The 453,325-nt window shown below is 65.6% G+C and carries 410 protein-coding genes, 6 tRNA genes and 2 pseudogenes (1 of these 418 cut by a window edge); 230 read left to right on the top strand and 188 right to left on the bottom strand.

The features are described 5' to 3' along the window. The 8 genes from gspN to gspG form a co-directional block, all read right to left on the bottom strand. On the bottom strand, positions 1-433 hold the 5' portion of the coding sequence (gene gspN / locus AC07PF_RS02090; RefSeq protein WP_494610721.1) for a type II secretion system protein N. It extends 407 nt beyond the left edge of the window; the window shows 433 of its 840 coding nt (coding positions 1-433); it begins with the start codon at positions 431-433; the stop codon falls past the left edge of the window. Continuing rightward, positions 430-1,107 carry a type II secretion system protein M gene (locus AC07PF_RS02085; RefSeq protein ID WP_494610720.1) on the bottom strand — a complete coding sequence of 226 codons (678 nt, stop codon included), beginning with the start codon at positions 1,105-1,107 and terminating at the stop codon, positions 430-432. The genes gspN and AC07PF_RS02085 overlap by 4 nt, the downstream gene beginning before the upstream one ends. Continuing rightward, on the bottom strand, positions 1,104-2,360 hold the full coding sequence (gene gspL / locus AC07PF_RS02080) for a type II secretion system protein GspL (RefSeq protein WP_494610719.1): 1,257 nt from the start codon (positions 2,358-2,360) through the stop codon (positions 1,104-1,106). Before gspL ends, AC07PF_RS02085 begins: the two co-directional genes overlap by 4 nt. Positions 2,361-2,410: 50 nt before the next feature. Next, a complete protein-coding gene (gspK, locus tag AC07PF_RS02075) occupies positions 2,411-3,409 on the bottom strand; it encodes a type II secretion system minor pseudopilin GspK (protein ID WP_494610718.1) in 999 nt (332 codons plus the stop codon). Next, complete coding sequence (locus AC07PF_RS02070; RefSeq protein WP_494610717.1) at positions 3,409-4,140, bottom strand: prepilin-type N-terminal cleavage/methylation domain-containing protein; 732 nt, start codon at positions 4,138-4,140, stop codon at positions 3,409-3,411. Before AC07PF_RS02070 ends, gspK begins: the two co-directional genes overlap by 1 nt. Before the next feature lie 2 nt (positions 4,141-4,142). Beyond that, positions 4,143-4,514, bottom strand: coding sequence for a type II secretion system minor pseudopilin GspI (gene gspI, locus AC07PF_RS02065; protein WP_145694596.1), 372 nt, complete (start codon positions 4,512-4,514; stop codon positions 4,143-4,145). Continuing rightward, a complete protein-coding gene (locus AC07PF_RS02060) occupies positions 4,511-4,909 on the bottom strand; it encodes a type II secretion system protein GspH (RefSeq protein WP_494610716.1) in 399 nt (132 codons plus the stop codon). The genes gspI and AC07PF_RS02060 overlap by 4 nt, the downstream gene beginning before the upstream one ends. Positions 4,910-5,245: 336 nt before the next feature. Next, positions 5,246-5,713, bottom strand: coding sequence for a type II secretion system major pseudopilin GspG (gspG, locus tag AC07PF_RS02055; protein ID WP_007856594.1), 468 nt, complete (start codon positions 5,711-5,713; stop codon positions 5,246-5,248). Between the two features lie 46 nt (positions 5,714-5,759). Between gspG and AC07PF_RS02050 the strand changes: the two genes are divergently transcribed. After that, positions 5,760-6,215 (top strand): type II secretion system protein N, encoded by a 456-nt coding sequence (locus AC07PF_RS02050; RefSeq protein WP_007856595.1) that lies wholly within the window; start codon positions 5,760-5,762, stop codon positions 6,213-6,215. A 103-nt stretch (positions 6,216-6,318) separates the two neighbouring features. On the opposite strand, the gene AC07PF_RS02045 is transcribed toward AC07PF_RS02050, so the two are convergent. From AC07PF_RS02045 to ilvA, 3 genes are read right to left on the bottom strand one after another with little or no spacing between them, the layout of a single operon-like run. Next, positions 6,319-6,903 carry a histidine phosphatase family protein gene (locus AC07PF_RS02045; RefSeq protein WP_494610714.1) on the bottom strand — a complete coding sequence of 195 codons (585 nt, stop codon included), beginning with the start codon at positions 6,901-6,903 and terminating at the stop codon, positions 6,319-6,321. Next, positions 6,896-7,702 carry an adenosylcobinamide-GDP ribazoletransferase gene (locus AC07PF_RS02040; protein ID WP_494610713.1) on the bottom strand — a complete coding sequence of 269 codons (807 nt, stop codon included), beginning with the start codon at positions 7,700-7,702 and terminating at the stop codon, positions 6,896-6,898. The genes AC07PF_RS02045 and AC07PF_RS02040 overlap by 8 nt, the downstream gene beginning before the upstream one ends. A gap of 28 nt (positions 7,703-7,730) precedes the next feature. Beyond that, positions 7,731-9,290, bottom strand: coding sequence for a threonine ammonia-lyase, biosynthetic (gene ilvA, locus AC07PF_RS02035; RefSeq protein ID WP_494610712.1), 1,560 nt, complete (start codon positions 9,288-9,290; stop codon positions 7,731-7,733). Positions 9,291-9,648: 358 nt separating this feature from the next. On the opposite strand from ilvA, the gene AC07PF_RS02030 reads away from it, so the two are divergent. After that, the gene (locus AC07PF_RS02030; protein ID WP_494610711.1) at positions 9,649-10,098 is read left to right on the top strand and encodes an OsmC family protein; all 450 of its coding nucleotides are present in this window, start codon (positions 9,649-9,651) and stop codon (positions 10,096-10,098) included. A gap of 73 nt (positions 10,099-10,171) precedes the next feature. Here AC07PF_RS02030 and coq7 read toward each other — a convergent pair whose 3' ends face one another. Further along, on the bottom strand, positions 10,172-10,789 hold the full coding sequence (gene coq7, locus AC07PF_RS02025; RefSeq protein ID WP_494610709.1) for a 2-polyprenyl-3-methyl-6-methoxy-1,4-benzoquinone monooxygenase: 618 nt from the start codon (positions 10,787-10,789) through the stop codon (positions 10,172-10,174). Positions 10,790-11,118: 329 nt separating this feature from the next. On the opposite strand from coq7, the gene AC07PF_RS02020 reads away from it, so the two are divergent. The 8 genes from AC07PF_RS02020 to AC07PF_RS01985 all read left to right on the top strand — a co-directional run bounded on the left by AC07PF_RS02020 (position 11,119) and on the right by AC07PF_RS01985 (position 21,297). Next, positions 11,119-12,168, top strand: a complete 1,050-nt coding sequence (locus tag AC07PF_RS02020; RefSeq protein ID WP_007856601.1) for a porin — start codon at positions 11,119-11,121, stop codon at positions 12,166-12,168. Between the two features lie 515 nt (positions 12,169-12,683). Further along, positions 12,684-14,264 (top strand): ABC transporter substrate-binding protein, encoded by a 1,581-nt coding sequence (locus AC07PF_RS02015; protein WP_494610707.1) that lies wholly within the window; start codon positions 12,684-12,686, stop codon positions 14,262-14,264. A 133-nt stretch (positions 14,265-14,397) separates the two neighbouring features. Then, on the top strand, positions 14,398-15,378 hold the full coding sequence (locus AC07PF_RS02010) for an ABC transporter permease (RefSeq protein ID WP_007856603.1): 981 nt from the start codon (positions 14,398-14,400) through the stop codon (positions 15,376-15,378). Position 15,379: 1 nt separating this feature from the next. Beyond that, a complete protein-coding gene (locus tag AC07PF_RS02005; protein WP_494610706.1) occupies positions 15,380-16,597 on the top strand; it encodes a M20 aminoacylase family protein in 1,218 nt (405 codons plus the stop codon). A gap of 70 nt (positions 16,598-16,667) precedes the next feature. After that, positions 16,668-18,245 (top strand): ABC transporter substrate-binding protein, encoded by a 1,578-nt coding sequence (locus tag AC07PF_RS02000; protein ID WP_007856605.1) that lies wholly within the window; start codon positions 16,668-16,670, stop codon positions 18,243-18,245. A gap of 108 nt (positions 18,246-18,353) precedes the next feature. Further along, positions 18,354-19,265, top strand: a complete 912-nt coding sequence (locus AC07PF_RS01995) for an ABC transporter permease (RefSeq protein WP_007856606.1) — start codon at positions 18,354-18,356, stop codon at positions 19,263-19,265. Between the two features lie 26 nt (positions 19,266-19,291). After that, entirely contained in the window at positions 19,292-20,272 is a 981-nt protein-coding gene (locus tag AC07PF_RS01990; protein ID WP_007856607.1) for an ABC transporter ATP-binding protein, read from the top strand. Further along, positions 20,269-21,297, top strand: coding sequence for an ABC transporter ATP-binding protein (locus AC07PF_RS01985; RefSeq protein WP_494610705.1), 1,029 nt, complete (start codon positions 20,269-20,271; stop codon positions 21,295-21,297). Before AC07PF_RS01990 ends, AC07PF_RS01985 begins: the two co-directional genes overlap by 4 nt. An 87-nt stretch (positions 21,298-21,384) precedes the next feature. Here AC07PF_RS01985 and AC07PF_RS01980 read toward each other — a convergent pair whose 3' ends face one another. Further along, positions 21,385-21,993 carry a TetR/AcrR family transcriptional regulator gene (locus AC07PF_RS01980; protein WP_007856609.1) on the bottom strand — a complete coding sequence of 203 codons (609 nt, stop codon included), beginning with the start codon at positions 21,991-21,993 and terminating at the stop codon, positions 21,385-21,387. 112 nt (positions 21,994-22,105) lie between these two features. Here AC07PF_RS01980 and fabF point away from each other — a divergent pair, with 112 nt between their 5' ends. Further along, positions 22,106-23,431 (top strand): beta-ketoacyl-ACP synthase II, encoded by a 1,326-nt coding sequence (fabF, locus tag AC07PF_RS01975; protein WP_494610704.1) that lies wholly within the window; start codon positions 22,106-22,108, stop codon positions 23,429-23,431. Between the two features lie 21 nt (positions 23,432-23,452). On the opposite strand, the gene AC07PF_RS01970 is transcribed toward fabF, so the two are convergent. Then, positions 23,453-24,298: a MurR/RpiR family transcriptional regulator gene (locus tag AC07PF_RS01970; protein ID WP_108016385.1), complete on the bottom strand. Its 846-nt coding sequence runs from the start codon at positions 24,296-24,298 to the stop codon at positions 23,453-23,455. 232 nt (positions 24,299-24,530) lie between these two features. Here AC07PF_RS01970 and AC07PF_RS01965 point away from each other — a divergent pair, with 232 nt between their 5' ends. From AC07PF_RS01965 to tal, 4 genes are read left to right on the top strand one after another with little or no spacing between them, the layout of a single operon-like run. After that, the gene (locus AC07PF_RS01965; protein WP_007857791.1) at positions 24,531-25,544 is read left to right on the top strand and encodes an ABC transporter substrate-binding protein; all 1,014 of its coding nucleotides are present in this window, start codon (positions 24,531-24,533) and stop codon (positions 25,542-25,544) included. Continuing rightward, the gene (locus tag AC07PF_RS01960) at positions 25,544-27,778 is read left to right on the top strand and encodes an ABC transporter permease (protein ID WP_494610703.1); all 2,235 of its coding nucleotides are present in this window, start codon (positions 25,544-25,546) and stop codon (positions 27,776-27,778) included. The genes AC07PF_RS01965 and AC07PF_RS01960 overlap by 1 nt, the downstream gene beginning before the upstream one ends. A gap of 31 nt (positions 27,779-27,809) precedes the next feature. Next, positions 27,810-28,874, top strand: coding sequence for an ABC transporter ATP-binding protein (locus tag AC07PF_RS01955; RefSeq protein ID WP_494610701.1), 1,065 nt, complete (start codon positions 27,810-27,812; stop codon positions 28,872-28,874). A 25-nt stretch (positions 28,875-28,899) separates the two neighbouring features. Then, entirely contained in the window at positions 28,900-29,847 is a 948-nt protein-coding gene (tal, locus tag AC07PF_RS01950; protein ID WP_007857794.1) for a transaldolase, read from the top strand. Between the two features lie 47 nt (positions 29,848-29,894). On the opposite strand, the gene AC07PF_RS01945 is transcribed toward tal, so the two are convergent. Together AC07PF_RS01945 and AC07PF_RS01940 are read right to left on the bottom strand one after the other, a co-directional pair. Beyond that, positions 29,895-31,304 (bottom strand): sensor histidine kinase, encoded by a 1,410-nt coding sequence (locus AC07PF_RS01945; protein ID WP_007857795.1) that lies wholly within the window; start codon positions 31,302-31,304, stop codon positions 29,895-29,897. Positions 31,305-31,313: 9 nt separating this feature from the next. Continuing rightward, positions 31,314-32,039 carry a response regulator transcription factor gene (locus AC07PF_RS01940; RefSeq protein ID WP_007857796.1) on the bottom strand — a complete coding sequence of 242 codons (726 nt, stop codon included), beginning with the start codon at positions 32,037-32,039 and terminating at the stop codon, positions 31,314-31,316. Between the two features lie 238 nt (positions 32,040-32,277). On the opposite strand from AC07PF_RS01940, the gene AC07PF_RS01935 reads away from it, so the two are divergent. From AC07PF_RS01935 to AC07PF_RS01895, 9 genes are all read left to right on the top strand, one after another. Continuing rightward, positions 32,278-33,528: an ABC transporter substrate-binding protein gene (locus tag AC07PF_RS01935; RefSeq protein WP_007857797.1), complete on the top strand. Its 1,251-nt coding sequence runs from the start codon at positions 32,278-32,280 to the stop codon at positions 33,526-33,528. Positions 33,529-33,613: 85 nt separating this feature from the next. Then, a complete protein-coding gene (locus tag AC07PF_RS01930) occupies positions 33,614-34,738 on the top strand; it encodes a carbohydrate porin (protein ID WP_238541887.1) in 1,125 nt (374 codons plus the stop codon). Positions 34,739-34,906: 168 nt separating this feature from the next. Then, positions 34,907-35,791: a carbohydrate ABC transporter permease gene (locus AC07PF_RS01925; RefSeq protein WP_007857799.1), complete on the top strand. Its 885-nt coding sequence runs from the start codon at positions 34,907-34,909 to the stop codon at positions 35,789-35,791. Continuing rightward, positions 35,781-36,650 carry a carbohydrate ABC transporter permease gene (locus AC07PF_RS01920; protein ID WP_494610700.1) on the top strand — a complete coding sequence of 290 codons (870 nt, stop codon included), beginning with the start codon at positions 35,781-35,783 and terminating at the stop codon, positions 36,648-36,650. Before AC07PF_RS01925 ends, AC07PF_RS01920 begins: the two co-directional genes overlap by 11 nt. Before the next feature lie 15 nt (positions 36,651-36,665). Continuing rightward, positions 36,666-37,727, top strand: coding sequence for an ABC transporter ATP-binding protein (locus AC07PF_RS01915; RefSeq protein WP_494610699.1), 1,062 nt, complete (start codon positions 36,666-36,668; stop codon positions 37,725-37,727). A 193-nt stretch (positions 37,728-37,920) separates the two neighbouring features. Next, positions 37,921-38,892 carry a glucokinase gene (gene glk / locus AC07PF_RS01910; protein WP_494610997.1) on the top strand — a complete coding sequence of 324 codons (972 nt, stop codon included), beginning with the start codon at positions 37,921-37,923 and terminating at the stop codon, positions 38,890-38,892. A gap of 2 nt (positions 38,893-38,894) precedes the next feature. After that, complete coding sequence (gene gloA2, locus AC07PF_RS01905; RefSeq protein WP_494610996.1) at positions 38,895-39,311, top strand: SMU1112c/YaeR family gloxylase I-like metalloprotein; 417 nt, start codon at positions 38,895-38,897, stop codon at positions 39,309-39,311. Between the two features lie 240 nt (positions 39,312-39,551). Next, positions 39,552-39,845 (top strand): DUF4148 domain-containing protein, encoded by a 294-nt coding sequence (locus AC07PF_RS01900; protein ID WP_108016751.1) that lies wholly within the window; start codon positions 39,552-39,554, stop codon positions 39,843-39,845. A 60-nt stretch (positions 39,846-39,905) separates the two neighbouring features. Continuing rightward, a complete protein-coding gene (locus AC07PF_RS01895) occupies positions 39,906-40,199 on the top strand; it encodes a DUF4148 domain-containing protein (RefSeq protein WP_145693723.1) in 294 nt (97 codons plus the stop codon). Between the two features lie 180 nt (positions 40,200-40,379). Here AC07PF_RS01895 and zwf read toward each other — a convergent pair whose 3' ends face one another. Continuing rightward, positions 40,380-41,834 carry a glucose-6-phosphate dehydrogenase gene (gene zwf / locus AC07PF_RS01890; RefSeq protein ID WP_007854008.1) on the bottom strand — a complete coding sequence of 485 codons (1,455 nt, stop codon included), beginning with the start codon at positions 41,832-41,834 and terminating at the stop codon, positions 40,380-40,382. A gap of 190 nt (positions 41,835-42,024) precedes the next feature. Here zwf and pgi point away from each other — a divergent pair, with 190 nt between their 5' ends. Then, complete coding sequence (gene pgi, locus AC07PF_RS01885; RefSeq protein WP_494610698.1) at positions 42,025-43,587, top strand: glucose-6-phosphate isomerase; 1,563 nt, start codon at positions 42,025-42,027, stop codon at positions 43,585-43,587. A gap of 93 nt (positions 43,588-43,680) precedes the next feature. After that, a complete protein-coding gene (locus tag AC07PF_RS01880) occupies positions 43,681-44,895 on the top strand; it encodes an AGE family epimerase/isomerase (protein WP_494610697.1) in 1,215 nt (404 codons plus the stop codon). A 9-nt stretch (positions 44,896-44,904) separates the two neighbouring features. Here AC07PF_RS01880 and AC07PF_RS01875 read toward each other — a convergent pair whose 3' ends face one another. After that, positions 44,905-45,822 carry an SMP-30/gluconolactonase/LRE family protein gene (locus AC07PF_RS01875; protein WP_494610696.1) on the bottom strand — a complete coding sequence of 306 codons (918 nt, stop codon included), beginning with the start codon at positions 45,820-45,822 and terminating at the stop codon, positions 44,905-44,907. Positions 45,823-45,924: 102 nt separating this feature from the next. Here AC07PF_RS01875 and edd point away from each other — a divergent pair, with 102 nt between their 5' ends. The 3 genes from edd to AC07PF_RS01860 all read left to right on the top strand — a co-directional run bounded on the left by edd (position 45,925) and on the right by AC07PF_RS01860 (position 50,657). After that, positions 45,925-47,694, top strand: a complete 1,770-nt coding sequence (edd, locus tag AC07PF_RS01870) for a phosphogluconate dehydratase (RefSeq protein ID WP_494610694.1) — start codon at positions 45,925-45,927, stop codon at positions 47,692-47,694. Beyond that, the gene (eda, locus tag AC07PF_RS01865; RefSeq protein ID WP_007854018.1) at positions 47,685-48,341 is read left to right on the top strand and encodes a bifunctional 4-hydroxy-2-oxoglutarate aldolase/2-dehydro-3-deoxy-phosphogluconate aldolase; all 657 of its coding nucleotides are present in this window, start codon (positions 47,685-47,687) and stop codon (positions 48,339-48,341) included. Before edd ends, eda begins: the two co-directional genes overlap by 10 nt. Before the next feature lie 198 nt (positions 48,342-48,539). Further along, entirely contained in the window at positions 48,540-50,657 is a 2,118-nt protein-coding gene (locus tag AC07PF_RS01860) for a TonB-dependent siderophore receptor (RefSeq protein WP_494610693.1), read from the top strand. Between the two features lie 101 nt (positions 50,658-50,758). On the opposite strand, the gene groL is transcribed toward AC07PF_RS01860, so the two are convergent. The 6 genes from groL to AC07PF_RS01830 all read right to left on the bottom strand — a co-directional run bounded on the left by groL (position 50,759) and on the right by AC07PF_RS01830 (position 57,110). Beyond that, on the bottom strand, positions 50,759-52,411 hold the full coding sequence (groL, locus tag AC07PF_RS01855) for a chaperonin GroEL (RefSeq protein ID WP_007854022.1): 1,653 nt from the start codon (positions 52,409-52,411) through the stop codon (positions 50,759-50,761). 109 nt (positions 52,412-52,520) lie between these two features. Continuing rightward, a complete protein-coding gene (locus AC07PF_RS01850; RefSeq protein WP_007854024.1) occupies positions 52,521-52,811 on the bottom strand; it encodes a co-chaperone GroES in 291 nt (96 codons plus the stop codon). A gap of 2,027 nt (positions 52,812-54,838) precedes the next feature. Next, positions 54,839-55,777, bottom strand: coding sequence for an ImmA/IrrE family metallo-endopeptidase (locus AC07PF_RS01845; RefSeq protein WP_494610692.1), 939 nt, complete (start codon positions 55,775-55,777; stop codon positions 54,839-54,841). 9 nt (positions 55,778-55,786) lie between these two features. Continuing rightward, entirely contained in the window at positions 55,787-56,275 is a 489-nt protein-coding gene (locus AC07PF_RS01840; RefSeq protein WP_494610691.1) for a helix-turn-helix domain-containing protein, read from the bottom strand. After that, on the bottom strand, positions 56,272-56,901 hold the full coding sequence (locus tag AC07PF_RS01835) for a hypothetical protein (protein ID WP_494610689.1): 630 nt from the start codon (positions 56,899-56,901) through the stop codon (positions 56,272-56,274). The genes AC07PF_RS01840 and AC07PF_RS01835 overlap by 4 nt, the downstream gene beginning before the upstream one ends. Further along, complete coding sequence (locus AC07PF_RS01830) at positions 56,898-57,110, bottom strand: transcriptional regulator (RefSeq protein WP_494610687.1); 213 nt, start codon at positions 57,108-57,110, stop codon at positions 56,898-56,900. The genes AC07PF_RS01835 and AC07PF_RS01830 overlap by 4 nt, the downstream gene beginning before the upstream one ends. Before the next feature lie 165 nt (positions 57,111-57,275). Between AC07PF_RS01830 and AC07PF_RS01825 the strand changes: the two genes are divergently transcribed. From AC07PF_RS01825 to AC07PF_RS01805, 5 genes are all read left to right on the top strand, one after another. Beyond that, positions 57,276-57,806, top strand: a complete 531-nt coding sequence (locus tag AC07PF_RS01825) for a multiubiquitin domain-containing protein (protein ID WP_494610685.1) — start codon at positions 57,276-57,278, stop codon at positions 57,804-57,806. A gap of 2 nt (positions 57,807-57,808) precedes the next feature. Then, positions 57,809-58,186 carry an E2/UBC family protein gene (locus AC07PF_RS01820; RefSeq protein WP_494610683.1) on the top strand — a complete coding sequence of 126 codons (378 nt, stop codon included), beginning with the start codon at positions 57,809-57,811 and terminating at the stop codon, positions 58,184-58,186. Next, positions 58,183-59,592: a ThiF family adenylyltransferase gene (locus tag AC07PF_RS01815; protein ID WP_494610682.1), complete on the top strand. Its 1,410-nt coding sequence runs from the start codon at positions 58,183-58,185 to the stop codon at positions 59,590-59,592. Before AC07PF_RS01820 ends, AC07PF_RS01815 begins: the two co-directional genes overlap by 4 nt. 2 nt (positions 59,593-59,594) lie before the next feature. Beyond that, positions 59,595-59,960 (top strand): ubiquitination-like system serine protease family protein, encoded by a 366-nt coding sequence (locus AC07PF_RS01810; RefSeq protein WP_494610680.1) that lies wholly within the window; start codon positions 59,595-59,597, stop codon positions 59,958-59,960. Positions 59,961-60,297: 337 nt separating this feature from the next. Further along, positions 60,298-62,460, top strand: coding sequence for a KAP family P-loop NTPase fold protein (locus AC07PF_RS01805; protein WP_494610678.1), 2,163 nt, complete (start codon positions 60,298-60,300; stop codon positions 62,458-62,460). Positions 62,461-63,226: 766 nt separating this feature from the next. On the opposite strand, the gene AC07PF_RS01800 is transcribed toward AC07PF_RS01805, so the two are convergent. Beyond that, positions 63,227-66,283 carry a phospholipase D-like domain-containing protein gene (locus AC07PF_RS01800; RefSeq protein ID WP_494610677.1) on the bottom strand — a complete coding sequence of 1,019 codons (3,057 nt, stop codon included), beginning with the start codon at positions 66,281-66,283 and terminating at the stop codon, positions 63,227-63,229. A gap of 361 nt (positions 66,284-66,644) precedes the next feature. Here AC07PF_RS01800 and AC07PF_RS01795 point away from each other — a divergent pair, with 361 nt between their 5' ends. The 4 genes from AC07PF_RS01795 (at position 66,645) to AC07PF_RS01780 (ending at position 72,113) form a co-directional block, all read left to right on the top strand. Next, positions 66,645-66,917, top strand: a complete 273-nt coding sequence (locus AC07PF_RS01795; protein ID WP_494610676.1) for a hypothetical protein — start codon at positions 66,645-66,647, stop codon at positions 66,915-66,917. Positions 66,918-66,963: 46 nt separating this feature from the next. Beyond that, the gene (locus AC07PF_RS01790) at positions 66,964-68,244 is read left to right on the top strand and encodes a metallophosphoesterase family protein (protein WP_494610675.1); all 1,281 of its coding nucleotides are present in this window, start codon (positions 66,964-66,966) and stop codon (positions 68,242-68,244) included. A 23-nt stretch (positions 68,245-68,267) separates the two neighbouring features. Next, positions 68,268-71,750 (top strand): ATP-binding protein, encoded by a 3,483-nt coding sequence (locus AC07PF_RS01785; protein WP_494610674.1) that lies wholly within the window; start codon positions 68,268-68,270, stop codon positions 71,748-71,750. 69 nt (positions 71,751-71,819) lie between these two features. Next, complete coding sequence (locus AC07PF_RS01780; protein ID WP_494610673.1) at positions 71,820-72,113, top strand: hypothetical protein; 294 nt, start codon at positions 71,820-71,822, stop codon at positions 72,111-72,113. A gap of 25 nt (positions 72,114-72,138) precedes the next feature. Here the strand turns inward: AC07PF_RS01780 and AC07PF_RS01775 are convergent, their stop codons facing one another. From AC07PF_RS01775 to imuA, 5 genes are all read right to left on the bottom strand, one after another. Beyond that, a complete protein-coding gene (locus AC07PF_RS01775) occupies positions 72,139-72,588 on the bottom strand; it encodes a helix-turn-helix domain-containing protein (RefSeq protein WP_494610672.1) in 450 nt (149 codons plus the stop codon). Positions 72,589-72,704: 116 nt separating this feature from the next. Next, complete coding sequence (locus AC07PF_RS01770) at positions 72,705-73,016, bottom strand: HU family DNA-binding protein (protein WP_494610671.1); 312 nt, start codon at positions 73,014-73,016, stop codon at positions 72,705-72,707. Between the two features lie 117 nt (positions 73,017-73,133). Continuing rightward, complete coding sequence (locus AC07PF_RS01765; protein ID WP_494610670.1) at positions 73,134-76,232, bottom strand: error-prone DNA polymerase; 3,099 nt, start codon at positions 76,230-76,232, stop codon at positions 73,134-73,136. Between the two features lie 28 nt (positions 76,233-76,260). After that, positions 76,261-77,586, bottom strand: coding sequence for a Y-family DNA polymerase (locus AC07PF_RS01760; RefSeq protein WP_494610669.1), 1,326 nt, complete (start codon positions 77,584-77,586; stop codon positions 76,261-76,263). Further along, positions 77,522-78,319: a translesion DNA synthesis-associated protein ImuA gene (imuA, locus tag AC07PF_RS01755; RefSeq protein WP_494610668.1), complete on the bottom strand. Its 798-nt coding sequence runs from the start codon at positions 78,317-78,319 to the stop codon at positions 77,522-77,524. Before imuA ends, AC07PF_RS01760 begins: the two co-directional genes overlap by 65 nt. Before the next feature lie 472 nt (positions 78,320-78,791). Here imuA and xseA point away from each other — a divergent pair, with 472 nt between their 5' ends. From xseA to AC07PF_RS01720, 7 genes are all read left to right on the top strand, one after another. After that, on the top strand, positions 78,792-80,525 hold the full coding sequence (gene xseA / locus AC07PF_RS01750; RefSeq protein ID WP_494610666.1) for an exodeoxyribonuclease VII large subunit: 1,734 nt from the start codon (positions 78,792-78,794) through the stop codon (positions 80,523-80,525). Next, entirely contained in the window at positions 80,522-80,791 is a 270-nt protein-coding gene (gene xseB, locus AC07PF_RS01745) for an exodeoxyribonuclease VII small subunit (RefSeq protein WP_494610665.1), read from the top strand. The genes xseA and xseB overlap by 4 nt, the downstream gene beginning before the upstream one ends. Positions 80,792-80,828: 37 nt before the next feature. Beyond that, positions 80,829-81,737, top strand: coding sequence for an alpha/beta fold hydrolase (locus AC07PF_RS01740; protein ID WP_494610664.1), 909 nt, complete (start codon positions 80,829-80,831; stop codon positions 81,735-81,737). Between the two features lie 511 nt (positions 81,738-82,248). Continuing rightward, the gene (locus AC07PF_RS01735) at positions 82,249-84,669 is read left to right on the top strand and encodes a catalase (protein ID WP_494610662.1); all 2,421 of its coding nucleotides are present in this window, start codon (positions 82,249-82,251) and stop codon (positions 84,667-84,669) included. Between the two features lie 48 nt (positions 84,670-84,717). Beyond that, the gene (locus AC07PF_RS01730; protein ID WP_494610661.1) at positions 84,718-85,218 is read left to right on the top strand and encodes a DUF4142 domain-containing protein; all 501 of its coding nucleotides are present in this window, start codon (positions 84,718-84,720) and stop codon (positions 85,216-85,218) included. Between the two features lie 33 nt (positions 85,219-85,251). Further along, complete coding sequence (locus tag AC07PF_RS01725; protein WP_494610660.1) at positions 85,252-85,575, top strand: hypothetical protein; 324 nt, start codon at positions 85,252-85,254, stop codon at positions 85,573-85,575. Positions 85,576-86,093: 518 nt separating this feature from the next. Next, positions 86,094-86,306, top strand: a complete 213-nt coding sequence (locus AC07PF_RS01720) for a DUF3606 domain-containing protein (protein ID WP_494610659.1) — start codon at positions 86,094-86,096, stop codon at positions 86,304-86,306. Between the two features lie 65 nt (positions 86,307-86,371). On the opposite strand, the gene AC07PF_RS01715 is transcribed toward AC07PF_RS01720, so the two are convergent. Next, positions 86,372-87,046 (bottom strand): response regulator, encoded by a 675-nt coding sequence (locus tag AC07PF_RS01715; protein ID WP_494610658.1) that lies wholly within the window; start codon positions 87,044-87,046, stop codon positions 86,372-86,374. 264 nt (positions 87,047-87,310) lie between these two features. On the opposite strand from AC07PF_RS01715, the gene AC07PF_RS01710 reads away from it, so the two are divergent. Continuing rightward, a complete protein-coding gene (locus tag AC07PF_RS01710; RefSeq protein WP_494610657.1) occupies positions 87,311-88,171 on the top strand; it encodes an NmrA family NAD(P)-binding protein in 861 nt (286 codons plus the stop codon). A gap of 220 nt (positions 88,172-88,391) precedes the next feature. Here the strand turns inward: AC07PF_RS01710 and AC07PF_RS01705 are convergent, their stop codons facing one another. The 6 genes from AC07PF_RS01705 to AC07PF_RS01680 form a co-directional block, all read right to left on the bottom strand. Further along, a complete protein-coding gene (locus tag AC07PF_RS01705; RefSeq protein ID WP_007857707.1) occupies positions 88,392-88,742 on the bottom strand; it encodes a hypothetical protein in 351 nt (116 codons plus the stop codon). Positions 88,743-89,184: 442 nt separating this feature from the next. Then, positions 89,185-91,527, bottom strand: coding sequence for a xanthine dehydrogenase family protein molybdopterin-binding subunit (locus AC07PF_RS01700; protein WP_494610656.1), 2,343 nt, complete (start codon positions 91,525-91,527; stop codon positions 89,185-89,187). After that, the gene (locus AC07PF_RS01695; protein WP_494610655.1) at positions 91,524-92,561 is read right to left on the bottom strand and encodes an FAD binding domain-containing protein; all 1,038 of its coding nucleotides are present in this window, start codon (positions 92,559-92,561) and stop codon (positions 91,524-91,526) included. The genes AC07PF_RS01700 and AC07PF_RS01695 overlap by 4 nt, the downstream gene beginning before the upstream one ends. Then, positions 92,558-93,034, bottom strand: coding sequence for a (2Fe-2S)-binding protein (locus tag AC07PF_RS01690; protein ID WP_007857704.1), 477 nt, complete (start codon positions 93,032-93,034; stop codon positions 92,558-92,560). Before AC07PF_RS01690 ends, AC07PF_RS01695 begins: the two co-directional genes overlap by 4 nt. Positions 93,035-93,588: 554 nt before the next feature. Continuing rightward, positions 93,589-93,834: a hypothetical protein gene (locus tag AC07PF_RS01685; protein ID WP_494610654.1), complete on the bottom strand. Its 246-nt coding sequence runs from the start codon at positions 93,832-93,834 to the stop codon at positions 93,589-93,591. Positions 93,835-93,892: 58 nt separating this feature from the next. Continuing rightward, a complete protein-coding gene (locus AC07PF_RS01680) occupies positions 93,893-94,390 on the bottom strand; it encodes a hypothetical protein (protein ID WP_081497371.1) in 498 nt (165 codons plus the stop codon). Between the two features lie 1,382 nt (positions 94,391-95,772). On the opposite strand from AC07PF_RS01680, the gene AC07PF_RS01675 reads away from it, so the two are divergent. The 10 genes and pseudogenes from AC07PF_RS01675 to tnpC all read left to right on the top strand — a co-directional run. After that, a complete protein-coding gene (locus AC07PF_RS01675) occupies positions 95,773-99,219 on the top strand; it encodes an EAL domain-containing protein (RefSeq protein WP_494610653.1) in 3,447 nt (1,148 codons plus the stop codon). Positions 99,220-99,418: 199 nt separating this feature from the next. After that, positions 99,419-100,081 carry a response regulator gene (locus AC07PF_RS01670; protein ID WP_494610652.1) on the top strand — a complete coding sequence of 221 codons (663 nt, stop codon included), beginning with the start codon at positions 99,419-99,421 and terminating at the stop codon, positions 100,079-100,081. Between the two features lie 83 nt (positions 100,082-100,164). Continuing rightward, positions 100,165-100,368 (top strand): hypothetical protein, encoded by a 204-nt coding sequence (locus AC07PF_RS01665; RefSeq protein ID WP_494610651.1) that lies wholly within the window; start codon positions 100,165-100,167, stop codon positions 100,366-100,368. 883 nt (positions 100,369-101,251) lie between these two features. After that, on the top strand, positions 101,252-101,500 hold the full coding sequence (locus AC07PF_RS01660; RefSeq protein WP_494610650.1) for a hypothetical protein: 249 nt from the start codon (positions 101,252-101,254) through the stop codon (positions 101,498-101,500). Positions 101,501-101,513: 13 nt separating this feature from the next. Further along, on the top strand, positions 101,514-102,104 hold the full coding sequence (locus tag AC07PF_RS01655) for a cysteine hydrolase family protein (protein WP_494610649.1): 591 nt from the start codon (positions 101,514-101,516) through the stop codon (positions 102,102-102,104). 241 nt (positions 102,105-102,345) lie between these two features. Beyond that, complete coding sequence (locus AC07PF_RS01650) at positions 102,346-102,636, top strand: hypothetical protein (protein ID WP_494610648.1); 291 nt, start codon at positions 102,346-102,348, stop codon at positions 102,634-102,636. A 90-nt stretch (positions 102,637-102,726) separates the two neighbouring features. Then, positions 102,727-103,071 (top strand): hypothetical protein, encoded by a 345-nt coding sequence (locus tag AC07PF_RS01645; RefSeq protein ID WP_494610647.1) that lies wholly within the window; start codon positions 102,727-102,729, stop codon positions 103,069-103,071. An 83-nt stretch (positions 103,072-103,154) separates the two neighbouring features. Further along, entirely contained in the window at positions 103,155-103,625 is a 471-nt protein-coding gene (locus tag AC07PF_RS01640) for a T6SS immunity protein Tdi1 domain-containing protein (RefSeq protein WP_494610646.1), read from the top strand. Between the two features lie 22 nt (positions 103,626-103,647). Then, positions 103,648-103,953: a hypothetical protein gene (locus AC07PF_RS01635; RefSeq protein ID WP_494610645.1), complete on the top strand. Its 306-nt coding sequence runs from the start codon at positions 103,648-103,650 to the stop codon at positions 103,951-103,953. Between the two features lie 261 nt (positions 103,954-104,214). Further along, positions 104,215-105,456 (top strand): annotated as a pseudogene (gene tnpC, locus AC07PF_RS01630) (IS66 family transposase); the annotation flags it as partial. 360 nt (positions 105,457-105,816) lie between these two features. Here the strand turns inward: tnpC and AC07PF_RS01625 are convergent. The 7 genes from AC07PF_RS01625 to AC07PF_RS01595 all read right to left on the bottom strand — a co-directional run bounded on the left by AC07PF_RS01625 (position 105,817) and on the right by AC07PF_RS01595 (position 115,388). Beyond that, positions 105,817-106,158, bottom strand: a complete 342-nt coding sequence (locus AC07PF_RS01625) for a hypothetical protein (RefSeq protein ID WP_494610644.1) — start codon at positions 106,156-106,158, stop codon at positions 105,817-105,819. Between the two features lie 287 nt (positions 106,159-106,445). Continuing rightward, positions 106,446-108,143 (bottom strand): sensor domain-containing diguanylate cyclase, encoded by a 1,698-nt coding sequence (locus AC07PF_RS01620; protein WP_494610643.1) that lies wholly within the window; start codon positions 108,141-108,143, stop codon positions 106,446-106,448. A 938-nt stretch (positions 108,144-109,081) separates the two neighbouring features. Then, positions 109,082-111,658: an ATP-binding protein gene (locus AC07PF_RS01615; RefSeq protein ID WP_494610642.1), complete on the bottom strand. Its 2,577-nt coding sequence runs from the start codon at positions 111,656-111,658 to the stop codon at positions 109,082-109,084. 101 nt (positions 111,659-111,759) lie between these two features. Beyond that, positions 111,760-112,245 (bottom strand): hypothetical protein, encoded by a 486-nt coding sequence (locus tag AC07PF_RS01610; RefSeq protein ID WP_494610641.1) that lies wholly within the window; start codon positions 112,243-112,245, stop codon positions 111,760-111,762. Continuing rightward, positions 112,242-113,714: a catalase gene (locus AC07PF_RS01605; RefSeq protein WP_494610640.1), complete on the bottom strand. Its 1,473-nt coding sequence runs from the start codon at positions 113,712-113,714 to the stop codon at positions 112,242-112,244. Before AC07PF_RS01605 ends, AC07PF_RS01610 begins: the two co-directional genes overlap by 4 nt. Positions 113,715-113,741: 27 nt before the next feature. Beyond that, positions 113,742-114,539 (bottom strand): alpha/beta fold hydrolase, encoded by a 798-nt coding sequence (locus AC07PF_RS01600; RefSeq protein ID WP_494610639.1) that lies wholly within the window; start codon positions 114,537-114,539, stop codon positions 113,742-113,744. A 21-nt stretch (positions 114,540-114,560) separates the two neighbouring features. After that, positions 114,561-115,388, bottom strand: coding sequence for an alpha/beta fold hydrolase (locus AC07PF_RS01595; protein WP_494610638.1), 828 nt, complete (start codon positions 115,386-115,388; stop codon positions 114,561-114,563). A 784-nt stretch (positions 115,389-116,172) separates the two neighbouring features. On the opposite strand from AC07PF_RS01595, the gene AC07PF_RS01590 reads away from it, so the two are divergent. Beyond that, positions 116,173-117,843, top strand: a complete 1,671-nt coding sequence (locus AC07PF_RS01590) for a cytochrome c biogenesis protein DipZ (RefSeq protein WP_494610637.1) — start codon at positions 116,173-116,175, stop codon at positions 117,841-117,843. Positions 117,844-118,287: 444 nt separating this feature from the next. Here the strand turns inward: AC07PF_RS01590 and AC07PF_RS01585 are convergent, their stop codons facing one another. After that, the gene (locus AC07PF_RS01585) at positions 118,288-118,605 is read right to left on the bottom strand and encodes a hypothetical protein (protein ID WP_494610636.1); all 318 of its coding nucleotides are present in this window, start codon (positions 118,603-118,605) and stop codon (positions 118,288-118,290) included. A 312-nt stretch (positions 118,606-118,917) separates the two neighbouring features. Between AC07PF_RS01585 and AC07PF_RS01580 the strand changes: the two genes are divergently transcribed. Beyond that, the gene (locus tag AC07PF_RS01580) at positions 118,918-119,205 is read left to right on the top strand and encodes a hypothetical protein (protein ID WP_494610635.1); all 288 of its coding nucleotides are present in this window, start codon (positions 118,918-118,920) and stop codon (positions 119,203-119,205) included. Positions 119,206-119,905: 700 nt separating this feature from the next. On the opposite strand, the pseudogene AC07PF_RS01575 reads toward AC07PF_RS01580, so the two are convergent. After that, positions 119,906-120,109: pseudogene (locus AC07PF_RS01575) on the bottom strand (FoF1 ATP synthase subunit c); the annotation flags it as partial. Between the two features lie 1,528 nt (positions 120,110-121,637). Further along, positions 121,638-121,871: a hypothetical protein gene (locus tag AC07PF_RS01570; RefSeq protein WP_494610633.1), complete on the bottom strand. Its 234-nt coding sequence runs from the start codon at positions 121,869-121,871 to the stop codon at positions 121,638-121,640. A gap of 366 nt (positions 121,872-122,237) precedes the next feature. Between AC07PF_RS01570 and AC07PF_RS01565 the strand changes: the two genes are divergently transcribed. After that, positions 122,238-122,816: a hypothetical protein gene (locus AC07PF_RS01565; RefSeq protein ID WP_494610632.1), complete on the top strand. Its 579-nt coding sequence runs from the start codon at positions 122,238-122,240 to the stop codon at positions 122,814-122,816. Between the two features lie 1,755 nt (positions 122,817-124,571). On the opposite strand, the gene AC07PF_RS01560 is transcribed toward AC07PF_RS01565, so the two are convergent. The 3 genes from AC07PF_RS01560 to AC07PF_RS01550 form a co-directional block, all read right to left on the bottom strand. Further along, on the bottom strand, positions 124,572-129,125 hold the full coding sequence (locus AC07PF_RS01560; protein WP_494610631.1) for a DUF4347 domain-containing protein: 4,554 nt from the start codon (positions 129,123-129,125) through the stop codon (positions 124,572-124,574). Between the two features lie 840 nt (positions 129,126-129,965). Continuing rightward, on the bottom strand, positions 129,966-130,541 hold the full coding sequence (locus tag AC07PF_RS01555; protein WP_409960940.1) for an OmpH/Skp family outer membrane protein: 576 nt from the start codon (positions 130,539-130,541) through the stop codon (positions 129,966-129,968). A 351-nt stretch (positions 130,542-130,892) separates the two neighbouring features. Next, complete coding sequence (locus tag AC07PF_RS01550) at positions 130,893-131,225, bottom strand: hypothetical protein (protein ID WP_494610630.1); 333 nt, start codon at positions 131,223-131,225, stop codon at positions 130,893-130,895. A 187-nt stretch (positions 131,226-131,412) separates the two neighbouring features. Between AC07PF_RS01550 and AC07PF_RS01545 the strand changes: the two genes are divergently transcribed. Further along, on the top strand, positions 131,413-131,814 hold the full coding sequence (locus AC07PF_RS01545; protein ID WP_007850350.1) for a hypothetical protein: 402 nt from the start codon (positions 131,413-131,415) through the stop codon (positions 131,812-131,814). Between the two features lie 202 nt (positions 131,815-132,016). Next, positions 132,017-132,448 carry a hypothetical protein gene (locus tag AC07PF_RS01540; RefSeq protein ID WP_494610629.1) on the top strand — a complete coding sequence of 144 codons (432 nt, stop codon included), beginning with the start codon at positions 132,017-132,019 and terminating at the stop codon, positions 132,446-132,448. Positions 132,449-132,520: 72 nt separating this feature from the next. Here the strand turns inward: AC07PF_RS01540 and AC07PF_RS01535 are convergent, their stop codons facing one another. From AC07PF_RS01535 to AC07PF_RS01525, 3 genes are all read right to left on the bottom strand, one after another. Further along, the gene (locus AC07PF_RS01535) at positions 132,521-133,690 is read right to left on the bottom strand and encodes an ATP-binding protein (RefSeq protein WP_494610628.1); all 1,170 of its coding nucleotides are present in this window, start codon (positions 133,688-133,690) and stop codon (positions 132,521-132,523) included. A gap of 624 nt (positions 133,691-134,314) precedes the next feature. Beyond that, positions 134,315-135,094, bottom strand: coding sequence for a hypothetical protein (locus AC07PF_RS01530; protein ID WP_494610627.1), 780 nt, complete (start codon positions 135,092-135,094; stop codon positions 134,315-134,317). A gap of 346 nt (positions 135,095-135,440) precedes the next feature. Beyond that, positions 135,441-135,764: a hypothetical protein gene (locus AC07PF_RS01525; protein WP_494610626.1), complete on the bottom strand. Its 324-nt coding sequence runs from the start codon at positions 135,762-135,764 to the stop codon at positions 135,441-135,443. A 139-nt stretch (positions 135,765-135,903) separates the two neighbouring features. On the opposite strand from AC07PF_RS01525, the gene ku reads away from it, so the two are divergent. From ku to AC07PF_RS01505, 4 genes are read left to right on the top strand one after another with little or no spacing between them, the layout of a single operon-like run. Further along, complete coding sequence (gene ku / locus AC07PF_RS01520; protein WP_494610625.1) at positions 135,904-136,800, top strand: non-homologous end joining protein Ku; 897 nt, start codon at positions 135,904-135,906, stop codon at positions 136,798-136,800. Between the two features lie 33 nt (positions 136,801-136,833). Further along, the gene (locus AC07PF_RS01515; protein WP_494610624.1) at positions 136,834-137,016 is read left to right on the top strand and encodes a DUF3606 domain-containing protein; all 183 of its coding nucleotides are present in this window, start codon (positions 136,834-136,836) and stop codon (positions 137,014-137,016) included. A gap of 7 nt (positions 137,017-137,023) precedes the next feature. Further along, on the top strand, positions 137,024-140,455 hold the full coding sequence (gene ligD / locus AC07PF_RS01510; protein WP_494610623.1) for a DNA ligase D: 3,432 nt from the start codon (positions 137,024-137,026) through the stop codon (positions 140,453-140,455). Then, positions 140,452-140,883 (top strand): GFA family protein, encoded by a 432-nt coding sequence (locus AC07PF_RS01505; RefSeq protein WP_494610622.1) that lies wholly within the window; start codon positions 140,452-140,454, stop codon positions 140,881-140,883. The genes ligD and AC07PF_RS01505 overlap by 4 nt, the downstream gene beginning before the upstream one ends. 288 nt (positions 140,884-141,171) lie before the next feature. Here AC07PF_RS01505 and AC07PF_RS01500 read toward each other — a convergent pair whose 3' ends face one another. Next, positions 141,172-141,801: an HAD family hydrolase gene (locus AC07PF_RS01500; protein ID WP_494610621.1), complete on the bottom strand. Its 630-nt coding sequence runs from the start codon at positions 141,799-141,801 to the stop codon at positions 141,172-141,174. Positions 141,802-142,185: 384 nt separating this feature from the next. Beyond that, positions 142,186-142,527, bottom strand: coding sequence for a hypothetical protein (locus AC07PF_RS01495; protein WP_494610620.1), 342 nt, complete (start codon positions 142,525-142,527; stop codon positions 142,186-142,188). A 213-nt stretch (positions 142,528-142,740) separates the two neighbouring features. Between AC07PF_RS01495 and AC07PF_RS01490 the strand changes: the two genes are divergently transcribed. The 7 genes from AC07PF_RS01490 (at position 142,741) to AC07PF_RS01460 (ending at position 149,968) form a co-directional block, all read left to right on the top strand. Further along, a complete protein-coding gene (locus AC07PF_RS01490) occupies positions 142,741-142,932 on the top strand; it encodes a hypothetical protein (RefSeq protein ID WP_494610619.1) in 192 nt (63 codons plus the stop codon). A gap of 999 nt (positions 142,933-143,931) precedes the next feature. Continuing rightward, complete coding sequence (locus AC07PF_RS01485; RefSeq protein WP_494610618.1) at positions 143,932-144,210, top strand: DNA-binding protein; 279 nt, start codon at positions 143,932-143,934, stop codon at positions 144,208-144,210. A 230-nt stretch (positions 144,211-144,440) separates the two neighbouring features. After that, complete coding sequence (locus AC07PF_RS01480; protein WP_494610617.1) at positions 144,441-145,106, top strand: Tn7 transposase TnsA N-terminal domain-containing protein; 666 nt, start codon at positions 144,441-144,443, stop codon at positions 145,104-145,106. After that, a complete protein-coding gene (locus AC07PF_RS01475) occupies positions 145,066-147,045 on the top strand; it encodes a TnsB C-terminal domain-containing protein (protein ID WP_494610616.1) in 1,980 nt (659 codons plus the stop codon). Before AC07PF_RS01480 ends, AC07PF_RS01475 begins: the two co-directional genes overlap by 41 nt. Positions 147,046-147,048: 3 nt before the next feature. After that, a complete protein-coding gene (locus tag AC07PF_RS01470; RefSeq protein WP_494610615.1) occupies positions 147,049-147,957 on the top strand; it encodes a TniB family NTP-binding protein in 909 nt (302 codons plus the stop codon). Beyond that, positions 147,957-148,952 carry a TniQ family protein gene (locus AC07PF_RS01465; RefSeq protein WP_494610614.1) on the top strand — a complete coding sequence of 332 codons (996 nt, stop codon included), beginning with the start codon at positions 147,957-147,959 and terminating at the stop codon, positions 148,950-148,952. The genes AC07PF_RS01470 and AC07PF_RS01465 overlap by 1 nt, the downstream gene beginning before the upstream one ends. Further along, on the top strand, positions 148,949-149,968 hold the full coding sequence (locus AC07PF_RS01460; RefSeq protein WP_494610613.1) for a TniQ family protein: 1,020 nt from the start codon (positions 148,949-148,951) through the stop codon (positions 149,966-149,968). Before AC07PF_RS01465 ends, AC07PF_RS01460 begins: the two co-directional genes overlap by 4 nt. 402 nt (positions 149,969-150,370) lie before the next feature. On the opposite strand, the gene AC07PF_RS01455 is transcribed toward AC07PF_RS01460, so the two are convergent. Genes AC07PF_RS01455 through AC07PF_RS01445 form a run of 3 tightly spaced genes read right to left on the bottom strand, consistent with a single transcriptional unit; the run spans position 150,371 to position 152,186 of the window. After that, a complete protein-coding gene (locus AC07PF_RS01455) occupies positions 150,371-150,952 on the bottom strand; it encodes a VOC family protein (protein ID WP_494610612.1) in 582 nt (193 codons plus the stop codon). Positions 150,953-150,982: 30 nt separating this feature from the next. Beyond that, positions 150,983-151,822, bottom strand: a complete 840-nt coding sequence (locus tag AC07PF_RS01450) for a fumarylacetoacetate hydrolase family protein (RefSeq protein ID WP_494610611.1) — start codon at positions 151,820-151,822, stop codon at positions 150,983-150,985. Between the two features lie 10 nt (positions 151,823-151,832). Further along, complete coding sequence (locus tag AC07PF_RS01445) at positions 151,833-152,186, bottom strand: putative antibiotic biosynthesis monooxygenase (protein ID WP_494610610.1); 354 nt, start codon at positions 152,184-152,186, stop codon at positions 151,833-151,835. Between the two features lie 232 nt (positions 152,187-152,418). Here AC07PF_RS01445 and AC07PF_RS01440 point away from each other — a divergent pair, with 232 nt between their 5' ends. Further along, complete coding sequence (locus tag AC07PF_RS01440) at positions 152,419-154,044, top strand: FAD-dependent monooxygenase (RefSeq protein WP_494610609.1); 1,626 nt, start codon at positions 152,419-152,421, stop codon at positions 154,042-154,044. 81 nt (positions 154,045-154,125) lie between these two features. Here AC07PF_RS01440 and AC07PF_RS01435 read toward each other — a convergent pair whose 3' ends face one another. Then, the gene (locus AC07PF_RS01435) at positions 154,126-155,175 is read right to left on the bottom strand and encodes a porin (protein ID WP_494610608.1); all 1,050 of its coding nucleotides are present in this window, start codon (positions 155,173-155,175) and stop codon (positions 154,126-154,128) included. Positions 155,176-155,421: 246 nt separating this feature from the next. Between AC07PF_RS01435 and AC07PF_RS01430 the strand changes: the two genes are divergently transcribed. The 4 genes from AC07PF_RS01430 to AC07PF_RS01415 all read left to right on the top strand — a co-directional run bounded on the left by AC07PF_RS01430 (position 155,422) and on the right by AC07PF_RS01415 (position 159,531). After that, on the top strand, positions 155,422-156,459 hold the full coding sequence (locus tag AC07PF_RS01430) for an amidohydrolase family protein (RefSeq protein WP_007854035.1): 1,038 nt from the start codon (positions 155,422-155,424) through the stop codon (positions 156,457-156,459). Positions 156,460-156,581: 122 nt separating this feature from the next. Beyond that, entirely contained in the window at positions 156,582-157,487 is a 906-nt protein-coding gene (locus AC07PF_RS01425) for a LysR substrate-binding domain-containing protein (RefSeq protein ID WP_035203285.1), read from the top strand. A gap of 152 nt (positions 157,488-157,639) precedes the next feature. Continuing rightward, positions 157,640-158,539 carry an alpha/beta hydrolase gene (locus AC07PF_RS01420; protein ID WP_494610607.1) on the top strand — a complete coding sequence of 300 codons (900 nt, stop codon included), beginning with the start codon at positions 157,640-157,642 and terminating at the stop codon, positions 158,537-158,539. Further along, positions 158,536-159,531, top strand: a complete 996-nt coding sequence (locus AC07PF_RS01415) for a tripartite tricarboxylate transporter substrate binding protein (RefSeq protein ID WP_007854041.1) — start codon at positions 158,536-158,538, stop codon at positions 159,529-159,531. Before AC07PF_RS01420 ends, AC07PF_RS01415 begins: the two co-directional genes overlap by 4 nt. Before the next feature lie 145 nt (positions 159,532-159,676). On the opposite strand, the gene AC07PF_RS01410 is transcribed toward AC07PF_RS01415, so the two are convergent. Then, complete coding sequence (locus AC07PF_RS01410) at positions 159,677-161,137, bottom strand: aldehyde dehydrogenase family protein (protein WP_494610606.1); 1,461 nt, start codon at positions 161,135-161,137, stop codon at positions 159,677-159,679. A gap of 42 nt (positions 161,138-161,179) precedes the next feature. After that, on the bottom strand, positions 161,180-162,283 hold the full coding sequence (locus AC07PF_RS01405) for an iron-containing alcohol dehydrogenase (protein ID WP_494610605.1): 1,104 nt from the start codon (positions 162,281-162,283) through the stop codon (positions 161,180-161,182). A gap of 251 nt (positions 162,284-162,534) precedes the next feature. Here AC07PF_RS01405 and AC07PF_RS01400 point away from each other — a divergent pair, with 251 nt between their 5' ends. Next, the gene (locus AC07PF_RS01400) at positions 162,535-164,067 is read left to right on the top strand and encodes an amidohydrolase family protein (protein ID WP_494610604.1); all 1,533 of its coding nucleotides are present in this window, start codon (positions 162,535-162,537) and stop codon (positions 164,065-164,067) included. Positions 164,068-164,088: 21 nt separating this feature from the next. Here AC07PF_RS01400 and AC07PF_RS01395 read toward each other — a convergent pair whose 3' ends face one another. From AC07PF_RS01395 to AC07PF_RS01360, 8 genes are all read right to left on the bottom strand, one after another. Then, on the bottom strand, positions 164,089-165,558 hold the full coding sequence (locus tag AC07PF_RS01395) for a methyl-accepting chemotaxis protein (RefSeq protein WP_007854047.1): 1,470 nt from the start codon (positions 165,556-165,558) through the stop codon (positions 164,089-164,091). A gap of 126 nt (positions 165,559-165,684) precedes the next feature. Next, positions 165,685-166,476: an alpha/beta fold hydrolase gene (locus tag AC07PF_RS01390; protein ID WP_494610602.1), complete on the bottom strand. Its 792-nt coding sequence runs from the start codon at positions 166,474-166,476 to the stop codon at positions 165,685-165,687. A gap of 30 nt (positions 166,477-166,506) precedes the next feature. Continuing rightward, positions 166,507-167,220 carry an ABC transporter ATP-binding protein gene (locus AC07PF_RS01385; protein ID WP_494610601.1) on the bottom strand — a complete coding sequence of 238 codons (714 nt, stop codon included), beginning with the start codon at positions 167,218-167,220 and terminating at the stop codon, positions 166,507-166,509. Further along, positions 167,217-167,987: an ABC transporter ATP-binding protein gene (locus AC07PF_RS01380; RefSeq protein ID WP_494610600.1), complete on the bottom strand. Its 771-nt coding sequence runs from the start codon at positions 167,985-167,987 to the stop codon at positions 167,217-167,219. The genes AC07PF_RS01385 and AC07PF_RS01380 overlap by 4 nt, the downstream gene beginning before the upstream one ends. Continuing rightward, the gene (locus tag AC07PF_RS01375; RefSeq protein WP_494610599.1) at positions 167,984-169,009 is read right to left on the bottom strand and encodes a branched-chain amino acid ABC transporter permease; all 1,026 of its coding nucleotides are present in this window, start codon (positions 169,007-169,009) and stop codon (positions 167,984-167,986) included. Before AC07PF_RS01375 ends, AC07PF_RS01380 begins: the two co-directional genes overlap by 4 nt. A 16-nt stretch (positions 169,010-169,025) precedes the next feature. Beyond that, a complete protein-coding gene (locus tag AC07PF_RS01370) occupies positions 169,026-169,946 on the bottom strand; it encodes a branched-chain amino acid ABC transporter permease (protein ID WP_494608659.1) in 921 nt (306 codons plus the stop codon). Between the two features lie 37 nt (positions 169,947-169,983). After that, a complete protein-coding gene (locus tag AC07PF_RS01365) occupies positions 169,984-171,165 on the bottom strand; it encodes an ABC transporter substrate-binding protein (RefSeq protein WP_494610598.1) in 1,182 nt (393 codons plus the stop codon). Positions 171,166-171,445: 280 nt separating this feature from the next. Beyond that, positions 171,446-172,555, bottom strand: coding sequence for an ABC transporter substrate-binding protein (locus tag AC07PF_RS01360; RefSeq protein WP_494610597.1), 1,110 nt, complete (start codon positions 172,553-172,555; stop codon positions 171,446-171,448). A 431-nt stretch (positions 172,556-172,986) separates the two neighbouring features. Here AC07PF_RS01360 and AC07PF_RS01355 point away from each other — a divergent pair, with 431 nt between their 5' ends. Further along, positions 172,987-174,561 carry an RCC1 domain-containing protein gene (locus tag AC07PF_RS01355; RefSeq protein ID WP_494610596.1) on the top strand — a complete coding sequence of 525 codons (1,575 nt, stop codon included), beginning with the start codon at positions 172,987-172,989 and terminating at the stop codon, positions 174,559-174,561. Between the two features lie 38 nt (positions 174,562-174,599). Here the strand turns inward: AC07PF_RS01355 and AC07PF_RS01350 are convergent, their stop codons facing one another. The 13 genes from AC07PF_RS01350 to AC07PF_RS01290 all read right to left on the bottom strand — a co-directional run bounded on the left by AC07PF_RS01350 (position 174,600) and on the right by AC07PF_RS01290 (position 187,696). After that, positions 174,600-176,036 (bottom strand): GGDEF domain-containing protein, encoded by a 1,437-nt coding sequence (locus AC07PF_RS01350; protein WP_494610595.1) that lies wholly within the window; start codon positions 176,034-176,036, stop codon positions 174,600-174,602. Positions 176,037-176,188: 152 nt separating this feature from the next. Further along, positions 176,189-177,154 (bottom strand): tripartite tricarboxylate transporter substrate binding protein, encoded by a 966-nt coding sequence (locus AC07PF_RS01345; protein ID WP_145694571.1) that lies wholly within the window; start codon positions 177,152-177,154, stop codon positions 176,189-176,191. Positions 177,155-177,211: 57 nt separating this feature from the next. After that, positions 177,212-178,105: a fatty acid desaturase gene (locus tag AC07PF_RS01340; protein WP_494610594.1), complete on the bottom strand. Its 894-nt coding sequence runs from the start codon at positions 178,103-178,105 to the stop codon at positions 177,212-177,214. A 1-nt stretch (position 178,106) separates the two neighbouring features. Continuing rightward, positions 178,107-178,919, bottom strand: a complete 813-nt coding sequence (locus AC07PF_RS01335) for a phosphate/phosphite/phosphonate ABC transporter substrate-binding protein (protein ID WP_494610593.1) — start codon at positions 178,917-178,919, stop codon at positions 178,107-178,109. An 11-nt stretch (positions 178,920-178,930) separates the two neighbouring features. Continuing rightward, on the bottom strand, positions 178,931-179,941 hold the full coding sequence (locus AC07PF_RS01330) for an ornithine cyclodeaminase family protein (RefSeq protein WP_494610592.1): 1,011 nt from the start codon (positions 179,939-179,941) through the stop codon (positions 178,931-178,933). 119 nt (positions 179,942-180,060) lie between these two features. Continuing rightward, the gene (locus tag AC07PF_RS01325; RefSeq protein WP_494610591.1) at positions 180,061-182,166 is read right to left on the bottom strand and encodes a TonB-dependent receptor; all 2,106 of its coding nucleotides are present in this window, start codon (positions 182,164-182,166) and stop codon (positions 180,061-180,063) included. 12 nt (positions 182,167-182,178) lie between these two features. Further along, positions 182,179-182,655, bottom strand: coding sequence for a copper chaperone PCu(A)C (locus tag AC07PF_RS01320; protein WP_007856694.1), 477 nt, complete (start codon positions 182,653-182,655; stop codon positions 182,179-182,181). Between the two features lie 30 nt (positions 182,656-182,685). After that, positions 182,686-183,339, bottom strand: a complete 654-nt coding sequence (locus AC07PF_RS01315) for an SCO family protein (protein ID WP_145694567.1) — start codon at positions 183,337-183,339, stop codon at positions 182,686-182,688. 119 nt (positions 183,340-183,458) lie between these two features. Beyond that, positions 183,459-183,821, bottom strand: a complete 363-nt coding sequence (locus AC07PF_RS01310; protein ID WP_007856692.1) for a hypothetical protein — start codon at positions 183,819-183,821, stop codon at positions 183,459-183,461. A gap of 75 nt (positions 183,822-183,896) precedes the next feature. Next, positions 183,897-185,234: an MFS transporter gene (locus AC07PF_RS01305; RefSeq protein ID WP_494610590.1), complete on the bottom strand. Its 1,338-nt coding sequence runs from the start codon at positions 185,232-185,234 to the stop codon at positions 183,897-183,899. A gap of 51 nt (positions 185,235-185,285) precedes the next feature. Further along, positions 185,286-186,374, bottom strand: a complete 1,089-nt coding sequence (locus tag AC07PF_RS01300) for an MBL fold metallo-hydrolase (RefSeq protein WP_494610589.1) — start codon at positions 186,372-186,374, stop codon at positions 185,286-185,288. A 9-nt stretch (positions 186,375-186,383) separates the two neighbouring features. Beyond that, positions 186,384-187,169 carry an SDR family NAD(P)-dependent oxidoreductase gene (locus AC07PF_RS01295; protein ID WP_007856689.1) on the bottom strand — a complete coding sequence of 262 codons (786 nt, stop codon included), beginning with the start codon at positions 187,167-187,169 and terminating at the stop codon, positions 186,384-186,386. Beyond that, positions 187,166-187,696: an ester cyclase gene (locus tag AC07PF_RS01290; RefSeq protein ID WP_494610588.1), complete on the bottom strand. Its 531-nt coding sequence runs from the start codon at positions 187,694-187,696 to the stop codon at positions 187,166-187,168. Before AC07PF_RS01290 ends, AC07PF_RS01295 begins: the two co-directional genes overlap by 4 nt. Positions 187,697-187,902: 206 nt before the next feature. On the opposite strand from AC07PF_RS01290, the gene AC07PF_RS01285 reads away from it, so the two are divergent. Then, complete coding sequence (locus AC07PF_RS01285) at positions 187,903-188,613, top strand: Crp/Fnr family transcriptional regulator (protein WP_145694563.1); 711 nt, start codon at positions 187,903-187,905, stop codon at positions 188,611-188,613. On the opposite strand, the gene AC07PF_RS01280 is transcribed toward AC07PF_RS01285, so the two are convergent. Beyond that, positions 188,614-189,348, bottom strand: coding sequence for a TetR/AcrR family transcriptional regulator (locus AC07PF_RS01280; protein ID WP_007856686.1), 735 nt, complete (start codon positions 189,346-189,348; stop codon positions 188,614-188,616). It abuts the gene before it with no gap. Positions 189,349-189,666: 318 nt separating this feature from the next. Here AC07PF_RS01280 and AC07PF_RS01275 point away from each other — a divergent pair, with 318 nt between their 5' ends. From AC07PF_RS01275 to AC07PF_RS01245, 7 genes are all read left to right on the top strand, one after another. Further along, positions 189,667-191,019: an NAD(P)-dependent oxidoreductase gene (locus AC07PF_RS01275; protein ID WP_494608746.1), complete on the top strand. Its 1,353-nt coding sequence runs from the start codon at positions 189,667-189,669 to the stop codon at positions 191,017-191,019. Between the two features lie 42 nt (positions 191,020-191,061). Continuing rightward, positions 191,062-192,375 (top strand): NAD-dependent dihydropyrimidine dehydrogenase subunit PreA, encoded by a 1,314-nt coding sequence (preA, locus tag AC07PF_RS01270; protein ID WP_494610587.1) that lies wholly within the window; start codon positions 191,062-191,064, stop codon positions 192,373-192,375. A gap of 213 nt (positions 192,376-192,588) precedes the next feature. Continuing rightward, positions 192,589-194,046, top strand: a complete 1,458-nt coding sequence (locus AC07PF_RS01265) for an NCS1 family nucleobase:cation symporter-1 (RefSeq protein ID WP_494610586.1) — start codon at positions 192,589-192,591, stop codon at positions 194,044-194,046. An 82-nt stretch (positions 194,047-194,128) separates the two neighbouring features. Continuing rightward, positions 194,129-195,580 (top strand): dihydropyrimidinase, encoded by a 1,452-nt coding sequence (gene hydA / locus AC07PF_RS01260; RefSeq protein ID WP_007856682.1) that lies wholly within the window; start codon positions 194,129-194,131, stop codon positions 195,578-195,580. 22 nt (positions 195,581-195,602) lie between these two features. After that, positions 195,603-196,859 carry a Zn-dependent hydrolase gene (locus AC07PF_RS01255; protein ID WP_145694559.1) on the top strand — a complete coding sequence of 419 codons (1,257 nt, stop codon included), beginning with the start codon at positions 195,603-195,605 and terminating at the stop codon, positions 196,857-196,859. 260 nt (positions 196,860-197,119) lie between these two features. Then, positions 197,120-198,643 (top strand): methyl-accepting chemotaxis protein, encoded by a 1,524-nt coding sequence (locus AC07PF_RS01250; RefSeq protein WP_108016684.1) that lies wholly within the window; start codon positions 197,120-197,122, stop codon positions 198,641-198,643. Between the two features lie 202 nt (positions 198,644-198,845). Next, positions 198,846-200,909 (top strand): putative bifunctional diguanylate cyclase/phosphodiesterase, encoded by a 2,064-nt coding sequence (locus AC07PF_RS01245; RefSeq protein WP_494610585.1) that lies wholly within the window; start codon positions 198,846-198,848, stop codon positions 200,907-200,909. 57 nt (positions 200,910-200,966) lie between these two features. Here AC07PF_RS01245 and AC07PF_RS01240 read toward each other — a convergent pair whose 3' ends face one another. Genes AC07PF_RS01240 through AC07PF_RS01225 form a run of 4 tightly spaced genes read right to left on the bottom strand, consistent with a single transcriptional unit; the run spans position 200,967 to position 205,805 of the window. After that, complete coding sequence (locus AC07PF_RS01240) at positions 200,967-202,016, bottom strand: bifunctional nicotinamide-nucleotide adenylyltransferase/Nudix hydroxylase (protein WP_494610584.1); 1,050 nt, start codon at positions 202,014-202,016, stop codon at positions 200,967-200,969. Positions 202,017-202,030: 14 nt separating this feature from the next. Continuing rightward, the gene (locus AC07PF_RS01235; protein ID WP_494608742.1) at positions 202,031-203,731 is read right to left on the bottom strand and encodes an NAD+ synthase; all 1,701 of its coding nucleotides are present in this window, start codon (positions 203,729-203,731) and stop codon (positions 202,031-202,033) included. A gap of 19 nt (positions 203,732-203,750) precedes the next feature. Then, positions 203,751-204,941, bottom strand: coding sequence for a nicotinate phosphoribosyltransferase (pncB, locus tag AC07PF_RS01230; protein ID WP_494610583.1), 1,191 nt, complete (start codon positions 204,939-204,941; stop codon positions 203,751-203,753). Between the two features lie 9 nt (positions 204,942-204,950). Next, complete coding sequence (locus tag AC07PF_RS01225; protein WP_494610582.1) at positions 204,951-205,805, bottom strand: cysteine hydrolase family protein; 855 nt, start codon at positions 205,803-205,805, stop codon at positions 204,951-204,953. A 303-nt stretch (positions 205,806-206,108) separates the two neighbouring features. Here AC07PF_RS01225 and AC07PF_RS01220 point away from each other — a divergent pair, with 303 nt between their 5' ends. Further along, complete coding sequence (locus AC07PF_RS01220; protein ID WP_007855821.1) at positions 206,109-207,350, top strand: diguanylate cyclase; 1,242 nt, start codon at positions 206,109-206,111, stop codon at positions 207,348-207,350. 28 nt (positions 207,351-207,378) lie between these two features. Here the strand turns inward: AC07PF_RS01220 and AC07PF_RS01215 are convergent, their stop codons facing one another. From AC07PF_RS01215 to metK, 3 genes are all read right to left on the bottom strand, one after another. Then, a complete protein-coding gene (locus AC07PF_RS01215; RefSeq protein WP_494608739.1) occupies positions 207,379-207,834 on the bottom strand; it encodes a hemerythrin domain-containing protein in 456 nt (151 codons plus the stop codon). Between the two features lie 66 nt (positions 207,835-207,900). After that, complete coding sequence (locus AC07PF_RS01210; protein WP_007855816.1) at positions 207,901-208,086, bottom strand: DUF1328 domain-containing protein; 186 nt, start codon at positions 208,084-208,086, stop codon at positions 207,901-207,903. A gap of 326 nt (positions 208,087-208,412) precedes the next feature. Beyond that, the gene (metK, locus tag AC07PF_RS01205) at positions 208,413-209,594 is read right to left on the bottom strand and encodes a methionine adenosyltransferase (RefSeq protein ID WP_007855814.1); all 1,182 of its coding nucleotides are present in this window, start codon (positions 209,592-209,594) and stop codon (positions 208,413-208,415) included. 132 nt (positions 209,595-209,726) lie between these two features. Between metK and AC07PF_RS01200 the strand changes: the two genes are divergently transcribed. After that, the gene (locus tag AC07PF_RS01200; RefSeq protein ID WP_007855811.1) at positions 209,727-210,590 is read left to right on the top strand and encodes a lysophospholipid acyltransferase family protein; all 864 of its coding nucleotides are present in this window, start codon (positions 209,727-209,729) and stop codon (positions 210,588-210,590) included. Next, entirely contained in the window at positions 210,587-211,453 is an 867-nt protein-coding gene (locus tag AC07PF_RS01195; RefSeq protein ID WP_007855810.1) for a lysophospholipid acyltransferase family protein, read from the top strand. Before AC07PF_RS01200 ends, AC07PF_RS01195 begins: the two co-directional genes overlap by 4 nt. Here the strand turns inward: AC07PF_RS01195 and AC07PF_RS01190 are convergent. Continuing rightward, positions 211,447-212,367: an alpha/beta fold hydrolase gene (locus AC07PF_RS01190; RefSeq protein ID WP_494610995.1), complete on the bottom strand. Its 921-nt coding sequence runs from the start codon at positions 212,365-212,367 to the stop codon at positions 211,447-211,449. The genes AC07PF_RS01195 and AC07PF_RS01190 overlap by 7 nt on opposite strands. A gap of 56 nt (positions 212,368-212,423) precedes the next feature. Then, complete coding sequence (yihA, locus tag AC07PF_RS01185; RefSeq protein WP_494610581.1) at positions 212,424-213,173, bottom strand: ribosome biogenesis GTP-binding protein YihA/YsxC; 750 nt, start codon at positions 213,171-213,173, stop codon at positions 212,424-212,426. A 76-nt stretch (positions 213,174-213,249) separates the two neighbouring features. Between yihA and AC07PF_RS01180 the strand changes: the two genes are divergently transcribed. The 5 genes from AC07PF_RS01180 (at position 213,250) to msrQ (ending at position 219,357) form a co-directional block, all read left to right on the top strand. Next, positions 213,250-213,894 carry a c-type cytochrome gene (locus AC07PF_RS01180; protein WP_035203946.1) on the top strand — a complete coding sequence of 215 codons (645 nt, stop codon included), beginning with the start codon at positions 213,250-213,252 and terminating at the stop codon, positions 213,892-213,894. Between the two features lie 155 nt (positions 213,895-214,049). Further along, positions 214,050-216,203, top strand: coding sequence for a cytochrome c biogenesis protein ResB (locus tag AC07PF_RS01175; protein ID WP_494610580.1), 2,154 nt, complete (start codon positions 214,050-214,052; stop codon positions 216,201-216,203). Next, positions 216,200-217,540 carry a c-type cytochrome biogenesis protein CcsB gene (gene ccsB, locus AC07PF_RS01170; RefSeq protein WP_494610579.1) on the top strand — a complete coding sequence of 447 codons (1,341 nt, stop codon included), beginning with the start codon at positions 216,200-216,202 and terminating at the stop codon, positions 217,538-217,540. Before AC07PF_RS01175 ends, ccsB begins: the two co-directional genes overlap by 4 nt. Before the next feature lie 142 nt (positions 217,541-217,682). Next, the gene (msrP, locus tag AC07PF_RS01165; RefSeq protein WP_494610578.1) at positions 217,683-218,687 is read left to right on the top strand and encodes a protein-methionine-sulfoxide reductase catalytic subunit MsrP; all 1,005 of its coding nucleotides are present in this window, start codon (positions 217,683-217,685) and stop codon (positions 218,685-218,687) included. A gap of 34 nt (positions 218,688-218,721) precedes the next feature. Further along, on the top strand, positions 218,722-219,357 hold the full coding sequence (gene msrQ / locus AC07PF_RS01160; RefSeq protein ID WP_494610577.1) for a protein-methionine-sulfoxide reductase heme-binding subunit MsrQ: 636 nt from the start codon (positions 218,722-218,724) through the stop codon (positions 219,355-219,357). Positions 219,358-219,366: 9 nt separating this feature from the next. Here the strand turns inward: msrQ and AC07PF_RS01155 are convergent, their stop codons facing one another. Both AC07PF_RS01155 and lptM read right to left on the bottom strand, forming a co-directional pair. Continuing rightward, positions 219,367-220,191: an oxygen-binding di-iron domain-containing protein gene (locus tag AC07PF_RS01155; protein WP_494610576.1), complete on the bottom strand. Its 825-nt coding sequence runs from the start codon at positions 220,189-220,191 to the stop codon at positions 219,367-219,369. A 118-nt stretch (positions 220,192-220,309) separates the two neighbouring features. After that, entirely contained in the window at positions 220,310-220,519 is a 210-nt protein-coding gene (lptM, locus tag AC07PF_RS01150) for an LPS translocon maturation chaperone LptM (RefSeq protein WP_081497335.1), read from the bottom strand. Between the two features lie 12 nt (positions 220,520-220,531). Between lptM and cyaY the strand changes: the two genes are divergently transcribed. After that, positions 220,532-220,861, top strand: a complete 330-nt coding sequence (gene cyaY, locus AC07PF_RS01145; protein ID WP_494610575.1) for an iron donor protein CyaY — start codon at positions 220,532-220,534, stop codon at positions 220,859-220,861. A gap of 80 nt (positions 220,862-220,941) precedes the next feature. Here cyaY and AC07PF_RS01140 read toward each other — a convergent pair whose 3' ends face one another. Continuing rightward, positions 220,942-223,353 carry a penicillin-binding protein 1A gene (locus tag AC07PF_RS01140; RefSeq protein WP_494610574.1) on the bottom strand — a complete coding sequence of 804 codons (2,412 nt, stop codon included), beginning with the start codon at positions 223,351-223,353 and terminating at the stop codon, positions 220,942-220,944. A gap of 265 nt (positions 223,354-223,618) precedes the next feature. On the opposite strand from AC07PF_RS01140, the gene AC07PF_RS01135 reads away from it, so the two are divergent. The 25 genes from AC07PF_RS01135 to hisD all read left to right on the top strand — a co-directional run bounded on the left by AC07PF_RS01135 (position 223,619) and on the right by hisD (position 251,738). Then, complete coding sequence (locus AC07PF_RS01135; RefSeq protein ID WP_007855788.1) at positions 223,619-224,698, top strand: pilus assembly protein PilM; 1,080 nt, start codon at positions 223,619-223,621, stop codon at positions 224,696-224,698. Next, on the top strand, positions 224,695-225,303 hold the full coding sequence (locus tag AC07PF_RS01130) for a PilN domain-containing protein (protein ID WP_494610573.1): 609 nt from the start codon (positions 224,695-224,697) through the stop codon (positions 225,301-225,303). The genes AC07PF_RS01135 and AC07PF_RS01130 overlap by 4 nt, the downstream gene beginning before the upstream one ends. Before the next feature lie 5 nt (positions 225,304-225,308). Beyond that, a complete protein-coding gene (locus AC07PF_RS01125) occupies positions 225,309-226,007 on the top strand; it encodes a type IV pilus inner membrane component PilO (protein WP_494610572.1) in 699 nt (232 codons plus the stop codon). After that, the gene (locus tag AC07PF_RS01120; RefSeq protein WP_494610571.1) at positions 226,004-226,549 is read left to right on the top strand and encodes a pilus assembly protein PilP; all 546 of its coding nucleotides are present in this window, start codon (positions 226,004-226,006) and stop codon (positions 226,547-226,549) included. Before AC07PF_RS01125 ends, AC07PF_RS01120 begins: the two co-directional genes overlap by 4 nt. Continuing rightward, a complete protein-coding gene (locus AC07PF_RS01115) occupies positions 226,546-228,687 on the top strand; it encodes a type IV pilus secretin PilQ (protein WP_494610570.1) in 2,142 nt (713 codons plus the stop codon). Before AC07PF_RS01120 ends, AC07PF_RS01115 begins: the two co-directional genes overlap by 4 nt. 22 nt (positions 228,688-228,709) lie before the next feature. Further along, positions 228,710-230,233, top strand: coding sequence for an Ig domain-containing protein (locus AC07PF_RS01110; RefSeq protein WP_494610569.1), 1,524 nt, complete (start codon positions 228,710-228,712; stop codon positions 230,231-230,233). Between the two features lie 168 nt (positions 230,234-230,401). Next, complete coding sequence (gene aroB / locus AC07PF_RS01105) at positions 230,402-231,556, top strand: 3-dehydroquinate synthase (RefSeq protein ID WP_494610568.1); 1,155 nt, start codon at positions 230,402-230,404, stop codon at positions 231,554-231,556. Between the two features lie 151 nt (positions 231,557-231,707). Beyond that, positions 231,708-232,880: a deoxyguanosinetriphosphate triphosphohydrolase gene (locus AC07PF_RS01100; RefSeq protein ID WP_494610567.1), complete on the top strand. Its 1,173-nt coding sequence runs from the start codon at positions 231,708-231,710 to the stop codon at positions 232,878-232,880. A 108-nt stretch (positions 232,881-232,988) separates the two neighbouring features. Continuing rightward, positions 232,989-233,654: a DUF1415 domain-containing protein gene (locus AC07PF_RS01095; RefSeq protein WP_494610566.1), complete on the top strand. Its 666-nt coding sequence runs from the start codon at positions 232,989-232,991 to the stop codon at positions 233,652-233,654. After that, positions 233,651-234,598: a class I SAM-dependent methyltransferase gene (locus tag AC07PF_RS01090; protein ID WP_494610565.1), complete on the top strand. Its 948-nt coding sequence runs from the start codon at positions 233,651-233,653 to the stop codon at positions 234,596-234,598. Before AC07PF_RS01095 ends, AC07PF_RS01090 begins: the two co-directional genes overlap by 4 nt. A gap of 101 nt (positions 234,599-234,699) precedes the next feature. Beyond that, on the top strand, positions 234,700-235,407 hold the full coding sequence (locus AC07PF_RS01085) for an REP-associated tyrosine transposase (RefSeq protein WP_494610564.1): 708 nt from the start codon (positions 234,700-234,702) through the stop codon (positions 235,405-235,407). A gap of 183 nt (positions 235,408-235,590) precedes the next feature. After that, entirely contained in the window at positions 235,591-240,327 is a 4,737-nt protein-coding gene (locus AC07PF_RS01080; protein ID WP_494610563.1) for a glutamate synthase-related protein, read from the top strand. 53 nt (positions 240,328-240,380) lie between these two features. Beyond that, positions 240,381-241,859, top strand: a complete 1,479-nt coding sequence (locus AC07PF_RS01075; RefSeq protein ID WP_145694533.1) for a glutamate synthase subunit beta — start codon at positions 240,381-240,383, stop codon at positions 241,857-241,859. A gap of 311 nt (positions 241,860-242,170) precedes the next feature. After that, positions 242,171-242,989 (top strand): ABC transporter ATP-binding protein, encoded by an 819-nt coding sequence (locus AC07PF_RS01070; protein ID WP_145694531.1) that lies wholly within the window; start codon positions 242,171-242,173, stop codon positions 242,987-242,989. Further along, entirely contained in the window at positions 242,986-243,768 is a 783-nt protein-coding gene (gene mlaE, locus AC07PF_RS01065; protein ID WP_007855767.1) for a lipid asymmetry maintenance ABC transporter permease subunit MlaE, read from the top strand. Before AC07PF_RS01070 ends, mlaE begins: the two co-directional genes overlap by 4 nt. Positions 243,769-243,807: 39 nt before the next feature. Next, positions 243,808-244,296, top strand: coding sequence for an outer membrane lipid asymmetry maintenance protein MlaD (mlaD, locus tag AC07PF_RS01060; protein WP_007855766.1), 489 nt, complete (start codon positions 243,808-243,810; stop codon positions 244,294-244,296). Beyond that, positions 244,293-245,123 carry an MlaA family lipoprotein gene (locus AC07PF_RS01055; protein WP_494610562.1) on the top strand — a complete coding sequence of 277 codons (831 nt, stop codon included), beginning with the start codon at positions 244,293-244,295 and terminating at the stop codon, positions 245,121-245,123. Before mlaD ends, AC07PF_RS01055 begins: the two co-directional genes overlap by 4 nt. 149 nt (positions 245,124-245,272) lie before the next feature. Beyond that, a complete protein-coding gene (locus AC07PF_RS01050) occupies positions 245,273-245,917 on the top strand; it encodes an MlaC/ttg2D family ABC transporter substrate-binding protein (protein ID WP_035203968.1) in 645 nt (214 codons plus the stop codon). Between the two features lie 22 nt (positions 245,918-245,939). Continuing rightward, entirely contained in the window at positions 245,940-246,209 is a 270-nt protein-coding gene (locus AC07PF_RS01045) for an STAS domain-containing protein (RefSeq protein WP_035203965.1), read from the top strand. Positions 246,210-246,277: 68 nt separating this feature from the next. Further along, on the top strand, positions 246,278-247,234 hold the full coding sequence (locus tag AC07PF_RS01040; protein ID WP_494610561.1) for an ABC transporter ATP-binding protein: 957 nt from the start codon (positions 246,278-246,280) through the stop codon (positions 247,232-247,234). Further along, positions 247,231-247,986 (top strand): ABC transporter permease, encoded by a 756-nt coding sequence (locus tag AC07PF_RS01035; protein WP_007855757.1) that lies wholly within the window; start codon positions 247,231-247,233, stop codon positions 247,984-247,986. The genes AC07PF_RS01040 and AC07PF_RS01035 overlap by 4 nt, the downstream gene beginning before the upstream one ends. A gap of 79 nt (positions 247,987-248,065) precedes the next feature. Next, positions 248,066-248,308: a BolA family protein gene (locus AC07PF_RS01030; protein WP_007855755.1), complete on the top strand. Its 243-nt coding sequence runs from the start codon at positions 248,066-248,068 to the stop codon at positions 248,306-248,308. A 50-nt stretch (positions 248,309-248,358) separates the two neighbouring features. Beyond that, positions 248,359-249,651: a UDP-N-acetylglucosamine 1-carboxyvinyltransferase gene (gene murA / locus AC07PF_RS01025; protein ID WP_494610560.1), complete on the top strand. Its 1,293-nt coding sequence runs from the start codon at positions 248,359-248,361 to the stop codon at positions 249,649-249,651. An 18-nt stretch (positions 249,652-249,669) separates the two neighbouring features. Further along, positions 249,670-250,314: an ATP phosphoribosyltransferase gene (gene hisG / locus AC07PF_RS01020; protein ID WP_108016683.1), complete on the top strand. Its 645-nt coding sequence runs from the start codon at positions 249,670-249,672 to the stop codon at positions 250,312-250,314. Positions 250,315-250,355: 41 nt separating this feature from the next. After that, the gene (gene hisD, locus AC07PF_RS01015) at positions 250,356-251,738 is read left to right on the top strand and encodes a histidinol dehydrogenase (RefSeq protein WP_494610559.1); all 1,383 of its coding nucleotides are present in this window, start codon (positions 250,356-250,358) and stop codon (positions 251,736-251,738) included. 9 nt (positions 251,739-251,747) lie between these two features. Here the strand turns inward: hisD and AC07PF_RS01010 are convergent, their stop codons facing one another. Next, positions 251,748-252,143, bottom strand: coding sequence for a DUF2917 domain-containing protein (locus AC07PF_RS01010; protein ID WP_494610558.1), 396 nt, complete (start codon positions 252,141-252,143; stop codon positions 251,748-251,750). 153 nt (positions 252,144-252,296) lie between these two features. On the opposite strand from AC07PF_RS01010, the gene AC07PF_RS01005 reads away from it, so the two are divergent. The 9 genes from AC07PF_RS01005 to AC07PF_RS00965 all read left to right on the top strand — a co-directional run bounded on the left by AC07PF_RS01005 (position 252,297) and on the right by AC07PF_RS00965 (position 259,173). Next, positions 252,297-253,748: an aminotransferase-like domain-containing protein gene (locus AC07PF_RS01005; protein WP_007855748.1), complete on the top strand. Its 1,452-nt coding sequence runs from the start codon at positions 252,297-252,299 to the stop codon at positions 253,746-253,748. Between the two features lie 50 nt (positions 253,749-253,798). Beyond that, positions 253,799-254,023, top strand: a complete 225-nt coding sequence (locus tag AC07PF_RS01000) for a hypothetical protein (protein WP_007855747.1) — start codon at positions 253,799-253,801, stop codon at positions 254,021-254,023. Further along, on the top strand, positions 254,020-254,478 hold the full coding sequence (locus AC07PF_RS00995; RefSeq protein WP_007855746.1) for a PIN domain-containing protein: 459 nt from the start codon (positions 254,020-254,022) through the stop codon (positions 254,476-254,478). Before AC07PF_RS01000 ends, AC07PF_RS00995 begins: the two co-directional genes overlap by 4 nt. Beyond that, on the top strand, positions 254,475-255,587 hold the full coding sequence (hisC, locus tag AC07PF_RS00990) for a histidinol-phosphate transaminase (protein WP_494610557.1): 1,113 nt from the start codon (positions 254,475-254,477) through the stop codon (positions 255,585-255,587). Before AC07PF_RS00995 ends, hisC begins: the two co-directional genes overlap by 4 nt. Further along, entirely contained in the window at positions 255,584-256,219 is a 636-nt protein-coding gene (gene hisB / locus AC07PF_RS00985) for an imidazoleglycerol-phosphate dehydratase HisB (protein ID WP_007855743.1), read from the top strand. Before hisC ends, hisB begins: the two co-directional genes overlap by 4 nt. 55 nt (positions 256,220-256,274) lie before the next feature. Continuing rightward, complete coding sequence (hisH, locus tag AC07PF_RS00980; RefSeq protein ID WP_145694522.1) at positions 256,275-256,946, top strand: imidazole glycerol phosphate synthase subunit HisH; 672 nt, start codon at positions 256,275-256,277, stop codon at positions 256,944-256,946. Between the two features lie 78 nt (positions 256,947-257,024). Continuing rightward, a complete protein-coding gene (gene hisA, locus AC07PF_RS00975) occupies positions 257,025-257,765 on the top strand; it encodes a 1-(5-phosphoribosyl)-5-[(5-phosphoribosylamino)methylideneamino]imidazole-4-carboxamide isomerase (protein ID WP_007855741.1) in 741 nt (246 codons plus the stop codon). Positions 257,766-257,803: 38 nt separating this feature from the next. After that, on the top strand, positions 257,804-258,604 hold the full coding sequence (hisF, locus tag AC07PF_RS00970) for an imidazole glycerol phosphate synthase subunit HisF (protein WP_494610556.1): 801 nt from the start codon (positions 257,804-257,806) through the stop codon (positions 258,602-258,604). Between the two features lie 20 nt (positions 258,605-258,624). Beyond that, entirely contained in the window at positions 258,625-259,173 is a 549-nt protein-coding gene (locus AC07PF_RS00965; RefSeq protein ID WP_007855737.1) for a hypothetical protein, read from the top strand. 12 nt (positions 259,174-259,185) lie between these two features. On the opposite strand, the gene AC07PF_RS00960 is transcribed toward AC07PF_RS00965, so the two are convergent. Together AC07PF_RS00960 and AC07PF_RS00955 are read right to left on the bottom strand one after the other, a co-directional pair. Next, positions 259,186-261,165 carry a sensor histidine kinase gene (locus tag AC07PF_RS00960; protein ID WP_494610555.1) on the bottom strand — a complete coding sequence of 660 codons (1,980 nt, stop codon included), beginning with the start codon at positions 261,163-261,165 and terminating at the stop codon, positions 259,186-259,188. Positions 261,166-261,181: 16 nt separating this feature from the next. After that, complete coding sequence (locus AC07PF_RS00955; protein ID WP_007855734.1) at positions 261,182-261,871, bottom strand: response regulator; 690 nt, start codon at positions 261,869-261,871, stop codon at positions 261,182-261,184. 163 nt (positions 261,872-262,034) lie between these two features. On the opposite strand from AC07PF_RS00955, the gene AC07PF_RS00950 reads away from it, so the two are divergent. From AC07PF_RS00950 to tatC, 9 genes are all read left to right on the top strand, one after another. Beyond that, positions 262,035-263,705, top strand: a complete 1,671-nt coding sequence (locus AC07PF_RS00950; protein ID WP_007855733.1) for an RCC1 domain-containing protein — start codon at positions 262,035-262,037, stop codon at positions 263,703-263,705. A gap of 118 nt (positions 263,706-263,823) precedes the next feature. Further along, complete coding sequence (hisI, locus tag AC07PF_RS00945; protein ID WP_186457775.1) at positions 263,824-264,222, top strand: phosphoribosyl-AMP cyclohydrolase; 399 nt, start codon at positions 263,824-263,826, stop codon at positions 264,220-264,222. A gap of 4 nt (positions 264,223-264,226) precedes the next feature. Continuing rightward, positions 264,227-264,604 (top strand): phosphoribosyl-ATP diphosphatase, encoded by a 378-nt coding sequence (locus AC07PF_RS00940; protein WP_007855731.1) that lies wholly within the window; start codon positions 264,227-264,229, stop codon positions 264,602-264,604. Further along, on the top strand, positions 264,601-264,987 hold the full coding sequence (locus AC07PF_RS00935; RefSeq protein ID WP_007855730.1) for a DUF4870 family protein: 387 nt from the start codon (positions 264,601-264,603) through the stop codon (positions 264,985-264,987). The genes AC07PF_RS00940 and AC07PF_RS00935 overlap by 4 nt, the downstream gene beginning before the upstream one ends. Continuing rightward, entirely contained in the window at positions 264,980-266,020 is a 1,041-nt protein-coding gene (locus AC07PF_RS00930) for a patatin-like phospholipase family protein (RefSeq protein WP_494610554.1), read from the top strand. The genes AC07PF_RS00935 and AC07PF_RS00930 overlap by 8 nt, the downstream gene beginning before the upstream one ends. 42 nt (positions 266,021-266,062) lie before the next feature. Continuing rightward, positions 266,063-266,419, top strand: coding sequence for a histidine triad nucleotide-binding protein (locus AC07PF_RS00925; protein ID WP_007855728.1), 357 nt, complete (start codon positions 266,063-266,065; stop codon positions 266,417-266,419). A gap of 106 nt (positions 266,420-266,525) precedes the next feature. Further along, positions 266,526-266,768, top strand: coding sequence for a Sec-independent protein translocase subunit TatA (tatA, locus tag AC07PF_RS00920; RefSeq protein WP_007855727.1), 243 nt, complete (start codon positions 266,526-266,528; stop codon positions 266,766-266,768). A gap of 22 nt (positions 266,769-266,790) precedes the next feature. Continuing rightward, positions 266,791-267,252, top strand: coding sequence for a Sec-independent protein translocase protein TatB (tatB, locus tag AC07PF_RS00915; protein ID WP_007855725.1), 462 nt, complete (start codon positions 266,791-266,793; stop codon positions 267,250-267,252). A gap of 62 nt (positions 267,253-267,314) precedes the next feature. Continuing rightward, entirely contained in the window at positions 267,315-268,118 is an 804-nt protein-coding gene (gene tatC / locus AC07PF_RS00910; protein ID WP_494610553.1) for a twin-arginine translocase subunit TatC, read from the top strand. 150 nt (positions 268,119-268,268) lie between these two features. Here tatC and AC07PF_RS00905 read toward each other — a convergent pair whose 3' ends face one another. Further along, entirely contained in the window at positions 268,269-269,435 is a 1,167-nt protein-coding gene (locus AC07PF_RS00905; protein WP_007855723.1) for a S1C family serine protease, read from the bottom strand. Positions 269,436-269,556: 121 nt separating this feature from the next. On the opposite strand from AC07PF_RS00905, the gene AC07PF_RS00900 reads away from it, so the two are divergent. Together AC07PF_RS00900 and pdxA are read left to right on the top strand one after the other, a co-directional pair. Continuing rightward, entirely contained in the window at positions 269,557-270,315 is a 759-nt protein-coding gene (locus AC07PF_RS00900) for a Nif3-like dinuclear metal center hexameric protein (RefSeq protein ID WP_081497336.1), read from the top strand. Then, positions 270,312-271,343 carry a 4-hydroxythreonine-4-phosphate dehydrogenase PdxA gene (gene pdxA, locus AC07PF_RS00895; protein ID WP_007855717.1) on the top strand — a complete coding sequence of 344 codons (1,032 nt, stop codon included), beginning with the start codon at positions 270,312-270,314 and terminating at the stop codon, positions 271,341-271,343. The genes AC07PF_RS00900 and pdxA overlap by 4 nt, the downstream gene beginning before the upstream one ends. A 162-nt stretch (positions 271,344-271,505) precedes the next feature. Here pdxA and mscL read toward each other — a convergent pair whose 3' ends face one another. After that, the gene (gene mscL, locus AC07PF_RS00890) at positions 271,506-271,934 is read right to left on the bottom strand and encodes a large conductance mechanosensitive channel protein MscL (RefSeq protein ID WP_007854489.1); all 429 of its coding nucleotides are present in this window, start codon (positions 271,932-271,934) and stop codon (positions 271,506-271,508) included. 145 nt (positions 271,935-272,079) lie between these two features. On the opposite strand from mscL, the gene petA reads away from it, so the two are divergent. The 6 genes from petA to AC07PF_RS00860 all read left to right on the top strand — a co-directional run bounded on the left by petA (position 272,080) and on the right by AC07PF_RS00860 (position 276,330). Continuing rightward, positions 272,080-272,676, top strand: coding sequence for a ubiquinol-cytochrome c reductase iron-sulfur subunit (gene petA, locus AC07PF_RS00885; protein ID WP_007854498.1), 597 nt, complete (start codon positions 272,080-272,082; stop codon positions 272,674-272,676). A gap of 13 nt (positions 272,677-272,689) precedes the next feature. Continuing rightward, positions 272,690-274,105, top strand: a complete 1,416-nt coding sequence (locus AC07PF_RS00880; RefSeq protein ID WP_494610552.1) for a cytochrome b — start codon at positions 272,690-272,692, stop codon at positions 274,103-274,105. A gap of 16 nt (positions 274,106-274,121) precedes the next feature. After that, entirely contained in the window at positions 274,122-274,877 is a 756-nt protein-coding gene (locus AC07PF_RS00875) for a cytochrome c1 (protein ID WP_007854505.1), read from the top strand. A 104-nt stretch (positions 274,878-274,981) separates the two neighbouring features. Continuing rightward, a complete protein-coding gene (locus AC07PF_RS00870) occupies positions 274,982-275,593 on the top strand; it encodes a glutathione S-transferase N-terminal domain-containing protein (protein WP_007854512.1) in 612 nt (203 codons plus the stop codon). Positions 275,594-275,637: 44 nt separating this feature from the next. Beyond that, positions 275,638-276,195, top strand: a complete 558-nt coding sequence (locus AC07PF_RS00865) for a ClpXP protease specificity-enhancing factor (RefSeq protein ID WP_007854515.1) — start codon at positions 275,638-275,640, stop codon at positions 276,193-276,195. Between the two features lie 59 nt (positions 276,196-276,254). After that, positions 276,255-276,330 (top strand) — tRNA-Thr (locus AC07PF_RS00860). A gap of 156 nt (positions 276,331-276,486) precedes the next feature. Here AC07PF_RS00860 and AC07PF_RS00855 read toward each other — a convergent pair. Beyond that, complete coding sequence (locus AC07PF_RS00855) at positions 276,487-276,786, bottom strand: hypothetical protein (RefSeq protein ID WP_007854517.1); 300 nt, start codon at positions 276,784-276,786, stop codon at positions 276,487-276,489. 32 nt (positions 276,787-276,818) lie between these two features. Here AC07PF_RS00855 and AC07PF_RS00850 point away from each other — a divergent pair, with 32 nt between their 5' ends. From AC07PF_RS00850 to AC07PF_RS00830, 5 genes are all read left to right on the top strand, one after another. Next, complete coding sequence (locus AC07PF_RS00850; RefSeq protein ID WP_035203453.1) at positions 276,819-277,799, top strand: M23 family metallopeptidase; 981 nt, start codon at positions 276,819-276,821, stop codon at positions 277,797-277,799. A gap of 139 nt (positions 277,800-277,938) precedes the next feature. Next, complete coding sequence (gene secA / locus AC07PF_RS00845) at positions 277,939-280,704, top strand: preprotein translocase subunit SecA (RefSeq protein WP_007854521.1); 2,766 nt, start codon at positions 277,939-277,941, stop codon at positions 280,702-280,704. 101 nt (positions 280,705-280,805) lie between these two features. Then, positions 280,806-282,035 (top strand): bifunctional glutamate N-acetyltransferase/amino-acid acetyltransferase ArgJ, encoded by a 1,230-nt coding sequence (gene argJ / locus AC07PF_RS00840; protein WP_007854523.1) that lies wholly within the window; start codon positions 280,806-280,808, stop codon positions 282,033-282,035. A gap of 20 nt (positions 282,036-282,055) precedes the next feature. Then, complete coding sequence (locus AC07PF_RS00835) at positions 282,056-282,928, top strand: ATP-binding protein (RefSeq protein ID WP_494610551.1); 873 nt, start codon at positions 282,056-282,058, stop codon at positions 282,926-282,928. Beyond that, entirely contained in the window at positions 282,921-283,379 is a 459-nt protein-coding gene (locus AC07PF_RS00830) for an NUDIX domain-containing protein (RefSeq protein ID WP_007854528.1), read from the top strand. Before AC07PF_RS00835 ends, AC07PF_RS00830 begins: the two co-directional genes overlap by 8 nt. 35 nt (positions 283,380-283,414) lie before the next feature. Here the strand turns inward: AC07PF_RS00830 and AC07PF_RS00825 are convergent, their stop codons facing one another. The 8 genes from AC07PF_RS00825 to AC07PF_RS00790 form a co-directional block, all read right to left on the bottom strand. Beyond that, positions 283,415-283,639 carry a DNA gyrase inhibitor YacG gene (locus AC07PF_RS00825; RefSeq protein WP_007854531.1) on the bottom strand — a complete coding sequence of 75 codons (225 nt, stop codon included), beginning with the start codon at positions 283,637-283,639 and terminating at the stop codon, positions 283,415-283,417. 14 nt (positions 283,640-283,653) lie between these two features. Further along, positions 283,654-284,409 (bottom strand): cell division protein ZapD, encoded by a 756-nt coding sequence (gene zapD, locus AC07PF_RS00820; protein ID WP_007854534.1) that lies wholly within the window; start codon positions 284,407-284,409, stop codon positions 283,654-283,656. 88 nt (positions 284,410-284,497) lie between these two features. Next, positions 284,498-285,097 carry a dephospho-CoA kinase gene (gene coaE / locus AC07PF_RS00815; protein ID WP_494610550.1) on the bottom strand — a complete coding sequence of 200 codons (600 nt, stop codon included), beginning with the start codon at positions 285,095-285,097 and terminating at the stop codon, positions 284,498-284,500. A gap of 3 nt (positions 285,098-285,100) precedes the next feature. Next, positions 285,101-286,015: a prepilin peptidase gene (locus tag AC07PF_RS00810; protein WP_494610549.1), complete on the bottom strand. Its 915-nt coding sequence runs from the start codon at positions 286,013-286,015 to the stop codon at positions 285,101-285,103. After that, entirely contained in the window at positions 286,015-287,235 is a 1,221-nt protein-coding gene (locus tag AC07PF_RS00805; protein ID WP_494610548.1) for a type II secretion system F family protein, read from the bottom strand. The genes AC07PF_RS00810 and AC07PF_RS00805 overlap by 1 nt, the downstream gene beginning before the upstream one ends. A gap of 28 nt (positions 287,236-287,263) precedes the next feature. Further along, complete coding sequence (gene pilB, locus AC07PF_RS00800; protein WP_494610547.1) at positions 287,264-289,003, bottom strand: type IV-A pilus assembly ATPase PilB; 1,740 nt, start codon at positions 289,001-289,003, stop codon at positions 287,264-287,266. Between the two features lie 140 nt (positions 289,004-289,143). Further along, positions 289,144-289,220: transfer RNA gene (locus tag AC07PF_RS00795), tRNA-Pro, on the bottom strand. Between the two features lie 48 nt (positions 289,221-289,268). Beyond that, a complete protein-coding gene (locus AC07PF_RS00790) occupies positions 289,269-290,198 on the bottom strand; it encodes a polyprenyl synthetase family protein (protein ID WP_035203467.1) in 930 nt (309 codons plus the stop codon). Between the two features lie 226 nt (positions 290,199-290,424). Between AC07PF_RS00790 and rplU the strand changes: the two genes are divergently transcribed. From rplU to proB, 4 genes are all read left to right on the top strand, one after another. Beyond that, positions 290,425-290,736 (top strand): 50S ribosomal protein L21, encoded by a 312-nt coding sequence (gene rplU, locus AC07PF_RS00785; RefSeq protein ID WP_024814187.1) that lies wholly within the window; start codon positions 290,425-290,427, stop codon positions 290,734-290,736. A 15-nt stretch (positions 290,737-290,751) separates the two neighbouring features. Continuing rightward, complete coding sequence (gene rpmA / locus AC07PF_RS00780; protein WP_007854552.1) at positions 290,752-291,009, top strand: 50S ribosomal protein L27; 258 nt, start codon at positions 290,752-290,754, stop codon at positions 291,007-291,009. A gap of 180 nt (positions 291,010-291,189) precedes the next feature. Then, positions 291,190-292,260, top strand: a complete 1,071-nt coding sequence (gene cgtA, locus AC07PF_RS00775; protein ID WP_145694508.1) for an Obg family GTPase CgtA — start codon at positions 291,190-291,192, stop codon at positions 292,258-292,260. 105 nt (positions 292,261-292,365) lie between these two features. Next, entirely contained in the window at positions 292,366-293,508 is a 1,143-nt protein-coding gene (proB, locus tag AC07PF_RS00770; protein ID WP_145694507.1) for a glutamate 5-kinase, read from the top strand. Between the two features lie 74 nt (positions 293,509-293,582). On the opposite strand, the gene AC07PF_RS00765 is transcribed toward proB, so the two are convergent. Continuing rightward, complete coding sequence (locus AC07PF_RS00765) at positions 293,583-294,290, bottom strand: RNA pyrophosphohydrolase (RefSeq protein WP_145694931.1); 708 nt, start codon at positions 294,288-294,290, stop codon at positions 293,583-293,585. Between the two features lie 92 nt (positions 294,291-294,382). On the opposite strand from AC07PF_RS00765, the gene AC07PF_RS00760 reads away from it, so the two are divergent. Together AC07PF_RS00760 and AC07PF_RS00755 are read left to right on the top strand one after the other, a co-directional pair. Beyond that, the gene (locus tag AC07PF_RS00760) at positions 294,383-296,125 is read left to right on the top strand and encodes a proline--tRNA ligase (RefSeq protein WP_145694506.1); all 1,743 of its coding nucleotides are present in this window, start codon (positions 294,383-294,385) and stop codon (positions 296,123-296,125) included. After that, on the top strand, positions 296,122-296,790 hold the full coding sequence (locus AC07PF_RS00755; protein ID WP_007854567.1) for a lytic transglycosylase domain-containing protein: 669 nt from the start codon (positions 296,122-296,124) through the stop codon (positions 296,788-296,790). Before AC07PF_RS00760 ends, AC07PF_RS00755 begins: the two co-directional genes overlap by 4 nt. Before the next feature lie 31 nt (positions 296,791-296,821). On the opposite strand, the gene paeA is transcribed toward AC07PF_RS00755, so the two are convergent. The 6 genes from paeA to hemA all read right to left on the bottom strand — a co-directional run bounded on the left by paeA (position 296,822) and on the right by hemA (position 303,166). Then, on the bottom strand, positions 296,822-298,153 hold the full coding sequence (gene paeA / locus AC07PF_RS00750; RefSeq protein ID WP_494610546.1) for a polyamine export protein PaeA: 1,332 nt from the start codon (positions 298,151-298,153) through the stop codon (positions 296,822-296,824). 91 nt (positions 298,154-298,244) lie between these two features. Beyond that, positions 298,245-299,252, bottom strand: a complete 1,008-nt coding sequence (locus tag AC07PF_RS00745) for an AAA family ATPase (protein ID WP_007854571.1) — start codon at positions 299,250-299,252, stop codon at positions 298,245-298,247. 183 nt (positions 299,253-299,435) lie between these two features. Further along, complete coding sequence (gene grxD, locus AC07PF_RS00740; RefSeq protein ID WP_007854573.1) at positions 299,436-299,759, bottom strand: Grx4 family monothiol glutaredoxin; 324 nt, start codon at positions 299,757-299,759, stop codon at positions 299,436-299,438. Positions 299,760-299,811: 52 nt separating this feature from the next. Further along, on the bottom strand, positions 299,812-300,666 hold the full coding sequence (prmC, locus tag AC07PF_RS00735) for a peptide chain release factor N(5)-glutamine methyltransferase (RefSeq protein ID WP_494608699.1): 855 nt from the start codon (positions 300,664-300,666) through the stop codon (positions 299,812-299,814). Between the two features lie 23 nt (positions 300,667-300,689). Then, entirely contained in the window at positions 300,690-301,778 is a 1,089-nt protein-coding gene (gene prfA / locus AC07PF_RS00730; protein WP_007854577.1) for a peptide chain release factor 1, read from the bottom strand. An 86-nt stretch (positions 301,779-301,864) separates the two neighbouring features. Further along, positions 301,865-303,166 (bottom strand): glutamyl-tRNA reductase, encoded by a 1,302-nt coding sequence (gene hemA, locus AC07PF_RS00725; protein ID WP_007854579.1) that lies wholly within the window; start codon positions 303,164-303,166, stop codon positions 301,865-301,867. Positions 303,167-303,239: 73 nt separating this feature from the next. Between hemA and AC07PF_RS00720 the strand changes: the two genes are divergently transcribed. After that, positions 303,240-303,518, top strand: coding sequence for a hypothetical protein (locus AC07PF_RS00720; RefSeq protein ID WP_007854580.1), 279 nt, complete (start codon positions 303,240-303,242; stop codon positions 303,516-303,518). A 21-nt stretch (positions 303,519-303,539) separates the two neighbouring features. Here AC07PF_RS00720 and AC07PF_RS00715 read toward each other — a convergent pair whose 3' ends face one another. From AC07PF_RS00715 to ugpB, 6 genes are all read right to left on the bottom strand, one after another. Beyond that, the gene (locus AC07PF_RS00715) at positions 303,540-306,062 is read right to left on the bottom strand and encodes a DUF3772 domain-containing protein (RefSeq protein ID WP_494610545.1); all 2,523 of its coding nucleotides are present in this window, start codon (positions 306,060-306,062) and stop codon (positions 303,540-303,542) included. Between the two features lie 79 nt (positions 306,063-306,141). Next, entirely contained in the window at positions 306,142-306,909 is a 768-nt protein-coding gene (gene ugpQ / locus AC07PF_RS00710) for a glycerophosphodiester phosphodiesterase (protein WP_494610544.1), read from the bottom strand. A 5-nt stretch (positions 306,910-306,914) separates the two neighbouring features. Further along, positions 306,915-307,925: a sn-glycerol-3-phosphate ABC transporter ATP-binding protein UgpC gene (gene ugpC / locus AC07PF_RS00705; protein WP_007854588.1), complete on the bottom strand. Its 1,011-nt coding sequence runs from the start codon at positions 307,923-307,925 to the stop codon at positions 306,915-306,917. A gap of 75 nt (positions 307,926-308,000) precedes the next feature. Continuing rightward, positions 308,001-308,852, bottom strand: a complete 852-nt coding sequence (ugpE, locus tag AC07PF_RS00700; protein WP_057204931.1) for a sn-glycerol-3-phosphate ABC transporter permease UgpE — start codon at positions 308,850-308,852, stop codon at positions 308,001-308,003. A gap of 150 nt (positions 308,853-309,002) precedes the next feature. Then, entirely contained in the window at positions 309,003-309,884 is an 882-nt protein-coding gene (ugpA, locus tag AC07PF_RS00695) for a sn-glycerol-3-phosphate ABC transporter permease UgpA (RefSeq protein ID WP_007854594.1), read from the bottom strand. A gap of 123 nt (positions 309,885-310,007) precedes the next feature. Next, positions 310,008-311,318 carry a sn-glycerol-3-phosphate ABC transporter substrate-binding protein UgpB gene (ugpB, locus tag AC07PF_RS00690; RefSeq protein ID WP_007854596.1) on the bottom strand — a complete coding sequence of 437 codons (1,311 nt, stop codon included), beginning with the start codon at positions 311,316-311,318 and terminating at the stop codon, positions 310,008-310,010. Between the two features lie 294 nt (positions 311,319-311,612). On the opposite strand from ugpB, the gene serA reads away from it, so the two are divergent. The 15 genes from serA (at position 311,613) to nudB (ending at position 330,860) form a co-directional block, all read left to right on the top strand. After that, the gene (gene serA / locus AC07PF_RS00685) at positions 311,613-312,842 is read left to right on the top strand and encodes a phosphoglycerate dehydrogenase (RefSeq protein ID WP_007854597.1); all 1,230 of its coding nucleotides are present in this window, start codon (positions 311,613-311,615) and stop codon (positions 312,840-312,842) included. Positions 312,843-312,963: 121 nt separating this feature from the next. After that, positions 312,964-316,878 carry a DUF3683 domain-containing protein gene (locus tag AC07PF_RS00680; protein ID WP_007854598.1) on the top strand — a complete coding sequence of 1,305 codons (3,915 nt, stop codon included), beginning with the start codon at positions 312,964-312,966 and terminating at the stop codon, positions 316,876-316,878. Continuing rightward, complete coding sequence (locus AC07PF_RS00675) at positions 316,875-317,315, top strand: HIT family protein (RefSeq protein WP_494610543.1); 441 nt, start codon at positions 316,875-316,877, stop codon at positions 317,313-317,315. Before AC07PF_RS00680 ends, AC07PF_RS00675 begins: the two co-directional genes overlap by 4 nt. Positions 317,316-317,387: 72 nt before the next feature. Further along, complete coding sequence (locus AC07PF_RS00670; protein WP_494610542.1) at positions 317,388-317,819, top strand: gamma-butyrobetaine hydroxylase family protein; 432 nt, start codon at positions 317,388-317,390, stop codon at positions 317,817-317,819. Between the two features lie 215 nt (positions 317,820-318,034). Continuing rightward, positions 318,035-318,766: a bifunctional demethylmenaquinone methyltransferase/2-methoxy-6-polyprenyl-1,4-benzoquinol methylase UbiE gene (ubiE, locus tag AC07PF_RS00665; RefSeq protein WP_007854601.1), complete on the top strand. Its 732-nt coding sequence runs from the start codon at positions 318,035-318,037 to the stop codon at positions 318,764-318,766. 36 nt (positions 318,767-318,802) lie between these two features. Beyond that, a complete protein-coding gene (locus AC07PF_RS00660; RefSeq protein ID WP_145694490.1) occupies positions 318,803-319,849 on the top strand; it encodes a Tim44 domain-containing protein in 1,047 nt (348 codons plus the stop codon). Between the two features lie 75 nt (positions 319,850-319,924). After that, positions 319,925-320,569, top strand: a complete 645-nt coding sequence (locus AC07PF_RS00655) for a ubiquinone biosynthesis accessory factor UbiJ (protein ID WP_494610541.1) — start codon at positions 319,925-319,927, stop codon at positions 320,567-320,569. Continuing rightward, positions 320,566-322,149: a ubiquinone biosynthesis regulatory protein kinase UbiB gene (gene ubiB, locus AC07PF_RS00650; protein WP_145694488.1), complete on the top strand. Its 1,584-nt coding sequence runs from the start codon at positions 320,566-320,568 to the stop codon at positions 322,147-322,149. The genes AC07PF_RS00655 and ubiB overlap by 4 nt, the downstream gene beginning before the upstream one ends. A gap of 42 nt (positions 322,150-322,191) precedes the next feature. Continuing rightward, positions 322,192-323,640 (top strand): high affinity choline transporter 1, encoded by a 1,449-nt coding sequence (locus AC07PF_RS00645; RefSeq protein WP_007857773.1) that lies wholly within the window; start codon positions 322,192-322,194, stop codon positions 323,638-323,640. A gap of 96 nt (positions 323,641-323,736) precedes the next feature. Next, the gene (locus tag AC07PF_RS00640) at positions 323,737-324,084 is read left to right on the top strand and encodes an FmdB family zinc ribbon protein (protein WP_007857774.1); all 348 of its coding nucleotides are present in this window, start codon (positions 323,737-323,739) and stop codon (positions 324,082-324,084) included. Between the two features lie 10 nt (positions 324,085-324,094). Beyond that, a complete protein-coding gene (locus tag AC07PF_RS00635) occupies positions 324,095-324,715 on the top strand; it encodes a DUF502 domain-containing protein (protein WP_007857775.1) in 621 nt (206 codons plus the stop codon). 45 nt (positions 324,716-324,760) lie between these two features. After that, positions 324,761-326,581, top strand: a complete 1,821-nt coding sequence (gene aspS / locus AC07PF_RS00630) for an aspartate--tRNA ligase (RefSeq protein ID WP_007857776.1) — start codon at positions 324,761-324,763, stop codon at positions 326,579-326,581. A gap of 142 nt (positions 326,582-326,723) precedes the next feature. Further along, positions 326,724-327,533, top strand: a complete 810-nt coding sequence (locus AC07PF_RS00625; RefSeq protein WP_494610540.1) for a curli production assembly/transport component CsgG — start codon at positions 326,724-326,726, stop codon at positions 327,531-327,533. Positions 327,534-327,690: 157 nt separating this feature from the next. Then, positions 327,691-330,366, top strand: a complete 2,676-nt coding sequence (locus AC07PF_RS00620) for a chemotaxis protein CheW (RefSeq protein ID WP_494610539.1) — start codon at positions 327,691-327,693, stop codon at positions 330,364-330,366. After that, positions 330,363-330,860 (top strand): dihydroneopterin triphosphate diphosphatase, encoded by a 498-nt coding sequence (gene nudB, locus AC07PF_RS00615; RefSeq protein ID WP_494610538.1) that lies wholly within the window; start codon positions 330,363-330,365, stop codon positions 330,858-330,860. Before AC07PF_RS00620 ends, nudB begins: the two co-directional genes overlap by 4 nt. Here the strand turns inward: nudB and AC07PF_RS00610 are convergent. After that, the gene (locus AC07PF_RS00610; protein ID WP_145694482.1) at positions 330,835-331,740 is read right to left on the bottom strand and encodes a LysR family transcriptional regulator; all 906 of its coding nucleotides are present in this window, start codon (positions 331,738-331,740) and stop codon (positions 330,835-330,837) included. The genes nudB and AC07PF_RS00610 overlap by 26 nt on opposite strands. Before the next feature lie 143 nt (positions 331,741-331,883). Here AC07PF_RS00610 and AC07PF_RS00605 point away from each other — a divergent pair, with 143 nt between their 5' ends. The 7 genes from AC07PF_RS00605 to AC07PF_RS00575 are packed head-to-tail and all read left to right on the top strand — an operon-like array spanning position 331,884 to position 339,441. Next, positions 331,884-333,359 carry an FAD-binding oxidoreductase gene (locus AC07PF_RS00605; protein ID WP_494610537.1) on the top strand — a complete coding sequence of 492 codons (1,476 nt, stop codon included), beginning with the start codon at positions 331,884-331,886 and terminating at the stop codon, positions 333,357-333,359. A 27-nt stretch (positions 333,360-333,386) separates the two neighbouring features. After that, entirely contained in the window at positions 333,387-334,862 is a 1,476-nt protein-coding gene (locus tag AC07PF_RS00600) for an aldehyde dehydrogenase family protein (RefSeq protein WP_494610536.1), read from the top strand. Positions 334,863-334,887: 25 nt separating this feature from the next. Next, on the top strand, positions 334,888-335,787 hold the full coding sequence (locus AC07PF_RS00595) for a DODA-type extradiol aromatic ring-opening family dioxygenase (RefSeq protein WP_494610535.1): 900 nt from the start codon (positions 334,888-334,890) through the stop codon (positions 335,785-335,787). Further along, positions 335,784-336,728 (top strand): fumarylacetoacetate hydrolase family protein, encoded by a 945-nt coding sequence (locus AC07PF_RS00590; RefSeq protein ID WP_494610534.1) that lies wholly within the window; start codon positions 335,784-335,786, stop codon positions 336,726-336,728. Before AC07PF_RS00595 ends, AC07PF_RS00590 begins: the two co-directional genes overlap by 4 nt. A gap of 26 nt (positions 336,729-336,754) precedes the next feature. After that, entirely contained in the window at positions 336,755-337,753 is a 999-nt protein-coding gene (locus AC07PF_RS00585; RefSeq protein WP_494610533.1) for a Bug family tripartite tricarboxylate transporter substrate binding protein, read from the top strand. 10 nt (positions 337,754-337,763) lie between these two features. Continuing rightward, positions 337,764-338,579, top strand: a complete 816-nt coding sequence (gene hpaH, locus AC07PF_RS00580; protein ID WP_494610532.1) for a 2-oxo-hept-4-ene-1,7-dioate hydratase — start codon at positions 337,764-337,766, stop codon at positions 338,577-338,579. A 10-nt stretch (positions 338,580-338,589) separates the two neighbouring features. Continuing rightward, on the top strand, positions 338,590-339,441 hold the full coding sequence (locus AC07PF_RS00575; RefSeq protein ID WP_494610531.1) for an aldolase/citrate lyase family protein: 852 nt from the start codon (positions 338,590-338,592) through the stop codon (positions 339,439-339,441). A gap of 9 nt (positions 339,442-339,450) precedes the next feature. Here AC07PF_RS00575 and AC07PF_RS00570 read toward each other — a convergent pair whose 3' ends face one another. Then, complete coding sequence (locus AC07PF_RS00570; protein WP_145699523.1) at positions 339,451-341,262, bottom strand: response regulator; 1,812 nt, start codon at positions 341,260-341,262, stop codon at positions 339,451-339,453. 134 nt (positions 341,263-341,396) lie between these two features. Between AC07PF_RS00570 and AC07PF_RS00565 the strand changes: the two genes are divergently transcribed. The 7 genes from AC07PF_RS00565 to AC07PF_RS00535 all read left to right on the top strand — a co-directional run bounded on the left by AC07PF_RS00565 (position 341,397) and on the right by AC07PF_RS00535 (position 346,682). Then, positions 341,397-342,134 carry an endonuclease/exonuclease/phosphatase family protein gene (locus AC07PF_RS00565; RefSeq protein WP_494608680.1) on the top strand — a complete coding sequence of 246 codons (738 nt, stop codon included), beginning with the start codon at positions 341,397-341,399 and terminating at the stop codon, positions 342,132-342,134. Beyond that, on the top strand, positions 342,131-343,336 hold the full coding sequence (gene clsB, locus AC07PF_RS00560) for a cardiolipin synthase ClsB (RefSeq protein WP_494610530.1): 1,206 nt from the start codon (positions 342,131-342,133) through the stop codon (positions 343,334-343,336). The genes AC07PF_RS00565 and clsB overlap by 4 nt, the downstream gene beginning before the upstream one ends. Positions 343,337-343,453: 117 nt before the next feature. Then, on the top strand, positions 343,454-344,182 hold the full coding sequence (folE, locus tag AC07PF_RS00555) for a GTP cyclohydrolase I (RefSeq protein WP_035204001.1): 729 nt from the start codon (positions 343,454-343,456) through the stop codon (positions 344,180-344,182). A 2-nt stretch (positions 344,183-344,184) separates the two neighbouring features. Next, positions 344,185-344,607, top strand: a complete 423-nt coding sequence (locus AC07PF_RS00550) for a BLUF domain-containing protein (protein WP_007855842.1) — start codon at positions 344,185-344,187, stop codon at positions 344,605-344,607. 105 nt (positions 344,608-344,712) lie between these two features. After that, the gene (locus AC07PF_RS00545; protein ID WP_145699526.1) at positions 344,713-345,594 is read left to right on the top strand and encodes a DMT family transporter; all 882 of its coding nucleotides are present in this window, start codon (positions 344,713-344,715) and stop codon (positions 345,592-345,594) included. A 3-nt stretch (positions 345,595-345,597) separates the two neighbouring features. Further along, a complete protein-coding gene (locus tag AC07PF_RS00540; RefSeq protein ID WP_494608677.1) occupies positions 345,598-346,443 on the top strand; it encodes a DUF429 domain-containing protein in 846 nt (281 codons plus the stop codon). Beyond that, entirely contained in the window at positions 346,440-346,682 is a 243-nt protein-coding gene (locus AC07PF_RS00535; protein ID WP_145699528.1) for a hypothetical protein, read from the top strand. The genes AC07PF_RS00540 and AC07PF_RS00535 overlap by 4 nt, the downstream gene beginning before the upstream one ends. Here AC07PF_RS00535 and AC07PF_RS00530 read toward each other — a convergent pair whose 3' ends face one another. The 7 genes from AC07PF_RS00530 to AC07PF_RS00500 are packed head-to-tail and all read right to left on the bottom strand — an operon-like array spanning position 346,683 to position 354,317. Then, positions 346,683-347,294 (bottom strand): alkylhydroperoxidase domain protein, encoded by a 612-nt coding sequence (locus AC07PF_RS00530; protein ID WP_007855850.1) that lies wholly within the window; start codon positions 347,292-347,294, stop codon positions 346,683-346,685. Continuing rightward, on the bottom strand, positions 347,291-347,962 hold the full coding sequence (locus AC07PF_RS00525) for a CMD domain protein (RefSeq protein ID WP_494610529.1): 672 nt from the start codon (positions 347,960-347,962) through the stop codon (positions 347,291-347,293). The genes AC07PF_RS00530 and AC07PF_RS00525 overlap by 4 nt, the downstream gene beginning before the upstream one ends. Beyond that, the gene (locus tag AC07PF_RS00520) at positions 347,959-349,071 is read right to left on the bottom strand and encodes a putative FMN-dependent luciferase-like monooxygenase (protein ID WP_494610528.1); all 1,113 of its coding nucleotides are present in this window, start codon (positions 349,069-349,071) and stop codon (positions 347,959-347,961) included. The genes AC07PF_RS00525 and AC07PF_RS00520 overlap by 4 nt, the downstream gene beginning before the upstream one ends. Next, a complete protein-coding gene (locus AC07PF_RS00515) occupies positions 348,995-350,716 on the bottom strand; it encodes a dipeptide ABC transporter ATP-binding protein (protein ID WP_494610527.1) in 1,722 nt (573 codons plus the stop codon). The genes AC07PF_RS00520 and AC07PF_RS00515 overlap by 77 nt, the downstream gene beginning before the upstream one ends. Continuing rightward, positions 350,713-351,666 carry an ABC transporter permease gene (locus AC07PF_RS00510; RefSeq protein WP_494610526.1) on the bottom strand — a complete coding sequence of 318 codons (954 nt, stop codon included), beginning with the start codon at positions 351,664-351,666 and terminating at the stop codon, positions 350,713-350,715. The genes AC07PF_RS00515 and AC07PF_RS00510 overlap by 4 nt, the downstream gene beginning before the upstream one ends. Positions 351,667-351,669: 3 nt before the next feature. Continuing rightward, the gene (locus AC07PF_RS00505; RefSeq protein ID WP_007855856.1) at positions 351,670-352,611 is read right to left on the bottom strand and encodes an ABC transporter permease; all 942 of its coding nucleotides are present in this window, start codon (positions 352,609-352,611) and stop codon (positions 351,670-351,672) included. A gap of 29 nt (positions 352,612-352,640) precedes the next feature. Beyond that, positions 352,641-354,317: a TIGR04028 family ABC transporter substrate-binding protein gene (locus tag AC07PF_RS00500; RefSeq protein ID WP_494610525.1), complete on the bottom strand. Its 1,677-nt coding sequence runs from the start codon at positions 354,315-354,317 to the stop codon at positions 352,641-352,643. 298 nt (positions 354,318-354,615) lie between these two features. Here AC07PF_RS00500 and AC07PF_RS00495 point away from each other — a divergent pair, with 298 nt between their 5' ends. The 3 genes from AC07PF_RS00495 to AC07PF_RS00485 all read left to right on the top strand — a co-directional run bounded on the left by AC07PF_RS00495 (position 354,616) and on the right by AC07PF_RS00485 (position 356,812). Beyond that, positions 354,616-355,194 (top strand): OsmC family protein, encoded by a 579-nt coding sequence (locus AC07PF_RS00495; protein WP_494610524.1) that lies wholly within the window; start codon positions 354,616-354,618, stop codon positions 355,192-355,194. A 23-nt stretch (positions 355,195-355,217) separates the two neighbouring features. Then, positions 355,218-356,015 carry a VOC family protein gene (locus AC07PF_RS00490; protein ID WP_494610994.1) on the top strand — a complete coding sequence of 266 codons (798 nt, stop codon included), beginning with the start codon at positions 355,218-355,220 and terminating at the stop codon, positions 356,013-356,015. A 113-nt stretch (positions 356,016-356,128) separates the two neighbouring features. Continuing rightward, positions 356,129-356,812, top strand: a complete 684-nt coding sequence (locus tag AC07PF_RS00485) for a histidine phosphatase family protein (protein WP_494610523.1) — start codon at positions 356,129-356,131, stop codon at positions 356,810-356,812. 46 nt (positions 356,813-356,858) lie between these two features. On the opposite strand, the gene AC07PF_RS00480 is transcribed toward AC07PF_RS00485, so the two are convergent. The 12 genes from AC07PF_RS00480 to AC07PF_RS00425 form a co-directional block, all read right to left on the bottom strand. Next, entirely contained in the window at positions 356,859-357,560 is a 702-nt protein-coding gene (locus tag AC07PF_RS00480) for a hypothetical protein (RefSeq protein ID WP_494610522.1), read from the bottom strand. A 25-nt stretch (positions 357,561-357,585) separates the two neighbouring features. Next, positions 357,586-357,987, bottom strand: coding sequence for a response regulator (locus AC07PF_RS00475; RefSeq protein ID WP_007855867.1), 402 nt, complete (start codon positions 357,985-357,987; stop codon positions 357,586-357,588). Positions 357,988-357,992: 5 nt separating this feature from the next. After that, positions 357,993-360,221, bottom strand: a complete 2,229-nt coding sequence (locus AC07PF_RS00470; protein ID WP_494610521.1) for an ATP-binding protein — start codon at positions 360,219-360,221, stop codon at positions 357,993-357,995. Beyond that, positions 360,218-360,829 (bottom strand): biliverdin-producing heme oxygenase, encoded by a 612-nt coding sequence (locus AC07PF_RS00465; protein ID WP_494610520.1) that lies wholly within the window; start codon positions 360,827-360,829, stop codon positions 360,218-360,220. Before AC07PF_RS00465 ends, AC07PF_RS00470 begins: the two co-directional genes overlap by 4 nt. Positions 360,830-361,025: 196 nt before the next feature. Then, on the bottom strand, positions 361,026-362,372 hold the full coding sequence (locus AC07PF_RS00460; protein ID WP_494610519.1) for a tetratricopeptide repeat protein: 1,347 nt from the start codon (positions 362,370-362,372) through the stop codon (positions 361,026-361,028). 44 nt (positions 362,373-362,416) lie between these two features. Further along, positions 362,417-363,025: a hypothetical protein gene (locus tag AC07PF_RS00455; RefSeq protein WP_494610518.1), complete on the bottom strand. Its 609-nt coding sequence runs from the start codon at positions 363,023-363,025 to the stop codon at positions 362,417-362,419. 5 nt (positions 363,026-363,030) lie between these two features. Further along, positions 363,031-364,434, bottom strand: coding sequence for an amidase (locus tag AC07PF_RS00450; protein ID WP_494610517.1), 1,404 nt, complete (start codon positions 364,432-364,434; stop codon positions 363,031-363,033). Between the two features lie 108 nt (positions 364,435-364,542). Continuing rightward, positions 364,543-366,033 carry an ABC transporter substrate-binding protein gene (locus AC07PF_RS00445; protein WP_494610516.1) on the bottom strand — a complete coding sequence of 497 codons (1,491 nt, stop codon included), beginning with the start codon at positions 366,031-366,033 and terminating at the stop codon, positions 364,543-364,545. Positions 366,034-366,129: 96 nt separating this feature from the next. Beyond that, positions 366,130-367,002: an ATP-binding cassette domain-containing protein gene (locus AC07PF_RS00440; protein ID WP_494610515.1), complete on the bottom strand. Its 873-nt coding sequence runs from the start codon at positions 367,000-367,002 to the stop codon at positions 366,130-366,132. Next, positions 366,999-368,039 (bottom strand): ABC transporter ATP-binding protein, encoded by a 1,041-nt coding sequence (locus AC07PF_RS00435; protein WP_494610514.1) that lies wholly within the window; start codon positions 368,037-368,039, stop codon positions 366,999-367,001. Before AC07PF_RS00435 ends, AC07PF_RS00440 begins: the two co-directional genes overlap by 4 nt. A 57-nt stretch (positions 368,040-368,096) precedes the next feature. After that, a complete protein-coding gene (locus tag AC07PF_RS00430) occupies positions 368,097-368,981 on the bottom strand; it encodes an ABC transporter permease (protein WP_007855879.1) in 885 nt (294 codons plus the stop codon). Positions 368,982-369,011: 30 nt separating this feature from the next. Then, on the bottom strand, positions 369,012-369,974 hold the full coding sequence (locus AC07PF_RS00425; protein ID WP_007855880.1) for an ABC transporter permease: 963 nt from the start codon (positions 369,972-369,974) through the stop codon (positions 369,012-369,014). Between the two features lie 231 nt (positions 369,975-370,205). Between AC07PF_RS00425 and AC07PF_RS00420 the strand changes: the two genes are divergently transcribed. Then, a complete protein-coding gene (locus tag AC07PF_RS00420) occupies positions 370,206-370,466 on the top strand; it encodes a YfhL family 4Fe-4S dicluster ferredoxin (protein WP_007855881.1) in 261 nt (86 codons plus the stop codon). 66 nt (positions 370,467-370,532) lie between these two features. Here the strand turns inward: AC07PF_RS00420 and pth are convergent, their stop codons facing one another. From pth to AC07PF_RS00385, 7 genes are all read right to left on the bottom strand, one after another. Next, positions 370,533-371,192 (bottom strand): aminoacyl-tRNA hydrolase, encoded by a 660-nt coding sequence (gene pth / locus AC07PF_RS00415; RefSeq protein ID WP_007855882.1) that lies wholly within the window; start codon positions 371,190-371,192, stop codon positions 370,533-370,535. 687 nt (positions 371,193-371,879) lie between these two features. Beyond that, positions 371,880-372,512: a 50S ribosomal protein L25/general stress protein Ctc gene (locus AC07PF_RS00410; RefSeq protein ID WP_007855539.1), complete on the bottom strand. Its 633-nt coding sequence runs from the start codon at positions 372,510-372,512 to the stop codon at positions 371,880-371,882. A gap of 175 nt (positions 372,513-372,687) precedes the next feature. Then, complete coding sequence (locus AC07PF_RS00405) at positions 372,688-373,662, bottom strand: ribose-phosphate pyrophosphokinase (protein WP_007855540.1); 975 nt, start codon at positions 373,660-373,662, stop codon at positions 372,688-372,690. A gap of 60 nt (positions 373,663-373,722) precedes the next feature. Beyond that, positions 373,723-373,799 (bottom strand) — tRNA-Gln (locus AC07PF_RS00400). 30 nt (positions 373,800-373,829) lie between these two features. Next, positions 373,830-374,687, bottom strand: coding sequence for a 4-(cytidine 5'-diphospho)-2-C-methyl-D-erythritol kinase (ispE, locus tag AC07PF_RS00395; protein ID WP_494609859.1), 858 nt, complete (start codon positions 374,685-374,687; stop codon positions 373,830-373,832). A 24-nt stretch (positions 374,688-374,711) separates the two neighbouring features. Next, complete coding sequence (locus AC07PF_RS00390) at positions 374,712-375,245, bottom strand: lipoprotein insertase outer membrane protein LolB (protein ID WP_494609860.1); 534 nt, start codon at positions 375,243-375,245, stop codon at positions 374,712-374,714. Then, positions 375,245-377,044 carry a tetratricopeptide repeat protein gene (locus AC07PF_RS00385; RefSeq protein ID WP_494610513.1) on the bottom strand — a complete coding sequence of 600 codons (1,800 nt, stop codon included), beginning with the start codon at positions 377,042-377,044 and terminating at the stop codon, positions 375,245-375,247. The genes AC07PF_RS00390 and AC07PF_RS00385 overlap by 1 nt, the downstream gene beginning before the upstream one ends. A 29-nt stretch (positions 377,045-377,073) precedes the next feature. Between AC07PF_RS00385 and mutM the strand changes: the two genes are divergently transcribed. The 3 genes from mutM (at position 377,074) to mutY (ending at position 381,081) form a co-directional block, all read left to right on the top strand. Continuing rightward, positions 377,074-377,889 carry a bifunctional DNA-formamidopyrimidine glycosylase/DNA-(apurinic or apyrimidinic site) lyase gene (gene mutM, locus AC07PF_RS00380; protein WP_494610512.1) on the top strand — a complete coding sequence of 272 codons (816 nt, stop codon included), beginning with the start codon at positions 377,074-377,076 and terminating at the stop codon, positions 377,887-377,889. Positions 377,890-378,037: 148 nt separating this feature from the next. Then, positions 378,038-380,011: a dynamin family protein gene (locus AC07PF_RS00375; protein WP_494609863.1), complete on the top strand. Its 1,974-nt coding sequence runs from the start codon at positions 378,038-378,040 to the stop codon at positions 380,009-380,011. After that, positions 380,011-381,081 (top strand): A/G-specific adenine glycosylase, encoded by a 1,071-nt coding sequence (mutY, locus tag AC07PF_RS00370; protein WP_494610511.1) that lies wholly within the window; start codon positions 380,011-380,013, stop codon positions 381,079-381,081. The genes AC07PF_RS00375 and mutY overlap by 1 nt, the downstream gene beginning before the upstream one ends. Positions 381,082-381,091: 10 nt before the next feature. Here the strand turns inward: mutY and rapZ are convergent, their stop codons facing one another. From rapZ to AC07PF_RS00350, 4 genes are read right to left on the bottom strand one after another with little or no spacing between them, the layout of a single operon-like run. Continuing rightward, a complete protein-coding gene (gene rapZ, locus AC07PF_RS00365; protein WP_007855550.1) occupies positions 381,092-381,970 on the bottom strand; it encodes an RNase adapter RapZ in 879 nt (292 codons plus the stop codon). Further along, positions 381,960-383,669 carry a DNA repair protein RecN gene (gene recN, locus AC07PF_RS00360; protein ID WP_494610510.1) on the bottom strand — a complete coding sequence of 570 codons (1,710 nt, stop codon included), beginning with the start codon at positions 383,667-383,669 and terminating at the stop codon, positions 381,960-381,962. Before recN ends, rapZ begins: the two co-directional genes overlap by 11 nt. Before the next feature lie 2 nt (positions 383,670-383,671). Beyond that, entirely contained in the window at positions 383,672-384,577 is a 906-nt protein-coding gene (locus tag AC07PF_RS00355; protein WP_145694970.1) for an NAD kinase, read from the bottom strand. A gap of 43 nt (positions 384,578-384,620) precedes the next feature. Next, a complete protein-coding gene (locus tag AC07PF_RS00350) occupies positions 384,621-385,223 on the bottom strand; it encodes a hypothetical protein (protein ID WP_145694971.1) in 603 nt (200 codons plus the stop codon). A 197-nt stretch (positions 385,224-385,420) separates the two neighbouring features. On the opposite strand from AC07PF_RS00350, the gene hrcA reads away from it, so the two are divergent. The 6 genes from hrcA to greB all read left to right on the top strand — a co-directional run bounded on the left by hrcA (position 385,421) and on the right by greB (position 390,107). Beyond that, positions 385,421-386,419 carry a heat-inducible transcriptional repressor HrcA gene (gene hrcA / locus AC07PF_RS00345; protein ID WP_007855554.1) on the top strand — a complete coding sequence of 333 codons (999 nt, stop codon included), beginning with the start codon at positions 385,421-385,423 and terminating at the stop codon, positions 386,417-386,419. Between the two features lie 51 nt (positions 386,420-386,470). Next, positions 386,471-386,547, top strand: a tRNA-Ile gene (locus tag AC07PF_RS00340). A 451-nt stretch (positions 386,548-386,998) separates the two neighbouring features. Continuing rightward, entirely contained in the window at positions 386,999-388,060 is a 1,062-nt protein-coding gene (locus AC07PF_RS00335; RefSeq protein ID WP_494610509.1) for a hypothetical protein, read from the top strand. Positions 388,061-388,328: 268 nt separating this feature from the next. After that, positions 388,329-388,405, top strand: a tRNA-Arg gene (locus AC07PF_RS00330). 198 nt (positions 388,406-388,603) lie between these two features. Beyond that, the gene (locus AC07PF_RS00325) at positions 388,604-388,963 is read left to right on the top strand and encodes a hypothetical protein (RefSeq protein WP_494610508.1); all 360 of its coding nucleotides are present in this window, start codon (positions 388,604-388,606) and stop codon (positions 388,961-388,963) included. A gap of 547 nt (positions 388,964-389,510) precedes the next feature. Then, positions 389,511-390,107 (top strand): transcription elongation factor GreB, encoded by a 597-nt coding sequence (greB, locus tag AC07PF_RS00320; RefSeq protein ID WP_007855561.1) that lies wholly within the window; start codon positions 389,511-389,513, stop codon positions 390,105-390,107. An 8-nt stretch (positions 390,108-390,115) separates the two neighbouring features. Here the strand turns inward: greB and AC07PF_RS00315 are convergent, their stop codons facing one another. The 4 genes from AC07PF_RS00315 to AC07PF_RS00300 all read right to left on the bottom strand — a co-directional run bounded on the left by AC07PF_RS00315 (position 390,116) and on the right by AC07PF_RS00300 (position 394,288). Further along, positions 390,116-392,392 (bottom strand): RelA/SpoT family protein, encoded by a 2,277-nt coding sequence (locus AC07PF_RS00315; RefSeq protein ID WP_007855563.1) that lies wholly within the window; start codon positions 392,390-392,392, stop codon positions 390,116-390,118. Positions 392,393-392,489: 97 nt separating this feature from the next. Continuing rightward, positions 392,490-392,693 carry a DNA-directed RNA polymerase subunit omega gene (rpoZ, locus tag AC07PF_RS00310; protein ID WP_005794722.1) on the bottom strand — a complete coding sequence of 68 codons (204 nt, stop codon included), beginning with the start codon at positions 392,691-392,693 and terminating at the stop codon, positions 392,490-392,492. Between the two features lie 19 nt (positions 392,694-392,712). Continuing rightward, on the bottom strand, positions 392,713-393,333 hold the full coding sequence (gmk, locus tag AC07PF_RS00305) for a guanylate kinase (protein ID WP_007855564.1): 621 nt from the start codon (positions 393,331-393,333) through the stop codon (positions 392,713-392,715). Positions 393,334-393,370: 37 nt separating this feature from the next. Beyond that, positions 393,371-394,288, bottom strand: a complete 918-nt coding sequence (locus AC07PF_RS00300) for a YicC/YloC family endoribonuclease (RefSeq protein ID WP_193353627.1) — start codon at positions 394,286-394,288, stop codon at positions 393,371-393,373. 75 nt (positions 394,289-394,363) lie between these two features. Between AC07PF_RS00300 and AC07PF_RS00295 the strand changes: the two genes are divergently transcribed. From AC07PF_RS00295 to hemW, 5 genes are all read left to right on the top strand, one after another. Beyond that, positions 394,364-395,380: a serine/threonine protein kinase gene (locus tag AC07PF_RS00295; protein WP_007855567.1), complete on the top strand. Its 1,017-nt coding sequence runs from the start codon at positions 394,364-394,366 to the stop codon at positions 395,378-395,380. 73 nt (positions 395,381-395,453) lie between these two features. Beyond that, positions 395,454-396,356 carry a PP2C family protein-serine/threonine phosphatase gene (locus AC07PF_RS00290; protein ID WP_007855569.1) on the top strand — a complete coding sequence of 301 codons (903 nt, stop codon included), beginning with the start codon at positions 395,454-395,456 and terminating at the stop codon, positions 396,354-396,356. A gap of 136 nt (positions 396,357-396,492) precedes the next feature. Continuing rightward, positions 396,493-397,221, top strand: coding sequence for a ribonuclease PH (gene rph / locus AC07PF_RS00285; protein WP_145694976.1), 729 nt, complete (start codon positions 396,493-396,495; stop codon positions 397,219-397,221). A 56-nt stretch (positions 397,222-397,277) separates the two neighbouring features. Continuing rightward, on the top strand, positions 397,278-397,877 hold the full coding sequence (gene rdgB / locus AC07PF_RS00280; protein WP_494610507.1) for an RdgB/HAM1 family non-canonical purine NTP pyrophosphatase: 600 nt from the start codon (positions 397,278-397,280) through the stop codon (positions 397,875-397,877). Positions 397,878-397,895: 18 nt separating this feature from the next. Further along, positions 397,896-399,176, top strand: a complete 1,281-nt coding sequence (hemW, locus tag AC07PF_RS00275) for a radical SAM family heme chaperone HemW (protein WP_494610506.1) — start codon at positions 397,896-397,898, stop codon at positions 399,174-399,176. On the opposite strand, the gene AC07PF_RS00270 is transcribed toward hemW, so the two are convergent. Both AC07PF_RS00270 and AC07PF_RS00265 read right to left on the bottom strand, forming a co-directional pair. After that, positions 399,173-400,348, bottom strand: a complete 1,176-nt coding sequence (locus AC07PF_RS00270) for an MFS transporter (RefSeq protein ID WP_494610505.1) — start codon at positions 400,346-400,348, stop codon at positions 399,173-399,175. The genes hemW and AC07PF_RS00270 overlap by 4 nt on opposite strands. A 149-nt stretch (positions 400,349-400,497) precedes the next feature. Then, positions 400,498-400,839 carry an I78 family peptidase inhibitor gene (locus AC07PF_RS00265; protein WP_494610504.1) on the bottom strand — a complete coding sequence of 114 codons (342 nt, stop codon included), beginning with the start codon at positions 400,837-400,839 and terminating at the stop codon, positions 400,498-400,500. A 263-nt stretch (positions 400,840-401,102) separates the two neighbouring features. On the opposite strand from AC07PF_RS00265, the gene AC07PF_RS00260 reads away from it, so the two are divergent. Both AC07PF_RS00260 and AC07PF_RS00255 read left to right on the top strand, forming a co-directional pair. Then, a complete protein-coding gene (locus AC07PF_RS00260) occupies positions 401,103-401,282 on the top strand; it encodes a hypothetical protein (protein WP_146187963.1) in 180 nt (59 codons plus the stop codon). Between the two features lie 23 nt (positions 401,283-401,305). Further along, complete coding sequence (locus AC07PF_RS00255) at positions 401,306-401,647, top strand: hypothetical protein (protein WP_494609878.1); 342 nt, start codon at positions 401,306-401,308, stop codon at positions 401,645-401,647. Between the two features lie 109 nt (positions 401,648-401,756). On the opposite strand, the gene AC07PF_RS00250 is transcribed toward AC07PF_RS00255, so the two are convergent. Next, positions 401,757-402,191 carry a hypothetical protein gene (locus AC07PF_RS00250; RefSeq protein WP_494610503.1) on the bottom strand — a complete coding sequence of 145 codons (435 nt, stop codon included), beginning with the start codon at positions 402,189-402,191 and terminating at the stop codon, positions 401,757-401,759. Positions 402,192-402,383: 192 nt separating this feature from the next. Between AC07PF_RS00250 and AC07PF_RS00245 the strand changes: the two genes are divergently transcribed. Further along, positions 402,384-403,538, top strand: a complete 1,155-nt coding sequence (locus tag AC07PF_RS00245; protein WP_494610502.1) for an ABC transporter substrate-binding protein — start codon at positions 402,384-402,386, stop codon at positions 403,536-403,538. 69 nt (positions 403,539-403,607) lie between these two features. On the opposite strand, the gene AC07PF_RS00240 is transcribed toward AC07PF_RS00245, so the two are convergent. Further along, entirely contained in the window at positions 403,608-404,642 is a 1,035-nt protein-coding gene (locus AC07PF_RS00240; RefSeq protein ID WP_494610993.1) for a Bug family tripartite tricarboxylate transporter substrate binding protein, read from the bottom strand. Continuing rightward, a complete protein-coding gene (locus tag AC07PF_RS00235; protein ID WP_494610992.1) occupies positions 404,623-405,561 on the bottom strand; it encodes a LysR family transcriptional regulator in 939 nt (312 codons plus the stop codon). The genes AC07PF_RS00240 and AC07PF_RS00235 overlap by 20 nt, the downstream gene beginning before the upstream one ends. A gap of 178 nt (positions 405,562-405,739) precedes the next feature. On the opposite strand from AC07PF_RS00235, the gene AC07PF_RS00230 reads away from it, so the two are divergent. Next, positions 405,740-407,125: an alpha/beta hydrolase gene (locus AC07PF_RS00230; protein WP_494610501.1), complete on the top strand. Its 1,386-nt coding sequence runs from the start codon at positions 405,740-405,742 to the stop codon at positions 407,123-407,125. 27 nt (positions 407,126-407,152) lie between these two features. Here the strand turns inward: AC07PF_RS00230 and AC07PF_RS00225 are convergent, their stop codons facing one another. Further along, on the bottom strand, positions 407,153-407,767 hold the full coding sequence (locus AC07PF_RS00225) for a DUF8467 domain-containing protein (protein WP_494610500.1): 615 nt from the start codon (positions 407,765-407,767) through the stop codon (positions 407,153-407,155). Positions 407,768-407,807: 40 nt separating this feature from the next. Continuing rightward, positions 407,808-408,362 carry a hypothetical protein gene (locus tag AC07PF_RS00220; RefSeq protein ID WP_494610499.1) on the bottom strand — a complete coding sequence of 185 codons (555 nt, stop codon included), beginning with the start codon at positions 408,360-408,362 and terminating at the stop codon, positions 407,808-407,810. Between the two features lie 1,129 nt (positions 408,363-409,491). Here AC07PF_RS00220 and AC07PF_RS00215 point away from each other — a divergent pair. Then, positions 409,492-409,803: a hypothetical protein gene (locus AC07PF_RS00215; RefSeq protein ID WP_494610498.1), complete on the top strand. Its 312-nt coding sequence runs from the start codon at positions 409,492-409,494 to the stop codon at positions 409,801-409,803. A gap of 24 nt (positions 409,804-409,827) precedes the next feature. Here the strand turns inward: AC07PF_RS00215 and AC07PF_RS00210 are convergent, their stop codons facing one another. Further along, positions 409,828-410,628 carry an aminoglycoside adenylyltransferase family protein gene (locus AC07PF_RS00210; RefSeq protein ID WP_494610497.1) on the bottom strand — a complete coding sequence of 267 codons (801 nt, stop codon included), beginning with the start codon at positions 410,626-410,628 and terminating at the stop codon, positions 409,828-409,830. Positions 410,629-410,854: 226 nt separating this feature from the next. On the opposite strand from AC07PF_RS00210, the gene hmpA reads away from it, so the two are divergent. Further along, the gene (gene hmpA, locus AC07PF_RS00205; RefSeq protein ID WP_494610496.1) at positions 410,855-412,042 is read left to right on the top strand and encodes an NO-inducible flavohemoprotein; all 1,188 of its coding nucleotides are present in this window, start codon (positions 410,855-410,857) and stop codon (positions 412,040-412,042) included. Positions 412,043-412,060: 18 nt separating this feature from the next. On the opposite strand, the gene norR is transcribed toward hmpA, so the two are convergent. Further along, complete coding sequence (gene norR / locus AC07PF_RS00200; protein ID WP_494610495.1) at positions 412,061-413,629, bottom strand: nitric oxide reductase transcriptional regulator NorR; 1,569 nt, start codon at positions 413,627-413,629, stop codon at positions 412,061-412,063. 254 nt (positions 413,630-413,883) lie between these two features. On the opposite strand from norR, the gene AC07PF_RS00195 reads away from it, so the two are divergent. Both AC07PF_RS00195 and AC07PF_RS00190 read left to right on the top strand, forming a co-directional pair. After that, entirely contained in the window at positions 413,884-414,486 is a 603-nt protein-coding gene (locus AC07PF_RS00195; protein ID WP_494610991.1) for a Csu type fimbrial protein, read from the top strand. 117 nt (positions 414,487-414,603) lie between these two features. After that, positions 414,604-414,738, top strand: a complete 135-nt coding sequence (locus AC07PF_RS00190) for a hypothetical protein (RefSeq protein ID WP_007855607.1) — start codon at positions 414,604-414,606, stop codon at positions 414,736-414,738. Positions 414,739-414,758: 20 nt separating this feature from the next. Here the strand turns inward: AC07PF_RS00190 and AC07PF_RS00185 are convergent, their stop codons facing one another. Both AC07PF_RS00185 and AC07PF_RS00180 read right to left on the bottom strand, forming a co-directional pair. After that, positions 414,759-415,478 (bottom strand): glutamine amidotransferase, encoded by a 720-nt coding sequence (locus tag AC07PF_RS00185; protein ID WP_494610494.1) that lies wholly within the window; start codon positions 415,476-415,478, stop codon positions 414,759-414,761. 173 nt (positions 415,479-415,651) lie between these two features. Next, positions 415,652-417,772, bottom strand: a complete 2,121-nt coding sequence (locus AC07PF_RS00180) for an aminotransferase class V-fold PLP-dependent enzyme (protein ID WP_494610493.1) — start codon at positions 417,770-417,772, stop codon at positions 415,652-415,654. Positions 417,773-417,860: 88 nt separating this feature from the next. Here AC07PF_RS00180 and AC07PF_RS00175 point away from each other — a divergent pair, with 88 nt between their 5' ends. Both AC07PF_RS00175 and AC07PF_RS00170 read left to right on the top strand, forming a co-directional pair. Beyond that, entirely contained in the window at positions 417,861-418,337 is a 477-nt protein-coding gene (locus tag AC07PF_RS00175) for an Lrp/AsnC family transcriptional regulator (protein WP_145694996.1), read from the top strand. 181 nt (positions 418,338-418,518) lie between these two features. After that, positions 418,519-419,106: a hypothetical protein gene (locus tag AC07PF_RS00170; RefSeq protein WP_494610492.1), complete on the top strand. Its 588-nt coding sequence runs from the start codon at positions 418,519-418,521 to the stop codon at positions 419,104-419,106. A gap of 225 nt (positions 419,107-419,331) precedes the next feature. Here the strand turns inward: AC07PF_RS00170 and AC07PF_RS00165 are convergent, their stop codons facing one another. From AC07PF_RS00165 to AC07PF_RS00120, 10 genes are all read right to left on the bottom strand, one after another. Then, complete coding sequence (locus tag AC07PF_RS00165) at positions 419,332-419,778, bottom strand: DUF4145 domain-containing protein (RefSeq protein WP_494610491.1); 447 nt, start codon at positions 419,776-419,778, stop codon at positions 419,332-419,334. 434 nt (positions 419,779-420,212) lie between these two features. Then, positions 420,213-420,300, bottom strand: a tRNA-Ser gene (locus AC07PF_RS00160). Positions 420,301-420,319: 19 nt separating this feature from the next. Next, positions 420,320-421,018 carry an urease accessory protein UreG gene (gene ureG / locus AC07PF_RS00155; RefSeq protein ID WP_494609892.1) on the bottom strand — a complete coding sequence of 233 codons (699 nt, stop codon included), beginning with the start codon at positions 421,016-421,018 and terminating at the stop codon, positions 420,320-420,322. Continuing rightward, on the bottom strand, positions 421,015-421,731 hold the full coding sequence (locus AC07PF_RS00150) for an urease accessory protein UreF (RefSeq protein ID WP_494610990.1): 717 nt from the start codon (positions 421,729-421,731) through the stop codon (positions 421,015-421,017). Before AC07PF_RS00150 ends, ureG begins: the two co-directional genes overlap by 4 nt. 39 nt (positions 421,732-421,770) lie before the next feature. Beyond that, the gene (ureE, locus tag AC07PF_RS00145) at positions 421,771-422,364 is read right to left on the bottom strand and encodes an urease accessory protein UreE (RefSeq protein WP_494610490.1); all 594 of its coding nucleotides are present in this window, start codon (positions 422,362-422,364) and stop codon (positions 421,771-421,773) included. A 34-nt stretch (positions 422,365-422,398) separates the two neighbouring features. Then, positions 422,399-423,040 carry a LysE family translocator gene (locus tag AC07PF_RS00140; RefSeq protein WP_494610489.1) on the bottom strand — a complete coding sequence of 214 codons (642 nt, stop codon included), beginning with the start codon at positions 423,038-423,040 and terminating at the stop codon, positions 422,399-422,401. Between the two features lie 32 nt (positions 423,041-423,072). Beyond that, positions 423,073-424,791 (bottom strand): urease subunit alpha, encoded by a 1,719-nt coding sequence (ureC, locus tag AC07PF_RS00135; protein ID WP_494610488.1) that lies wholly within the window; start codon positions 424,789-424,791, stop codon positions 423,073-423,075. A 74-nt stretch (positions 424,792-424,865) separates the two neighbouring features. Next, positions 424,866-425,171 (bottom strand): urease subunit beta, encoded by a 306-nt coding sequence (locus AC07PF_RS00130; protein WP_007855625.1) that lies wholly within the window; start codon positions 425,169-425,171, stop codon positions 424,866-424,868. Between the two features lie 28 nt (positions 425,172-425,199). After that, positions 425,200-425,796, bottom strand: coding sequence for a HupE/UreJ family protein (locus tag AC07PF_RS00125; protein WP_494609899.1), 597 nt, complete (start codon positions 425,794-425,796; stop codon positions 425,200-425,202). 25 nt (positions 425,797-425,821) lie between these two features. Further along, positions 425,822-426,124 carry an urease subunit gamma gene (locus AC07PF_RS00120; RefSeq protein WP_055399013.1) on the bottom strand — a complete coding sequence of 101 codons (303 nt, stop codon included), beginning with the start codon at positions 426,122-426,124 and terminating at the stop codon, positions 425,822-425,824. A 203-nt stretch (positions 426,125-426,327) separates the two neighbouring features. On the opposite strand from AC07PF_RS00120, the gene AC07PF_RS00115 reads away from it, so the two are divergent. Together AC07PF_RS00115 and AC07PF_RS00110 are read left to right on the top strand one after the other, a co-directional pair. Further along, on the top strand, positions 426,328-429,945 hold the full coding sequence (locus AC07PF_RS00115; protein ID WP_494610487.1) for a hybrid sensor histidine kinase/response regulator: 3,618 nt from the start codon (positions 426,328-426,330) through the stop codon (positions 429,943-429,945). Continuing rightward, positions 429,942-430,976 carry a response regulator gene (locus AC07PF_RS00110; protein ID WP_494610486.1) on the top strand — a complete coding sequence of 345 codons (1,035 nt, stop codon included), beginning with the start codon at positions 429,942-429,944 and terminating at the stop codon, positions 430,974-430,976. Before AC07PF_RS00115 ends, AC07PF_RS00110 begins: the two co-directional genes overlap by 4 nt. Positions 430,977-430,989: 13 nt before the next feature. Here the strand turns inward: AC07PF_RS00110 and AC07PF_RS00105 are convergent, their stop codons facing one another. Both AC07PF_RS00105 and AC07PF_RS00100 read right to left on the bottom strand, forming a co-directional pair. Beyond that, positions 430,990-431,316, bottom strand: a complete 327-nt coding sequence (locus AC07PF_RS00105; RefSeq protein WP_145695126.1) for a plasmid stabilization protein — start codon at positions 431,314-431,316, stop codon at positions 430,990-430,992. A gap of 96 nt (positions 431,317-431,412) precedes the next feature. Further along, entirely contained in the window at positions 431,413-432,021 is a 609-nt protein-coding gene (locus AC07PF_RS00100; protein ID WP_007855634.1) for a Crp/Fnr family transcriptional regulator, read from the bottom strand. A 48-nt stretch (positions 432,022-432,069) separates the two neighbouring features. On the opposite strand from AC07PF_RS00100, the gene AC07PF_RS00095 reads away from it, so the two are divergent. The 4 genes from AC07PF_RS00095 to AC07PF_RS00080 all read left to right on the top strand — a co-directional run bounded on the left by AC07PF_RS00095 (position 432,070) and on the right by AC07PF_RS00080 (position 437,540). Next, positions 432,070-432,834 carry an SDR family oxidoreductase gene (locus AC07PF_RS00095; RefSeq protein WP_494610485.1) on the top strand — a complete coding sequence of 255 codons (765 nt, stop codon included), beginning with the start codon at positions 432,070-432,072 and terminating at the stop codon, positions 432,832-432,834. 35 nt (positions 432,835-432,869) lie between these two features. Then, entirely contained in the window at positions 432,870-433,220 is a 351-nt protein-coding gene (locus tag AC07PF_RS00090) for a darcynin family protein (RefSeq protein WP_494610484.1), read from the top strand. 179 nt (positions 433,221-433,399) lie between these two features. Further along, complete coding sequence (locus AC07PF_RS00085; RefSeq protein WP_145695130.1) at positions 433,400-434,302, top strand: hypothetical protein; 903 nt, start codon at positions 433,400-433,402, stop codon at positions 434,300-434,302. A gap of 319 nt (positions 434,303-434,621) precedes the next feature. Continuing rightward, the gene (locus AC07PF_RS00080) at positions 434,622-437,540 is read left to right on the top strand and encodes an EAL domain-containing protein (RefSeq protein WP_494610483.1); all 2,919 of its coding nucleotides are present in this window, start codon (positions 434,622-434,624) and stop codon (positions 437,538-437,540) included. A gap of 22 nt (positions 437,541-437,562) precedes the next feature. Here the strand turns inward: AC07PF_RS00080 and AC07PF_RS00075 are convergent, their stop codons facing one another. After that, positions 437,563-438,195 (bottom strand): FMN-binding negative transcriptional regulator, encoded by a 633-nt coding sequence (locus tag AC07PF_RS00075; protein ID WP_494610482.1) that lies wholly within the window; start codon positions 438,193-438,195, stop codon positions 437,563-437,565. Positions 438,196-438,252: 57 nt separating this feature from the next. Continuing rightward, entirely contained in the window at positions 438,253-439,155 is a 903-nt protein-coding gene (locus tag AC07PF_RS00070) for a LysR family transcriptional regulator (RefSeq protein WP_494610481.1), read from the bottom strand. Between the two features lie 77 nt (positions 439,156-439,232). Here AC07PF_RS00070 and AC07PF_RS00065 point away from each other — a divergent pair, with 77 nt between their 5' ends. Then, entirely contained in the window at positions 439,233-439,946 is a 714-nt protein-coding gene (locus AC07PF_RS00065) for a glutathione S-transferase family protein (protein ID WP_494610480.1), read from the top strand. Here AC07PF_RS00065 and AC07PF_RS00060 read toward each other — a convergent pair. Both AC07PF_RS00060 and AC07PF_RS00055 read right to left on the bottom strand, forming a co-directional pair. Then, a complete protein-coding gene (locus tag AC07PF_RS00060) occupies positions 439,906-440,700 on the bottom strand; it encodes a helix-turn-helix domain-containing protein (RefSeq protein ID WP_494610479.1) in 795 nt (264 codons plus the stop codon). The genes AC07PF_RS00065 and AC07PF_RS00060 overlap by 41 nt on opposite strands. A gap of 14 nt (positions 440,701-440,714) precedes the next feature. Beyond that, complete coding sequence (locus AC07PF_RS00055) at positions 440,715-441,416, bottom strand: DUF3334 family protein (protein WP_494610478.1); 702 nt, start codon at positions 441,414-441,416, stop codon at positions 440,715-440,717. Between the two features lie 165 nt (positions 441,417-441,581). Here AC07PF_RS00055 and AC07PF_RS00050 point away from each other — a divergent pair, with 165 nt between their 5' ends. Together AC07PF_RS00050 and AC07PF_RS00045 are read left to right on the top strand one after the other, a co-directional pair. Next, entirely contained in the window at positions 441,582-442,772 is a 1,191-nt protein-coding gene (locus AC07PF_RS00050; RefSeq protein ID WP_007855646.1) for an S-methyl thiohydantoin desulfurase domain-containing protein, read from the top strand. A 14-nt stretch (positions 442,773-442,786) separates the two neighbouring features. Then, entirely contained in the window at positions 442,787-443,845 is a 1,059-nt protein-coding gene (locus AC07PF_RS00045; protein ID WP_494610477.1) for a sensor domain-containing diguanylate cyclase, read from the top strand. Between the two features lie 10 nt (positions 443,846-443,855). On the opposite strand, the gene AC07PF_RS00040 is transcribed toward AC07PF_RS00045, so the two are convergent. From AC07PF_RS00040 to AC07PF_RS00030, 3 genes are all read right to left on the bottom strand, one after another. Continuing rightward, entirely contained in the window at positions 443,856-444,317 is a 462-nt protein-coding gene (locus AC07PF_RS00040; RefSeq protein WP_494610476.1) for a (2Fe-2S)-binding protein, read from the bottom strand. A 20-nt stretch (positions 444,318-444,337) separates the two neighbouring features. Further along, a complete protein-coding gene (locus tag AC07PF_RS00035; protein WP_494610475.1) occupies positions 444,338-446,611 on the bottom strand; it encodes a xanthine dehydrogenase family protein molybdopterin-binding subunit in 2,274 nt (757 codons plus the stop codon). A gap of 122 nt (positions 446,612-446,733) precedes the next feature. Then, positions 446,734-447,342, bottom strand: a complete 609-nt coding sequence (locus AC07PF_RS00030) for a glutathione S-transferase (protein WP_494610474.1) — start codon at positions 447,340-447,342, stop codon at positions 446,734-446,736. 153 nt (positions 447,343-447,495) lie between these two features. On the opposite strand from AC07PF_RS00030, the gene AC07PF_RS00025 reads away from it, so the two are divergent. The 5 genes from AC07PF_RS00025 to urtD all read left to right on the top strand — a co-directional run bounded on the left by AC07PF_RS00025 (position 447,496) and on the right by urtD (position 453,215). Then, positions 447,496-447,954: an Lrp/AsnC family transcriptional regulator gene (locus AC07PF_RS00025; RefSeq protein WP_494609914.1), complete on the top strand. Its 459-nt coding sequence runs from the start codon at positions 447,496-447,498 to the stop codon at positions 447,952-447,954. Between the two features lie 241 nt (positions 447,955-448,195). Next, complete coding sequence (gene urtA / locus AC07PF_RS00020; protein ID WP_007855656.1) at positions 448,196-449,467, top strand: urea ABC transporter substrate-binding protein; 1,272 nt, start codon at positions 448,196-448,198, stop codon at positions 449,465-449,467. Between the two features lie 120 nt (positions 449,468-449,587). Continuing rightward, complete coding sequence (urtB, locus tag AC07PF_RS00015) at positions 449,588-451,168, top strand: urea ABC transporter permease subunit UrtB (RefSeq protein ID WP_494610473.1); 1,581 nt, start codon at positions 449,588-449,590, stop codon at positions 451,166-451,168. A gap of 17 nt (positions 451,169-451,185) precedes the next feature. Continuing rightward, positions 451,186-452,343 carry an urea ABC transporter permease subunit UrtC gene (urtC, locus tag AC07PF_RS00010; protein WP_494610472.1) on the top strand — a complete coding sequence of 386 codons (1,158 nt, stop codon included), beginning with the start codon at positions 451,186-451,188 and terminating at the stop codon, positions 452,341-452,343. Then, entirely contained in the window at positions 452,340-453,215 is an 876-nt protein-coding gene (gene urtD / locus AC07PF_RS00005) for an urea ABC transporter ATP-binding protein UrtD (protein ID WP_494610471.1), read from the top strand. The genes urtC and urtD overlap by 4 nt, the downstream gene beginning before the upstream one ends. Positions 453,216-453,325 lie beyond the last annotated feature (110 nt).

Raw genomic sequence — 453,325 nt, 5'->3', positions numbered from 1 at the left:
GGCTCTGGCCGTCGCCCACCGTCACGCGCAGCTGAGAGAGGCCCAGGGCCAGCCGGGCCTGCAGCGGCTGCACGGTGCAGCAGGGCGCCTGCACCTGGGCGTGCACGCCGCTGAGAGTGGGGCGCAGCGTCCATTGCAGGCGCCCGGGCAGGGCCGTGCGGTCCTGGCTGGCGGTGCCACCGGTCAGCACCAGCTGGGCCGAGCCGTTCCAGACGGTGCCACGCGCTTCCGACAGCAGCAACTGCCCGCCCGTGGCCCGGGCCAGGCCCTGGGCCAGCCATTGCGCGGGGGCAAAGACCACCAGCGCCGGCAGCAGGCCGGCCAATGCGCCGCCCACGGCCCAGCCCCAGGGCGAGCGCGGTACAGCGCCGGTGGCGCGTGGGGAGGGGCGTGGGCTGCGGGTGGGCGACACGGGGCGTTTCGTGGGGTTCACCGTGCAGGCAGGGCCAGCACCAGCGTGCCATCCCAGCGCGGGGTGGTGGGCGCAGTGCCTGCAGGGGCGTCCTGCGCGGGGCTGGCCACCAGGGCCTGCATGGCACCGGGGATGGGGGGCACCAGCGGGCCAGCGGGGGCGGCGCCCGGGGTGGGGGGCAGCATGGCCGGTGGCGTGGCTGTGGCCTGCGGGCCGGGGCGGGCGCTGTTGTTGCCCGTCGCCGATGGGGTGGCAGCGGGCGCGGCGCGGGTCAGGCGTGCCTCGATGGGCACGGCCCGGGCGTTGCTGCGCGCCAGCGCCAGCCACTGCGCGAGGGCATCGGCAGGGGCTGCCTTGAGCGTCACGGTGGCCCGGTCGCCCGCCACGTTGAGCTGGGCGGCCGTGCCCATGCGCTGCGTCAGGCCGCTGCGCAGGGCGCCGGTGGCGTCGCCCGTGCTGCTCTGCGGAACGGCCTGCAACTGCTGGGCTTCGGCCTGCAGGCTGCGCATGCGTTGCAGCTGCGTGTCCAGTTCGGCATGGCGCTTGGGGGCCGTGCGCAAGGTCTGCAGGGCGGGGGAAATGCCCACCCACCACACCAGGGCCAGGCCCACCAGTGCGGCCGCGCCCAGCACGAAATTCTGTTCGCGCGGGGCCATGGCCTGCCATTGGGCTTTCAAGGGAGCGAGCTGACTCATGGGGTAGTCTCCGCACGCAGCACCAGGCTGCCATCGTCCAGGCGGCCGGTGTAGCCGGCGGCCCGCAGTCGGGTGGTGAGCACGGGTTCCTCTTGGGGGGTGAGTGGCAGGCCGCGCAGGCGCAGTTCGCCGGTGGTGAATTCCAGGCCGGAGGGAATGCGGCCATTGGGCAGCGCGCTGCCGGCAGCGGCCATCATGGGTTCCAGGTCGCGCGGCGAGAAGCTGCCCGACGCCTGGCGCAGCAACGCCATCTCGCGCTCCATCTGCTCCAGGGGGGCGATCACGGCCTGCACCTGCGGAAAGGTCTGGGTGAAGGTGCTGCGCAGGCTGGTCTGCTTGGCGGCCAGGGCCTGCCGCTCCTGCCAGGCCCAGACGTTCAGGCCCGCCAGATGCGCCAGCACGAGCACCCCCAGCGCCCAGCGGGCTGCGCGCCACTGGGGGGCGTACAGCAGGGCGCTCAGGGCGCCGCCGGCCTTGCGCAGGGCACGCGAGCGGCTGTTGCTGGAGAGTTCGAACTGCGCCAGGTCCCAGTCGCTGCGGGCGGCGTCCAGGGCGCGGGCGCTGGCCGTGTGCAGGCTCACCGGGTGGCCCAGGGCATGCTCGGCCAATTCCGCCACGGCCGGATCGGCGCGCAGCGGCGTGGGCGGTGCATCGCCGCCGGCGGCGCTGCCCAGGCCGGCCAGCGCCAGCGTGGCAGGCGTCAGCGGCAGCATCGAAATGCCCTGGTCGGCGCCCAGGCCGCACAGGATCAGCTGGGGGTCGTCTGCCGTGCCGATAGCCGACACCTCGGGGGCGCCACTGGCCGTGGGGCCGGGGGCGAACTCGGGCACCACGCGGGACACGCGCCGGCCGGCGGCTTCCAGGGCTTGCAGGTGGGCGCGCAGCCAGGTCCGGTCGCACACGGCCACCCACACCGGCACGCCGGCCTGGGCGCCCGGTTGCAGCGCAAAGTGCAGTTGGGCCGGGTCGTCGAGCAGGCGGTCTTCGAGCAGGCCATCGAGCACCGAGCGCAGGCGCGGTGTCTGCTGGCTGGCACCGAGGGGCAGGCCGGGCGGCAGCTGGACCTTCTGCCAGGACAGCGCCTGGATCGGCACCACGGCCACCACCTCGCCGGGGCGCGCGGTCTCGGGCAGCAGGGCCGCCTCGGCAAGCGCATGGCGCTGGGCGGTATGCCCGTCCGCCGTCAGCGTATAGCCGTACTGGGTCGATAGCCCCGGAGGGGTGGGCGGCAGGGAGAGTATCAGCGTGCTCATGGGCGGGTAGTGCGGATCATTTTAGGCGGTGGCTCCTGTGCTGAGTGCATTCAGCGCAAGGTCTGTTGCGCCGGGGCGGCAGTATCACGGTCGAAGGCGCCGCGTTCCCGCCACAGCGTCGTCACTTCCAGGCCCAGCTTGCGCACCAGGGAGCGCTCGTCCACGGTGGTGTTGTCCATGCGCAACCGGCCGCGTACCTCGAAGTAGGCCGAGGCGATGGCCAGGTCATTGGTGTCGAACGAGGCCCTGCCCAGCACCTCGACCACCTCGGCCATGGATCGGAAATGTTTGGATTCGCGGGCCTGCACCAGCTTCTGTGCGCCGGCCATGTCCAACCCGTCGATGGCGGCCCAGACCACATCGATGCCCGCCGTGTTGAGGTTGACGGGGGTGCGCACCGGCAGGATGGTGACATGGGGCAGCAGCGCCGCGACAGTTGGCGGCGACAGCCCCAGCCAGCCCAGCTGCGATACCGTCTGGGGCAGGAGGGGGGCGCTGCCATCGGCGCCGGTGCGGGCCTGGGCCTTGCGCAGGTTCTCCACCAGCAGTGTCAGCTCCTGTGAGGGCAGCCCCAGCCGCTCGAACAGCCGGGTGAACTGTTTCAGGGCACCGGCCTGCACCTGCCCGCCCTCGGCCAGGCTGGTGATGTTCAGGCGCGATTGCAGGTCCGTGATCTGCCCGGAGAGAAAGGCGTCGGCGGTGTCGGTGCTGGCGTCCTCCACCTGGGCCACGCCGCGCTCGGCCGCGAGGAAGCTGGACAGGCGCGCCTCCTGCAGCGGCACGGCCCAGGGTTCGGCCAGGTGGTCGGCGCCGCCCGCACGGCCATCCTCGCGCAGGATCAGGCGCGACCAGTCCAGTGCCCCCACCAGGATCCAGGCGGCCTGCACGCGGTCGCGTTCGGCGGTCTCGACCTCGATGGCGCGCCACTGCTGCCACAGGGAGGCGGCGGCGAAGGTGGCCACGAGCGTGACGGTCAGCATGGCCGCCAGCAGCGCTGCCCCGCGCTGGGCCCGCGTGGGCTGCCGTCGGGAAGGGGTTGTGCGGCGCATCAGGTGCGGCCTCCGCCCAGGGTCGGGTTGGCCCAGTCGCGCACGATGGCGCCCGTCAGCGCCTGGCCTGGTGACAGGGTGACCTGCAGCCGCACCCCGTCGGGGAGGGCCGCGGCCGGGGTGCTGCCCGTGGTCTGGCCGGCACTCGACAGCGGGTTGGACCAGGCGCCGCCGCGGAAGTAGAACAGCTGCCAGCTGCTGATGGGCACCAGGCTGATTTCGTAGCGCCGGGCCTGTTCGTCGGGCGTGCGCGCCCACTGCTCGGCCTGTTGCCAGGCCTGCTGCCACTCATTGCGGTTGCGCACGGGCGGTGACTGCCAGCGCACCCACTGGCCCCCGCCTTCCACACCCGGCATGTCGCGCCGGGTCCAGGCCACCACCAGAGCGCCCGTGTCGGGCACGGCCGAGGTGCGGCGCGTGATGCGCAGCACCTGCCCGTCCCAGTCCATCGGGGTGGTACTGGCCAGTGGCAGGATGGCATCGAGGTCGGCCCCCCATTGGGCCAGGGCCGACTGGATCACCAGCATTTCGTCGGCGCGCTGGCGCGTCAGCTCTTGCGCGCGCACCATGCCATCGATGCCGCGCCAGCTCATGATGGCCAGGATGGACATCAGCGCGATCGCGACGAGCAATTCGATCAGCGTGAAACCGCCCTGAACTGCCGGCAGGGGGCCGCGCCCGTGGCCTTGCGGCACGGCGGGTTGCACGGTGGGGTGAAGCCTGGAGACCATTTTCAGTAGCGCCCCACGATGGTCGAGATGCGCAAGATGGAGTTTTCGCCATCGAGCACCTGCGCATCCACACGCCGAAAGCTCGGGTTGGGCGTGGGCCGCACGGTCAGGCGCACGTCCAGGCGCCGGCCCGCCTGCTCGCAGGGCTGGGTGCTGTCGCCGACGCTGGGCATCTGGCGCGAGAGGCGCACGCGCACCAGCTCGTTCTCGGCGCACAGCTGCGCCAGCACGATGTCGGACTGGCGCAGCGCATTGCGCGTAAGGGCATTCGTCGACTGCAGCCCGGCCATCAGCGCGATGGCCACGATGCTCAGGGCCACCAGCACCTCCACCAGCGTGAAACCGCGCTGGCTCCCGGGCATCGGGGCGCTCATTGCACCGACTCCACACGGAAGGGCCGCAGCCCGTCCGTCACCACGCGCAGGGCCTGGTCGGGATGGTCCTGGTGCGTGAGCAGCACCTGCTGCGCTCCGATCACCGGCTCCGGCCCGAGCAGCAGGACGGCATTGCCACGCACCAGCGTGCCGGTCGCCAGCCACTGGTGCGGCAGGGCGTTGGGCGCAAGCCCTTCGAAATTGAAACCCAGCGGCCCGCCGCGCCAGCGCACCGGCACCCCGCTGGCCCGCGACTGCGCCCGCCCCGCATCGAGCAGCGCCGCCAGCCGCGCCGCCTCGCGCTCGAGTTGCGTCTGCCCGTTGTCGCGCATCGCCAGCGCAATACCCGCCGTCGCCAGCGCCATGATGCTGATGACCACCAGCAATTCGAGCATGGTGAATCCGCGTGCGCGACGGGTTATGGATGTTGGGGGCACAGGTTGCATGGTGCGCACTGCGCTCTCTCGGAAATCACGGCTTCGCCACCGGTCCGCTCGGGTGCGGCCCTTGGTCACGAAGGGAAATGGCTGAAAAGGTCACTGCGTGGGCTGAGGGCGTGCGGCCGCAGCGCCGGGCCGCCCCAAGCAAGGCCCGGCCCCCTCGGGGGGCAGGGAGCGACACGCAGTGCGGGAGCGTGGGGGCCAAGGTTTCGCCGCCGGGCCGCCCCAAGGCGAAACGCGGCCCCCCCGGGGGGCAGGGAGCGACACGCCAGTGCGCGACCGTGGGGGTCATTACTGCCAGCTGCCGATATCGGCATCCTTGCCTTCGCCGCCCGACTGGCCATCGGCACCGAAGGACATCACGTCGATCTCGCCCTTGATGCCTGGGTTCAGGTACTGGTAAGGGCGGCCCCAGGGGTCGTTGTTGAGCTTTTCAAGGTACAGCTTCCAGTTGCCGGGGACGGGGCCGGACGTGGGCTTGGCGACCAGTGCCTGCAGGCCCTGCTCGGGCGTGGGGTAGCGCTGGTTGTCCAGACGGTACAGCTTGAGCGCCTGCATGATGTTGGTGATGTCCGTCTTGGCCGCGGTGGCGCGGGCATCGTCGGCGCGGTCGAGCACGTTGGGCACGATCAGCGCGGCCAGCACGCCGATGATGACCACCACCACCATCAGCTCGATCAGGGTGAAGCCCCGGGCCAGGCTGCGGCGTGCACGGGGCAGGGCAGGGGAGGAGGACAGGATGAAAGAGGGGGTGTTCACTGCAGGCGGTCTCGCTAGGGTCGTATCGGTGAATCATAATGCCCGCATGGTGACCAATTCATACAGCAAGTGGGGCGTGCGCCTGGGGACTCTGGCGCTGTGGGCCGCCGCAGGGGCCAGCGTGGTCTATTGGGGCCTGCGCCTGTCGAACCGGCCGGTCGCGCAAACCGTCCCGACGGTGGCGTCCGTGGCGGCGGTGCCCGACGCCCAGGCAGTCGCGCGCGCGCTCGGGGCCTTGCCCGCCGGCGCCGTCGTCGCCGTGGCCGCGCCGATGGCCTCTCTGGCCAGCCGGTTTGCCCTGATCGGCGTGCTGTCCGGGCGCCACAGTGGCGGCGGTGCCGCGCTGATCGCGGTCGACGGCAAGCCCGCCAAGCCCTTCCGTGTGGGGACCGTGGTGGATTCCGGCATGGTCCTGCAGGCGCTGAGCCCGCGCCAGGCCCAGCTGGGGGCCGATGTGGGCGGCCCGGCCATGCTCACGCTGGACATGCCGCGCAAGAACTGATCCTTCAGGGACGGCAGGCCCTTGGTGCCGAATCCGGCGCTTGCACGGTTTGCTTCTCCTTACTGCGGGGTCTGTTGGTATTTTGCCACCCGGGGGCAGCGCCTCACCCCAGGTCCACCGTATCCCAGCCCCCCCACGCGGGGGCATGCACCGGCCATTGGTCCGCCCGTGGCAGGGCCTTGTCTGCGTGGTGCAGCAACCAATCCACGCAGCGGGCCACACCCGCATGGGTGAGCCACACCGCGTGGTGCAGGCCGGCGGCCCGCACCGCGGCCCGCGTGTCCTGCAGGGCCTGGGCCACGCGCTCCAGCATCTCTGCCAGCGGTTCGCCGCCACCCGGGCGGTGGTGGGCGAAATCCGTGCTCCAGGCATCGATGTCGGCCTTGGCGAGGCTGTTCCAGGCGCGGCCTTCCCAGGTGCCGAAATCCATCTCGCGCAGCCGGGCGTCGGGCAGGGGCTGCCAGTCGGGGCGTGCTGCCTGGACGGCCTGGGCCAATTGCACGCACCTTTGCAGGGGCGAATGCCAGACCAGTGCGGGGCCCGGCAGGGCCTGGCCCAGGCGCTGGGCGCAAGCCCGGGTGGGGTCGCTTTCGGCGGACATGTCCAGCATGCCGTAGCAGGTGCCCCTGGCCACCATCGGCGGCGCATGCCGCACCAGCCAGAGTTGCGCGGCGGGGTGTTCAGCCATGCCCCAGGGCCAGCGCGGCGCCCAGGTAGAAGCCGATCTCGCCGATCTGCTGAGTGGCGCCCAGGCAGTCGCCGGTGAACCCCTGCAAGCGACGCGCGAACCACCGGGCCATCCAGGCCGCCGCCAGCGCGCTCAGCGTGCAGGCGGCAAGGGCGGTGGCGGAGGTGCCCCAAAGCCAGGCCAGCCCCAGCGGGGCCACGCACCAGCCGGCAGCCACCACCAAGGCCGTGCCGGTGATCTGGTCGGCCAGCGGCTTGCTCTTGGAGCGCGCGGTGTCGCCCACGTGTGGCAGGCGGCGCACGATGAACAGCGGCCACAGGCGCGACAGCACATGCCCGCCCACCAGGGCCGCCAGCGCCGTGGCCAGGCTGTGCGCGCCGAGCGCCGCCAGCAGGCTCACCTTGGCCAGCAGGGCCAGTACGAGCGCCATGGCGCCGAAGGCGCCGACGCGCGAATCCTTCATGATGTCCAGCGCCCGTTCGCGGTCGTGGCTGCCGCCCAGGCCGTCGGCCACGTCGGCCAGGCCATCCTCATGGAAGCCTCCGGTGAGCAGCACCGTGGCCACGGTGCAGAACACGGCCGCCACGACCGGCCCCAGCGGATTGGGGGCCAGGGCCAGGTACAGGGCCGCATACACCCCTGCCGCCACGGCCGCGGCGAGCCAGCCCACGCCCGGCAGGTGCGCGGCGCTGGCACGCAGCATGGCGGGGCTGAAGCCCACCCAGCCAGCCAGCCGCCCGGTGACCGGGATGCGGGTGAAGAACTGCACGGCCAGCAGGTAGTGGCGCAGGGCTTGCATGGGGGTGGCGCTGTGCGGGCCCGGCGGCCTATTTGGCGCGCAGGAACAGGCGGTAGGCCGGGTTTAGCGTCTCTTCCACATAGGGATAGCCCAGCGTGGCTAGGAAGGCGTCGAACGTGGCCGAGTCTTCGGGCGGTACCTGCATGCCCACCAGGATGCGGCCATAGTCCGCGCCCTGGTTGCGGTAGTGGAACAGGCTGATGTTCCAGGTCGGTTGCATCAGGCTCAGGAACTTGAGCAGCGCGCCGGGCCGCTCAGGGAATACGAAGCGCAGCAGGCGCTCGTCCTGCGCCAGTGCCGAGTGCCCGCCCACCAGGTGGCGCAGATGCTCCTTGGCCAGCTCGTCGTGCGTGAGGTCCAGCGCGCCGAAGCCGTGCTCCGTGAAGATCTGCGCGAGCCTTTGCGATTCGCCCTTGCCCTGCGCCGTGAGGCCCACGAACACATGGGCCTCGGCCGAGTCGCTGATGCGGTAGTTGAACTCGGTCACGTTGCGCGGGCCCCCGGGCAGCGCACCCACCACCTCGCAAAAGCGCCGAAAGCTGCCGCGCTCTTCGGGGATGGTCACGGCCAGCAGCGCCTCGCGCTCCTCGCCCACCTCGGCACGCTCGGCGACGAAGCGCAGGCGGTCGAAGTTCATGTTGGCGCCGCACAGGATGGCGGCATAGGTCTCGCCCTCGGTCTGGTGCGTTTCCACGTACTGCTTGATGGCGGCCACGGCCAGCGCGCCCGAGGGCTCGACGATGCTGCGCGTGTCCACGAACACGTCCTTGATCGCGGCGCAGACGGCATCGGTGTCCACGGTGATGAATTCGTCCACCAGGCCGCTGGCGATGCGGAAGGTCTCCTCGCCCACCAGCTTGACGGCCGTGCCGTCGGAGAACAGGCCTACATCGGCCAGCGTGACGCGTTCATGCGCGCGCACCGACTGGATCATGGCGTCCGAATCGTTCATCTGCACGCCGATGACCTTGATCTCCGGGCGCACGGCCTTGATGTAGTTGGCCACGCCGCTGACCAGGCCGCCGCCGCCGATGGCCACGAACACGGCATCGAGCCGGTTGCTGCCCAAGCGCTGCAGCTGGCGCAGGATCTCCATGGCGATCGTGCCCTGGCCGGCGATCACGTCCGGGTCGTCGAAGGGGTGCACGAAGGTCAGGCCTTCCTTGGCCTGCAGTTCGGCGGCGTGCTGGTAGGCGTCGGAATAGCTCTCGCCATGCAGCACCACCTCGCCGCCCAGCGTGCGCACGGCATCCACCTTGACCTGGGGCGTGGTGGTGGGCATCACGATCACGGCACGTGCACCGAGCTTGCTGGCGCTCATGGCCACGCCCTGGGCATGGTTGCCGGCCGAGGCGCAGATCACGCCGCGCTGCAGCTGGCCGGGGGTGAGGTGCGCCATCTTGTTGTAGGCGCCCCGCAGCTTGAAGCTGAACACGGCCTGCTGGTCCTCGCGCTTGAGCAGCACCCGGTTGTTCAGGCGGCGGCTCAGGTCGCGGGCGGGTTCCAGGTCCGACTCGATCGCCACGTCGTACACGCGGGCGGTGAGGATCTTCTTGAGGTAATCGGCGGGGGTCAGGTCGTGGGTCATGGCAAGGGGCTGGCTGTGGCGCGCGCCGCCTGTGCAGGCGGGGCACACATCATAGGTGTTCGTCCTTGCCGCCTGGGTGCAGGCGGTGCCGAGTGCCCCATCCGGGCAAAAAAAAGCCCCAGGCCGCAAAGCCCGGGGCTGAATCCATCCTTTGAGGAGATGGAGGAGACAATCGGCGCGTTGGAGGTGGTGGAGAGGTTTCCAGCACCTGTCCCTTTTCGATAAAAGGGCAACGCATGGCGCAATGTTAGCGCAACGGATGCTGCGATGCAGCAAAATTCACCGACTTTTTTGGAGTGGCCTGTCCATTTCGTGAAAAAAGCCACGTTTTTTTGATGAATCACCGAGGAGAGAACACATGGAATGCACAGTCAGCTGGACCGGCGGCGCCGGAACCCGCTCGGGAATGGGGTTTGTGGCGGAAACCGGCAGCGGCCATGTCCTGACCATGGACGGCGCGCCCGACGGCGCCAATCCGGCCAATGGAGGGCAGAACCTGGCACCCCGGCCCATGGAGACCGTGCTGGCCGGCACGGGCGGCTGCACGGCCTACGACGTGGTGCTGATCCTCAAGCGCGGGCGCCACGACGTGCGCGGCTGCAGCGTCAAGCTCACCTCCGAGCGCGCCCAGGTCGATCCCAAGGTGTTCACCAAGATCCACATGCAGTTCACCGTGACCGGCAAGGGCATCCCACCCGCCGCCGTGGAGCGCGCGATCGCCATGAGCCACGAAAAATACTGCTCGGCCAGCATCATGCTCGGCAAGACGGCCGAGATCACCACCGGCTTCGAGATCGTGGAGGCCTGAAACTCCTGGCGCGCCCAAGGCCAGCGCCCCCGTGCAAGGGTCGCCCCGCCGCGCTGAAGGCGTCCCAGGGGGGCTAAACGTAATGCGACGTAGTCGTCATGACCTTGGCGGCGGCCCGCATCAGTGCCTGGACCGGCGGCGGCAGGCGCGTGGCGCCTTCGGCCAATGCCTGCGCCGCATGGCGCTCCTCGTCATCCTTCATGCGCGCCACCACGGCGCGAGAGGCCAGGTCATCGACCGGCAGGCGGTCCAGATGGCCCGCCAGGTGGGCCGCCACCTGGTTCTCGGTTTCTGCCACAAAGCCCAGGCTCACCCTGTCGCTGACCTTTGCCGCCACCAGGCCGAGTGCGAAGGCGCCGGCAAACCACAGTGGGTTGAGTACGCTGGGCCGGGCGCCCAGGGCGTCCAGCCGTTCCCGGGTCCAGGCCAGGTGGTCGGTTTCCTCGCGCGCTGCCTCCAGCAGGTGGCCACGCAGGTGGTCGTCACGGGTGACAGCCGCCTGGGCGGTGTAAAGCGCCTGCGCACAGACTTCGCCCACGTGGTTGACGCGCATCAGGGAGCCCGCCAATTTGCGTTCTGCCGGGGTCATTTCGCCCTCCGCATGACCGGTGGCGGGTGAGGCTTCCGAGGCGCGCGGTGTGGCAAAAAGGGTGCGCAGTGCGTTGTCGGCGGCAGTCAAGAAGGCGTCCATGGCGAGCTGGGATGAGGATGGATGTGGAAACAGGTGTTGCAAGTAGACACAAATGCATGCAGGCTCAAAAGTGCCCGAAAAGCACTTTGCTGGTGCACCGCTGGTGGATTTTGCCGGGGTGCACTGAAATGTTGCAACACTGCAACGAAATCTCCCTTTCGGGTCGATTGTGGGTGAATTCCTTTGCGAAAGAGGTCGGGGTCTGGTGCAATAAGAACAACTTCCCCACCAGGAGGTTGGCCCGGGGAACCGGCGGGACTGAGCAGGTGCAAAGGCACCCCTAGACCCCCCGTACCGGCGCCCTATGTTTAACCTTGGAGTAACTCGCAATGAAAAAATCCCTGATTGCCCTGGCTGTGCTGGCTGCTTCCGGCGCTGCAATGGCTCAATCGTCCGTGACGCTGTTCGGCGTGGTTGACGCAACCTACGCCTACGGCAACGGCAGCGTTGCTAACCGCTCGCAACTGACGAACTCCGGCTACAACAGCAGCCGTCTGGGTTTCCGCGGCGTTGAAGACCTGGGCGGTGGCCTGTCTGCTTCGTTCTGGCTGGAAGCCGGCCTGACCAACGACGACGGCCGTGGCGGTTCGACCAACACCAACAACCAAACCACCGGCGCCAACGCCAACGGCGGTCTGGTGTTCAACCGTCGTTCGACCGTGAGCCTGAACGGTGGCTTCGGTGAACTGCGTCTGGGCCGTGACTACACGCCCCAATTCTGGAACCTGACCGTGTTCGATCCGTTCGGCACGAACGGCGTTGGCACGACCCAAACGCTGAACTCCAGCCTGGGTGGCCCAACCACCATCCGCGCTTCGAACGCCATCGGCTACTTCCTGCCAGGCAACCTGGGCGGTTTCTACGGCCAAGTGCAGTACTACCTGGGCGAAAACGCAAGCAACGTTGCCAACAAGAAGGACGGCAATGGTCTGGCTCTGCGCGCTGGCTGGGCCAACGGTCCTCTGAACGTGGCTGGTGCCGTGTCGCAAACCAAGTTCCTGAACGCCGACATCAAGGCTTTCAACCTGGGTCTGCAATATGACTTCGGCGTCGCCAAGCTGCTGACGCACGTGAACCGTGACGACATCAAGAACGGCGCTGAAGGCACCGGCTGGCTGGTCGGCGCTCTGGTTCCAGTGGGCGCTGGCGAAATCCGCGTGGCTTACTCCACGTACGAAATCGACGTCGCTGGTCCTGACCCACGTGCCAACAAGTTCGCTCTGGGCTACGTGCACAACCTGTCGAAGCGCACCGCCGTGTACGCTACCGCAGCTGCTGTGAAGAACAAGAACGGTTCGGCTCAAGCCCTGAACGGTTCCACGACTGCTGCTGGCCGCAACTCCAGCGGTTACGACTTCGGTATCCGTCACAGCTTCTGATATTGATGGCTGGCTATATGCCAGTCTCAATGGATGAATACAAAAAAGCCGCCTTCGGGCGGCTTTTTTTATTTCCAACGCTGATTTGTTTCTTGGGGCCAGGCGCTCCATTGGCGGCGGGTGTTGCAAAGGGTCGGTATTTTCTGGTGGGTTGACTGGTATTCCTGGAGAGTGCCTGCCGGAGTGGCCGTGCAGCCCTTGGGTATGGGCCTGGTGCAGAGCTGCGGAGATGCCCGCAAGAGGGGCATTGCCACCGGCCTGCCGGTGTGCTGTGCCACGCCTCCGGCCAAACGAGTCACTGGCGCAAAGCGCCGAATCCAGGCCCTGTCAGGCCTGCCGGCCCATCACCCGTCGGCAGCACAGGCCAGCGCTGCGCTGGCACCTTACTTGCATGTCAACAGGCCTCACCAGGGCAGGAATAGTCCCTCGCAACGGGCCGGGATTCAGGGATTTCCCGTTGGCCGATGGCCGCTATTTACTGCATAGTAAAACTTTTACATTGTTGAAGAGGTTTCATGAAACTCAATCTCAGCCTGCTGTCGATTGCCGCAGCTGCCGCCATGCTGATGGCCACGGGTGTTAATGCCAAACCATTCAAATGGGCGAGCCAGGGCGAAATCGCCACGTGGGATATTCATTCCCAAAACAACGCGTTGCAAAACGGCATCCATGCCAATGTGTATGAGAGCCTGGTTTATTACAACAGCAAGACCTTCGACGTCGAGCCCGTCCTGGCCACGGCCTGGAAGGAAGTGACCCCCACCCAGGTGCGTTTCACGCTGCGCCAGGGCGTCAAGTTCCATGATGGCTCGGCCTTCACCGCCGACGACGCCGTGTACTCGCTGCAGCGGGCCATGGCCAAGACCTCCAACTTCACACCCTACGTCCAGGGCATCACCAAGATCAACAAGGTCGACGCGCAGACCATCGACGTCATCCTGTCGGCCCCCAATCCCGTGCTGCTGCGCCAGATGACCGAGCTGCGCATGATGAGCAAGGCCTGGGCCGAGAAGAACCGCTCCGTGGAACCCAAGGACATCAAGGGCACGGACGAGAACTTCGCCCACCGCAACGCCATGGGCACCGGCCCCTACACGCTCGATTCCTGGCAGGCCGACGTGAAGATGGTCTTCAAGCGCAACCCCAACTGGTGGGGCAAGATGGACGGCAACGTGACGGAAATCGTCTACACCCCCATCAAGTCGGCCGCCACCCGCATCGCCGCGCTACTGTCGGGTGAAGTGGACATGGTGCTCGACCCCGCACCCCAGGATCTGGGTCGCCTGCGCCAGGACAGCAACCTGAAGGTCATCGACGGCCTCGAAAACCGCACCATCTTCCTGGGCATGGACCAGTTCCGTGAGGAACTGCCGGGCTCCAACGTCAAGGGCAAGAACCCGCTCAAGGATGTCAAGGTACGCAAGGCGCTGTACCAGGCCATCGACACGGCCTCGCTGGAGCGCGTGACCCTGCGCGGCCTGGGCAAGCCCACCGGCACGCTCGTGGCGCCCCAGGTGGCCGGCTACACCGAAGCCGTGGGCAAGCGCTTCCCCTACAGCGTGGACGCTGCCAAGAAACTGCTGGCCGAAGCCGGCTACCCCGATGGCTTCGAAGTCGACTTTGCATGCCCCAACAACCGCTACATCAATGACGAGGCCATCTGCCAGGCCGTGACCGCCATGTGGTCGCGCATCGGCGTGAAGGCCAAGCTGCGCACGCTGCCGCTGGTGACCTACTTCCCGATGATCCAGCGCTACGAAGCCAGCATCTACATGCTGGGCTGGGGCGTTCCGACTTTCGACGCGCTGTACAGCCTGCAATCGCTGGTGCGCAGCGTGGGCCAAGGCGGTGACGGCAACTACAACGTGGGCCGCTACAGCAACCAGCGCATGGACTACCTGGTGGACCGCATCAAGGCCGAAACCGACGCCCCCGTGCGCTCGCGCATGCTGACCGAGGCGCTGCAACTGTCCAACGACACGGTCTCGCACATTCCTCTGTATGACCAGGTGATCCCATGGGCCATGAAGAAGAACATCGAGGTCGTCCACCGCGCCGATAACCGCGTGGACATGCGCCTGGTCAAGGTGAACTGATCTATCCTCGCAGATGGAGGGCAAGGGCCTGTCGGGCCTTTGCTCTCCTTGGTTTTTTCCGACACGATTCCCACGAGCGCCCCGCCACCAAAAGTGGCCAAGGCGTCCCATCGAATACACACTCGACTCTCCGATGCTTGCCTTTATTTTGCGCCGCCTGATCCAGGCCGTGATCGTCATGGTCACGGTGGCCTTCATCTCCTTCATGCTGTTCCAGTACGTCGGAGACCCTGTGGTGTTCTTGCTGGGCCAGGACGCAACACCCGAGCAGATCCGCGAACTGCGCGTGGCGCTGGGTCTGGACAAACCCTTCTTCATACAGTTCGGCCACTTCCTCGTGAATGCTGCCCAGGGCGAATTCGGCCTGAGCCTGCGCCAGGGCGCCAAGGTTTCACGCCTGATCGCAGAACGCTTTCCCGCCACGCTGGAGCTGGCCATGGTGGCCGCCGTGCTGGCCCTGGCGCTCGGCGTTCCCATGGGTGTGTATGCGGCCCTCAAGCGCGGTACCTTCACCAGCCAGCTGTTCATGACGCTGTCGCTGCTGGGCGTCTCGCTGCCCACCTTCCTGATCGGCATCCTGCTGATCCTGGTGTTTGCCGTGCACCTGGGCTGGTTCCCGAGCTTCGGGCGCGGCGAGGTGGTGCAACTGGGCTGGTGGAGCACCGGCCTGCTCAAGGCCAAGGGCTGGCACCACATCGTCCTGCCGGCGGTGACGCTGGCCATCTTCCAGCTCACGCTGATCATGCGGCTGGTGCGCGCCGAGATGCTGGAGGTGCTGCGCACCGACTACATCAAGTTCGCACGTGCGCGGGGCCTGTCCAACCGGGCCATCCACTTCGGCCACGCCCTCAAGAACACGCTGGTGCCCGTGATGACCATCACCGGCCTGCAGCTCGGCGGTCTGATCGCCTTCGCGATCATTACCGAGACGGTGTTCCAGTGGCCTGGCATGGGCCTCTTGTTCATCCAGGCCGTGACCTTTGCCGACATCCCTGTGATGGCCGCCTACCTGTGCCTGATCGCCCTGATCTTCGTGGTCATCAACCTGGTGGTCGACCTGCTGTACTTCGCCGTCGATCCGCGCCTGCGCGTGGGCAAGGCCGGAGGCCATTGAGATGCAGGCGAGCCGACTCAAGGCGGGCGGCCGGGCCTTCGCGCACATCGCGCAGTTCCATCCAGAACTTACGGCCCTGCGCCGCGACCTGCATGCGCACCCCGAGCTGGGCTTCGAAGAGGTCTACACCGGTGCCCGGGTCAAGGAGGCCCTGAAGGTCTGCGGCGTGGACGAGATCCATGACGGCATCGGCCGCACCGGGCTGGTGGCGGTGATCCGTGGGCGCAGCACGGCCAGCGGCTCCATGGTGGGCCTGCGCGCCGACATGGATGCGCTGCCGCTCACCGAGCACAACGACTTTTCCTGGAAATCCTGCAAGCAGGGTCTGATGCACGGCTGCGGCCACGATGGCCACACGGCCATGCTGGTGGGCGCGGCCCGCTACCTGGCCGAAACGCGCAATTTCGACGGCACGGCGGTGCTGGTGTTCCAGCCCGGCGAGGAAGGCTTTGCCGGCGCCCGCGTGATGATGGAGGACGGCCTGTTCGAGCGCTTCCCCGTGCAGTCGATCTTTGCCATGCACAACTGGCCGGCGATGGCACCCGGCACGGTGGGCCTGAACTCCGGCGCCATGATGGCGGCGGCGGACCGCATCACCATCGAGATCACGGGCCGCGGCGGCCATGGCGCCCACGCCTACCAGACGGTGGACGTGATGCTCGTGGCGGCGCACATCATCACGGCCGCGCAGACCATCGTCTCGCGCAACGTGCGCCCGCTCGACGGCGCGGTGGTCAGCCTGTGCGCCATGCAGGCCGGTGACCTCGGCGCCTTCAGCGTGCTGCCGGGTTCGGCCACGCTGGTGGGCACGGTGCGTACCTTCAACCCGGTGGTGCAGGAGATGGTCGAAAAGCGCCTCAAGGAGCTGTGCAGCGCGATTGCGCTGGGCTTTGGTGCCACGGCCACCGTGCACTATGAGCGCATCTACCCGGCCACCATCAACTCCGAGGACGAAGCGCTCTTTGCCGGCAACGTGGCCGAATCGCTGGTCGGTGCCGACCATGTGGTGCGCGACCTGGAGCCCAGCATGGGCGCCGAGGACTTCTCCTTCATGCTGCAGGACAAGCCCGGCGCCTATCTGCGCATAGGGCAGGGCACGGGTGCCAGCGGCAGCGCACTGCACAACAGCCGATACGACTTCAACGACGAGATTCTGCCGCTGGGCTCTGCCTTGCATGCCAGCCTGATCGAACAGGCCATGCCCCTGCCCACGCTCTGACAGAGCCACCGGTACCTGCGCTTTTTTTCCCCTTGTACCGCAACCCCCTTTCACCCACCAGGAGAACTGCATGACATTTCAAAAAAAACTGGCCATGACGGCCTTGTTCGCCGCGCTGGCTGCGTCCAGTGTGGTGGCCAATGCGCAGACCATTCGCGTGGCCAACCAGGGCGACTCGCTGTCCATGGACCCGCACTCGCTCAATGAATCCCTGCAGCTGAGCGTCACCGGCAACGTCTACGAGCCGCTGGTCGGCCGCAACAAGGACCTGAGCCTGGCCCCGGCCCTGGCCACGAGCTGGAAGCAGACTTCCCCCACGGTGTGGCGTTTCGAGCTGCGCAAGGGCGTGCAATTCCACGACGGCACGCCCTTCACGGCCGACGACGTGGTCTTCAGCTTCGGCCGCACGCAGGTCGAGGGCTCGGACATGAAGAGCTACACCAACGACTTCAAGGAAGTGCGCAAGATCAACGACCACACGGTCGAGATCGAGACCAAGACACCGTTCCCCATCCTGCCCGATGTGGTTTCGCTGGTGTACATGATGAGCAAGAAGTGGTGCGAGACCAACCAGGCCATGGGACCTGTGGACCGCCGCAAGGGCATCGAGAACGCTGCATCGTTCAAGGCCAATGGCACGGGCCCCTTCCGCCTGCGCGAACGCCAGCCCAATGTGCGCACGGTGTTCACGCGCAACGGTACCTACTGGGGCAAGATCGACAGCAATGCCTCCGAGGTTGTCTTCACGCCCATCGGCAACGACGCCACCCGCGTGGCGGCCCTGCTGTCGGGCGAAGTGGACGTGATGGAACCCGTGCCGGTGCAGGACATCGAGCGCGTCAACACCAGCGCCAACACGCGTGCCATCACCGGCCCCGAGTTGCGCACCATTTTCCTGGGCATGGACCAGAAGCGCGACGAACTGCTGTACTCCAACGTCAAGGGCAAGAACCCCTTCAAGGACAAGCGCGTGCGCCAGGCCTTCTACCAGGCCATCGACATCGACGGCATCAAGCGCACCGTGATGCGCGGCGCCTCCAACCCGTCGGCCCTGCTGGTGGGCCCCGGCATCAACGGCTTCCAGCCCGATGCCAAGCGCCTGCCCTACGATGTCGAAGCCGCCAAGAAGCTGATGACCGAAGCCGGCTACCCCAACGGCTTCGAAGTGTCGATGAACTGCCCCAACGACCGCTACGTGAACGACGGCCGCATCTGCCAGACCGTGGCCGCCAACCTCTCGCGCATCAACGTCAAGATCAACCTGCAGGCCGAGACCAAGGGCACCTACTTCCCCAAGATCCTGCGCCGCGACACCAGCTTCTACATGCTGGGCTGGACGCCTGCCACCTACGACTCGCACAACGCCCTCAATGCACTGGTGGCCTGCGTGGACGACAAGGGCGCCGGCCAGTTCAACCTGGGTTCGTACTGCAACCCCAAGGTGGACGAGCTGACCAAGAAGATCCAGGCCGAGACCGACAAGGCCAAGCGCGACGCCATGATCAAGGAGGCCTTCGACATCCATGCCGCCGACGTGGGCACGCTGCCCCTGCACCAGCAGGCCCTGGCCTGGGGTGTGAGCAAGAAGGTCACGCTGGTCCAGCTGGCCGACAACTTCATGCCCTTCAAGTGGATGAGCATCAAGTAAGCGCTTTCCTTTCCGAGTACCTCGATAGATAGAGACGGACATTCAGCAGACCAGCCACGCCGGTTGCTACCCGCGCCGCGCGTGCTGTCTGCCCACTGGTTTCCCACAATGAAAACAACCCTTGCCCGCTGGTTTGACAGCGACGTTGGCTACAGCTTCCGCACATCGCCCATGGCGATCGTCGCGGCGGTGATCGCCCTGATATGTCTGTTCTGCTCCCTGTTTGCAGGATGGGTCGCCCCCCACAACCCCTTCGACCTGGCGACGCTGGAGCTCGGCGACGCGCGCCTGCCTCCCGCCTGGATCGCGGAGGGTTCCATGAAATACCCCCTGGGCACCGATGACCAGGGCCGCGACATCCTTTCGGCGCTGATCTACGGCGCCCGCATCTCCCTCGTGGTGGGCTTCGCCTCGGTGCTGCTGTCCGTGGTGGTCGGTGTGGCCTTCGGCCTGCTGGCAGGCTTTCGCGGTGGCTGGATCGACGCGGTGCTCATGCGCCTGTGCGACGTGATGCTGTCCTTCCCCGCGATCCTGGTGGCCCTGCTGATCGCAGGCGTCGGCCGGGCGCTGTTCCCCAATGCCCACGAGTCACTGGCCTTCGGGGTGCTCATCATCTCGATCTCGCTGACCGGCTGGGTGCAGTACGCCCGCACCGTGCGCGGCTCCACGCTGGTCGAGCGCAACAAGGAATACGTGCAGGCCGCCCGTGTCACGGGGGTCTCCTCGCTGCGCATCATGCGCAAGCACGTGCTGCCCAACGTGATGGGCCCGGTGATGGTGCTGGCCACCATCCAGGTCGCCACCGCCATCATCACCGAGGCCACGCTGTCCTTCCTGGGCGTGGGTGCTCCGCCCACCTCGCCATCGCTGGGCACGCTGATCCGCATCGGCAACGACTACCTGTTCTCCGGCGAGTGGTGGATCACAGTGTTCCCCGGCGCCATGCTGGTGCTGATCGCTTTGTCCGTGAACCTGCTCGGCGACTGGCTGCGCGACGCCCTGAACCCGCGTCTGCGTTGAACAAGAACAAGAAAAGCGATATTCCCATGAGTCTTCTAGAAGTCAAAAACCTCGTTGTCGAATTCCCGAGCCGCCGCGGTACCCTGCGCGCCCTGGACGACATCTCCTTTTCCATCGCGCCCGGCGAGATCCTGGGCGTGGTGGGAGAGTCCGGCGCGGGCAAGTCGCTCACCGGCGCGGCCATCATCGGCCTGCTCGAACCCCCGGGCCGCGTGGCCTCGGGCCAGATCCTGCTGGAGGGCCAGCGCATCGACAACCTCACCAGCGACCAGATGCGGCACATCCGCGGGCGGCGCATCGGCGCCATCTTCCAGGACCCGCTGACCTCGCTGAACCCGCTGTACACGGTGGGCCGCCAGCTCACCGAAACCATTCTTGCGCACCTTCCCGTGAACGCCGCAGAAGCGCGCCAGCGCGCCATCTCGCTGCTGCAGGACACCGGCATCCCCGCCGCCGCCGAGCGCATCGACCACTACCCGCACCAGTTCTCGGGCGGCATGCGCCAGCGCGTGGTGATCGCCCTGGCCCTGGCGGCCGAGCCCAAGCTCATCGTGGCCGACGAGCCGACCACCGCGCTGGACGTGTCCATCCAGGCGCAGATCATCACGCTGCTGAAGAACATCTGCAAATCGCGCGGCGCCGCCGTCATGCTGATCACGCACGACATGGGCGTGATCGCCGAGACCTGCGACCGCGTGGCCGTGCTGTATGCCGGCCGCGTGGCCGAGATCGGCCCCGTGCACGATGTCATCAACAAGCCCTCCCACCCCTACACGAGCGGCCTGATGGCCTCCATCCCCGATATGGCGGTGGACCGTGAACGCCTGAACCAGATCGACGGAGCCATGCCCCGCCTCAACGCCATCCCCAAGGGCTGCGCCTACAACCCGCGCTGCCCCAAGACCTTTGACCGCTGCATGGTCGAGCGGCCCGACCTGATGCCTGCCGGGTCCACCCGCGCGGCCTGCTGGCTGCACGCCCCTGCCACGGCGGAGGTGTCCGCATGAGCGCCGTGCCTTCCACCACCGCAAGCGCCGCCAAGCCACTCGTGCAGGCGCACGACCTGGCCAAGACCTTCGACGTCTCTGCCCCCTGGCTCAACCGCATGATCGAGCGCAAGCCACGCACCCTGCTGCATGCGGTGGACGGCGTGAGCTTCGAGATCGAAAAGGGCAAGACCCTGGCCCTGGTGGGCGAGTCGGGCTGCGGCAAGAGCACCGTGGCGCGCCTGCTGGTGGGCCTGTACGAGCCCACGCGCGGCGGCCTCACCTTCGACAACCAGGACGCCCACGCCGCCTTCAAGGGCAACGACGCGCGTGCCATGCGCCGGCGCATCCAGATGATCTTCCAGGACCCGTACGCGAGCCTGAACCCGCGCTGGCTGGTGGAAGACATCATCGGCGAGCCGCTGCGCGAGCATGGGCTGATCACCGACAAGGCCGAGCTCAAGCAGCGCGTGGGCGAGCTGCTGCAGTCGGTGGGCCTGTCGCCGCTGGACATGGTCAAGTACCCGCACCAGTTCTCGGGCGGGCAGCGCCAGCGCATCTCGATCGCGCGCGCCCTGGCCACCGAGCCCGAGTTCCTGGTCTGCGACGAGCCCACCTCGGCGCTTGACGTGTCGGTGCAGGCGCAGGTGCTCAACATCATGAAGGACCTGCAGCGCGAGCGGCACCTGACCTACCTGTTCATCTCGCACAACCTGGCCGTGGTGCGCCACGTGAGCGACCAGGTCGGCGTGATGTACCTGGGGCGCCTGGTGGAGCTGGCGGACAAGCACACGCTGTTCGACAACCCACGCCACCCGTACACGCGCATGCTGCTCGATGCCATCCCCAAGATGCACGACACCGGCAAGGCGCGCACCCCGGTGCAGGGCGAAGTGCCCAACCCGCTCAATCCGCCACCTGGCTGCGCCTTCAACCCGCGCTGCCCGTATGTGAACGACCGCTGCCGCACCGAGCGCCCGCAACTGCTGAGCATCGGCGGTATCCGCATCGCCTGCCATGCGGTGGAAGAGGGGCGCATCCAGTAGGTCCTGGCCCGCGGTGCCGGTACGACCCAGGGCTCCTTCGGGAGCCCTTTTTCATGCCGGATCCGTTCCGGGCGCGCCCGCCGCGTTTCAGGGGCGCTCGGAGCCTGCAACCAGGTGCTCGCGCAGGGTCGCGAGGATCTCGTCGGACAGGGCTGGCCGCCCCGCCGCCGTGGCGCGCGCCAGCACCAGCCCGCCGACCATGGTGGCCAGCATCTGCATGGCACGCGTGCGGCCTTCGGCACTGGGCTGCTCGCCTGGTTCCAGGCCTTCGATCACGCGGGCAAAGCGCTCGATGTTGCGTTCGATGCCTTGCGCAAACACCTCGGAAAGATCGCTTCCGGCACGCGCTGCATCCACCGCCAGGGCCGCCGCGGGGCAGCCTTCGCCCGGGTGGTCGCGGTGCTGGGTCGAGAGATAGCTGGTGACGCGCGCCGCAAGGCCTTCGCTGCCAGTACCCATGCGGCCCTCCATGCCGTCGAGGGGGGCAATCGACCAGTCGAAGGCACGCGCGCAGGCCTCGCGCACCAACGCATCCTTGTTCTCGAAGTGCCGGTACAGGCCGCCGTGGGTCAGCCCCGCATCGCGCGTGATATCGGCCACCCCCACGCCCGCCAGGCCGTGCTCGCGGTACAGGCGCGCAGCAGCATCCAGGATGCCCTGGCGGTTCTCCGCGGACTGCGCCTTCGAGACTTTCATGGGGGAAACCTCTTTTTGATGATGGTCGTACGCAAAAATGCGCCAAGACACTTATGATGACGCCCGCAATCATAAATGCGTGGCCCGCGCCGCGCACTGAAAGGGTAGAGCGATGGTGAATGAACTCAAGGGAACACAGGAACCGGGCCAGGGCCTGCGCCTGCCGCGCGTGGTGATCACGGGCATGGGCCTGGTCTCACCCCTGGGCGTCGGGGTGGAGCTGGCCTGGCGCCGCCTGCTGGCAGGCGCCTCGGGCCTGCGGCGCCTCCCCGATGCCGTTGTGGAGGGGCTGGCGGCCAAGGTCGGTGGCGCGGTGCCGACGAAGGAGCAGGACCCCGAAGGCGGTTGGGACCCCGACACCGTCGCCTCGTCCAAGGACCAGCGCAAGATGGACCGCTTCATCCCTTTCGCCCTGGGCGCCGCACAGCAGGCGCTGGCGCAGGCCGGCTGGGCGCCGACGGGCGAGAAGGAGCAGCAGCGCACCGCCACCGTGATCGCCTCGGGAATCGGCGGCTTCGGCGCCATTGCCGAGGCCGTGCGCACTACCGACACGCGTGGGCCGCAGCGCCTGTCACCGTTCACCGTGCCGTCCTTCCTGGTCAATCTGGCGGCCGGCCATGTGTCCATACGCCACGGGCTCAAGGGCCCGCTGGGAGCGCCCGTGACGGCCTGCGCAGCCAGTGTGCAGGCCATTGGCGACGCCGCGCGCATGATCCGCTGCGGTGAGGCCGACATTGCCGTGTGCGGCGGCACCGAGGCCACCATCGACCGCGTGAGCCTGGGCGGCTTTGCGGCGGCCAAGGCGCTGTCCACCGGCTTTGCCGAGCACCCCGAGCAGGCCTCGCGCCCCTTCGATGCGGCGCGCGACGGCTTCGTGATGGGCGAGGGCGCAGGCATGCTGGTGATCGAATCGCTGGACCATGCGCTGGCGCGCGGCGCCACGCCGCTGGCCGAGGTCGTGGGCTATGGCACCTCGGCCGATGCCCACCACATCACCTCAAGCCCCGAGGACGGCGATGGAGCGCGCCGCGCCATGGAGATCGCGCTGGCCCAGGCGGGCCTGGCGGCCAGCGAGGTGCAGCACCTCAACGCCCACGCCACCTCCACCTACGTGGGTGACCGGGGCGAGCTGGCTGCGATCCGCCGCGTGTTCGGCAACGGCAAGTCGGTGGCCGTTGCCTCCACCAAGGCGGCCACGGGCCACCTGCTCGGTGCGGCGGGTGCCGTGGCGGCCATCTTCACCACGCTGGCCTTGCGCGACCAGGTCGTGCCCGCCACGCGCAACCTCGACCATCCCGACGAGCTGGCCGAGGGCCTGGACATGGTGGCGGGCGCCAGCCGCCCCATGGCGTTGGAGCACGCCATGCTCAATGGCTTTGGTTTTGGCGGCGTGAACGCAACCCTGGTGCTCAAGCGCTGGGCGCCGGCGGCTGCGTGAAAAGGGGGTAAGAGGAGATCCCTACGCGTAGCGTTTGGCGCGCAGGTTCTCCTTCATCTGCTGCAGGATGGGCTGCAGCGGGCTGCCGATGCGCAGGGCCACGCAGGTGGCCAGCACGTCGATGATGAGCAGGTGCATGAGCCGCGACACCATGGGGCTGTAGCGGTCGTAGCCCTCGGGGTGGTCCGCGGCCAGGTGGATCTGGCAGGTGCTGGCCAGCGGCGAGCCGCTGGCCGTGATGGCAATGGTGGTTGCGCCGTTCTTGCGCGCGATATCGGCCGCATCCATCAGGTCGCGCGTGCGCCCCGAGTTGGAGACGATCACCAGGCAGTCGCCCGGGCCGAGCAGGGTGGCGCTCATCACCTGCATGTGGCCATCGCTGGTAGCGATGGAGGTCACGCCCAGGCGGAAGAACTTGTGCTGCGCGTCCTGTGCCACGATGCCCGAGTTGCCCACGCCATAGAACTCGATGCGCCGCCCGGTCTTCCAGGTGGCGGCAATGGCTTCGGCCGCACGCTCCAGCGCCACGGTGCTCGCGGCATTGCGGTACTGCAAAAAGGCGGCCACCGCGTTGTCCACCACCTTCACCAGCACGTCGCCGGTCTTGTCGTCCGCATCCACGCTGCGGTGGATGAAGGGCACGCCTTCGCTCACGCTGCCTGCGAGCTTGAGCTTGAAGTCGGCCAGCCCGTCATAGCCCATGCTGCGGCAAAACCGCACCACGGTGGGCTTGCTCACATGGGCGCGTTCGGCCAGCTCGCGCACGGGCAGGCGCGCAAAGCTGCGCGGGTCAGCCAGCACGAGCTTGCCCACGCGCTGCTCTGCAGGGGCGAGGGACGACAGGGAGGCGGTGATGCGGTCAAGCACGCTGGCAGGTCCTCGGGGGCACCATGTTCATGGCTGGTTGGAATGGTTGCGATCAATGGTAACTGGGTTTCATCGATTGGGGGGAGCGCATGAAACCCTGATGCCACCCGGGCGGCGGTACACGGGTGTGAGCGCCTGCCTTCGTGTAATCCCGCTGGTCGCCTCGAAGGGGCCACCGTAGGATGTTTGTCATTAAACTGTCACTAAACAAACAACTACAGAAAGAGACTCCATGCAGAAATTCCTTGCGGGCACTGCGTTGGCGCTGGCGGCTTCCGGCGCCCTGGCACAGGGCCAGGTCAACATCATCTGCTCCGTGCAGGCCGAGTGGTGCAACCTGATGTCCACCGTCTATGCCAAGACCACCGGCACCAAGGTCAACATGACGGCCAAGGGCTCGGGCGAGGCATTGGCCCAGCTCAATGCCGAGAAGGCCAACCCCAAGACCGACATCTGGTTCGGCGGCACGGGCGACCCGCATCTGCAGGCGGCCGAGCAGGGCCTGACGCTCGAGTACAAGTCCCAACAGCTCACGCAGCTGTACCCCTGGGCGCAAAAACAGGCGTCCGACTCCAAGTACCGCACCGTGGGTGTCTACCTGGGCCCGCTGGGCTTTGGCTACAACAAGGAACTGCTGGCCAAGCGCAAGCTCAATCCGCCCCAGTCCTGGGCCGACCTGCTCAAGCCCGAGTTCAAGGGCGAGGTGCAGATGGCCAACCCCGCTTCGAGCGGAACGGCCTACACCATGATCGCCACACTGGTACAGATCATGGGCGAGGAGAAGGCCTTCGACTACCTCAAGGCGCTGCATCCCAACATCAGCGCCTATACCCGCTCCGGCACGGCACCGGTCAAGGCGGCCGCGCGCGGCGAGACCACGGTGTCGGTGAGCTTCGTGCACGACGTGACCACCGAGGCCGTCAACGGCTTTCCCGTGGGCTCGACCACGCCGTCCGAAGGCACGGGCGCCGAGGTGGGTTCGATGAGCATCGTCAAGAACGGCCCCAACACCGAGGCGGCCAAGAAGTTCTATGAGTGGGCGCTCACGCCTGGCGGCCAGCAGTTCGGCCTGGCGGCCAAGCAGTTCCAGTTGCCCAGCAACACCCAGGTGCCCCGGGATCCCCGCATGACGGACCCGGCCAAGATGAAGCTCATCAACTACGACTACGCCAAGTACGGCGCGAGCGCCGAGCGCCGCCGCCTGATCGCGCGCTGGGAAAAAGACGTCCAGAACGCCGGGCGCTGATGTCGGCGCACGCATTGCAGGCGCCACTGGCCGGCAGGCCGGCGGTCAACCAGTCGCTGTGGGTGTGGCTGGCACTGGGCCTGGCGGGCTACGTGGCGCTGCCCTGGTATGCCCAGCAGGATGCCAATGGCCTGACCGTGCTGGGCCAGGTCTTCAGCCAGGCGCAGACGGGCAGCGGGCTCATGCAGGCCGCTGCCTTCGGGCGGCCCTGGTTGTGGCTGGCGCTGCTGGGCCTGGCGATCGCCGGCGTGGGCGCGCTGCTGCCCGCCGGGCGCAGGCAGGGCGGCTGGCTGGTGCTGGGCGGTGGCCTGGGCCTGGCGTCCCTGCTGGTCAGCGGCTTTGCCATCGGTGCACGCGGCTGGGCCTTCGACTGGCTCAATACCAGCTTCGGCGAGCTGGCCATGCGCCAGCCCGGCGTGGGCTGGGGCGGCTTCGTGGTGCTCACGGCCCTGCTGGTGCTGGCGTCGTTCGGCGTGGCGCGGCGCGGTTACTTCAAGGGCGACCTGTTCGTGGCGGCGGCCGTGCTTGGCATGGGCAGCCTGCTGGCGCTGTTCATCGTGTTCCCGGTGCTCAAGGCGCTCAGCGGCGCCTTCTTCCTGGAAGACGGGCCGTTCTCATTGGCCGTGATGTGGGAGCGCGTGGCGCACGAGCGCAACTTCGGCCTGGCCTGCCTGGCCGGCGGCCAGCGCTGCGGCGTGGCCTGGAACACGCTGTTCCTGGGCCTCATGACGGCGGCCAGCACCACCTTGCTCGGCACCTTCATGGCGCTGATGGCCGAGCGCGCCTCGCGCCGCTACGCGCGGCCGCTGAACATCGTGGCGCTCCTGCCCATCATCACGCCGCCCTTCGTCGTGGGCCTGGGGCTGATCCTGCTGTTCGGCCGCGCAGGCGTGTTCAACCAGCTCCTCGAATACGCCTTCGGCATCACGCCCTCGCGCTGGTTCTACGGCTGGCTCGGCGTGTGGGTGGCGCAGACCTTCGCCTTCACGCCCATTGCCTTCATGATCATGCGCGGCGTGGTGCAGGGCGTGGCACCCAGCCTCGAAGAGGCGGCCCAGACCCTGCGCGCCAGCCCGCACCAGACCTTCATGACGGTGACCCTGCCGCTGCTCAAGCCCGGTCTGGCCAATGCCTTCCTGGTGGGCTTCATCGAGAGCATGGCCGACTTCGGCAACCCCATCGTGGTCGGCGGCCAGTTCTCGGTGCTGTCCACCGAGATCTTCTTCGCCATCGTCGGCGCGCAGTACGACCAGGGGCGTGCGGCCTCGCTGGCGTGGATCCTCACGCTGTTCGCGCTGGCGGTGTTCGCCATCCAGCGCGCGCTGCTCGGGCGGCAGAACTTCACCACCGTCTCGGGCAAGGGCGATGCAGGCATCGCCATGCCGCTGCCCACGGGCGTGCGCCGCGTGGTGCATTCGGTGGCGCTGCCGTGGATGGCCTTCACGCTCATCGTCTACCTGTTCGCGCTGGCTGGCGGCTTTGTGCAGACCTGGGGGCGCGACTACACCATCACGCTCAACCACTTTCGCACCGCGTTCAACATGGAGTGGGGCGAGTTCGGTGTGGTGTGGGCCGGCACGGCCTGGAACTCGTTCTTCACCACCATCAAGCTGGCTGCCCTGTCGGCGCCGCTCACGGCGGCGCTGGGCATCGGCATTGCCTGGCTGCTGGCGCGCACCGAGTTCAAGGGGCAGGGGGCTTTCGAGTTCTCGGCCCTGCTGGCCTTCGCCATCCCGGGCACGGTGCTGGGGGTGAGCTACATCCTGGCCTTCAACGTGCCGCCGTTCGAGCTCACGGGCACGGCGCTGATCATCGTGCTGTGCTTCATGTTCCGCAACCTGCCGGTGGGCGTGCGCGCCGGCACGGCGGCGTTCAAGCAGCTCGACCGCTCGCTCGACGAGGCCTCGCTGATGCTGCGCGCCGGCAGCGTGCAGACGCTGCGCCACGTGGTGCTGCCATTGCTCAAGCCGGCCCTGGTGGCTGCGCTGGTCTACAGCTTCGTGCGTGCCATCACGACCGTGAGCGCGGTGATCTTCCTGGTCACGGCCGAGAACGAGCTGGCCACCACCTACATCATCGGCCGCGTGGGCAATGGCGACTACGGCGTGGCTCTGGCCTATTGCACGGTGCTGATCGTGCTGATGTCGCTGGCCATCGCGCTGATCCAGTGGCTGGTGGGCGAGCGCAAGCTGGGCCGGCGCTCAGGCGCAGCCGCCATGCCCGCCCCCCACTGAACCCATGCTGAATGCTGAGAGAAATGACACCATGAACAACAGCGGCGCGGGCATCGTGTTTCGCAACATCACCAAGCGCTACGGGGCCGACGCCTCGGCGGCGCTGGCGGTCAAGGGCATCAGCTTCGAGGTGCCGCGCGGCACGCTGACCACCATCCTGGGCCCCTCGGGCTGCGGCAAGACCACCACCCTGCGCATGATCGCCGGTCTCGAATCGCCCACCTCGGGAGAGATCTTCATCGGCGGCCGGGACGTCACCACGCTGGGCCCGGCCCAGCGCAACGTGAGCATGATGTTCCAGAGCTATGCGCTGTTCCCGCACATGAACGTGGTGGAGAACGTCTCTTACGGCCTGCGCATGTCCGGCCTGGCCAAGGAGGTGGCGCGCAGCAAGGCCGTCGATGCGCTGCGCGGCGTGGGGCTGGTGGGCTATGACGAGCGCCTGCCCAGCGAACTCTCGGGTGGCCAGCAGCAGCGCGTGGCGCTGGCGCGCGCCCTGGTGCTGGAGCCCGAGGTGCTGCTGTTCGATGAACCGCTGTCCAACCTCGATGCGCGGCTGCGCCGCGAGATGCGCGAGGAGATCCGCGCTCTGCAGCAGCGCCTGTCGCTCACGGTGGCCTACGTCACGCACGACCAGGCCGAGGCCATGGCCGTGAGCGACCAGATCATCGTCATGGACCAGGGCCTGATCGCGCAGAGCGGCACCCCCCAGGCGCTGTACGAAGCGCCGCGCACCGAGTTCGTCGCGGGCTTCATGGGCGAGGCCATGCTGTTCCCCGGCACCGCGCTGGCCGATGGCTCGGTGCAGCTCGGCCCGCTGGTGATACGCCCGCGCACCGCGGCCGCGCCGGGCCCGTTGAAGGTGGCGGTGCGCCCCGAGGCCTGGAGCATCCAGCGTGCCGGCGAAGGCCTGCTGCCCGCCACGCTGCGCAAGCGTGCCTATCTGGGCGCCGTGTACGAATACACTTTCGAGACGGCGCTGGGCAGCATCTTTGTCGTCTCCTCCGACCTGGGCGATGTGCTGGCCGTCGGCGACGCGGTGCAGCTCGCCCTGGGCGTGCACGGCGTATCGGTGGTTGGTAGTACAGGCCCCTGACGCGGCGATCGGGAATAATGGGGGCATGAACCAACTCGACGCCCTCAAACAGTTCACCACCGTGGTTGCCGACACCGGCGACTTCAAGCAGCTGGCCCAGTTCCAGCCCCAGGACGCGACGACCAACCCGTCGCTGATCCTCAAGGCCGTGCAAAAGCCCGAGTACGCACCGCTGCTCACGGACACCGTGAACCAGTTCCGTGGCCGGCCGATGGACGAGATCATCGACCGCCTGATCGTGCGCTTCGGCCGCGAGATCCTGGACACGATCCCGGGCCGTGTCTCCACCGAGGTGGATGCGCGCCTGAGCTTCGATACAGAGGCCACGATCACGCGCGGCGAGCGCATCATCGAGCTGTACCAGGCCGAGGGCATCCACATCGACCGCGTGCTGATCAAGGTCGCCGCCACCTGGGAAGGCATCCAGGCGGCCGAAAAGCTCGAGCAGCGCGGCATCCACACCAACCTCACCCTGCTGTTCTCGTTCTGCCAGGCCGTGGCCTGCGGCCAGGCCAAGGTGCAGCTGATCTCGCCCTTCGTGGGCCGCATCTACGACTGGTACAAGAAGCAGGCCGGCGCCCAGTGGGATGAGGCCGCGCGCTCGGGTGCGAACGACCCTGGCGTGCAGTCCGTGGCACAGATCTACAACCACTACAAGCACTTCGGCATCGCCACCGAGGTCATGGGCGCGAGCTTTCGCAACACCGGCCAGATCACAGCGCTGGCCGGCTGCGACCTGCTCACCATCGCCCCCGACCTGCTGGCCCAACTGGCCGCCAGCGACGCCCCGCTGGCCCCGGCGCTCGATGCGGCGGCCGCCAAGACCCTGGACCTGCCGGTCGTGAACTACGACGAGGCGGGCTTCCGCTATGCGCTCAACGAAGACGCCATGGCCACCGAGAAGCTGGCCGAGGGCATCCGCGGTTTTGCGGTGGATGCCGTGAAGCTGGAGAAGCTGATCCTCGCGGCCTGAGTTCCGCAGGGCGCCACGCGCCCTGCGGACGGACGAACTCAACCCCGTCAGGCCCGCAGCGGTGCCGCGCTGAGCGGCACCTTCAGGCCCACGCGCAGGCCATGCGGGACCACGGGCTCGGCGAAGGTCTGGCCTGCGTGCTGGAGTGCGATTTCCTCGACGATGGACAGGCCCAGGCCGCAGCCGCCGGGCTTGTCCGAGCCGCGCCAGAAGCGCGCGAACAGGTCACGCAGGTGGGCCGGCTCCACGCCCGGGCCATCGTCTTCCACCGCCAGGGTGGCCAGGCCGGCACCCGCAATGTCCACCCGCACCGTCACCGTGGCGCCATGGCCTGCGTAGTGCAGGGCGTTGTCGATGAGGTTGTTGAGCGCCTCGCGCAGCAGCAGCGGGTGGCCTTGCACGGCCAGTTGTTCCTCGCCCTCGTAGCCCAGGTCCACGCCGCTGGCCACGGCACGTGCGGCCCAGTCGCGGGCCACCTCGCGCGCCAGGGCCGGCAAGTCCAGGGTCTGCATGGCCACGCTGCTTTCCGAGCGCGCCAGCTGCAGCAGCTGGTGCACCAGGTGGGCACTGCGCCGCGCAGCCGACAGCACCTTGTGCAGTCGCTCCTGCACGGCCGGTTCGCGGCTCTCGTGCAAGGCTAGTTCGGTCTGGCCGATCAGGCCCGCGAGCGGCGTGCGCAGCTGGTGGGCGGCATCGTTGAGGAAACGCTTTTCCTTTTGCTGGCCGCGCGCCACGGCCTCCAGCAAGGCGTTGATGGTGCTGGCCAGCGAATGCACCTCCTGCGGCGCCGAGGTCAGTTCGATGGGCGGCAAGGGGTCGGCCGTGTTGCGCTTGCGGGCACCGGCCTTTTCGATCTGCGCCTCCAGGCGCTTCAGGGGCTGCAGGCCGCGCAGCACGCCGGCATACACCACGGCGCTCAGCGCCAGCCCCATCAGGCCCATGGGCAGCAGCATTTGCTCGAGCAGCTCCTGCGCGATGCGCTCGCGCACCGTGAGGCTTTGCGCCACCTGCACGCGCAGGCGCTGGCGCGTCTGCGGTGTGCCGTAATCCACGTCGAGCAGGGCCACGCGCACCGGGCGGTCGTCCACCCGCGCCTGGTACAGGAACGGGTCGCCCACCGCCACGTCCACCGGCGGCGGCGGTGGCAACTGTGCATTACCCAGCAGGAAACGGCCCGGCGGCGAAGACACCATGTAGGTGATGCGATCCGCCGGGTCCTGCTCCAGGATGTCCTGCGCGGCCTTCGGAAAGTCGACCAGCAGCCCATCGCCGATAGGCTTGATCTGGCGCGCCAGCGCGCGCACCGACTGGGTCAGCGTCTGGTCGATGCCCTTCTCGCCGTTCTGCAGCGCAATGCGCCAGGCCAGGAAGCCGCCCGACAGCCACAGCACGAGCTGGGGCAGCAGCAGCCACAGCAACAGCTTGCGTTGCAGGGAAACACCGGGAATGGGGCGCATGGACGCGGTCTACTCGGCAGGCCTGGCCAGCATGTAGCCCAGCCCGCGGATGTTGCGGATCACCAGGTTCGAGGCGTCGAGCTTCCTGCGCAGGCGGTGCACGTAGACCTCCAGCGCATTCGAGTTGAGCGGTGCGGCCGCCGCCTGCCCAGGCTCGGGCGGGCCGGCGCGCCAGGCGGCAAGCACGTCGTCGCGTGTGACCACTTCGCCGCAGCGGTTCACCAGCAATTCCAGCAGTTCCCATTCGCGCTGCGTGAGCTCCAGCGGCTCACCGCCGAGCACGGCGCTGCGCTGGCCATGGTCGATCTGCAGGCTGCCGATGGCGGTGCTGGGGCCGCCAGAGGCGCTGCTGGCCTGCGTGAATGCGGGCTGTCGCGCGCGCCGCAGCATGGCCTGCAGGCGGGCCTGCAGCTCCTGCATGTTGAAGGGCTTGGTGATGTAGTCGTCTGCCCCGGCATTCAGCCCGTGGATGCGGTCATCGATGCCGTCGCGCGCGGTGAGAATCAACACCGGCAGGCCGGCAATGTGGGTGCGCGCCCAGGTCAGCAGCTCCATGCCGTCGGCACCGGGCAGGCCCAGGTCGAGGATGATGCCGTCCACCGCCTGGCTTTGCAGCACGGCGGTGGCCTCGGCCACGCTGCAGGCCGTGCACACGTTGAAATCCAGTTGCTGGAGCTGGCCCGTCAAGGCGTCCAGCAGCAAGGCATCGTCTTCGACTATCAATAGGGTGGCCATGGATAGAGGATAGCAAAGGGTCCTTCGCGCAGGCGCGGGGGAGTGTTCACAGCAGGGAAAGCACCGAGGCGCAGGCGGCGTCGTAATTCGATAACAGTGGAATTCCATTGGCGTGTAACGCACACCCCGGGAAAGCCCTGATATGTTCATTAATTATTGTAATTAAAGTACCGACTGCGCTGACCGGCATGGGTCAGCCGGCGCACAAACGGACTCACACAAACGAGGAGACATGGGTATGTGGAAGTTGACAAAAGTCGCCGCCGTCGCGGCGGTTCTGGCGGCATCGGCGACCGCCGGTGCAGGGGAAGTGGAGGTTCTGCACTACTGGACTTCGGGCGGAGAAGCCAAGTCGGTGGCCGAGCTCAAGAAGATCATGCAGGGCAAGGGTCATACCTGGCGTGACTTCGCCGTGGCCGGCGGTGGTGGCGACAGCGCCATGACCGTGCTCAAGAGCCGCGTGATCTCGGGCAACCCGCCATCGGCCGCCCAGACCAAGGGCCCGGCCATCCAGGAGTGGGCCTCCGAAGGCGTGCTGGCCAACATGGATGCACTGGCCAAGGCCGAGAAGTGGGACGAGCTGCTGCCCAAGGTGGTCGCCGACATCATGAAGTACAAGGGCGCCTACGTGGCCGCCCCCGTCAACGTGCACCGCGTCAACTGGATGTGGGGCAGCTCCGAGGCCCTGAAGAAGGCTGGCGTGACCGCCATGCCCAAGACCTGGGACGAGTTCTTCGCCGCAGCCGACAAGCTCAAGGCCGCAGGCCTGGTGCCCGTAGCCCACGGCGGCCAGAACTGGCAGGACTTCACCACCTTCGAATCGGTGGTGCTCGGCGTCGGCGGCCCCAAGTTCTACCAGGATGCCCTGGTCAAGCTCGACGACAAGGCCCTCAACAGCGACACCATGAAGAAGTCGCTCGAGACCTTCCGCCGCATCAAGTCCTATACCGACTCCGGCGCACCGGGCCGTGACTGGAACCTGGCCACGGCCATGCTGATCCAGGGCAAGGCGGGCTTCCAGCTCATGGGTGACTGGGCCAAGGGCGAGTTCCTGGCCGCCAACAAGGCGCCGGGCAAGGACTTCCTGTGCGCCGCAGCGCCGGGCACGACCACGTCCTACACCTTCAACGTGGACTCGTTCATCCTGTTCAAGCTCAAGGACGCAGCTGCCCAAAAGGCGCAGAGCGACCTGGCCAGCTCCATCATGAGCCCCGAGTTCCAGGAAGTGTTCAACCTGAACAAGGGCTCCATCCCGGTGCGCGCCGGCCAGAAGATGGACAAGTTCGACGACTGTGCCAAGGCCTCCGCCAAGGACTTCGTCGACACCGCCAAGAGCGCCAGCCTGCTGCCCAGCGTGGCCCACGGCATGGCCATCGCACCCGCCACGGAAGGTGCCATCAAGGACGCCGTCAGCCAGTTCTGGAATGACGACAAGGTGAGCGTCGCCGACGCCATGAAGAAGATCGCGACCGCCGCGAAGACCAAGTAAACCAACACTGAGGGATCCCATCATGATGAAAAGAAACCGCCTCACGGCGGTGGCTTTGGCCGCCGCATGCGCGATGAGTAGCGCCATGGCAATGGATGTTGCCGGCTTCGAGTTCAACGGTTACTCGCGGGGTGGCCCGGTGTTCAACCACTCCGACGGCGTCAAGGGCAACCTGTCGCTCGGCGGCGAGCTGCAGAAGTACCGCCTGGGCAACGAAGGCGACAACGGCATCGAAGTCAACTTCGCCCGCAGTTTCGAGGCCGGTGGCGTCAAGTGGAAGGTGAACTACATGCCCGCCAAGTGGGGCAGTGGTGACATCAGCACCGAGCAGGCCTATGTGGAAATGAGCGGCCTGTCGTTCTCGCCCGAAGCCAAGTTCTGGGTCGGCCAGCGCCGCCTGCGTATCCAGGACGTGCACATCGTCGACTACTTCCTGCTGAACTACGGCGACAACGTCGGTGCCGGCGTGACCGACGTGCCGATCGGCGGCATGAAGCTCGGCGTGGGCGTGTTCTCGGGCGACAAGTTCGACGGCAACCTGCCCAACGACGTCAAGGCACACCGCCTGAACGTCGACCTGTCCGAGATCAACACCAACCCCAACGGCAAGCTGCGCGTGCTGCTGACCGCGGTGGGCGGCAAGAACCAGGTCAACGGCGGCTCGGGTTCGGGCATCTCGCTGATGCACACCCAGAAGGACTTCCTGCTGTCCGGCGTGAGCAACACCCTGTACCTGCAGGGCTCGCGCGGCCATGCCCGCATCGACGGTGAGTTCGAAGCCATCGACGGCACCCGTCCTGGCCGCCGCTCCACGCGCATCGCCGACTCCATCAACTGGCAAAGCGGTCCCTTCGGCGGGCAGGCCCTGATTGGCTACCAGACCAACAAGACCGACCTGACGAATGTGGAGACCAAGGACTTCTCGCTGGGTGGACGCGGTTCGTACGCCCTCTCGAAGAACTTCAAGGCCCTGGCCGAAGTGTCGACCACCACACGCAAGGGCACGGGTCCTGACCAGCGCCTGAGCAAGGTGACGCTGGCCGGCGCCCTGGCCATGAACGAAGACTTCTGGTCGCGCCCCGAGCTGCGCCTGTACGTGACCAAGGCCAACTGGAACCAGGCGGCGGCGGTTGCGAATGCCGCGACCTTCGGTGCCAACGGCAAGACCTCGCGCACGCTGGTGGGTGTGCAGTACGAGATCTGGTGGTAAGAGGGAGTGAGTGTGAGAGCGAGTTAAGTCAGAGGTGACTTTGTTCTTGGGGGGCACTCCCTGTGTGCCCCCCTTTTTTCCTTGTTGTTTTTCCTGTTGACGTGATGATGGACGGCGTGGCCGTCGCCCATGTCCCAGCCTGCGTATGCACCCGATGCTTCTTTTGCAATGACGACCAAGAACTCCTTTGAATCCTGGCTGCCCAAGCTGGTCGTCGCGCCAGCCTTCGTGCTGGGTTTTGCCTTCATTTACGGCCTGATGGTGTGGAACGGCGTGCTGAGCCTTTCCGCATCGCGCATGCTGCCCAACTACGAATGGGTGGGCCTGGCGCAGTACGAACGCCTGTGGGAGATGGACCGCTGGTGGGTGGCCCTCAAGAACCTGGGCATCTTCGGCGTGGGCTACGTGGGCGGCTCACTGGCCATCGGTGTGGCGCTGGCCGTGCTGCTGGACCAGAAGATCCGCGCCGAAGGCGCGCTGCGCACGATCTACCTGTACCCCATGGCGCTGTCGTTCGTGGTCACCGGCACGGCCTGGAAGTGGCTGCTCAACCCGGGCCTGGGCATCGAGAAGATGGTGCGCGACTGGGGCTTTCCCAATTTCGAGTTCGGCTGGCTGGTGGACACCGAGATGGCCATCTACTGCGTGGTGATCGCCGGCATCTGGCAGAGCGCGGGCTTTGCGATGGCGCTGTTCCTCGCCGGCCTGCGCGGCATCGACGACAGCATCATCAAGGCCGCCCAGGTCGACGGTGCCTCGCTGCCACGCATCTACTGGCGCATCGTGCTGCCGGCGTTGCGCCCCGTGTTCTTTTCCACGCTGATGGTGCTGTCGCACCTGGCGATCAAGAGCTTCGACCTGGTGATGGCGCTCACGGCCGGCGGGCCCGGCTATGCCACCGACGTGCCCGCAACGTTCATGTACACCATGTCGTTCTCGCGCGGCCAGATCGGCCTGGGCGCGGCCAGCGCCACCATGATGCTGGCCACCGTGGCCGCCCTGGTCATTCCCTACCTGTACAGCGAATTGCGCAGCAAACCCCATGACCGCTAAGCCTTCCTTGTTTCCTTCCGTGGGCCGCCTGCTGGTCTATGCGGTGCTGGCCCTGGCCACCGCCTTCTTTCTGCTGCCGCTGTACGCGATGCTGGTCACCTCGTTCAAGGATGCCGAGGAGATCCGCAGCAGCGCGCTGCTGGCCCTGCCCGCCTCGCTGAACCTGTCTTCCTGGAGCACCGCCTGGTCCAGCGCCTGCACGGGCGTGGACTGCAACGGCCTGCGCCCCTTCTTCTGGAACTCGGTGGCCATGGCCGTGCCGGCCGTGCTGATCTCCACCGTGTGGGGTGCGCTCAACGGCTACGTGCTCAGCCTGTGGAAGTTCCGCGGCAGCGACGCGCTGTTCGGCATGCTGCTGTTCGGCGTGTTCATGCCCTTCCAGGTGGTGCTGCTGCCCATGAGCCAGGTGCTCGGCTGGCTCGGGCTGTCGAGCTCGATCACGGGCCTGGTGCTGGTGCACTGCCTGGCGGGCCTGGCCGGCACCACGCTGTTCTTTCGCAACTACTACGCGGCGATACCGAAGGAGCTGGTGAACGCCGCGCGCATGGACGGCGCGAGCTTCTTCCAGATCTTCTGGCGCATCGTGCTGCCGCTGTCCACGCCCATCATCATGGTCACGCTGATCTGGCAGTTCACCAACATCTGGAACGATTTCCTGTTCGGCGTGGTGTTCTCGGGCACCGACTCCAAGCCGGTGACGGTGGGCCTGAACAACCTGGCCAACACCAGTTCCAGCGTCAAGGCCTACAACGTGGACATGGCAGCCGCCATCATCGCGGGCCTGCCGACCATGGTGATCTATGTGCTGGCGGGCAAATTTTTCGTGCGCGGGCTGACGGCCGGTGCGGTCAAGGGTTAAAGAGGTTAAGCAATCATGGCGTCTTCATTGGATATCGCGGGCATCAACAAGCGTTTCGGCAAGGGCGACAAGAGTGTCGAGGTGCTGCGCAAGATCGACATCCAGGTCGCTCCGGGCGAGTTCCTGATCCTGGTGGGCCCCTCGGGCTGCGGCAAGTCCACGCTGCTCAACATCATCGCGGGGCTCGACGAGCCGACCGAGGGCGAGATCCGCATCGCCGGCAAGAACGTGGTGGGCATGCCTCCGCGCGACCGCGACATCGCCATGGTGTTCCAGAGCTATGCGCTGTACCCCACGCTCAGCGTGGCAGACAACATCGGCTTTGCGCTGGAAATGCGCAAGATGCCCAAGCCCGAGCGGCAAAAGCGCATCGACGAAGTGGCTGCCATGCTGCAGATCAGCCACCTGCTGGACCGTCGGCCCAGCCAGCTGTCGGGCGGCCAGCGCCAGCGCGTGGCCATGGGCCGGGCCCTGGCGCGCCAGCCGCAGCTGTTCCTGTTCGACGAGCCCCTGTCCAACCTGGACGCCAAGCTGCGCGTGGAGATGCGTGCCGAGATCAAGCGCCTGCACCAGGCCAGCGGCATCACCAGCGTGTATGTAACGCACGACCAGGTCGAGGCCATGACCCTGGGCTCGCGCATCGCCGTGATGAAGGGCGGCGTGGTGCAGCAACTGGGCACACCCGACGAGATCTACAACCACCCGGCCAACACCTATGTGGCGACCTTCATCGGCTCGCCCACCATGAATCTGCTGCGCGGCACGCAGGCGGCGGGGCAGTTCGCGGTGCAGGGTGTGTCGCTGGACCTGGCCGCGCCGCAGGCCGCGCCCGAGGTGATGCTGGGTGTGCGCCCCGAGCACCTGGTGCTGCAGGACACCTCGCCCTGGCGCGGCGAGGTCTGCGTGGTCGAGCCCACTGGCCCGGACACCTATGTGATGGTCGATACCGCCGCCGGCAGCATGACGCTGCGCACCGATGCCCAGACCCGCGTGAAGCCCGGCGACCGTGTGGGCCTGGCCGTGGCGCCAGCGCATGCCCACTGGTTCGATACCGGTACGGAACAGCGCATCGCGTGACGGCCAGGCCAAAGGACAGGGCCTGCGCTCGCAGTGCCCTCCCTTCGGCCTTGGTACATGGGGACTTTGACCCGCCCGCTTGCGGTGTTCTGGGGTAAAAACAGGTCTTGCACCGGTCCTGCCGTCCATCCGCCACTCTTTTTTGGGGTGACGCGTCTGCTGTGTTCCAGTGGATGCATTGCCTCCCATGCCCATGCCCGCAACACGCCTTCTCGCCGACATCGGCGGCACCAACATCCGCCTGGCCTGGCAGAACCCCGGGGACGACACCCTGCACGACACGCGCGTGCTGCAGTGCGCCCAGTACCCCACGGTGGACGATGCCATCCGCACCTACCTGGCCGAGGTGGGCATTGCTGCGCCGCAGGAGGCAGCCTTCGGCATCGCCAACCCGGTCACGGGCGATGCCATCCGCATGACCAACCACAGCTGGAGCTTTTCGCAGAAGGCGGTGCGCGAGGCCTTCGGCTTTGCGCGGCTGGTGGTCATCAACGACTTCACCGCCCTGGCCCTGGCGCTGCCCCTGCTCACGCCCGACCTGCTGCGCCAGGTGGGCGGCGGCCAGGCCGTGCCGGGTGAGGCCATCGGCCTCGTGGGGGCCGGTACCGGCCTCGGTGTCTCGGGCCTGGTGTTCCCGCCGCACTCGCCGGCCGGCGTGCCGCTGTCGGGCGAGGGCGGCCACGTCACGCTGGCCGCGCAGACCCAGCACGAATTCGATGTGCTGCAGGTTCTGCAGCAGCGCTATGGCCATGTGTCGGCTGAGCGCGCCGTCTCGGGCTCGGGCCTGGTGGACCTGTACCACGCGGTGCGCACCGTGGCCCGGGCCGGCGGCACCGAGGTGAACTCGGCCGCCCAGGTGACCGAGGCGGCCCTGAAGGCCAAGGACCCGCTGGCCCTGCAGGCGCTGGACCTGTTCTGCGGCTTCCTGGGCAATGTGGCGGGCAACCTCGCGCTCACGCTGGGCGCGCGCGGCGGGGTGTACATCGGCGGCGGCATGGTGCCGCGCCTGGGCGAGTGGTTCGACCAGTCGTCCTTTCGCCAGCGCTTCGAGGGCAAGGGGCGCTTTGCACCCTACCTGGCTTCCATTCCCTGCTGGATCATCGATCCGAGCGCCACCCCGGCGCTCTATGGCGCCTCGCGCGCGCTCGACATCGCGGGCGGTTGAGCATGGTGGCTGGCGCGCCACCGCTGGCGCTTGCGGGTGTGCACCACGTGGCCCTCATCGGGTCGGACTACGCGCGCTCCAAACGCTTCTACACCGAGGTGCTGGGCCTGGCCGTGGTGAACGAGACCTGGCGCGCCGAGCGCCAGTCGTACAAGCTCGACCTCGCGCTGCCCGATGGCACGCAGATCGAGCTCTTTTCCTTTCCCGAGGCGCCGCCGCGGCCCTCCTACCCCGAGGCCTGCGGCCTGCGGCATCTGGCGCTGCGCGTGGCCGATCTGCCTGCAAGCCTGCAAGCCCTCGCGGCCCACGGTGTTGCGGCCGAACCGGTGCGCATGGATCCCTTCACGGGCTGTCCTTTCACCTTCATCGCCGACCCGGACGGGCTGCCCATCGAACTCGTGGGGCCAGCGCCGGCATAGCCGCTTTCCTACGTCCAGCGCCATGCCGCCCAGGGTGTCCTGCGCGGCATTTTTCTTGTGCGCATTGTTCTCAAAACTGGAACAGACAGTTTGCGACTGGGTAGTTTTTCTCTGAACACGTGAGGCGTACAGTTCAACCCATCGATGAGCCGAACCCGCAAGGCGACTCACCGAACCCGGTTCGAAGTTGTTTTTGTTCCGGTTTTTTTGAGACGCTTTTTCACTTTAAGGATTTTCATCATGAACACGACCGCACGCTTCCTCTCCATCGCCGCTGTTGCCGCTTTCGCTTCCTTCGGTGCTTACGCCGACGAAGCCGACGCTTCGCAATTCGCCACCAAGTTCGAAACCAACCGCACCCGCGCCGAAGTGGCCGCTGAAGCCGCCACCGTGGCCCAGACCCGCAGCATCGAACCCGCTGGTTCGCGTGTGGTGACCTACAAGTCCACCGCCGACCGCGCTGCTGTGCGTGCCCAGGCTGCTGATGCTGTGCGCACCGGCCAGATCTCTTTTGGCGAAATCGGCGCTCTGTAAGCCGCCCCGGACTGGACTGACCCTCTACCCAAACAAACCTAACAAAGAATCGAGATCACCATGAACAAGACCGCACGTTTCCTGTCCATCGCCGCTGTGGCTGCTTTCTCCGCTTTCGGTGCCCACGCTGACGAAGCCGACAGCTCGCAGTTCGCGCTGAAGTTCGACACGAACCGCACCCGCGCCGAAGTGGCTGCAGAAGCCGCTACCGTGGCCCAGACCCGCAGCATCGAGCCCGCTGGTTCGCGCGTTGTGACCTACAAGTCCACGGCCGACCGTGCTGCCGTGCGTGCCGCAGCCGCTGAAGCTGTGCGCCTGGGCCAGATCCCTTCGGGCGAAATCAGCGCCCTGTAATAGATAGCCTGCCAAAGGCTCGCCAGTTGCGGGCCTTCCCATGGTGGTGGAATTTCACGGTCGTGGGTGCCGCCACCATGTGGAAGTGTTTCCCCACCCTTGCCCCGAAACGGGCAATTGAAAAGGGCTCCCATTGGGAGCCCTTCTTTTGTTGGTGCCTGCAGTGGCGCGTGCTGGACATTACACCTCTTCACTCCAGCAGTAGCCATCGCGCGCGATCATGGCGCTGGCGGCGCTGGGGCCCCAGCTACCAGCGGTGTAGGGCCGTGGGCCCAGCGCGTCATTGCGCCAGTGCTGCAGGATGGGTTCCACCCAGCGCCAGGCCTCCTCTTGCTCGTCGCTGCGCACGAAGAGGTTCAGGCGGCCCGCAATCACGTCGAGCAGCAGGCGCTCGTAGGCGCCCACGCGCTCGGTGCCGAAGCGCTGGTCGAAGTCAAGGTTCAGGTACACCTGCGAAAGGGCCGGCTCGGTCTGGTGCTGGGCGGCGCCCTGGGCCATCAGGTGCAGTTCCAGCCCGTCCTTGGGCTGCAGGTTGATCACCAAGCGGTTGGCGGCGCCGGCCGAGGTGCGGAAGATCGGGTGCGGCACGGGCCGGAAGTTGACGACGATGTGCGCGTCGCGCCCCGCCAGCCGCTTGCCGGTGCGGATGTAGAAGGGCACGCCGGCCCAGCGCCAGTTGGAGATCTCGGTGCGCAACGCGACGAAGGTCTCGGTGGTGCTGGCTGCGGCCACGCCTTTTTCCTGCAGGTAGCCGGGTACGCTGGCGCCATGCGTCTTGCCTGCCACATACTGGCCGCGGATCACGTGCTGGCCGATGGTCTCAGGGCTCCAGGGCTTGAGCGACTGCAGCACCTTGAGCTTTTCGTCGCGGATGGCGTTGGCGCTGGCGTTGATGGGCGGCTCCATGCCGATCGCGCACAGCAGTTGCAGGGCGTGGTTCTGCACCATGTCGCGCAGGGCGCCGGTCTGGTCGTAGAAGGCGCCGCGCGTTTCCACGCCCAGCTCCTCGGCAATGGTGATCTGGATGTTGGCGATGGTCTCGCGCCGCCACAGCGGCTCGAACAGGGCGTTGCCAAAGCGCATGGCGAACAGGTTCTGCACCGAGGGCTTGCCCAGGTAGTGGTCGATGCGAAAGACCTGTTCCTCCTTGAGCACGCGGCGCAGCGTGTCGTTGATGGCCTGGTTGGAGCGCAGGTCGTGGCCCAGGGGCTTTTCGAGCACCACGCGGGTGGTGGGGCCGTTCAGGCCCACGGCGGCGATCTGCTCGCAGACATTGGTGAACAGGCTCGGGGCCGTGGCCACGTACATCACCACCGACTCGGCATTGCGCTCGTGCAACATCTCGGCCAGGCGGGCATAGTCCTGGGTTTGCGACAGGTCCATGCGCAGGTAGTGCAGCAGGGCGCCGAAGCGTGCGAACTCGTCGGGGGTAGGGCGCTTGGCCAGATCCACGCCATCGAAGCGTGACTGGATCAGGCTGCGGTATTGTTCATGGCTGAGCTCGTCACGGGCCACCGCGATGATGCGGCCCCCTTCGGGCAGCGTTCCGTGGCGGAACGCCTGGAACAGCGCCGGCATGAGCTTGCGCCAGGCCAGGTCGCCGGTGCCGCCAAACAGGACAAGGTCAAAACTCATGGGGTCTCCGTGTCAGTGCATTTGTGTGATCGCGTGTGGCTCGAAATTGTAATCACGTTACATCGTTTTGTGTAGGACTGCAGAGCAACTGGCGTTCCAAGCTGTGTCTGCAACAAAAAAGTACCAGACAGTTTTGGTAATCAAGTTACTATCTCGCCGTTTTCATTCTTTCGTCCCAGGTAGCCTTTCCATGTCCCTCCGTTGCGACCAGACCCCGCCGTGGCCCGCCTTGCAGGCCTTGTTCGACACCGAGGGACGCCACCTGGATCTGCGGCAGGCGTTCGCGCAGGATGGCGAGCGCTTCGGCCACTTCAGCCAGCAGGCGCCGCACATCTTTGCCGACCTGTCCAAGAACCTGTGGGACCGGCCGACCGAGGCTTTGTTGCTCGCTCTGGCCGAGGCTTGCGGGCTCGCCACCCAGCGTGACGCCATGTTCGCTGGCGAAGCCATCAACCACACCGAGGGCCGCGCGGTGTTGCACGCGCTGCTGCGCCGCCCCCAGGGCCTGGCACTTCCCGGTGACGGCGCCGACATCGCACAGAAGCTGGCCGAGGTGCACGACACGCTCGAAGCCATGCTGCAGTACGCCGAGCAGGTGCGCAACGACCGAGCGATCACCGACGTGGTGAACATCGGCATCGGCGGCTCGGACCTGGGACCGCACATGGCAGTGCTCGCGCTCGATGCGTTCCGCGCGGCCGGCAAGCGCCTGCACTTCGTCTCCAATGTGGACGGCCACGAGCTGCACGGCGTGCTGCAGGGCGTGAAGCCCGAGAGCACCTTGTTCCTGATCGCCTCCAAGACCTTCACCACGGCCGAGACCATGGCCAATGCGCGCTCGGCGCTGGCCTGGTTCGGTGCAGAAGGCGGCACCGACGTGGCGCGCCACTTCGCGGCGCTGACCACCAACGTGGAAGCCGCTGGCGCCCTGGGCATCACCACCACCTTCGGCTTCTGGGACTGGGTGGGCGGGCGCTACTCGCTGTGGTCGGCCATCGGCCTGCCGATTGCCATCGCCATCGGCGCAGCGGGCTTCCGCGAGCTGCTGGCCGGCGCGCATGCCATGGACGAGCATTTCCGCACCGCGCCGCTGGCCGCCAACCTGCCGGTGCGCCTGGGGCTGCTCGATGTCTGGTACCGCAACTTCCACGGTTTCACCAGCCGCTGCATCGCGCCCTACCATGCCTCGTTGGGCCGCCTGCCGGCCTACCTGCAGCAGCTCGAGATGGAGAGCAACGGCAAGCGCGTGGGGGCCGACGGGCAGGAACTGCCGTACGCCACCTCGCCCGTGCTCTGGGGCGAGCCCGGCACCAACGGCCAGCATGCCTTCTTCCAGATGCTGCACCAGGGCACCGACGTGCTGCCGCTGGAGATCGTGGCCGTGCGCCAGGCTGCGCACCCGCTGCCGGGCCACCAGGACAAGCTGCTCGCCAACGCCCTGGCCCAGGCCCAGGCGCTGATGGTGGGCAAGGCCAGCCCCGAAGACGGCCACCGCCACTTCCCGGGCAACCGGCCCAGCACGTTCCTGCTGCTCGACTCGCTGACCCCGGCCTCGCTGGGGGCGCTGATCGCGCTGCAAGAGCACCGCGTGTTTGTGAGCGGCAGCCTGTGGGGCATCAACAGCTTCGACCAGTGGGGCGTGGAGCTGGGCAAGGTGCTGGCGCGCGACCTGGAGTCGCGCCTGGCCTCGGGCGATGCGGCGGGGCTCGATGGCTCCACGGCAGGCCTGCTGGCGCGCCTGCGCGGCGGCTGAGCTGCCGCGCAGCGTTTTTCTTCCATTGCATTCACAACGAGGCGCCTTCAGGCGTCCAGGCCGCCCACCGCGGCCCAACGAGGAGACAAGCCCATGACTGCACCGCAGCCGCCCGATTTCCGTTCGCCCGCATTCCTGCATGCGCACATCCGCCAGACCATGGCGTTCTACGAGCCCGTGGCCACCGATGCGGGCGGCGGCATGTACCACTTCTTCCTGGACGACGGCACCGTCTACGACGAGCGCACGCGCCACTTGGTGAGCGCCACGCGCTTCGTGGTCACGCATGCCATCCTGTTCCAGACCACGGGCGAGGCACGCTACCGCAAGGACATGGAGCATGCGCTGCAGTTCCTGCGCGCGGCCTTCCTCGACCCGGCCACCGGCGGCTACGCCTGGCTCATCGACTGGCATGGCGGGCATGCCACCTTGCTCGACGCCACGCGCCACTGCTACGGCATGGCCTTCGTGATGCTGGCCTATGCGCGTGCGCACGAAGCCGGCGTGCCCGAGGCGCGGCAGTGGCTGGCCGAGGCCTTCGAGACGGCCGAGCAGCATTTCTGGCAGCCGTCCCAGGGCCTGTATGCCGATGAGGCCACGCGCGACTGGGCGCTGTCGGACTACCGCGGGCAGAACGCCAACATGCATGCCTGCGAGGCCATGATCTCGGCCTTTCGCGCCACGGGCGAGCGGCGCTACATCGAGCGTGCCGAGCAACTCGCGCAGGGCATCTGCCAGCGCCAGGCGGCGCTGTCGGGTGGCTGGGTGTGGGAGCATTTTCGCGCCGACTGGTCGGTGGACTGGGACTACAACCGCCACGACCGGACCAACATCTTCCGCCCCTGGGGCTACCAGATCGGCCACCAGACCGAATGGGCCAAGCTGCTGCTGCAGCTCGATGCGCTGGCGCCTGCGGACTGGCACCCGCCGTGCGCGCGCTTCCTGTTCGACGCCGCGCTGGACAAGGGCTGGGACGCCGCGCACGGCGGTATCGTCTATGGCATGGCGCCCGACGGCAGCATCTGCGACGACGGCAAGTACCACTGGGTGCAGGCCGAGAGCATGGCCGCCGCCGCCGTGCTGGCCGTGCACACCGGCGAGCAGCGCTACTGGGATTGGTACGACCGGATATGGGCCTACTGCTGGCAGCACTTCGTGGACCACGCGCATGGCGCCTGGTTCCGCATCCTCGACGGCCGCAACCGCAACCACACGCGCGAGAAGAGCAACGCCGGAAAGGTCGATTACCACAACATGGGCGCCTGCTACGACGTATTGCTGGCGCTGGGTGCGCAGCGCGCACCCTGAGCAGCGGTTCTACATTGCCGCGCTGGCCTGGAAGAAGTTCACGGGCAGGCCCGGCACCTCGACGGGCAGGCTGAACAGCGAGCCAGCCGGGATGGCTGCATCCAGTTCCTCCTGCGGCCGCCCGGCGCGCGCCGAGGTGATGTACAGCGTGCGCAGGTCCTCACCGCCAAAGCAGACCATGGTGGGGCATTGCACGGGCACGGCAATGCGCTGCAGCACCTGGCCTTCGGGCGAGAGCTGCAGCAAAGAGGCGCCTTCGTACATGGCTACCCAGTAGTTGCCCTGCACGTCCACGGCCGCGCCGTCGGGCCGGCCGCCATAGGGCTCGCCGGCCACCTTGGGCGGGAAGGTGGCCCAGGGCGTGCGGCCCTCGATGCTGCCGGTGGTGGCATCGAAGCCGAAGCGGTCGATGCGGTGCTCGGGCGTGTTCGACCAGTAGAGCCAGCGGTCGTCCGGGCTGAAGGCCAGGCCGTTGGCAGTGAAGTTGTCGCCGGCCATCTTCTGCACCCGAAAGCCGCCCGGCGCTGCCTCCAGCCGCCACAAGGCCGCGTCAGGCGCCGTGCGTGGGCTGATCACTGAGCCGGCCCAGAACCGGCCCGCCGAATCGCAGCGGCCATCGTTCAGGCGCAGCACGCGGGTGTCGTGCGCGGCGGCAGGGAGCAGGGCCAGGCAGGCGAGGGCGCCGCTCACGGTATCGAGCAGGTAAAAGCCGTCCCGTAACCCGATTACTATTTTTTGACCACCCGCCGGTGCGCAGCAGCCGGGCTCGGAGGGCATCTCCCAGGTGCGTAGGCGTGCGCTGGCGGGTTCCCAGGCATTCACCCGTTTGCCTTGGATGTCACACCAGTAAAGGGATGTTTCATGGAGATGCCAGAACGGCGATTCGCCCAATTCCGAGGGCGGCAGGGGCAGGGTCTGCAGGGACATTGGCTTGATCCGGGATGGTTATCGAGTTACATTCTAGAGGCTCCGACCGGAGCCGTTGTCTCTTTTCCCCACTACCCAAATCCACCCCCGATGGAGCATTCCATGCATTCAGTCGTAGCGCGCGTGACGGCCCGCATCATCGAACGCAGCAAGGACACCCGCGCCGCCTACCTGGCCACGGTCGACGCCATGGTCCAGCGCAAGCCCCCGCAGGACCGCATGGGCTGCGCCAACCTGGCCCATGCCTATGCCGCGCTGCCGGGCTCCGAGAAGTTCAAGGTGACGGTCGAGAAGGCGCCCAACATCGGCATCGTTACCGCCTACAACGACATGTTGTCGGCCCACCAGCCCTACCAGAGCTACCCTGCGCTGCTGCGCGACGAGGCTGCGCGCCACGGCGCCATGGCCCAGGTGGCCGGCGGCGTGCCCGCCATGTGCGATGGCGTGACCCAGGGCACGCCCGGCATGGAGCTGTCGCTGTTCTCCCGGGACAATATTGCCATGGCCACCGCGGTAGCGCTGTCCCATGACGTGTTCGATGGCGTGCTGCTGCTGGGCGTGTGCGACAAGATCGTGCCCGGCCTGCTGATCGGCGCGCTGCACTATGGCCACCTGCCCTGCGTGTTCGTGCCCGCCGGCCCCATGGGCTCGGGCCTGCCCAACAAGGACAAGGCCAAGGTGCGCGAGCTCTACGCGCAGGGCCTGGTCGGCCGCGACGAACTGCTCAAGGCCGAATCGGCCGCGTACCACAGCCCTGGCACCTGCACCTTCTACGGCACGGCCAACAGCAACCAGATGCTGCTGGAAGCCATGGGCCTGCACGTGCCCGATGCCGCATTCGCCCCGCCGGGCAGTGGCGAGCGCGAGGAGTTCACGCGCCAGGCCATGCGCACCGTGCTCGACATCGGCAAGCGCGGCAAGCGCTTCACGCCCATCGGCCATATGGTGGACGAGCGCTGCATCGTCAACGCCATGGCCGCGCTGTTGGCCACGGGCGGCTCCACCAACCACCTGATCCACTGGGTGGCGATCGCGCGCAGCGCCGGCATCCTGATCGACTGGACCGATTTCGACGATTTGTCGTCCGTGGTGCCGCTGCTGGCCCGTGTCTACCCCAATGGAGACGCCGATGTGAACCAGTTCCAGGCCGCGGGCGGCCCGCCCTGGATCCTGCGCGAACTGCTGGCCAACGGCCTCATGCACCCCGACGTGCTGAGCGTGAACGAGGGCGGCATCGCCGCCGGTGGCCAGCCCGCGCCCGCCACCTCGGGCGACGAGGCCGTGCTGCGCCCCGTGGCCCAACCGTTCTCGCCGACAGGTGGCCTGCGCCTGCTGCAGGGGCGCCTGGGCCGTGCCGTGATCAAGGTTTCGGCCGTACCGGAGGACCGCCACATCATCGAGGCGCCGGCGCGCGTGTTCGACTCGCAGGAGGAACTGCTCGCGGCCTTCAGCGCGGGCGAGGTGCAGCAGAACATGGTCGCCGTGGTGCGCTTCCAGGGCCCGCGTGCCAATGGCATGCCCGAGCTGCACAAGCTCACGCCGCCCCTGGCCGTGCTGCAGAACCAGGGCTTCAAGGTGGCGTTGGTGACCGACGGCCGCATGAGCGGCGCCTCGGGCAAGGTGCCGGCTGCCATCCACGTGACGCCCGAGGCGCTGGGCGGTGGGCCGCTGGCCAAGGTGCGCAACGGCGACATGGTGCGTGTGGACGCCGTGGCCGGTACGCTCGACGTGCTGGTGGACGAGGCCGAATGGTCCGCACGCACCCCCGACGAATGCAAGGCGCCCGCAGCCACTGGCTTCGGGCGCGAACTGTTTGCCAACTTTCGCCGCCATGCAGGCGGCGCTGAACAAGGAGCCTGTACATGGCTGTGAATGCCTCCACCCCTGCCCTGAACCCGCTGGATATCGCCAGCTACGGCCCGGTGATTCCGGTCATCGTGATCGATCGTGTCGAAGACGCGATTCCCCTGGCCGAGGCCTTGCTCGCCGGCGGCGTGAAGGTGCTCGAAGTCACGCTGCGTACGCCTGCAGGCCTGCCCGCCATCGAGGCCATCGCGCGCCAACTGCCCGAGGCCGTGGTCGGCGTGGGCACCGTGCTCAATGCCGAGGATGCGCGCCGCGCGAGCGAGGCCGGTGCCCGCTTCGCCGTGAGCCCGGGCTACACCTCGGCGGTGGGCTCGGCCTGCAAGGGGCTGAACCTGCCCCTGCTGCCCGGCGTGGCCACCTCCAGCGAGATCATGCAGGCGCTGGCCGATGGTTTCCAGTTCCTCAAGCTGTTCCCGGCCGAGGCCGTGGGCGGCATCCCGTTGCTCAAGTCCTGGGCCAGCCCGTTTGGCCAGGTGAGCTTCTGCCCCACGGGCGGCATCACCAATGCCACGGCGCCCAACTACCTGGCGCTGCCCAATGTGCGCTGCGTGGGCGGTTCGTGGCTCACGCCCGGCGATGCAGTGCGCTCGGGTGATTGGGCGCGCATCACGCAGCTGGCGCAGGCCACGCAGTCGCTGCGGCCGGCCAGCTGAGCGCAGCTTCTCCCGGTGGGCCGCTGACCCATTCCTCTCACACGCGGCTGAAAAAAGGCCCGCAGGCGAATCGCCTGCGGGCCTTTTGCATGGGATGGAGCCCGCCGGACGCTTGTTGTCCCAGAGCGACACCCGGTGGCTGTGGTCCAATTTTGGTTTTTAAAATGGGAATCATTCTTAACTCCATTTGAGACCATCATGAAGATCCACCACCGGCAGACGGCAGACGGCAGACGGCAGACGGCAGTCTGCATGGGCATCGCGCTCGCGTTTGGCCTGCTTCCATCGTGGGCTGTTGCGCAGCAAGGAACGGCACCCACCCTGGGCGAGGTGCGGGTGGATGCAAACGCGGAGAAGGAGTCGGCCACGGCCCCGGTGGTGGGCTACCGCGCACGCCATGCTGCCACGGCCACCAAGACGGACACGCCCTTGTCCGAGACACCGCAGTCCGTCACCGTGGTCACGCGCGACCAACTGGTGGACCAGGGCGCCTCCAACCTGCAGGATGCGCTGCTCTACGCAGCCGGCGTGCGCAGCGATGCCTACGGCCTGGACAGCCGCTCCGACGGCATGCGTGTGCGCGGCAGCTACCCGGACGTCTACCTCGACGGCCTGCGCCAGAATTACAACTGGTACACCAGCGTCACCCGCTCCGACGCCTACACGCTGGAGCGCATCGAGGTGCTGCGCGGTCCTTCGGGCATGCTGTTCGGTGCGGGCACGGTGGCCGGCGTGATCAACATGGGCAGCAAGCGCCCCTTGCAGGAGGCGCAGCGCGAGGTCGGTGTGCAGCTGGGCAGCTGGAACCGCCGCCAGGTGCAGGCCGACCTGACCGGCCCGCTGACCAAGGACGGCGAGTGGTCCTACCGCCTGGTGGCACTGGCGCGCACGGCCGACACCCAGGTGGACCATGTGCCCGACGACCGCCGCCTGATTGCCCCTTCGCTGGCCTGGCGTCCCAATGCCGCCACCTCGCTGGTGCTGCAGGCGCACTGGCAGCAGGACCGCACGGGCAGCACCTCGCAGTTCTTCCCCTGGTCGGGCACGCTGCTGCCCAACCCGAACGGCCAGCTGCCGCTGTCGCGCTTCATCGGCGAGCCCGGTGACCACTACGACAGCGACCGCGAATCGGTCGGCTGGCTGTTCGAGCACCGCTTCAACGACGCCTGGACCGTGCGCCAGAACCTGCGTCTGGCGCGCAACGAGAACCGCGGCGTGTACCACTGGGGCGATTTCTACACGGCGCTGGGTGGCTTCGGGTCCGACCCGGTCAACCAGCGCGTGCTGGGCCGCTTCTACGATGACTCCCTCACCCGCACGCGCATGGCCGCGGTGGACACCCACCTGCAGGGCAACCTGGCCACGGGCGCGCTGCGCCACCAGCTGCTGCTGGGCGTGGACTGGAACCGCCAGACCGAAGACAAGGCGACCGCCAGCGCGTTCAGCACCATCGACGCCTATGCGCCGGTGTACGGCAACCTGGTGACGGCACCGCTTGAGGCCAGCCCGCGCAATGTGCAGCGCCAGGGTGGTATCTACCTGCAGGACCAGATGAAGTGGGGCCACTGGATCGTCGTGGCCGGCCTGCGCCATGACCGCGCGGTGAACAGCCTGGCCGGATCGGCCGACGACCGCACCAGCGACACCACCAAGCGCCTGGGCGTGATGTACCAGCTGCCAGGTGGCTGGACGCCTTACATCAGCTACGCCGAGTCGTTCAGCCCCGTGAGCGGCACCAACAAGCAGGGCCAGCGCTTCAAGCCGCTGGAGGGCGAGCAGATCGAGCTGGGGGTGAAGTATGTGCCCGAGGGCAGCGGCACCCAGTTCACGGCAGCGGTCTACGACCTCAAGGAAAAGAACCAGAAGATCGCCGACCCGGTGAATGCTGGCAATACGCTGCAGGCCGGGCAGACCCGCAACAAGGGCCTGGAACTGGAGGTCAAGAGCCGCGTCGCCACGGCCTTCGATGTGATCGCCCACTACAACTACACCGACGTGGATGCGCAACTCGAAGGCCTGCCGCGCCACCAGGCCGCGGCCTGGGGCGTGTACCGCTTTGCGATCGGCGATGTACGGGGCTTCTCGGTCGGGGCGGGATACCGCTGGCTATCGTCCTTCCGCGATGGCGCCGGTCCCACCATCCCCTCGGCCGGGGTCGTGGATGCGCTGCTCGCGTACGACACGCCGCAGTGGCGCTATGCGCTCAACATCAGCAACCTGGCCGACAGGCAGTATGTGAGCACCTGCCTTGCGCGCGGCGACTGCTGGTGGGCCACGCGCCGCAACGTGGTGCTGAGCGCGACCTACAGATTCTGACGCGCCAACGAGAAAGCCCCGCAGGCCTTGCAGCCTGCGGGGCTTTTTCATGGTGGGCACAGGGGCCGCATGGCGGCCTGCTCCTGTGCCCGGCCAGGCAATTACATGCCCATGCCGCCCATGCCACCCATGCCGCCCATGTCGGGCATGCCGCCGCCGGCACCGGCCTCGTCCTTGGGTGCTTCGGCAACCATGGCTTCGGTCGTCAGCAGCAGCGATGCCACGGAGGCAGCGTTCTGCAGGGCCGTGCGGGTGACCTTCGTGGGGTCCAGAATGCCCAGCTCGAGCATGTCGCCGTACGTGTCGTTCGAAGCGTTGAAGCCGTAGTTGCCCTTGCCGGCCAACACAGCGTTCACCACCACCGAGGCTTCGCCGCCGGCGTTGTTCACGATTTCGCGCAGGGGCGCTTCGATGGCCTTCAGGACCAGCTTGATACCGGCTTCCTGGTCGGCGTTGTCGCCCTTGACCGAGTCACCCACGGCTTGCTTGGCACGCAGCAGGGCCACGCCACCACCGGCCACAACGCCTTCTTCCACAGCTGCGCGGGTTGCGTGCAGTGCGTCTTCCACGCGGGCCTTCTTTTCCTTCATTTCGACTTCGGTGGCAGCGCCGACCTTGATCACGGCCACACCGCCGGCCAGCTTGGCCACGCGTTCCTGCAGCTTTTCGCGGTCGTAGTCGGACGTGGCTTCCTCGATCTGCACGCGCACTTGCTTGACGCGGGCTTCGATGTCACCAGCAGCGCCGGCGCCGTCGATGATGATGGTGTTTTCCTTGCCCACTTCGATGCGCTTGGCCTGGCCCAGGTCGGCCAGGGTCACCTTCTCGAGGGTCAGGCCCACTTCTTCAGCAATGACCTTGCCGCCCGTCAGGATGGCGATGTCTTCCAGCATGGCCTTGCGGCGGTCGCCGAAGCCAGGAGCCTTGACGGCCACGACCTTCAGGATGCCGCGGATGGTGTTGACCACCAGCGTCGCCAGGGCTTCGCCTTCGACTTCTTCGGCAATGATCAGCAGCGGACGGCCAGCCTTGGCGACTTGCTCCAGCGTGGGCAGCAGGTCGCGGATGTTGCTGATCTTCTTGTCGAACAGCAGCACGAAGGGGTTGTCCAGAATCGCGGATTGCTTTTCGGGGTTGTTGATGAAGTAGGGCGACAGGTAGCCGCGGTCGAACTGCATGCCTTCCACGACGTCCAGTTCGGAGTCGAGGGACTTGCCGTCTTCCACGGTGATCACGCCTTCCTTGCCAACCTTGTCCATGGCGTCAGCGATCAGCTTGCCGATGGTTTCGTCGGAGTTGGCAGAGATCGAGCCGACCTGTGCGATTTCCTTGGAGGTGGTGGTGGGCTTGGAAGCCTTCTTCAGCTCGATCACCAGGGCCGTCACGGCCTTGTCGATACCGCGCTTCAGATCCATCGGGTTGATACCGGCGGCCACGTACTTGAAGCCTTCGCGCACGATGGCCTGGGCCAGCACGGTGGCGGTGGTGGTGCCGTCACCAGCGTTGTCGCTGGTCTTGGAGGCCACTTCCTTCACGAGCTGGGCGCCCATGTTCTGCAGCTTGTCCTTGAGTTCGATTTCCTTGGCCACGGACACACCGTCCTTGGTCACGGTGGGGGCGCCGAACGAGCGCTCCAGCACCACGTTGCGGCCCTTGGGGCCCAGGGTCACCTTGACCGCATTGGCCAGGATGTTCACGCCTTCAACCATGCGTGCGCGGGCTTCGCCGCCGAAAACTACGTCTTTTGCTGCCATTTGGAGCTCCTGAAAATTAACTGAATCAATTACGACTGTCTTGGGGAAAAGGAAAAAGCGCGGTGAGCAGGTGCCAGGCAACCATGCATGGCACGCGCTCGGCAGCTTTTTACTTTTCGACCACTGCGAACAGGTCGTCTTCCTTCATGACCAGCAGCTCGTCGCCCTTGATCTTGACGGTCTGGCCCGAGTACTTGCCGAACAGAACGCGGTCGCCGACCTTCACGTTCAGGGCGATCAGCTCGCCCTTGTCGTTCTTCTTGCCGGGGCCGACGGCCAGCACTTCACCTTGATCGGGCTTTTCAGCGGCGTTGTCGGGGATCACGATGCCGGAGGCGGTCGTGGTTTCGCTTTCGATACGCTTGACGATCACGCGATCGTGCAGGGGGCGAAGGTTCATTGCATTGCTCCTGGTTCAAAAATTACCGACGGTACGCAGCGCCTGGAAAAGCCAGTCACTGCCAAACTTCATCCAGCAAGGGGTGTTAGCACTCCGTTGCAGTGAGTGCTAATGATACGGGCATTTGTTGCCGTTTCAAGACATGGGGGTGATTGGAAGATGTCAAACACGCATCCTGCGGAACGCCACTGTAGTTTCGTCAACGCGCCACTTAACCTTCGTTTTTTAGATGGGGCTGGCAGTAGCCGTCGGGCGGCTGGGTGCGATGCTCTGTGAAGCCAAGCTTGCTTCGGATGCTGCGGATTTCATAGCACCTTCTTCCTGACTGTGGAAATACATGCACCGTCTGGGCGCTGCGCGCGAGTCACATCCCACACAACTTCAAAGCCCTCGGGTTGAGAGCTATTTGTAACTATTTGTGTTTTTGGCTTTGAGCTTGTGTTGGGGCGTGAAGTGGTCGTGAAAGACCGACTAGCAAGGCAACACGGAGCGATCCTGTTCGTAACATCTATGCCCCCGGCTGAAGCAGTGGGTTGATTCAACTCTTGACGAGACCGATGTGGAGCAGTTGTGCAACTTGGCCAAGAGCGTGATGGTGACTGAATCAGCGTACTGAAGGGCCCCTTTTGACTACAACAAATAGAGTCCGTCGGATGAAAACAAGGTCCGTCGGGCATTTCCTGCATTGTGGAAATTGCCAGGCCTGGCCGTCCTGTCGCATGAGGGCGGCAGGCCAACGGAGTTGCACTATTGCACTGAGGGCAGCAAGCAAGTGTGCTCGTCGGGCCAAGCACCCGTCGCGATAGCGGCCCAGATGGCGTCACTGACATCTCCCGAGACTTGAACCAGGTCTCGCGCTGCGTTTAGCACCATGAGCGACCTCAGCAGCTGGTCTTCCTCAGGTGGATTGCATAGGTGGTAGCTCCGTCCTGACTCCGTTTTTACTATTGCCCTGGGCAGGTCTATGGCTTGCAGCAAGGAGGTGACACGCAGTGACCCCGAATCAAGCTGGGCGGCAATGTGCAGGGTTCCATTGCCCCGCCGCAGGATGCGCCAGTGGTGCAGTTGGACCTCGGGCTGCGAAAGGACATCCGGCGCCGGACGCTCGTTGACAAGGTGAAACTCCATGATGAACCTCGTTGTTCGTCTAGAGACAAGCAGGATAGCAAAGCCACCGCCTGCACCCAAGTTGTCCCTTGAAAGCCTTGATTGGGCGACGTTGGTCGCACTTCAACAGGTAGGACCTGCAGCCCGCGCTCTGTCTTGCCTAGGAATTAAGCACTCCGTCAAGACCCGCGCCGGTGCAGGCTCTGCAGGACATACCACGGAGATATCCACAGCTTCATCCACGGCTTGAGTGGACATTCTTCTGTGGGAAGGCTGTTTGGCCGTCTATTCCCCGAAAGTCTCAGCATCGGAGCCTGAACGCAGCGCCTCGAGGCGTACTGGCCACTGCTTTTGCTGAAGATGGTGCAGGGGCTGGACCAAAGCAATGCACGAACACCTGTGCCTTGATTTCGTACTGCCCTTGAAGCCCCGACTCATCGGAGGTATGTTGCTCCCATTGCAAGGAGCGAACATGTCAATAGACCGTTCCATCTATAGCGGAATCCCCGCCGACTTCCCGATAGCCGCGATCCCTTCTGCTCTCTCTGGCGGGCATCCAACGATGAGCTTGATCGAAGAGGGTGGAAAGTTCTACGCCCCCGGTACCGCACCCTCCGAGGTCGCTACCGCCTTCGAGGTCTGCGAGGACTTGGTCGTGCAGATGGTCCCCTACTGCGAGCGCAAACTGGCTTCGTTTCAGGGGGACCAGGAGGCTACGCTGAGAGCGGCTTTTCGGAGCCTGCTCAGCAAGAAGTGGTGCACTGACTCGCAATCCGAATGGATTGTTCGTAGGGTCGCAGATCAACTCAATTGGCCGATGACCCAGTCAACATTTGTCCTGTGACATCGGAGTCGGGCGGTTGGCAATCAACTTGCTGGTCGAGGCCACTCGGCAACGGCACTAGACAAATCGGCAGCGCCTAGAAAGTGCTTGCGGTGAAGACTGCCGGATCCTTCCTCAAATAGACTCCGAGGGTCAGCGCGTCATGTCGATTGAAGAAGGTCTCAAATGCGAAGCGATGATCTTCCCCATTGTCGTCCGTGAGAACCAATTCAGATTGACCCAAGGGGCCTCCGCCTTGATTTCCGCAGTAGCTACGTAGCGCTTTGAATAGTTCGGTCTCACTGACTTTTCCGAACTGCTGTTGAAATGCAACTGATTGGATGAAGTGCTTGCACGGCTTTTGTGGATCGAAGTCCACAGGTTCGCGTGATGGATGCGGGTGGCAAGTCATCAGGCCAATCATGGGAAGAGAGTCGTCCGCAGCTTCCACATAGCGCCAAAGAGTAGAGGCCAGTGTATTCCCATAGCGCGTTTTCAGTGCTTTGATCGAATCGATGTTCAGAGGAGACGAACGCGCATCCCCTACGAACCGATCGCAAAAGAAAAGTAAGCGACCCGCAGCAAAATTTGCCTCTGCTTCGACTTTCTCCTCGCAACTCCGAGAGAGCGTGTGTGCGTTGTCTCCATGCATGAGATCTTGATGCCAAGGAATGAGGCTGTGGCCTATCTCGTGAGCTTCGTTCCAGCGATGCTTCAATATAGGCTCGGTCTTATCCAGCAGAATTCTCTTGCGGTCGGGTAGATACAGAGCTTTGAGTGAAAACTTCTTGATGGCGTCAATGATCAAAGTTGGCCGCTTAAAGACCTGAATCGCAGCAACTCGAACACGACTGATAGCTTCTTGAGCCAGTCCAGGATCGTTCGCGGTGTAGTAGCCAAGATCGAGCTTGAGCAATTCGCGCACATCTCCTAGTCGCAGCGGCGGCTCTGGGTTTCCAAGGCCGCGCAACACCCGTTGTACACGTTCATCAATGTCAGCGCGCGTTGCTTGCCGCAACAGGAGATTTTTTGTCATGCCAGTCGTCTAGTTGCGCTCACTCAATACAGCAACAAATGCATCCAAGGCGGCACGTTCAACTTCATTGAGTTCCTCAACAGACTCCGAGCGTGCTGCAAATCGGACAGCTTCATTTGAGAGCCAATTATCTTTTGCTTGAGTCAGTCCAGCCACTTCCATAAGCTTTGACACGGAAATGCGGAACTGCTGCGCAAGCTGATACACCGTTCGCGGCTCTGGGACATGACGAGCATCCTCTTCAATTTCTATGATCTCAGTAACATCAACTCGCGCGGCCTCCGCTAACTTCTCAACAGTAAGCCTGTTCTTTCGGCGCATGAGTTGTACAAAACGACCGAACGCAATGTTTGAACTATGAGTGGGATTCGCTTCAACTTCAACTGGTCTGGTCAAATCTTCTGTTGAGGCCTGGAACCCCGCGCCAAAGGCAGCGCCGGATTCCTCCTCAAGTTGAGCCATACGAAGGCACCACTCCTTGGTGAATTCGATTTTCATGGCGAACGTCCTTTCGCAATGAAGGCTTTGGCCGCTTCTGGCGTCATCTCGAAGTACCGCAAGTGCTGTGTTCTAGGATCGGGATCCCGTCCCAGGTCTTGCATGCCACAGTTGGTGTACCAAGTGTTCGATTGCGGTAGTGAGTGCAAACCTATGCGGCCATGAAAGCCTGCATCAATGCTTGTTGCGATGGCTGCTCGCAGCAGGGCTGACCCAACTGCGGCATAGCGAGGTTGGTCGCCAGGAAAATCTCGACGATTCCATGGCGCAACTTCGAGGTACTCGATGTAAACAGTCGAGGCATTCTTCTTAATGCGTGACGCACCGAAGGTGTTGGTGATCATCAAGCCTTGGGTCATTTCATCGCAGACCACACAGAAGCCTGGTGTCATAAGACCTAAGTCATGGCTCTGGGCCTTCTTCTGCCAATCCCAGTGACGGCTTTGTGGCCACAGCGCCCGGTCTATACCTGCGTCCTCCAGGCGCGCAATGAGTTGCGCGGTTGCTGGCTTCCAGTGCCCTTCCCAATCCGTTAGTTGCTGCGGCCCTATTGCATGGCGCAGCTCTGCCGGCACCGCGTTTTTCGCGGCATCGACCAAAAACAGAGGGGAAGATTCGATGCTCACAGCATCATCACCTCGGCCTTTTCCTTCGTCTGCTCGTTCTCGAAAAACAGCTTCGTTCCGCCGTCGACGCGGCTCTCCACTGCCTGGTACAGCCGAAGTGCCTGCCTCAGGACCGCAGTCTTGCTCAAATCCTTCTTGTCGCATAGCTCCTCCAAGACGCTCATTTCGGCGTCGGTGAGATTGAGGGTCATCGTTTTCTTCGTTGCCATGGTCTGCTCCTTGAGTCTGTCGGTGGGAAGGGATTCAGTGTTTTTGAGCTACTTTACGCGCAAAAAATAGCTGCGTCAAGGCTATTGACTAGCTAAAAAGTAGCTATAAAATACGCATCCAGCGGCGGGATGGTCCCGCTGCAAGTTTCTAGATAAGGACATGCCATGAGCAACATTCCTGATGTCGAAGATCTCCAGCAAGCCATCCAAGCGGGTCGCCCCGTGCGTGACCATGGTCCCTACCAAGTCCTCGTGGGCGATGAACTGTTGAACTACCGCTCGGTGGTCATCGCGGACCCGGTGCCTACTGGCCGGCAGGTGCTCCAAGCAGCAGACGCTCGCCCTGCTGTGGAGCACAGCGTTTTCCAAATCCTGAGCAATGGACAGGTGGAAAACCTGCGGCTCGACGAGACGACCGATTTGCGCTCGCGTGGGGTCGAGAAGTTCCTCGTATTTCACGGCGACCGCTCGTTCCGTCTGGAGATCGACGGCGAAGTTTTCGAGTGGGGCAGCTCACGCATCCAAGGGCGTGTGCTGAAGGTGTTGGCGAAGGTTGACATGGCAACCTACGGTGTTTGGCAGGAAATCCGCGGGCAGGATGATCGCCCCATCACTGACGATGACTTCGCCGACCTGACCCCCCAGGGCGTTGAACGCTTCTTCACAGGTATCGTCAAAACTACGGAGGGCGCGTAACCATGGCCATCCTGCCGTTGAAAGATCGCCGGTATCTCACTGAGCGTGGGATCCAGTTTGAGGAAGTTGACGGTCCACCAAAGGCGCTGGTGTTGCATGGGTACGAGCTGCCGCCCAAACGCTTCGATGCTGCCAATGCCGATGTGTTGATCCTGTTGCCCGCGGCCTACCCGGACTGCGCCCCCGACATGTTCTACGCGGTCCCCTGGCTGAAGTTGGTGGGCTCCAACAGCTACCCGAAGGCCGCTGACCATCCCATGGACTACGGGGGGAAGTCCTGGCAGCGCTGGTCGCGTCACAACGACGCGTGGCGTCCTGGCGTGGATGGGATTTGGACAATGCTGAAGCGCGTGGATACGGCGCTGGAGGTTGCAGCATGACTTGGATCGACGTCACGTTGCAGGAGCAACATCTCGACGACCTGCTGCAACTGGTACTCCCTCCGACAGGGTCTGAGGGCGCTGCCTATGTGTTGTTCGGGCGGTCTCTTGTGGGCCAAGATCCTTGGGACCGGCGCGCACGACAGCGCTTCATGTCCCATGAGGTTATCTCCATACCTGACGGCGACATTGAGTCTGCAGGTCCAAGCCACATTACGTGGTCTACGGCCTCGTTCGTTCGCCTGCTGAAGAGAGCCAAGGATCACGGTCTGGTGGCGGGAATTGTGCACTCACACCCCGGTGGTCCGGACTGGTTCTCCGACCAAGATCGCCTCAACGAAGGCGAGCTCGCTCAACTAGCCCGAAATCGAAACGGGCAAGGCGCCGCGTTGATCAGCGTGCTCCTTACAGGCGACGGCCAAGTGCGCGCCCAAGTCTGGCTGGGTGAAAGCCTGTCAGAGCCCGCTACTGCCGTGCGTGTCGTTGGCCGACGTCTAGCGGTTCATCAGAGAGGGCGGCGTGGTGGGCAAGACGTTGCATTCGACAGGCAGGCGCTGGCCTTTGGCGATGAAGTGAACGCACAACTGCGAAATATGCGCGTGGGTGTGGTTGGCTGTGGCGGTACTGGAAGCGCGACCGCGGTGCTCCTTGCGCGCTTGGGCGTCGGTCAGCTGGTGCTGTTTGATGAAGATGTTGTGGAGGCCTCAAATTTGAACCGTTTGCATGGTGCTCGCCGATCAGATGCCGATGCCATGCGTCTGAAAGTAGATGTGCTGGCCCGTGAAATCACTGAGATGGGGCTGGGCGTTCGAGTGGCCCGGATGCCTCACTGGATTGGAGCTGAGGTATGCCGTGACGCTTTGAAATCGTGCGATGTGATTTTTGGATGCACGGACGACAACGATGGGCGGCTGTTGCTGAATCGGCTCGCCTATTTCTACCTCATCCCTGTGATCGACATGGGCCTTGCGATTGAGCCAGCACCTGTTGGTGGGGGAGTACGTGAGTTGAGTGGGCGCTGCACTGTGCTGACACCGAGCAGTCCCTGCCTTCTTTGCAGAGGGATCATTGATCCCACTCTTGCAAGGGAGGAGGCGCTCAAGCGGGAGAATCCACAAGAATACGAACGCCAGAAGCGGGAGGCGTATGTTCGGGGTGGGGGCAACCCTGCTCCTGCGGTGGTCACATTCACCACGGCAACAGCAAGCATGGCAATTGACGAGTTGCTGCAAGCGCTGTCCAACTTCCGCGGTGGAGATGGATGGGCCTGGCAGCGCATACGACGGTTTGATCTGATGCGGGACAGAACACCAGGAGCGCCAGTCAACCACGATTGCCCAGTGTGTGCCGATCGTACCTATTGGGGGATTGGTGACACAGATCCATTTCTTGACAGGGTCGGCTGATCGTGTGGAAAAGAATCATTCGAGCGCTGGCGGTAAGACTGGGTGCCATTGAGAAGCCAGATTTCGTGCTGCGGTTCGTTAACGAGCACCCAGCTCCTGAGCAACTACGCCATGGAGAGATCGTGGTGGTGAGAGGTAAGGAGCACCACAAATGGGCTTGCCTTCGTTGTCCAGGTGGATGCGGCAATCGGCTTCAACTTTCGCTCAATCCGAGCAGGCGGCCACGTTGGACGGTAGAGGGTGATTGGTTGGAGCGCGCTACGTTGGATCCATCCGTCAGGCAAATCGGCGCGTGCGGTGCACACTTCTGGCTTCAAAAAGGCATTGTTCGTTGGTGCGCTGACAGCACTTGCGGCCGTGCCAGATGAGCCCGGGATGTAGCTATCGTCATCACCCATGGCCTTGTTGTGCTGCGTATTTCGGATCTTCTGGACTTCGGGTTCAGCGCCCTGGGCACAGTTCGACACCGCAGGCGGGAGGCCGTAATGGCCGGCAAATCTGCCGAGGAACAGTTGAAGCGGCTAGACTGCCGGTAACGACCTAAAGCGGTCTTATCGTTAAGTCTTGAGCAGAACTTCTGCCCCCTTGCGCGGTACTCAACGGCGCCGGTGCCCCAGAATGCGTATGTCAATAAGCGCGCGTGGCAACGGCGTTTACAGCTTGGCTATCTGCATTATCACAAGAAGCAAGAATTCGGAGGGGAGAATGAGTTACGACGCCAAATTAAGTTCCGACACTCCCGTCTCAGTGCCCGCAGAAGACGCCTATGGTTTTGCACCGTTTGCGAAAAACCTGGCGAAGGCGATTCGCGTTACCCCGAGTCCACATGGACTCGTGATGGCTATCAACGGCCCCTGGGGGTCTGGCAAATCAAGCATGCTTAACCTAGTGAAGTACAAACTTAAAACCGTACTTGAGCATGAGGGGCCAATTGTCATCGAATTCAATCCCTGGTGGTTCAACGGGCGCGACCAACTGGCCACCCAGATGCTTACGCAGTTGGGGGAAAAGCTGCGTGGTGGAGATTCGAAATTTTTAGTTGGGGCCGGCAATTTAATGTCGGAGTATTCCAGCGCACTGTCTGCGATGGTCGCGCTGTCGACGGGGATCCCTTGGATTGACAAGCCAGTCAACTTTTTGCTCAAAAGGCTCAAGTACAAGCCCAAGGAAGTTCACAAAATCAAGGCTGATATAGCGCAGCGACTGAAAGACTCCGACCGGAGGATTCTGTTGATCGTTGATGACCTGGACCGGCTCACACCCGACGAAATTCGAGAGGTCTTTAGGGTCGTGAAGGCACTAGCTGATTTTCCGAACGTCATCTACCTCCTGTCTTTCGACAAGGCCGTTGTGGCGGACTCTTTGGGGAAGTCCCTCGCAGTCGATGGATCAGCCTATCTGGAGAAGATCATCCAGGCATCATTTGCTCTCCCGGCCGTCGACAGCACGCGTTTACAAAGAAAGTTGTTCACTGAACTGGATGCCTTAGCTGGATCACTCCCGACAGTGCAGCCCGAAAGCACCTACTGGGGAAATGTCTATTTCGACGGCTTGAACACTTTCTTCAATAAGCCGCGCGACATCGTACGGCTGATGAACGTGTTGGCAGTGACTTACCCACCAGTGGCCGGAGAAGTCAACCCAGTTGACTACATCGCCTTGGAATGCCTTCGAATTTTTGCACCACACATCTATCGAACGATCCGCGACAACAAGGACATGTTTGCCGGCTTCATTTCGGAAGGCAGGGACGAACGCGATGCGACCCGTGAGTTCCATCAGAAATGGCTAGGCCTCCTGGATGAGCGCGATCGAGAAGCGATGACGGCTCTTGTCCAGAGGATTTTTCCCAAGGTCGAGTCTGCAATAGGCAGGATGAACTATGGAAGCAGATCGATGGCGGGTTGGCGTCAAAACTTTCGAGTCTGCCACCCTGCATTGTTCCCCTTGTTCTTCCAATTCAGCATGCCTGACGACTATCTCAAGCAGTCCGAGTTGCTGAGGCTTCTTGAGCTCACATCGGACATGCCTGTCCTCATAGAGACGCTCATGGCAGCGACCCGTACCGTGCGACCCGATGGGAGATCAAAAGCAAGGGACTATGTAGATCGCCTGACACAACTGCCACCGGACGAGATCACAGTTCGTCAAGCAACTGCACTTGTCGAGGTACTGCTCACGTTCCCAGAAGATCTTCTGACCGAAGCCGATGCGCGTGGCGAAATGACGGGCCTTCCAAACACTTGGCGGCTCAACTTCCTGCTGATGTCCTTACTTGACCGCATTCCGCAAGGGGAAAGGTGGAGTCTTCTACAGCGCTGTATCGCAAATGGGAATGCGTTGGCAACGATCATCATGATGGCACACCGGTTGGAGGAGGCCGTTGCCGAGCCTGCAAAGCGACAGGCATGGATGGGCGGAATAACTGACGCAGATATCGGCAATCTGAGAGACCTTATCGTTGCGCGCGTTGAAGCTGCGAGTTTGAAAGACCTGCTCGCCAAAAACGATTTCCGTATGATTTTGTACTATTGGTCAAACCCTATCGACCGAGCAACGATGCGTGCGAAGTTTGCTGATGTGCTGGACGATAGCTCGCTGCTCATCGAAATGCTCAACCGATTCCTTTCAGAAGGCTCCTCTCATTCTTGGGGTGACAGGGTGAGCAGAACTGTGCTGCAACTCGATCCACGCGCGCTGGAGAAATTTTTTGACCTAGACGAACTCCTCCTTCGCGTCGAAGCACTTCGCCCCAACCTTCCGCCTGGTTCTCGGGCGGCGGCGGCTGCAGAGAAGTTCGTCAAAGGCATGGAGCGAGTACGTGCAGGCTTGCCAACGGGAAATGACGCCTTCGATGTCGACGACTGAAATCGTCGAGCCTCCAAGCCGTGCAGTTGACCGCGCCGCGGAGCAGTCGTAGCCTGTTGGTATGCCCAAGACAGAGCCCACGATACTTGGCTTGATCGCCGCTGAGGTGACCGAGCTTGTCAGGCGCGCAACGCGCCAGGCAGTGCTGTCCGATCTACGCGCGGGCATTCCTGTGGTTGGTATGTTCGACGCTGAAGTTCGAACCCTGCTGCCAACCGATCCCGCTGCGCTGAGGTTTTTGCAGGCACACGCTGATGGTAGCGAAGAGAAGTAGGCCCGGCGCCCGCCAAGCGCATTCGGCCTTAGATCGCATCCACCTATGCCCACCATGTCGCGCGGCCGCTGACCATGCAAGTTTGTGAGTTCGCGCATGTTAGCTGTCCAGCTAACATAGCAAAAACAGCTAATAACAACTAGGTTGCGTTAGAGGTTTCGGCGAAACATGTAGCGGGCCATGACCACAGAGACCTTACTTCGGTCCACTCCAGCCAGCGACACGATTGTCTCGGCTTGGGCTTCTTGGGTTTGGCTTGGTCCCGTGTGGCAGCGGGGCCGGGCCCTTTTTTCCGCGTTCGCCGATCGTGACTCATTCGTCACTGTAGTTGCCAACATTGCCTCAGACGTGAAGATGTACATGAGCCATGGCTGCCGCATAAATTGAAGTAAGCCAGTAGCCTGCAGCTGCGAGCATTTACAGAATCGTTTTATTCCGCTGCATAAATATACCTTGATGCTCGCGAAAGAAAGCTTCTCAGATTTCGAATGCTCACACCTCGCGTAGACGGAGAGGACTTCGGTATAGGAGGCGTTGGAGCTTTGGAAAGCGTTGAGCCTGTTCCTGGAAGCTGCCATAAATGACTAACTCCATCGTCTTGGGCTCCTCGATGAACCGTAGAGACAAAATCGGCTGAGACTCTGAAGCTAGGTTCTTTCGGAAATCACAAACTTTAAGATAGGTATTCAATGCCGCGTCGTGAACCCGCTCATCCTCCTCTGAATTTACGATGATGGAATTGCCATGGCTGATGTAAATTTTTGCCAGTTCGCAATAAAGGTTATCGAGCTGCAGGTCCTTGGAATCATCCCAAACGAGGGGAGCGAGGTCTTTCCGCTTTTGCTTCGGTATTTGACTTGAGGATGAAATTATTTTCTCGGCCGGTACATTTGAATGGGTGACGTGGCCAATCGGGGTTACCGTAACAGGAGCAATAGCGTTACCTGAATACTCGACCCATTTATGCATTGCGCCACGGCCATCTGTAAGGGTACTCAAGAACCTTTGACAGCGCGGATAGGCAGGTAGAACGTTGTGCTCCACTCCAAGCCAATAGCCGCCCGCGTCTTTTTTAACCTTCAATAGCTGCTTTGTCGAGGTACGGTCTACCCCAATAAGGTAGCCTACCACAAAGCCATGTAAGCTCGCACCACCCAATGCCGAGACCAGTGCCTCGGGTTGTGGATATCGAAAATTCTCTCGGATTTTGTTGACAATAAAGGACAGCAATGCAAGGTAAGAGCTATCTCTGCTGTTTGGGTTTTTAGCCAGCTCCCGTAATGTCGCCTTTTCAAACCTCTTTTTCGCTTCTTCCTGAACCACCTCCAAGCTTAGTAAGCTTTGGTGCCGCTTTTCGGATGCCCACGCCACCGCACTTAAATAACCGCGTGTTAGCGGAAATCTTGCAAGATTCTGATGCATAAGGCTTATGGATATTAGCCCTCGCTTTGAATGAATCACGTCAAACAGACTGAATTGTGTAGCCCATGATCCCAAAATGAGGCGTCGAACAAGGTCTTGGCCCGCGCCGCCTCTACTCAAAGACCAAACAAGCGCATCTCTATGCACGGGCTCCATGGGGGATTCAATATGCTCAAATATTCTCTTGCAAATTGAGTGATATGCGCGGTCTGCCTGCTCTGATGTGATGTTCTTAAATCGCTGACTCGCTCTGCCCGCTGCAGCCGATTCCCTGAAGCTTAACAACTTTATTGCTTGAGGTGGCAGGGTGAATTGCTGTAGCGACTCGGATTCTTCAATAAATCGAAGTGTCGATGGAAGATCAACGAGGTGAACATTATCCAAAAGATCCGGAACTATCTTGATCTCATATTTGTTCCCGGTTTGCAGAACAATAAACGGGCTTCGGAAGAAGGAATAAGTACCTGCCACAAGCCTCGACACCTCTTCGAACCCTAATTGTGACAAATTTGCGAGCCTCGTGATTAACGCCTCAACACTTAGGAGAATCGTTTGTCCATTTTGCTCATGCATCCTGGCGAGATGAAAGAACACGGTGTCGAATTTTTCAAGCCGCCGCGCCGCCCGATTTTCGGGATTCTCCGAATTTTCAATCTCATCAACTGATATTGCGATAGTGGCCCGGATATCGGTTGGGATATCCTTAGCTTGCTGCACCTCAATGGGTCGACCTTCGACGCCCCGCTCTTTCACTAAATGAGCTTGATACTTGGTGAGACGTGCATCCCATTTTTTATACGATCGCTCTAACAATTTAAGGCGTTGGCTCCAGTGGGCTGTCTTGATTAGGATGAGACCTGAGGAATCTTTTACGAAGCCTGAAGCCACCATCCCCTCAAGTACTATTCTGAAATAGCTTTTCGGCAGACTCCACCCTTTGGGGTACTCCAAATTTGAAATGGGCGCTTCAAACGACAGCGCATCGATAAGCCAGCAGACCAGATCATCCATTGGCCGTAAAGCTTCAAGTAACTGGTCCTTTCTGCTTTGCGCAAACCGACCACCTCGGTATACGAGGCGGTTTACACTCTCACCGGTAAATAGGGTTCTGGGATGGGAGGCGCATGATTCCAGAAGTGCAAGGTATGTATCGCGCATAGTCAGCTTTGGTGACTTCTGACGCATCGCTACATGTACTTCTGCAAAACTGAATGTCGCAATGGCATTCCTGCTAACATAGCCTGAGATTTCGGCTTCCAAGTCGAATGGCGCCGCCTTCTGCAGTGCACGGGATGTTGCCGAATTCGGTATCAGCACCAGTTCTCGCGCAAACGAAGCGACAGGCGCTGGTGCTGGTGCAGGCGCAGGCGCAGGTGCTGGTGTGGAGTCGAGTACCCCTTGCACCTCGCCGCTCGTTAAACGTGTTGCTATCGTGAGCGGCTCGTGGCCAAGAATCTTGACCAGCTTGGCGCGCACGCGCCGCGCTTGCGAATCAATCTGTGTCGCTCGCAGATCAGCGAATTGCACTGCAGCCTGTGAGATGCCATTCAGCTCATCGATCAGTTCCAGCACGCTCTGCAATGGTGGCGGCGAGGTCTGGGCCCAGATAGCATCGAACCATTGCTGGATTTCTCGAACTTGAACTGGGTCAGTGATGAGCACGCCAAACTCTGTACGCCGTAGCACACCAGCATCGGTCAGGTTTGCCGAGCCTGTGTAGGCTCCGACGCCGCTCACCACGGTCTTCGCGTGAATGGCTGGGTAGTGATGGATTTGGCCGCTATGCTCTTTGAGAAAGCCGTATACCGCGTCTCGTTCTTGAACCGAAGTTGCGGATAGCCACTCCAAGACATCTGATACAAGCCGCCAGGTGCGTGACAGCCCGATCAAGCGATGCAGGTAGCTCATCCCTATATAAGGGCTGACGATGCTCACATCGTGCCCACGAACCACCTGAACAATCGCTTGGTCAAATGGTGACTCTTGATTAGGTTTGTCTGGTGCGTGGTAAAGCAGCCTATGCACTTTGCCCTCTTGGTAGTTCTTCTTTAACAGCGCATTTTGCGCGCTCTGCGGGAACCTTAAAAGGAGAGTTTGAATCCGTGGACCCCGCCCAATGGCGTGCATGAAATTTACTCTGGGTCCTCCCCATCAATGTCGAAATGCTTCTTTTAGAGCACAGCGCTATGACCAGCGTTGTCGGCATGCCGACCCTCGCCTGTAGGTAACATGTTCCGAAGCTCGATACAGAGTGCACGTCGCGTTGTCTCGCCCAGTCCCACTGCGACGGAAAACTGAGCCAAGCGTTCCAATAACAGCCGCTGGGCCACGCGCTGTAGCGTGACCCGGCGAAAAGTTTGACCTATGCCCGTACTGCGGACATAGCTTCCAGATTCAGCTTGTAACATCCGAGGGGATCATTTTTGTTTTGACTCGGTCCCGTCACGACTCAGTGCTGTAATTCCATCCAGTCATGCACAATCACTGCATGGAACTTGACCAGATCGCCATCGCCTTGTTCGGCGCCCTCGCAGCCTGGCTGTCCCAGGCCCGCAGCGAGAAGCTGCGGCGCTGGGCCTGTATCTTCGGCATGCTCGGCCAACCCGCCTGGTTCTACGCTGCGTGGAAAGCAGACCAGTGGGGCATCTTCCTCGTGAGCGTGATCTACCTGGGCGCCTGGATGCGTGGGGTCTGGGTCCACTGGATCGCTCCGCCTCCCGTATCCGGCGTCGGCACCATCCAGATCTTCCCCCGCAAGTGACGTTGCCGCGAGGTCCGGCCGTGGGCAATCAACAGGAGACTCGCTCGTGAAATTCATCCACACCGCAGACCTGCACCTGGACAGCCCCTTGCGCGGCCTGTCGTCCTATCCCGATGCCCCCGCCGAGCGCCTGCGCACCGCCACGCGCGATGCCTTCGAGCGCCTGGTCACCGTGGCCATCGACGAGAAAGTGGACTTCATGGTGATCGCCGGCGACGTCTACGATGGCGACTGGAAGGACTTCAACACCGGGCTCTTCTTCGTGCGCCAGATGGGCCGCCTGCGCCAGGCCGGCATCCCCGTGTACCTGCTCTACGGCAACCACGACGCCGACAGCGAGATGACCAAGGGCCTGGAGCTCCCGGACAACGTCCACGCCTTCGCCTCGCGCAAGGCAGAGACCTTCCGCATCGAGCCACTCAAGGTCGCCCTGCACGGCCGCAGCTTCAAGGTGGCCGCCACCACGGAGAACCTGCTCCCCGGCTACCCCATGCCCATTGCAGGCTGGCTCAACATCGGCGTGTTGCACACCGCGCTCGAAGGCAACAACGAACACGCCAAGTACGCCCCATGTTCCGTGGCCGAGCTCCAGGCCAAGGGCTACCAGTACTGGGCCCTGGGCCATGTGCATGAGCACTGGATCGAGCGCGGTGACACCACCATTGCTTACCCGGGCAACCTGCAAGGCCGCCACATCCGCGAGACTGGCCCGCGCGGAGCGCTGTTGGTCAGCGCCGAAGGAGGGGAGATCACCGAGGTCGAGCGGATCGAAGTCGACGTGCTGCGCTGGCATGCCTTAGCCATCGATGTCAGTGCCTGCGAAGACCTGCGCAGCGCCGTCCGGCTGGCGGGCCAGGCGTTGGACGACCTGCTCACCAGTTCGCCTGCCGGCCTGCCCTTGGCGGTCCGCGTGAGCTTCACGGGCCAATCCGGGGCCCACGCGGCGCTGGCCAGCGACGAGGGGCAACTGCGCCAAGAGATGATCGCTCAGGCCGTGGCGCTGGATCCGGACCGCGTCTGGATCGAGAAGGTGCGCGTCGCCACTACGGCGCCCGCGACACAGGCCGCCGGCCTGGAGGGCGAAGCCCAGGACGCGCTCAACGCACTGCAGGACCTTGCTGCCTCTGCCCATGCCGACCCGGAGTTCCTGCAGTCGCTCCAAGCCGACTGGCAGGCCATGCTGGAAAAGCTCCCGCATGACGTGCTGCAGGCTTCACTTGAACTGGCACAGCTTCGCCAGGCGGATCAATCGCTCATTGCCGATCGAGTCCGCCAGGCCACCCCAGTACTCATGGCCCGCGTTGCCGGCGCCGGCGCCGCTGCCTGACCCACCCACCCAGCTCGACACCCATGCGCATCCGTGAACTCAAGCTGATCCGGTACGGCAAATTCACCGACCGCCACCTGTCGTTGCCCAAGCAGGCGAAGGACATCCACCTCATCGTGGGACCCAATGAGGCCGGCAAGTCCACCGTCCGCTCGGCCATCGGAGACTGGCTGTTTGGCATTCCGGTTAGGACATCCTTGGGTTTTCTGCACCCGATGTCCGAGCTGCGGATCGGCGGCGTGCTGGAGCGCATGGCCTCGGGCACAGCGGATGACCAGCAGCTTGCCTTTGACCGAACCAAGGCCACCAAGAACACTGTGCGCTCGCCCGAAGACGCGGTATTGCAGGACGCTGTGCTGCAGCCCTGGCTGGGCGGTATGCAGTTGCAGGCCTTTACACGCATGTATGCGCTGGACCACTCCACCCTCGTCGAAGGCGGCGCCGGCATCCTGTCGGCGTCGGATGATGTAGGGCGGCTGCTGTTTCAGTCGGCCGCAGGCATTGAAGGCCTCGCCGATGTCCTGCAGAAGCTGGAAGCAGAAGCAGACAGCCTCTGGGGAGCCCGAAAGGCAGGCCACCGGGTCTACCACCAGGCACACGAAGCCTACGAGGCGGCCGGCACCCAGTTCAAGCAGGTGGTGCTCAAGACCAAGGATTGGAAAGCCCAGCACGACGCCTTGCTCGCTACCGAACAGGCGCTCGCAGACGCACGCCAACGCGACCGGGACACTCGCCAGCAACTGAACCAACTGGAACGCATTCGCCGCGTGCGACCCATGCTGCAGGCGCTGGATGCAGCCCAGACTCAAAGGGAAGCTCTCGGCCTCAACGACGACGTTCCGCTGCTACCCGAGAATGCAACCGCCACCATTCGAGATGCGGCCCAGGCCATGGCGCTGGCGCAAGCAGAGAGCCAGCGTCTCGAGCAGGAAAGCTCCGCGCTGCGCATTCAGCTGGAGAGCATCCAGGTCGACCAGACCCTGCTGACTCTGGCCGCGGATATCACCGACCTCAATGAACGCAGGCTGCAGTACCGCAGCCACAGGACGGACATCGTCAAGCGCACCGAAGAGATCCAGACCCACTGGACTCGGGTGAAAGAGCTCGCTGGCGGTTTGGGTTGGGCGACCGATACCGAAGACGCTGTGCGCAAGCGCCTGCCGGCGGGGACCACGCGCAGCCGCCTGGTGAGCCTGCTCAAAGAGCGGGGCACACTGAACCAGCAACTGCGCAGCGCCCAATCCGCGCTGACCGATCGCGAGCAGCAGATGGAGCAGGCGCAGCAAGCGCTGGAGCGCCTGGTGGCGCGCGAGGTACATCCAGGGCTGGCAGGCACTGTCGAGAAGGCGCTGAGGCTTGGCGACCATGCCGGAGCAGTCTCCCAACTGGCTCAGAAGGCGGATGCACAGAGGGCATCCCTTGCAACTGCCCTGGCTGGCCTTGGCAAGTGGCGAGCCGAACCGGGCGATCTCGCAGGCATGCTCGTACCCGACGACACCGTGGTGCAAGGCCTGCTGGATGAGAGCCGAACAGGAGTCGCAGAGGCCCAGGCGCTGCAAGACGCGGTATCGACAAAGGCAGAGGAATTGCAACGGTTGGAGTTGGAGCTACAGCAGTTCGTCCAGGACTTCCAACCGGTGACCCGAGAGCAGGTCGACGAGGCCCGCCGGTCACGAGACCAGGAATGGCGGGCGATCAAGGCCGCGCCAAGCGAGCTGACCGCCAAGGCCAATGCCTATGAGCAATGGGTAAGCAAAGCCGATGTGCTCGCAGACACCCGGCTTGATCGCGTCCAACATGAAGCGACCCACCGGTCCAGGGCCGAACGCATCGAGCAAGTGCGTCTGGAGCTGCAGGGACAGCAGACACGACTGCAGGCCGCAAATGACCGGATCGAGGCCCGAACGCGCCAATGGCAAAGGCTGGCGGAGGCGAGTGGACTGCCACAGCTGCCGCTGGAGATGGCGCCGGCGTGGCTGCGCCAGCGCAGGACAGTTCTGGAGATTGGTGCCGAGTTGGGCCAGCTCGACCAGCAACACAAGGATCTGGTGACCGCCGGTGTCGAACTCGCAACTTCCTTCTGGTCGATGCTGGGCGGTGCCGCGGAAGAGACCGAGATGCCCACTCTTCACGACGGCCTGCAGCGAGCGCGCAAGCTGCTGGTCGCCGTCGACCAGGCGCAAGGCCAACGCAGCGCGCTGGAGCAGCAGGTGGCCGACGCCCAGAACAGCGTGCCCAGACTGCAGAACTTGGTGCAGCAAGCGCAGTCAGCGTGGAGCGAGTGGGAGACCGCCTGGCAGGCGGCCGTAACGGCGGCAGGCTATGAGAGCGCTGCGACAGCTGGCCAGATCGAGGCAGAGTTCGAAGCAATCAGCGAGGTTGAGCGCCTACTGTCCCTGATCCGTACTATCCGCAGCGAACGCATTGAACCCATGCAGATGGACCTCGCCGACCTGAAAGCGTCCGCAGAGGCCCTTGCTCAGCGTGCCGCCCCGGACTTGGTCGAGCAGGATGCCGACGCAATCGCCCAGGAACTCTTCGCGCGCCTCACGACCACTAAGCAGTCCGAGAAGACGCAACGCGAACTACGGGCCAGACAAGCCCAGGTCGAGGACGAGCTCGCCGAGGTCCAGCAGCGCCAAGCAACTCAGAACGCGCGCTTGGCGCCATTGATGGCCACGGCAGGTGTGGACGATATCAACGCGCTCGCCGCGGCAGCCGAGCAGTCCGAACAGCGCCGAGCCTTTGAAGCCAAAGTAGATGCAGCCCAGTCCGACCTGGTGCACGGCGGGGATGGACTGGGCCTGGACCAACTCCGCCAAGAGGCGCAAGGCGTCGCCCCCGACGAGCTGATGGCCGAGATCGAGCGACTGGGCGCGCAGTCCGCGCAACTGGTGGAAGAGATCGCCCAGTTGAGCAGCCAGCACGGAACCCAGCGCAAGGCCTTCGAGGCTTTGGACGGTACAGACGCCGCTGCGAGGGCCGATGCACGTCGCCAAGAAGCGGTCGCGTCCATGGCGGATGCAGCCGAGCGCTACCTCAAGCTGCACACAGCAGCCCGCCTGCTGAAATGGTCGATGGAGAAATTCCGCGAGACGAGGCAAGGCCCGATGCTGGCCAAGGCCTCGGCGACCTTCAACACCCTGACCCTGGGCTCGTTCGAGCGCCTTCTCGTTGACTCCGCTGACGAAAAGCCTCGGCTCTTCGGGATCCGCCCCAACGGCGCCCAGGTTGAGGTATCGGGGATGAGCGAAGGATCCCGGGACCAGTTGTATCTGGCACTGCGCCTCGCGGCTCTGGAGCTGCAGATCGAGCAAGGCCTCAAGATGCCGCTGATTGCGGATGATCTGTTCATCAACTTCGATGATCGGCGCACTGCAGCAGGGCTTCAGGTTCTGGGTGAGCTGTCGAGGAAGATGCAGGTGATCTTTCTAACCCACCATGATCACCTGGTGCCCCTGGCCAGGGAGGTGCTCGGTAGCGATCTCAATGTAGTGACGCTCTGACTGAACAAGCTGAGTTGCAAAGTCAGCCTGCTATGCTTTCTTCATCAGCATTTGAAGCGGAGAGAAAGAATGGATGCCAATGAACGCCTGGTGGCTTTGACCCGCATGCAGGAGACGTCGGATGCGTTTTATCGCAGCGCGGTGTCGATCGGCAACCATCCATTTATCGAGTTTGCAGGGCTTATGAATGAGTACATCACAGCCTGCCGCGCCGCGAACGCCAAGGGCATTGATTTCACGCAGTGCAATGTCCACAACGGGCAGGTCCTGCCGCTTCATCCCGTGATGTCGGATTACATCAATGAGAAGCTGGAGTGCATCTTCTCTGGAGCGAAGGTGCTGGAGGCCAGCGAGACGGCCTGAGGCTGCTGGAGCCGCACAAGAATTGCTACTGGGCCTCGGCCAGCAAAGCCAGCGCTTTGCGCTTGCCCAGGTTGAGAACCTCGTGGATCCGCAGCAGTTGCGCTGCGCGAGGATATGCCTTGCCGGTCTCCCAACGGTAAACCGAAAGGTGGCCTGCCTGAAGCAACTTGGCCATTTCCTTGGCCGTGAGGCCCAGTTCGGCGCGCTTGGCTGCCAACGCCTCTGGTTTGAAAACCCATTTGCGGCCGCTTTTGCGCGCGGGTGTCTCTTCTTCCACCGCCGCCTTCGCAGGAGCCTTGACCTGTCGCTGTGCGGCTTTGAGCTGCGACGTCAGCGTCTTCACGTCACGCTTCAGCGCGGCTATCTCGGAGCGATGGGATGTCAGTGCCTTTCGCATACCCTGGATCTCTGGCTTGAGTTCCTTGCGGGCCATGCGCACAACTTCTGCGCGGAATGCATTCGAGAAAGTATTCATGGACGCATTGTGTATGAATCTGCTGCGACACTTGAAAGTAGCACTTGTAATGAAAAACCGCCACAGGCCTCAAGCCTTGGCGGTCTCTTGAATTGTTTGGCTTTGGGCCAGAGAGATTACTTGCCGGCCTTGTCTGCCTTGCGCTTCGCAGCCTTGGGATCGACTGCAGCCTTGAACTTTGCACCAGCCACGAATTTCGGCACGGTCGATGCCGGAATCTTCAATGCAGCTCCGGTGGACGGGTTCTTGCCGGTGCGTGCCGCACGCTTTGCCGACTTGAAACTACCGAAGCCGACCAGCTGGACGGTATCGCCCTTCTTGACGGCGGTTTGGATGGTGTCGATCAGGGTTTCGAGGATGGCACCAGCGGCGACCTTGGACAGGTCGTGTTTGGCGGCCAGGACTTCAACGAGATCAGCGCGGTTCATAGGCTTTTAAGAATGAGTTGGAAGGCAGTTTATAGCGCATTTGCCACGCTCGAAGGGTGGTTGCTGACATGGGTAGCGTCAGCCCGCGCGTGTCGAAAGTGATGGCGAAATTTCAGGCTATTTGAAATCGCGGCTCTCCAACCGCCCCAGCCTCCCCAGCCATGGCGTCAGATCGACCAGCCGATCCGCGATCAGATTGGTCACCTGCCCCCGCCGCTGCCAAACCCCTTTGACCGCCAGCAGCCGGGACTCCAGCAGCACCTGCCGCTGCTCATCTCTTACCGATGACCACACGATCACCTGCACGGTCCCAAACTCGTCTTCCAAAGATACGAAGATCGTGCCCTTGGCCGTGGACGGCTGCTGCCGTAGCGTCACGATGCCAGCCGTGCGGATCACCCTGCCGTCGGGGATATGGCGCAGATCGCGCGAAGACAGCAGTTTCTTGGTGGCCATCCGTGGCCTCAGCAGGGCCAGTGGATGCCGGCGCAAAGTGAGCCCGGTGGACGCATAGTCCCACACGATCTCCTCGCCCTCAGGTGCCTCCTGCAGCTCCAGATACTCCTCGTTGATCGGCGCGTCCTGCAGCAGCTCCGGCGTTGAGTGCAGGCCTGCAGCGTCCCACACTTGCTGGCGGCGGTGGCCCGACAGGCTGAGCAGCGCATCTGCCGCAGCCAAGAGTTTCATCTCGTGCTGTTCCAATCCTGCCCGCATCGCCAAGTCTTCTGCACTGTCGAATGGCCCGTTTTCACGGGCGTCGACGATGCGCGCGGCCGAAGTGGCGTGCAGGCCTGCAACCATGTGCAATCCAAGCCGTACGGCAGGGATTGCGGGCAGGTTCTCCAGCGTCGATTCGACGGCGCTGTGCATCACATCGATCCTCCGCACTTCGACGCGGTGCCGCTTGGCATCCTGAACAAGCTGGCTTGGCGTGTAAAACCCCATCGGCTGCGAGTTGAGCAGTGCCGTCAGGAAGGCTGCGGGTTCATGCCGCTTGAGCCAGCAGCTGGCATAGACCAGCAACGCGAATGACGCCGCATGGCTTTCCGGAAACCCGTACCCGCTGAAGCCCTTGATCTGCTGGTAGATCGACTGGGCAAAGGGCTCGTCATATCCCCGCGCCCTCATGCCCTCGATGAGCTTCGTCTGGTACTTCTCCAGGCCCCCGCGCTTCTTCCAAGCCGCCATGGCCCGGCGAAGGTCGTCGGCCTCGCCTGCAGTGAAACCCGCAGCGACCATCGCCACCTGCATGACCTGTTCCTGGAACAGCGTCACGCCCAGGGTGCGGCTGAGCACCTGCTTTAAATCCTCGCTCGGATAGATCACAGGTTCCAGGCCCTGTCGGCGGTTGAGGTATGGATGCACCATACCGCCCTGGATGGGTCCGGGCCGCACGATGGACACGGAGATCACGAGGTCGTAGAAGCATCGTGGTTTGAGCCGAGGCAGCATGGACATCTGCGCACGACTCTCCACCTGGAAAACGCCCACCGTGTCCGCACGAGAAATCATCTTGTACGTTTCGCGGTCCTCCACCGGAATGTCCTGCATCCCGAAGTCGTACCCCTTGCGCCGGCCCACCAGGCTCAGGGCCTTGCGGATGGCCGTGAGCATGCCCAGGGCCAGTACATCAACCTTGAGCAAACCGACTGCATCCAGGTCGTCCTTGTCCCATTCGATGACCGTGCGGTCTTCCATGCTCGCGTTCTGGATCGGAACCATGCGGCTGAGCAGACCCCGCGTGAGCACAAAACCACCGGGGTGCTGTGACAGATGCCGAGGAAACCCGATCAGTTGGCTCGTCAGCAAAATGAGCTGCTTCACCGCCAGGTCGTTCTCTGACAACCCCAGCTCCTCGAAGCGCTCCATCCGCACACCTTCGCCGTCCCACCACTGGTGACCTTTAGCCAGGGCATCCACGGTTTCCAGGCTGAAGCCAAGTGCCTTGCCGACATCGCGTATCGCTGACTTGGGTCCGTACGTCACCGCAATCGCGGCCAGTGCAGCTCGGTCCCTTCCGTATTTGGTGTACAGGTACTGGATCACCTCTTCGCGCCGCTGGTGCTCGAAATCGATATCGATGTCCGGCGGCTCATTGCGCTCCCTGCTTATGAAGCGCTCGAACAGAGTCGACATGCGATCAGGGTCCACCTCGGTCACGCCCAGGCAGTAGCAGACCACGCTGTTCGCCGCAGACCCACGGCCCTGGCAAAGGATGTGCTGCGAGCGCGCGAAGCTGACGATGTCGAACACGGTGAGGAAGTAGTGCTCGTAGTGCAGGTCGCAGATCAGCTCCAGCTCGTGCTCGATCTGCGCTTGCACCTTGGCGGTGATGCCGTGCGGCCACCTGCGTCCAGCGCCTTCGTAGGTAGCCTGGCGCAGGTAGCTGGCAGGGGTGTGGCCCTCGGGTACCACTTCGTCAGGGTACTGGTAACGCAGTTCGTCGAGAGTGAAGGTGCATCGCTCGGCCACGCGAATCGTCTCAGCCAGCAGTTCATCGGGGTAGGTCTGTGTCAGACGCAGGCGACTGCGCAGATGGCGCTCGGCGCTGCGCTGCAGCTCGTAGCCGCACTCGGTCAGAGGCCGTCCTATCCTGGTGGCGGTCATCACGTCCTGCAGTGGTTTGCGGCTGCGCCGGTGCATATGCACGTCGCCCATGGCCACCAGTGGTATGGCAGTCAGCGCAGACAGCTCCCGCATGCGGTGCAGCCACAGTTCGTCATCGATGCGGCGGTTCAGGTCCACGCCAATCCATGTTCGCCCGATGAAGTGCGTCAAGGTCCAGCGCCCCAGCTCCTCCAGCTGCTCGTCCGTCCCTGTCCGGTCTGGCGTCACCATCACCAGGCAGTCGGCCAGAGCATCGCCTTCGATGGATGAGCGTTCAAGAAGGTAGGTGCCTTTCTCGGCGGTGCGCCGCAGCCGCGTGATGAACTGGCACAGGTTGCCGTAACCATCGAGGTTCTGCGCGAGGACCACCATCGTGAAGGGCAGGGCTGCCTGCACTTTGAACTGCGAACCCACCAGCAACTGCAGCCCCTCCTTCTTGGCGGCGACATGCGCGCGCACCACACCGGCCAGGGTGCATTCGTCGGTGATGGCAATGGCGCTGTAGCCCAGTTCCTTGGCGCGCTCGACCAGCTCGTCAGGCCAACTGGCCCCGACAAGGAACGTGAAATTGGAAACGCAGCGCAGCTCTGCGTAGAAGGGTAGCGCCATGACAGTTGCCTGAAGGTCGATGCATCGTTCAGGCGTACAGGCCGTGAAGGAACCAGCCTGTCTCGTCCTCGGCCAGGCGGCGTTGGAAGATCCACAGCACGCCGGCGTGCCGGCTCAAGGCGATCCAGTAGTCGCGCTGCACGTTGAGCTGGCCGGCAGGTGCGCTTGTAGCCGCTGAAGGCTCCCGGTGCCACCAGCCGCCCTCCACGCGGTCCGGGCCCAGCAGCAACTGCAGTTGCCCCTGGTAGATCGGGCGGTGCTCCCGCTCGGCCAGGCGCAGCGGTTCAGGCAGCACCCACGCGGGCAGCGGCAGCTCGTGGCAGGGGAGCGAAGCGCGTGGACGTGCCATCTCCGCACCTTGCCAGCACTGCATCCATTCTGGGCGGTGGTCGGCATTCAGGACAGGACGCACCACGCGATCCTTGCCCAGTCGGGCCTGCACGCGCTCCAGCACCAGGGACGTGGCTTCGCCCTGGCGGATCGTCTCAGGCAGGAGTGACTTGCTCTCCTGCTTGATGGGGATGGTCTCGGAAGCAAGCAGCTCGATGTCGCCAGCGGGTGCCAGCAGCTCGACCTTGGACAGGTGCTCGCTGAGCAGGCGGCCCAGGTGGTCCACGTTCTGCGTGGGCTCTGCCGTGCGCACGGTGATCTCGCCGCCTGTGCCTGCGGTCTTGGCGCGCATCGCGTCATGGGCCCAGCGAAGCGTGAACGAGGTGACGCCCATGTGCCTGGCCGCGAGCCAGCCGGACATCTGCAGCAACAAGCGGCGGGCGCCGAACATCAGCGCCATCGCATTCTCGACGCGGAACATGAACTCCAGGCGGGCACTGAAGGTCTCGGGAAGTTGCTGCCACTCGCAGACCTCCGGACGTAGTCCGTAGGCCTGGTCCAGGCTGTGAAGCAGCTCCTTGTCGAAGCGCCGACCCAGGCCACCCCGAGGCAGCTTGCGTACATCACCCAGCGTGCGTGATCCGAGGCGGTGCAGCGTGCCCTGATGGCCCGCCACCGCAGTGATCGTCTCCAGCGGCAGCTTGTCGAGAATGGATGGCAGCGGGCCGGCAAAGCCATCCACCACGCGCGAACGCACCAGCGCCAGCGCCGCTGTGCCCGTCGGTGCCCAGGCGAAGGCTTCGACGCCCAACTTCAAGGCTTCCGATTCGATGCGCCCTCGCAGGAGCAGCAGGCCGCCAAACAGGCGTGCGCAGGCTCCGACCTCCATCAGGACCACCTCTTCGCGCACCGCCACCCTCGGAGAGAACTGCAGCGCCCAAACAGCCAGGGAAGGCAGGTCAATGGCGGTGCAGGACTCGGTGCTGGTCTTGTGCGGTAGCAGTGCGGCCCAGATGCCGATCATCGGTGGCCTCCTCTCTGCGCAGGGGGATGGCGAAATCGGTGTCCAGGCGGTGCAGTCGCGGCGGCAGCACCTGGCTCAGGAGGCCGGGGATGGCCTGCAGTTCCAGCACACCGGGGCATGGCGTGCCACGGCGCTTGAGGATGCGCACATCAATGTTCCAGCCTGTGCCGAGCGACACCAGGGTGCGCAGTGGCGCCGGCGAGGCCTCTCGCTGCGCGCTCAAGGGCCGAAAGAGAAAGACAGGCGACTGGCAGGACTGGGCGTGCACCTGCAGACGCCTGATCTGGTCTGCGCGGACTTGGGGGAGCCAGGACAGCACCGCGCCGCGGGGATTGGACTTCACCAATTGCTCCGTCACCCACAAGCGCTCGGCTGGTGTTTTGGCCTGGATCCACACGATCTGGTCGGCGGGCACTCCCAGCTGAGACAGGCCACCGGCATGGGGCTGCTGTGGCGGGGCTACGAGCAGTATCTGGCCGCCGTTCTGGATAAGGCTGGGCAGGCATCGGCTCAGCAAGCGCCATTCGCACAACGGTGCTTGCGCCGTGAGTACCTCAGTCAGGGCGCGTGTAGGCCAGCCACCACCTGGCAAGGACGCGTCCAGCAGGTCAAAGCCCGTGGAGATTGTCGGGTGGCCGTCGTGCACCAGGTCGTCGCCCAGCCACACCGACTCCCGTACCGAGATGGGCAGGCTCTGGGTGTCGAAGGGCTGGAAAGCGTGGGCGGCGGACATGGCAAAATACTGTAATTAAATACAGTATATGAATAGACTTACTGACATGGAAAGAGGGTTCCGACGGCGGTTGAAGGCCATTGCGGGCGGTTCGCACCCAAATCGATAGCGGGGAAATCAGCGTCTGCGCTGGAGGATCAAAAGAATCACCAACGTGGAAAAAATTTGCGATGACCAAGCGGAGCGTGCGGACGAAACCCTGGTGCAAGGTCAGGATGCTGCAATGCCCGAAGTGCCTGAAAGGCAGATTTCTGTATAAGAGCTCAACGATGGAAACCGATCAGACTGCCCCCATCAATCGCTGTGGCTACTGTGGATCTACCAACTACCGCAGGGTGGTCGAGCGCGATGCCCAAGGCTCGATGCGCTACGGCGAGCGTTTGTTGTGCTCGGGATGCACGCGAGAGTTCACCGACCTGGATGCCTGGCGGCAAGGCGCATCGGATGCGTCCCCGCCACTGTCTGCAGCGGCATGACCGACACCTACCTTGTCTCATCATTCGCGGACAAAGACCGCGTCAAGGCGCTGGGCGCACGTTGGGATCCGACTCGCCGACAGTGGTATGTGCCCGAGGGCCGAGACCTTACGCCTTTCGCGCAGTGGTTGCCTGCTGCAGATGTGCCAGCACCCGTTGTCTCGCGTGATTTGTTGGCCCCTTCCCCGACCGCGTCCAGCGGCTTGGCGGTCCCTGAAAAGAAGGGGGTATCGCTATCTCAGTTGCTGCAAGGCGTATCGGGGGCGGTAGCGCAGGCTTTCAAAGCCGGGGTCTGGACGCTTGTTGAGGTGGTGGATACGCGGATTCGCAACGGCCATGTGTACCTTGAAGTCTCCGAGCGCGACGTTTCGGGCGTCATCACCGCCAAGGCCAATGCTGTCATCTGGGCCAGTACGGCCAGCCAGATTCTCCCCAAGTTCGAGTCGGCGACCGGCGCCCAGATCGGGCCAGGTATCAAACTGCTGGTGCGTGCACGGCCCGTGTTCAAGCCGCAGTTCGGTTTCAGCATCGAGGTCGATGCCATCGACTCTGACTACACGCTGGGTGACTTGGAGGCCCGCAAGCGTGAAATCCGCGAGCGCTTGCAGCACGAGGGCTTGTTCGAACTGAATCGACAGTTGCCAAGTCCGTGGGATTACTACCTGGTCCTGGTCGTGGCACCGGAGGGGGGAGCCGGCTTGGGCGACTTCCAAGCTGAGGCGAAGCGGCTGGAGGCCAGTGGAATCTGCCGGTTCGTATATGTCCACAGTCGATTTCAGGGCGATGGTGCTGCTGCAGAGATCCGCATGGAGTTGCTTGGCGCGCTGGAGCGCATGGATCAAGAGGGCTTGCACCCCGACGCCGTGGCCATCATCCGCGGTGGTGGGGCCATCAACGACATGGCTTGGCTCAATGACTATGCGCTAGTGCGCGCCGTCTGCGAACTGGATGTCCCGGTGCTCACTGGCATAGGGCACGAGCGAGACAACACAGTGCTCGACGAGGTCGCCAATATCCGTTTTGACACCCCTTCCAAGGTCATCGCGGGCATTGAGCGACTCATTCTGCAGCGAGCCCACGAAGCCAAGGGCTTGTTCGACGACATCGTCCGCGAAGCTACGCACGCTATGGGCAGCGCGCGGCGAATATTCGTCGAGAACTTCACTGCGATAGAGGCGGGAGCCAGGCAGGAGATTGCTCACAGCCGGCAGCGCACCACCGAGATGTTGGCGCAACTGCAGCTCAATGCAGTGCAGGCCGTGCGAAACGGTGCAGAGCAGACCGAGCGAAGCATGGTCGATGTGCGCCGCATGGCAACGCACCACCTGGGTTGGGCTCGCAACCAGGTGCCCGCGCTGATGGCTGAAATACGCAGCGAAGCGCGGCAAACCCTGCAGACAGCACGGGCCACGATCAAAGCAGACAAAACCTTTGTGCTCGACCGGGCTGCGGCTGATGTGCGCCATATGAAAGATGCTGCCTCCAACGCGTTTGCGGAGGTAGGACCGCAAGCGAACAAGACAGTGGCGGAAGCCAGGGCTGCAGCACAGGCGCTCATGCGAGAGATCGCGGGGCAAGGACCCGAAAAAACTTTGAGCCGTGGCTTTGCGCTGGTGCGTGATGCTGCTGGCAAGGCAGTCACCAGTGCGGCCAGCGCTGGTGCCAAGGTCACCATCCAATTCAGAGACGGCACGCGCAGCGCGACGCTGCGCAAGGACGACAAGCCATGAGCGAAACCTTCAAGAAATCATATGGGGTGTTGCAAGCGCATGCCCAGACCCTGCGCAAGCAGACTGAGCCAAACATCGATGATCTTCTTCGCATTGTTGAGGAATCGGTTGCTGCGTACAAGGTATGTCAGACGCGCATCGACGCGGTGGAAAAGGCACTAGAAACGGCTTTGAACTCCGCCGCGGAACCGGCAACTTCAAACTCTGCGAATGCTGCTTCGACATCCGCTGCCGAACCTGGCAATGATGACGACATTCCCTTTTAGCGCCAGCCAGTGCAATGCGGCTGCAAAGGAGAAACCTATGGATCGCATGAAAACCTCACGCACTGTCCAGGCCGGAGTGCTGGACGTTGCATATGTTGAGCAAGGCCCTGCTGATGGGCCGCCGGTGGTGTTGATGCACGGATTTCCGTACGACATCCATAGCTATCAAGAGGTCGCTCCGCTCCTGGCCGAGGCCGGCTGTCGCGTGCTTGTCCCATATCTGCGTGGATATGGCTCCACGCGCTTTCTGCACACGGCCACCGTGCGGTCAGGCGAGCAGGCAGCGCTAGGAGCCGACCTGCTCGCCTTTCTGGACGCGCTTAAGATCGATCGTGCTTATCTTGCCGGTTACGACTGGGGTGGCCGCGCCGCGTGTGTCGTTGCCGCTCTCTGGCCCGAGCGATGTGCAGGCCTGGTGTCCGTGAACAGCTACAACATCCAAAACATTGCCAAGGCCCTGGTGCCAGAAGAGCCTGAAAAGGAGCTGAGGCTCTGGTACCAGTACTACTTCCATAGCGAGCGTGGTCATGCTGGGTTGGAGCAGAACCGCGGCCCTTTGGCGAAGCTGTTGTGGAATCTGTGGTCACCGACCTGGCGCTTCGACGATGCGACTTTCGAGCAGAGCGCTGCAGCCTTCGACAACCCGGATTTCGTCGAAGTTGTAATCCACTCGTACCGGCACCGCTACGCCTTGGTGCCTGGTGATCCGGCCTATGCAAACATCGAAGCGAAGCTTGCCCAGCAACCCGTCATCACCGTTCCATCTATCACGTTGGATGGCGCCGACGACGGGGTGCGTCCGCCTGCGGATGCGTCGGTACATGCAGCACGCTTCAGCGCTCTGCGCGACCATCGAATCCTGGACGGCGTCGGCCACAACCTACCGCAAGAAGCACCTCAGGAATTCGCCATGGCGGTGCTGGAACTGGTCAGGGACAAAGGCTGACCGCGCTGGCGCATCACTTCCGAAATCCAGGCCCAGGCGTTGACGTGGCTATTTGGAAGACTGGCTGCGCCTGCCCTTGATGATTCCAAGTTTGGCCTGCCAGCACTCGGCGCATATCCAGACGGACGGTCGAATTTCGCATCCGCCTTGGATACTGCGTTGGTCCTTGTGCACAGCACATTCACGCGTTGTGTCCGAGACCCGGCTGTTCGGAAGTTTGAAAAGTGGCTGAGTCATAGCAACATCCTTGATGTAGAGCGAGACTGCAGCTTTTGGGCTCAGGCCCTCGTAGGACAACGCCAGTTGCCCATCCTTCAATACGCGCAGCTTGCCAGCTGCAACAAAACGGATGACGCTGACAAGTCGCTCGGGCTGACCATCATTTAGTTGCAACTTGGCTGCTCTGCCGGGCTATTTCTTTGTGCTGATCGGTTGAGCCAAAGTCCTACAAGCCGTCACGGCGAGGACCTTAACCTGTGCCTTCCCCACAACCCAGTGACGAAGGTACACAATGCCCAAAGATCCTACGCGTGCTGCCAAGGGCGCTGCCGCGCCTGTTCCATCAACTGCTGCAGCACCTGCCAGAAATACGGACAGCGCGCCTTCCGCTCTCGGGCCAGCTGCTGACGTTCTCTCGGCGAAGGCGGGAGAAACCAACGACCTCGCCTCCGCGAAACCATACAACGCCAATAAAGCGGGAGAGCATGGTTTCACCAACGGGGTGAGCCCTGCGCCAGGTGCTACTGTGGAGCCGGCCTCGCGGCTGCCGTCAGGTAGCACCGTGTCGGAAGCAAACAGCAGTGCCAAGACTGGGACGGTTGCCCCTGAAGGCGTCAATGCGACCATCGCACCGCTCGACCGCGTGCGCGTCGATTCCGCCGGCCAGGTGCTCACCACCAACCAGGGTGTGCCAATCGCCGACAACCAAAATTCTCTCAAGTACGGCGAGCGCGGCCCGGTGCTGCTCGAAGACTTCATCCTGCGCGAGAAGATCACGCATTTCGACCATGAGCGCATCCCCGAGCGCATCGTGCACGCGCGCGGATCTGGTGCGCACGGTTTCTTCGAATGCTACGAACCCCTGACGGACCTCACGCGCGCCGCGCCGTTCAAGGAGGCCGGCAAGATCACCCCCGTGTTCGTGCGCTTTTCTACCGTGCAGGGTGAGCGAGGCTCCAAGGACACGGCGCGCGATGTGCGCGGCTTTGCTGTCAAGTTCTACACCGACGAAGGCAATTGGGACTTGGTCGGCAACAACATGCCAGTGTTCTTCATCCAGGATGCGATGAAGTTCCCGGACCTTGTGCACGCTGTCAAGCCCGAGCCACACCATGCGATGCCCCAGGCCGCGAGCGCCCACGACACCTTTTGGGACTTCGTTTCGCTGATGCCCGAGTCCACGCACATGCTGATGTGGGCCATGTCGGACCGCGGTATTCCGCGCAGCTACGCCACTATGCAGGGCTTTGGGGTTCACAGCTTTCGCTTCGTGAATGCCGCGGGCGAGTCGGTCTTCGTCAAGTTCCATTGGAACCCCAAGGCAGGCACCCATTCGCTGGTGTGGGACGAAGCGGTCAAGATCTCCGGCGCCGATCCAGACTTTCACCGCCGTGATCTGTGGGAGCGTATCGAGGCGGGCGCTTATCCCGAATACGAGCTCGGCGTGCAGGTATTCACGGAAGAGCAAGCGGACAAGTTCAGCTTCGACATTTTGGACGCGACCAAGATCATTCCGGAAGAGCTGATCCCCGTACGCCCCATCGGCCGCATGGTGCTCAACCGCAACCCCGACAACTTCTTTGCTGAGACCGAGCAGGTGGCCTTCTGCACCGCGCACGTGGTGCCGGGCATCGATTTCTCCAACGACCCTTTGCTTGCGGGGCGCATCCACTCATATGTGGACACGCAGATCTCGCGCTTGGGCGGCCCCAACTTTCACGAGTTGCCCATCAACTCACCCATCGCCCCGGTGCACAACAACCAGCGTGACGGCATGCACCGCCAGGCCATTCATCGCGGCAAGGTCGCGTATGAGCCTAACTCGCTGGGCGGCGGCTGTCCGTTCCAAGCCGGTGCAGCCCAAGGCTTTGTCTCCGTGCCCGCCAGGATTCAGGCCAAGGAGTCCCAAGGCAAGGTACGCGCAAAACCTGAAAAGTTCGCGGACCACTACACCCAGGCAACTCTGTTCTTCAACAGCCAGACTCCTGTGGAGCAAGCCCACATTGCGGCCGCATTCCGCTTTGAATTGAGCAAGGTGACGGTGCCAGCGATTCGTGAGCGCATGGTTGCCTCCTTGCGCAATGTGTCCGATGACCTCGCGCAGCAGGTGGCAACGGGTCTTGGCATGGCAGCACTGCCTGAGGCGATGCCCCGGGCGCTGGCTAAAGCACCGAAGCCTGAGGTGTCCAAATCGCCCGCCTTGTCTCTTCTCGCTCGACCAGGTGACGGGAGCATCAAGGGACGTAAAGTTGCCATTCTTGTTGCTGATGGCATCGTTGGCAAAAGCGCGGTTGCGCTGCACGAAGCCCTTTTCGCCCAAGGCGCAGTGCCGCGCTTCGTTGCGCCACACATTGGGCCGGTCAAGACCACCGACGGTGTAGCGATTAATGCCGATGCTTCACTGGAGAACGAGCCCGGATTCCTCTTCGATGCACTGGCTTTGCCCGATGGTGAAGCAGGCGTGCAGGCTCTGGCGGGAGATGGTCACACTGCGGAATTCATCAAGGATCAGCATCGCCACTGCAAGACCATCTTGGTGATGCCGGCCTCGGCAGCTCTGATGCTCAAGGCGCAGATTCCAGCAACTCTGCCGTCAGGCGACCCGGATCCTGGAATGTTCCTTGGAGCATCGGCCACCGACTTCAACTCGTTCATCCAAGGGATAGCGCGACATCGGCACCCAGAGCGGGAAACTGACCCGCCAATGGTTTAACAGACGGGCCCACTCGGGCTCTTCCTTCCCTTTCACCGGAGATAACTGATGAATACAGTTCGAGTCGCAGCGGCCGTATGCGTGGCCATTTTGTGCTTTGGCGCTCATGCGGAGGTTAGCAAGAAGGATCAAGAATTCTTCACCAAGGCTGGTGGTGGAGGCCTGTACGAGGTGGAGGCCGGAAAGCTTGCACAGCAAAAGGGCGGATCTGAAGCAGTGAAGTCCTACGGCGCAATGTTGGTTAAAGACCATGGTGCCGCCAATGAAGAGCTGAAGGCACTGGCGAAGTCGAAGGGGGCCGTGCTGCCTGAGGCGGTCCCCGCCGATAAGCAAAAAAGGCTGGAGAAGATCGCAAGCGCAAAGGACTTCGACAAGGAATTTGTGAAAGAGGTGGGCATTGATGACCACAAAATGGATGTCGCCCTGTTTGAGAACACCAGTAAGCGCGCCGATGACGCAGAGGTCAGGGCATTTGCCTCAAAGACACTGCCCACATTGAAGGCGCACAAGGAACACGCTGAAGGTCTCAGGAAAGCGCACATGCACTGACACTGAGATTCGAACGACGACGCCTTCGTTGCCATGGAAGACGATCTACGTGCAGGGACCTCGGCTGTGGCGGTTACTCAGCGTCTGGAGGATGCGCTTGTGCGCCAGTCTCAAATGCTGCGAGCGCTTGCTGCTGAGGTTGAACGCAACCACGCAACCATCGCGGCCTTGATTGCGCTTGGACAAGCGCTGGTCGAATCTCACCCCACACCTTCTGCCGTGGCAAAAAGTTTTCTCGACCAGATCGACCTCGTAGGTAGTGTCGTCTCGGGTGAGCAGGCAGAACGCTATCGGGACGACATCCAGAAGATCAACATGTTCATACTGGATGTAGTCAACCGCCGGGCCCATCCTTGATCACACTTCGCATGTTCCTCCCTGACTGGAGCAAAAAGTGAATCCCACAGACCGGTCCGATTCAGCCGATGGCCGAGGGGCAACACCATTTCAGAGCGTGCGTACGCCGGCGAAGGTGAAGGTAGGCGCAGCCATTGCCTTCATCGTATCTTGCTTATTTATAGGGTTCTACTTCTTTGGGCCAAAGAGTGGCGAGAGTTGGGGTGCAGCATCCAGACCGGTAGGGGGACACAAAGCACAAGCCCCTTTAGCTCCTGCGTCGACTCAGGGTGCAAGATAACAAAGGGCGGTGCCGATTTGCTTCGCGCATATTAGATTCTGGAGACAGGGCGTCCACCGCATTTCGAACGGTCGGAGGGCAACATCCGATGGGGTTTCAGGTTCGACTCAAATCCGCAACGACGGTCGGTACGGTCTAACCTATCCATTGCAAAAGGTAAATATGCTACTCGCCTACAGTGCGGACCGTTACCCATGGCTAGCATTTAAACGGTAGACAGACCACGAAGGACATACCGATGGCGCAATCGAACCCTCAACCAGATCGCATTGACTTAAACGATGCCGCATCACTGGCTCGTTGGATGCGTGAACTCGACACGACTGAAGAACAGCTGAAGGACGCAGTTGCCCAAGTTGGAGACAAGGCGACCGACATTGAGTTGCATCTCAAGGGAGCGCGAAGTTCAACAAACGCTGATCGGGTGAAACAGTCAGGCTCCAATAGCTGACACCCAGCTGCAGTGAGGCCGAGCTTCGTCCTTGCGAATTCGCCAGGCCCTCCAGAGATGCCCTTTCAATCGATGAGGCCGTGCTTTAGCGCGTAGTACGTCACTTCGCTGTTGGTATCGAGCCCGAGTTTCTTCAAGGCTTTGGTGCGATAGGTGCTTATTGTCTTGGTGCTCAAGTTAAGCATTTTTCCAATATCACCAACGTCCTGTCCCTGAGCGAGTTTCAAGAAAATCTGAAACTCCCGCGCCTTCAGCGACTCGTGCGGGAGTCTTGGCTTCGGCTTGAGAACCTCTTGGGCGAGCAGCTCCGCCACCTCGCTCGTAAGGTATCGTCGACCTTCGCCAACCACCCGAATAGCGCGCACCACTTCATCCGGATCGCAGTTCTTGTTGAGATAACCATCTACCCCCTGTTGCAAAAGGGTGATGGCGTATTGCGAAACTGGCATCCCCGAAAAAATGAGAATGCCTGTATCTGGCGAGCGAGCCTTCAAGCTGGCCAGGGCATCTAACCCGCTGAACTGGGGCATCGTCAGATCAAGCACGAGCACGTCAATGGCGTGGTCGCGCACCAAGTTTATCGCTTCACGACCGTTGCCTGCTTCGGCAATGATGTGAATGTCGTCATGGCTTTCGAGGTATTCGCGCAATCCCCTGCGCACGATCGCGTGATCGTCCACCAGTGCCACTCTGACCTTCTTCTGCGCGAGCCGGGGTTTTTCGAAGTCTGCTTGCAGCATTGATCCCTCACAAACTATTTTGTTGGTTGGAAACCGCAAGCACTCTATCAATCGGAACTGTTATGGCAGTTCCTAGATTTCTGATATCAATGTAGGAAAACTCCGAAGGGAGCTCAGCATTGGCGGTTCAAGGTCGTGCTCAGTGGTTGGTCGCGCTGCCCTCGTTAGGAATCGCCCTGTTACCAATTTGCCTGTTCTGCTGACAGGATCTGTCGGTAGGAGGTCGAAAAATGGACACCTGAATTTCCTATGGAGGATCTGCATATGTACGTAGTCATGGGAGGCACCGGTCACGTGGGCTCTGGTGTGGCCTCAACTCTTTTGGCGCGAGGTGAGCCCGTCGGCATCGTCACCCATCACGCCGAGCACGCGAAGGAATGGAAACAACGCGGAGCGGAGATCCTGGTGGCGGATATCTGGAAGCCTGCTTCTCTCAGGGCCGCGTTCAAGCAAGGACGCCGCGCTTTCGTGCTCAATCCGCCCGCAGACACATCGCTGGATACGGATATCGTGGAACGGCAGACGGTCGCCAATATCCTGGAAGCCTTGGAAGAATCGGGGCTGGAGAAGGTGGTTGCGGCTTCAACCGGCGGGGCCCAGGCCGGAGATCGCATCGGGGATCTCAACGTGCTTTGGGAACTAGAGCAGGGGCTGGGGAGGTTATCCACTCCCGCCGCCGTGCAGCGCGGTGCTTACTACATGAGCAATTGGTTCGCTCAGATCGACGCCGTGAGCCAAACAGGCCAGTTGCATTCAATGATCCCCGCTGACATGGCGATTCCGATGGTGGCGCCAAGCGACTTGGGCAAGTACGCAGCTGAACGATTGCTTTCCTCGGTGGGCGACGTGGCCCTTCGCCATGTCGAAGGGCCTAGGCGATACAGTCCAAGGGACGTGGCACAAAGCCTTTCTCAAGTGTTGGGCAGACCCGTGGGGGTGGTTGTCACGCCGCGCGCCCAACTGGAAGAGGCGTTCCGGGCGCTGGGATTCTCGGCAGCGGCGGCTGAGTCATACGCCAGGATGACACGCCTCAGCATAGACAATGGTTTTGCGATGCCGGACGACTCTGTGCGGGGGGATACCAGCTTTGACGAATATCTGCATAGTGCATTTGCAAGAGCTTGATCGGTCCCGGCGGCCCTCCACGGCGAGATCGCGGAGAGGTACGGGTTCCACGTGAGTCGCAAGCCTAGTGCTGTTGGCCTTCATCAATCCGATGGAGTTTCCCGGAACTGAAAACTTGGTGCCAGCCGCACTACAGGGGGGCTTCTTGGTGGAGCAGGCCATCGGACGCCTTGCCAGTCTCCTGATGCGTAGGAGGGTAGCGCTAGGAGGCGGTATTTGGCTATTTGGGTGCGGCCGTTTCCTCTTCAACAATGCCCAGCATGTGCAGCTGGCCGCGGATCACGGAGACGTCACCTAGTGCGAACACGATCTGATCTTCTTCGCTGAAGCTCATAGGTTGGAGTCGCGATAGTTGCCTGCATGCGTCATCCAGTTTGGTCAGGCGCTCAAGCACATAACTGTCGGCTTCACTCACCCCCGCGAGTTCTGAGCGGAGGCTGGGAAGTTGCGACATCATGAGCCTTCGCCCTTCGCGTGTACTGGCCTTGAAGTTGCCCCAAAAGGTCTCAAGGTCGCTCATAGCCTTTTCGCCGCGCATGAGGGTCTCGGCACTCCATCGCTTTTTGTCCATTTTTTTCTCCTGAGGTGTTGCGGCCATCCTGCCGTGGATCGAAACCAGGCGTTCTGCCCAGGCAGACCAGCGTGGCCGACCCAGGGGGGCACAGTTCGCCCGCTTACCTAGCATGCACCGATGGCTCAATCGGTCATGCGCACCGCCTGCACCTGCCTGCCCAGCAACAGAATATCTTGCCACCGGCGACTGGGGCAGCCGATCGCGTAACACTATCTGCGCGGCACTTTATAGGCCGTGAGCTGGGGGCGCCAGTGGCGCTCCACTTCCTCGGCGGTCAACGCCGAACAAGCTGCTCCACCCACACACTCATCTCTGAGCAGTTGCTTGACGCCGGCCACAACACTCTGGCCACGCTCCCGCGCCACGCCGGCGGAACGCCTTGTTCAAGCGGCTGGCCCCGGTGCCCGGCTGCTAGTACCACGACGGCACCGTGGCTTAGCTAGTCAGCGGCGAGAACGACGCTATCCATATAGCTGCCTGGACGCTTACCCTCGTTCTCTAGTTGCATCACCTTGTCCGGCGTCATGGGCGTACTTCGCACACGCTTGCCGGTGGCATGGAAGATGGCATTGGAGATGGCAGCCGCAACGCCCACCTGGCCGATTTCACCCACGCCTTTGGCGCCAAGCCGGCTCACGATCCGGTCATCCTCATCGACGAAGATCACGTCAATGTCGTGGATGTCCGCCTGCACCGGGATGTGGTACTCGGCAAAGCTGTGGTTCATGAAGCGACCCAGTGAATTGTCGGAATGGGCTTCCTCATGAAGAGCCTGGCTGATACCCCACACCACGCCACCGTGGATCTGGCTGCGGGCCGTCTTCGCGCTGATGATGCGGCCAGCTGCGATGGCGCTCACCACGCGTGTCACACGGACTGTGCCCAGCTCTTCGTCCACCCGCACCTCGCAGAACACCGCAGAATGGGTCGCCCGCGAATACTTGCGCTGCTTGAGCATGTGCGGGAGCATCAAGTACTTCTCCTCAAGAGGCTCGCCGCCAGCAGCGGCAAGAATCTGCGCGAGCGGCAACTGCGCTCCTGACACCCCCTTCAGGCGCAGGGTGCCGCGAACGAATTCCACGTCTGCGAAGCGCGCCTTGGCAAACGGTGAATCGTCCAGTCCACGGGCCACCTTGAACAGCCTCTTTCGCAGCTTCTCGCAAACGCCTTCCACGGCCGATCCCACCGTGGCCACGTGCGATGAGCCGCCTTCGATGGGCGCGACCGGCAAGGTCGAATCCCCGAGCTTGAAGGTCACGTTCTCCAGTGGCAGGCCCAGGGCCGCGGCGGCAATCTGCGCCATGACGGTATAGGTGCCCGTGCCAATGTCGCTCGCAGCGCTGCTTACTTCCAGCCGGCCGTCAGCATGGAGCACTGCCCGCGCACGGGCGAACATCTGCATTGCATCCCAGACGCCTGTCGCCATGCCCCAGCCGACCAGTTCGTTGCCCTCCCGCATGGACCGTGGCTCCAGCGGGCGTTTTGCCCAGCCAAAGCGCTCGGCGCCCTGTGCATAGCAGGCCTTCAACTCCTTGGTGGAATGGGGTAGGTCTCTGGACGGGTCGCGCTCGGCGTAGTTCTTCAACCGCAGAGCCAAGGGATCCATCCCGAGCGCGTACGAGAGTTCATCCATGGCGATTTCGAGCGAGTGCACTCCATGGGCAGCGCCGGGTGCGCGCATGTCGATGGGGCTGTAGCGGTCCAGGTCGACGAGCTTGTACTCCAGGCGTACGTTGTCGCTCGTGTACAGCTGGCCCGACCAATTCACCACCACCTCGACATAGTCTTCCAGGCGCGATGTCTCTGCGACCGCCTCATGGATGACGGACTGGAGGGTGCCATCGCGGTCGGCGGCAAGCCGCACGCGCTGCACGGTTTCCGGCCGGTGCCCGAAGGTGAACATCTGCTGGCGGGTCAGCACGAGCCGTACGGAGCATTGCGCATGCAGCGAAGCCATCACCGCTAGGATGAGGTTGTACTGCGGCCGCAGCCCCGATCCGAAAGCACCCCCGACAAACGGATTCTTGACCGTGACCTTGTCCTTGCCCAAGCCAAAGACACGGGACACCACCCAGCGGCTGTTCTGCGATCCCTGCGTCTTGTCGTAGATGGTGAGGTGCCCTTCCTCGTCGCGTACTACGGTGGTGGCGTGCATCTCCAGAGGGTTGTGGTACTCGGCCCCGCTGTAGTACTGCGCATCGATCTTCACCGGCGCCGCCGCAAAGGCGGCGTCCGCATCCCCCTTGGGCTTGGGTGGCGGCACATACCCGGCCTTGAACCCCTTGGGCTCGTGGGCCCGGTGAAGCGCGGCCATCAGGTCGGTTTCATGCTTCTCGACTTCGTACTCGACCTCCACCAGCTGGGAAGCTTCGCGGGCCGCCTCGAAGGTTTCTGCCAGCACCAGCGCGATGGGTTGTCCGCTGTATAGGATCGCATCGCTGTGCAGGGGCTTGAAGGGCGAGCCACCCGGTGCCGTCATGTCCTTGTAGAAGATGTCCATGGACCGGGTCTTGGGCCTGTTCTCGTGCGTCAAGATATCGCGCACGCCCGCCACCGCCATGGCGCGCTCTAGCGCGAAGCGGGCAATGCGTCCCCGGGTGATCGTGCTGTTCACCACCACGCCAAAAAGCATCCCCTGCACGAAGTGGTCTGCCGCGTACAGCGCCTGGCCGGTGACCTTGGCACGCCCGTCCGTGCGCGAGATGGAGTCTCCAAGCTGAACAAAGCCCGTGCCGGGTTCCGCCATCGGCTGCTGGGGACTCTGATTGATCGTAAATGTCATGCGGCTTCTCCTGTCGCGGTGCTGCCTGGCAACAGGCTGGTTTGCCCGGCCAGGGCCATTTCCAGGGCGCGCACCACTGCGCGCTGGGCCATTGGGATCTTGAACGCGTTGCTCCCGGGCCCGCTGCCCTGCGGGACTGCGCCAGCCAGCAGGGCTGCACCCGCTTCGGCAAACACCGTACGCTCGGGCCTTTTCCCCTGCAGCAGGGCCTCCGCCTGCGTTTGGCGCCAAGGCTTGTGCGCAACGCCGCCGACGGCGATTCGTGCTTCGACGATCCGACCACTCTCATCCAGGTGAAGTGCCGCAGCCACCGACACGAGCGCGAAGGCGTACGACGCTCTTTCCCTGATCTTGAGGTAGGCGCTGTGCTGAGCAAACTGGGAAGACGGGGGCAACTCGATGTGCGTGATCAACTCGCCCGGGTGCATAGTGTTGTCGATGTCGGGGTGGTCCCCGGGCAGCCGGTGGAACTCGGCGAATGGAACGCTTCTGCGCCCCGCGGGGGATTCGAGGTGCACCACTGCATCCAGCGCAGCCAGTGCCACGCACATGTCTGAAGGGTGGGTGGCTATGCACTGCGGGCTGGCGCCCAGGATGGCGTGCTGGCGTGCCAGGTTGCCTATGGCCGAGCACCCGCTGCCGGGCAGGCGCTTGTTGCAGGGCGTGCCGGTGTCGTAGAAGTAATGGCACCGGGTGCGTTGAAGCAGGTTGCCCCCATCGGTGGCCATGTTGCGGATCTGCGGGGACGCGCCCGAGAGGATGGCAGCCGAGAGCAGGGGATACCTGTCGCGCACCAGCGGATGGTATGCCGTGGCCGCATTGCGGGCCAACGCGCCCAGCAACACCCCGCCACTTTGGGTTTGCTCGATGGCGCTCAGCGGCAGCGGGTTGATGTCAACGAGCGTCCGCGGGCGCGCCACGCCCTCCTTCATCAGATCGAGCAGGTTGGTGCCTCCGGCAATAAAGGCGCCCTCGTTCCCCGAAGCCAGCGCTTGCGCCGTGTCTGTGGCCGCCAAATAGGTGAAGCCTTTCATGGCGTTCCCCGGGCGCCCAATGCGACTTCTGTCACCGCGTTGAGAATCTGCACATACGCACCGCAACGGCACAGGTTGCCGCTCATGAGCTCGCGCACCTCGTCGCGCGTCCTGGCATGGCCCTCCTTCATCAGGCCCACTGCGGAACACAGCTGGCCAGGGGTGCAATACCCGCACTGGAAGGCGTCATGCTCAACGAAGGCCTGCTGCAAGGGGTGCAACTGGCCGTCCTTGGCAAGACCCTCCACGGTGGTCACCTGACAGCCATCCCGCATGACCGCGAGGGTCAGGCAGGAGTTGATGCGCTCGCCATTGACCAGCACGGTGCACGCACCGCACTGACCGTGGTCGCAGCCTTTCTTGACGCCCGTGAGGCCGAGCTTGTCGTGAAGGAGGTCCAGCAACGTGACCGATGGCTCGATATCGAACCTGCGGGTTCGGCCGTTGACTGTCAGGGAAATGGAATGCGGCATGGAGCGGCTCTTTTGTCGACTCTGGGAAATCGATTCTTATGAGCGGCGCTAATCGAACCCTGTCGGACAACAAGCCATCCCGTCACTCGGCTGCGTATTTGGGCTGCTGCACGAGATCCAACGCCGAGTGGTTGAAGCTTCTTTACCAACGCCTCACCGAGCGCGATCAACGACATCACGCACTCGCAAGGCTCGAATCGCTAGGCCAGCCGTGGACAAAGAGATTTCTCGTCGAAGCAAGCCTGGGCTCGCTGAATCGCCCCGGGGCGATTCACGATGGCGACATGGGGCCTTTAGGAGGCCATTCGACGCTGGCGCACGTTGCACTCATGAAGAAGCACTTCACGCTCAGCGAATGCCAGATGCTCGAGCAGATCGGCGATCGCGAACGGAGTACACGGGATAGGCTGGCAGCGTTGAGGCAAAGCCGCAGCAGCGGACTTACGCGGGCTCATCGATCTGTGACTGCCTGCGCTGATGGCCTACTTCTTCACCTGCTCAAACTGCCGGACTGGTTCTATGCAGCCGGGACAGGGTGCACCGGTGCTTGGAACCTACTTGGTAGCACCCATATTGCCTTGAAGCACCCCCAGCAGATGCTGTTTTGCTTCGGCGAGCTGTGCTTTGTCGGTGTCGTGGACCTTCTTGAAGAATGCGGCGCACTCTGGCGAGCCTGCAGCTTCAGCGTCCTTGATGTACTGGTCGTAGGCCATCAATGCCTGGGCCTTGTTCTGAATCAAGGTGATCCAGTCGTAGGCAAGGTCGCTGAGAGGATGTGGATCATTGGGTTTTTCTTGCATGGTTTTTCCAAGAGTTGAAGTAAGTAAAAAGGCATTGAAGATGCCCCGCATGCAGTTGTTAGCGACCATCCTTGTCGGAGTCACCGGGAACTGCCCGTTCCACAGCATTGCTCACCCGGTGCCATGCATCTCGGGTTGCGTGCTTTGCCTTCTCCCATTCGAGTGAGGACCGTCCCCTGACTCCGCCCCAGTCTCTGCCGAGCTCGGGTTCGATGTCTTCGTACGTGCGATTGGGGTACTTGGAATAGGAATCCACGCCATAGCGATAGGCAGGTTGATACTCGTCGTAGGTCGATCCGCCGGCATAGGGCCGCGAAGAAAAGTTCTCGCGCCAATAGGTATCTTCAACAGCGGGATCCGCTGCCTTGCTACCCATGACGGCGCCCGCCACAGCGCCCACGACTGCCCCCACGGCAGCGCCTGCTGGCCCAGTCAAACCCCCTGCCAGGGCTCCGGCAGCGGCTCCACCGGCAATCCCTCCTGCCGCGCCCCCGACGACGGCACCAGCGCCAGGTTTGTTCTCGGGATCAAGTGGACTGGTACGAAGCTCGCTCATGATGGTCTCCTTGGAGTCGCCCGCAGGCTGCTCGATTGACGCCTGCCGCAGCTGGGTTGGAAAACCCTCAAAGTACGGCTTGCAACGGCGAACGGACCTAGGCGGGCATGCCAACTTACCTTCAGGGATCTCCTACAGTGTTGGTTCGGCCGCTGCGTCCTTTCCTACGCGGCAGTTCGCACGATGCCGACACCAATGCACTCGACTGTTGCGCACCATGAATGTGTCCGCTGACCACCGTGGTCAGCGCCTTACGAGGAATTGCCATGTCTCAAGACCAAGCTCAGTCTTCGTTGCAGAACGAGAGCAATCCGTCTTATCGCCCGTTGCATTCACCTCAAGTTGAGACGCCCAAGCCAACTAGCGGTCGAGAGAACAATCGCGTTACCTACTGGTTTATTGGCGTTGTGCTGGTAGTACTTTCTTTAGTGCTTGGTTTCAATTATTTGGGCCCGGAAGGCGCAACACGTACGGGAGTCGCCGACGGCCCTGCAGCCACTTCGAGTGGTCAAACTACCGGTGGACCTAGCACTGACCCCGCCGGGATGCAGCGTGCGCCGCAAGCTCGTACGACTTCGAGCGCCCCTGACTCGCCAAACTCTCGAACCAGTGCCGCCCCACAAGCTCCCGATAGTGCGACGCCACCAGGCAGAGAGGGTGTCGGTGCACAGGTTGGATCTCAGGCAAGTCCAGCTCCACAGGAACGGATAGGCGCCGGTGGGACGTCTGGATCTGTTCCTCCTGCAGCCATTTCACCGGCTTCCACTACCCCAGCTGCCCCAACGGCTTCGCGCTAGTTAGGGGAGCTCAGCTTTCCGAGCTGCAATACCGATGGGTTAAGACTCACATTGCGAGCGAGCATGATTCGCCCTGAACATCTCACAGTTTTCGAAGCACGGCGGACCCAACTGTCCCGGGGTGCGTTAACCACATTGGAAGGCGTCATGCTCCACGAACGCCTGCTGCAAGGTATGCAGCAGGCCATACATTGAAAGCCCTCCTTTGTAGTCACCTGGGAACCATCTCGCATGACAGCCATCGGCCGTGCACTACTGCTGTTGGTGCGAGTCCCGCGACGTAGCTGGCTGGCGCTGGCTCTGCAGAAGCTAAATTGCGACGGCGCAGAAAACCATTTGCGCCCCATGTCGCCGCCTTCGACATTCTGCGCACCGAGGAGCGGAGCGTGTTCGCACGCACCGCCTCCAAGTCTCACCCAGGCGCTGCGTCTGACCCCCAGCCACAACGCTCCCGGTGGCACTGTTTACATTGACCGAACACACGTTCTCGCATCCAATGGTTTCGAGGGGAGCGGGCGCAGTGCGTTGCGTGCCCGTGCATCTGCCCATTGGCTCGCTTTTTCCAGGGAGGCCTGAGTGTCAACGGTGCTTGTTGCAGATGATGACCCCACCAACCGCGAACTCGTGGTCACCCTGCTCCAGTATGCTGGCCACACGGCGCTGGAGGCTGCAGACGGAGCGCAGGCGCTGGCTTGCGTTCTCCAGCATCGGCCCGACTTGGTGATCTGCGACATCCTCATGCCCAAGATGGATGGGTACGAGTTTGCCCGCCGCGTTCGCGAGGACGCACGCGTGCAGGCCACTGAGGTGATTTTCTATACCGCCACCTTCCTGGAGCACGAGGCCCGCGTGCTGGCGGCGTCCTGCGGCGTTCACACGGTACTGGCCAAGCCCTGCGAGCCCGAAGTCATTCTGCAGGCGATAGACCGCGCGCTGTCGCCCGGGGGCGGGCTGGCCCGGGCGCAGCAGCCGCGAGTTCAGGAGCGCGGCGACGCATCCTTCGACAGCGAACATGTGCAACTCATCACTGACAAGCTCATCGAGAAGCTGGCCCAGCTGGAGCGGGCCAACGCGCGGCTGCAGGGGCTCTCGGAGCTGAGTCTTGGCCTGTCCTTCGCGCGCGACCCGCAGCAACTGCTGGACACCTTTTGCAGTGGCCTGCATCGCCTGTTTTCAGCCCAGGCCGCCATCACCGCCGTGGTGCGCGGGGGCGGGGAACTGCACTGGTGCGCCTCGGGCCCGCAGGCGCAACCCCCGGGACTGCGGCAGGCGGTGGCCGACGCTCTGGTCTCTGGCCTCTGGTCCAGCGACGGTGGGCACCATGCGCCGGCCACCCTTCGGATCGACTTGGCCCGGCCCGAGGACTGGCACGGGTGCGCGCCGCTGGCACAGGCGCTGCTGGGCTACATGCCGCACGCGCGCAGTGCCCTGCTGGTGCCCATTGCCGCGCAACCAGCCTGCGATGGCGCCGTAATCCTGCTCGACGGGCTCGACGAACCGTTGCAGAGTGGTGATGGCGCTGCCGACGAGCAGGCCCTGGAGGCGCAGGCCGCGCACTTCGGTCGGGTGTTCGAGAGCATCCGCCTGTACGCGCAGGTGCAGGACCAGCTGGACCGGCTGCGCTTGCAGGAAGCAGAACGCGCTCGCACCGAAGGCCTGCTGCGCCTTGAGCATGCCGCCGCGGCAGCGCTCGCCGGCGCGAACGAATTGGATCCAGGTGTCCTGGCCGTGCTGCGCATCCTGTGCGAGTCGCAAGACTGGGCATTTGCCCGCTTCTGGATCGCCGACGACGCCCGCGGCGTGCTGCGTGTGGCCAGCCACTGGAGCCAACCTGGCATGGAGCCGCCCGAGCCGCCCGAAGGGCTGAGCCGGCTGGTTCTGCGCAAGGGCGAGGGTCTGGCAGGCCGGGTATGGGAGTCAGGGCAGCCGATGTGGGTGCAGGACCTGCGCGCCAACCCGTATGTCGTGCAGAAAGGGCTGGTGCCCAATGGGATGGTGGCCAGCGCCAGCCTTCAGCCCGTGGTTTCCGGCGGAGAGGTGTTCGGGGTACTGGCGTTGCTGGCACGCGGCTCGCGCACGCCTGACGGGCGCCAGCAGGCCTCCGTGCAGGCCATCTGCCACCAGTTGGGCCAGTTCGTGCGCGCTCGGCTCGGCGAGCGCCGTGTGCGCCGCCTGCACCGCGTGTCCAGCGTACTCAGCGATATCAACTCGCTTATCGTGCGCGCCACCGATCGCGACGAGCTGTTTGCCGAGGCCTGCCAAATCGCGGTGGAGACCGGCCACTTCAAGAAGGCCTGGATTGGCATGCTCTCGCGCACACCCTGGCGCCTGAGGATCGTGGCGGCGGTGAGCGACGAACCACTGGACGCCAGCGCCTTGCTGTCCATCCACGAGGCCCTGCAGCCCCAACTGCAGGGTGGGGGCGTCCAGTTCGAGCACGTAGTGAACCAGGGGCAACCACTTTTCGAGAACGACATCGCCGCCAGTGACTGGGTGCATATGCGCGAGCGCGCGCTGTCCGCAGGCTCGCGCTCCATGGCCATCCTGCCGCTGGTGGTGGACCGCCAGACCGAAGGCCTGCTGGTGTTGCATTCGCAGGACGTTGGCTTCTTCGACGACGAGGAATGCAAGCTGCTGCTGGAGCTGGCGGGCAACCTGGCCTTTGCGATGGAGCACCTGCTGCGTGCCGAACAGATCAACCGCCTGGCCTACTATGACGCGCTGACCGGTCACGCCAACGGCATGCTGTTCCGCGAACGGCTGGCGCAGCATCTGCAGGCGGCCACGGAACGCCATACCCTGGTGCTGGCCATGGTGGATATCGAGCGCTTCAAGGCCATCAACGACTCGCTGGGGCGCCACGTGGGCGACGAGGTGCTGCGCCAGATCGGTCAACGCATGGTGTCGCTGCTCCACGGCGCAAGCCACATGGCGCGCGTGGGAGCGGACCAGTTCGCCGTGCTGTTCGACGAGGAGGGAGCCGAGATCGAAGTGGCCCGCAGGCTGCAAGACTTCTACCAGCAGTGCTTTACCGACCCCGTGGTGGCCAGCGGCACAGAGCTGCGGGTGAGCGCGCGCATCGGCGTAGCCCGCTTTCCGGCGGACGCGGTCAGCGCAGAGGCCCTGTACCACAAAGCTGAGGCGGCGATGAAGCGCTCCAAAAGCTCCCTGGACCAGGTGCTCTTCTACGACGCCCGCATGACCGAGGTGATTGCCGCCAAGCTGGCCCTGGAGAACCGGCTGCGCCGGGCGCTGCAGGCTGGCGAGTTCACGCTGCATTACCAGCCCAAGGTGGAATGTGTGTCCCGCCGCACCGTCGGGCTGGAGGCGCTGATCCGCTGGCAAGACCCCGAACGCGGCCTGGTGTCTCCGGGCGAATTCATCCCGCTTATGGAAGAGACTGGGCTGATCGTCGAGGTCGGCGCATGGGCACTGCGCCAAGCCTTGGCCGACCGGCGCAAGTGGCAGGCGCGGGGTCTGCACCCGCCGCGCGTAGCAGTGAATGTTTCAGCCATCCAGCTGCAGCGCGCGGACTTTCTGGACATGGTGCGTGCCCTGCTGGCGCAGGAGCCGGGCGATCCAGGCATCGACCTGGAGATCACAGAAAGCGCTGTTCTGCAGCAGGTGGACAAGACTGTGCAGACCCTGCACGCTCTGCGCGACTTGGGCTTGGACATTGCCATCGACGACTTCGGCACTGGCTATTCCAGCCTGTCCTACCTTGCACGTCTGCCGGTGCAGGTGCTCAAAATCGACCAGTCTTTCGTCTCCGCGATGGCCAGCGACCCCGACGCGCAGACCCTGGTGGACACCATGATCTCGCTCGCGCACGCCCTGCGCATGAAGGTCATCGCCGAAGGCGTAGAAACTGAAGAGCAGGCCGCCCTGCTCAAAATCCTCCGCTGCGACGTGATGCAGGGCTATCTCATCAGTCGGCCACTGGCCCAGGAACCCCTGCTGCAGTGGATGCAACAACACTCCCAGGGCGCCCCGCGCCATGGCGAGTTGCGCGACCTGCGCCCTACGGCGTAGCTCGCCACGGCCTCCACTATCACCGCCTGCAGTGGGGTTTTCAGCAGAGGCTGCCCCATGGGCTTGGCGTGCCATACCTCTATGGTACGAGTCCTACCTCACTTGCCGATCCTGAGGGAGTCCTGATCATGGCCTTGGACGCTACGCTTCTAGGCAAGAAATGGACTACCTCCCGGGGATTGCGATGTACCAGCCTAGCGTGAACAACGTGCCTTTAAAAAAAGGGAAACAGATTCGGGTTGGCATTGTTGACGACCACGAGGTGGTGCGCATGGGCCTTCGTGAGTATCTCGAAGAACATGCAGATATCACCGTCACGGCGGAGGCAGACAACGGCCCCGATGCCCTTGAGCTGGTACGTGACTTCGCCATAGACGTACTCATACTCGACTTACAGATGCCAGGTTTTAGTGGATTTGACGCTGTGCCTAGGCTGAGGGCGCGGGCACCTCAAACGGGCATTCTCATTCTGTCCGGCCTTCCAGAGGCTCACTACGCTATCGCTCTCTTACAAAAGGGGGTTCACGCCTACCTGAATAAAGAATGTGATCCTGAGGAAATCGTGAAAGCCGTTCGCGCCATTGCGGGGGGACGAAAATATCTGACGCCAGTGGTGGCGGAGCTGCTGGCGCAAGAGGTGGTGAAGCCCAGTCGCGGCATGCCGCACGAACGTCTTGGCGGTAGGGAGTTCCAAATCTTCGTCAAGCTGGCCAGAGGCGAGGGCGTGTCGTCCATTGCCCACTCTCTGAGCTTGAGCCAAAAAACTGTCAGTACCTATAGAACACGCGCCTTAAAAAAACTGAATCTGGCCAGCAACAGCGAGATGACCTACTACGCCATCAAGCATCACCTGATTGACTGATAAATGAGCATCGGGCGTCACCGCTGGCCGGCCGCAGTCAGCGGCGTTTGATACCATTCAAATAAAATCTAGTGAGGTGGTGGATGCCTTTGGAATATCTGCGCGAGATCGCAAACAGTCAACTGCCGTTGGAAGTCAGCAAACAAGATGACATAGACAAGCTGCGTGTACTTGTAGCCGCTGGAATGATCATCGCCAAACTACCCGAGGTAGGGAAGGAGGGCGTGGGGACGGTGCAGGAAGTTACAGGCTTTGGCCGCGCCACGTTGAAAGCCAAAGGGGGCTGAGTTACTTCGCCGGGGGAAGGAGTCGGCCGCGTGCACAGTCCGCATTCAGGTTAATTTGCTACGCGCACTGCTGGATGCCGTGACGTCAATAGCAGTCCCAGCAACTTCTTTTCATTGCCAGAAAGTTGGCGGTGCGCACGCTGCTCATCGGCAGGAACTACAACGCCCAATGCGCTGTGCGACCGAAGCACGGCCTCAATCTCTGGCGAGCGCCAGTATCACGATTTCGTTGTCGTCGTTGTGTAGCACATACATGTCGCTGCTCTGAAACACCCTGCCGTCGCCATCCTGCAGTTCCCCGCCTTCCACGCGGGCCTCGCTCGCAGCTTGGCGTTGGTGTCGATGCGCCACAGCTGTCGTGCCACCAACTGGAGCGCCAACAGCCAACAGCCACCGGTCGCCGGGCAAGGCCACGATGCTGCTAGGTTTCGGTTCATTGGCTGGGGAACGTTTGGGTGTGCCCACACCACCGGGCAGAGGGCACGGAACATGAGCGGCTAGACGAATCGGTCACCTAGGCGTGCCCGCCACCCCCGAGAACCAAGTCGTTCAGGAAGGTGTAGGAGCCGGGCGGACTCTTTAGCTCCGCACCTCGCCGCCACTCGCAATCGACGGCAGTGCTGCTTCGTGCGGCGGGCGCTGAAGGATGGTCCGATCCAACGGATATTGCATGTGTGCACTCTGTCTGACAGTCCAGAGAGGGGTGCCCATTTACCTTTGACCCATGGTCGCAGCCAAACCCACTGGGCATATTTTGGACCACTGCACTTCGCGTGATTCCTTCGCCCGCACACTGTTCCGTGGCGAATGGTTACCGCAATCTGGTGGCGTCGGCTTCACACCGGACAACTCGGCATAGCCCTACATCTGAAAGAAAATTTCCATGACTGAATGGCTTGGTTGGGTTCAGTGGCCCGCATTTGCTGCATCAGTTCTGGCGGCCTGGCTCGTGGGCTCCAAGTCGGCCCGTCGCCGTAATGCGGGGTTCTGGGTGTTCTTGGCCAGCAATGCGCTGTGGGTTGCGTGGGGCCTGCACTCTCAGGCCATTGCGTTGATTGCATTGCAGATCTGCCTGGGCGTCATGAACATCCGCGGCCTGGCAAAGACCGATAGCGAGAGCGAAGTTAGTTGAGGACGATGCAGTCATGGCAATGCAGCGAAACTTCTTTCAACAGGCCGAAAAGCCGCACCTTCGGCCCAGCCCGAGGGTGCTGCTGCTGGTGGACTTCATCAACCCCATGCAGTTTCCTGGGGCTGAAAGGCTGGTGCCGGCCGCACTGAAGGCCGCGCAAGCCACTGCCCAGCTCAAGAAGCGCCTGGCCGCCAGCGGCGTGACGGCCATCTACGCCAACGACAATTACGGGATCTGGCGCTCGGAATTCAAGGACCTTCTTACCGCCTGCAAGGCTCTGCCCGGTGCGCGCGGGGAAATGGCCACGCTGCTGGAGCCTGGGGACAATGACCTCACCATCCTCAAACCTTTGCATTCTGCGTTCCATAGCACACCGCTAGAGCACCTGCTCAAGCAGCTCAAGGCGCGCGACTTGATCGTTGCCGGCTTGGCTGCCGATATGTGCGTTCACCTCACGGCGATGGATGCTTATATGCGTGGTTACAAGGTATGGGTGCCGCGCGACTGCACGGCCGCGGAGAGCGAGGAGTTTAAAGAGGCCGCGCTGCGGCAAATGTCGCAAGTGCTCAAATGCTCGGTGCGAAAGTCTTCCTCTAAAACCTGATTGGGGCTTCGCGGCTTGCTTCCGTGCGTATTTCGGTCGCTGCTGGACAGTGGGGACGAACTGAGCTGGACAGCTGGAACGGCCGGAGCTGGACACACAGTTCGGCCCTTATGGTCATTTCAAACCTCTGACGTCAGCATCTGTTCAGCTGTGGCGAGTCGCCATCTTGGGTGATAGAGGGCGCTGGCGCGACCTGCTAGACTTCCGCTATCGGCCAGAACCAGTCCTTCAGGAATCTGCCATGTTTCAACTAACCTTCCTCGTATCTGCTCTGCTGCTTGCTGGCTGCGGAGGTACTTCCGATATTCTTCAAGTTCAGATCCTCCCGTCCGAATACATCGCTGGCGCAGTGAAATCGCCTCTGGCAACATCCGTCGTGGACGAGGTCGTTCGGCTCAAGCCCAAACATGTCCACATCTCCATGTGCCGTTCGACCCCCAAGGCCAAGGTTATGCAGTTCAATCTTGAACTTCAAGCGCGGCACGATGCAAAGATTTCGAGCGGCTTTTATGAGGACTGCCCGGAGACATGACATTGGAGCGGCCTCGGCGCGCCACTATCGTATCGAGACCGCGTCATCGCGTAGTTTCAACGACAGCAACCGGCCAGAAGCGGACATTCAATGCCAACCAATTCACTCGTTGACGCCCTTGCCCAGGTTCCGGAGTATGAGTTCGTGCAGATCCTCGCACGTGCGCTGGAAATGCGGACAGCAAGTGTCAGCCGGCCTGAGTGGGAGGAAGCTCGATATTGCCTGGCTCGACTTCATCGCCTTCATGAAGGCGCAAACCTTCCTGCGCCCAGCAAGTGGGAAGTCCTGCTGATCGCACCATCCGTCGATCCCAAGGCGCGGGTGGAAGACACGCCTGAGCCTTCTCAAGAAGGCGGACACTGCGGACACACGTTGACCGGATATGCCAAGCTGGTCATTTGCCCAATCTGCGGCGAGCGGACTGGACTGACGTAGATTTGAGTCCTCTGTGAGCACGTCCTTGCCACTGCTACGATGACTGCAACCGGCCAAAAGCGGTCATTTGTGGGAAATTGGGCATGACGCTAGATGACTTCATGGTTAGCTTCCAGAACGTCGACAGGGAGCAATTGCTTGCAGAGTGGAGATGGCTTCTACCATCGTCACTTCAGCCCATTCTCATCACGGCGCTAGGCAATGTTTTCGTTCAGGATGTGTCTACGGATGAGATTCACATGCTGGATGTCGGATCCGCTGACCTGATTCCCGTTGCCGCATCGACAGCGGAGTTCAACCTCCGCTTGCAACAACGCGACTTTGTGATGCAGTTCTTCGATACGTCTCTCGTCACCGAGCTACGGAACGCCTTCACTCTGCCTGCGGGATCTTTGTATGGATTCAAGAAGCTCCCCACATTGGGTGGCGAGTATGAACTGTCCAACTTCGAGCCCACGGATATCGAAGTTCACCTCTCGATCTGCGGCCAGCTTCAGCAGCGACTCAAGGACGCTCCTCCCGGCTCACGGATTGGTAGCGTGAGCATCGCCTAACGGCCAGAAGCGGACATCCAACATGCAAAAGAGTTTGGCGTCGGCAATACGTGCACTAGCGACCCTCCTTGGAGTTGTTGCGGTCGCATTTCTTGGCTACGCCATCGCCGACTATGTGCAATTCAGGCGGGCTGACGCTTTTTGTAGGGGTGCTCTCGGGCAAAACAGAAATGCAGTCAAAGCGCTTGTTTCTGGCCATCCCGATACTTCGATTGCTACCGAGAACGCCTCTCTGATGACTGTCAGATTTCCCGGCTTAAAAAAATGCTGGCTCAACTTCTCTGCGGATGATGTGGCCACGAAAGCTGCGACCTTCGGCATAGACTAAGAATGTCCGCTTTGGGCCCAAAGCAGCCGTTCGCTCCTTGTCCAAAGCTGCCTTTAATCACAAGAGCGAAGGTATCTCAAGACCTGCGCGATTATGACGCGCATCCGCGTCTGGCTTGGTCGATGGAGCAAGCCGGGGCGTAGTTGGTCCCGCAACCAACATCTGCGTCGAACCTTCCAAGCCCATGCACCGCCAACTGTTGCTGAGGATGTGCAGAGCGATGCAGACACCACGGTGGCGCAGGCCATTGGCCATAGCCTCCGAGCGCAGCCCAAGCGGCAATTGCTCCCGCCCCAGTTGCCACGCCGCGAGGTATTGCGTGAGCCCGAATCGACCGTATGTCAGTGCGGTTGCCAGATGAAGCGCATCGGCGAAGACATCGCGGAGGAGCTGGACTATGTCCCAGGCGTATTCACAGTGGAGCGCCACATCCGCGGCAAGTGGGCGTGCAGGACGTGCGAGAGGCTGGTGCAAGCGCCGGTAGCCGCGCACGTCATCGACAAAGGCATCCCGACTGCGGGCCTGCTAGCACACGTCCTGGTGGCCAAGTTCGCCGACCACCTGCCGCTGTACCGCCAGGAAGCTATCTTCACCCGCGCAGGCTATGCGGTGCCACGCTCCACGCTCGCACAGTGGGTTGGTGCTTGCGGAGTTCAGCTGCAGCCTCTCGTAGATGCACTGCGTGCCGAGGTCCTGAGTCATCCTGTCCTCCACGCCGACGAGACACCTGTGGCGATGCTCAAGCCCGGTACAGGCAAGACACACCGTGCCTACCTCTGGGCCTATGCACCAGGTGCGTTCGAAGACATCCGAGCGGTGATCTACGACTTCTGCGAGAGCCGTGCTGGAGCGCATGCACGCGCGTTCCTGGAAGGCTGGCAGGGTAGCCTGGTCTGCGATGACTTTTCCGGCTACAAGGCCCTGATGGCCCAGGGCATCACCGAGGTCGGTTGCTTGGCCCACGCCCGGCGCAAGTTCTTCGACCTGCATGCTACGAGCAAGAGTGTCGTTGCCGAGAGTGCCTTGCTGCAGTTTGGCAAGATCTACGAAGTCGAGAGAGACCTGCAGGGATCAAGTGCCGAGGAGCGACTGACTCAGCGCCAGACTCGTTCCAGACCCATCCTCGACGCGCTCCATTGTTGGATGGTCCAGACGCGACAGAAGGTTCTGGACGGATCCGCCATCTCACGTGCCATCGACTACAGCTTGAAGCGCTGGGAGGCGCTGACCCGGTTCGCATTCGATGGGCGATTGCCGATCGACAACAACCACATCGAGAACCAGATCCGCCCCGTCGCCATCGGCCGTAACAACTGGCTGTTTGCGGGAAGCTTGCGCGCCGGTCAGCGCGCAGCTGCGATCATGACCCTGATCCAGTCAGCCAAGCTCAATGGCCACGACCCATTCGCCTATCTCAAGGACGTTCTGGAGCGGTTGCCGACGCACCCGGCCAGCCAGGTCGGCGACTTGCTGCCGCATCGTTGGCAGCCCGGCTTGAACTAGTGTGGGGAAAGGGTCAGGCCGAGCGACTTTGCGTGCGCCCAAGCATCCTTCTCGCTCTCGCAGCAATCGATCCAGAAGTCAGGGTCCGAACACACATAGATTGCAAATGGAGGCGCATCTCCGACCGCTTTCTGAAGGCAGACATCGACGGCTGCAGCTTCGGAAAGGTAGCGAGCCATATCAGTACGGCACTCAGGAAAGATTTTGGCCACGTGCGCGAGTTGTGCGGAGGTCAGGTTTGGGGTGTTCATGCGACAAACCATACAACAAGTTCTGTAAGAAGCAATAGCTCCCGCCCTTGTGCGAAATCGCTCGGACTAAAGAGCACCCATTTCAAGACAGTATGGCTGTGCGCTTACGTTAAATGAGCCGAACATTCGTTTCACTAGATTTTCTGCGAGCTTGAAGAAGTGAGCGCACTTGAATTTCAAAGCTGAAGGTGCGGAATCGATTGACTGAGGGATCGATACTTACACCTTGAAGCGCGATACCAACCGTCTCACTCTCATTGACAAACGCATAGCCGCCGTTCAATGAGGTAAAGCCTAGGTGCTTGAAGGCTTGAGCCAACTCCGCCTGTGACCACTCGCCATCCACAGCTGCCTCTGATCCATCAGAATCAATTTGTATAGCCTCTTGGTTCACCGCCAGTGAGGAGAACGCTTTGAGGATGGACTTGTGGGTCAAGGGCTTCTTGAGCATGGTTCAACGTAAGTGTCAGTTCATCGACATCGTACCGAATCTCACGCGCGCGCATCCACCCGGCATTGGGGGTACGTGGAGTTCTCCAGACTCTTACGGTCAAGATGGGATAGCCGGATGCTTACACTTCGATCATCTGCGCAGCAGCCAACACACGCAACTTATCGATCTCCTGCGAGTCGCTGATCGTCAAAGGCAACACTTCGTCCGAGATCTAATCTAATGGCATTTGCTCTCCATAGATGTTTGACGCCAACCCTATCCGTCCCGGAATTCTTATGCGCCTATCACGCTACGGCCTCCACGCACACCTGATTGCGGCCTTGTGCCTTGGCCTCATAGAGCGCGGCGTCGCTTCTGCGCAAAAGCGCCCTGGAGGAATCCTGCGGCGCGCGAAAGCTCGCCACTCCCGCACTTACGGTTATTCGCCCAACGAGTGGCATCTCTTGTGCCGCGACACTGTCAACGATCGCTTGGGCGAGAGTTTGCGCGCCAACGCTGTCAGTGTCAGGCAAGATAACTGCGAATTCCTCACCGCCTAGCCGGCCAATGATGTCGCAGGCCCTTACGCGCTGCTCGAGTACCTGAGCCAATCGTCGCAGCACTTCGTCGCCCGCGTCATGACCAAACGTGTCGTTCACTTTTTTGAAATAGTCCACGTCCACCGATACGAGGCTCAACGGCCGTCCACTTCGCGTCGCCAGGGCCACTGCAAACTCGATCTGCGTAGTAAACCCGCGTCTATTCAACAAGCCTGTCAGCGCATCTGTACGCGCCTGGAGGTCCAACGCCCGGTTTGCCGCTTCCAGCTCAGCAGTCCGAACGAGGACCTGCTTTTCCATTTCTGTGTTGGCCGTGAGCAGTCGCGCTGTCATCCCTCGCAAAGCAAATGACAGCTGCTTCACATCGCGATTTCGGTCGACAAGCGGGATCATCGCGCCAAGCTTTCCGGCTTCCACCTCGCTCGCTGCTTCACACAGAGTTTTGATGTCTTCGCTAAGGCGTCGTGCAGCAAACCATGCCAGCACAATTGCAGCCAACGCCGCGAACGCGCCGAAAAAAAGCGTGGCATTGACGGCCCTATTGGCATCTGCAAAGGCTATGTCCACAGGTTGCCTGGCAACAATATTCCATCCAAGATCACTCGCTTGGTTTCGCGGCTGCAAAGGTACCGACGAGGTGAGGTAGCTCTTCCCATCGACCCACGATGACACCGCTGCTGGCTTCTTCAAGCCATCTGTGAAAGACGGCGGTACAGGCAGTCGTTGCTTTCCACGTTCCAGTTCACTTCTGTACGCCGGAGGTGAGTAGATCAGCGCACCTGAGCGGTCGAAAACGAACAATTCAATCGACGAAGCTTGGGTGACCGTGGGCGCAAGACTTTCCAACACATCTCTCGTCCATTCCCAACTGCCGTGCATCCCGAGCACCCCCACGGTCGTGCCGCCCAGTTCGATCGGAGCGGCAAAATCGACGAAGCGATGAGGCTCGCCGGACGCATTGGGCGGCAAAAGCTTCTCCAACAGCTTTGCAGGGTGCACGTCGCCAACGTGAAGGTCAGCAAGGCCAGCGATGAACCATGGACGCTCTCGAACGCTATTGCCTTCCAGCAAACCCTGGGTTGCGGCCTTCACGTGCCCTTCAGCGTCAGCGACTCCGATCCACAAACTGTAGGGGTCAATTGCCTGATTGCGGGCAAGAAGCTCGCGTACCTCTGGCGAGTCAAGGCCCTTCTCCCAGATGCCTCTCGCTTTGGAAAGCACCTGTACCACGCGACTACGCTCAAAAAGGCCTTGTGACAGCTGTCGACTTGCATTTTCAGCCACGGTATGGAGCACCTGGCTCGCGTCCTTTTGCACGCTAGAGCGAAGCATCCCGCCCAACCCTGCCGAGAGAACCAATGTCAGGACAACGACAAGAGCAGCGAAGACCAAAGAGAGTTGGGTCCGCAGGCCTAGTTGGCGAAATAGCGCGAGTTTTGTCATGCTGACCTCACTGAAGCGGCCAAAACATCCTCTGGCACATGGACCTTCCAAAGGCTGTTTCTGCAGAGACTACCGAGAATCAGACGTAAGATCCTAGCACTATGGACTGGCCGATTCCAAGAATGTTGTCAAGAAATAAATGGCAATGAAAATCATATCGATCTGGCAGCAGTTCAAGCGAGGGCGCGCCCTTTCTGATATTTTCGATTGCATGAGAATCATCACTACTGAGCACAGGCTTCGGTGCGATGCGTACAACAGTTGTTGGGTGCTTCTTGTTCGACAAACGAAATGGTCAGTCGCTTCCGTGGAACTGCCAGACGGCACGACGGAGTTCGTCTCCCCTGTCGAATCATTCGCCACCGAAGAGGAGGCGCTGGACCACGCCAGAACCTGGGTGTGCGCTTTCAGTGGGAAGCAGTTCCAGTAGCGAGGTCAGCGCTACAGCGCCATGTGTGTCCTTCGGTCAAACCATTTTGATCGGCTGGCGACGACAGGCACGCCGTGTCTGCCGATCATCGATTGCTCCGACCGAATGGTAGTGAAGCTGGACCATCAGCACGAGCCCGGACGCTGAACTGTTTACAGCATGCTGGATGCTGCCATCTTCAGCAGCGCGTACTAAGCGCTGCTGGTGAATCAACGTTTGCAGCGCGCCGGCGCCTTCGAGCTGGTGCTTTGTCGCATCCACCAGTGCGAAGGTACATCGTATATGTCCGGCCAATTCATCTTGAATCCGGCGCCTGAGGCCAGGATGCTTGGTCCACTAACGACTTGGCGGACACGTGCACACTAGCAAACCCCAATCCTCAGGCGACCGTCGCCGCTATCGCTCTCACAGCGACGAATTCAAAGTTGATGCCATAGTGGCCGCTGCGCGTCCCAACGAACTTGGAGCCGCCCAAATGTCGTTCGCCAACCATACCGCTGGAAATGCGTCAGCCCTGAAGGCGCACTTCGACTAACTCGACCACCTGCTTCTGCGCTCGCAGGCTTCGCAACAAATGCAGGATGACCGTACGCATGGTGTCCTGACTCCAACGCGCACCCGTTTCACGGGCCGCATAGTAAGCCTGCTGCCCCAAAAATTGCTGAGCCGAGGCCTGTGACACTTCGCGAAAGTGGTTTTCGACTTCTCCCCGTGCGCCGCCAGTGGCTGCGTAACAGCCGTCCGCATAGCCATTCATCTGTGCGGCTTGTTGATACTGGCCGGAGTGACAAGCCATGTGAGCCAGGGCGTCCCCCCATACATAAATGAAGCCATTGCCCATGTCCGACTCGAAGCAGTCGCTCGCGATAGCCGCTGCGCGGGCGAGGTCGTTGGTGAGCAGATGAGCGTGAACCAGACTGATCGGGAGCAGAGCATGTCGGTACTTGCCAACCCGAAGCCGTGCATAGAGAGGTTCGCCCAAGTCGACTGCCTCCATGGCCCGCCCTCGCGAAAGTTGAATGCCCATCAGACGGCATACCAGAATCATTCGCCCATGCTCATCGCCCGGAGGGCAATCCGCGGCGCAGTTCTCGACCCAGCGCAGATCGTCGTCACGCCCCAGCCGCTGAGCGGCAAGGAGAATTGCGGTAGCACCGAAGGTGCGCAGACGGTTCGGCAAGGTCGGGGCATCGAGAGTGCGCACTTCGTCGAGCACTTCGGCCAGGACTGCGGAATCACCCTGCGCCTGGTCGATGCAGTTGGCCTTCAGCGACAGTGTCTCGAAAAGTCCGTGAGCGTTGTTCGCGTGGCGATATGCGGTCTCGGCGATGCCAATCCATCTCTGAGCTCGTGGGTTGTCCGTATACGTCCAGTGGAGAATCGCCTCCCGAACCCATCCGCCGTGCAGGGCGTCTGTGGGGGCCATTTCCGCCAGAGTCTCCATCTGAGTCAGGTAGCGTGCAGCCTCGCCTAGACCACGAGTTCGCCGCATCAGGAATGCCAAGCTGCCGGCCAGGCTCAGGGCCAATGTGCTGTCGTGCTCCAGCGCCCACTGAAAAGCGGCGCGGGCATTGCCAATCTCGGGTTGAAGATGGTCGACCGCAGCGTCGACACACAAATCACCGTGCAGCGCGGAGTCGCGCGCCTGCCCATACATATGTTCGAGTGCTTTCGCATGGCGAGCGCGAAGAACAGAGATCTCGTCACACTCGTTCAAACGCTCGATCGCAAAGGCACGCGAGCTTTCCAGCAAACGGTAACGCGGCGACAGGCCGTCCTCGGGAACCACTAGCGAGCGATCGATCAGCTCGGAAATGGCCTCCATGAGTCGCCACGGATCCTCGCCTTCGACGTTGACCACTGGATCCAGCAGCGCCATGCAACAACCACCGGCGAATACCCCCAGACGGCGAAACACGAGTTGCTCGAATGGGCCGAGCAAGGACACGCTCCACTCCAGCGCCGCCCGCAAGGTCTTGTGGCGCTTCGGTGCATCGCGGCGGCCCGCGCTCAGCACCAGCCGCCGCTGTTCCAGCGAGCTTGCGACCCCCTGCAAGCCCAGCAGTGGGACGGCTGCCGCCGCGAACTCGATGGCCAAGGGAACGCCGTCGAGGCGAAGGCAAATGTCGCCCACCAGATCAAGGGTTCGCTGATCAATGGCCAGCGGTCGCCCCGCTTGCCGGCAATGGCGCAGAAACAGGGCCTGTGCGGGCCAATGCTGGGCGATGCCGAACTCGGTTCCCACGCATGCTGTATCGAGCGGCGGCACCAGCAACACGATTTCGCCCGCCAGCTTCAGCCGGACTTGGCTGGTGACGAGCACGCGCAACTGAGGGCAACCCTCTAACAGCTGGTAGGCAATCGCAGCCACCGCGTCCACAAGATGCTCGGCGTTGTCGAGAATCAGCAAGGCCTGCGATGCGCGCAGAGCGGCCACGAGATCCTTCAGGCCTGCGCCGTTGCCCAGCGTCACGTCAGAGGCCTGCGCAATGCTTGCCGCAAGCAATTCGCCATCGCTCAAGGCGGCAAGATCGACCCAATGAATCGCCGCCATCGCGGTGCGGGTGCAATGGGGCTCGGTCATGAGTACTGCCCTTGCGAGGCTGGTCTTGCCGCTGCCTGAAGGACCCGTCAGCGTCAGCAGCCGAGCCGTTTCGAGCCCGGTACGAACCTGATCGAGCAAGGCATCGCGACCGATTAGTGAGTGCACGAAAGTGGCTGCCTGAGTTGGCGTAGTCGTTGCGACGCCCTGCGAATCGGCTGGCTTGGCGCTGATGGTCAGATCAGCTTCGATGCGTGCGGTGAACTGATAGCCACGGCCCGGAATCGTGGTAATAAGTTCGGGGCCAAGCTCCTTGCGAATGGCACTCATGCTCACACGCAAATTGGCCTCTTCGACCACCGTGGACGGCCAAACCAGACTCATCAATTCGCGCTTGGAGACGACACGACCAGAACGCTGCGCCAGGGCCACCAAGAGATCGAATGCACGAGCCCCGAGAGTGATCTCCTGCCCCGACCTCAGCAGTTGGCGCGTCTTGAGATTCAGCTCATGTTCGCCGAATCGGATGCAGTAGTCAGTCATGGATGTTCGGCGAAATGCGCCAGCAGAGAGCGGGTCAGGGCATATGCAAGGTTATCGGATAGTGGAAATTATCGGTGGTCAGTCGCCTCATTTGTAAACACTCACGCGTTGATCGCAATCAGGCCGAGCCAGGCGGCCATGCATGGCAAGACGAAGATAAACAGCTTGAACTTCGCATCCGGGATCATGGGTCCGGCAATGGCATGCAGCGCAAGCAGTACCCCGAGTACCACGCCCAGGCCAAGCGGAAGTGCCGTCATCCCCAGCGAGGCCCCAATAATCCATATGCTCGCCGGGACATGGACACCCATACGAAGCGCCCAAACGTTGTCCTCGGCCATCCCATTGATGGACGCAACGTCTATCAACGCGTCACCAAAGATCCAAAAGTAGCCCGCCATTTTCACGAATTCAGGCGCTGGAAGAGCTTGCACGACAGGTGCCAGTGCAATGTGATAGACGATGCCGAAACAGTTGCCTAGCCAGAGCCTTCCAGTCTTCTTGGCGACAAACATGGTGATCCAGCCAAGGCAAGACAGGGTCGCAAATGCAGCGGTGATGTGCGCTTGAGTGTTCATGATGTTCATCCGACGTTGTGCTGGCGCTGCAACGCATCCGCGTCGAAACGCAGTCCAAGCGCCCTGGCGACGCCGGCGCCGTATTCCGGATCGGCTTGGATACAGTGGTCGATATGACGCGACTGAATATGCAGCCCCGCGCCGCCAAGCGAGCGCGCAGTGTTGTCGAATAGCACTTGTTGCTGCTCTGGCGACATCAAGCGGAACAGCGCCCCGGGCTGTGAGAAATAGTCGGCGTCTTCTCGGTGATTCCAGTGCTGTGCCGCGCCGTTGAGGCTCAGCGGCGGTTCCCTGAAGTCGGGCTGCTCCGCCCACTCGGTGGCCTCATTCGGTTCGTAGCCGAGCGTGCCGCCATGATTGACATCCGTTCGCATGGCACCGTCGCGGTGATAGCTGTGCACCGGACAGCGTGGTGCATTCACTGGGATATGCTGATGATTGACGCCCAGCCGATAGCGCTGCGCGTCGCCATAGGAGAACAGGCGGCCTTGCAGCATCTTGTCGGGTGAGAAGCCGATGCCCGGCACAACGTTGGCCGGATTGAATGCGGCTTGTTCGACCTCGGCGAAATAATTTTCCGGGTTGCGATTTAGCTCGAGAACGCCGACCTCGATCAACGGATAGTCCGCATGAGGCCAGACCTTGGTTAGATCGAAGGGGTTGTAGGGCACTTGGCTTGCGTCGGCCTCGGGCATGATCTGCACGCAGAACTTCCAGCGCGGGAAGTCGCCCTTGTCGATGCTCTCGAGAAGGTCGGCCTGGTGTGTTTCTCGATTCTTGCCGACGGCTATTTCCGCCTCGGCGTCGCTCAGCGTCCTAATGCCCTGCATCGAAAGCCAGTGAAACTTAACCCAGAAGCGCTCGTTCCTGGCGCTGATGAAACTGAAGGTGTGGCTGCCAAAGCCATGCATGTGACGATAGCTGGCTGGAATGCCCCGATCGCTCATCACCACCGTGATCTGGTGCAGCGCCTCGGGCAGCCGTGTCCAGAAGTCCCAGTTGTTCCTGGCACTTCGCAAATTGCTTCGCGGGTCGCGCTTGACGGCGTGGTTGAGGTCCGGGAACTTCAGCGGGTCGCGCAGGAAGAACACCGGCGTGTTGTTGCCTACCAGATCCCAGTTCCCTTCCTCTGTGTAGAACTTGATGGCGAAGCCGCGAATGTCGCGCTCGGCGTCTGCTGCGCCTCGCTCGCCAGCAACCGTGGAGAAGCGTACAAAGAGGCTGGTTTGCTTGCCGACCTGGGAAAACAACTTGGCTCGCGTGAACCGGGTGATGTCCTTGGTGACGGTGAAGGTGCCGTAGGCGCCTGAGCCCTTGGCATGCATCCGCCGCTCGGGGATCACCTCCCGGTCGAAGTGGGCCAGCTTTTCCAGGAACCAGACGTCTTGCAACAGCTGCGGACCGCGCGGACCTGCCGTCAAGACGTTTTGATTATCAGCGACCGGGCAGCCGGCCCCTGTCGTTAGCTTCTTGCTCATGTGTACGCTCCTCGTGTCATGCACAGATCAATGCGCGGCAGCAGCGGCTTCGATCAGATCGGCCACCGCCTTCGGGTGCGAAGTCATCACCACGTGCGACGCGCCTGGCACGACAACGGTCTTACGCGAGCCTGCGCGCTCCGCCATGAAACCGAGCCCTGCAGCGGGGATGTTCAGATCCGCCGTGCCATAGATGAAGTAGGAAGGAAATTTTTTCCACGCCGGTTCACCGCTGGCTTCGACGAGCGCCGCTTCTGCGATGGGACGCTGGCCTGCAGCCATCAGTCGGGCTTCAGGCTCGGCGACGTCCGCTGCGAACTGTTTCCAGAACTTGCCCTGGTCGATGTAGAGATCAACACCGCCTGCGGGCAGGGGCACGGGCTTTGCAAGGGCCGCGCCGAGCGTGCCTCCTGGGAATTTGCCGGCCAGTTGCCCTGCGCTCTCGCCCTGATCAGGCGCGAAGGCAGCCACATAGACCAGCGATTTGACTTGGGGCTTGCCAAGCGCAGCAGTGGTGATGACGGCCCCGCCGTACGAGTGGCCAACCAGCACCACCGGGCCGGGAATGGAGTCGACGACGCTGGCAACATAGCGCGCGTCACCGGCTACGCTGCGCAGCGGATTCGCAGCCGCGACCACGGGATAACCGCCCTTCGAGAGCTGGCTAATGACGCCATTCCAGCTGGACGAATCAGCGAAGGCGCCGTGCACAAGGACGATGGTGGGTTTGGTGGAGGCGTTGTTCATGGTTTGAGCCTGTGTGCTGACTTGGGTGAGACCGGCAAGCAGGCCGGCAGCGACGATGAGGGAAGCGAGTTTTTTCATGGGGTGATCCTTTGTGCGGTTTCAGTTCGAAATGAACTCGAGCAGGTCGGCATTCAGCCGTTCCTTGTGGGTGTCTGTCAGGCCGTGAGGTGCGCCCTCGTAGACCTTCAGCGTGGCGGAACGCAGGGCTTTCACACCAAGCCGGGCAGAGTTGTCGATGGGGACGATCTGGTCGTCGTCTCCATGCACCAACAGCGTCGGTACGGTGACCTGCTGCAAGTCGGCGCTGAAATCGGTGGCCGAGAACGCCGCAATGCACTCGTGCGTGCTGCGATGGCTGGCCTGCAAGCCCTGATCGCAGAACCGATCGATCAAGGCCTGGGAAGGCACGGCACCTGGCCGGTTGAAGCCGAAGAAGGGACCCGAGGCGATGTCCCGATACAACTGTGCACGGTTGTCGATCTCACCCTTGCGCAAACCGTCGAACACCTCGAGCGGTACGCCACCCGGGTTGCTTTCGGTGCGCAGCATTAGCGGCGGCACCGCGCCCACCAGCACCACCTTGGCAACGCGCCGCGTGCCGTGGCGGCCGATGTAGCGAACTACCTCGCCGCCGCCGGTGGAGAAGCCCACCAGGACGACATTGCGCAGATCAAGGACTTCTAGCAAGCTCGCCAAGTCATCGGCGTAGGTGTCCATATCGTTGCCATCCCAGGTCTGGCTAGATCGACCATGTCCGCGGCGGTCATGGGCAATCGTCCGGTAGCCCCTGTTCGACAGGAATAGCATCTGCGACTCCCAGCTGTCCGCGTTGAGCGGCCACCCGTGGCAGAAGACCACCGGGTCTCCGCTCCCCCAGTCCTTGTAGTGAATGCGAGCCCCGTCCCGGGCGGTAAATTGATGGTTCATTAAATGGTTCCAGCGTTGGGTTGTGCTGTATCGGCGACGCTCGCCGACTTGGGCCATGCCAGTGTCTAAACGCAGGGGCGTTTACGCGAGTAAAGCCATATAAAACGTTGTACGTGCAGCGTTACGGCAAGTGCGCAGCCTTCGGATTTGGCGGCCTCGCGCAGGTCTCGTGCGAGGTCAGGGTATGCGGGCGGGGGGGCGGTCGCGGGTTCGAGATCGATCTGGACCCGTTCGGCCTGGACATGCTCGCCATCCCTGGTCGGAAAGCAGTGCATCACGCTGCGCTGCCTCGGCAGCAGTGTGCCGCTGCGCTGTCGGAGCTTGCCCGGCCGATCAGACCATTCAAGCCGCGGTTGGCAGCTGATCGCCGAGCCAGACGCAGCTGTCTGGACTGTGCCAAAAACTTGACTACAACGATTTGCAACCGTTTACTGGTGTTCAGCGCTTGGGTCGTGGAAACTGCATTGCACAGTGCTCACTGCCGGGTCAAGCACGCCATGTTTCTCTGTGCGCCGCGACGTTGCATTTGTTGTTCAACTGCATCCACTTCAACCAGATACGGCCACTGAAATCATCGCTTCAGTCCTTGCCTTTTGCTCAAGGGCGTAGTGGTGTCAACGGCTGCAATCGCATATTTACTCTCCATGAAAAGCCTTTGGTTTGCCCTTCTGTTTCTCGCCGGGGGCCTGGCACATGAGCTGCGAGCGCCCACCTATTGCCAGTGCGTCGCCACTGGCACCCCCACCCCCCAAAAAAAGCGAGACCGGTTTGGCCGGGCACTCCCATGACGTTGGCCATTCTTGCCTTCATCGGTGGCGTGCTAACGGTGTTAGGCCCCTGCGTATTGCCAGTTCTTCCGTTCGTCTTCGTGCACGCGGACCGCCCGTTTCGCGCGAATGGACTTCCCATGCTGTTGGCCATGGCCGTGACGTTCGCGGTCGTGGCCTCGCTCGCAGCGGTTGCGGGTGGGTGGGCGGTCCACGCCAACCAGTACGGGCGCGCTGTGGCGCTTGCGCTGTTTGCACTGTTTGGGCTAGGGCTCTTGCTTCCCCGGTTGGCGCAGACCGTTGCAGCACCAGCAGTGGCGCTTGGCAACCGCCTCACCGACCGAGGCCTGCGTGGAGCGTCGCCGGTATTGATAGGCGTGGGCACGGGCCTGCTGTGGGCTCCATGCGCGGGGCCCATCCTGGGCTTGGTGCTGACTCGCGCTGCATTGGATGGACCCGGTGTCGCCACCTCCCTGCTACTCTTGTCGTACGCCGCTGGCGCTTGCACCGCCCTTGCGGCCGCTCTCCTGTTCGGTGGCCGCCTGGTCGCCAGGCTCAGGTCATCGCAAGGCGCAAGTTCCGTGCTGCGCCGCATAGGGGGCGCGGCGGTGCTTGCATCGGTGGTGGCAATTGCGCTCGGTATCGATACCGGTGTATTGGCGAGGGTGGCGCAGGAGAACACGATGGGCCTGGAGACAGCCCTTGTGCAGAAGGTGCAAACACCAACGGCGGCCCCAAAAGGCCCGTTGCCCGCTCTGGCAGGGGCGACCGGCTGGATCAACAGCGAGCCGCTCACCGCTCAAAGCCTCGTCGGCAAGGTCGTGCTGGTGGATTTCTGGACATACTCATGCATCAACTGCCTGCGCACGCTTCCGTATGTGCGTGCATGGGCGGAAAAATACCGCGACGCGGGGTTGGTGGTGGTGGGGGTCCACTCGCCTGAATTTGCGTTTGAGAAGAGCCCTGCCAACGTACGCCGTGCTGTCATGGATCTGGAAATCGACTTTGCGGTTGCGCAGGACAACGACTTCGCAATCTGGCGTGCATTCGACAATCGCGCGTGGCCCGCGTTCTACTTCATTGATGCCACAGGACAAGTACGCCACCGGCAGTTCGGCGAAGGGCAATACGAGGCCGCCGAACGCCTCTTGCAAAAGCTGCTGGCCGAAAGCGGACAGGCAACAGCGCAAGGTAGCTCGGTAGCACCCAGTGGCCTGGGTACTCAGGCGGCGACGGGTGCAGCAAGGGTGCTGTCGGGCGAAACCTACCTCGGCTATGCGCGGGCAGACGGTTTTGCGGGACGCTTGGAGAAAGATCGCCGCAACTCCTATGCGGCGCCTGAAGAGCTGCGGCGCGAGGAGTGGGCGCTGAACGGCGTTTGGACTGCACAGCAAGAGCGCGTGGTACTAAACACACCTAATGGGCGGCTACTGCGCCGTTTTCATGCCCGCGACCTCCACTTGGTATTGGGATCTGAAGGCGGTGCGCCAGTGCGCTTTCGGGTGAAAATCGACGGAAAGCCGCCCGGCAGCGACCACGGCTTTGATACCGACGCGCAAGGCCTGGGCACCATAAGCGCCCACCGGCTTTACCAACTGGTGCGCCATGAAGCGGGTTCTAAAGAAAGCGTCTTTGAGATTGAGTTCTTGGACGAAGGCGCGCTGGCATATGCATTTACTTTTGGATAAGCCAAAAAGTGTTTGTTATGACGGCATTGCAACGTCGCTGGACGAGCGCTTTGCTCGCAATACAAAACTACGCGAATTCTGGACGCCATCGTTTACGGGGACTGCGCCTGCTGAGTGAGTTGTTGAAGGTAAGTGAAGCATCCGAAGGCGTCTTCAAGGTCTTCTCTTGATCGCAGCAATCGTTCACCGACTGCCGGTTGAGCGGCAGCAATTCGCCTGAAGCGGTCGTCGACTTTCACTGCCCGACTGGCAGCTGTGGGTCCGAAGGCGGTCATAGGACTCGTCCGAATGCGGAAGGCTAGCTGGTCGCACCAGCGCCCCCTATTACCCAATACGGCGTCGGCAAAGCATGAACACATGCTCACATCAGCGATCTGGACGTGACCATCAGAGACGAACTGTGTGTCCGGATTCTGCCGTTCCAACTGTCCACCCAATTCGGCCTCACTGTCCAGCAGCTACCGAAAAACGCCACAACTGCTTGCGAGAGGCCGTCTTGACCTCCATGCCCTGCAATTCATACTTCAGAGCTTTCATGCCGGCGCTGCAGCCGTCGTACTCGTCGTATTCTGTTTCTATGCCTGCAAGCAAGATGCTTCGGGTGGGCTGAACTGGCTTACTGGCTATTAGCTCGCACTTGCGAGCGGGTGGATTGAGCAAGGCGCGCCGATCACTCTGAAATCGCGAAGAGGCTGAACGCAACCAATCGGGAGCGAGTATCCTTCTGCACCGAAAGGGGTGGGCGATGGTCGAATGCTTCATGGGGGTGTCAATCACTCCTATCTCCCGACAGAGGGACAATGGAAAGTGGAAATCAGTGGCACGTCTCCAAGCAAAGGACGGCCCGCCAGTGATTGCCCTGGGATGGCCACTGGAGCACGACACCCAAGAAGAGGCCAACGTCACAGCGATGGCTACTGCCAAACGGCAGATTCATCGTGGGCAGTGGCAGGAACAACAGCCGACTTCGGACTTTCAGCCTCTTGGGTGAGCCCCACTTTCTGAGCTGCGCTGGTGCCAAGGGGCGTCAACTTCCCGCTGCACTTGCGGCCCCACCACTGCGACAATTCGGCCATGTCTTCCCCGCTCTACTTTCAACTTACCTCCGCGCTGTCGGCACATTGGAAAGCGCACGCCGGAAAGTACCCGCAAAAGGTCCTGTTGACGCCAGCTCAGCACCAAGAGCTTTGCGACTATCGCTACAAGGCTAGTACGGGCCACCCAGACGCCAAAAAAGGCCAAAGAGCGCAGGCTGGCGAAAAATTCATGGGTATGACCATTGAGCACGACGAGCGCACCATTGGCGTGATGGTTGACGTCACGGGTGCCGAAATACCCCTGCAGGCCTCGCCACCCCCTTGAGTCGGCTCTGGCGCTTGCAGCTTGATTACTACCCGGACCGGCATCAATGCCCTCAGCTCCACAATCTCTAAGTATGGACCCGCAGACTCCTATCGACGAGCACAGTGCTTTAACTGCATGGGCCAGGGCGCTGGAAGAACGCGAGGCAGAGTTGAGCAGGGTTGCCCGTGGCGGCGAACCTGACCCACACAAGGCTGCTCAATTGAAGGTGGCAGTGGATACGGCCTACTACATTCTGAGCTTGCTCCGGTCGTAAAAGTTGCCCGCTCGCATATACAGGATGCAGGCTGCCCCGGCGCCTAAATGGTAGAACAGGCCCACTTCAGACCGCAACGGCCGTAAGTCTCAAGCCTGGCTTCGCAGTGTTCACTTCGGCAAGAAACGATTCCAAGATATTGCGTACGCTCAAGGCGTCGAGATCCGTGTCAAAAGATACACGCAGACCCGCAGTGACGGGTTGCTGAAAGCTGCATAGGGCGCCAAGCCTGGGACGTATCGCAAAAAAATTGGCGCAATAAGCGCACAGCCGAGAGTATTCCGCCTGAATCTCATCCTCAGTCAAACTTGGCACTCCTGGCACGCCTTGTTTGGACAAAGAGTCAGGAGAGTGCGATACCAAAAATTGATAGGGCATATCAGTTCTCCGTTGATGAAAGCTTACGCCCGTGCTTTCGCGCACATGTAGGAAATCACCCGGTACTTACCCTCGCGTTTTCATTGGTGAAGTCTGGCAAGCCGACCCGCAGCCCCACCTAAAGCCGAACGCGTCGTCCCCGGCCGAATCTATCACCAGTTGAAGTAAGGAACTTCGGTGCGAGGCCGGCCGAAGTTCGTTGATCAGCTCAGGCTGACGTGCCGACGATTCGAGGAACTTGCCGCCCCTCAGTGCGATACCGATGGAAGCGGGGGCATCGGACTTGCCGCATGCGGCGAGAGCCCTTGGCCTCTGGGAACGGGCCGGCGGCCTCACCCAAATGCCATACGTTGAGCTGGCGAATTGTGTGACCATAGGGTGATGGTTCATTTCCCCACCGCCGCTAAAACCGAGGCTCTTGCTACATGGGCCAGGGCTTTGGAAGACTGGCAAGCGGAAGCTAGTCGCTTGGCCAGAGGTGGCGCTCCAGACCAACGACGGTCGGACGCTCTAAAAATGTCGCTTGCGACAGCCCGCTACCGTCTGGAGCATTTCTCTTAAAGCACTGCTTTTTCAAATGGCAGCAAGGCTCCGTAGCCAGTGATAGCCCACACGGCTCGCGGGTGAAGATGTTGGCAATGCACTTCGGCGGCATGGCGGCTCTCCAGAGGACGTTCTTGCTCAGCCCGCAGGGTCAGTGTCGGTGATCGAAGTGACCGTGTAGCCAAGTTCCGCCAAACGCTCCTCGGGGTCGTCCCCTCCTTGCCATCTGGCACGAAGCCCCCAGCCTTTTCGACAGCCGCACCGCAAAGCGCTGCCACTAACGTGTCGCGCGGTGGAGGCGACTGGAATGGTAGACACATAAATTTCTGTGCCCTCGTCGTTCTGGGCGGTGATTGTCCAAAGGCGTTGCATTGGGCCTCCCTTGATACAGACGGCAAAGCATAACGCGGGCTAATGCCTCAAGGTCCCACTGACAGACGGCGACTTCCAAGCATCAGCACCTCGCCCCCTGCGTGTGAACAAAGCACAGCTTGTGCCCTCCAGGATCGAGACAGTACGCGGCGTAAAAATCTGGCGCGTACCGCGTTCTTAGAGCTGGTAGACCCAAATCTGTTGCTGACATGGACATTGCTGCATTCCACGCTAAATCGACTGCAGATCGAGAGGGTGTAAGCTGACCTGGGATCCGTTGGCCGTGCCTGCAGGTTTATCATCGAATGGTCGGTTGATCACGAACTGGGGCCAGCGTTGTCCAGGCAGGCGCCATATAACTCCGGCCGCCCCAACATGTTGAAGATCGGTCACCCTGGTTATCCCTAGTTCCGCTAAGACCCTATCGTACAAAGCCGTCATGGTTTCCAAGTCACGCACCCCGAGCTGAACGTGGCCAAACATGGGTTACTCGTCGCGCGGCGCAGGCATAGAGGGCACCACCAAAGACGCGAGGCCCAAGCCTGTCACTCGGCTGACCCAGGCCGGGCCAGGATCCCCAACTTCGGGTAACTCCGCGATCACCATATCCGCCGCGACAAGCACCCGCAGTTTGTCGATGCGCTCTTGACCGACCACCTTCACCGGCAACGGGCCGGCCGCGATTTCTCGTAACAACTCCAACGGCATATGCCCCCCTTCTAATTTTTGGGGATGGTAGCAAGACCTTCCAAGCGATTGAAGTCCCATAAAAAATGCCCGCACGGGGGCGGGCAAATCTGGAGCGCGATGCAAGGAGGAGATCCCAGCGCACTCATCTTATCCTCGCCATATCTCGTGCGCATCAGTAGGCCCGCCTCCAAAGTCAGCGGTCACTGCGGCCTGCCCAATGCATCCGATCCAAACACGGAAAGACCTCAGCAGGTCCGATGCCGTCGTAAATGATCTCGCCCGTGACGATCACTGCCACGATGGTGCGGTCGCCCACGTGCTGCACGGCGTAGTGCTGTGGTTCCATGAGCAGGACGGTTTCGTCGTCGGGGCCGCCGTACCACGTAGGGGTCCTGAGGATGGCGCGCGGAGAGAGCAGGTCGGTCATAGAGATATTCTAGAAAGGCGCGTGCGACCTCAGGACTTCAGTCGGCGCAGGGCCCTGGTAAATCACCTCGTTCGCCGCGAGTTAATACACTGTGGCCAGCGCTCCGTGCTTGTCCACCTCGTAGCGGTCAGGCGGTAGTGCAAGGACGCCCTTGCCGCGGTGCTTGGCGCGCAACCAAGTCGGGTTGTCGTGCAGCCGCGGGCCGGAGCGCGACACGATCTCTACCGCGCAGGCGCCGTCGTACATCAAGGCGCCAGCGCGCCAGGATCACGATCCATCACGCAAAGCGGCTCCTATGACTTCTCTAGGAGGTAAAGTGTTGCCATCCATTTGAGCGAGTACCCTGCACGAGGACCGTCGAGATTCATGCGCAAATTTGCCGACCTTGCTTCAGAGTGGCAGCTGCAACGGGCTTTTGCGTGCCGCATGGGCACGCTTCATCAGTTTAAGACACCCGAGCGACTTCAATCCACACTCAACTGGGGCATGAGCAATGCCTTCCATTTCGACAAGGATGTGTCCGCTGCGAATTGGGTTTCGCTTCGCGAGAGTGTCGAGCGAGTGCTGCGTGCAGATGCAGCACTGCGCGACCTCGTCAGGCTCGTTCCGTACGCTGAAGTAGGTTTGGACTTTGTTGTTCAAGCGAAGCCGCCGTATGACGGCGGATATTTCCTGTGTTCGATGAACGAATGGCTTGCCTACGGCGAATCCTCCAGGCCTTCCGAGGCTTGTGAGATGGCGAACGCCCGCCTTCAAGCCGCAGTGCGGCGAGTCCTGGAGAGCCTGTCGGCAAGGGGCGAGGCGCTGCTTGAACACGCCATTCGCGTAACGTTCACGGAAGACCCGGCGTGCCAGTTGCAGTTCATTGAACAGGAAGGCTGGCTCTTGTACGAGTTGCAGGTCGCCGATGAACACCTCCACCTGCTTGCAGAGAAGCGGTCTTAATCGCCATGCCCTCCGATTCCGACTTCAGAGCTTTCCTGCCGGCGCTGGAGTCGTCCTACTCGTCGTATTTCGGTTCGATGCCTGCAAGCGAGATTCTTCTTGGTGCGCTGAACTGGCCGACTGGCCATTTGCCCGCGCTTGCGATAGGTAGGATCGAGCAAGGCGCACCGATCAACTCTGAAATCGCGACCAGGCTTGAAACAATCGGTCGAGGGCGGCATTACGAACAACGAACTCGTCATCGGAGTCTCGCCTTGCACAAGCGCTGGGCGGAATCCCGAGGATAGTGACGCGGGGGAAGTAGCGGACGTCTGCTTTCGGGCGTCCTCAATGACGGCTTCGGGCCCCTGGCTGCCGCTGATACGATGGCGGCCATCGGCCAACAGCGGTCAATTTGATGGGGAGGCAATATGTTGCTGCGAGGTAGCGTCCGCGCGTGCGTTGCGGACCCTGACTACGACGAAATGGCTTATGTAAACGTCCGAGATTCCGTCAGCGGCTATTGGTTTTCTCTCGCCCGCTCATCTGAGGATTCAGACATCGAAGTTATGGTCTCAGACCAACTGAATCATCGGGGCGACGGGATTCAGGTAACGCTTGAGCTGCAGGCCTTCCATGCGACCTTGAGCGATGCAGTCGCTCTTCAGTTGGATGGAAATCGCGACTATGTGGTCGAGTTCCCGGTCGGCCAATACGCTTCAATTCGAAGTGCACTTGACGCCATTTTCCGAGGACGCGAGGGACTCAGCATCAGTCGTTTGGGCGCTTGATGCGGGGTCCGCTTCTGGTCGAGGCTGTGTGAAAACGCGCGCTGCGCCCTTGACTTGGCAGCCGACTCAGAAATCGATCGCTCAGATCGGCCTATAACGCACGATCTCAATGCGAGCAATGGTTAAAGTACCCCCTCGAAAGTCCTTTATCGACGTCTTCACCCAGCCTCGGCCCCATCCAGCCACTGCTACCATGACGGTAACCAGCCAGAACCTAACCATCGATGGTCCCTCCCGCAATGAAGTTAGACGATCAGCAAGACTCCACGGTGCGTCGCGCCTTGATCTATTGGGACAAGCGATGGGATTGGGAGTGTCCATCGCTATTTGGCCTGTCGCACGAGCAGTACGGCATCGTCGTCCGATCATGGCCGGGCGACTCTGATGCCCACTTGCTCGCAGCGTCTGCAGCTCTCCGCGAGCTGTTATATGGCGCTTGCGCGTTGCACGATTGCGAGGCTGTCAGGACTGCCCTTGGGGTGGACAAAGCATCAGGCGTAACGCTACTCGACACGTTGGTGGGCGAGCTAGACAGGCGAGCATCATGCGCGTGAACTCGCCCGAGCAAGAGAGCTATTGAGTATTGCCTTCTCGCGAGCACCAGCGAGCTGCCTCGTTTGGAGAGTCCGCTTTCGGGGCGGCACCTAAGACTGCTTTGGGCCCAAAGCTGTCCTTCGCTCTTGCCCATAGCCGCCGGACGCTGATACCCGGAAGCGGTCACTCACCGTGCGTGAATTGAACGACTGGTTCTGGGATGAGGCGAGAGTCGGCAATGGGCCCAAAGCTGACTTTGCGTCAGCTAGCCTTGGGGCCCGCTTCCAAACGGCGAAAGGGGGGCCGGATTCAAAGCCGAGGTGCTTTCGCTCCCTGCCAGGGTGATCTCGGTCCATTGCCATGCGTCGCATGCTTCGCAGGGGCTTTGCCGCACCTCATGCGCCGGCAATGAACCCGTCAAGCGCGTGGGCAGGGGCAGGGAGGGCGAGTTTCAAAAAACGGGCAGCCCTACCAGGGCGATCTGTGCCGCGCCCACCGCGTCAAGGTGCCCTTCCATTGGATACTCCGTTGCGCCGGGGGGCGCCACCGGGGTCCGGTAGGCCTGGCCCCCGATCTGCAGAATTTCGATGCTGCGCAGCGTATCCACGTCGCCGCTGGCGGTATCGCGCACCAGCACCTCCTGCTGGCCAGTGGCGGCGTTGGTCTGCAGGGTGAAGCGGTACTGCTGGAGTGTGCCGAAAAATACGGCCATGTCCGTGCCCTCGCCCCCGTCCAGCATGTCGCTGCCCCCGCCACCGATCAGCACGTCGTTGCCCGTGCCTGCAATCAACGTGTCGTTGCCGCTCTCGGCGCTCCAGCCAGCCTCGGACAGCACAGCGTTCTGGACCAGGCTGAGCTGGGCACCGGAGGCGGTCTGTGTGGTGATGGATGCCATGACCTGGGGCAGGTGCACCAGAAAGTCCAGCGCCTGGGCCCACGTGCCTCCCTGCCCGAGGAAGTCAACGGCAATCTTCACGTTCTGCGCCGTGGCCTGCGGCGCACCCAGTGCCTGGGTGATCAGCGCCTTGGCTTTGTCGGCGGTGCTGGCGCTTGCGGGCAAGGTGCCCTCAAACCAGTTCCATGCACCTTGCAGCAGATCGGACCGGCTCCAGGCGGGGCCGGTCAGGGCGTTCATCGCCTCCAGCGTCGGGAGCTGGCCGGTGAGCGCCTTGAACAGCAGGCTGGTGGTCTCCAGCTTGCCGTAGTCGTGGCCTAGCAGCGCCAGGCGCGGGTCGATGACTGCAGCGCCCTGCAAATTAACCGACAAGGATGCCTGCGGCAGTTCGCTGAGCAGCGCCTGGCTGGCGACGTAGCCCACGTGCAGTCGGCCATCGCCCGCCAGCGCGAACTGCCAGGTGCCCGCATCGCTGGGGCCGCCGATCAGCACGTCGTTGCCGGTTCCCCCTTCCAGGTGGTCATGGCCTTTGCCGCCGACGATGACATCGTTTCCGGCGTCCCCGTACAGGCGGTCGTTGCCGCCCTGGCTGCCGACCACGTCATCGCCGCCGCCTCCGTGGAGGACATCGTCGTCCGCTCCCAGCACGATCCATTGGCTGGAGCCATCGCCGCTGGCAACGTTCTGGCCCTGGCCACCCACCACGCGCACCGCGCCGACGACGGCAATGAAGTCGATGTTGTCCACCTGCACCAGGGAGCCGGCCGGCAGCGCTCGGGCGTCCAGGATGACGGCCTGCTTGCCGTCTGCGGCCAGGGTGCTGCCGCTGATGACGAGGGGAGCCTTGGGGTCGAAGCCTGCGCCCGTCGTGACCTTGATGGTCTGTACGGTCAGGGGCTCGCTGGGGTCCATGCTGGCGTAGAAGACCTGCCCGTTGTTGGTCAGCTCGGTGTTGCCCGCTGCCAGACGTTCGATGCGCAGGCCCAGCTCGGCCAGGGCTGCGGTGCCGGTGACGGCGATGGGCAGTCCCTCGGCCTGCAAGCCCACCCCCACGGGCACGCCCACCTGCACGATGGGGTGGCCATCGGGCCCCTTGACCAGGGGGATATCGGCCAGCGCCGGGTTTGGTGTGGCTACGCTGTCGGGCCGGGAGGACGGCACCACGGGGATGGTGATGACGACGCTGCCGCCGTCGCCAGGTGCGCTGGTCACGGGCACCCCATCGACCAGGTTCGACGCGGGCGGCTCGGGGGGCTCTGGCGCGACGGGGGCGACGCTGACCAGCCGCGTGCCCGCCGCGCTGGCCTTGCTGCCATCGTTCACCACGAAGGAAATGGTGCGCACATCTGGCGAGGGGTCGGCGGACGTGTTGCCGTAGGAGACCACGCGCAGTGCCGCCTGCCACTGCGCCAGCGTGGCGGTTGCGCCGGCCGACGCGAGGGTGAGCGTGCCCGTGGCGCTGTCGTAGCTACCGACAATGTTGCCGAAGGTGGCTGCATTGCTGTTGACGAACTGCAGGCGGTCTTCGGCCGCATGGTGGTTGTTGGTGATGCGCACCGTGGCCGAGGCCAGGGTAGTGTTGTCCAGGTCGGACACCGCCAGCCCGCCGTCTATGGCCACCCCGCTTTGGCCTTCGGTGTATGCCGTGGTGCCTGCCGACGTGGACAGCACCGGCGTCTGGTCGACCGCCGCGACGGTGACTGTGCGGGTGGCCAGCACGCTGGGCGTGGCGCCATCGTTGGCCTCGAAACTGATCGTGCGGGTCGCTGTGTTCGGTGTGACCGCGGTGTCGGTATAGGTTACCGCGCGCAGGGCGCTCTGCCATTGGGCCAGCGTTGCCGTGGCGCCAGCGGAGGCCAGTGCCAGCTCCCCTGTGCCGGCGTTGTACGTGCCGGTGATGTTGCCAAAGAGGCCTGCGTTGCTGTTCACGAAGGCCAGCACATCCTGTCCCGCGCTGAAGTTGCCGGCAACCCGCACCGTCGCGGTGGCCAGTGTGGTGTGGTCCACATCGCTCAGCGTCAGGCCGCTGTCGATGGTCACCGGCGTTGATGCGGTGTTGTCGCCAGCGGTGAAGGCGGCGCTGCCGCCGCTGGTGGTGACGATCGGCGCATCGTTGACCGCCGCCACGGTGACGGTGGACGCCAGCGACACCACGGTGGTGTCCGCGCCTGCGTTCGCGGTGCCGCCGTCATCCTGCACCTGGTGGAGGGTGACCACCCGCGTGCCGGCCGTGGGGTTCTCGCTGCCGTTGCGATAAGTGATGCCATTGAGCAGCGTCTGCAGGGCCGATGCGTTGACGTAAGGGCTGCCCTTGGTGAGCGTGACCGTGGCCACGCCACCCGATACGCTCACCGACACCTGCATGCCGTTGGTGGCGGTCGACAAGGTGTTGGCGTGGGTCAGTGCGACGTTGGTGCCATCGATGCGCAGCACCTCGCTGGCCCCATCGCTCACCTGGTTCACCGTAAGAACCAGCGACTTGAAGCGCTGGCCGCTTTCCACCGCACTCAGGGCGCTGACGTTGAACAGCGCCACGCCGCTGCCGTTCTCGGTGTAGGTGGGCGAGAGTGCACTGCCGGTGAGCGTGGGCGCGTCGTTGACTGCCTGCACCTGCAACGCGATGTTTGCTCCAGCGCTGGTGGCGTCCACGCCGTCATGCAACGTCACCTGCACAGTGCGGAGGTATGTCAAGGGGTCGTTGGCATCGGTGTTGTTGTATTCGACACTGCGAACCAGCGCCTGGGTCGCTTGCGCAGTGGCGTTGCTGTTCAGGCTGATTTCCAGGGGGCTGTTGAGAGAGCCGCCGCTGAAGGTGCCGATCGCCACGCCGCCGTACAGCACCGTATTGCCGGAGACGCCGATCTGGCCCGCACCGGTACCCTGGTTGACTATGGCCAGCGTGTCCTGGGCCCACACGTTGTTGGTGACGATGCTGAAACTCAGCTTGCCGCCGTCGAAATTGGCATTGTCGGTATCGGTCACCACGGCATCGCTGCCAGCGTCCAAAAGCACCGGGCTGCCTTTTTCGGTGAAGGTGACCGCGTCTCCGTTGATGTTGCCGATGACGGGCGCGGCATTGATGGGGCCCGCCATGGACACCGCGATATCGTCGACAGCGATCGAAATGTCCGTCTGGCCATTCGTGCGAACGATGCGGATCTCGTCCAGCGCAGTCCATGGTCGCCCTGAAACGGACACGACACTCCCACCCGAGAGAGGTGACGCTACCTGGAAATCGATTTTCGCCCCAGCTACCTGCGCACCGTTTCGGTAACCCACGAGGGAGTAATCGTTGCCACTGCTAGCGTAATCTTCCAAAGTGATGGATTGAAGAGAGAACTCCTCGCCAGTGGTGGACTTGAGCACGGCTGCCGCATTGCCAAGGGAATTGTCGGGCTGACCCATGAACACTATTGCCTTGTCGCTGGAGTCGTTGGCCAGTCCGGTGATGGTGGATTGGTTGGTCGCCACCATGAGGCCCTGAGCGTCGTTGTTGCCATCACGGCCCAGAATCGACAACGTCCAGCCATTGACTTGAAAGCTCTGTCCCTGGGGTACTATGGTTTGCTGGCCATCGGCCAGAACCACCGCATCGAAGGTTTCGTAGGTCGGTGCGGCAAGCAGCGTTCTGAAGCCAGCCAAGGCGGCAGCGTCTGCCAGCCCGGCGGCCTCGATGGCGCCCGTGCTGCGCTCCAGACTCCAGTTGCCGCCCAGGGCCGCCGCGCCGGTGTTGTCGCCCGAGGCTGCAACATCGGCTGCGGTGATGGCCGCAATGCTGTCCAACAGGGCTTGCCCCTCACTGCCGGCCCCCACCCTGCAGCCATAGAACAGCAGATCGCCCCGCTCCGTCAGCGCCTGGCCAATCACCCGCAGGTCATCGGCGTGCGCGCGAATGGTGGCGGACGTGAGCCATGCGGAGCCTGCCTGCACGGCACCGGGGCCGCCGTGCGAGAACAGCGAAATCGACTCCAGGCCTTGCCGCCCCGCCACGTAGGCCGCCATCTGGGCCAGTCCGTCCTGGCTTGCATCGAGCACCACCACCTGCGCGCCGGCCGGCAAGCTTTGTGCGATCCGGGTGGCGTCTTGTACCTGGCTGTCGATGAAGACCAAGTGCGCACCGGCAGAGGCCGCGGTCAGCGCATTCGCGGATGGATCGCCACGCGTGGCGAGTGTGGCAGCGGCGGTGGGCTGGGAGCCACTGTTGTGAATTGGGTCAATCTGTGTATTTGCCAATGCAGTGAACGTCATGAGTCTGCTATCTCAGCGCCTGCGTGGCGCGCAAGTATGAATATTCTCGGCGGGCATTTTGGCCAGGAGCGGCGAGCGTAGCAAGCATTGAATAGTCATGGCTTGCGTGAGCGCCTTCACGCTGACGGGAACATCACGTTGGGAGCTCTAACGATGGCAAGTCTCCATGAGTGCGTTCGCGCTGTAAGCCAGCGACTGTTTCGCGCCTCGACAGGGATTAACACGCTGCACGCTGCGAGAACGGTGGCAACCATCCCTCTGCACTCGCATGGAGCCTGCCAGTCCAGGATGCTAGGGTGGCGTGCGGGCCGAACTTGACTGGGCGTTACCGCACTGTTGTCCGGTTGTTCCAACCCAGGAAGTCCAAGGGTGCAAGACGCCCGCCACCCGGTGTACGGGCCAGGGCACTGGATCCACGGGCCGGGCAGCCATGATCCAAACGGAAGCGGCAGATGATCCAAAATCCGTCGTGCGATCGGTGGCTTGTGCGACGGCCGCCGATCCCGCAACCGACCACCATCCACGGTAAGATGGCGGCCATCCCATCTTGACCGCCAGCTTTCGATAGCCGTGAACTTCCGCTCTGGGCCCCAAGCAGCCTTTCATCGAGCTGTCGGCACCAGTCCGCTGATAAGAGCCTGTCATCAATCGTCAAGTTTGCGAAGCTCGCCCAAAATAAGTGGCGTTCGTCGTGAGCACCTATCACTGCGCCGCAGGGGCAGCAGTCGCGAGCGCTTTCATCACCTCGTTAGTGATGTCCACCGTTGGCGCAGCCATAACGGCATCCTGCAGTATCAGGTCGTACTTTTCCTGCTTGAAGATCTGGCGGATCGCACGGTGTGTCAGCTCCCATAGCTCGGACTTCTGCTCGTTGCGGCGCTGAGCTACCTCTTCATTGAACTCACGGAGCTTTCGCATGAGGTCGCGTTCCTGATCGATCAGTTCGCGCCGCCTGCGACCGATATCGTGTTCGGACAGCGTGGGTCCTTCCTTATCCAGTTGGTCGGCCACGGCCTTGAGGTGAGCTCCCAACTCATCCAGTTGCCTCTGTCGAGGGAGGATTTCGGCAGCCAGCTTGTCCTCCATAGCCCTGGCGGGGAGCGACAGGAGCATCACACGCTCGAAGTCCACGTAACCGATCTTAAGTTGCTGAGCCAGCGCGGATGAAGGAGCCAGAGAGATCATGCACGCCGCCACCGCGCCGGTGGCAAAGACAACCGCTGTACGGCGGGCCACCGCGGAGGTAGCCACCGAAAAGGTCAAGATAAATCTGTTCATCAGAATGGCGCTCCGACGTGGATGTGAAAGCACTGGATGTTATCCGGCGCCCCAATAAACAGCCGTTCCTACACTCAACGCTCAGACGTCATTGGGCAGCTCTGCAGGTTTCAAAAGCCTCTGTGTCGATTCTCTGTGAAGACGGTACACCGACCGTCCGCTTCTGGCCGATAGACGAAGTCTAGCCCACCGTCCCAACTGTTTCCCCGCGAGTGGGCAGGCAATCTGCCGACGTCTGACCGTGGTGTCGAACTCTGTGACGACGGTGCCGACCCGGTTGTCCAGAAGTTCCGAAATACGCAGCCTCCGCACGCAAGCACCTTTTCCTGCCTGAGCTGCGGCTCTGCTAGCCTACTCCCCCAAGCCCTGTTCAAGCCGTTGCACCACGGATTCCCGAAAGCGCTGTAGCTGGGTTGCCACCCTGGCCTGCAACTCCAGCGCCACGTCTTCCGACATGGGCTCTGTACGCCGGGAACTCGTGCGCGCGATGTCGATGGCGCCCTCCATGAACTCTTCAAAGGCCTCGGGCTGGTTCAGGAATTGCTGCGCATACAACATCTCCAGCAGGTAGCGCTGAGCGGAAAGTCTGGCACTTTGCTCCATCAGCTCCGTGTGAAAGGGTTCGGCCAAGCGGTCAAATAGTTCTGTCAAGCGCTCTGGCAGTGCGTCTCTCGGCGTTGTCATGTCGGTCTCTCCTGGGCTTGGTAGCTGGAAAGGCGCAAGGGTTGCGCCTTCACTGCTGCACAGGGTAGTCGATGGGGAAACTCCGGTTTGCACACAGGATGTTGTCTGACTTACAGCCCGCCCGCTAGGTATGACCATCGCCCGTGTCCAATCAGGAGCTTGTCCTGTCTGCCACCGGGTACACACCATGTTCCTCAAACTAGTCACTGACGCACCTAATCCGGATGAACGCACCGCCTTGGGTGCACTCGACGCCGTGCGGATGATTTGCGCCCTGGGTGGCGTTGAGCCTTTTATGGCGTGGCGAGACTACGTTGCCTTGCAGGCGTGGCACAGCCACTGGTCTGCCGATGGAATGGTATCCGCTGCAGAACGGGAGGGCGCCGCCTTGTGGGAATCGGCCCTGGTTGCCACGCGGCGTGCACTGAAATTGCCCTTGAGTGCACAACTTGACATCGAGTTCGTGTTCTCCCACCGCCTGCCTCTGGCAGAGCAGCATGGCCCAGACCGCTACCTGTGGCGCCGCAACTGGGCCTGGACACTGAATGAATGGGCCCGCACGACCTTGACCAAAGTGCAACGCGTGTAGCTGCACTGGGCGCTGCAAGAACGAACCATGCCAGGCTGGCAGGGTTACGACGGACCCATGAGCGATGGATCTGCCAAGAAATCAGCGCCGTGCAGCGGCGAAAAGGAGGTCTGCAAACAACGATACGGTGCATTTTTGCTGGTGAAGGTCCAGCTGATCAATGACTTGTTCTCCAAAAACATGGCGCATAGCCAACTCAACCATGAGCAACCTGACTCACCCCAACAGCAAGCGTGGCCTCGATTTCGCACATGTGGCTTTGAATCTGGCCACCCAATGGCAGGGCCCTGTCGTCATCAAGCTAAGAAGCTACCGGGCACTGGCCCTGAGCGGCCTGGAAACCTTCCGGGCAGATGCGCTCGAGGTGCCGCAAGCGACCGGCTTCATCGAACTGATCGGCCCGCGCTCAGGCACCGCCGCGACATCTTTGCTGGTCGGATTCTCGAACCAGGACCAAGGGCCGGTTGGCACTTTCGAGCTTCGCAGCAACGAAGCCGTGGGAACCTTGATCCTGCCGGGGAAATACTTCACTTCCTGGCTGGAAATCGCCAAAGCCCCCAATGCCCACTTCCGAATAGGCGGAGACGGCCAGCGCAACGCGTTGGCGTCAGATGCGGCGCTGCTGCACTTCTAAATCGGGAGCAGTTAGAAAACACCCACAACTTAGAGGGTGCAGTGCGTGCAAGTGTGACCGTTCAGCTAGCTGCTATGTAGCAAGTGGCCCCTGGTCGGCAGCTATGGCAACCCGAGGCAAACGCAGTGTGAACTCGGTAGCGCTAGCGTCGGATGTCACCTCGACCGTACCTCCGTGAGCGGTCGCAATCTCGCGAACTACGTACAAGCCAAGCCCCAGGTTGGCTCCCGCCACCTGGGCGCTGCTGTCCGCCGGTTGGGACTCTTCGCGGGACTCCTCACGCACCAGAGGGTCGAAGAGCTTGGGAAGCAATGCTGCCTCAATGGGCTTGCCGGTATTGCGCACGGTCAGAAGGACGTCGTCCCCGGTGCCATCGAGCTCTACCCACACGGGCGAGCTCGGAAAACCATACTTCAATGCGTTGAAGACCAAATTGGACAAGGCCTGGTGCAGCCGCCGCGGATCCCATTCGCCGCTGAGGTCACCCCGGCTTTGCAAGATGAGTTCGCGCTCGCTTGAAATGGCATCGATCTCATCAAGGGTGTTGCGCGCAAACTGGTCCAGCTGCATGTGCGTGGGCGACAGGCTGAGGCCTTTACCCAAGCGGTAGGTTGTGAACTCCATCAGGTCATCGAGCAGCGCCTTCATTTGGGCCACGCTGCGCAGAATGACCGGCGCGTGGCGCACCTCATCGGGCCACTTTCGCAGCTCTACTGTCGCTGCGCCCGCGATGGTGCTCAGGGGGCCGCGAAGGTCGTGCCCGAGGACACCCAGAAAAAGATCGCGGGCTTTGTTCAGCTCGGCAATGAACACTTCTACGGACTCCGCCAGCGCTTGATCAATGGCTTCGCTGAAACGAATCACATCATCAATGTCTTGCAGCTGCGCCTGGTAGTCCGAAGCTTGCCAGAGCCTCAATACGGTAGCCCGCAGTGCTCGGTATTCAGCAACCATCTGGCTCACTTCGAAGCCCTGCCGCTCACGCTGTCGCGCGTGGCTTCGAGAGGGCACGCGCGGCGAGGTGGAGGCCAGCTGGCTAATTCCTTCGGACTTGATGCGCCGTTCATCCTCGTCCTGGGGAATTTCCATGTTGCGCACCAGCTCTTCGAGAATCTTCTTGCCGTGGTCTTCCAGCGCGACGTCATCCAGATCCTGCGCGGCAGGCGTTTGAGTTCGTGCGAATTCAACCCACGCCTGCAGGATTTGGGCGTGGTTGTGTGTGATGAAGTCTGCGAGTCGCATTTTTATATTGTGCCTCGGGTGTGCCGGCACCGTACTTGCTCGCATCTCCGACCACGACAGCAGAACCCATCGGGTCGTGCTGCCGCCTACCGATTGGGTGAACAGCAGTCTTCTACACGGCCCAATCTCAGAGTGTTGGGCCCTCTAACCCGGGGCGATTCAACCCCTGCACAAGCCACTACAAATTGAGGAGTCTCAGTCCGACACTCAGGCGCACACTCGAAAGTATGCTTTGCTCATATCCCCGCAGAGGCTGCTATGGATACTCAACACACCGATGTCGCTTTCCATCGACGGCTGGCCGGCGAGTTTTCCCGACCCCGTCTGCAGCGTAAACGCCTGGACATTTTTTGGGCAGAAGTACTATTGATGGCGGCATTGTCGGCAGGAGTGCTCGTGGGAGTGTGTGGATCAGAGGATGTGGCCCCGCCTGAGATAGGCGCACCTTTGCAGGCATTTACACCATCGACCTTGGTCGCCCTTGTTTCTATCGGCGCCAGCACGTGAAGACCACGGGCCTCTTTTCCGAATTTTGAATGCCCTGCCATGGGTCTCGCCAGCATTGCAAACGCTGACCTCTCGACAGAAATAGAAAGGCGGCCATTTGGCCGCCCTTCTCATGCGTTACGACTGGTCCTTCGATTTCGAGCCACTGCCAGTACTGGAAGTGCCTGAACCGGACGTGGCCGAAGCATTGTTAGAGCGCGACTGCTGCGAGCTATCGGTATCGCGACTACGGTTGCTGCGCCAGGTGTTGAAGTCTTCCGAAAACTTCTTGTAGCGCTCACCACGCCAGCTCTCATAGTCGTTGTCCAGGTTGCGCAACTGCTCATTGCGCCACTGCTCATAGTCAGGATCGTACCGGCCACCATGCGACGTGCCGTCCTGTTCCCGGCCGCCCTGGGCAAAGCGGTTTGCGTCGCCATAAAAGCCCTCGCCGTAACGATCGCGCCCCGCGCGATCGCCGAACTGGCGGTTGCCAAGGCCAGAGTCGTACTGCTGATTGCCATATCCGGACGAATACTCGTCACGCCCATAGCCGTAGCCAGAGCCGGCCTGGCGCGAGCCGCTGCCGTGGTCGAACTGCTGCTGCTGCCGATTCCATGAGGATCGGTCGTCTTGGTATTGCTGACCACCACCATAGCCGCCATAGGTGGAGGCACCTGGCCCGCCGTAGCGGCTGGAGCCGTAGTCGGAACCGAAGTCGTTGCCACGGCTTTGGCCACCATAGCGGTTGAAGTCGCTTTGCTGGGCTTGCTGGCCGTAGGCACGGTCTTGGTACCCGCCCTGCTGTCGAGCGCTGCCATAGCTATCGTCCCAGCTTTCGCCATGGCGGCCAGATTGATCACTGCCATCGCGCCCTTGGAAGCGACGTTGGTTATCGTCATTGAAATCACGAGCCATTGCTATCTCCAAATTGAGTGGTGTTTGCCAGTCTCAGCAGGGGCCTTTCCACCGACTGAGGGCATCAAGAATGCGCCGCCAACACAGGCTAGCGCGTAGGTCTACGCTGACAGAGGCGTCGGAAAATTGGCAATGTGAGTAACCGCTTTTGACGCTCGAAAACGAATGCAACTGCCGCTGCAAATAACTCGGGTGTCTCTCATTTCCATGGAAGCAACGTCAACACAAGGACAACCACCACGGCGAGCCATACCAGCGAGGGGACCATCCATGATCTAGGGGCTGGCGGCACAGGCGCCGGGACATCGTGTGATTTGAGTCCTGGTACCGGCATGCGTTGCCCCCTTCAATTCGCAAGACCGAAGCCGAAGGCGGAGCGTGGTGCGCTGCTCGAGTCGTCGATGGCTGGAGCTTTTTCCGGCTTGTTTTCTCGAGGCTTGGCTGATGCCGTTGCAGCTGGCTGACGAGGACCTGCATTGAGATCGGGGATGAGGGATTGCAGCTTCCACAAACCCTGCGCCATGGCGTCCTTGAATGTCGGGCTGCTCGACTTGGCGCGCTCCAGTTCCATCCACTCGCCATCGCGGCCACGCTCGTTCAAAACCCACACGAAATTTCCTTCCGTGGGCTCGTCGACGTAGACGGTGATATAGCGCAGCGCAGAGATCATCGTCGCAGTATAGGCCGGGCCAATACGCCTGGTAGGGTGCGAGCGCCTACTGTGCACGTGAGCAAATGCCTACAGGTCAGCTTTGCGCTGCATCGCACACTTTCAAAACCCGGGATCCCCGCGCGTGGAGAAGATCAGCATGGCAACTGGAAGCCGCACCCTTTGGAAGGGCGCCATCACTTTCGGCCTGGTCCATATTCCTGTAGGCCTGCACACAGCCGCTACCAGCGAAGGCGTGGACTTCGACTGGCTGGACAAGCGCACCATGGATCCGGTGGGCTACAAGCGCGTGAACAAGTGCACCGGCAAGGAAATCGACAAGGACAACATCGTCAAGGGCGTGGAATACGAGGACGGCAAGTACGTCATCATCAGCCCGGAAGAAGTGGAAGCCGTGTTTCCTAAAACCACGCAGACTATCGAGATCGAGCGCTTCATCGACGCCAACGAGATGCCCTTCATCTTTCTGGAGCGGCCGTACTTCGTAGCGCCGGTCAACAAGAGCGACAAGGTGTATGCGCTGCTGCGTGAGACGTTAATCGCCACGGGCAAGATCGGCTTGGCCAAAGTCGTCATCGCTACGAAGCAGCACCTGGCCGCGCTGGTGCCCTCGGGGCCAGCGCTGGTGCTCAACTTGCTGCGCTGGGGCGACGAGGTCAAGGGCCTCGACTCGCTGGAGCTGCCGCCTGCCGGCGCAAAGAGCGTGAGTGCCGCGGAACTCAAGATGGCCAAGCAGCTCGTCGCCGAGATGTCCGGCAAATGGAATCCCGATGACTTCAAGGACGAGTTCCGCATCCAGGTGATGAAGCTCGTCGAGAAGAAGGCCAAGGCTGGCGAAGGCAAGACCGTGGTGGAGCCTGAGGAGGAAGCGCCACAGTCCGGTGGCGAGGTGATCGACCTCACCGCACTGCTCAAGCGCAGCCTGAAGGGCGGCGCCAAGAACGAAGCGAAAGCCCCTGCCAAGAAGGCTCCCGCGAAGAAGGCGGCTGCCAAGAAGACCCCAGCGAAATCCGCCCCTCAAAGAAAAGCCGCCTGACGGCCACAGATCACCAAACCCAAGGAGACGACCATGTCCGATGACAAGACCAAGACCGGCGGCCAGGACCGCACCCGCATCAGCCTGAGCGAGGACTACGAGGTGCGCGACTGGGCCAAGAAGTTCGGCGTGACCGCCGACGAACTCAAGGCCGCCGTGAAAGCCGTGGGCAACGACGCCAAGGCCGTCGAGGCGCACCTGAAGGGCGGCCGGTGAGCATGCGGTGCGCGTTGCGACCTGGAACATTAACCACGTCAACAAGCGCATAGACCTGCTTGCGGACTGGCTGCGGCGCACGCAGCCCGACGTGGTGGCGCTGCAGGAGCTCAAATGCCCCACGGCGCAGTTCCCCACCACAGCCATCAAGGCGGCGGGCTACAGCGCCGTGGTGGTAGGCCAGCGTGCATGGAACGGGGTGGCCCTGCTGTGCCGCGAGCACGAACCTTTGCCGGTGGTCACCACACTGCCCGGCGACGCGACGGACAAAGAGGCCCGCTACTTGGAAGCCGCCATCAATGGAGTGCTCTACGCCTGCTTGTATCTCCCCAATGGCAATCCGCAGCCCGGCCCCAAGTTCGACTTCAAGCTGCGCTGGTTTGAGCGCCTGCGCCTGCGCACGCAGGAACTGTGGGACTCGGGCTACCCTGTGGTGTTGCTCGGCGATTGGAACGTCGTGCCGACCGACGCCGATATCTACAAGCCCGACACCTGGCGCGACAACGCACTGCTGCAGCCAGAGCCTCGCGCGGCCTACGCCGCCATCCTGAAGCAGGGCTGGACTGATGCCATCACCCAGGTGCATAAGAAAAGCGTGCCCTTCACCTTTTGGGACTACCGCCGCAAGCGCTGGGAGCGCGATGCCGGACTGCGTATCGACCACATCCTTACGGGGCCGCTGCTCAAGGTGGTGGACGCCGGTGTGGACCGGGAAGAGCGCGGTCGGGACGGAACTAGCGATCACGCGCCCGTGTGGGCTGAACTGGCGGTGCAGAAGAAGGCGTCCGCACGCCGCAAGGCTGCGGCGGCAACACGCCCTGCGCCGGTGAAGGCTTCGAAGGCCGCGCCGGCACCGGATGAGCCACTGGCCAAATACAACGCCAAGCGCGACTTCAGCAGGACAGCAGAGCCTGCAGGTGTGCACAAGCCCACCAGGCGCGGCAAAGATGCAGTCCCCTCGGATGCGATGCACTTCGTCATCCAGAAGCACTGGGCTTCACGCCTGCACTACGACTTTCGGCTGGAGCTCGACGGTGTCATGGTCAGCTGGGCGGTGCCTAAAGGGCCCTCGTACGACCCGGCCACCAAGTCCATGGCCATCCACGTCGAGGACCATCCGATCGACTACAACACCTTTGAAGGCTCCATACCCAAGGGCGAGTACGGCGCGGGCAAGGTGATCGTGTGGGACCGCGGCACCTGGGAGCCTGTGGGCGACCCGCGCGAGGGTCTGGCCAAGGGCAAGGTGATGTTCAAGCTGCACGGCCAGAAGCTGGCCGGGCTGTGGGAGCTGGTGCGCATCTCCAAGCCCGGCGAGAAGAAGCAGGACCAGTGGATGCTGTTCAAGAAGCGCGGAGATGCGTGGGCACGGCCGGGCACCGAGTACGACGTGATCACCGCGCTGCCTGATAGCGTGGTGGACAAGCCGCTCGGCCTGATCGAGGAGCGGGAGCCAAGGGATGCCCAAGCGCCTCGGCGCACCAGCGCTGCCGACACCGACACCGCACTCCAGGCGGCCAAGAAGGCGAAGCTGCCGGCCATGTTGGAGCCCCAGCTCGCCACGCTGGTGTCATCCGTGCCAGAGGGAGATTGGGTCATCGAGACCAAATTCGATGGCTACCGGGTATTGGCGCGCATCGATGGCGACGACGTGCGCATCTTCACGCGCAACGGCAACGACTGGAGTGACAGATTGCGCCCCATCGCGGTCGCGGTCGCACAGCTTGGTCTGACCAGTGCATGGCTGGACGGCGAGATCGCCGTGCTCAACGATGCCGGCATCCCCGACTTCAACCGCCTGCAGAACGCGATCGACAGCGCGCAGGTCAGCGACATCGTGCTGTTTGTGTTCGACGTGCCCTTCCTGGGCGACATGGACCTGCGTGCAGTGCCGCTGGCTGCGAGAAGGGCTGTGCTCAAAGAGCTGTTCGACGAACGTGAGAGCGACACCGTGCGCTTCAGCCAGTCGTTCGAAGTTCCGCCCGCGCAGCTGTTGGGGGCGGCTTGCCAGATGGGTCTGGAAGGCGTGATGGCCAAGCGCGCAGATGCGCCCTATGTGTCCGGCCGCACCGATACCTGGGTCAAGCTCAAATGCCAGCACCGCCAGGAATTCGTGGTGCTGGGGTTCACCGAACGGTCGAACGCTACCAGGGAGGTGGGCAGCCTTTTGCTGGGCTTCCACGATGAGGGACAACTGCGTCACGCGGGCTCGGTCGGTACAGGTTGGGATTCGGCTGCAGGCAGGGACTTGCACACCCTACTGACGAAACTGGAGGTGAAAACACCGCCGGTGAGTGCGGCCGAGGTCAAACCGGGGCGCTGGTCGAAGCGCCGGGCCGGCAGCGAGCGCTGGGTGAAGCCAACCATGGTGGTGGAGGTTGCCTTCGGCGAGTGGACCCCTGACCAGCACATCCGCCATGCAGTGTTCCGAGGGATTCGCACCGACAAGCCCGCCAGCGAGATCGTTCGGGAGCGGGCCAAGGCGGCGCCAGCAAACGCGAGCGCCACGGCGGCCCCCACGCCCAAAGCGAAAACGAAGGCCAGCAGCCTGAAGATCAGCAATCCGGAGCGCGTCATCGATCCCACGACTGGGCTGCGCAAGATCGACCTGGTGCGCTACTACGAGAGCATCGCCGAGCGCATGCTGCCGCATTTGAAGAACCGGCCAGTGTCATTGGTGCGCGCTCCGACTGGGATCACCGGAGAGTTGTTCTTCCAGAAGCACTCCGAAAGCAAGATGCCCGGCGTCACGGACTTGGACCCAGCCCTGTGGCCCGAGCATGCAGCACTGCTGGCAGTCGATTCTGCGCAGGGGCTGGTCTCTGCGGCGCAGATGAATGCCGTGGAGTTCCATACCTGGAATTCCAAGATTGCACGCATCAACCAGCCTGACCGGTTCATCCTGGACCTGGATCCCGGCGAAGGTGTGACCTGGCCCATGTTGCAGGAGGCGGCCGAACTCACGCGGGTGATGCTCACCGAATTGGGCCTGGAGAGCTGGCTCAAGACCAGCGGTGGCAAGGGCCTGCACGTCGTGGTGCCCATCACCCCGAAGCTCGAATTCGACGAGGTGAAGGCGTTCTCGCAAGCCGTGGTCAAGCACATGGCCAAGGTCATTCCGTCCAAGTTTGTGGCCATCATGGGCGGCAAGAACCGGGTGGGCAAGATCTTCATCGACTACCTGCGCAACGGGCATGGACAAACCACTGCTTGCGCGTTTTCGGCGCGATCTCGACCTGGTATGGGTGTCTCGATGCCGGTAGCGTGGGAACAGCTCAGGGAACTCAAGGGTGGGGCGCAGTGGACCATCGCGACTGCCCGTGAATACCTGAGCTTCCAGCAGGAAGACCCTTGGCGTGGCTACTGGAAGAAGAGGCAGTCCATCACCCGCGCATCGCAGCTTCTAAGTAAAACCCTCCCCGAAGTGAAACGATCATGAACAGCCTTTCATCGACATTGAAGACCCGCTCCGGTGGTTGCCATTGCGGCGAAGTGCGCTACGAACTGCAGGGAGACGTGGCCAATGCGACTCTATGCCATTGCACTCTGTGTCGCGCGACAACGGGCGCGCCGGTGGTCGCATGGTGCAGTGTCGAGGCGACGAATTTTCGGTTCACTCGAGGTGTGCCGCGCAGCTATCGGTCAACGCCTCATGGCATGCGCACCTTCTGCGCCACGTGCGGCACACAGCTCACCTTTCAGGAGAACGGGGAGACCGGCGTTGATATTACGACAGCCAGCTTGGACGAGCCGAACGCGGATGCCGTGGCCCCCCGCGACCATACCTACGCGCGAAGCGAAATTCCCTGGATGGGTAGCGCACACGCATTGCCGCGCTTTTGCACCACTAGGCACCATGAGAATTGAGCGCGGTGGTACAGGTTGCAACCCTCGCAACCTCGCTGCCTAGGCGTGGCTGCGCACACCCGATGTTGCATTGCTGCCAGGTCCTTGGACATCATATGGTCGAGGCAGGAGGGGATTGAAACTATCGGGCACAGGAGCGCACCTCTGCAGCAGTGTGCTCCGGACAATCTGATTGGAAATGTCCATTATGGGCAGCAACGTAGTGGCAGCCAAGATTCCCTTACAAGACGAACTCAGGCAAAAAACATGATCGGCGTGTTCGTCTCTAGACAGAGATGCTCTGTGGAACTAGACCGTTCGCGAACCCGGATTGCGTTCAGTATGGAGCATCCACTCGCTGAACTTCCACAGATCACGGTGTGAGGAGTGAATCTCGTCGAGCTCTGGCCCGACGTTGGGCGTCCCATTGAGGCCCCTGCAGATCAGTGCGCGATGAACACTTGTGGCTATTCCTCGGAAGTACGGCAGATAATCGTCAACGAAGACCAGTGGCGCAAGCCGCTCAATGGCGTCGGCCTTCGGGCTTCGTTGCTCTGCTGAGCGTCCTGTCGCGATCACACGCTCAATGGGAAAACCCATGTCCCTCAGATTCCTGAGGCGTGCGCCTTCAAACTGCCGAGCAAGCGCAGAGACGCATACCAAGTCATACCCTGCGTCGTGAAGCCGATGGCATGCTTCAACTGCCAAGTTCAGGGGTGGAATAGAGGACCAGAATTGCTCGTCCATGCAGGCCCGTAGAGCGGCCAAGCGCTCACCTTCAAGAAATTCGACGGCCCACCGGTCGAGGGGAGAGTAAGCATCCTTGTCCCGCTCCAGAGGGCGATGGCCAAAAGCGCGCTCCCAAACAGATGCATAGGCCAAGCCGTAGTCGAGGAGCACCCCATCGGCATCCAGGGCGATGATTGGTTTGGCGCTCATATCAGTGCTCCTGTAGGAAGTCTGGGAATTGGAGCCGTGTCACTTCCGGGTGCTCCTCAACCGACCAATCATGGCCATGTTTGCTAACACGCCCATGTTATGAGCTGAGCTAGGCTAGCGCCCACAGATGGTCTTTGTCCTCGCTCCAAGAGACGAGGTAGGTGCTGCTCATTGATCTGCCTCGGGCGGAATTGGAATCCATGGATCACCCTGCCGCCATGGCTGCCCATCCAGAAACTCCGAATCGCAACCGGTGCAGCGCAGCCACTGCGTTGTGCGCATGGCACCGTGGGCATCGCGCGCGATCACCTTGCGGTAGCTGGTCGCGCTGTAGATGCCGCAGCAGTTCCGGGGTGATGGGAAACAGGTTCCATGCCTGCAGTACTACCCACGATCATCCACCACGTTGAATTCGAACCGGAAATTGACCGCAGCCGTGTCGGGCAGCGTCAACACCAGCCGGGTTTCCTGAGGAGGGAAGATGGTTTCGCCGTCACTCTCGACAGCGCCATGGCTCACGGAGAGTGTCTCGATCTTGCTAGTCAAGGTTTTGCGCGTCGCATCCCAGCCGAACTGGCCGGGGCGCAGCTTCTGGCGCTGCAGCCAAGTCCAGATCTCGACCAGCTCGGCTTCTACTTCGGGTTGCTGAGTTCGGCTGGTCTGGGCCAAGGCGGAGAACACATATTGCTGGTCCCTAAGGACCCATTTGAATTGGAAGTGCTTCATCGGTGGGAGGTGGAGAGCCTCGATTGTCCCAAAAGCCGACGATCGCGCCCATTCGTCTGGCGTGATATCGCGCGCTCCACTGCCACATATATTTGGCATTTTGCGAGCCAATGCCCAACATATGTGGACCATTGGACCCACGGCGACCCGAAGGTCTGCAAGCTCCAGCACGGCAGCACGATGATCTATGTGAGCTACGGGGGAGACCAGTCCATGGGCGCCCGGCTGGCGATCGCCCAAGCCACCATCGAGGCCGCGATGGGCGAGGTGAGCAGCTTGCTTGCATTTGCCCTGTCGATTTCCGAGCACCAGCACTCCGGGTTCTGGCGAAACGCCAGGCGAATAGTGTTGCAGCGACGTCCACTTGCCGTCTTCGCCATACGCGACGCGCTGGACAGAGCGTAGCGCCCGTCTACGAAGTCTCCTGGAACCCCTTCTTTGGCCCTGCATCGGGTACCGCGCTGTCCGAGGATGGGGCGCAGGAAATGGTGCAGGCGGATGGCCCCCCGCGGGACGAGGCCGGGGGTAGCGTCAGCGCTTTGCATTGTTGAACCAGATGGGTACTCAGATGTGGTTCGAAGTCCGGAACCCGTTCGGATAGGACGTGGATCATCAGTTGCTCGACGAGAGCTACTTCTTGCTTATGCCGCCAGCATTCAAACCATTCGAGGCAGAGACGAGCACAACGGCCCTCGTCAGTAGTTCCGATATTGCATAGGAACGCAATCAGTAGCAGGCACAACGCATCCAGTCGTGAACAGCTCGGAAGAGCACTCACTTCTTCGGGTGTATTCCAACACGCCTCTCTTTCGAACTCTATTCTGACGATGCCCTCCGGGCAGGAAAGATTGTATGGAACTCCTCCGAGAATCCTTCTTCGCATAAATAGGTGATGAGAGAACTGCACAACTTCGTTCCGATTTTTGCCCAATGACATCAACTCGAAAAATGGAGATTGATACTCGCGTCGGAACTCTTCATAAAGAGGCAGTGCCCAGGCAACGGGACTTCCTGTCTTCTCTTCTCCACTTGGGACCTGTGTGCCTCTGGCGTAGCGCTTGAACGCTTCGGGTGAACGGAATCCCGGAATGAGACGCTCTGGCCGTGTGTCTTGAATGAACTCAATTTCGAGCTTCTTCAAAGACATTCCTGACTCGCGCGACATCGCGGCAAATGACAGTGCAGCGCGAAGAGCTGCAATGTTTGGTCTGGTGGGCCTACCCCTTCCACGGGATGAACTTTTTGTGGTTCGCATACAGGCACTGGAAGTGGAAAGCGAGCAATTTTCCCGCTCCTCGGCAGTAGCGAGCGTGGGGCGAAACCGGATAGCCACGTCGAGAAAATGCGGATAGGCGAATTTCACGCCGTCTTGTCTGCTACGCAACAAAAAACAACAATCAGCGGATGGAAAAGCAACCCGGTTTGGCCGAGCAAAAGAGGAATGGCGCGCGGACCTCAGACTCGTTGGCGCAGACGCCAATTGATCTCCCCTGCCCTGTCGCAACTGAGGCGCAGGTGCGCGCTGAATTCGTTGAGTCAGGTACTACGGTAGCGGAATGGGCACGCGTGCGAGGCTTCAGCGCGTCGCTGACACGAATGGTGCTGGCAGGGAAGCGAAAGTGTCTGCGCGGCCAATCGCACGAGATTGCAGTCGCGCTCAGGCTAAAGGCCGGCAGTCGATAAATCGAGCGGTCTTGGCCAGATCAGAAATCTACTAGAAGGAGCTCCAACACCCAGAAAAACGAAAACCGACCACCCTTTCGAATGATCGGCGTTCGCCGGCAGCCGCAGAAGCGTCACCTAGGGTTTCCAGTCCTTGCCGGTGAATTTACTCCTGTGACTGTCGCGGCGTCAAGCCGCGGGCGCAACAATTTTGTTGCGCGCTGGGCTAGCTCAACCCAACAGGAGTATTTATGACGCGCAAAGTCGTCACCCGCAACCCACATCGCGAGGTCGGCGTTATCAACGCAGGCTGGCTCTTAGACCATCCAGTCGAGCACGAATCTCACCTGGAACGACGCTTTGTTATTTCTGCCCTGGCGTGCCCTGTCGTCAAAGACATCGTGCATCAGCCGATCGAGCTGAAATTGATGGACGGAACGAAGCAGGAAAGCTACACGCCCGACTTCAAGATCGTCTTCAGAGATGGTGGGGATTTGATCGTTGAGGTCAAGCCGAAGGTCTTCATAGCAAAGCATGAAGACAAGTTCAAACGCGCTGAAGAACGCCTGCGCGCGGACGGCTACCGCTTCCTCGTCATCACTGACGAAATGATCGATGGCCAGGCGCTTGCGGCGCGAGCGCTGCTGCTGATGCGGTACGGACGTTTGCGGTTCACCGACGAGCAGGCGCTGGAGTGCTTGCGCGAGATGCGCATGCGGTGCGACGGAAACGCTTCAGTCAAAAAGTTGGTTGAGGCGGGCTTGTCAGAGGCATTGATATGGAACCTAGTGGCACGGCACGAGTGTCGGGTACCAACCGACTTCGTCGTCCACCCAGAACAAGTTGTTTGCATCGGACCAGTGGAAGGAGACAACCATGATTACTTTAAGTCGTGGTTTGGTGCTTCGCCACGGTGAGCGGCAACTGGAGTTTGAACGTGACTTGGGCGACGGCCGTGTGCAGTTCAAGTACTTGGACAACTTCGAAGTTGTCACATTCAAAGTCAGTCAATTGATAAAGGAGATCTATGCTCGGAAGTACGTACCGACATCGGTGCCACCATCGTCGGATTGTCGCGAGGATAGCTACAGCGCATTGCCCGTAAGCTGGACACCAAGGCAGCTACAACTGATCGAGTTCCGCTTGCGGTTTGTCAAGGGTGTGCTCAACACCCCTGTCAGGAGCTTTTCCCGTAGTCAGTGCGAAATCGTGGCGGGCAAGGTCTGGTCGGCAATCGTTGACGAAGCGATCAAAAAGGAACAAAAGCCACCGTTTAAACCTCCATCAGGTGCCACCGTTGAGGTATGGACCCGGAAATTTCTGGCTTCGGAACAGAACCCGTATGTTCTTGTGGACCGGCGGGAGTTCACCGTTCGACCGAAGCGAATCCAAGTGGATACCGAGTGCATAGTCGATCTACTGATTGCAAAACGCTATCTGTCGCTGAGGGGCCCATCGGTCAAGCAGGTTACTTCCGAAATTCGAGAGGCTGTGAAGCAGCACAACCGTGCAAAGGGAACGACGTTGCAGTGCCCGTCGGAAAGGACAATTAATCGACGGGTAGAGCAGATTCCTCAGTACATCCGGGATGTCAAACGTGTGGGGGTCGAGTATGCGCGGAACAAGTGGCGATACAGCCTCAAGGGAGATCAGAGCTCGCGAATCATGGAGCGGGTCGAGGTTGACCACACAATCCTTGATATCTGGGTCATTGATCCGAGGACGGGAGTTCCCTTGGGCCGACCATGGATCACGCTACTTATTGACCGCTACTCTGGCTACTTGCTCGGCCTCTACATCAGTTTTTACGGCCCTTCATCAGCAACAGTCGCGCGCGCTCTTCAAGTCTCGATCCTCCCGAAAGACGATTGGGTTGAAACTCTCGAAAACCATCCTTTGCGTTGGACCGCGATGGGCGTTCCTGAGCTTATCGTCGTCGACAACGGCTTGGAGTTTCATGCCGCAAACTTCAAGCGTATTGGTTGGGAGTTGCGCTGCGACTTGATATTCAACCCGGTGCGTCAGCCGTGGTTTAAAGCGGCAATTGAACGCGCGATCAAAGAGTCGAATCGGGCACTGCCTATGCATGGGCGTGTCCACTCTGCCATCGACAATGCTATTGCGCCAGACCCTTACCTCACTGCAGCAGTCGTTTTTGACGACCTGTGCACATGTCTTGTGGAGTGGGCTTCCCAGACGTATCCCCTGCAGATCCATCCAAAGACGCTGTGTCGTCCGTGGGATCTCTGGGAAGAAGGGCGTCTATCCAGTCCTCCTGCAATGTTGCCAACGCAGTTGAATGGACTGGAAATTTTGTGCGGACTGGCGGCATCTCGGCGTGTTGATGGTGATGGGGTGTTCTTTCAGTACCTCAGGTTTAACTCGGTTGAGCTTCAGGACTACCGACGCCAAAACCGAGGTTCCTTTCAGGCTGAAATTCGCTTCAATCCGGACGACCTTAGCAGCATCTATGTGAATCTCCCAAAGGCCAAGTCTTGGCTCAACGTTCCATTGCAACGGCCTCTATTCAATGACGGCTACGGCTTGTCACTGGTGCAGCTGCAGATCATTCGCCAAGAACTCGGAAGGCGCTTGACTCGCGCAAATGCTTACGAAGAAATGGAGAAGTCGATATTGCGGCTCCAGGCAAGTTGGGAGGATGCAACTAAGCGAGGGCTCCGCGTGCGCAAGCACTCTGCACTCGTCCGTCTTCAAGGGTTGACCTCGGTGCCCATGGAACCCTCTCGACCGCAACCAACCATGACAACAGATGTCCCCCTTCAGGTCAGCCAAGTGATGCTGACGAAGCTCCCTGAAGTAATGCCATTCCGCTCTTTCTCACTTGAGGACAACTGACTTATGAACGATTCATTGCCCGATTTTTCCGGTCGTAGATCAACGGAGGTACTCAAAGTGGGCGAACAGGTGCTTAACGTGGTGGTCGATCATCAAGCATTTCAAAGAATACGGGATGCTTGTCGAGACTTGATCCACACCATGAGGACCCTTCGCTCCCCCAGCGGTATTTTGATCATGGCGGAGCCAGGCATGGGAAAGACGTTGTTGCTGGATCTCATCAACCGAGAGTTCTCAAAGCCTTCCGCGCTTGAAGAAAGCTGCTTGCGAATAGCTTTGGATGATGCCGTTGACCAACGAGGCATTGCAGCTGCGATGACCATGGCGTTGGGGTTCCCTGCATTGCCCTCGCGTCCCACTCTCGTGGCTTTGAATCACATGACCACGATTGCTCTGCAACGCCGCCGTCCATCTGCTTTGTTGATTGATGAGATGCAGCATCTTTGCGAAGGAAGTAAGGACATCACTGCCAGAGCAGCCACAGACTGGTTGAAAGTCCGGATGGACATGTTCAATTTACCTGTGATTGGCGCAGGAACCAGAGTCCTGGAGCGGCTTTGGCTCTTGAATCCTCAGTTTACAAGCCGCGCATCGGCGTCTTTTGTGATCCATCCACTGGCGTTCGATGACCATTGGCGGGCTCTCCTAGGAGGATTTGCTGAAGGTGTTAAGGCGGTGGATTTGTCGATAGTGAACACAGATGCTTGCCGACCTTTGCATATCGCCACTAGTGGCAACATGCGATTGCTCAAGCGGATTCTTACCTATGCGTGCATGCACGCTGCAGCCCAGCCAAACAAGGTGGTGACACTCGAGTCTCTCTCCAAGGGGCTTCGCGATGCGAAGGGCGACATTGCTGATCAGAACGATCCCTTTGCGCGCCGCAAGCCTGGCGATGGAAAGGCACAGTGATGAACAGGCCCAAGGGATTGCAGCACGAGGCAAGCCGCTTTTGGGCTGCCCGACCGCCTTTGCCGAACGAAAGCTGTGCATCGTGGCTTCAACGCCTCTGCGGTGATCACCAGTACTCATTTGCGGTATTCACAAGAGTGGTGCGATTTCGACCGCAGCAGTTCGATTGGGATCGTCCGCTGCCGACCACTGAATGGCGCCGTGCTTTGAGAATGGCGGGGATCGAGCGCACTGATATCCCAGCTTCTATGGACTGGCTGCCAGTGCTTTCGTCTGAGTCGGGAGAGAAGAACCTCATGTATCGCCACAACGGAGCTCCCTGCTATCGATGGTGCGGGGCGTGCTTTGAGGAAGACCAAACTCCATACCTCCGCTGGTACTGGCGCCTCGCCCATGTGCGGGAGTGCTGGATTCACGGATCGCCGCTTAATCAGGAATGCGGCGTGTGCTCCTACCCGTTCATTGTCGACAAGGCTAGATTGACTGGTCGTTCGGCGCTGTCGCTCGCTGAATGTCCGAAGTGCGGCTGTTCTCTTGCCGCGGTGAACAGTAGAAATTTTGACTACAACCGCAGTGTGCAGCGAAGGCTTCGCGAAGCTCTTGCTCCAGTGTGGAGGGGCGAAGTCGTTGAGCAAGTGGATCTGACTCGAGTCGTCCCTTTTTATGTAGCTGCGCTGCCAGTCCATAGAGCGCGCCCTGACGTCTCCAGGTCAACTCGGGAAACGCGTCAGCCGGTGAGTGCATCAGAAATGAGGGCTCGGGCCAGAAGTGATGAAAACATGGTACGGCTTCGCGAGATTTATGAGCGTGAGAGAGGTTGGACACTCAACTCAGACAGTTTTTCTTCTGAGGGTAAATCGCCTTCCAGGACTCGGCCACCGTGGCACTGGCGGCTCTCTTCAAAGCGACGTATGCAGTTGGCCGAGCTGCTTTGGCGGATTCGTGGCGAACTCCGCGCCGCTCCCCTCTATCCAAGGGAGAGGCGCTCGCTATGAATCCCCTGCAGCCATCGTTGATCGAGGAATCACCTATCTACCCGCTGCAAGATGAGATATGGAGTGGTGAGTCTGGGCAGGGGTACGCGCTACGAATGAGCAGCGGCAATGGTATTGGAGGACTGGTGCACGTCAAACACATGCTGGGCAAGAACCGGTTTCACACGCTGAGTGCCCAAGATGCGCCTCGACTGGCTGAGTGGTTTGGAGCGAGTGTTGAGCGGCTCGAGCTCGCGCTTGAGCGCGTTCAGGCGCAGCGTCGAGTGAATGGCTGCTCGTACATGGGTCATGGCCTAGGCCGTAGCTACTTTCTCAATCGCTTTTACCCAAGGGTGTGCCCGGATTGCCTGCAGGAATTTGGGTACTGCCGGGCTGCATGGGACTTCTCCCTTGCGGTTGCTTGTGTAGTGCACAAGCGGCTATTGATCGACTGTTGCCCTGCGTGCGCTCGAGGTCTCAACTGGCATCGTCCGGGCGTTGGCGTTTGCGACTGTGGCTATCCTTGGGCAGCCGTAGACATGCTCGAAGAGCCAACGTCTTGGGAGCTTACTCTCGCTCAATGGATTGATAGCCGCATGGACGATGGACACCGACGATCTGTAGCCAATGTCAAATCCATGGCTCAGAACTACGAAGTTGGTTATCCGCTGGCTCCGCTTATGGCGGGATTGAGTCTCGACGGACTTTTCAGGATGACCTACGCGCTAGCAACCGCATACAGCTACACCCCAGACTCGCAAGATCACAAGCGGATTCGAGGCGCTCTGCCTAAGGCTCGGCAGACTATTGAATGGTCAGGAAGCATCGGACTCAGGCTGGCACGACGTGAGCATTTGACCCTGGCCCGTCGGCCATCCGTCTTGCTTGATCTACTCGGAGAGGCTGCTATGGGTGCGAATACGGTCTCACCTGACTCCAGCTCGGCGCAATCATTGTTGGAGGCCTTGCTTGTCCACTCCCCTGCTTCCAGATGGACTGCAAAGCACTCGTCGTTAGCGCAGATGGTGCTTTTCTAGTCCCTTTGCAGGCCAGTGCGACTTCGTGTGAAGAGCTATGCCGGAGAGTGTGCAATTTCGTGTCCGCAAAAACTAGGATTTGATGGCGCAAATACCTCACCGACGAATGTTGAGTGGCGCGGGCACCGCAAGTCACAGGGCGCGTTTTGGGGAGCCACTAGAAAAATCAACGACTTAGCAGAGCTGCGTCGCGAGAGTTAACAGTCGTTCCGCACATCCGGTTGTGCGGAACGCGGCCGTGGAGCCGCCCCGAGCAGAGGGTGTTTGTAACTAATTGTGAATAAATTCAGACCACTGTGCGAGGGTGCCAAGCCGCCAGGCCGCCAGGGCCAGAGTCGACTGGCGAAAAAAAGGGCCCGCAAAAAGGGGCCCGAATCCTTGGAGGTGCCAATGGTTCGCGGGTTAGCCCATCAGGGTACCGCGGATGTCAGAGACCGGCAGGTGCTCCCTGCGCGGCAGCAGGTCGGCTTCTGCTGTTCCCATGTTCAGGCGCGCGAGGTAGACCTCGGGGTCGAATTCCACGCCGATCGGGTTGGTTTCGAAGTGGGGGCCGTTCATGAAGCCGTTGGCTTCGTCGTTGGTCGTGAAGCAGTCGGCCTGGAATTCCATCTGGTTGCCATCGGGGTCGGCGTAGTAGATGGAGACCGTCACGCCATGGTGGATGCACCAGTACGGCAGAACACCCCGGGCCTTGAGTTCGGCGTACTTGGCGATCAGCTCGGTGAGGCTCTGGAAGCCATAGGCCACATGGTCCACGCCAGGCTGGCCGCGCGGCACACGGTCCTGGGACTCGCCCTTGATGATGCCCAGGTTGAGCAGCGCGACGCGGTGGTGCTCCTCGTCGTAGGTGACGAAGGCGATCACCGGGTTCTGGTACTGGACATGGCCGCCGAACACGGTCACGTACCACTGCAGCATTTGCTCGAAGCGGTAGGTGCGGTACACGACGTGGGCGAACGAGCGGGGGCGGATGGTATCGGTCATGGACAACTCCTGAATCTGGGACGCGCGGGTTCAGATCACCCGCTGTGTCTGGGTACCGAGCGGACCGGCGGACAGCGCCATCATGTCGCCGCGGCGCAGGAACACGGGATTGGGTTTCATGCCCAGGCCCACACCTTCGGGCGTGCCGGTGATCACCACGTCGCCTGGCAGCAGCGTCATGAACTGGCTCAGGTGCGAGATCACCTCGGCCACGCCGAAGATCATGTCGGAGGTGTTGCTGCGCTGGCGCAGCTCGCCGTTGACCCTGAGTTCCAGGGGGATGGCCTGCGGATCGGGCAGTTCGTCGGCGGTGACCAGCCAGGGACCGATCGGGCCGAAGCCGTCGAAGCTCTTGCCCTTGCCCCACTGGCCGCCGCGCTTGATCTGCCAGTCGCGCTCGGACACGTCGTTGGCCAGGCAGTAGCCGGCCACGTGCGAGAGCGCGCGCTCCACCGGCACCTGCCGCGCCAGCGTGCCGATCACGAACGCCAGCTCGATTTCCCAATCGCCGGCCTCCGATCCTGGGGGCAGGGTGATGTCGTCGTTGGGCCCGGCGATCGAGGTCAGGGCCTTGTTGAAGACCACCGGCTCCTTGGGGATGTCCATGCCAGCCTCCTGCGCATGCTTGCGGTAGTTGAGGCCGATGGCGACGAACTGGCGGATGCCGGCCACCGGCACGCCGAGCCGCGTGCCCGCGGGCACCAGGGGCATGCGGGCGAGGTCGATCGCCGCCAGCGCACCGAGCTTCTCGGGCGACAGCCATTCGGGGGTGAAATCAGCGACCAGAAGAGACAGGTCGCGGACATGGCCGGCGGCGTCGAGCGCGCCGGGTTTTTCCTGGCCGGGCAGGCCATGGCGTAGCAGCTTCATGGGATGGACTTCAGTAGGGGGTTGGGGGGGCGCTGGCCACGAACTCGATGTGGCTGATGCTGCCGTCGAACATGGAGACAGCCTCGGCCACCTGGGGGCGCAGTTGGCGGCGCTCTTCGGATGCCAGCATGCGTTCCAGGTCGGCGCGGCAGGCAAAGGTCACCAGCACCTGGCAGGCGATGGCGGGCGGGGAGTCCTCCAGGTTGCGGGGCCACAGTGCGTACACGCCATGCACACCGGGCATGGCCGCGAGGCCCGGCACCAGCACCTCTTGCATGTGCTGCTGGAAGCGTGTTTCGGCACCGGCCTTGACCCGGCCAGTCCAGAACGCGGAACGTATCCACGGGGTTGTCTCGGCTGTCACGGCCATCTCCTTTGTTGTGGGCGCATCGTAGGACTGACGACACCGCCGCGGGAGATGGAAAAAAGCGCCTGTCGATGCCGCCCGTGAATCAACTTGGCGCCACCGATGGCCGGGTGATCGAAACCAGCTATCAATGCCACGCGTGCGGCATCTGTTGGCGCACGGGCTTGGTTCCTACGATCCCGACTCGCAAAGCGGCGACAGCTGCGCCAACCAAGCCAAGGATGACAACATGAATCAACCCCTCCGCACCACGCCGCGTGTTCTGATCGTCGGTGCAGGCCCCACCGGACTGGCCCTGGCCATCGAGCTGGGCCACCGCTCCATCCCCTGCCTGGTCATCGAGCGCAATGCCCGGGTCGGCCATGCGCCGCGCGCCAAGACCACCAATGTGCGCACGCGCGAGCACCTGCGGCGCTGGGGCATTGCCGACAAGCTGCGCCAGGCCTCGCCGCTGGGCGTGGACTACCCCTCCAACGTGCTCTTCGTGACGCGGCTGGCCGGCCATGAGCTGGCCCGCTTCGAGAACGCGATGTACTGCGCGCCCGGCAAGAACCCGATGTATTCCGAGCATGCCCAGTGGATCCCGCAGTACACGGTGGAGGAGGTGCTGCGCGAGCACGCCGCCTCGCTGCCGGGCGTGGAGATCCGCTTCAACTGCGAGTTGCTGGGCTTCGAGCAGGGCGATACCGTGGCCGCCCGGGTCAAGGACCTCGACGGCGGCGGCGAGTCCGTGATCGTGGCCGACTTCCTGGTGGGCGCGGACGGCGCACGCAGCGCCGTGCGCGACGCCATCGGCGCGAAGATGGAGGGCAGCTACGGGCTCTCGCGCAACTACAACGTGGTGTTTCGCGCGCCCGGGCTGGACAAGGCCCACCGCCATGGCCCGGCCATCATGTACTGGCAGGTCAACACCGATGTGCCCAGCCTGATCGGCCCCATGGACACCGGGGATCGCTGGTTCTTCATGCCCACCGCGGTGTCCGATGGCGTCAAGTTCCGCGCCGCCGACGCCGCGCCGCTGATCCGCCGTGCCACCGGGATCGATCTGCCCTACGAGATCCTCAGTTCCGACGAATGGGTGGCGAGCAAGCTGCTGGCCGACCGCTACCGCCAGGGGCGCGTGTTCCTGGCGGGCGATGCCTGCCACCTGCACCCGCCCTTCGGCGGCTACGGCATGAACATGGGCATTGCCGACGGCGTGGACCTGGGCTGGAAGCTGGCTGCCGTGCTGCAGGGCTGGGGAGGCCCCCGGCTGCTAGACAGCTATGAGGCCGAGCGCCGCCCGGTGCACCAGTTCGTGATGGACGAGGCCACGGCCAACCACTCGACGCTGAGCAACCAGCTGGTGCAAGATGGGCTGGAGGACGACTCCGCCGCGGGCACGCAGGCGCGGGCTGCCATTGGTGCGCGCATCATGGCCGCCAAGCTGCGCGAGTTCAACACCCTGGGCGTGGTCAAGGGTTATCGCTATGTGGCTTCGCCCATCATCGCCAGCGAGGAAGGGCCCGAGCCCGAGGCCGACTTCCTCAACTACCTGCCGTCGGCGCGCCCCGGCAGCATCGCCCCCCATGCCTGGCTGCACGACGGGCGCTCGCTCTACGACACCTTTGGCAGCGGCTTCACCTGGCTGGTGACCGATGGGTCCGAGGATGCTGCCACGGAGCAGGTCCAGGCCGCGGCGCGGGCCTGCCAACTGCCACTGACCGTGGTGCGCGCGCCAAAAGGTTCCGTGGCAGCACTCTATGGTGCGCGCCACGTGCTGGTGCGTCCGGACCAGCACGTGGCCTGGCGCGGGGATGGCGTGCCCGCGGACCTGGTGGCGATGCTGGCACGGGTGAGCGGGCGCAGCAGCTGATTCCCGAGGCCCGCTGCCGGCAGCGGGCGCACAAGAAAAAAGCCGCAACACGGTCCGTGTTGCGGCGTTTTGCATGGAGGCTCAGAACGTGTGCATCATGCCGATGTTGATGGCCGTGGCGTTCTGACCAGCCACCGGACCGTTGGGGCCCAGGGCTCCTTGCTCGGCCAGCGCGGGGCCCATGCGGTAGGCGGCCAGGCCCTTGTTCGACAGGCGGGCCACGTTCGCGAACAGCATGGTGCGCTTGGACAGCGAATGCCAGTAGCCCACACCCAGGGACGATGCATCCGCGTTGCGAGCATCCTTGTGCACGTAAGAGGCCTTGATCTGCCCCACGCCGACGGGGATCGACACGCCGAGCAGGTAGCCATCGACGTTGGGCAGTCCGGCCACGTGGTTGGTCTGGGCCTGCGCGTGGAGCTTGACCACCGAGAAGTCGTAGGAGGCCGCCACGGACGTGGTGCGGCTGGAGACCGGGCCTCCAGGGCGGCCCACGGTGGCCCCATCGACGCGGCTTTGCTCCACATAGGCCCCGACGTACAGCGGTGCGCTGTCGTAGTCCACGCTCAGGGCACTGGCCTTGCCGACGGCCTGGCCTTCGCCCAGCGCATGGTAGAAGCGGGCCGAGACATCGCCCAGCTTGGGCGAGATGTACTGCAGCGCGTTGTCGTAGCGCAGGGTGTAGCCGCGCGCCACCTGCAGCACATAGGGCTGGCCGCCCGGCCCGAAGCGCAGGAACGGGTCCGCACGCAGCGACTGCCACAGCCCTGGCGCCCACTGGCTGCCCAGCTGCAGCGAGCCCATCGTGGGGCTGCTCAGGCCCACGTACGACTCGCGGCTAAAGAACTTGGTGCCGTCGGTGACCGCGCCCGTGTCCGCCTGGAAGCCCGATTCCAGCTTGAAGTAGGCACGGTTGCCGCCGCCCAGGTCCTCGCTGCCGCGCACGCCCCACAGGGATGCATCGGTGGTCAGCACGTTCAGGCGCGACGCGGCGCGCGTGGGCGTGGAGCCATAGCTGAAGTGCTCGACACCGACATTGATGCGGCCGTACAGCGTGACGCTCGATTGGGCGTGGGTGTAAAACGGAACGGTGGCAGCAACGGCTGCCACGGCAAGCATGGATTTTTTCACTTTGTCTCCTGATGGGTTGTCAGTCGCCGCATGGGGTTGCGAGCAACTGGGCCCCGAAGATAGGGAGCGAAGAAGTTCCGCAACAGATGACGGAATCGTCGGTTCGATAGCGTTGGCGCATCTCTCGGGGCCGGCCCTGCGCAGGCGGCGTGGAGCGATCCAGAATCCGTGGCGCATGCGCGTTTTTGTGATCTACCGGGCAGCAGTCCGGGTCGCTTAAAGTGCCTGCAGGAGACGACGAGACCCATGACCACGACTGCAAAACCCACCAAGATCGATATCTACAACCACGTCATGCCCCCCGCCTACCTGGAGCTGGTGAACCGGCATGGCAAGGAGCCCGGCATGGTCCGGCGCATGAATTCCCTGCGCATGCTCTGGGACATGGAGGCACGTGTGAAGATGCTGGACCAGTGGCCCGAAGTCCGGCAGGTCATCACCTGTGCGGTGCCGTCGCCGGAAATGCTGGGCGGGCCCGATGTCTCCCCGGGCTACGCGCGGGTGGCCAACGAAGGCATGGCCGAAATTTGCCGCCAGTGGCCGCACAAGTTTCCGGCCTTTGTGGCCTCGCTGCCCATGAACAATCCTGCGGCCGCGCTCGACGAGATGGACTATGCGATCGAGGTCCTCGGCGCCAAGGGCGTGCAGATCCTGACCAGCGTCAACGGCAGCGCGCTGGACCGGCCGGAGCTGTTCGAGGTCTTCGAGCGTGTGACCACAAAGCACGGCATGCCGGTGTGGATGCATCCCACGCGGCCAGCCAGCCGGGCCGACTACCCCGACGAGGACAAGTCCCAGTACGAGATCTGGCAGGTGCTGGGCTGGCCGGTGGAGACCAGCGTCGCCATGGCCCGCATGGTGTTCTCGGGGCTGCTCGAAAAGCTGCCCGGGCTGCGCCTGATCACGCACCACTGCGGTGGCATGCTGCCGTACTTTTCCGGGCGTGCCGAAACGCTGTGGGCCCAGCTGGGCAGCCGCAGCATCGACGGGTCGGACGCCGACGCGCTCAAACGCCTGTCCAAGCCGCCGATCGAGTACTTCAAGATGTTCTACGGTGACACCGTGCTCGGTGGGTCCAGTTCTGCGCTGCGCTGCGGCCTGGATTTCTTCGGCGCCGACCACGTGGTGTTTGCCAGCGATTGTCCGTTCGATCCCGAGGGCGGACCCATGTTCATCCGCGAGGGCATCCGCTCCATCGAAGACCTGGACCTCGACGAGAAGGACGCGCGCAAGCTGTACTTCGGCAACGCGTACAAGCTGCTCGGGATGCACGGCGACTGCTGAACGCGTTGCCGCCATCGGGCCGATGGTGCGGGATTCCCCGGATGCCTGGCGCACGAGGGAGGGCCGATAATTTTCGGCTTTCTCCCTCTTTTACATAGCGCATCCCACGCCAAACTCCGCCAGTGAAGTTCAATTCGATTCGTGATTTTCTGGCAGTGGCAGAGCGTGGAAGTTTGCGTGCCGCAGCGCGCCAGCTGGGGCTGGCGCAGCCGGCCATGACGCGCAGTATCCAGGAGCTGGAAAAGGAACTCGGTGCGGTGCTGTTCGAGCGCCGTGCGAAAGGCGTGCAGTTGACGCCCATGGGCGAAGTATTCCTGCGGCGTGCGAAGGCCGTGCGCAGCGAGTTCCGACGTGCCCAGGAAGAAATCGAACAGCTGCAAGGCGCGACCCATGGGCACATCCGCATGTGCCTCTCGAGCGTTGCCCATATGGCCTTGCTTCCCAATGCCCTGGGGCCGTTCAGGCAGGCCTTCCCCAAGGTGACCCTGGACCTGTTCGACGCCGTGCTGCCGCGGGTGGAGCTGGAGCTCACGGGCGGGACGATGGACTTCTACATCGGCCCGATCCTCGGGGAAGTTTCCGGCGAGTTGACGGTGGAAAAGCTGTTCGACAATGAGCGCGTCATCCTGGGGCGCAAGGGGCACCCGCTGTCATCCGCGAGGTCCTTGCGGGACCTCGTGGGCGCAGAATGGGTCAGCACCTCGGTGACGCACCGTGCCGAAGACGAGCTCTCCCCCCTGTTCAAGCAACACGACCTGCCCGCCCCCAGGCTGGTCGTGCAGGGCCACTCCGCGCTGACCTTCTTTTTCACGGTGGCGCATTCCGACCTGCTGACGATGCTGCCCCAGCAGTGGGCGCAGGTGCCCCTGTTCAAGGGGTTTCTGCAGAAGATCGATGTGCAGGAGTCGCTGGCTGCGCCGCCGATCTGCATCGTGCGCCGCACCGGCCTTCCGCTCACGCCCGCGGCCGAGTACTTCTGCGACATGATCCGCCGGGCCGCACTGCACATGGACACCGTGGTGCCTTGAGGCCGCAGGGCCCGCTGCGATGCAATCGCAGCATCGGTTTCTCATCTTTCTCATCTGTCCGTTGTTTCCCTGAGGCATTACGCTGCGCGTTCGGTGGGTGGATATGCACCCGGGCATGGCCCCACAGAAGCATTTCAACGGAGACAAAAAGCATGAATACCTCATCGTTCCAACCCGGCCCTGCCGCCAAGGTCGCGGGCGACCTGACCGGGCGCGTGCGGCTGCCCGGCAGCAGCAATAGCCGTCCCCCGCTGCCCCTGGTGGTCGCCCTGCATGGCGGCACCTACACCTCGCGCTACTTCGACATTCCCGGCGCATCGCTGCTGGACCGGGCCGTGGCCAACGGCATCCCCGTGGTGGCGCTGGACCGCCCAGGCTACGGCGGCAGCCCGGCCCTGCCCGCAGCGCAGAGCACCGTGAAGGGCCAGGCCACCTACCTGCTCAAGGTGCTGGAAGACTGCTGGCAGCGCTATGGCGAGGGCACGCGCGGCATCTTCCTGATCGGCCACTCCATCGGCGGCGCCATCACCGCCAGCCTCGCCGCCGAGGCGGCCAGTGCAGCGCCCGCCTTCCCGCTGCTGGGCATTGCGCTGTCGGGCATGTGCCTCAAAACCCCGCCCGAGCACAAGCCGCTGTGGGAGAGCCTGCCCGACACTCCCACCGTGGAGATGCCCGGCCCCGTCAAGGTGCAGATGATGTTCGGCCCGGCGGGCAGCTACCATCCGGCCATGGTCGAGGCCAGCCAGGCGGCCGATGCGCCAGCGCCCAAGGCCGAGCTGGTGGACATCGTCAGCACCTGGACGGACAACGCGCCCGCCACGCTCGCGGCCATCCGCGTGCCGGTGCACTACCGCCAGTCGGCGCAGGACCCGCTGTGGATCATGGGCGCCGACGAGGTTGCGGGCTTTGCCCGAGCGCTGGCGCACTCGCCGCGCGTCGATGCCGCCATGGTGCAGCAGACCGGCCACTGCATGGACTTTCACCACTATGGCCACACGCTGCAGCTGCAGCAGCTGGCGTTTGCCCTGCAGTGCGCATGCGAGGCCGCATGACGACGCCACTGCGCAGAAGACAGCTGCTCGCCTGCCTGGCGGCGCCCGGCCTGCTCGGTACCGGCCTGCACGCTGCCGCGCAGGCCCGCGCCGCGTTCCCGGCCCGGGCCGTGACCCTGGTCGTGCCGTTCACGCCCGGCAGCGGCAGCGACACCATTGCCCGCCTGATCGGCCCGCACCTGGCTGCCAAATGGGGCCAACCCGTGGTGGTGGACAACAAGCCCGGGGCCAGCGGCGCCATGGGTGCGCAGGCCGTGGCCCGGGCCGAGCCCGACGGCCACACCCTGCTCATGGCCATCAACACCCACACCATGACGCCCGCGGTGCAGGCGAGCCAGCCCTACGATGCGGCACGCGACTTCGCCGCCGTGGCCAAGCTGGCCGAGGCCAACTTCGTGCTCGCGGTGAACCCGGCCCTGCCGGTGCAGGACGTGGCTTCGCTGGTCGCGCTGGCCAAGGGCCGGCCGGGCAAGCTCAACTACGCCACGCCGGGCAATGGCACGCCGCACCACCTGGCCATGGAGCTGTTCAAGGCAGACCAGGGGGTCTTCGTGGTCCACGTGCCCTACCGCGGCATCGCCAATGCCACGACCGACCTGATCAGCGGGCAGGTGGACATGATGTTCGGTTCCGTGCCTTCGCTGCGCACGCAGATCCAGGCGGGGCGCGTCAAGGCGCTGGCCGTGACCGGCGAAAAGCGCAGCGATCTGCTGCCGGCGGTGCGCACCTTCCGCGAGCAGGGCTTTCCCGCCATGGACGCGGTGGACGCCTGGTACGCGGTGCTGGCACCGGCTCGCACCCCGGCCGACCTGGTGCAGCGCCTGAACCGCGACTTCGTCGAGGCGATGAACCGTGCCGATGTGCAGGCCGAGCTGGCCAAGCAGGGCCTGCGCGTGAGCACGGGCACCCCGGCCCAGATGGGCGCGCTGATCAACACCGACATCGCCCGCTGGAAGGGCGTGGTAAAGCGCGCGGGAATCACGGCCGACTGACGCATGCGCCGGAGCGTCGATCGGGATGCCAAGCCAGTCGGCCCGCGCCGGCTGGCTTTTCCTTTGTGCCGCCGTTGGTGCCTAGCAGAAAGGGAAAGGCCCTGGATGCCGGTCTGCATCCAGGGCCTGGGGCATGCGCAGGGTGTCACACCGGGTACTGCAGCGCACCCTGGGTCAAGGTGGTCAGGCGCACCTCGGTGAAGTCCTCGATGGCGTAGTGGCCCGAGCGCCCCCAGCCGCTGTCCTTGACGCCGCCGTTGGGCATGGCCGGCTCGCCGGCCATGGTGGCGCCATTGATGTGCACCATGCCGCAATCGAAGCGCTCCGCCAATGCCAGGCCGCGCTGCGCATCGCGCGTGAGGATGCCGGCACACAGGCCGTAGGGCGTGGCCAGCGCCTCGGCCATGGCCTGCTCGGCGTTGTCCACGGGCTGCACGATCAGCACCGGGCCGAAGGTCTCCTCGCAGCTCACCGGGGCCGTTGCCGGCACGTCCACCAGGATGGTGGGCTCGTACACGCGGCCGTTGGCACGCCCGCCGGTCACCACGCGGGCGCCCAGGGCCACGGCTTCGTCCACGCGCTGGCGCACCTGGGCCAGGGCCCGGTCGTTGATGAGCGGGCCGATCACGGTGCCGGGCGCTGCCGGATCGCCCAGGGGCAGCGACCGCGTCTTGGCCGCCAGCTTCTCCACGAAGGCGTCGGCGATGCTGCGGTCGACCAGCACCTTGCGCGTGTTCATGCAGATCTGCCCCTGGTGGAAGAAGGCGCCGAAGGCCGTGGTGTTCACCGCCAGGTCCAGGTCGGCATCGTCCAGCACCAGCAGAGGGTTGTAGCCGCCCAGCTCCAGCACGATGCGCTTGAGCGCGCGGCCCGCACGCTCGGCCAGCATGCGGCCCGTGGCCGAGGATCCGGTGAAGTTGATGCTGCGCACGTGCGGGCTCTCGAAGAACGCGTCGGCGATCGGACCGGCGTCACCGGGGCCGTGCGTCACCACGTTGAAGGTGCCCGCAGGGAAGCCGGCCTCCTCGAGCACTTCGGCCAGCACCAGCCCGGCGGACAGGGGTGCCTCTTCCGAGGGCTTGAGCACCATGGTGTTGCCGAAGGCCATGGGCAGCACCACGGTGCGCCAGGCCAGGCAGAAGGCGCCGTTCCAGGGGGCGAAGCCGGCCACCACGCCCAGGGGCTTGCGCACGGCCATCGCGAAGCGCCCGGGCGTGTCGCTGCGCAGCACGTCGCCCGCAGGCCGGTAGCCCCAGCCCGCGGCCTGGCGTAGCAGGTCGACGGACCAGCGGATCTGAAAGCGCGCAAAGCCCGAGGCGGTGCCGGTCTCGGCCGCCAGCAGGCGCACGAAGTCCTCGGCGCGGCGCTCCACGATGTCGGCCGCTGCCAGGAACAGGCGCTGGCGTTGCCCTGGCGGCATCGCGGCCCAGGCGGGGAAGGCGGCGTGCGCGGCGTCGATGGCCGCCTGCGCATGCTGCCGCGTGCCGGCGGCCACCTGTGCCACGACCTCGTCCGTGAACGGATTGCGGTCGGGGAAGGTGGCTGTGTCGGGGGCGCTCCAGCGCCCTGCGATGAAGTGGGTGGTGTGGTCGATCAAGGGGGGCATGGGGTCGTGTCTCCGGTTCTGGGTGTGTCGTGTTCGGTGGCGTCAAAAGAGCAGCGTGGCTGCCATTGCGCGGTACTCGTCGGCGCTGGGCGCGTAGGCCGCACTGCGGTTGAAGGGGCTGGTGGCCATGGCCTGGACCAGGCCGTCCGGGTCCGACACCCGGTAGCCGGCGCGGCCCAGGTGCGCGGGCAGGTCCAGCGCGGCATTCAGCTCGCGCAGGGCCGGGGCGATGTCGAAGCGCGAGCGCAGTCCCAGCGCCTGGGCCAGGCGGTCGGACTTGGCCGGCACCTTGTCGGCGGCGATGGCCATGGCCTCGGGCAGGGCGGCCGCCACCATCATCCCGTGGTGCAGGCGCTGGTCGCCGCAGGCAAGGGCAATGGCATGTGCGGGCCCCAGGCCCTTGTGGATGGCTACCCCGCCCGCGAACGAGGCCACCATGAGCTCCTGGCGCGCCGCATCGGCCTCGGGCTGCAGCGCGGCCAGCACATGGCCGTAGGCGCGCGCCAGACCGTCGAGCGCGATGGCGTCCACCAGCGGGTGCGGCGGGTCGGCGAGAAAGCCTTCCAGGCAGTGCGCCAGTGCGTCCATGCCCGTGGCGGCCACCAGCCGCGGCGGCAGGCTGCGCACCAGTTGCGGGTCGCTGATCACCGAGCGCGGCACGAGGAAGGGGCTGCGCGTGCCGATGGCGCGGGTGCCCGCATCGGGGTGCAGGCCGGTGGCGGGCGAGCTTTCGCTGCCGGTGCCGATGGTGGTGGGCACCACCAGCAACGGCGCCACCCCGGGGCCAATGCGATCGGGCCGGCCCAGCAGGCCGCGCGCGCCGTCGGCAGGGGCTTGCACCAGCGCCGCGACGATCTTGGCCGTGTCGATGACCGAGCCGCCGCCCAGCGCGACGATGCCATCGCAGCCTGACGCCTGGTAGACGGCAAAGGCCTGGTCCGCATCGCGGCAGGTCGGGTCCTCGGCGGCGAGCAGGTGGCATGCGGTGCCGGCCGGCAGAAAGGCCGCCACCGTCTCCAGCACGCCGGCCCGTGCCAGCCCCTCGTCGCTCAGCAGCAGGGGGCGCGCCATGCGCAGCAGCGCAAGCTCGCCGGGCAGGCCAGAGAGGCTGCCGGGACCGAGGATCCAGCGGGGCAGGGGCAGCACGGCGGGGTGATGGGAAGGCGAAGGCACGGCGGTCATGTCGCTGCATCGTAGGCAGCCACAGCGCTGCGCAGAAGATGGCTTTTTCGGACCACCGATAGCGCCACTGAATCACCTGCGGACGGCTGCGAGCGATGCTGCAGGCGCATCGCCCGCAGCTACGGCACATCTTTTTCGATCAGGCTGCCCCACCTAGAGTCCCTGGGCGCTGGCGCTCCTGCCCGGAGCGCCCATTCAACCAGGAGACCCATCCCATGCAGCGATCCCCTCTCGCCATCGCGGCCGCCACAGCCGTCGGCGCCATGCTCACGGCCTGTGCCGTGCCCCCGGAAACCCCACCAGTGACCGGCGGCACCGTGCTGCGCAATGTCACCGTGGTCGACACGCGCACCGGTGCGCTGGCGCAGCGCATGGCCGTGGTCATCGAGCAGGGCCGCATCCGCCAGGTGCTGCCCGATGCGGCGGTGCGCACCGGAGGCAGCGCCACGGTAGTGGAGGGCGCGGGCAAGTACGTGGTTCCGGGCTACCTCGACATGCACACCCATTCGGTCCCGCCCGCCGTGTTCCAGAAAGCGCCCCACTGGCCGCTGCTGCTGGCCAACGGCGTCACGGGCATCCGCGACATGGCCGGCGCACCGCCGCTGATCGCCGCCGCGCGGCAATTCAACGCCGCGCGCGCGGCCGGCACGCTCGATGCGCCCGAGGTGTTGCAGATCCCCGGTCCGCCGGTCGTGGGCGCGCGCACGGCCGAAGACGGCGTGGCCGCCGTGCGGCAGACCCAGGCCATGGGCGGCAGCTTCGTCAAGGTGGTCGGGGCCTCGCCCGCGGCGCTGGCGGCCATCGTGGCCGAGGCGCGTGCGCAGGGCCTGGCCGTGGCGGGGCACCTCTCGCCCGGCATGGGCGCGGTGGAGGCTGCCAACATCGGGTGGACCGCCATGGAGCACCTGGGCGGTGGCTGGAGCATCGCCCTCGACTGCGCCCGGGACCAGGCCGCCATCCGCGAGGACCTGCTGGCCGGCAAGGGCGCCAGGTTGCCATCGCCGTTTCCTCCCACCTATGCCATCAGCCCCTACATCCATGCGGCCGCCGATGCGCCCTTCGTGCAGCGCTCGCTGGACAGCTACGACAGCGCCTCCTGCAATGCCGTCACCCGCGCCGTGGTGCAAAAGGGCACCTGGCAGGTGCCCACCATGGTCCGGATGCGCACCATGACCCAGAGCGACAGCGCCGAATTCCGCAACGACCCGCTGCTGCGCTACGTGGACCCGACCACGCGCGCCCTGTGGAACAAGCTCTCGCGCGACTTCGAGACCATGCAGCCGGCGAGCGCCGCGGCCACCTTCCGCAGCTCTTACACGTCGTTCGAGCGCACGCTGGCGCAGCTGCACCAGAACGGCGGTGCCTCACGGACCCTGGTGGGCACCGACGTCGGCGGCATCTGGGTGATTCCCGGCTTTTCTCTGCACCAGGAGTTCCGCGCGTTCGCCAAGGCTGGCTTCACGCCGCTGGAGATCCTGCAGGCCACCACCCTCAATGGGGCGCGCTTTCTCGGCCGCGAGACCAGCATGGGCACGGTGGAAGCAGGGAAGAATGCCGATCTGGTGCTGCTCGATGCCAATCCGGTGGCCGATGTCGCCAACCTGTCGAAGATCGCGGGCGTATTCAATGCAGGCAAGTACTTCCCGCGCAGCGCGCTCGATGCCCTGCTGGACGGCGTGGCCGCGAACCATGCCGCCGCGCCGCTGCGCGACCCGAGCACGGTGATCGACACCAGCCACCGCCATTGAGCGGCGGCGGCTTGCTGGCCGCTACAGGCGAAAGACCGCCACCGTGCCCGACAGGCGGCGTGTCTGCTCCTGCAGGCTCAGCGAGGCGGCCGCGGACTGCTCAACCAGAGCGGCGTTCTGCTGGGTCATGCCGTCCAGTTGCACGATGGCCTCGCTCACGCCGCCGATCTCCTCGGCCTGGTGCCCGGTGGCCCGGTGGATGCCGTCGATCATCTGGCTGACCTGGTGCACGCTGTCGACGATGTGGGCCATGGCCTCGCCGGCTTCGCGCACCAGCAGCGCGCCCCCATCCACCCGCGCCGTTGATGCCTGGATCAGGGCCTTGATCTGGCTGGCGGCCTCGGCGCTGCGGCCGGCCAGCGTGCGCACCTCGCTGGCCACCACGGCGAAGCCGCGTCCCTGCTCGCCGGCGCGGGCCGCTTCCACCGCCGCGTTGAGCGCGAGGATATTGGTCTGGAAGGCGATGGAGTCGATCACGCCGATGATCTCGGCAATGTGGCGCGACGACTGGTTGATCGCGTCCATGCTGGCCACCACCTGCGAAACCGCCTGGCCGCCGCGGCTGGCGGCCTCGGTCGCCGCCGTGGCCAGGGCATTCGCCGCCGTGGCCGCGCGGCCGCTCGCGCGCGCCCCGTCGGCCAGCTGCTGTACCGAGCCGCTGGTTTCCTGCAGGCTGCCAGCGGCCCTCTCGGTGCGGTAGCTCAGGTCCTGGTTGCCCGTGGCGATCTCGATGGCCGCATCGTCGATGCAGCGCGAGGCTTCGCGGATCGTGGCCACCGTCTCGCGCAGGCGGCCGGTCATCTGGCCCATGGCGTCGTGCAGCGAGTTGCGGATCTGGGGCGTGGCGTCCCAGTCGAGCTGCCCGGAGGCGACCTGCTCGGCCACCCGGCGCAGCTCCCCGGGCTCCCCGCCCAGCTCGTGCCACACCGAGCGCACGATCAGCCAGGAGGCCAGGCCCAGCACCAGCAGCACGGTGATGGCGGTCAGTGCGCTGGCGAGCACGGTGTCGCGCAAGGCCTTTTCCAGGTTGTCGAAACCCGCTTCCACCGAGCGCCGGGTTTCCTCCACCACCGCCTTGCGGCCCGCGTTCCATTGCGCCTGCGCGCTGCGCCGCTGTGCGACGCGGTCCGACACGTCCTGGCCGGACATCATGCCCTCCACCACGGCGAAGCTGTGCTCGCGGTGCGCCGCGAACGCGGCTTGCAGCGCCGGCGTGGTGCCGTCCAGGCGCTGCTCGATCGCCTGGGCATGGCCCTTGGCTTCGTTCAGCCGACGTGGGTCGCCCATGGCGGCGGCCTCCAGGGCGTTGTCCATGTGCTCGGACAGGCGCTCCATCTGCAGCGTGGTCTCCAGCAGGCGGTTGTCGGTGTGGCGCAGCCGGTCCAGCTGCGAAGCACTGCCCGATGCGATGACCAGGCTGGCCGATACGCCCAGGCCGAACACCAGGCAGGCGCTCACGGGCAGGGCCCAAATCTTCTGGCGGAATTTCATGGGACGTTTCCTGTGGGGCGGGTCACGCAGCGGCGCGGCACGGCCGGTGCAACCCGCAAGCTGGCGGGGATGTCGTGTCGAAAGAAAGGGCGGGGCTGCCGGGGCGGCCCCACCCGTGTGCGCCTGTCAGGGCTGCCGGGCGTCGGCCTCGCGCATGAAGCCGTCCAACACCTGGTTGAATTCCTGCGATACCTGCTGTGGGAAATGGTGCGGCGAGGCGATCACCAGCCGGCGCCCGCCTGCGACGTCGGCCACGCGGTCGGAGATCGCGTCGAAGGCCGGGCTCCAGCCGCCCGAGACCACCAGCACCGGGATGCCGGCCTGCCGCACCGCCGCGAGCTGGCGCGCCAGGGTCTTCTTGTTGGGCAGTTTCATGCGCCTCAGGGCACGCCCCATCTGCTGCAGTTCTTCCTCGGACGAGCGGCCGCCGATCTCGGCCGGGATGTTGGCCAGCCGCATGAAGCGCTCGATGCGCGAGCGCGCCGACAGCGAGAAGAACAGCACGTTCACGATCTGCAGCAGGAAGCGCCGCACCACCGGCAGGTCCGTCGCCAGCGCCGCCATGGCGGGCTCGATGATGGTCAGCGAGCGCACGCGCTCCGGGTGGCTCGCCGCCGCCGCCAGCGCCACACAGCCGCCGAAGGAATGGCCTACCAGGTGGGCCCCTTCCTCGCCCTCCATCAGTGTGGCCACCAGCGCACCGTCGGCCTCGGCATCATCGGGGCGGCCGGGGTCGGGGCTGCGCCCGTGGCCCGGCCGGTCGGGCACCAGGACCTGCCAGCCCTGCGCGGCCAGCTGCTGCTGCGCCACGAAATGCCGCTCGCCGCCCAGGCGGCTGCCCTGTGCGCTGCCGTGCACCATCACCACGCGGGGGCCGGCCGGGCCCCAACGCGTCACCTGCATCGAATCGGTCTGCATCCATGTCTCCTTGTCTTGTAGGGCGTGTGTTCAGATGCCCACGTATTCCTGCAGCAGCCGGGGCTGCTGGCGCAATTCGTCCGAGCTGCCGCGCCAGACCACGCGGCCCTTTTCCACGATGCAATGGCGGTCGGCCAGGCGCAGCAGGGGCTCGATGTTCTTGTCGATCACGATCAGCGACAGGCCCTCGTCCTTCAGGCGCGCCAGGCACTTCCAGATTTCGGCGCGCACCAGCGGTGCCAGGCCCTCGGTCGCTTCGTCCAGGATCAGCAGGCGCGGGTTGGTCATCAGCGCGCGCCCGATGGCCAGCATCTGCTGCTCGCCGCCCGAGAGGTTGCTGCCCAGGTTGCGCTCGCGCTCCTGCAGGCGCGGGAACATGTCGTACACGCGTGCCAGCGTCCAGGGCGCGGCGTTGCCGCGCCGGTTGCCGGCCGTGGCCACCAGGTTCTCGCGCACCGTGAGGTTGGGAAAGATGCGCCGCCCCTCGGGCACCAGGCCGATGCCGCTGCACGCCACCCGGTGCGCGGCGTGGCCCGTCACGTCTTCGCCCGCCACGCGCACCGCGCCCCGGCTCGGTGCCAGCAGGCCCATAATGGACTTCACGGTCGTCGACTTGCCCATGCCGTTGCGCCCGATCAGCGTCATGACTTCGCGCTCGCGCACGTCGAAGCTCATGCCGAACAGCGCCTGGCTGGCGCCATAGAAGGTCTCGATGCCATCGACTTCCAGCAACATCGTCGTCATACCGCCTCCACCTGGTCTCCCAGGTACGCCCTGCGCACCTCGGGGTCGTTCTTGATCTCGTCGGCCGTGCCGCAGGCAATGGGCTTGCCATACACCATCACGGTGATGCGGTCGGCTAGCGCGAACACGGCGTCCATGTCGTGCTCCACCAGCACGATGCCGTAGCGGCCCTTGAGCGTATGCAACAGGCGCACCATGTCCTCCGATTCCTTCTGGCTCATGCCGGCCATGGGTTCGTCGAGCAGCATCACCCGGGGCCGCAGCGCCAGGGTCATCGCCAGCTCCAGCTGCCGGCGCGCGCCGTGTGCCATGGCCGAGACGCGGGTCCCGGCCTGGCCACCCAGCCCCACCTGCAGCAGCAGGGCCTGCGCCGGATCGACCAGGTCCGTGTCCTGCAGCACCGGCTTCCAGAACGCGAAGTTGTGGCCGCTGGCGCCCTGTACCGCCAGCATCACGTTCTGCAGCGCCGTGAACTCGTGGAACACCGAGGTGATCTGGTAGCTGCGCGCGATCCCCATGCGCGCGCGGCGCTGCACCGACGTGCCGACCAGTTCCTGCCCGTCGAGCTGGATGCTGCCCGCATGCGGCGCCAGCTCGCCCGAGAGCTGGTTGATCAGCGTGGTCTTGCCGGCGCCGTTGGGGCCGATGATGGCGTGCAACTCCCCGGGGCGCACTTCCAGGCGGAAGTGGTCCGTGACCAGCAGGCCGCCGAAGCGCTTGACCAGCCCGTCCACGCGCAGCGTGGACCCTTGCGTGGCGGTGCTCATGGCTGGTCCTCCTGCTCGCGAGCGACGAGGATGCCGTAGATGCCGTCCTTGAGCCGCAGGGCGACCAGCAGGGCCATCAGGCCGAGCACGCCCAGCCAGTGGTTGCGCACGAAGTCATCGAGCACGGCCCAGCCGAGGTTGAACGAGGACAGCAGGTCTTCCAGCGCCAGCCAGAGGATGGCGCCGACCACGGGGCCGATCAGCGTGCCCAGGCCGCCGAGCACGGCCATCACGATCAGGTCGCCCGAGACCACCCAGTGCATGTAGGACGGCGACACGAAGCGCGTGAGGTTGGCCAGCAGCACGCCCGCGAGCACGCAGACCAGGGCCGACAGCACGTAGGCCGCGAGCTTCACGCGCGCCACGGGCATGCCCAGTGCCTCCAGGCGCCGCTCGTTGGTGCGGCAGCCCTTGAGGACCATGCCGAAGCGGGCATGCACCAGCCGGTGGAACAGGAACAGCGCCGCCACCAGGGCTGCGAAGATCACGTAGTACAGCACGACGTTGTCGTTGAGATCGACCACGCCGAAGTCGCTGCGCCCGCCGATGCTGAAGCCGTCGTCGCCGCCGTACTGCTTGAGGCTGACCGCGAGGAAGTAGAACATCTGCGCGAACGCCAGCGTGATCATGATGAAGCCCACCCCCCGGGCGCGCAGGCACACCAGGCCGATCAGCGTGGCCAGCACCGCGCCCGCACCGAGCGCCGCTGCCAGGTGCAGCCAGCCGTTGCCGATGCCATGCTGCGACAGGATGCCGACCGCGTAGGCGCCCAGGCCGATGTACAGCGCATGGCCGAAGCTGACCATGGCGCCGTAGCCCATCACCAGGTTGAGCCCGGTAGCGGCCAGCGCGAAGATCATCATGCGCGACACCAGCGTCACGTAGAAGCTCTGGCCCAGGGCGTGCGAGAACACCGGGACCAGGGCCAGCAGGACGAGCAGCGCGCCAGCGACCGCCAGCCGCAGGGAAGGACGCCGCGAGCCCATGGGCTTGCCGGTGGTGGGGACGGAGAGGGGGGACATAGGGGTTGGAAGGACTTCAGCCATGTTTCACCGGGAACAATCCAGCAGGCCGCACCGCCAGCACGACCGCCATGAGCAGGTAGATCAGCATCGAGGCGATGGCCGGCCCGGCGGCCTGTGCCAGCGAGCGCTCCATCAGTTCGCGCATCAGCCCGGGCATGAAGGCCCGCCCGATGGTGTCCACGACGCCCACGATCAGGGCCCCGTAGAAGGCGCCGCGGATGGACCCGACGCCGCCCGTGATCAGCACCACCAGGGTCAGGATCAGGATGGGCTCGCCCATGCCGGGCTGCACCGACAGGATGGGACCGGCCATCAGCCCGGCCAGGCCCGCCAACGCGGCACCGGCCGCGAAGACCAGGGCATTGAGCCGCCCGATGTTCACGCCCAGCGCCGACACCATGCCGGCGTCGCTGGCCCCGGCGCGGATCAGCATGCCGATGCGCGTGCGGTGTACCAGCCAGTACAGCGCGGCACCCACCAGCAGCCCCACGGCGATGATGGCCAGCCGGTAGGCCGGGTAGGCTACGCCGAAGAGGTCCACCGTGCCGGAAAGGGCGTCGGGCACGTTCATGAACACCGGCGCCTGGCCCCAGCCGAAGCGGGCCACTTCGTTGAAGATGAGGATCACGCCAAAGGTGGCCAGCACCTGGTAGAGGTGGTCCCGGTCGTACAGCCGGGCGATCACCATGCGCTCCAGCGCCAGGCCGAGCAGCAGGCTGCCGCCGACGGCGGCCAGCGCCGCCAGCACGAAGGAGTCGCTGGCCCCGTAGGCGGCCGCGGCGAAGTACGCGCCCATCATGAACAGCGAGCCGTGCGCCAGGTTGATCACGTGCATGATCCCGAGTACCAGCGTGAGCCCGGCGGACAGCAGGAACAGCAGCACCCCGAGCTGGAACCCGTTGAGCAACTGCGCAAGCAGCAGAGAACCTGTCATGTCGAATGCTCCTTGCAAGGGATTGCGCGGGCAGCAATCACTTCAGAGGGCACTGGGCGTGGTAGGCGTCCTGGTGCGCCTTGAGCGGCGTGGCCAGTGTCTTCAGGGTGTAGCGCTCCTTGGCATCCTTGACCACCGTGAAGGCGAAGTAGTCGTTGATGGGGAAGTTGTTGTTCCCGAACTTCAGCACCCCGCGCACGGAGTGGGGGTTGCCGGCTTTGAGCGCCGCCATGAAGGCCGGCTTGTCGCCCACATTGCCCTTGACGCGGGCGATGGCCGCATCCAGCAGCAGCGCGGCGTCGTAGCCCTGCGCAGCGAACAGCGAGGGGATGCGGTTGTACTTCTTCTCGAAGGCCTCGACGAATCCCTTGTTGGCGGCGTTGTCCAGGTCGGGCGCCCACCAATGGGTGCTGTTCAGACCCAGGGCCGAGTCCTTGAGCGCCGGCAGCGTGGTGGCGTCCAGCATCGACGAGCTTTGCAGCGGGATGGTTTTCCCCAACCCGGCCTGCTGGTACTGGCGGATGAAATTCACCGCCAGCGCGCCTGGGAAGAACGCGTACACCGCATCGGGCTTGGCTGCCGCGATCTGGGCAATCTCGGCGGAGAAGTCGGGCTGTGCCATGCCCGGCGCGAGTTCTTCGAGCACCTGGCCCTTGTAGGTGCGCTTGAAGCCCTGCAGCGCATCCTTGCCGGCCTGGTAGTTGGGGGCGATCAGCACCATGCGCTTGTAGCCCTTGTCCATGGAGAACTTGCCCGCTGCCTCGGCGTGGCCGTCGTTCTGCCAGGACACGACGAACTGGTAGGGCGAGCACTGCGCGCCGGCCTGGGCCGACGGACCGGCGTTGGAGCCGATCAGGAACACCTGCTTTTCGGTGATCGGGCGGTGCACGGCCATCATCACGTTGGAGCCCATCACGCCGGTGATGATCGGCACCTTCTCCTTCTCGACCAGCTTCTGCACGATCTGCAGGCCCACGTCGGGCTTGAACTGGTCGTCCTCCTTGAGCACCTGCACGGGCGTGCCGCCGAGCTTGCCCTCGCGCTGCTCCAGCGCCAGCATGAAGCCGTCGTAGTTGTCCTGGCCCAGGGCCCCGATGGGGCCGGAGAAGGTGCCGAGGTAGCCGATCTTGATGGGCGACTGGGCGTGCACCTGCGCGCCGCACGCTGTGCCCAGCGCCAGGACGGCGGCCGCGGCCTTGAAGGTGGTGAACTTGAACATGGTGGTTGTCTCCGGTGAGGTGGAATATGCGGCCCCTTGTGGCGAGGCTCTTGCACGGGATGGTGGAATTCAGCAGGGCATGGCGTGGCGCGGCAGGCGCAGGCCTGCAGTGAGAACGCCCGGATCGGGCACAGGGGGACGGTTCACGTGGACACTCGATGCATGGGACGTGGGCGCATGCTAGGGGCGCTTCAGTGCATCAAGAAGATGCCAAAAAGGGCCAGGTGATTCGCACTGCGTATCGCTGTGGCCGCCCCAGAAGCCTGCACCAGGCAGGCGCCTAGCGCATGAGTTTTCCGCCGGGGCCGATCATGTCGATCTCCACGAACAGGCTGCCCGTGTGCGCCTGGGGGCTGTAGTTCACGAAGAAGCCACCGAGATCGAAATCGCGCAGGGTCTCCAGCGCCCTGACCAGCCCCTCAGATGTCGGCTTGGGGCCGCTGCGCCGCAGCCCTTCCACGAGGATCTTCGCTTCCAGGAAACCCTCGAGTCCCAGCATCGTCGGGCTTCCCTTGCCCAGTTCCTTCACCGCCTGGATGTATTCGGCGACGACCTTGACCCGAAGCCCATCCGACATGGGAACAATTTGCGAGAGCGCCAGGCCGACGGCCCTGTCGCCGACCAGCTTCGTCAGCACAACCACGTCGGTGGAAGAGAACGTGTACAGCGAGCCATTGAAGGACAGCTTGCGCAATTCCAGGATCAGCGCTGCTGCAGCAGGCGTCAGCACCCCCAGGAAGATGGCCTGGGGTTTGGACTGGACGGCGGAGCGCGCCACCTCGGCGGCCTGGGTGGCTGCCGCGTCCAGCAGGACATTGCTGGCCTGCAGGCCCACCTCGCGCAGTCCCGCATCCATGGACTGGCGGGTCGCGTGGCCCAGGGGCACATCCTGGAAAACGATGGCGATGCGATCGATTCCCACGACCTTGACATGCTTTGCCAGCTCCCGCCCTTCGTCCGTGACGCTCGCCCTGACGGGAAATCCGTAGCGGTGCAGGCGGGCCCGCAGGAGGTGTGTGGCGGATGCGATGCCCACCACCGGGATTTTCAGTTCGTCCAGCAGCGGGATTTCATGGCCGGCGGCGGGCACCCGCAGCAGGCTCAGGAAGGCCAGGGGCTTGTGTTCACTGGCCATGCGCCGAAGGTTGGCGACGGTGTTGTCTGCCACATAGCCATCGTCCCAGGTGATGGTTTCCACCTTGCGCCCGGCCACACCCCCGGTGGAATTCACCTTGTGGAGGTAGGCGTCTGCGCCGTCGCGCTTGAGCTCTCCGATCGATTGCAGTGGCCCGCTCAGCGGCAGCGAGCGCCCGACAAGCAGTGGTTGCGCGATGGCGCTTGCGGTCACGAGTGCCAAGCCTGCCAGGATCAGCGATGCGAGGTGTTGCATGGGTCTTTGTGCCTGTGGTACGGAGGTGGCCAGCACCGTAGGAGATCCTTCGACCGCAGGGCAGATGGCTCTTTTTTCCCGGCGATTCATCTTTGGCATCGGCGCACGGCGGGCGCTTCGGTGCCTTTGCAGCGCCGTAGTGCGGGTGGGGCTTTGCGGTACCTCACCCCCTCGGGGTGGGGCGAAGGACGTCAAACCTCGGTACCTTGCGCTGTCTTGGCGCTTGCGGCCACCCTGTCGTGCGCCGCGCCTGTGCATGTGCTGCCCACCGCTGCCAAGTCCAGGGCGCTGCGGGTTGGCGGCCGGGCGGCTTCGGCCTGCAGCGGTCAAGCGCCGAGGGGTCTGCGGCGCGGCCTTTTCAGCCAGCGCTGTCAGGCGGGGAGCTTCCAGCGAATCCTTTCTTTTCTTTTTTATTCTTGTTGAGGGAACCGATGAAACAACTGCTGAAGAACAAGACTTTCCGCACGGCCGCAGCCCTGGGTGCTGCCGCACTGTGCAGTGCCTTTGCGATGACCTCGGCGCACGCAGTGCAGCCGGCCATCTCCATGGGCTACGACCACGCCCTGGTGCTGCGCGCCGACGGCACCGTCTGGTCCTGGGGCTACGGCGGCAGCGGCCAACTGGGCCTGGGCAACACCGCCACCCGCACCACGCCCACGCAGATCCCCACGCTGCAGAACGTGGTGCAGGTGGTGGCGCGCGGCTCGTTCTCGCTGGCGCTCAAGGCCGACGGCAGCGTCTGGGCCTGGGGCGACAACTCCGGTGGCCGCACCGGCGGCAACGGCACCAGCGTGCCGGTGCAGATCAACGGCTTGACCAACATCGTCAGCATCAATGCCGGTACCAACACGGCGGCGGCGTTTGCCACGGATGCCGCCGGCCAGGTCTACGCCTGGGGCAGCAACAGCACCGCCCAACTGGGCACCGGGCAGACCAGCCCGGGTGGCAATCCTGTGCCGCGGCTGGTGGTCGGTGCCGAAGGTTCGGTGGCGCTGAGCGCCTCGGACGCCGCGGTGCTCGCGCTGCGCCAGGACGGCCGGGTGGTCGCCTGGGGATCGAACGGCAACAAGGCGCTGGCGCCGGTTGCAGGCACCGCCACGGCGCCCGTCGTGATCGACGCGCTGCCCTCGGCGCAAGCCGTGGCCTCCACCTCCGTCAACATCGCCGGCCAGTACTACGCGCTCAAGAGCGACGGAACCGTGGCCGTGTGGGGCCAGGCCGGCACCAACGCACCGTTCTGCGGCCAGAAGGGCGTGCCGGCCGCGTCGGGCTTTGCCCTGATCGATATCTCACCCATCCTCGGCCTGTCGCGCATCCAGCAGATCGAACCCGGAGAAGGCCATACCCTGTTCGTTGACGCCGACGGCGCCGTGCACGCCTGCGGCGCCAATGCTGCCGGCCAGCTCGGCGACGGCACCCTGGTCAACCCTTCCACCGACGTGCCCAAGATCGCGCACATCGCGGGCCTGCCGCCCGTGGTTGCCGCGGCGGCGGGCTCGGCGATCTCGGGCGTGATCGGCACCGACGGCAGCGTCTGGATCTGGGGCAAGGGCACCAACCTGGGCGGCACCGACAAGACCACCGCCCCCGTGCGCGTGATGGGCGGCAATGGGGCTGCCTTCGATGCCGGGCGCGTGGGCGATGCCAGCGGCACCTTCGCAGGAAGCCAGACCGGCCCCCTGAGCAACGTGACGCTGGACGTCGGGGCCACGGTCTCCACGCTGCACCGTGGCAAGACCGGGCGCGTGTACGTGGCGGCCTTTGCGGGCTCGACCGTGCTGTTCCTGGGCCCCAACGGCTGGGCGCAGTACACGGGTGGTGCCTTCCCGGCGTACCTGTCGGGTGCGCTGCCGCGCACGGTGCCGGTGCGCATTGCCTCGGGCCTGAACTTCAGCGGGCTGGAAGGCGTGCAGCTGGTGGTGGGGTACGGGGTGGGGGATGATGCCAGTGCGGCCGCTGAGATGGTGCGGGCGGGGCGTTACCGGGTGGTGCACACGCTCAACTGAGCGGCGCTGTCGACTGGGCCCGGCACAAGGCGGGGCCGTCAAGGCAGAGCCGAGGCCTCCAGCAGCACGATCCGGTTGCGGCCGGCATTCTTGGCCTGGTACAGCGCCTTGTCTGCGACCTCGATCACGCTCTGCGGGGTCAGCCGTTCGCCCTGGTGCAGGGTCGCGATGCCTGCGCTGACGGTCACGTGCGGCCCGGTCGGGCACTGGCGGTGGGGAATGCACAGCTGCGCCACGGCCGCCTGGGCGGCGTTGGCGATGTGCAGGGCGCCCTCGGGACCCGTTTCGGGCAGCACCAGGGCGAATTCCTCGCCACCATAGCGGGCAGCGAGGTCCGAAGGGCGCTTGCCGCTGGCCTGCAGGACCTGGGCGATGGCCTTCAGGCACTCGTCACCCAACTGGTGCCCGTATTCATCGTTGTAGGTCTTGAAGTGGTCGACGTCCAGCAGCACCAGGGCCAGCGGCCGCTGGTGGCGCTGGGCAAGGGCCACATGCTCCGCCAGATGCAGATCGAACGCACGGCGGTTGGCCACCTCGGTCAGGCTGTCCTGCATCGAAAGGCGCCACAAGGTCTCGTTGGCGCTCTCCAGTGCGGTGGTGAGCTCGCGCAGCCGCGCATGGTGCCGCGCGTTTTCGCTGAGCAGCACGATCAGCAAGAAGCCGCCGGCCAGCAGCCCGTAGATGCGCCCCATGTACCAACCCAGGTCATAGCGTCCCGTGTTCAGGACCGCTGCCAGGGCCAGGTCCAGCAGCCAGACGCACATCACCACGTGCAGCCAGACATCGAGCAGTGAATGGGGCCGGCTGCGCAGAAGCAGCCCCAGCGCCACCAGGCTTAGCAGCCAGATGCCGGCCAGGAAGGCCTTGCCCACGACCGTCGTGCGGTTGCCCTCGAGGAACGTGGGCAGGAAGTCGTGCCCGGCCGTGGCGAACACGGTGAACAGCGCCACCAGCAGCCCGGTGGCGGCGGTCATGACCGCGATGCTCCAGAGCGCCCGCGGGCCCTTGCGGCGCACCAGGCCTGACTGTTCCCTCCGCTTGATGAAGGCATAGGCGATGAGGATCAGCGGAAAGCCTGCATGCCACAGCATGTACAGGGCCGATGAGGTCTGGGGGCCGGACCCCAGCAGGCCACTCGGGGCGAACAGCCCCGGAAAGATCAGCGCATACGCCGCGGTGGCCGTGGCGGTGAACAGGTAGGCGCCACCCAGCACCAGCAGCCCGAGGGAGCGCAAGGCCCGGTAGTGGCCGAACAACAGCACTGCCGTGACCAGATCGAAGATCACCAGTGCGGTGACATAGATCGGGATGAACGCCGGGAACGGCGTGAGCGCTACCTGGGCATAGGGCAGGGCGACCGCGAACAGCGCCAGCGACAGGATGACGGTGAGCCAGGCGGCAAAGGTTTTCCTGGGTCCCGCGGGTTCGCTGGCGAGCGAAGCGTTGAATGGCGGATGGTGCGGGTTGCGGTTCATGGCAGCAGGCTTTGCCGTGCTCGCCAGATACTAGCTTTTAGTTACATAAAATACTATTTGTTTACATAGCATCGGTGCCCGCAGGCGCCGCTCCCCGAGGATGAAGGCCGGGCAGCCGCCGGGTGAACCGGCCCCTGCAGCCGTCCAGCCGTTCAGTTCGGCTGGATGCCGGCCTGCTTGACCACGGCCACCCACTTGGTCGTCTCCGACTTGATGAAGCTGCCCAGCTCCTCGGGCGTGCTGCCCACGGTGAAGGCGCCGATCGCGTCGTAGCGCTTCTTGAAATCCGCGCTCTGCATGATGCCCTTGAGCTCGCCGGCGATCCTGTCCACGATGGGTTTGGGCGTGCCGCTCTTGGCCACCACGGCATACCAGGAGGTGACCTCGAAGCCCGGGTAGCCCACTTCGGCAAAGGTCGGCACATTGGGCAGCCAGGGCGCGCGCGTCTTGTAGGCCACGGCCAGGGGCTTGAGCTTGCCGGCCTGCACGTTCGGGATCGCAGTGATCACCTCGTTGAAGATGAACTGCGTCTGCCCCGAGAGCAGGTCGGTCATCGCCGGGGCGGCGCCCTGGTAGGGGATGGCGGTGAAGTCGGCCCCCGACTGGGTCTTGAGCAGCTCGCCCGCCAGGTGCGAATAGGCGCCCAGGCTCACGCCGAAGTTGACCTTGCCCGGGTTTTTCTTCGAGTACTCGATCAGCTCCTTGGGCGTGGTGGCGGGTACGCTCGGGTTGACCAGCAGCACCTGGGGCGTGAGCACCAGCAGCGAGACCGGCGTGAAGTCCTTGTCCAGGTCGTAGGGCAGCGACTTGAACAGGGCGGGCTGCACCGTCAGGTTCGACGCCGGGGCCAGCAGCAGCGTGTAGCCGTCGGCCGGCTGGCGCGCCACCCAGTCGAAGCCGATGTTGCCTGCGGCGCCGCTGCGGTTCTCCACCACCACGGGCTGCTTGAGGCGCTTGCCCAGCTCCTCGGCGGTCTCGCGCGCCACCTTGTCGGCAATGCCACCGGCCGGGTAGGGCACGACCAGGTGGATGGTCCGGGTCGGGTAGTCTTGGGCGACAGCGGCCAGGGACACCCATGCGGTGGCAGCTGCAGCGAGACGGGCAAAGGGGAAGGGCATGGGGGATCTACCTCGGTCAAAGAATGGGGGAAAGAAGGGACTGAAAGCGCGCCGCCGTCACCACTTGGGGTGGTGGGGTACGAAAACGGGTCGAAACAGGAACAGCCGCGCGATTTGCAGGTAGCCGCGGTAGTAGAAATGCTGGTTGGTCGCCAGCATCTCTTCGCGGTTGTCCACGAAGCGCCGGCGGATCTGGTACCAGGGCAGCGTGGGCTGGCGGTGGTGCACCAGGTGCAGGTTGTTGTAGAGGTAGAGCACGCCCATTACGGTGTTCGATTCGACGATGGCCACGCGCTCCATGGGCTGCTCGCCCCAGCGGTGCTCGGTGAAGGTGCGCAGCATGCCCAGCGACATGCCGGGCCAGGCGAAGCACACGAGGTACTTCCACAGCGGCATCTCACACACCCCGATGACCCACCACAGGATCACCGCCAGGCTCACGGCATGGGCGGCCCAGTGCCGCAGGTTGGAATGGTCGCCGGAGCGCACGCGCAGCGTCTCCTTGCGCGCCAGCTTCCACAGCCTGAGGAAGGGTCCGAAGACCATGCGGAACCACAGCTGCTGGTTGAGCATCACCAGCCGGTAGCGCCAGCTGCCGGGCCCAGGCCAGGCGCCCTGCAGGTGGTAGTAGCTCTCCGTGTCGCGCTGCGGGTGCGTCAGGTAGAAGTTGACGTGGTGTGTGCTGTGGCTCTTGTTGTAGAGCGGGTAGGGCATCCACAGCCCGAGCGGTGGCCAGACGAAGGCGGTGCGCAGCCAGGCTGGCCAGGCACGCATGGCGTGGATGCTCTCGTGCTGCAGCGAGAAGTGCCACTGCGTGACGTAGCCGCCCGCCAGGAACAGCAGCAGCACCGGAATGGAGGCATGCCACCAGGTCAGGGCCAGCCAGGCGGCGTAGAGCACCAGGCCGAGCGCAACGGTCGGCAGCTCGTAGCGGTGCCAGAAGGCCTTCACCTCACAGCTCCTCGAATGCCGGCACGGGCTGGCGGGCGATGCCAGCCAGGGGTGCGTAGTCGGCCGCGGATGGAAACGCGAAGTCCGCCAGCAGCAGCCGGCCGCGCAGCGCCTGCAGCGCTGGCGCCTGGATGGCGGCACGCAGAGCTGTGCGCAGCGCCTCCAGCGTTGGCCCATACAGCGGTACGGTGGCCACCAGTGGCGGGATGGGGCGCGGCGCCGTGGTGGCGATGGTGCGCACCTGGGCCGCGAACGCGGAGTCGCCCTGGCGCAGCAGGTCGTGGTAGTAGCTGTCGAGCGGGCCCACGTCGATGTCGCCGCGCACCAGCGCCTCGATGACCCCGCGTGCATGGATGAGCTGGCCCACCGCGCGCGCATACAGCCGGCGCTCGCCCTGCCGTTCCCGGTAGGGCGCCAGGTGGGCGCGAAACGCCACGCCGCCCGACATCGAATCGGCCAGCGTGTAGCCCACGGTGTGGCCGAAGGTGTCCTCCAGCGATGCGAACGGGGCATCCGCACGCACGACGATGTCGGTGAAGTACACCGCCTTGCCGGCATACCGCGCAGGCGCGGGAATGGGCGCGGCGATCAGTTGCGCGGGCTGGTGGCGCAGCGCGAAGGGCAGCCCGCACATCATGGCCAGGCCCAGGTCATCGCGCGCCCAGAACGGGTTCAGCGCGGCGGGCGGGTCGTAGTCGATCACCGGCCAGTCGAGCCCTGCATGCTGCAGCACCCAGGCCAGCAGTTCTTTCCAGTCGGCGCGCGCCTGTGGCGTGGCCGAGTACATGCGGGCGTTGGCGACGGGGGCGGCCATGGTGTGCGCGCTCAGCGAAAGCGCAGCTTCTGGCCGATACCGAGCTGCTCGGCCTTGACCAGCATGGCGTGGCCCAGCGCGATGTCCGACAGCGACAGGCCGCGGTGCCAGAACAGCGTGGTCTCGCCATCGCTTTCGCGGCCCGGGCGCAGGCCCGCGACGATCTGGCCCAGCTCGGCATGCAGGTTCTGCTCGGACAGGCGCCCGCTGTCGACATGCGCACGCAAAGCGCCGAAGGGGCCGGCCTTGGCCTGGCCCCAGTCGTCCATGACGAACTTGTCGACGATGTCGGTGAGCGAAAGCTCGACGGCGCTCATGGTGCCGTAGGGGATGACGCAGGCGCCCTTCTGGATCCATTCGGTCTTGAGCAGGGACTCGGGCTTTTCCAGGCGCGAGGCCTCGACCACGATGTCGGCGCCGCGCACGGCCGACTCCCAGTCGCTGGTCACCGTGATCTTCTTGCCCAGGTCCTGCGCAAGGCGCTGGGCAAAGGCGTCGCGGCTCTCGGGCCGGCGCGAGTGCACGCGGATCTCGTCGAAGTCGAAGATCGAATCGAGCAGGCGCACGTTCCAGTACGAGGTGCCGCGCGCCCCGATGTGGCCGAGCACCTTGGAGTCCTTGCGGGCCAGGTGGCGTGCGCCGATCGCGGTGACCGCGCCGGTGCGCATGTCGGTGATGTCCGAGGCGTCGATGGTCGCCAGCGGCACGCCGGTCTTCGGATCGAACAGGTTCAGGATGGCGAGCTCGGAGGGCAGGCCGCGCTCGTAGTTGCGGTAGAAGTCACCCACCGTCTTGACGCCTGCCACCCCGTGTTCGCCCAGCGTGCGGATGTAGCCGCGCAGCACGTTGAAATGGCCGGGGTAGTCCTTCTCGGGCACCAGGTGCATGCGGGGCTCGATGGTGGCCTGGCCCAGGCCCTGGGCGTGCAGGCCTGCCTCCACGGCGGCGATGATTTCGGCGTCGGTCAGCGCAAGCTGCTGGACGTCCGGATGGTTGAGGTAGGTGAGGTGGATGTCCTGCATGAATAAGTAAGGCCTGTCCGAAAAATTCTATCGGCCGGCCTTACTCGGATACCGCATGTGTTCATGCGGAAAAATTCCATCCCTGCAGCCGGGCAGCTCCCTGCCCAGGCCTGCCGGGATCAGAAGCTGTAACGCGCCGACGCGTGCAGGTTGCGCTCCTGCCCCGGCGTGAGGTAGCTGGCCAGGTGCAGGTGGCTCGACACGAAGTAGGCCTTGTCGAACACGTTGCGCAGGGCCAACTGCAGCTCCAGCTGGCGGCCGCCATCGAGCTGCGTGCGCCAGGTGTGCGACAGGTCCACGCGCGCATAGCCCGGCAGCACGGTGGTGTTCTGGATGTCCGCGTAGCGCGTGCTTTGGGCGTACAGGCCTGCGCCTGTGGCGTGCTCGGCATTCCAGCGGTACTGGCCCCAGAGGCTCAGGGCGTGGCGCGCCACGTTGGGGATGGCCTTGCCCGGGTACTCGGTGTTTTCCGTGAACTTCGCCTGGGTGTAGGCATAGGCGATCTGCACGCGCAGATCGCGCGTGAGGTCGCCGGCCAGGCTGGCCTCCAGGCCTTGCGAGCGGCCGCTGCCGGCCAGCGTCTTGTCGAACATGTTCGGTGTGGACAGGTCGCCCGACAGCAGGTGGGTCTGCTCCAGCCGGTACAGCGCCAGGTCGGACTGCAGACGCCCGCTGTTCCATAGCGACTTCCAGCCTGCCTCGAACTGGCGGCTCTTGCGCGAGGGCAGCGACTGGCCCGACGCGGAGGAGGCCTGGTTGGGCGCGGTGCCCGTGCCATAGCTCGCATAGAGCGAGTCCGCGTCCGACAGCTTGCGCAGGACGGCCAGCTTGGGCGAGGTGCTGCTCTCCTTCACACCCCGCGTGCCCGCTGCGCCGTACAGGAAATCCTGGCGCGTGCTGCGCAGCCCTGCCACGATGCTCCAGTCATCCCACTCGATGCGGTCCTGCAGCGACAGGGCGGTGCTCGAAAGGTCCTGCGTGGTCGTGGCGAAGCTGAAGCTGCCAGGCCGCGTGGTCAATCCGTAGACCGGGTTGAAGACGTTGATGTTGGGGTTGTTGGCGCTGGCCACACCGGCCGAAGGCTGGTCCAGCGTCTCGGTGTAGCGGTCCAGGCCCACGAACAGGTGGTGGCGCGTGGCGCCCCAGGACTTCTCGCTCGTCAGGCTGGTGGCCAGTGCGTTGATGCGGCGCTCGGTGCCTGGCTCGTAGGCCAGCCGGCGCACAAACGTGTCTGGCGGCGCGCCCGCCACGGCGGCGCCCACGGACTGGCGCACCGAGGTGCTGCTGCCGCGCAGGTGGGTGGCGTCCAGCGCCAGCCGCGTGTCCGGCGCAATCTCTACATCGCCGTGCAGGTCGACGAGGGTGTTGCGCGTGGTCGAGTCCGCCCAGGGCTCGCCGAGCTGCCGGTCCTGCGGCACGGCCGCGGGGCGGCCGCCCACTCCGGGCAGGCCGTAGTCGGGCCGGTAGGCGTGGTCCGTGGCCTCCACGCCCAGGCGCAGGTGGTAGCGCTCGCCATCGCTTTTGGCGACGCCGAGCTTGACGCCGTCGAGCCGGTCCGGCACATGGCGCCATTCGCTCGCGGTGGAGTGCGTCACGGTGAGCCGCGCCGCGAGTTCCTGCTCGGCCGAGAGCACGCGGTTGAGGTCCACCGTGGCGTCGAGCGCGCCGTGCGCACCGCCGCCGAGGCTGGCCGAGCCGAAATTGGCCAGCTCGGGCTGGCGGGTCACGATGTTCACGCTGCCCCCGGGCTCGCTGCGCAGCCCGATGGCCGCGCCCGGCCCGCGCAGCACGTCCACGCTCTCGGTGAAGGCCGGCACGAAGGCATAGTTGGACAGGCGCACACCATCGCGCAGCACGCGGCTAGAGCCGGTGCCGCTGTCGGCCACGGCGCCGCGCAGCACGAAGAACTGGCTGTGGCTGCCGTTGAAGCCCGAGTCGGCCTGCGCGCCGGGCACGTTGCGCAGCGCCTCCTGCAGCGTGGTGACCGACTGGGCGCGCATCAGCTCGGCCGACACGCTGGTGACGGAGGCCGGCACGTCGAGCGCGGAGGCCGCGGCGCCCGTGGCCAGGCTGCCGGCGCGCTGCTGCGCCTCGCGCGCGGGGGACGCGGTGACGGTGACGGAGGGCAGCGCTGCAGCCGCCTCCTGGGCCATGGCCTGCGATGCGGCCAGCAGGCCGGCCAGCACGTGGACGGCCTGGACGGTGGTGCGAAGGGAGGGGGACATGGTGGGCCGTCTTCAGTGCTTGTGCTCGCCATGCGCGGCGGGCGCGGCCGTGGCGTTTAGCGGGCGCACGGGCGCCTGGATGGCCACCGACTCGCGCTTGCCGTCCTTGCCCTCGAAGACCAGGGTGATCGGCACGGTATCGCCGGCCTTCACTTGCTGTTTCAGGTCCATCAGCATCACGTGGTAGCCGCCGGGCTTCAGTTCCACGGGCTTGCCGGCCGGCAGGTCCACGCCGGGCACTTGGCGCATGCGCATCACGTTGTCCTGCATGGCCATCTCGTGGACCTCCACCGCCTGGGTCAGCGGTGAGCTGGCCGCGACCAGGCGCGTGTCGCGCGCGGCGCTGAGCTGCATGAAGGCGCCGGTGGCCTGCTGCTGGGGCACGGTGGCGCGCACCCAGGCGTCCTTGACGGTGACCTGGGCCTGGGCGGTGCCGGCGAGTGAGGCCAGAGCGATGGCGAGAGAGGCAAGGCGTGGAATGGAATGCATGGAAATTTCCTGGATGGGGTGGATGTCGGTTCAGGCGGACTGCTGCAGCAACTGGCGCAGGTCGTCGGCGCAGGCCTTGGCGCTTTGCTCGTGGCGCAGCACGAGCCGGGGCTTGCCCAGGGGATCGAAGACGTAGCTGAAGGCCGAGTGGTCCATGGTGTAGGAGGATCCCGTGGGCACCTTCTTGTAATAGACCTTGAACTCCTTGGCTGCTGCCGCCGTCTGCTCCAGGTCGCCGTACAGGCCGATGAAGCTCGGATCGAACACCTGGGTGTAGGCGCCCAGCACGGTCGGGTTGTCGCGCTCGGGGTCGATGGTGATGAAGAGCACCTGCAGGCGTTGGCCGTCGTCGCCGAGCAGGCGGCGAATCTCTGCCGCGCGGGTGAGGGCGGTCGGGCACACGTCGGGGCACTGCGTGAAGCCGAAGAACAGCATCACGGCCTTGCCGCGGTAGTCGGCCAGCGTGTGCACCTGGCCCTGGGCATCCTTGAGCTGGAAATCGCGCGCGTACTCGGCGCCCGTGATGTCCATGCCCTGGTAGGCCACGGGCGCCTTCTTGCAGGCAGCGAGCGTGGCCGCCAGCAGGGGGGCGAGCGCCAGGGCCAGCAGGCCGCGGCGGTGGTGGGAGGTGCCCGGCGCAAAGGCAGCGGCGGCCAGGCGGGGTGGTGTCGATGGGGTGTTCATGGGGGAGCGAGGGGAAGGAACGGCGGTGTGCCGCCGGGGCGTGCACCGGGGCCCTCAGGGCGCGGTGGCTGCGTGTGCAGGCGCGCGCATGCCCGGCAATGGGCACGCGGCAACGCAGGTCAGGCGAGGGAGGTCGGTGGCCCGCGTGCGGGCAGGGGGGCACCGGCGATGGCCGCGATGGCGGCGGCCACGGTGGGCGTGAGCGCGTGGGCCAGGGGCTCATGGCGCTGTGCGTGCTGCTGAACGGGAGGTGGTGGCGCGCCGGCGCCCAGGCACATCGCGCAATCGAGGGTGTGCCGACCCAGTTCGGTGGCGCCGCCGTCTTCGCCGACCACCACCAGCTTGATGCTGCTGCCCGTGGTGCAGACCACCTGCAGGGCCTGGGGGTGGACGATGGGCGAGGCGATCGCCGCGCCCACGGTCAGCACGAACCACGCCAGGATCAGGCGGGCCAGCAGTGACGAGGTGCGCAGCGCGTGCATGCGCGGATTATCGCCCCGGGGCCCCGCGCACGGGCGGGGGTGGGGCAATTTGTCCCAGGCCCAGGGGAGAGGGGTTCAGCGCGCTGCCTGCCGGCCGCGCCCCACGGCCAGCACCATCAGCACGGCGGCCAGCACCAGGGCGCCGCTCAGCAGGTGCAGGCTGAGCGTGAAGCCGCCGGTCGCCGTCTTGATGGCACCGACCATCACCGGCGCCACCACACCGGCCGTACCGCCGATGGTGGTGATGAGCGCGATGCCCATGGCCGCGGCATTGCGGCTCAGCAGGCTGCCGGGCACGGCCCAGAGAATGGCGAAGGCGCTGGAGATGCCGATGGAAGCCAGCGACAGGCAGGCCACGGCCGCCACCGGGCTGTGCATGAACAGGGTGGTGAGCGACAGGCCGACGGCGCCGACGCAGGCCGTGGCGGCGAAGTGCCAGCGCCGCTCCTGCCGGCGGTCGGAATGCCCGGCGATGGCAAGCGTGGCGGCGATGCCGGTGACTGCCGGCACCACCGAGTACAGGCCGATCTGCATCACCGACAGGCCCATGGACTGGAGCATGGTGGGCTGCCAGAACGACATGGCGTAGATGCCCAGGATCACCAGGAAGGAGATGAAACCGAGCAGCCACACCTGGCCGTTGCGCAGCGCGCTGCCGAAGCTGCTGCGCACATCCGCGCCGCTGGCGGCCTGGTCGCGCGCCAGGTCGTCCTGCACCTGGCGTTTCTGTGCGGGTGTGAGCCAGCGCGCGGCCTGCGGCCCGTCGTCGAGCAGTCGGTAGGCCAGCACGGCCAGCAGCACGCAGGGCAGGCCCTCCACCAGGAACAACCACTGCCAGCCATGCAGCGACCAGACGCCGTCCAGCCAGGTCATGGTCACGCCTGCCAGCGGCCCGGCGACGATGGGCGCCGCGCCATAGGCCATGAAGAACAGCGCCGTGACCTTGGCCCGGCGCTGCGACGGAAACCACAGCGTGAGGTAGAACAGCACGCCCGGCGCAAAGCCCGCCTCGAACACCCCCACCAGGAAGCGCAGCACATAGAACTGCGCCGGCGTGGTCACCCACAGCGTAGCGGCCGAGGCCAGGCCCCACAGCCCCATGATGCGCAGCAGCGTGAGCCGAAAGCCCACGCGTGCCAGCAGCATGTTGCTCGGGATCTCGAACAGCGCATAGCCGATGAAGAAGATGCCTGCGCCCAGGCCGAACACCGCGTTACTGAAACCCAGATCCGTCTTCATCTGCAACTGGGCGTAGCCGATGTTGGTGCGGTCCAGGTAGTTGAAGACGTAGCAGGCGAAGAGGATGGGGATCAGCCGCCAGGCGATCTGGCGGTAGGTGGCGTCGTTGGTAGCGGTGGCGGGCGCTTGCGAGGCGCCCGCATCGGCGGGAAAGATGGCAGCGGGGGAGTTCATGGCGTTTGTCTCGGCTATTTGTCTTATGGGGGAGAAATCAGTGGGCCGGCATCAGGTGGGCCGCTGCAGTGCGCCCGAAGTGGTGGCACCCCACAGGTGGCTGGTGGGCGCCCCCGGGAACAGCCAGTGCGGCGAGCACTCGCTGGACGGCACCACATTGCTGAAGCCATGCGTGGCCGAGGTGCCGGCGATGGTCTTCTCCAGCACCATCGACAGGTACTGGTCCACGCTGCCCTCCTGCGTGTTGCCGTTCAGGATGACTTCGGAGCCGGTGGCCTTGGCATAGCGGCGGATGCCGTTGTGCCGCGAGGCCTCGGGCGCCCAGCTGTCGGCGCTCACGCCGTTCTCGCTGCTCACACGGATGCCATCCGGGGTGCGGTACACCAGCGAGTGGTTGCCCTCGGTATGGCCCGGCGTGTGCACCAGCGCGATTCCGCGCCCCAGCTGCACGCTGCCGTCGAAGGGCACGATGCGTTCGGGCGCCACGCCCTGCAACCCCTCAGGGCAGTACCAGTCGGCCTGTGTGGGCAAGAGGCCTGCCACGCTGGCCAGCTCCTGGCGGTGCACCAGCAGCCGGGCATTGGGCAGCAGGCCGCGCTCGCTGCCCGTGCCCAGCCAGCGGCGCAGGTTCTGGGTGTGCAGGTGGTCGTAGGTGATGAAGTCGATCTGCTCCGGCGCCACGCCCACCGAGGCCAGCGCCTGCAGCACCGTGCCGTGCACCGGCGCGATCACGCTGTGCAGGAACTTCGGGGTCTGCTCGCTCAGGCGCTTGAAGTAGGGCGTCTCGCTGCCGGTCTCGAAATCGGCGGGGGTGAACAGCAGGTTTCTGAGCTGGCCCTCGAAATCCTCGAACTGCACCAGTACCGTGCGCGCCAGCAGGTGCACCATGTGCGGCTTGAGTAGCTGCTGCGCGTACACGCCGTTGAAGGCATACCAGGCCGGGTAGGGGATGCGCAGCAGGTCGAAGCTGCGCGCGTAGCGCACGGCCGGTTCGGCCAGGAAGCGCTCGCGGAACTGTTCGCCCGCGCGGCGCAGCGCGCGCAGCCGGTCTTGCGGCGTGGGGGCGCTGCGTGCGCCATCGAAGTCGGGGACCGGCTGCAGCAGGCGGGCCGGCGTGAGGGGTTCGGTCATCATGTTCATAGGGTCTCCTCAGTACAAAGAGCGGCCGCCGGAGATGTCGAACACGGCGCCGGTGCTGAACGAGCAGTCGGCCGATGCCAGCCAGGCCGCCATGGCCGCCACCTCGGCCGGTGCGACGAAGCGGGCCATGGGCACGCGCGACAGCAGGGCCTGGTGCAGCTGCGCACGGTGTTCCTCGGGAACACCGTCGAACACCCCGGTTTCCGCGGCAGAGGGCGTGATGCAGTTCACGAGCACGCCTGCGCCGGCCAGCTCCTTGCCCAGCGACTTGGTCAAGGCGATCAGGCCGGCCTTGGAGGCGGAGTACGCGGCATTCAGGCCATTGCCCTCCTTGCCCGCGACCGAGGCGATGTTGACCACGCGCCGCCCGAGCGCGGGGGCGCGTTGCCTGGCCAGGTCGGCCAGCATCTGCGGCACCAGCGCGCGGCAGCACAGGAAGGCGCCCGTGAGGTTGATGTCCAGCACCGTGCGCCACTGGGTGGCGCTGTGCTCCCAGGTGGGCACCAGCGGGCCCAGCACGCCCGCGTTGTTCACGAGCACGGTGGCGGGGCCCAAGGCTGCAGCGCTGGCCTGGGCGGCGGCCCCTACGGCAGCTTCGTCGCGCACATCGGTCACTGCGGTGAATACGCGCCCGCCTGCGTTGAGCACCTCGGTGGCGGCCTGCAACTGGTGGGCGCTGATGTCCCAGAGCGAGACGCTGGCGCCTTCGTGCAGGAAGCGGCGCGCAATCGCCAGGCCTATGCCCTGCGCCCCGCCGGTCACCACCGCGTGGTGGCCCTGCAGGCGCCCGCTCATGCCGTGGCCTGCTCGGGCACCGGGGCCTTGCCGGAGCTGGCGGCCTGGCCGCCCAGCAGCGAGCCGATGATGCCGGGCAGCGCAGCCGGTGGCACACCCACCAGCAGCTGGCGCAGCATGGTCAGCGTGTCGAAGTACACCCGCTCGCAGACCAGGTGCTCGGCCTCGTCGAAGATGAACAGCGCAATCATGCGGCAGCGAAAGCTGTTGCCCGTGGGCGGCAGGGCGCCCAGTGGCCCCTTGTGCGTGCCCAGCAGCCAGAACTCCACGATGACCGAGTCGCCGGCATGGCGCAGCTGGATGATCTCGTGCCGCTGGTCGGGAAAGGCCTGGCGCGTGGCCGTGTAGTAGCGGCGCACGTCCTCGTTGCCATCGTGCACCTCGCCGGTGGGGATCAGTTCGTAGTGCGGGTGCGGAAAGGTGCTCAGCACGGCGTCGAAATCCTGGCGCGTCTCGTCGGCGAAGTGGTCGAGCACGGTCTTTTCGCGGCGGGCATTGCGCTCGGTGGCGGTGGGGGCGTTCGTCATGGGGTCCTTGGTGTCGGTTGCGGTACAGGGATGCAGCAGTGCGCTGCAGCAGGTCCACTATCCGCAGAGCGCCGCGGCGAGACTGTCCGGTGTTGGCAATTGCGGCTTGGTACAAACCCGCAGGTGTCCGCCAGGCGTCGCCCGGGGCGACCTGTGCGCCCGCACAATGGCGGCGCCAGCCACCCCCCTCTCAGCGAGCGCACGCCATGCCATCTTTGCCCGAACCGGCAAGCACTGCCGAATTGCCGGCCCACCTCGGTCACCGGGCGGACGAGCGCCTGCGTTTGCCGCAGGAGGTGCAGGACGCATTGCTGCAGGTGGCGCACCGGCGCCAGCTGCAGCGCGGCGATTCACTGTTTCTCAAGGGCTCGGCGCCCGATGCGCTGTTCGGCATGGTGCAGGGCGCCCTGCGTGTGAGCGTGGCCGCGCCCGATGGGCGCGAGGCCGTGATCGCGGTGCTGGAGCCGGGCCACTGGTTCGGCGAGGTCTCGCTGTTCGTCGGCCAGCAGCGCGTGTACGACACCTGCGCAGTGGAGCCGTCCGAGGTGGCCGTGGTCCAGGCGGCAGATTTCCACCACCTGATCGCCACGCAGCCGGCGCTGCACATGGCTTTCACGCGGCTGGTGTGCCTGCGGTTGCGCCAGGCCCTGGCCTGGATCGACGACGCCATCCTGCAGCCGCTGTCTGTGCGGCTGGCGCACCGGCTCATGACACTCGATTCCCGATCAGCCGGCGATGGCGCCACCACCGTGCTGGCCGTTTCGCAAGAGGACCTGGCCTTCATGCTCGGCGTTTCGCGCCAGAGCATCAACCGCCAGCTCAAGCAGTGGGAGGAAGACGGGGTGCTGCGCGTGGGCTACCGGGTGGTCGAGCTGCTCGACCGCGACCAGTTGGCGCGGTGTGCGCAGCCCGGGTGATCAATCCACCGCGGGTGCGCTGTTGTCCTTCCCGGCGTCAGACTCGGGCTCCAGCGCCTTGACCACCATGCGGCAGATCAGCTCCTCGGCCTTGGCGTAGTCGCGCTCGGTCAGCGCGGGCTTGCCCAGCAGCAGGGCGAACTGGGCCTCCTGCTCGGCGTAGGCCTGGGTGACAGACCAGATGATGAACATCAGGTGCGTGAAATTGACGCGCGCGATGCGCCCCTCGCGCGCCCAGCGCTCGAAGGTGCGCACCTCGGCCTTGAGCAGCGGCCCCACCCGCGCGGCGATGGCCTTGCCATAGCGTGGTGCACCGGCAATCACCTCTTTGGTGAATACCTTTGCACCATTGGGGCGCTCGCGCGAATAGCGCAGCTTGGCGCGGATGTAGCGGCGCAGCGCCTGCTGCGGGTCGTCGCTGTGCGACAGGTCGTCCATGCCGGCCAGCCATTGGGTGAGGATGTCGTCCAGCACGCGCTGGTAGAGCGCTTCCTTGTTCGGGAAGTAGTACAGCAGGTTGTGCCGGCTGATGCCGATGGCCGCCGCGATGTTCTCCAGGGAGGCCCCCTCGAAGCCGAACTGCGCGAAATGGTTCTCGGCTTCGGTCAGGATGCCCTGCTCCTTGAGCAGGCGCGATGCCGTGGGCGCCTTGGCGGCGGCCTCCGCGGCAGGGGCGGAGGGGGCTTCCGGGCGCCGCCGGGCGGGGGCAGGAGAGGGCTGTCGGGCGTCGGTCATTGCACCATTGTGTGTCAATGTGGCTGGCAAAAGCCTGGCATGCGGCTTGCTGTAGGGATTTTACTAATTGGTAAATTTTTACCAGTTGGTAAATTGAACAACAGCAGGGCACTGGTGCAGACAAAGCACCGGGCACCTGCACCCCCTAGCGAGGCCCACGATGAAACCTCCGGAATTTGCGGCTGCCTGCCCCCGTGCAGGCAGCGCGTGCACTGTTTGCGCAGCACCCTGCCGCCGTCCGTGCGGATCAGGCCACGCCGCTGCGCGGCAGGCATACAGCGCCCCTACCCCCACCCTGACCCTGCCGGAGGACCACTGATGGACACACCCGCAAGCCACGCCTGCGGCATTCATGCCGCACGCCTGAACCTGGCCGACTACGCCACCCGCTTCGGCGACGCCCACCCGCCGCTGACGCGCCCGCAGGCGCTGATCGAGGCCGAGCGCTGCTACTACTGCCACGACGCGCCCTGCGCCACGGCCTGCCCCACGGGCATCGACATCCCCTCCTTCATCCACCGCATCGCGCAGGACAACAACCGCGGCGCGGCCCGCGCCATCCTGGAGGCCAACCCCCTGGGCGGCATGTGCGCCCGCGTCTGCCCCACCGAGGTGCTGTGCGAGCAGGCCTGCGTGCGCAACACCAATGAAGACAAGCCCGTCGAGATCGGCTCGCTGCAGCGTTACGCGACCGACGCCTTCTTCGCCAAGCCCGGTGCGCCACTGTTCCAGCGCGCCGCACCCACGGGCAAGCGCGTTGCCGTGGTCGGTGCCGGCCCTGCGGGCCTGGCCTGCGCCCATGGCCTGGCCGTGCGCGGGCACGACGTGGTGCTGTTCGACGCCCGCCCCAAGCTCGGCGGCCTCAACGAATACGGCTTGGCCAGCTACAAGACCGCCGGCAACTTTGCCCAGAAAGAGGTCGAATGGCTGCTCTCGGTCGGCGGCATCGAGGTGCGCACGCACCAGTTGCTGGGCCGTGACATCACGCTCGATAGCCTGCTGGCCAGCCACGATGCGGTGTTCCTGGGCCTGGGCCTCTCGGGCGTCAACGCCCTGGGTATTGCCGAGCCCACGGCCACGGGCCTGCGCAACGCGGTCGATTTCATTGCCGAGCTGCGCCAGACGGCTGACCTGTCCACCCTGCCCGTGGGCCGCAGCGTGGTCGTGATCGGCGGTGGCATGACGGCAGTGGACGCCGCCGTGCAGGCGCGCAAGCTCGGCGCCGAGGAGGTGACCATCGCCTACCGCCGCGGGGCCGAGAGCATGTCCGCCTCGCAGGTCGAGCAGGAATGGGCGCAGACCAATGGCGTCACCATCCGCCACTTCGCCGCGCCCAAGGAGGTGCTCAGCGCCGACGGTGCCGTCACCGGCGTGCGCTTTGCCGCCACGGCGATGGAGGGCGGCCGGCTGGTGGAGACGGGCGAAGGCTTCGTGATCCCGGCCGACATGGTGCTCAAGGCCATCGGCCAGACCTATGTGCCCGAGCCGGTGGGCCAGGCCATCGCGCTCACGGGCGGCCGCATTGCCACGGACGAGGAGGGCCGCACCAGCCTGGCGCGCGTCTGGGCCGGCGGCGATTGCCGTGCCGGCGGGCGCGACCTGACCGTGGAGGCCGTGGAGCACGGCAAGGTGGCTGCCATCTCCATCCACGCCACGCTGCTGGGCGCCTGAGCCCGCGCCACGTCCTACCGCCACCTACCGGAGCACCACACCATGGCCGACATCCGCAGCAATTTCCTGGGCATCAGCAGCCCCAATCCCTTCTGGCTGGCCTCGGCGCCACCCACCGACAAGGAGATCAACGTCACCCGCGCCTTCGAGGCCGGCTGGGGCGGCGTGGTCTGGAAGACCCTGGGCGAGGACCCCTCGGTCGTCAACGTCAACGGCCCGCGCTATTCCACGCTGATGTCGCAGGACCGGCACGTGATCGGGCTGAACAACATCGAGCTCATCACCGACCGGCCGCTGCACACCAACCTCGAGGAGATCAAGCGTGTCAAGCGCAACTGGCCCGACCGCGCCATGATCGTCTCGCTCATGGTGCCCTGCGAAGAGCAGAGCTGGAAGAGCATCCTGCCCCTGGTCGAGGACACCGGGGCCGATGGCATCGAGCTCAACTTCGGCTGCCCGCACGGCATGAGCGAGCGCGGCATGGGCGCCGCCGTGGGCCAAGTGCCCGAGTACATCCAGATGGTCACGGCCTGGTGCAAGCACTACAGCCGCCTGCCGGTCATCGTCAAGCTCACGCCCAACATCACCGACGTGCGCCACCCGGCGCGCGCGGCCAAGGCCGGTGGGGCCGACGCGGTGTCGCTGATCAACACCATCAATTCCATCATGGGCGTGGACCTGGACCGCATGACCATGAGCCCCAGCACCGATGGCTGGGGATCGCATGGCGGCTACTGCGGCCCGGCCGTCAAGCCCATCGCCCTGAACATGGTGGCCGAGATCGCGCGCGATGCGCAGACCGCGGGCCTGCCGATCAGCGGCATCGGCGGCATCACCACCTGGCGCGACGCGGCCGAGTACATCGCGCTGGGCTGCGGCACGGTGCAGGTGTGCACGGCGGCCATGGTCTACGGCTTCAAGATCGTGCAGGACATGTGCGACGGCCTGTCGAACTTCATGGACGAGCACGGCTACAAAACCATCGCCGACTTCCAGGGCCAGGCCGTCCCCACCGTCAAGGACTGGAAGAACCTCAACCTCAACCACATCGACAAGGCCGTCATCAACCAGGACGCCTGCATCCAGTGCGGCCGCTGCCACGTGGTCTGCGAGGACACCTCGCACCAGGCCATCACCTTCACCAAGGAAGGCGGCGTGCGCAAGTTCGAGGTCAACGATGCCGAGTGCGTGGGCTGCAACCTGTGCGTCTCGATCTGCCCCGTGCCCGAGTGCATCACCCTGCGCAGCCTGGAACCGGGCGAGGTCGATGCGCGCACCGGCAAGGTGGTCACGGGCGAGTACGCGAACTGGACCACGCACCCGAACAACCCGCAGCGCGTGGCCGCGGGCGCGTGATGCGGGGGCATGCCATCCGGCGCGGTGAGTGCGCAATCGCAACGCAGTGCTGCACTGCATCTGGCGGAGCCGGCAGCGGGTCTATAGCATCGCCGGCTTCCCCCGGAGCGCGGTGAACGCGTTCCAGTCCGCCATCTGCCGTTACCGGAGCGCCGGACCAGACAGCGGCTTGTGTGCAACCCCAAGAAGTAAACATTTCACAGGAGTACAGGCATGAACCACAGTACCGGCAGCGCCGTCCATGGGGCGGGGCATCTGCCCGGCGCAGCGTCCAATCCGCTGGCCAACGAAGATCTGCTCCCGACCACGCCGGCGCAGCGCCACTGGGCGTGGAAGGACTATGCTGCCCTGTGGGTGGGCATGGTGGTCTGCGTGCCGACCTACACCATGGCAAGCTCCATGCTGGACCAGGGCTTCACCTGGCAGATGGCGGTGTGGCTGGTGTTCCTGGCCAACTGCATCGTGCTGGTTCCCATGGTGCTCATCGGTCGTGTCGGGCCGCGCTACGGCGTACCATTCCCGGTGCTGGCGCGCGCCTCCTTCGGCGTCAAAGGCGCCAATCTGCCGGCGGTATTGCGCGGGCTGGTGGCCTGCGGCTGGTTCTCCATCAACTGCTACTTTGGCGCGCTGGCCCTGCACGGCTTTCTGAACATCCTGGGCATGGGGCTTGCCGGGCCCGCGGATGGGCAGACCATCAGCACCTCGCAGTTCATGTGCTTCCTAGCGTTCTGGGCGGTGCACATCTGGTTCATCTGGAAGGGGCCCGAGTCCATCCGCCTGCTGGAGGTGATCGCTGCGCCGCTGATGGTCGGGGCCTCGCTGCTGCTGGTCGTGGTGCTGATGATGAAGGTGCCCTCGGGCCAACTGTTCAATCTGCCCGCCAAGGTGGTGGAGGGCGGGCCCAAGACCTGGGCGGCGCTGACCGGCCTGGTGGGCTTCTGGGCCACCCTGGCGTTGAACATCCCCGACTTCACGCGTTTTGCGCGCTCGCAGAAGGACCAGGTCATTGGCCAGGCCATCGGCCTGCCCATTCCCATGGCCCTGTTTTCCATGGTGGGCGTCATCGGCTTCTCGGCCTCGGCCATTCTCTATGGCAAGGCGCAGCTGTTCCCTGACGGCCTGCTCACGCAGATGGGCAGTGTGGCTGCCGGCATCGGCCTCCTGGTGATCCTGCTGGCCAACCTCACCACCAATGTGGCGGCCAACCTGGTCTCGCCCTCTTACGATTTCAGCCAGATCGCACCTTCGAAGATCAGCTTTCGCATGGGCGGCCTGATCGCCGCGCTCATCGGCTTGGGCTTCATGCCCTGGAAACTCTTGGCCACCTCGGGCGGCTACCTGTTCACCTGGCTGGGCGGCTACGGCACGCTGCTGGGGGCCATCGCCGGCATCCTGCTGGTGGACTACTACCTGGTGCGCAAGACCGACCTGAAGGTGGATGACCTGTACCGCCGCGGCGGAGAGTACGAGTACAGCAATGGCTGGAACATCCAGGCACTGGTTGCATTTTTCCTGGGCGTGCTGCCCTGCCTGCCGGGTTACCTGGCGGTCTCGGGTGTGGTGGACAAGGGTTCCGTGCCCGGCCTGCTGCAGTCGCTGTTCGACTTTGGCTGGTTCTTCAGCCTGGCCGTGGCCGGCACCTACTACTACCTGACTGCGAAAAAGAAATGACGATACGCCCCGCAGCGGTCCCATCGGGCCTGCTGCGGGCCTGTGGCACAGGCCACCCCTGCAACCCCTGAAGGAGAACCCCATGAGCCAAGCCCTAGTGATCCGCGGTGGCACCGTGGTCAATGCAGACCGCGAGCAGCGCGCAGATGTGCTGTGTGTGGAGGGCCGCATCGTGGCCGTCGGGGAGGGTGCGGCCGTGCAGGCGCCCGCGGGTGCGCAGGTGCTGGATGCCAGTGGCCAGTACGTGCTGCCTGGCGGCATCGATCCGCACACCCACATGCAGCTGCCGTTCATGGGCACGGTCACCATGGACGACTTCTTCACCGGCACGGCCGCAGCGTTGGCGGGCGGCACCACGAGCATCATCGACTTCGTGATTCCCGACCCGCAGGAATCCATCATGGACGCCTACCGCAAGTGGCGCGGCTGGGCCGAAAAGTCGGCCGCCGACTACAGTTTCCACGTCGCCATCACCTGGTGGAGCGAACAAGTGCGCGCCGACATGGGCACGCTGGTGCAGGAAGAGGGCGTGAACAGCTTCAAGCACTTCATGGCCTACAAGAACGCCATCATGTGCGACGACGAAACCCTGGTGAACAGCTTCAAGCGCGCGCTGGAGCTCGGCGCCATGCCCACGGTGCACGCCGAGAACGGCGAGCTCGTGTACCTGCTGCAGCAGGAGGTGGCCAAGATGGGCATCACCGGGCCCGAGGGCCACCCGTTGTCGCGCCCGCCCATGGTCGAGGCCGAGGCGGCCAACCGCGCCATCGCCATCGCCGACGTGCTGGGCGTGCCCATCTACGTGGTGCATGTGAGCTGCATGGAATCGGCCGACGCCATCGCCCGCGCCCGTGCACGCGGCCAGCGCGTGTATGGCGAGGTGCTGGCGGGGCACCTGCTGGTGGACGACAGCGTGTACCGGGACCCCGACTTTGCCAAGGCCGCCGCCTATGTGATGAGCCCGCCGTTTCGCCCCAAGGGCCACCAGGAGGCGCTGTGGCGTGGCCTGCAGTCGGGCCAGTTGCACACCACGGCCACGGACCACTGCACCTTCTGCGCCGCGCAGAAGGCCATGGGCAAGGAGAGCTTTGCCAAGATCCCCAACGGCACGGGCGGTGTCGAGGAGCGCATGGCTGCGCTCTGGGATGGCGGCGTCAACACCGGGCGCCTCACGCCCAGCGAGTTCGTGGCCATCACTTCGGCCAATGCGGCCAAGCTGTTCAATATCTACCCGCGCAAGGGCTTCATCGGCGAGGGCGCCGATGCCGACCTGGTGCTGTGGGACCCCGAGGGCACCAAGACCTTCTCGGCCAAGACGCAGCACAGCAAGGGTGACTTCAACATCTTCGAGGGCCGCACCGTGCGCGGCATCCCGAGCCACACCGTGAGCCAGGGCCGCGTGGTCTACGCCAACGGTGACCTGCGCGCCGAGCAGGGCAAGGGCCGCTACCTCAAGCGCCCGGCCTTCGGCGCCAACTTCCAGGCCGTGCAAAAGCGCGCCCAGGACCTGGCACCCACCGCGGTCGCCCGCTGAGAGAACCGATCAGGAGAACACCATGGACACCAAAGTCAAGACCGACATCGACAGCCTGCGCATCAACGGCGAGCGTCTGTGGGATTCGCTCATGGAGCTGGCGCAGATCGGCGCCACGCCCAAGGGCGGCGTGTGCCGCCTGACGCTGACCGATCTGGACAAGCAAGGCCGCGACCTGGTGACGCGCTGGGCGCGCGAGGCGGGCATGAGCGTGACCATCGACCAGATCGGCAACGGCTTCATGCGCCGGCCCGGGCGCAACAACAGCCTGCCGCCCATCATGACCGGCAGCCACATCGACACCCAGCCCACGGGCGGCAAGTTCGACGGCAACTACGGCGTGCTGGCCGGCATCGAGGTGGTGCGCACCCTTAACGACCATGGCATCGAGACCGAGGCACCGATCGAGGTCGCCTTCTGGACCAACGAGGAGGGCTCGCGTTTCGTGCCGGTGATGATGGGCTCGGGCGTGTTCGCCAAGGCCTTCACGCTGGAGCACGCCTACGCCGCCACCGACACCGAGGGCAAGACCGTGAAAGGCGAGCTCGAACGCATCGGCTACATCGGCGAGCAGGTGCCGGGCGATCACCCCATCGGCGCCTACTTCGAGACCCACATCGAGCAGGGCCCGGTGCTGGAGGACCACGACAAGACCATCGGCGTGGTCACGGGTGTGCTCGGCATCCGCTGGTACGACTGCACCGTGACCGGCATGGAGGCGCATGCCGGCCCCACGCCCATGGCGCTGCGCAAGGATGCATTGCAGGTCGCCACGCACCTCATGCAGGAGGTGGTGGCCTGCGCCCACCGCCACCCGCCGCACGGGCGCGGCACCGTGGGCATGGTGCATGTGCACCCCAACAGCCGCAATGTGATCCCGGGGCAGGTCAAGTTCAGCATCGACCTGCGCAATGCCACCGACGCGCTGTGCGAGAGCATGGACCAGGACATCCGCGCCGTGGCCGCCCAACTGAGCGCCGACACCGGCCTGCCGATCGTCATCGAGCAGGTCTCGGCCTACCCGGCCCAGGTGTTCCATGCCGACTGCGTGGACGCGGTGGCACGTGCCGCGGCCAAGCTCGGCTATTCCAACATGCCGGCCGTCTCGGGCGCCGGGCACGACGCCGTGTACATGGCGCGCCTGGCGCCGGCCGGCATGGTCTTCATCCCCTGCAAGGACGGCATCAGCCACAACGAGATCGAGGACGCCAAGCCCGAGCACATCTCGGCGGGCTGCAATGTGCTGCTGCACGCCATGCTGGAACGCGCAGGGACCTGAGCCCGCCCACCTGCCGCCTGCCTGCTGGCGTTGTGGCTGCGCGACACGCCAGGCGGGTTTTACATTTGCCGCCAGGGCTGGCCAGCTGAGGCGGCCGCGTGGCCCCGATGCGCCTGTGCAAGCGGTTTGTGCGGGCTGCGCCACAAGGCGCCAAAATGTGACAAAACCGTGACAAATCGAGGTTTTGATTAAAAATTGGGCAATCCGGGTGTATCTTCTGGTTACGTCTTGTTCCGTATCCTGAAAGAGAAAGCCTGCCCATGAAATTGCGAACCCGGATTCTTTGGCTGTGCGCGGCCACCCTGCTGGGCCTGGTCGTGTTGTCCGCTGTGGCCCTGACCACGCTGTACCAGTCGATGATGAAGGAGCGCACAGCGCAGCTGTCCAACCTGGTGGTGCTCGCGCATGCGGCAGCGCAGAAGGCCTATGACCAGGAAAAGAGCGGAGCGCTTTCCACCGAGGATGCGCAGAAGGAAGCCAAGCGCAACATCGGCAGCTTCGTCGACAAGGACAAGTACTTCTTCGTACGCGGCTTCACCAACGACGTGAACTACGTGCACCCCAACCCCAAGCGCATCGGCATCGTCGATGAAAAGGGCGGCAAGGAAGCTGGCGTGCGCTACCGCGCCGCGCTGCAGGGCAAGACCATCGGCACGGTGATCGCCAAGGGCACGCGCCCGGGCGCCAAGGACGAGGTGGAGAAGCTCTACGCCATCATCAAGTTCGAGCCCTGGGACTGGACCATCGGATTTGGCGACTACATCGACGACATCGACCACGCCTTCTGGCGCGAGACAGCCATCCTGCTGTCCATCGGCGCTGTGCTGATGCTGGTGATCGCCCTCATGGCATGGCGCATGCTGCGCACGCTGGTGCACCAGCTCGGCGGCGAACCCCAGTACGCGGCCGACGTGGTCACGCAGATCGCCGAGGGCAACCTGGCCGTGGAGGTCGTCACCCTGCCGGGCGATGAGACCAGCATCCTGCACGCGATCCGCGCCATGCGCGACAACCTGGCCCATCTGGTGCGCCAGGTGCGCGACAGCACCGATTCGATCAACACCGCCTCCGCCGAGATCGCGGCCGGCAATGGCGACCTGTCCGGCCGCACCGAGTCCCAGGCCAGCGCGCTGCAGGAGACCGCTGCATCGATGGAACAGCTGACCTCCACCGTGCAGCAGAACGCTGCCAACGCACGCCGTGCCGATGAACTGGCACGCGCCGCCTCCGACATGGCCGTGCGCGGCGGCGACGTGGTGCAGCAGGTGGTGGGCACCATGGGCTCCATCGACCAGTCCTCGCGCAAGATCGTGGACATCATCAGCGTGATCGATGGCATCGCCTTCCAGACCAACATCCTGGCGCTCAATGCCGCCGTGGAAGCCGCGCGCGCGGGCGAGCAGGGCCGTGGCTTTGCCGTGGTGGCCAGCGAAGTGCGCAGCCTGGCGCAGCGCAGTGCCGCCGCCGCCAAGGAGATCAAGGGCCTGATCGACGATTCCGTGGCCAAGGTCGGCGTAGGCACCCAGCTCGTGGAGCAGGCCGGCTCCACCATGCGCGAGGTGGTCGACGGTGTGAAGAACGTGACCACCATGGTGGCAGAGATCAGCTCCGCCAGCGCCGAGCAGAGCGCCGGCATCGCCCAGGTGAACCAGGCCATCTCGCAGATGGACCAGGGCACGCAGCAGAACGCTGCGCTGGTCGAGGAGGCCCTGGCTGCGGCCCAGTCGCTGAGCCAGCAGGCCGTGGCCCTGTCGCAGACCGTGGGCCAGTTCCGCGTGGCTTGACCGAGGCACCGGGAACGGCGGAGCCAGCGCCACCGGATCGACGCGGGCCGATCACAGGAGTGTGCGAAGATGCAAGCAATTGCTTCTGGCGCAAACTGCGCTTGATTTTTGACCCCGCCGATCTGCCGTCGATGCCCGCCCGATTGTTGCCGACCCTTTTGCGCACGCAGTCCTCGCGCCTGATGCCGGGCTGCGGGCTGGCATGAGCCTGTCGGCACCCACCCCGGCAGCGCGCCTGCCGGCAAACCGCCTGCCGTCCGGCAGTGATCTGGCCGAGCGCGCCGTGCGCTACGCGGCCCTGGAGTGGTTGTCACGCCCGGTCTGGGTGTTCGACATCGACGGCCAATGCGTGCATTGGGCGAATACCCCCGCGCTGGCCGTGTGGAATGCCACCACGCTGGCCGAGCTGTGCGGGCGCGACATGGGGCATGACATGTCCGAATCGGTGGCACGGCGGCTGGACCAGTACCAGAGCGACTTCCTGCAGCGGGCCGATGCCAGCTTCAACGAGCAATGGACCATCTACCCCGGCGGCGTGGCGGTTTCGCTCAACGTGCGTTTCAGTGGGCACCGCTTGCCCGATGGCCGCATGAGCATGCTCTGCGAGGCCGAGCCCGTGGGCATGGTGCCGCCCGAATCACTGCGCTCCGTGGAGGCCTTGCTGCACACGGCGGTGATGATCACCCTGTACCACCCCAGCGGCGCGGCACTCTACCGCAACCCGGCCGCGCGTGCCGCCGTGCTCAGCCCGGGCGAGCGGCTGCAGGATCGCATCGGCAGTACAGCGGCCCTTGCCGCACTCTCGCGCAGCCTGGACCAGCATGGCGTGGGCACGCTCACGCTGGCGGTGCGCACACCCCTGGGCGACCGCTGGCACGAACTGTCGGCGCGCCGCTGCAAGGATGCCGTCACGGGCCAGGAGGCCGTGCTGGTGAGCGAGGCCGACATCAGCGCCATCAAGCACACGGAGGAGCGTGCCAACTTCCAGTCGCTGCACGACGTTCTCACCGGCCTGCCCAACCGGGCCCACTTCACGCAGCGCTTTGCGCGCGCGATGGAGGAGGCCCGGGCCCAGTCGCTGGAAGCGGCTTTGCTGCTCATCGACCTGGACCACTTCAAGGACGTGAACGATACGCTGGGCCATGCCGCGGGTGACGAACTGCTGGTGACCATGGCGCAGCGCCTGCGCCACACGCGGCATGGCACCGAGGTGCTGGCCCGCTGGGGGGGCGACGAGTTCCTGGTGCTGCTGACTTCGCAGCGCATCCGCGAGGACCTGGATGCGCTGCACGAGCGCATCTCCGTTGCGCTGGCCGTGCCGCTGTCGGTGGCCGGCACGCAGCTGCGCATGACTTCCAGCATTGGCGTGGCGTTGTACCCGCAAGACGGCGAAACCATCGAGATCCTGCTGCGCAACGCCGACCTGGCGATGTACGCGGCGAAGGAACGCGGGCGCAACACCCTGGCGTACTTCGACGGGCGCATGGCCGAGACGGTGCGCAGCCGCACCGAGCTCGAAAAGGAACTGCGCCAGGCGCTGGAGCGCGAGGAGTTCGAGGTGTACTTCCAGCCCCGCGTCGATGTGGCCACCAACACCATCCGCGCTGTGGAGGCGCTCGTGCGCTGGAACCACCCGCGCCTGGGCCTGGTGTCGCCTGCCTATTTCATTCCCGCCTGCGAGACCACCGGTCTGATCGGCGAGCTGGGGCTCTGGGTGCTGGCGCAGGCCGCGCACCAGCAGGTGGCCTGGGTGGCACAGGGCTGGGACCTGGTGGTGTCGGTCAACCTGTCGCCCCGGCAGTTCGCCTCGCCCGACCTGTTGCACGACATCACCGCGGTGCTGCGCCAGGCCGGTGTGAATCCCGCGCGCATGGAACTGGAGATCACCGAATCCATCCTGCTGGGCGAAGACCAGCATGTGCTGAGCGTGCTGCGTGAACTGTCGGCGCTGGGCCTGACCATTGCGCTGGACGACTTCGGCACGGGCTACTCCAACCTGGCCTACCTGCAGCGCTTTCCGGTCCATACGCTCAAGATCGACAAGACCTTCATCCAGGACACGGACGCCAACCGCTCGCTGGCCGAGCTGATCGTTTCGCTCTCCACGCTGATGAAACTCACCGCCGTGGCCGAAGGCGTGGAGACGCAGGAGCAGCTCGACTGGGTGGCGCGGCGGGGCATCGCGCAGTACCAGGGCTACCTGTACGCGCGGCCCATGCCGGTGCGCGCCTTCACGGACTGGCTGCGCGCCCACCAGCAGCCCTGACCTACCTTCAATCTGTGAACGGCTTCCCGCCGGGCTCCCAGGGCCGAAGCGGCACCATCACCTGGCCGGCCGCTGGGCGTCGGTGAGGTGCAGAAAATGGTCCAGCATGTGGAAGTGGTCCTCGAAGAACTCCTCTTCCATGCCTGCCAGCTCGGCAATCGGCGTCCACTGCACCTGCTGGGCGTCGTCGTCGGCCTGCACGGTGGGGAAGGGCGTCTGGCCCAGGTCGAAATAGTGCGCATGCGTGAGCGTGCGCCCGCGCTGGCTGCGGTCGGGGTGGTCGAACACGGCCACGGCCTGCAGCGCGGCGCGCATGGTGGCCTCGGGAAGATTGCAGTGGGTCTCTTCCACCAGCTCGCGCAGGCACGACTGCCACACCGTCTCGCGCTGCTCGATGAAGCCGCCGGGCACGGCCAGCTGGCCCTTGCCGGGCGCATGGGCACGGCGGATCAGCAGCACATGCTCCTGGCAGCGCAACACGGCGTCCACCGTCACGAACACCGGCGGGTAGGGCGCTGCGGACCAGGCCTCGCGGTAGCGGCGCAGCATGCGCCATTCTTCCTGCAGGGCCTCGAAATGCGGCGTCTGCGCAAAGCGTTCCAGGAATACCAGCGTGCTCGCGGGCATCTCGCTGCGCAGGTCGTCCAGTTCCGTGCGCACGGTGGCCGGTGTGGCGCCGAAGTAGGCATCGCGGATGGCGGTGGCGTCGATGCGGCCCTGGCGCTCCATATGGATCAGCTCCCAGTCCGGGAAGGCGCCCAGGTAGCTGCTGGTCGCGTCCTTGAAGTGCCCCACCAGACCGATGCGGCCGGCCCCGGGTGCGATGCCGGCCACGCCCTCGCGCACGGCCTGCACCCACACGGCTTCGTTGTAGTAGTCGCGCACGGGCAGCACCTGCACGCGGGCGCGGTTGGCTTCGGGCAGGGCCTCGCGCAGCATCTGCTCGCGTTCGGCGGCGGTGAACGGGTTCTTGGGCGAGCGGGCCTGCCAGGCCGAGCCCATGACCACGATGACGTTGCGGGCACTGTCGAGCGCGCGCTGCAAAAGGGCCATGTGGCCCTGGTGGACGGGTTCGAAGCGGCCGATATAAAGGGCGGTGTCGTACATGGGGCTGTATTGGATCAGACGTAGCGGGCAGCGATCGGCATCTGCCGGCCGCTGCCGAAGGCGCGCGCACGCACGCGCACGATGGGTGGCGCCTGGCGGCGCTTGTATTCGTTGCGGGCGACCATCATGCGCACCCGGTGCACCAGGGCGCGTCCATCGTCGCCCTGCTCCAGCTGCTGCACGAAGGCGTTGGCGGCATCGTACTCCGCAGGCGCCAGCCGGTCGCCCTCGATGAGCATCTTGAGGACCTCGTCGAGCACCGGGTAGGGCGGCAGGCTGTCCACGTCGCGCTGGTTAGGGGCCAGCTCGGCCGAGGGCTCCTTGTCGATGATGGCCTGCGGGATCAGTTCGCGGCCGGCATGCGCGTTGATGTGGCGCGAGAGGGCGAAGACCTCCGTCTTGTACAGGTCGCCGATCAGGCCCAGGCCGCCATTGGTGTCACCGTACAGCGTGCAGTAGCCCACGGAGATCTCCGACTTGTTGCCCGTCGTCAGCAGCAGGTGGCCAAAGGCGTTGGAGTACTCCATCAGCACGGTGCCGCGGATGCGCGCCTGCAGGTTCTCGAGCGGCAGGCCTTGCAGGGCCTGGCCGAAGCTCGCCTCGAACTGCTGCGCATAGGCGGCCACCTGGTCGGCGATGGGGTGGGTGAGCAACTGCACACCCAGGTTGCGGCACAGGGCCACCGAGTCGTCGACCGAGCCGCTCGATGAAAAACGCGAGGGCATGGTGATGCCCACCACGTTCTCGGGCCCCAGCGCCTGGGCGGCCAGCGCCAGCGTGAGCGCGCTGTCGATGCCGCCAGAGCTGCCGACCACCACCTGCTTGAAGCCGCAGCGCCGCGCGTAGTCCGACAGGCCCAGCACGATCTGCTGGCGGTAGAACTCCATGGTCGGCAGGCCCTGTGCGGGTACGGCTTCGGGCGTCTCACCTTCGGCGGTGAGGAAGCGGCCGTTGTCGAACTGCAAGGTGCGCACGTCTTCCACGAAGCGCCGGGCCTCGAAGACGATGCCCGCCTCGGGCTCCACCGCGAACGAGGCGCCGTCGAACACGATCTGGTCGTGCCCGCCGATCTGGTTCACATACAGGATGGGCAGGCCGTTGCGGCGCGAGGCATCGCCGAAGATCTGGTGGCGCTGCTCGCGCTTGGCGATGTGGCTGGGGCTGGCGTTGATGCTCACCACCAGGTCGGGTGCCGCGTCGCGCATGCGGTCGAAGGGGTTGGTCGCGTAGTCAGCGCCGCTGTCGTTCCAGCCGTCCTCGCAGATCAGGAGGCCCACCTGGGCATTGCCGATGCGCAGCACCTTGGCCACATCGGGCCCGGGCTCGAAGTGGCGGCGCTCGTCGAAGATGTTGTAGGTGGGCAGCAGTTGCTTGGCATAGCGCAGCCGCACTGCGCCGGCGTGCAGCACCAGCAGACTGTTGTGCAGGCGCTTGCCGGGCCCCTGGGCGGGCGTGGGGGCGCCCACCACCCAGTGCAGGCCGGGCAGCTCGGCCGAGGCCTGCTGCAGCGCGGCCAGCCCTGCGGCCACACGCTGCTGGAAAGCGCCTTCGTCGAGCATGTCACCCGGGTAGTAGCCGCACAGCGCGAGCTCGCTGAAGACCACGAGGTCGGCCTGTTCGCTGGCGGCCTGCCGTGCGGCAGCCACCATGCGCGCGACATTGCCTTCGATGTCGCCGACGGTGAAGTTGAGTTGGGCAAGGGTGATGCGGAGCATGGGAAATCCTCGGGGTCGTTTACGCCTTGACGTGGAAGACCTGGCGGAGATAGGCAAGAAAGGTCTCATCGTCGCACAGCGTCTTGCCGGGCGTGTCCGAGAGCTTGGCCACGGGCTGGCCGTTGGCGCGCGTGAGCTTCATCACGATGTTCAACGGCGTCTGCCCCATGTCGTTGGTCAGGTTGGTGCCGATGCCAAAGCCCAGCTGCGTGCGGTCGCCGAAGTGCTGGTACAGCGCCAGGGCGCGCGGCAGGGTAAGCCCGTCGGAGAACACCAGGCGCTTGGTGTGTGCATCGATGCGCAGGCGTGCATAGTGGGCCAGGGCCTTCTCACCCCAGGCCACCGGGTCACCCGAGTCGTGGCGCAGGCCGTCGAACAGCTTGGCGAAGTAAAGGTCGAAGTCAGCCAGGAAGGCGTCCATGCCCACGGTGTCGGTCAGCGCGATGCCGAGGTCGCCGCGGTACTCCTGCACCCACTCTTCGAGGGCCGTGTTCTGGAAGTCGCGCAACCGCACGCCCAGGGCCTGGTAGGTCTGCAGGTATTCGTGCGCCATCGTGCCGATGGGCACCAGGCCCAGGTCGCGGGCCAGCAGCACGTTGGAGGTGCCCTTGAACCATTGCGGTGTTTCGCGCGCGAAAGTCTGCACCACCTCGCGCTGCCAGGCACCGCTGTAGCGCCGGCGCAGGCCGAAGTCGAACAACTCGAAGGGGTGGCGCAGCGTGGCCTGCTGTGCCAGGTCCTTGAGCGTCTGCACCTTGGCGGCCAGGCGGCGGCGCCCTTCGGCCAGCGCCGCGGCGGGGTCGAAGCGCCGGAAATACAGCTCGTTGACGATGGCCAGCACGAAGATCTCGAAGCCCATCACATGCACCTGCGGGCCGCGCGCCACGATGTGCAGTTGGCCGTCCACTGCCGACGCCTCGATGAAGCTGCGCTGGAACTGGAAGATGCGCAGGAAGTCGATGAAGTCGCTCTTGATGTAGCGCAAGCCGCCCACGTAGGCCAACTCGTCGGGGGCAAAGCGCAGCGTGCACAGGTGGTCGAGTTCGGCGTTCACCTCGTCCAGCAGTTCGGTGAGCGGGTAGGCGCTCTGGTTGCGGCAGACGAAACGGTACTCGCTCTGCGTCTGCGGGTGGCCGTGCAGCAGGGCCTGCCACATGGTGAACTTGTAGAGGTCGGTATCGAGCAGGCTGTGGATGACGTGGTCGGACATGGAAACTCCTCAGAAATCGTCGGTGCTGCTGGCCAGCTGCACGCCTTGGGCGCGCATGGCGTCGAGAAACGTGGTGTGCTGGGCCTCGAAGCCGCCCACTGGGCTCATGCAGTCGGTCAGCAGGGTGATGCGCTCAGGCGTCCAGCCCGGCTGCAACCGGGGCAGGTGATGCACGATGTGCTCGGTGGTGGCGCGCACGCAGTGGCTGCTGGTCTCGCCGGCGATGAACAGCCGGTCGGCGGCGCCCAGCGCTGCGAGCAGCCGGGTGTTGAGGGCCGTACCGGGGTCGTCCGCATCGGGCACCTCGGCCTCGATGGCACTGTAGTGCTCGGTGAAGGGGTTGGTGCCCTTGAAGACGTTGTGCACGGCGCGCTGGCGCTGCAGCTGCCATGCACTGCAGGCGGCCAGCACATCGGCGTGCACGCCATGGCCCCAGCTGCCGATCTCGCAGTGCACGGGCCACACCATCAGCGTGTAGCGGCCTTGCTGCTCCAGGGCATCGAGGTACTGCAGGGTGCGTTGCAGCAGGGCGCCGTTGCGGGGCACGAAAGAGCCGGCGCGCACCTGCGCCGCAGTGATGGGGGTGAAGGCCGCCACGGCCCGCCCGTCGGCCTGCTGCCAGTAGCCGGGGTGGGCGATGTCGAACTGCTGGTGCGAGTCGAGGGTGGTGGTGATGCCGTCGAGCGCTGCGCCGTGGGCTTGAATGAAGGCCGCTGTTCGCTGCATGTCGGCATGGGCGCCCGCTACCGGCAGCGAGGGGGCGGTGCGCAGGCCCGTGACCGGGTCGATGGGCTGCCACGCGGCGGGCAGGTCGCAGAAGTCGTTTTGCGGGTCGATCACCAGAAGCTGGTTGCTGTGTGCCATGGCTCTTCTCCTTGTCTGTGGCCGCAGTGTAATTCAGTTAATTTAATTGTGCAACTAAGATGTCGATACTCCATGGCGCTGGGTGGAGTGGGCGCATTTCGCACTGTGGCGGGCGCGCCGGGCGTATTTCATTGGACCGCGGGCCTGAAATCTGGCACAAACGAAAACTTTGTGTCCCGTTGCAACGGGCCTGTCGGGGCCAGGGTGGGCGGGACACAACCACGATGGGGGGCGCCGCGGGCTGCCAAGGTTTGCTTGCCATCCGCCATACATGCTGACTAAAGTCGGCGACAAGGGATATTCATGTCATTGCGGCTCAAATTCAATCTGGTGCTGGCCTGCGTGCTGCTGGTGGCAGCGGCAGGCACAGGCCTGTACGTGCACCGCTTCCTGCAGAAGACGGCCATCGAGGAGGTGCAGCACAACTCGCAGCTCATGATGCACGCGGCCATGGCGATACGTGACTACACCACCGAACTGGTCAAGCCGCACCTGGACGTGACGCTGGCAGAGCAGTTCCTGCCGCAGACGGTACCGGCTTTTGCGGCCACCGAAACGCTGCGCCGGTTGCAGAGCCGCTTCCCCGGCTATGAGTACAAGGAGGCGGTGCTCAACCCCACCAACCTGCGCGACCGTGCCAACGAGTGGGAAGAACGCATCGTCAAGGACTTCCGCGAAGGCCGGGCCGACCTCAAGAAGGAAGTGACGGGCGAGGTGGGCGAGGGCATGCACCGCACGCTCTACGTGGCCCGCCCCATCACCATCAAGCAGCCGCAATGCCTGGCCTGCCACAGCACGCCTGCCGCTGCCCCGCCCACGATGCTCAAGGTCTACGGCGACAAGAACGGCTTTGGCTGGCAGATGAACGAAACCATCGGCATCCAGGTGGTGCGGGTGCCCATGTTCTACCCGCTGGAGAAGGCGCGCACGACCTTCAACACGGTGATGACGGCGCTGGCCGGCAGCTTCTTGCTGCTGTTCGCGGTGCTGAACCTGTCGCTGTCGTCGCTGGTGATCGAGCCCATGGCGCGCCTGAACCGCAAGCTCGAAGACCTGGCCACCAAGGACTTCCTTACCGACCTGGTGAACCGCCGCAAGTTCTTCGAGCGGTTGGAGGCCGAGATGGCCGACACGCGCATCAGGAAGAGCAGCCTGTCGGTGGTGATGTTCGATATCGACTTCTTCAAGCGCATCAATGACACCTTCGGGCACGATTCGGGCGATGTGGTGCTCAAGGCCACGGCACTGCGGGTGCGCGAACTGCTGCGCTCCTCCGACTGCGCGGCGCGCTTCGGTGGCGAGGAGTTCATCCTGCTGCTCAAGGAAACGCCGGTGGACGCCGCCATGGCCATGGCCGAGGCCGTGCGCGCGCGCATTGCCACCGTGCCCTTCGACTCGGTAGGCCATGTGAGCGCCAGCTTCGGTGTGGCCACCTGGAACCAGGTGGAAGATGCGCATGCGCTGATCAAGCGTGCGGACACGGCCCTGTACGTGGCCAAGTCCAGTGGCCGCAACTGCGTGGTGCAGGCCAAGGACGCGGTCTGAAGCTGCGCAGCGGGGCGCTGCGGGCCCGTCAGGCCGTGGCAGCCTTGGCCTCGTCGTAGTCGGTCAGGTAATCCCCGGCCAGGGACGTCTTCTGCTTTTCGGTCAGCAACTTGCCGGCCATCTGGAAGAAGCGGTGTTCCTCTTCTTGGAGGTGGTGCTCCACCTTCTCGGCCAGTTTTTTCGCCAGGGGCAGCCAGGCAGGGGTGGCCGGGTCGGCCTTCTCCAGTGATTCCACCAGCTCATCGATCTGGTGGTGCTCCGAAATCGCGTGGCGCGACAGGTCCATGCCAGCATCGAGCTGCATCAGCGGTGCATAGAAGTTGCGGTCTTCGGCCAGTTCGTGGGCTGCCAGCTCGGCCTTGAGCCGCGTGAACAATTCCTGCCGCTCGGGCGTATCGCCACTGGTCTCGGTCAGGCGGCGGTACAGGTCGCGCTGCAGCTCATGGCTCTCGCGCAGGGCTTCGAAGATGTTTTGTTGGCTCATGGCGTTCCCTCTCATTTCTCTTTTGGGGCTGCAGGGGCCCAGGGGCCTGCGGGAAAGCTGCGCTTGCTACTTGAGCGCCTTGCGGGCGGCTCCTACGCCGACCGCGGCCAGCACGACGAAAAGCACGGCCAGCACCAGGAACAGCACGAACAGTACCTTGGCGATACCGGCGGTACCCGCGGCCACACCGGTGAAGCCCAGGGCACCGGCAACCAACGAAATAAGGGCAAAGATGATGGCGTACTTGAGCATGGCGGTTCCTTGCAGTGGGAGCAGCGTGTGCTGCGAAAGGGTGTGATGGAACGATACGGGGGCGCACGTGCCGGGGCCGTCGGCAAGTGCGGGATAAGGGTGTAGGAGAGTGCCGATGCGCCGGCACTGCCAATGAAAAAAGCCGCAGCGCGGTGAGCGCTGCGGCTTTTGTTCGATGCGCGCCCTGGGGCGCACGCTCGCTGAGTTACAGCCCGGCTGCTGCACGCAGTGCAGCAGCCTTGTCAGTACTTTGGTCTTCGTTCACATCGCTGGCGCGATATGAACTTCGCCCGAAGACCGAAAACCGCGCTATCGCGCGGCGGGCTTTACAGCCCGGCTGCGGCGCGCAGCACCGCAGCTTTGTCGGTCTTCTCCCAAGTGAACTCAGGCTCTTCGCGGCCGAAGTGGCCGTAGGCGGCGGTCTTTTCGTAGATCGGACGCAGCAGGTCCAGCATCTGGATGATGCCCTTGGGGCGCAGGTCGAAATGCTCCTGCACCAGTGCGGCGATCTTGTCGTCGGGGATCACGCCCGTGCCTTCGGTGTAGACGGTCACGTTCATGGGGCGCGCCACGCCGATGGCATAGGCCACCTGGATCTGGCACTGGCGGGCCAGTCCGGCGGCGACGATGTTCTTGGCCACGTAGCGGGCGGCGTAGGCGGCCGAACGGTCCACCTTCGTTGGGTCCTTGCCGCTGAAGGCACCACCACCGTGGGGGCAGGCGCCGCCGTAGGTGTCGACGATGATCTTGCGGCCGGTCAGGCCGCAGTCGCCTTGCGGGCCGCCGATGACGAAGCGGCCGGTGGGGTTGATCAGGTACTTGGTGTCCTTGAGCCACTCGCTGGGCAGCACCGGCTTGATGATCTCTTCGATAACGGCCTCGATGAAGCTCTTCTTCATCGTCTTGGCGGTTTCGCTCTGGTCGGGGTGGTGCTGGGTGGAGAGCACCACGGTGTCGATGCTGTGGGGCTTGCCGTCCACGTAGCGCATGGTGACCTGGCTCTTGGCATCGGGGCGCAGGAAGGGCAGGCGGCCGTCCTTGCGCAACTGTGCCTGGCGTTCCACGAGGCGGTGCGCGTAGTAGATCGGCGCGGGCATCAGCTCGGGCGTTTCGTCGCAGGCGTAGCCGAACATCAGGCCCTGGTCACCGGCACCGGTGTTCAGGTGGTCGTCGCTGGCCTGGTCCACGCCCTGGGCGATGTCGTTCGATTGCTTGTCGTAGGCCACGAGCACGGCGCAGCCCTTGTAGTCGATGCCGTAGTCGGTGTTGTCGTAGCCGATGCGCTTGATGGTGTCGCGCGCCACCTGGATGTAGTCCACGTGGGCGTTGGTCGTGATTTCGCCAGCCAGCACCACGAGGCCGGTGTTGGTCAGCGTTTCGGCGGCAACGCGGCTGCGGGGGTCCTGCTTGAAGATGGCATCGAGGATCGCGTCCGAGATCTGGTCTGCCACCTTGTCGGGGTGGCCTTCGGAGACGGATTCCGAGGTAAAGAGAAAGTCGTTCGCCATTTGAATAAACTCCTGTGTTCCGGCATTTGGGGCGTTGCCCTCACCCCGAAGGAGCTTTGGCGAACGCTTTAGCAGATTTATTTACCGTCGCCCTGCAAGTTGCTCATTTAACTCAGCGACCCCGTCATTTTAATGCCATCTTTGTTTCGTCTCTTTTCCGTGTTCCCGCTGTGGCTGCTCCACGGCCTGGGCGCCGCCATGGGTTGGGTGGCTTTTCTGGCCTCTCCGGTCTACCGCGGGCGCTTTCGCGCCAATGCGGCGCGGGCCGGCTATCGCTTTGGCGAGGTGAGCGCTGCCGTAGGCCATGCGGGTCGCATGGTGGCCGAGCTGCCGCGTCTGTGGCTGGGGGCGCCGCTGCCGTTTCGCATCGAGGGCGGGGCCTGCGTGGAGGCCGCCTATGCCCAGGGCCGCGGCATCCTGTACCTCACGCCCCACCTGGGCTGTTTCGAGTTCTCGGCCCAGGCGGCTGCACAGCGCTGGAGTGCCGAGCATGGCCCCATCACCGTGCTCTACCGCCCCGCACGCCAGCCCTGGCTGGCCAAGGTGATGGAGACGGCCCGCAACCGGCCCGGCATGCAGGCGGTACCCACCAACCTCTCGGGCGTGCGCCAGATGATCAAGGCGCTGCGCCGTGGCGAGGCCGTGGGCCTGCTGCCCGACCAGGTGCCGCCACAGGGCCAGGGCCAGTGGAGCCCTTTCTTCGGCGAGGACGCCTACACCATGACGCTGGCCGTGCGCCTGGCCCACCAGACGGGTGCGGCGGTGGTCCTGGCGCGCTGCGAACGCCTGCCCCGGGGCCGTGGCTACGTGGTGCATTTCGAACCCCTGCCCGCCGCCCCGCTGGCGCAGGACACCGACGCAGCACTGCTGCAGATCAACCAGGCCATGGAACACCTGATACGACAATCCCCTGGCCAGTACCTGTGGGGCTACGGCCGCTACAAGCAGCCCCGCGTGGAGGCCGCTGCGCCCGCGCCCGCCGGAGGCGCCGCATGACCGGCCGCCTGGGGGTGTGGTTCATGCGCGTGCTGGCCTTGCTGCCGCTGGGGGTGCTGCGGGGCATGGGCTGGCTGATCGGCCAGGCGCTGTATCTGCTGGCGGCGCCGCGGCGCAGGGTGGCGCTGCGCAACCTGGCGCTGTGCTTTCCGGAGTTCACCGAAGCCCAGCGCCGCCAATGGGCGCGCGAGAGCTTCGTGGGCTTTTGCCAGACCTGGCTGGACCGCAGCTGGCTGTGGTTTGCACCGCGCGAGGTGGTGCTCGACCGCGTGAAGTTGACTGGCGCGCTGGACGAGCTGCTGGGCGACACGCCCACCATCATCTTCGCGCCGCATTTCTATGGCATGGACGCGGGGGGCTCGGCGCTGACCCTGCACACCGACCGTGCCTTCACCTCCATCTTCACGCCCCAGCCCGACCCGGCGGTGGACATGTGGATCCGCAACGGACGCCAGCGTTTTGGCAATGTGCGCATGCTCAACCGCGGCGATGGCGTCAAGCCCATCCTGAGCGGGCTGCGCAAGGGGGGCCTGCTGTACCTGCTGCCCGACATGGACTTCGGGCGCAACGATTCCCTGTTCGTGCCGTTCTACGGCGTGACGGCGGCCACGGTGCCATCGCTCTCGCGCTTTGCGCGGCTGGGCCGCGCCAAGGTGATCTCCATGGTCACGCGCATCACGCCCACGGGCTATGTCGCCGAGCTGTCGCCCGCCTGGCCAGGCTACCCGACGGACGACGCCGAGGCCGACACTGCGCTGATGAACCGCAACCTGCAGTCGTACATCGATGTGTCGCCCGGCCAGTACTACTGGGTGCACAAACGCTTCAAGACAAGGCCCGAAGGGGATCCCTCCATCTATTGACTGGGGGCCGGGGCCCCTCGAAGAAAGCGCCCGAGCGCAGTCATGACCCGCTCAGTTTGTTCGTGCACCACCCAGTGCGAGGCAGCCTCGATCCGGTCGATCTGCAGCTGCGGGATCCAGCCTTCCAGGCCGTCGAGCAGGCCGGGCAGCAGGGCCGGGTCCTGCATCGCCCAGACCACCAGGGTGGGGATGGAGACGGTCAGCATGCTGTCGGGCAGGCTGATGCCGGCGATGGTGTTGTCGTCGCCGCGTGGCGGGCGCAAAGGGCTGGCGCGGTAATAGTTGCAGGCCCCGGTGAGGCCCTGGCGCCACAGGGTGCGGTACTGGGCGCGCACCTCCTCGGTCAGCCAGGCGGGGGCGCGGCCTTCGGGGTCGTCGAAGAATGCGAACAGGCGCGCGAAATCGTTCTCGGCCAGCAGGGCCTCGGCATCGGGCCGGCACAGGAAGTGCATGTACTGGCTGTTGGCCTGCTGCGCCGGGTTGTGCTGCAGCTCGCGCAAAAAGGTGCCGGGGTGGGGCGAGTTGACGATGGCCAGCCGCCGCATGAGCTGCGGCTGCTGGTTGGCCAGGTTCCAGGCCACGGCGCCGCCCCAGTCGTGGGCCACCAGGCATTCGAGGGGTTGGTCAGGGCTTACGGCCGCGACCAGGGCCACGAGGTCCTGCACCAGGTACTTGGCCCGGTAGGCCTCCACCTCCCCGGGGCTGGTGGATTCGCCAAATCCGCGCAGGTACGGCGCCACGCAATGGTAGCCGCCATTTTCGGGCTGTGCGAAATGGGCCAGCATGGTGTCCCAGATGAAGGCGCCTTCGGGAAAGCCGTGCAGGAACAGCAGCACGGGCTGGCCGGCGGCGCCGCTTTCCCGGTACTGCAGGGTGGTGCCGTGGGGCAGGGTGAGGTTGCGGGTCTGGATCATGGCGCTGTTGCTATCGTTGGGGTAGCTGCCAGCGCTCATGGGACCAGCGTTGGCGCTCAATCTTCCTCGGGTTCCTGGTTGTCGGCTTCGGCGGCGCCAGGCGCAAGGGCATCGCCAGGAGTCGGCTCGGCGCCGGGCAGGGGGTGGGCCCATTGCCACAGCAGCTGGGCCACCTCGTCCACGCCCTGTTTCTTCAGGGCAGAGAACATCTTGACTTCGCCGCCGCCGGCCTGCAGTCGCGTAATCGACAGCACCTTGGCTTGCTCGGCGCGCGTGAGCTTATCGGCCTTGGTGAGCACGATGAGGAATTTCAGGCCCTCTTCGACCCGGGGGCGCACCGCTTCGAGCAGGGCTTCGTCGAGTTCGGTGAGGCCCAGGCGGGGGTCGCACAGCAGCACGATGCCCGTGAGGCCCGGGCGGCTGACCAGGTAATTGACCATCACCTGCTGCCAGCGCACCTTGTCCGAGCGCGAGACGGCGGCATAGCCGTAGCCCGGCAGATCGGCCAGCACGGCGTCCATCACGCCCTGTTTTCCCAAGGAGAACAGGTTGATGTGCTGGGTGCGGCCGGGCTTTTTGGAGGCGAATGCGAGCTGCTTTTGCTGCGTCAGCGTATTGATACAGGTGGATTTGCCTGCATTGGAACGGCCCACGAACGCAATCTCGGGCACCGTGATGGGGGGCAGGTGGTGCAGTTGCGCCGCCGTGGTCAGGAACCTGGCCGTGTGCATCCAACCCATGGCGATCTTGGCGTCGGGTGCAGGCGGAAGAGAGCCAGCAACTGGCGCGATAGGGGTGGTCGTCATGAGAAGTTGAGATGCTAGTGGGGCCTCATTGTAGAATCGCGGAGATTTTGCGCACATAAACATACAGACCCTCGATATGAAGTTGCTCGCCTCTATGCTGATGGCTGCCGTGCTGGCAGCACCTGCTTTTCCGGCTTTTTCCGCGGGCGAGACACCCGCTGCGCCAACCAAGGCGGCTGCCAAGCCTGACTTGGTCAAGGGCGAGGCCAGCTTCACGGCGGTGTGCGCGGCCTGCCATGGCGCGGACGGCAACTCTGCCATCGCCGCCAACCCCAAGCTGTCGGCACAGCATCCCGAGTACCTGGTCAAGCAGCTGCAGGAGTTCAAGTCCGGCAAGCGCAACGATCCCGTGATGAAGGGCTTTGCCATGGCCCTGTCGGACGAGGACATGAAGAACATCGCCTACTGGGTGACGGCCAAGGCGGCCAAGCCCGGCTTCGCCAAGGACAAGGCCCTGGTCTCCCTGGGCGAGCGCATCTACCGCGGCGGCATTGCCGACCGCCAGATCGCGGCCTGCGCCGGCTGCCACAGCCCCAACGGTGCCGGCATCCCGGCCCAGTACCCACGCCTGTCCGGCCAGCATGCCGACTACACGGCCACACAGCTTGTCGCCTTCCGCGACGGCAAGCGCGGCAACAGCCTGCAGATGACGCAGGTGGCCGCCAAGCTGAACGACCGCGAGATCAAGGCTGTGGCGGACTACATCGCCGGCCTGCGTTGATTCGAACGATTGACTGATCTTCATCAAGTGCGGCCCACATAGCACGGGCTGCACGGAACCAACCGCCAATAACAAACCCAAAAAGGGCGGGTCCATCGAGCCGATGGCCCCGTCCTTTTTTCTTTGCCTGCCTCGCCGCCCCTTTGCTCTCCCCCATGTCTGACAACACCCAAGGCGTTCGCGTCCAGTACGGCTCCAAGGCCCTGCGCGCCGTGATCGAGATGCTGTCCTCGATGCGGTTCGCCATCTCGCTGCTGACGGTGATCTGCATTGCCTCGGTGATCGGCACCGTGCTCAAGCAGCACGAGCCGGCGGCGAACTATGTGAACCAGTTCGGCCCGTTCTGGGCCACACTGTTCGGTGCCATCCAGCTCAATGCGGTGTACAGCGCGTGGTGGTTCCTGCTGATCCTGGCGTTCCTGGTGCTCAGCACTTCGCTGTGCATCGCACGCAACACCCCCAAGATCCTGGTGGACCTGCGCGTCTACAAGGAGAACATCCGCGAGCAGAGTCTCAAGGCCTTCCACCACAAGGCCGAGGCCGAGCTGCCCCAGGGCCCCGAGGCCGAGGCGAAACGCATCGGTACCCTGCTGGCCGGCGGCGGCTGGAAGGTGCGCCTGCAGCAGCGCGACACCCCAGCCGGTGTAGGCACCGGCTGGATGGTGGCCGCCAAGGCCGGCGCAGCCAACAAGATCGGCTACATCGCAGCGCACAGCGCCATCGTGCTGGTGTGCGTGGGGGGCCTGCTTGATGGCGACCTGATCGTGCGCGCGCAGATGCTGCTGGGTGGCAAGACGCCGTATGCCGGCGGCGGCCTGATCGCCGACGTGAAGCCCGAGCACCGGCTGTCCGAGCGCAACCCCACCTTCCGCGGCAACCTGCTGGTGGCCGAGGGCACGCAGTCGAGCATCGCATTGCTCAACCAGTCCGACGGCGTGCTGCTGCAGGAGCTGCCGTTTGCCATCGAGCTCAAGAAATTCATCGTGGAGCACTACTCCACGGGCATGCCCAAGCTGTTTGCCAGCGAAATCATCATCCACGACAAGGCCACGGGAGAGAAGACGCCGGCCCGCGTGGAGGTGAACCACCCGGCCAGCTACAAGGGTGTGGAGATCTACCAATCGAGTTTCGACGATGGAGGCTCGCACCTGAAGCTGCGTGCCGTGCCCATGGTGCCGGGCGCCAAGGCCTTCGATGTGGAGGGTGTGGTGGGGGACTCGACCCAGTTGACCAACAAGGGCGGCATGCCGGGCAGCGACACCATGACGCTGGAGTTCACAGCGCTGCGCACCATCAACGTCGAGAATTTCGGCGGTGCCGGACCCGGCGCGACGGGCGTGGATGTGCGCAAGGTGGACCTGCGCGAGGCCGTGGAGTCGCGCCTGGGCGCTGCCAACAAGACCGTGACCAAGAAGGAGTTGCGCAACGTGGGCCCGAGCGTGAGCTACAAGCTGCGCGATGCGGCGGGCCAGGCGCGCGAGTTCCACAACTACATGCTGCCCGTGGACACCGGCGACAGCGTGCCGGTGTACCTGCTGGGTGTGCGCGAAACGCCGGCAGATGCCTTCCGCTACCTGCGCATACCGACCGACGACCAGGGCGGTATGGACGGTTTCCTGCGCCTGCGCGCCGCACTGGCCGACCCGGCGGCACGCGAGCAGGCCGTGCGCAGCTATGTCGCGCAGGCCATCGACCCCTCGCGCCCCGACGTGGGTGAGCAGCTGGCGCAATCGGCCATGCGCGCGCTGGCCTTGTTTGCCGGCAATGGCACCGTCGATGGCAAGCCCACAGGCGGGCTGCAGGCGATCTCGGACTTCATGGAGTCCAACGTGCCGGAGGCCGAGCGCGGCCGGGCGGGCGAGGTGCTGATCCGCATCCTGAACGGCACCCTGTTCGAGCTGGCGCAACTCTCGCGCAAGAATGCCGGCCTGCAGCCCATGCTGCCGGACGACAAGACGCGCGGCTTCATGACGCAGGCCGTGCTGTCGCTCAGCGACGTGCAGATCTACCCGGCGGCCATTGCCTTCGAGCTCAAGGATTTCACGCAGGTGCAGGCCAGCGTGTTCCAGGTGGCCCGCGCGCCCGGCAGGAACATCGTCTACCTGGGCTGTGCCTTGCTCATTCTGGGGGTTTTTGCCATGCTCTACATTCGCGAACGCCGGATCTGGGTCTGGGTGGCGCCGCAGGGGGACAAGACGCATGCCATGATGGCACTCTCGACCAACCGCAAGACCATGGACGGAGACAACGAGTTCGTGGAACTCGCAGAAAAACTGATCGGGGCCAAGCCCCTGCAAGGCAACCCATGAACACGGCCACCCGCAACACCACGATCACCCTGAACGAGGGGTATTTCTCCCGCCGCAACTGGCTGGACTGGGCCTTTGCCGCCATCGTGGTGGCAGGCGGGCTGTTTGCTCTGCAGCGCTATGGCGGTTTCATGGATGGCTATGAGAAGGGCATCCTGCTGGGCACGATTCCTTCTGCCATTTGGCTGGGCTGGTTCTGGCGACCGCTGCGCACCTTGATGCTGGTGGTGTCCGCGGTAGCGCTGATGGCCATCGGCCTGTACCAGGTGGACGGGGCTGGCAGCCTGGCGCGCGCGGACACGGTGTTCTGGCTCAAGTACTTCCTGTCGAGCCAGTCGGCCATTCTGTGGATGAGCGTGCTGTTCTTCATGAGCACGGCGTTCTACTGGATCGGCATGTTCGCGCGCGGCGAGGGGCATGCGATGAACCTGATCGGCTCGCGCCTGGCATGGGTGGCCGTGGGCATGGCGCTGATCGGCACCCTGGTGCGCTGGTACGAGAGCTACCTGATCGGCCCGGACATTGGCCACATCCCGGTGAGCAACTTGTACGAGGTGTTCGTGCTGTTCTGCTGGATGACGGCGGCCTTCTACCTGTACTACGAAGCGCAGTACAAGACGCGCGCGCTGGGCGGCTTCGTGATGCTGGTGGTGAGCGCGGCCGTGGGCTTTCTGCTGTGGTACACGGTGGTGCGCGAGGCGCACGAGATCCAGCCCCTGGTGCCCGCACTCAAGAGCTGGTGGATGAAGCTGCATGTGCCGGCCAACTTCATCGGCTACGGCACCTTCGCGCTGTCGGCCATGGTGGCCTTTGCCTACCTGATCAAGCAGCAGGCCACGGAGACGCGCTGGTACAAGCTGGCGCCGCTGTGGCTGCTGGGCGTGGTGCTGTGCTTCGAGCCCATCGTGTTCCGCCAGGGCGCCACCGAGAATGGCGGCGGCTACTGGATGGTGTACTTCGGCATCTCGGCGCTGATCGTGGCCGGCATCCTGCTGGGGCGCAAGCGCATCGCCGAGCGCCTGCCCTCGTTCGAGATCCTGGACGATGTGATGTACAAGTCCATCGCCGTGGGCTTTGCCTTCTTCACCATTGCCACGGTGCTGGGGGCGCTGTGGGCGGCCGAGGCCTGGGGCGGCTACTGGAGCTGGGACCCGAAGGAAACCTGGGCGTTGATCGTCTGGCTCAACTACGCGGCCTGGCTGCACATGCGTCTCATGAAGGGCCTGCGCGGCACGGTGTCGGCCTGGTGGGCCCTGGTGGGCCTGGCGGTCACGACCTTTGCCTTCCTCGGGGTCAACATGTTCCTGAGCGGGCTGCACAGCTACGGCACCTTGTAGGACCTCTGCGCGACGTGGGGCTGTGGGGCCGAGTTTCTGCAAATATCGCATCCGCGGTGTAACCTGCTCCGTATCTGGAACGAACTAGGGGTGGAATGGCTCTACCCGTAGCCGAAACCACCACCGCCTGACCGGAGCCCCCATGCCCTTCCATTCCCGCAACCCGGGTTTCAACCACCCGCATTCTTCCGAGATCACGCCCTGTGCGGCTTACGAAGGGCGCCGCGACATGCTGCGCCTGATGGCCGGTGGCGCAGCGGGGGCTGCCATGGCCGCCTGGGCTGGGCGCGAGGCCCTGGCGCAGGCGGCTGCGCCCGGCCGGCCGGGCAAGCTGGCGGCGCTGGCGGGCGCCAAGTCGTCCGTGGCGGGGGCCGTGTCCATGGAAAAGCTGACTGACTACAAGGACGCCAGCACCTACAACAACTTCTACGAGTTCGGGACCGACAAAGCCGATCCGGCGCGCAATGCACACACGCTCAAGACATCTCCCTGGACGGTGGAGATCGAGGGCCTGGTGAAAAAGCCGGGCAAGTACGGCATCGAGGACCTGCTCAAGCTCAGCGCGCAGGAAGAGCGCATCTACCGCCTGCGCTGTGTGGAGGGCTGGTCGATGGTGATCCCGTGGGTGGGTTACTCGCTGGCTGAGCTCATCAAGCGCGTGGAGCCGCAGGGCAGTGCCAAGTACGTGGAGTTCGTGACGCTGGCGGACAAGGCCACCATGCCTTTCGTGGGCTCACGCGTGCTTGATTGGCCCTATGTCGAAGGTCTGCGCATGGACGAGGCCATGCACCCGCTGACCCTGTTGGCCTTTGGCATGTATGGCGAGGTGCTGCCCAACCAGAACGGCGCACCGGTGCGCCTGGTGGTGCCGTGGAAGTATGGCTTCAAGAGCGCCAAGAGCATCGTCAAGATCCGCTTCACCGACAAGGAGCCGGGCACGGCCTGGAACAAGGCGGCGCAGCAGGAGTACGGCTTCTATTCCAACGTGAATCCCAACGTGGACCATCCGCGCTGGAGCCAGGCGACCGAGCGGCGCATCGGCGAGGACGGCCTGTTCGCCAAAAAGCGCAAGACGCTGATGTTCAATGGCTACGAGGCCCAGGTCGGCCAGCTGTACGCAGGCATGGACCTCAAGAAGTTCTACTGACCGGCCGCGCACAGTGGTTCCTGTGGTCATTGCGATGCGAAAGCTGCTGCTTCATCCTCTGGCCAAGCCATTGGTATTCACGCTGTGCCTGCTGCCGCTGGCCTGGCTGGTCTATGCGGCCGTCTCCAACCAGCTTGGAGCCAACCCCGCCGAAGCCCTGATCCGCTCCACCGGGGACTGGACACTGCGTGCCCTGTGCCTGGTGCTGGCGGTGACGCCGCTGCGGGTGTTGACCTCCACCCCGCAGATGGCGCGCTTTCGGCGCATGTTGGGGCTCTTTGTCTTCTTTTACGCTCTGCTGCACCTGCTGTGCTACAGCTGGTTCGACATGGGCTTCGAGGTGGCGGACATCGCCGCGGACATTGCCAAACGGCCGTTCATCCTTGTGGGGTTTGCCGCCTTCGTGCTGCTCGTGCTGATGGCGGCCACCTCGTTCAACCGTGCCCTCCGGGCGCTGGGTGCCAAGCGCTGGCAGGCGCTGCACCGCACGGTGTATGCCGTGGCAGGTCTGGCGGTGTTGCACTTCTTCTGGATGCGTGCGGGCAAGAACGATTTTGGCGAGGTGGCGGTGTATGCGGCCATTCTCGCGATGCTGCTGGGCTGGCGCGTGTGGCAGGCCGCGCGCCGGCGGTCGGTGAAGGCCGGTACCGCTGCCGCGGCGTCGCGCTGAATTTGCGTGTCAGCCCACGGCCCGCAGGGCGGGGCGCATCTGGCGGGTGACGGGGTCGATGTGCGCAGTGGGGATCTGGTAGGCGCGGTCGTCGAAGAGGTCGATGCCGCACATGAGGTTCTCCACCCAGTCGAAGAAGTCGTTGATGGCCTGCTTGCCCAGGATGGGCGCACCGTGCTGCGGCACCAACATGGAAATGTCCAGTTGCCGCACCATGCGCACCCACAGGCGCAGGATCTTGTTGGACACCATGTAGCGGCGGTGGAAGCCCTCCATGCGCGGAATGTGCGCGGCCAGGTCGGTGACGGGAATGCTGGCTTCCGCCCCCGATGTCATTGACACCGCCAGGTCGCCTGTGAACAGGATGCGGCTCACCGGGTCGTAGAAGTGGAAGTTGCCTTCCGAGTGCAGGAAGTGGGCCGGCAGCAGCAGCAGTTCGTTGCGCCCCAGGGGCAGGTGGCCACCACTGTCGGGCACGCCGATCACGCGGTTCTCGGTCTTGCCGACCTTGGTGAAGTGGGGCGCAAAGCGCTCCCAGACGCGCGAGATCACGAGCGAGGCCTTGGTGCTGGTCATCCAGCGATCCAGCGAGGCAATGATGTCCGGGTCGGCGTGCGAGGCAATCAGGTAGGACAGCTTGTGCGGCGCAAAGTGCTTGGTCATGCCGATGAACAGCTCGTTGAACGCGAGGTTGCCGCCCGGATCGATGATGGCCCCGGTGCCGTCGTCGACGATCAGGAACTGGTTGGCCTGCACCGCCTGTCCGTCCTCCTCGATCAGGTCGGTGAACATCAGGCAGGTGTGGTTCTTGTCTCGGTACAGTTCGATGGCCATGGCAATGCTGCAGTGCAGTGAAAAACCGACTGTAGGACGGGGCATGGCCAAGCGGCTTGATGGAAATCAAGCCATGGGCAATCAGGGGTCTGGGGACACCGGGTTCCCTGAGATGGGGTCAGCGCGCGGTAGAAGCGGGTGCCTGGGGTGCTGACGTGGCCGTCGAGGGAGTGGCGCCCGGCGTGAGCGTTTCGGGCAGGGTGGCGCGTTGTGCAGCGGCGGGGCCGGAGGGCAGGTACAGCGGCCCGCGCTGGCCACAACCGGCGATGGCCGCCGCACTGGCAGCAAGGACAAGCGTCCTGACTAGAATTTGGGATGCTTTCAACATGCGCAAATTGTAATGACTGACCTTGAATTCCAGGACCACGCCGAGAAACTGCTGGCGGCTGTCGAGCGCAGTTGCGATGAACTCAATGACACGACCGACGCCGACATCGACAACCAGCGCTCGGGCGGCATGATCACGCTGAGCTTTGCGAACCGAAGCCAGATCGTCATCAACCTGCAAAAGCCGCTGCACGAGGTGTGGATGGCCGCCAAGTCCGGTGGCTACCACTACAAGTTCGATGGTTCGGTGTGGCAGGACACCAAGGGGAGCGGTGAGTTCTTTGCCCGGCTGACCGAGGACGCGTGCACACAGTCGGGGATGCCGCTGGTCTTTTCCGCCTGACACGCCGGCAGCGCTGAAAGAACGGGCAGCGAAAAAGAACAAGGGCCGCACACGGCGGCCCTTGCTTCAGACGCTGGCTATCAGTTGCGGAACAGATCGAGGATTCGGTTGCGCTCTTCCGTGGGCGGTGGCGCATGCGGTGCCACATCGGGACCGCCGGTGGTGCGCTGCTGTTCCTCCAGCCCGACGCTGGCAATGCCTGCGTTGCGTGCATATTCCTCGTAGAACCATTCTCCGCCCACATTGACCACGCCGGGAGGAACGACCGGCTCGGTCACGGGGACGCCCTTGAGCGCGCGCTCCATGAAGCTGATCCACACCGGCAGGCTCAGGCCGCCACCGGTTTCGCGGCTGCCCAGGTTGCGCGGCGTGTCGTAGCCGATCCAGGTCACCGCAGCGATGGTCGACTGGTAGCCCGCGAACCAGGCATCCACCGAATCATTGGTGGTGCCGGTCTTGCCACCGATGTCCGAACGCTTCAGTGTGCCCTGGGCGCGTGCGGCGGTGCCGGAGCGGGTGACTTCCTGCAGCAGGCTGTTCATCACGAAGGCATTGCGCGCGTCGATGGCGCGCGGGAGCTCGGACACTGCGGGCGGCGTGACTTCGGAGATCACGCGGCCCTTGTGGTCGGTGACCTTGGCGATCAGCCAGGGGTTCACGCGGTACCCGCCATTGGCGAACACTGCGTAGGCCGAGGCCATCTGCAGCGGGGTGACCGAGCCCGCTCCCAGCGCCATGGTCAGGTAGGCAGGGTGTTTTTCCGCATCGAAGCCGAAGCGCGACACCCATTCCTGCGCAGTCTTGGGGCCGACGGCCTGCAAGATGCGGATGGAGATCATGTTCTTGGACTTCGCCAGGCCTGTGCGCAGCGTCATGGGGCCGTCGTACTTGCCGTCGTAGTTCTTGGGCTCCCAGGGTTGGCCGCCGGTGGTGCCGGCATCGAAGAACAGCGGAGCGTCGTTGACCACCGTGGCGGGTGTGAACCCCTTCTCCAGGGCCGCCGAATAGATGAACGGCTTGAAACTGGAGCCCGGCTGGCGCCAGGCCTGCGCCGCGTGGTTGAACTTGTTTTTGTCGAAGTCGAAACCACCGACCAGGGCGCGGATGGAGCCGTTGCGCGGGTCGAGGGCCACGAAGGCGCCTTCGACCTCGGGCAGCTGGGTGATCTCCCAGGCGCCCTTGGGGGTCTTGACCACGCGGATCACGGCGCCACGGCGGATCTTGATGTTGGGCGGTGCCTTGTCGCTCAGGCCGGACTGCGCGGGCTTGAGGCCATCGCCCGAGATCTCGAGGTTGTCGCCATTGGCACGGGCGGCAACGATCTTGCGGGGGCCGGCTTCAAGCACTACGGCCGCCATCACGTCGCCGTTGTCGGGGTGGTTGGCCAGAGCATCGTCGACGGCGTCTTCGACTTCCTGGGCGGCCGTGGGCAGCACCACGAACTTTTCGGGGCCGCGATACTGCTGGCGGCGCTCATAGTCCATGATGCCGCGGCGCAGTGCGGTGTAGGCCGCCTCCTGCTCCCCTGCGTTCAGGGTGGTGTACACGTTCAGGCCGCGGGTGTAGGCCTCGTTGCCATACTGCGTGAAGATGAGCTGGCGCGCCATCTCGGCCACGTATTCGGCATGGATGCGCGTGTTGTCCGGGCCGCTGCGGATCTTGAGGTCTTCCTTCTTGGCGGCGGCGGCTTCCTGAGCGGTGATGAAGCCGTTCTCTTCCATGCGCTCGATGATGTAGAGCTGGCGCGAGCGGGCCCGCTTGGGGTTGCTGATGGGGTTGTAGGCAGAAGGCGCCTTGGGCAGGCCGGCCAGCATCGCCGCCTCGGCAATCGAAATGGATTTGAGAGGCTTGCCAAAGTAAGCCTCTGCAGCCGCAGAAAATCCGTAGGCACGGTTTCCCAGGTAAATCTGGTTCATGTAAATCTCAAGGATCTGGTCCTTGGTCAGCATATGTTCCAGTTTGAATGTCAGTAATATTTCGTAAATTTTGCGAGTAAATGTTTTCTCCGAGGAGAGATAAACATTGCGCGCCACCTGCATTGTGATAGTGGAAGCCCCCTGGCTTTTGACGCGGCCGAGATTGGCCAGGCCGGCGCGGACCACGCCCTTGTAGTCCACACCGCCATGCTGGAAGAAGCGCGAGTCCTCGATGGCCAGCACGGCGTCCTTCATGACCTTGGGGATCTCCTGGATCGGGGTGAGGTTGCGCCGCTCTTCACCGAATTCACCCAACAGTGCTCCCTCGGAGGAATAGACCCGCAGAGGCAGCTTGGGGCGGTAGTCCGCCAGATCCGAGATGTCCGGCAGGTTGGGATAGGCCACCGCCAGTGCCACGGCAATGGTCAGCAGCAGGCCAAGCGCACCCGCAACCGCAAGGCCCGTGGTCCAGAGTACGAAGCGAAGCAGCCAGCGAAGCCAGGTGGGGCGGGAAGGCGCGGAAGCGGTCGTCGAAGAGTCGGTTGGCTTTTGCTGTGGAGAAGAGGGCGGCGGCATATCGCTCCGATTGGTGGAGACGCCATTATAAAAATCTCGGGCCTCTTTCAGTGGAAACGGCTCCAAGGCTCCGACCAACGGTCTCGGCGGCCGCTTTACGGTCTTGCAATTGCGCCGAGTCTGCCCAACCGATCGTGTGGTTTTGGCAACGCTCTGAACGGTTCAGATGGGGAAAATTCTTTGCCGGTGAACTACCTTACTGATAGCATTCATGTGAAGTGTTAAGTTTTGTTGCGTCATTTTGACAAGTTACAGGGGACCAATCTTGATCTCAACGGGATCTTTGTTCAGTCGCCAGGCTGCGCCTCTGCTGGGTATCGACATCAGCTCATCCAGCGTCAAGTTGGTCGAGTTGGGGCGGGACAAGGCGGGAGGCCTGGTCCTTGAGCGCTGCGCCATCGAGCCGCTGGAACGCGGCTGGATCACCGATGGCAATATCGAAAAGTTCGACGAAGTGGCGGAAGCCCTGCGTCGCCTCGTCAAGAAAAGCGGCACCCGCACCAAAAATGTGGCGCTGGCTTTGCCGCCTTCTGCGGTGATCACCAAAAAGATCACGTTGCCCGGCGGCATGACCGAGCAGGAGCTCGAAGTCCAGGTCGAGTCTGAAGCAAATCAGTACATTCCTTTCTCTCTGGACGAGGTGAGCCTGGACTTTTGTGTCATAGGCCCCAGCAAGAGTTCCCCGGGTGATGTGGAAGTGTTGATTGCCGCATCCCGCAAGGAAAAGGTGCAGGACCGCCAGGGCCTCGCAGAAGCTGCCGGTCTGAAGCCGGTGGTGGTAGATATTGAGTCCAATGCCTCGCGCCTCGCCGCAGGCCGTTTGATCGAGGCATTGCCCAACAAGGGTGTAGATGCCCTGGTGGCATTGTTCGAGGTGGGCGCCGTGACCACCAGTATGCAGGTCATCCGAAATGAGGAAGTGGTCTATGACCGCGACCAGGCATTTGGTGGCGCGCAACTGACCCAGCTGATTGTTCGGCAGTATGGTTTCTCGGTGGAAGAGGCCGAGAACAAGAAGCGCAGTGGCGATCTGCCCGAGGATTACCAGGCGGCGGTGCTGCGTCCTTTTGTGGACAACATGGCCCAGGAAATCGGACGGGCGCTGCAATTCTTCTTTACCAGCACGCCCCACAACCGCATCGATCACATCGTCTTGGCGGGCGGTTCGGCCCCGCTGCCAGGGTTGACGGAAGCAGTCACCCAGCAGACAGGCTTTGCCTGCAGCCTGGCCAATCCCTTTGACGGCATGGAAATTGGCAACTCGGTGCGGCTCAAGAAGATGGTGCGCGAAGCGCCTTCCTACCTGACATCGTGCGGCCTTGCCATGCGGAGGTTTCTGCAGTGATCTTGATTAACTTACTTCCCCACCGGGAAGCCGCCAGAAAACGCCGCCGCGAAGGATTTCAGGCGACGATGGTGGCCTCTGCCATTGTCGGCCTGCTGGTTGCCGGCCTCATCTATTGGGTGTTGCAAACATTGATTGCAGACCAGCAAGCCAAGAATGGGGTCCTCAAGACTGAAATTCAAATGCTTGAAGGTCAGATCAAGGAAATTGCGAATATCGAAGAGGAAATTGCTGCACTGCGTGCGCGTCAGAAGGCCGTGGAGGATCTGCAGGCTGATCGCAACCTGCCTGTTCACTTGTTGACGGAGTTGGTCAAGCAGCTGCCTGACGGCGTGTATGTGACCAATCTGAAGCAGACCAACCAGTCGATCGAAATCAAGGGGGTTGCGCAATCCAATGAGCGTATTTCGGAGATGCTGCGCAACCTGTCCAACAACACGCCATGGTTGTCCAAGCCTGAACTGGTGGAGATCGTGGCAAGCAACGTGGCGCTATCACCACGGGACACCCGGCGCGTAGCGACGTTCAACCTTCGCTTCCAATTGGTGAAATCCAGCGAAGCGCGCAAGTCGATGGAAACAGCGGCAAGCTCTGCTAAAGGCTGATGACCATGGCAAAAAACAAAGTCCAAAAAGTCAACGTATCTGAGCAGTTTGCGAGCCTGCAGCGCCAGTTCACCAACCTGGATACCAAAGATCCTTCTTTGTGGCCTCCGCTTCCTCGGTATATCCTGTGCCTGTTCATCGCGATTGCGGTAGCGGCTGCACTCTGGTTTGTCAAACTGACGGATTATGAGGCGGAGCTGCAGACGGAAAAGGCAACGGAGTTGTCGCTGCGCGAAGACTATAAAAAGAAGCTCCAAAAGGCGGTGAGCCTGGATGCCTTGAAGAAACAGCGCGAGCAGGTTCAGCAATACGTCATTCAGCTAGAAAAGCAGCTGCCGAGCAAAGCGGAAATGGCAGCGCTTCTTTCAGATATCAACCAGTCCGGCCTGGGGCGAAGCCTGCAGTTCGAGCTCTTCCGGCCGGGCCAGGTTGTGGTGCGCGAGTACTATGCTGAATTGCCCATTGCAGTCCGGGTGACGGGGCGTTATCACGACATGGGGGCATTTGCCTCGGATATCGCACACTTGTCGCGTATCGTTACGTTGAACGATGTGGCGATTGCTGCGCCGCAAGGCAAGGACAAAGAGCGTGATATAGCCAATGGGGTTCTCACGATGGACGCCACAGCGAGGACTTTCCGGTATCTAGACACTGAGGAAATCCAAGCGCAGCGCAAAACTGCAGCGAAGGGGGCTGCAAAATGAGAGCTCAAAAAAGCATTTTGTTGCTTACCTGTATTACGCTGCTGAGCGGTTGTGTGGCCTCTGGCGAGGACGAGGTGCGGCAGTGGATCAGTGAAGAGCGTGCGCAGGCCAAGCCACGCGTGACTCCTATTTCAGAGCCTAAGCAATTCAAGCCTGAGGCCTATGCGGTGGACGCGCAGCTGGAGCCATTCAATCCTTTGAAGCTGACTCAGGCTTTGCGCAGGGATTCCGCGCAACTCGCTTCCAATGCCGCTCTGATCGCGCCAGAAATGGCACGCCGCAAAGAGCCTTTGGAAGCGTATCCGTTGGACACCATCAAGATGGTAGGAAGCCTGCAGAAGAAGGGGCAGCCCGCGGCTTTGGTCACGGCTGACAAGCTGCTTTACCAAGTCGTGGTAGGTCAGTACCTTGGGCAGAGCTATGGACGTATCACATCCATCAATGAAACAGCCATCCAACTGCGTGAGATCGTGCAGGACGCGACGGGCGATTGGATTGAACGCACGACGTCGCTTGAGTTGCAAGAAGGGGTAAAAAAATGAAGCAGAACAGTTTCGGAATGATGCGATTTTTCAATCGGGGTGTACTTCTTGCGACGTCGGTTGCAGCGTCTTCGCTGGCATGGGCGCAGGGCTCCATTGAAAATATCTCTGGTGCCATGCAAGGCGGAGTCGAGATTGTCCGGATTGATTTCTCGGAACCAGTGGTTAACTTGCCAACTGGTTTCGTGGTTCAGTCGCCGGCCAGGATTGCACTTGACTTTCCGGAGACAACCAGTTCTCTGGGGAAGTCAACGGTACAGATCAACCAGGGGAATATCCGCTCTGCCAATCTTGTCCAGTCCGCGGGACGGTCCAGGGTGGTTCTCAATCTGAAGCAGGCATCCTCGTACCGCACAGAGCTTCAAGGCAAATCGGTATTGGTGTATCTGGATCCATCCGTTTCCGCGGTGGCTGCTCAGAATCCCCAGCCTGCAACCTTTGCTCAAAGCTCGAATGCTGATGTCGTTGCCCTCAAGGATGTTGACTTTCGCCGTGGAGCTGACGGATCGGGGCGCGTCATTGTCACCTTGGCCAATAACCAAGTTGGCGTTGATTTGCGGCCAGTGGGCAAGGGATTGACGGTTGATTTCTTGAAATCCTCCCTTTCCGAAGGGTTGCGTCGCCGTTTGGATGTCGCAGACTTCGGAACGCCGGTACAAATTATCTCGACCACCCAGCAGGGCGAACGTGTTCGAATGGTGATTGAGCCCGTCGGGGAGTGGGAGCACAGCGCCTACCAGAGTGATAACCAGTTCGTGGTGGAGGTTCGCCAGAAGAAGGTCGATCTCACCAAGCTGACACAGGGACCTGGCTACAGTGGCGAAAAGCTGTCGCTGAATTTCCAGAACATTGAAGTGCGCTCATTGCTTCAAGTGATTGCCGACTTCACTAATTTCAACATTGTCACTTCTGACACGGTTACGGGGGCGTTGACTCTTCGTCTGAAGGACGTTCCATGGGATCAGGCACTGCAGATCATCATGGATGCAAAGGGTCTTGGGATGCGCAAGAATGGCTCTGTCCTTTGGATTGCGCCTAAAGACGAGATCGACGACAGAACCAAGAAGGATTTTGAAGCGGCAATGGCGATTCAGAAGCTGGAGCCTTTGCGGACCCAGGCCTTTCAAATGAATTACGCCAAGGCTGTGGACATGGTGACCCAACTGTCAACCAGTGCAGGTGGTGGTGGTAGCGGTACAACGAATCGATTTTTGAGTGAGCGAGGTAGCGCGATTGCAGAGCCTCGTACCAATCAACTGTTTGTAACGGATACTGCAAGCAAGCTGGAGGAAGTGCGTCAACTTCTTTCCACTCTGGATGTTGCGGTTCGTCAGGTCATGATTGAAGCGCGGATCGTGGAGGCATCCGATACATTTGGACGCTCCCTTGGTGTCCGACTCGGGGCCACAGACCTGCGCGCTTCGCGCGGTGGTGATGGAGGATATTCTCTGGGAGGGAGTGGTAACAGAATTGGTTTTGGGACCAGCTATGGCAATGTGGTGGCATCCACATCGGCCGGCGGGACCATTAATACCAATGGTAATTTTGTAAATATGCCGGCGACAGCCATTGGTGGCTACGATCCATCGAGTTTTGCAATTTCCATCTTCAACTCGGCGGCTAACAGATTCTTGAATCTTGAAATATCTGCCTTGGAGGCCGATGGCAAAGGTAAGATCGTTTCCAGTCCTAGGGTTGTAACGGCCGATCAAACAAAGGCGTCCATTGAGCAAGGTACGGAATTTCCTTATCCCGTAACGGCTCCAAATGGCGGCACGGTCATTGCGTTCAAGAAGGCTGTTCTCAAGCTGGAAGTGCTTCCTCAGATCACTCCTGAAGGAAATATCATTCTTGACTTGGATGTCAACAAGGATAGCCCTGGCGAAGTTCTGAACAATGTGCGTGCAATCAATACCAAACACATCAAGACGCAAGTATTGGTGGAGAATGGTGGAACGGTTGTAATCGGTGGCATATTTGAATTGTTTGAAGATAATTCGGAAACCAAAGTGCCATTGCTTGGGGATATACCTGGTGTCGGGAATTTGTTCAAAACCCGCACAAAATCGGCAAACAAGCAAGAAATGCTGATTTTTATTACACCTAAGGTTATTACCGATCGTTCGGCGTTCCGTTGAGTTTTTTGAAATGGGAAAGACAATGAAAAAATTATGGAATAGTTTGCTCCTCGCGTCCGCTGCGATGTTGGCTGCATGCGGCGGCGGTGGAGGCAGTGGCGGTGAATCGGCACAGCAGTACCGCATTACGCTGAGTACTGCGAAGTCTCAGCTACCGATCAATATCGCAAACCAGCCTGCAAGCCTGGGCGCATTCGCGCCATATACCACAACATTGTATGTGGATGCACGGGTGGGCTCCAATCCGATCCCGGGTGGATCCGAAATCTTCGGCTGCGCTATCGTGCAAGGCTTGGATTCTGGTGCGCTTTATTATCTCGATGGAGATGATGAGCATGAAGCTGATGATGGAACTCCATTGGCATATCGTTCCATTACGCTGGATGCCAATTCTGGTGGTGCCTCCTTCCACTTCAACGCAGGCAACCAGGCTGGCACTGCCCGTGTGGTGTGTTCTGTGACCGACCCCCGGGATGGAAAACAATATAGCGCCAGTGTGGATATTCTCGTGGGTGCGGCAACAGGCAAGGTTGCTAGCGTCGTCGGAAAGGCTGAGGCCCCGTTTGGTCTGCTCTCGCGGGATGCCATCACTCAGCCGCCAGTAAGTGGCCAAGTGATCTTCCGTAACAACCTTGGCATCCAGGCATTCATCATGGACGATGCCAACCAGCCTATCCCGGCTCCTTCTGCTCCTAATCTGCAGGTCAGCATCCGACCAATGGGGGCGGCCGCAGTGGGTGCACGCTTGCTGCAAGGCAACCAGTCGGGTAGCGTGTTGCAAGTGCGCACCATTGGTGGTGTAGGCTTGTTCTCGCTGAGCAGCGGGCCCAATACTGGTGCCATCGTGCTGGAGTACGTTACCGACCGTTTTGACAATGACGTGACCAATGGCATCCAGGATCCTGTGACATCCCTTCACGCAGTGCCTGTTGCCAACAACTTTGCGACAGCGCCTCTGGCCTTTGGTACCTTGACCACCGGCACCCTGACCGTTGGTATTCCTTACGCTGCGGTGTTTTCTGCTCAGGGTGGGATTGCGCCTTACACGTGGTCTGCCATCAATTTGCCGGGCGGCCTGGCCATTACGGCTGACGGCATTGTGACCGGTGTGCCCTCGGGTCCAGCCGCTGCTTACAACGCTGTCCTCACGGTGGTGGATGCTGTGGGTGCGAAGATATCGACCAACGTGAACTTTACCGTGGCTGAGTTCGATGGTCCGGTGGTACCCAATCCCCTTTCCGTGAATGGTTGCGTGAGCAATGGCACGACCACCTGCTCGCTGCCCACCGCGAACGTGGGAGAGGCCTACCTGTACAGCCTGTCTGTCTCGGGTGGCAATTCGACCCAACCGGTGACGTGGACCTATGCTCCTACCCCACTGCCGGCAGGTCTGCGGGGTGGTAGCACGGGCAACAGCGGTGTGATCAGCGGCACCCCTACCGCCTCCTGCAACGCCCGATTCCTGGTAACGGCGACCCGTGGCACTGCGACAGTGACCCAGCAGGTGTCTGTGCAGATCGGTGCCAACACGGCGGCTTGCCCATGATGTGAGCCTCCGGGGCAGTCGATTGGATGCGGGGTTTTGCATCTGCCGATTGCTCAGGCCAAAGAGCAAAAAAACCCCGTGGGTCCTGGACCCACGGGGTTTTTTTTCGGGGCTTGCGCCGGTCCTCTCCTGGCGGTCGCGCGGGCATTCTGCGTAAACTAGCGGCCTATGTCTGAAACAGCAGTTGATCCGGCCCCAGTCTCGCTATCCGCCTTCTCCGCCGTTACGGCGTCGCACAGGGTGCCTATCGATCTGGGTGACCGCAGTTACGGCATCGAGATCGGCGCTGGCCTTCTGGGCCATCTCGCCGAAGGCCTGGATCTACCAGGCGGCACATCGGCGCTGGTGGTCACCAACAACACCGTGGGCCCGCTGTACGGGGCTGCTGTGATCGAAGCGCTGCGCAAACGCTACCCGGTCGTGCACAGGGTGACCTTGCCCGACGGCGAGGAATTCAAAGGCTGGGAAACATTGCAGTTGATCTTCGACGCCCTGCTGACAAATGGCTGCGACCGCAAGGCCGTGCTGTTCGCGCTGGGTGGTGGCGTGATCGGCGACATGACCGGCTTTGCCGCCGCGACCTACATGCGCGGCGTTCCCTTCGTGCAAATTCCCACGACCTTGCTGGCCCAGGTGGATTCCTCGGTGGGAGGCAAGACGGCCATCAACCACCCGCTGGGCAAGAACATGGTCGGCGCGTTCTACCAGCCCCGGCTGGTGGTTTGCGACCTGGCCACGCTCGACACCCTGAGTGCGCGCGAGATGAGCGCCGGGCTCGCGGAAGTGCTCAAGTACGGCCCCATTGCCGACATGGAGTTCATGCACTGGCTGGAATCCTCCGTCGACGCATTGCGTGCCCGTGACCGGAGGGCGCTGGCCCATGCCGTGCGGCGCAGCTGTGAGATCAAGGCCTGGGTGGTGAGCCAGGACGAGCGCGAAGGCGGTCTGCGGGCCATCCTGAATTTCGGCCATACCTTTGGCCATGCCATCGAAGCAGGCATGGGCTACGGCGTGTGGCTGCATGGCGAAGGCGTGGGGGCAGGGATGGTGATGGCCGCCGAGTTGTCGCGCCGTCTGGGCTTGGTGGACGATGCTTTCGTGCGGCGCCTGATGTCCTTGATCGAATGCGCGGGGCTGCCCACAAAAGGGCCCGTCATCGATGCAGCCGACAATGCCGGCCGCTACCTGGAGCTCATGCGCATCGACAAGAAGTCCGAGGCGGGCGAGATCCGCTTCGTGCTGATCGACGGCCCTGGCAAGGCCATCGTCCGTGCGGCGCCCGATGCATTGGTGCGCGAAGTGATCGATGCCTGCTGCGCTTAGCGCATGCAGGGCGGGCGGGTTCGTGGGATGAGATGGGATGGCTGGCAGACAGGCTGTGCCTGTCGATCGTCTCAGCCTTGCCAGGCGCTGGTCACCGTTCGCGGCCACAATGAGGCCCTCCTGTTGACGAACGAGCACTGCGAGCCTGTTGTTGAACCCTAGATCCGACCTTGCCGTCTACGCCAGCCACCCTGCATCCAGCAGGGGGCGGCGCCACCCCGAAGTGCCGGCACCGACCCGCTCGGAATACCAGCGCGACCGTGATCGCATCGTGCACTCCACGGCGTTCCGCCGGCTGGTCTACAAGACCCAGGTCTTCCTCAACCACGAAGGCGACCTGTTCCGCACACGCCTGACCCATTCGCTCGAAGTCGCGCAACTGGGGCGGTCGATCGCGCGCTCGCTGCGCATCGATGAAGACCTGGTCGAAGCCATTTCGCTGGCCCACGACCTGGGCCACACGCCTTTTGGCCATGCGGGGCAGGACGCGTTGCACGGCTGCATGGCCGACCATGGCGGTTTTGAGCACAACCTGCAGAGCCTGCGGGTCGTGGACCAGTTGGAGGAGCGATACCCCCAGTATGACGGCCTCAACCTGACTTTCGAGACACGCGAAGGCATCCTCAAGCATTGCTCGCGCGCCCACGCGCAGCAGCTCGAAGAGGCCGAACCCGGCGGCGTGGGCGCGCGCTTTCTGCGCCGCGAGCAGCCCAGCCTGGAGGCCCAGCTGTGCAACCTGGCCGACGAGATTGCCTACAACGCCCACGATATCGATGACGGGGTGCGCTCCGGTCTCATCACCCTGGCCCAACTGGGCGAGGTCCCCCTGTTCGACCAGTACCGCCACGCGGCCCAGGCAGCGCATCCCCATCTGGGCGAGACCGCCATGCACCGCCGCCTGCTGTTCGAAGCCATCCGACTCATGCTCAGTGCCCAGGTGTACGATGTGATCGATGCCACCTCGGCGGCGCTGGCTCGGGTGGCACCGGGCAGCGCCGATGCGGTGCGGCGCTCCGAGCCCCTGGTAATGTTCAGCGATGCCATGCGGGAGCAGTCCTTGGTGCTCAAACGCTTCCTGTTCAAGAACCTGTACCGCCATTCCCAGGTCATGGAAACCACCGGGCGAGCGCAGCAGATCGTGCGGGATCTGTTTGCCGCCTACCTGCAGGCACCACAGGAGATGAAACCTGCCTTTGCGCAGCAAGCCAGTGCTGGAGACAGCACGGTCAAGGCGCGTGCGATTGCCGATTTCATCGCGGGCATGACCGACCGCTTCGCCGCGCGCGAGCACGAACGTCTGACGGGCCAGCGCCTGCTTGACTGAGGAACAACGGCGACCGCCGCTGGCTTTCGGCTGCAAGGCACCGCCAAAGACCGGGTTGGGGCCCGCCCGCTAAAATGGCAGGCCACCCCACGCGCCCAGCGCCTTTGCATGAACTCCCCCTCTTTCGCGGCCTCGCCATCGACCGAAGCCCCTCCGTCCCTTGCCTTGCAACCTGCCATCCGGGACACGGTCCAGTGGCTGGAACGCGCCGTCATCGGCCTGAACCTGTGCCCGTTTGCCAAGGGGGTCCATGCCAAGGGGCAGATCCACTATGCCGTGAGCCAGGCGCAGGATGCGCAGCAACTGCTGGCCGATCTGCGTGGGGAGCTCCTGGCCCTGGCGGGTCTGGCGGCTGCCGTGCGCGACACCACCCTGCTGGTTGTGCCGACGCCGCTGCTGGCGGACTTCCTGGACTTCAACGACTTTCTGGGCGAGGCGGAGGACCTGCTCGAAGAGCTCGAGCTGGACGGTGTGCTGCAGATCGCCAGCTTCCACCCGCAATTCCAGTTTGCCGGCACGCGCGCTGACGACGTGACCAACTGCACCAACCGCTCCCCCTACCCCACACTGCACCTGCTGCGCGAAGAGAGCATCGACCGTGCCGTGGAAGTTTTCCCCGAGGCGGAAACCATTTACGAGCGCAACATCGAGGTGCTCGAGCAGCTCGGTCTGCCGGGGTGGGAGGCATTGCACGTCGGCCCCAGTTGTGCTGCCGCGACTGCTGTAGCAGCAGTGCCGGATGTGTCGACCACCGCGACCGGAGGTAAGGCATGAACGCGCCCCGCAACAAGCAGGGCGCCAAGCCCACGGGCAAGGGCGCTTCTGGCTCGCCAGTGGATCCTGTGCTGTCCGAGCTGCGCCCTGGCCAGTCGCTCGAGCTGCTGCAGGAGCTGCACATCCTCACGCGCGATGGCCGGCTCAACCAGGATTCGCGGCGCAAGCTCAAGCAGGTGTACCACCTGTTCAACTTCATCGAACCCCTGCTCGCAGAGCTGTCGGCCGACGGGCACAGCCCCAGTCTGGCCGACCATGGGGCAGGCAAGTCCTACCTGGGCTTCATCCTCTACGACCTGTATTTCAAGGCGCTCTCGCGTGGCCATATCTATGGCATCGAGACGCGCAGCGAGTTGGTGGACAAGTCGCGGGCACTGGCCCAGCGGCTTGGCTTCGGGCGCATGTCCTTCCTGAACCTGTCGGTGGCCGAATCCGCCGATGCCGCCGAACTGCCCGTGCAGATCGACCTCGTCACCGCGCTGCACGCCTGCGATACCGCCACTGACGACGCCATTGCCTTCGGCCTGCAAAAGCGGGCCCGGGCCATGGTCCTGGTGCCCTGCTGTCAGGCCGAGATGGCTGCCTGCCTGCGCCAGGGCAAGGCATTGCAACTGTCGCGCACGCCACTGGCCGAGTTGTGGCGCCACCCCCTGCACACACGCGAGCTGGGCAGCCAGGTCACCAACGTACTGCGCTGCCTGTACCTGGAAGCCAGCGGCTACCAGGTCACGGTGACCGAGCTTGTTGGCTGGGAGCACAGCATGAAGAACGAGCTCATCATCGCGCGCTACACAGGCCAGAAGAAGCGCAGCGCCGCCGAGCGCCTGCGGGCCATCCTGCGCGAGATGGGGTTGGAGCAGGCGATGGCGGCGCGCTTCGGCCTGCAGCCCGTGGCGGTGCTCGGGGCAGAGGCCGACAGCAGCGCCGAAACTGCGGTGCCTTAGATCCCTTGGCGGGTGCCCGTGGGTGGCGGGCAGCGTATCGAATGAAAATGGGGACAGGTATATCATGCCCCTCCCACCCCATCTGATCACCTGCCTTCGCCATGGCCCGCCTGCCTCGACTCACACTGCCCGGCTTCCCCCACCATGTGATCCAGCGCGGCAACAACCGCCAGGCGATCTTCCTGGACCGGGCCGATTTCGAGGCCATGCTCGCACTGCTGGATGAAAACGCCCGCAAGTTCCAGGTGGCCCTGCATGCCTATGTGCTCATGGACAACCATTTTCATCTGCTGGCCACCCCGTCCACCGACGACGGCCTGCCGCAGATGATGCAGTCCATAGGCCGCAGCTACGTGCGCTACTTCAACCAGCGCCATGGCCGCACAGGCACTCTGTGGGAGGGGCGCTACCGCTCCACCGTGATCGATGCCGAGCGCTACCTGCTGGCCTGCATGGTCTACATCGACCTCAACCCCGTGCGCGCCGGCATCGCCCAGCGACCGGCCGACTACCCCTGGTCCAGCCATGGCCATTGGCTCGGTCTGCGCACCGACAGGCTGCTCACCACCCACGGGCTTTACTGGGCGTTGGGCAACACCCCCTTTGCACGCGAGGCAGCCTATGCTGCGCTCGTGCAATCGGGCTTGGGGGAGAAACAGCTCCAGGCCCTCACGCAATCCGCGCTGAGTGGCTGGGCCCTGGGTGAGCCCGATTTCGTGGCCGGGCTGCAGAAACTCACACCCCGCAGGGTGACCAAGGCCAAGCCGGGCCGGCCCCCTGTGTCTGCAGCTTCCGAAGAAGAAGTCTGAGGAAGAGCGGAGGGCGACGGCACTGTGGACGCCCCATTTCACCCACTTTGATATGTCCCTAATTAAATCCGACTTTTTCAGTTGGTTAATTTAAATAGAATCTGACCCCAATTAATATGCTTGCCTTGCATGTTGCAATGCACTAATCTTGCACTCCCTGCGAAAATTCATGAGGAGTGCGCCATGACCACGGCTGCCGAGATACAGCATCTCCAACAACACGGTTTGTATTCATCGTCCAACGAACACGACGCCTGCGGCCTCGGTTTCGTCGCCCACATCAAGGGCGTCAAGCGCCACGACATCGTGACGCAGGCCTTGAAGATCCTGGAGAACATCGACCACCGTGGTGCCGTGGGTGCCGACAAGCTCATGGGCGACGGTGCGGGCATCCTGATCCAGATCCCCGACGCGCTGTACCGCGAAGAAATGGCCAAGCTGGGCGTCACGCTGCCTGCCGCCGGTGAATACGGCGTGGGCATGATCTTCCTGCCCAAGGAGCACGCCTCCCGCCTGGCTTGCGAGCAGGAGATGGAGCGCGCCATCAAGGCCGAAGGCCAGGTGCTGCTCGGCTGGCGCGATGTGCCGGTGAACGTCGACATGCCAATGTCGCCCACCGTGCGCAAGAAGGAGCCCATCCTGCGCCAAGTCTTCATCGGTCGCGGCAACGACGTGATCGTGCAGGACGCGCTGGAACGCAAGCTCTACGTGATCCGCAAGACGGCCAGCGCCGCCATCCAGAACCTCAAGCTCAAGCACAGCAAGGAATACTACGTTCCCAGCATGTCCAGCCGCACCGTGGTCTACAAGGGCCTGCTGCTGGCCGACCAGGTGGGCACCTACTACATGGACCTGCAGGACGAGCGCTGCGTCTCGGCCATCGGCCTGGTGCACCAGCGTTTCTCGACCAACACCTTCCCCGAGTGGCCCTTGGCCCACCCCTACCGCTACGTGGCGCACAACGGTGAAATCAACACCGTCAAGGGCAACTACAACTGGATGAAGGCGCGCGAGGGCGTGATGGCTTCGCCCGTGCTTGCGGCCGACCTGCACAAGCTCTATCCCATCAGCTTCGCCGACCAGTCCGACACCGCCACGTTCGACAACTGCCTCGAGCTGCTGACCATGGCCGGGTACCCCATCAGCCAGGCCGTGATGATGATGATCCCCGAGCCCTGGGAGCAGCACACCACCATGGACGAGCGCCGCCGCGCCTTCTATGAATACCATGCCGCGATGATGGAGCCCTGGGACGGCCCGGCCTCCATCGTCTTCACCGATGGCCGCCAGATCGGCGCCACGCTGGACCGCAACGGCCTGCGCCCTTCGCGCTACTGCATCACCGACGATGATCTGGTCGTCATGGCCTCGGAATCGGGCGTGCTGCCCATCCCCGAGAACAAGATCGTGCGCAAGTGGCGCCTGCAGCCCGGCAAGATGTTCCTCATCGACCTGGAACAGGGCCGCATGATCGACGACGAGGAGCTCAAGGCCAACGTCGTCAACACCAAGCCCTACAAGCAGTGGATCGAGAACCTGCGCATCAAGCTCGACAGCATCGACGCTGCCGCGGACGCGCCCGTGGCCCAGGCTGCCACACTGCCATTGCTCGACCGCCAGCAGGCCTTCGGCTACACGCAGGAAGACATCAAGTTTCTGATGGCCCCCATGGCCAAGAACGGCGAGGAGGGCATCGGCTCCATGGGCAACGACAGCCCGCTGGCCGTGCTCTCGGGCAAGAACAAGCCGCTGTTCAACTACTTCAAGCAGCTGTTCGCCCAGGTGACCAACCCGCCGATCGACCCGATCCGCGAGGCCATCGTGATGTCGCTCAACAGCTTCATCGGCCCCAAGCCGAACCTGCTGGACATCAACCAGGTCAACCCGCCGATGCGGCTCGAAGTGAGCCAGCCCGTGCTCGACTTCGCCGACATGGCCAAGCTGCGCGACATCGAGAAGTACACGCAAGGCAAGTTCAAGAGCGCCACCATCGACATCACCTACCCGCTGGACTGGGGCCGTGAGGGCGTGGAAGCCAAGCTCGCCTCGCTGTGCGCACAGGCGGTCGACGCCATCAAGGGCGGCGCCAACATCCTGATCGTCAGCGACCGCGCCGTGAGCGCCACGCAGGTGGCCATCCCCGCATTGCTGGCCCTGTCGGCCATCCACCAGCACCTGGTGGGCGCGGGCCTGCGCACCACGGCCGGCCTGGTGGTCGAGACCGGCACCGCGCGCGAAGTGCACCACTTCGCCGTGCTGGGCGGCTACGGCGCCGAAGCCGTGCACCCCTACCTCGCGATGGAAACCCTGACCGAGATGCACAAGGACATGCCCGGCGACCTTTCGCCGGACAAGGCCATCTACAACTACGTCAAGGCCATCGGCAAGGGCCTGTCGAAGATCATGTCCAAGATGGGCGTGAGCACCTACATGAGCTACTGCGGTGCACAGCTGTTCGAGGCCATCGGCCTGAACACCGACACCGTGGGCAAGTACTTCACCGGCACCGCCAGCCGCGTGGAAGGCATCGGCGTGTTCGAGATCGCCGAGGAAGCCATCCGCATGCACAAGGCCGCCTTCGGCGATGACCCCGTGCTCGAAACCATGCTCGACGCCGGCGGCGAATACGCCTGGCGCGCCCGTGGCGAAGAGCACATGTGGAGCCCCGACGCGATCGCCAAGCTGCAGCATTCCACGCGTGCCAACAACTGGAACACGTACAAGGAATACGCGCAGATCATCAACGACCAGAGCAAGCGCCACATGACGCTGCGCGGCCTGTTCGAGTTCAAGATCGATCCTGCCAAGGCCATCCCCGTGGACGAGGTCGAGCCCGCCAAAGAGATCGTCAAGCGCTTCGCCACCGGCGCCATGTCGCTGGGCTCCATCTCCACCGAAGCCCATGCCACGCTGGCCGTGGCCATGAACCGCATCGGCGGCAAGAGCAACACCGGCGAGGGCGGTGAGGACGCTGCGCGCTACCGCAACGAACTCAAGGGCATCCCGATCAAGCAGGGCGATTCGCTCAAGAGCGTGATCGGCGCCGAGAACGTCGAGGTCGACCTGCCCTTGCAGGACGGCGACTCCCTGCGCAGCCGCATCAAGCAGGTGGCCTCGGGCCGCTTCGGCGTCACGGCCGAGTACCTGTCCTCGGCCGACCAGATCCAGATCAAGATGGCGCAGGGCGCCAAGCCCGGCGAAGGCGGTCAGCTGCCTGGTGGCAAGGTCTCCAACTACATCGGCAAGCTGCGCCACAGCGTGCCCGGCGTGGGCCTGATCTCGCCCCCGCCGCACCATGACATCTACTCCATCGAAGACCTGGCCCAGCTGATCCACGACCTGAAGAACGTGGCGCCGCATGCCAGCATCAGCACCAAGCTGGTGTCCGAAGTCGGCGTGGGCACCATTGCCGCGGGCGTCACCAAGTGCAAGAGCGATCACATCGTGATCGCCGGCCATGACGGCGGTACGGGCGCATCGCCCTGGTCGTCGATCAAGCACGCGGGCGGTCCCTGGGAGATCGGCCTGGCCGAAACCCAGCAGACCCTGGTGCTCAACCGCCTGCGCGGCCGCGTGCGCGTGCAGGCCGACGGCCAGATGAAGACCGGCCGCGACGTCGCCATCGGCGCGCTGCTGGGTGCCGACGAATTCGGCTTCGCCACGGCGCCGCTGGTCGTCGAAGGCTGCATCATGATGCGCAAGTGCCACCTGAACACCTGCCCGGTGGGTGTGGCCACGCAGGATCCTGCGCTGCGCGCCAAGTTCTCGGGCAAGCCCGAGCACGTGGTCAACTACTTCTTCTTCATCGCCGAAGAAGTGCGCCAGATCATGGCCCAACTGGGCATCCGCAAGTTCGACGACCTGATCGGTCGCTCCGACCTGCTCGACACGCGTTCCGGCATCGCCCACTGGAAGGCCCGTGGCCTCGATTTCGGCCGCCTGTTCGCCCAGCCCAACGTGCCCGCCGACGTGCCACGCTTCCATGTGGACGTGCAGGACCACAACATCGAGCACACGCTGGACCGCAAGCTCATCGAGCGCAGCCGCCCTGCCATCGACAAGGGCGAGCGCGTGCAGTTCATCGAGGTGGCGCGCAACGTCAACCGCTCCGTGGGCGCCATGCTCTCGGGTGCGGTCACGCGTGCCCATCCCGAGGGCCTGCCGGATGACAGCATCCGTATCCAGCTCGAAGGCACGGGCGGCCAGTCCTTCGGCGCCTTCCTCACGCGCGGCATCACGCTGTACCTGATCGGCGACGCCAACGACTACACCGGCAAGGGCCTGTCGGGCGGGCGCGTCATCGTGCGCCCCAGCATCGACTTCCGTGGCGACTCGGTGCGCAACACCATCGTCGGCAACACGGTGATGTACGGCGCCACCACGGGCGAAGCCTTCTTCAGTGGCGTGGCCGGCGAACGCTTCGCCGTGCGCCTGTCGGGTGCCACGGCCGTCGTCGAAGGCACGGGCGACCATGGCTGCGAATACATGACCGGCGGCACCGTGATGGTGCTGGGCAAGACCGGCCGCAACTTCGCTGCCGGCATGAGCGGCGGCGTGGCCTACGTCTACGACGAGGACGGGCAGTTCGACACGCGCTGCAACATGTCCATGGTCACGCTCGAGCGCATCCTTCCGTCGTCCGAGCAGGAAGCCACGGTGCCACGCGCCATCTGGCATGGCGGCCAGACCGACGAAGCCCAGCTCAAGAAGCTGCTGGAAGACCACAACCGCTGGACGGGCAGCAAGCGCGCGCGCGAACTGCTCGACAACTGGGCGGCATCGCGCAGCAAGTTCGTCAAGGTCTTCCCGACCGAGTACAAGCGCGCGCTGGCCGAGATTTATGAACGCAAGGTGCTCGAGGAGCCTGCCACCCCCGCGGTGGCACCGGCCTCCAAGAACGTGGCCGTGCCCGCCAAGTAAGGCGCGGCCCCACCGAACACCCGCACAGCATTCATAGACAAGGACACGCAATCATGGGAAAGACCACCGGCTTCATGGAGTACGAGCGCATCGAAGAGGGCTACAAGCCCGTCGGCGAGCGCCTGAAGCACTACAAGGAATTCGTCATCGGGCTCGATGAGTCCCAGGCCAAGGTACAGGGCGCGCGCTGCATGGACTGCGGCACGCCGTTCTGCAACAGCGGTTGCCCGGTGAACAACATCATTCCGGACTTCAACGACCTGGTCTACCAGGCCGACTGGAAGAGCGCCATTGCCGTGCTGCACAGCACGAACAACTTCCCCGAATTCACCGGCCGCATCTGCCCCGCGCCCTGCGAGGCGGCCTGCGTGCTCAACGTGAACGATGACGCCGTGGGCATCAAGTCCATCGAGCACGCGATCATCGACCGCGCCTGGGAAGAGGGCTGGGTCAAGCCCCTGCCGTCCAAGCACAAGACCGGCAAGAAGGTCGCCGTGATCGGTGCCGGCCCGGCCGGCATGGCTGCGGCCCAGCAGCTGGCGCGCGTCGGCCACGAGGTGACCCTGTTCGAGAAGAACGACCGCATCGGTGGCCTGCTGCGCTACGGCATCCCCGACTTCAAGATGGAGAAGTCGCACATCGACCGCCGTGCCGAGCAGCTCAAGGCCGAAGGCGTCACCATCCGCACCAGCGTCTTCGTCGGCGCGGCCAAGGACGGCCTGGGCAAGGGCTCCAAGGTCACCAACTGGGCCAAGGAGACCATCACCCCCGAGCAGTTGCAGGCCGAGTTCGACGCCGTGCTGCTCACCGGCGGTGCCGAGCAGAGCCGCGACCTGCCGGTGCCCGGCCGCGACCTCGATGGCATCCACTTCGCCATGGAGTTCCTGCCCCAGCAGAACAAGGTCAACGCCGGCGACAAGCTCAAGAACCAGCTGCGCGCCGACGGCAAGCACGTCATCGTCATCGGTGGCGGCGACACCGGCAGCGACTGCGTGGGCACCAGCAACCGCCACGGCGCGGTCAGCGTCACCCAGTTCGAGCTGATGCCCCAGCCTCCCGAAGTCGAAAACCGCCCCATGACCTGGCCCTACTGGCCGATCAAGCTGCGCACCAGCTCCAGCCACGAAGAGGGCTGCGAGCGCGAGTTCGCCATCTCCACCAAGGAGTTCATTGGCGAGAAGGGCAAGGTCACCGGCCTCAAGACCGTGCGCGTGGAGTGGAAGGACGGCAAGATGGTTGAAGTCCCGGGCTCCGAGAAGATCCTCAAGGCCGACCTGGTGCTGCTGGCCATGGGCTTCGTGAGCCCCGTCGCCGCCGTGCTCGAAGCCTTCGGCGTCGAGAAGGATGCCCGCGGCAACGCCCGTGCCACCACCGAGTTCGATGGCGGCTATGCCACCAGCGCCCCCAAGGTGTTTGCTGCCGGCGACATCCGCCGTGGCCAGTCCCTGGTGGTCTGGGCGATCCGCGAAGGCCGCCAGGCTGCGCGCTCGGTCGACGAGTTCCTCATGGGCTACTCGGACCTGCCGCGCTGATTGCTGGCAGGCCAATGGCTGAGAGCGGCGCCCGAGCGGCGCCGTTTTTCATGGCGCGTGCAGGAGGAGACACCGGGAAAAAACCGTTGCGCACGCGCGACGCCGGATGTAGGCACAATTGGAAGCAATGTCCCTCCGGGAATACCAGACACTGGCATACCGGACACCGCCTGCAACGCCGTATGGGAAAAATGCAAACATACATGTATGTATGTTTGTTGATTCGGCTACCATCGCAGCTGTCTTGCGCGCATGGCTTGCCTTGCGTGTGGACAACCGTTTTCTGATACCTGCCCCTCTGTTCCTCATTGATGCCCGAGCCTTCGCCCTTTGCCGAACTGCGCAACGTCACCTTCTCCTATGGTGACCGCGCCATCCTGCGCGATGTGTCGCTGACCGTGCCGCGCGGCAAGGTCACGGCGCTCATGGGGGCCTCGGGCGGGGGCAAGACCACGGTGCTGCGCCTCATCGGCGGGCAGCAGCAGGCCCAGCAGGGTGAGGTGCTGTTCGACGGCCAGAACGTCGGGCGCATGGATGCGACCGCCCTGTACAAGGCGCGCCGGCGCATGGGCATGCTGTTCCAGTTCGGCGCCCTGTTCACCGACCTTGATGTGTTCGAGAACGTGGCGTTTCCGCTGCGCGAGCACACCGACCTGCCGGAGGAACTGGTCCGCGACGTGGTGCTCATGAAGCTCAATGCCGTCGGCCTGCGCGGTGCGCGCGACCTCATGCCCAGCCAGATCTCGGGCGGCATGGCGCGGCGCGTGGCGCTGGCCCGGGCCATTGCGCTCGACCCCGAACTGGTCATGTACGACGAGCCTTTCGCCGGGCTCGACCCGATTTCCCTGGGCACGGCCGCCCAGCTCATCCGCCAGCTCAACGACGCCATGGGGCTCACCAGCATCGTGGTCTCGCACGATCTGGAGGAAACTTTCCGCCTGGCCGACCACGTGATCATCCTGGGTGAGGGCGTGGTCGCCGCGCAGGGCACGCCCGACGAGGTGCGCGCCAGCAAAGACCCCTTGGTGCACCAGTTCGTGCACGCGCTGCCCACCGGGCCCGTGCCCTTCCATTACCCGGGGCCTACGGCAGAGCAGGATTTCGGCCCTGCCGGGGGGATAGGCCTGTGAGCTGGTACAAACCTTCCGACGTGGGCCTGGCCGTGCGCAGCCAGCTCGCGGACATAGGCGCGGCGGCCCACCTGTTCGTGCGCCTGGTGCGCCTGTTCGGGGCCACTTTTCTGCGGCCTTCGCTGGTGCGCGACCAGGTGCACTTCCTGGGCAACTATTCGCTGGCCATCATCGCCGTCTCGGGCCTGTTCGTGGGCTTCGTGCTCGGCCTGCAGGGCTACTACACGCTGCAGCGCTACGGCTCGTCCGAGGCGCTGGGCATGCTGGTGGCGCTGTCGCTGGTGCGCGAGCTCGGGCCCGTGGTCACGGCGCTGCTGTTCGCCGGCCGGGCGGGCACCTCGCTCACGGCCGAGATCGGGCTCATGCGCGCGGGCGAGCAGCTCAGCGCCATGGAGATGATGGCGGTGGACCCCGTGCGCCGCATCCTGGCGCCGCGCTTCTGGGCCGGCGTGATCACCATGCCGCTGCTGGCCGCGGTGTTCAGTGCGGTCGGCGTGATCGGCGGCTGGGTGGTCGGCGTGGTGCTGATCGGCATCGACCCCGGCGCCTTCTGGAGCCAGATGCAGGGCGGGGTGGATGTCTGGAAGGACGTCGGCAACGGTGTTGCCAAGAGCGTTGTCTTTGGCATCACCGTCACCTTCGTGGCGTTGCTGCAGGGCTATTCCGCCAAGCCCACGCCCGAAGGGGTGTCCCGCGCGACCACGCGCACCGTGGTGATGGCCTCGCTGGCAGTGCTGGCGCTGGACTTCCTCCTCACCGCCATGATGTTCAGCATCTGATGCCGGGCTGCCGGCAGACGAAGAAAAGAGACCTTAACGATGCAACGCTCCAAGAATGATGTCTGGGTAGGCCTGTTCGTGATGCTGGGCATCGCGGCACTGGTGTTCCTGGCCCTGCAGTCGGCCAACCTGCTGAGCCTCAATTTCCAGCGTGGCTACCAGCTCACCGCGCGCTTCGACAACATCGGCGGCCTGAAGCCCCAGGCTGCCGTGCGCAGCGCCGGCGTGGTCGTGGGCCGGGTCGAGTCGATCAGCTTCGACGACAAGACCTACCAGGCGCGCGTCACCCTGGCCATGCAGGACCGCTATGCGTTCCCCAAGGACAGTTCGCTCAAGATCCTCACCAGCGGCCTGCTGGGCGAGCAGTACATCGGCATCGAGGCCGGTGGCGACGAGAAGAACCTTGCAGCGGGAGACACGATCACCGCCACGCAGTCCGCCGTGGTGCTCGAAAACCTGATTGGACAATTTCTTTACAGCAAAGCCGAAGACGGCAGTAAGCCCGCAGGGGCAGGTGGCAAAAAATGATGAACAGGATGCAAGCGGGCCCTGCCCGCGACGATGACAACCACGGCGCGAATGGCGCTGCAACGCTGCGCCGCGCCGGCCGCGCGCTGGTGGCCGTACTGGGCCTGGCCCTGCTGGTGGGCTGTGCGAGCGGCCCGCGCAACGATCCGCGCGACCCGCTGGAGCCATACAACCGCGGCGTCACCAAGTTCAACGAACAGGTCGATGCCATCGTGCTCAAGCCCGTGGCCACGGCCTACAAGGAAGTCACGCCCGCTCCCGTGCGCACCGGGGTGAGCAACTTCTTTGCCAATCTGACCGACGTCTGGTCCTTCGTGAACAACGTGCTGCAGTTCCGGCTCGAAGGTGCTGCCTCCAGCTTCATGCGCGTCAACGTGAACACCTTCCTCGGTCTGGGCGGCGTGCTTGACGTGGCCAGCGAGATCGGCATCGACCGCTACCGCCAGGACTTCGGCCTGACGCTGGGCCGCTGGGGCGTGGACACCGGCCCCTACCTGGTCCTGCCCATCCTGGGGCCGTCCACCGTGCGCGATACCTTCGCGCTGCCGGTGGACATGGTGGGCAACCCCGTGCGCTATGTGGACCCGACCTCGGCCCGCAATTCGCTCTACGCCCTGCGCGCGGTGGACGCGCGTGCCAACCTGCTGCGCGCCGGTTCGGTGCTCGACAGCGCGGCGCTCGACAAATACAGCTTCACGCGCGATGTGTTCCTGCAGGTGCGAAGCCAGGCCGGGGCGGCCCCATACGACAAGGACGACAGCGACCGCGACGCCAATGACGGCGTGCTGCCCGAGGAGCCCCCACCGGCAAATACCAAAACTCGCTGAACCGGCGGAGGATTCAAGCTCGGCGGGGTGTTGCACTTGCTTGCAATCCGCTACCGGGCAGAAGCACATGGCAGGCATTGAGCGCCCACAATGAAATCAAGGGTGCCTTGCCCGCCCCCATGAAAGAAGACGAGATGATGACGACGATGATGATAAACCGACGACTCATGGGCCACATGGCCCTGACCCTGGTGGCTGTGACCTCCCTGGGCCTGCCGTTGTCGGCTGCTGCTGCCGACGAAGCCCCCGACGCCCTGATCAAGCGCCTGTCTACCGACGTGCTCAACACGGTCAAGGCCGACAAGTCCATCCAGGGTGGCGACATCTCCAAGGTGATCGCGCTGGTGGACAAGACGGTCATGCCGAACGTGAACTTCCGCCGCATGACCGCCGCCGCCGTGGGGCCGGGCTGGCGGCAGGCCACGCCCGAGCAGCAAAAGCGCCTGCAGGACGAATTCAAGATACTGCTGGTGCGCACCTATGCGGGTGCGCTGGCCCAGGTCAACGACCAGACTATCCTGGTCAAGCCCTTGCGTGCCGATCCGGCCGACAAGGACGTGCTGGTGCGCACCGAGATCGTGGGCCGGGGCGACCCGATCCAGCTCGATTACCGCCTGGAAAAGACCCCGGGCGACGGCGCAGGCTGGAAGATCTACAACCTCAATGTGCTCGGCGTGTGGCTGGTGGAAACGTACAAGGGCCAGTTCGCGCAGGAAATCAACGCCAAGGGCGTGGATGGCCTGATCGCCTCGCTCGAGGCGCGCAACAAGTCCAATGCCGGTACCAAGGGCTGACGCGGGGCCTGCCTCCATGCCCGTGCTGGTCCTTCCGCAGGAGCTGACCCACCGCCAGGCACCGGCGTGCCTGCGCATGCTCCTGCAGGGCCTCAAGGTGCATAAGGAGCCGAGCGTGGTCGTGGACGCCCAGGCGCTGGCGGTGTTCGACACCTCTGCGCTGGCGGTGCTGCTCGAGTGCCGGCGCGAAGCGCTCTCGGACCGCAAGACCTTCGCCGTGCAGGGCCTGCCCGCAGCCTTGAACAGCATGGCTGGCCTGTACGGCGTGGCCGACCTGCTGCCTGCGGCCTGATCCCTTCGGCAGGGGTTCCCGGGGCCGGCACAGCAGGTTTGTGCACCAGGCCTTAAAATCAGCGGCTCATGTCCGCAGTCTCATTCCAAGCCGTTTCCAAGACCTTTGACACCCCCAAAGGCCCATTCCAGGCACTCAACCAGGTCAGCCTGGACATCGAGGAAGGGGAGTTCTTCGGACTGCTCGGCCCCAATGGCGCCGGCAAGACCACCCTCATCAGCATCCTCGCCGGCCTGGCGCGTCCCAGCCATGGCCGTGTGCTGGTGCAGGGCAGCGACGTGCAGGCGGATTTCGCGCAGGCGCGCCGCAAGCTCGGCGTGGTACCGCAGGAGCTGGTCTTCGACCCCTTCTTCAACGTGCGCGAGGCGCTGCGCATCCAGTCCGGTTATTTCGGCGTCAAGAACAACGACGCCTGGATCGACGAACTCCTGCACCACCTGGGCCTCACCGACAAGGCCAACGCCAACATGCGCCAGCTGTCGGGCGGCATGAAGCGCCGCGTGCTCGTCGCCCAGGCGCTGGTGCACAAGCCGCCCATCATCGTGCTCGACGAGCCCACCGCGGGGGTGGACGTGGAGCTGCGCCAGACGCTGTGGCAATTCATCGCCCGCCTGAACAAGGAAGGGCACACCGTGCTGCTCACCACGCACTACCTCGAAGAGGCCGAGGCCCTGTGCAACCGCATCGCCATGCTCAAAACCGGGCAGGTGGTGGCCCTGGCCGATACCAGCGACCTGCTCAAGGCCGCCTCGGGCAACGTGCTGCAGTTCAAGGCCGACGTGGACCTGCCGCCTGCGCTCGCGCGCCTGGCGCGCGTCACCGGGCGCATCGTGCAGATGCCGGCCCATGACGCGCGCGAGATCGAGGAGCATCTGGCCGCCCTGCGCCTGGCCGGCGTCGATGTGCACGACATGGAAATCCGCCGCCCCGACCTGGAGGACGTGTTCCTGCAGGTCATGGCCGGCACCTCCTCGTCCCATCCCCCGCCTGCGCCCACCGCGGCCCCCGTGGAGGTGCGCGCATGACCGGCTGGCAGACCCTGTTCTACAAGGAGGTGCTGCGTTTCTGGAAGGTCAGCTTCCAGACCGTGGCCGCCCCGGTGCTCACCGCCGTGCTGTACCTGCTGATCTTCGGCCATGTCCTCGAAGACCATGTGAAGGTCTACGACCGCATCAGCTACACCGCCTTCCTGGTGCCCGGCCTGGTCATGATGAGCGTGCTGCAGAACGCCTTTGCCAACAGCTCGTCAAGCCTGATCCAGAGCAAGATCATGGGCAGCCTGGTGTTCGTGCTGCTCACGCCCCTGTCGCACTGGGCCTGGTTCGTGGCCTATGTGGGCTCGTCCATCGTGCGCGGGCTGGCCGTGGGGTTGGGGGTGTTCCTCGTCACCATCGCCTTCGCGCGGCCCGAGTTCGCCGCGCCGCTGTGGATCCTGGCCTTCGCCTTCCTGGGGGCCGCGCTGCTGGCCACGCTGGGGCTCATCGCCGGCCTGTGGGCCGACAAGTTCGACCAGATGGCGGCGTTCCAGAACTTCGTGATCGTGCCGATGACCTTCCTGTCCGGCGTGTTCTACTCCATCCAGTCCCTGCCGCCGTTCTGGCAGACCGTGAGCCACCTGAACCCGTTCTTCTACATGATCGATGGCTTTCGCTACGGCTTCTTCGGCCAGAGCGACACCTCGCCCTGGCTCAGCCTGTCCATCGTCGGCGTGGCCTGGCTCGCGGTCAGCTGGCTGGCCGTGCACCTGCTGCGCACGGGCTACAAGATCCGCCATTGACCGATACTGAACCGCCCGGGGGCGGTTCGCGGTACCCTTGCCGCCCGCCCCGGATGACGCAGACCACCACGCCCCACCCATGACCGCCGACCAACTCAAAGACCTCATCGCCGCCGGCCTGGCCTGCGAGCACCTCGACCTGCAGGGCGATGGCCGCCACTGGTACGCCACCATCGTCTCGGCCGAGTTCGAGGGCAAGCGCCCCATCCAGCGCCACCAGCGCGTGTACGCCACGCTGGGCACGCGCATGCAGACGGACGAGGTGCATGCCCTGTCCATGAAGACCTTCACGCCCGCCGAATGGGCGGCGCAGCCGCGCTGAGCGGCGACCGCGCCCACGGCACCTCCCACTACTTTTTCACGGGTTTCGCGATGGACAAACTCCTCATCCGTGGCGGCCGCACCCTGCAGGGCGAGGTGCTAGTCTCCGGCGCCAAGAACGCCGCGCTGCCCGAACTGTGCGCCGCGCTGCTCACGGCCGAGCCGGTGACCCTGCTCAACGTGCCCCAGCTGCAGGACGTGAGCACCATGCTCACCCTGATCCGCAACATGGGCGTGGCGGCTGAGCGTGCCCCTGATGGCACCGTGCGCATCGACGCGAGCGGCCTGAACACGCCCGAGGCGCCCTACGAGCTGGTCAAGACCATGCGCGCCTCGGTGCTGGCCCTGGGGCCGCTGCTGGCGCGCTTCGGCGAGGCCACCGTTTCCCTGCCCGGCGGCTGCGCCATTGGCTCGCGCCCGGTGGACCAGCACATCAAGGGCCTGGCCACCATGGGCGCCGAGATCGTCGTCGAGCACGGCTACATGATCGCGAAGCTGCCAGCGGGCGCCACGCGCCTGAAGGGGGCACGCATCACCACCGACATGGTCACCGTGACCGGCACCGAGAACTTCCTCATGGCCGCCGCGCTGGCCGAGGGCGAGACCGTGCTCGAGAACGCCGCGCAGGAGCCTGAGATCATCGACCTGGCCGAGATGCTGATCGCCATGGGCGCGAAGATCGAGGGCCACGGCACCAGCCGCATCCGCATCCAGGGCGTGGAGCGCCTGTCCGGCTGCACCCACCGCGTGGTGGCCGACCGCATCGAGGCCGGCACCTTCCTGTGCGCCGTGGCCGCCACGGGCGGCGACGTGGTGCTGCGCCATGGCCGCGCCGACCACCTCGACGCGGTGATCGACAAGCTGCGCGAGGCCGGCGTGCAGGTGCAGGCCGTCGAGGCCGGCATCCGCGTGCAGAGCCCCGGCGCCGGCAAGCTGCGCGCCCAGGGCTTTCGCACCACCGAATACCCGGGCTTTCCCACCGACATGCAGGCCCAGTTCATGGCCCTCAACTGCGTGGCGCAGGGCACTTCCACGGTGACCGAGACCATCTTCGAGAACCGCTTCATGCACGTGGATGAGCTGGTGCGCCTGGGCGCCCGCATCCAGACCGACGGCAAGGTCGCCGTGATCGAGGGCCTGGGCAACGCCGAGGCCGTGGGCCCGCCTCTGTCGGGTGCGACCGTCATGGCCACCGACCTGCGCGCCTCGGCCAGCCTGGTCATCGCCGGCCTGGTGGCCGATGGTGAAACCGTGGTGGACCGCATCTACCACCTGGACCGTGGCTACGACTGCATGGAAGCCAAGCTGCGCGGCATCGGCGCCGACATCGAGCGCATGTCCTAAGAGAGAACCCCCATGACCATGATCACCCTCGCCCTGTCCAAGGGCCGCATCTTCGACGAGACCCTGCCGCTCCTGGCCGCTGCCGGCATCGAGGTGCTCGAAGACCCCGAAAAGTCGCGCAAGCTCATCCTGCCCACCAACCAGCCCGACGTGCGCGTGGTACTGGTGCGGGCCACCGACGTGCCCACCTACGTGGAGTACGGCGGTGCCGACATCGGCGTGACCGGCAAGGACACCTTGATCGAGCACGGCGGCCAGGGCCTGTACCAGCCGCTGGACCTGCAGATCGCCAAGTGCCGTGTGAGCGTGGCCGTGCGCAACGACTTCGACTACGAGCGCGCCGTCAAGCAGGGCTCGCGCCTGAAGGTGGCCACCAAGTACACCTCCATCGCGCGCGACTTCTTCGCCACCAAGGGTGTGCACGTGGACATGGTCAAGCTCTACGGCAGCATGGAGCTGGCGCCGCTGATCGGCCTGTCCGACGCCATCGTCGACCTGGTGTCCACCGGCAACACCCTCAAGGCCAACCACCTGGTGGAAGTCGAGCGCATCATGGACATCAGCTCCTACCTGGTCGTCAACCAGGCCGCACTCAAGCTCAAGCAGGCCCCGCTGCGGCGCATCATCGATGCGTTTGCCGCGGCCACCGCGGCGCGCGCCTGAACGAACCACCGATTTCCCACTGCGATAGAGACCCGAAAGCCATGCAAGCCAAGCCCGTTCGCCTCCGTACCGACAGCGCCGATTTCGAAGCCGCCTTCCGCGATCGCCTGCATTGGTCCGCCGACACGGATGCGGCCATCGAGCAGCGCGTGGCCGATATCCTGGCCGACGTGCAGGCGCGCGGCGATGCCGCCGTGCTCGACTACACGGCGCGCTTCGATGGCCTGGCCGCCGAGTCCATGGCGGCCCTGGAACTCACGCAGGCCGACTTCAAGGCCGCCTTCGACGCCATCCCCGCCGCCCAGCGCGATGCCCTGCAGGCCGCTGCCCGGCGCGTGCGCAGCTACCACGAGGCGCAGAAGAAGGCCTCGGGCGAGAGCTGGAGCTACCGCGACGAGGACGGCACCCTGCTGGGCCAGAAGGTCACGCCGCTCGACCGCGTGGGCATCTACGTGCCCGGCGGCAAGGCGGCCTACCCGTCGAGCCTGCTCATGAACGCCATCCCCGCCCACGTGGCCGGCGTGCAGGAGATCATCATGGTGGTGCCCACGCCTGTGCGCGGCAGCGTGGCCACCGGGGGCTCGGGCGCGCAACTGGCGTCCACCCAAGGCGAGCGCAATGAGCTGGTGCTGGCCGCGGCCTACGTGGCCGGCGTCACGCGCGCCTTCACCATCGGCGGCGCCCAGGCCGTGGCGGCCCTGGCCTATGGCACGGCCACCGTGCCCAAGGTCGACAAGATCACCGGCCCGGGCAACGCCTATGTGGCCAGCGCCAAGAAGCGCGTGTTCGGCACCGTGGGCATCGACATGATCGCCGGCCCCAGCGAAATCCTGGTGCTGGCCGATGGCAGCACCCCGGCCGACTGGGTGGCCATGGACCTGTTCTCGCAGGCCGAGCACGACGAGCTGGCGCAGAGCATCCTGCTGTGCCCCGACGCGGCCTACCTCGACGCCGTGCAGGAGGCCATCGACCGCCTGCTGCCCAGCATGCCGCGCGCCGAGATCATCGCCAAGAGCCTGAATGGCCGCGGCGCGCTGATCCACACGTGCAGCATGGAAGAGGCCTGCGCCATCAGCAACCGCATCGCCCCCGAGCACCTGGAGGTGAGCAGCAAGGAGCCGCACCGCTGGGAGCCGCTGTTGCGCCATGCTGGGGCCATCTTCCTCGGGGCCTACACCAGCGAGAGCCTGGGTGACTACTGCGCCGGCCCCAACCACGTGCTGCCCACCAGCGGCACGGCACGCTTCAGCTCGCCGCTGGGGGTGTACGACTTCCAAAAGCGCAGCAGCCTCATCGAGGTGAGCGAGGCCGGGGCCCAGGCCCTGGGCACCATCGCGGCCGAACTGGCCTATGGCGAGGGCCTGCAGGCCCATGCACGCGCCGCCGAGCTACGGCTCGTGCCCGTGCCCCCGGCGCGGGGCTGACAGGGCTCGTCAGGCCGCGCGCATGCGCAGGCCCGCGGCAGGCAGCGCACCGGCCTGCGGGGTGGCGGCGCGGCCGGCCGCATTGCTGGCACGCAGGCACGCCCAGTTCAGGCGTGCAGGGCGCTGGCCCTCGGCGCTCACGCGCAGCCGCACCGGCCCGGTGAAGCTCAGGCGCTGCCCCGCTTCCAGGAAATAGTCTTCGAGCAGGCCGTCGCAGGTCACCCAGACGCGGCCTTGCTCCACCTCCAGCAGGGCGGTTTCGCCTGCGCGGAATTCGAGCGTCTGCACGGCCTGCGGGGGCGGCAGGGGTTGGCGGTTCCAGCGCAGCGCCAGGGCCTGGGGCCGCAGCGGCTGCACCGTGGTGGTCGGAGGGGGGCAGGGGGAGGGCAGGGTGGTGGTGTTCATGCCTTGCACTGTGCTGCGCGGCGGCATCTGTCGCCAGCCACAGCGCGCACCGAGCTGGTACAGCACAGATGCGCACGCACAGGCCTCTGTGCTGTGCTGTTTTGGGGTCATCTGTATTGGCCGTGATTGCCTTGGGCAGTACAGAATGGACCCATGGACGCCCAAGAGACCACGCCCCTGTACCTGCAGATCGCGGCCCAGCTGGCCGAACTGGTGCGCAACGGCACCCTGTCGCGCGGCGAGAAGATGCCCTCGGTGCGCGAACTCGCCCGCCAGCGCGGCGTGGCGCAGAGCACGGTGGTGCAGGCCTACCACTGGCTCGAGGATGCGCGCCTGATCACCGCGCGGCCGCGCTCGGGCTTCTTCGTGGCGGCGCGCCCGGTCAACCTGCCCGAGCCGACCACCCCGCGCCCGCTGCGCCGCCCGCGCGAGGTCTCGGTGGACTGGCTGGGCCAGCGCATCATGGGCCGAGCCCAGCCGGTGGACATGCTCTCCTTCAGCAGCGGCACGCCGGGTCCCGACATGCTCAACCCCGACCGCGTGCGCCGCGCCGTGGTGCGCGCCGTGCAGCGCAACCGCCAGTTGCTGTGCACCTACCCGTCTTCGGCCGGGCAGGAAGAGGCGCGGCGCGCCCTGGCGCGCTATGCCGTGGGCCTGGGCTGCAGCCTGGACCCCGAGAACATCGTGATCACCGGCGGCTGCATGGACAGCATTGCCCTGTGCCTGCGCGCCGTCACCCAGCCGGGCGATGTGGTGGCCCTGGAGTCGCCCACGCATTTCTCCTTCCTCGAGGTGTTGCAGGGCCTGCACCTCAAGGCGCTGGAGATCCCCACCCACCCGCGCCACGGCATCTCGCTCGACGCGCTGCAGCTCGCCCTCGATACCCAGCCCGTGAAGGCGCTGATGGTGGTGCCCACGCTGAGCAATCCGCTGGGCAGCTGCATGCCGCAACCCGAGCGCCGGCGCCTGGCGCAGATGGCCGCGCGCCATGGCATGGCGGTCATCGAGGATGCGATCTATACCGACCTGGCCGAGCCCGACGAGATGCGGCGCACCGTCAAGTCCTACGACACCACGGGCCACGTGATGCTCTGCGACTCGTTCTCCAAGACCCTGGCCCCGGGCCTGCGCCTGGGCTGGGTCGAGGCCGGGCGCTGGACCGAACAGCTGCGCAGCATCAAGGACATGCAGGCCGGTGGCCAATCCGCCGTGCTGGAGCTGGCGCTGGCCGACCTGATCAACCAGAGCGGGCACGCGGCCGCCATGCGCCAGCTGCGTGCTGCCGCGGCGGCGCGGCTCGACGAGGTGCGCCACATCATCGGCGCGCACTTTCCGCCGGGCACGCGGGTCAGCGACCCGCCCGGCGGCATGCTGCTGTGGGTGGAGCTGCCGCGTGCGCTCGATTCGGTGCAGTTGCACGAGGCCTGCCTGGGCGAGCACATCCTGATCGCCCCCGGCACCGTGTTCAGTGCCAGTGGGCGCTTTCGCAACTGCCTGCGCATCGGCGTCGGCGGCGACTGGACCCCTGCGCACCTGGTGGCCCTGCGCAAGGTAGGCGACATGGCCTGCCGCGTGTTGCTGGCCAGTGGGCGGAAAGCAGCCTGAATTTTTTACACGAAGTTCGTGGAGCACGAACTTCGTGTAATATTGACTGCATGAAGAACGTCACCATCACCATGGACGACACGGTTGCTGAATGGGTACGCGTCGAGGCGGCGCGGCGCGGCAGCAGCGTATCGCGCTTGCTGGGCGAATGGCTGGCCGAGAAGATGCGCCAGGAAGACGCCTACGCCCAGGCCATGCGCGAGGCCCTGGGCTTCGAGAGCTGGGGCGCCTCCAGCGGCCCCTATGTGCCGCGCGAAACCCTGTTCCAGCGATGAGCAGCGGCACGACCCCCCTCTTCGTCGACACCGAAGTGCTGCTGGCCAGCGTGGACGAGCGCGACCCGTCCCGCCAGGTCCGTGCACGGGAGTGGCTCGGCTTCTGTTGGCAGACGCGCAGCGGGCGCATCAGCTCCCAGGTGCTCAACGAGCTGTACAACCAGGCCATCCAGCGCTTCGAGGGTCCGCGCACCGTGCAACTGGTGCGTGCCCAGGTGCGCCGGCTGCGCGTGTGGCTGCCGCCCCACCTCGATGCCTACACCGTGGACGGTGCCTGGGACCTGCAGGACCGCTACCGCCTGGGCTACTGGGACGCGCTCATCGTCTCCTCCGCGCACCAGCAGGGCTGCCGCTACCTGCTCACCGAAGCGCTGCCGCACGACCAGGTGCTGGACGCCGTGCGCTGCATCAACCCTTTCCTTGTGGCCCCCAACGAACTGGACACCGCCGAATGACCACTCCCGCAAGCCTTCCCGCCGCCCTGAACCACATCCGTGCCGACGTGCGTGCCATGCACGCCTATGGCGTGCAGCCCTCCACCGGCATGCTCAAGATGGATGCAATGGAGAACCCGTTTCGCCTCCCGGCCCATCTGCAGGCGGCGCTGGGCCAGCGTCTGGGGGGGCTGGCGCTCAACCGCTATCCGGGCGAGCGCCTGAACGACCTCAAGGCCGCGCTGGCGAAGTACGCCGGCCTGCCCGAGGGCCATGGCATCGTGCTGGGCAATGGCTCGGATGAGCTCATCACCCTGCTGGCCCTGGCCTGCGCCAAGCCCGGCGAGCGTGCCACCATGCTGGCGCCCATGCCGGGCTTCGTGATGTACCCGCTTTCCGCGCAGCTGCAGGGCCTGGACTTCGTCGGCGTGCCGCTCACGCCCGATTTCGAGCTCGACGAACCCGCCATGCTGGCCGCCATTGCGCAGCACCGCCCGGCCATCACCTACATCGCCTACCCCAACAACCCCACGGCCACGCTGTGGGACGAGGGCGCCGTGCAGCGCATTGTCGACGCGGTGGGTGCCCAGGGCAGCTTCGTGGTGATGGACGAGGCCTACCAGCCCTTCGCCAGCCGCAGCTTCATCGACCGCATGCGCGCCGAGCCCGACCGCAATGCCCACGTGCTGCTCATGCGCACACTGAGCAAGTTCGGCCTGGCCGGCGTGCGCCTGGGCTACCTCATCGGTCCGGCCGCCGTGGTGGCCGAGATCGACAAGGTGCGCCCGCCCTACAACGTGAGCGTGCTCAACTGCGAAGCCGCGCTGTTCGCGCTGGAGCATGCCGACGTGTTCGCCGGCCAGGCGGCCGAGCTGCGTGCCCAGCGCACGGTCCTGGTGCAGGCGCTCAAGGCCATGCCGGGCATCGAAAAATGCTGGGACAGCGAGGCCAACATGGTGCTGGTGCGTGTGGCTGATTCCGCCACAACCTACGAGGGCATGAAAAAGCGCAAGGTCCTGGTCAAGAACGTTTCTACAATGCACCCATTGCTGGCCAACTGCCTGCGCCTCACGGTGGGCAACGCCGACGACAACGCGCAGATGCTTGCTGCGCTCCAAGCCTCCCTATGACTTCTTCTGCTCTCGTACCTTCCGCATCGGCCGATCCCCAGGCCGATCGCACCGCCGAGGTCAGCCGCAACACCGCCGAGACGCACATCACCGTGCGCATCAACCTCGACGGCACTGGCCAGGCCAAGCTGCACACCGGCATCGGCTTCTTCGACCACATGCTCGAGCAGATCGCCCGCCACGGGTTGATCGACCTGGAGATCGACTGCGACGGCGACCTGCACATCGACGGCCACCACACGGTGGAAGACGTGGGCATCACCCTGGGCCAGGCCTTCGCGCGTGCCGTGGGCGACAAGAAGGGCATCACCCGCTACGGCCACGCCTATGTGCCGCTGGACGAGGCGCTGAGCCGCGTGGTGGTCGATTTCTCCGGCCGCCCCGGGCTGCACCTGCACATCCCCTTCACCGCGGGCAGCATCGGTGGCTTCGACACCCAGCTCACCTACGAATTCTTCCAGGGCTTCGTGAACCATGCGGGCGTGACCTTGCACATCGACAATCTCAAGGGCATCAACGCGCACCACCAGTGCGAAACGGTGTTCAAGGCCTTCGCGCGCGCACTGCGCGCAGCCCTCACGCGCGACCCGCGCGCCGCCGGCACCATTCCGTCCACCAAGGGCAGTCTCTGATCCCCCTTCGCCAAGAAAAAGGCCGCTACCGCTTTTTCACCAAGCGCTGATAGCTATGAATATGGAAGCAAAAACCGTCGCCGTGGTTGATTACGGCATGGGCAACCTGCGCTCGGTGTCGCAGGCCGTGCAGGCCGCGGCCGAGGGCTCGGGCTGGACCGTGGTCGTCACCTCGCGCCCTGAAGCGGTGCGCGCCGCCCAGCGCATCGTGCTGCCGGGGCAGGGCGCCATGCCCGACTGCATGCGCGAGCTGCGCGACTCCGGCTTGCAGGAGTCGGTGCTCGAAGCAGCGGCGCAAAAGCCGATGTTCGGCGTCTGCGTGGGCATGCAGATGCTGCTCGACCACAGCGCCGAGGGCGATACGCCTGGCCTGTCGCTGGTCCCCGGCGAAGTGCGCAAGTTCGACCTGGTCGGCCGCAACCAGCCCGATGGCAGCCGTTTCAAGGTGCCGCAGATGGGCTGGAACCAGGTGCGCCAGGTGCCCCACGGGGCTGCTGGCGTGCACCCGGTCTGGGCCGGCGTGCCCGATGGCAGCTACTTCTACTTCGTGCACAGCTTCTACGCCCGTCCCAAGGACGCAGCCCACTGCGCGGGCGAGACGGACTACGGCGGTGTGTTCGCCGCGGCGATTGCACGCGATAATATTTTTGCCACCCAGTTCCACCCCGAGAAAAGTGCGGAGCACGGCTTGGCGCTGTACCGCAACTTCCTCCACTGGAATCCCTGAGAACGTCCCCGCGTTCCCAACCCTTCACAACCCTGTTCGGGCCGAGCCCGGCCTCGCCCCTTTCCACCCGAACCCACCATGCTGCTCATTCCCGCCATCGACCTCAAGGACGGCCACTGCGTACGCCTCAAGCAAGGCGATATGGACCAATCCACCACCTTCGGTGAAGACCCTGCCGCCATGGCGCGCAAGTGGCTGGAGGCCGGCGCGCGCCGCCTGCACCTGGTGGACCTGAACGGTGCCTTCGCCGGCGTGCCCAAGAACTTCACGGCGATCAAGTCCATCCTCAAGGAAGTGGGCGAGGACATCCCGGTGCAGCTCGGCGGCGGCATCCGCGACCTGGACACCATCGAAAAATACATCGACGGCGGCCTGCGCTACGTGATCATCGGCACGGCGGCCGTGAAGAACCCCGGCTTCCTCAAGGACGCCTGCAGTGCCTTCGGCGGCCACATCATCGTCGGCCTGGATGCCAAGGATGGCAAGGTCGCCACCGACGGCTGGAGCAAGCTCACCGGCCACGAGGTCGTGGACCTGGCCAAGAAGTTCGAGGACTGGGGCGTCGAGTCCATCATCTACACCGACATCGGCCGCGACGGCATGCTCTCGGGCATCAACATCGATGCCACCGTCAAGCTCGCGCAGTCGCTGAGCATCCCGGTGATCGCCTCGGGCGGCCTGTCCAACATGGCCGACATCGAGCAGCTGTGCGCCGTCGAGGGCGAAGGCGTGGAAGGCGTGATCTGCGGCCGTGCCATCTACAGCGGCGACCTCGATTTCACGGCCGCGCAGGCGCGCGCCGACGAACTCAATGGATAACCCCCGGGGTGGCAGCGCCGCCCCATTGGACCTCTGACATGCTTGCCAAACGCATCATCCCCTGCCTGGACGTGACCGGAGGCCGCGTGGTCAAGGGCGTCAATTTCGTCGAGCTGCGCGATGCGGGCGACCCCGTCGAGATCGCCGCGCGCTACAACGCGCAGGGCGCCGACGAACTGACCTTCCTCGACATCACCGCCACCAGCGATGGCCGCGACCTGATCCTGCCCATCATCGAGGCCGTGGCCAGCCAGGTGTTCATCCCGCTCACCGTGGGTGGCGGCGTGCGCACGGTCGAGGATGTGCGCCGCCTGCTCAATGCGGGCGCCGACAAGACCAGCTTCAATTCGGCCGCGATCGCCAACCCCGAGGTGATCGATGCGGTGTCGGCCAAGTACGGCGCGCAGTGCATCGTGGTGGCCATCGATGCCAAGCGCCGCTCCGACGAGGACGCGCAGCGCACCGGTGCCGACGGCCGGCCCGTGGGCGCTGGCTGGGACGTCTACAGCCATGGCGGGCGCAAGAACACGGGCCTGGATGCCGTGGCCTGGGCCACCGAGATGGCGCGCCGCGGCGCGGGCGAGATCCTGCTGACCAGCATGGACCGCGACGGCACCAAGGCCGGCTTCGACCTGGCGCTCACGCGCGCCGTGAGCGATGCGGTCAGCGTGCCCGTGATCGCCTCGGGCGGTGTGGGCAACCTGGACCACCTGGCCGACGGCATCCAGATCGGCGGTGCCGATGCGGTGCTGGCCGCCAGCATCTTCCACTACGGCGAATACACCGTGGGCCAGTCCAAGCGGCACATGGCGGGGCGCGGCATCCCGGTGCGGCTGTGAGGGCGCTGGCCGCTGCCGCCATGGCCTTGTGCCTGGGCTCGATGGCCGTGCCTGCCGCTGCGCAGCAGGTGCCTGCGCCATCCTATGCACGCGGCTACTTTGACCGCCTGCCCTGCGTGGACCGCATCGGCCGCTGCTTTGATGCGACCATCGGTGGCAAGGCTGTCGAGGTGATCGCCGACAAGGCCGAGTTCGAGAAGCTCAAGGCCTTGCTGGCCGAACTCAACGAGAACGTGCGCGAGGTCTACTGGATCGTGCGCGAGCCGGTGGATGGCAAGGTGGCCCTGGACGTGCTCACGCGTCCCAGCGCCATGGGCCTGCCCCACGTGGGCGAAGAAAAGGAAGAGCCCGATGTCACGGTCTATGCCCTCGATGGTCAGGACCTGGACAGCGAACCCGAGCTGGTGGCGCGCCAGGATGTGCGCGTCAATGGCCAGCCCGTGGTCACGCAGCAGGACACTCTGACGCAAGACTTCCTGCCCCCAGGGCGCTACGCCATGGCCATCAAGTACCTGGGGCGCAAGAACTGGGACCGCAAGCGGGTCTTCCTGACTGTAGCCAAGCCCTGAGGCCCTGAACGGTCAGGGCGCAGGCCAGTGCGAATGCCTGAACCCGTCCAACGCAGGGGGTGGGCCCTGCAGCGGTAGCCACAGCTGCACCACCGTACCGCCCCCGGCCCCCAGCACGATCCGCGCATGGCCGCCCAGTTGCCGTGCGCGCTCCTCGATGTGGCCCAGCCCGCGGCCCTGGTGCCCATCCGGCCGGGCCTGCAGCCCGCGCCCGTCGTCCTCGATCTGCACGCACACCCCCGGCCCCGCATCCAGCGTGGCCGACAGCGTGACGTTGGCTGCCCCGGAGTGCTTGACCACGTTGGCCAGCGCCTCCTGCACGATGCGCAGCAAGTGCAGCGCGGCGGGGGCGTCCAGCCAGGGCAGCGGCGGCAGGTCGTCCATGTGCCAGTGCAGGGCGATGCCGCCCTGCGCCAGGCGGTGGCCCACGCGCTGGCGCAAAGTGGCCAGCAGGGTGGTCAGGTCCTGGTCGATGGGCTCCATCGAATCGATGGTCAGGCGCAGGTCTTCCAGGCATTCGCGCAGCACCTGGGCCATCTCGCCCTGCGACAGTCGGCCCTGCTCGATCTGGCCCAGCGATGACACCAGCATCGCGCCCAGGCCATCGTGCATGTCGCGCGTGAGCCGCTGGCGCTCCGTCAGGCGCACGCGCTCGTTCTCCACCTCGGCCAGCAGGGCGAAATTGGCCTCCAGCGCGCGCTGCTGTTCGGCCAGCCGGTCCTGCAGTACCTGGGCCGCGCCCTCGGCATGCTCCAGCGCACCGATGTAGCGGCGGTTCACGGCGTACAGAAAGGCGCCCAGCACCAGCACCATGGCGTAGGGCATCAGGTACAGGCTTTCGGGCGGGATGCGCAGCTGCAGCAGCGCCAGGTCGTGCACGCCCAGGCCCAGGCAGATGCACAGCGCCAGTGCCAGCACGCGCAGTTCGCGGCTACCGCGCCAGGCCGACCAGGCGATGAGCAGGGTCACGCCCATCGCCACCAGCGTATTGGCGGCATGCAGCAGCAGCGGCGTGTCCAGCGCCCAGGGCAGCACCGGCATCGACACGGCCGAGACCAGGAGTGCAAAGCCCAGCAGCAGGCGCTCCACAAAGGGGAAGCTGCGCGTCGCAAAGCGCAGCGAGAACAGGTAGACCAGCAGCATGACCCAGGTCATCGAGGCATCGGTGGCCCACCAGAACCAGCGCAGGGCGTCGAGGTTCTGCGGCAGCTCGATGCCGTAGTGCAGGTTGCGGAACCACCAGGCCAGCGACGCGAGCCCGAAGTACAGATAGGCGGTGTCCTGTCGTCGGCGCCACCAGAAGGCCAGCGAGAACAGCCCCAGCATGACCAGCGTGGTGCTGGCCGCCAGGGGCACGGTGACGACCCAGCGCTGGCGTGCCGACCACAGGCCCTGGACCTCGGGCTCCGGCCCCATCCACAGGCGGCTCAGGGCATAGCTGCCGTCGGCGCGCGGCGGCAGCGCGAGGAACAGCCGGCAACTGCCGCCCGGCTGGGAGGCGGCGCTGGGCAGGCGCAGCAGGATGGGCTGGTTCCACTGCGAGGGCCAGGCCGGGCTGTTGTCCAGCAGCTGCCGCGTGCCTTGCCCGGTGCGCAGCCAGACCTGCAGGGGGCCGCCGTTGACACGCGGCAGGTACAGGGCCAGGGTTTCCTGCGCGACGGGTGCCGGGCATGCGGTGCGGTACCAGACGGTGGGCAGGGGCAGGTTGACGGCGGCCCGCGTGGTCGGGTCGCGGCGCACCGCCTGCGGCAGCTCGACCGGCTGCCAGGCGCCTTGCGCGGCATCCGCCGGCGGGCCGATGGAGGGCTCGGTCCCCGGTGCCGGGGTCCAGCGCTCCACGCGTGTGACCACCAGGGAGTCGGTGGTCTCGGGGACGCCGGTTGCGGCCGTGCGGGCCGGTGCCAGCATCGCCGCCAGGACCAGGCTGGCGGCCACCAACCAGGGCAGGCCGGGGTGTGCCGGTCTGGTGCGGGGGGCGCGCGCCACGGGCATCACAGTGCCAGGGCCTTCAGTCGCCCATCAGCCCGCGCTTGCGGGCTTCGTAGACCGCTTCCGACCGGGAGTGCACCTGCAGCTTGCGGTAGCTGCGCTTGACGTAGGTGAGCACGGTCTGCTGGGTCACGCCCATCATCTGTGCGATCTCGCGGTAGCTGTAGCCCTTGGCGGCCATGCCGAGCATCTCGCATTCGCGCTCGCTGAGCAGGCCCGCATCGGCTTCGCTCACCGCGGTGTCCGGCGGGCCGGCCTGCGCACGCTGGCGCGAGGGGCCCGCGGGGGCCAGCCGGGTCAGCAGGCGGCGCGCGATGACGGGGCTGATGGGGCTGCCGCCCGCGTGCACGGCGCGCACCATCTCGGCCAGGTCCAGGGCCGGCGTGTCCTTGAGAACATAGCCCGTGGCGCCGGCCGCCAGCGCCTGCATGACATGGGCCTCGTCGCCGAACACGGTGACCACCACCACCTCGCAATGGGGCGCGACGTCCGCGCTGCGCGCGATCACCTCGATGCCGTTGAGGTCGGGCAGGCCCAGGTCCAGCAGCAGCACCTGGGGCTGGTGCCGGGCCAGCAGGGCCAGGCCCGAGGCGGCGTCACCGGCGGCGCCCACCAGGCGCAGGTCGGGCGCGGCGGCAATGCTGTCGCACAGGCGCTGCCTGAAGAGCGGGTCGTCCTCGATCACGAGCACGGAGAGCAAAGCGGACATGGGTGGGCGGGCCTTGGAAGCTCGGCGGTGCGTTTCATGATACGCGGGGCCTGCTGTCACAGCTGCTTGCACATGAACCGTTTTGTCCCGTGTTCGAGGGACAGACGGATACGGCAGGTGGCGGAAGAATCCATGCACCTTCACTGCTCGCAGGAGTTGCTCCATGTCTGATTCCTTGAACCGGTTCTTGCGCCGGGCCCTCGTGCTGGCCGGTGCCCTGGCCGGGCTGGCCTGCCCGGCGATGGCGGCCATTCCGCATGTCGTCATCGGCGATTACCACATGCTGCTGCTCAATGCGGATGGCAGCGTCACCTCCTGGGGACGCGGCGACTCTGGGCAACTGGGCCGTGGACAGGCCGACCGCAGCAACCCTGCGCCCGCCAAGATCGCATCGCTGGGCAACGAGGTGGTCGCCTTGACCGCCGGGGGGCAGTTGTCCGCGGCCGTGAAGCGCGATGGCAGCGTGTGGGTCTGGGGCAATGTCTCGGACGGGCTGATCGGCGCCAATACCTCGGGCGGTCAGTTCCGCTACGAGCCCGTCCAGGTACCGGGTCTCTCGGGCATCGTATCGGTGCTGGCCGCGACCAACGGTTACTCGCTCTACGCCACGGACAGCAATGGCCAGATCTGGGCCTGGGGCTATGACAGCGGCTATGGCAACCTGGGACTGGGCCCGGGAGGCCCGCAGCAGCGGGGCCAGCCGCTGCCGGTGGCCGGTGCCACCGGCATCGTGCAGCTGGCCGTGACGGGAACGCAGATGATTGGCCGCCGCCAGGACGGCAGCCTGATCGGCTGGGGCAGCAACAGCAGCCGTGACAACCCGCTGCAGGCCGTCACCGCCGCCACCGATCCGCTGGGGGTGACGGCCCTCAAGCCCGTCGGGCTGTCGTTCATCGACGCGACCGCCACGGGCAATGCCGCCGGCCTGTACTACGGCATCAAGAATGGCCAGGCGCTGGCCTGGGGCGACACCAATAGCGGCATGCTGACCTGCGGCCAGGAGAGCGCGCAGACGGCGGCCCAGCCCTACACCATCAAGAACCTGTCCAACCTGCGCCAGATCGCCGCGGGCGGTGGTGCTGCGCTGTTCGTGGACGGCGCCGGCGCCGTGTTCGCCTGCGGCCAGGGGGAGCGAGGCCTGCTGGGGGACGGCACCACGGTGTCCACCAAGTGGGATTCGGTGCCGGCCAACGCCAAGGCGGGCCCGGTGCGGGTGCAGGGCCTGCCGGGCCCGGTGTCGTATGTCTTCACGGGTGCGTTTGCCGCCGCAGCGCTCATGCCCGATGGCACGGTCTACACCTGGGGTCGTACCGACGGCGGCGTGCTGGGCAACGGGGTGACCACTGCCAACGGGATCGTGAGCACGCCCACGCGCATTGCGCTCAACGCCGGCGTGGACAACAGCGCAAACCCGGGCAACGTCGGCAATCCGGGCGGCACGAACCCGGGCACCGGCACGCCGGCACCCGGCACCGAGCCGGCCTTCAGCACGGCCCAGAGCGGTCCGCTGAACAATCTCACGGCCAAGGCCGGTGTCACCCTGCCTGCCTCCCATGCGGGCCAGCCTGGCGCCATCTTCGTGGCCCTGCTGCTGTCCGATGGCCGCCTGCTCATGCTCGATGGCGCAACGGTCAGTTTCGTGCCCGCCATGGCTGCCTTGTACACGGGGGCTCTGCCGGTGTCGGCCCCGGTCCTGGACATCAACGGCATGGACCTGAGCTCCCTGGCGGGCAGCCAACTCTACCTGGGGTATGGCCTGGGGGTGAATTCCCTGGCCGCGCTCTATGAGATGCTGCGCGCGGGGCGCTACTCCAATGTCCTGAACCTGCGCTGAAGGGTGTTGTGCCGCCCGGCCCGGGCCCCGCCTGTCCCGTGCAGGCGGGGCCCGGGCCTTTTGCCTTTTGGGGCGCTGGCAATGCCATGCCCGGGGTCGGTCATTCAAATCGCCGACAATCCGGGCCATGAACTGGCTCAACGAAGTGAAATGGGATGCGCAGGGCCTGGTGCCCGTGATCGCGCAGGAGCAGGGCACGGGCGACGTGCTGATGTTTGCGTGGATGAACCGCGAGGCGCTGGAAAAGACCGCCGAACTCGGCCGCGCCGTGTATTTCAGCCGCTCGCGCGGCAAGCTGTGGTTCAAGGGCGAGGAGTCCGGCCACGTGCAGACGGTGCACGAGATCCGCCTGGACTGCGACAACGACGTGGTGTTGCTCAAGGTGACCCAGCTGGGCCATGAGCCCGGCATCGCCTGCCACACGGGCCGCCACAGCTGTTTCTTCAGCGTGCTCAGGGACGGCGCATGGAAAGCCGTCGATCCGGTCTTGAAAGACCCCGAATCCATCTACAAGTAAGACCATGAGTTCCAACGATTCCCTGGCACGCCTGGCGGCCGTCATCGAAAGCCGCAAGCCCGCCAACGGCGGCGACCCCGAGAAAAGCTATGTCTCGCGCCTGCTGCACAAGGGGCCCGATGCCTTCCTCAAGAAGATCGGCGAGGAGGCCACCGAGGTGGTGATGGCCGCCAAGGACGTGGACCATGGCGCGGACGCCAGCAAGCTGGTCTACGAGGTGGCCGACCTGTGGTTCCATTCCATGATCGCGCTGGCCCACTATGGCCTGTCGCCGGCCGACGTGGTCAACGAGCTCGAGCGCCGCGAAGGCACCAGCGGCATCGAGGAGAAAGCCCTGCGCAAGGCCGTTGCGCGTGCAGCCCACGAGGAAGGATCCCCATGAGCGACATCATCGACGTGCGAACCAATGACCAGAAGGCCGAAAGCCTCAAGAACATCGGCTGGGTCAGCTATGCGCTGCACCTGATCGTGGCGCTGGGCGCCGTGCTGCCGGGCACGCAGGCCAGCGCGCTGCTGCTGGTCATCGCCCTGGTGCTCGACCTGGTCAAGCGCGGTGACGCCCAGGGCACCTGGCAGGAGAACCATTTCTCCTGGCGCATCCGTTCGGTGATCTGGGCGGGCGTGCTGTACGCGGTGACCGCGCCGCTGTGGCTGCTGTTCTTCATCCCCGGCTGGATCGCCTGGGGCATCATCTCGCTGTGGTTCCTGTACCGCATCGTGCGCGGCATGCTGGCGATGAGCAAGAACCAGGCGGTGGATGCCTGAACCCCACGCGCCGCGGCGCCTGAACCTGGCGCTGCAGGGCGGGGGCTCGCATGGTGCGCTGACCTGGGGCGTGCTCGACGCCCTGCTCGAAGACGGGCGATGGCAGTTCGAGGGCATCAGCGGCACCAGCGCGGGGGCCATGAATGCCGTGGCCCTTGCCCATGGCTTTGCCCGGGCCGTCGAAATCCACAAGGATCCGCTGGAGGCCCACGCCGCGGGCTGTGCCCTGGCGCGCGAGTCGCTCACCCGGCTGTGGGAGGGCGTGGGTTCCCTGGGCAGCCTGACCTGGGGCACGCCGCTGTCGGCGGCCAATCCGCTGATGGGCATGATGGCCCAGTGGTTCTCGCCCTACCAGACCAACCCCCTGGGCTTCAATCCGCTGCGCCAGTTGCTCGAGCGCGAGGTCGATTTCGGCCTGCTGTGTTCAGCGCGCGCCAGCATCGAAAGCGTGGTGCCCCAGGTATTCGTGTGTGCGACCAATGTGCGCACCGGGCGCGGCGAGATCTTTGCGGGTCCGCGCCTGAGCGCCGACGCCGTGATGGCTTCGGCCTGCCTGCCCATGGTGTTCAAGGCCGTGGAGATCGATGGCGAGCACTACTGGGACGGTGGTTACTCGGGCAACCCGGCGCTGCACCCGCTGATCTACCAGACCGAGGCGTCGGACATCCTGCTGGTGCAGATCAACCCCATCGAGCACCTCTCCGTGCCCGACAACGCGCACGAGATCATGGAGCGCATGAACGAGGTGACCTTCAACGCCAGCCTGCTGGCCGAGTTGCGCGCCATCGAGTTCGTGCGCCGGCTGCTGGCCGAGGGCAAGCTCGATGCGCGCCGCTACAAGAACGTGCTGATGCACCGCATTGACGGGGGGGCGGTGCTGGCCCCTTTTGGCGCCGACAGCAAGGTGCGTGCGGACACGGCCTTCGTGCGCCAGCTGTTCGAGCTCGGGCGCCGGGCGGGCAAGGACTGGATGAAGGCGCACCGCCGGGACGTGGGAGTGCGGCCGAGCATCAAGATCGCAGACAATGCGTGAACCTGCCTTCGTGCAGCCAGATTTCGTCCTCCCTTTTCCACCATGCACGATCCGAACTGCCTTTTCTGCAAAATCATCGCGGGCCAGATTCCTTCGAAGAAGGTCCATGAAGACGATGACATGTTCGTCTTCCATGACATCCATCCCTGGGCACCGGTGCACTTCCTGATGGTCCCCAAGGCACATATCCCTTCGATGGCCCAGGTCACCGAAGAGCATGCCGGTGTGCTGGGGCGCATGATGGCGCTGGCACCCAAGCTGGCCCTGGAGCAGGGCTGCAACCCCTACCCGGATGGCGGTTTTCGCATCGTGGTAAACACGGGGCTTGAAGGCGGGCAGGAAATCCACCATCTGCATATCCACGTGATGGGTGGCCCCCGCCCGTGGCTCAAAGGCTGACCCCAGCTGACGTTTCGACCCGATAGACCCCTGTTTCGCAACAGGGGGCCTGAACTCCGGTCACTGCCGGGGTCTAAAATGATTGCAATACGTTAGGAGATATTCCATGGGCTCTTTTTCCATCTGGCACTGGCTGATCGTGCTGCTGATCGTCGTCATGGTGTTCGGCACCAAGAAGCTCAAGAACATGGGCTCCGACCTCGGGGGCGCCGTCAAGGGCTTCAAGGACGGCATGAAGGACGGTTCCACGGCCGAGAGCGGTGCGGTCAATCCTCCCGCTGGCCAGGTCACTGCCAGCCAGGCGACCGACAAGACCACCATCGACGTCGAAGCCAAGCAAAAGAGCTGACCGCTGAGCGGACACCTGCTTCATGATTGATATTGGCCTGTCCAAGATGGCGCTGATCGGCGCCGTGGCGTTGATCGTCATCGGCCCCGAGAAGCTGCCGCGCGTGGCGCGTACGGTGGGCACCTTGCTGGGCAAGGCGCAGCGCTACGTGGCCGACGTCAAGTCCGAGGTCAACCGGTCCATGGAGCTCGACGAGCTGCGCAAGATGAAGGACACGGTGGAAGGTGCCGCACGCGACGTGCAGCAGTCCATCCAGACCGGCGCCAGCGAGTTCGAGAAGGACTGGGCCGCGGCGACGGACATGACGGCTGCCGAGCCCTTCGAGACTTCGGTGGTGGTGCCGGCCTACAAGCACCCGGGCAAGAACTGGCGTCTCAAGCGCGGAGCCACGCCCCAGTGGTACAAGTCGCGCAGCGGCGTGCGCACCAAGGCACAGTCCGGCGCGGCACGCGTTGCCCGCTACCGGCCCCAGAAATTCCATTGACGATGCCGCGCAGCACCCGGTGCGCGCTGCATGGGCGGCCCCCACGCCCCTGAAAATCCAACATGTCCGAAACTCCCCCCAAAGAAGACGAACTGGCCGGCACCGAGCAGCCGTTCGTGCAGCACCTGATGGAGCTGCGCGACCGGCTGGTCAAGGCCATCATCGCCATCGCCATTGCGGCGGCGATCCTGTTCTTCTTTCCCGGTCCTGGCGCGCTCTATGACTTCCTGGCGGCCCCGCTGGTGGCCCACCTGCCCAAGGGCGCCACGCTGATCGCCACCTCGGTGATCTCGCCGTTCATGGTGCCGCTCAAGATCCTGCTGATGTCGGCCTTCCTGCTGGCGCTGCCCGTCGTGCTGTGGCAGGTCTGGGCCTTCGTGGCGCCGGGCCTGTATTCGCATGAGAAGAAACTGGTGTTGCCGCTGGTGGTTTCCAGCACGCTGCTGTTCTTCATCGGCGTGGCGTTTTGCTATTACTTCGTGTTCGGGCAGGTGTTTGCGTTCATCCAGAGCTTCGCGCCCAAGAGCATCACGGCTGCGCCAGACATCGAGGCCTACCTGAGCTTCGTGCTCTCGATGTTCCTGGCCTTCGGCATGGCTTTCGAGGTTCCTATCGCCGTGGTGGTGCTGGCACGCATGAACATCGTCAGCGTGGAAAAGCTCAAGAGCTTTCGCGGCTACTTCGTCGTCGGTGCTTTCGTCGTCGCGGCCGTCGTGACGCCGCCGGACGTGGTCTCCCAGCTCGCGCTGGCCGTGCCCATGTGCATCCTCTACGAGGTGGGCATCTGGGCCGCGCAGATCTTCATCAAGCACACCAAGGCGCCGGAAGACGCCGAGAGCACGGCCTCGTCGTCCTCTTCCTCCTGACCTGACCGAGGGGCGCCCGTCCCGCGACGGGGCGGAGCAAAAAAAGCAACTGCCGCCAGGAGCGCCAGTTGCTTTTTTCATGGGTGCCCGCAGGCTGGATGTGGTGCTTCGCTTACCTTGGAAGGATGGCTCGAAGCGCTCCGGGAGGGCTCACCTCTTGACATTGCGCTGCGGTCGGGGGCGCAGGCCTGGGGTGATGTTCAACTCCACCAGGGCGTCGGCGCGCCTGACGTTGAACGGGGCCGCCGTGCCGGGCTTCAGGGCCGCCACGGCCGTGAGCAGTTCGGAGACATTGCCCACGTTCTTGCCGTCCACCTTCACGATCACGTCGCCCGGGCGCATGCCGGCCTGGGCCGCGGGGCCGTCCTGCAGCACGCCAGTGATGATGACGCCTTCGGAGGCCTTCACGCCGAAGGTCTCGGCCAGTTCGGGCGAGAGCTCGTTGGGCTCCACGCCGATCCAGCCGCGCGTGACCTGGCCGTCCTTGACGATGCCGTCAAGCACCAGGCGTGCCGTGGATACCGGGATGGCAAAGCCGATGCCCATGCTGCCGCCCGAGCGCGAGTAGATGGCGGTGTTGATGCCCAGCAGGTTGCCGTTGACGTCCACGAGGGCGCCGCCGGAGTTGCCGGGGTTGATGGCTGCGTCCGTCTGGATGAAGTTCTCGAAGGTGTTGATCCCGAGCTGGGTACGGCCCAGGGCGCTGACGATGCCGCTGGTCACCGTCTGGCCCACGCCGAAAGGGTTGCCGATGGCCAGCACCTGGTCGCCCACGTCCAGGGTGTCCGAGTTGCCCAGCACGATCACGGGCAGCTTGTCGAGCTCGATCTTGAGGATGGCCAGGTCGGTCTCGGGGTCGGTGCCGATCACGCGCGCCCGGGCGCGCCGGCTGTCGGTGAGCGTGACCTCGATCTCGTCGGCGCCTTCCACCACGTGGTTGTTGGTGAGGATGTAGCCCTCGGGGCTGATGATGACGCCACTGCCCAGGCCCGCCTGCTGTTGCTGCTGCTGGTTGTTGCCCTGGTCGCCGAAGAAGAACTGGAACCACGGGTCGTTGCTGCGCGGGTGGCGCACGGCCTTGCTGGTGTTGATGCTCACCACGGCCGGCGCGGCCTTGCGCGCAGCGGCGCTGAAGCTGCCGGCGGCCGGTGGCTGGCCTGCGGCGGAGGTGTTGGCGGGTGCCTCGATCAGCGCGATGCCGGCGCCCGAGCGCACCGTGCCGCGCCCCAGCCAGCCGGGCTGCAGGGTGGCCACGACGAAATAGGCCGCGACGAGCACCGTCACGGTTTGGGAAAACAGCAGCCAGAGTCGCTTCATGGGTTGGACGGGGAAAACATCGGGAGGACGGGCGCGCGCGGCGCGGGAATGACCGCATTGTCCTCCATGCATGCCGCTGGGGGGCGAGGGGGTGGTGCCGCACCCGCGCGACAATGGGCGCATGAGCATTTCCCGGCACCAACTTCTGCAGGCGTTCGATGCGCTGCTGCAACCCGCGCGTTTCAAGGACTACGGCCCGAACGGCCTGCAGGTCGAGGGCAAGGAGACCATCACCCGCATCGTGAGCGGCGTGACGGCCAGCCGAGCGCTGATCGAGGCAGCGATTGCCCAGCGGGCCGACGCGATCTTCGTGCACCACGGCCTGTTCTGGCGCGGGCAGGACGGCCGCGTGGTGGGCTGGATGAAGCAGCGCCTGCAACTGCTGCTGGCGCATGACATCAACCTGTTTGCCTACCACCTGCCGCTCGATGCCCACCCCGAGCTGGGCAACAACGCGCAGCTCGGTCGTGTGTTGGGCCTGGCGGCCGATGCGCGTTTTGGCGAGCAGGACCTGGCTTGTGCCGCGGACGCGGATTTTGCCGATGGCCAGGCGCTGGCCGACCATGTCACCGCAGCACTGGGGCGAACGGTGACGCTGGTGCAGCCCGAGGCGGCCCTGCGCCGACCGATTCGCCGCGTGGCCTGGTGCACGGGCGGGGCACAGGGCTACTTCGAGCCGGCCATTGCCGCCGGGGCCGATGCCTTCATCACCGGGGAAATCTCCGAACCCCAGGCCCACCTGGCGCGCGAGACGGGTGTGTGCTTCATCGCGGCCGGCCACCACGCAACGGAGCGCTATGGCGCCCCGGCGGTGGCTGCGCATGTGGCGCAGCAGGCGGGTGTGGAGCATGTCTTCATCGAGGTGGACAACCCCGCATGAGCACTGCCATTGCCATTACCCAGGGGGATCCGGCCGGCATAGGCCCCGAAATCATTGCCAAGGCCTTCCGCGATGCGCCCGACGATCTGCGCGGCTGCTTTGTGGTGGGCGACGTGGCCACACTGCGCCGGGCGGCGCAGTGCATCGAGCGCCCCGGCATGCCTTCGCTGCCGGTGGCGCTGATCGAGGCGCCGGCACAGGCCCTGCAGGTGCCCCTGCGCTGCGTGCCAGTGCTGCCATTGCCGGGGCTCCCCGGGCCGCAGCCCTGGGGCCGCATCGGTGCCGAGGCCGGCCGCGCAGCGGCCGAATGCGTGGTCTGGGCGGCGCGGGCCGCGCTGCGCGGCGAGGTGGCGGCGCTGGTCACGGCACCGCTGCACAAGGAGGCGCTGTCGGCCGCTGGCGTGGCCTTTCCAGGCCATACCGAGCTGCTGCAGGCCGAGGCGGCGAAGCACCAGGGCGTGCCCTTGGCCGCCATGCCGGTGCGCATGATGCTGGCCAGCGACGAGCTGCGCACGGTGCTCGTCAGCATCCACATATCGCTGCGCGACGCCATCGAGGCCGTGACACCCGCCAACCTGGCGCAGACGTTGCAGATCACCCATGCCGCCCTGCTGCGCACCCTGGGCCGCGCGCCGCGCATCGCCGTGGCGGGGCTCAACCCGCACGCGGGGGAGGGCGGCCTGTTCGGCCAGGAGGAGGTGGAGACCATCGCCCCGGCCATCGCGGCAGCCAGGGCGCAGGGCATGGACGTGCAGGGGCCGTTCGCGCCCGACACGGTGTTCATGCGCGCACGCCACGCGCCCGGCCACCCCGGCGAGTTCGACGTGGTGGTGGCCATGTACCACGACCAGGGCCTGATCCCCGTGAAGTACCTCGGCGTGGACAAGGGCGTGAACGTGACGCTGGGCCTGCCGCTCGTGCGCACCAGCCCGGACCACGGCACGGCCTTCGACATTGCGGGGCAGGGCATCGCAGACGCCTCCAGTCTGGTGGAGGCCGTGCGCATGGCCCGCAAGTTGTCGGCTTAGCGCAGCCTCCTGGAAACTGGCGCGCCCCAAGCCAGTGCCCCCGTGCAAGGGCCGCCAAGCCGTGGATGCGGCGCTACGCTTGCGTGCACTGGGGGCGTCCCCCTCCCGACTCGCGCAGCGAGTCGAGAGAGGGGTGAAGGCGCGAAGCGACTCAGGGGGTGCTTATTTTTTCAGGCTGTCGCGGATCTCGCGCAGCAGCACGATGTCTTCAGGAGGGGCGACCGGTGCTGCAGGTGCCGGTGGGGTTTCGCGCTTCAAGCGGTTGATCTGCTTGATCATCATGAAGATGATGAAGGCGAGGATGATGAAGTTCACTGCCACGGTGATGAAATTGCCATAGGCGAACACCGGCACGCCGGCCTTCTTGAGGGCATCGAGCGTCATGGCGGTGCCGGCCGGCACATTGCCCAGCACGACGAACAGGTTGGAGAAGTCGAGCTTGCCGAACACCAGCCCCACCACGGGCAGGATCAGGTCGGACACGACCGAATCCACGATCTTTCCGAAGGCCCCGCCGATGATGACGCCCACGGCCAGATCGATCACGTTGCCCTTGACGGCAAATTCCCGGAACTCTTGTGCAATGCCCATGGATAACCCCTCTTGATAATAGACAAGAAGGCGAGTATTGCCCAGGTCTGCCCCCTGTCAAGGCGGAGTGTCCGCCTGCAATGACCCTTTTCACTCCGCTACAATTCGCGGTTGACCCCAATAGCGATGTACATCGAGGATCCCCATGAGTGACACCCCAATCGACTCCAGCAAGCGGACGTGGCTGATTGCGTCCGGCTGTGCTGGTGCGGTGGGCGGCGTGGCAACCGCCGTTCCTTTCGTGAGTACCTTCCAGCCTTCCGAGCGGGCCAAGGCTGCAGGTGCGGCCGTCGAGGTGGATATCTCCGCGCTCAAGCCTGGAGAAAAAGTCACCGTGGAGTGGCGCGGCAAGCCCGTCTGGATCGTCAAGCGCACGCCGGAGCAACTCGCCGAGCTGCCCAAGCTCGATGGCCAGCTGGCGGATCCCAAGTCCGAGCGCAAGCCTTCGGAACTGACCCCCGAATACGCCCGCAACGAAGCGCGTTCCATCAAGCCCGAGATCCTCGTGGCGGTGGGCATCTGCTCGCACCTGGGGTGCTCGCCGTCGGACAAGTTCCAGACCGGCGCGCAGGCCTCGCTGCCTGACGACTGGAAGGGCGGGTTCCTGTGCCCCTGCCACGGCTCCACCTTCGACATGGCAGGCCGTGTGTTCAAGAACAAGCCTGCCCCGGACAACCTGGAAGTGCCGCCCCACATGTACCTGTCGGAGACCCGCCTCCTGATCGGTGAAGACAAGGCTTGAGGGATACAAGAACATGGCCCACGAATTCAAGGAAATCTCCCCCAACGCCTCGATAGCGGCGAAGACCACCAACTGGTTCGAGAACCGGTTCCCGACGGCCTTCGACGCCTACCGCGTGCACATGTCGGAGTACTACGCTCCGAAGAACTTCAACTTCTGGTACATCTTCGGCTCGCTGTCGCTGCTGGTGCTGGTGATCCAGATCGTCACCGGCATCTTCCTGGTGATGCACTACAAGCCCGACGCGGCCAAGGCCTTCGAATCGGTCGAGTACATCATGCGCGATGTGCCCTGGGGCTGGTTGATCCGCTACATGCACTCCACGGGGGCCTCGGCCTTCTTCGTGGTGGTCTACCTGCACATGTTCCGCGGGCTCATCTACGGCAGCTACCGCAAGCCGCGCGAGCTGGTGTGGGTGTTCGGCTGCGCGATCTTCCTGTGCCTGATGGCCGAGGCCTTCATGGGCTACCTGCTGCCCTGGGGCCAGATGTCGTACTGGGGCGCCCAGGTGATCGTGAACCTGTTCGCTGCGATTCCCTTCATCGGTCCGGACCTGGCCCTCTTGATCCGCGGTGACTACGTGGTGGGCGATGCGACGCTGAACCGCTTCTTCAGCTTCCACGTGATCGCCGTGCCGCTGGTGCTGCTGGGCCTGGTGGTCGCCCACTTGCTGGCGCTGCACGACGTGGGCTCGAACAACCCCGATGGCGTGGAAATCAAGGGCCCCAAGGCGCCCAAGGATGCCAAAGGCAAGCCTTTGGACGGCGTGCCCTTCCACCCCTACTACACGGTGCACGACATCTTCGGTGTCTGCGTGTTCCTGATGGCCTTCACGGCGGTGATCTTCTTCGCCCCCGAGTTCGGCGGCTACTTCCTCGAATACAACAACTTCATCCCGGCCGACCCGCTGAAGACGCCTGCGCACATTGCGCCAGTCTGGTACTTCACGCCGTTCTACTCGATGCTGCGCGCCATCACCAGCGAGATGATGTATGCGCTGATCCTGTGCGTGGTGGGTGGTGCCGTGCTGGCCTCGGTCAAGCTCAAGCTGCCCAGCTTCATCAAGGCCGGCGCCGTGGTCGCCGCCCTGGTGGTCGCCGCGCTGATGCTGGCCATCGACGCCAAGTTCTGGGGCGTGGTGGTGATGGGTGGTGCCGTGATCATCCTGTTCTTCCTGCCGTGGCTGGACTACAGCCCGGTCAAGTCGATCCGCTACCGTCCCGACTGGCACAAGTACCTGTACGGCATCTTCGTGATCAACTTCCTGATCCTGGGTTACCTGGGTGTGCAGCCACCGTCGCCGATCGGCGAGCGCGTCTCGCAGGTGGGTACGCTGTTCTACTTCGGCTTCTTCATCCTGATGCCCTGGTGGAGCCGTCTGGGCACGCCCAAGCCGGTGCCTGACCGTGTGACCTTTGCCGCGCACTGAGCGGGAGACAAGAACAATGAAGAAACTCATCCTCACGCTGATCGCAGCCCTGGGCATTGTTTCGGGCGTGCAGGCCGCCGAAGGCGGCATTGCCTGGGACAAGGCGCCCAACAAGACGAACGACCTGGCTTCGCTGCAGAACGGCGCCAAAATCTTCGTCAACTACTGCCTGAGCTGCCACTCGGCAGCGTTCATGCGCTACAACCGCTTGCGCGACATCGGTCTGACAGAGCAGGAAATCAAGGACAACCTGCTGTTCGCAACCGACAAGGTCGGCGAGACCATGAAGGCGTCCATCGATCCCAAGCAAGCCAAGGAATGGTTTGGCGCCAACCCGCCCGACCTGACCGTGATCGCGCGTTCGCGTGCGGGCCATGGCGGCACGGGCGCAGACTACCTGTACACCTTCCTGCGCACCTTCTACCGCGACGAGACCAAGGCCACGGGCTGGAACAACCTGGCCTTCCCCAGCGTGGGCATGCCGCACGTGCTGTGGGAGATGCAGGGCGATCGCCGCCCGGTGTTCGAAGAGCATGAAAGCCACGGCCACAAGACCCAGGTCTTCAAGGGCTGGCAGCAGGTGACCCCTGGAACGGTGACGCCTTTGCAGTTCGAACAGAATATCGGCGATCTCGTGAACTACCTGCAATGGATGGGTGAGCCCGCGCAGAACACCCGCATCCGCGTCGGTGTCTGGGTGCTGATCTTCCTGGGTGTGTTCACGGTCATTGCCTGGAGACTCAACGCAGCGTTCTGGAAAGACGTCAAGTAACACGCCAGATCCATATGCCGCGCCCCCTTGCGGGGGTGGGGCGGGGTCTTTACGGAGTGGGCGCTTTTGGCTCCCACTCTTTTGATTTTTAGGAGCCTCACACCATGATGGTGCTTTACTCGGGAACGACCTGTCCCTTCTCCCACCGCTGCCGCTTCGTCCTGTTCGAGAAGGGCATGGACTTCGAAATCCGCGATGTGGACCTGTACAACAAGCCCGAAGACATCAGCGTGATGAACCCCTACGGCCAGGTGCCCATCCTGGTCGAGCGCGACCTGATCCTGTACGAGTCGAACATCATCAACGAGTACATCGACGAGCGCTTCCCGCACCCGCAGCTGATGCCCGGCGACCCGGTGGACCGCGCCCGTGTGCGCCTGTTCCTGCTCAACTTCGAGAAGGAGCTGTTCGTGCACGTGAACATCCTGGAGTCGCGTGCGACCAAGGGCAATGAAAAGGCGCTGGAAAAGGCACGTGCCCATATCCGCGACCGCCTGACGCAGCTGGCACCCGTGTTCCTCAAGAACAAGTACATGCTGGGCGACAACTTCTCCATGCTGGATGTGGCCATTGCCCCGCTGCTGTGGCGCCTGGACTACTATGGCATCGACCTGAGCAAGAATGCGGCCCCGCTGCTCAAGTACGCCGAGCGCATCTTCTCGCGCCCTGCCTACATCGAAGCGCTGACGCCTTCCGAAAAGGTCATGCGCAAGTAATGCGCGTGCGCCATCGTCCGTCCCTGAACGCCTGCCCTTAGCCCATGAATGCCACGGAATCCACGTCCACACGCCCCTACCTGATCCGCGCCCTGTACGAATGGTGCACGGACAACGGGCTCACGCCCTATGTGGCGGTGCGGGTGGACGATTCCGTGCAGGTGCCGCGCGAGTATGTGAACGATGGCGAGATCGTGCTCAACATCAGCTACGACGCCACCAGCGCGCTGCAACTGGGCAACGATTTCATCGAGTTCAAGGCCCGTTTCGGCGGCAAGCCGCGCGAGATCCTGGTGCCTGTGGGCCGGGTGATCGCGATCTATGCACGCGAGAACGGGCAGGGCATGGCGTTTCCGCCGCCGGTGGACAACCTGGTGGGTGGCGCCCCGCCACAGGGTCTGTCGGCACCGGCGTCCGCGCCCGCCGAACTGTCCCAGGTGCCGGTGGCCGCGCCAACGCCGGTATCGGCATCGCCCGTGGACGACCGGGTGGTGCACCTGGTGCCGGGCGAATCCCCTGCTTCCGATGGCGGGGATGGCCATCCGCCGCGTCCGTCGCCCTCGGGTGGCGGCAGTCGCCCTGCGCTCAAGCGGGTGAAATAGCGCGGGACACCCCCTGGTTCATTTTTCGGGCTGTTTTTGCAGGATAAAATCCAGCCTTCGCCGGTTTAGCTCAGTTGGTAGAGCACCCGCCTTGTAAGCGGTAGGTCGTCAGTTCGATTCCGACAACCGGCACCATCTTTTCTCTCCCTCTCCCCTTCTTCTTCCGCCGTCGGGCATGCGATTGCCCGCATGTTGTGTGGAGTCGCGTGCTGCGTTTTCACGCCGTGGACCGCCTGCCATATCCATTTGGCAGCTTTTTGACAAGCAAGTAACTGTCTTTGGGCCTGTTTTTCAGGTTTGAACTTTCAGCCGAATGGAGTTAACCTCCCACCCCCGGCTGCGCAAGTGCGCCTGCAGTGCAGGCAGCAGTTGACGGATCTTGGCCGCGGCGGCATTGCTCTTGACCAGCAGGCACCAGGTGTTCCCATCGATGGGGCCAGCCTGGACGGACTGGCGCAGGCCGGCGGGTAACAACAATTCAATGGCCTTGAGCCGTTCGCTGGAGTCGCGTGTCAATGCGGTGAGCATGTGCAGCGTGGGGGATTCCTCGCTGGCTTGCTGCAGGGTGACGGCGTGGTGGCGGCGGGTCATGGGGATGCGCCGGTGGGCGTGGAGATGTCGTAGTGCACCTGATTATCACGGACGCCCGTTTGGCGCGCAGCCGCGCCATTCACCTTTCCGGGGTTCGCCTTCTGCTGGCGGGCCTGGTTCTTTCCCTCGGACTTATGGTCACGGCCGCCGGCCTGTACCACTGGGTCTTTCTCAAGGGCGCGCGCGAAGGCTGGCCGGTCTTCGGCGCGCTGGTGCGCCTGGTGGTGAAGGACGAATTCGCCGAGCGCGACCGTTTCATGCGCGCCAACCTCGATGCGATGGCCAAGCGCGTGGGTGAGATGCAGGCGCGCATGGTGCAGCTCGAATCCCTGGGCGAACGTGTGCTGGGCCTGGCGGGCATGCCTGCGACGGAACTGCGCAGCGACGGGCGCGGCGGCGCGTTGGTGAGTGCCCACAACCTGAGCATGGAAGAGCTGCAGGCCACGCTCAATGACCTGGAGCGCCTGACCAACCAGCGGGTGGACCTGATGACGGTGATGGAGTCGCGCCTGTTCGACCAGCACATCCGCAAGAAGATGGTCCCCACGCATGCGCCCGTGGCGGGCAAGCTGCCCGGGTCGTCGTTCGGCTGGCGCATCGATCCGATCACGGGCCAATCGGCGCTGCACACAGGGCTCGACTTCCAGGCCGATACCGGTACGGCCATCCTGGCGGCCGCGGGCGGCGTGGTCGTGACGCAGGAATACCATCCAGCCTATGGCAACATGATCGAGGTGGACCACGGCAACCAGTTGGTGACGCGTTACGCACACGCCTCGCGTACCCTGGTGAAGCAAGGGGACATCGTCAAGCGCGGGCAGAAGATCGCCGAGGTGGGCACCACCGGGCGTTCCACGGGCCCGCACCTGCACTTTGAAGTGCTGGTGCAAGGGGTTTTCCAGGACCCGCAGAAGTTTCTCAGCGCGGGCAGCGCGGTGGCGGGAGGCCAGGGCACTGGGGCGCAAAAGCCGGGCCTGGTGGCAGCTTCCGGCAGCCCTGCTGCAGGCAGGTAAAATCGCGGGTCCGGCGTTCGCAGCCCACGGTAGTGCAGTCCTTGCAATACCGGGCGACGGACCCACCTGATCTCAATTCATCTTAGGGGTTTCGGTCGCTTCGCGCGCTGATTGCAGCGGGTGGGGCGGTCCTGTTCGCATGGCCACCAACTTCCTTACCAAACTATTCGGCAGCCGCAATGACCGGCTTCTCAAGCAGTACCGCAAGACGGTCTCCCGCATCAATGCGATGGAGCCCGACTACGAGAAGCTGACGGACGAGGCGCTTCGCGCCAAGACGCAGGAGTTCAAGGACCGGGTGGCCAAGGGCGAGTCGCTAGACGACATCCTGCCCGAGGCGTTTGCGGTGGTGCGCGAAGGCTCCAAGCGCATCATGAAGATGCGCCACTTCGACGTGCAGCTGCTGGGCGGCATGGCCCTGCACTTCGGCAAGATCGCCGAAATGCGCACGGGCGAGGGCAAGACCCTGACCGCCACACTGCCGGTATACCTGAATGCGCTGTCCGACAAGGGCGTGCACGTGGTGACCGTGAACGACTATCTGGCCAACCGCGATGCTCAGTGGATGGGCCGGCTGTACAACTTCCTGGGTCTCTCGGTGGGCATCAACCTGCCCAACATGCCGCGCGAGGAAAAGCAGGCCGCCTACCGCGCCGACATCACCTACGGCACGAACAACGAATACGGCTTCGACTACCTGCGCGACAACATGGTCTACGAGGCCGCGGACCGCGTGCAGCAGGGCCTGAACTTCGCGATCGTCGACGAGGTGGACTCGATCCTGATCGACGAGGCGCGCACGCCCCTGATCATCAGCGGCCAGGCCGAAGACCACACGGCCATGTACATCGCCATGAACAAGGTGGTGCCGCTTCTGATTCGCCAGGAAGGCGAGGCCGATCCCCGCACCGGCGAGGGCGTGACCAAGCCGGGCGACTTCACGCTCGACGAGAAGACCCACCAGGTGTTCCTGACCGAGCAGGGCCATGAAAGCGCCGAGCGCATCCTGGCCAGCCATGGCCTGATCGCCGAGGGCGCATCGGTCTACGACCCGGCCAACATCACGTTGATGCACCATCTGTACGCTGCGCTGCGTGCCAACCACCTGTACCACCGCGACCAGCACTACGTGGTGCAGAACGGCGAGATCGTGATCGTGGACGAGTTCACCGGCCGCCTGATGTCGGGCCGCCGCTGGAGCGAAGGCCTGCACCAGGCCGTGGAAGCCAAGGAAGGGGTGAACATCCAGGCCGAGAACCAGACGCTGGCCTCGATCACTTTCCAGAACTATTTCCGCCTGTACGGCAAGCTGGCCGGCATGACCGGCACGGCCGACACCGAAGCCTACGAGTTCCAGGAAATCTACGGCCTGGAAACCACGGTGATCCCGCCGAACCGCCCCAGCCGCCGCGACGACCAGCTCGACCGCGTTTACAAGACCACGCGCGAGAAGTACGAAGCCGCCATCAAGGACATCCGCGAATGCCACGAGCGTGGCCAGCCGGTGCTGGTAGGCACGACCTCGATCGAGAACTCCGAGATCATCGATCAGCTGCTCAACAAGGAAGGTCTGCCGCACCAGGTGCTCAACGCCAAGCAGCATGCCCGTGAGGCCGACATCGTGGCCCAGGCCGGGCGTGCCGGCATGATCACCATCGCCACCAACATGGCCGGCCGCGGTACCGACATCGTGCTGGGCGGCAACATCGAGAAGCTGATCGCTGCTGTCGAAGCCGACGAGGCGCTGGACGCGGCGGGACGCGAGGCACAGATTGCCCAGGTGCGCGCCGACTGGTCCGTGGACCACGAGAAGATCAAGGCCCTGGGCGGCCTGCGCATCATCGCCACCGAACGCCACGAGTCGCGCCGCATCGACAACCAGCTGCGTGGCCGTTCGGGCCGCCAGGGCGACCCCGGCTCCTCGCGCTTTTACCTGAGCCTTGACGATTCGTTGATGCGCATCTTTGCGGGCGACCGCGTCAAGGCCATCATGGACCGCCTGAAGATGCCCGATGGCGAGGCCATCGAGGCGGGCATCGTGACCCGCAGCATCGAATCGGCCCAGCGCAAGGTGGAGGCCCGCAACTTCGACATCCGCAAGCAATTGCTGGAGTACGACGACGTGGCCAACGACCAGCGCAAGGTGATCTACCAGCAGCGCAACGACATCCTCGATGCCTCCGAGCTGTCGGACGTGATTGCCGCCATGCGCGACGACTGCATGACCGACCTGGTGCGCCAGTACGTGCCCGCCGAGTCGGTGGAAGAGCAGTGGGACGTCCCCACCCTGCAGAAGGTGCTGGCCGACGAGTGGCAGGTCGACATCGACCTCAAGGCCATCGTCGAGGCATCGAGCGCCATCACCGATGACGAGATCCTGGAGAAGGTGGTGCAGGCGGCGCAGGCCGCGTTCGACGCCAAGGTGGAGCAGGTCGGCCGCGACAACTTCACGCAGTTCGAACGCGTGGTGCTGCTGCAGAACTTCGACTCCAACTGGCGCGACCACCTGAGCTCGCTGGACTACCTGCGCCAGGGCATCCACCTGCGCGGCTATGCCCAGAAGCAACCCAAGCAGGAATACAAGCGCGAGGCCTTCGAGCTGTTCCGCCAGCTCATCGATCAGGTCAAGAACGAAGTCACCAAGGTGCTGATGACCGTGCAGGTGCAGTCGCAGGCCCAGCTGGACCAGGCCGCACAGGACATGGAAAGTCGCGCCGAGAGCATCGCCAACGTGACCTACACGGCGCCCACCGAAACCGGCGAAGTGGAGACCACGCAGGAGCAGCGCCAGGCCGCCGGCGGCCAGGAGCTGCCCTTGCCCGAAGGCCTGCGCGTGTCGCGCAACGACCCATGCCCCTGCGGCAGCGGCAAGAAGTACAAGCAGTGCCACGGCAAGCTGGCCTGATTTTCTGATCTGCATGACACGGGCTTCGGCCCGTGTTTTCATTGGCGCGCCACGGTTTTCCGCATAATCGGACGCAGTTTTTCAAGAAAGAGCCTCCTCCCATGCCCGTTCATCTTCTTGCCCCCGTTGCCGCCGATCTGCATGCGATTGCCGGTGTCCGCATTGGTGTCGCCGAAGCCGGTGTCCGCAAGGCCAACCGCAAGGACCTCACCGTGTTCCTGCTCGACGAAGGCGCCAGCGTGGCGGGTGTGTTCACGCAGAACCGTTTTTGCGCGGCCCCGGTGCAGGTCGGCCGTGAGCACCTGGCTGGCGGGCAGGGCATCCGCGCGATGGTGATCAACACCGGCAATGCCAATGCCGGCACTGGTGCCGATGGACTGGCGCGTGCGCGTACCACCTGCGTGGCGCTGGCGCGCCAGCTGAACGTGGCGCCCGAGCAGGTGCTGCCGTTCTCCACCGGCGTGATCATGGAGCCACTGCCGGTGGACCGCATCGAGGCCGGCCTGCCGGCGGCCATTGCGGATGCGCAGCCCGGCCATTGGGCACGCGCTGCCGAAGGCATCATGACCACCGATACGCTGCCCAAGGCCTTTTCGGCCCAGGTGCAGATCGCGGGCACGACGGTGTCCATCACCGGCATCAGCAAGGGCGCCGGCATGATCCGCCCGAACATGGCGACCATGCTGGGCTTCATGGCCACCGATGCTGTGGTGCATCCCTCGGTGATGCAGCAGCTGGCACGTGAACTGGCCGATGGCTCGTTCAACCGCGTGACCATCGACGGCGACACCTCGACCAACGATTCCTTCGTGGTCGTGGCCACGAACAAGGCTGCGCATGCGCCCATCACCGACCTGGCCAGTGCCGAGGGCAAGGTCCTGCAGGCTGCGATGCTGCAGGTGGCGCAGAAGCTGGCCCAGGCCATCGTGCGCGACGGTGAAGGCGCCACCAAGTTCATCACCGTGCGCGTCGAAGGCGGCAAGACCGGCGACGAGTGCCGCAAGGTGGCCTACGCCATTGCCCATTCGCCCCTGGTCAAGACGGCCTTCTTCGCCAGCGACCCGAACCTGGGCCGCATCCTGGCGGCCGTGGGCTATGCGGGCATCGACGACCTGGACCAGACTGGGATCGACCTCTACCTCGACGACGTGCACGTGGCTGTCAAGGGCGGGCGCAATCCGGCCTACCGCGAGGAGGATGGCCAGCGCGTGATGAAGCAAAGCGAGATCACCGTGCGTGTGCTGTTGGGCCGGGGCGATGCCGCCGACACCGTGTGGACCTGCGACTTCAGCCACGAATACGTGACCATCAACGCGGACTACCGCTCCTGAGATCGCGAGTCCGTCAGCCCATGAACCAAGCACTGGAACACCTGATCGCGCGCGCAGAGCAGTTGATCACCCGGATCGAGGCAGCCCTTCCGCAGCCTCTCTCGGCCCCCGACTGGACGGCGTCTATCGCCTGGCGCTACCGCAAGCGCAGCAGCGGCCATGGCACGCTGGAGCCCGTGCGCCACGTGGCGGCCATGGCCCTGACCGAGCTCAAGGAGATCGATGGCCAGAAGGACAAGATCGAGCGCAACACGCGCCAGTTCGTGCAGGGCAAGCCGGCCAACAACGTGCTGCTCACGGGTGCGCGCGGCACGGGCAAGTCCTCGCTGATCAAGGCCTGCCTGAACGCCTATGCGCCACAGGGCCTGCGCCTGATCGAAGTCGACAAGGCCGACCTGACCGACCTGCCCGACATCGTGGACGTGGTCTCGGCGCGCCCCGAGAAGTTCATCGTCTTCTGTGACGACCTGAGCTTCGAGGAAGGTGAGCCGGGCTACAAGGCACTCAAGTCCATCCTCGATGGGTCGGTGGCTGCCGCCACGCCGAACGTGCTGATCTACGCCACCAGCAACCGCCGCCACCTGCTGCCCGAGTACATGGCCGAGAACCTGACCTACACACACAGCGAAGACGGTGAGGTGCACCCCGGCGAGGTGGTCGAGGAAAAGATCTCGCTGTCGGAGCGCTTCGGCCTGTGGGTGAGCTTTTACCCGTTCAGCCAGGACGAGTACCTGACCATCGTTGCGCAGTGGCTCTCGTCGCTGGGTGTGAGCGCCCAGGACATCGCGGCGGCACGCCCTCAGGCCTTGGTATGGGCGCTGGAGCGGGGCTCGCGCAGTGGTCGCGTGGCCTACCAGTTCGCACACGACTACGCGGGGCGCCGGGGTGGTTGAGCCCGTGGCCGGCGAGGCAGCGGTGCGCAAGCACACCGAGGTGGCGGTGGGAATCCTGGTGCGCCCGGACGGCGCACTGCTGTTGTCCACCCGGCCGCCAGGCAAGCCCTACGCGGGCTACTGGGAATTTCCGGGCGGCAAGCTGGAATTGGGCGAGACGGTGGAGCAGGCCCTGCGGCGTGAGCTGGTCGAGGAGCTGGGCGTGACCATCGGGCCCGCCGCGGTCTGGAAGATCACCGAACACGACTATCCGCACGCGCTGGTGCGGCTGCATTGGTGCAAGGTCCATGCGTGGACAGGGGACTTCGAGATGCGCGAAGGCCAGGACATGGCATGGCAGCAGCTGCCGCTGGAGGTCAAGCCGATATTGCCCGGGGCTTACCCGGTGCTGCAGTGGCTCTCCGAGGAGCGCGGCCTGGCGTTCGTGGCACCGGAACTTCCCAAGGTCTGACCCGCGAAGGCCGAGGGCCGCGATCCGCAGCTCAGTCAGTGCTGCAGTTTGGGGTCGCCATACTGGGCGTCCAGCGGCGGCGCCTCGGCAGGCATGCGGAAGTCTTCGCTGGCCCAGGCGCCCAGGTCCACCTGCTTGCAGCGCTCGCTGCAGAAGGGGCGGTAGGCATTGGTCGGGCTGTAGATGCTGTCGCCACCACAGGTGGGACAGACGACGGTGCGGGCAGGGGTGCTGCTCGGGTTGGATGGTTGTCGGGCCATGCTGAGCGCCTCCTTCACGCGCACAGGGTCAGTTCGAAAGCGGCATCCTCCGCGCAGGAGTGCAGCCGGCCATCGGCTTCCTGGCGCATGAGCCGCACCGAGACGATCAGGCGGTTGCCGCTGATTTCCGGGATGAGCCCCAGTGATGGGTCCATGCGCAGGCGCAGCAGCTGGAAGGTGCGGCCCTGGGGCAGGTTCTGCTGGAACTGGCCACGCTCGGCGGCCACTTTCTGCGGAACGCCGGAGTCGCGCAGCAGCTTGAGCAACACGTAGATGGACTCGGCCAGGGGTGCGAGGGTGGAGGCCCATTCCTGCAGTGCGTTCTGGCGGTGGGCCACGTCGTGGTGCTGCCAGGCGTAGTAGGCGGGCAGGTCGAAGCCGCAGGTGCCGCCCGGAATGCCGACGCGGCTGCGGATGCTCATCAACCAGTCGTTCTCAGTCAGGGCGTGGCCGGACTTGCCATTCTGGGTGTTCAGTGCCGTGAAGCAATGGTCCAGCTGGGTGATGACCGCTTCCAGCGCGGCTTCCGAGATCGAGGGGTTGCCCCGGTAGCCTTCCAGTTGGTGCTTGTGCTTCTCGATGTCTTTGAGCACGTCCGACTTCAGGTCGGCGCGTGCGGCCACGTCCATGATCTCGAAGATCGTGACCAGCGCGAAATGGTGGTCCAGAGCGTGGGAGCGCGGGATCAGTTCGCCGAGTCGGCGAAACAGCTGCTCCAGACGCAGGTACGTTCTGAGGCGCTCATTGAAAGGGTATTCGTAAAGGATCACGCTGGCGGGTTCCCGGGGCTCTCAGGGTATTTTGCGGCGCCGCGGGTCTTTGCCCGTCAAAGCAGGGGACCACAGGCGTGCGCATGCATCATAGCCCGAACCGCCGACCCAGCTGCACGGCCTGGACCTGCAATTGCGTCAATGTGCAGAGTGGGCCGTTATGTACCACGGCATCGGCCGCGGCCCGGCGCACGGGCCGGCTGGCCTGGTTCGCCAGGATGGCCTGCACGGCCTCGCGCGCAAGGCCGCTGCGCTGCACGACCCGCTCAACCTGGGTTTCCGGTGGGCAGTCGATCACCACCACGGCATCGAGCTGCCGGGTCCAGCGTCCTGACTCCACGAGCAAGGGGATGTCATGCACGATCAAGCGCTTGCCGTCCTGCTGGGCCTGGTGCGCTTCGTAGGCGCTGCGCTGGGTCACCAGCGGGTGCACGATGGACTCCAGGCGTGCCCGCGCATCCTCATCGGAAAATGCCAGGGCCCGCATGCGGGCCCTGTCGAGTGCACCGGAGGCATCGACATACCCGACCCCGAAGTTCTGCCGGATCGCCTCGATGGCCGCGCCGCCCGGACCTGTCACGCTGCGCGCGATCTGGTCGGAGTCGATCAGCGCTGCTCCCAACGATGCGAGCAACTGACCAAAGGTGCTCTTGCCGCTGCCGATCCCCCCGGTCAGACCGATGCGCATGGCTTACAGCCCCAACTGGTGCAGCACAGCCTGGAGAATGGCCTCGGGGGTGAACACCATCGAAGCCAGGCCGGCCCCGACCAGGAAGGGGCCGAAAGGGACGTAGCCCCCCTCGCGCAACTGGTTCCTGAATTTCATGGCCAGACCCACGATGGCACCGATCACGGAGGCCATGAGAATGATCGGTACCAGGGCCTGCCAGCCAAACCAGGCACCGAGCGCCGCGAACAGCTTGAAGTCACCGTAGCCCATGCCTTCCTTGCCGGTGGCCCACTTGAAGCCCCAGTACACGAGCCACAGGGACAGGTAGCCGGCTGCGGCACCCAACACCGAAGCCGCGGTGGGAATGCCCGTCCAGCCCAGTGTCGAGGCAATCAATCCCGCCCAGAGCAAGGGCAGGGTGATGTCGTCGGGCAGCAGGGTCGTGTCCCAGTCGATCATGGCAAGCGCCACCATGGCCGCGGCAAACCCGCACCAGACCAGGGTGGGCCCCGACAGCCCTCCCCAATGGCCCAGGAAAGCAAACAGACCTGCCGTGGCAAGTTCCACCAACGGATAGCGCACGCTGATGCGTGTCCCGCAGGAGGAGCATTTGCCGCGCAGGAACAGATAGCTCAGGACGGGGAGGTTCTCATACCACTGCACCATGTGCCCGCACGCCTGGCAGCGCGAGCGGGGAACCATGAGATTGAACGGCTCTACCAAAGGCTGTGGAGGCGCTTCAGTTGTCACTGCCGTCGAAGCATCGGAAGGCTGCTGCGTTGCTGCTGCCTGCTCGGCGGCGTAGGCGGCCACCTCCGCATTCCATTGGCGCTCCATCATCTTGGGCAGCCGATAGATAACCACATTCAGGAAGCTGCCGATCAACAGGCCCAACATGCCAACCAGAGCGGCATTCCACCATGGATCCAGAAGCATCAAATGACTTGGCCGAGCTTGAAGATGGGCAGGTACATCGCAACCACAATGCCACCGATCAGAGTTCCGAGGAAAACAATGATGATGGGTTCCATCAGGCTGGAGAGGCCGGCCACCATCTCGTCTACTTCGGCTTCATAGAAGTCGGCGGCTTTGCCCAGCATGTGATCGATGGAGCCGGACTCTTCGCCGATGGCACACATTTGCAACACCATGGACGGGAAAATGTTGGCGTTACCCATGGCCGCTGTCAGGCTGGTGCCGGTGGACACCTCCTGCTGGATTTTCTCGGTAGCCACCTCATAGACCGAGTTGCCCGAGGCGCCGCCCACGGAATCAAGTGCTTCGACCAGGGGGACACCTGCCGCGAACATGGTAGCCAGGGTCCGGGTCCAGCGGGCCACACAGGATTTGTCAATCAATGCGCCAAAGATCGGCATCTTCAAAAGGGCGCGATCCATGAATCGCTGCATTTTCACGTTGCGGCGCCATGCCTGCATGAAAAAATAGAAGCCGCCGCCAATCACCCCGAAGATCAGCCACCACCATTTGACAAAAATCTCGCTGATGCCCATCACGATCAAGGTAGGCGCTGGCAATTCAGCACCGAATGATGAAAAAACTTCCTTGAAGGCTGGAACAACGAAAATCATGATCACAGTCACCACGATGAACGCCACGATCAGCACGGAAATCGGATACATCAAGGCGGATTTGATCTTGGATTTGATCGCCTCCGTTTTTTCCATGTAGGTGGCCAACCGATCCAGCAAGGCTTCCAGAATACCGGCCGCCTCGCCGGCTTCCACGAGATTGCAGTACAGGGTATCGAAGTACAGAGGGTGCTTTCGAAACGCCGCATTCAGCGAGGTTCCCGTTTCCACATCGACACGGATATCGTTGAGCAGCTTGGTCACGCTGGCATTGGTGTTGCCGCGACCAACGATGTCGAACGACTGCAGCAAGGGTACGCCAGCCTTCATCATGGTGGCGAGTTGGCGGGTGAACAGGGCGATGTCCTTGGGCTTGATCTTCTTGCCCGACTTCATGCGCCGCTTCTTGATCTTGGTCGGGAACACGCCCTGGCGCCGCAACGTGGCCTGGACCTGGTTTTCACCCCCCGCACGGATTTCTCCGCGCACGACCTTTCCGGCGCGGTCCTTGCCTTCCCATTCGAAGACGAAATCCTTGATGTCCTTCGATGCTGCTGCAGTCGCCATGGTATTCCCCGTCGCTATTCTGTAATGTTTATTCGTTGGTCACGGCCAGCACTTCTTCGAGAGAGGTGTGCCCCAGCTTGGCTTTGTAGAGGGCGGCATCGCGAAGAGACCGCACACCCTCCGACCTGGCCTGCTCGGCGATCTCCAGTGCACTGCCGTCGCGCAAGATGATCCGCTGTATTTCTTCGGTGATGGGCATGACCTGGTAGACCCCGACGCGACCCTTGTATCCATTGTTGCAGGCGGAGCATCCCACGGGGCGATAGGTTATCCAGGAACCATCGAGTTCCTCCTCGGCATAGCCGGCGTCCACCAGCGCCTCGTGCGGAATGTCTGCGGGCACCTTGCAAACGGGGCACAGTCGTCGGGCCAGGCGCTGCGCGGTGATCAGAATGACGCTGGAGGCGATGTTGAACGGGGCGATCCCCATGTTGCGCATCCGTGTCAACGTCGTTGGGGCATCGTTGGTGTGCAGTGTGGACAGCACCAAGTGACCCGTCTGGGCGGCCTTGATCGAGATATCGGCTGTTTCCAGGTCCCGGATTTCCCCCACCATGATGATGTCGGGATCCTGGCGCAGAAACGACTTGAGTGCCACGGCAAAGGTCAGTCCGGCCTTGTCGTTGACATTCACCTGGTTCACCCCCGGAAGGTTGATTTCCGAGGGGTCTTCCGCCGTGGCGATGTTCACGCCCGGTTTGTTCAGCAGGTTCAGACAGGTGTACAGCGACACCGTCTTGCCGGAGCCGGTAGGGCCGGTCACCAGAATCATGCCGTAGGGGCGGCTGATGGCATCGAGCAGGCGTGCCTTCTCTTCAGGTTCATAGCCCAGTGCATCGATGCCCAGCTTCGCGCTGGACGGATCCAGAATACGGATAACGATCTTCTCGCCAAACAAGGTGGGCAAGGTACTCACCCGAAAATCGATGACCCGGTCGGGACCGATTTTCAGTTTCATCTTTCCGTCCTGCGGCACCCGCTTTTCGGAAATGTCCATGCGCGAAATCACCTTGATGCGCGAAGCCAGCTTGTCCTTGATCGCAATCGGCGGCGACGTGATTTCCCGCAGCTCTCCGTCAATGCGAAAACGCACGCGGTATTGGTGCTCATAGGGCTCGAAGTGCAGATCGGATGCCCGCATATTGAACGCATCGAGCAGCATCTTGTGCAGAAATTTGACGACTGGGGCATCTTCGACGTCCGAGGCCGAACCGGCATCGGTGGCCTCGGCTTCCACTTCGATGGGAATATCATCGAATTCGAAATCCCCCCCGCTGGTCATGGCCTCCATCGACTCGGACGTCGATTTCGTGGTGCTTTCAACCAGACGGTTCAGCTTGTCATATTCCGCGATAATCCAGTCCACTCCCATTTGGGTCGTGAACTTGATTTTTTCGGCGGCTTCCTGGTCCGTGGGGTCGGCCGTGGCGACGATCAGGCGGTTGTTGCGTTTGCTCAGCACCACCACCCGGTAGGACTGGCAGATCTTCGCGTCCAGCAGGTCCTTGGGCAGCCGCAGCGGGTCAATGGCCTCCAGGTCCAGCAAGGGAGCGCCGAAGACTGCGGATACGGTGTGGGCCAGATCTCCCGCGGAGACGACCCCTGAGCCGGTTAACTCCGCAATAAAGCTGGTGCGGCTGGTTTGTGACTTTTTGTAAATATCCTCGGCCGCCTTTTGGGTCAGCTTTCCCGCAGACATCAACGCCCGGCCCAAGCCTGGAAGGGCTATTGCAGGTGTTTCTTTCTGAGCAGTATCTACAGCAGCCATGTAACCGGTAATGTGTTAGGAATTGAACAACAAGCCATCCTATCATCGCCTATTGGCAAAGACCTGTACAGCGTTGCATATTGGCGCCTGAACCACAGTTCAAAATGGATTTGCAAGGCTGCGGCCCTCCCGTGGGAGGGTGGTCGGGGTGAGAGGATTCGAACCTCCGGCCTCTACGTCCCGAACGTAGCGCTCTACCAGGCTAAGCTACACCCCGCAAGGCGCCCGTGGGGCGCCGGGACCTGTGGTCGCGCGAAGGCGGAGCCTACGCGCGGCGGTCCAGCAATTGAGAAGCCAAGTGTAGCAAGCCGGCGGTGTAATCGTTGCCTGGCAGCACTTGCAGGGCCGCGATGGCCCTGTGGGCTTCCGAGATCGCCGCGGCCCGGGTCACTTCCAGTGCGCCGGTTTCCCGGACGATGGTGATGATGGATGGAAGCTGTTCGGTGGAGCCTTGCTCGATGGCCTCCCGGATGATCGCGGCCTGGGTGTCGGTGCCGCGCTGCATGGCCGCAATCAGGGGCAGGGTGGACTTGCCTTCGCGCAGGTCGTCCCCCAGGTTCTTGCCCATTTCGCTGGCATCGCCGTCGTAGTCGAGTACATCGTCGATGATCTGGAAGGCGGTGCCCAGTGCCTGGCCGTAGGTGGCGCAGGCCTCTTCCAATGCGGGGGGGCTGTTCGCCAGAACGGCGCCCAGGCGCGCACTGGCCTCGAACAGCTTGGCGGTCTTGGAGCGGATCACCCGCAAATAGCCCTCCTCGTCCAGAGAGGCGTCGTGCATGTTCATGAGCTGCTGCACTTCGCCTTCGGCGATCACGTTGGTGGCCTCCGAGAGGATTTCCATGACCCGCATGCTGCCGGTCTCGACCATCATCTGAAAGGAGCGCGTGTGCAGGAAATCGCCCACCAGCACGCTGGCCGGGTTGCCGAAGGTCTCGTTGGCCGTCGCGCGACCACGCCGCAGGGTGGAAGCATCGACCACGTCGTCGTGCAGCAGGGTCGCGGTGTGGATCAGCTCCACCACGGCCGCCAGGCCGAAGCGGTGCGCGCCGCGGTAGCCCAGGGCGCCGCACACCAGCAGCAGCAGCGCGGGGCGCAGGCGCTTGCCGCCCGCCGCGATGATGTACTGCGATATCTGCGCGACCAGGGGTACGGAGGAGGTAAGGCGTGCGGCAATCACCCGGTCCACCTCGTGCATGTCGGCAGCGATGAGCGTGAGTGCGGGCGTGGCGGCTGTTTGGGAGTGGTCAGTCAAGATAGGAGCGCTCGAAGTGCAGCGGATTATAGGAACGGCCATGGCCTTCCCGCCGTGGCGGTGCACCACGTTCGCCGCGGATGTCGCTGGCTTGCCACGATCTTGAGGCTATGCTAAACTAGCTGGCTCTGCAGAAATTCGTCTGCGGAACTCATATCAAGAGGTCAACATGTACGCGGTCATAAAAACCGGCGGCAAGCAGTATCGCGTTGCTTCCGGCGAAAAAATTAAAGTAGAACAGATTGCTGCGGACGTAGGCCAGGAAATTGTGATCGACCAGGTTCTGGCTGTCGGAAACGGCGCTGAACTGAAGGTTGGCACGCCCCTGGTGTCCGGTGCAACGGTCAAAGCCACTGTCGTGGCGCACGGCAAGCACGACAAAGTGCACATCTTCAAGATGCGCCGTCGCAAGCACTATCAGAAACGTCAAGGTCACCGTCAGCAGTTCACCGAACTGCAAATTGGCGTGATCGCTGCTTAACAGGGAGCTGATGTCATGGCACAGAAAAAAGGCGGCGGCTCTACGCGAAACGGACGTGACTCCAAGCCAAAGATGCTGGGTGTCAAGGCGTTCGGTGGTGAACTGATCAGTGCTGGCTCCATCATCGTGCGCCAGCGCGGTACGCGTTTCCACCCCGGTACCAACGTGGGCGTGGGCAAGGACCACACCCTGTTCGCACTGGTGGACGGCCACGTGTCGTTCGGCACCAAGGGTGCACTGTCCAAGTCGACAGTCAATGTGACGGCCGCCTGAGGGTTTTCACCCCGGCAGCAAACGAAGCCCCGCCTGGTCGGGGCTTTGTTGTTTGGACCTCTGGTACTTCCTGCCGGGGCGTCCTGTCGGCGTCCTGTACGCCCCTCGAAAAGAGCAAAGCCCTGCTGCTCCTTCACCGGTGATTTTCTTGCGCAGCGCTCTTTTGTAAACTGGATACCCATGAAGTTCGTCGATGAAGCCTATATTGACATTGCCGCCGGTGATGGTGGCAATGGCTGCGTGTCGTTCCGGCACGAGAAGTACAAGGAGTTCGGCGGTCCCAATGGGGGCGACGGCGGCCGGGGCGGGCATGTGTTCGCCGTGGCGGACCCGAACCTGAACACCCTGGTCGATTTCCGCTACTCGCGCCGGCACGAGGCCAAGCGCGGCGAGCACGGCATGGGCTCCGACATGTTCGGCGCCGCCGGTGCGGACATCACGCTCAAGGTGCCTGTGGGCACCATCTTCACCGACGCCGAAACCGGCGAGGTGCTGTACGAATTGCTCAATCCGGGCGAGTTGGTCACCATCGCCAAAGGCGGCGACGGCGGCTTCGGCAACATGCGCTTCAAGAGTGCCATCAACCGCGCCCCCCGGCAAAAGACACCCGGCTGGCCCGGTGAAAAGAAGAACCTCAAGCTCGAGCTCAAGGTGCTGGCTGACGTGGGCCTGCTGGGCATGCCCAACGCGGGCAAGTCCACCTTCATCGCCGCCGTGTCCAACGCGCGGCCCAAGATTGCGGACTACCCTTTCACCACGCTGCATCCCAACCTGGGCGTGGTGCGCGTGGCCCCCGAGCAAAGCTTCGTGATCGCCGACATCCCCGGCCTGATCGAAGGCGCCTCCGAAGGTGCGGGCCTGGGCCACCAGTTCCTGCGGCATCTGCAGCGCACCCGATTGCTGCTGCACATCGTGGACATGGCGCCGTTCGATGATGCGGTCGATCCGGTGGCGCAGGCCAAGGCCATCGTGGGCGAGCTCAAGAAGTACGACCAGCAACTGCACGACAAGCCGCGCTGGCTGGTGCTCAACAAGCTGGACATGGTGCCGACCGACGAGCGCGAGCAGCGCGTGAAGGACTTCGTCAAGCGCTTCAAGTGGAAGGGGCCGGTATTCCAGATCTCCGCGCTCACGCGCGAAGGCTGCGAGCCGCTGATCCATGCCATCTACCGCCATGTGCAGACCGAGCAGCGCTCGGAAAACACGCCCGAGGAAATCGATCCACGCTTCGCGGGGGACGCGCCGGCCTGACGACCGCCGGCGCCGCGGCCCGCGCGAGCGTGCGGGCCTCCACAAAACAATGCAGTGATGGCGGCCATCCTGGCCGCTCAGCGACAAGAGGCAAAAGAAACAAACATGGTTTCCAGTGTGCTGCGGGACGCCCGCCGAATCGTCGTCAAGGTAGGCTCCAGCCTGGTCACCAACGAAGGCCGGGGCCTGGATGAGGCGGCCATTGGCGAATGGAGCCGGCAATTGGCCGCGCTGGTGCGCGGCGAGGGTGGCGGCGCTCCACGCGAGGTGGTCATGGTCTCCAGCGGTGCCATCGCCGAAGGCATGAAGCGCCTGGGCTGGACCACCCGCCCCCATGAAGTGCACGAACTGCAGGCTGCCGCCGCCGTCGGCCAGATGGGCCTGGCCCAGATGTACGAAACCAAGCTGCGCGAGCAGGGCATGGGCAGTGCCCAGGTGCTGCTCACCCATGCCGACTTGGCCGATCGTGAGCGCTACCTGAACGCCCGCTCCACCCTGCTCACCCTGCTGCGCCTGGGCGTGGTGCCGGTGATCAACGAGAACGACACGGTGGTCAACGACGAAATCAAGTTCGGCGACAACGATACCCTGGGTGCACTGGTGGCCAACCTGGTCGAGGCCGATGCCCTCGTCATCCTCACCGACCAGAAGGGCCTGTACACGGCCGACCCGCGCCGCGACCCGGCCGCACAGTTCGTGCATGAGGCCAAGGCGGGGGATCCTGCGCTCGAAGCCATGGCCGGCGGCGCAGGCTCCAGCATCGGCAGGGGCGGCATGATCACCAAGATCCTGGCGGCCAAGCGCGCGGCCGGGTCCGGCGCCTCCACCGTCATCGCCTGGGGGCGCGAGCAGGATGTGCTGGTGCGCCTGGTCCAGGGCGAGGCCCTGGGCACCCTGCTGGTGGCGCAGACACAGAAGAAGCAGGCCCGCAAGCAGTGGATGGCCGACCACCTGCAGCTGCGCGGTGCCGTGCTGGTCGATGCCGGCGCCGCGGCCAAGGTGCGCGATGAAGGCAAGAGCCTGCTGCCCATCGGCATGACGGCGGTCGAAGGGGATTTCTCACGTGGCGACGTGATCGCCGTGCGCGACCTGGCCGGGGTGGAGATTGCCCGGGGCCTGGCCAACTACGCCAGCGCCGAGGCGCGCCTGTTGTGCCGCAAGTCCTCCTCGGAGTTCGAGCGCCTGCTCGGCTATGTGGCCGAGGCCGAGATGGTGCACCGCGACAACATGGTGCTCACCATCGCGTGATGGTGGCGTGCCATGCCAGGGCAGCGCCTGGCCGCCATCACCCGCAGCCGGTCGGACTGTGCGCCAAGCGCGTATTACTTGGCGGGAGGCTGGCCGCTGCTGCTGCTTTCCGTGTCCATGGTGGACGGCGCAGGCAACTCTTCCAGCCCCATTGGCCGGCTGCTTTGCGGATCGGGATCGAAACTGGCGCCCGGAGGCAGTTCCATGCCCGGGTTCACCAGCAACGAACCGGTGCGGAACATGGCGCTGCCCGCGTGCTCGCCGTCGCGCGCACGCATGCCGCTGCGCAGATAGCGGTTGCGCTGCTCGTTGCGGGGCAGAAAGCGCGCCAGCTCCGTGAGCGCCATTTCATAGACGCCACGCTTGAACTCGACCACCACGTCCAGCGGCACCCAGTAGTCGTTCCAACGCCAGGCGTCGAACTCCGGGTGGTTGGTGGCACGCAGGTTCAAATCCCAGTCGTGTCCGACCAGTTGCAGCAGATACCAGATCTGTTTCTGGCCCTTGTAGTGTCCGCGCGCATCGCGGCGGATGTACCGGTCAGGCACCTCATAGCGCAACCAGTCCCGGGTACGGGCCACCAAGCGCACGTGGTTGGGGTGCAGGCCCACTTCTTCGTGCAGCTCCCTGAACATGGCCTGTTCCGGGGTTTCCCCCCGGTCGATGCCACCCTGTGGAAACTGCCAGCTGTGGGTGCGGATGCGTTTGCCCCAGAACACCTGGTTCTTCTGGTTGAGCAGGATGATGCCGACGTTCGGCCGAAAGCCGTCCCGGTCAAGCATAATCAAACCCCAAATTTTTAAACTGTGTCCATTATGCACGGCGCTTTGAGCGCAGCAAGTGGGCTGCACCCAGACGCCCTCTGCCGAAGCCGATGAAAGCCTCCCAATTCTTTATTTCCACCCTCAAGGAAGCGCCTGCCGACGCCGAGGTGGTCAGCCACCAGTTGATGACGCGCGCAGGCCTGATCAAGAAGCTGGGTGCTGGCATTTACAACTACATGCCCATGGGGCTGCGCGTGGTGCGCAAGGTCGAAGCCATCGTGCGCGAGGAAATGAACCGGGCCGGCGCTGTGGAACTCACCATGCCCGTGGTGCAGCCGGCCGAGCTGTGGCAGGAAACGGGCCGCTTCGAGAAGATGGGCCCCGAGTTGCTGCGTATCCAGGACCGCCATGGCCGGGACTTCGTGATCCAGCCCACCAGCGAAGAAGTGATCACTGACATCGCTCGCCAGGAGCTGCGCAGCTACAAACAGTTGCCAAAAAACTTCTACCAGATCCAGACCAAGTTCCGTGACGAGCGCCGTCCACGCTTCGGCCTGATGCGCGGGCGCGAGTTCACCATGAAGGACGCCTATAGCTTCGACCGCGACCAGGCGGCCGCCAAGGCGAGCTACCAGGTCATGGCCCAGGCCTACCGCCGCATTTTCGACCGTTTCGGCCTGACCTACCGTGCCGTGGCCGCCGACAGTGGTGCCATCGGTGGCGACCTGAGCGAGGAGTTCCAGGTGATCGCCGCCACCGGCGAAGACGCCATCGTCTACTGCCCCGGCAGCGACTATGCCGCCAACATGGAAAAGGCCGAGGCCCTGGCGCCTGCCGGTCCGCGCGGCGCTGCTTCCCAGGCCCTGGCCAAGACCCCCACGCCTGGCAAAAGCACCTGCGCCGACGTGGCCGATCTGCTCAACGTGCCGCTGAACACCACCGTCAAGTCGCTGGTGCTGGCTACCGACGAGACCAATGAAGCGGGCGAGACGGTCAAGACCCAGGTCTGGCTGCTGCTGCTGCGCGGCGACCACGAGATGAACGAGATCAAGGCCGGCAAGGTACCGGGCCTGGCCGGTTTCCGCTTCGCCACCCTGGGCGAGATCGAGGAGCACTTCGGCTGCAAGCCGGGTTACCTCGGCCCCCTGGGGCTCAAGAAGCCTGTGAAGACCGTCGTCGATCGCGATGTGGCTCTCATGGCCGACTGGATCTGCGGCGCCAACGAGGCCGATTTCCACATGACCGGTGTCAACTGGGGCCGTGACCTGCCCGAGCCCGACGCCGTGGCCGACCTGCGCAACGTCGTGGCGGGCGATGCCTCGCCCGACGGCAAGGGGGAACTGGCGATCGAGCGCGGTATCGAAGTGGGCCATGTGTTCTACCTCGGAACCAAGTACAGCCGCGCCATGAACGCCACCTTCCTCGACGAGAACGGCAAACCCCAGCCGTTGGAGATGGGCTGCTACGGCATCGGCATCACCCGCCTGCCTGCGGCTGCCATCGAGCAGAACCATGATGAACGCGGCATCATCTGGCCCGACGCCATCGCCCCCTTCACCGTGGTCATCTGCCCCATCGGCATGGACCGCAGCGAAGAGGTCAAGGTGGCGGCCGAGAAGCTGTACGCCGAATTCCTGGCCGCCGGCGTGGACGTGCTGCTGGACGACCGCGGCGAGCGCCCCGGCGCGATGTTCGCCGACTGGGAACTGATAGGCGTGCCCCACCGCGTGGTGATCGGCGACCGGGGCCTCAAGGAAGGCCAGGTCGAGTACCAGCACCGCCGCGACAGCGCTGCCACCAAGGTGGCGATCACCGACATCTGGGCCCATGTGAAGGGCCGCATGGCGGTATGAGCGGGGTGCACGGTTTTGGCGGTGGGAGCGGCCTGTCCCGCCGCGCATGCCTTGCCGCGTCGCTCGTGGGGCCGGCTGCATGGCTGGCTGCGCCTACGCTGGCGCATGCGGGCGGCCAGCTCGAAGAACCGTTGATGGACTCGGTGCGTACTGCGCTGAGTTCCGCCATCGCCAACCAGGCGCCGCCAGAACCCGAATTCTTCACCACCGATACGCGCCTGCACTACACCCGCTGGCTGGCTGCGATGAGCGACCGTCTGCGCCGGCGCAAGCCCGAGTGGGAGGTGCGCCGCGACTTCCTGCAGACCGTCTGGTACGAGTCCAAGCGCGCGGGGCTCGACGTGTCCCTGGTGCTTGGCCTGATCCAGGTGGAAAGCGGTTTTCGCAAGTTCGCCGTTTCCAGCGTGGGGGCGCGTGGCTACATGCAGGTCATGCCGTTCTGGACGCGCGTGATCGGCGACGGCGATGCCGGCAAGCTGTTCCACATGCAGACCAATCTGCGCTTTGGTTGTGTGATCCTGCGCCACTACCTCGAGCGCGAGCGCGGCGACCTGTTCATGGCACTGGGCCGCTACAACGGCAGCCGGGGCCGCCCACCCTATCCAAACGCCGTCTTCGGCGCCCAGCGCAGCTGGGAATACGTCGACCGACCAGCGGCGGGCTGATACCCCACCTTTCGTCGATTTCCTTCCGTCGCTAGACGATGGTTCCAGGGGTGTTTGCGTTGTCCTGGCCTCCCGCCTGCGACAGGCGCGAGACCATCACCTGGTCGATGCGGTAGCTGTCCACGTCGAGCACCTCGAACTTGTAGCCGCCCCAGCTCACGCTGTCCGTGCGCCGCGGCACGCGGCGCAGCATCACCATCAGGAAGCCGGCCAGCGTCTCGTACTCCTCGGCATGGGGCAACTCGTCGAGCGACAGGGCACGCAGCACATCGCCGATGGGCGTCACGCCATCGATGAGCCACGAATTCTCGTCGCGCCGCACGATCTGCTCCTCGTCCAGCGGCGATACCAGGTCGCCCATCACCGTGCTCATCACATCGTTGAGGGTCACCACGCCCACCACCAGGCTGTACTCGTTGACGATGACCGCGAAGTCCTCGTGCACCTGGCGGAACTGTTCGAGCACCTCGGACAGCGTGAGCCGGTCGGGCACGATCAGCACCTTGCGCACCAGGCTGTCGTCGGCCAGCGAGATCGGCTGGTTGTTGAGCACGCGCTGGAACAGGTCCTTGGCGTCCACATAGCCCACCACGTGGTCGATGTCGCCCTCGCACACCGGGTAGGTCGAGAACGGCTCGGCCGCGATGCGCAGGCGTATCACCGAGTCGGGCTCGTCGCGCAGGAAGAAGGACACCCGGTCGCGCTGCGACATGGCGCTCGACACGGTGCGCGTGTCGAGCTCGAACACATTCGTGATCACCTGCTGCTCGCGCGCTGCCAGCACGCCCGCACGGGTGCCGGCCTCCATCATGGCCAGGATGTCGTCCGAGGTGATGCGGTCGTCGCGCAGCGACGACAGCCCGAGCACGCGGAACAGCGCGTCCGCCCCGCGGCTGTAGAACCAGACCACCGGGCGCAGCAGGGTCATGCACCAGGCCATGGGCTTGGCCAGGCGCACCACCAGCCGCTCGGGCTCGGCCATGCCCAGGCGCTTGGGGAACAGGTCGGCGAACAGGATGAACAGCGAGGTGATGACCAGGAACGAGGCCAGGAAGCCCGCCGTCTGCGCATGGCCCTCGCTCAGCCACCAGCTGAACAGCGCGCTGAAGTGTGGGCTCAGCGCCCCTTCGCCGACGATACCGCCGAGGATGGCCACGGCGTTTTGCCCCACCTGCACCACCGTGAAATAGTCGCCCGGCTGCTCCTGCATGCGCAGCACACGGTCGGCCCGCGCATCGCCCTCGTCGGCCATCTGGCGCAAGCGCAGGCGGCGCGCGGCTGCCAGCGAAATCTCGGCCATGGAGAAGAAGGCGCTGGCTGCGATCAGCAGCCCGATCACGAAAAAACTTTGGGTAAGGCTCATGGAAGGCGACAGAGCGTGGCGCTGCGGCACACCGGGCTACAGAGTGTATCTGCCCGCCCGGTGCACCACGGCAGCCGTTGCCGGCGTCGGCCTACTGCACGAAGCCGATGCGCCCGCGCCCGGCGGCGGCCCGCGGCAGGTCGGCCACCTCCACCGTGGAGCGCCGCTCCAGCCGTGCGTTGCCGAAGCCGGTCATCAGCGCCCGGCGCATCTCGCGCGGCGGCATCGTGGCCAGCAGGTCCAGCACGTCACCCTGGGGCTCGGGGTCGATCAGGCGGCCCCAGTCGTGCCCGGCGCGGATGCCCTGGTACAGGTTGCGCGCGATGGTGCGTGCCTGCGCCAGCGTGGGCGCCTCCACCTCGAACACGTTCATGCGGTTCAGGATGGGGTCGGGAATGCCCCGCGTGTCGTTGGCCGTGGTGATCCAGATGACCTGGCTCGCGTCGATGGCCACCTCGGCGAACTCGTCGGTGAAGCTTTGCGCCGTATCGTGCTCGAGCAGGCTGTACAGCGCGCCCAGCGGGTCGTACTGTGCGTCGGCGGCGGCCTTGTCGATCTCGTCGACCACGATCACCGGATTGGCGTACTCGCCTTCCACCAGGGCCTCGAAGACCTTGCCCGGGCGCGCTCCCCTCCACTGGGCGGACGAGCCCGACAGCAGCCAGCCCGCGGTCATGGAGCTCATGGGCAAGAGGTTCATGCCCGTGCCCAGCAGCTCGGCCAGGTGGCGCGCAAAGTGCGTCTTGCCGATGCCCGGCGGGCCCAGCAGCAGCATGGGCGTGACCTCCAGGCCATCGCGGCTGTCCTGGGCCAGCGCCACGTGCCGCTTCACGTCGTCCAGCACGTCCGTGAAATTGGGCAATTGATCGTAGAGGCTGGCCATGTCGGGCACGCCCGAGGGCTTGACCTGGAAGCGCTCCGGCCCGCGCTCCAGCATGCGTTCGTACACGGTGCGCAGGGTTTCGTATTCGCGCTGGTTGCCCGACTCCTGCAGCCGCGCGAGCTTGCGCTCGACGTCGCCGGGGTGGAACACATTGCGCATCTGGGCCACCGGCAGGCGCAGGGCGGGTGGTTGGGGAACAAGGCTATGGCCGGTCATCGCATGCTCCTTGTGAGTTGCAAAAGCGTCACATCACACAAGCATTCAAGCACACAACATGCCTGGCGTATTGGGGGATAAGCCCTGACAACCGGTTTTGCCCCGTTGTTACCTTCGTGTGTTGCCGCCATGCAAAAGGCCGCCCGAAGGCGGCCTCACCGACGGTGGCGGTAGCAGGCGGAATTACTCGCCGGTGCCCAGCACCTGCTTGAGCTCGCCCGACTCGTACATCTCCATCATGATGTCCGAACCGCCGATGAACTCGCCCTTCACGTACAGCTGGGGGATGGTGGGCCACTGGCTGTATTCCTTGATGCCCTGGCGGATTTCGTCGTCCTCGAGCACGTTCACCGTGACCACGGTCTTGGGGTCCACGCCGCTGGCCTTGAGGATCTGGATCGCGCGGCCCGAAAACCCGCACATGGGAAAGCTGGCGTTGCCCTTCATGAACAGCAGGATGTCGCTGGATTTCACGAGGGCGTCGATGCGTTGTTGGGTGTCGCTCATGGGAATACTCCTTGAAAGGGCTGGCAGGCCTCGCAGGCCTGCAATAACGCGATTATTTCACTGTCGGCCACTGTCCGCCTGAGCAGCGTGCGATGCCGGCCAGATCCATGCGGCTTTGCACCTCTGCGAAGCCCTGCTCGCGCAGCAGTGCACACACGGCATCCGCCTGGTCGTGGCCGTGTTCCAGCAACAGCCAACCCCCCGGCAGAAGGTGATCGGGGGATTGCACCACGATGGTGCGTATGTCGTCCAGCCCATCGGTGCCGCTGGCCAGGGCCGAGAGGGGTTCGTGGGTCAGCGCGGCCAGGTGCGGGTCGGCCGCGGCAATGTAGGGCGGGTTGGAGACGATGGCGTCGAACAGGCCCTCCACCCCCTGCAGCCAGTCGGCGTGCGCGAATTGCACCGGCAGCGCCAGCCGCTGGGCGTTGGCCTGGGCCACGGCCAGCGCGTCGGTGCTGGCATCCACGGCCAGCACGCGGGCCGCCGGGCGCTGGTGCTGCAGTGCCAGGGCAATGGCGCCGCTGCCCGTGCCCAGGTCTGCGATGCGCGGGGCGGGCAGGGGGGCGATCAGTTCCAGGGTCCAGTCCACCAGGGTCTCGGTATCGGGGCGCGGGTCCAGCACGCGGGCGTCGACCGAGAGGGCCAGGCCATAGAACTCCTTGCTGCCCGTGAGGTAGGCCACGGGCTCGCCGGTAGCTCGGCGCAGGCACAGGGCCTGGTAGCGCCGAGAGGCATCGGATGCCAGCGCGTCCGTGTCGTGCGCCAGCAGCCAGGCGCGGTCGGTGGCGGCGCGGCCCAGCACGTGCAGCAGCAGCAGTTGCGCGTCGATGCGCGCCAGGCCCAGGGTGCGTGCCAGGCCCAGGGCGTCGGCCACGGTGGCGGGCGGGTTGGGGGTGGTGTCGTCCATGGCGGGTCTGGGTGGGGGCTGGCTCAGCCGGCCGCTCCCATTTCCAGCTCTTCGAGCTGCTCGGCCTCGCGCGCATGGGCCATGGCCTGCAGCACGTCGGCCAGGTCGCCTTCCATCACCAGAAGCAGCTTGTACAGCGTGAGGTTGATGCGGTGGTCCGTGAGCCGGCCCTGCGGGAAGTTGTAGGTGCGGATGCGGTCGCTGCGGTCGCCGCTGCCGATCAGGCCCTTGCGCAGTGCGGCCTCCTTGGCTGCGCGCTCGCTTCGCTCCTTCTCCTGGATGCGTGCCTGCAGCACCTGCAGGGCCTTGGCCTTGTTGCTGTGCTGGCTGCGGCCGTCCTGGCACTCGGCCACGATGCCGGTGGGCAAGTGCACCACGCGCACGGCCGAGTCGGTCTTGTTGATGTGCTGGCCGCCGGCGCCGCTGGCGCGGAAGGTGTCGATGCGCAGGTCCGCCGGATTGAGCTTGATGGCCTCGGTCTCGTCGGGCTCGGGCATCACGGCCACCGTGCAGGCGCTGGTGTGGATGCGGCCCTGCGTCTCGGTGGCCGGCACGCGCTGCACGCGGTGCCCGCCCGATTCGAACTTGAGCGTGCCATACACGTTGTCACCCTCGATGCGCAGCACGATTTCCTTGTAGCCCCCGAGCTCGGCCGCGTTCTCGCTCACCACCTCGACCTTCCAGCCCACGTTGGCGGCATAGCGCGAATACATGCGCGTGAGGTCGCCCGCGAACAGGGCCGATTCGTCGCCGCCCGTGCCTGCACGGATTTCCATGAAAGCATTGCGCGTGTCGTCCGGGTCCTTGGGCAGCAGCAGGCGCTGCAGCTCATCCTCCAGCTGCAGCAGTTCGGCCTCGGCGCTGGCGATTTCTTCCTGCGCCATCTCGGCCATGTCGGGGTCAGCCAGCATCTCGCGCGCGCCGGCCAAGTCGGCCTCGCGCTGTACATAACGCGCATAGCGGCCCGCCACCTGGGTCACCTCGGCGTGCTCGCGCGAGAGCAGGCGGTACTGGGCCATGTCGCCCATGATGTCCTCGCGCGAGAGCAGGAAATCGAGCTCGCCCAAGCGCTGGGCATAGCGCTCCAGCTGGTTTCTGAGAAAAGTCTTCATGCGGTGAAAATCGGGGGAGGGGCTACGCGTTCGTAGCGGGCGCTGTCCTGTGGCGGGCAGCGGGCCTGGTGGGGCGGCGGGCGCCGCTACAGGCCGCTGTTCTTGCTTTGCGAGCGCAGGAACAGGCGCGAGACGGTCTGGGCCGTCTGGGCGCGCATCTCGGCATCGCCCGCATGCAGCTCGGCCATGGTGCCGTGCAGCATCTTCTGCGTGATGCCGCGCGACAGGGCCTCCAGGACGGCATCCACATCTTCGCCACGGGCCAGCAGCTTCTTGGCGCGCGCGATCTCGGCGGTGCGCCAGCTGTCGGTCTGGGCATTGAGCTGCTGGATCAAGGGCACCACGCCACCTTCGGGGTGGCGCTGGTCCATCCAGTGCATGAAGCTCTGCACGCCGGCGTCGATGATGGCCTCGGCCTGCGCCACGGCGGCCTGGCGGTTGGCCTGGGCGGTCTGCACCACGCTGGCCAGGTCGTCCACGGTGTACAGGTAGACGTCGCCCAGGGCCTTCACCTCGGGCTCGATGTCGCGCGGCACGGCCAGGTCGACCATGAACATGGGGCGGTGGCGGCGCTTCTTGAGCGCGCGCTCCACGGCACCCAGGCCGATGATGGGCAGGCTGCTGGCGGTGCAACTGATCACGGCGTCGAACTCGTGCAGCCGCTCGGGCAGGTCGGCCAGGCGCATGACCTCGCCTCCAAAACGCGTGGCGAGCTTTTCTCCACGTTCCAGCGTGCGGTTGGCAATCGCGATCTGCTTGGGGTTCCTGGCCGCGAAGTGCGTGGCGCACAATTCGATCATCTCGCCCGCGCCCACGAAGAGCACGCGGATCTTGCCCAGGTCTTCGAACAGCTGGCCCGCCAGGCGCACGGCGGCGGCCGCCATGCTGATGCTGTGCGCGCCGATCTCGGTGGAGGTGCGCACCTCCTTGGCCACGGCAAAGCTGCGCTGGAACAGCTGGTTCAAGGTGGTGCCCAGGGCGCCGGCGGTTTCGGCGGCGCGCACGGCGTCCTTCATCTGGCCCAGGATCTGGGCTTCGCCCAGCACCATCGAGTCGAGCCCGCTGGCCACGCGGAAGGCATGGCGCGCCACCAGGCTGTCTTCGAGCGAATAGGAATGCGAGCGCAGCAGCGCCGGGCTCACGCCGCCGCTTTGCGCCAGCCAGCCCAGGGTGTGGTCGATGGCCGCCTGCTCGCCCGCGCAGTAGATCTCGGTGCGGTTGCAGGTGGAAATGATGGCGGTTTCCACCCCGGGGTGGCGGCTTACCTGGCCCAGCGACTGGCGCAGGCCGTGCAGCGTGGGGGCAATCTGGTCGAGCGCGAACGCGAACCGGCCGCGCAGATCGAGCGGCGCGGTGGTGTGGTTGATGCCGAGGGCCCAGACTGCCATAGACGCCGATTATAAAATTGTTGGAACATCCCGGTGCACCTGCCTGGGAAAGCCTTGATTTGGGTCAATTGCCATGGGTCCTTTGGACACGCTGAACCACCTGTTGAATTTCCTCGCGCCCGCCGCCGCCATGGCCGTGCTGATGGCGCTGGGAGCCCGCCTGTTGGGCTGGAAATCCACCGCATTCCGCGCCACATGGGCGCAGGTCGCTATCCAATTCGCAGTGGGCAGCGCGGTGCTGTTGGGCGGGCTGGTGCTGCAGGGCCGCGACGGCAAGATGGCCACCTATGCCGCGCTGGTGCTGGCCTGCGCCACCTGCCAGTGGGCCATGGGCAAGAGCTGGAAGGGCTGAACGCCCCTTCGCGCAGACCGGTCAGGCCGGCGCTGCTGGCGTGACCGGTGCCAGCGGCGTATCCCCACCCTGGGCCCGCGTGCCGTGCGTGACGGCCGTCGTGGCCGGCGGTGACAGTGCCAGGCCTGCGTCGCGCAGGCTGTCCAGGATGGAGAACAGCAGGTCGCTGCGCACCCCGCCCGCATTGCGCGGGTTGCTCACGTAGCCGATGGCCAGGAAAGTCAGCGTACCGTTCAGGATGCCTTCGAGTTGCACGACGGGCTCGGGGTCGGCCATGATGCCCTCGTGGGCCGCGAAGGCCGCCAGGATCACCTCGCGCATGCGCTGGGCGTCGGTATCGAGCGGCGCCGGCAGGCGCAGCAGCACGCGGCCGGGGGCACCGGTCAGCGTCATGTTGCGCACGGTCTTGGTGATGAACTCGGAGTTGGGCACGATCACGGTGGAGCGGTCCCCGAGCTGGATCTCGGTGGCGCGCACGTTCACCCGGCGCACATCGCCCTCGGTCTCGCCCAGCACCACCCAGTCGCCCACGCGCACCGGCCGCTCGGCCAGCAGGATCAGGCCCGAGATGAAGTTCTGCACGATGGCCTGCAGCCCGAAGCCGATGCCCACCGACAGTGCGCTGGCCACCCAGGCGATGCGCTCCACGCTGATGCCCAGGCCCGCCAGCGCGATGGCGATCACCGCCACGCCGCCCACATAGCCCAGCAGGGTGACGATGGAGCTGCGCATGCCCGGTTCCAGCGAGGTGTTCGGAAAGAACTGGTCGCTGAGCCAGCGCTTCAAGATGCGGATCATCACGAAGCCGGCGCAGGCGATCGCCAGCGCCGTCAGCAGCGCCTGCGGTGCCAGCGTCACACTGCCCACCTGCAGGGTCTGGTTCACGCTGCCGCCGCGGCGGAACACTTCGTCGGGCGCCGTGCCCAGCGGCGCCAGCAGGGCGATCGCCATGTAGAACAGCAGCACCACGCGCAGGGCTCCCGAGGCCACCACGGCGCTTTGGTCCAGGAGCTTGCCATCCACGCCCAGGCCCTTGTGCAGGCGCTGACCGAAGCCGCCGCGCGAGGACAGCACGGCCTGCGCCACGTCCTCCACCAGCTCGAACAACAGGTAGGTGGTGGCAAAGACCACGCCGGTCCAGACCATCTGGCCCGCCAGCATGTGCGCCAGGGCCACGAAGCCCAGCACCAGCAGCACCAGGATGGCGAAGGCCGTGGCCGCTGCGCCCGCCACCAGCAAGCCCATCCAGATGGGGCGCGGGGCCGGTGCCTCCGGTGCCGGTTCGCTGGCGCTGCCTTGCTGCGCATCCTGGCCCACATTGGCGGGCTGCGCGGCGGCGGGTGCGGGCGCGCGCAGGTGGCGCAGCGCGCACAGGATGACCAGCGCCATCAGCAGGGCCGATACGGCGTGCGCCGACACCTCGGCCGAGAGGCTGGCGCCCACCACGCGGTTGACCTCGATGACCAGCCCTCCGAGCACGGTCGCCAGCGCCAGCCACCAGGGGTAGGGGGCGAGGCGCGTGGCCAGCTCATCCGAGAGGGCGGTGAGGCGCCAGGAGCTGCGCTTGCGGGAGATGAGGGCGTGGCCGAGCGCGATCATGAACGCGGCGAACACCACCAGCTGCAGGGTGGCGCGCTCGAAGGCCTGCAGCCGCGGGCTCGGCACCGCTTCCACCGTGAGCCCGCCCCAGGCCAGCTGGACGGCCAGGGCCAGCAGCATGGTGTGCACCAGCACCGATGCGAACGCCAGCAGCGAGCGGCGCAGCCGCCCAGGCGGCAGCCGCGCCGGCGCCAGGCGCAGCAGCAGTCGCTCTGCCAGCCAGGGGCCGGCGATGGCCACGAACAAGGCCATGGTCAGGCTGACCACGAAGCCCGTGCGGTGTGCGGGCTCCCAGGCCCTGGCTACCGACTGCTGCAGCTCGGCGGCCAGTGACTGCAGGCGCGCCAGGTCGCCGGGGAAGGCGCTGCGCACATTGCGCCAGAAGGTGCCGGTCAGGGGCGAGTCGATGCGCGTCGTGAGCGCGGTCTGGAACTGCTCGCGGCGCTGGCGGATGATGTCGGCGCTGCGCTGCTCGGCGTCCACCGCGATCAGGCGCGCGAGCTTGAGCTCGGCGTCGATGCTGCTGCGCTCCTTGGCCAGCGCGCTGCGCTGCTGTGCGACATCGGGTGCCTCTGCCGCTGCCCCCTTGTCCGGTGCCGGGCCCAGGCCGGAAAGCCGGGTATCGACGTCGGCCAGCGCTTCGGCGCGGCGTGCTGCCACCTGCGTGGCCGCCGTGCCGATGGCCGAGATGTCGCTGAGCCATTGGCGGTAGTCGTCGTCTTCGCCGATCTTGGCGGGGATGGCCTCGAAGCGTTCGCGCAGCGTGTCCACGCTGGGCAGCTCTGGCTTTTCACTGGAGGAACTGCTGCTGGCGGCAGCCGCAGGAGGGGCCGGAGTGCGACCCTGGGCGTGTGCAGGGGCCGTCTGCAGCCCGGCCAGCGCCACCACGAAGGCCAGAAAGGCTGTGCCGGCGGCCAGGCGGGCACGGATGCGATGCAATGTCATGCCCGCATTGTGCTGCGCCCACCGCAGCCCCTGTGAGAGAGTGTTCCAGCCTGCTGCAGCGGGCTGCCTGGCCGGCGGGTCAGCTTGCCGGGCTGAACAGGTCGACCCGGTCGGTGATGATGCCGTCCGTGCCCAGCGCGATCAGGCGCTGCACGGCCCACGGATCGTTCACGGTGTAGCTCAGCGCCCGCATGCCCTGGCCATGCACGGTGGCCACCAGCGCGGCATCCCACAGCGCATGGTTGCAGACGATGGCCACGCAGCCCAGGCCATGGGCTTCGTCGACGAAACCCTGGCGGTGCACGTCGACCAGCAGCGCACGCGGCAGTTGTGGCGCAGTAGCGCGCGCGCCCGCCAGCGCAACGGGCTGGAAGGACGACAGCAGTGGTGGCACGGCCTGGCCCTGCCACAGGCGAGCGGCGGTCTCGGCCACCACGCGGCCGGTGGCGTCATCCTGCCCGGGCGTGGGTTTGATCTCGATGTTCAGGAAGTAGGCGTTGGCGATGCAGTAGCGCGCCAGGGCCTCCAGTGTGGGCAGGGGTTCGCCGGCATGCGCGCGCGAATGCCAGCCGCCCGCGTCGAGCTGCGACAGGGCGCTCCAGTCCAGGTCGCCGCCGGTGCCCCGGCCATTGGTGGTGCGCTGCAGCGTGGCGTCGTGCATCAGGAAGGGCACGCCGTCGCGGCTGAGCTTGGCATCGCATTCGAACATGCGGTAGCCGTGCTGGGCCCCGAGGCGAAACGCCGCCAGCGTGTTCTCGGGTGCCAGCTTGCCTGAGCCGCGGTGCGCGATCCAGCGCGGGTAGGGCCAGACCGCGGCCGGGTCGGCCTGGGTGTGCTCGTCGCTCATGCGGTTCAACCGGGAATGCGCTTGCCCGTGGTGGCGTCGAAGGCGTGCAGGCGGTCTGCCCGCGGCACCACGTGGATGATCGAATCGGGCGCCGGCGAGTGCGTGCCTTCTTCCACGCGCACGATGAGCTGCTCGCCATGCACGCGGCCGTAGATCAGGCGCTCGGCGCCCAGCAGCTCCACGGTTTCCACCTTGACTTCCCAACCCTCGCTGCGCACGTCCAGGTGCTCGGGGCGGATGCCCAGGATGGTGCCGGGCTTGCCGCTCGGCGCGTTCTTGAGCAGGTTCATGGGCGGCGAGCCGATGAAGCTGGCCACGAAGGTCGAGGCAGGCGTGTGGTAGACCTCCTCGGGCGTGCCGAACTGCTCCATGTTGCCGGCGTTCATCACGATCATGCGCTCGGCCAGGGTCATGGCCTCGACCTGGTCGTGGGTCACGAACAGGCTGGTGATGCCCAGCTCGCGGTGCAGCTTCTGGATCTCCAGGCGGGTCTGGGCGCGCAGCTTGGCGTCCAGGTTGGACAGCGGCTCGTCGAACAGGAACACCTGCGGCTGGCGCACGATGGCACGGCCCATGGCCACGCGCTGGCGCTGGCCGCCCGAGAGCTCGCGCGGCTTGCGCTCGAGCAGGTGGCCGAGCTCCAGGATCTTGGCGGCCTTGTCCACGCGCGCCTTGATCTCGTCCTTGGGCACCTTGGCGATCTTCAGGCCATAGGCCATGTTCTCGAAGTTCGTCATGTGCGGGTAGAGCGCGTAGTTCTGGAACACCATGGCGATGTCGCGCTGTGCCGGTTCCAGGTCGTTCACGACGCGGTCGCCGATGCGCAGTTCGCCGCCGGAGATTTCTTCGAGGCCCGCCACCATGCGCAGCAGGGTGGATTTGCCGCAGCCCGAGGGGCCGACGATGACGACGAACTCGCCGTCCTTGACCTCGGCGTTTACGCCATGGATGACCTGGTTGGCCTTGGGACCGGTGCCGTAGCGCTTGACGATATTGCGAAGGGAGATGGATGCCATAACAACTTTGGGATCTGGGTTGTGTCTGGGCGGCACGGGGGGGCCGCCACGGTCATTGGGTTGCGGGTGGTCGCCTTACTTTTCGGTATCGACCAGGCCCTTGACGAACCAGCGCTGCATGAACACCACCACCAGCGCGGGCGGCAGCATGGCCAGCAGGGCCGTGGCCATCACGATGTTCCATTCGTTGCCGGTGTCGCCGCCGGCGATCATGCGCTTGATGCCGATCACCACGGGGTACATGTCTTCCGAGGTGGTCACCAGCAGCGGCCACAGGTACTGGTTCCAGCCGTAGATGAACTGGATCACGAACAGCGCGGCGATCGAGGTGCGCGACAGCGGCACCAGGATGTCCTTGAAGAAGCGCATGGGGCCGGCGCCGTCCACACGGGCGGCCTCCACCAGCTCGTCGGGCACCGTGAGGAAGAACTGGCGGAACAGGAAGGTCGCGGTAGCCGAGGCGATCAGCGGCACCGTCAGGCCCGCATAGCTGTTGAGCATGCCCAGGTTGGAGACCACCTGGTAGGTGGGCCCAATGCGCACTTCCACCGGCAGCATCAGCGTGATGAAGATCAGCCAGAAGCAGATGCCCTTGAAGGGGAAGCGGAAGTACACGATGGCGAAGGCCGAGAGCAGCGAGATCGCGATCTTGCCCACGGTGATCACGATGGCGGTGACGAAGCTCACCCACATCATGCGCGCCACGGGCGCGGTGGAGCCCGCGCCCGAGCCGCCGCCGAACAGGGTGTCGTGGTAGGTCTGCCAGAAGTTGCTGCCGGGCAGCAGGGGCATGGGCGCCTGCACGATGTCCTGGGCGGTGTGCGTGGAGGCCACGAATGCCAGGTACAGCGGGAAGCCGACGATGATCACCCCCAGCACCATGATCAGGTGCGAGAAGAGTTTGAGATAAGGACTGCGCTCTACCATGCGAGGGCTCCAGGAGAGAGGGGCGATGACGAAGAAAGGAAAGCTGAAGGGAGCGCACATGCGCGTGCCACCGCGGAACCGGCTTTGCCGGTCCGCTGGAGGCGCCCCCTCGAGGGGGAGGCGCCGCAGGCGCTTCGGGGGGGAGTCATTTCAATACTGCACTTTCTTTTCCACGTAGCGGAACTGGATCACCGTCAGGGTCACCACGATGAACATCAGCACCACCGACTGCGCGGCCGAGCCACCCATGTCCATGGCCTTGAAGCCGTCGTAGTAGACCTTGTAGACCAGGATCGAGGTGTCGCGTCCCGGGCCGCCCTGCGTGGTCGAGTCCACGATGGCGAAGGTGTCGAAGAACGCATACACCACGTTGATCACCAGGAGGAAGAACGTGGTGGGCGAGAGCAGCGGGAACTGGATGCTCCAGAACCGGCGCCAGGGGCCGGCGCCGTCGATGGCGGCGGCTTCGATCAGCGACTTGGGGATGGACTGCAGGCCCGCCAGGAAGAACAGGAAGTTGTAGGAAATCTGCTTCCACACCGCCGCCACCACGATCAGCGCCATGGCGTGGTCGGAGTTGAGCATGTGGTTCCAGTTGAAGCCCGACTGGCGCAGCATGTACGTCACCACGCCGAGCGAGGGCGAGAACATGAACATCCACAGCACGCCGGCCACTGCCGGGGCCACGGCATAGGGCAGCAGCAACGCGGTCTTGTACGCCAGGGCGCCCTTGACGATGCGGTCCGCAAAGATGGCCAGGATCAGGGACAGGCTGATGCCGCTGACCGCCACCAGGATGGAGAAAAACGCCGTGGTCTTGAACGAGGCCAGGTAGCCGGCGTCCTGGAACAGGGCCTTGAAATTGTCGAAGCCCACCCACTCGTTGGAGAAGCCGAAGGTGTCCTGCACCTGGAACGACTGCACCAGGGCCTGGCCGGCCGGCCAGAAGAAGAAGACGCTGATGATGACCAATTGGGGTGCCAGAAGCACCCACGGCAGCCATGCTGAGCGGAAGAGAACGCGTTTTTCCATGTCCAGACTCTCAAAAAGACAACCCGCCACCCAGCAAACCGGGTCGGTTTGCGAGGGAGGCGGGCTTTCGGCAGCGCCCTGGCCGGTGTGCCGGGGCTGCTGCCATGAGCGCTCAGGGAGCGCTTACTTGTTGGCGCGGGCGAAGCGCACCAGTTGCTCGTTGCCGCGGGTCACGGCCGTGTCCAGGGCCTCCTTGGGGGACTTCTTGCCGGCCCAGATCTGTTCGGTTTCTTCGTCGATGATGGTGCGGATCTGCACGAAGTTGCCCAGGCGGATGCCGCGCGACTTGTCGGTGGCCTTGCGAATCATCTGCGTCACGGCCACGTCGGTGCCGGGGTTCTTCTCGTAGAAACCGGAGGCTTCGGTCAGCTTGTAGGCCGCCGTGGTCACCGGCAGGTAGCCGGTACGCTGGTGGCTTGCGGCCTGCACCTTGGTGTCGTTCAGGAAGTTCAGGAAGTCGGCCACGCCCTTGTATTCCTCGGCCTTCTTGCCGGACATCACCCACAGGCTGGCACCACCGATGGCGGTGTTCTGGGGCGCGCCCTTCACGTCGTCGTAGTAGGGCAGTGCCGAGATGCCGTAGGCAAACTTGGCTTCCTTGGCCACGCGGGCGTACAGGCCCGACGAGCCGGTGATCATGGCGCACTCGCCCGAGGGGAAGGAGGCGTCAGGCGCGTTGCCGCGGCCCTTGTAGACGAAGCTGCCGTCCTTGGAGGCCTTGGCCAGGTTCTCGAAGTGGCGCACGTGCAGCGGCGTGTTGATCTGCAGCTGGGCATCGTTGCCGTCGAAACCGTTGTTCTTGGACGCGAACAGCGTGTTGTGCCACAGCGAGAAGCTCTCCAGCTGCGTCCAGCTGATCCAGCTGGTGGTGAACGGGCAGCTGTGGCCGCTGGCCTTGAGCTTGGAAGCGGCTGCGAACACTTCGGGCCAGGTCTTGGGCGGCTTGTCGGCGTCCAGGCCGGCCTTCTTGAAGGCGTCCTTGTTGTAGTAGAAGATGGTGGTGGAGCTGTTGAGCGGGTAGCTCAGCATCTGGCCGTTGGGCGCCGTGTAGTAGCCGGCCACGGCCGATACGTACTGGGTGGGGTCGAACTTGAAGCCGCCGTCGTTCAGCACCTTGGCGGCGGGCACGATGGCGCCCTTGCTGGCCATCATGGTGGCAGTGCCCACTTCGAACACCTGGATGATGTGGGGGGCATTGCCCGCACGGAAAGCCGCGACCGCACCGGTCATCGACTCGTCGTAGGTCCCCTTGTAGGTTGGCACGACCTTGTACTTGGTCTGGCTGGCGTTGTACTGCTTGGCCAGATCGTTCACCCAGTCACCCAGGGCGGCGCTCATGGAGTGCCACCATTGGATTTCTACTTGTTGGGCCTGCGCGGGCGCGCAGACGGACAGGGCGACGGCAGCAGACAGTGCCAGGTGCTTGAGTTGCATGGATGGTTCCTTCCGGAGATGGCGAAATGCACAAAGGGCGGATGCTAGGCAGCCCTTGTGACAGTGATGTGTCGTTGTCGCACAGCACTGTAGTGGTCACAACTGGGGAAATCCCCTTGCACCAGGTGCAATGTGTCCAATTGTGACTCTTTTGTGACAGCATTTTGCCATTCACGGACCGCTGCAAGGTTTTGTGCGTTGCACCATCCTTGGTGCATAGTGGTGCTTGCGCTGCACACCTTCGGTGCGCTGCGCATGACCTGTTCCGTTTTTCATCCGCAACCACCAACTGCCATGGCCAACAACTCTCTGGACAAGAACAAGATCAAATTCCTGCTGCTCGAAGGCATCCACCCCTCTGCGGTGGACGTGCTGCGCTCCGCGGGATACACCCAGATCGAAACCGTCTCCGGCGCATTGCCCGACGAGGAGTTGAAGGCCAAGATCGCGGACGTGCACTTCCTGGGCATCCGCTCACGCACCCAGTTGACCGAGGAAGTCTTCGCCAAGGCCGGCAAGCTCGTGGCCGTGGGATGCTTTTGCATCGGTACCAACCAGGTGGACCTCGATGCCGCGCGCGAGCGTGGCATCGCCGTGTTCAACGCCCCGTATTCCAACACTCGCTCGGTCGCCGAGCTGGTGCTGGCCGAGGCCATCCTGCTCTTGCGCGGCGTGCCCGAGAAGAATGCCGTGGCGCACCGCGGCGGCTGGCTCAAGTCGGCCGACAATGCCTACGAGATCCGTGGCAAGACCCTGGGCATCATCGGCTACGGCTCCATCGGCACCCAGCTGTCGGTGCTGGCCGAGGCGCTGGGCATGCAGGTGGCGTTCTTCGACGTGGTCAACAAGCTGCCCCTGGGCAATGCGCGCCAGGTGCACAAGCTGCACGACCTGCTGGCGCAAAGCGACATCGTGACCCTGCACGTGCCCGAGCTGCCCTCCACGCAGTGGATGATCGGCGCCGCCGAGATCGCCGCCATGAAGCCCGGCGGCATCCTGATCAACGCCGCGCGCGGCACGGTGGTCGAGATCGAGCCCCTGGCCGAAGCGCTCAAGGCGCGCAAGCTGCTGGGTGCCGCCATCGACGTCTTCCCCGTCGAGCCACGCACCAACAAGGACGAGTTCCTGTCCCCCCTGCGCGGGCTGGACAACGTGATCCTGACCCCGCACGTGGGGGGCTCCACCATGGAGGCCCAGGCCAACATCGGCCTGGAAGTGGCCGAAAAGCTCGTGAAATACAGCGACAACGGCACCAGCACCTCGTCGGTCAACTTCCCCGAGGTGGCGCTGCCGGCCCACCCCGGCAAGCACCGCCTGCTGCACATCCACCGCAACGTACCGGGCGTGCTGTCCGAGATCAACCGCATCTTCTCGGACAACCAGATCAACATCTCGGCCCAGTACCTGCAGACCAACGAGAAGGTCGGCTACGTGGTGATCGACATCGACGCGGCCTCGTCCGACCTGGCGCTGGACAAGCTGGCTGGAGTCACCGGCACGCTGCGCAGCCGGGTGCTGTTCTGAGCCGCGCCTGAGTGGGTCCGCGGGGTGGGGCGAGGGCCCGCCCTGCGCCGGCCGGGCCTCTGGCGTAAAATCACGCCCCCGAGGCTCATGGGCGCGCAGCGCCCACCCCAGGTAGACCCCCATGAATGTTCCGATAGCGTTGGCTGCCTTGCAGACGCAGGCCGCCGAGCCTGTGCGTCTGCGCGAGATCCCCTATAACTACACCTCGTTCTCCGACCGGGAGATCGTGATCCGCCTGCTGGGGTCCCCGGCCTGGGAGGTTCTCGATCAGCTGCGCAAGGAACGGCGCACCGGGCGCTCCGCCCGCATGCTCTACGAGGTGCTGGGCGACATCTGGGTGGTGCAGCGCAACCCCTATCTGCAGGACGACCTGCTGGACAACCCCGGCCGGCGCAAGCAGCTGGTGGAGGCCCTGCAACACCGCCTGGCCGAGATCGACAAGCGCCGCACCCCGGGCGACGACGCCGGGCGCGACCGCCTGGTGGGCGAGCTGGTCGAGGCCGCCGGCAAGGCCGTGACCGCGTTCAACGCCACGTTCGTGCAGGCCACCGAGTTGCGCCGGCGCATCCAGCGCACGCTGGGGCGCCTGACGGCGAAGGACAACATCAAGTTCGACGGCCTGTCGCGCGTGAGCCACGTGACCGACGCCACCGACTGGCGCGTCGAGTACCCCTTCGTGGTGCTGGTGCCCGACACCGAGACCGAGATGGCCCTGCTGGTCAAGGGCTGCATCGAACTCGGGCTGACCATCATTCCGCGCGGGGGCGGCACCGGCTACACCGGCGGCGCCATCCCGCTGACCTGGAAGAGCGTGGTCATCAACACCGAGAAGCTCGAGGCCATGACCGAGGTGGAAATGCGCCGCCTGCCGGGCATGGACACCGAGGTGGGCACTGTCTGGACCGAGGCCGGCGTGGTCACGCAGCGCGTGGCCGATGCCGCCGAGCGCGCGGGCTTCGTCTTCGCCGTGGACCCGACCAGTGCCGAGGCCTCGTGCATCGGCGGCAACATCGCCATGAACGCCGGCGGCAAGAAGGCCGTGCTCTGGGGCACGGCGCTCGACAACCTGGCCAGCTGGCGCATGGTGACACCCGAGGCCCAGTGGCTCGAAGTCACGCGCCTGGACCACAACATGGGCAAGATCCATGACGTGGAGACCGCGACCTTCGAGCTGCAGTACTTCGAGGCCGACGGCAAGACGCCGGTGCGCACCGAGCGCCTGGCCATCCCGGGCCGCACCTTCCGCAAGGAAGGCCTGGGCAAGGACGTGACCGACAAGTTCCTCTCGGGCCTGCCCGGCATTCAGAAAGAAGGCTGCGATGGCCTGATCACCAGCGCGCGCTGGGTGGTGCACCGCATGCCCGAGCACACGCGCACCGTGTGCATGGAGTTCTTCGGCAACGCCAAGGACGCGGTGCCCAGCATCGTCGAGATCAAGGACTACATGTTCGCCGAGCAAAAGCGCTCGGGCGTGCTGCTGGCCGGCCTGGAACACCTGGACGACCGCTACCTCAAGGCCGTGGGCTACGCCACCAAGAGCAAGAAAGGCAACGGCGGTCTGCCCAAGATGGTGCTCATCGGCGACATCGCGGGCGACAACGCCGACGAGGTGGCGCGCGTGACCAGCGAGGTGGTGCGCATCGCCAACTCGCGCAACGGCGAGGGCTTCATCGCCATCAGCCCCGAGGCGCGCAAGAAATTCTGGCTCGACCGCAAGCGCACGGCCGCCATCAGCCGCCACACCAACGCCTTCAAGATCAACGAAGACGTGGTGATCCCGCTGCCGCGCATGGCCGAGTACACCGACGGCATCGAGCGCATCAACATCGAGCTGTCGCTGCGCAACAAGATCAAGCTGTGCGATGCGCTCACCGACTTCTTCGAGCGCGGCAACCTGCCCCTCGGAAAGCACGACGACGCCAATGAGATCCCTTCGGCCGAGCTGCTTGAGGACCGCGTGGCCCAGGCCATCGCCCTGGTGGCCGAAGTGCGCACGCTGTGGGCCACCTGGCTGCAAAACGTGGACAGCCTGTTTCCCCAGTTGCAGGACCACACCCTGCGGGCGAGCTGGAAGACCCAGTTGCGCGCACCCCTGCAAGGCATCTTCGCGGGCGCGGCCTTCAAGCCCATCCTCGACGAGGCCACCGCCATCCACAAGCGCGTGCTCAAGGGCCGCGTCTGGGTGGCCCTGCACATGCATGCCGGCGACGGCAACGTGCACACCAACCTGCCGGTCAACAGCGACGACTACGAGATGCTGCAGACCGCGCACGGCGCGGTGGAGCGCATCATGGTGCTGGCGCGCAGCCTCGATGGCGTGATCTCGGGCGAGCACGGCATCGGCATCACCAAGCTCGAATTCCTGACCGACGAGGAACTGCGCCCGTTCGCCGAGTACAAGCAGCGCGTCGACCCCGAGGGCCGCTTCAACAAGGGCAAGCTGCTGCGCGATGCCGCGCCGGTGCTGGCCATGGACGCCACCCCCGGCGGCCAGGCGCGCGACCCGGCCTTGCTGCACGCCGACCTGACCAACGCCTACACGCCGAGCTTCGGCCTCATGGGGCACGAGTCGCTGATCATGCAGCAGAGCGACATCGGTGCCATCGCCGATTCCGTCAAGGACTGCCTGCGCTGCGGCAAGTGCAAGCCGGTGTGTGCCACGCACGTGCCGCGTGCCAACCTGCTGTACAGCCCGCGCAACAAGATCCTGGCCACCTCGCTGCTGGTCGAAGCCTTCCTGTACGAGGAGCAGACCCGCCGCGGCGTGAGCATCAAGCACTGGCAGGAGTTCGAGGACGTGGCCGATCACTGCACGGTGTGCCACAAGTGCGCCAGCCCCTGCCCGGTGAAGATCGACTTCGGCGACGTCACCATGAACATGCGCAACCTGCTGCGCAAGATGGGCAAGAAGACCTTTCGCCCCGGCAATGCGCTGGCGATGACCATGCTCAACGCCACCAACCCCGAGACCATCAAGTTCATGCGCAGCGCCATGGTGGACGTGGGCTTCAAGGCCCAGCGCATGGCCGTGGACCTGCTGCGCAAGGTCGGCCGCAAGCAGACCGCCAAGCCGCCGGCCACCGTGGGCACCGCCCCGGTCAAGGAGCAGGTGATCCACTTCATCAACAAGAAGCTGCCCGGCGGCCTGCCCAAGCGCACCGCGCGCGCCCTTTTGGACATCGAGGACAAGGACTACGTCCCCATCATCCGCAACCCCAAGGCCACCACGGCCGAGGCCGAGGCGGTGTTCTACTTCCCCGGCTGTGGCTCGGAGCGCCTGTTCAGCCAGGTGGGCCTGGCCACGCAGGCCATGCTCTGGCACGCGGGCGTGCAGACCGTGCTGCCCCCGGGCTACCTGTGCTGCGGCTACCCGCAGCGCGGCAGCGGCCAGTTCGACAAGGCCGAGAAGATGATCACCGACAACCGGGTGCTCTTCCACCGCGTGGCCAATACGCTGAACTACCTCGACATCAAGACCGTGGTGGTCAGCTGCGGCACCTGCTACGACCAGCTGCAGGGCTACGAGTTCGACAAGATCTTCCCGGGCAGCCGCATCATCGACATCCACGAGTACCTGCTGGAAAAGGGCATCGCGCTGCAGGGCAAGGGCGCCTACCTGTACCACGAGCCCTGCCACAACCCCATGAAGCAGCAGGACGCCTTGAAGACCGTCAAGGCGCTGGTGGGCGAGCAGGTGCTCAAGAGCGAGCGCTGCTGCGGTGAATCGGGCACGCTGGGCGTGACGCGCCCCGACATCTCCACCCAGGTGCGCTTTCGCAAGGAGGAGGAGATCAAGAAGGGCGAAGCCGCCCTGCGTGCCAGCGGCGCCGTGGGTGCGCAGGACAACGTGAAGATCCTCACCAGCTGCCCGAGCTGCCTGCAGGGCCTGAACCGCTACCAGGACGACCTGAACAACGGCCTGCTCGAAGCCGACTACATCGTGGTTGAGATGGCGCGCGAGATCCTGGGTGAGAACTGGATGCCCGAGTACGTGGAGCGTGCCAATGCGGGCGGCATCGAGCGGGTGCTCGTATGAGTGAACGCATTGCCTGCCCCCTGTGTGCCGCCGATGGTGGCACGCTGGTCTGGCGGGGCGGTCGTCTGCGCCTGATCCGTGCGGATGAAGCCGGCTTTCCGGCCTTCTACCGCGTGGTGTGGAATGCCCACGCGGCCGAGTTTTCCGATCTGTCGGCCGCCGAGCGCGTGCACTGCATGGAGGCCGTCACGGCCGTGGAGCGGGCGCTGCGCGAGCACCTCGCGCCCACCAAGGTCAACCTGGCGGCGCTGGGCAACATGGTGTCGCACCTGCACTGGCACGTGATCGCGCGCTTCACCTGGGACAGCCATTTCCCTGCGCCCGTGTGGGCGGCGGCCCAGCGGCCCGGCCCGGCCGGCGAAGAAGATGCGCTGCGCGCGCGCCTGCCTGCGGCCGAGGCGGCCATGGTGGTCGCGTTGCAGGGGCTTGGGGGCTGAAAGCCCCCCGGGTGGGACAATGCGGGCCGGCCTGGCAGTCGTTGCCAGGGCGCTTTTCACAGGTGGATATCCATGGCAGGTTTGAAAGCGGGTTCGCCCACGCCCCAGGCGCTCACGGTGCATGGCAAGTCGCGGGTGCTCGAAGTGGTGTTCTCGGACGGTGCCGCGTTCCGCATCCCGTTTGAGCTGATGCGCGTGTACTCGCCCTCGGCCGAGGTGCAGGGCCACGGCCCGGGCCAGGAAGTGCTGCAGACCGGCAAGCGCGACGTGACCCTCGAAGGGCTGGAGCCCATCGGCAACTACGCCGTCAAGCCCACCTTCTCGGACGGGCATGACACGGGCATCTTCACCTGGGCCTACCTGTACGAACTGGGCCAGCAGGAGGCCGCGCTGTGGGCGCAGTACGAAGGCCGGCTGGCCGAGGCCGGGGTGGACCGCGATGCGCCCATGGCCCCCCAGGCCAAGGGCCACGACCACGGCGGCAGCGCCTGCGGCGGCCATTGAGCCGGTCCCACGCGACCACTGTGGCCCGCGCGCACCACTGTGGCGCCCGGTGCACTGGCCTTTGGTGCTCTTTTTACAATAGCGAACCCGGCATGCATGGACAGGCGTTGTCTGTCTTTTGATGCCCTGATGTTGATAACCCCTGCGGCAGATGCCCCGTTTCAGTGCGGGGTTGTCGCTGTACCTTGGGCGCGCACGCGCCTAGCATGAATCCCATGAGCAGCACCCACTTCGGTTTCCAGTCGGTCGACGAGCAGGACAAGGCGCGCCACGTGCGCGGCGTGTTCGATTCGGTGGCGTCCAGATACGACGTCATGAACGACCTCATGTCGGCCGGCCTGCACCGCGCCTGGAAGGCCTACACCGTGATGGTGGCCAACCTGCGCGAGGGCAGTCAGGTGCTGGACATCGCGGGCGGCACGGGCGACCTGGCGCTGGCCTTCTCCAAGAAGGTGGGCACCACCGGCCGCGTGGTGCACACCGACATCAACGAAGCCATGCTGCGCACCGGGCGCGACCGCCTGATCGACGCCGGCGTGGTGCTGCCCACTCTGGTCTGCGATGCGGAGAAGCTGCCTTTTCCCGACGCGCACTTCGATGTGGTGAGCGTGGCGTTTGGTTTGCGCAACATGACGCACAAGGATGTTGCGCTCAAGGAAATGTGCCGCGTGCTCAAACCCGGCGGCAAGCTGCTGGTGCTCGAATTCTCCAAGGTCGCCAAGCCGCTCACCAAAGTCTACGACTGGTATTCCTTCAAGGTGCTGCCGCAGCTGGGCAAGCTGGTGGCCGGCGATGACGCGAGCTACCGCTACCTGGCCGAGTCCATCCGCATGCACCCGGGCCAGGAAGAACTCAAAAGCCTCATGCAACAAAGTGGCTTTGGGCATGTGGACTATCACAACATGACTGGCGGCATAGTGGCCTTGCATGTTGGAATCAAGTGCTGACAGGGGCCGTTCTGCCCCATACAAGATGGAGATGACATGATGAAACTGTGGTCTGTGGTTCTGGTGGCAATGCTGGCATTCGCGCATGCGGATGCCGATGCCCGCCGCCTGGGTGGCGGCAACTCCGTGGGCAAGCAGTCCAGCAACGTGACGCAGCGCGAGTCCGCGGCGCCCGGCGGTCCTGCCCAGAATGCCAACAACGCGGCCAAGCCGGCCGCGCCGGCTGCGGCCCCTGCCGCTGCAGCCCCCAAGAAGCCCTGGGGCGCCATGCTCGGCGGTCTGGCCGCGGGCCTGGGCCTGGCCTGGTTGGCCAGCTCGCTGGGCCTGGGTGCAGGCTTCGGCAACATCCTGATGATCCTGCTGCTGGCCGTGGCCGCTTTCGCCATATTCAAGATGGTCATGCGCATGCGCAGCGGCGGCGGCAACAACCAGGGCGCTGCGGGTGGCTCGCCCTTCGCCTTCCAGGGCGCAGGTGCGGCCACGCCGGCCGCGGCCCAGGTACCCCCGCAGTACAGCCCGAACAACGTCGGCAACGATGCATCGGCCCGTCCCTGGGAGCGCAACAGCATGGCCTTCGATGCGGCGCGCGCACAGCAAACCGCTGCGGCTGGCGCTGCCGGCTCGGGCGTGGTGATCGGCTCCGGCCTGACCGGTGCTGCCGCCGGTGCGGCCCTGTCCGGGTCGCAGAACTGGGGCGTGCCCGAGGGCTTCGACACGCCCGGTTTCCTGGCCGCTGCCAAGCGCAACTTCGTGACCCTGCAGGCCGCGTGGGACCGCTCGGACATCAACACCCTGCGCTCCATGATGACCGACAGCATGCTCGAAGAGATCCGCTCGCAGCTGGCCGAGCGCGAGACGCACCGCGGCGCCGAACCCAACCACACCGACGTGGTGATGATCGACGCGCAGCTGCTCGGCATCGAGGAGCTGGACGATGGCTACATGGCCAGCGTGGAGTTCTCGGGCATGATCCGCGAAGAGCTCTCGGCAGGCCCGAGCCCCTTCCGCGAAGTGTGGAACATGACCAAGGCCAAGAGCGGTGCCAGCGGCTGGCTCGTGGCCGGCGTGCAGGCCCTGCAGTGAGCACGGCTTTGTAAATCACCTCGGATCGGTCCAAAACCCATGTTTTGGGCCGAGTTCAGGGAATAATCGGGGACTATGGCAACACAGTCCCCTTTTTCGTTCCTGGACGGCCTCTTCGAGCGCCTGGCCGCAGGCCCGCAGCCGCCGCAATGGCTGGTGCATGAGGTGCAGCAGCGGTTGGTGCTGTTCCTGAACCATGTGCTCATGCAGGAGCGCGAGGCCATGGACCGCCTGGTGCGCCAGTGCGGGCGCGTGGCGCGCGTGCAGTGGCGTGCGTTTTCCATGGCGCTGGTGATCACGCCGGCAGGTCTGCTGAACCTGGCCGCCGAAGGCGCCGTGCCCGACCTGCAGCTCGAAATCACCGAGACCTCGCCCCTGGCGCTGGCCCAGGTGGCGCTGCGCGGCGACAAGCCCGCGATCCGCATCGAAGGCGACGTGCAGCTGGCGGCCGAGATCAACTGGCTGGTGGACAACGTGCGCTGGGACCTGGAGGAAGACCTCTCCCGCGTGGTGGGTGACGCGCCCGCGCACACCATCAGCGAAGTGGCGCGCAAGGCCGCGCAGGCGCTGCGCCAGTTCGTCGGCTCGCGCGTGCCGCCGGCAGATGGCGGCAGCCCTGCGCCTGCTGCAGCTGCCGCGTACCCGCCTGCACCGGCCCCCGTGCCACCGGCGGGCAGCAGCACCAACAACAGCCCTGGCGCCGACCGGACCGGTCCATGAAGCGTTTTCTCCGGGGTGTGGCCATCCTCTGGGTGGTGTTCCGCTATGGGCTGGACGGGCTGGTGCTCGACAGCTTCCAGAAGCCGTGGCTGCGCCTGGTCTCGCGCATCGTTTCCATCGGGCGCAACCTGGACGCCCCGCGCGGCCAGCGCCTGCGCGAGGCGCTGGAGCGCCTGGGGCCCATCTTCGTCAAGTTCGGCCAAGTGCTCTCCACCCGGCGCGACCTGCTGCCGGCGGACATCGCCGACGAGCTGGCCCTGCTGCAGGACCGGGTGCCGCCGTTCCACCACGACATCGCCATCGCCACCATCGAGCGTGCCTTCCGCCGCCCGGTGGACGAGGTGTTCACGCATTTCGACCGCGTGCCGGTGGCCAGTGCCTCGATTGCCCAGGTGCACTTCGCCACCCTGCGTGACCGCCACGGCATCGCGCGCGAAGTGGCCGTGAAGGTGCTGCGCCCGGGCATGCTGCCGGTGATCGAGAAAGACCTGGCGCTGATGCGCATGATGGCCGGCTGGGTGGAAAGCCTGTCGGCCGACGGCAAGCGCCTCAAGCCCCGCGAGGTGGTCGCCGAGTTCGACAACTACCTGCACGACGAGCTGGACCTGGTGCGCGAGGCCGCCAATGCCGCGCAGTTGCGCCGCAACATGTCGGGCCTGGACCTGGTGCTGATCCCCGAGATCTTCTGGGACTTCTGCCATGCCGAGGTGATGGTGATGCAGCGCATGAACGGTGTGCCCATCAACCAGATCGAGCGGCTGCGCGACGCGGGGGTGGACATCCCCAAGCTGGCGCGCGACGGTGTCACCATCTTCTTCACCCAGGTGTTCCGCGACGGCTTCTTCCATGCCGACATGCACCCCGGCAATATCCAGGTGAGCCTGGACGCGGCGACCTTCGGGCGCTACATCTCGCTGGACTTCGGCATCGTCGGCACGCTCACCGAGTTCGACAAGGAGTACCTGGCGCAGAACTTCACGGCCTTCTTCCGGCGCGACTACAAGCGCGTGGCCGAACTGCACATCGAAAGCGGCTGGGTGCCGCCGGACACGCGGGTGAACGACCTCGAATCGGCGATCCGCACCGTCTGCGAGCCGTACTTCGACCGGCCGCTCAAGGAGATCTCGCTGGGCATGGTGCTGATGCGCCTGTTCCAGACCTCGCGCCGCTTCCACGTGGAGATCCAGCCGCAACTGGTGCTGCTGCAAAAGACGCTGCTCAACATCGAGGGCCTGGGCCGCCAGCTCGACCCCGAACTGGACCTGTGGAGCACTGCCAAGCCCTTTCTCGAAAAATGGATGCTCGAGCAGATGGGGCCGCAGCGCCTGTGGCGCGAAATCCAGGCCGAGGGCCCGCACTTCGCCAAGATGCTGCCCGAGCTGCCGCGCCTGCTGCACGACTACCTGCGCAACCGGCCCCAGGACCACCGGCGCGAGCTGCTGGAGCTGCTGGCCGAGCAAAAGCGCACCAACCGCCTGTTGAACGGCATCATCTATTCCGGGATCGGCTTCTTCCTGGGTTGGCTGTTCTTCATGCTGGTACAGCAGTTGCAAGTGCTGCACCGTTTCCGGATTTTCTAGCCGTTCCCTTTTCCACCCCTTCGCGACATCGAGGAGCATGCCGTGCTGTTGACCCTGGTCATTGTCTATCTGTTGATCACCATTGCCATCGGCCTCCTGGCGGCCCGGCGCGTGAAGAACGCGGCCGACTTCGCCATCGCCGGGCGGCACCTGCCGCTGTACATGATCATCACCACCACCTTCGCCACGTGGTTCGGCTCGGAGACGGTGCTGGGCATCCCGGCCAAGTTCATCGAGGGGGGGCTCGGCAACGTGGTCGAAGACCCGTTCGGCGCGGGTTTCTGCCTGATCCTGGTGGGCCTGTTCTTCGCGGGCAAGCTCTACCGCATGACACTGCTGACCATCAGCGACTACTACCGTGAGCGCTATGGCCGCACGGTCGAAGTCGTCTGCTCGCTGATCATCATGCTCAGCTACCTGGGCTGGGTCTCGGCGCAGGTCACGGCGCTGGGGCTGGTGTTCAACCTGCTGTCGGGCGATGCCATCAGCATCCCCATGGGCATGGCCATCGGCGTGGTGTCCATCCTGGCCTACACGCTGTTCGGCGGCATGTGGTCCGTGGCCGTCACCGACTTCATCCAGATGATCATCCTGGTGGTGGGCCTGGCCATCATCGCGGTGTTTGCGGGCAACATGGCCGGCGGGGCCGACAAGGTGATCGAGTTCGCGTCCAACCGCGAGCTGTTCCGCTTCCTGCCCGAGCCCAAGTTCCACGACGTGGTGTTCTTCATCGCCGCGGGCATCACCATGATGTTCGGCTCCATCCCGCAGCAGGACGTGTTCCAGCGCGTGATGTCGGCCAACAACATCAAGGCCGCCACGCGCGGCCCGATCATCGGCGGCATCTGCTACATCCTGTTCGCCTTCGTGCCCATGTTCCTCGTGGCCAGTGCGCTGATCATCATGCCCGGCGAGACCGCGGCACTGCTCAAGGAAGATCCGCAGAAGGTGCTGCCCACGCTGGTGATGGCCAAGATGCCCTTCATCATGCAGGTGCTGTTCTTCGGCGCGCTGCTCTCGGCCCTGAAATCCACGGCCTCGGCGACCCTGCTGGCGCCCAGCGTCACCTTCACCGAGAACATCTGGCGCCAGTTCCGGCCCACCATGACCGACAAGGAGCACCTGCGCACCATGCGCATCACCACCCTGGTGTTCAGTGGCTGCGTGCTGGCCTATGCGATCCGCATGCAGGGCACGTCCATCTACGAACTGGTCTCGGGCGCCTACCAGGTGCCGCTGGTGGGGGCCTTCGTGCCGCTGGTGGCGGGCCTGTACTGGAAGCGCGCCACCACGCAGGGCGCCATCCTGGCCATCGTGCTTGGCCTGGGCACCTGGCTGCTGCTGCTCAACATATCCTCCTGGGGGGCCGTGTTCCCGGCCCAGCTGGCAGGCCTGCTGGCCGCCGTGGTGGGCATGCTGCTGGGCTCGCTGCTGCCGCAACTGCTGGCCAACCGCCACGCCGGTCACCACCGCGTGGTGGGCGTGGAGTAGGCCGCGGGGCCCCTGTACCAGGGGTACCGTGGGGTTTGCCGGCCTGCGCGCCTATAATTGAAGGTTTTGCACTTTGCCTTCAACGACGCGCCCGACATGCCTATCTACGCCTACAAATGCAGTTCCTGCGGCCATGCCAAGGACGTGCTGCAAAAAATCTCCGACGCACCGCTCACAGTGTGCCCGGCGTGCGGCGCCGAGGCGTTCTCCAAGCAGGTCACGGCCGCGGGCTTCCAGCTCAAGGGTTCGGGCTGGTACGTGACGGATTTCCGGGGCGGCAACAGCGGTGCGGGCGGCACGTCTGCGCCCGCCGCCGATGCCAAGGGCGCAGATGCCCCTGCGGCAGCCCCGGCGCCCAGCACGGACGGCGGCGCCAAGAAAGAATCCCCAGCCCCTGCCGCCAGCGCCCCGAGCGTCGGCACGGGCTCCACTCCCAAAACCTGAGTATCTGCGGATGCCTTCCTTGCGCAAATGGTTGTTTACCGGTCTGCTGGTCATCGTGCCCGGTGTCATCACCGCCTGGGTGCTGCACTGGATCGTCAGCACGCTGGACCAGACCCTGCAGATCCTGCCGGAAGCCTGGCAGCCCGACCGGGTGCTGGGCGTGCACGTGCCCGGCTTCGGCGTGGTGCTCACGCTGGCGATCCTGCTCGTGGTGGGCGCCATTGCCAGCAATTTCGCCGGCCGCAAGCTGGTGCAATGGGGCGATGCCCTGGTGCACCGCATCCCGGTGGTGCGCTCGATCTACTCCAGCGTCAAGCAGGTCTCCGACACCCTGTTTTCCGAGAACGGCAATGCGTTTCGCAAGGCCGTGCTGGTGCAGTGGCCGCGCGAAGGCGTCTGGACAGTGGCCTTCGTCACCGGTGCGCCCAATGGCGAAGTGGCGGCCTACCTGCGCGATGAGTTCGTGAGCGTGTACGTGCCCACCACCCCCAACCCCACGGGCGGCTATTTCGTGATGCTGCGCAAGAGCGACTGCGTCGAGCTGGACATGAGCGTGGATTCCGCGCTCAAGTACATTGTTTCCATGGGCGTGGTCGCCCCGAACGACCCCACCCAGCTGCCTCCCAAGTAAGTAACCCTTTTGTCAATGCGCCCGAGGGGCGCTGGAAGTTCTGCCATGGCCATGCGTTCCCACTACTGCGGTCTTGTGACCGAAGCCCTCCTGGGCCAAACCGTCACCCTCTCGGGTTGGGTGAACCGCCGCCGCGACCACGGTGGCGTGATCTTCATCGACCTGCGCGACCGTGAAGGCTATGTGCAGGTGGTGTGCGACCCGGACCGCGCCGAGATGTTCAAGACCGCCGAAGAAGTGCGCAACGAGTACTGCGTGCAGGTCAAGGGCGTGGTGCGTGCACGCCCCGCCGGCACCACCAACGACAAGCTCAAGAGCGGCCAGATCGAAGTGCTGTGCCACGAGCTCAACGTGCTCAACCCCTCGGTCACGCCACCCTTCCAGATCGACGAGGAAAACCTCAGCGAGACCACGCGCCTCACGCACCGCGTGCTGGACCTGCGCCGCCCCTACATGCAGAACAACCTGATGCTGCGCTACAAGGTGGCCATGGAAGTGCGCAAGTTCCTCGATGCCAACGGTTTCGTGGACATCGAGACCCCCATGCTCACCAAGAGCACGCCCGAAGGCGCGCGCGACTACCTGGTGCCCAGCCGCGTGCATGACGGCCAGTTCTTCGCGCTGCCCCAGTCGCCCCAGCTGTTCAAGCAGCTCTTGATGGTGGCCGGCTTCGACCGCTACTACCAGATCACCAAGTGCTTCCGCGACGAAGACCTGCGTGCCGACCGCCAGCCCGAGTTCACCCAGATCGATATCGAAACCTCGTTCATGGAAGAGCAGGACATCCGCGACATGTTCCAGGGCATGATCAAGACGGTGTTCCAGAACACGCTGGGCGTGGACCTGGGCGAGTTCCCGGTCATGACCTACCAGGACGCGGCCTTCCGCTTCGGGTCGGACAAGCCCGACCTGCGCGTGAAGCTCGAATTCACCGAACTGACCGAGGTGATGAAGGACGTCGAGTTCAAGGTCTTCTCGGGCGCCGCCAACATGAAGGGCGGCCGCGTGGTGGCCCTGCGCGTGCCCGGCGGTGCCAAGGAAGGTGCCGGCCTGTCGCGTGGCGAGATCGACGCCTACACCGAGTTCGTCAAGATCTACGGCGCCAAGGGCCTGGCCTGGGTCAAGGTCAACGACCTGTCCAAGGGCCGCGAGGGTCTGCAAAGCCCGATCATCAAGAACATCCATGACGCGGCGATCACCGAGATCCTCACGCGCACGGGGGCCCAGGACGGCGACCTGATCTTCTTCGGTGCCGACAAGGAAAAGATCGTCAACGACGCCATCGGCGCGCTGCGCATCAAGATCGGCCACAGCGAGTTCGGCAAGAAGAACGGCCTGTTCGAGAGCCGCTGGGCCCCGCTGTGGGTGGTGGACTTCCCGATGTTCGAGTTCGACGAGGACAACCAGCGCTGGAACTCGGTGCACCACCCCTTCACCAGCCCCAAGGATGGCCACGAGGACTGGATGGTGACGGCGCCCGAGAAGTGCATCTCCAAGGGCTACGACATGGTGCTCAACGGCTGGGAAATGGGCGGCGGCTCGGTCCGTATCCACCGCGCCGACGTGCAGCAGAAGGTGTTCGACGCACTGAAGATCTCGCCCGAGGAAGCCCAGGAGAAGTTCGGCTTCCTGCTGGACGCGTTGCAGTACGGTGCGCCCCCGCACGGCGGCCTGGCCTTCGGCCTGGACCGCATCGTGACGCTGATGACCGGTGCCGAGTCGATCCGCGACGTGATCGCCTTCCCCAAGACCCAGCGCGCCCAGTGCCTGCTCACGCAGGCCCCGTCGCCCGTGGACGAAAAGCAGCTGCGCGAGCTGCACATCCGCCTGCGCAACCCCGACGCCGTGAAGACGGCCGCGGCCTGAGCGGGCCCGCAGGAACGAGCCACCCCGTCATCCCCATGACCGGGCATTCCTGAGAAGAAAGCGGTAGCGGCCCCTGGCCGGTGCCGCTTTTTTCATGGGCCGTGCCCTTGTGTTCCCCTTTCCAATCGATCCGAGGTTTCCCATGCGTTCTTCCGTGAAAGCCCCCCTCGCGCTGGCCGTGGCCGCCACCCTGCTGCTGGCTGGCTGTGGCGAGAAGAAGACCGAGCTGGGCCAGGGCGGCTCGGTGGTCACAGGCTCCGCCGGGCCCGCCGGCGCCAAGGACGCCGCCAAGGAACTCATCCAGTGCAGCCAGCCCGTGGCCACGCTGGCTCTGGCCGAGAACCCCAACGGCTACACCGTCTCCAGCAGCTACCAGTTGCCGGCATCGCCCGTGCCGCTGATCCGCCTCATCGCCCAGCAGAGTGGCTGCTTTCGCATCGTCGACCGCGCGGCCGGCCTGCGCGGCACGGTGCAGGAGCAAGAGCTCAAGGACGCCGGCATCCTGCGCAAGAACTCCACCGTGGCCAAGGGCAAGGGCTACGAGGCGCAGTACACGCTGACGCCGAGCCTGACCTTCAGCGAGCAGGACGCGGGCCGCAGCATCGCCGGCATCATCGCCATGATCCCGGTGCTGCGCGACATCGCGGGCCTCGTGGGCCTGGCCGAGCAGGTCAAGTTCAAGGAGGCGCAGACGGCCTTGCTGCTCACCGACAACGAGACCACCGAGCAGGTGGCTGCGGCCACCGGCGCTGCGCGCAGCACCGACCTGGGAGCGGCCGGCCTGCTCTGGGGCCGCATGGGCGGTGCCGGCGGCGCGGGCTGGAGCAATACCAACGAGGGCAAGGTCGTCGCCGCCGCCTTCCTCGACTCGCACAACAAGCTCGTGACCCAGGTGCAACTGCTGCAGGCCAAGGAACTGCCACCGCCGGTGGCGACGCGCAGCAAGCCCTGAGCGCCACGGCCTGCGCCAGGAGGGGGGTGCCGGTCCGCCGTGCGGCCCGGGTGGGCATTGGCAAACGCATGCAATATGCCTGTTTGCAGATCCCGTGCCACACCGCACAATGCGTCGTCGGTCCTTGCAGGGCCTTCTGCGCAAAGGACGATCACCCGTGTCTCTCCCCCTGAATTCTCCGGAGCAGTGGCTGCGCTACATGCCCGCAGCGCAGCACCAGCGCCAGGAGCTGCGTCTGGTCGAAAGCGCATGGGACCAGCTCTCGCTGCTGTCGTCGCTGTCCCTGCTGTCCTCCAAGGCCTCGTCGGGCGGTGACCTGGCCCAGGCGCGCCGGGATTTCGCGGCCCTCTCGGGCGACCTGATGCAGGGCTTGGTGAACGAGGCCCTGAAGAACCGCACCGAGGATCTCGTCGCCCGCGCCCAGGTGTGCATCGACGTGCTGGTGCGCAACCTGTTCGAACGCACGGCCGACATCGGCTTCTTCGCCACCGACGTGGGTGTGGCCGAGTTCCTGGCCGATCCCGACCCGGCCCGGCGCCCGCTGATCGAGGCGCGCCTGGCCGAATACGCCAGCAAGTACACGGTCTACGGCAACATCTTCCTTTTCGACGCCGACCTGGAACCCTGCGCCAGCCTGCGCACCGTGTCCCCGGTGGGTGGGCTCGACCAGCGGGATGCCGACGGCGCCTTCCTGCGCTCGGTGCTGCAAAGCGATAGCACCTATGTCGAGCACCATGCCGTGCACGGCTTCTGCGGCAGCTTTGCGCAAACACTGGTCTACGCCCGGCGTGTGCATTCGGGCGGGCGTACCGTGGGCGTGCTGTGCCTGGAGTTCAAGCTGGCCGACGAAATGCCGGCCATCTTCGAGTCGGTGCAGCAAGAGGACGCACAGGGCATGGTGCACGGCAGCGATGCGGTGCTGGCCCTGGTCGATGCAGCGGGGCGCGTGCTCGCATCGGGCGATCCGCTGCAGTTGCCGGCAGGCTGGCAACTGCCCCCGGCGGGCAGCGCCGGCGTGCATGTGGTGCGCCATGCCAGCCGGCGCTACCTGATGGCCGTGCGCGACACCCAGGGCTTCCAGGGTTACCAGGGCCCGGGTTGGCGCGGCGTGGCGCTGCTGCCGCTGGACATGGCCTTTGACGAGGCCTCGCATGACGAGCGCAGTGCCTTGGCCAGCGAGCTGTCGGGCCAGGCGGAACTGCTGTCGCAGGAACTGCGCGACATTCCCCGGCGCTCGGCCACCATCCAGTCGGCGCTGGAGCGCTCGGTCTGGAACGGCCTGCTCGAACTCCACCAGATCGGGGAGGCAGGCGATGAAGGCCGGGATGCCGCTGCACCGCGCGAGTTGCTGTTTGCCAAGACCCTGCTGGCCGAGATCGGTGCCACCGCGCGCAAGACCGCCCGGGCCTTCGACAGCGCGCTGCAGGACCTCTACAGCGTAGTGCTGCGCTCGCTGCTGCGCGACGCCCAGGGCCGGGCCGCATTGGCCATGCAGATCCTGGACCGCAACCTCTATGAGCGGGCCAACGATTGCCGCTGGTGGGCGCTCACGCCGCAGTTCGCGCGCACCCTCGCGGCCGGAACCCTGGGCTGCAGCCAGGCCACGGCCGTGCTGGCGGAGATCAATGGCCTGTACACGGTGTACGCCAGCCTGGTGCTGTTCGGCGCCGATGGCCGGGTGGTGGCCGTCTCGCAGCCAGAGCAGGCCCACCTTGTGGGCACCACGCTGGACGAAGACTGGGCGCTGCGCTGCCTGCGCTTGCAGGGCAACCAGGCCTACACCGTGAGCCGTTACGAGACCAGCCGCTTCTATGGCCAGGGGCCGACCTTCGTGTACGCCGCTGCCGTGCGGGCGGGCGCGGGAGATGGCTGGGAGGGCCGTGAGGCCCCTGGTGGTACCGGACCGGTCCTGGGCGGTATCGCCGTCGTCTGGGATGCGGCCAACCAGCTCCAGTCCATCCTGGACGACTGTGCCGTGGGAGCTGGCGCTCAGGATGTGCTGGCCTTCGTGGACAGCCGCGACCACCTGGTGCGCGCCAGCGGCAGTGCTGCTTGCCTGCAGGCGCCGCAGGCCATTGCCACGGCCCGCCAGGGCGGGCGCACGGCTGCGCTGGCCGGCCACCTGTACGGTGTGGGTCAGGCGCGCGGCCAGGGTTACCGCGAGTTCCGCACCAGCGATGGCTACGACCACGGCCTCAGCTGCCTGGTGCTGCGCCACCTGTGTGAGCGCCGCCTGGCGCCGCCCCCTGCGCCCCAGCTCGATGCGCACCCGGGCGCTGCACGCGTCGCGTCCGAGCACCGCATGCAGATGGCGACGTTCCTGATCGGCTCGCACTGGCTGGGGGTGGATGCGGCCCAGGTCATCACGGCCGCTCCCGACGTGACGGTGCTGCACGGCGGGGGCGCGCGCGCTCCCTTCCTGGGGCTTGCACATGTCGGCGGGCGTGTGTACTCCGTGGTGGACCTGCGCAGCGTGGTGGCACAGGGGCAGGGCGATGCCGCCGTGCCGCGGGCGGCCGACCCGAACCGCCAGATGGTGCTGGTGCGTGTGCCGCTCGAAGCGGGAGGATCCCGGGAGTTCGTGCTGCGCGTCGATGCGTTGGGCGCCATGCTCGACCTCGACCGGCGGGACCTGCGCCCCGTGGGCATGGCCGGTGGCACGGCGGGCACCCCGTTGATCGACGCCGTGGTTCCCGTGCCCACGCCGGACGGCAGCATGCCCGGGCGTGGCCTGCTGTGCCGCATCTCCCCGCAGTGGCTGCTGCAGTGCGCCGTGGGGGCGTTGCCCGAGGGCCCCGCACTCGACGTCGATGTGCTCGTGGCTGCGGCATGAGCAGCCCGGGGGCGGTGGCGGCGCCGGTGCGGCCTTTCAAGATACCGCAGTCGGTGCTGGTCGTGATCCACACGCCCGCGCTCGAGGTGCTGCTCATCCGCCGCGCCGATGGCGGCGAGCACTGGCAGTCCGTCACCGGCAGCAAGGACCGCGAGGACGAAGCCTGGGAAGCCACGGCCGCACGCGAGGTGCGCGAGGAGACCGGCATCGACGTGCAGGCCCATGGCTGCGTGCTCGCCGACTGGTACCTGGAGAACGTCTACGACATCTGGCCCCAGTGGCGGCACCGCTATGCGCCGGGCGTGGTGCTCAACCGCGAGCGTGTCTTCGGCCTGCGCGTGCCCGCCGGCACACCGGTGGTGCTGAGCCCGCGCGAGCATGTCGCCTATGAATGGTTGCCCTGGCGCGATGCGGCGGACCGGTGCTTTTCCGCCAGCAATGCCGAGGCCTGTCTCCTGCTCCCCCGCTTCAGCGGCGTTGGGGCAGCACCTTGACCAGGTGCTCCGCAAACCCTTCGGCCGCCGGTGAGGTGGCGCGCTGCGTGGGGCGGTACAGGCACACGTAGCGCATGGCCTCGGGTGCCAGGATGCGCCGGCGCACCAGCCCGAGGGGCTTGGCCAGCGCGCCCACGTAGTCGGGCGCCAATGTGGCGGCCACGTCGGCGGCGGCCAGGCCCAATGCGGTGGAGATGTTGTCCACGATCTCCACCGGCGTCACGCGCTGCGCGCTGGGCAGGCCGGTGTGCATCTGCGCCACGCTGCGCTCGTGGTCGCGGCCTGCGGCCACCAGCGGGTGGGCATGCAGCTGCTGCCAGGTCACGCTGCGCTGGCGCGCCAGCGGGTGGGTGGGGGCGCACCACAGCACCCAGGGGCTTTCGAACAGCTGGGTGCGCGCCACGTCCACGCCGCAGGCGCGGTCCGGGCCCAGGGCCAGATCGGCGTCGCCGCTGGTTACCGCGTCCACTAGCTTCTCCACCGGCACGTCGCGGATGTGGATGCGCACCTTGGGGCGCTCCTGCAGGTAGGCCTTGATGGCCTGCGGCAGGATCACGCTGGCCACGACCAGGGGCGCAGCGATGCGCACGATACCGGCCGCGCGGTTGCGCACGTCGCTGGCGGCCGACTGCGCCATGCGCAGGTGCTTGAGCACCGACTCCGCTGAGGCCAGGAACTCGCGCCCCGCGCTGGTAATGGCCACGCGGCGCGTGCTGCGCTCGAAGAGCTTGAAGTCGAGCGCATCCTCCAGCTCGCCCACCAGTTGGCTCACGGCCGAGGGCGTGAGCGCCAGCCGGTCCGCCGTGGCGGTGAAGCTGCGCATCTCGGCCACCGTCACGAAGGCTTCGAGCTGGCGCGGCGTGAAGTGGGGCAGGGACATGGCCATTCATTAGACCATCTTCACAATCCATAAGAAAGCATTGATTGTGGTGGGAGGGGTCGCTGCCGATACTTCGCGGCAAGCGCACAAAGTGCCACCAACGCGCCACCAACGCGCCAGCAACGAGACAAGCAGCAAGCCCGATGACCGCCGTCCCCACCGCAAGCACCCTGGACTCCCTGCGCGCAGCCTACGCAGGCCGCCTGTGGACCGAGCCTGCGGACACCGCCCCTTTCCTCACCGACTGGCGTGGCCAATGGACCGGTCCGGCGCTGGCGGTCGCCCAGCCGGCCAACACGGCCGAGGTGGCGCAATTGCTCGCCTGGTGCCATGCGCACGGCGTGCCCGTGGTGCCGCAGGGCGGCAACACCGGCCTTTCAGGCGGATCGGTGCCCGAGGCGGCAGGCCAGCGGCTGCCGCTGCTGCTGTCATTGACCCGGTTGAACCGCGTGCGCCAGGTCGATCCCTTGAACAATACCCTGGTGGTGGAAGCCGGCGCCACGCTGCAGCAGGTGCAGGACGTGGCCCGCGAGGCCGGGCGCCTGTTCCCGCTGAGCCTGGCGGCCGAGGGCTCGTGCACCATCGGCGGCAACCTGGCCACCAATGCCGGCGGCGTGCAGGTGCTGCGCTACGGCAATGCGCGCGAGCTGTGCCTGGGCCTGGAAGTCGTGACGCCCGAGGGCGAGGTCTGGAACGGCCTGCGCACCCTGCGCAAGGACAACACCGGCTACGACCTGCGCGACCTGTACATCGGCTCCGAAGGCACGCTGGGCGTCATCACCGCTGCCGTGCTCAAGCTGTTTCCGCTGCCTGCGGCCCAGGTGGCCGCGCTGGTGGCCGTGCCCTCGCCGGGCGATGCCCTGCAGCTGCTGGCGCTGGCCCAGCAGCGCCTGGGCGCATCGCTCACCGCCTTCGAATTGCTGTCGGACACCTGCCTGTCGCTGGTGCTGCACCACGTGCCGGGCGCCCGGCGCCCGCTGGCCGAGGCCTCGCCCTGGTACGTGCTGCTGGAGGTGTCTGTCACCGGTGCCGAGGAGGGTGCAAGCGACCAGGCGCAGCAGGCCATCGAAGGCGTGCTCGAAGCCGCGATGGAGGCGGGCTGGGTGGTCGATGCCGCGTTGTCCGCCACGCTCGCGCAGTTCAAGGCCCTGTGGGCGCTGCGCGAAAACATCTCCGAAGCCCAGGGCGCCGAAGGCCCGACCATCAAGCACGACATCGCGCTGCCGATCTCGCGCATCCCCGATTTCATCGCCCGCAGCGACGCAGCCGTAGCCGCCGCTTTCCCCGGTGTGCGCCTGGTGGTGTTCGGCCACCTGGGCGACGGCAACCTGCACTACAACGCCTCGCCGGCCACGCCCTCGCCCGACGCCGCAGGCCGCGCTGCCTTCCTCGCGCTGGAGGCACCGCTGAACCGGCTGGTGCATGACGCCGTGCACGCCGCAGGCGGCTCCATCAGCGCCGAGCACGGCCTGGGCGTGCTGCGCCGCGACGAATCGGCCCGCTACAAGGCGCCGCTGGAGTTGCGCCTGATGCAGCGCGTCAAGGCCGCGCTGGACCCTGCCGGCCTGATGAACCCGGCCAAGCTGCTGCCCGAAACCCCTGTGGCCCATCGCACCTGACCTGCCATTCCCCTGGAGAAACGCCCTGTGAGCACCGACACCCTGAACGTCGCCGGCATTGCCGTGTCGCCCCACCACTACATCGATGGCCAGCGCGTGGCCTCCGAGATGCGCTTCGACCTGCACTCGCCCATCGACCAGGCGCTGCTGGGCCGCATCAGCGAAGGCTCGCCAGCCCATGTGGATGCGGCCGTGACCGCTGCGGCGCGTGCCTTCCCTGTATGGAGTGCGCTCACGGCGGCCGAGCGCAAGCCCTACCTCGACCGCTTCGCGGCCGAGATCGGCCAGCGTGCCGAGGCCTTCTGCACGCTCGAATCCAACGATGCGGGCGTGCTGCTCTCGCGCATGAAGCACGGCGTGGTGCCGCGCGCCATGCTCAACATCACCTGGTTCGCCGAGCATGCGCTCTCGCTGCAGGACCGCTCGATCGAGACCGAGCAGGCCATCCACCTCGTGCGCCACGACCCGGCCGGCGTGGTGGCCATCATCACGCCCTGGAACGCGCCGCTGATGCTCGCCACCTGGAAGCTCGGCCCGGCCCTGGCCGCGGGCAACTGCGTCATCGTCAAGCCGCCGGAATGGGCGCCGCTGACCAGCAGCCTGCTGGCCGATTGCGCGCATGCCGCCGGCCTGCCGCCCGGTGTGTTCAATATCGTGCAGGGGGCGGGTGCCAGCACCGGTGCGCGCCTGGTCAGCGACCCGCGCCTTGCGCGCGTCTCGTTCACCGGCTCGGTGCCCACGGCCAAGTGGATCGCGCAGTCGGCCGGCGCCAACCTTGTGCCCTGCAGCCTGGAGCTCGGCGGCAAGTCGGCCTTCATCGTGCTGGAGGACGCCGACATCGACAACGCTGCCGCCACCGGGGCGCTGATGTACCGCAACGCCGGCCAGGTGTGCCTGGCGGGCACGCGCTTCCTGGTGCACCGCAAGGTGCACGATGCCTTCGTGGCGGCCCTGCGCGGCTACGTGGAAAGGCTCACCGTGGGCGATCCGCGCGAGGAGGCCACCGAGGTCGGGCCCATCATCCACCCGCGCCAGGTCGAGCGCGTGCACGGCTTCGTGCAGCGCGCCGTGGCCGATGGCGCCACGCTGCTCTGGGGCGGGGCGCACCACCCCTTTGGCGCGCAGTACTACCAGCCCACGCTGCTCACGCACGTGCGCCAGGACAGCGAGATCGTGCAGAACGAAGTCTTCGGCCCCGTGCTCACGCTGCAAACCTTCGACAGCGACGAGGAGGCCATCGCCCTGGCCAATGGCACGGACTACGGCCTGGGCGGCGTGTGCTACGGCGAAGCGGAGCACGCCAGCGCCGTGGCGCAGCGGGTGCGCACCGGCTTCATCTGGGTCAACAGCTTCGGCATTCGCGACCTGGCCGCGCCCTTCGGCGGCATCAAGCGCAGCGGTGTAGGCCGCGAAGGCGGTGACTGGAGCTTTGAGTTCTTCTGCGATGTGAAGGACGTTGTTGTCCCGAAAAAGCCTTTCCGCGCCAGCTTTAGCCACCGCTAAGACACATCCAAAGGAGACACACACCATGGGAAGCATCGTTGGCGCCGCCATCGTCTCGCACCACCCCGGCCTGATGCAGTGCGAAGAGTTCCGCGTGCTGCAGGGCGCGGGGGCCGACTCGGACCTGATTCCTGGCTATGCGCGCCTGCGCGAGCGCATTGCCGCTGCCCGGCCCGACGTGGTCATCATCTTCGACTCGCACTGGTTCACCACGGGCTACCACCTGGTGGACGGGGCGCCGCGCTACCAGGGCATGTTCATCTCCGACGAGATGCCCTGGTACCTGCACGGCGTGCCCTACGACTACCGCGGCCACCCGGACCTGGCGCTCGATATCGAGGCTGTCTCGCGCGAACAGAAGGGCTACAACCGCGTCATCAACCACCCCGACCTGGGCAAGCAGTACGCCACCATCAACCTGGTCAAGCACCTGCGCCTGGAGCGCAGCGATACGCCGGTGGTCACCGTGAGCTCGTGCCAGAACTGCGACTGGCGCCACTTCCTGAAATCGGGCGAAGCGATTGCCGAGGCCGTGCGCCGCAGCGACCTGCGCGTGCTGCTGCTGGCCTCGGGTGCGTTGAGCCACAAGTTCAACCCCATCGACTGGAAGCCCAACCACCCGCGCATCTTCCATGAGAGCAATGTCTCGCGCCCCGAGAACATCGTGAGCGACAAGGGCGCCATCGCCCTCATGGAGCAGGGCCGGCACGATATGGTGCTCGACCGCTGGCAGGACGAGTACCGCAAGATGCCTTGGGAGGCCTTCGGCGCCCACTACCTGCAGATGCTGGGTGCCATGGGCGGGGCGGACTGCCGTGCGCGCGGCGTGGCCCTGTCGGCCTACGAGAACGCCCGCGGCACGGGCAACGTGCACATGTGGTTCGATGGTGAAGCGAGCGAAGCAACGGCAAAGGTGGCGGCATGAACTTCGAATTCCCGATCACCGAACTGCCCGCCGTGATGCGCGGCCCGCGCGTGGAGCGCCGCCGCGTGCTGGTGGGCGGCAGCGCCTGCTGGGGCACCATGGTGGAAGAGGGCGCGCAGCAGGGGCAGCTGCGCCTGGACGATGGCCGCGTGGTCGACCCGGCCACGGTGCAGCACCTGCCGCCGGTCTCGCCCAGCAAGGTCATCGCTGTGCACATCTCGTACAGCTCGCGCAGCTTCGAGACACGCAACCAGCCCAAGCCGACCGAGACGCCGACCTATTTCACCAAGCCACCGACCTCGGTCAACGGCCACGGCTGCGAGATCCACAAGCCCGCCGACAGCCTGTATCTGAACTACGAGGGCGAGTACGCCGTGGTCATCGGCAAGACCTGCCGCAACGTGCTGCCCGAGGAGGCCTGGGACTACATCGAGGGCTTTTGCCCCGCGCTCGACATGGGCCTGCAGAACTACCGCGACACCGACCAGGGCAGCATGCTGCGCGTGAAGGGCGCGGACACGCTACTGCCCATCGGCCCGGGCATCGTGCGCGGCGTGAACCTGTTCGAACAGACGCTGCGCACCTACCGCAACGGCCGGGTGGTGCAGGAGGCGCACATCGGCGACGAGACCATCTGGGGCCCGCACTACGTGGTGGCCGACATTGCGCGCCACATCACCCTGGTGCCGGGCGACGTGATCTTGATGGGCACGCCCTGCCACTCGCGCTCGGTGGACCCGGGTGACCTGGTTGAGTGCGAGATCACCGGCCTGGGCCGCCTGGCCGGCACGGTGGTCGCCATCGACGCGCCGCGCGCCTCGGCCCTGGGCGTGGGCCACCAGCCCACCGACAGCCCCGAGGTGCGGCGCGTGGCCTGCGGCTTCGACGAGCGCGTGCCCGAGCACCTCAAGGCCAACTACCGGCAGGCGGCGAAGAAATAACCCACAACGAGACCCGGAGACAACGCATGACGAAATCCTCGCCCACCCCTTCCCGCCGCGACATCCTGCAGCTGGCCCTGGCCGGCGCCGCAGGCACGCTGCCCTTCATGGCCCAGGCCCAGGCCATCGACACCGTGAAGATCCTGGCCGGCTTTGCCGCCGGCGGCACCGTGGACACCCTGGCGCGCCGCGTGGCGACCCAGATCACGGGCGGCTACGCCAAGTCGGCTGTGGTGGAGAACAAGACCGGCGCGGGCGGGCAGATCGCCATCACCACGCTCAAGGCCGCCCCTGCCGACGGCGCCACGCTGCTGGCCACGCCCATGTCCATGCTGGGCATCTACCCCCACACCTACAAGAAGCTGCCCTACGACCCCGTGGCCGACGTGACCCCGGTCTCGCTGGGCGTGGTGTTCGACATGGGCTTTGCCGTGGGCCCGCAGGTGCCGGCCTCGGTGAAGACCGTGCCCGAGTTCCTCGAATGGTGCAAGGCCAACCCCACGGGCGCCAACTTCGGCTCGCCCGCGCCGGGCTCGGTGCCGCACTTCGTGGGTGAACTGATCAGCCGCGCCGGCAAGGTGGACATGCGCCACGTGGGCTTTCGCGGCTCGCAGCCGGCGATCCTGGACCTGCTGGGCGGGCAGATCGCGGCCGTCTCGGCACCGGTGGGCGAATTTTTGCCGCACCTTCAGGGCGGCAAGATCCGCGTGCTGGCCACCTCGGGCGGCACGCGCAACAAGTTCATGCCGGGTGTCAGCACGCTGATCGAGCAGGGCTACAAGGACATGGCCTACAACGAATGGTTCGGCTTCTTCCTGCCGGGCAAGGCGCCGGCCGAGCTGGTGGCCAAGGCCAATGCCGCCATCCGCACCGCGTTGGCCGACAAGGACGTGATCGCCGGGCTGGCGGCGATGGGGCTGGAGGCGCGCTCGTCCACGCCGGCCGAGCTGGCGGCGCTGCTCAAGGCCGATGGCGACAAATGGGGCCCCATCGTGAAGGCCATCGGCTTCACGGCGGAATCCTGAGGGCTGCACGATGCTTGACGATGCGCTGATACAGCAGCTCGCGCTGGAGCTGCACCAGGCCGAGAAGACCCGTGTGCAGGTGGAGCATTTCTCCAAGCGCCACCCCGGCATGACGGTGCAGGACGGCTATGCCATCTCGCGCGCCTGGGTGGCGATGAAGATCGCCGAAGGGCGCAGCGTGCGCGGCCACAAGATCGGCCTGACCTCGCGCGCCATGCAGGTCGCCAGCCAGATCACCGAGCCCGACTTCGGCACGCTGCTGGACGACATGTTCTTTGCCGAGGGCGGCGACATCCCCGTGCAGCGCTTCATCCTGCCGCGGGTGGAGGTGGAGCTGGCCTTCGTGCTCAACAAGCCGCTGCGCGGCGAGCCGGGGCGCCCCCCGGTGAGCATCTTCGACGTGCTGGCCGCCACCGAGTACGTGGTGCCGGCCATCGAGATCATCGATGCGCGCATCGAGCAGCACGACCGCCACACCGGCGTGATGCGCAAGGTCTTCGACACCATCTCGGACAATGCGGCCAACGCCGGCATCGTCACCGGCGGGCGCCCCGTGCGGCCCGATGCGGTGGACCTGCGCTGGTGCGGTGCGCTGCTCTACAAGAACGGGGTGATCGAGGAGTCGGGCCTGGCCGCTGCTGTGCTCAACCACCCGGCCACGGGCGTGGCCTGGCTGGCCAACAAGCTGGCACCCTATGGCGAGGGGCTGGCAACTGGCGAGGTAGTGCTGGGGGGCTCGTTCACGCGCCCGGTGGCGGCTTCCGCGGGCGATACCTTCCATGCCGACTACGGGCCGCTGGGCAACATCGCATTCCGTTTCGTCTGAAAGGCTGGCTGTGCAGACACCCGTGAACACCTTCAAGCAGGCCCTGGCGGAGCGCACACCGCAGATCGGCATATGGTTCGGCCTGGCCAGCGGCTATGCGGCCGAACTCGTGGCGGGCGCCGGCTTCGACTGGCTGCTGCTCGATGGCGAGCACGCGCCCAACGACGTGCCGCGCATGCTGGAGCAATTGCAGGGCATTGCCAGCGCGCGCGCCCTGCTGGGCACGGGGCCGCACCCCGTGGCCCGCGTGCCCGTGGGCGACACGGCGCTGATCAAGCAGTACCTGGATATCGGCGCGCAGACGCTCCTGGTGCCCATGGTGGACACGCCCGAACAGGCGGCCCAGTTGGTGCGTGCCATGCGCTACCCGCAGGACGACGGGCAGGGCGGCATCCGCGGCATGGGCGCGGGCCTGGCGTGCGCTTCGCAGTGGATGCGCTACCCCGGCTACCTCAAAGAGGCCAATGCCCAGGTGTGCCTGCTGGTGCAGGCCGAAAGCACCCTGGCCATCGAGAACCTGGATACGATCGCCCGCACGCCGGGCGTGGACGGCGTCTTCTTCGGCCCGGCCGACCTGTCGGCCAGCATGGGCCATGTGGGCAACCCGGGCCATCCGGCGGTGCAGGCCGCCATCGAGGACAGCATCCGCCGCGTGCTGGCGGCCGGCAAGGCGCCGGGCATCCTCATGGCCGACGAGACGCTGGCGCGCCGCTACCTGGAGCTGGGCGCCGTGTTCGTGGCCGTGGGGGTGGACACCAGCGTGCTGGTGGCCGCCACGCGCGACCTGGCCGCGCGCTACGGGCGCGCGCTGCACCCTGCGCAGCCGCAGCTGCCTGTGGCAGGCGCATCGGTCTACGGCTGAGCGCTGTGTCTACAGCGGCCGCAGCCGGAGCTTTTCCGCCGGATCGGGGGGCTCGGGCGTCGGCACGCCCAGGATGTCGTCGATGGAAGGCTCGTCGGGCATGTCCAGGATCTGGTCGGCCGACAGCTCGACCCGGGCGGCGATGGTGGCCAGGGCGGCCGATGCCACCGCCTCGGGCGGCGGTGGCGTGCGCGTGCGTATCACCACGCCGCCGGGCCGGCGCTCGCCGTCCTGCCCCAGTACCGCGCGGGTCGGCGCGTTGCCGCAGCGGGCGCGCACGGCCTGCACGCTGTCCTGCAGTACCTCTGCATCGACAATGCGCTCGCGCTGGCGCAGCAGCACCTGCTGGGCCATGTCGGCCAGCTTGGAGTTCAGGGAGCTTTCGGCCAGCTGCAGCAGGTTGCGCACGGCGCCCTCGGCATCGCCGGCCAGGCTCTGGGCCATGGCTTTCTCGGCGGCCTGGTTGATCTGGGGCAGGCAGTCGCGCACGAGGTCGGCGTAGGCTGGGTAGACATTGCAGGCATTGGCCATCAGCTCGGTCAGGCCGCGCGTATTGGCGTAGCGCATGCCCAGCGCATGCACCCATTTTTCTCCGTCCGAGAGGTCGATGGAGGTGGCCGCCAGCACGGCCAGCAAGCTGGCCAGGTTGCAGGCGGCCTCGAAGTCGAAGCTGGCCTCGCCGATCTCGCGCGCCATGTCGCGCACCGCCGCCACGGCGGCAGAGAACTGCCGCTGCTGGATGAGCAACAGGGTCTGGGCAATGCTGGCAAAGCGCTGGATGCGCTGGCTGTCCTGGTGGCGCTCCAGGATGCGGGCAAAGTCCGCCACGCAGCGCTCCATGCCCTTGCGGTCCTTGTCGGAAAAATAGGAAAAGGCCAGCAGCACCAGGGCCTGGAAATCGAACAGCTTGGAGTCGATGCCCAGCATGGCCGCGCGCGCGAGCACGCTGGCCGCGGTCTTGCGGTCACCCATGTAGAACGACATCATGCCCAGCTTCTGCATCCGCACCACCGAATCGGGGGTGAGCGCGCTGGCCGTGCGGTAGGTTTCGATGGCGTCCGTGAAGTTGCCGAGCTCCACCTGGGCACGGCCCAGCACGTCGTAGGCGTCGGCGAACGAGGCATCCTCGCCGATCAGGCCCTGAAGGGTGGTGATGGCCCGGGTGGCCTGGCCCGACTCGATCTGCGCACGCGCCACGCCGAGCTTGGCCCAGGGCAGGGCGCGTGCGGCGATCACGGCCTCGAACAGCGTGCGTGCCTCGTCATGGCGGTTCAGGCGCAGCAGCAGCTCGGTGCCGATGCGCGCGGCATACAGCCAGTAGGGCTTGCGTGCCTCGAAGCGTTCCACGCACAGGCGCGAGGCAAGTTCGAAGTCCTCCTGCTCGATGGCGTCGAAAATGGGCTTGAGATGGATCTTGCGCAGGCGCGCCAGGCTCAGCCGCTCGAACAGGGCACTCGGCGTGAAGGGTTTGAGCAGGTAGCCATCGAGCGCCGATTCGGCCGCCTCGGCCACGGCAGCGTACGAGGCCTCGGCCGTGACCATGAAGAACACGGTGGAAAAAGGCAGCATCTGCGCGCGGCGCAGGTCGTCCAGCAGGGTCTGGCCGGACTGTCCGGTTTCGGCAAAGGCCTGCTCGCACAGCACATAGTCGAACACGGTGTGCTCCAGCCGGCTGCGGGCGTCGCGCAGGCGGCTGCACTGCACGATCTTGGTGACCCCGTACTCGCGCAGCTGCCCCACCAGAATGCTGCGCGAGGTGGCATTGCTGTCGATGATCAGCGCCAGGCTCTCTGGCGGATCCGGGTCTTTGCCTGTGGCCATCTGCGGCTCGGGGTGGTGTAATTAAAAGTAACTTACGCTGCAAGCACAGTGTATGCCCGGCCTGCGCGGACCGCGATGCGGGTTAGCCCGTCCCGGCCGGCCATGTGTCGGTTGCTTGCGACACAATGGCTGCCATGGACAACACAGACATCCTGCGGGTGGCGACCTACAACATCCACAAGGGGGTGCAGGGCATCGGCCCGGCACGCCGCCTGGAGATCCACAACCTGGGCCATGCGGTCGAGCAGCTCGATGCCGATATCGTCTGCCTGCAGGAAGTGCGCCGGCTGAACCGGCAGGAGGCCCGGTACTTCCAGCGCTGGCCCGAGCTTCCCCAGGCCGAATACCTGGCGCCTGAAGGCTACGAAGCGGTCTACCGCACCAACGCCTTCACGCGCCACGGCGAACACGGCAATGCGCTGCTGTCGCGCTGGCCGGTGATCGGCCACCAGCACGAGGACATCTCCGACCACCGCTTCGAGCAGCGCGGCCTGCTGCATGTGGAGGTGGACGCCCATGGCCGCAAGATCCATGTGATCGTCGTCCACCTGGGGCTGATCCCGGGCAGCCGCATCCGCCAGATCGAGCGGCTGCAGCGCTTCATCGAGCGCGAGGTGCCCGGCGGCACGCCGCTGGTGGTGGCTGGCGACTTCAACGACTGGGGCCTGCAGGTCAAGCGCATGCTCGCGGGTTTTGGCCTGTACGAGTTCGAGGAGCCCCGGGCCTTCACCTACCCCGCGCGCCTGCCCCTGGTGCAGCTGGACCATGTCTACGTGCGCGGCCTCACGCCCCTGTCGCTGCACGTACCGCGCGGCCGTATCTGGTGGCGCATGTCCGACCACCTGCCCCTCATTGCAGAATTTGGCCTGTGAGCTTCGCCGCCGACCACCGGGTGCGCCTGCTGCAGGGCGCGCAGGAGCTGTTTCCCGCGCTGGTCGAGGCCATGGATGCGGCGCTGTCCGACATCCAGTTCGAGACCTACATCTTCGACTTCACCGGCAGCGGCGCCAGTGTGGCCGAGGCCCTGGAGCGGGCAGCCCGGCGCGGCGTGCGCACCCAACTGGTGGTGGATGGCGTGGGCACGGGCGCTTTTCCGCTGGCGTGGACGCAGCGCTTCTCGGCCGCCGGGGTGCTCTTTCGCGTCTACTCGCCGCTCGGGCCACTGGGCCTGCTGCTGCCCCACCGCTGGCGCCGCCTGCACCGCAAGCTGTGCGTGGTGGACGGCTGCATGCTGTTCTGCGGCGGCATCAACGTGCTCGATGACCTGCACGACCCCCATTTCGGCGCGCTGGCCGCGCCGCGCTTCGACTTTGCCGTGCAGGCCACGGGCAGCCTGGTGGCGGTGGCCAGCGACACCATGGACCAGCTGTGGTGGCGCATGCAGGCCATGCGCGACATGCGCGAGCGCCGCCTGCCCGAAGCCCTGCAGGCACTGCGGGCGGCCAGCGCCGCCCAGCACGCCGCCCAGGCGGCGCAGGAAGGGCCGACCATGCGCGCCGCGCTGCTGCTGCGCGACAACGTGCGCAACCGCAGCCGCATCGAGCGTGCCTACCGCCGCGCCATCGGCGCGGCGCGGTACGAGGTGATCATCGCCAACGCCTACTTCCTGCCCGGCGGCAAGCTGCGCCGCGCGCTGCTGATGGCGGCGCGCCGCGGCGTGCGCGTGCGCCTGCTGCTGCAGGGCCGCTACGAGTACTTCATGCAATACCACGCGGCGCGGCCGGTGTATGGCGCGCTGCTCGCGGCCGGGGTGGAGATCCACGAGTACGCGCCGAGCTTCCTGCACGCCAAGGTGGCCGTGGTCGATGCGCTGGGCGAGCGGCCCTGGGCCACGGTGGGCTCGTCCAACCTCGACCCGCTGAGCCTGCTGCTGGCGCGCGAGGCCAATGTGGTGGTGGAGGATGCCGCCTTCGCCGCCGAGCTGCGCGCGCGCCTGGTGCAGGCCATGGAACAGGCCGGCCGGCGCATGGAACCGGCGCGCTACGCGGGGCGCCCGTTGCGCCAGCGCGTGCTCGACCAGGTGGCCCATGCGCTGATGCGCCTGGCCCTGTGGATCACGGGCCGCCGGTACTGATACCGATGGCAGGCTTTGCTGCTATATAAATGGTAGCTGTATCGCGATGCGGGCCGGGGGTAGCTAGGTAAAACCTTTGCCAGGCGTAGCGCCTCGTTCACTGTTACGATGCCGGACATGTCCAGTCCCACTGCCGCCGATATGACGACCACCCCGCCGGACGAAGAAGGCACGCCCGTCTCCGTCAAGATCCGAGAGCGCCTTGCCGCCGCGCGCAAGCGCTTCAATGCCAACGACAACATCGCGGAGTTCATCGAGCCGGGCGAGCTGGAGAAGCTGCTGGACGAGGTCGAGGCCAAGATGCAGGGCGTGCTCGACAGCATGGTCATCAACACCGCGGGCGACCACAACACCCACAACACCGCGCGCCGCGTGGCCAAGATGTACCTCAACGAGGTGTTCAAGGGCCGCTACGTGGCGCAGCCGCCGATCACCGAGTTCCCGAATGCCGAGCACCTCAACGAGCTCATGATCGTTGGGCCCATCACCGTGCGCAGCGCCTGCAGCCACCATTTCTGCCCGGTGATCGGCAAGATCTGGATCGGTGTGATGCCCAACGAGCACACCAACGTGATCGGCCTGTCCAAGTACGCGCGCCTGGTCGACTGGGTCATGGGCCGCCCGCAGATCCAGGAAGAGGCCGTGGTGCAGCTGGCCGACCTGATCATGGAAAAGACCCAGCCCGACGGCCTGGCCATCGTGATGGAGGCCAGCCACTTCTGCATGTCCTGGCGCGGCGTGCGCGAAATGGACAGCAAGATGATCAACTCCGTGATGCGTGGCGTGTTCCTCAAGGACCCCTCGCTGCGCCGCGAATTCCTGTCCCTCATTCCCGGAAAGAACTGACCATGCTCGTACGCCTGCTCTATGCCAGCCGCGCGGTGGACACCTCGCCCGCCGCCATCGAAGCCATCCTCACGCAGTCGCGCCAGCACAACCCGGGCAGCGGCATCACCGGCGTGCTGTGCTATGGCGGCGGCATCTTCCTGCAGGCCATCGAGGGCGGCCGCTCGGCCGTGAGCGACCTGTACGGCCACATCCAGCGCGATGCGCGGCACCAGAACGTGGAGCTGCTGCACTACGAGGAAATCACCGAGCGCCGCTTCGGCGGCTGGACCATGGGCCAGGTGAACCTCTCCAAGATCAACCATTCGATCCTGCTCAAGTACTCCGAGAAGCCCGAGCTCGACCCGTATGCGGTGTCGGGGCGCGTGTCCTTCGCGCTGCTGGAAGAACTCATGGCCACTGCGTCCATCATCGGGCGGGCCTAAAGAGGACTGGCCACCAGGCCCGCTCTTTTTTTTCAGACCTCCGAACCCGGGCCGCAGCCGCCGACGCGCTGCGGCTTTTTGCATTCCTTTTTCCGCCGTCCCACCGTGACCCTCAATGCCTTCGGCCTCATCATCCTGGCGGGCCTGATCCATGCCTGCTGGAACATCGTGGCCAAGAAGGCGGGCGGCGACTCGCGCTTCGCATTCTTCACCTCGGTGCTGATGATGCTGGTCTGGGCGCCGCTGGGCTGGTACCTGGGACGCGATGCGGTGCCGCTGTGGGGGCCCATGGAGTGGGGCTTCGTGGTGGCCAGCGGGCTGCTGCACGTGGGCTACTTCGTCATCCTGCTGCGCGGCTACCGCAAGGCCGACCTCACCGTGGTCTACCCGCTGGCACGGGGCTCGGGGCCGCTGATGTCGTCGCTGGTGGCGGTGACGCTGCTGGGCGAGCGCATCTCGGCGCTGGGCGTGGCCGGCATCGCGGGCGTGGTGGGCGGGGTGTTCCTGATCGCGGGCGGGCCCGGCCTGCTGCGCGCAGCGCACGACCCCGCCGCGCGCGAGCGCGTGTACAAAGGCATCTGGTATGGCCTGGTCACCGGCGCCTTCATCGCCAGCTACACGGTGGTCGACGGCTACGCCGTCAAGATCCTGATGATGTCGCCCATCCTCGTGGACTACATGGGCAATTTCGTGCGCGTGGCGCTGCTCGCGCCGGTGGTGCTGCGCGACCTGCCCACGGCCGGCCAGCTGTGGCGCGCGCAGTGGCGCTTTGCGCTGCTGGTGGCGGCCGTGAGCCCCGTGGCCTATGTGCTGGTGCTCTACGCGATGAGGGAAGCGCCCATGTCCCATGTGGCCCCGGCGCGCGAGGTGTCCATGCTCTTTGCCGCGCTGATCGGCGGGCACCTGCTGGGCGAAGGCGACCGCGTGGCGCGCATCTGCGGGGCGGTCTTCATCGCGGCCGGCGTCACCGCGCTGGCACTGGGATAGTCCATGCTGCTCGGGTGCGATTTTTCGAGCAGCCCCACGCGGCGCAAACCCGTGGTGCTGGCCCTGGGCCGGCGCGAGGGTGCGCGCGTGCAGCTCACCGGGCTGGTGCGCCTGGAAACGCTGGCGGCTGTGGGCCGCTGGCTGGCCGAGCCGCGGCCCTGGGTGGGCGGGTTCGACATGCCCTTCGGCCTGCCGCGCGAACTGCTGCAGACCCTGGGCTGGCCGCTGCAGTGGCATGCCAGCATGCAGCACTACCAGGCGCTCACGCGCGCGCAGATCCGCGATGCCTTTGCCGCCTTCTGCGACGCGCGCCCCGTGGGCGGCAAGTTCGCGCACCGCGCCACCGATGGGCCCGCGGGCTCCAGCCCGTCGATGAAATGGGTGAACCCGCCCGTGGCCTACATGCTGCACGCGGGCGTGCCCCTGCTGCTCGAAGCCGGCGTGCACCTGCCGGGCCTGCATGCGGGCGATCCCACGCGCGTGGCGCTGGAGGCCTACCCCGGCCTGCTCGCGCGCGAGGTGCTGCAGCGGCGCAGCTACAAGAGCGACGATGTGGCGAAGCAGACCCCCGAGCGCCTCATTGCGCGCAAGGACCTGGTGACCGCGCTGGAGCTGGGGCAGACGCGCCTGGCCCTGCGCCTGAAGCTCAGCCACGCGCAGCGCGATGCCCTGGTGGCCGATGCCAGCGGCGACAGCCTGGACGCTGTGCTGTGCATGCTGCAGGCCGGCTGGGCCGAGCAGCGCCATGCCGAGGGCGATGCGCTCTACGGCCTGCCGCCCGGCCTGGACCCGCTGGAGGGCTGGATCGTCACCGCGCCCATGCCCCTGGCGGCCACAATGGCGCCATGACAGGTGCTGCCGCTTCGATCCAGGCGTGCCGGCTGTGGGCTGGGGTACTGGCCTGCACCGTCGCCGCCACGGCTGCGCTCGCAGCACCGGCCCCCTGGTTCTACTGGCGCAGCAAGGTCGACGGCCAGCGCGTCTGCACCCAGACCTCGCCGGGCGCCGGCTGGGTCAAGGACAGCCCGCCCTACGACGGGCCGGGCTGCACCCCGCGCCGCAAGGTGCTCATCGTGCCGATGCGGTGATCAAACCTTCACGGCGGCCTCTTGGGGTTCTCCGAGGGACAGCATCAGCCGGTTGGCCCAGTTGAAGAAGGCCGCGCCGTGCAGCGCGTCCGAGATCGCGAAATCGTCCAGCCCCTGGTCGCGCAGCGCCGTGATGTGTTCGGTGCCGAAGTCCAGGGGGGTGTCCGTGAGCGCCACCGATGCCTGGGTGATCGCATTCCAGCGCGGGCCCAGGTCGGTGTCCGTGCCTTCGTCGAGCAGGCGCTGCACATCGTCCGCGCGGCCCGAGAAATGCGCGGCGAAGCGCGCATGCACCGAGGCGCAGTAGATGCAGCCGTTGTGGCGCGAGGTGGCAGTGGCCGACAGCTCGCGCTCGGCGCGCGGCAGGCCGGCGTCGGGGTTGTAGAAGATGTCCTTGTCGGTGCGGGTGCGGGCGCCCAGGATGTCGGGGTCGCGCGCCAGCAGCATGAAGTAGGGCGACTTGGCGCGCGCTGCGTCCACCAGGCCGGCCAGGTGGCGGTCGGTCAGCTCGGCCTCGGGCAGGGGTGCAAGCCAGGGCAGCCAGTTGAGCTGGGCCTGCGTGAAGGCCACCGGTTCCTGGCTGCCTGGGTGCGAAAGGGTGGTATCGCTCATGCCTGTGTCTCCTCACTGGATGGGGTGGTGGTGCGTGGGACCGGCGCGGCGGCCAGGGCGCGCAGCCCGGCCACCACGCGGATCTGGAACGCCAGGAAGGCGACCAGCTGCGACAGGGTCACGATGTCGGTCTTGCCCCAGCCCGCGTCGAGCAGCGCCTGCAGCGCGGCCGGGCTGGCGTCGCGTGGGTGGAAGGTGAGCAGGTGCGCGTGTTCGAGCGCAGCCGACAGCGGCTTGCCCAGCACGGCGCGCTGTACCTCGCCCACGGTGTAGGCCGGGCCGGCCTGGTCTTCTTCGCTCAGCGGGCCGGGCGGGTAGCTGCCATAGGGGCCGTTGGCCGCGCCGCGCACCACCTCGGCCGCGATGGCCTGGGGCACGCCGGGGCGGGCCTGGCGCGCTCCTTCGGAGGCCAGCGAGGCGTTGTAGAAGGCCGTGGCATCGGGCTGCTGGTGCAGGCCGGCCACGAAGGCCGCCACGGCCTGGCGGTCGGCCAGGGTGAAACGGCTTCCCGGGAGCAACTGCGCCGGCTCGAACAGGGCCAGGTGGCTTTGCTGGGCGTGGGTGCGCGCCTGCAGGCGGTGGCGGCGGATGGTGTCGAGCCGGTCGCCCGGCTGGATGCCGGCGAGCAGGTCGATCACGTCGGGTGCGGTGTTGGCAGCTTGGGTCATGCGGGCTCCGTGATGGGTTGGAGGTGGGGGGCGCGGGGCGTGGCCGCGGGCGGGTGCCGCGGCACCCAGCCCAGGGCGGGCGCCACCGCGGTGGCCGTGAGCTCGATGGAGCGCAGGATGGCCGCGTGCGGCGGATCGATGGAATGCACCTGGAACACGAGATCGGTCACGCGCTCGAGCGTGGTGTCGGCGCGCAGCGAGGCGATCACGTCCTCGGGCGTGCCCAGGTGCACGTCGTAGGCGGCGATCAGCTGTTCCAGCGGTGCATCGGGGCCCAGCCGGGGCGCGGTGCCCGACTTGGCGGCCTGCGCTGCGAAGCGCGCAGCCGCGCGGCGCAGGCCGGTATCGGCCAGGCGCAGCGCCTCCTGCCGGCTGTCGGCCACGAACAGGCTGCGCGAGCCCACGATGCGCGGCGTGCTGCCCGCGGGCAGGGCGGCCAGGTAGGCGTCGACGATGGGGTTCTGGATCTCGGCCAGCGTGGCATGGGGCGCTTCGTCGGTGCGCGGCTGGGTGCGCGAGAGCATGAGCCCGTCGCCCGCCAGCCCGGCCCGTGTGCCCCCCGCCACGGAGAAGGTGGCCTGCCAGATGCGGCCCAGCAGTTGCCGGCCCGCGGGGTAGAGCGTGTCGCCGCCCGGCAGGGGCTGGCCGGCCCAGGCTGTGCGCAGCACGGCCAGCTGCCGGTCAAAGATCGCCGAGCGGTCCTCGCTGTGGAGGCCGAAGGCCGCGAACGACTCGGGTGTGCCGCCCGTGCCCACGCCCACTTCGAGCCGGCCGCCCGCGAGCAGGTCGAGCACGATGGCGTCCTCGGCCACGCGCACGGCGTTTTCCAGCGGCAGGGTGATGATGCCCGTGCCCAGTCGGATGCGGTGGGTGCGCGCCGCCACGTGTGCCAGGAAGACCAGGGGCGAGGGCAAGCCGCCCTCATGCTCGTGGAAGTGGTGCTGCGCGACCCAGGCCGCGTCGAAGCCCAGGGCCTCGGCATGGGCGATCTGCTCGGCCACCAGGCGGTAGCGCTCGCCCGCCGGGGCGTCGTCAAGCAGCCTGCTGAAGAAGCCCAGGCGCTTCGGCCCAGGCGTGGTGGTGGGTGTCGTGGATGGGGTGGAGGGCACGGTCGTTGTTCCTTGGGGCGGCATGGCCGGGGATGGCGGTGATGAGTTCGCGCGTGTAGTCGCTGCCGGGCGAGAGGAACACGTCCTGCACGCGCCCCGCGTCCACCTGGCGGCCGGCCTGCAGCACCGAGACGGTGTCCGCGATCTGGCGCACCACGGCCAGGTCGTGCGAGATGAAGAGGTAGGTCAGCGCCAGGTCGCGCTGCAGCTGGTCGAGCAGCGCCAGGATCTGCGCCTGCACCGTCACGTCCAGGGCCGAGACGGCTTCGTCGAGCACCAGCACCTGCGGGCCCAGCACCAGGGCGCGCGCAATCGCCACGCGCTGGCGCTGCCCGCCCGAGAGGGCGCGAGGCGGGCGCTGCAGCACGGCCGGCGGCAGGCCCACGCGCGCCAGGATGTCGTGCACGCGGCGCTCGCGCTCGGCCCGCGCGATGGGCTCGAAGTTGAGCAGCGGCTCTTCGATGATCTGGTAGACCGTCTGGCGCGGGTCCAGCGAGCTGAAAGGGTTCTGGTGCACCAGCTGGATGCGCCGACGCACCTGGCGCAGCGCCTCGCCGCGCAGCGTGGTCAGGTCCACCCCCTCGACGAGGATGCGGCCCGCCGTGGGGCGCGCAAAGCCCACCACGTCGCGGATGGTGGTGGTCTTGCCCGAGCCCGACTCGCCCACCAGCGCATGCGTGGTGCCGCGGCGCACCTGGAACGACACGCCGTTGACCGCGCAGAACGGCTGCCGCTGCCCCGCCACCGGGAACTCGTGCACCAGCCCTTCGACGGCAATGGCGATGTCCTGCGGCGCGTCGGTCGAGCCTGCAGGCGCGGGGCGAAAGCTGCCTGCCGAGAGCGAGGGCGCATCGGCCAGCAGCTGGCGTGTGTAGGCGCTTTGCGGCGCCCGCAGCAGCGCCTGGGTGGGGCCCTGCTCCTGGATGCGGCCGCCCTGCATCACCACCAGCCGGTCCGCCCGGTCGGCCGCCACGCCCAGGTCGTGGGTGACCAGCAGCACGGCTGTGCCGTCCTCGCGGCGCAGCCCGTCGATCAGGTCCAGGATGCGCCGCTGCACGGTCACGTCCAGCGCGCTGGTGGGCTCGTCGGCAATGATGAGTGCCGGGCGCAGCGCGATGGCGATGGCGATCAGCACACGCTGCTTCATGCCGCCCGAGAGCTCGTGCGGGTACTGGCGCGCGCGCAGCGCGGGCTGGGACAGGCCCACGCGCTCGAGTAGCTCCAGCACGCGTGCCGCGATGGCGCGGCGGTCGCCACGGCGGTGGATTTGGAGGATCTCGCCCACCTGTTCGCCCACGGTGCGCACGGGGTTCAGCGAGCTGGTCGGGTCCTGCGGGATCAGGCTCACCATGCTGCCGCGGATGCCGTCCAGGCGCTTTTGCGGCCAGCCGGCGATGTCGGTGCCGTTCAGGCGGATGGCGCCGTGTTCGAGCCGGCCGTTATCGGCCAGGAGGCCGATCACGGCCTGGGCCGTGGTGGTCTTGCCCGAGCCCGACTCGCCGACCAGCGCCACGACCTCGCCGGGCGCGATGGAGAACGAGACGCCGTGCACCACGCGCTGCGCGTGCTGCTGCCCGTCGTGGTAGGCAATGGCCAGGTCCTCGACCTCGAGGACCGGCGTGGGGAGGGGAGGGCTGGTGCTCATGGTCGGCCTTTCGCGATGGCCGCGCTGATGCGATTGGCCGAGAGCACCACGGCCACCACGACCACGCCGGGCACGGTGGTGAGCCACCAGGCGGTGGAGATGTAATTGCGCCCCTCGGCGATCAAGAGGCCCCATTCAGGCGTGGGCGGCGGCGCGCCATAGCCCAGGAAACCCAGCGTGGAGATGGACAGGATGGCCGAGCCGAACTGCAGCGCCGCCATGGCGATCACCGAAGTGAGCGAATTGGGCAGCACATGGCGCCACAGCACGGCACTGAAGCGCCCGCCGCTGCCGAAAGCCGCCTCCACGTACTCGGTGCGGCGTACGCGCACCACCTCCGAGCGCACCAGCCGCGCGAAGGTCGCGACCGAGGCCACGCCCACGGCGATGGCCGCGTTGATGGTGCCAAAGCCCAGGATGATGATGATGGACAGCGACAGCAGCAGCGGGGGCACGGAGAGCAGCACGTCCACCGTGCGCATGAGGGCGTCGTCCACCCAGCGGCCCACCGAGCCCGTGACCAGGCCCAGCAGCGTGCCCAGCACCAGGCCCACGGCCACCGCCACGAAGGCACCCGAGAGCGAGTGCACGGCTCCATGCACCACGCGGGCGTAGACGTCGCGGCCCAGGGCGTCGGTGCCCAGCCAGTGCGCGGCGCTCGGCCCCTGCAGCTGGTGGCCGGCCGTGCCCTGGATGGGGTTGTGGCCCGTGAACAGGCCCGGCACCAGCGCCCACAGTGCCACCAGGGCGATCACCGCCCAGGCGAGCAGCAGCGTGGGCGGCGTGGCGCGCAGCGCGCGGGTACTGCGTGCCAGGAGCGACACAGGTGCCGCGTGGGGCGCCGAGGATGCGGGCGATACCGCAGCCACGCGCTGGAGGGCCGGTGCGGCTGAGGAGGGTGCGGGCGCTGCCAGCAGGCCATCGCCTGCGGTGTGTGCGTGGGTGGTCATGGGTCAGGTTCCAGGGGCGTGGCGCAACCGTGGGTCGAGCACCGGGTAGAGCAGGTCCACGGCCAGGTTGATGAGCACGAAGGCGGTGGCCGAGAACACCACCACGGCCTGCAGCACGGCCGTGTCCTGGTTGCCCACCGCCTGCTGGGTCAGGCTGCCCAGGCCGTTCAGGCCGAAGACCGCCTCGGTAACCACGGCACCGGCCAGCAGCTCGCCGAAGAGCACGCCGGCGATGGTCAGCGTGGGCAGCAGTGCATTGCGCGCCACGTGCTTCCACAGCACCCAGTGGCGCGTGGCGCCCTTGGCACGCGCCACCGCCACGAAGGGCTGGGTCAGCACCTCGTCGATGTTGCGCAAGAGGATCTGCGCCAGCGGCGCCGAAATCGGGACGGCAAGGGTCAGCGTGGGCAGCACCAGCCCTTCCCAGCGACCGGGGTTGATCACCGGGACCCAGCCCAGGCGGAAGGACACGACCTGGATCAGCATGATGCCCAGCCAGAACACCGGCACCGAGACGAACAGCGAGGGCAGCGACTGCAGGACCGAGCGCAGCCAGCGCAGCGGCGCCAGCTGCGCCGCGAAGGCCAGTGCCACGGCCAGCAGCAGGGCCGTGGCAAAGCCGAAACTGGCCAGCCGCAGGGTGGGTGGCAGGTTGGTGGCCAGGCCCTGGCTGACAGGGACGCCGGCCTGCACCGAATAGCCGAAGTTGCCCGTGAGGAAGCCGGTGAGGCTGTGCAGGTACTGGCGCCACACGGGCGTGTCGGCCCCATAGGAGGCGCGGATGTCCGCGATCTCCTGCGGGCCCAGGGCGAACTCGGGACTCAGGAACTTGATCAGGATCGCATCAGCCGGCAGCAGCTGCAGCAGCACGAAGGAGGCCGTGAAGGCCGCCCAGAGCACCAGCAGGGCCTGGCCGATGCGGCGCGCGAGGTAGGGCAGGTTCATGCTCGTGTCCCTGGCATTGCAGCTTGTGTTCAGGGCTGCTTGCTGACCCAGGTGCCGTAGAAGCTGGGGCGGCCCACGGCCTCGAAGCCCACGTCACGCACCCAGGGCGCGCCGGCAAAGGCCTGGGGTTCCTCGAACACCGGGATCACATAGGCCTGGTCGATCAGGTAGTTCTGCACCTCGCCCGCCAGCGCCAGGCGCCTGGCCGGGTCGGTCTCGGCGGCGATGGCGTCGAGCAGGCCGTTGAGCTTGTCGTCGACGAAGCCCTTGACCTTGCTGCTCACCCCGCCTTTTTGCAGCAGCACGTTGCGGTTGGTGGGGTAGTAGTTGCTCTTGATCACGTCGGGGTCGGCGCGGCCGACCATGCCGGGCGATACCGGGGTCTTCTCGGGGTCGAGGTTGTCCACCGTGCGGCTGCCGCTGTCGCCGGCCAGCACGTTGAGCTTGACGCCCACCTTGGCCCATTGCTGGGCGATGAGCTGCAGGGTCTCCTTGTTCTGCGGCTGGGGCAGGGATTCGTAGGCCGCGAGCACCAGCTCCTTGCCGTCCTTCTGGCGCAGGCCGTTGGCGCCCAGGGTCCAGCCGGCCTCGTCCAGCAGCTTCTTCGCAGCGGCCTCGTCGTACGCCAGCTTGGCCGACAGGTCCACATAGCCGGCCGCCGTGGAGGCGATGACCGACTTGGCCTGTGGGTAGTTGGCCGAGAACAGGGTCTGCACGATCTCCTGGGTGTTGGTGGCATGCAGCAGGGCCTTGCGCACCTTGACGTCGGCCACCAGGGCGTTGTCGGGGCGGAAGACCACGCTGTTGTTCACACCGCGCGTGGAGGGCGCGTAGACCTGGAACTTCTGCTCCTGCACGCGCTTTTCGTCATAGGCCTGCACCTGGCGGATGAAGCCGGCCTGGCCGGCCAGCAGCGCGCCGATGCGCACGCTGTCCTCGGGCGTGACGATGAACTTGACCTCGTCGAGCCGTGCGCGGCCCTGGTGGGCCAGCTTGGCCGGGCCCCAGGCGTATTCCTTGCGCGCCGAGAGCGTGAGCTCCTTGCCCAGGGTTTCGCTGGTCACGACGAAGGGGCCGGAGCCGATGATCTTGGTCGCGTCGCCCAGCTCTTCGAAGGGCCGCGCCAGCGTGGCCAGCGACACCAGGCCCGAGCCGATCACCGAGGTGCCCTGCAGGAAGCCCGGCGAGGGCTTCTTGAAGTAGAACTTCACCGTGAGCGGGTCCACCACCTCGCTCTTGTCGTAGTTGTTGATGACCTCCGAGACCGGCAGCTTGAGCTCCTTGTTGCCCAGGCCATAGGTGTCGAAATTCCTGGCCACCGCGGTAGCGTCGAGTGGCGTGCCGTCCGAGAAGCTCACGCCTTTGCGCAGCTTGAAGGTGTACTCGGTGGCAGTTGCGTTCACCTCCCAGGATTCGGCGATCCAGGGCTGGATCTCCAGCGTCTTGGGGTCCTGGTAGGTGAGCTTGTCGGTGATCTGGTTGAGCACACCGCCGTTGGGGTAAAAGCCCCCGGCCGGCGGGTACAGGGTGGTGTGCGCCTGCTGCTCCAGGTACACAAGCGTGCCGCCCTGCACGGGGCCGCCCCCGGCCGCCGCGGTGGGCTCCGCTTCCTTCTTGGAGCAGCCGGCCAGCAGGGCGCCGAGCACCAACACCGGGATGCCCACGGCAGCCCAGCCCAACGATTTTTTCAGGGGAAACACGTTCATACCTCGTCGCCGCAACGGCAGTCAAAATGGCCTGGAAAACACCGCGGCCCGCCCCTTGGCGCGGACCCGGTCCACGCATTTCATGGTAGCGACGCTACATAAACGCATCGGTATATAAAGTAGGATCGTTATCTGAAAAACGAGGGTCGGCGCCGCCGGGCGGCATATCTGAAATGCGCATAAGCGCGCTCGGTTTTCTGGCTTCCCAAGCGGGTGCGGTGGCCCGAACAATGGCCTGACCGTCCGTGATCCGCCCGATGTCAGCGGCGGCGCGCACGCATTGGAGAACCGCCGAGCCATGACCCATCTGAACGACTATCTGGCCGAGAAGCGCGCCGCCGTGCTGGCGCGCCAGACCGCCATCGACGCGGGCACCGCCCAGCCCGCCTCATTGAAGGCGCGCGTGAGCGCCGAAGGCCGCAGCGGCGTGCGCCGCCTGCGCATCCGCGACCACCAGGTCATCAGCGACAGCCCGCCCGACTTCGCGGGCTACAACCTGGGGCCGAGCTCGCCCGAGCTGCAGCTGGGCGTGCTGGGTACCTGCGTGACCCACATCTTCCTGATCCACGCGGCCGAGCGCCAGGTGCCGCTGGAAAGCCTGGAAGTCGAGGTCACCGGCATCATCGACCCGCGCGGCGGCAAGCCCGGCCACGAGTCCACGCCGATCTGGCCGCACGAGATCGCCTACACCGTGCACATCGACTCGCCCGCGAGCCGCGCCGACATCGATGCCCTGTTCGAGGCGGTGGAGCGCAACTGCCCGATCCTGAACCTGTTGCGCAACCCGCAGACCATCCGCGCCGAGGTGAAGCTCACCAACTCCAAGGCGGAGGCACCTGCCGCCGCACTGCAATGCGAAGAGGCGGTGGCCGCATGAGCGCAGGTACTCCCGCCCAGGTCCTGAGCTTGCCGCTGGACCATGTGGTCATCGCGATCAACGACCTTGACAAGACCATCGCCGACTACCAGGCGCTGGGCTTCAACGTGTTGCGCGGTGGCGACCACCCTGGCCGGCCCACGCACAACGCGCTGGTGGTGTTTGCCGACGGCAGCTACTTCGAGCTCATCGCCTGGCGCGAGCCGGCACCCGCCGACCGCTGGTGGCAACTGCTGCAGCAGCATGGCGAGGGCATCATCGACTTTGCCTTGCTGCCACCGGGCACCGCCACCACCGTGGCCGCCGCCCAGGCACGCGGCCTGGCGCTGAGCGGCCCGCACGACGGCGGCCGCGTGCGGCCCGACGGCGAACAGCTGCGCTGGCAGACGGCCCGCCCGCCCTCGCACGACCTGCCCTTCTTGTGCGGCGACCTCACGCCGCGCGCGCTGCGCGTGCCCGAGGGCGATGCGCGCGTGCATCCCAACGGCGCGCTCGGTGTGGCCAGCCTGTCCATCGCCGTGCACGACCTGCCCGCCAGCCTGGCGCGCTACCGCGCCTTGCTGGGCGAGCCACCGCAGGGGGCTCCGGCCGGCCATGCCAGTGCGGCGGTGGACCTGCCGCACAGCGACGTGCAGGTGGCCCTGGTGCGTGCCGGTGCCGCCACCCTGGTGCTGAGCGCGCCACGCACCGAGGCCGGTCCGCTGGCCCGGCACCTGGCCACACGCGGCGAGGGCCCCTATGCGCTCGTGCTTGCAGGGGCCCAAGGTGCCACGCAAGTGCTCGATCCGGCACTCACGCACGGCGCGCCGATCCGGTTCTGAACCGAGCCGGCAGCCCCGGAGCGCGCTGCCATGACCCGTTGCCAGCGCTTTCAGGGAAAGCACTGGCAGGGGACTTGCTTGCAATACTGTGCATGCATTCGATAATGGGCAGGATGACTGAACTGATCTTGATACGCCACGGCGAAACCGACTGGAACCGTGAACTGCGCTTCCAGGGCCAGGTGGACGTGCCCCTGAACGCCACCGGCCACGAGCAGGCACGCCGCCTGGCCGAGCGCCTGGGCGCAGAGCGGCTGGTGGTGGACCACCTGGTCTGCAGTGACCTCATCCGCACGCGCCAGACGGCGCAGCCCGTGCTGGGTACCCTCTTGCCGCAGCTGCACATCGACAATGTGGTGGACGCCAGCCTGCGCGAACAGAGCTTCGGCCTGGTCGATGGCATGCGCGTGGACGACATCAAGCTGCAGCACGCCGGGGCCTGGGAGAACTGGCTGCGCTTCGACGCCGACGGCGGCATGCCAGGTGGCGAGACCACGCGCCAGTTCCATACCCGCGTGATGGATGCCGTGCGCCGCCTGGCGCAGGAGCATGCGGGCAAGACGCTGATGGTGGTGACGCACGGCGGCGTGCTCGACATGGTCTGGCGCACGGCCCGCGGCGTGGGCCTGCACGGCCCGCGCCAGAGCGACATCCCGAACGCCGGCTTCAACCGCGTGCGCCTCGACGGCGATGCCATCGAACTGCTGCACTGGGCCGACGTGCGCCACCTGGCGGACCTGCCGCCCCAGCCGGTCTACGACCAGAAAAAATTGCTGGTGGAGAGCGCCGCCGACTAGGGCCTTCGCGACCCCGAAATTAGTGTTGACAGGTCCTCGAGCGGCTTCAGGCGGCCGGCAGGCCGATGTCGATCTGCCGCTCGCTAGCCTGGACCTGGACCCTGAGAGGCTGCGCCAGTTGCAGCAGGGCCGCCAGGTCCAACGCCGGTGGCCGTGCAGGGCCGCCGGCCTCGGGCGGCGGCAGCAAATCCGCCGACGCGGTCGACGTGCCATGGGCGCGCACCCGCACGCCGAGCGCGCCCACCGGCTCCACCGTGACCTGGGCAGGCGCCGGGCCGGGTTGTTCGGCCAGGTGGTAGATGGCGGCCAGCACCAGGTACAGCAGCGTGTGCGGCACCTTGGCGTCGCCCTCCCAGCCGGGGGCATCCTCGGCCAGCGGCTCCATCTCGGTGCCGCGCACCATCAGCATCGGGCGCGCCAGTTCCACGGCTTCGCGCGCCAGTTCCAGCACGGTGTGGCGGTCGTTGATCTGCAGGTCCCACAGCCGCAGCCGGCGGATGTGGCGCGAGATCTCGGAGAGCTGCTCCTCGATCTGCTCCACGCGTTCCACGGCCTGCTCGGGCGCCATGTCACCCTGGCCCAGGCGGCGCTTGAGCAGCATGGTGCCCATGCGCATCACCGACAGGGGGCTGGCCACGTCGTGCCGCAGCACGGGCATGGCACGCATCAGCACGGCATGCTGCAGCCCGGCATCCGTCAGCTCCCGGGCAGTGTCGGGCACAGGGGGGGCGGGCTTCTTGGCAGGCATGGGCGGGGTGGTCCTTGGAGGAATCTCAGGGGGTGGGCGGCGATTGCAGCGCGGCGGTGCAGCGTGCCAGCAGGGCGTCGAAGGCGTCGAAGTCGAGCGGCTTGCCCAGGATGTAGTCAAAAACGCCCATCTGCCCGGCGGCCGTGCGGGCGTTGCCCGAGGCCATGCCGGTGATGGCAATCGCAAAGCAGGGACCTGCGCCGTGCGCGGCCACGCTCGCGCGCAGCAGGGGCACCAGGTCCGAGCCGCTCATGTCCGGCAGGTTCTGGTCCACCAGGAAGATCTGCACGGGCTTCTCGCGGGCCAGCTCCAGCGCGCGCGCCGCGGTGGCGGCCGTGCGCACGGCATGGCCTTCCATGGACAGCAGTTCTTCCAGGAGTTCGGTGGCGTCCTGGTTGTCGTCGATGACAAGGATCTCTAGCGGCATGGTGGTCAGGAAGAGGAGTGGTCGGCGGCGCCCGGCGGGCGCAGCGGCAGGTGCACGGTGAACACCACATGCGGTGCTGCGTGGGCGTAGCCGATGCGGCCGCCGTGGCCCTGCACGATCTGGTGCGCGATGTACAGGCCCAGGCCCAGGCCGGAGCGGTTGCGTGCCTTGCCCACGGAGGAGGACTTGAACGGGGTGAAGAGGTCGGCCGCCACCTCGGGCGCGATGGGCGGTGCCACGTTGCGCACCTGGACCACCGGGCCAGCCGGCGAGCCATGCGCATGCACTTCGACCGGGTGGCCGGCATCGCCATGGTGGCGCGCATTGCTGATGAGGTTGGCAAACACCTGGGCGATGCGGTCGGGATCGGCCTCGGCGCGCAGGCTGTCCGGCAGGTGCCCCACCAGCTGCATGCCCGGGTGGGCCATGCGCGCCTCGTCCATCAGGTCGGCCAACAGCTGCACCAGGTCGATGGTGGCGGGCTGCAGGTCCAGGCCCAGTCGGCTTTGCAGGCGCGACATGTCCATCACCTGGCTCACCAGGCGCTGCATGCGGCTGCTGCTGGACTGGATGCGCCGGCCCAGCTTGCCGGTGCTGCCGTCGGTGCCGTTGTTCTTCTCGAGCACCCGGGCCGCCATGCTGATGGAGTGCAATGGGTCGCGCAGGTCGTGGCCGAGCACGGCCATCAGGTGGGCGCGGGCGTTGTTCAGTTCGGCATGGCGCGCGCTCTGGGCGCGCACCAGTTCGGCGAGCAACTGGCGGGCGATGTCCAGGTCGTCACCGGCCCATTGTTCGGCGGTGGAACGCACGATCTCCTTCCACAGGTCGAACGAACCGCGCGGCGTGAGGCGCGGCCCCAGCGGGCCAGGGCGCACTTCCTTCTCGGGCTTGCCGCCCCAATGGATGGTCTCGATCTGCTCCTTGCGCAGGAACACCAGCCAGCTGCCGCGGTGCATGTCCAGCGGCAGGGCCAGCACGCCACACCAGGGCGCCAGCTGCACGCCGACCTCGGGCGCCTCCAGCGGCAGGGCATGGGTAGCGTAGAGAGTGCCACCGGCGTGCGTGGCATCAAGCCAATGCAGCAGGGCCCGGGCGGCCGTATCGCTGATCTCTCCTTCGATGCACAGCTTGCTGTGTTCGGAGACGATGATGGCCCCTGCGTGCATCGAGGTGGCTAAGGCTGCCGCGTGGGTACACAGCGCGGCGAACTCGTCGTCGGAGTGCAGCACGCTCTCCATCACGCGCGTGCGCAGCTCGGCCACCTGCTGCTGGCGTTCGGCCTGCTTGCGCGCGAGGACCGCCTGGATGGTGGCGCCCAGCATCTGCGCCATCACGTCGCAGGCCATGCGCACGCTGTAGGGCACCTGCCGCGGCCCCATGTGGTGGCAGGCCAGCAGGCCCCAGAGCCGGTTGTTGATGACGATGGAGATGCTCATGGACGCGCCCACGCCCATGTTGCTGAGGTACTCGATGTGGATCGGCGAGACGCTGCGCAGGATGGCGGCGCTCAGGTCCAGCGGCTTTTCGTCGGTCTGCTGCAGGGGCACCGGCGCGGCGCGCACGTCGGCGATCAGGCGCAGCGTGTTGGCCACATACAGGGCCCGTGCCTGCGCGGGGATGTCGCTGGCCGGGTAGCGCCGGCCGAGGTAGGGATCGAGGAAGTCCGCGCGCGATTCGGCCACCACGTCGCCGCTGCTGTCCGGCCGAAACCGGTAGGCCATCACCCGGTCAAAGCCGGTGAGTGCGCGCACTTCCTGCGTGGCCAGTTGCAACAGGTCGTCGATGGAGGCGCGCGGGCGGCGCAGCTTTTCCATCGCGCGGTGCGCCTGCACGGCAAAGCCCGCGAGTTCATCGCTCGATGCCTTGCGCGCCTCGAACTCGATCACCAGCAGGTCGTGCGACTGGTGCAGCACCACATCGAAGCTGCGGCCTGCCGCCTCCAGTTCGGTGGGCATGGGCAGATCGGTGGAGGCACCCAGGGCCGCCAGGCCCTCGGCGAACAAGTCCTGCAGCAGGGGATGGTTGGCCACCAGGGGGCTGCCGCGCAGCGGCTCGCCGGGCTGTGCCGCATGGCCGAGCAGCGGCTGGGCATTGCTGCTCGCATGGCGCACCTGACCGGTCGCATCCACGGCCACGAGCACGCCGTGGGACTGGATGGAGCCCGGGATGTGGATGGGCTCGCGGTCGCAGTTGTCCAGCGTGGTGGGCTGCACGGGGGCCGTGCCGGAGGTCATGCGGGTGTTCCTTGCGTGGCGTCGAAATGCGCCTGCAGGCCCTGGAAGGCGGCCAGCGCGCCATCGCATGCGGCCGCAATGGCCTCGGGCGATGCCACGTGGGTGCGCAGCAGCGCCATGAATGCCTTCCAGCGCGCACCCGTGCCCGCCCCATCGCCCTGCAGATAGCGCAGCGGGTGCGGTGCCAGCCGGGGCGCGAGGCTGCGGTAGAGCACCTGCCCGCCGAGCTGCGAACCTTCGACCACATAGGCCAGGCCCCAGCGCAGGGCATCGGCCTGGCCGGGGTGGCGCGCCAGGGCCTGCTCCAGGCACTGTGCGGTGGTTTTACTGGGCTTTGGCCAGGGCCGGCTGGCCAGGTCCTCGCGCAGCGCAGACAGCCGCCCTGCAGGCGCGAAGCCAAAGCCGGGTGTGTGCGCCTGCAGGTCCTGCAGCGCAGGCCAGAGCGCCTGCAGCCAGGCAGAAAGTGCCTGGGCATGCTCCAGGTAGTCGACCAGGCTGGCGTCGGCGCGGGCGATGGGCAGGCCGGAGTCCAGTTGTGAATGCCGTGCGGCCGTGGCGTGCCGCAGCGCTTGCAGTGCATCGACCGCTGCGGCGGGCTGGGGTGGCATGGGGGCGAGGGCGGTGTGCGGCAAGGTACAGGGGACCTGTGGAGGGGGAGGGGGCACCGCACCCCAGGGCACCGTGCGCTCCCATTCTAGAACCGGATTGCCCTTTGCAGGCCCCGTGCAGACAGGGGTTTGCACCGGTCCGCGGCCTGCCGCCGTGGCGGCGGGCTGCGCGGCTACGGCACCATGCGGCGTTGTCCTACGTGGAGCGCAGGGCGCCGTCGAGGGCCAGGGCGGCATACACCGCCTGGAGCTGGCGTGCCAGGCGCAAGGACTCGGGCTGGGCATTGGCCTGGGGCTGCAGCAGGTTCTGCAACGCGGCCCACTGGCCGCTTCGGGCCAGGGCGTCGAGGTAGACCTGGTGGAACAGGTCGCGCTGGGCATGGCTGCCGCCCACGGCCACCAGCTGCGGCAGGGCCAGGCCCAGCTGCGATGCCGCCATGGCCCAGTCCCCGGTCGCATGCGCGAGCAAGCCATGGGCCGCGGGCACGCAGACCTGCTGCCACACGCGGCGCTCGTGCGCCTCGGTGCGGCTGGCGGCGTGGGCTTCGATGTGGTGCAGCAATGTGCGCGCTGCATCCACGCGGCCAGCGCGCGCCAGGCCGTAGAGGTACTGCAGGTCCAGGAAGGGCAGCACCTGGTCGGACAGGCGCAACGCCAGGTGGCCGGCCAGATCGTCCCAGCGCGCGCGTCCCACGTCCACGCCGGCCAGTTCCAGCCGGGCCAGCAGCGAGACGGCGTTGATCTGGTCCTGCGTGTATTCCTTGACCACGCCCCAGACCTGCTGGTCGTAGAGCGCCAGCACCTCGGCATGGCGCTCCTGCTCCAGCAGGAACAGGGCCTGGTGCCACCAGTTGTGCGTGACCATGAAGGAGTTCAAACCTGTCCAGGTGTCGCTCACGCCGGCCATGAACTCCGTGCCCTCGGCAATGCGGCCCTGGGTCAGCATCACGTGCGCCAGGGCATGGTGGGCCCAGGGCTCCTTGCGGCACAAGGCCACCGCATGGCGGGCCGAGGCTTCGGCCCGGTCGAGCAGATGGCACTGCTCCCAGCCGAAGGCCAGCATGCCGTGCAGGTAGGGCACCTCGGCCGCGGCCGGCAGGGCGGCCAGCGCGATGCGCAGCATGCCCGGCGAGTCGCCGCGGTTGAACAGGTGGTACTGGCCCAGCTTGAGCGAGGCCAGGTCGCGCGGGTGCAGGCGGGCCTGCTCTTCGTGCAGCGCAATGGCGCGTGGCAGGTCGCCCGCGACCCAGGCAGCCACGGCCGCGACGAAGCGCTGCTCGCGCTGCGTGGCCTGGCCGGCGGCTGCCTGTGCGCGCGCGAGGTAGGGAAGCGCATTGCGCGGTGCATCGGCCGATTCGGCGAACATGTGCAGCGCCGCGCAGCAGGCCTGCACAATGGCGCTGTGGTCCTGCTCGGCTGCGAGCACATTCACTGCGCGTGCCTCGCAGGCGATGAATCCTTCGACGAAGTCGTTCAGCGCCGCAAGGCTGCCCCGGTCGTGCAGGGTGACGGGGTTGCCCAGGCTGTCGGTGGCGGTGTGCATCGGTGCATTGTGCGGGGCAGGCAGTCCCCCCGTCCTGAGGCAACTCATTTGCCCTCGATGAGGGCGAGGTATGCGGTGCGGGTGGCGGGCGACACCGAGGCCACGAGCTGCTCGTGCGGCGTCTTGTGGCGCGCCAGCATGCGCGCCGTGGCGATGGTCTTCGATTTGCAGAACCAGTGGCAGCTGTGCTGCATGAGCAAGAGCTCGGCCGTCATCACGAAGGCCTTGTCCTTGGGCGCGCGGTGCTCGCCGTTCTCGGCCACGCTGGCGATGCCGCGTGCGTGGACGGCCAGGGCGCGGCGCATGTCGAAGGTGGCCGAGGGCAGGATGGCCTGCGCGAAGGGGATGGCCAGGGCCAGGCGGCTCACGCGGGACTGGGCCTCGTCCACCTTGGAAAAGTCGGCGGCAAAGCGCGTGAACTGCTCGGCCAGCTGCGATTCGGTGGTCTCCAGCAGCGACCAGATCTGGCTGCGCCGCTCGTCGGTGCCTTCGCCCAGGGCACGCAGGTAGCCCTCGGTCAGCGCCTCCATGAGCTTTTCGATCTGGTAGTTGGCCAGGTGGGCGCCGAGCAGCGCAATGCGCTTGCGCTGCTCCTTGGCATTGAGCATGTAGATGCCGCTGGCGATCAGGATCGACAGGATCAGGACGTCCATGGCGATCAGCCCTTGGGCGGCTGCGGCCAGGGGCGCTGCGGGCCCCGGACCAGCTCGAAGGCGCGCGAGACCTGCAGCACGCCGAGGTCGTCGAAGCGCACGCCCGCGATCTGCAGGCCGATGGGCAGACCGGCCTTGGTATAGCCGCAGTTGACCGAGGCGGCCGGCTGCTCGGACATGTTGAACGGCACCGTGAAGCCGATGTGCTCCAGCGGGCGCAGCGGGTCGTTGGTGGGCGATGGCAGCTCGGCCTGGAAGGCGACGTTGGGCGCCACGGGCGAGATCACGTAATCGAAGGCGCTGCAGGCCTTGACCGCGGCCACGCGCGTCAGGTGGAACTGCTGGCTGGCGTTGAACACCGCGGTGCCCGACATGCCTTCGGCACTGTCGGCCCAGGCGCGGATGTAGGGCAGCACCTTCTCGCGCTTGGCCGCAGGCAGGGCCTGCATGTCGGTGAAGGAGCGCATGCGCCAGAAGTGGTCCATGCCATCGAGCAGGGCCTGCGTCATGAAGGGGCGCATGGGCACGATGGTGGCGCCGGCCGCCTCCATGAGGCGTGCGGCGTCCTCCACCGCGGCGCGCACCTCGGGGTCCACGGGCAGGCCGCAGCCGGCGTCCAGCAGCAGGCCGATGCGCAGGCCACGCAGGCGCTCGGTGCCCTGGTCGAAGCGGTCCCACGCGATGTCCTGCGCGGGCAGGCTCATGCTGTCGCGTGCGTCGGGGCGGCTGAGCACCTGCATCATGAGCGCGGCATCGGCCACGGTGCGCGTCATGGGGCCGGCGGCGCGGCCGGTGTAGGGCGGATCGATCGGGATGCGGCCCAGGCTGGGCTTCAGGCTGAAAATGCCGCACCAGCTGGCTGGCAGGCGCAGCGAGCCACCGATGTCGGTGCCGATGTGCAGCGGGCCGTAGCCGGCCGCCGCGGCTGCGCCGCCACCGGCGCTGGAGCCGCCGGGGCCCTTGCTGGTGTCCCAGGGGTTGCGCGACAGCGGGTGGAAGCTCGACAGCCCCGACGACAGCATGCCGTAGTCGGGCATGGTGGTCTTGGCCACGACCACCGCGCCGGCCTCGCGCATGCGCGCAGCGGGCGGCGCATCGGCCGGGGCCGGTACCAGGTCCACGGCGGCGGTCCCCAGGGGCAGCGGGTCGCCTTCGGTGGCGATGTTTTCCTTGATGGTGGCGGGCACGCCGTCCAGCAAGCCCAGGGGTTCGCCGCGGGCCCAGCGGGCCTCGGAGGCGCGCGCCTGCGCAAGCGCCGCTTCGGGACGCAGCAGGTAGGTGGCCTGGATATGGGGCTCCCAGGCCTCGATGTGCTGGAGGACGGCCTGGGTGACCTCGACGGGGGACAGCGTGCGCTGGCGGTAGGCAGCGGTCAGTGCGTGGGCGGGCAGGTCGTGGAGATCACTCATGGCAGGGGCTGGGGAGGGAAGGCGGGGCGGCTGCCGGCAGGGGCCGGCAGCGCACGGGGGCAAGGCGTCACATTGGCAGGGGCCTTGTGCAGCCCCTGCCAGTTGGCATCAGGACCAGGACAGGGCCGAGATGTCGTTCACGAACACGGGCATGTCTTTCCACAGGCCCTTGAGGTTCTTGTTGGCCACTGTGATCCACTGGTTCTGGTAGAGGAAGGCGTGCACCGCGTCCTCGGCCAGCAGGCGCTGGGCATCGCCGAGCAGGCGCGAGCGGTCGGCCGGGCGGGCGGCGTTCTTGATCTGGTTGAAGATCTCGTTGAACTTGGGCGAGTTGTAGCCCCAGTAGTAGTCGGGCTTGGCGAAGTTGCCCAGGTCGAACGGCTCCACGTGCGAGATGATGGTCAGGTCGTAGTTCTTGTTGCCGTAGGTGCCGCTGAGCCACTGCGCCCATTCGACGTTCTGCAGCTTGGCTGTGATGCCGATCTTGGCCAGCTGGGCCGCAATCACCTCGCCGCCCTGGCGCGCATAGGGCGTTGGCGGCAGGGTCACGGTCAGCTCCAGCGGCGTCTTCACGCCAGCCTCGGCCAGCAGTTTCTTGGCCTTTTCCACGTCGTAGGGGTTCACGCCGGTGGTGTCCACATAGCCGAAGGCGCCAGGCACATAGTGGCTGCCGATGGGCGCGCCGTAGCCGTCGGCCGCACCTTCGATCACGGCCTTGCGGTCCACCGCGGCGGCGATGGCGCGGCGCACGCGCACGTCGTCGAGCGGCTTCTTGGCGTTGTTGATGGCCAGGATGGTCTTGGCGCGCGAGCCGCTCACCACCACCTGGAAGCGCGGGTTGGCCTTGAACTGCGCGACGCTGCGCGGCGTGACGCGCGGGAAGGCGTCCACGTCGCCGGCCAGCAGCGCGGCGACCTGGGCCGCCGGGTCGGAGATGAAGCGGAAGGTGGCGCGTTTGATCTTGATGCTGGCCGGGGCGCGGAAGCCGCTCCAGGCCGCCAGCACCACGGACGAGCCCTTGTTCCACGCATTGAGCTGGTAGGGGCCGGTGCCCACGGGCTTGGTGGCGTTGCCCTCGGCGCTCTTGGGCTCGACGATGATGGACGTGGCCTGGCCCAGGATGAACAGCAGGTCGGGGTCGATGTCCTTGTTGAGCACCACCACGGTGTAGTCGTCCACCACCTGCGTGGTGAGGTTGGCGAAGGTGCGCTTGTCCTTGTTGGTGCTCTTTTCGCCGCCGGCACGGTCGTAGGAGAACTTCACGGCGGCGGCGTTGAAGGGTTCGCCGTTCTGGAAAGTCACGCCGCGGCGCAGTTTGAAGGTGTAGGTCTTGAGGTCGGGCGAGACTTCCCAGCTCTCGGCCAGCAGCGGCGAGACGCTGCCGTCGGCATTGATCTTGGTGAGCGTCTCGAAGATGTTGTACTGCACGATCTCGGCGATGGCCGAGGCGGCGCCGGCCGTCGGGTCCAGGCCTGGTGGCTCCAGCGTCATGGCCAGCACCACGGCATCCTTGCGGCCCTGGGCGAGGGCGGCGAAGGGGGTGGCCAGGGGGACGGTGGCAATGGCGCCAGTGGCAAGAACGGTACGGCGGTTCAGCATGTTCGGACTCTCCAGACAAAAAACCAGACGAAAGCCCCGGTGCAAATTGTTACCGGGGAGCACGGAAGCTTTTTACACCATCGGCAACACTTGTGGTTATGCGTTTTTGGCTGCCGCCGCTGCGCGGCGTGCCCGTGCCCGGCCAGGTTGCACCTGGGGCACGGCGCCCACCAGCGAGCGGGTGTAGGGATGCTGCGCGTTGCGGAACAGCTCGGCCGGCGAGCCGCGCTCCACGATGCGCCCCTGGTAGAGCACCACCACTTCATCGCACAGGTGGTTGACCACGGCCAGGTCGTGGCTGATGAGCATGTAGGTGATGCCGAACTGCTGCTGCAGGTCCTGCATCAGGTTGAGCACCTGCGCCTGCACGGAGACGTCGAGCGCACTCACGGGCTCGTCGGCCACGATCAGGCGCGGGCGCGTGATGAGGGCACGCGCGATGGCGATGCGCTGGCGCTGCCCGCCCGAGAACTCGTGCGGGTACTTGTCCAGGTCGTTGGTGCGCAGGCCCACCTGCGCAAGCACCTGGCCGGCTTGCTCGCGCTGGGCTGCGCGGCTGGTCTCGCCCTGGGCCTGCAGCGGCTCGGTGACGATGCGCTCCACGGTCTGGCGCGGGTCGAGCGAACCATAGGGGTCCTGGAACACCATTTGGAAATCGTGCCGCGCCTGGCGCAGCTCGGCCGGGGGCAGCGCATGCAGGTTGCGCCCGAGCAGGTGCACCGTGCCGGCGGTGGGTGCATCGAGCGCCATCACCGTGCGCGCCAGGGTGGACTTGCCCGAACCCGATTCGCCGACGATGCCCAGGCTGCGGCCCGAGGCGATGGAGAAGCTCACGCCGTTGACCGCATGCACCTTGCCTGGGGGGCGGAACAGGTGCTCGCGCGGCAGCGTGTACTCGCGCACCAGGTCGGTGACCTGGAGCAGGGTGGTGCCGGCGCTGGCCGGAGTTGGGGGCTGGGTGCTGCTCATGCGGCCACCTCGACGACTTCAACCGCCTGCTGCGCGCTCAGGGCCTGGTCGATGGCATCGCGGCGCAGGCAGCGTACCTCGTGGTCACCGTCTTCATCGCGTGCCACCAGTGTGGCGGCGGGGCGTTCGTGGTGGCAGGCGTCCACCGTGTAGCTGCAGCGGCCAGCGAAGGGGCAGCCGGCGGGCAGGTCCACCAGTTCGGGCACGGTGCCGGCGATGGTGGACAGACGGGGGCGCTGGCCTGGTGCATGCACCGCGCCCAGGTGCGGGCGGGCGGCGAACAGGCCGCGTGTGTAGGGGTGCGCCATGGCCGAGAAAACCGAGGCGGTGGAGCCGCTCTCGACCACACTGCCGCCGTACATGACCATCATGCGGTCCACGTTCTGCGAGATCACGCCGAGGTCGTGCGAGATCAGGATCAGGGCCATGTTGCGCTCGGCCACCAGGTCGCTGATGAGGTCCAGGATCTGCTGCTGGATGGTCACATCGAGCGCGGTGGTGGGCTCATCGGCGATCAGCAGGTCGGGCCCGCAGGCCAGGGCCATGGCGATGGTGATGCGCTGGCGCTGCCCGCCCGAGAACTGGTGCGGGTAGGCGTCGAAACGCTGCGCGGCGTTGGGGATGCCCACGCGGTCGAGCAGGGAGATGGCTTCCTTGCGCGCCTCGGCCGTGCCCATTGCGCGGTGCAGGCGCAGCGGCTCGGCCACCTGGCGGCCGATGCTGTGCACCGGGTTCAACGCGGTCATGGGCTCCTGGAACACCATGCCGATGCGGTTGCCGCGCATGCGGCACATCTGCGCGTCGGTGCGGCCCACGAGTTCCTCGCCGTCGAAGCGGATGCTGCCGCTGACCTGGGCGCTGTCGGGCAAGAGGCCCATGAGCGACATGGCGGTGATGGACTTGCCGCAGCCCGATTCACCGATCAGGCCCAGGGTTTCGCCGCGCTCCAGGGCAAAGCTCACGCCGCGCACGGCGTCGGCTGGGCCCCGGTGGGTTTGCAGGCGGATCTGCAGGTTGGAGACTTCAAGCAAAGGCATGGCAGCGGGTCTTTGTCTTCATCATCGTCGTCTTGTCGTTCTTGCTTGCAGTGCCACTCAGCGCTTGCGCGACAGGCGGGGGTCCAGCAGGTCGCGCAGGCCGTCGCCCAGCAGGTTCAGTCCCAGCACGGCGAAGGCGATCGCCACGCCCGGCCACACGGCCAGCAGCGGTGCCTGGAACATCAGTGTCTGTGCCTCGCTGAGCATGCGGCCCCACGAGGGCTGGGGCGGCTGCGTGCCCAGGCCCAGGTAGGACAGCGCGGCCTCGGCCAGGATGGCGATGGCGAATTGGATGGTGGCCTGCACGATCAGCACCGAGAGGATGTTGGGCAGCACATGCTCGATGGTGATGCGCCAGCTGCCCTTGCCGCAGGCGCGTGCGGCCAGGATGTATTCGCGTGACCACACGGCGTTGGCCGAGGCGCGCGTGACGCGTGCGAAGGTCGGTATGTTGAAGATGCCGATGGCGATGATGGAGTTGACGATGCCCGCGCCGAACACCGCCGTCATCATGATCGCCGAGAGGATGGCCGGGAAGGCGAAGGTGAAGTCCGCCAGCCGCATGATGAGCTCTTCAACCCAGCCGCGCCTGGCGGCCGCCAGCAGGCCCAGCGCCGTGCCGATGGACAGGCCGATGCCGACAGCGATCACGCCCACCAGAATGGAGTTGCGCGCGCCCACCAGCAGCAGCGAGGACACGTCGCGCCCGAAGGCATCGGTGCCCAGCCAGTGGGACAGCGACGGCGGCTGCAGCTTCACGGCCAGGTCCATCTCGTAGGGCGACCAGGGCGTCCAGACCAGGGACAGGCTGGCCGCGACGAGCAGCAGCAGCGACAGCACGGCACCGATGACGAAGCTGCGGTGGCGCAGTGCGCGGTGCCACCAGCCGGGCGGCGGCGTGCCCGCGGGGCGGATGGAAGGGGTGGAGGGAACGGCGCTCATGGGATCGGGCTGTCTGGTAAAGGACTCGGCTTAGATATCGCTGGCTTTGACGCGGGGATCGATCACCGCGTAGAGGATGTCCACCACGAAGTTCACGATGACCACCATGGCTGCGAGCAGCATCACGCAGTTGCGCACCACGATCAGGTCGCGGTTGGAGATGGACTGGAAGATCAGCCGCCCCAGGCCCGGCAGGTAGAACACGTTCTCGACCACGATGGTGCCGGCCAGCAGGTTGGCGAACTGCAGCCCCATCACCGTGATCACCGGGATCATGGCGTTGCGCAGCACATGGCCCCAGAGCGCCGCGCGCTGCGACAGGCCCTTGGCGCGTGCCGTGCGCACGAAGTCCTCGCGCAGCACCTCGAGCACGGCCGAGCGCGTGATGCGCGCCAGGATGGCGGCCTGCACCACGGCCAGTGCGATGGCGGGCAGCAGCAGCGCCTTGAGCGCTTCGAGCGGGCTGCCGCCGGCGTCCTCGGTCCAGCCCGGGAAACCGCCCGCCGAGAACCATTGCAGCTTGACCGAGAACAGCAGGATCAACAGGATGGCGAACCAGAAATTGGGGATGGCGATGCCGATCTGCGCCAGGCCCATCACGCCCACGTCGCCCAGCCTGTTGTGGCGCGAGGCGGCGTACACGCCTGCGATCAGCGCCAGCACCGTGGTGATCACCATGGCCATCAGGGCCAGGGGCACCGTGAGCGCCAGGCGTTCGAGCACCAGTTCCAGCACGGGGGTGCTGTAGGCATAGCTGTTGCCCATGTCGCCCACGACCAGGCCGCTGATCCACTCCCAGTAGCGCTGCATGGCCGGCTGGTCCAGGCCCAGCTTGGTGGCCAGGGCGGCCACGGCATCGGGCGAAGCGTCGGGGCCCATGAGCATCTGCGCCGCGTTGCCCGGCAGGATTTCCAGCACCAGGAAGACGACGATGGAGGCGCCGATCAGCGTCGCCAGGAGGGTGATGAACCGCTTGAGGAAGAACAGTCCCATGGTGGGGTGTCGTGTGGGTGGTGTGGGTTGTGCGTGGCGCCAGGAGCGTGGAAATTCCCGGCGTCACAATTAATGTGTATACACAGCATAACGGTAAAAACACCCCATCGGCGGTGTTGTGTTCCGGTGTGGTTCACAAGGTACATCCGGTTACCACGCGATAATGTGCACCATGAAGTGTGCACTGTCTCCCCCGTTGTCCATCGCGCCCCGTGTGCAGGGGGGTACGCCATGGCGTTGATGATCACCGACGAGTGCATCAATTGCGATGTCTGCGAGCCGGAGTGCCCGAACGACGCGATCTTCCTGGGCGAAGAAATCTACGAGATCGACCCGCACAAATGCACCGAGTGCGTGGGCCATTTCGACGAGCCCCAGTGCGTGCAGCTCTGCCCGGTGGCCTGCATTCCCGTGAATCCCCAGCACGTGGAAAGCCGCGAGACGCTGTGGCAGAAGTTCCAGCGCTTGCAGGCGCCCTCGGCACCAGCCTGACAGGTAGGGTTCCAGGAACAGAACAGCCCGCCAATTGGCGGGCTGTTCTGTTGTGGGCCGGCGCATTCACTCCGGGATCGGCGGCTGGGAGGGCCCTGGCGGTTGTGCCTTGGCGCCTGCCAGCTCGGGCGGCCGCGGTGGCTTGGGGCGGGGCGGCTTGACGGTATGGATCAACAGCGTGGCCTTGTCCATCTCGCCGGCCAGCATCGCCGGGTAGGCCTTGACCGAGTGGATGATGCTGTCCTCGATCAGCGTGCGCTGGTCGGGGGCGGGCTTCTTGAGCACCCAGTTGGCGACTTCCGACTTCACGCCCGGGTGGCCGATGCCGATGCGCAGGCGCCAGTAGTCGGGCGAACCCAGTTGCGCATGGATGTCGCGCAGTCCGTTGTGCCCCGCATGGCTGCCGCCGCGCTTGAGCTTGACCTGGCCCGGGGGAATGTCGAGTTCGTCGTGCACCACGAGGACTTCCTCGGGCGTGATCTTGAAGAAACGCGCGAGCGACGCCACGGACTTGCCCGAGAGGTTCATGAAGGTCTGCGGCTGCAGCAGCCACACGCTCTGGCCATGCACGGTGGCGCGGGCTGCCAGGCCGTGGTAGCTGCGTTCGGGGACGAGGTGCACCTTCAGTTCGCGCGCGAGGGCGTCGATCCACCAGAAGCCGGCGTTGTGGCGGGTGGCTTCGTAATCGGGGCCTGGGTTGCCCAGGCCGACAAACAGCTTGATCATGGGTGGGGATTATCGGTGGGGTTGCTGGTGGAATGGGTTTGCAGGCGTTGTAGGCGGTAGCCGTCGTCGTGCGGTTGGTTGTGGTTGTCGCATGCCTGTGTTGAGGGCGGAGGCCGGGATGTGCGCCCGGCGGCGCACCTACGGTCAGAAGGGGGTGGGAGCGGGCTCCACACGGGCCATTGCTTCGCTCGGCCTGTGGTCCTTCGCTGCGCTCGGCTCGCCAGGGCGCTTGCATCGCCCCGTCGGCAGCGCACAGCGCGAACCGACACCCGGCGTAGCTGCGAAGCAGCAGCCGGGTGGCGCCCGCTCCCCACCCCTTCTGGCTGCGCCGAGAAGCGCAGGAGCTGGGGTGGGCGTGTGTGCCGAAGGACACACACGCTTCGTGAACTAGCTTGCCGCAGCTGTTTGAGCGGAGTTTGAAGAACGCAGCGAGTTCTGCGGCACCACCCCAGATCCGAGCATCGCAGGTTGCCCGCAGCGAAGCGAAGGGACGCAGACTGGGGGTCGCCTTTTCTTGGCCCACCTTCTTTTGGCGACGCAAAAGAAGGTGGGTGCGCCGCCGGGCGCACATCCCGGCCTCTGCACTTCGCAAAGACATGTGGCAACCATCGACACCAAGGCAGGCCCACAAAACAAAAACGGCCCACCGAAGTGAGCCGTTCTTGATGTGCTAAAAAGCAGAAGAAATTACTTCTTGCCCTTGCCCTTGCCCTTGGCGTCGGCAGCAGGAGCGGCTTCGGCAGGGGTCTCGACGACCACAACCGGAGCAGCCACGGACACCAGAACGGGGTTGTTCTTGTTGCCACGGATCACGGCGGTCACGCCCTTGGGCAGCTTGATGTCCTTGAGGTGCAGCGAAGAGCCCTTTTGCAGCTTGGACAGGTCCACAGCGATGAACTCAGGCAGGTCCGAAGGCATGCACGACACGTCGAGTTCGTTCACGACGGGGTTCACCAGGCAGTGGTCCACCTTCACGGCGGGGGATTCTTCCGCGCCGCTGAAGTGCAGTGGCACCTTCATGTGCAGCTTGGTCTTGGCATCCACGCGCTGGAAGTCGATGTGCAGCACGAGTTGCTTGTAGGGGTGGTATTGCACGTCACGCAGCAGGACCTTGCTGGTGCTGCCGGCGACTTCCATGTCCAGCACGCTGGAGTGGAAGGCTTCCTTCTTGAGGGCGTGCCACAGTGCGTTGTGGTCGATCTCGATCAGTTGGGGTTCAGCGGTACCGCCGTAGACGATGCCAGGCGTCTTGCCCGAATTGCGCAGACGGCGGCTCGCACCCGTACCTTGCTTGGCGCGCTCAAAAGCGACGAAGTTCATGATAACTAGCTCCTGAAAAGGACAGACCGCGACCAGTCGTGTCCTGTTTTAAAAAGGCCTGCCACAGGGCAGGCCACATTGCGTTCCCGAACCAACCAATGGACAAGCCTCCCGAAGGAGGCTTGGTGTCCAGCGTTCTGCAAAACCAAGGGCCTCCTGCGAGGCCCGGGGCTTTTTAGAACAGGTTTTCCTGGTCCGAGAACAGGCTCATCACCGACTCACCCTTGGCAATGCGCTGGATCGTTTCGGCGATCAGCGGGGCCACGGAGAGCTGGCGGATTTTGGCGCATCCCTTGGCGTTGTCGTTCAAGGGAATCGTGTTGGTCACCACCACTTCATCGAGGGCCGAGCCCTTGGCGATGCGTTCGATGGCAGGACCCGAGAAAATGGGGTGCGTGCAATAGGCGTACACGCTCTTGGCACCGCGCTCCTTGAGCACTTCGGCGGCCTTCACCAGCGTACCGGCCGTGTCGATCATGTCGTCCATGATCACGCAGTTGCGGCCTTCGATCTCGCCGATCACGTGCATGACTTCGGACACGTTGGCCTTGGGGCGGCGCTTGTCGATGATGGCCAGGTCGCAGTTCAGCTGCTTGGCCAGCGCACGGGCACGCACCACGCCACCCACGTCAGGGGAGACGACGATCAGGTCTTCGTAGTTCTTCTGGCGCAGGTCGCCGAGCAGCACGGGCGATGCATAGATGTTGTCGACCGGGATGTCGAAGAAGCCCTGGATTTGGTCGGCATGCAGGTCCATGGTCAGCACGCGGGCCACGCCCACGGCCTGCAGCATGTTGGCCACCACCTTGGCGGTGATGGGCACGCGCGACGAGCGGGGGCGGCGGTCCTGGCGGGCGTAGCCGAAGTAGGGGATCACGGCGCTGATGCGCTCTGCCGAGGCGCGCTTGAGCGCATCGACCATGATCAGCAGTTCCATCAGGTTCTCGTTCGTGGGCGCGCAGGTGGACTGCACCACGAACACATCGCGCGCACGGACGTTCTGCTTGATCTCGACGGTCACTTCACCGTCGGAGAAACGGCCCACGTCGGCGGCGCCGAGGGTGGTCCCGAGGTGTTGGGCGATTTCAGCTGCCATGCCAGGATTGGCATTGCCGGTGAATACCATGAAGTCGGGTTGATTGCCTTGCATGAGCGTCCCAGCGGTCTGAAATAAAAGCCCGTACGCGAGAGAAAGCGCGTGAAAGAAATTTGGCAGGGGAAGAAGGATTCGAACCTTCGCATGCCGGAATCAAAATCCGGTGCCTTAACCAGCTTGGCGACTCCCCTACACAGGTCAACTGCCGAAAGCAGCCAACCTCAATTCTCGTTCGATGCCCACCCAGCCAGAGGATGAACCATCAAATTGTCACATGCTCTGACCTGCCAGTCGCCCGGGGCGTCTTCCAGATCCACCGCATGTGGCATTTGCGCAAACACCGCACTTCCAGAGCCTGTCATCCTGGGCTGCAACCCGCGTTGTTCAAGCCATCTCAGGGCTTGCTTCACATCGGGGCACAGTGCCTCGGCAACCGGCTGCAGATCATTTCGACCGAAGTCAAAGTGTGTTGCAGCAAAGCCTAAGATTGTAGCACACTCAGAATCGCGTTTCAGATTCGGCGAAGAAAAAATTGCTTTTGTCTCCAAACCTGCTGCGGGCTTGACGACCGCGAAGCGCGCTTGCTGAAGTTGCTGTGCACTCTCAAGCGGCGTTATTGTCTCACCAATTCCTTCGACAAAAGCGTTCGTGCCGCATAAAAAAAACGGCACGTCTGCGCCGAGGGTCAGGCCGATCTTCTGCAGCGCCTGGCGCGAGAGGTTCAAACCCCACAGCCGGTTGAGCGCCAGCAGCGTGCTGGCCGCATCCGAAGAGCCTCCGCCCATGCCGGCCTGCGCCGGCACACGCTTCATGACACCGATGTGTGCGCCCTGGGTGCAGCCCGTGGCCGACTGCAGTGCATGCGCCGCGCGCAGCACCAGGTCCATCTCGGGCAGGGGCGGGCCCAGGTCCTCGCGGCTGATGGCACCGTCCGGGCGGCGTTCGAAATGCAGGGTGTCGCACCAGTCGATGAGCATGAACACCGACTGCAGCAGGTGGTAGCCATCGGCGCGCCGGCCGGTGATGTGCAGAAAAAGATTGAGCTTGGCCGGAGCCGGCACGTCGTACAGGGCTTGCATGGGAGGAAGGAAAAGGCAGGGCGCTCAGTGGCTGAAGGCGATGCGCAGTGTGGCCTCGGGAGCGGGGTCGTGGCGCCGAGCCACCAGCCGGCCGTCAGCACTGCCCGAGAGATCGGCCTGCCAGCCGGTGGCCGTGGCCTGCTTGCCGCCCAGCCATTCGAAGATGGCCGCCACCGGGATGGCCGTGCCGGTGGCCTGGCGCAGCAGCTCATCGAGTGAGGTGGATTCGCGTGTCTCCTGCCCGGTGGTGAGCTGGGCGCGCCCGGCCTCCCACTGCAGCCGCGCCAGGGTGTTGCCCAGCGGGCTGGTCAGCACCAGTTCGCCCTTGTCGGGGTTGCCCTGCAGGTCGAACAGCGAGGAGAACGACTGCGATGCCTGGCCCTCCACCTGCAGTGACAGGCGGCCCGACCAGGATGCGGTGCCGGGCTCGGCAATGCGGGGCGGCTGGGCGCAGCCCGTGAGCCACAGCGTGCAGGCCAGGGCCAGCCATGCCATCCACTGGCGCAGCGGCAGGCCGTGGCCACGCCCTCCGGCGATGCCGCCGCCCGTTGCGCGCATCAGGGCCTGGCCCCCAGGCGCTTCAGGGTGTCCTTGAGGCTGTCGTTGTCGGGGTTCAGGCGCAGGCCTTCGCGCCAGATCCCGAGCGCCTTGTCGCGCTCGCCCATGCTCCAGACGACTTCACCCAGGTGGGCCGCGATCTCGGCATCGGGCCGGGCCTTGAAGGCGGTCTCGAGCAGGCTGCGCGCCTTGGCCTTGTTGCCCATGCGGAACTCCACCCAACCCAGGCTGTCGGTGATGAAGGGGTCTCCCGGGGCCAGTTCCAGGGCCTTGGCAATCAGCTGCCGGGCCTCGGGCAGGCGCTGGCCGCGCTCGGCCAGCGAGTAGCCCAGCGCGTTGTAGGCGTGGTGGTAGTCGGGCTGGCGCGCGATGATCTGGCGCAACAGCTTTTCCATGGTGTCGAACTGGCCGACCTTCTCGGCCAGCATGGCCTGGTCGTAGAGCAGTTCGCCATCGTCCGGGGCCAGCGCCACGAGCTCGGTCTGCACCTCCAGGGCTTCCTTGAACAGGCGCTGGTCGCGCAGCAACTGCACCTCGGCCAGCAGTTTCATGCGCTTGTCGTCTTCGGTCACGCCGGGCAGGGCGCGCAGCAGCGCGCGGGCCTGTGCGATCTTGCCTTGCTTGGCGAGCAGGGAGGCGCGGCGGCTCTGGGCGCTGAACAGCTCGCTCGAATTCTCGATGCGGGCCAGCCAGCCTTCTGCCGCGGCGAAATCGCCACGCTTTTCGGCAATCTGCGCATACAGCAGGTAGGCCTGGTTCAGGCTGCGCTGGCGTGCGTCGCGGTTGATGTCCGGGCCCTCGATGAGCGTCAGGAAGCGCTTGAGCGAGGTTTCGGCCAGGTCCAGGCGGTTGTCCTGCAGCTGCAGGGTGGCCAGGATCAGCCAGGGCTCGGGCAGGTCCGGCTTGGCGCGGGTCACGGCTTCGAGCTGGGTCTTGGCCTCGCCGTATTTCTGCTGGCCCAGCAGCACACGCGAGTAGGCCATCTGCATCTCGGGTGTGGCCTGCGGCTGGCTGGCGAAATAGCGCGTCACAAGGGCTTGCCCTTCGGGCACGCTCTCTTCCTGCAGTTCCATGCCCAGCCGGGCGGGGCCTTCGCTGGTCGGGTCCAGGTCCTGGGCGGCGCGGGCGCTGACCAGCGCGCCGGTCTTGTCGCCGGCGGCCAGGCGCACGCGCCCGATGGCAATGTGTGCCGCGGCCGCATTGGCGGGCTTGGCCAGTTCGTCCGCCAGGGCCTGTTCGACCACCTTCGCGGCCAGGGGCTTGTCGCTGGCGCGGGCGAACATCTGGGGCACGATGCCCAGGATGGTGGGCTTGGCCTGGACCGGCGCCTGGGCCAGCTCCTGGCGCAGCAGCTCCGGGGTCTCGCCGATGCGGTTCAGGGCGATCAGGATCTGCAGCACGTAGCGGTTGGCCTCGCGCGAGTCCGGCTGGGCTTCGCGCCAGGCCTTGGCCGCTGCCAGCGCATGGTCGCCCGCGCGCGCCTGCAGGGCCATGTCGGCAGCCCGCTGGTAGAGCTGGGGGTTGTTGGTGCGCCGCGCCGCCTCGAGCATGAGGGCGTAGCCCGTGCCCGCCTCGCCGGTGCGGGCGTTGATCTCGCCCATGAGGATTTCATAGAAAAGCTCGGCGTCCAGGGCTGGGTTGCTGCTGGAGGCGTCGTCGGGTGCCGGTTCGGCCGCCGGGGGCGCCGTGCTGCCAGGGGGCTGCTGCGCGTAGCCCACGCTGGCCACTGCTGCAAGAGCAACTGTCAATACGGCAGACCGAAAGTAGTTTGAAGGCACCATCGACCCATAATAATCCATGCATGACTACCTGTTCGTGAGGGCTTTGGATGCCTGAGTTGCCCGAAGTGGAAGTAACAAGGCGCAGCTTTGCGCAGGCCATCGCTGGCGCCCGGGTCACGGCCGTGCGGCTGGGCAAGCCGCTGCGCTGGCCGCTGGGAGGCGACGGCGATGCCTTGGTGGGGCGGCAGGTCCTGGGTGTGCGCCGCCGCGGCAAGTACCTGCTGGTCGATCTGGACCAGGGCATCCTGCTGGTGCACCTGGGCATGTCCGGCAGCCTGCGCTTTGCGCACGGCCTGCCGCCGCCGGGCCCGCACGACCATTTCGACCTGGGCACCACCCAGGGCACCCTGCGCCTGCACGACCCGCGGCGCTTCGGTGCGGTGGTACACGCCGCGGGCGAGGCCGATGCCGTGGCGCAAAAGCTGCTGGGGGGCCTGGGTATGGAGCCCCTGTCCGAGGATTTCACCCTGGACGCCTTCAGCCGGGGCATCAAGGCCAGCCGCGCACCCATCAAGCAGATGCTGCTTGCGGGCAAGGTCGTCGTCGGGGTCGGTAACATCTATGCATCGGAGGTACTGTTTCTGTCGGGTATTCGCCCGCAGACGCCCTCGGCGCGCATCGGCCCCGCCAGAATGGGGCGCCTGCACGCCGCCATACGCCAGGTGCTGGAGCGTGCCGTGGAGCTCGGGGGCAGCACGCTCAAGGACTTCTCCAACGCCGACGGCGCCTATGGCAGCTACCAAGCCCACGCCAATGTGTACGGGCGTGAGGGGGCGCCCTGCAAGGTCTGTGGCACGCCCATCCGGGCCCTGCGCCAGGGCCAGCGCAGCAGCTATTTCTGCCCCCGCTGCCAGCGCGCGTGAGGGCTGCCGGAGGGCGGCTTGGCCGGCCGAGTGTGGCGTATGCGGCCCATCGTGACGGGTAAGCACCATCCACAGCTATGGCTGGCGGGCAGTCGATGCTATATTTTGTTCAGTTCAGAAACAGTCGTTATCGAACGCCGGGAGCAAAGTGGGACCTTCATTCAACGAGCAGTTTGACCAGCATGGCGCGTGGAGACGTGCGTTCGCTCAGCAGCTCAAGCAGCTGGCCGAGTGGATGTCTTCGCACGAGCTGATGGACGCGTCCGTGCAGGAGCGCCTGCAGCGCCTGGAGAGCCAGGTCCGCACCGACAAGGTGATGGTCGCGTTCGTTGCCGAGTTCTCGCGCGGCAAATCCGAGCTGATCAACGCGATCTTCTTTGCGGACTATGGCCGGCGCATCATGCCCGCCAGCGCGGGGCGTACCACGATGTGCCCCACCGAACTGGGCTACGACGCCGACTTCGCACCCAGCCTGCGCCTGTTGCCCATCGAGACGCGCCTGCAGATGCACGGCCTGGCCGAGTGGCGCCTGCGGCCCGAGCGCTGGCAGGAGATCCCCCTGGACGTGAACGATCCCGACCAGATCGCCAAGGCCCTCGAAAAGGTGGCCGAGGTGCGCCGGGTTAGTCTGGACAATGCCCGCGCGCTGGGTTTCTGGCACGACGACCTGGTGGACGAGAACCCGATCCCCGACGCCAATGGCCTGGTCGAGGTGCCCATGTGGCGCCACGCCATCATCAATATCCCCCACCCCCTGCTCAAGCAGGGGCTGGTGATCCTGGACACCCCGGGCCTGAACGCCGTGGGCGCCGAGCCCGAACTCACGGTGAACCTGATTCCCCAGGCCCATGCCGTGGTGTTCATCCTGAGCGCCGATACCGGGGTGACCCGCTCGGACCTGTCCATCTGGCGCGAGCACCTGGCCACCTCGGCCGAGAGCCTGGACGGCCGGCTGGTCGTGCTCAACAAGATCGACACCCTGTGGGATTCACTCAATTCCGCCGAGCAGATCCAGGCGCAGATGGTGCGCCAGGTCAATACCGCGGCCGAGATGCTGGGCGTATCCCCCGACAAGGTGGTGCCCGTGTCTGCCCAGAAGGGCCTGGTCGCCAAGATATCGGCCGACGACCTGCTGCTGGAGACCAGCGGCCTGCCGGTGCTCGAGGAGGCCCTGGCCAAGGGCATCATGGGCCAGCGCCAGGCCATCCTGCGTGCGGCCGTGGCCACGGGCGTCGCCGGCCTGCGCGCCGAGACCGGGCGTGTCATCAACATCCGCCGGCGCGACCTGGACGACCAGATGGCCGAGCTGCGCAGCCTGCGCGGCAAGAACGCCTCGGTCATCGAGTCCATGCGCCAGCGCATCGAGCAGGAGCAGCACGAGTTCGACCTCTCCGCCTCCAAGATCCAGGCGGTGCGTGCCGTGCACCTCAAGCTGCTGCGCGACGTGTTCCAGCAGCTGGGTTCCAAGGCGCTCAAGGTGGAACTGGCCGAACTGGCGCAGCTGTTGCAGCAAAAGGGCCTCAAGCTCGGCGTGAAGAAGATCTACGTGCAGACCTTCGACAAGCTGCGCGGCACGCTGGACAAGGCCCAGGCCTCGGGCACCGAGATCCAGGCCATGCTGGGCGGCACCTTCCGCCAGCTCAATGCCGAGTTCGGTTTCTCGCTGCAGGTGCCTCCGCCGCCACAGCTGGAGCATTTTGCGCACGACCTCTCGCAGATCGAGCAGAGCCACCTGCAGTACCTGGGCCTGGGCAACTCGCTCAAGCTGGCCCAGCCCGAATTCTCCGAGCGCCTGGTGCGCGCCCTGGCCATGCGCCTGCGCACCGTGTACGAATCCGCCGCCAACGACCTGGAGCTGTGGAGCAAGTCTGCCACGGCACAGCTCGACGCGCAGCTGCGCGAGCGCCGCCGCAGCTTTGCCCGCCGCATGGAGGCGGTGGACCGCATCCAGCAGGCTGCCAGCGGGCTGGTGGAGCGCATCGCTGAAATCGAGCAGGGCGAGGGTGAGCTGATCCAGCTGGAGCACCGCCTGCAGGAGCTGACCGCGCAACTGATCGCGCCGCCGGACGCCGAGCAGGCCGCACCCGAAGAGTCCTCCGTGGACGTGGCCTTGCCGCTTTGATGGACGCGCGGGCGGGCGGGGTGGCCCAGCGCGTGGTGCGCTGGCAGGCGACGGCCGGGCGCAACCACCTGCCCTGGCAGAACACGCGCGACCCGTACCGGGTCTGGCTGTCCGAGATCATGCTGCAGCAGACGCAGGTGAGCACGGTGCTGGGCTACTACGCCCGCTTCCTCGAAAAATTCCCCGATGTGCAGGCCCTGGCCCGCGCGCCGCAAGACGAGGTCATGGGCCTGTGGAGCGGCCTGGGCTATTACAGCCGGGCGCGCAACCTGCATGCCTGCGCCCAGGCCGTGGTGGCCCTGCATGGCGGCGCCTTTCCGCGCACGGCCGAGGTGCTGGCCACCCTGCCGGGCATCGGCCGGTCCACGGCCGGGGCCATCGCCTCCTTCTGCTTTGCCGAGCGCACGCCCATCCTCGATGCCAATGTGCGCCGCGTGCTCACGCGGGTGCTGGGCTTCGATGCCGACCTGGCCGTGGCGAAGAACGAGCGACTGCTCTGGGACCAGGCCGAGGCGCTGCTGCCGGTGGAGGACCTGGCCAACGCCATGCCGCGCTACACCCAGGGCCTGATGGACCTGGGCGCCTCGCTGTGCAGCCCGCGCGCGCCCGATTGCCCACCCTGTCCGCTGGTGGACATCTGCGTGGCCGGCCAGGCCGGTGATGCCGAGCGCTACCCGGTGCGCACGCGCAAGCTCAAGCGCCGGGCCGAATCCTGGTGGCTGCTGGTGATGCGGGATGCAAAGGGCCGCGTGTGGCTGGAGCGCCGGCCCGACTCGGGCATCTGGGCCGGGCTGTTCTGCCTGCCGGTGTTCGCCGACGAGGCGCACCTGCACGACCACCTGGCTCACCTGCCCACGCCGGTGGTGCCGGGGCAGACCGAGGCACTGGGGGCCTTCCTGCATGTGCTGACCCACCGCGACCTGCACCTGCACCCCGTGGTGCTCGGCGTGCCGGTGGCGCGTGATGCGACCGGCCAGGGCGGCTGGTACGGCGTCAGCGAGTGGGAGGCCATGGGCCTGCCCGCGCCCATCCGCAAGCTGTTGGCAAGCCTCTTCGGCGGCCTGTTGTAAGACAGCCGGGTCAGCGCCCGTCCAGCTCGCGGTGGCGCCGCAGCGTGGCCCAGCGCCGGCCGAAGGCTTCTGCCAGCCGCTCCACCAGATAGACCGAGCGGTGCTGGCCCCCCGTGCAGCCGATGGCCACCGTCACGTAGCTGCGGTGGTTGCGGTCCAGCATTTCCAGCCAATGGGCCAGGAAGCCCTCGATATGGCTTTGCATCAGCGCCACATCGGGTTGGGCGCGCAGAAAATCGGCCACCGGGGCATCCAGCCCGGTTTTTTCACGCAGTTCCGGCTCGTAGTGCGGGTTGGGCAGCATGCGCACGTCGAACACGTAGTCCGAGTCCACGGGCAGCCCCCGCTTGAAGGCGAACGACTGGAACACCAGGGTGAGCTGACCCGGCGCCGTCGCCATCAAGGTCTTTACGTAACTTTGCAATTGCGAGGCACGGATCGCACTGGTGTCGATGACGTGCGCCTCCTCGCGCAGGTCGGCCAGCAGTTCGCGCTCGAGCTCGATGATCTGCACCAGCGCACGGCGGCCCTGCTTGAGCGCGTCCGGGGTCAGCTCGTCGTGCGACAGCGGATGGCGCCGGCGCGTTTCGGAAAAGCGCCGCACCAGGGTGTCGATGGTCGCGTCCAGGAACAGCGAGTGCACGACCACGCCCTGCTTGCGCAGCCGGTCGAGCTCCAGCGGCACCAGCGGCAGCGAGGTGGCGCTCCGCACGTCCATGGCGATGGCCACGCGGTTGCCGTGGTGCCGGTGCTCCAGTGACACGAAGGCCGGCAGCAGCTCGGGGGGCAGGTTGTCCACGCAGTAGTAGCCCGCATCCTCCAGGGCATGCAGGGCCACCGACTTGCCCGAGCCGGACATGCCGGTGATCAGCACGATCTCAAGCGCCATCGGTCTGTTTCCTCCTCTTGGGGCGGCGCACGGGGGCAGCGGGCGGTGCGATGGCGAGCATCTCGCGCGCGTGCGCCACGGTCGCCTTGCTGGAGTCGTCGCCGCCCAGCATGCGTGCCATTTCGGATATGCGGCCATCGCCCTGCACGGCCACCACCTGGCTGGCCGTGCCCTTGGCGCCGCTGCGCTTGGACACCACCAGATGGTGGTCGGCGCGCGCGGCCACCTTGGGCAGGTGGGTGACGGTGAGCACCTGGCGGTCGCGCCCCAGTTGCTGCATTAGCCGGCCCACGGTGTCGGCCACGGCCCCGCCCACGCCCGAGTCCACCTCGTCGAAGATCAGCGTGGGGGCTTCACCCAGGGCGCTGGTGGTGACCGCGATGGCCAGCGAAATGCGCGACAGCTCGCCGCCCGAGGCCACCTTGCCGATGGGCCGCGGGCTTGTGCCCGGGTGGCCCGCCACGAGGAAGGCCACATCGTCCGTACCGTGGGCGGCGGGCTCGGCCAGCTTGCCCAGGGCCACCTCGAACTGGCCGCCGGCCATGCCCAGGCCCTGCATGGCCTGGGTGATGGCGGTGGACAGCCGGGGCGCGCCCTTGGCGCGCGCCAGCGACAGGGCGCGCGCTGCCGCCTGGTAGGCCCGGGCGCTGGCGGCCTCGGCCTTTTCCAGGGCCATCAGGTCGGCCGCCGCATCGAGCTGCTGCAGCTCGGCCTTCCAGCCGTGCAGCAGGGCGGGCAGTTCCACCGGGCTGCGCTTGTAGCGCCGCGCCAGCGTCATCCACAGCGACAGGCGCGCATCCACGGCGGCCAGGCGCTCGGGGTCCAGGTCGTTGTGGCGCAAGTAGGCGTGCAGCGAATGCACGACATCGCCGGCCTGCGCCACCGCGGAGTTGAGGATGTCGGCGGCGCTGGCGAATTCGGCCTCCAGGTGCTCATGGCCCTGCAGCAGGTCCTGCGCGCGCGAGAGGCCGTCCAGCGCGCCGCCCCCATCTCCGTCCCCGCCGGACAAGACGGCAATGGCGGCGTTGGCCGCGTCCATCAGCGCCGAGGCGTTGGACAGGCGCCTGTGCTGCGCGTCGAGCTCGGGCCATTCGTCATCGCCCGGGGCCAGCTTGTCCACCTCGGCGATCTGCCACTGCAGGCGCTCGCGCTCCCGCTGCAGGGTGGACTGCGCGGCGCGGGCCTGGGCCAATGCCTTCTGGTCCTGGCGCCACTGGTGCCAGCGCTCGACCGTGGGGCGGTCGCTGGTACCCGCGTAGGCATCGAGCAGGCCGCGCACCGATTCGGGCCGGGTCAGGCTCTGCCAGGCATGCTGGCCATGGATGTCGAGCAGCAACTCGCCGAGCGCGCGCAACTGCGTGGCCGTGGCGGGCGTGCCGTTGATCCAGCCGCGGCTCTTGCCCTGGGTGTCCACCGTGCGGCGCAACAGCAGCAGCTCCTCACCCTCCAACCCGGCCTCTTCGAGCCAAGGCCTGGCGGCGGGTGGGGTATCGAACTCGGCGCAGACATCGGTGCGCGCGCAGCCCTCGCGCACCAGGGCGGCATCGGCGCGGGCGCCGAGCACCAGTTGCACGGCGTCGATGAGGATGGATTTGCCGGCACCGGTCTCGCCGGTGAGCACGGTGAAGCCGCTTTGCAGGTCCAGCTCCAGCGCCTCAACGATGACGAAATCACGCAGCGTGATGCGCCTCAGGGCCATGGTCAGGAGCCCCCTTCGTTCCAGCGCAGCTTCTTGCGCAGGGTGGCGAAGTAGTTCCAGCCCAGCGGGTGCAGAAAGCGCACGCAGTGCTCGGAGCGCTGCACCAGGATGCGGTCGCCGTGCAGCAGCGAGGCCAGCGACTGCATGTCGAAATTGGCGCTCACGTCGCGGCCGCTGACCACTTCCACGGCGATCTCGGTGGCGTCCGACAGCACGATGGGCCGGTTGGACAGGGTGTGCGGCGCGATCGGCACCAGCACCCAGCCGGGAATCGAGGGGTGCAGCATCGGGCCGCCGGCCGACAGCGCATAGGCCGTGGAGCCCGTGGGCGAGGCGATGATCAGGCCGTCGGCCCGCTGGTTGGCCACGAAGCGGCCGCCCACCTCCACGCGCAACTCCACCATGCCCGAGGTGGCGCCCCGGTTCACGACCACGTCGTTCATCGCCAGCGCCTCGAAGACCACCTGCCCGTCGCGCACCACGCGGGCATGCATCAGTGGGCGCAGGTCCTCCTCGTACTCACCCTGCAGCATCGGGGGCAGGGTGGTCTGGTAGGTGCCGAAGGGGATGTCGGTGATGAAGCCCAGCCGCCCCTGGTTGATGCCGATCAGCGGTGTCTTGTGGCGCGCCAGCTGCCGGCCTATGCCCAGCATGGTGCCGTCGCCCCCCACCACCAGGCCCAGGTCGCACTGGGTACCGATGGTGTCAACGTCCATCGCAGGATAGCCGGACAGGCCGGTGTTGGCGGCGGTCTCGGCTTCCAGGGCCACGGTGCAGCCCTGGCCTTGCAGGAACTGGGCGATGTCCTGCAGGGCCTGGCGCGAGCCCTCGGTCATGGAGGAGGCGCCTGCAGCCGATGCCTGCTGGTACTTGCCGATGAGCGCTACATGGCGGAAATTGGAGGGCATCGCGAAATTACATCATTGTTGGAATACGGTCTGACCGCGCGGCTTACTCGACGATCAGGGTGTAGGTCACGGCTTGCTGCATGCTGGGCAGCCAGCCTCCGAAATTGAGCTGGTGCCTGCCCGGCGCAAGAGGTTTTAGCATCACATAGTAGCCATTGGCGGCAGATGGATAGATTCGTGCGCGCGGCGTGGCGAGAATCCCCACATCGAAGCATCCGGTGGCCTGGCGGTGTGCAACGAGTTCGTCTGCGCGCTGGCCGTTCAAATCCAGCAGCAGGCCGGTGGCGCCATTGGTGATTCCGGCAGCGGACAGCATGGCCGACATGCAGGCACCTGGCGTGTCGTGATGCTGCATGACCACATAGTTGATCAGCGGGAAGAACAGGTGGGTGTCTCTGGGGATCTTGCATGTTCGCACCGTCCTGCGTGTGCCATAGGTGCCAGCCAGAAACCAAACGGAGCCTTGCTGCTTCAGGTTGCACAGTTCTCCTGTCTGATCGGATACGGGGCTTCTCGCCACATCGAACGAACCCGCCCACTGCCACCAACGCTCCGACCACTTCGACTGGGATATGCCTTGCACCTGCGCATCGGGCGGCAGTACCACCTCTTGGGCCATCCCTGCGGTGCATGCCATGGCCAGCATGCATATCATCGGCCCTCTGCGTCGGAAACTCTTCACGGTACTGTCCTTGCTTATTGTTGTCGGTTGGCCTGGCGCGCATGATGGGCCATCGCCGGCCAGTACAGCGGCAATGCTAGTGCATTCGATGCAGGCTTCTCTGCGCAACGATAGACGAATCCTGGCAGTGAAACGCCCACTTCCCTCATTAAAATCAATCCATGCTCGATGACCGTGCCAAGTTGCTGCTCAAAGCGCTCGTGGAGCGCTACATAGCCGACGGCCAGCCCGTCGGCTCGCGCACGCTATCGCGCGCCTCCGGCATGGACCTGTCGCCAGCGACCATCCGCAACGTGATGGCCGACCTCGAAGAGCTGGGCCTGATCGCCAGCCCGCACACCTCGGCAGGGCGCATTCCCACAGCCAAGGGCTACCGGTTGTTCGTGGACACCATGTTGACGGTGCAGCGTGACCCTTTGATTTCACCCCCGCTGGCGCCCGAGCAGCCGCAGAAGGTGATCGCCAACGCCGCCAACCTGCTGTCCAACCTGTCGCAGTTCGTGGGTGTGGTGATGGCACCACGGCGCACCTCGGTGTTCCGGCACATCGAATTTTTGCGGCTTTCGGAGCGGCGTTTCCTGGTGATCATCGTCTCGCCCGAGGGCGACGTGCAGAACCGCGTGATCTTCACCGACATCGACCACTCGCAGTCGCAGCTGATCGAGGCCGCCAATTTCCTCAACGCCAACTACGCCGGCCTGGCCATGGAGCAGGTGCGCGAGCGCCTCAAGTCCGAGGTGGATGCGCTGCGCGGCGAGATCGGCACGCTCATGCAGGCCGCCGTCAACGTCGGCTCGGAGGGCGAGGCGCAGGACGAGGTGGTCATCTCGGGTGAGCGCAACCTGCTGTCGGTGAGTGATTTCTCCAGCGACATGGGCAACCTGCGTCGCGCCTTCGACCTTTTCGAGCAGAAGACGCAGATCCTGCGCCTCATGGATTTCTCCAGCCAGGCCGAGGGCGTGCGCATCTACATAGGCGGCGAAAGCCAGGTCGTTCCGTTCGAGGAACTCTCCATCGTGAGCTCTCCCTACGAGGTGGATGGCAAGGTGGTGGGCACGCTAGGCGTGATAGGCCCCACGCGCATGCCCTACGACCGCATGATCCAGATCGTGGACATCACTTCCAAGCTGGTGTCCAACGCGCTCAGCCACCGCCGTTGAACACCGGCTTGCCCCTACAATACCGCGTGCCCCATCTTCGGTCAGGTACACGGGGCGTTAGCTCAGTTGGTTAGAGCAGAGGACTCATAATCCTTTGGTCGCGGGTTCAAGTCCCTCACGCCCTACCATATCCCTCTTGGCATAGTTGCTATCAAAGTTGCAGCTTCTTGCCCGCATGGCGGGTGATGCCGCGTCAATTTTCTCCCACAAGCGGCCCCCGTCGCCCATGCACCCTCTCCCGGCCGGGGAGGGCCCCTCAGGGCATCCGCATGTAACTTGTGCGCCGAATCACTGCATCAATGCAACGTTACCGTTACGATGCAAAGACACGTTATGTCACGTTTGCGGGCCTGCAGTGGGGCGGGCCTGGCGGCGCGTTGGCGTGGTGACATGTCAGAACGATAGGCCAAACGGTCCTGGCATTCGCGGTTTTCTGCTCTGAAATTGGCGGCCCATGGTGAAGGGGGCCGCCGCGCGCGTGCCTGGTCATTTTTATTTTTGGAGTCCTCGATGCGGTATCTCATTGTTTTATTTTTGTCGGCACTGACCACCTTTGCGCAGGCTGCGAACTTCGTTTCGATGCACCAGTCTGCACACAAGATTGCCCTGCCGCCAGCGCCCGGCACCTTCAACTACACCTTTGACACCAAGGTCGGCTTCAAGGCGCAGTACGCGCCCACTGGCGTGACGGGCTGCGCGATCGGCTTCGGCACCGGCGGCTGCGCCTTCCCTGGCGGCGGTTCCCTCTCGCTGCCCGAATTCACCGGCTTCCAGATGCAGAGCCAGGAATTCAAGGTCTTCATTCCTGCCGGTGCGCGCTCGTTCCTGTTCTCCGGCTACGCGGCCCAGGGCACCCAGTCGGCCTTCGTGCTGCGCTATGGCAAGGAGCCGACCCGTGTCGCCGCCCTGAGTGGCAGCGAGTACCAGGCAGCCCAGACCGGCGAGCGCATCGACACCTCGTTTGCGCGCCTGGTCAATGAAGATGTCGACCACTTCGTCGTGCACGATGGTGGCGGCACCCTGCGCTTCGTGGGCGGCCAGCTCGATGCCAACCGCAGCAGCACCAACCAGGGCAAGTGGCTCTATGTGCGCCAGCTGAGCGGCGCCGCGCTCTTCGACTACCAGGGCGCCATCGACGTGGACATGCCCAAGTACGCGGCCGGCTACAACGCCATCACCTGGACCACCAGCCCCTTCCCGGACCCCGTGGACGCGGCAAGCCCTGGCGGCGGTGGCGGCACCACCAATCCGCCGGTTGCGGGCACGACGGTCACCACCACGGTGGCCTCCGCCGCCGGCCAGTCCCTCAAGCTGGACATCACGATGACGCAGTCGGCCACAGAGGTCGCCGCCAATCCCCAGATCAGCACCTGGGTGGCCGCGCGCATTCCCGCCAACGGCCTGTTCTACACGACGGACGTCTGGTTCTTCCGCAAGGTCGATGGCTGGGCCCAACTGTTGCTGCCCTTCCCCGAGAACGTGGCCTACTCCAGCCTGGGCACGAATGCGACCACCTTGAAGTTCTCGCCCTCGATGGACCTGACGGACGCGGACCTGCGCGCCTTCAATATCGAGATCTATTTCGGCTACAAGACCAGTACGGGTGCCTTTGTCAGCAAGGGCAAGGTCTGGCCCCAGTAAATAGGTTGGCGCACGGCGCCTTCCCCACCTCGCAAAAAAAGGCCCTACGGGGCCTTTTCGCATGCGGCCGCCGACAAGAGGGAAAGCCGGCCGATCAGGGGCGCTGGCCAATAAATTTGGACCTTTTGCCTGGAGGCACCTTTTGCGTGCGCTACAATACGTGCAGCAGACGAGTTCTGTGATTGCCACAGGGTTTCACGTTGAGGCAAACGCAGAAAGCAGCGATTTTTTGAAATGTTGAAAAATCCATGCTATAATTCGAAGCTTAGCGGCTGTAGCTCAGCTGGATAGAGTACTTGGCTACGAACCAAGGGGTCGTGGGTTCGATTCCTGCCAGCCGCACCAACAGGTAAGCCCTGATATCGCAAGGTATCAGGGCTTTTTCCTTTGTGCGCTCTGATTTCCCGCCAGCCCGTTGCGCAGTGCTGCTGGTAAGGGCTCTGGGCCCTGTAGTCGCCGTGGTGCGCACCTCGCGCAGTCTTCCTACGCCTCCATCGCACATGGCGGCGCACTCTGTGGGTGAATTCTTACCCGTGCCCACCGATGATGCCCACCCACGCAGTCACCTGCCAATTCAAGCGCGACCCCGCGGCGGAACATCTTGCCTCGACCCCGGTCGAGGTGGATGCGGAAGCCGTGCTCTTCAGCTGGACGGACCAGGAGGGCCGGGGCTACCAGGTGTTGCTGCGGGAGGGGGATCGGTTGGTGGCGACCCTGCGATGGGATGACCTGGAGCGCGCTGCCGCCACAGAGGAACTGGACTTGCAGTGCCGGGCGCTCGGGCTCATCTGGGAGGCCGCCTCTCCCGTCGTGGAAACCGCGTGGGCGTCGTCTGCAGCGGGCGCGGACGGCGTGGCGCCCCATCGACTCGCCGTGTCTGGAGGCATACACCATGGCCACTGATCCCAGGGACCACCCGCTGCACCAGGTGCCCAAGGACCTACCCCGGCCGCCTGGCGATCTGCCACCCGCTGGCCCGCCGCCGCCGTCCCCGCAGCAGCCAGGCACAGGGCCCTCGCCAGATGGAGTCGGCCCCTATGCGGGGGAGGAAGAGAACGAAGCCGGGGATCCCGTGGGCAAGCCGCCCAGGATGTGAGGCACCAGCCTGTAGGCATGTCAACCCGCGAGTGGCCGTTCAAGGATGACCACCATGGTGCGCCGTCCTCACCATGCAGGCCCTGCGCCAGGAAGTGCATGGCCTGGCGCTGCCCCGGTGCCTGGAGAAAAGCCGGGAGCACTTCGTGGCGGGCATGGATGCCCAGCTAGAAGACATCGAGGCCTTCATAAGGGGGCCCTGTGTGCCTGCACCACGGCCAAAACGCGCCTCATGAACGAAAACTTCGTGGAGTTCGGCAACAAGGCATCTGCCTGCCCTGCGAACAGCTGAGAGACTGGGCGGGAAGGGCCGGGTGCCCGGAACGCGGGGCTGCCGCAGGGGTAACATGCCGCCATGAGCAAGGCTTTCACCAAGGAATCCGACCCGCAGGCCGATGACGACGAAGGGCCGGCACTGCCCCCCATCCCCGCCGGTTCGCGCAACTACATGACGCCCGCGGGCTATGCCCGGCTGCGCGGTGAGCTGCTGGACCTGATCGACAACGAGCGCCCGAAGATCGTCGAGGTGGTGCACTGGGCGGCCAGCAACGGCGACCGCTCGGAGAACGGCGACTACCTCTACGGCAAGAAGCGCCTGCGCGAGATCGACCGGCGCATCCGCTTCCTCACCAAGCGGCTGGAGGTGGCCGAGGTGGTGGACCCGCTGGTCCACGCCGGCAGCGACCAGGTGTTCTTCGGCGCCACCGTGACCTATGTGGACGAAGAGGACGTGACCAGTACCATCACCATCATGGGCATCGACGAGGCCGACAGCGGCCGCGGCCAGGTGAGCTGGGTGTCGCCTGTGGCGCGCGCCCTGCTCAAGAGCCGGGTGGGCGACGAGGTGCCGCTGCCCACGCCGGGTGGCGTGCGCTCGCTGGAGGTGCTGGAGGTGCGCTACGAGCCGCACGATGCGCCGCCCGCGCAGGAGTCGCAGCCCCCTGATCGCTGAACGGCGGGTCAGGCCGCAGGGGTGATGCGGCTGGCGCGGATCACCGCAGGGGTGCGGCGCAGGTTGCGCAGGGCGGCCTCCACGTGGGCCTGGTCGCGCACGGCGACGATGAAGCGCAGGTCGGTGGTGTCCAGTGCCACCTCGTCGTCCATGTCCACGTGGGTGATGTCGGCCTCGGCGCTGGCCAGGTCGGCGGCCACGCGGGCCAGCACGCCCTTGCTGTTGGTGATGGTGACGACGATGCCGGTCTCGAACATGCGCACCGGCTCGTCCGCCCAGTCCACGGCGATGAAGCGCTCGCTGTCCTTGTGCTGCAGGCGCTTGGCCACGCCGCAGTGCGTGTTGTGCACCACCAGGCCCTCACCCCGGCCCAGGTAGCCCACGATGGCATCGCCCGGCACGGGGCGGCAGCAGTGGGCGTACTGCACCGATGCGTTCTCGCTGCCGTCCAGGGTGACGGCGCCTTGCGAAAGCCGCTCGTGCGAGGTGTAGCGCTCGCGGCTGAGCAGCAGCGCGTCGGGCCGGTGGCCGTGCTCGCTCATCAGCACCATGAGCCGCTTGGCCACGATGCTGGCGATGCGCTTGCCCATGCCCAGATCGGTCATCAGCTCGGTGCGCGTGCGGTTGCCGGTAAAGCGCAGCAACTTGTCCCAGATGGGCTGGGTTTCGGCGTTCACCGGGGGCAACTGTTCCAGGCCTTCGGAGCGGATGGCCTGGGTCAGCAGTTTCTCGCCCAGGCCCTCGGACTCGGCATGCGCCAGGGTCTTGAGGTAGTGGCGGATCTTGGAGCGCGCCCGGCCCGTGCGCACAAAGCCCAGCCAGGCCGGGTTGGGCGTGGAGATCGGCGCGGTGATGATCTCCACCACGTCGCCGTTCTTGAGCTCGGTGCGCAGGGGCACCTGCTCGTTGTTGATCTTGGCCGCCGTGGTGCGGTCGCCCACGTTGCTGTGGATGGCGTAGGCAAAGTCCACCACCGTCGCGCCGCGCGGCAGGGCCATGATCTGGCTCTTGGGCGTGAACACGTAGACCGCGTCAGGGAATAGGTCCACCTTCACGTGGTCCCAGAACTCGGCGGCGTCGCGCGTCTCGTTCTGGATGTCCAGCAGCGACTGCAGCCACTTGGTGCCCAGGCGCTCGGCCGAGGTGCCGTCACCGTCCTGCGCCTTGTACAGCCAGTGCGCGGCCACGCCGGCCTCGGCGATCACGTGCATCTCGTCGGTGCGCATCTGGAACTCGATGTTCACGCCCGAGGGGCCCACCAGCGTGGTGTGCAGCGACTGGTAACCGTTGAGCTTGGCAATCGCGATGTGGTCCTTGAACTTGCCGGGTACCGGCTTGTACATCTGGTGCAGCACACCCAGGGCCGTATAGCAGTCCGTCACCGTGGGCACGATGACGCGAAAGCCGTACATGTCCGTCACCTGGGCAAAGCTCAGGTGCTTCTGGTCCATCTTCTGGTAGATGGCGTAGAGCGTCTTCTCGCGTCCGGCCAGGCGCACCTGCATGCCGATGCGCGCGAACGCCGCGTCCACCTCGCTCTGCACGCGCTGCACCAGGTCGCGGCGGCGGTTGCGCGACTTGTTCACCGCCTTGGCCAGCGTGGCGTAGCGCCAGGGGTGCAGATGGCGGAACGACAGGTCCTGCAGTTCGCGGTAGGTCTGGTTCAGCCCCAGGCGGTGGGCGATGGGGGCGTAGATCTCCAGCGTCTCCGACGAGATGCGGCCCCACTTGCTGCGCGGCATGTCCGACAGCGTGCGCATGTTGTGCGTGCGGTCGGCCAGCTTGATGAGGATGACGCGCACGTCGCGCGCCATGGCCAGCAGCATCTTGCGGAACGACTCGGCCTGGTTTTCCTCGCGCGTGTTGAACTGCAGCTTGTCCAGCTTGGTCAGCCCGTCGACGAGCTCGGCCACCGGCGCACCGAAGCGCTCGATCAAATCGACCTTGGTCACGCCGCAGTCTTCCATCGCGTCGTGCAGCAGTGCGGCCATCAGGGCCTGGGCGTCGAGCTTCCAGGTGGCGCATTGGGCCGCCACCGCGATGGGATGGGTGATGTAGGGCTCGCCACTGTTGCGCAGCTGGCCCAGGTGGGCCTCGTCGGCAAAGCGGTAGGCCTGGCGCACCTGCTCGATGCTGTGGGCGTCCAGGTAGTCCAGGTTGTCGGTGAGCGCGGCAAAGCTGGCAGCCGCGGCATTGGCCGCTGCCGCAGATGCACTGGCCGGAGCGTGGGTGGTGTCGCCAGGCCGGGCAGGTGCTGCCGAAGGAGTGTTGAACACCGCGTTCATGCCTTAAATGTAGCGCGGGTACGCGATACGGGTCGCCAGGGCAAAAAAAAGCACCGCATGGCAGCGGTGCTCTCGGGGCCGGGGCCCTTGCGCAGACTCAACCAGGAACCTTCTTGAGCATTTCCAGGCCGACCTTGCCTTCGGCGATCTCGCGCAGGGCGGTCACGGCGGGCTTGTTGCGGCTTTCGATGCGTGGAGCATGGCCCTGGCTCAGCATGCGGGCGCGGTAGGTCGCGGCCAGAACGAGCTGGAAGCGGTTGGGGATCTTTTCCAGACAGTCTTCTACGGTGATGCGTGCCATCGGTGGGTACTCCGGGGATTCAGGTGATATTGAGCGACTGGAAGGTGTCAGCACGGGCGCGTCGCTGGGCGGCGTACTTAAGGCGCTGGGCGTGCACAACGGCCTTCAGGTCAAAAAGCGCGCGCTCGAACAGTTCATTGATTATAACGAAGTCGAATTTGCTGACCTCCGCCATCTCGGTGGCGGCGTTCTTCAGGCGCACCTCGATCACGTCGGGCGAGTCCTCGCCCCGGCGTTCCAGGCGCGAGCGCAACTCTTCCCAGCTCGGTGGCAGGATGAACACCAGGATGGCATTGGCGAACGCCTCGCGGATCTGCAGCGCACCCTGGAAGTCGATCTCCAGGATCACGTCCGAGCCCTGGGCGATGCGCTCCTCGATGGCTTTCTTGGAGGTGCCGTAGCGGTTGCCGTGCACATGCGCCCATTCCACGAAGGCATTGCCCTCGACCATGGCGTCGAACTCGGACTGCGACGCGAAATAGTAGTCGCGCCCGTGCTTTTCCTGGCCGCGCGGGGGGCGGGTGGTGTGCGAGATGGACAGGTGAACGTGCGAGTCCAGCTCCAGCAGGGCCTTGACCAGGCTGGATTTGCCGGCACCGCTCGGGGCTGCCACTACGAAGAGGTTTCCTGGGTAGTCCATAGATGAAGGTGTGCGCCGTGCGCTCAAACCATGAATGTCATTCGATATTTTGCACCTGCTCGCGCATCTGCTCGATCAGGACCTTCATGTCCACGCTGATGCGGGTCAGGTCCAGCGCGGCCGACTTGGAGCCCAGGGTGTTGGCCTCGCGGTGCAGTTCCTGGATCAGGAAGTCCAGACGTTTGCCGACTTCGCCGCCCTTCTTGAGCAGGCGCTCGATCTCGTCGAGGTGCGAATCCAGGCGGGTGATCTCCTCGGCCACGTCGATGCGGATGGCAAACGCCGTGGCTTCGGTCAGGGCGCGGTCGCGGGCGGCCTCGGGCAGGGTGGCGCCGTCGGTCAGGGCCATGGCCTCCTTCCAGCGCTCCATGAAACGCTGGCGCTGCTGCTCCACCAGCAGGGGCACCAGGGGCACGGCCTGCTGGGCCAGCTCGCGCAACTGCTTGAGCCGGTCCAGCAGCATGGCGGCCAGGCGCTTGCCTTCGCGCTCGCGGGCGGACATCAGCGCCGTGAGGGCCTCTTCGGCCAGGACGGGCACGGCCTCGCTCCAGTCCTCGGTGCCCGAGTGGGCGTTGGCGCACAGGCGCAGGGCGTCGGCCACGCTCAGCGGCGCGGCGTTGGGCAGCCAGGACTTGACCGAGTCCTGCAGGGAGTTGAGGCGCTGCAGCAGCCGGGCGGGCGGATCCTGCAGGGTGTTGCTGTCTTCGTTCTCCAGCGCGGCGCGCACTTCCACCTTGCCGCGCTTGAGCTTGGCAGTCAGCAGGGCCCGCAGGGCGGGTTCCATGGCGCGCAATTCGTCGGGCAGCCTGAATGACAGGTCCAGGAAGCGGCTGTTGACCGAGCGGATCTCCAGTCCCAGGCGGCGCGCCTGGGTGGCGCGGCCCTCGGTTTCAGCGCCGGCGGCGGATGTGCCGTGCTGCGCGCTGGCATAGCCGGTCATGCTGTAAACTGGCATTGGACTTTTTGATGGTTGCTTGCGATCCGGCGATTATCCGGGTTCCGCCTTACCCCCGAGTCATCTTCGCAAAATATGTCAAAAATCAAACCGGCCCCCTTGCCACCCGATACCGCGATTGGTGGTTACCGTGTGGTGCGCCGGTTGTCGTCCGGTGGTTTCGGGGTGGTTTACCTGGCCCTCGATACCGAAGGCCAGCAGGTCGCCATCAAGGAATACCTGCCCTCGTCCCTGGCCACCCGTGCCCCGGGTGAGCTGCTGCCCAAGGTGCAGTCCGAGAAGCTGTCGCTGTACCGCCTGGGCCTCAAGAGCTTCTTCGAAGAAGGCCGCGCGCTCGCGCAGATCTCGCACGCCTCGGTGGTGAGTGTGCTCAACTTCTTCCGTGAGAACGAAACCGTCTACATGGTGATGAACTACCTGGAGGGTGCCACCCTGCAGGACTTCATCATCACCGCGCGCGACCTCAAGACGCAGAAGGTGTTCCGCGAGTCCACCATCCGCTCGCTGTTCGACGAGGTGCTGCGCGGTCTGCGCATCGTGCACCAGCACAAGATGCTGCACCTGGACATCAAGCCGGCCAACATCTTCATCACCGACGACAACAAGGCGGTGATGATCGACTTCGGCGCGGCGCGCGAGGTGCTGTCCAAGGAAGGCAACTTCATCCGCCCCATGTACACGCCCGGCTTCGCCGCACCCGAGATGTACCGGCGCGACTCGTCCATGGGCCCCTGGACCGACATCTACGCCATTGGCGCCTGCATCTATGCCTGCATGCAGGGCTTTCCGCCCAACGAAGCGCCCCAGCGCATCGAAAAAGACCGCCTCTCGCTGGCGCTGACCAAGCTGCGCGGTGTGTACTCCGACAACCTCATCGAGGTGGTGGAGTGGTGCATGGCGCTCGACCCGCTGTCGCGCCCGCAGTCGGTGTTCGCGCTGCAAAAGGAACTCAGCCGCGAAGGCGAGCGCCGCTATACCAAGCTCACGGTGGCCGAGAAGATGCGCCTGCAGCTCGATACCCTGGTGTCCGACACCAAGAAGAATGTGCAGAAGGTGGGTGAAGCCACCGGGATCGGAGCCAAGCCCAAATGAACACGGCGCACGCAAAGCAGGTCCAGGCGCCCTGCCTGTCCATCCTGGCGCCCCCTTGCCTGGGTGAATCACTATGAAGTTCTCCGTGTTCCAGATCAGCCGCCGCGGCGGCCGCGAGAAGAACGAAGATCGCATGGGCTATTGCTACACGCGCGAATCGGGCCTGTTCGTGCTTGCCGATGGCATGGGTGGCCACCCCGAGGGCGAGGTGGCGGCGCAGATCGCGCTGCAGACCGTCTCGGCGCTGTTCCAGCGCGAGGCCAAGCCCCAGCTCAAGGACGTGCAGGAGTTCCTCTCGGGCGCCTTGCTGGCAGCGCACCACCAGATCCTGCGCTACGCCACCGACAAGGGCATGCTCGACACGCCGCGCACCACGTTGGTGGCGGCCGTGGTGCAGGCCGGCACGGCCACCTGGATCCACTGCGGCGATTCGCGCCTGTACATGGTGCGCGACGGCGACCTGCTCACGCGCACACGCGACCACTCGTACATGGAGTTGCGCAACAACCCACCGCCGGGGCTGGAGCGCATCAACCGCAACGTGCTGTTCACCTGCCTGGGATCGCCGACCAAGCCCATCTACGACATCACCGGCCCGGTGTACCTGGAGCAGGGCGACCGCATCCTGCTGTGCTCCGATGGCCTGTGGGGCACGCTCAGCGATGAAGAGATCGCCAAGCAGATGGCCCTCCAGGCGGTGTCGCATGCCGTGCCCGAACTGGTGGAGGACGCCCTGCGCAAGGCTGGCGACAGCAGCGACAACGTGACCGTGGTGGCGCTGGAGTGGGAGACGCCCGATGCCTTCGAGTCGACCCAGGGCGTGTCCACCGACAGCATCAGCGACGACGTGTTCGCCTCCACCATCCAGGCCGGTCCGCTCGACGGGCTGGTGGACGACCTGGACGACGCCGCCATCGAGCGCTCGATCGCAGAGATCAACGAAGCCATCCGCCGCTCCGCCGCACGCAAGGCCTGACGGGCTGGCAGCGCCGTCAGGCCTGCACGCCCCGGGGGCGTGGCCGGCCTGGCACCGATCTGAGATACCTGTCTTTCGCACCTGCGCCGCAGCGGCGGCACGCGAGGGCCTTTCTTCCTTCTGTACCGGAAACACCATGACCGCTTTCACCCGCACCAGTGCCCGTGCCGCCGACCAGTTGCGCCCCGTGCGCATCACCCGCCACTACACCATGCATGCCGAGGGCTCGGTGCTGATCGAGTTCGGCAACACCAAGGTGCTGTGCACCGCTTCGGTGGAAGAGCGCGTGCCACCGCACAAGCGCGGCAGCGGCGAAGGCTGGGTCACGGCCGAGTACGGCATGCTGCCGCGCGCCACCCACAGCCGCAGCGACCGCGAGGCCGCGCGCGGCAAGCAGAACGGCCGCACGCAGGAGATCCAGCGCCTCATCGGCCGCAGCCTGCGCGCCGTGTTCGACCTCAAGCTGCTGGGCGAGCGCACCATCCAGCTCGACTGCGACGTGATCCAGGCCGACGGCGGCACCCGCACCGCCGCCATCACCGGCGCCTGGGTGGCCGCGCAGGATGCGGTCACCAAGCTGTTGGCCGCCGGCAAGATCGCCAAATCCCCGCTGGTCCAGTCGGTGGCCGCCATCTCGGTGGGCATCGTCGAAGGTACGCCGCTGCTGGACCTGGAATACGTGGAGGACGTGGGCTGCGACACCGACATGAACGTGGTCATGACCGGTGCGGGACACTATGTGGAGGTGCAGGGCACGGCCGAGGGCGTGGCCTTCACGCGCAAGGAGATGGATGCGCTGCTGGCCCTGGCCGAAAAAGGCATTGCCGAACTCATCACGCTCCAGCAGCAGGCACTTCGCGACTGATTTCGATTTTTCCGGGGCCGGGCGCCGGCCCCATGACGACAAAGATGGTTCCTACGATGAAACTGGTCCTCGCCTCCAACAACCGCGGCAAGCTGGCCGAGCTGCAGGCCATGCTGGCGCCGCTCTCGGTCGAACTCGTGCGCCAGGGCGACCTGGGCGTGGGCGAGGCCGAGGAGCCCTTTCGCACCTTTGTCGAAAACGCCCTGGCCAAGGCGCGCTTTGCCGCTGCGCACACCGGCCTGCCGGCCCTGGCCGACGATGCCGGCCTGTGCGTGGACGCCTTCGGCGGCCTGCCGGGCGTGGACACGGCCTACTACGCCACGCAGTTCGGCTACGAAAAAGGCGACGACACCAATGTGCGCGCCATCCTGGAGCAGATGCAGCACATCGACCAGCGCCGTGCCGCCATGGTCAGCACCTTGGTGGCCGTGCGCAGCCCCGAAGACCCCGAGCCCCTGATCGCCGTGGGCCGCGTGGTCGGCGAGATCACGCGCGCGCCGCGCGGCAGCAATGGCTTCGGCTTCGACCCGGTGATGTTCATCCCCGAATTCGGCAAAACCTTCGCCGAGCTGCCCGTGGAAGTGAAGAACGCCCACAGCCACCGCGGCCGCTCGGCCCAGCAGATGCTGGCGCTGATGCGCGAGCGCTGGTTCTGAGCCAATCCGGACGCTCCCATGGCCCACATCCCCATCGTCCCCGACACCGAGGCCGCCGAGCCCGCCGTGGTGCGCGACATCCAGCACTACATGCGCGCCGGTCTGCTGCAGTTGCAGAGCCTGCCGCCGCTGTCGCTGTACGTGCACCTGCCCTGGTGCATCCGCAAGTGCCCGTACTGCGACTTCAACTCGCACGAGTACCGGGGTGCTGCCGCAGGGGCCGACGCTGCGCACGCTGAAGCCCCTGGCGAGGTGCCCGAGCAGCGCTACATCGACGCCCTGATGGCCGACCTGGAGGCCGCGTTGCCCCTGATCTGGGGCCGCCCGGTGCACAGCATCTTCATCGGCGGCGGCACGCCCAGCCTGTTCTCGCCCGCGGCCATCGACCGCCTGGTGGGCGGCATCCGCGCGCGCCTGCGCCTGGAGGCAGACTGCGAGATCACCATGGAGGCCAACCCCGGCACCTTCGAGAAGGACCGCTTCAAGGCCTTCCGCGCCGCGGGCATCACGCGCCTGTCCATCGGCGTGCAGAGCTTCAACGACCGGCACCTCAAGGCCCTGGGCCGCGTGCACGACCGCGCCCAGGCCCTGGCCGCCGTGCGCGAAGCCGCCGAGGCCTTCGACACCTTCAACCTCGACATCATGTACGCCCTGCCGGGGCAGACCCCGGCCGAGCTGGAGGAAGACATGGCCCTGGCCCTGTCGCTGAATCCACCGCACATCTCGATCTACCACCTGACCATCGAGCCCAACACCTACTTCGCCAAGTATCCGCCGGCCATCCCCGAGGACGACCAGGCCTACGCCATGCTCGACCGCATCACCGAGATGACGGGCCAGGCCGGCCTTTCGCGCTACGAGATATCGGCCTATGCGCGGGCCGGCCACCCGTGCTGGCACAACACCAACTACTGGCAGTTCGGCGACTACCTGGGCATTGGCGCAGGCGCGCACAGCAAGCTCAGCTTTGCCCACCGCGTGGTGCGCCAGGTGCGCTTTCGCGACCCGGGCCGCTACATGGACAACGCGCTGGCCGGCCACGCCGTGGCGCAGGACGAAGAGGTGCGCCGCGCCGACCTGCCGTTCGAGTACATGCTCAACGCCCTGCGCCTGCGCGAGGGCTTTGCGCTCAAGGACTTCACCGAGCGCACCGGCCTGCCCATCACCGCCATCGCCAAGGCCCTGGACAAGGCCGAGGCCAAGGGCCTGATCGTGCGCGAGCCGGGCGGCCAGGTGCGGCCCACGGAGCGGGGCTTCGACTTCCTGAGCGACCTGCAGGAACTCTTCCTGGCCGATTAGTGCATGGCGTGGCGCTGCAGCCGCCACAGCGCGAACAGCGCGCCCAGCGCCACGAGCGAGATGCCAAAGGCCAGCCAGAGGGCGGCGTGGGGCCCCGCACCGGTCAGCAGTGCGGCGAAGGCCGGCGGCGCCACGGCGAACGACAGGTTCAGCGGCATCGCCAGCCGCGCCGACGCGCGTGCATAGGCGGCGGCCGGAAACACCTGCAGCGGCAGTGTCGCGCGGCTCACCGCAATCACCCCGCCCGCCATGCCGTAGACCAGCGCGAACAGCAGCGCGCCGGTGAAGCTTTCGGCCCACAGCAGCACGATGAAGCTCAGGGGGAACAGGGCCGACGCCGCCAGCCCCAGCGCAAAGCCCGACCAGCGCCCGCCCCCGAGGAAGTCGAACAGCCGCCCCGCCCACTGCGCGATGCCGATGAACGAGGCCGCCGCCAGCGCGCTGGCATGGCTCAGCCCCGCCGCCTCGAACAGGATGATGATGGTGAGCGCGAAGCCCCAGGTCACGAAGCCGTTGGCCGCGAAGGTCGTGGCCAGCAGCACGAAGCGCGGCCGGTCGATGGCCACGGGCTCCGCGGCGGCGTGCGCCACGGCATTCCCGCGCGGGCGGCGCGCCAGCATGGCCCAGTGCAGCGGCAGGCACACCAGCAGCACCAGCGCTGCAAAGGCCAGCGTCGCCACGCGCCAGCCCCACTGGGCCTGCAGCAAGCCCGTGAGTGGCCAGAACAGCGTGGAGGTGAGGCCCCCGGCGAGGATCAGCACACCGAGTGCCCGGCGCGCCTTGTCGCCCGCGATCTCGGTTACCGCGATCTGCGCCGGCGTGCTCAGCATGCCCGCGCCCGCCAGGCCCAGCACGGTCCACGCCAGCAGGTAGGACACAGGGCCCTGCGCCAGCCCCACCAGCGCCAGGCCCAGTGCGCCCAGCAGCGAGCCCAGGATCATCACCGGGCGCGCACCGTGGCGCTCGAACACGGCGCCCAGCGGCCACGAGACCAGGGCCATCACCACCAGCATGGCCGTGGGCCCGGCCATCACCAGCGGCAGGCCCATGCCCAGTTCAGCCGCCATGGCCGGCCCCGTGACGGCCGGCAGCCAGAAGGTGGAACCCCAGCCGATGAGTTGGGTGAGCGACAGCGCGGCAATGGCGCGGGTGGTGGGGGAGGGCAGGGGCATCGGGAAAACGGGTGGCGCACAACAACTGCAAGCAGAGCGGCTTGCGCACCGATGGTACTTGCAGGCCTTGCCGCCCGGGCTGCGCCCTGGGGTGTCGGGCGATGGCTCTCAGCCGCAGGGCCGCCAGGCCCCGGCCGGCCATGGCAAACTCAGCCGCAACGCACCGTGGTGATCTTTCCGCTCGCGTCCATCACCAGGTTCAGGCGCTCGGGGTTGAACTCCATGGTCACGGGCTGGTTGTCGCGCAGCACGCGGGCCATGGCTGCGCCGGAGGCCACGCGTGCCTGCTCCACCGTGCTGGCGGTGGGCTGCTTGCCCTTGGCACCCTGTGCGGGTGCGGCATTGCAGGTACCGCCCTTGGGGCCGGGGCCCACCGAGGGCGTGCTGTCGGTCGCGGGCGTGCGCGCGGGTGTCCCGGCGCAGCCTGCAAGCAGGACAAGGGCGAGGCCCGCGCAGGTGGCGAAAAGGGGGCGGTGGGGGCTGCGGCGCATGGGGTCTCCTGAAAAGAAAAAGGCTAAGGGGTACAGAGAAGGTTTGTGTCCACCACCATACCGCCTGGCGTGCCGCCCATTTGTGACGCGGCGTAACCGCCATGGACCGGCCTACTGGGAAGGCTGCCCGGTGCAGGACACTTCCTACACGGGCCTCCTCGGCTCTCCGACTCCGCGTTTTCATCGAAAGTGCGCCAATGCAGCCATAGCCCCTGTTTTTGCCGCACGCGAGGATGGAAACCATGCACTTCGAAGACCTTCACATGAGGCGCCTTGAACTGATCGGCGAGCCCGATCCCCTGCAGATGGGCCAGCCCATGCGCGCAGCCTCGCAATCCCAGCAGAGCGAATACCTCATGGTGGGCCGCACCGACATGGCCCACGTGCAGGTGGAGCCGCAGTTCGGCGACACGGTGTACGGCGAATTCCAGGCCATGGGCTGAAACCCTTGCACAAGGACACCACCATGCTTGCCGCCATTGCCAATCCCAGCCCTCGCCAGCGCCCCGCGCGGGAGGAGGACGACGCCGTGCCGGGCAGCCTGATCCTGCACATCGCCCACGATGGCGCGCACAGCTACCGTGCGCGCATGTTCGATGAGCGCGACCAGGTCGGCGCCCCCACCTACCACTCGCGCATCGACGAGGCCATCCGCTGGTATGGCGAGCATTCGCCCGTCGCTGGCGTCAAGGCCTTCCGCATCTGGTATGGAGGCTGGTGCGCTGGCAGCTTCGGCCTGGTGGAGATGGAGCGGGACGCCGACGACATTGCCGAGCGCCTGCTGGTCCTGGCCCTGGTCGCGCGCTGACCCGGCCACCGCGTCCACGCAGGAGCCCGCTTTAACGCGGGCTTCGTCGCTTTCTTCAGGTCGCACCCCGCCGCTGCGCTGCCTCAGGAAGGTGCGGCGTGCAGCCGTTTCAAGGGATCAGGTAGTAGTACCAGATCCAGGGCGTGTAGACCAGGTTGGGCGCCCAGGCCACCACGATGATGCCGTTGTAGAACGGGCAGTTGTACCGGTCTGCGAAGTAGCCGTCGAAGGGGATGAAGGTGCCCGCCACCGTGCAGCCCAGATAGCCGGTCAACTGCAAGAAGGCATCGTTGCGCGTCAGGTAGCCGATGGACTGGGTGGCCGTCGGGTACGTGGTGCCCGTGCTGGTGCTCAGCAGGTAGGTGTAGAAGTAGGTGGGCTCGATCACCAGGGCCTGGCTGGTGGCCCCCTTGGCGGCCGGGCTGGCCATCGGCCGTGCCATGGGCGGCAGCTGCACTGCATCCAGGTTCGGCGCCTCGCTGGCCTGCGCCAGCGCGCCGTGCGATACCACCAAGGCCAACAGCAGCAAGAGCAGCTTTTTCATGGCATTCCCCCGGGAATTTGGTACCCATGGTTGCACTCTCCGGGCAAGAGTGCAAGCCCGTACGACCAGTTTTCTGCGAAATCGAAGCTGACAGAAGGCTGTCGCCCTGGTGCCAGTGCTGGTATAAACGCGCTCGGTCACCGGGCATGAGGGCGCCGGTGCTGCCACTACGACAAAAACCAGAGGAGACACATGAACCCGAGCGCTGCCGCGACCCCTGTCCGCCCATGGCTTTTGAGCCCCGTTCTCTGTGCCGGCGCCTTGCTGGCCATGCTGGGGGTGGCGCAGGCGGCCCCCATCGTGGTGGGGCAGGTGGCGCCGCTGTCGGGCCTCAAGGCCAGCGACGGCCGGGGCTACTCGGCCGGCATGCAGATGTACTTCAACCACGTCAACAAGTCCGGCGGCATCAACGGCAACACCCTGGTGCTGGCCCGCAAGGACGACACCGGCCGCGCCGACCAGACCCTGGCCGCCACCCAGCAACTGCTGGCCGAGCAGCGCCCGTTGCTGCTGGCTGGCTACATGGGCGCCGGCAACCTGGCCGCGCTGCAGAAATCCGGCCTGCTGGCCAAGGAGAAGATTGCCTTGGTGGGCTACCGCAGCAGCACCTTCCAGCCCGACTCGCCCCTGCTCTACAACGTGCGCGCCGGCCTGCGCGACGAGATCGGCAAGATCGCCGAGCACCTGGCCACCGTGGGCATCACCAAGCTGGGCCTGCTGTACGAGGAAGGCCCCGACGCCCCCGCGCTGCTCGCCAGCGCCGAAGAGGCCGTGAAGAAGAACGGCGGCAGCCTCATGGCCAAGGGCTCCTACGAGATGGACACCCTGCGCATGGAGAACGCCAACAAGCTGCTGCAGGCGGCCAAGCCCCAGGCCATCATCCTCATCACCAGCGGCGCCGCCGCTTCGGCCTTCATCGAGAAGTACCGGCTGGAAGGCGGCACGGCACGGCTCTTCGCCTCGTCCGACGTAGACCTGGAGCAGTTGGCCAAGCGCCTGGCCGAGGAGCACATGCAGGGCATCTCGATCGCCCAGGTCACACCCAACCCGTACCGCGCATCGAGCAAGCTGAGCAAGGAATTCCGCGAGGTGCAGGCCAAGAGCGGCGACCCCGATGTGCCCGTGAGCTACGCCATGATGGAGGGCTACATCGCCGCCAAGGTGATCGCCGAGGCCGCGCGCCGTGCCGGCGCCAAGCCGACGCGCGAGAACCTGGCTACCGCGCTGGACAGCATCGACAGCCTGGACCTGGGCGGCTACACCGTGGGCTACCGCCCTGGCCAGCGCAGTGGCTCGCGCTTCGTGGAGCTGTCGATCGTGAGCGCCACTGGCCGCATCCGGCAGTAGCGCCGGCTTATCACCCCCCGTTGTCCATGGTGCGCCAACTGCAGGGAGCGCCTCAGGGGGCGTTTCGTCTCAGCGCAGCAGCGCCCCGCCCCGTCGCACCAGGGCTTCGTTGCCCTGCCGGTCGGCGGCGATCTGCTGTGCGAAGGCAGCCACCGTACCGCCTGCGGGCAGCACATGCTTGTCGCGCAGCGAGGCTGCCAGCCCTCCTGCATCGAGGATGCGGTTGACCGCCTCGTTCAGCCCCTGCACCAGGGCAGGCGGCGTGTGCGCCGGTGCGAACAGACCGAACAGCGAACTCAGGTTGGCGCGTGGGTAGCCCAGCTCTGCCAGCGTGGGCACATCGCGCAGGCCCGCCAGCCGGGCGGGCGAGCCCACGGCCAGTGCGCGCAGGCGCCCGGCAGCCACGTACTCGAGCTGCTGCGCCGCGAGGTTGGTGGACAGCACTTCGAACTGGCCACTCAGCGCGTCGTTGAGCTGCGCTCCACCGCCCTGGTAGGGCACGTGGGTGATGTCGGCACCGCTGTGCAGCCGCGTCTGGGCCAGCACCATGTGCCCGGTGGTGGCCACGCCCGAGCTGGCCCAGCGCACGGCGCCGGGCCGCGCGCGGGCCAGGGCGATCATGTCGGTGAACGAGCGCGGCCCCAGGGCCGGCGTGCCGATGACCAGCACCGGTGTGTGCATGACGCCCACGATGGGCATGACCTGGGTGAGCAGGTCGCGTGCACCTGGTACCAGCAGAGGCTGCAGCGTGAGCGGCGTGATGGCCGAGAAGGCCAGCGTGTGCCCGTCGGGGGCGGAGCGGGCCAGCAGGTCGATGCCCACTGCGCCGCCGGCACCTGCGCGGTTGTCCACCAGCACCGGCACGCCCAAGGTCTGCGCCAGTGGCTGCGCCAGCGCACGCGCGGTCGCATCGCTCACGCCACCGGGCGGGTACACCACGATCAGGCGCACGGGGCGGTTGGGCCACGGCACGGCCTGTGTGGCGGCATGCACGGCCGGCATGCCGGCCACCAGTGCAGCACCGCCCAGGGCTCCGCGCAGCAGGCGGCGGCGCGGCCAGGCGGTGGTGGGAGGCGGCGCGGGCTCAGGCGGCTGCAGTGGCACCACGGGCCCTTTCGGCCGCGATCTTCGTGACCAGTTCCACAAAGGCCCCCGTGGGGCCATGGCAGTCGCTCTTGCGGTAGGCCAGGGTCAGCGGCGCACCTAGCTTCACCGCGCGGGCCAGCGGCCGGTAAACGATGGCGTTGTGGTGCGTGCCCTGCATGGACGAGGGCACCACCGAGATGCCGGCCCCGGCGGCCACCAGGTTCAGGTTGGTCATCATGCGGTCGACCTCCGAGACCACGTTGATGGCCACGCCTTCGCGCGTGCACAGCTCGAGCAGGTTGGCATACAGCCCCGGTGCGCCGGGCTTGCGCACGAAGATGAACTTCTCGCCCTGCAGCTCCTTGAGCTGCACCGCGCCGGGCTTCTTGGCCGCGGGCAGCTGCGCCAGCGGGTGGTCGCGCGGCATGGCCAGCACCGCAGGTTCCTGCAGCAAGGTCTTGAGCACCACGCCCTTGGGCCAGGCCACGGGCACGCGCAGAAAGCCGCAGTGCAGGCGCGAGGAGGCCACCGCGTCGGTGATCTCGGCGGCGTTGTTCTCGCTCACCAACAGCTGGATGCCGGGGTAGGTGGCGCGGCACATGCGCAGCGCCTCGGGCGTGAAGTCGTGCGCTGCCGACGAGCTGGTGAAGCCGATGGAGAGCATGCCCTGGCTGCCATCGGCAAAGGCCAGCATGCGCTCCTGCATGGCCGCGCAGTCGCGCAGCAGGCGCGTGGCCTCGGCATAGAACAGCTGGCCCGCATCGGTCAGCGTCACGCCCTTGGGGTGGCGCAGGAACAGGGGCACGCCCAGCTCCACCTCCAGCCCCTTGATCTGCTGGCTCAGCGGGGGCTGCTGCATGCCCAGGCGCTCGGCGGCGCGCGTGATGTGCCGGGCATCCGCGACGGCGACGAAGTAGCGCAGGTGCCGGAACTCGATATTCATAACGTATGGATTACAGATTATTCAGGTGTTTGGCATGTGCAGCCTACGCTCCTAGGATACGCCCTGTTCCCTGCAGCCGGCCTCGTCGGTTTCCCTGTGGCTGGCTTCGCGCCCGCCTGTGCATCCCGCAGAGGAACACGCTTTTGCCACAACAACAACCGGAGACCCATCCATGCGTTCCACCACCGGCTCGCGCAGCCCGGTCGCTTCGTCGACCCTGTCCGTCCTGTCCATCCTGTCGGTCGTCACCCTGCTGTCGGCCTGCGGCGGCAGCGACAGCCCCGCGTACCCGCCCGAGGCCAAGCCCACGCCCGTGGCCTGCCCTGCCGAGCTGCCCACCACCGCCACCTGCCTGGGCGGGCGCGACTCGGCCGGCGCCTACTACCTCATCGCCACGCCCAAGGACTGGGGTGGCAACCTGGTCCTGCACGCGCATGGCGGGCCCGATCTGGCCGCCCCCACGGCCGAGCGCGCGCAGGAAGACCTGGTGCGCTGGGCCATCATGGTCAAGGCCGGCTACGCCTGGGCGGGTTCCACCTTCCGCCAGGGCGGGGTCGAAGTGCGCGCCGCGGCCGAGGACACCGAGCGCCTGCGCCGCATCTTCAACGAGCACGTGGCCGTGCCCAAGCGCACCGTGCTGCACGGGCAGTCGTGGGGCGCGGGCGTGGCCGCCAAGGCCGCCGAGATGTTCACGGCGCAGACCGTGGGATCGCAGCCCTACGATGCCGTGCTGCTCACCAGCGGCGTGCTGGCCGGTGGCACGCGTTCGTACGACTTCCGCCTGGACCTGCGCGTGGTCTACCAGTACCTGTGCAACAACCACCCGCGGCCCACCGAGGCGAGCTATGCGCTCAACCTCGGCCTGCCCGCCACGCTGACCCTGGCGCGCGACGATTTCAACGCCCGCGCCAACGAATGCCTGGGCCTGGACAAGACCGCCGCGCAGCGCACGCCCGAGCAGCAGCGCAAGGTCGAGACCATCGAAAAGGTGGTAAAGATTCCCGCCAGCTCGATCTCGGCCCACCTGAGCTGGGGCACCTACCATTTCCAGGACGTGACCGCCAAGCGCACCGGCGGCGCCAGCCCCTTCGGCAACACCGGCGTGGTCTACAGCGGATCTGCCGACGACGCGGCGCTCAACGCCGGCGTACTGCGCTACCGCGCCGATCCGGTCGCAGTGCAGCGCTTCGGCGACGACACCGACCCCAAGGGCATCATCCCCGTGCCCGTGCTCACCACCAAGTGGATCAGCGACCCCACAGCCTTCGTCGAACTGGACGCCTACTTCAAGACCGTGATGGACCGCGGCGGCAGCGGCGAGCGCCTGGTGCAGACCTTCGTGAACACCGGTACGCACAGCTACATCAGCGACCCGACCTACCCGGCCCTGGTGACCTCGCTGCTCGACTGGGTAGAGACGCGCACCAAGCCCACGCCCACCAGTGTGGCGCAGCGCTGCACCTCGCTGGAAGCGCGCTTTGGCGCGGGCTGCAGCTTTGCGCCGGCCTATGTGCCCGGTGCGCTGGAGACACGCGTGCCAGCGCGCACGCGGCCCTGATCACGGAGGCCGGGCGCAGCGGAGCGGCTACACCGTGGCCGGAAAGCTGTCCGCCAGCCGCGCCTCCACCACGGCATTGCGGGATTGCTTGACGCAGCGCTGCGGCGCATCCGCGCGCAGCCACTGCAGTGCGTGCGGCCCCACCCAGACCTGCGCGTCGGGCTTGCCGGGGTTGGCCGAGCGCCCCGGCACGGCCGGGCCGAAGGGCTGGCTGGGGTTGCACCAGCAGACCACCGCGTTGGTGTAGTGCTTGCGCACGAAGCGGCCCAGGGCCTTGTAGCGCCGCTCCACCCCCTGGGCGGCTTGCGCGCTGGCGTTGCCCGTGGAGACCGCGATGCGCCCCTCGGTGAGCACACCGCCTGTGAAGACCTCGGAGCGCAGGAACTGCACCGTGGCGTACTCCGATTCGCAGTACCAGTCGTTGCAGCCGGCGATGTAGCGCGCGTCCAGCGCCGCCTGGTCATCGGGCGACCAAAGGATGCAATAGCTGCCGCGGATGGCATCGAGGGTGCGGAACGTCTCTGGCGCTGCGGCCTTCCAGCGCGGGCCGTCGATCAGCAGCACGGCGGGGTCGGCAAGGACCTGCGCCGCGAACTCGCGCTCGTCGTCGGGGTGCATCACAAAGCGCAGCTGGCTGTTCATCGGCAAAGAAGGGCGGGGGTGCCGCCGCTGGAATGCGCCGTCAGCGGTCCACGTACTGCGCATCGAAGCGCTTGCGCGCCGCCAGGTGGGCGTCGGCGCAGGGGCGCGTGGTCGGATCGGCCCGGCACACCGGGCTGGGCTGGAAGTAGCGGGCCCAGGCGTCGGCCCGGCGTTGCTGGCGCTCGGCTTCCAGCCGGGCGGCCAGTGCCTGGGCCGTCTTGAGGTCGTCGTCGGCTTTCTTCTGGCTCTGCGCATCCTGCGTGGCCGGCAGGGGCTGGCTGGCGGGGGGCTCGGCCTGTGGCGGGGCTGGTGGTGGCGGGGCGGGGAGCGCGGGCGGTGGTGGTGGCGGTGCGGGCTGGACCACCACGGGCGGCGGCGTGGCCTGCGTGCTGCTGCTGTTGTTGCTGTCGTCGCCTACGGGCCGTGACTGCATCACCGCGGGCGTGGCTGGCGGTGGTGCCGGTGGGCGCTGGCCGACGATGGCATCGTGGGCGAACAGGGACGCCAGGCCGCCGATGAACACGCCCAGCGCAATCCTGGCAACGTCCGGCAGAAAGGGGGCCCTGCCGGCCGCGGGTGACGAATCTGGTTGCATGGCACACCTCCTGCGGGCAGTGTAGCCGTGCATGCGCCGGCGCACTGGTCAAATCGCAGGCACTGCGTTGAAACCCGCGCCAGTGCTGGGCCCGGCGGGTATGCACAGGTGTTATCCACAGGGTCATCCACGGTGGCTGTGGACGGTTGCCACTCGCCGCGGGGGCGCGATGCACCGGGGCTGTGCTCAGCACCACGGGTGGGCTTTTTCCAGCCCTGTGCCAGGGCTGAAAAATTGCCCCGACCGCCGTTCCCCGCCGCGCAGCAGCGGGCTGATGAAAGAACAGGCACCGCGTCGCAAGCCGCGCCAGTGCTAGCTTTGCGGCGTATACCCGGGGGTTTTCCACAGAGTCATCCACGGCGGCTGTGGATGGCGGGTCCGTCCCTGCACGCCGCGCCCTCGGCGCGCTTGGGGGCGGGCCTCGGAGGCGGCTGCGGCGCGTGGCTGATGAATTCGCAGGCACCGCGTTGCAGGCCGCGCCAGTGCTGGTTCTGGCGTGCCTGTACAGGAGTTGTCCACAAAGTCATCCACGCCGGCTGTGGAGTTTGCGGGCGCCCATGGAGGCCTTGTTTCACCCGCTGCACGGCCATTGGTCAATTCGCAGGCACCGCGTTGCAAGCCGCGCCGGCATTGGCTTTGCGCGGCATGCACAGGCCTTTTCCACAGGGTCATCCACGGTGGCTGTGGACTCATTGTGCTGTGCACGCGCCGCAGGCACGGCAAGGGGCAGGGCGGGTTCGCTGCGGACGGGCAGGGGCGCCGGTGACTGCGCAGGGCTGATGAATTCGCAGGCACTGCGTTGCAGGCCGCGCCAGTGCTGGCTCTGGCGCGCATTCAACCTGCTTGTCCACAGGGTCATCCACGCCCGCTGTGGACGGTGTGCGCGCCTGTGGCACCCCTTGCACCGGGCACTGATGAAATGGCAGGCATCGCGTTGCAAGCCGCGCCAGCATTGGCTTTGCGCCGTATCCACCGGCGTTTTCCACAGGGTCATCCACGGTGGCTGTGGACGGTAGATTCGGTGGTGCAAGCCAGGGCGAACTGGAGCGCGGCGCCATGGCAGGGGTTTTTGCCTACACCATCGCGCGGGCTTGGCGCTTAAGGTGCAGGCAGTGCAAGGAGGTGCCGCATGATCTACAGCTATCGGATCGCCCACACCCCATCAGCGGGCACTGCAGCGCTGGCTGGCCTCTCGGCGGAGCCCAGCAGGGACGATGTGCTGCAGGCCTATTGCGCGCTCAGGGGGGCCCTCAAGCACGTCGTCCGCTCCATGCCGCGGGCCAAGGCGCGCCTGCGAGCGGCCAAGCCGACATGCGACGGCCTGTACATCCGGCTCGACACCCACCTCGACAAGGCAAGCGTGCACCAGCTCGTGTCGTCGTTCCTCATGCACACCAACGAGGCCAGGCAGGGCCTGCATCTGACGGCAACGCCCTTGTAGCCCCCGCAGGGCGCTCAGCCTGCCTCAGCCTGCGGGCGCCTGCAACAGCAGCTGCGCGATGCGCGCCTTGCACCAGCGGATGGTGGCGGCCACGGCATCGGGCATGGCGGCCAGCCCGCCATCTTCCAGCCCGCCCAGGTAGGCCCGTGCCGCGCGTTGCACCAGCGCGGCGTGCTCGGGCGGCATGCACTCTGCCGCCCAGGCGGCCGCAGCATCCTTCGATGCAATGGCGCCGGTGCTGGCGCTGTACCAGATGCGTGCCAGGGCGAGCAGGATGGAGGCCTCTTCCCCCTGCCAGTCGGGCGGTGCATTCCACTGCGCGATGGTGTCGGCCAGCGCCCGGCGCAGGTCGCGGGCGGGCACGGGGGCGAACAGGTCCACGGCGGGTGGGCCCACCAGCGCCACGCTGTGCAGCCGCAGCTTGGTGAGCAGGATTGCCAGGTCGGGGTCCGGCATCGCGGGTTCGATGTGGCCGGCCAGGATGTCGTCGCGCAGCCATTCGCCATACTGCATCTCGCGCCGTGCCGGGTAGCGCCAGGGCACGACCTCGCCGAGGACGACCACCGTCACCTCCAGCGCGCGCAGGGCGCCGGGGCTGCCGGGCGGGGCTGAGTGCGCCAGCAGCGCGCACATCAGCGCCTGGCGCGTGGCACCGGCCAGGGGCTGGGCCACGGTCACCATGAGGTCGATGTCGCTGCGGGGCTGCAGGCCGCCGTGCACCGCCGAGCCGTACAGGTGGATGGCGCGCAGGTCATCGCCCAGGTGGTGGGCGAGCACGGCGCACGCACCTGTGAGCTGGGGAACGATGTCGGGTGCAGGCTGCATGCCCGCGAGCATACGTTCGGTCAGGAAAATCCCATCCCGCCGCCGGGAAATCAGTGCTCCTCGCATGCCAGTCATTTCGACATTGAAAAGTCAAAACGACCAGCCATCCGTGCCAGTCGTTGTGACTTGTGCTTGATGCAAGTCATTGATCCACAAGGCCGCGCATGTCGGCACGGCGGTTGCACTGTTCAGGGTCTCATCCACTCGATCCCTGTGTCCCCCCGCCATGCTCACTGATTCCCAACGCGCCATCGTCTCGTCCACCGTGCCCCTGCTCGAACAAGGGGGCGAGGCGCTCACCACCTACTTCTACAAGATGCTGCTGGCCGAGCACCCCGAGGTGCGGCCCTTCTTCAACGAGACCCACCAGGCCAAGGGTGACCAGCCGCGCGCACTGGCCAACGGGGTGCTGATGTACGCCAAGCACATCGACCGGCTGGAAGCCATGGGCCCGCTGGCCTCGCAGATCGTGAACAAGCACGTGGCGCTGCAGGTGCTGCCCGAGCACTACCCCATCGTCGGCCGTTGCCTGCTGCGCGCGATACGTGACGTGCTGGGCGCCGAGGTGGCGACCGACGCGGTGATGGACGCGTGGACGGCCGCCTACGGGCAACTGGCCGACATCCTGATCGGGGCCGAGCGGGCGCGCTACGACGCGCAGGCCGCGGCACCTGGCGGCTGGCGCGGGCAGCGTGCCTTCACCGTGCTGCGCAAGGTGCGCGAGAGTGCCGAGATCACCTCCCTGCACCTCGTGCCGGCCGACGGCGGCGCGCTCATGGACTTTGCGCCGGGCCAATACATCGGGCTGTGCCTGACCGTGGAGGGCAAGGACATCCGGCGCAACTACTCGCTGTCGGCCGCGCCCAACGGGCGCAGCTACCGCATCAGCGTCAAGCGCGAGGCGGGCGGCGTGGCATCGAACCACCTGCACGACCAGGTGCACGAGGGCGACACCCTGCAGCTGTTGCCCCCGTCGGGCAGCTTCGTGCTGGCCGAGGGCGACCGGCCCGTGGTGCTGATCAGCGGCGGCGTGGGCATCACCCCCACCCTGGCCATGCTGGAGCAAGCGCTGGCCACCGAGCGCCCCGTGACCTTCATCCACTGCGCGCGCAATGGCGAGGTGCATGCCTTCCGCGACCACATCGACGAGGCGGCCGCGCGCCATCCCCAGCTGCAGCGCTACTACTGCTACGACGAGGTGACGCAAGGCGCGCCCGGCCTGCCCGATGCCGTGGGCCGGCTCGACCTGGATCTGCTGGAGCGCTGGTTGCCCCGCGATACGCGCGACGTGGATGCCTACTTCCTCGGGCCCAAGCCCTTCATGCAGCAGGTGCGCCGCGGCCTGCGCCACTGGGGCATGCCCGATGCGCAGTCGCGCTTCGAATTCTTCGGGCCCGCATCGGCCCTGGAATAACAGCGGGCACAGGGGCGCTCAGCCCCTCTCGATCCCGAGCCGCCTGGCCATGCGCGCGAGGTTGGCCGCATCGATGCGCAAGGACCGTGCGGCCGGTGCCCACTGCTGGTTGTGCTGTGCCAGCGCGTCGAGCACCATGCGCCGCTCCAGCTGCGCCACGGCGTCGCGCAGGCCCAGGTGACTGGCGGGCGCTTCGGGCGTGGCGGGTGGTGCCGTGGCCGTGGTCGTGTTCTTCGCGCTGCCGAGGTCCAGGTCCTCGGCCGACAGGGTGAGGATGCGCGGGCGCTGCGCATGCCGGCCCAGCGCCTTGACCACGCTGCGGCCCAGCAGGTGTTCGAGCTCGCGCACATTGCCCGGCCAGTCGTAGGCCAGCAGGGCGGCCTGGGCCGCGGCGTCCAGCCGCACGGCGCCCAGGCCCATGCGCGAGCGCGCCTCCTCCAGGAAGAAGCCGCCGATGGGCAGCACATCGCGCCCGCGCTCGCGCAGCGGTGGCACCCGCAGCGGGTACACGCTCAGGCGGTGGTAGAAGTCCGCGCGCATGCGGCCCTCGCGCACCTCCTGCGCCAGGTCGCGGTTGGTGGCGGCGATCACGCGCACATCCACGCGGTGTTCGCGGTCGGAGCCCAGGCGCTGCAGCTGGCCGCTTTGCAGCACGCGCAGCAGCTTGGCCTGTACGGGCGGGGGCAACTCGGCCACTTCGTCGAGGAAGAGGGTGCCGCCATCGGCCAGCTCGAACTTGCCGCGCCGCTCGCCCACGGCACCGGTGAAGGCGCCGCGCACGTGGCCGAAGAGCTCGCTCTCCACCAGGCTGTCGGGCAGGGCCGCGCAGTTGATGCTGACCAGCGGGCGCCTGGCGCGCGGCGATGCGGCATGCAGGGCCTGGGCCACCAGCTCCTTGCCGGTACCGGTCTCGCCCTGGATCAGCACGCACAGCTCGGTCGGGCCAGCTAGCGCGATCTCCTTGAGCAGGCGCTTGTGCGCTGCGCCATGCCCGATGAGCTGGCGCGGCCCGCCGCGCGCGCCGGCCGCCTGCGTGGCATAGGTGTCGGCGCGCAGGCGCTCGCCCTCGGCCTCGGCCGCCAGGCCATGCAGGCGCGAGGCCACGGCCACGCTGGCGGCGGCCAGGCTGGCAAAGGCCTGCAGCGTGGGCAGCGCCACGCGCGAGAAGCGGCCCACCTCCAGCGCGTCGAGCGTGACCACGCCCCAGGGCCGGCTGTCCACTTGCAGCGCGCAACCCATGCAGTCGTGCACCGGCAGGTGGCCTTGCAGGCCCTCCACCAGGCCGTCGAAGGGGTCGGGCAGGCCGCAGTCGGCGGCAAAGCGCACGGGACCGCTGGCGGCCAGCAGCTGCATGAAGCGCGGGTGCTCGGCCACGCGAAAGCGCCGCCCCATCGTGTCGCGCGAGAGGCCGTTGACGGCCAGGGGCACCAGCCATTCGCCATCGAGCCGCAGCACGGCGGTGGCGTCGCAGGGCAGCAGCACGCGCAGGGCCTCCAGCAGGCGCCGGTGGCGCTCGGTCTCGGGCAGGTCTTGCGCCAGGTTGGCCATCAGGGGCAGCAGCGCGGTGAGCAGGGTCTGGGGGGGCATGGGGGGCAAACGTGCCGCCATTGTCCCGCGGGTGGATTGGACTCGTGGGGTGTGCGGGAACTCGCCCAGACCGCCATCTGAGGAGAACCCTCTACATATATTGTTTACAAACTGATACGATTTGCACGGGTCGAGCTCCAGGCACCGTTGTTCAGTGCATGGGGGCTTGGGATGGGGTGCAGGGTGTGGCCGAAGGTGGCCGCAGCCATCCACCCCGCAGGCAAGATTTCTGGGAATATTTTGAGGTGAACGCGATGCGCGCGGGCAAACGACAACCATGGACCGGCCGCCAACGGTGGCTGGCAACAGGCCTGGCACTGGCCGGCTGCCTGGCAGCAGGGCCGGTGGCGGCAGGCACCCTGGGCGGCACTCTGCAGGCGCAGATGCAGCTCACGGCCGGCTGCATGGTCGCTGGCAGCTCTGGCGCCTCGGCGGGCCTGAACTTCGGCACCCTGGATTTCGGCACCCGCCCCGGCACGTTCACGGGCACCGTCACGGCCACGCCCTCGGGCGCCGAGGGCGTCTCCGGTCCCACGCAACTGGTCTGCTCGCCCGAGGTGCTGGGCATCAGCATCCAGGTCGGCCCCGGTGCCTACGCAGGCCACGGCACGGGCATCGGCACCGGCTCGCGCGCCATGCGCCATGGCAGCACCGCCGCCTACATCCCCTACGAGCTGTACCGCGACGCCGGCCATACCCAGCCCTATCCTGCCGGTTCGGCCGTTACCGGAATCAATGTGCCGGCCAGCGGTGCGGCGTTCTCGCTGCCCATCCACGGCCAGATCAACAAATCGACCCCGGCGGCCCTGCCCGCGGGCATGTACACCGACACGCTGCAGGTCACGGTCACCTATTGAGGGGCGGGCCGCAGGTCGGCCATTTGTCGCTGCCAGGGACGCAGCATTGTCTTACGCGGCCCGCGTGGCGTGGGGCCTAAGGTCGGGGCATCCATTTGATCGCTCCAGGAGCCCGCCATGCCCCCGTCCCCATCGTCTTCCGGTCAGGTTCCCCACTCTTCGGGCCGCAATCGGTCTGCCACCGGCCGCACGGTGGCCATCATCGCCGTCGTGGTGGGTTTTTTGCTGATCGCCATCATGGTGCCCTGGTAGGCGCACCACGGAAACAGCCCTCAACTGCGCGCAGCCACCATCGCCGCGAACCGGCTGAGCACGCTGCCCGCGTCCGGTGTGGCGCTGACATGGGCACCCAGCGCCCCGTCGACATGGGCCACATAGGCCTGCATCGCCTGCGCCGAAAATTCCGGGTGGAACTGCACGCCCCAGCCGCAGCCGCCCACGCGAAAGGCCTGGTGCGGTTCCAGTTCGCTGCGCGCCAGCAGCACGGCCCCGTCCGGCAGGTGCAGTACCGATTGGTAGTGCACCAGCTGCGCCGGGAACTGGGCCGGCAGCCCGGTGAACAGCGCATCCTGCCCGGCCTCGGGCATCAACCGCACGGCGTGCGTGCCCACCTCCGGCCCGCCCGGCAGGTCGTCCACCCGCCCGCCGAAGGCATGCGCCAGCAACTGGTGCCCGTAGCAGATGCCGAGCACCGGCACCTGCGCCTCGACACAGCGCCGCATCCACAGCGCCAGCTGTTCGCTCCAGGGCTCGCGGTGCGACACCATGGCGTGCGAGCCGCTGACCACCACGGCCGACAGCGCTGATGGATCGGGAAGGCCGGCTGCATCCCGCTGCGCATCGATGCGCAGCTGGGGAAGTGCGTCGCCCAGGCCTGCGGCAATCCAATCGTCGAAGTCACCCTGGGCCTCGCGGATGCCGGGGAAGGTCTTTCCGGCGGCGACGATGAGGATGGGTTTGCTGAAGGGGCTCGGATCGGGGCTTGCGGTCATGTGTGCAGCGGCAGGGGGTATCCAGAAAAAAGCGCCCCAAAAGGGCGCTGTGGTTCTCGTCACTGGCGAAGACCGTGGTCGCAGGAACCTGGATTCGAAGCGATCCAGTGCAGAGCGTTGATGTGCCCGAGTCTCGCGCCAGGGCGGGTTTCACGGGCGATTTTATCGGCCGTTCAACGGGCCAGGGCCGGCGGTGTGGCCTGTGCCGTCCAGAGTGCCAGGCCGCCCTCCAGGCTCCAGGCGTTGGCATGGCCCAGGCGGCGCAGTGCGCGCGCCGCCTGCGCGCTGCGGTTGCCGCTGCGACAGTAGAACAGCACGGGCCTATCGGCCTCCAGCCCCAGCCAGGTGGGCAAGGCATTGAGCAGGCTGCCCAGGGGAACCGCCTGAACATTCGGGTGGACGCCTTGCCCTAGATCGGGCCTGTCGCCCAGCGCGTGCTCGTAGGGTTCACGCACGTCGACCAGAAGCGGGGCTGGGGACGTCCGGAACTGCAGGTGCCATCGCTCCCGGGACAGGGTCAGTGCCTCTGGCTCGGCATGCGGCTCCTGGAGGCGCGATGGTTGCCTGGAGTCGGCCTGGCCCAGGGTCCAGGCGAAGTGCTGTGCATCGTCGTGGCCGGGCAGCAGCAGCGCATGGGGTGCCAAGGCTTGGGTCAACCAGTGCTGGGAGCCCGCGTCCGCCATGGCGGAGGTGCCCACAAAGGCCAGCTGGCCTTGGTCGGGCGTGTGCAGGGCATAGGCGGCTGCCTCGGCGCTGTGCACGGGTGGCGCCAGCCGCGTGATGCGGTGCTGACTCAGCTGAATCTGGTGCTCGCCCTGCGGCCACCCCAGGGGTTCGGCGGGGCCCAGCGCCTGCATGGACTCCGGGAAGGCGGCGCTCAGTGTGGCCACCGATGCGGCATGCTCCATGCGGCTGGTGGTTGCCAGCACGGCGACCAGGGTGTGGTGGTGGCGGCGCTGCCACTGGGTGATCTGTTCGGTGTGTGCGGGCAGGGGGTCGATGAGCACGCAGTGGCGGCGGGTCGCATCGGCCACCAGGTAGCAGCAGGCGCCATCGACCACGAAGCGGGTCACCAGACCGGTGGGCGTGGTGTTGCCAGCGGGCGCATGGACCGTCAAGCCATGGGCGCGCAGCGAGGCGCCGCAGGCGCGGATGCGTGCACAGGCACGCTCGATGAGCTCACAGGAGTCGGCCGCACCGAAGGACAGGCGCACGGCCGCCGAACTCTGCCAGGCGGGCAAGCCCATGGCCTCCAGCACATAGCTGGGTTGGGCCTTGGCCGCGCTGCAGGCCGAGCCGCCGCTGACGCGCAGGCCGGCGGCATCGAACAGGTCCAGCAGCAGCCTGGAAGCAAGGCCGGGCACGGCGAAGTTCAGCGTCGTCGGCAGGCACAGCGATGGCGGGGCGTTGAACACCAGCCCGGGGAAGGAGTCGGTCAGCGCCAACGCCAGGCGCTCGCGGTGCGCCCACAGCGTCTCCTGGTCCGCGAAGGTGTCTCCTGCTTCCAGGGCCTGCAGCACCTCGCCCAGTGCGGCAATGCCTGCGATGTTCTCGGTCCCTGCGCGCAGCGCGCCTTCCTGCCCGCCCCCTGTCATCAGCGGGGTGAAGGGTGCGCCTTCGCGCACGTACAGCATGCCGATGCCCTTGGGCGCATAGAGCTTGTGCCCGGAAAAGGGGGCGTAGTCGATGCGGCGCTCGGCCAGGTGCAGTGGCAATTTGCCGAGGGCCTGCACGCTGTCGACCAGCCACAGCGCGTTGCTGTCCGCCAGCGCCGCGCAGATGCCGTCGAGGTCGCTGACCACCCCGGTCTCGTTGTTGGCGGCCATGGTGCATACCAGTCCGGCCTGCGGTGCCTGCTGGCGCAGCCAGGCCAGGTCGTGCCGCCCCTGGTGGTCCACCGGGATGGAGCGCACCGGCCAGTGCAGGCCCAGCAGGGCATTCCAGTGCCTGAGTGCCTCCGGCACCGCCTTGTGTTCGGTGGCCCCGTAGAGCAGCTGCAGGGGTTGTTGGGTTTCTCCGACATCGCGTCGGCGGCGCAGTTCGGTCAGGGCCGACAGCACGGCGGTCTGTATGCCTTCGGTGGCGCCACTGGTGAAGCACAGTTGGCCACCGGCCGCACCCAGCAAGCGGCGGGCGCGGTCGCGTACCTGCTCCATGAGCGCTCGCGCCTTCAGGCCACTGCCATGGATGCTGCTGGGGTTGCCAAAGGCTTCGCCCATCACCGCCAGAGCCGCCAGGCGGGCCTGGGGGAGTACCGGTGTCGTGGCATTGGCATCGAGATAAATTTCTTCCATGGCGCCAAATTCTCGGCGAGCCCACGCAGCAAGGACTTGCAATCTTTCCAAGGATTGGCCATGAAATTGGAATTAAAATCTCCAAATCATGGCAAAAATAAAATTGGATTCTATTGATTGCAAATTGATAGAGATTCTGCAGATCGATGCCGAAACTCCGATTGCGGACATGGCAGCCCGCGTGGGCCTCTCGGCCACACCCTGCTGGCGGCGCGTCCAGCGCCTCAAGGAGATGGGTGTGATCACCCGCCACGTCGCCCTGGTGGACGCAGCCAAGGTGAACGTAGGGGTCACGGTGTTCGTGTCGGTGCGCACGAGCACCCACACCGAGGAGTGGTTCGAGCGCTTTCGCGCCACGGTCCAGGCCATTCCCGAGGTGGTGGAGTTCTACCGCATGAGCGGTGACGTGGATTACCTGCTGCGCGTCGTGGTGCCCGACATCGCCGCATACGGCAAGGTGTACAAGCGCTTGATTGCGGGTACCCAATTGTTCGACGTGTCGTCCAGTTTTGCGATGGAAGAGCTGAAGTTCACGACGGCGTTGCCGCTGTCCTATGTCGAGTAGGACGTCCGCCGGGCTGGAGGGCGAAGAGGCCAACCGGCCGAAATCCACCTGTCGTATGGGTGGCTATAAACAAAAAAACGCCCAGAAAGGCGCTTGTCTATTGATCTTCTGGCGGAGACGGGTTTTTCGAGCCAACATTTTGGATACATTTTTGGATTGACTCTGCAAGAAAGGCGATGCCGTGGATCAAGCTACCTCCACAAGTCTGGGCGCTGTGCTCGGTATTTTGGGATTCATCGTGGCGGTAGTCTCCGCCGTGGCGTCCTCTCGATCTGCTAAATCAGCCAAAGAAGCACAGCAAGCACTGATTGCGCAGCACCTCAGCACCACTCGATCAGACGTGGCCCGCCTGGTGTCCGCATGCACCTTAGAGCATCGGCGAGTGCAAAACCTCTCCGCAGCAGTTTCGAAACTGCACGACAGCCTTGCGATCTGGTCTGGTGGCTACGGTGATAGCAGATGGAAAGTGGCTCTGGAAGAGGTTCAAAAGGCTAAAAGCGAAGCTGAAGCCGCGTACGCGCCAGTCTGCATCTACGCAGACTCGCCGACAAAAATCGGTCAGCTAATTGAGCAGGACGCCGAGCGCTACCAAGTAGCGTTCGCCATTGCCCTGGCAAACATCCAGAGCGTGACGATGGAACTGAACCGATTGCACGATGTGCTTTCACAGCAAGCCAGTCACCATCTTGCTCAAACAATTGCAGACATGGCGAAAACCAGAGAACGACAGTATCTCCCGCAACCGACAACACCAACCCCGGGAGGCTGACTGCGTAGACGAACTTATCTCAGGCTGCTGTGGTCTGTTATCTGGTGGACGGCGGTGAAGGCGTGCAGATCCCGGCATAAGGGATTCAAGGTGGGCGACCTGAAGATCAAAGCCCGCATGGATTTCGGCTGCGGCTTCCTTCGTTGTGCGACGTGGACCCGCCCCTCATTATTCGCCCTGCGGGGCTTTCCGACTTCACTATAAGAAGATGACGGAAGACAGCCATCAAGGCGTGGATTTAGGAGCATCTCTTTGGGCAATGCCAACTAACTTCTTGACGGGCAAGCTCGCGTACAGCGCATTTACATGCTTTGGAGTACTGATTTGCTGGTCAGCAATCAGGTTGACAAGGCGGAACAGTGCAAGAGCTGTGTCGTGGTCATCCCGAAGATCAATCGTCCCTGGATGCACGCTCTCGTTGCCGATGACACGCACCGTGTCCAGAGCTTGCTGAATCAAGGGACTGAGCCCCTTCTTCACCAGTGCCCCAATGTCTTTGTTGATGTCGTCGCCACTTTCACCAAGTGACTTGCACAGCTTTTGAATGCAAAGGCGGAGCAGTGCCGCAGCGCCTCGAGGAGATTCAGCAACGATTCGCCTCGCCTCCTGGAAATCGATTTTTATGTCGTCGGGAAGATCTTCGTTAGGCGCCTCGCCTTGCAGTTCAATCACCGGGAAGACCATTCGCCGGCCGACCCAGATTGATAGAGCCTTACAAGAGAAGCACGACGATACATGCAAACACTCGACGACGCGCTCCGGATACAAGTTACTTCGTTTCTGTAGCGAAGGCTCTCCTGCTTCCATCAATTGCGCACGCTTCAGCACTGCTAAGAGGGCCGGTCTATCCGTGTCATTGCTCCGTTCGACCGCACGTACCACTTTTAAAGGATCGAGCCACGTGGGCAGCGGCTCAGAGTCCCTTAGCAGTGTCGCGTAGCACTCCCACCAGCGCTGATCTGCCAACGCACCACAATGCGGACACGAAAACGCCTGCAAATCGGTCGAAGGTGGAACAGCTGCACGACCTGGACTAGTCATAGGTGTGGGTCCATTGGTGAGTAAAACAAAAAAGCGCCCTGAGAGGCGCATGTTTGCTTGGCATCTGGCGGAGACTGTGAGATTCGAACTCACGGACGGTTGCCCGTCGGCAGTTTTCAAGACTGCTGGTTTAAACCGCTCACCCAAGTCTCCGGGAGGGAAGGCGCGTATTCTAGCCGGCCGCAGCGGCCCCTGCCTTGGTCAGCATGCCCTTGGTCTCGATGAAGCGCACCACCTCGGCCAGGCCGGCCAGGGTTTTCAGGTTGGTCATCACGAAGGGGCGCAGGCCCTGGGGCGTGGTGCGCATGCGCACGGTGTCCGATTCCATGATGTCCAAATTGGCGCCCACGTGCGGGGCCAGGTCGGTCTTGTTGATGATGAACAGGTCGCTCTTGGTGATGCCGGGGCCGCCCTTGCGCGGGATCTTCTCGCCGGCGGCCACGTCGATCACGTAGATGGTCAGGTCCGACAGCTCGGGGCTGAAGGTGGCGGCCAGGTTGTCGCCGCCGCTCTCCACGAACACCACGTCGGCATTGGGGAACTGCTCCAGCATGCGGTCGATGGCTTCGAGGTTGATCGAGGCGTCTTCGCGGATCGCCGTGTGCGGGCAGCCGCCCGTTTCCACGCCCAGGATGCGCTCGGCCGGCAGGGCGCCGCTCACCGTCAGCAGGCGCTGGTCTTCCTTGGTGTAGATGTCGTTGGTAATGGCGATCAGGTCGTAGTCGTCGCGCATGGCCTTGCACAGCATTTCGAGCAAGGTGGTCTTGCCCGAGCCCACGGGGCCGCCGATGCCCACGCGCAGCGGGGGCAGGTGCTTGGTGCGGTTGGGAACGTGGTGCAGCGCGCTGGTGTGGGTCGTGGTGGTCGTCATGATCTGAAAAGGCGGGAGTACTGGGTTTCGTGCCGGGCCGAAAGAATGGCCAGCATGGGCGAAAAGGCCTGGCGCTCGCCATCGGGCAGCGCCAGCGCGTAGGTGGCAGCTTCGGGGATGGCCTGCGCGAGCCTGGCCAGGATGCGCTGGCCCGCGCTCTGGCCCAGGGCCATGGACTTGAGCGCAGCCTGCACCATGTTCTCGGCCCAGCCGAAGGCAAAGGCCAGCAGCACGTCGTAGACCGAGGCCTCGGTGGTCGATGCGGCCAGCGCAAAGGCGACGGGATAGGTGGGCGGCAGCGCGGCCAGCGCCTGCACGGCCGGCATGCGCGCCGCATCGCCCTGGTGCTGGTTGCGCAGCCAGTCGGCCAAAGAGCGGCCCATCTGCTCGGTCTGCAGGCGCAGCTCGCTGGTCTCGCGCGTGTGCAACACCCAGTCGTTGAGTTCGCGCACATGCGCCATGTCGCCCTGGCGCCAGGCACCCACGGCCTGGGCCACCACGGCCATGTCGCCGCGCGCCTGGGTGATGTGCAACTGGTCCAGCAGCCAGGCGGCCACCGCCGCTTCGGAGGCGACGCCGGCCGACTCGATGGCGCTCTCCAGCCCCTCGGAATACGAGAACCCGCCCACGGGCAGCGCGGGCGATGCCAGCCAGATCAGCTGCAGCAGGCTGGCCGCCGGCAGCGCCGTGGGGGCGGGGGGCTCGCGCATCATCATGGTATGGGTGGCTTGCAGTGCCGCGTGGTGCCGCGCTCAGTGCGCATGCTTGTGGCCGTGCCCCTCAGCATGGTCGTGATCGTGATCGTGATCGTGCCCATGGTCATGGGCGTGTTCGTGTGCGTGGCCATGGTCGCCATGGTCATGCCCGTGGTGGCCGTGCCCGCCGCCATGCCCTGCCGCATAGGCGCCGCCCTCGGGCTCGAAGGCCATGTCCTTCGCCTGCACGATCAGGTGCATGGCGCGCAGCATGTCGGCCAGCACGTGGTCGGGTTCGATCTTCAGGTGGTCGGGCTGCAGCTCGATGGGCACATGGCGGTTGCCCAGGTGGTAGGCCGCGCGCACCAGGTCGAACGGCGTGCCGTGGTTCTTGCAGTGGGTGATGTAGAGCACCGCTTGCGGTGCCGCCAGCACCCGCACCAGCGAGCCGTCTTCGGCCACCAGCACGTCGCCACCGCGCACCACGGTGCCGCGCGGCAGGAACACGCCCAGCTCTCGCCCGCTGGAGTCGGTGGTGGAAAAGCGGCTCTTCTGGCGCACGTCCCAGTCGAGTTCGACCGTGGTGGCGCGCTTGAGCAGCACGGGGGCCAGGCCATGGCCTTGCGCGAGGAGTTTGCCGACGGAAATCATGGATGCCAAGGGAGAAATAAGAGGGGGAGCGGGCTCAGCGCGTAGGGCGCGAGCCCATGGCCGTGAGCACGCCCAGGCCGATGAAGGAGGTGCCGGCCAGGCGGTTGCCCCACACCGCATGGCGTGTGGCCTGGCCCAGGCGAGGCGCCACCAGGCTGGCGGCCAGCACATAGAAAAGGTCGGTGCAGGCCGCGATGGCCACGAAGGTGCAGCCCAGTGCCAGGGTCTGCGCCAGCGCGCTGCCCTGCGCGTCCATGAACTGTGGCAGGAAGGCGGCGAAGAACAGGCTGGTCTTGGGGTTGAGCAGGGCCACCACGAAGCCGTCGCGGAACACGCGGCCCAAAGGCTGGCGGGATGCTGCCGTGCCGCCGCTCGTGGTTGCGGCTGCGCGCGCAAACCACATGCGCAGGCCCAGGTAGACCAGGTAGGCGGCGCCGGCCCACTTCACCACGGTGAAGGCGGCCGACGACACGGCGAACAGCGCCGCCAGGCCCAGCGCCGCGCCAATCGCATTGCCCAGGTTGCCCAGCGCCACGCCCAGCACCGAGGCCAGGCCGCAGGCACGCCCCTGCGCCACCGTGCGCGCCACGATGTAGACCACCGCAGGGCCGGGGGTGAGCGCAAGGACGAGGCTGGCGCCCGCAAAGGCGAGCAGCAAATGGGTTTCGGGCAGCATGGGCGGTACTCCGGGGTTCGTTCAGCGATCGGTCAGAACAGGAAGTATCGCTGTGCCATGGGCAGCTGGGTGGCCGGCTCGCAGGTGAGCAACTGGCCGTCGGCGCGCACGGTGTAGGTCTGGGCGTCCACCTCCATGCGCGGGGTGTAGCTGTTGTGCACCATGTGCTCCTTGCGCACACCGCGGATGTTGCGCACCGCGACCAGGTTCTTGGCCAGCCCGAAGCGCTCGCCAATGCCCGCCGCCAGCCCCGCCTGCGAGACAAAGGTCAGCGAGGTGCGTGCGATGGCCCCGCCGAAGGCGCCGAACATTGGCCGGTAGTGCACCGGCTGCGGCGTGGGGATGGAGGCATTCGGGTCGCCCATGGCCGCCATGGCGATGAAGCCGCCCTTCAAGATCAGCGCCGGCTTCACGCCGAAGAAGGCCGGCTTCCAGATCACCAGGTCGGCCCACTTGCCCACCTCGATGGAACCCACCTCGTGGCTGATGCCGTGGGCGATGGCCGGGTTGATGGTGTACTTGGCCACGTAGCGCTTGATGCGCGTGTTGTCGTTGCGCGCGCTGTCGCCTTCGAGCGTGCCGCGCTGGGCCTTCATCTTGTGCGCCGTCTGCCAGGTGCGCAGGATCACCTCGCCCACCCGGCCCATGGCCTGGCTGTCGCTGCTCATCATGCTGATGGCGCCCAGGTCGTGCAGGATGTCCTCGGCCGCGATAGTCTCCTTGCGGATGCGGCTTTCGGCAAAGGCCAGGTCTTCGGCAATGCCGGCATCGAGGTGGTGGCACACCATGAGCATGTCCACATGCTCGTCCAGCGTGTTCACCGTGTAGGGCATGGTCGGGTTGGTGGAGGAGGGCAAAAAGTTTGCCTCACCCACCACGCGCAGGATGTCGGGCGCATGGCCGCCGCCCGCACCCTCGGTGTGGAAGGCGCAGATGCCGCGCCCGCCCACGGCGGCAATGGTGTTCTCGACAAAGCCCGATTCATTGAGCGTGTCGCTGTGGATGGCGACCTGCGTATCCGTCTCTTCGGCCACGTCCAGGCAGTTGCTGATGGCTGCGGGCGTGGTGCCCCAGTCCTCGTGCAGCTTGAGGCCGATGGCCCCGGCCTCGATCTGCTCGCGCAGCGGCGCCGGCAGGCTGGCGTTGCCCTTGCCCAGGAAGCCCAGGTTCATCGGGAAGGCGTCGGCTGCCTGCAGCATGCGTTCCATGTTCCAGGTGCCCGAGGTGCTGGTGGTGGCCAGCGTGCCCGTGGCCGGGCCCGTGCCGCCGCCCAGCATGGTGGTCACGCCCGAGGCCAGGGCCTCTTCGATCTGCTGTGGGCAGATGAAGTGGATATGGCTGTCGATGCCGCCCGCGGTGACGATGTTGCCCTCGCAGCTGATGACCTCGGTGCCCGGGCCGATGATGATGTCCACGCCCGTCTGCGTGTCGGGGTTGCCCGCCTTGCCGATGGCCACGATGCGCCCGCCCTTGAGGCCGATGTCGGCCTTGACGATGCCGGTGTGGTCGATGATCAGCGCATTGGTCAGCACCGTGTCCACCGCGCCCGCGTCGCGCGTGCGCTGGCTCTGCGCCATGCCGTCGCGGATGGTCTTGCCGCCGCCGAACTTCACCTCTTCGCCGTAGCCGCCGGCGCGCAGGGTGTAGTCCGCCTCCACCTCGGCGATGAGGTCGGTGTCAGCCAGGCGCACGCGGTCGCCCACGGTGGGGCCGAACATCTCCGCATAGGCGCGTCGTCCAATGGTTGCCATGGTTCAAAACCTTTTGCTGGTGCCCGGCGCGGGGCTCGAATGGATAGCGATGGAGAAGAGGGCAGGGCGCAGCATCACAGCGCGCCCTGCACCAGCCCGCGAAAGCCGTAGACCGTGCGGTCGCCCGCATAGTCCACCAGCTCCACGGTGCGCTCCTGCCCGGGCTCGAAGCGCACGGCCGTGCCCGAGGCGATGTTCAGCCGCATGCCGCGCGCGGCCTCGCGGTCGAAGCCCAGGGCGCCGTTGGTCTCGGCAAAATGGTAGTGCGAACCCACCTGGATGGGCCGGTCCGCCGTGTTGCGCACCAGCACGGTCAGCGTGCGGCGCCCGGGGTTCAGGGCATGCTCGCCCGCGTCGATCAGCAGTTCGCCTGGGGTCATGGTGGCGTGTCCTTGTCGGGGGTGTTTTTCAAGCCAGCTGCAGCAGCATGGCGCCGCCCAGGGCGGCCACGCCGGCACCGGCCGCGCGCGCCAGCCACACGCTGCGCTGGCGCAGTGCCCAGCCTGCAGCCAGGCCGGCACAGTGCAGCAGCACCGTGGCGCACAGCATGCCGGCCAGGGTCTGCCAGGCGCTGTCGCTGCCGGCCAGCTCGTAGCCGTGGGCCAGGCCGTGGAACAGCGCGAACACGCCCACGCCCAGCGCCGCCACGATGCCCGGCACGCGCAGGCGCGATGCAACCAGCAGACCCGTGGCCAGCAGCGATGCGGCAATCATCGGCTCCACGGCGGGAATGGCGATACCCTGCAGGCCCATCACCGCGCCCACCAGCAGCAGGCTGGCAAAGCCCAGCGGGCCCCACAGCAGCTCGGGCCCGGCGCGGCGCGCGGCCAGCGCGCTCCACAGGCCCACGGCCACCATGGCGGCCAGGTGGTCCAGCCCGAACAAGGGGTGGGTGAAGCCGCTGAAGAAATCGTGGTGCGTGTGCGCCACGCCATCGGTGTGGGCACTGGCGGCCGCGGCCAGCGTGGCCAGGGCGATGAAAGCAAGGGTGCGGGATGCGCGCATGGGTCAGGGTCTCCGGGGGAGTGGCTTAAACAATCGGTTGGTGCACGGTGACGAGCTTGGTGCCGTCCGGGAAGGTGGCCTCCACCTGGATGTCGGGGATCATCTCGGCGATGCCGTCCATCACGTCAGCGCGGGTCAGCACGGTGCGCCCCTCGCTCATGAGCTGGGCCACGGTCTTGCCGTCGCGCGCGCCTTCCATCACGGCGGCGCTGATCAGGGCCATGGCTTCGGGGTAGTTGAGCTTGAGGCCCCGCGCCTTGCGGCGCTCGGCCAGCAGGGCCGCGGTGAAGATCAGCAGCTTGTCCTTTTCGCGGGGGGTGAGTTCCATGGTCTTGGCGGTGTGGTGATCGGGTGGGGCAGCGCGGTGCCGCGCGCGGGGGGCGGGGGTGGCCCTGGTCCGCACCATCATAGTGAGCAAGCGCCGTGCCGGCCATACGTCGATTGGCGCATCCGCCCTGGCCCGCACGACGCCAGTGGCATGGAAACTGCACCAGCACAGGGACTGCCGCTCCCCACCCCCACGCCTTCCCCATGCCACCCACCGCCGCCACCATCGCTCCGCCCGACGCGGGCGTCCCCGCGCGGGGCGGCATGGATGTGAGCGCAGACATGGGTGCGGACGCCCAGGCCCCGCAGCAGGTCGTCAAGGTCCGGCGCGACTACAACAGCTGGGTGGCCACCGAGACCATGGAGGACTATGCGCTGCGCTACACGCCCCAGCGCTTTCGCAAGTGGTCCGAATGGCGCGTGGCCAACACCGCCTTCGGCGCGGCCTCGTTCCTGATCCTGGAGGCCGTGGGCGCCACGCTGCTGGTGCAGTACGGCTTCATCAACGCCTTCTGGGCCATTGTCGCCACGGGGCTCATCATCTTCCTGGCGGGCCTGCCCATCAGCGTCTACGCCGCGCGCTACGGGGTGGACATGGACCTGCTCACGCGCGGCGCGGGCTTCGGCTACATCGGCTCCACGCTCACCTCGCTGATCTACGCCTCCTTCACCTTCATCTTCTTCGCGCTGGAGGCGGCCGTGATGGCCTATGCGCTGGAGCTGGCGCTCGACATCCCACCCACCTGGGGCTACCTGATCTGCGCCATCGTGGTGATTCCGCTGGTCACCCACGGCGTCTCGGCCATCAGCCGGCTGCAGGTGTGGAGCCAGCCGCTGTGGCTGGTGATGCTGGTGGTGCCGTTCGTCTACGTCATAACGCACGATCCTGGTGCGTTTTCGGGCATATCGCACTATGGTGGTGAATCCGGCCGGGGCGCTATGTTCCAATTGCCCTTGTTTGGTGCGGCACTCACGGTCGGCATCGCGCTCATTACCCAGATGGGGGAGCAGGCCGACTACCTGCGCTTCATGCCCGCGCGCACCCAGGCCACGCGCGGGCGCTGGTGGCTGGGCGTGCTGGCCGGCGGGCCGGGCTGGGTGGTGCTCGGGGTGCTCAAGATGCTGGGCGGCGCGCTGCTGGCCTACCTGGCGCTGACCCACATGGTGCCGGCCGACCGCGCCGTCGACCCCAATCAGATGTACCTGGTGGCCTACGAATACGTGTTTCCGCACTATGGCTGGGCGGTGGCGGCCACGGCGCTGTTCGTGGTGGTCTCGCAGATGAAGATCAACGTCACCAACGCCTATGCGGGCTCGCTGGCCTGGTCCAACTTCTTCTCGCGCCTCACGCACAGCCACCCGGGGCGGGTGGTGTGGGTGGTGTTCAACACCCTCATCGCCTTCATGCTGATGGAGATGAACGTCTTTCGCGCCATGGGCGAGGTGCTGGGCCTGTACTCCAACATCGCCATCGCCTGGATCATGTCGGTGGTGGCCGACCTGGTCATCAACAAGCCCCTGGGCCTGTCGCCCAAGGGCATTGAGTTCAAGCGCGCCCACCTGTACGACATCAACCCCGTGGGCGTGGGCTCCATGGCGCTGGCCTCGGTGGTCTCCATCAGCGCCCACCTGGGCCTGTTCGGCCCGCTGCCGCAGGCCTTCTCGGCGGTGATCGCCATGGCCGTGGCCTTCGTCACCGCGCCGCTCATCGCCTGGGCCACGCAGGGGCGCTACTACATCGCGCGCCAGCCCGAGCCGTCCGCCGTGCCCATGCACGGCCCGGTGAGTGGGCAGGTCGCGGCCGATCTGGGCACCTATGCCCGCTTTTCGGTACAGCGCTGCGTCATCTGCGAGCGCGAGTACGAAGCGCCCGACATGGCCCAGTGCCCGGCCTACGGCGGCGGCATCTGCTCGCTGTGCTGCACGCTCGACGCGCGCTGCGGTGACCTGTGCAAGCCCCACGCGAGCATGGCCGTGCAGTGGTCCTCGGCCCTGCGCTGGGTGCTGCCGCGCGCCGTGTGGCGCTACCTCGATACCGGCCTGGGCCACTTCCTGCTGCTGATGCTGGTGATCGCGCCGCTGCTGGCCTCCGTCATGGGCCTGCTGTACCACCAGGAGCTCAACACCATCGGCCATGCCATGACCAACACCGAGGTGCTGGCCGCCCCCGAGGTGGCGCTGCGCTCGGGCCTGCTCAAGGCCTACCTGGCGCTCCTGGTCATCTCCGGCATCGTCGCCTGGTGGCTGGTGCTGGCGCACAAGAGCCGCCAGGTAGCGCAGGAGGAGTCGAACCGCCAGACCGGCTTGCTGGTGCGCGAGATCGAGCTGCACCGCCAGACCGACGAGGCCCTGCAGAACGCCCGCAGCGTGGCCGAGCAGGCGCGCCAGGTGGCCGAGGCGGCCCAGCGCACCGCCGACCAGGCCAACCAGGCCAAGAGCCGCTACATCAGCGCCATCAGCCACGAGATACGCACGCCGCTCAATTCCATCCTGGGCTATGCCCAGCTGATGGGCGAGGACAGCGGCGTGCCGCCGCACCGCAAGCAGGCCGTGCATGTGATCCGCCGCGGTGGCGAGCACCTGCTGTCGTTGATCGAGGGCACGCTCGACATCGCGCGCATCGAGTCGGGCAAGCTCACGCTCGACGTCACGCCCATGCGCTTTGCCGATGGCCTGCACGAGATGGCCAGCCTGTTCGAGCTGCAGGCCGCCGCCAAGGGCCTGGCCTTCCAGTTCGACGTGCAGGGCGTGATCCCCGAGGTCGTGCGTGCCGACGAAAAGCGCCTGCGCCAGATCCTCATCAACCTGTTGGGCAACGCCGTCAAGTTCACCGCGCAGGGCCGGGTCACGCTGCGCGTGCGCTACGCCCGCGAGATCGCGCGCATCGATGTGCAGGACACCGGACCGGGCCTCAGCGCCGACGAGATCGAGCGCATCTTCGAGCCCTTCGCGCGCGGCGGCAGCGCGGGGGCCGTGGCGGCCACGCCCGGTGCCGGCCTGGGCCTGACCATCGCCAAGATGCTCACCGCCCTGATGGGCGGCGAGCTCACCGTCACCAGCGAGCCCGGTCTGGGCTCGGTGTTCCACGTCAAGCTGTTCCTGCCCGAGGTGCATGCCGAGGCCCTGGGCAAGGCCGGCGCCCCGGCCGCCGCCCGCGCGCCGCGTGCGCGCAAGGGCTACGCCGGCGAGCGCCGCCGCATCCTGGTGGTGGACAACGAGGAGGCCGACCGCGAGCTGCTGGTGCAGCTGCTCGAGCCCCTGGGATTCGAACTGCGCCAGGCCGCCAGCGGCCACGATGCACTGGACCTGCTGGCCACCGGCTACCGGCCTCACGCCCTGTTCATGGACCTGGCCATGCCGGGTATCGACGGATGGGAGACCCTGCGGCGGGTGCGCCAGATGCAGTTGCAAAATGTGCAATGCGCCATCGTCTCTGCCAACGCCTTCGACAAGGCGCTGGACAACGACGTCGACATCCGCCCCGATGACTTCATCGTCAAGCCTGTGCGTCACAGCGAGTTGCTCGACTGGCTGGAGAGGCGCCTGGCGCTGCAGTGGCTGGGCGAGGCGCAGACCGCGCTGGCCGCTCCATCGCCTGCACCCTCAGCGGGTGCCGCCGCGCTGAGCTACCCTGATCCCGGCGCCCTGGCGGCCCTGTCGCAGGCCGTATCGCTGGGTTACTACCGCGGCATCCTCAATGCCCTGGACGAGATCGAACGGCACCAGCCCGTGCATGGTGCCTTTGTGCACACCATGCGCGGCCTGGCGCGGCAGTTCCAGTTCGACGCCATGGGCCGCATTCTGGAGCAGGCCCCCCCGTGAACACCGCAGCATCTCCTCCCTCCCTACCCGCCGGCGCTGCCCTGGACCGCAGCGACAGCGACGTGGTGCTCATCGTCGACGATGTGCCCGACAACCTGGCCGTGCTGCACGATGCACTCGACGAATCGGGCTACACCGTGCTTGTGGCCATGCACGGCGAGGCGGCACTGCAGCGCGCCGCCCAGGCCTTGCCCGACATCGTGCTGCTGGACGCCATGATGCCCGGCATGGATGGCTTCGAGGTGGCGCGGCGCCTGAAGGCCTCGCCCCAGACCGCGCACATCCCCATCATCTTCATGACCGGCCTGACCGAGACCGAGCACCTGGTGGCCGCGCTCGAGGCGGGCGGGGTGGACTACGTGACCAAGCCCATCAAGCCGCGCGAGGTGATGGCGCGCATGGGCGTGCACCTGGGCGCCGCGCGCAAGGCCCGGGCCGATGCCAGTCAGGCGCGCGAGGCGCGCAACGCCCTGGACGCGTTCGGCTACGCCAGTATCACCGTGCGCGCGGTGGACGGGCGCATCGTCTGGCAGACGCCGCTGGCGCGCGAGCTGCTGCAGGCCTACTTCGGCGAGGCCAGCCCCTGGGCGCCCGAGGCCGTGCAGGCCTGGCTGCGCCGCCACGTGCTGGCCGACAACGCGGCCGAGCTGCTGGCCCAGGCGCAGGCCGAGCCACCGCGCTTGGCCATCGACCAGGGCGCGCGGCGCCTGACCTTTCGCCTGCACCAGCAGGCCGGCGACAGCGAGGGCGGCGGCGACTGGCTGCTGGTGATGCGCGAAGTGTCGGATGCCAAGATCATCGAGTCCATGAGCCTGTCCTTCAAGCTCACCGCGCGCGAGGCCGAGGTGCTCTACTGGGTCGTCAAGGGCAAGATCAACCGTGACATCGGCGACATCCTGGGCGCCAGCCCCGCCACCGTCAAGAAGCACCTGGAGCGCGTGTTCGCCAAGCTCGGCGTGGAGACGCGCACGGCGGCGGCGGGCATGGCGATGAACCGCATCCGGCAACTGCACCCCCAGTTCGAGGGGTAGCGCACTCCGGGCTTCAGCGGCCTACGGCCTGCTCCAGCTCGGCCTTGTTCATCTTCGAGCGGCCCTGGATGCCCTTGCGCTTGGCATCTTCATAGAGCTGCTCGCGCGTGCGGCCCTGTGCGCCCTGGTGCGAGCGCTGGCCGCCGCGCACCGGGGCGGGCGTGTCCTTCAGGGTCTTGGGGTTGGCCTTCTCGGCCTCGCCGTGCTGCGCGCGCTCCTTGTTCACGGTGCGCGCGGCGATCTCCTCGGCCGTGCTTTCACTCTTGCCCTGCTTGCGCAGGCTGTCCTTGATGTGGCCGTACTGGCGTTCGCGCTTGGCGCTCCAACTCGTCTGGGGCATGGCGGTCCTCCATGGGGGTGGTGTCCAAGGTGCCAATCTAGGCCCCGTGGCGCGCAGCCCGGATAGGACGGCCCTGCGCACGGGTGTAGGACGGGCCTACGCGCCCTGTGCCCGGCGCACCCGCATCACGATGCGGTTGAGCCCCACGGGCGTCACGCCCAGGTGGCGCGCCAGGTCCTTTTGCGGGATGCGCGCGGCCAGTTCGGGCTGGGCGCCGCAAAAGGCGCGGTAGCGTCCCTCTGCGTCCAGCGTGAGCAGCTCGCGTTCGCGCTCCTCCTTGCGGGCCGCGAACACCAGGGTCAGCGCATGCAACGCCGTGGCCCAGGCCAGGTGCTCGCGCGCAAGGGCGGCCAGCAGCCGGTAGTCGATGCGCTCGAGCACGCTGGGCTCGATGGCCGTCACCATGAAGCTGGTGCGGCCGCCGGGCGCCAGCGCCGCGATGCTGGCGAAGAAGCGCCCCTCGTGCGCGAAGGACTTGATCCACTCCGTGCCGTCCTCGCCCAGGTAGCTCAGCTTGAGCAGCCCGCTGTCGACCGCATACACATACGGGTGCTCCACGCCTTGCATAAAGGCCGTGCCGCCAGGCTCGATGCGCCGCACTTCCAGCGCCCGTGCCACGCGCGGCCACTCGGGCAGGGCCATGCCACCCGCCGCCGATGCGAGCAGCGTCTGGAAGGTGGAGGGCGGGGAGGGCGTTGCGTGCATTAACCTGGGTTGATTCCAAACCGGCAGCGGCTGCCTACAGTGGCAGCCATGAACCCGCACACTGTAGAACAACACACACTGCAGCCACCGCTGCCACGCACCATCGTCACGGGCGCCAGCTCGGGCATCGGCCGGGCGCTGTCCCTGCACCTGGCGCACCTGGGCGTGCCCGTGGTCGCCATCGGGCGCGACGCAGGCCGGCTGCAGGCGCTGGCGGCGCGGCACGCGCTCATCGATCCCTGGCCGGCCGACCTGGGCCGCATCGGCGAGATCGATGCGCTGGCGGCGCAGATCGTGGCGCGCTTTCCCGAGGTGGGCGTGCTCATCAACAACGCCGGCATCCAGCACGATGTGCGCCTGGACGATGCAGGCTACGGCAGCAGCGACATCCAGCGCGAGGTGGATGTGAACCTCATCGCACCCGTTGCCCTCACGCGGGCGCTGCTGCCCCACTTTCAGGGCCTGGGCCGGGCCTGCGTGGTCAACGTCACCTCGGCCCTGGCCCATGCGCCCAAGCGCACGGCCGCCGTCTACAGCGCCACCAAGGCCGGCCTGCGCCTGTTCACCCAGGCGCTGCGGGTGCAGTTGCGCGGCAGCAGCGTGCGGGTCGTCGAGGCGGTGATGCCCCTGGTGGACACGCCCATGACCCAGGGCCGGGGGCGCGGCAAGTTGCCGGCCGACCAGGCGGCCCAGGCGCTGGTCGCGGGCTTGCTCGCAGGCCGGGCCGAGCTGCACATCGGCAAGGCGCGCTGGGTGCCTGCGCTGCAGCGTTGGGCGCCGGGGCTGCTCGCGCGCATCCTGCAAAAGGCCTGAGCTTGCCAAGCTTCCCTCCCTGAAAGCCACGCACCATGAACTACGCCTTCTTCGTCCACCTGCGGGCCACCAGCGCCTGGCTGCAACTGCCGCGCGAGCGCCGCAACGCGCTCACGGCCGAGCACCTGCACCCGCTGCTGGGGCCGGGCGCGGGACTGGCCATGCGCTACTTCGATGCCGAGGCCTTCAGCGCCGCGTGCAGCGACGTGATGCTGGTCGAGACGCCCGACCCGCGCGCCTGGTATTTCTTCATGGAGCGCCTGCGCGATTCGCCGTTGATCGCGCACTCGTACTTCGAGGTGGTGCAGATCGTGCCCGCCATCGAGGGCGGGTTCGAGGCCTTCGAACGCCACGAGTCCCAGGGCAAATCCGGGGAGCTTGCCTAGTGCATGGGAGACACACGACTGCCTGCCAGGCAGACAAGCCTGTCAGGCAACTTCGGACCGCGCGTGTCCGAAAAAAGGAGACAGGATTTCCATCCCGGCCCTGACTCAAGAAATCCGGGGCGGCCCCTACAGTGGACTTGCGCAATCTGCGAAATTTTTCTTGTCCCCGAGGCCCGATCATGCTTGAGTCCATCGCCAATGCTTCCGCGCCCACCGTGCGCGTGCACCCACCGCTGCCCTCGCGGGCGTTTGGCGTGGCATCGTCGCCGGCGCTGGCAGGCCGGGTTGCCGGTGGGGCGCAGCCGACCCGCATGGACGCACTCAACCGGCTGGCCACCAGGGAGGAGCGGCTGCCCTTCTGGGTGCGCCTGGTCAAGAATGAGGCGGACCTGCGCAAGGCGGTGCACATCCGCCATGCGGCCTACGCACGCCATGTGCCCGACCTGGCGCAAAAGCTGCAAGAGCCCGAGTCCACCGATTACGAGGACGGGGTCGTGGTGTTGCTGGCCGAGTCCAAGCTCGATGGCTCTCCGCTGGGAACGGCGCGCATCCAGAGCAACCGCTTTCGCGCCCTGAGCGTGGAGCAGTCGGTCAACCTGCCCCTGTGGATGGAGGGCATGCACCTGGCCGAAGTCACGCGCCTGGGCATCGTGGGGGGCACCATGGGCCGCCTGGTCAAGACCGTGCTCATCAAGGCGGCCTTCCAGTACTGCGAGCGCCAGGGGATCGAGCAGGCCATTGCGGCGGGCCGAGCCCCCATCGACCGGCACTACGAACAACTGCTGTTCGAAGACCTGTTCCCTGCCCAGGGCTTCATCCCGCTGGCCCATGCCGGCAATCTGCCGCACCGGGTGATGGCCTTCGACATCGACAGCGGCCCGGCGCGCTGGCAGCAGGCACAGCACCCGGCACTCAACTTCTTTTGCCACACCCGCCATCCGGACATCGACATGGGGCCGGCACCCGTGCGCAGCCTGCCTGCCAGCGGCAAGGCGATCGGGGCCCAGCCGCTGCCGCGCCGCGCAGCCACCAGTGGGCGCCGGGAGCTGCCGGCGCGCATCAGCAACCGGGCGTTTGCCTGAGCGGTCCCACCCCCTCAGGGTGGGCCTGCGCTGCACGCCAAAATCACCTGTTGGTAAAAAGGCCACACCTGCGGTGGCCTTTTTTATACCCGTTGCTTTGTAAACTCCCACAAAAAGGGGGAACGCGCAAAGACTTGCGGTGCAGGCCGTGTGTTCCGTGACAAGATGGAAGTTTGCGCGTGATCGCGGCCTTGCTTGCCTGGTCGTGGCCCATGCGCCATCCAGCGCGTGGCCGTGGGCTGCGCATCCACACGAAACCATGGGGTCAGCGCGATTGCAGGAGCACGCACGGCATTGGGTACGGCGCGGCGTAGTCTTGGTGGACTGGCTGCTGCGCGCGATGTCCATCTACATCATTCCCATTGCCATGGCTGGCGTGGCCGTGTGGGCGCTGCTGTTCTGGCAGAGCAATTACCTGTCGGCCGGCGGCCATACCCTGATGATGCGCGTGCTGCCCCAGGCGGCGCCAGAGCTCACCTCCGAACAGGCACTGGCCGCGCTGGCGAACCGGCCGCTCAAATCCTTCCATGACACCAACCTGTCCGAGGAGCCGGTCTGGTTCCTGGTGGACCTGCCGGTCTCGATGGCGCAGCCGCCCTCGGTGCTGTTCCCTTCGCGCCACGCCGTGGAGATGGCCTGCTGGGATGGCAGGAGCCTGGTGTCGCTCGGCCAGGCCACACGCGAGCAGGCCAGCGGCAGCCTGATCCCCATGAAGGCCGGCTTCGGCCTGCCCGAGGCCAGTGCCGGCCAGCGCGTGCTGTGCCGTGCGGCCTTCGTCGGGCCGGCACGCCTGCAGGCCGACTGGTGGGCCCAGACCGACCTGCAGGCCTCGGTGCTCGAATTCCACCGCAACCTGGGTCTGCTCGAAGGCGGCCTGGTGGTGCTGGGCATGTTCGTGCTCATGACGGCGCTGATCAATCGCCAGTCGCTGTACGTGCTGTTTGCCGCCTGGCTGGTGGTCACGTTGCGCGTGGGAGCCATCTCTGCTGGTTGGGACGTGCAGTGGCTGGGCCACCTGGTGCCCACGCCCTGGCTGTTTCCGACCCGTGCGCTCACGGTGGCGATCTACGGCTTTCTGACCATCACGCTGTACAAGAACCTGTTCCAGGAAGACCTGGACCGCTCGCGCCTGGGCCCCTGGATCCGCGGTGCACAGTGGGCCTGTGTGCCGTTGCTGCTGGCCGCCGTGTTCCTGCCCTATGGCCTGTACCTGCCCATGATGTGGGTGTCCACGGGCGTGGGCCTCCTGCTGATGACGGTGAGCCTGGTGCGCATCGTCTTCAAGACCCGTTCGCGCGTGGCCCTGTGGTACGGCGCATCGCTGGGGGTCACCTTCCTGTCGAGCTTTTCGGAGATCGTGGCGGCGGCCTATGGCATGAAGGTGCTGGTGGGCACCGTGAACCACGTCACGGCGGCCCTGTCGTCGAGCCTGCTGGCCGCGTTGGCGATTGCCGAGCAGATGCGCCAGGAGCACGTCAAGCGCCTGGAGGTGCAGGCCCAGTTGCAGCATGCCTACGAGGCCATGCCCATCGGCCTGTTCACGCTCGACCTGCAGGGCCGGTTCCTGAGTGCCAACCCCGCGCTGGTGGACATGCTGGGCGACGGCCTGCTGGACAACGGCGGGCGCACCTGGCGCGCGCAGTTCGGCGACGCGGCCTGGCTGCAGCTCGACCAGATGGTGCATGGCCAGGGCGAGACCGAAACCGAGTTCGCGGTGAGCGGGCGCGACGACGGGGAACTGACCCGGCGCTTCATGGTGCGTGCCACGCAGGCGCGCGGCCGCATCGAAGGCTCGCTGCAGGACGTGACCGAGAAATCGCGCGCCACCGAGAACCTGCGTGTGCTGGCCCACCACGACGCGCTCACGCGCGTGCTCAACCGCCGCGGCATCGAGCAGGTGCTCGAATCGGCGCTGGCCCAGCGCAACCAGGGCAAGCCGCTGGCGCTGGCCTACCTGGACCTGGACCGCTTCAAGCTCATCAACGACCTGTTCGGCCATGCGGCCGGTGACGACGTGCTGCAGCAGGTGTGTGCACGCGTCTCGCAGATGCTGTCGGGCAACATGCAGATCGGGCGCGTGGGGGGCGACGAGTTCCTCATCGTCTTTCCGGACACCCACATCACGCTGGCCCGGCTCATCAGCCAGGGCATCGTCTCCAGCATCTGCACCAGCCCCTACCGCGTGGGCGCGCGCTCGTTCCACGTGCGTGGCTCCATCGGCCTCATCGAGGTGGCGCCGGGCAGCACCATCCGTGACGTGGTGTCGACCGCTGACCATGCCTGCCGCGACGCCAAGCGCGGCCTGCACCAGGGCCTGGCGGTGTACGAGCGCGATGCGCCAGGCCTGATCGCCCACGAGACGGAGATGAAGCTGGTGGAGCGCCTGTCGTCCGACGAGCGCATCGAGGGCCTGTACCTGGAGATGCAGCCCATCATGTCGCTCACGGCGCCGACGGAGTCGCTCAACTTCGAGGTGCTGCTGCGCATGCGCGATGCCAGCGGCGCGCTGGTGCCCACGCCGCGGCTGATCGCCGCGGGCGAGCACAGCGGGCGCATGGGTGTCATCGACCGCTGGGTGCTGGGCACGGTGTTCGACTGGTTGGGCAAGCACCACGGGCAGCTCGGGCGCACCCAGTTCGTGTGCCTGAACCTGAGCGGGGCCTCGCTCAACGACGAGGCCTTCATCGACGACGTGTTCGCCCTGTTCGACGAGCACCCGCACCTGGCGAGCTGGCTGTGCCTGGAGATCACCGAAAGCGTGGCCCTGCACGACCTGGAGAACACGCGCCGCTTCATCAGCCAGGTGCGCTCCTATGGCGCCAAGGTGGCGCTCGACGACTTCGGCGCCGGCTACACCTCGTTCTCCTACCTGAAGGACCTGCCGTCCGACCTGCTCAAGATCGACGGCAACTTCATCGTCAACATGAACCGCCACCCGGCCAACGTGGCCATCGTCGAGGCCATCGTGAGCCTGGCGCGCAACCTGGGCATGAAGACCATTGCCGAGTGGGCCGAAGACCATGCCACGGTGCAGACCCTGGCCGAGATCGGCGTGGACTATGTGCAGGGCTTCGTCGTGGCGCGGCCCCAGTCGCCCGAGAAGCTGCTCGCGGCATCCTCCGCCGCCAGCTTCATCGAAGACCCGCAGCTCACGCAGTTCGTGCAGTTGCTGGGTGCCAGCGGACCGCCGTCAGGGCAGGCCGGGCTGTTCGGCGAGCGCCGCTCCGACGCGCACTGAAACCGGCCCAAACCCCTACTGTTCAGGGCACGATCAGCCGCGCCACATCGTGCGCCATGCCCGAGGGCTCGCGCACCAGGTGCTCCACCAGGCTGCGCCGGTCGGCCTCGGTGCGCTGCTGTGACAAAAAGCACTTGCCCTGCAGTGCCGTGACCTCGATCTCGAACCCCACCAGGTGCCGGGCCGCGCCCTGCACGTAGTCGGGCGCCGCCAGTTCCAGCGACCAGGGCTCGCTGCGCCCGGCCTCCTGCGCGGCCGTCAGGGCTGCGACGTGGGCCAGCACCCAGGCAGGGTCGCCGTCCACCCAGCGCAGGTGCCCGCGCGCCTGCACGGCCACGTAGTTCCAGCTCGGTGCCAGGCGCGCGCTGCGCTGGCCATTCACATACCAGCGCGGCGAGATATAGGCGTTGGGGCCCTGGAACAGCACGAGCATGCTGCTGCCATCGGCCACATCCCGGCGCATGGGGTGGTCGCGCACCACATGGCCCCGCAGGCAGGCTGGCGCAGCAACCTGCTGGTGCAGCTCCAGGGGCAGCAGATGGACATCGGTTGCACCGGTGGCGCTGGTGGTGACCAGCGTGGCCAGGGGGTAGGTGGCCACCAGGTGGAGCAGCGTGGCCGGGTCGTTCTCGGCAAAAAGGGGCTGGGCGTGCATGGCCCCAGTGTCGGCCGGTGCGGTGTGTGCGTATTGAACGTTCCGGCCAATGGTTTCCTACTCCAGCACCAGCGTGCGCGCCAGGTGGCCGTACACCGTGGCCACGCGGCGCAGGTGGCGCGACTCGGGGTGGGTGAGCAGCCACAGCCCGGTCTCGCACTCGTCCAGTGACCCGGTCAGCGCCACCAGGCCGGGATGCGGCTGGGCCAGGAAGACCGGCAGCACGCCCACGCCCAGCCCCAGGGCCACCAGCTCCATCACGGTGAGGATGCTGCCCACGCGGTAGCGCGCCACCGCCTTCGGAAAATGCCGCTTGCGCCACAGCACCGAGGGGTGCTCGGGCAGCGCATCGTCGGGCGCCACCCAGTCCTGGCCGGCCTGCACATCGGCCAGCTGTTGCACCGGGCCCTGGCGCGCGGCATACAGCGCCATGCGGATACGGCCCACCTGCCGGCCCACCAGGTGGGCCGGTGGGCGGCGCGTGGCGCGCACGGCGATGTCGGTGTCGCGCCGCGTCAGGCTGGCCAGGTCGTTGCCGGCATGCAGCTCGAACTGCAGCAGCGGGTGCTCCCCTTGCAGGCTCCGCAGCGCGGGTGCCACCAGGCCGTGCAGGATGGTGTCGGTGGTGGTAATGTGCACGTTGCCAGACACGCGCTCGGGCTGCTGCTGCGCCTGCGCGGCAGAGCGCGCCGATTCCAGCGCCGACTCCAGCTGCTCGGCATGCCCGGCCAGGGTCTGTGCCAGCTCCAGCGCCTGGTAGCCCGTGCGCGAGCGCGTGAACAGGGCTTGCCCCAGCCCGCGCTCGATGCGCTGTAGTGTGCGGAACACGGTGGACGGGTCCACCCCCAGGCGCTCGCCGGCGCCGGCCAGCGTGCCGGCACGTACCAGGGCCAGCACGTTTTCCAGGTCGCCGGCACCCAACTGGAAAGCGGCAGATTGGTATTGCGTTGTTGCAATCATGATTTGCAGTGCTGCGTATTTTGATTTCGCTGACGCAATCATAGATTCAGGGCTCCCACCCTTCAAGGACCTCTGCCATGCGCCACGCGCTCACCCTCATCAGCCACCCCCTGTGCCCTTACGTCCAGCGGGCGGCCATCGCCCTGGCAGAAAAGGGCATCGCTTTCGACCGCATCGACATCGACCTGGCCGACAAGCCGGCCTGGTTTCTCCAGATCTCGCCGCTGGGCAAGACACCGGTGCTGCTGGTCGATGGCCAGCCGGTCTTCGAATCGGCCGTGGTCTGCGAGTACCTGGACGAGACCTTCCTGCCCCGCCTGCACCCCGAGGACGCGCTGGCCCGTGCCCGGCACCGGGGCTGGATGGAGTTCGGCTCGGCCGTGCTCAACGCCATCGGTGCGCTCTACGGTGCCCCTGACGAAGCCGCTCTGGCGGTCCGTGCCGGGGACCTGCGGCGCCTGTTCGTGCAGGTCGAGGCACAGCTGTCGGATCGCGCCGAAGCGGGTCCTTACTTTGCCGGATCGGATTTCACGCTGGTCGATGCGGTCTTCGGCCCGGTGTTCCGCTATTTCGATGTATTCGACCGGATCGGCGACTTCGGCGTGTTCACCGGCCTGCCGCGCGTGGCGGCCTGGCGCACGGCGCTGGCGGCCCGGCCCTCGGTGGCTGGCGCCGTGGGTGCGGACTATGGGGACCGGCTGCGCGCCTTTCTGCACGCCCGGCAGGGTGCGCTGGCGGAGCGGGCGAGGGCTATGCCACCACCGGCACCAGCTGCGGCAATGCCGGCGTAAAGCCGCCGAGCTTGCGAAACTGCCGCGTCATGTGCGCCTGGTCGGCATAGCCCGCCTCCTGTGCCAGGTGGGCCAGCGAAGGCAGGCGCCCCCCTTGCACCAGCGCCATGGCCCGTTGGAAGCGCAGGATGCCGGCCAGGCTGCGCAGCGGCAGGCCCACGGCGGCCAGCATGTCGCGGCGCAGCGTGCGCTCGGGCAGTGCCAGGGCGGTGCACAGCGCCTGAAGCGGGGCACCGGGGTGCTGGCGCAGCCAGCGCAGGGCCTGCAGGGCGCGGGCCTGGGAGGGGCCAGTGGCCGGGCCGGCCCGCCGCGCCAGGGCCGCCGCCGCGCCCGCCAGCGCATGCTGCAGGCCGTCAGCGCAGGTCGCGGCCAGCACCGGGGTGGCCAGGGGGCCGAGCGCCTGCTCTGCGGCGGGCCCGGTCAGCACCCGATTCACCAGCGCGGCCGGGTCGAGCCCCAGGCAGGCGCCACCCCAGCCCAGCTGGAAGCGCACGCCCACGCTGCAAACGGCGGCGCGGTGGGCCACGGTGCTGGGGCGGTCTGCGGGGCCGGCAATCGCCAGGCTGACGGCCACGATGCCGCCGCTGGCCTCCAGCACCGCGTGGGCCACCAGGTCCATGCGGCCATCGGGCAGCACGGCCTGCCGGCGCCCGGCCACCGGACCGTAGCGCCACAGCGCCTCGATCCGCTGGGGGTCCAGCGGGCCCAGCGGCAGTTCTTCGTAGGGCAGGGTTTGCGGCGCGGTCTGGCGCATGCCGGCGCGGACGACTACATTCCCAGCGACTTGAGCAGTTCGTCGGTGTCGGACCCGCCGCCGCTGTCCGCAGCGGGAGCCGGCGCCGGGGTGCTCTGTGCGCCCCGTGCGTTCTGGGACATCAGCGCGTCGGGATCCGGCGTGTCCTGGGCTTCGAAATCCACCATCTTGATGAATTCGGTGCGGTCGATGGCCAGCTCCAGGTAGAAGATGTTGTTGCTGGCCGTGTAGAAGGTCACGCGCCGCGCCTCGGGCTTGTCCAGGTTGGCGTCCACGCTGAGCATCACCTGCTTGTTGAGCACCAGCATCTTGGGCTGGTTCTGCGTGATGTGGGTCTGCAGCTCGCGCCGCACCTTGCCGGTGAAGTCGCCCACCACCTGGTTCATGAGCTCGCCCATCACGTTGGACACCTCGTCGGAGGTATAGGACGAGACCAGGTCGTCCTTGGACATGCCCATGTTCAACAGGTAGCTCGAATACAGCTCCATGGCGGCCTGGGCCGAGAAGTTGATGATCACCAGGCCCGAGAAGCCGCCGTCGAACAGCACGAAGCAGCCGATATCGGGTTTCAGGCAGGTCTTGCTGATGCGCTGCACCATCCCTGAATAGTGGATCTGGCTGTGGGTGGCCACATTGAGCACGCGGGTGACCGAGTTGCACAGGCTGATCAGCAGGTCTTCGGTACCGTAGATGACGGAGGTTTCGGTGTGGCTCATGGTGTTCGCAGGGTTGCTACTCGAGAAAAAGGGTGCTGTACAGAGCATAGGCGAAGCCGCCGCAGTCGGCCAGCGTGCTTTCCTGCCACTGTGGCCTGCTTCGGGTTGACAATCAAGCGGCAAGGCGTATCGTGCCAGCCAACCAATACAACAGGGAGGAATCCAATGGCGGCTGCAGTGTTTACCTATGGGCTGGGCGATCTGGAGGCTGTCGCGGCGGGTGCCGCGATACTGGCCAGTGGCGGCGGTGGCAGTTACAACGATGCCTGCACCATCCTGCAGCAACTGGCGCAGCAGGGCAGCTTCACGCCGGTCACCGTCAAGGACTACGACGGCGCCACCGCTTCCTGCGTGCTGGCCATCATGGGATCGCCCGACGCCGCCGACGGGCTGACCCTCGCGGCCATCCAGAACTCCATCACCAACACCTCACAGGTGTTCGAGCAGGCCACCGGGGCGCCGCTGGGCTGCGTGATCCCGGTCGAGATCGGACCCATCAACTCCCTGGTGCCACTGATCGGGGCCGGCATGTCCCGCGGCACGATCTACGTGGTCAACGGCGACGGCGCCGGCCGCGCCGTGCCCGAACTGCCGCAGACCACCTTCACCGGCAGCGCGCAGCTGGCGCCATGCCCTTGCGCGCTGGCCAGCGACGCCCCCCCTTCGCCGCTGGTCGAATCGGCCGTGCTGGGCGCGCCCACCGCGGACAAGGTGGAAACCCTGGCGGGCGGCGTGGTCGGCGGCTTCGGGGGGTACTCGGGCATCGCCATGTGGCCATCGAACCAGGGCAACGGCTACGCGCTGTCGGGCAACTACATTCCCGGCACGCTGGAGCAGGCGCGCCAACTAGGGTTTTCGCTGCTGCAGGCAGCCAGCCCGCCGTCCACGGCGTCTGTGGCGGCCAACATCACCCAACTGACCGGCCGGCCGGCCCAGGCGGTGCTGACCAACTTCTACATCACGGCGGTCACCCAGTCCACCTCCAGCGCGTCCTCGCTCGATTCCGGCATCATCCGCCTGGACAATGCACAGGACCCGTCGCAGAGTACCGAGACCCATTACCTGTACAACCTGAACGAGAACCTCATCATGTACGGCACGGCGAGCACCTCGCCCGACATCATCGCGCCCGACTCGATCTGCTACTACTCCGAGAGCACGGGCCGGGGCTTCTCCAATGCCAGCGATGACCTGGCCCTCTACTTCGACACCGCCACGGGCAAGAGCACCGGCCGGCAGGTCAGCATCATCCAGGTGCAGACCGCCCCCCAGCTGTACAACACGCCGGGCGTGGTGGCTTCGTTCGCGGGGCTGCTGCGCAACATCGGCTACGCCGGTGCCATGCCCTCGGCCTGAGTGGATGGGCCACCATGGGTGAAGCGGACCTGAACCGAGAGCGGCTCGAGCTGGCACTGGAAGCGGCCGGCCTGGACCTGTGGGAGAACGATCTGCTCACCGGCAACGTCACCCGCAAGGCCACCAAGACTTTCCTGGAGCTGGGTTTTACCGAGGAAGAGATCGTCTCGGGCCTGCAGGACGTCTACGGTCTGTTCCATCCCGACGACCTGGCGACGGTGCAGACGGCCGTTGCTGACCACATGTCGGGTGTCACGCCGCAGTACCGCTGCGAGTTCCGGCTGCGCGCCAAGAGCGGCGAATGGGTCTGGTACGCCAACTACGGTCGCATCATGGACGGCCACACCGACACGCCGGGCAAGCGCCTGATCGGGGTGACCTTCAACATCGATGACCGCAAGCGCAAGGAAGACGAGATCGCCCAGATCAACCGCCAGCTGCGCGAGCAGAACGCCTTGCTGCAGCAGCTGAACACGGCGCTGGAGCAACTGGCCGCATGCGATTCGCTGACCGGCCTGTCCAACCGGCGCACGCTGATGGACCTGGGCGCCCGTGAATGCCTGCGCACCGGGCAACTGGGCCAGCCGCTGTCGCTGATGGTGGTGGACATCGACCATTTCAAGGCCGTCAACGACGCCTGGGGCCACCTGGCCGGTGACCGGGTGATCTGCGCCGTGGCCCAGGCCTGCCTGGCGCGCTCGCGCACGGCGGTGGACATCGTGGCCCGCTTCGGTGGCGAGGAATTCGTCATCGTGCTGCCGGGCATCGACGCGCTCAGTGCGCTGCGCCTGGCCGAGTCGCTGCGCACGGGGGTGTCGGACCACAACGTGCTGGTCGATGGTGACGGCGCCTGCGTCACCGTCACCGTGAGCATCGGCGTGGCCACCCTGTACGACGTGCGGGGCGCCAGCTTCGAAGAGCTGGTCAACACCGCCGACAAGGCCCTGTACCGGGCCAAGCAGGCTGGGCGCAACAATGTCCAGTCGGCCGTGGCTGCAGAGTCCGAGGCCCGTGCCGGGGCCCACATGCTGCTCGACCCGGCGCAGATCCAGGGCAGCGCACTGGCCAGTTGAGCGCGGGGGGTCAGCCGCTACCCTTGCCCGCGGCCTGGTGGATGGCCGCGCGGATGCGCGGGTAGGTGCCGCAGCGGCAGGCATTGCCCGACATGGCGGCGTCGATGTCGGCATCGGTGGGCCGCGCGTTCTTGGTGAGCAGGGCGCAGGCCGACATCAGCTGACCGCTCTGGCAGTAGCCGCACTGGGCCACGTCCAGCACGGTCCAGGCATTGCGCAAGGCCTCGGCCTGTGGGCCCGCCAGGCCTTCGATGGTGGTGATGTCCCCGTCGCCCACGGCCGACAAGGGCGTGATGCAGGCGCGCGTGGGCTCGCCGTTCAGGTGCACGGTGCAGGCGCCGCACAGCGCCATGCCGCAGCCGAACTTGGTACCGTTCATGTGCAGTTCGCCGCGCAGCACCCACAGAAGGGGAGTGTCCGCCTCGGCGTTCACGGAAACGGCCTTGCCGTTGATGCGAAGGGTGGTGGGCATGGAAGAGGCTCCGGGTTGGTTCAGGCCACGCGCAGGGGCAGGCTGCGCAGACGCTGGCCGTTCAGCGCGAAGAGGGCGTTGGCCACGGCCGGGGCAATCGGGGGCACGCCCGGTTCGCCCACACCTTCGGGTGGCTCGGTGCTGGGGATGATGTGGACCTCGATGCGCGGGCAATCGGCCATGCGCAGCAGCGGGTAGTCGTGGAAGTTGGCCTGCTGCACCTGGCCCTTGTCCACGGTGACCTCGCCATGCAGCGCCGCCGTGAGGCCGAAGACCACGGCGCTCTCCATCTGCTGGGTAATGAGGTTGGGGTTGATGGCCGCGCCGCAGTCGATCACGCAGACCACGCGGTGTACGCGGATGGCCTTGCTGTCCGCCGCCACCGACACCTCGGACACCTGCGCGACGATGGAGCCGAAGGACTGGTGTAGCGCGATGCCCCGGGCACGCTTCGCACCCGATGCCTCGGCTGCCAGCGGTTGGCCCCAGCCCGCCAGCTCGGCCGCCTTCTTCAGTACCTGCAGATGGCGCGGGTGCTTTTGCAGCAGGCCGGCGCGAAAGGCCACCGGGTCCTGCCCGGCCGCGACCGCCGCCTCGTCCATGAAGCTTTCCTTGAAGAAGGCCTGGTGCGAATGCCCGACCGAGCGCCAGAAGCCCACAGGCAGCGGCAGCGTGACGATCTCGTGGGCAATGCGTGCATGGGGCCACTCGTAGGGTTGGTCGAAAGCACCTTCCGACGTGGTCTTGTCCGGCCCGGCGCCGGGCAGTCCGAAGATGCGCCCGAGCACCTGCGGCACGATGGCCTGGCCCACCGAGAGGTTGTCCCAGGCCACCAGCTTGCCCTCGCCATCGAAGCCCGCCTTGAAGCGCGCCATGCAGGCGGGGCGGTAGAAGTCGTGCTGCGTGTCCTGCTCGCGCGTCCACAGCGTCTGCACCGGCGCACCACCGGCCGCGCGGGCGATGGCGGCGGCCTGGGCCACGTAGTCCACCTCCAGCCGGCGGCCGAAGCCGCCGCCCAGCAGCAGTTGCTGCACATCCACCTTGTCCTCGGCGATGCCCAGCACCTTGGCTGCCGCCGCGCGCGCCAGGTCGGGCACCTGGGTGGAGGTCCACACCGTGGCCGCCCCGTCCTTGAACTGCACCGTGCAGTTGATCGGCTCCAGCGCCGCATGCGCCAGGTAGGGCGCGCGGTAGTCGGCCGTGATGGTTCGCGCGGCGCCCTGCATGGCCGCTTCGGCATCGCCACTCTGGTGGTAGCCAAAGCCCTTGGCCTGGTCCAGCGCCAGGGCCAGTTGCGTATACACCGCTGCACTCGACAGGGCGGCCGCCGGGCCATGGTCCCATTCCACCGTGACGGCGGCTGCTGCCTTGCGCGCATGCCAGGGCGTATCGGCGATCACGGCCACCGCGCCGGTGCCGCCGTTCAGGGCATCCACGGTCAGCACCTTCTTCACGCCGGGCAGCTTTTCGGCGGCGGCGCCGTCCATGCGCGCCACCTTGCCGCCGCGCGTGGGGCACATCACCACGGCGGCGTGCAGCAGGCCGGGCGGATTCGCGTCGATGCCGAACACGGCCGTGCCGTCGAGCTTGCTGCGCGCCTCGATGCGTGTGAGCGGCTTGCCGATCAACCGGAACTGCGCCGCCTCCTTGAGCGCCACCTTGCCGGGCAGCGGCTGCTGCGCCGCCAGGGCCGCCAGCTCGCCGAAGCTGGCGCGCTGGCCTGCGGCATGTTCCACCACACCGGCCTGCACGCTGCATTCGGTGGCCTGCACGTTCCACTGCGCGGCTGCCGCGCGCACCAGCATGGCCCGGGCGCTTGCGCCGGCCTCGCGCATGGGTTGCCACAGGTCCTTGATGCTGGACGAGCCGCCCGTCATCATCATGCCCACCTCGCGCATGGTCTTGGCCGTGAGCCAGCCGGCCACCGCCTTGATGGAGCCGTCGTTGTCGGGGTGGAAGGGCAGGCCGTCGACCACCGTGGCCAGGTTGTTGTAGATGTCGTCGATGGGCGCCATCTCCAGCCGCACCTGGGGCCAGTCGGCGTCGAGCTCCTCGGCCAGGATGGCGGCCAGGCCGGTGTGCGTGCCCTGGCCCATCTCGGCCTTGGCCATCATCACCGTGACGGTGTTGTCCGCGCCGATCTTGAGCCAGCCATTGAGCGCTGCCTGCCCGCCCGCCGTGGGCAGCGGCGCGCCCGTGCGCAGGCGCTGGCGCGGGGGCAGGGCCCCCCAGCCAATCACCAGCGCGCCCGCTGTGGCCGCACCGGCCCAGAGCACTGTGCGTCGTTTCACCATGGTTGTTGCCTGCCTCTCGTGGAACAGTGTTTCAACCATCGTAAACCCAGGGCCGGGGCGGTGGGCAACGCCTAGGCGACACAAACCGCAAATCGCCCCCTGCCGGGGCTTTTTTGCTGTGCTCAGCGCGCTGGCCAGGCGGCAAAGGCGGGCATTTGCTCTGCTCGCCCGGCATGGGCGGCCAGCGCCGGGTGGTGCGCCGTTTTCACCACCTGGGCCACCATCATCTGCATGAAGTCCCACGCCACCGCGATGGTGATGCCTGCATCGCCGATCTCCCTGGCAGGGGCTGGCAGGGGCTCGCGTGCCAGTTCGTCCTCCAGCAGGGTGCATGCGGCCAGCAACTGGCCTGTCACGCGGTCCAGCCAGGGCGCGTGCAGCTTGTCGGCGGGCCGCAGCTGGTGTTCGTAGACGATCTGCACGGCTTTCTCGCAGGCCGCCAGCGCCAGGCCGGTCAGGCGCAGCTCGCGCTGCAGTGCCGGGCCCCCTGCGGGCTGCAGCCAGCGCCGGGACTGCGCGGCCGCCCATTGCAGGATCAGCGTCGAGTCCATGAGCACGCCGCCATCGTCGCAGACCAGGGTGGGCGCCTTGACCACCGGGTTGATGCGGCCGAAGGCCTCGAAGGTGCTGAACACCGAGAGCGGCCGGTGCGTGAACGGCACATCAAGTACCGTGAGCGCGATGGCGACGCGGCGGACAAAGGGGGAGTCGAGCATTCCAACCAGCTGCATGGGCGTGTTTTCCTCTGAGCGCGGCCACCATTGGCCGCAGGACTTGCACGGTATGCGCCCTTGCGCGGCGCGGGAAGGGCCGGGCATCGGAATAATGGCTGCCAAACCGATGGATGATCGGCCACTACGCAACCCCGTTCGACACGCAGCACCATGGAACTCGACAAGAAGGACTGGCTCATCCTCGAAGCCCTGCAGACCGATGCCCGCCAGAGCCTGGCGGCCCTAGGCAAGCGCATCGGCCTGTCGCAGCCCGCCATGAGCGAGCGCGTGCGCAAGCTCGAGGACGCGGGCGTCATCGAAGGCTATGGCGCCCGCGTCAGCCTGCGCGCCATCGGCGTGCGGCTGCAGGCCCTCATCCGCATCCAGACCACGCATGCCGGCATCGCGCCCTACCTGAAGCTGTTCGCAGCCATGCCCGAGGTGCTGGAGGCCGACCGTGTCACGGGCGAGGACTGCTTCATCGTGCGCTGCGCCATCGCCGAGCCCGAAGACCTGCAGCGCGTGGTGGACGCGCTGGCGCAGCACGGCGGTGTCACCACCTCGCTGGTGCTGTCCAGCCCGGTGCGCAAGACCACCACTGTGCACGCGCTGCAGCGGCCCGTGCGCTGAGCGGCGGCGTATGCCAATGCTGCCTTTGCAGCTATCGTTTCAGTAGCTTCAAGTGCCCGCCCGGCAAGGGCGGGTGGTGCCCGGAACCCCTCTTGTAACCGGCCGTGTACGCCACCCGGCGTATTTCCGATCCGGCGGGCAGTCTCCAGAATCCATTCCATCGACCGAACCGGCGCCCGACCTGGCGCCATCGGGCGAAGCGGTTTGATGAACCACCACCCCTTCCTCTGGAGAAGCACACATGCAACGTCGTTATTCCCTCAAGGCCCTTGCGGCCGTCGCTACGCTCGCTGGCCTGTCTGCGCTGCCAGCCCATGCGCAGGACACCATCAAGGTCGGCATCCTGCACAGCCTCTCGGGCACCATGGCGATTTCGGAAACCGTGTTGAAAGACACCGTGCTGATGGCCATCGACGAGATCAACGCCAAGGGCGGTGTCCTGGGCAAGAAGCTCGAACCCGTGGTGGTGGACCCGGCCTCCAACTGGCCCCTGTTCGCCGAAAAGACCAAGCAGCTGCTGGGCCAGGACAAGGTTTCGGTGATCTTCGGCTGCTGGACCTCGGTGAGCCGCAAGTCGGTGCTGCCCGTGGTCGAGGAAATGAACGGCCTGCTGTTCTACCCCGTGCAGTACGAGGGTGAGGAACTCTCCAAGAACGTGTTCTACACCGGCGCCGCGCCCAACCAGCAGGCCATCCCCGCGGTGGACTACCTGATGAGCAAGGACGGCGGCAGCGCCAAGCGCTGGGTGCTGCTGGGCACCGACTATGTGTACCCCCGCACCACCAACAAGATCCTGCGCGCCTACCTCAAGTCCAAGGGCGTGAAGGACAGCGACATCGACGAGAAGTACACCCCCTTCGGCCATTCCGACTACCAGACCATCGTCGCCGACATCAAGAAGTTCAGCCAGGGCGGCAAGACGGCCGTGGTCTCCACCATCAACGGCGACTCCAACGTGCCCTTCTACAAGGAACTGGGCAACGCCGGCCTGAAGGCCAAGGACGTGCCGGTTGTCGCCTTCTCCGTGGGCGAGGAAGAACTGCGCGGCGTGGACACCAAGCCGCTGGTGGGCCACCTGGCTGCCTGGAACTACTTCCAGTCCATCAAGAGCCCGGCCAACACCGAGTTCATCAAGAAGTGGGGCGACTACGCCAAGGCCAAGGGCATTGCCGGCCACAAGGACAAGCCGCTCACCAACGACCCGATGGAAGCCACCTACATCGGCATCAACATGTGGAAGCAGGCCGTCGAGAAGGCCAAGAGCACCGATGTGGACAAGGTGATCGCCGCCATGGCCGGCCAGACCTTCAAGGCACCGTCGGGCATCGTCTCCAAGATGGACGAGAAGAACCACCACTTGCACAAGAGCGTGTTCATCGGCGAGATCAAGGCCGACGGCCAGTTCAACGTGGTGTGGAAGACGCCTGGCCCGGTCAAGGCCAAGCCATGGAGCCCGTACATCGAAGGCAACGACAAGAAGAAGGACGAGCCGGACGGCAAGAGCAAGCTCTGATCCCTGTCGGTTCCGGGAGGCGCAGCGCGCCTCCCTTCTTTCCCCCTCGCTTCCGTGGCCTGCCCGGGAGGAGGGGCGACGCCAGCGCACCGCCGCATTCCCCTGACGCCACTGGCCGCTATGCTTTCATCCCTCATTCCCCGTCTGTTTGCCTGCCTGCTGCTGTGTGCGGCCGCGCAGGCGCACGCGCTCACGGCCGAGTCCGCGCGCGCCATGGCGGCCGGCGACACCGATGAGCGCATCGCCGCGCTGCAGGCCGCCATCGCCACGCCCGACGAGGCCACCATCGCCTTCATCCGCGCCATGGGCGACGACGCGGTGAAGATCGCCGGCGACAAGGCCATCGTCATCAAGGACGACAAGGGCATCGACCCCGTGACCGGCGCCGAGGTGCCCGTGCCCGACGACGCCGAGGACATCGTCAACAACAACCGCATGCGCGGCGAGTTCGACACCACGCTCGCCTCGCTGCAGCTCATGTCCGCCGACATCGCGCAGCGCCGCAAGGCCGTCGACGCGCTGCGCGAAGAAACCGACGAAGCCCGCCTGCCCCTGATCGAGAAAGCCCTGGCCGCCGAGCAGGATGCCGGCCTCAAGGTGCGCCTGGAAGGTATCCGCGCACGCATCCTCATCAGCAGCAGCGACGCTGCCAAACGCCTGGAGGCCACCCAACTGCTGGCTGCCAGCGCCAACCCCGCCACGCGCACCGTGCTGCTGGAGCAGCTGCGCAGCGAGGAGGATCCCAAGGTGAAGGCCGCCCTGCAGACCGCCCTCAAGGCGGTGGAAGAGCGCCTGCAATGGGGCGATCGCCTGGCCGCCATGTTCTCGGGCATCAGCCTGGGTTCCATCCTGCTGCTGGTGGCGCTGGGCCTGGCCATCACCTACGGCCTCATGGGCGTGATCAACATGGCCCATGGCGAGCTGATGATGATCGGCGCCTACGCCACCTATGTGATGCAGGGCGTGTTCCAGCGCTACTTTCCCGGCGCGTTCGACTGGTACCTGGTGGCGGCTGTGCCCGCCGCCTTCCTGGCCTCGGCGCTCATGGGCGCGGTGCTCGAGCGTGGCGTGATCCGTTTCCTCTACGGCCGCCCGCTGGAGACGCTGCTGGCCACCTGGGGCATCAGCCTCATGCTGCAGCAGCTGGTGCGCAGCGTGTTCGGCGCGCAGAACGTGGGCGTGGAGAACCCCTCGTGGATGAGCGGCGGCGTGCAGCTCATGGAGAACCTGCAACTGCCCTGGAACCGGGTGATCATCGTCGCCTTCGCGCTGGCGGTGCTCGGGGGCGTGGCCTTCCTCATCAGCCGCACACGCCTGGGCCTTTTCGTGCGCGGCGTCACGCAGAACCGCCCCATCGCCTCGTGCATGGGCGTGAACACCGCCCGCGTGGACACGTACGCCTTCGCGCTGGGCTCGGGCATCGCCGGGCTGGCGGGCTGTGCCCTCAGCCAGGTGGGCAATGTGGGCCCCGACCTGGGCCAGGGCTACATCGTCGACTCGTTCATGGTGGTGGTGCTCGGCGGCGTGGGCCAGCTGGCCGGCACCGTGTATGCCGCGCTCGGCCTGGGCGTGCTCAACAAGTTCCTCGAAGGCTGGACGGGCGCCGTGCTGGCCAAGATCGCCGTGCTGGTGTTCATCATCATCTTCATCCAGAAGCGGCCGCAGGGCATCTTCGCGGTCAAAGGGCGTACCGCTGACTGAGCGGATCGAGACAGAACATGACGACGACTACGCCTTCCTCCCCCTCCATCATCCAGCTGCCTGCACCGGCGCCGCTGCTCACGCGCGGCGGCTGGTCGGCCTTCATCGTGGCGCTCATCGTGGTGTGTGCCGTGGCACCCGTGCTCAACCTGTGGGTGCCTGCCGGCAGCCCGCTGCACCTGTCCGACTACGCCGTGGCCCTGCTCGGCAAGATCATGTGCTACGCCATCTGCGCGCTGGCCATGGACCTGATCTGGGGCTACACCGGCATCCTGAGCCTGGGCCATGGCCTGTTCTTCGCGCTCGGCGGCTACGTGATGGGCATGTACCTCATGCGCCAGATCGGCCGCGACGGCAACTACAAGAGCGACCTGCCCGACTTCATGGTCTTCCTCGACTGGAAGGAGCTGCCCTGGCACTGGATGCTGTCCGACAGCTTCGTCGCCACTCTCATCCTGGTGGTGGCCGTGCCCGGCATCGTGGCCTTCGTGTTCGGCTACTTCGCCTTCCGCTCGCGCATCAAGGGGGTGTACTTTTCCATCATCACCCAGGCCATGACGTACGCGGCCATGCTGCTGTTCTTCCGCAACGAGACGGGCTTTGGCGGCAACAACGGCTTCACCGACTTCAAGCGCATCCTGGGCCAGCCCATCGCCACGCAGAACATGCGCATGCTGCTGTTCGTGATGACAGGAGTTGCGCTGCTCGGATTCTTCCTGCTGGCGCGCTGGCTGGTGCGCAGCAAGTTCGGCCGCGTGCTGCAGGCCGTGCGCGACGCCGAGACGCGTGTCATGTTCTCGGGCTACTCGCCGCTGCCCTACAAGCTCACCATCTGGACCATCAGCGCCATGATGTGCGGCGTGGCCGGCGCGCTCTACGTGCCCCAGGTCGGCATCATCAACCCCGGCGAGATGAGTGCCGCCAACTCCATCGAGATCGCTGTCTGGGCGGCCGTGGGCGGCCGCGCCACGCTGATCGGACCCATCGTGGGCGCCTTCATCGTCAACGGCGCCAAGAGCTGGCTCACCGTGACGGCGCCCGAGTTCTGGCTGTACTTCCTGGGAGCGCTGTTCATCGCAGTCACGCTGTTCCTGCCCAATGGCGTGGTGGGCCTGGTCAAGAAATTCAGCCGCAGTGGCGATGACAAGAACGACAAGAAGGGAGGCACGCAATGACCCCGGACCTGATGGAAGAGGGCGCCCGGCGCGTCGAGCGCCACGCCGCCCCTGTGGTGCATGGCCAGACCGAGTCGGGCGGCCGCGCGGCCGGCTTCTCGCGCGTGGCCACGCCCGGCGAGGTGGATGTGGCCCACGGCCGCATCCTGTACCTCGAAGACGTGAACGTGAGCTTCGACGGCTTCAAGGCCATCAACAACCTGAGCCTCGATATTGCCCCCGGCGAGCTGCGCTGCATCATCGGCCCCAACGGAGCGGGCAAAACGACGATGATGGACATCATCACCGGCAAGACACGCCCCGACAGCGGCACGGTGTTCTTCGGCAGCACCATTGACCTCTTGCGCCACAACGAGCCCGAGATCGCCAGCCTGGGCATCGGCCGCAAGTTCCAGAAGCCCACGGTGTTCGAGCAGCTCACGGTGTTCGAGAACCTGGAGCTCGCCCTCAAGACCCACAAGGGCGTGAAGTCCAGCATGTTCTTTCGCCTGGACTCGGCCCAGTCCGACCGCCTGGCCGAGGTGCTGCACACGATTCACCTGGCCGCCAGCGTGACGCGCATGGCGGGCAACCTGAGCCATGGGCAGAAGCAGTGGCTGGAGATCGGCATGCTGCTGATGCAGGATCCAAAGCTGTTGCTGCTCGACGAGCCCGTTGCGGGGATGACGGATGACGAGACGGCGCGCACTGCGGAGTTGTTCCTGACTTTGAAGGGCAAGCACTCCCTCATGGTGGTGGAGCATGACATGGGGTTCATTCGCACGATCTCGGAGATCGTGACTGTCTTGTGCGATGGGGCTGTTCTGGCGCAGGGGACGTTGGACCAGGTGCAGGCGGATGAGCGGGTGATTGAGGTTTATTTGGGTCGGTAATGGTTTGCTGCTCTTCGTTCTTCGGTGCTTTGTTTGAGGGCGGAGGCCGGGATGTGCGCCCGGCGGCGCACCTACTTTCTTTTGCGTCGCCAAAAGAAAGTAGGCAAAGA

Source organism: Acidovorax sp. GW821-FHT10A04, from assembly GCF_059415825.1.
This window is presented reverse-complemented; position numbering and strand designations above follow the sequence as displayed.

Excerpts from the sequence above, each read along its gene's own strand:
- hisG (WP_108016683.1), top strand. The coding sequence starts at position 249,670 with ATGATCACCCTCGCCCTGTCCAAGGGCCGCATCTTCGACGAGACCCTG.
- AC07PF_RS00485 (WP_494610523.1), top strand. The coding sequence starts at position 356,129 with ATGACTGAACTGATCTTGATACGCCACGGCGAAACCGACTGGAACCGT.
- AC07PF_RS00955 (WP_007855734.1), bottom strand. The coding sequence starts at position 261,871 with ATGTCCGCTTTGCTCTCCGTGCTCGTGATCGAGGACGACCCGCTCTTC.
- AC07PF_RS00035 (WP_494610475.1), bottom strand. The coding sequence starts at position 446,611 with ATGGTGAAACGACGCACAGTGCTCTGGGCCGGTGCGGCCACAGCGGGC.
- AC07PF_RS00515 (WP_494610527.1), bottom strand. The coding sequence starts at position 350,716 with ATGAGCACCAGCCCTCCCCTCCCCACGCCGGTCCTCGAGGTCGAGGAC.
- AC07PF_RS00430 (WP_007855879.1), bottom strand. The coding sequence starts at position 368,981 with ATGAGCGCCGTTCCCTCCACCCCTTCCATCCGCCCCGCGGGCACGCCG.
- AC07PF_RS00195 (WP_494610991.1), top strand. The coding sequence starts at position 413,884 with ATGCGCGCGGGCAAACGACAACCATGGACCGGCCGCCAACGGTGGCTG.
- hmpA (WP_494610496.1), top strand. The coding sequence starts at position 410,855 with ATGCTCACTGATTCCCAACGCGCCATCGTCTCGTCCACCGTGCCCCTG.
- AC07PF_RS00245 (WP_494610502.1), top strand. The coding sequence starts at position 402,384 with ATGAACCCGAGCGCTGCCGCGACCCCTGTCCGCCCATGGCTTTTGAGC.
- AC07PF_RS01075 (WP_145694533.1), top strand. The coding sequence starts at position 240,381 with ATGGGAAAGACCACCGGCTTCATGGAGTACGAGCGCATCGAAGAGGGC.
- AC07PF_RS01050 (WP_035203968.1), top strand. The coding sequence starts at position 245,273 with ATGATAAACCGACGACTCATGGGCCACATGGCCCTGACCCTGGTGGCT.
- AC07PF_RS00790 (WP_035203467.1), bottom strand. The coding sequence starts at position 290,198 with ATGCACGAGGTGGACCGGGTGATTGCCGCACGCCTTACCTCCTCCGTA.
- AC07PF_RS00865 (WP_007854515.1), top strand. The coding sequence starts at position 275,638 with ATGAATGCCACGGAATCCACGTCCACACGCCCCTACCTGATCCGCGCC.
- AC07PF_RS01730 (WP_494610661.1), top strand. The coding sequence starts at position 84,718 with ATGAATACAGTTCGAGTCGCAGCGGCCGTATGCGTGGCCATTTTGTGC.
- AC07PF_RS01450 (WP_494610611.1), bottom strand. The coding sequence starts at position 151,822 with ATGAAGCTGCTACGCCATGGCCTGCCCGGCCAGGAAAAACCCGGCGCG.
- yihA (WP_494610581.1), bottom strand. The coding sequence starts at position 213,173 with ATGACGACCACCCCTATCGCGCCAGTTGCTGGCTCTCTTCCGCCTGCA.
- AC07PF_RS01690 (WP_007857704.1), bottom strand. The coding sequence starts at position 93,034 with ATGCCGCATTCCATTTCCCTGACAGTCAACGGCCGAACCCGCAGGTTC.
- ugpA (WP_007854594.1), bottom strand. The coding sequence starts at position 309,884 with ATGGAAAAACGCGTTCTCTTCCGCTCAGCATGGCTGCCGTGGGTGCTT.
- AC07PF_RS00140 (WP_494610489.1), bottom strand. The coding sequence starts at position 423,040 with ATGCTGCCCGAAACCCATTTGCTGCTCGCCTTTGCGGGCGCCAGCCTC.
- AC07PF_RS01285 (WP_145694563.1), top strand. The coding sequence starts at position 187,903 with ATGCCATCTTTGCCCGAACCGGCAAGCACTGCCGAATTGCCGGCCCAC.
- AC07PF_RS00300 (WP_193353627.1), bottom strand. The coding sequence starts at position 394,288 with ATGCCAGTTTACAGCATGACCGGCTATGCCAGCGCGCAGCACGGCACA.
- AC07PF_RS00190 (WP_007855607.1), top strand. The coding sequence starts at position 414,604 with ATGCCCCCGTCCCCATCGTCTTCCGGTCAGGTTCCCCACTCTTCGGGC.
- AC07PF_RS00825 (WP_007854531.1), bottom strand. The coding sequence starts at position 283,639 with ATGGCCCGACAACCATCCAACCCGAGCAGCACCCCTGCCCGCACCGTC.
- AC07PF_RS01655 (WP_494610649.1), top strand. The coding sequence starts at position 101,514 with ATGGCAATGCAGCGAAACTTCTTTCAACAGGCCGAAAAGCCGCACCTT.
- ispE (WP_494609859.1), bottom strand. The coding sequence starts at position 374,687 with ATGCAAGCCCTGTACGACGTGCCGGCTCCGGCCAAGCTCAATCTTTTT.
- AC07PF_RS01215 (WP_494608739.1), bottom strand. The coding sequence starts at position 207,834 with ATGAGCCAACAAAACATCTTCGAAGCCCTGCGCGAGAGCCATGAGCTG.
- AC07PF_RS01315 (WP_145694567.1), bottom strand. The coding sequence starts at position 183,339 with ATGAACACCCCATCGACACCACCCCGCCTGGCCGCCGCTGCCTTTGCG.
- AC07PF_RS00455 (WP_494610518.1), bottom strand. The coding sequence starts at position 363,025 with ATGGACGTCCTGATCCTGTCGATCCTGATCGCCAGCGGCATCTACATG.
- AC07PF_RS01665 (WP_494610651.1), top strand. The coding sequence starts at position 100,165 with ATGCCTTTGGAATATCTGCGCGAGATCGCAAACAGTCAACTGCCGTTG.
- AC07PF_RS00115 (WP_494610487.1), top strand. The coding sequence starts at position 426,328 with ATGCCACCCACCGCCGCCACCATCGCTCCGCCCGACGCGGGCGTCCCC.
- AC07PF_RS01350 (WP_494610595.1), bottom strand. The coding sequence starts at position 176,036 with ATGAACCGCAACCCGCACCATCCGCCATTCAACGCTTCGCTCGCCAGC.
- AC07PF_RS00670 (WP_494610542.1), top strand. The coding sequence starts at position 317,388 with ATGGCAGGTTTGAAAGCGGGTTCGCCCACGCCCCAGGCGCTCACGGTG.
- AC07PF_RS01815 (WP_494610682.1), top strand. The coding sequence starts at position 58,183 with ATGACTTGGATCGACGTCACGTTGCAGGAGCAACATCTCGACGACCTG.
- AC07PF_RS01795 (WP_494610676.1), top strand. The coding sequence starts at position 66,645 with ATGGAACTTGACCAGATCGCCATCGCCTTGTTCGGCGCCCTCGCAGCC.
- AC07PF_RS02050 (WP_007856595.1), top strand. The coding sequence starts at position 5,760 with ATGGTGACCAATTCATACAGCAAGTGGGGCGTGCGCCTGGGGACTCTG.
- AC07PF_RS01735 (WP_494610662.1), top strand. The coding sequence starts at position 82,249 with ATGCCCAAAGATCCTACGCGTGCTGCCAAGGGCGCTGCCGCGCCTGTT.
- AC07PF_RS00465 (WP_494610520.1), bottom strand. The coding sequence starts at position 360,829 with ATGCCACCCCAGCCCGCCGCAGCGGTCGATGCACTGCAAGCGCTGCGG.
- AC07PF_RS01990 (WP_007856607.1), top strand. The coding sequence starts at position 19,292 with ATGAGTCTTCTAGAAGTCAAAAACCTCGTTGTCGAATTCCCGAGCCGC.
- AC07PF_RS01140 (WP_494610574.1), bottom strand. The coding sequence starts at position 223,353 with ATGCCGCCGCCCTCTTCTCCACAGCAAAAGCCAACCGACTCTTCGACG.
- AC07PF_RS00335 (WP_494610509.1), top strand. The coding sequence starts at position 386,999 with ATGCACCAGTCTGCACACAAGATTGCCCTGCCGCCAGCGCCCGGCACC.
- AC07PF_RS01030 (WP_007855755.1), top strand. The coding sequence starts at position 248,066 with ATGACCGCCGACCAACTCAAAGACCTCATCGCCGCCGGCCTGGCCTGC.
- AC07PF_RS01925 (WP_007857799.1), top strand. The coding sequence starts at position 34,907 with ATGACGACCAAGAACTCCTTTGAATCCTGGCTGCCCAAGCTGGTCGTC.
- hisA (WP_007855741.1), top strand. The coding sequence starts at position 257,025 with ATGCTGCTCATTCCCGCCATCGACCTCAAGGACGGCCACTGCGTACGC.
- AC07PF_RS01850 (WP_007854024.1), bottom strand. The coding sequence starts at position 52,811 with ATGAACCTTCGCCCCCTGCACGATCGCGTGATCGTCAAGCGTATCGAA.
- AC07PF_RS00085 (WP_145695130.1), top strand. The coding sequence starts at position 433,400 with ATGCTTGAGTCCATCGCCAATGCTTCCGCGCCCACCGTGCGCGTGCAC.
- AC07PF_RS02010 (WP_007856603.1), top strand. The coding sequence starts at position 14,398 with ATGCTTGCCTTTATTTTGCGCCGCCTGATCCAGGCCGTGATCGTCATG.
- cyaY (WP_494610575.1), top strand. The coding sequence starts at position 220,532 with ATGACTGACCTTGAATTCCAGGACCACGCCGAGAAACTGCTGGCGGCT.
- AC07PF_RS00410 (WP_007855539.1), bottom strand. The coding sequence starts at position 372,512 with ATGAACTTCGTCGCTTTTGAGCGCGCCAAGCAAGGTACGGGTGCGAGC.
- AC07PF_RS01255 (WP_145694559.1), top strand. The coding sequence starts at position 195,603 with ATGGACACCAAAGTCAAGACCGACATCGACAGCCTGCGCATCAACGGC.
- AC07PF_RS00065 (WP_494610480.1), top strand. The coding sequence starts at position 439,233 with ATGCGCCACGCGCTCACCCTCATCAGCCACCCCCTGTGCCCTTACGTC.
- rph (WP_145694976.1), top strand. The coding sequence starts at position 396,493 with ATGACCGCTTTCACCCGCACCAGTGCCCGTGCCGCCGACCAGTTGCGC.
- preA (WP_494610587.1), top strand. The coding sequence starts at position 191,062 with ATGGCCGACATCCGCAGCAATTTCCTGGGCATCAGCAGCCCCAATCCC.
- AC07PF_RS00680 (WP_007854598.1), top strand. The coding sequence starts at position 312,964 with ATGAATGTTCCGATAGCGTTGGCTGCCTTGCAGACGCAGGCCGCCGAG.
- AC07PF_RS01220 (WP_007855821.1), top strand. The coding sequence starts at position 206,109 with ATGTCATTGCGGCTCAAATTCAATCTGGTGCTGGCCTGCGTGCTGCTG.
- AC07PF_RS01090 (WP_494610565.1), top strand. The coding sequence starts at position 233,651 with ATGAACGCGCCCCGCAACAAGCAGGGCGCCAAGCCCACGGGCAAGGGC.
- AC07PF_RS00505 (WP_007855856.1), bottom strand. The coding sequence starts at position 352,611 with ATGAACCTGCCCTACCTCGCGCGCCGCATCGGCCAGGCCCTGCTGGTG.
- AC07PF_RS01600 (WP_494610639.1), bottom strand. The coding sequence starts at position 114,539 with ATGAAAAAACTCGCTTCCCTCATCGTCGCTGCCGGCCTGCTTGCCGGT.
- gspL (WP_494610719.1), bottom strand. The coding sequence starts at position 2,360 with ATGAGCACGCTGATACTCTCCCTGCCGCCCACCCCTCCGGGGCTATCG.
- AC07PF_RS00075 (WP_494610482.1), bottom strand. The coding sequence starts at position 438,195 with ATGCACGCCCAGCCCCTTTTTGCCGAGAACGACCCGGCCACGCTGCTC.
- pilB (WP_494610547.1), bottom strand. The coding sequence starts at position 289,003 with ATGGCTGCTGTAGATACTGCTCAGAAAGAAACACCTGCAATAGCCCTT.
- AC07PF_RS00425 (WP_007855880.1), bottom strand. The coding sequence starts at position 369,974 with ATGGGACTGTTCTTCCTCAAGCGGTTCATCACCCTCCTGGCGACGCTG.
- xseB (WP_494610665.1), top strand. The coding sequence starts at position 80,522 with ATGAGCGAAACCTTCAAGAAATCATATGGGGTGTTGCAAGCGCATGCC.
- AC07PF_RS01290 (WP_494610588.1), bottom strand. The coding sequence starts at position 187,696 with ATGACGAACGCCCCCACCGCCACCGAGCGCAATGCCCGCCGCGAAAAG.
- AC07PF_RS01915 (WP_494610699.1), top strand. The coding sequence starts at position 36,666 with ATGGCGTCTTCATTGGATATCGCGGGCATCAACAAGCGTTTCGGCAAG.
- AC07PF_RS01275 (WP_494608746.1), top strand. The coding sequence starts at position 189,667 with ATGGACACACCCGCAAGCCACGCCTGCGGCATTCATGCCGCACGCCTG.
- AC07PF_RS00965 (WP_007855737.1), top strand. The coding sequence starts at position 258,625 with ATGGCCTTGTGCCTGGGCTCGATGGCCGTGCCTGCCGCTGCGCAGCAG.
- AC07PF_RS00540 (WP_494608677.1), top strand. The coding sequence starts at position 345,598 with ATGCTGCTCGGGTGCGATTTTTCGAGCAGCCCCACGCGGCGCAAACCC.
- edd (WP_494610694.1), top strand. The coding sequence starts at position 45,925 with ATGCATTCAGTCGTAGCGCGCGTGACGGCCCGCATCATCGAACGCAGC.
- AC07PF_RS00640 (WP_007857774.1), top strand. The coding sequence starts at position 323,737 with ATGCCTATCTACGCCTACAAATGCAGTTCCTGCGGCCATGCCAAGGAC.
- AC07PF_RS00625 (WP_494610540.1), top strand. The coding sequence starts at position 326,724 with ATGCGTTCTTCCGTGAAAGCCCCCCTCGCGCTGGCCGTGGCCGCCACC.
- AC07PF_RS00355 (WP_145694970.1), bottom strand. The coding sequence starts at position 384,577 with ATGCCCTCCAATTTCCGCCATGTAGCGCTCATCGGCAAGTACCAGCAG.
- AC07PF_RS01525 (WP_494610626.1), bottom strand. The coding sequence starts at position 135,764 with ATGATCTCTGCGCTGCGCTATATCACCGTCTACGTCGACGAGCCCACG.
- AC07PF_RS01455 (WP_494610612.1), bottom strand. The coding sequence starts at position 150,952 with ATGACCGATACCATCCGCCCCCGCTCGTTCGCCCACGTCGTGTACCGC.
- AC07PF_RS00225 (WP_494610500.1), bottom strand. The coding sequence starts at position 407,767 with ATGAACAGCCAGCTGCGCTTTGTGATGCACCCCGACGACGAGCGCGAG.
- AC07PF_RS00270 (WP_494610505.1), bottom strand. The coding sequence starts at position 400,348 with ATGCCCCTGCCCTCCCCCACCACCCGCGCCATTGCCGCGCTGTCGCTC.
- pth (WP_007855882.1), bottom strand. The coding sequence starts at position 371,192 with ATGATCAAGCTGTTTGTCGGCCTGGGCAACCCAGGCCCCGATTACGAA.
- AC07PF_RS00250 (WP_494610503.1), bottom strand. The coding sequence starts at position 402,191 with ATGAAAAAGCTGCTCTTGCTGCTGTTGGCCTTGGTGGTATCGCACGGC.
- AC07PF_RS01610 (WP_494610641.1), bottom strand. The coding sequence starts at position 112,245 with ATGAACATCATGAACACTCAAGCGCACATCACCGCTGCATTTGCGACC.
- ureC (WP_494610488.1), bottom strand. The coding sequence starts at position 424,791 with ATGGCAACCATTGGACGACGCGCCTATGCGGAGATGTTCGGCCCCACC.
- AC07PF_RS01985 (WP_494610705.1), top strand. The coding sequence starts at position 20,269 with ATGAGCGCCGTGCCTTCCACCACCGCAAGCGCCGCCAAGCCACTCGTG.
- AC07PF_RS00500 (WP_494610525.1), bottom strand. The coding sequence starts at position 354,317 with ATGAACGTGTTTCCCCTGAAAAAATCGTTGGGCTGGGCTGCCGTGGGC.
- AC07PF_RS02045 (WP_494610714.1), bottom strand. The coding sequence starts at position 6,903 with ATGGCTGAACACCCCGCCGCGCAACTCTGGCTGGTGCGGCATGCGCCG.
- mutY (WP_494610511.1), top strand. The coding sequence starts at position 380,011 with ATGGACGCGCGGGCGGGCGGGGTGGCCCAGCGCGTGGTGCGCTGGCAG.
- AC07PF_RS00720 (WP_007854580.1), top strand. The coding sequence starts at position 303,240 with ATGGGTCCTTTGGACACGCTGAACCACCTGTTGAATTTCCTCGCGCCC.
- AC07PF_RS01645 (WP_494610647.1), top strand. The coding sequence starts at position 102,727 with ATGCCAACCAATTCACTCGTTGACGCCCTTGCCCAGGTTCCGGAGTAT.
- AC07PF_RS00420 (WP_007855881.1), top strand. The coding sequence starts at position 370,206 with ATGGCGTTGATGATCACCGACGAGTGCATCAATTGCGATGTCTGCGAG.
- AC07PF_RS01430 (WP_007854035.1), top strand. The coding sequence starts at position 155,422 with ATGACCACGACTGCAAAACCCACCAAGATCGATATCTACAACCACGTC.
- hisF (WP_494610556.1), top strand. The coding sequence starts at position 257,804 with ATGCTTGCCAAACGCATCATCCCCTGCCTGGACGTGACCGGAGGCCGC.
- AC07PF_RS01300 (WP_494610589.1), bottom strand. The coding sequence starts at position 186,374 with ATGAACATGATGACCGAACCCCTCACGCCGGCCCGCCTGCTGCAGCCG.
- AC07PF_RS01380 (WP_494610600.1), bottom strand. The coding sequence starts at position 167,987 with ATGAGCACCGCCACGCAAGGGTCCACGCTGCGCGTGGACGGGCTGGTC.
- AC07PF_RS00460 (WP_494610519.1), bottom strand. The coding sequence starts at position 362,372 with ATGCACACCGCCACCGACAGCCTGGGCAACCCCGTCACCCTGCACGAC.
- rplU (WP_024814187.1), top strand. The coding sequence starts at position 290,425 with ATGTACGCGGTCATAAAAACCGGCGGCAAGCAGTATCGCGTTGCTTCC.
- AC07PF_RS00265 (WP_494610504.1), bottom strand. The coding sequence starts at position 400,839 with ATGCGCCGCAGCCCCCACCGCCCCCTTTTCGCCACCTGCGCGGGCCTC.
- AC07PF_RS01500 (WP_494610621.1), bottom strand. The coding sequence starts at position 141,801 with ATGAGCGCCAAACCAATCATCGCCCTGGATGCCGATGGGGTGCTCCTC.
- AC07PF_RS01710 (WP_494610657.1), top strand. The coding sequence starts at position 87,311 with ATGTACGTAGTCATGGGAGGCACCGGTCACGTGGGCTCTGGTGTGGCC.
- AC07PF_RS01295 (WP_007856689.1), bottom strand. The coding sequence starts at position 187,169 with ATGAGCGGGCGCCTGCAGGGCCACCACGCGGTGGTGACCGGCGGGGCG.
- AC07PF_RS01245 (WP_494610585.1), top strand. The coding sequence starts at position 198,846 with ATGAGCCTGTCGGCACCCACCCCGGCAGCGCGCCTGCCGGCAAACCGC.
- cgtA (WP_145694508.1), top strand. The coding sequence starts at position 291,190 with ATGAAGTTCGTCGATGAAGCCTATATTGACATTGCCGCCGGTGATGGT.
- tal (WP_007857794.1), top strand. The coding sequence starts at position 28,900 with ATGAACCAACTCGACGCCCTCAAACAGTTCACCACCGTGGTTGCCGAC.
- hemW (WP_494610506.1), top strand. The coding sequence starts at position 397,896 with ATGGCCCACATCCCCATCGTCCCCGACACCGAGGCCGCCGAGCCCGCC.
- AC07PF_RS00960 (WP_494610555.1), bottom strand. The coding sequence starts at position 261,165 with ATGCCCGTGGCGCGCGCCCCCCGCACCAGACCGGCACACCCCGGCCTG.
- rdgB (WP_494610507.1), top strand. The coding sequence starts at position 397,278 with ATGAAACTGGTCCTCGCCTCCAACAACCGCGGCAAGCTGGCCGAGCTG.
- AC07PF_RS00880 (WP_494610552.1), top strand. The coding sequence starts at position 272,690 with ATGGCCCACGAATTCAAGGAAATCTCCCCCAACGCCTCGATAGCGGCG.
- fabF (WP_494610704.1), top strand. The coding sequence starts at position 22,106 with ATGGTGAATGAACTCAAGGGAACACAGGAACCGGGCCAGGGCCTGCGC.
- AC07PF_RS01875 (WP_494610696.1), bottom strand. The coding sequence starts at position 45,822 with ATGTCCCTGCAGACCCTGCCCCTGCCGCCCTCGGAATTGGGCGAATCG.
- AC07PF_RS01585 (WP_494610636.1), bottom strand. The coding sequence starts at position 118,605 with ATGAAGCATTCGACCATCGCCCACCCCTTTCGGTGCAGAAGGATACTC.
- AC07PF_RS01070 (WP_145694531.1), top strand. The coding sequence starts at position 242,171 with ATGCCCGAGCCTTCGCCCTTTGCCGAACTGCGCAACGTCACCTTCTCC.
- AC07PF_RS01845 (WP_494610692.1), bottom strand. The coding sequence starts at position 55,777 with ATGACAAAAAATCTCCTGTTGCGGCAAGCAACGCGCGCTGACATTGAT.
- AC07PF_RS00925 (WP_007855728.1), top strand. The coding sequence starts at position 266,063 with ATGCACGATCCGAACTGCCTTTTCTGCAAAATCATCGCGGGCCAGATT.
- AC07PF_RS02015 (WP_494610707.1), top strand. The coding sequence starts at position 12,684 with ATGAAACTCAATCTCAGCCTGCTGTCGATTGCCGCAGCTGCCGCCATG.
- AC07PF_RS00660 (WP_145694490.1), top strand. The coding sequence starts at position 318,803 with ATGATGAAACTGTGGTCTGTGGTTCTGGTGGCAATGCTGGCATTCGCG.
- AC07PF_RS01375 (WP_494610599.1), bottom strand. The coding sequence starts at position 169,009 with ATGTCCCCCCTCTCCGTCCCCACCACCGGCAAGCCCATGGGCTCGCGG.
- AC07PF_RS00025 (WP_494609914.1), top strand. The coding sequence starts at position 447,496 with ATGGAACTCGACAAGAAGGACTGGCTCATCCTCGAAGCCCTGCAGACC.
- AC07PF_RS01055 (WP_494610562.1), top strand. The coding sequence starts at position 244,293 with ATGATGAACAGGATGCAAGCGGGCCCTGCCCGCGACGATGACAACCAC.
- AC07PF_RS01085 (WP_494610564.1), top strand. The coding sequence starts at position 234,700 with ATGGCCCGCCTGCCTCGACTCACACTGCCCGGCTTCCCCCACCATGTG.
- AC07PF_RS01080 (WP_494610563.1), top strand. The coding sequence starts at position 235,591 with ATGACCACGGCTGCCGAGATACAGCATCTCCAACAACACGGTTTGTAT.
- ccsB (WP_494610579.1), top strand. The coding sequence starts at position 216,200 with ATGAACACGGCCACCCGCAACACCACGATCACCCTGAACGAGGGGTAT.
- eda (WP_007854018.1), top strand. The coding sequence starts at position 47,685 with ATGGCTGTGAATGCCTCCACCCCTGCCCTGAACCCGCTGGATATCGCC.
- AC07PF_RS01415 (WP_007854041.1), top strand. The coding sequence starts at position 158,536 with ATGACGACGCCACTGCGCAGAAGACAGCTGCTCGCCTGCCTGGCGGCG.
- AC07PF_RS01715 (WP_494610658.1), bottom strand. The coding sequence starts at position 87,046 with ATGCTGCAAGCAGACTTCGAAAAACCCCGGCTCGCGCAGAAGAAGGTC.
- imuA (WP_494610668.1), bottom strand. The coding sequence starts at position 78,319 with ATGTCCGCCGCCCACGCTTTCCAGCCCTTCGACACCCAGAGCCTGCCC.
- AC07PF_RS01955 (WP_494610701.1), top strand. The coding sequence starts at position 27,810 with ATGAACAACAGCGGCGCGGGCATCGTGTTTCGCAACATCACCAAGCGC.
- AC07PF_RS01615 (WP_494610642.1), bottom strand. The coding sequence starts at position 111,658 with ATGACTGACTACTGCATCCGATTCGGCGAACATGAGCTGAATCTCAAG.
- AC07PF_RS02040 (WP_494610713.1), bottom strand. The coding sequence starts at position 7,702 with ATGCAAGCCCTGCGCCACTACCTGCTGGCCGTGCAGTTCTTCACCCGC.
- AC07PF_RS01370 (WP_494608659.1), bottom strand. The coding sequence starts at position 169,946 with ATGACAGGTTCTCTGCTGCTTGCGCAGTTGCTCAACGGGTTCCAGCTC.
- msrQ (WP_494610577.1), top strand. The coding sequence starts at position 218,722 with ATGCGAAAGCTGCTGCTTCATCCTCTGGCCAAGCCATTGGTATTCACG.
- AC07PF_RS00440 (WP_494610515.1), bottom strand. The coding sequence starts at position 367,002 with ATGAGCAGCACCCAGCCCCCAACTCCGGCCAGCGCCGGCACCACCCTG.
- AC07PF_RS01660 (WP_494610650.1), top strand. The coding sequence starts at position 101,252 with ATGACTGAATGGCTTGGTTGGGTTCAGTGGCCCGCATTTGCTGCATCA.
- AC07PF_RS01880 (WP_494610697.1), top strand. The coding sequence starts at position 43,681 with ATGACTGCACCGCAGCCGCCCGATTTCCGTTCGCCCGCATTCCTGCAT.
- AC07PF_RS00995 (WP_007855746.1), top strand. The coding sequence starts at position 254,020 with ATGAGCAGCGGCACGACCCCCCTCTTCGTCGACACCGAAGTGCTGCTG.
- AC07PF_RS01460 (WP_494610613.1), top strand. The coding sequence starts at position 148,949 with ATGAATCCCCTGCAGCCATCGTTGATCGAGGAATCACCTATCTACCCG.
- rpmA (WP_007854552.1), top strand. The coding sequence starts at position 290,752 with ATGGCACAGAAAAAAGGCGGCGGCTCTACGCGAAACGGACGTGACTCC.
- AC07PF_RS01540 (WP_494610629.1), top strand. The coding sequence starts at position 132,017 with ATGAGCAACCTGACTCACCCCAACAGCAAGCGTGGCCTCGATTTCGCA.
- AC07PF_RS00125 (WP_494609899.1), bottom strand. The coding sequence starts at position 425,796 with ATGCGCGCATCCCGCACCCTTGCTTTCATCGCCCTGGCCACGCTGGCC.
- AC07PF_RS02005 (WP_494610706.1), top strand. The coding sequence starts at position 15,380 with ATGCAGGCGAGCCGACTCAAGGCGGGCGGCCGGGCCTTCGCGCACATC.
- msrP (WP_494610578.1), top strand. The coding sequence starts at position 217,683 with ATGCCCTTCCATTCCCGCAACCCGGGTTTCAACCACCCGCATTCTTCC.
- AC07PF_RS01385 (WP_494610601.1), bottom strand. The coding sequence starts at position 167,220 with ATGACGACGATGTTGCTGGAAGTCGATGGCATCGAGACCTTCTATGGC.
- AC07PF_RS00510 (WP_494610526.1), bottom strand. The coding sequence starts at position 351,666 with ATGACCACCCACGCACACACCGCAGGCGATGGCCTGCTGGCAGCGCCC.
- AC07PF_RS01620 (WP_494610643.1), bottom strand. The coding sequence starts at position 108,143 with ATGACAAAACTCGCGCTATTTCGCCAACTAGGCCTGCGGACCCAACTC.
- AC07PF_RS00525 (WP_494610529.1), bottom strand. The coding sequence starts at position 347,962 with ATGACCCAAGCTGCCAACACCGCACCCGACGTGATCGACCTGCTCGCC.
- prmC (WP_494608699.1), bottom strand. The coding sequence starts at position 300,666 with ATGGACGACACCACCCCCAACCCGCCCGCCACCGTGGCCGACGCCCTG.
- AC07PF_RS01765 (WP_494610670.1), bottom strand. The coding sequence starts at position 76,232 with ATGGCGCTACCCTTCTACGCAGAGCTGCGCTGCGTTTCCAATTTCACG.
- AC07PF_RS00215 (WP_494610498.1), top strand. The coding sequence starts at position 409,492 with ATGATCTACAGCTATCGGATCGCCCACACCCCATCAGCGGGCACTGCA.
- AC07PF_RS01635 (WP_494610645.1), top strand. The coding sequence starts at position 103,648 with ATGCAAAAGAGTTTGGCGTCGGCAATACGTGCACTAGCGACCCTCCTT.
- hisD (WP_494610559.1), top strand. The coding sequence starts at position 250,356 with ATGCAAGCCAAGCCCGTTCGCCTCCGTACCGACAGCGCCGATTTCGAA.
- AC07PF_RS02000 (WP_007856605.1), top strand. The coding sequence starts at position 16,668 with ATGACATTTCAAAAAAAACTGGCCATGACGGCCTTGTTCGCCGCGCTG.
- AC07PF_RS01640 (WP_494610646.1), top strand. The coding sequence starts at position 103,155 with ATGACGCTAGATGACTTCATGGTTAGCTTCCAGAACGTCGACAGGGAG.
- AC07PF_RS02030 (WP_494610711.1), top strand. The coding sequence starts at position 9,649 with ATGGAATGCACAGTCAGCTGGACCGGCGGCGCCGGAACCCGCTCGGGA.
- recN (WP_494610510.1), bottom strand. The coding sequence starts at position 383,669 with ATGGCCCTGAGGCGCATCACGCTGCGTGATTTCGTCATCGTTGAGGCG.
- AC07PF_RS00230 (WP_494610501.1), top strand. The coding sequence starts at position 405,740 with ATGCGTTCCACCACCGGCTCGCGCAGCCCGGTCGCTTCGTCGACCCTG.
- aspS (WP_007857776.1), top strand. The coding sequence starts at position 324,761 with ATGGCCATGCGTTCCCACTACTGCGGTCTTGTGACCGAAGCCCTCCTG.
- AC07PF_RS02070 (WP_494610717.1), bottom strand. The coding sequence starts at position 4,140 with ATGGTCTCCAGGCTTCACCCCACCGTGCAACCCGCCGTGCCGCAAGGC.
- AC07PF_RS00875 (WP_007854505.1), top strand. The coding sequence starts at position 274,122 with ATGAAGAAACTCATCCTCACGCTGATCGCAGCCCTGGGCATTGTTTCG.
- hydA (WP_007856682.1), top strand. The coding sequence starts at position 194,129 with ATGAGCCAAGCCCTAGTGATCCGCGGTGGCACCGTGGTCAATGCAGAC.
- AC07PF_RS00605 (WP_494610537.1), top strand. The coding sequence starts at position 331,884 with ATGACCGCCGTCCCCACCGCAAGCACCCTGGACTCCCTGCGCGCAGCC.
- AC07PF_RS00290 (WP_007855569.1), top strand. The coding sequence starts at position 395,454 with ATGAAGTTCTCCGTGTTCCAGATCAGCCGCCGCGGCGGCCGCGAGAAG.
- AC07PF_RS01515 (WP_494610624.1), top strand. The coding sequence starts at position 136,834 with ATGTCCGATGACAAGACCAAGACCGGCGGCCAGGACCGCACCCGCATC.
- AC07PF_RS01280 (WP_007856686.1), bottom strand. The coding sequence starts at position 189,348 with ATGACCGACGCCCGACAGCCCTCTCCTGCCCCCGCCCGGCGGCGCCCG.
- grxD (WP_007854573.1), bottom strand. The coding sequence starts at position 299,759 with ATGAGCGACACCCAACAACGCATCGACGCCCTCGTGAAATCCAGCGAC.
- AC07PF_RS00445 (WP_494610516.1), bottom strand. The coding sequence starts at position 366,033 with ATGCTGAACCGCCGTACCGTTCTTGCCACTGGCGCCATTGCCACCGTC.
- glk (WP_494610997.1), top strand. The coding sequence starts at position 37,921 with ATGCCCGCAACACGCCTTCTCGCCGACATCGGCGGCACCAACATCCGC.
- AC07PF_RS01195 (WP_007855810.1), top strand. The coding sequence starts at position 210,587 with ATGACCGGCCGCCTGGGGGTGTGGTTCATGCGCGTGCTGGCCTTGCTG.
- proB (WP_145694507.1), top strand. The coding sequence starts at position 292,366 with ATGGTTTCCAGTGTGCTGCGGGACGCCCGCCGAATCGTCGTCAAGGTA.
- AC07PF_RS01960 (WP_494610703.1), top strand. The coding sequence starts at position 25,544 with ATGTCGGCGCACGCATTGCAGGCGCCACTGGCCGGCAGGCCGGCGGTC.
- AC07PF_RS01115 (WP_494610570.1), top strand. The coding sequence starts at position 226,546 with ATGAAGCAGAACAGTTTCGGAATGATGCGATTTTTCAATCGGGGTGTA.
- urtD (WP_494610471.1), top strand. The coding sequence starts at position 452,340 with ATGACCCCGGACCTGATGGAAGAGGGCGCCCGGCGCGTCGAGCGCCAC.
- AC07PF_RS00570 (WP_145699523.1), bottom strand. The coding sequence starts at position 341,262 with ATGGCCACAGGCAAAGACCCGGATCCGCCAGAGAGCCTGGCGCTGATC.
- serA (WP_007854597.1), top strand. The coding sequence starts at position 311,613 with ATGGCCAACAACTCTCTGGACAAGAACAAGATCAAATTCCTGCTGCTC.
- AC07PF_RS01595 (WP_494610638.1), bottom strand. The coding sequence starts at position 115,388 with ATGAACCATCAATTTACCGCCCGGGACGGGGCTCGCATTCACTACAAG.
- AC07PF_RS01580 (WP_494610635.1), top strand. The coding sequence starts at position 118,918 with ATGTCTTCCCCGCTCTACTTTCAACTTACCTCCGCGCTGTCGGCACAT.
- AC07PF_RS00120 (WP_055399013.1), bottom strand. The coding sequence starts at position 426,124 with ATGGAACTCACCCCCCGCGAAAAGGACAAGCTGCTGATCTTCACCGCG.
- AC07PF_RS00070 (WP_494610481.1), bottom strand. The coding sequence starts at position 439,155 with ATGATTGCAACAACGCAATACCAATCTGCCGCTTTCCAGTTGGGTGCC.
- norR (WP_494610495.1), bottom strand. The coding sequence starts at position 413,629 with ATGCCCCCCCAGACCCTGCTCACCGCGCTGCTGCCCCTGATGGCCAAC.
- AC07PF_RS00470 (WP_494610521.1), bottom strand. The coding sequence starts at position 360,221 with ATGACCTCCGGCACGGCCCCCGTGCAGCCCACCACGCTGGACAACTGC.
- AC07PF_RS01860 (WP_494610693.1), top strand. The coding sequence starts at position 48,540 with ATGAAGATCCACCACCGGCAGACGGCAGACGGCAGACGGCAGACGGCA.
- AC07PF_RS01210 (WP_007855816.1), bottom strand. The coding sequence starts at position 208,086 with ATGCTCAAGTACGCCATCATCTTTGCCCTTATTTCGTTGGTTGCCGGT.
- AC07PF_RS00405 (WP_007855540.1), bottom strand. The coding sequence starts at position 373,662 with ATGCAAGGCAATCAACCCGACTTCATGGTATTCACCGGCAATGCCAAT.
- AC07PF_RS01010 (WP_494610558.1), bottom strand. The coding sequence starts at position 252,143 with ATGAACACCACCACCCTGCCCTCCCCCTGCCCCCCTCCGACCACCACG.
- AC07PF_RS01505 (WP_494610622.1), top strand. The coding sequence starts at position 140,452 with ATGAACAGCCTTTCATCGACATTGAAGACCCGCTCCGGTGGTTGCCAT.
- AC07PF_RS01685 (WP_494610654.1), bottom strand. The coding sequence starts at position 93,834 with ATGCAAGAAAAACCCAATGATCCACATCCTCTCAGCGACCTTGCCTAC.
- AC07PF_RS01625 (WP_494610644.1), bottom strand. The coding sequence starts at position 106,158 with ATGCTCAAGAAGCCCTTGACCCACAAGTCCATCCTCAAAGCGTTCTCC.
- AC07PF_RS00435 (WP_494610514.1), bottom strand. The coding sequence starts at position 368,039 with ATGCCTTTGCTTGAAGTCTCCAACCTGCAGATCCGCCTGCAAACCCAC.
- ubiB (WP_145694488.1), top strand. The coding sequence starts at position 320,566 with ATGAAGCGTTTTCTCCGGGGTGTGGCCATCCTCTGGGTGGTGTTCCGC.
- AC07PF_RS01785 (WP_494610674.1), top strand. The coding sequence starts at position 68,268 with ATGCGCATCCGTGAACTCAAGCTGATCCGGTACGGCAAATTCACCGAC.
- greB (WP_007855561.1), top strand. The coding sequence starts at position 389,511 with ATGAGCAAGGCTTTCACCAAGGAATCCGACCCGCAGGCCGATGACGAC.
- AC07PF_RS01805 (WP_494610678.1), top strand. The coding sequence starts at position 60,298 with ATGAGTTACGACGCCAAATTAAGTTCCGACACTCCCGTCTCAGTGCCC.
- rpoZ (WP_005794722.1), bottom strand. The coding sequence starts at position 392,693 with ATGGCACGCATCACCGTAGAAGACTGTCTGGAAAAGATCCCCAACCGC.
- ubiE (WP_007854601.1), top strand. The coding sequence starts at position 318,035 with ATGAGCAGCACCCACTTCGGTTTCCAGTCGGTCGACGAGCAGGACAAG.
- AC07PF_RS01440 (WP_494610609.1), top strand. The coding sequence starts at position 152,419 with ATGAATCAACCCCTCCGCACCACGCCGCGTGTTCTGATCGTCGGTGCA.
- AC07PF_RS01725 (WP_494610660.1), top strand. The coding sequence starts at position 85,252 with ATGGAAGACGATCTACGTGCAGGGACCTCGGCTGTGGCGGTTACTCAG.
- AC07PF_RS01305 (WP_494610590.1), bottom strand. The coding sequence starts at position 185,234 with ATGAACTCCCCCGCTGCCATCTTTCCCGCCGATGCGGGCGCCTCGCAA.
- AC07PF_RS01325 (WP_494610591.1), bottom strand. The coding sequence starts at position 182,166 with ATGTCCCCCTCCCTTCGCACCACCGTCCAGGCCGTCCACGTGCTGGCC.
- AC07PF_RS00185 (WP_494610494.1), bottom strand. The coding sequence starts at position 415,478 with ATGACCGCAAGCCCCGATCCGAGCCCCTTCAGCAAACCCATCCTCATC.
- hpaH (WP_494610532.1), top strand. The coding sequence starts at position 337,764 with ATGCTTGACGATGCGCTGATACAGCAGCTCGCGCTGGAGCTGCACCAG.
- xseA (WP_494610666.1), top strand. The coding sequence starts at position 78,792 with ATGACCGACACCTACCTTGTCTCATCATTCGCGGACAAAGACCGCGTC.
- AC07PF_RS00315 (WP_007855563.1), bottom strand. The coding sequence starts at position 392,392 with ATGAACGCGGTGTTCAACACTCCTTCGGCAGCACCTGCCCGGCCTGGC.
- AC07PF_RS00745 (WP_007854571.1), bottom strand. The coding sequence starts at position 299,252 with ATGACCGGCCATAGCCTTGTTCCCCAACCACCCGCCCTGCGCCTGCCG.
- AC07PF_RS00855 (WP_007854517.1), bottom strand. The coding sequence starts at position 276,786 with ATGACCCGCCGCCACCACGCCGTCACCCTGCAGCAAGCCAGCGAGGAA.
- ureG (WP_494609892.1), bottom strand. The coding sequence starts at position 421,018 with ATGACGACCACCACGACCCACACCAGCGCGCTGCACCACGTTCCCAAC.
- AC07PF_RS01365 (WP_494610598.1), bottom strand. The coding sequence starts at position 171,165 with ATGTTCAAGTTCACCACCTTCAAGGCCGCGGCCGCCGTCCTGGCGCTG.
- AC07PF_RS01930 (WP_238541887.1), top strand. The coding sequence starts at position 33,614 with ATGGCAATGGATGTTGCCGGCTTCGAGTTCAACGGTTACTCGCGGGGT.
- gspK (WP_494610718.1), bottom strand. The coding sequence starts at position 3,409 with ATGCGCCGCACAACCCCTTCCCGACGGCAGCCCACGCGGGCCCAGCGC.
- AC07PF_RS00480 (WP_494610522.1), bottom strand. The coding sequence starts at position 357,560 with ATGCCTGCCAAGAAGCCCGCCCCCCCTGTGCCCGACACTGCCCGGGAG.
- AC07PF_RS01695 (WP_494610655.1), bottom strand. The coding sequence starts at position 92,561 with ATGAAAGGCTTCACCTATTTGGCGGCCACAGACACGGCGCAAGCGCTG.
- AC07PF_RS01490 (WP_494610619.1), top strand. The coding sequence starts at position 142,741 with ATGGGCGCCCGGCTGGCGATCGCCCAAGCCACCATCGAGGCCGCGATG.
- AC07PF_RS00295 (WP_007855567.1), top strand. The coding sequence starts at position 394,364 with ATGTCAAAAATCAAACCGGCCCCCTTGCCACCCGATACCGCGATTGGT.
- AC07PF_RS01895 (WP_145693723.1), top strand. The coding sequence starts at position 39,906 with ATGAACAAGACCGCACGTTTCCTGTCCATCGCCGCTGTGGCTGCTTTC.
- groL (WP_007854022.1), bottom strand. The coding sequence starts at position 52,411 with ATGGCAGCAAAAGACGTAGTTTTCGGCGGCGAAGCCCGCGCACGCATG.
- AC07PF_RS01390 (WP_494610602.1), bottom strand. The coding sequence starts at position 166,476 with ATGCAGACCGATTCGATGCAGGTGACGCGTTGGGGCCCGGCCGGCCCC.
- AC07PF_RS01470 (WP_494610615.1), top strand. The coding sequence starts at position 147,049 with ATGAACGATTCATTGCCCGATTTTTCCGGTCGTAGATCAACGGAGGTA.
- AC07PF_RS01775 (WP_494610672.1), bottom strand. The coding sequence starts at position 72,588 with ATGAATACTTTCTCGAATGCATTCCGCGCAGAAGTTGTGCGCATGGCC.
- AC07PF_RS01465 (WP_494610614.1), top strand. The coding sequence starts at position 147,957 with ATGAACAGGCCCAAGGGATTGCAGCACGAGGCAAGCCGCTTTTGGGCT.
- lptM (WP_081497335.1), bottom strand. The coding sequence starts at position 220,519 with ATGTTGAAAGCATCCCAAATTCTAGTCAGGACGCTTGTCCTTGCTGCC.
- AC07PF_RS01310 (WP_007856692.1), bottom strand. The coding sequence starts at position 183,821 with ATGCACGCGCTGCGCACCTCGTCACTGCTGGCCCGCCTGATCCTGGCG.
- AC07PF_RS01175 (WP_494610580.1), top strand. The coding sequence starts at position 214,050 with ATGTCTGACAACACCCAAGGCGTTCGCGTCCAGTACGGCTCCAAGGCC.
- urtA (WP_007855656.1), top strand. The coding sequence starts at position 448,196 with ATGCAACGTCGTTATTCCCTCAAGGCCCTTGCGGCCGTCGCTACGCTC.
- AC07PF_RS00905 (WP_007855723.1), bottom strand. The coding sequence starts at position 269,435 with ATGAAGCGACTCTGGCTGCTGTTTTCCCAAACCGTGACGGTGCTCGTC.
- zwf (WP_007854008.1), bottom strand. The coding sequence starts at position 41,834 with ATGAGTTTTGACCTTGTCCTGTTTGGCGGCACCGGCGACCTGGCCTGG.
- pgi (WP_494610698.1), top strand. The coding sequence starts at position 42,025 with ATGTCCCTCCGTTGCGACCAGACCCCGCCGTGGCCCGCCTTGCAGGCC.
- AC07PF_RS01190 (WP_494610995.1), bottom strand. The coding sequence starts at position 212,367 with ATGATCCAGACCCGCAACCTCACCCTGCCCCACGGCACCACCCTGCAG.
- AC07PF_RS01545 (WP_007850350.1), top strand. The coding sequence starts at position 131,413 with ATGTTCCTCAAACTAGTCACTGACGCACCTAATCCGGATGAACGCACC.
- AC07PF_RS01410 (WP_494610606.1), bottom strand. The coding sequence starts at position 161,137 with ATGCCCCCCTTGATCGACCACACCACCCACTTCATCGCAGGGCGCTGG.
- AC07PF_RS00050 (WP_007855646.1), top strand. The coding sequence starts at position 441,582 with ATGGCGGCTGCAGTGTTTACCTATGGGCTGGGCGATCTGGAGGCTGTC.
- AC07PF_RS01920 (WP_494610700.1), top strand. The coding sequence starts at position 35,781 with ATGACCGCTAAGCCTTCCTTGTTTCCTTCCGTGGGCCGCCTGCTGGTC.
- ugpQ (WP_494610544.1), bottom strand. The coding sequence starts at position 306,909 with ATGAGCGACGAGCACACCCAGGCCGACCCGGCCGCGGTCTGGCCCTAC.
- secA (WP_007854521.1), top strand. The coding sequence starts at position 277,939 with ATGGCCACCAACTTCCTTACCAAACTATTCGGCAGCCGCAATGACCGG.
- AC07PF_RS00090 (WP_494610484.1), top strand. The coding sequence starts at position 432,870 with ATGAACTACGCCTTCTTCGTCCACCTGCGGGCCACCAGCGCCTGGCTG.
- AC07PF_RS02020 (WP_007856601.1), top strand. The coding sequence starts at position 11,119 with ATGAAAAAATCCCTGATTGCCCTGGCTGTGCTGGCTGCTTCCGGCGCT.
- pncB (WP_494610583.1), bottom strand. The coding sequence starts at position 204,941 with ATGTCCGACCACGTCATCCACAGCCTGCTCGATACCGACCTCTACAAG.
- AC07PF_RS01400 (WP_494610604.1), top strand. The coding sequence starts at position 162,535 with ATGCAGCGATCCCCTCTCGCCATCGCGGCCGCCACAGCCGTCGGCGCC.
- AC07PF_RS01495 (WP_494610620.1), bottom strand. The coding sequence starts at position 142,527 with ATGAAGCACTTCCAATTCAAATGGGTCCTTAGGGACCAGCAATATGTG.
- AC07PF_RS00350 (WP_145694971.1), bottom strand. The coding sequence starts at position 385,223 with ATGCTGGCCATGGCATGCACCGCAGGGATGGCCCAAGAGGTGGTACTG.
- AC07PF_RS00325 (WP_494610508.1), top strand. The coding sequence starts at position 388,604 with ATGATGCCCACCCACGCAGTCACCTGCCAATTCAAGCGCGACCCCGCG.
- AC07PF_RS00450 (WP_494610517.1), bottom strand. The coding sequence starts at position 364,434 with ATGAGTGATCTCCACGACCTGCCCGCCCACGCACTGACCGCTGCCTAC.
- AC07PF_RS01475 (WP_494610616.1), top strand. The coding sequence starts at position 145,066 with ATGATTACTTTAAGTCGTGGTTTGGTGCTTCGCCACGGTGAGCGGCAA.
- prfA (WP_007854577.1), bottom strand. The coding sequence starts at position 301,778 with ATGAAGACTTTTCTCAGAAACCAGCTGGAGCGCTATGCCCAGCGCTTG.
- AC07PF_RS00055 (WP_494610478.1), bottom strand. The coding sequence starts at position 441,416 with ATGAGCCACACCGAAACCTCCGTCATCTACGGTACCGAAGACCTGCTG.
- AC07PF_RS01360 (WP_494610597.1), bottom strand. The coding sequence starts at position 172,555 with ATGCAACACCTCGCATCGCTGATCCTGGCAGGCTTGGCACTCGTGACC.
- hisB (WP_007855743.1), top strand. The coding sequence starts at position 255,584 with ATGACTTCTTCTGCTCTCGTACCTTCCGCATCGGCCGATCCCCAGGCC.
- AC07PF_RS00100 (WP_007855634.1), bottom strand. The coding sequence starts at position 432,021 with ATGCACGCAACGCCCTCCCCGCCCTCCACCTTCCAGACGCTGCTCGCA.
- urtC (WP_494610472.1), top strand. The coding sequence starts at position 451,186 with ATGACGACGACTACGCCTTCCTCCCCCTCCATCATCCAGCTGCCTGCA.
- mutM (WP_494610512.1), top strand. The coding sequence starts at position 377,074 with ATGCCTGAGTTGCCCGAAGTGGAAGTAACAAGGCGCAGCTTTGCGCAG.
- AC07PF_RS00655 (WP_494610541.1), top strand. The coding sequence starts at position 319,925 with ATGGCAACACAGTCCCCTTTTTCGTTCCTGGACGGCCTCTTCGAGCGC.
- AC07PF_RS00030 (WP_494610474.1), bottom strand. The coding sequence starts at position 447,342 with ATGCAGCTGGTTGGAATGCTCGACTCCCCCTTTGTCCGCCGCGTCGCC.
- AC07PF_RS00675 (WP_494610543.1), top strand. The coding sequence starts at position 316,875 with ATGAGTGAACGCATTGCCTGCCCCCTGTGTGCCGCCGATGGTGGCACG.
- AC07PF_RS00765 (WP_145694931.1), bottom strand. The coding sequence starts at position 294,290 with ATGCTTGACCGGGACGGCTTTCGGCCGAACGTCGGCATCATCCTGCTC.
- AC07PF_RS01650 (WP_494610648.1), top strand. The coding sequence starts at position 102,346 with ATGTTTCAACTAACCTTCCTCGTATCTGCTCTGCTGCTTGCTGGCTGC.
- AC07PF_RS01605 (WP_494610640.1), bottom strand. The coding sequence starts at position 113,714 with ATGAGCAAGAAGCTAACGACAGGGGCCGGCTGCCCGGTCGCTGATAAT.
- AC07PF_RS00810 (WP_494610549.1), bottom strand. The coding sequence starts at position 286,015 with ATGCTTCTGGATCCATGGTGGAATGCCGCTCTGGTTGGCATGTTGGGC.
- AC07PF_RS01155 (WP_494610576.1), bottom strand. The coding sequence starts at position 220,191 with ATGGCCATCGAACTGTACCGAGACAAGAACCACACCTGCCTGATGTTC.
- AC07PF_RS00715 (WP_494610545.1), bottom strand. The coding sequence starts at position 306,062 with ATGACATTGCATCGCATCCGTGCCCGCCTGGCCGCCGGCACAGCCTTT.
- AC07PF_RS01565 (WP_494610632.1), top strand. The coding sequence starts at position 122,238 with ATGCGCAAATTTGCCGACCTTGCTTCAGAGTGGCAGCTGCAACGGGCT.
- AC07PF_RS01780 (WP_494610673.1), top strand. The coding sequence starts at position 71,820 with ATGGATGCCAATGAACGCCTGGTGGCTTTGACCCGCATGCAGGAGACG.
- AC07PF_RS01240 (WP_494610584.1), bottom strand. The coding sequence starts at position 202,016 with ATGTACGACACCGCCCTTTATATCGGCCGCTTCGAACCCGTCCACCAG.
- AC07PF_RS01200 (WP_007855811.1), top strand. The coding sequence starts at position 209,727 with ATGCCATCTTTGTTTCGTCTCTTTTCCGTGTTCCCGCTGTGGCTGCTC.
- AC07PF_RS00585 (WP_494610533.1), top strand. The coding sequence starts at position 336,755 with ATGACGAAATCCTCGCCCACCCCTTCCCGCCGCGACATCCTGCAGCTG.
- AC07PF_RS01980 (WP_007856609.1), bottom strand. The coding sequence starts at position 21,993 with ATGAAAGTCTCGAAGGCGCAGTCCGCGGAGAACCGCCAGGGCATCCTG.
- AC07PF_RS00260 (WP_146187963.1), top strand. The coding sequence starts at position 401,103 with ATGAGGCGCCTTGAACTGATCGGCGAGCCCGATCCCCTGCAGATGGGC.
- AC07PF_RS00930 (WP_494610554.1), top strand. The coding sequence starts at position 264,980 with ATGCCTGAACCCCACGCGCCGCGGCGCCTGAACCTGGCGCTGCAGGGC.
- AC07PF_RS01320 (WP_007856694.1), bottom strand. The coding sequence starts at position 182,655 with ATGCATTCCATTCCACGCCTTGCCTCTCTCGCCATCGCTCTGGCCTCA.
- AC07PF_RS00045 (WP_494610477.1), top strand. The coding sequence starts at position 442,787 with ATGGGTGAAGCGGACCTGAACCGAGAGCGGCTCGAGCTGGCACTGGAA.
- AC07PF_RS00635 (WP_007857775.1), top strand. The coding sequence starts at position 324,095 with ATGCCTTCCTTGCGCAAATGGTTGTTTACCGGTCTGCTGGTCATCGTG.
- AC07PF_RS02060 (WP_494610716.1), bottom strand. The coding sequence starts at position 4,909 with ATGCTCGAATTGCTGGTGGTCATCAGCATCATGGCGCTGGCGACGGCG.
- AC07PF_RS01535 (WP_494610628.1), bottom strand. The coding sequence starts at position 133,690 with ATGCGACTCGCAGACTTCATCACACACAACCACGCCCAAATCCTGCAG.
- AC07PF_RS00495 (WP_494610524.1), top strand. The coding sequence starts at position 354,616 with ATGACCCATCTGAACGACTATCTGGCCGAGAAGCGCGCCGCCGTGCTG.
- hemA (WP_007854579.1), bottom strand. The coding sequence starts at position 303,166 with ATGGCAGTCTGGGCCCTCGGCATCAACCACACCACCGCGCCGCTCGAT.
- AC07PF_RS00755 (WP_007854567.1), top strand. The coding sequence starts at position 296,122 with ATGAGCGGGGTGCACGGTTTTGGCGGTGGGAGCGGCCTGTCCCGCCGC.
- AC07PF_RS01940 (WP_007857796.1), bottom strand. The coding sequence starts at position 32,039 with ATGGCCACCCTATTGATAGTCGAAGACGATGCCTTGCTGCTGGACGCC.
- argJ (WP_007854523.1), top strand. The coding sequence starts at position 280,806 with ATGCCCGTTCATCTTCTTGCCCCCGTTGCCGCCGATCTGCATGCGATT.
- AC07PF_RS00385 (WP_494610513.1), bottom strand. The coding sequence starts at position 377,044 with ATGGATTATTATGGGTCGATGGTGCCTTCAAACTACTTTCGGTCTGCC.
- AC07PF_RS01395 (WP_007854047.1), bottom strand. The coding sequence starts at position 165,558 with ATGAAATTCCGCCAGAAGATTTGGGCCCTGCCCGTGAGCGCCTGCCTG.
- AC07PF_RS00175 (WP_145694996.1), top strand. The coding sequence starts at position 417,861 with ATGGCAAAAATAAAATTGGATTCTATTGATTGCAAATTGATAGAGATT.
- AC07PF_RS01965 (WP_007857791.1), top strand. The coding sequence starts at position 24,531 with ATGCAGAAATTCCTTGCGGGCACTGCGTTGGCGCTGGCGGCTTCCGGC.
- AC07PF_RS01740 (WP_494610664.1), top strand. The coding sequence starts at position 80,829 with ATGGATCGCATGAAAACCTCACGCACTGTCCAGGCCGGAGTGCTGGAC.
- AC07PF_RS00535 (WP_145699528.1), top strand. The coding sequence starts at position 346,440 with ATGACAGGTGCTGCCGCTTCGATCCAGGCGTGCCGGCTGTGGGCTGGG.
- AC07PF_RS01480 (WP_494610617.1), top strand. The coding sequence starts at position 144,441 with ATGACGCGCAAAGTCGTCACCCGCAACCCACATCGCGAGGTCGGCGTT.
- AC07PF_RS00590 (WP_494610534.1), top strand. The coding sequence starts at position 335,784 with ATGAACTTCGAATTCCCGATCACCGAACTGCCCGCCGTGATGCGCGGC.
- AC07PF_RS00805 (WP_494610548.1), bottom strand. The coding sequence starts at position 287,235 with ATGGCGACTGCAGCAGCATCGAAGGACATCAAGGATTTCGTCTTCGAA.
- AC07PF_RS01330 (WP_494610592.1), bottom strand. The coding sequence starts at position 179,941 with ATGCAGGACATCCACCTCACCTACCTCAACCATCCGGACGTCCAGCAG.
- ku (WP_494610625.1), top strand. The coding sequence starts at position 135,904 with ATGGCAACTGGAAGCCGCACCCTTTGGAAGGGCGCCATCACTTTCGGC.
- AC07PF_RS01250 (WP_108016684.1), top strand. The coding sequence starts at position 197,120 with ATGAAATTGCGAACCCGGATTCTTTGGCTGTGCGCGGCCACCCTGCTG.
- AC07PF_RS01040 (WP_494610561.1), top strand. The coding sequence starts at position 246,278 with ATGTCCGCAGTCTCATTCCAAGCCGTTTCCAAGACCTTTGACACCCCC.
- tatC (WP_494610553.1), top strand. The coding sequence starts at position 267,315 with ATGTCCGAAACTCCCCCCAAAGAAGACGAACTGGCCGGCACCGAGCAG.
- AC07PF_RS01900 (WP_108016751.1), top strand. The coding sequence starts at position 39,552 with ATGAACACGACCGCACGCTTCCTCTCCATCGCCGCTGTTGCCGCTTTC.
- rapZ (WP_007855550.1), bottom strand. The coding sequence starts at position 381,970 with ATGGCGCTTGAGATCGTGCTGATCACCGGCATGTCCGGCTCGGGCAAG.
- AC07PF_RS01720 (WP_494610659.1), top strand. The coding sequence starts at position 86,094 with ATGGCGCAATCGAACCCTCAACCAGATCGCATTGACTTAAACGATGCC.
- AC07PF_RS01830 (WP_494610687.1), bottom strand. The coding sequence starts at position 57,110 with ATGGCAACGAAGAAAACGATGACCCTCAATCTCACCGACGCCGAAATG.
- mlaD (WP_007855766.1), top strand. The coding sequence starts at position 243,808 with ATGCAACGCTCCAAGAATGATGTCTGGGTAGGCCTGTTCGTGATGCTG.
- metK (WP_007855814.1), bottom strand. The coding sequence starts at position 209,594 with ATGGCGAACGACTTTCTCTTTACCTCGGAATCCGTCTCCGAAGGCCAC.
- AC07PF_RS01035 (WP_007855757.1), top strand. The coding sequence starts at position 247,231 with ATGACCGGCTGGCAGACCCTGTTCTACAAGGAGGTGCTGCGTTTCTGG.
- AC07PF_RS00220 (WP_494610499.1), bottom strand. The coding sequence starts at position 408,362 with ATGCAACCAGATTCGTCACCCGCGGCCGGCAGGGCCCCCTTTCTGCCG.
- urtB (WP_494610473.1), top strand. The coding sequence starts at position 449,588 with ATGCTTTCATCCCTCATTCCCCGTCTGTTTGCCTGCCTGCTGCTGTGT.
- AC07PF_RS00870 (WP_007854512.1), top strand. The coding sequence starts at position 274,982 with ATGATGGTGCTTTACTCGGGAACGACCTGTCCCTTCTCCCACCGCTGC.
- AC07PF_RS01590 (WP_494610637.1), top strand. The coding sequence starts at position 116,173 with ATGACGTTGGCCATTCTTGCCTTCATCGGTGGCGTGCTAACGGTGTTA.
- AC07PF_RS00130 (WP_007855625.1), bottom strand. The coding sequence starts at position 425,171 with ATGACCCCAGGCGAACTGCTGATCGACGCGGGCGAGCATGCCCTGAAC.
- AC07PF_RS01770 (WP_494610671.1), bottom strand. The coding sequence starts at position 73,016 with ATGAACCGCGCTGATCTCGTTGAAGTCCTGGCCGCCAAACACGACCTG.
- AC07PF_RS01095 (WP_494610566.1), top strand. The coding sequence starts at position 232,989 with ATGAACTCCCCCTCTTTCGCGGCCTCGCCATCGACCGAAGCCCCTCCG.
- AC07PF_RS00595 (WP_494610535.1), top strand. The coding sequence starts at position 334,888 with ATGGGAAGCATCGTTGGCGCCGCCATCGTCTCGCACCACCCCGGCCTG.
- tatB (WP_007855725.1), top strand. The coding sequence starts at position 266,791 with ATGATTGATATTGGCCTGTCCAAGATGGCGCTGATCGGCGCCGTGGCG.
- AC07PF_RS01120 (WP_494610571.1), top strand. The coding sequence starts at position 226,004 with ATGAGAGCTCAAAAAAGCATTTTGTTGCTTACCTGTATTACGCTGCTG.
- AC07PF_RS00760 (WP_145694506.1), top strand. The coding sequence starts at position 294,383 with ATGAAAGCCTCCCAATTCTTTATTTCCACCCTCAAGGAAGCGCCTGCC.
- AC07PF_RS00950 (WP_007855733.1), top strand. The coding sequence starts at position 262,035 with ATGTCTGATTCCTTGAACCGGTTCTTGCGCCGGGCCCTCGTGCTGGCC.
- nudB (WP_494610538.1), top strand. The coding sequence starts at position 330,363 with ATGAGCAGCCCGGGGGCGGTGGCGGCGCCGGTGCGGCCTTTCAAGATA.
- AC07PF_RS00900 (WP_081497336.1), top strand. The coding sequence starts at position 269,557 with ATGAGCATTTCCCGGCACCAACTTCTGCAGGCGTTCGATGCGCTGCTG.
- AC07PF_RS01125 (WP_494610572.1), top strand. The coding sequence starts at position 225,309 with ATGGCAAAAAACAAAGTCCAAAAAGTCAACGTATCTGAGCAGTTTGCG.
- AC07PF_RS01825 (WP_494610685.1), top strand. The coding sequence starts at position 57,276 with ATGAGCAACATTCCTGATGTCGAAGATCTCCAGCAAGCCATCCAAGCG.
- AC07PF_RS01705 (WP_007857707.1), bottom strand. The coding sequence starts at position 88,742 with ATGGACAAAAAGCGATGGAGTGCCGAGACCCTCATGCGCGGCGAAAAG.
- AC07PF_RS00210 (WP_494610497.1), bottom strand. The coding sequence starts at position 410,628 with ATGCAGCCTGCACCCGACATCGTTCCCCAGCTCACAGGTGCGTGCGCC.
- AC07PF_RS00940 (WP_007855731.1), top strand. The coding sequence starts at position 264,227 with ATGAGTTCCAACGATTCCCTGGCACGCCTGGCGGCCGTCATCGAAAGC.
- coaE (WP_494610550.1), bottom strand. The coding sequence starts at position 285,097 with ATGCGCATCGGTCTGACCGGGGGGATCGGCAGCGGCAAGAGCACCTTT.
- mscL (WP_007854489.1), bottom strand. The coding sequence starts at position 271,934 with ATGGGCATTGCACAAGAGTTCCGGGAATTTGCCGTCAAGGGCAACGTG.
- AC07PF_RS01005 (WP_007855748.1), top strand. The coding sequence starts at position 252,297 with ATGGACGCCCAAGAGACCACGCCCCTGTACCTGCAGATCGCGGCCCAG.
- AC07PF_RS00390 (WP_494609860.1), bottom strand. The coding sequence starts at position 375,245 with ATGCGCGCAACGGGCGGCGGCATCGCCGGAGGGCGTGGCCACGGCCTG.
- AC07PF_RS00150 (WP_494610990.1), bottom strand. The coding sequence starts at position 421,731 with ATGATGCGCGAGCCCCCCGCCCCCACGGCGCTGCCGGCGGCCAGCCTG.
- coq7 (WP_494610709.1), bottom strand. The coding sequence starts at position 10,789 with ATGGACGCCTTCTTGACTGCCGCCGACAACGCACTGCGCACCCTTTTT.
- AC07PF_RS00255 (WP_494609878.1), top strand. The coding sequence starts at position 401,306 with ATGCTTGCCGCCATTGCCAATCCCAGCCCTCGCCAGCGCCCCGCGCGG.
- AC07PF_RS01485 (WP_494610618.1), top strand. The coding sequence starts at position 143,932 with ATGGAAAAGCAACCCGGTTTGGCCGAGCAAAAGAGGAATGGCGCGCGG.
- AC07PF_RS01355 (WP_494610596.1), top strand. The coding sequence starts at position 172,987 with ATGAAACAACTGCTGAAGAACAAGACTTTCCGCACGGCCGCAGCCCTG.
- AC07PF_RS01000 (WP_007855747.1), top strand. The coding sequence starts at position 253,799 with ATGAAGAACGTCACCATCACCATGGACGACACGGTTGCTGAATGGGTA.
- aroB (WP_494610568.1), top strand. The coding sequence starts at position 230,402 with ATGTCTGAAACAGCAGTTGATCCGGCCCCAGTCTCGCTATCCGCCTTC.
- AC07PF_RS01935 (WP_007857797.1), top strand. The coding sequence starts at position 32,278 with ATGTGGAAGTTGACAAAAGTCGCCGCCGTCGCGGCGGTTCTGGCGGCA.
- hisH (WP_145694522.1), top strand. The coding sequence starts at position 256,275 with ATGAATATGGAAGCAAAAACCGTCGCCGTGGTTGATTACGGCATGGGC.
- AC07PF_RS01345 (WP_145694571.1), bottom strand. The coding sequence starts at position 177,154 with ATGCCCTTCCCCTTTGCCCGTCTCGCTGCAGCTGCCACCGCATGGGTG.
- AC07PF_RS01570 (WP_494610633.1), bottom strand. The coding sequence starts at position 121,871 with ATGACCGACCTGCTCTCTCCGCGCGCCATCCTCAGGACCCCTACGTGG.
- AC07PF_RS01530 (WP_494610627.1), bottom strand. The coding sequence starts at position 135,094 with ATGGCTCGTGATTTCAATGACGATAACCAACGTCGCTTCCAAGGGCGC.
- ugpC (WP_007854588.1), bottom strand. The coding sequence starts at position 307,925 with ATGGCATCCATCTCCCTTCGCAATATCGTCAAGCGCTACGGCACCGGT.
- AC07PF_RS01420 (WP_494610607.1), top strand. The coding sequence starts at position 157,640 with ATGAATACCTCATCGTTCCAACCCGGCCCTGCCGCCAAGGTCGCGGGC.
- AC07PF_RS01995 (WP_007856606.1), top strand. The coding sequence starts at position 18,354 with ATGAAAACAACCCTTGCCCGCTGGTTTGACAGCGACGTTGGCTACAGC.
- AC07PF_RS00095 (WP_494610485.1), top strand. The coding sequence starts at position 432,070 with ATGAACCCGCACACTGTAGAACAACACACACTGCAGCCACCGCTGCCA.
- murA (WP_494610560.1), top strand. The coding sequence starts at position 248,359 with ATGGACAAACTCCTCATCCGTGGCGGCCGCACCCTGCAGGGCGAGGTG.
- ugpB (WP_007854596.1), bottom strand. The coding sequence starts at position 311,318 with ATGCAACTCAAGCACCTGGCACTGTCTGCTGCCGTCGCCCTGTCCGTC.
- AC07PF_RS01700 (WP_494610656.1), bottom strand. The coding sequence starts at position 91,527 with ATGACATTTACGATCAATCAGAGTCCCCAGCAGCCGATGGCGGAACCC.
- hrcA (WP_007855554.1), top strand. The coding sequence starts at position 385,421 with ATGCTCGATGACCGTGCCAAGTTGCTGCTCAAAGCGCTCGTGGAGCGC.
- petA (WP_007854498.1), top strand. The coding sequence starts at position 272,080 with ATGAGTGACACCCCAATCGACTCCAGCAAGCGGACGTGGCTGATTGCG.
- AC07PF_RS01840 (WP_494610691.1), bottom strand. The coding sequence starts at position 56,275 with ATGAAAATCGAATTCACCAAGGAGTGGTGCCTTCGTATGGCTCAACTT.
- AC07PF_RS00475 (WP_007855867.1), bottom strand. The coding sequence starts at position 357,987 with ATGCCGCTAGAGATCCTTGTCATCGACGACAACCAGGACGCCACCGAA.
- AC07PF_RS00610 (WP_145694482.1), bottom strand. The coding sequence starts at position 331,740 with ATGTCCCTGCCCCACTTCACGCCGCGCCAGCTCGAAGCCTTCGTGACG.
- AC07PF_RS00565 (WP_494608680.1), top strand. The coding sequence starts at position 341,397 with ATGGACAACACAGACATCCTGCGGGTGGCGACCTACAACATCCACAAG.
- folE (WP_035204001.1), top strand. The coding sequence starts at position 343,454 with ATGTCCAGTCCCACTGCCGCCGATATGACGACCACCCCGCCGGACGAA.
- AC07PF_RS00180 (WP_494610493.1), bottom strand. The coding sequence starts at position 417,772 with ATGGAAGAAATTTATCTCGATGCCAATGCCACGACACCGGTACTCCCC.
- paeA (WP_494610546.1), bottom strand. The coding sequence starts at position 298,153 with ATGAGCCTTACCCAAAGTTTTTTCGTGATCGGGCTGCTGATCGCAGCC.
- AC07PF_RS01820 (WP_494610683.1), top strand. The coding sequence starts at position 57,809 with ATGGCCATCCTGCCGTTGAAAGATCGCCGGTATCTCACTGAGCGTGGG.
- AC07PF_RS00530 (WP_007855850.1), bottom strand. The coding sequence starts at position 347,294 with ATGAGCGATACCACCCTTTCGCACCCAGGCAGCCAGGAACCGGTGGCC.
- AC07PF_RS01555 (WP_409960940.1), bottom strand. The coding sequence starts at position 130,541 with ATGAACAGATTTATCTTGACCTTTTCGGTGGCTACCTCCGCGGTGGCC.
- pdxA (WP_007855717.1), top strand. The coding sequence starts at position 270,312 with ATGAGCACTGCCATTGCCATTACCCAGGGGGATCCGGCCGGCATAGGC.
- AC07PF_RS00550 (WP_007855842.1), top strand. The coding sequence starts at position 344,185 with ATGCTCGTACGCCTGCTCTATGCCAGCCGCGCGGTGGACACCTCGCCC.
- gspI (WP_145694596.1), bottom strand. The coding sequence starts at position 4,514 with ATGAGCGCCCCGATGCCCGGGAGCCAGCGCGGTTTCACGCTGGTGGAG.
- tatA (WP_007855727.1), top strand. The coding sequence starts at position 266,526 with ATGGGCTCTTTTTCCATCTGGCACTGGCTGATCGTGCTGCTGATCGTC.
- AC07PF_RS01110 (WP_494610569.1), top strand. The coding sequence starts at position 228,710 with ATGAAAAAATTATGGAATAGTTTGCTCCTCGCGTCCGCTGCGATGTTG.
- gloA2 (WP_494610996.1), top strand. The coding sequence starts at position 38,895 with ATGGTGGCTGGCGCGCCACCGCTGGCGCTTGCGGGTGTGCACCACGTG.
- AC07PF_RS01550 (WP_494610630.1), bottom strand. The coding sequence starts at position 131,225 with ATGACAACGCCGAGAGACGCACTGCCAGAGCGCTTGACAGAACTATTT.
- AC07PF_RS01335 (WP_494610593.1), bottom strand. The coding sequence starts at position 178,919 with ATGGCCGCCCCCGTCGCCAACGCCCGCATGTACTCGGCCACGCCACAG.
- AC07PF_RS01760 (WP_494610669.1), bottom strand. The coding sequence starts at position 77,586 with ATGATCGGCATCTGGGCCGCACTGCTACCGCACAAGACCAGCACCGAG.
- gmk (WP_007855564.1), bottom strand. The coding sequence starts at position 393,333 with ATGGACTACCCAGGAAACCTCTTCGTAGTGGCAGCCCCGAGCGGTGCC.
- ugpE (WP_057204931.1), bottom strand. The coding sequence starts at position 308,852 with ATGGTAGAGCGCAGTCCTTATCTCAAACTCTTCTCGCACCTGATCATG.
- AC07PF_RS01225 (WP_494610582.1), bottom strand. The coding sequence starts at position 205,805 with ATGGCACACAGCAACCAGCTTCTGGTGATCGACCCGCAAAACGACTTC.
- AC07PF_RS00105 (WP_145695126.1), bottom strand. The coding sequence starts at position 431,316 with ATGCCCCAGACGAGTTGGAGCGCCAAGCGCGAACGCCAGTACGGCCAC.
- AC07PF_RS01800 (WP_494610677.1), bottom strand. The coding sequence starts at position 66,283 with ATGCACGCCATTGGGCGGGGTCCACGGATTCAAACTCTCCTTTTAAGG.
- AC07PF_RS01180 (WP_035203946.1), top strand. The coding sequence starts at position 213,250 with ATGAAGTTGCTCGCCTCTATGCTGATGGCTGCCGTGCTGGCAGCACCT.
- AC07PF_RS01680 (WP_081497371.1), bottom strand. The coding sequence starts at position 94,390 with ATGAGCGAGCTTCGTACCAGTCCACTTGATCCCGAGAACAAACCTGGC.
- hisC (WP_494610557.1), top strand. The coding sequence starts at position 254,475 with ATGACCACTCCCGCAAGCCTTCCCGCCGCCCTGAACCACATCCGTGCC.
- AC07PF_RS00935 (WP_007855730.1), top strand. The coding sequence starts at position 264,601 with ATGAGCGACATCATCGACGTGCGAACCAATGACCAGAAGGCCGAAAGC.
- AC07PF_RS01265 (WP_494610586.1), top strand. The coding sequence starts at position 192,589 with ATGAACCACAGTACCGGCAGCGCCGTCCATGGGGCGGGGCATCTGCCC.
- AC07PF_RS01235 (WP_494608742.1), bottom strand. The coding sequence starts at position 203,731 with ATGCTCCGCATCACCCTTGCCCAACTCAACTTCACCGTCGGCGACATC.
- AC07PF_RS00040 (WP_494610476.1), bottom strand. The coding sequence starts at position 444,317 with ATGCCCACCACCCTTCGCATCAACGGCAAGGCCGTTTCCGTGAACGCC.
- AC07PF_RS01945 (WP_007857795.1), bottom strand. The coding sequence starts at position 31,304 with ATGCGCCCCATTCCCGGTGTTTCCCTGCAACGCAAGCTGTTGCTGTGG.
- ilvA (WP_494610712.1), bottom strand. The coding sequence starts at position 9,290 with ATGACCCACGACCTGACCCCCGCCGATTACCTCAAGAAGATCCTCACC.
- AC07PF_RS02085 (WP_494610720.1), bottom strand. The coding sequence starts at position 1,107 with ATGAGTCAGCTCGCTCCCTTGAAAGCCCAATGGCAGGCCATGGCCCCG.
- ureE (WP_494610490.1), bottom strand. The coding sequence starts at position 422,364 with ATGATTTCCGTCGGCAAACTCCTCGCGCAAGGCCATGGCCTGGCCCCC.
- AC07PF_RS00060 (WP_494610479.1), bottom strand. The coding sequence starts at position 440,700 with ATGCGCCAGACCGCGCCGCAAACCCTGCCCTACGAAGAACTGCCGCTG.
- AC07PF_RS00835 (WP_494610551.1), top strand. The coding sequence starts at position 282,056 with ATGAACCAAGCACTGGAACACCTGATCGCGCGCGCAGAGCAGTTGATC.